Origin of the sequence: Shewanella morhuae, from assembly GCF_003028295.1 — a bacterium.
Classification (GTDB): Bacteria; Pseudomonadota; Gammaproteobacteria; order Enterobacterales; family Shewanellaceae; genus Shewanella; species Shewanella morhuae.
Genome location: NZ_PYSG01000002.1, coordinates 57672 through 519044, shown reverse-complemented (window position 1 = coordinate 519044; position 461373 = coordinate 57672). Strand labels below are relative to the sequence as shown.

Sequence of the window (461373 nt, the reverse complement as noted above, 5' to 3'; positions counted from 1 at the left end):
TGGGCTAATCATTACACCCAAATACAGACGCTGGATTTTACGGGGAACGTCGCTGACTGGCGAGCTCTGTTACCGCTTTTAGGGGCAGTATTAATTTGGATTGTGGCAAAACTAGGCTCTAAACGCTATAGAAGAATGGGAATAGCCTATGTTTTACATAGAGTTAAATTGCATTATGGTAAAATTCCGCTGCAATCTGCCGCAGGACAATTTTTTCAAGCACTCTTTGCCCTAGGCACTAATTTCTCGGTAGGTCGTGAAGGTCCAGCTATTCATCTGGGTGCTGTGAGTGCCAGTTTTCTCGCTGAAAAATTTAATCTTCCGGATAATAGCGTACGGATTATGTGCGTCAGTGGCATTGCTGCAGGCATAGCCGCGACTTTTAATGCACCACTCGCTGCGGTCATTTTTGTACTTGAAGTGATCGTACGTGAGTACAAAATCCATTACTTTTTCCCGATTATGCTCTCGGCTATTTGTGGTGCAGTATCAAGCCAACTGGTGTTCGGTAATGTACACGAACTGGACCGCATTCAAGTATTCCATATCCCCCTAGATCACTATCCCATACTGGCGATTGGCGGCGTAGTATTAGGCTTTGCTGCCGCCCTATTTAATTATTCATTATTAAAAGTCACTGCCACCGGACAAAACTGGCCATTAATTTATCGATTATTATTGGCGGGTAGCATCACTACCCTAATTGGTTTAGTGCTACCACAAGCCCTTGGAACTGGCGATTTCGCCATTGGTGAGGCGATTAGTCAACACCCGAGCTTATTGCTTTTAATTGCGCTGTTGTTTGCCAAAATGATTGCCACTATTGCGGCAATTGGTTTGGGTATTCCCGGTGGCTTGATTGGTCCTCTCTACGGTATAGGTGCTTTACTCGGGGCTATCCTTGCCTTAGTCAGCGCCCTATTGTTCCCATCTATTGCGCCCTACGTTGGGCTTTATACGGTTATCGGCATGACTGCCATGATGGGAGTATGTCTTGCTGCGCCACTGGCAGCCTTAGTCGCCTTGTTAGAAATGACCAATGACGCCAGTATCATTTTACCTTCAATGTTTGTCACTATTCCGGCTTTTTTAATTGCCTATCAAGGATTTAAAACAAAATCTATTTTCTTTGAACAGTTAGAGATCATGGGACTTAATTATAAAGTCGCGCCGGTTAATTTAGCGCTGCAGAAAAAAGGCGTCAGAACCTTGATGGATAGACGCTTTGTTATCGTTAATGACAACGATGAGTTATTGCTCGAAGTACTTAAGCGGGCTGAAGGTCGAAGCGTACTAGTGCGTAATACTGAGGCAATATTAGAAATGGTCAGTCTTGAGATGCCACCCGATAATCATAGCCCCGCGCTTACACGCCATCCTATAGAAGGCCTGAGTGATACAACAACACTCAATGAGGCTTATATCATCTTGTCACCCAAACGTAGTGGTGAGGTATTTATCTACCAAGACACGCCCGATAACATCGTTGGCGTGATCAGCTGGGCAGCACTCCAAAAAGAAATCAATTCAGGGCAAATATAATCTATAGCCGCTTATTCTTCCCACCAGCATAAACAATCAGTAACACCTATTACTGAGTAAACGCTAATTGAACATCACCAATAACATGGACCCTATACAGTTGATATTGAGTTGGCGCAAATACTATTTCCCTTACTAAGTTAAAGGTCTTACTATTTGTCAGTTGAATGTCCGCCCTATTGAAGAAAGACTGAATACTAGGATGATGTTTAAACGCATCCCCCATGAAGAAGAGGAAAATAATATCAAAGTCGTGATCACTAAGATTAAAAATCTAAATCACGAAACTAGGTAGCCACAGGGCTAAAACTAGAAATTGTCTGGCGTGAAACAGCAAAGCCCACGACCCCATTCACAATGGCGCAACTTATTTTACGAAAAATATAATAACAAGCTAAACATAGGTAACCCATCATGAAGTTTATTCCACCGCAGTTATTTTTAACCTATATCGCCGTGTGTGAAACCGGCAGTTTTACCCGCGCAGCAGAAAGAATACATAACTCTCAATCGGCCATTAGCCAACAAATTAACCGCCTTGAATCTATGCTCGGCAGCACGCTATTAATACGTACACCGCAAAAGGTGACATTAACGGAGCAAGGGGAATTTGTATTACGTTATGCCCATAAAATTATCGACTTGAACACCTCTATGGTCGATAACTTTCATGAGAAGTCAGAGCAAAGCATTATCAAGATAGGAGTGCCTGACGATCTGTCGGTCGATGTCACTAAAGCCATTGTGCAGTTTCAACATAACTACAATATCTTAATTGAATTTACCTCAGGCCTAAGCAACAGCCTGTATCAGGCCTATCAAGCTGGCCAGTATGACCTTATTTTGGTTAAGCAGCCCATACTCGGTAATGCTTACGCCTATCGCAGAGAGCCTCTCTTATGGCTCGACAGCGCGGCGCACCCCACCTTTAATAACAAGATGGTCCCATTAGTGCTGTTCCCCACTGGAGCTCTGTATCGGGAGCATATTCTTAACTCTATGGACCAATTAGGTTACTGCAGCAAAATTAACTATTGCAGCAGTAACTTGTCGGCCATTATTACCGCTTCATCTATCGGTTTTGGGATCACCTTGTTACCGGAAACCTGTAAAACGGCAGAGCATAGCATTATCAATGAGCTACAAACCTATGCTCCACCCAACGACTTTTATTTAGCCTTATATGTTAATAATACGCATGACATGATCGTGACTAAAATAGCCGATGAGATCATCAACACCTTTAACTTAAAGCACCATAAAACCTATTAAGCCTGATGATGACAAAGATAACCCTAGCTCAACCGATTTATGATCAACTCATGCACCACGGCTCAATAAGCACAACCGTGCATTCAGTATTTAACGCCGCCTGCAATCTCCAAAGCCCCTTTGGTTTGATCTCGCTACTCACCCAACCAAAAAAGATGAACCCAAGCGCAATTTTATTGCCGCAAGGGGTAAGCCTTAAGTCGCTCATTGTCGGTGCAAAGGTTGAGCTGTGCGTCATTAATAACAAAGACTCTAACTTGTCGCCGGCATCAGCGGCCAGCGCCCATATTGATAATCTGATACTGCATATTAACTTAGGCGCAGGCGCAACCATTGTGAGTGAGCAGATAGCACGTTTTAACCCTAGCTTGTCTGCGGCTTTGCCCATCGCGCTCAGCCAACAATCAAGCCTTCAGCTGCATATCGCTTCTTTTTTGCAGTGCAATCAAAAGTCGCTGGGGATTTATCCATTACTGTGTCAGCAACCGCGACTCAATATCGCGACTAATCTGGTGTATCAACCAGAGATGATGATTAAATATATTACGCCGCACCTACAAAAGTTTATCGCTGCTGTAGCCCAGCAAGACCGTGCAATTGAGCTTAAATCTATTATCGGCTTTGGTGCTGGGCTAACCCCCTCAATGGACGACCTACTGGTCGGCTTACTCTCCTGGCTAGACTTTAGCCAGCACCCTTATTTTTATCTGCTAGCACAAGCGGTACAAGCTAGTGCAGCGCAAACTACAGATGTTAGTCAAGCCATGTTATTGCACGCCACGCACCATCATTATAACCAAGAGATTACTGAGCTGTATGCCTTTTTAAATCAGCCCTTTAACCCCTTGGCGCTCGATGTAGCCCTTGATTCAGTGGTTACCTATGGTCACTCTTCTGGCCACGACACCCTATGCGGCATCTACTTGGGATTAATCTTCTTCGGGGATGCACCAATAAGCTGAAAACACACAACGGGCAGATGTAGAGTGATGCTCTATCGTGCTTATGTACTTGCTTAATCATGCCTATTCTGGTCAGTTCTAAACCGTAAGACCCTAATGGGTGGCAACCATCCGAATACAATGGGATGAACTGAAGTGCTAGATTGCAGGTCGTAGGCCAAAATAAAAAAGCCTCTATTTGAGGCTTTTAAAACATAAACCAGCACTAAAATAACAAAGCGTGCAAGTGACTGGCTAGGCTGTTGATAAAATCAATAATACTCGACAGTTTCGCCCAGTGTGATGCGCGTACCAGAGTGTCCAGCAATAACCGCAGATAATTCATCTAAAGCACCAATGGCAGCATCACCCAGCCCCTTAGAAACAAATTTACACACGGCATCAATTTTAGGGCCCATAGAACCCGCTGGGAAATGGTATTTATCTAACTCTTCAGGCGTAATATGTTTAATTGCCTGCTGGTTTTCTTTACCGTAATTAAGGTAAACCGCGCCGTCGGTTAGAATAATAAACAAATCCGCCTTAATTTGCTCGGCAAGTAACTCCGCCGTTAAGTCTTTATCAACCACACATTCAACGCCAACGAGATTACCATTATTAGCTTTAAATACCGGAATACCTCCACCACCACAGGCAATCACAGTATTACCATTTTCAAGTAGGTTACTGATTTGCTTAGATTCGACAATATCTTGTGGCATAGGTGAAGACACAACCCGGCGGTAATAGTCGCCATCTTTCTTAAAAATTGCCGAAGGATTAGCAATATTAATCTTATCTATCTCTTCTTCGCTATAAATGGGACCCACAAACTTAGTGGGGTCGTTAAATGCTACATCGTCAATATCTACGCAGGTTTGGGTCAAAATAGTGGTAATACTTAACTTATTGTCACTGTTAAATAATTCCTGCTGCAACATATAACCAATCATGCCGCAAGTTTCGGCACCCAATACATCCAATGGGTAGGCGGTGACCGCACTATTAATTTTTTGGTACTCGTAATTTTGCTCCATCAATAATCCCACTTGTGGACCATTACCATGAACAATTACCACATCATGCTCTCTAGCGATAGCCGCAATTGATGCCGCAGCCTTTTTAATATTATTACGAAGATTGGTCGCAGTGAGCGGTTGACCACGCTCTAATAACGCATTGCCACCAAGGGCTAATACTATTTTCATGGGAAACCTCAATATATATTTAATCCACAATCATGTGGCAGAAAAAAATAAACACACAGTTGCAATAAAGGTAATAAATAAAACGGATAAAACTAATAATAAAAGCCGACTCATTTCTTATCATTAATAACAGATTTAAATAGAGCCGACTTTTATGCGCACAAGAGTTAACCGTATTGATTAAAATTTATTAGCAAAGGCAATAATGGCTTTTTCAAAGCATTCCACTGGTGGATTCGTAATACCACAACCTATCATACCAACGCCGGGTTCTTTATGAGCAATAGCGGTATTAATAATAGGTAAAACACCTGTTTCAATGACTTTACGAATATCAATACCCGATGAAATACCTTTAAAATTTAATAACGGAATAGTGACATTCGGATTTTTGGCAGTTGTAATTTCATCCATCTGGATAGAGTAATCAATCGCCTCATTTACCGTGCCGCCAACCAGTGCAACGATTGCTGGCGCCGTCGCCATCGCAAATCCACCAATTCCATAGGTTTCGGTAATAGCACTGTCACCTATGTCTAAGCCCGAATCTTCAGGCTTAAAGCCAGCAAATAGTGGGCCGATAACCTTTTGAGCAGGACCTGTAAACCAAGTAAAGCCTTTCATACCGCTGACACGAATACCAAATTCAACGCCGTTACGTGCCATTGTGGTCACTACCGTACTGTGCTCGACCCCATGACCAGCATCGAGGGCACACTTACACATTGCCATCCAAGTTGGACCCGAAAAGTAATCGCTTGATGCAATAAAATCAAACACCTCACGTTTTTCTTTGATGGTGAATTCAGTTTCTAAAATCAAAGGTGTTAATGCCTGTGATAATAAAGCGGTACCCGCGTTATTACGGTTATGACATTCATCTCCCATATGCAGGGCTTGAGCTAGCATTAAGCGTAAATCGATAGGCTCAGCTTTATCCATAGCGGCTTTTAGCATTGGCCCTAATACGTCGCGCATCCAGATTAAGCGCTCAACCACGCTTTCATCGTTGGCGCCCATACGTAAAATTTTCGCCATCTGCTCACTAAGGTTGGTATACGCGACGTTACCATAGGTCATGTTTTTGACCACGTGCATATACATAGAAGCCGACGTGACCCCCGCCATAGAGCCGACGCAATCGTGCTCATGACATGGCGAAAAAGTGATTTCACCTGATGCTGCTAATTTAAATGCCTCATCAAGATTAGCTGCCAAGCCTTCAAAAATCAGCGCGCCAGTCACCGCGCCGCGCATTGGGCCATTCATATCATCCCAGCATATTGGTGGGCCAGCATGTAAAATGGTGGTCTTAGTCATACCAGGAACGACATCAATCGCTCTTTCATAACCCACCAACACTGGGTGTGATTTAATAATGCGATTAACCGCTTCTTCGTTGGCCGCCTCAATTTTTTGTGCTATTTCTGGCTGTGCCAGTTTATCAAGCGCTGCAATCACCTTGGTATTACCACCAGCAATGGGTTGCCAGTTCACATGGGTCACCGGCGCTTGCTGCTTGCTGATATCGTCTTTAAAGAACTCAAGGCCCACATTAATTACATTTAAGTTTGAAAATAGTGCTGTCATCTTGCTCATGATTATTCTCCCTTGCTCACAAAGCCGCTTGCCAATAGCCCGGTATTTTGACTGCTGCTGGAAATGGTCACCCCTGCCGAAGCCAATTTATCAACTTGCTCGCTCAACTTTGGCGTGTCCAGATCAGTACCCAGTACGTAACCTAGAATCTCTAAGTGCTGACCCCGCGCCGCCGCTTTTTGCTTCGCGTTGATAATGGCTGGCAAAGTCACGCCAACAGGATCTTCATGTGAACCATAACCGATAACAAAATCGAGAATGATCACCCCAACTTCAGGGTCATCAGCTTCTTTAAGCAGACGTTCAATACGCGATGAAGGGTCGATCATCGGATGTGGGCGCCCATTAGTAAAATCATCGTCACCAAAATCGATAAAGGTGTGCTGCTGGCTAACATTAATGTCCGCTAAACGCTGCTCTGGTTTTTTGGCGATATTGCTATACACCTGGCTATGCGTATCACGCACCAGCATCATGGTTTCTTCACATAAGGTGCCACCGCAGAACAAACCACGAATGTACTTTTGTTCAGGTGATAACTTGACTTTAATCTCTTCAATTAACGCTAAGTTCAAAGCGCGCTTATTAATACTACTTTCATCAACACCCGCTAAAACAACCGCTTGTAACGCGGCTTCTTTAGTGGTTTTAGCAAAGTGAGCCCCGGCTGCAATAACCGGTGCTTCTTCACCACCTAACAGACAGACTACCACCGGCTTGCTAAAGCTCTGAACCAGTGCGAGTACCTTGGCTTCAACGCTTTTCGCCGCAGGTTTAGAGACGATTAAGATCACCTCAGTGGCAGGGTCGGCCTCTAATGCACGCAATCCATCTAGCATCATGATACCACCGACTTCTGCGCTTAAGTCACGTCCGCCTGTACCTAATAGTTGCGATATACCACCGCCAAAGTCATGAATACGTGCAGCAACTTCTTGGCTGCCCGTGCCTGATGCGCCGACAATACCAATATTACCTGGACGGACTTTGTTGGCGAAACACAGACCAACATGATTAATAATGGCGGTGCCGCAATCAGGCCCCATCATTAGCAAGCCTTTTTCGTGAGCAAAGGTTTTAAGCTCCACCTCGTCGGCCACCGAAACGTTGTCGCTAAACATCAATACGTGTAAACCGTTAGTCAGCGCGGTTAGCGCTTCACGCTTAGCAAACTCACCAGGCACAGAGATCACCGCCAGATTGGCATCGGGTGCGTCGTTTAAGGCACTCTTTAAGGTGACATATTTTTTCTTACTTGCGCCTAAACCTGTTGCTGCTTTGTCATCGCCTTTTAAGAGCACTTCTACCTTGGCAAGTGCAGCATCACACACCTCCTCGCTAACGGCTTTTACCACAATAAACAGATCACCACTGTTGGCATTTTGCACTTCAGGTAATAATAAACCTATGTTAGCTAACACCCCTTTATTCATCTCGGTTGCCATTGCAACAAAGGCCTGTTCAACATCATTAATTTCATTAACTTTGGTCGTTAATGCCATTAATGAAACCGAATCGAAATAGGTATTCTTTTTTAAAGTTAATTTTACGACCATATTAGCCTCTACTATATTTCAACAAAAATATGTGTAATTACTCATGTAATAGTTAATAAAATAACCACTACACCTATGTGTAAATATGTATTCCATTTAAATAAGATAAAATAAAAACTAAGAGCATCAACCTTCAAGTAGGTACTGACTTAAACCCACCAATTAATTAAAGTATTTAACAAGGATACTCAGTTAAATTTTATTTATTTGACAGAGTATTTTTAATATCAACCAATTCATCAACGTCATCGCAGGCTTCAATGGCTTGATTAATGACGGCTATTGCTTGTTCAAGCAGCCCCATTATTTCTAATGACTTGGCTTTATGCTGATAATAAAGCCCATTGCGAGCATCATGCTTAATCGCATTTTCTATAGTGGCAATCGCCTCATCGTGTCGGCCTAATGAACGCAAGCTATTAGCCTGATGAAATGAGTAATCATAACGATGCGGCTGCTGCGCCAATAATAGGGCCATAGCATCGACTGCATCCTCATGCATGCCAAGCTCTCGTAAATAATTAGACTTGTGGTAGCGCACAAACGGTGACTCAGGCTGAACTGCAATGCCGTAATCAAATTCAACGAGTGCCTGCCGCGTTTGTTTGGCAAGCCGATAACTATTGGCGATATAAAGATAAAACTGCGCTTTATTGTCACTCAGTGCCAAACCTTCACGGTAAGCGGTTATTGCCTCATCAAAACGCGCTAACTCCGTTAGCACATAACCACAGTAATAGAAGTAATCTACTGGATTGGTAAAGCCATCCCTATTGGTGGTTAACACTGCCAACGCCGCTTGATAGTCAAACTGACGAATATGCTGTTTAACCAAGCGTAATGCAGCACTATAGCCTTGCTTAACTTGCTCACGTTGCGTCATCAAGGCGACAATACTTTGTTGACCCAAAGCGTTGGCATGATCGAGCGCACTTAATCCATCGCGATCTTGAAGGTCAATGTCAGCGCCAGCGTCGAGTAACCCCTCTATAACGTCGGCATATAAATACCCACCATCACCTAAGATCACCGCTTCTAATAATGCCGACCACCCTAATTTATTCGCGTGATTGACTGGGATGCCAGCATCTAAACTGACCAGTACAGTACGTAAAAAGCCTTTTTCGCTTGAGGGTAACAATGGCGTCCCCCCAAAACGGTTAACACTGGTGACGTCGGCGCCATTGGCTAAAGTCAGTGATAAAAGTGCGTGAAATCCGTTAGCACCAGCGCACAGGTAAGGCGTCAGTTGGTTCACATCACGAGCATTAACATCAGCACCATGCTCTATGAGCACCTTGGCTAGCGTCAGATTATTTTGCTGCACAGCAATCATCAATGCAGTACAGCCATTTTGATCTCGGCTATCGACTTCGACCTGCTCCGCTAAATAAGTCATAACATCGTCAACCCGATTATTGATGACCAACTTATGCAACGACATAGGGGCATTAGCATTCATATTCACTCCTCAAGCGGCTTCAGTGGCTTTAGTTGCTGGGATAATAGGCAGTGGTTGGCTAACAGGCTCGCTTACACTCTCTTTAAGGTTGTAAAAATGTTTCACCCCAAACAGAGTCGCCATCATCAAATAGGAGTAAACAAACATCATAGATTCCGGTTGAGCAAAGCCAACGCCATTGGCATGGATGAACCCCACCAGTGCTAAACCTGCAGCAACTAAGGCAGCAACCACGGCGCGAAGGGGGGTATTATTGATAGCAAAAACCACCATACAGCCCCACAGCAAACTCGCAAGCGGCGCACCATTACCTAAGCCCACCATGCCTTGGTAATAAATTCCTTTTGCCGCTAACGCTTCTATCCCTACCTCTTGGGCATTCGTACCGGCAGTTGCCAAAGTATTTTTGAATAAAGATAGTGCCCAGTAGCCAATCCATGGGAATAAACAAACGAAGATTGCAGGTACTTCCAATTTAGGCGTTTCACGTACGACTTGGTTAGCTGTCACAATACCGATGTAGACTAATATTGGTGCAATAGCAGCACCAGGGATAAGGCTCAGTAACAGTGCACCTAAACCAAATAGACACACGAAGAACATAATCACACCATTAAACAAGGTGTAACCTATACTCGCACCCATCTCTTTATAAGCAGCATGACCCACATACACAGTGACAGGAAAAGGGTTACCCATAAACGCACCGAGCATTGATGCACAGCCGTTAACCATCATGATTTTACGTGTCGGGTAAGAGTCACCCGCGGCATCGGCACTTTCAATATTTTCAAGGTCAAATACATAATTGGCCAAACCTAGTGGCACAGCGGATGCCAAATAAGGTAAGGCGTGTGGCACACCTTGGATAAAGCTGTCGATATGGAATTGTGGAGGGTTGAAACCCGCATCCGATAGTGAGGCAATAATCGCATCGGGTGACTGCAAACCAAATAACCAAGCCAGCGCGGTACCAACAATAATCAATAACAAGCCGGTGGGAATTTTAGGAAACAGCGGTTTTTTACCGAACCAGTTGATAAAGATAATACCCAGCACTACAAACGACACAACAGGCGTTGAGAATGCTTGCAACATCGGGTTGAGCGCCAACAGTGTAAGGCCTAAGCCCGCCAAACAAGACAACAGCACTGTGCGAGGTACGATACGACGGATGGTATCACCGAAGAATGAGCCGACTAATAGGATCATCGCCTCAACAAAACACCAAACTAATGCGATTTGAATTGCAAACGCCGCATCTTGCGTCGAGTGATAAACAGGCATAATCACGAGGAAGGTAACGGTAAAAATAGACGGGGCACTCGGACCAGATGGTAAGGCCGTCACATCATCGCGGCCGGTTTCCTTTTTCAATTTATAGGCAAACCAAGCATAAAAAATACTGGCACACATCACGGCTAAGCCAAACGCTGGGACGACCTGCCCCATAACAAATTCTTTTGGTAAACCTACGACAAAAAGTAACAAGCCCATCATCGTCAGTAAATTGGTTAAATTATTGGTAAACAGACCAAAGAAGGCCGCCCAATCACCTTTACGCCAAACATCACTTATGTCCATATAGCAGTCCTATTGTGATTTAATTATTTAATTGGAGTTAATAGCGAACACCCAAAGGTTAACAAAATTAAGGCGAGTCAATAAATTAGAAAACTAAATAGGCAAGATTAGACTTAATGATACAAACATAAAAACAAACAATAAAATAACCAAACAAAAACAAATTAAAAACAGTTAGCTAACACGTACTACGTTAAAGGTTCTTTAACGTGATCAACCTCACCCTTAGGCTGACTGCTAACGCTTGCAAGTAACAAAATGAAGTGTGATGAGAGTCACGTCATACTATTACTAAAGGTTTTTTTGCTAAATCTCTCGCAGCATTTACCGTTAGTGTGCTTAGATAAACCAGTAAGACTTTAACTGTAAAATTAAAATAAATAACTGATAATATTAAAAAATCACTTACCTTGTGAACTGAACGCGCTAAGACCGCAAAAGCCGAATATCACACTGAAGCATGGCTCTACAGCTGATGTCGCCATTGATTTAACAAGCCTTAAATTCTACGACGAAGATGATAAAAACATCTCAGCAAGATAAAAAAGTGCCAAACCTTGCCTGTACAATATCGCTATGTAGCACTTAGCCGATAGCATCTAGTCGATAACGGTATACATAAATGCGTATCAGCAGAAGCCTTCATTATTAAACATGCCAATAATGAAAATGAACTGATGACTCAGCTACTGAGGTAAATCGCTCAGGAAGGTATCTCTTTTTCAAGTGTTTAACCAACAAAATGACGGGGTAATGCAAATGCTTGCGAACACAAGAAATGGGCGTATAATCCTTCGGAATTTTTCGAAACAGAGTTTAGCAATGAACTGGCCAGCTAAGTACAACTTGATTCATTATCGCCGAGAAGCTGCATCGGTTTTATTTTCTGTTTTTCAATTTTAAAACAGCCTCCTTGTTTAAGGGGGCTTTTTTTTGTCTGTTTTTTACGTCAGACAAAAGCGTTTTAAAGCTTAATTTGTAAAATACATTCGCAATGTAACTTGCGCTGTAAGTGCAATCGCAAAAATTTAAAACCATTTGTATCCGTTATCTATATATTGGGAAGATAAGCCATGGCAAATTCGTTATTTCAAAAACACATCATATCCATTCCGGAATTAACCCGAAGTGAACTTGAACTTATCGTTGAAACTGCTGGAAAACTGAAAGCAGAGCCAAATCCAGAATTATTAAAAAATAAGGTTGTGGCGTGTTGTTTTTTTGAACCATCAACACGTACCCGTCTCTCTTTTGAAACCGCAATACAACGCCTTGGCGGCACTGTGATTGGTTTTGATAATGGTGGTAACACTTCGTTAGCTAACAAAGGCGAAACTTTGGCTGACTCTGTTCAGGTGATATCTTCTTATGTCGATGCTTTTGTTATACGCCACCCGCAAGAGGGTGCAGCACGTTTAGCTTCTGAATTCTCTCATGGCGTACCAGTACTTAACGGTGGCGACGGGGCAAATCAACATCCAACACAAACCCTATTAGACCTATTTTCAATCTTTGAAACTCAAGGGCGCCTAGATAATCTGAATATCGCATTCGTTGGCGATCTAAAGTATGGCCGTACTGTACATTCTCTGGCTCAAGCATTATCGAAGTTTAACAACATTAACTTCTTCTTCATCGCACCCGAAATTTTGGCTATGCCAGATTACATTTGCGAAGAATTAAACCAAGCCGGTATCAATTATAGTCTGCATGCCACTATGGAAGAAGTGATCCCTAAGCTAGACATACTGTATATGACTCGCGTTCAGAAAGAGCGTTTGGACGAATCAGAGTACGTGCATATTAAAGCCGCTTACGTCCTAACAGCCTCAATGCTAGCTGACGCGTCAGATAACCTAAAGGTATTACACCCATTACCGCGTATAGATGAAATTACCGTTGATGTCGATAAAACCAAACACGCTTACTACTTTCAGCAAGCTGAAAATGGAGTTTACGCGCGTGAGGCGCTACTGGCACTTGTACTAAACGAACAACTATAAGCAGGAGATAATCGCTATGCCTAAAGAAACCCAACTGGTTGAAGCAATAAAAAATGGTTCTGTTATCGACCATATTCCCGCAAACATGGGGATAAAGGTGCTTAAACTGTTCAAAATGCACAAAACGAATCAACGCGTAACGATAGGCCTCAACCTGCCCTCTTCAGCTTTAGGCGCGAAGGATTTGATTAAGATTGAAAACGTATTTATCAATACGGATCAGGCTAACCAATTGGCTTTATATGCACCTAATGCAACAGTAAACCAAATAGAAAATTATGAAGTGGTTAAAAAACTCACTTTGTCACTTCCAGAGAAAATCAATTCGATTTTTAAGTGCCCTAATAGCAACTGCATTACTCATAATGAGCCTGTAGACAGTAGTTTTACTATTATTGCCAAAAAAGAAGATGTATTCCTAAAGTGCAGATACTGTGAAAAAGTGTTCTCGCGGGAAATCGTCACTGAACGTGTTTAACCTTAACAGAGGTTAAACATTAGATAGACCGGATGAATTAACCACTTATATGGTTAATTCATCTCAAACTTATCACTCGCTATACTCATAAGTAGGATTTGTACATCAGCACCCCATTTTCACATTAGACGTTCATACCTAAAGCAAGCAATCTCCCAATACAGTACAAAGTACTTCATACAAAATACCGTTAAGCTATAAATACCAAGATGGCAATTGACATTGACCTCCTTTAAGCGTTGCCAATGCTTGGTTATGTGATCAATGGTCATTGCAAATGCTGAGTATGAGCTCACAATAACGGAACGATTTAACGAAAATTTAGATCAGCCTGATATACTCTACCCAGCACAAATTCAAGAAGAGCGAGCCCCAATAAAGGGGAAGCCGAATAAATATCATGGTATAAGAGCGCTTAAACCTAAATATTGATACAAAACATTGCAAACTCTGTGGTCTAACATCCGCGATAAAGGCTATAGAACACAGATAAATGAGTTAGATAGTCTGCTTAATTTAGCCACTTTTAGATTGGTAAATAACGGACTTTTAATTTGTATGGCGCAGCTTGCGCTCACATCTGGTGTTGGTTCACAACTTGAACAACACCCATGTTCAGTTAATTAGTACTTATAAAACGCCGATGTTAAATCTGGCGACTGACTTTAAGGATATAGAATGACCCGTTCAGAAACCCTATTTGAACAAGCTAAAAAAACCATCCCCGGTGGTGTTAACTCCCCGGTTCGTGCTTTTAATGGTGTAGGTGGTTCCCCCCTATTTATTGAAAAAGCCAATGGCGCTTATATTTATGATGCAGATGGTAAAGCTTATATTGATTACGTCGGTTCTTGGGGACCGATGATCCTCGGCCATAACCACCCAAAAATCCGTGCTGCGGTATTAGCTGCGGTTGAAAATGGTTTGTCTTTTGGCGCGCCAACAGAGCTTGAAGTGCAAATGGCCGAGAAAGTCATCTCTATGGTGCCGTCTATCGAGCAAGTGCGCATGGTGAGTTCAGGCACAGAAGCGACCATGAGTGCTATCCGTTTAGCACGCGGTTTTACCAACCGTGACAAAATTTTAAAATTTGAAGGCTGTTACCATGGCCACGCAGATTGCCTGTTAGTTAAAGCGGGTTCTGGCGCACTAACCTTAGGCCAACCTAGCTCACCAGGTATCCCTGAAGATTTCGCTAAGCACACCTTAACTGCGGTGTATAACGATTTAGATTCCGTTAGAACGCTGTTTGAACAATATCCTACGGATATTTCTTGCATCATCATCGAGCCTGTTGCTGGCAACATGAACTGCATTCCACCTATCCCTGGCTTCTTGCAAGGTCTACGGGATATTTGTGATGAGTTTGGTGCTTTACTGATTATCGATGAAGTGATGACCGGCTTTCGCGTATCAAAAAGTGGTGCACAGGGTTATTACGGCGTAACGCCTGATTTAACTACGCTAGGTAAAGTCATTGGTGGCGGTATGCCAGTGGGTGCATTTGGTGGCCGTAAAGATGTAATGCAATTTATCGCGCCGACAGGTCCAGTTTACCAAGCGGGCACGTTATCAGGTAACCCAATTGCAATGTCAGCGGGTCTAGCACAAATGGATGCCCTGTGTGAAGAAGGTCTGTACGAAGCCTTAAGCGCTAAAACTAAACGTATCGCCGAGGGGTTTAAAGCGGCGGCAGATAAGCACGGTATTCCGATGGCAATCAACTATGTTGGTGGCATGTTTGGTTTCTTCTTTACTGACCAAGCTGAAATTACCCGTTTCGATCAAGTGACGCAATGCAACATCGAGCAGTTCCGTATTTTCTACCACGGCATGTTAGATGAAGGCGTTTACTTAGCCCCTAGTGCCTATGAAGCTGGTTTCCTATCAATGGCCCACGGCGATGAAGAAATGCGCTTAACCTTAGAAGCAGCTGACCGCGTATTAGCGAGTATGAAAGCAAGCTAGATTTAGGTTTAGATTTAGATTTAGACATATTAGGGGACGCCAGCGCGTCCCCTTTTTTTATGCTAAATCGCTGCATCACTAACGTATCTAAATAACCTGAACCCTGGATAACGAGTGTCGGAAAATCTAAATTTAACAAACTAAATCAATGTTATAAATGATTAGTTTGAAAAGAAAAATCTATTTTCTGACTGAATGCGCTGTTTTTACGCATATCAAGGCGCTCTGTCGTACGCCATAGCGAGCTATGGTTAGGCAGAGCAACGCAGGGAGGCCCGAAAAGATGCCTATTCAGCGGCTCTGCTTATCCCTAGCTCAGGTTAAATACTAGTTTGTATATTTATACGCCGCACGAGTTTATTTAATCTGCACTGAGGATAAGCTCTACATTTCTACAGGTTATGCTTCTCTTTATCGACGTTAGCCTTGCGACTAATGGCTCGCTATTGAAGTACGCAAACCTGCTATTAATCAATAGCAAAAACGCCCTTTGTAGGGTTAATTTTTTGGATAAGAACATAAGATTAATTGAGGCCACAGCTACTATGCTGAACTCAGATTATTTAAAATTTGTTTAAGTAAAAGTGTTTAGCCTAACAACAAGCCTATAGCGATATCGCTATTCAACAATCTCTACCTGAACAAAAATTAATTGAAGGTTCTGCAAACAGATTGCTTAGACTTTAATCGTAGAACCCACTTTTAACACAGCGATTCAACTTCTCAATTAAGCTAAAAAAACTATATAAACCGCAACTTGCGAGACATAAAACCAGATTAGCGCCAAATCGCATGGGATCAATATCACAAAGTTAACACAAATTGGGTTATAGCTAACGGTTGCGTTATGTATTCTATTATGTTCTGATCCGCTCGCGCTAATACGGCTAGCTTAATTTAGCCTTGATAAGCCCAATCTTTAGGTTGACTCAAGTCGTCCTACGACATTAAAACAGCAGTTGGAATTGTAGTTATGTTAAATACCTTTCTCATCATACTTGCCGTGCTGGCATTGCTCAGTATTGTTTTCGAAGAAGTTACCCATCTTAATAAAGCAAAAACCACCTTATTCTTTGGCTGTATCTCTTGGGTAGCGCTGTTTATGGCTGCAGGAGATCCTACTAATGAGAAAATAGTTGCCCACCAACTCAATGAGAACCTACTCGAAATTGCCACGCTTTGGTTATTTCTAATGTCGACCATGACCTTCGTTGCGTACTTAAACGCGAAGGGCATGATCCAAATTATGGTTCAAAAGCTGTTCCCGCAAAAAGTGTCGGTACGCATGCTAATGATCCAAGTGGCCTTATTTGCACTGGTGCTGTCAGCATTTTGTGATAACGTCACTGCAACCTTAGTGTCTTTAGGCTTATTAACTACCTTTAAACTTGATAAGCAGATGCGCCGAAGAATGGCGGTATTGATCATCTTTGCGGTGAACTCAGGCGGTGTAGCACTCATTACTGGGGATGTTACCACACTGATGATCTTCCTCGGTGGTCATGTGCATATGTCTGAACTGCTGATGTTATTTATTCCATCGGCGGTAAGCGTGATTCTACTCGCTACCCTGTTCTCTCTTAAAGCCGAAGGTGTGGTCAGCACTACGCCAATCAAACACACCTACCAAACAGTTGACGTGCTGATTGCGATCGTGTTTTTCTGCACCATTATAATGACCATGTTATTAAACATATTGTTTGGTATTCCGCCCGTATTAACCTTCTTAACGGGTCTATCAATTATGTTTTTGATTGGCCATACAACCCACAGTAATAAAGAAGAACTCAAAATTCTTGAGTACATTCGCCAAGTAGAATATGACACCCTATTATTCTTCCTAGGTATTTTATTGCTCGTCGGTATGCTTAAAGAAATCGGTACCTTAGATATGTTGACTGAAGCTTATACGATGTTTAATCCAAACATTTCTAACTTCTTCACCGGTATCGGCTCAGCCTTAATTGATAACGTGCCACTCACCGCTGCACTATTAAAAGCCAATCCCGTATTGAATACGCCTGAATGGCTTGGTTTAACTTATAGTGTTGGCGTTGGCGGTTCACTACTTATCATTGGTTCTGCATCCGGTATTGTGGCTATGAGTAAAGTGAAAGAACTGACTTTTGTAAGTTATTTAAAATACGTTCCTGCACTTTTCCTTTGCTACAGCGTCGGTTACGCAATAACCCTGTTTCTAGCCTATAGACTGTTTGATTAAGCTAATTACGGTATATAACAAAAAAGGCGCCCAAGGCGCCTTTTTTGTCTTTATTATTTACCACTGCTAACACATTGTTAAAATTGATAAAAAAGTTTGTCGGTGTTATTTATCGTCACGATTTATCGCATCATTTAACTTAATTGTAGAGGTCTAAATCGCAGGAACTTTAAACTGAGTTCCTTGAATATCTAACACGATATCCCGTGGACGGATGGCGATAATCTTTAATTTCCCCGCGATCAAATCTCCTTCTTGTAACTCAGCACCATCGACATTTAACCACCGCTGACTTGAGTCAGTAGAATAAACATGAGCAACTATATTGAATTCAGGAACTTGCAACTGTAACCCCGCAGGTAACTGACCATATTTTGGAATATCATCCACGGCAGTTTTAGGAATAGGGTCTAATTTAGCCTCTGTAACAGGTGTTTTTGCAGCATGAGTATATTCCACCTTTTTTAATGCAGTTTGAAACGTCGCGACTAACTTATCCTCATCACGGCTTTTATTCGTTTCTAAGCCCACATCTTCTGCCGCCGCACTCACTTGTTGCCGTAGAGCCTCAAGGCTCGCTAAACCTGCACCATTGGCATTGGCGCCTAACATCATGGTTTGTGATGCACCAATAGATGACGTTTGAGTGTCCACTGCCATCGTTTCACGATTTGCAGCATCAACTTGAGCTGAAGTCGACATATAGTCTGCGTAACTGGCATCACTTACACCAACAGCAGGAGTAGTGGTATTGAGGGTATAATCTATCTGAGGTGTATTTGATACTACTGCCCCAGGTTGAAATGGTGATACGGCGGCTAGCTCAGGTAAAGTCTGCGCCCGAGGAAGTGCTACTTTCCCAGCAAAACGAACACTCTCAGCGTTTGATTCAGTTTGTAATTGAGTTTTAGACTCTGCCAAAGGTTCATTGTTAACCGCCGATGACATTGATGACAATGGACTTGCCACTACCACAGCACGACTTGGGGTAAGCTCAGCGGGTATAAGCTCTGTCGGAGTTAATTCAGCTTTAGTCAGCTGGGCCTGATCCCAAGCGTTTAGCCCCCAAGCTGCCCCAACTCCTGCGGCAACTGCAAGCACCAATAGAGAAATTCTGCCTGTGGGTGACATCGCTTTGCGTGACGGCGAATAGTTGGCCCTTGGCGTCATTACGGCATCGGGAAGCTGCGATTGTTGCTGTTGTTTATTGCGGATAACGGCATCAAGTAATATAGACATTAACGACTTGCCCCATTATCTGTTAAACGTGGGCCTTGCTGGCTTAAATACAAATTTAATCTCACTAATGTTTGGTTCCCAGCAATACCATCGGCTTTTAATCCATGCTGGCTTTGGAAAGCTTTAAGATCATTTTCTAATGGCACATCGAATTGATTGACTCTACGCGCATTACGGTTGCTAACATGGGCTAAAGCATTTTCCAACCATTGTAATTGTCCAGGGCTCGATTTTTGACTGATATCCATCATAGGTAAATTAGGGGCTTGCCATAGTATTTCGAAGGTGCCACTAAAATGTTGATTAAACCAAGCCTTATCAATCCAAAGCTGTTGCTCCCCTAATTGCATTAGTAACTGCTCGCCATCAATTGCGATCACAGCACCATAAAAATCTAGCTGATGATCATCAACTAAATAGACAACGGCAGGATAATTAAGTCGAGTCAATGACATCCAATTACCCTGTTGTTGATAGCATGCTAATTCTTGCTCAACCGCAGACTGACAAGCAGTTAAACCTTTATAAGGCACTTTTCCCCACACACTAAATAGCCCCGCAAAAGCGGTATCAATATTGCGACTCTGATTAATCGCATCATTGAGCAAACGTTGATTAGGACTGGCCACTAATGCCTGCTGCGGCTCAATGCTTGAGAGATTAATTGGGTGCGCCACTTCATGCGCCGCAGCGGTTGTGCTTAACTCTTGAGGATTTGCTCCACTAGGCTCTAACTTAGGCTGAGAAACTAAACTAGTCGCTGCATTTACGGGCTTATCAGTCAATAGCCAATAAGAAACACCAAAAGCCATAAGTAGCACAATCGTGGTCACTGTTGACCATAAATATTTATGCTGAGTGGGCTCGATTTCACCTAACACCTCTGCTGCGGCTTGCCTGACCATATGATGATCAATTGGCACTCGTGACTGAGCATAGCCAGCCATTAAAGCTCGTTCGCATAACAAGTTAATTAATCGAGGTATGCCACCACTGTACTTTTGTAAAACCTTAATGGCTTTTCCAGTAAATAGCGGTTCAAACCGCCCCGCAACTTGTAAGCGATGCAATACATAAAGCCCTATTTCATCTTCATTTAGCGGCAATAAATGGTAACGTGCGGTAATACGCTGTGCTAATTGACGTAACTCTTGGCGCTTTAGTAACAACTGCAATTCTGGCTGGCCAATCAAAATGACTTGTAATAATTTTTTGGTATCGGTTTCAAGATTAGTAAGTAAGCGCAGTTGTTCTAATACCTCAGGGCGTAAATGCTGCGCTTCATCAATAATCAGTACGGTATTTCGGCCCTTACTGTGATTGGCTAATAGAAACCGACTCAAGTGATCAATCAGTTGCTTGAGTGTAGGATTATCGCCGTAGCTGATTTTCAGCTCATCACAAAGTGTTGCCAGTAACTCAAGCTCAGTGAGTGACGGATTTAGGATAAATGCGGTATCGGTATTGTCGGGCAATTGCCCTAACAAACAGCGAGATACTGTTGTTTTTCCCGTGCCAACCTCACCAGTTAACAGCACAAAACCACCTGTTTCACCCAACCCGTAAGTTAAGTGGGCTAACGCTTCTCGATGCCTATCACTCAAAAACAAATAATGGGGATTGGGTGCAATTGAAAAAGGGTTGTCGCTGAGTCCATAAAAAGCCTTGTACATACCACCAATCATCCTAATTTAAAAATAACGCCCCACGTTAAAGCGTCCCAATGTTATTGTCAAAATATCCGCAACATCGATGTGACATACTCTGCATGTAAATAACTCAAGGCGACGTTGCCAATCATCAATGTGAGCATGTTAAGCTATGTTTATGACACATTAGCCGAAGCAAATCCGTGAAAATATATCTCGTCGGCGGTGCAGTGCGTGACAACCTGCTCAATCTGCCAATTAAAGATAAAGATTACCTCGTCGTTGGGGCAACGCCAGAGCAAATGCTCCAGCTGGGTTACCGTCAAGTCGGTAAAGACTTTCCTGTTTTTCTACATCCTAAGAATCAACAAGAATACGCACTGGCTCGCACCGAACGAAAAGTTGGACTAGGGTATGGTGGTTTTAGTTGCTATGCCAGCCCTGATGTGACTTTAGAACAAGACTTGCTACGCCGAGATCTGACTATCAATGCCATAGCACAAGATGAAGATGGCACGCTTTACGATCCTTTTAATGGTATGAGGGATATTGCAGAGCGCAATTTACGCCACGTTTCTGATGCTTTTATAGAAGACCCTTTACGGGTATTGCGTGTTGCTCGTTTTGCCGCGAGATTCCATGCTTTAGGCTTTAAAATTGCCACTGAAACGCTCGCGCTTATGCGTCAAATTAGCGAAAGTGATGAACTTAACGCGTTGACGCCAGAACGTGTTTGGCAAGAAGTGGACAAAAGTTTAGCTGGCCCACACCCTGAGATCTTTTTTGAAGTATTGAATCAATGCGGTGCTCTAAAAGTGCTGTTTCCTGAAGTTTTTGCTTTATTCGGTATTCCTCAACCTGAAAAATGGCATCCTGAAATTGATACAGGCGTGCATACATTGATGGTTATCGCTCAAGCAGCCCTTCTCACAGAGGACAAAAGCGTTAGATTTGCCGCATTAGTCCATGACTTAGGTAAAGCACTTAGCCCCAAAGAGCATTTACCAAAACATCACGGTCACGGACAAAAAGGTTTACCGCTGATTAAAGCACTCTGCAGTCGTTTACGAGTGCCTAACGAAATGCGCGATGTGGCTTTATTAGTCAGCGATCAACATCAGAATGTGCATCAGGCATTCGAACTCAGAGCGGAAACTATCGTCAAAATATTCGATAAAGCAGATTTTTGGCGTAAGCCTGAACGCTTAGAGCAACTCATCTTAGCTTGCACTGCCGATATGCGTGGTCGCACTGGCTTTGAAAGCAATGCATACCCACAAGGTGAGTATCTAACTCAGTGCTTTGACGTCGCCAATAACATTGATATTAGTGCCATCATTGCGGCAGGCTTTCAGGGAGCAGAGATAAAAAACGCATTAAATTTACGTCGAATTGAAGCGGTCAGTCAGCTTAAGCACAAATTGCAAACCCAACAGTCAACAAACAACCCGTAATTTGTAATTAATTTGTAAATGCCGTAGCGTTTTATAGTGAACAATTGCCCTGTTTACGATTAGAAATATTAATATAACTTATAAAAAAAGCTTTTAAAAAAATTTTATCTGCCTATAGTGGTTAAACACATTAATATTCGTAGCAAATTAAAATAGCTATGTCATAATTAGGCAGTTTCGCTTACAAAGTAACGGAACATTCAAATCCAACCTATTTTAAGGGATTTTTTACAATGAACAAAAAAGTACTGATGATTGCTGGTTTAGCAATGACTGCCCTACTAGGTGGTTGCGCAAACACTACTGCACTGGAAGAAAGCGTTGCAACTCTGGGCAACAAGGTTGATCAATTGTCAGCTGATGTTGGTTCTCTGAAATCAGAGCAAAGCAAACTGTCTGCAGACGTTAAAGATGCAAAAGCTGCATCTATGGACGCACAAGCAGAAGCTAAACGCGCAAACGACCGTTTAGACAACGTTGCTTCTCGTTACAAGAAGTAATGATAGGTAATTTAGCTTACTATTTAGTAGGTTAAGACAAAAGGCTTAAGAAAGATGAAAGCGATAAGCACATCAATCTAAGCCTTTTTTTATGCCTGCTATTTATATAAATCATCTACAGATACGATAAACAAAATACCACAACACTAAATTGACTTTGAAGATTAGAATGTCATTTAAAGTTGCCCTTATTAGTCAATCTAAAAGCAATCACTTATATACCACTTTATAAACAGCGCAGATTCCTATAAACAATCGCGATTCATTTCTAGAAAGTCCGTATCATTAATCATAATAATCGCTAGATATAGTAGACAATAATTCTTAAACCTCAGCCTCACCTCCCCTTAAAGCATGATTTTATAAAAAGTATAAAACACTATCATTTTAAGAATAGTTATTAATAACAAATCGAGGTTAGATGGGGAATGGTGGCTCCAAGAAGATTGCATTTGTCAGCGAGGAAATGGACCTAAGGTTAAAAACAACAACTATTTCAGCCAGCATAACATAGAAATAACAAACTGAATCATAGGCTTGAGTCATATAGCCTTTAAAACCACCTAAAAGCCATCGTTCTAAGCCTATGAATTGTATTAAAATCAGCCGTATCAACTGTAGATTTTAATCTATAGCGGTTCACTCATACGTTTATGTGCCAAGACTAATACATAGTCAATTTCCAGCGACTCAAAATGACTAGCTTGGATATCGTGTTTCATCTTGTCAGTGGCACGCCACGCATAGGGAGCCATATCCAGCAATGTTAATGCCTGCTCGCCAGTAACAGCTAGAGTGAAACTCAGTGGCTGAGTACTTTTTACCGATAATGCTGAGGGCAAATTCACTTGGAAAGGTTTTTCAACTAAGTCGGAATAAATATATTCTCTTAGTTGCCATAAATGTCGTGGCCCTGGCATGACCAGTAACATAGTCCCATCATCTTTCAATACCCTAACAGACTCTTTTCCTTTTAACGGCCGATCAATGACGGTAATAAAATCCACACAATTATCAGCAAAGGGTAATTTTTTAGAAGAGCTTAAACACAACATTCCAGGAGTCTGCGCCTTCGCCGCGGCAAAAATGGCGTTTTCTGCGTCCGCTACGCCCACGTACTGGACATTTAACGGATTTTCAACCTCTGCCAACTTAGATGCTAAAGCACGTAGGTAAAAGCCCTCAGCGCATTCATAATCCAATAAACAAGCATCAGGCCTGATAGAGCTAGTGATTATCTCAGCCAATGTATCAACCAAGGGCGAAAAGATACCTGATTCGAGCAGAAAACGCTTAGCTCTCACTTGCTCGCGCGAATCCCCCGTCGGTTTCTGGCGTTGTGGCTTAGTAAAAACCCAGTAGCCTTGTTCATCCCGATCAAAGTGATGTTTATCTGCACAATAGAAGCCTTGGGATGCTTTATGTTGTTTTAACGCAAGTCCACAGGTTGGACACTGAAATTCAAGACCCATATAAAGCTCCAAAAATAAGCTAAGCTTCAGAAAATAAAAAAGCTTAAAGAACAAAAAATCGGGTACTTGACCCGATTCTATTATTTATTATCTAACTATGATGTCCAAGCTAGGATAGCTAGAGAAAAATAAATCCACACAATACAGCACCTAACGCTAAACGGTAGATTACAAATGGGGTCATACCCATACGGCTAATAATCTTCAAGAAGTAGTGAATACAAGCATAAGCAGCCACAAATGAAACCAATGTCCCTAACGTTAATGCTTGATAATCAATTGGTAGTTCGCTTTTCACTAAATCTTTACCGACTAAAATAGCGGCACCTAAACTCACAGGTACAGACATTAAAAATGAAAATCGCGCGGCGGCATCGCGGCTTAAACCTAGCATAAGTGCCGCTGTCATGGTTGCACCAGAACGTGATGTGCCAGGGATTAAGGCTAATGCCTGCGCAAAACCAATCAACAAAGCTTTGCGCCAGCCAGTTTGATACACAGTTAAATCACGGCGTGACATCTTATCAGCCCACCACAACAACAAACCAAATATGACAGTAGTAACAGCGATAACTTCAGTATTTCGCAAATGGGTCGCAATATAATCCTTAGCCATAAAACCGAAAAACACCGCAGGTAAGGTTGCTAGAATAATCCACCAAGCCAGCTTACTGTCTTCGGATTGTTTGCCTTTAAATATACTGGCAATCCACGCATTAAACATTGTCCATAATTCATGCCTAAAATAAATCACTACGGCAAATAATGATCCGGTATTAACCGCAACATCAAAAGATAAACCTTGATCTTCCCAACCTAAGAGCTGTGCGGGTAAAATTAAGTGAGCAGAACTAGAAATAGGTAAAAACTCGGTTAGCCCTTGAATAAGCGCTAAAATAATAACCTGAAACGTATCCATGACAATCCTATCAATAAATTAAAACGTCAGCCCTTGAGGCCACTCAAACGCCACGGGCCAAAGCCGCTGCGAATTTTTATCGTACTCCTGCCACAAACTTGCATAACTTTTACCAGCCAAAGGATGCTTAAGCGCTGGTACTAACTCAGCTAATGGCCATAACACAAATGCATTATTGACTATCTCATCACGGGGCAGCACAACAGGAGTTTGACAAACAATATCGTCATAGAGCAACAAGTCTAAATCTAAAGTTCTAGGGCTAAATTTCTTAGCCCCAATAAGCCGGCCGTGATTCTGCTCGATTTGCTTAAACTGTGCAACTACTGCGGCAATATTAAGGTCTGTTTCAGCGCTCGCGACCATGTTTAAAAAGTTAGTGCCACTAAAACCAACGGCTTCACTTTCATACATAGAAGAAAGATTCAACGGTCCAAAACATGCTCGCAGTGACTGCAATCCTGCTTGCAGATGTTTTTTAGGCTCTATATTACTGCCTAAGCTGATATAAATACGTGCCATGCGAATGTCCGATTTATCTGTAGGTAAACATTATCTTTTTAAACCATGATGCTACTTAAGGGTTTAGTTAACGTGAACGCTCAATCTGAACACCCACAGAAGCTGCTGTTGCCACAGCCCCTGGTTTCATTACGATAACTTTAACCCAAGTCACCTTAAATTCTTGCAACAAACAATCGGCAACTCGCTCAGCAACAGTTTCAATTAATTCAATAGGTTGCTCTGTAATAAGTTGCGTTAGCCGCTTAGAAACCGTCTCATAGCAGAGGGCAAATTGATAATCATCGGTCGCTGCGGCAGGTTTGATGTCCCATGCCATATCAAGATCGAGTAATAGGCTTTGATGAATACTCTTTTCCCACTCATAAACGCCAATCACTGTATCAATACGCAATTGACGTATAAGTACCTTATCCATGCATTCTCCAACGACTGATTATCTTGAGGTCTGATAAGTTGAAAGCGATTCTCGCTATATAATCCGCAATCTTCTGACAGATCACTAATTTACTTTCTACTCAGGCCAATCCACAGTAGGATAACGTCCTAAAAGGATTTGCTCATTCAGAAAATATCTGCGTAAAAACGGTGTTGGTAATAACACAGACCGATAACGGAATTGATAACTGAGTTAGCTTTTTAAATTGCTGCGCGATAATACCTTAAGACGCGTAAGGAAACCAATGTGAGTCCATTAACACTGACACTTTTGATGATTTTAGCGGCCTATCTGGCAGGCTCGATCTCAAGTGCCGTGCTGGTTTGTAAAATGAGGGGGTTACCGGATCCAAGGTTGCAAGGTTCAGGCAACCCAGGGGCCACTAACGTCTTGCGAATTGGTGGAGCTGGTGCGGCAGCGGCTGTGCTGTTTTTCGATATGCTCAAAGGTGCTCTACCTTCTTATTTAGCCTATCTTATGGGCATAGATGCCATATCTTTGGGACTAATCGCCATCGCAGCCTGTCTTGGACACATTTACCCAGTATTTTTTGGTTTTAAAGGCGGTAAAGGTGTTGCTACTGCTTTTGGCGCTATGGCCCCCATTGGCGATGATTTGGCCATTTGCTTAATGGCATCTTGGGTTATCTTGTTACTTATTAGCCGCTACTCTTCCCTTGCTGCTATCCTTACCGCTTTACTTGCACCGCTCTACACTTGGTTATTAGACGACAGATTTACCATTCCCGTTGCCATGCTATCGACTCTTATCATTATAAGGCATAAAGATAATATTCAGCGGTTGCTCAAGGGTGAAGAATCTAAGGTATCACGCAAAAAACGCCCTAAAAAACTGTAGCGATTTAGTCCGATGCCTAAAAACAAAAAACTGCGTTTAATACGCAGTTTTTTGTTTTATATAAAATAACTAATCAACTGGAGGCAAAGTGTCTAACGGCCATCTAGGCTGACCTTTAACTGTCAAGTCTTCATGCTGCCCAGCCTTTAAACGCTGTAATCCCGCAAAGGCAATCATGGCGCCATTATCGGTACAAAACTCCCCGCGAGGATAAAAAACTTGCCCACCCAGCGAGCTCATCATTTCGGCTAAGGTTTCCCTTAAACGAGTATTTGCACTTACGCCACCGGCGATAACGAGTCGATTATAACCCGTTTGTTTTAACGCCCGACGACACTTAATCGCCAGCGTATCAACCACTGCTTCTTCAAAAGCTCTGGCAATATTAGCTCGTGTCTGCTCATCATCAGGCTCGGCGGCTATGGTATTGGCAGTAAAGGTTTTTAAACCCGAAAAACTAAAGTTAAGCCCAGGTTTATCCGTCATTGGTCGCGGGAATTTATAACCTGCTGGTAAGCCTTTAGCCGCAAGCTTAGCCAAACGGGGGCCACCTGGATAATCTAGCCCCATTAACTTAGCGGTTTTATCGAATGCTTCACCTGCCGCATCATCCACAGACTCGCCTAGCACTTCATAGCGGCCAATACCATCAACTTTAACCAACATAGAGTGGCCGCCGGAGACGAGTAAAGCCACAAAAGGAAACTCGGGCGCATCCTCCTCGAGCATAGGCGCCAGTAAGTGTCCTTCCATGTGGTGCACACCAATAGCAGGCTTATCCCACGCAAAAGCGAGCGAACGCCCGACACAGGCACCAACAAGCAAGGCCCCGATAAGCCCAGGCCCCTTGGTATAGGCAACCCCATCGAGTTCAGCTATTTCAGTATTCGCATCTTTTAGTGCCTGACGGATAAGTGGCACAATTTTACGTACATGGTCACGTGACGCCAGTTCCGGCACTACACCGCCATAGTCCGCATGCAACTTAACTTGGCTATATAACGTGTGGGATAACAAGCCTAACTCATCGTCATAAACAGCAATACCTGTCTCGTCACAAGATGTTTCAATACCTAGAACCCGCATGATGTCTCATTAATTATCTAATCAAGGGCGCTAATTCTACCTGTAAGTGCTATATTACTCCAGCTACAGAAACCATTATTGAACCCACTATAGTGGCGGCTCCTGGTTTTAGAGCTTTACAAGCCTAGGTGTCTCGGTATAAAATTCCGCACCATTTTAAATAGACTTGGTTCGATCAATTGAACCAGAACAACCTACACCTAAGGGGTGATGGCGTATGCCAATTATTAAAGTACGTGAAAACGAACCATTCGACGTAGCTCTGCGTCGTTTCAAGCGCTCTTGTGAAAAAGCTGGTATTTTAGCCGACGTGCGTGCTCGTGAATTCTACGAGAAGCCAACTACTGCACGTAAGCGCGCAAAAGCAGCTGCAGTTAAACGTTTAGCTAAGAAGCTTTCTCGCGAAAACGCACGTCGCGTACGTTTATATTAATCTCATATGAGCCTAATTGATCAGCTAAAAGACCATATGAAACAGGCCATGTTCGCCAAAGAGAAGGCGCGCTTGAGTACTATTCGTATGGCATTAGCCGCCATCAAACAGATTGAAGTGGATACTCGCGAATCTCTGACTGATGAACAGGTTATAGCGGTCTTAACCAAAATGGTGAAACAACGTCGCGATTCGATTGCTCAATTTGAAGCAGCGGGTCGCAACGATTTGGCCGACGTGGAAGCAGCAGAGATTCAAGTTATTGAAGCTTTCCTGCCTACTCCTCTTAGTGAGGCGGAAGTCACGGCGCTCATCGATGCAACTATTGAAGAAGTAGGTGCATCAACCATGGCGGATATGGGCAAAGTAATGGGAGCATTGAAGTCTAAAGTGCAAGGACGTGCAGACATGGGCGCTATTGGCGCTATGATCCGTGCTAAATTGCAATAATTAGCGTTTCACTGTATGAACAAGCCGTGCATATGCGCGGCTTGTTTGTTTAAATTCGCGCAAGGCGGGATTTTAAGCACTCAATGGCAATACCTCGTGATTTTATCAATGAGCTGATCGCTCGCACTGACATAGTCGAACTTATCGATCGTAAAGTGCCCTTGAAAAAGGCGGGTAAGAACTACTCAGCCTGTTGTCCTTTTCATAGCGAAAAATCACCTTCGTTTACTGTCAGCCGTGATAAACAGTTCTATCATTGCTTTGGCTGCGGTGCTCACGGTAACGCCATCGATTTTGTGATGGAGTATGACCGACTCGATTTTATTGACGCCATTGAAGACCTAGCGGGCCAACTTGGATTAGAGGTTCCTAGAGAACAAGGCACAGGCAAGCGACATGACGACGGCTTAAGCCGTGATTTATATCAACTCATGGAAGAAGCTTGTCTTTATTATCAAAACCAGCTTAGACAACACCAAGATAAACAAAAGGTTATCGATTACCTTACTTATCGTGACTTATCCGATGAGGTAATAGAGCATTTTGGTATCGGTTTTGCGCCAGACGGTTGGGATGGCTTACTAGGCCGCTATCGTCAAAATCAAGATGCGCAGGACAAACTGCTGACGGCAGGTATGTTAATTGCCAATGACAGTGGTAAGCGTTACGACCGTTTTCGTGATCGCCTAATGTTTCCAATCCGCGACAGACGCGGACGGGTTATTGGCTTTGGTGGAAGAGTTTTAGGTGATGGCACACCCAAATACTTGAATTCTCCAGAAACGCCCATATTTCATAAGGGCAATGAACTTTATGGTCTGTACGAACTAAAGCAACGCCATCGCGATCCTGACAAAGTGTTGATCGTCGAAGGCTATATGGATGTGGTCGCACTGGCGCAATTTGGCGTCGATTATGCCGTAGCCTCTTTAGGTACATCGACCACAGCTGAACAATTTCAGCTATTACTGCGTAGTGCTAAAGAAGTGGTTTGCTGTTACGACGGCGACCGAGCGGGTACAGAAGCGGCTTGGCGCGCCTTAGAAACGGCATTGCCATTATTAAAGCCGGGCGATCAAGTACGATTTATGTTTCTGCCTCAGGGTGAAGATCCTGATTCTATGGTGCGTAAAATTGGTAAAGACGCCTTTGAAGTTTTAATGGGCTCAGCCATTGCGCTACCTGAGTTTTTATTTGACACATTAGCCACCAAATACGGTACGGATAAAGGCAACTTAGCGAAACAAGCTTTTATCTTAATTGAAAAAATTCAAGATACTGTGCTGCAAAATTTATTGCTTGAGAATTTAGCTCACAAGCTTGGAATGAACAGCTCAGAAGATATGAAAAAGAAGCTAGGCTTTAGCGTTAAACAAGCTAAGCCAATAGCAAATAGAGGATTAAAAGGACGCGGTACACCATTGCGACTTGCCATCGCATTACTCGTACAACATCCTAAACTGGGATTGGGTTTACCCCCACAACCCGCACTAGCCCACTTGCAGATGCCAGGCATAGAATTGCTGCCACTGTTATTGGAGATGACTCGAGAGCAAGGGTTAAACAGCGCACAACTACTTGAAAAATTCAGGGAACACTCCCACAGCGGAGCTCTGCATAAATTAGCCCAATGGGACCATCAAGTGGCGGATGAAAACCTGCTCGAAAAGTTTAAACAAACCCTGGTTTGGTTGAACAATCAATATATTGAACAACGATATCAGGAATTGAGCCTTAAACAGACTCATACTAAAGAAGAGAAGATCCAGCTTTCGAAGCTGATCTCAGTCATGAAAGGGTTAAACTGAGGCAAAAATGTCCTCATTCACTATCCCAGTGACTAGCACAGACATGTGCACGCGGCTATAATTGACGATTTGTGCGGCATTGAGCTTATGCTCTATGTCCGTCGTTGTAACAGTTTCCCAACTTGGATGATATCTATGGATCATACTCCGCAGTCGCAACTTAAGCTGTTGCTTGCCAAAGGTAAAGAGCAAGGTTACTTAACCTATGCAGAAGTGAACGATCACTTACCTGCAGACATGGTCGATTCTGACCAGATCGAAGATATTATCCAGATGATCAATGACATGGGTATCCGAGTCTTCGAAGAAGCTCCCGATGCCGATGACATGATGATGTCAGAAGACAATACAGACGAAGATGCAGCAGAAGAAGCCGCCGCCGCACTGGCAACAGTCGAAAGCGAACTTGGCCGCACTACCGATCCTGTGCGCATGTACATGCGTGAAATGGGTACCGTTGAACTTCTAACCCGCGAAGGCGAGATTGTTATCGCCAAGCGTATAGAAGAAGGTATCAACACAGTTCAAAGCTCCGTTGCCGAATATCCACAAGCGATCGCGATGATCCTTGAGCAATTCGACCAATTTGAAGCCGATGAACTGCGCCTATCCGATATTATATCTGGGTTTGTCAATCCAGACGAAGATGACGTTGCACCAACAGCAACTCACATCGGCTCAGAGTTATCTGAAGATCAATTAGATGATGAAGATGACGAAGAAGATGGTGATGATGCCGAAGAAGAAGAGGAAGGCAACAAAGGGCCTGATCCTGAAGAAGCACGTGAAAAATTCGGTCACCTCAGAACCGCTTACGAAAGTGCATTAAAAATTATTGACGCAAAGGGTCGCGAACATCCTGAGTCAGTAAAAGCCTTATTCGAAATTGGTGAAATCTTCAAAGAGTTTCGTTTAGTACCTAAACAGTTTGATCGTTTAGTCAAAAGCATGCGCACTATGATGGACCGCGTACGTGTTCAAGAACGCTTAGTGTTAAAACTGTGTGTTGAACAAGCTAAAATGCCGAAGAAAAACTTCGTCAAATTCTTTACGGGTAACGAAACTAACCTAGATTGGTTCCACACTGAAAAAGCCTCAACTAAACCTTATGCCGAAGGCCTAAGAATGGTTGAAGACGACGTAAACCGTTGTCGCACTAAGCTTGCAGCAGTGGAAGAAGAAACAGGTTTAGTCATTTCAGCCATTAAAGACATTAACCGTCGTATGTCAATCGGTGAAGCCAAAGCGCGCCGTGCGAAAAAAGAAATGGTTGAAGCAAACTTACGTCTGGTAATCTCTATCGCGAAGAAATATACCAACCGTGGTCTGCAATTCTTGGACTTAATCCAAGAAGGTAATATTGGCTTGATGAAGGCGGTAGATAAATTCGAATACCGTCGTGGTTATAAGTTTTCAACTTACGCAACTTGGTGGATCCGTCAGGCAATTACTCGCTCTATCGCCGACCAAGCACGTACGATCCGTATTCCAGTGCACATGATCGAAACGATCAACAAGCTGAATCGAATCTCTCGCCAAATGCTACAGGAAATGGGCCGTGAGCCTTCGCCTGAAGAACTGGCTGAGCGCATGATGATGCCGGAAGATAAGATCCGTAAAGTATTGAAAATCGCTAAAGAACCTATCTCCATGGAAACCCCTATCGGTGACGATGAAGATTCGCATTTAGGTGATTTTATCGAGGATACTACCCTCGAATTACCACTGGATAGCGCAACCAGCGAAAGCTTGAAAAACGCCACCCATGAAGTATTAGCTGGCCTGACAGCCCGTGAAGCAAAAGTACTGCGTATGCGTTTTGGTATCGATATGAATACTGACCATACGTTAGAAGAAGTAGGTAAACAGTTTGACGTGACGCGCGAGCGTATTCGACAAATTGAAGCTAAAGCGCTGCGCAAGCTTCGCCACCCTTCACGCTCAGAAATCTTAAAATCGTTCTTAGATGAATAGTTGGATATAAAATCCACACTAAGCTAAAACGACAAAGCCCTGCTCTTGCAGGGCTTTTTTATGTCACTAATCCGTCTGCACTAAGGTTATTAACCTGTAATAGGATAAAAATAGCTAAGCGCACACCCGATAAATCAATAAAGTTGATTAACAGATAACCACTTGAATCAATTAGGTGAATTAGAAGCAAAAACACCAGTGACAAGCGCAAACAAGCTTAGTATAATTCCACTCGCTTTAGACAGTGACGACTGTCTTTAGTCGGCCCCTTAGCTCAGTTGGTTAGAGCACACGACTCATAATCGTTAGGTCCACGGTTCAAGTCCGTGAGGGGCCACCAATTCTGATAAGCCGTAGTAGGTTAACCCCTACTACGGCTTTTTCGTATTTAAAATAGACGCGTTGCTTATTGGTTCTATGAGTAATATTCTTTCTACGCGATATAAATTACGTAGAATAACAACGTGATAAATTTAATTTATCTAATAAAAAACTCTTAGATGAATCGCCTTCATTCTAAGAGTTTTTAAATACATAGAACACTGTCAAACTGACGTTTAGGTTTTTAACTTACCTAATTCTTCATGTTGTTGTCTAACTAAATCCGCCAATACCACACTGCTTCGCTGTGCTTCATCGGCAAGATGAGCAAGTTCAGATGCGGACTCTGAAATCCCAGTAATATTACGGTTAACCTCTTCGGTTACGGCACTTTGCTCTTCTGCTGCAGTTGCTATATGTGTAATTTGTCCTGATATTTCCTCAATTTGGCTTACCATTGAATTCAAAGAAGATAAAGCTTGTTCTGTCTGAGTCACGGCCATTTGCGCCCGTTCAGCCCCTTTATCGATAATACTTGAAGCACTATGTACTTCTTTTTGGAGGGCATCGATAAGCACACTAATATCATCGGTGGAGCTTTGAGTCTTGGACGCCAACGCCCTGACTTCATCGGCAACGACGGCGAAACCACGACCTTGCTCACCCGCCCTAGCGGCTTCAATTGCCGCATTCAAAGCGAGTAGATTTGTTTGCGCCGCAATCGAACTAATCACCTCAAGAATTCGACTAATATTGGTGCTACTTTCGGCCACTTTACTAACGGCTATTTTAGCTTGCAATGACTCTTTCGACATCGTGTCTACATAATCCATTGCTTTAGTTAAGCTTTCCTCACTTGCACGAATGTTACGCGACATCGCCTCTGTTTCTACCGCCGTTTGCTCTGATGCTTTAGCGACTTCAAGCGCTGTTGCGCTCATTTCATTTACCGCAGTAACAACACTTTCAATCTCACCATGTTGTCGTTGGACGCTATCACGAGTTAATTGGGCTATTTCTGCTGATGATTGGCTTTCTTGCTGAGTACGACTCGCTAAAACTTTTAATTCTGCAATGAGACTCTTTAGCTTATAGATAAAGGAGTTAAAGCCTTTTGCTAGAGCGATGAGCTCAGCATGTGAGTCGACTTCAATCGATTGGGTCAAGTCACCCTCTGCACTAGCAAGATGCTCTACTCTATTTTGAATCATCTTCAGTGGCGAAATAATGCTGCGAAGCACCAAACTAATGGTGATAACGGCAATAACTGATACGACTAACCCCACTATCAATAGTAGGCTGCCAAGTGATGTAGCCATTTCATCCATTTTATTATTGAGTTCAATTGAGCTTTTATAGGCTTGAGCATTAGGGACTTGAATAACCAGTGACCATTCAGTATTCGCGAGTGAAATTTTAATCGGATAAGCGACAATAATTTCATCGCCGTCCGTCATGTATTGACCATTCTTATGCAATGAACTAATTTTAGTCGCTAATTTAGGATCTATTGATTCTGATAGAGGACGGGCTTTTTTACTGTCATAGCTGGACGCAACAATAAAGCCATGATTACTCAGCAATGTGACCTTAGCTTGTCCGTCATAAAGGCTCTTTGCTAATCGATCAATTAACGATTGGAATACCGGTAAGTTTACATCAATACCTATTACACCGATGAACTGCTTATGCTTGACTATCGGTACTGTCAGGGAGGTCATTAGCTCAGTATGACCAGGGCTGATTTCGTCTAAATATGGCTCCATTAAACAAGGTTTTAGCGTTTCTTTAGCGCACAGATACCATTCAGCATCACGCACACCAAACTCATTCAGACTAGTAAGGTATTTTTCTTGTGAATCATCAACTTGCCGTTGCTTCACACTACCATCACTATTACGGGTGTAATACACTTCTAATGCACCAGAAGATGCCACACTATGGCTAATCTCTACATTTAAAAATTCGCTATCGAGACCATCATAACCATTCGGTTCAAATTGCGCGTACATAGAAGAAGTTTGCGAACTTTTCTTTAGCACGGCCGCAAGAGCAAGCTCTAACCTATCGCGCTTTAAGGGTAATTCTTCAGCGGTGCTTTCAACAATCCCCGCAAAAGAAAAAGGAATACGAGAAGCCTCATTAATAAACCCCGCAACCATTTCACCATACTCGCCTGCTCGTGCCTCTAGCTTATCGCGAGTCTCCAGTTGCAGGGTTTTTTGTACTTGTTCAGAAACCTGGATATTTTGTGCGGATAATGCCTGCCAAAGACTTATCGTTAAAATTGCGACAATCAATAAGAACAATGCGGAAGTAATCCACAACAATTTAGTACTGATGGATAAATGCTTCATCTGGTTAACTCCCAAGGGATGACAATTGCACAATAATCTTGAGCTATTTTATTTTAATATTCATTAAACTAACTTAAAAATGGCAACCCACTGTTAAGCTTATCCATATTATCAAAGGTCTACTTTGTTACTAATAAGTAAAATATTAGCATCAAAATAGAGGTTAAGGTCTAGATCTATCTCTTTATCTGACGAGATAAACATTTATCGGTCGCGATTACTGAAATTCAGCTTAAAATTTTAAAATCATTTGTAACAAAATCCATTCTACTGCTTTACACCATTGGTTTGCAGTGAATATCGCCTTATAATCTTCCCCCTTAAATCTAAAAAAATAATATTGGAAGCAAGCGATATGACTATTGGGACTGCTCCGGTAAGTAAAACACATTCATTTATGACTGTGTCACTTATCGAATTATGGGAACGCTTTGGTTATTACGGTATGCAAGCGCTGATTGTGTACTTTATGGTGCAGCGCCTCGGCTTTGATGACTCACGCGCAAACTTAGTATGGAGTGCCTGTGCGGCGCTTATTTATGTATCACCTGCGATTGGCGGCTGGGTTGGGGATAAGATCCTCGGCACTAAGCGAACGATGTTATTGGGTGCGGGTATCCTTTCTCTAGGATATGCATTAATGGCAGTACCCACTGAAAATACTTGGTTTATGTTTTCAGCACTCGGTGTGATTGTGGTCGGTAACGGCCTATTCAAACCCAATGCCGGTAACTTAGTTCGTAAAATTTATGAAGGTGACGATTCTAAAATCGACAGTGCGTTTACTATCTATTATATGGCGGTAAACGTCGGCTCAACCTTCTCTATGTTGCTTACGCCTTGGATTAAGGATTACGTCAACGCCCAGTATGGCAACGAATTTGGTTGGCATGCTGCCTTTGCCGTATGTTGTGTGGGTATACTGGTGGGCTTAGGCAACTATGCATTAATGTATAAAAGCCTCGCTAACTATGGTTCTGAGCCAGATACACGCCCAGTCAATAAGAAAAGCCTCACAATTGTTTTAGTTCTGGCCGCGCTTTCAGTTGTGGCCTCGGCCATTATTCTTGAATATGAAGCGGTTGCACGTATTTTCGTTTATGCCGCAGGTATTGCGGTATTGGCTATTTTCTTCCACTTAATCCGTACCAGTGAAAAAAGTGAACGCGCGGGCCTTATCGCGGCATTGATCCTAACAGTGCAAACCGTGTTCTTCTTTATTTTCTATCAGCAAATGTCAACGTCACTGGCGCTGTTTGCCCTGCGTAACGTGGACTGGGATTTCCAATTTTTTGGTACCCATTTATGGACTTGGTCACCAGCCCAATTTCAAGCACTTAACCCCCTGTGGATTATGGTGTTGAGCCCTGTATTGGCATGGAGCTATTCATGGGCGGGGCGCAATAACAAAGACTTCTCTATTGCAGCTAAGTTTGCGCTCGGTTTTGCGGTCGTCGCGATTGGCTTTTTTATCTATGGTTTTGCGGAGCAATTTGCTGTTAATGGTAAAACCTCATCATGGATCATGATTTGGGGCTATGCCTCTTACTCTTTAGGTGAATTACTGGTTAGTGGTCTTGGCCTTGCGATGATTGCCCGCTACGTGCCTGCACGTATGGGTGGTTTTATGATGGGCGCTTATTTTGTCGCATCAGGTATTTCTCAATATCTAGGCGGTGTAGTGGCCAACTTTGCCAGTGTACCGAAAGATTTAATCGATCCGCTGCAAACCTTGCCAGTATATACCAGTCTATTTAATAAACTGGGTATCGCGGCGGTGGTCTGTACCTTTATCGCGCTAGCAGTGTTGCCTTTGATGCGCCGCCTGACTGAGACTCACAATGCCCATAATAGTATTGGCGATAATGCGGCAGCATCACTTCGTGATGTAAAAGCGGAGCTGTAATCTTCAATCTAATCATCTTTATTGCTTAACACTAAACTGCCGATAAGCCATGCTATCGGCAGTTTTTATCACCTCATTCAAATCGATTACTGTCCTTGCGTAGCGCCTCATAACTCAATGGACTTTAGCAAAAGCTATACAAGCGCAATACGGTGGGCACAGCGCTCAGTTGTTGACAATAAAATCTTTATTCCCACCTTATAATGCTCAGACTAAGATGATTTTAACCCTCAATTATTTTTACAAAGCAATCACGTGCTCGGTCGACTAGAACACGTTAAATAAGAACTCAAATAAAGATTAAGCTACGAGGCATTAGCCGACTAAGCTTGAGAAGTGCTAATGTGACCCCATATCAATGACACTGAATACCTTTTATTCATCATGACTGTTCCCTACGTTTATTTTTATTTTCAGTTTAACAGTGCTTCTCACAACATAAGAGCCACTTGCTATCACTGATTAAAACGGCAGTCACTTGGAGACACCATGTCACAACAAACATCAATATTAGCCGATATTCCTTTCTCGTTATTGGAACTCGCACCCATGCGCCAAGGGTCGACCGTAGGTGAAACGCTGCACGACAGTTTGCAGTATGCCAAAGAGGCCGATCGCCTCGGCTTTAATCGCTTTTGGTTTGCCGAGCACCACAATATGCCCGGTATCGCCAGTTCAGCGACCTCAGTATTAATTGGTTATATTGCTGGTAACACCCTGCGCATTCGGGTTGGTGCGGGCGGCATTATGCTGCCTAACCATGCACCTTTAGTGGTCGCAGAACAGTTCGGTACCCTTGAAAGCCTGTATCCCGGTCGAATTGATTTGGGTTTGGGGCGCGCGCCCGGCAGCGATCAAATTACCAGCCGAGCATTGAACCGCGATAGCAGCCGCGCCGAACAATTCCCAGAGGAGGTCAGTGAATTACAAACCTTACTTGGCCCTTACAATGGCCGTCAGGCGGTGCGAGCAATTCCCGGAGAAGGCACAAATGTACCCATTTGGTTATTGGGTTCAAGCCTATTTAGTGCACAGTTAGCGGCGCAGCGCGGTTTGCCCTATGTGTTTGCCGGCCACTTTGCACCACGTTTTCTTTATGATGCGATTGAAATCTATCGCCGCGATTTTAAACCATCGCAAGTGCTGGATAAGCCGTATGTGATGTTAGGTTTGCCGCTCGTTGCCGCCGACACTGATGAAGAGGCGCTATTTCTGGGTACGACATCGAAGCAACGCGTACTGGCGCTTATCCGTGGTCACGACTTATGGTTAAAACCACCCGTTGAAACCATGGACGGCTTGTGGAGTGAGCAAGAAAAGACCTACGTCGATAATTTCTTAGGTTTATCTGTCTCTGGCGGCCCTGCGACTATAAAACATCGCTTGGAAATGATCGTCACAGAACTTGGCATAGATGAGTTTATCTTCACCAACGACTTATATGATCTTGATAAACGCAAAAGGGCACTGCAGATCCTAATGGAGATAAAGAAGTAGCCATTCAGTAAATTGACTCGTGCTAAAAGCCATTGGCAGCCAAAACAATTTCCATTGAAAATCCCGCCGAAGCGGGATTTTCATTATGTAAAACTGTCATCTAAAAAGGTTTATATCAAAACCGTATTAACTTTTCAGCACAGCATCAAAGCAGTTTTTTAGAATACCAAGGCCAGCATCAATTTGTGCTTCCGGCGCAGTTAATGGCACCAAAATACGCAGTACATTACCGTAAGTGCCACAAGATAATAAAATCAGTCCACGATCACGGGCATCACTTAACACTTGCGCGCAATAGTGCGGCGCTGGCTTGCCATCTTCCATCAGTTCGATGGCAATCATAGCGCCTAAACCACGTACATCGGCAATTTGCGTATGCTCAACTTGCATCACATTTAATGCTGACTTAATGCGCTCACCGATAGCATTAGCACGCTCTAATAGTTTTTCTTCTTCAAATACTTCAATGACAGCGAGCGCCGCGGCGCAGGCTAACGGACTGCCACCATATGTACCGCCAAGACCACCCGGGCCAACCGCATCCATCACTTGTGCGCGGCCTGTAATACCTGAAAGTGGGAAACCACCTGCAATTGATTTAGCAAAAGTGGTGATATCGGCACTTACGCCCATTTGCTCCATAGCAAAGAAAGTGCCGGTTCGGCCAGCGCCCGTTTGCACTTCATCGGCAATCAACATAATACCTTCACGATCGCACAGTGCGCGCAAACGCTGCATAAAGGCCGGTGATGCAGCGTAGAAACCGCCCTCACCCTGCACAGGTTCTAAAATAATCGCGGCAATATCACTAGGCTCGGCATCATTTTTAAAGATGCGTTCAATCGAAGCTATAGCATCGTCATCGGACACGCCGTGCAGCTCGCACGGGAACTCAGCGCGGAACACATTCGCCGACATCAACCCCATACCTTTACTGTAAGGCGCAACTTTGCCGGTAAGTGCTAAGGCCGCGATAGTGCGACCATGGTAGCCAGACGTAAACGCAATCACGCCAGCACGTTTAGTGTAAGCTCGCGCCACTTTAACTGCGTTTTCAACCGCTTCAGAGCCGCTAGTAAATAATGCCGTCTTCTTGGCGAAATCCCCAGGCACCAGTTGATTGAGCTTTTCACACACTTGGATATAGCTCTCATAACCGAGTACCATAAAGCAAGTGTGGGAGAAATTATCCAGCTGCGCCGCAACCGCCGCTTTTACTTTGGGGTGAAGATGACCGGTATTAAGCACTGCAATACCGCCGGCAAAATCGATAAACTCACGACCTTCAACATCCCACACAGTGGCATTTTCAGCGCGCGCGGTAAAAATGGGATGAATCTGCCCAACGCCGCCCGCAACAGCGGCTTGGCGACGTGCCATTAATGAATCATTGGTTATAGTCATTTAGTGTTCCTCACTCGCCAAATCAGCCGTATTAAACGGACATACAAATGTATTTCATTTCTAAATATTCTTCGATACCAAACTTAGAACCTTCACGGCCCAGCCCAGAGGATTTTATGCCGCCAAAGGGAGCCACTTCAGTCGAAATCAAACCTGTATTGACCCCAACCATGCCGTATTCCAAGGCTTCAGCCACTTTCCACACCAGCGAGATATCACGGCCATAAAAATAGGCCGCAAGGCCAAATTCGGTATCGTTGGCTTGCTGAATCACATCATCAACATCGCTGAATTTAAACAGCGGCGCGAGTGGGCCAAAGGTTTCTTCACGGGCAACTAGCATGCTTTTATCAACGTTTGTGAGCACCGTTGGCTCAAAGAAATTACCGCCAAGGTCGTGGACCTTACCACCAGCGAGTACCGAAGCCCCTTTCGCAATGGCATCAATGAGATGGCTTTGCACTTTTTCAACTGCAGCAGCATTAATAAGCGGCCCGGTAGTCACGCCCTCATTAATGCCCTCGCCAACCTTAAGTTTGCTCACTGCAGCACTGAGTTTTAAAGCAAATTCATCGTATACGCCGTCTTGCACATAAATACGGTTAGCACAGACGCAGGTTTGGCCGGCATTACGGTACTTAGCGATCATGGCGCCTTCAACGGCAGCATCGATATCGGCATCGTTAAACACGATAAATGGTGCATTACCGCCAAGCTCTAACGACAGTTTTTTTAAGGTAGGCGCACATTGCGCCATTAATTTAATACCGATATTGGTTGAGCCAGTGAAAGACAGCTTACGCACTATGGGGTTGCTGCACATTTCATTGCCAATTTGCACCGCATCACCGGTTAATACGCTAAATACACCGGCAGGAATACCGGCACGCTGTGCGAGTTCAGCCATCGCTAATGCGGTAAAAGGTGTTTGGTGCGCCGGTTTTACCACCATAGTACAACCCGCGGCTAAGGCAGGAGCCGCTTTGCGGGTGATCATCGCGGCAGGAAAGTTCCACGGCGTTATCGCAGCAGTTACACCAACAGGCTGCTTAATTACAATCAAGCGTTTATCACCTTGATGCCCAGGAATGGTATCGCCATAAATACGTTTCGCTTCTTCGGCAAACCACTCAATAAACGAGGCAGCATAGGTTACTTCACCTTTCGCTTCTGCTAGTGGCTTACCTTGCTCAGTCGTCATGAGCAATGCTAAGTCATCACTGTTTTCATTGAGTAATTCAAACCAACGCCTTAACTTAGCGCCGCGCTCTTTGGCTGTCAGTGCTCGCCATGCAGGTAAAGCCGCCTCCGCCGCCTTAATCGCCATTTCAGTTTCAACTTGTCCCATATTGGGAACATGCCCAATCACGGCATTGGTTGCGGGATTAACCACCTTTAGCGTGTCACCAGACACGGCATCACACCATTGGCCATTAATAAAAGACTGTTGACGTAGCAAACTCGGATCATTTAATTGCACAAGGATTTCCTCGCATTGTGAAGCAACCTAGCTGCTTCTTAAAAGTGGTAATGTTAGAGACCTAGTTTGTCTCTTAACGTGTAATACCAAGCCCCAATAGCGCTAAAAGGGACGCGTAATGCGTGACCACCGGGGAAAGGATAATGGGGGAGCGCGGCAAAGGCATCAAAACGCGTAGCTTGACCATTGAGCATTTCGGCCAGTAACTTGCCCGCTAAATGGGTGTAGGTGACGCCATGGCCACTACAACCCTGTGAATAATAAATATTTTTACCGATACGACCGACCTGCGGTAAGCGTGATAATGTCAGTAAGAAGTTACCTGTCCACGCATAATCGATTTTTACATCTTTTAATTGTGGGAAGGTTTTAAGCATATTCGGAATAATGATTGATTTGATATCCGCCGGATCACGAGCGCCATACACCACTCCACCACCGTAAATCATACGTTTATCGCCAGATAAGCGAAAATAATCGAGTAGATAGTTACAGTCTTCAACACAGTAATCCTGTGGCAATAGACTGGCGGCTAAATCATCACCTAAAGGTTCAGTGGTGATGACCTGTGTACCACAAGGCATTGATTTAGCTTGTAGTTCCGGCATTAACTTACCTAAATAGGCATTACCTGCCACGACCACAAACTTGGCTTTCACACTGCCCTGCGCCGTATGCACTACGGGGCTGTCGCCTTCATCAACACGTAATACTGCTGAGTCTTCAAAAATCTTACCACCAAGGGATTCTACCGCCCGCGCTTCACCTAACGCTAAGTTAAGCGGATGAATATGGCCACCGCTTTTATCGAGTAGCCCACCAACATAGCGTTCAGTATTGACCACACTACGGATACCTTTAGTATCGAGAAGCTCAAGCTGATTAACATGACCGTGGCTTTCCCACAGTTGCTTTTGATGACGCAGATGGCCCATTTGCTTTTCGTTCATAGCCGCAAATACGCCGCCATCTTTTAGATCGCATTGAATGTTGTACTTTGCAATACGATCGCGGATGATTTGACCGCCCTCAAAAGCCATTTGGCCAAAGAGTTTACCTTGTTCTTTGCCAACCGTTTTTTCAATAGTATCAATGTCTCGGCTAAAACTATTGACGATTTGCCCACCATTACGCCCCGAAGCGCCCCAGCCAATACGAGCAGCTTCTAACACCACCACACTAAAGCCTGATTCTAATAAATGCAGTGCGGCAGAAAGTCCGGTATAACCCGCGCCAATCACACACACATCGGCTTCAATCGATTCCTGTAGGCGCGGACGTTCAACCTTATCGTTGGCCGATGCCGCATAATATGATCCAGCGTGAGCGATGGCAGACATGTTGTTCCCTTGAATTCTAATGTTCATTATTTTAAACAGCCATCACATCCTACACGCTCACAAAACGAAACACTAGCCAAAAAAGCACAATAATTTACACTTTGTTTGATATTTCAAACGGGATATATTATCAAAACCAGTGATTAAATTAAGCTTGAAGCATTTGTAGGATAACGTTGTGAATAGCAGCTGATAAGCTAATAAAAATGGCTTTGTCGAGCACAAAGCCATTTTGTTATTAAAGTCACTCGTTAATCGGCATACGGTCGCGTTTCTCTGCCCGCCTTGCCATATACCAAGAAAGAAAGGCAATTAAAGACACACTCAAAATAATCAGCGTCGCTAGTGCGTTGATTTTAGGCGAAATACCCATGCGTACCGATGAGAACACCACCATAGGTAAGGTCGTTGCACCAGGGCCTGAGGCAAAACTTGCAATCACTAAATCATCTAAAGATAAACTGAAAGACAGTAACCAACCCGCCATTAATGCGGGCGATATCATAGGCACAGTAATTACAAAGAAGGTTTTAAGTGGCGTTGCACCTAAGTCCATAGCGGCTTCTTCAATTGATCTATCAAGCTCACGCAATCGTGATGAAACCACCACAGCGACATAAGCCGCGCAGAAAGTCGAATGCGCAATCCATACTGTCAACATACCGCGCTCTTTGGGCCAACCGAATAAATCGGCCATGTGCACAAACAGCAGTAGCAATGACAAACCGGTAATCACCTCTGGCATAACCAACGGCGCGGTAATCATGTTCGATAGAGTTAATTTAGCCCACGAGCGCTTAAAGCGCGTCATCACAAATGCCGCCATAGTACCAATAACAACCGCCATGGTTGAGCTATAAAAAGCAATTCGTAGACTGGTCCATACCGCATCTAAAATCTGTTGATCCTCAAATAATTCACCATACCATTTAGGTGAAAAACCGCCCCATACCGTCACTAATTTAGAGTCGTTAAAGGAGTAAATCACCAGTACCAACATTGGGGCATATAGGAACAGCAGTCCAAACCACAGCATAACGGAAGAAAAACTTAATTTTTTCATAGGTCTTTCTCCAAACTACGCGCCTGATAGCGATGAAATAGCGTTATCGGAATAATTAATAAACCGAGCATTACAATCGCCAGCGATGATGCTACTGGCCAATCACGGTTGTTGAAGAATTCTTGCCATAGGACTCGGCCAATCATTAGGGAATCTGGGCCGCCTAGCAGCTCGGGGATCACAAACTCTCCCACCGCTGGAATAAACACCAACATAGAACCCGCAATAACACCGCTTTTTGACAGTGGTAAGGTAATTTTCCAGAAGGTATTAATACGGCTTGAGCCTAAGTCTGACGCCGCTTCAATCAAACTCATATCAAGTTTCACTAAGGTGGCGTACAGGGGCAAAATCATAAAGGGTAAATACGCGTAGATAATGCCGATGTATACGGCCACATTGGTATTTAAAATCTGTAGTGGCTCAGAGATAACACCTAACCACATCAGCATGCTGTTGATAATCCCAGTATTACTTAGAATTCCCATCCAAGCATAAACACGAATTAAGAACGAGGTCCAAGAAGGCAGCATAACTAATAGCAGTAACACGGTTTGTAGCCGCGCTGGTGCACGGGCTATGGCGTAAGCCATGGGATAACCAATAATCAAACAACCAATCGTCGAGATAAATGCCATTTTAAGCGAGCTGAGATAGGCCATGTAATACAGCGAATCGTCAAGCAACATCAAATAATTACCAAAATGTAAAAAAATATTTAAGACATTATCGGCATACTGAAAAGTCGCTTCATAGGGCGGAATCGAAATCGCCGCCGTCGAAAAACTCAGCTTGAGTACAATCGCAAATGGCAAAGCAAAAAATAATAACAGCCAAAGATAAGGAATACCTATGGTCCAAATGCGGCCTTTTAACCATTTTAATCGAGTCGGTATCTTCATGATCTCAACACCACGCCGCTGGTGTCCTCCCAACTGATAAAGACTTCATCATCCCATGTCGCATTATCGGCACGGCGTTCGCGGTTTGTCATACTGCACTGTACAATTTGGCCATTTTCTAAACGAATGTAATAGACTGATATACCGCCTAAATATGCGATATCGTGTACAACACCCTTAGCCCAGTTATACGGGCCTTCTGGCTGTTCACGGTTAATAATGGTTTTTTCAGGGCGTACGGCTAACCAAACATTTTTATCTTCAACGTTAGTTGACACCCCATAGCCAACATAAAAATGCTGTGTTAACTCATTAGGTTTTATGACCAAATGGTCAGCTTCATCCACTTCAATAGCGCCAGCAAATAAGTTTACGGTACCAATAAACTCGGCAATCATGCGACTGTTTGGGCTTTCATAAATGTCCATCGGTGAACCTGTTTGGGCAATCCAACCATCGTTCATTATGGAAATTCGTCCCGCCATGGTCATGGCTTCTTCTTGATCGTGAGTCACCATCACACAAGTCACACCCACACGCTCAAGAATCTCAACTACTTCGAGTTGCATTTGGGTACGTAACTTTTTATCCAATGCGCCCATAGGCTCATCGAGTAATAATAATTTAGGCCGTTTTGCCAATGAACGCGCCAGCGCAACACGTTGACGTTGACCACCAGATAGCTGATGCGGCTTACGCTTACCGTATTGTTCCATGTGTACAAGTCTGAGCATATCTTGCACACGTTGCTCAATTTCTGCTTTAGGTAGCTTGTCTTGTTTTAAACCAAAGGCGATGTTTTGCGCCACTGTCATATGAGGAAACAGCGCGTAGGATTGAAACATCATATTGATGGGACGTTCATAAGGAGGTAAATCGGTAATATCTTCACCATCGAGAAAAATGCGGCCAGACGTGGGCTTTTCAAACCCAGCTAACATACGTAAAAGTGTTGATTTGCCCGATCCTGAGCCGCCAAGTAAGGCAAAAATCTCACCTTTATTAATCGTCAATGACACATCATCGACAGCCCGTACATCATCAAATAATTTACTAACTCGCTCAATCTTGAGCAGCACTTTATCTTGCGTCTTTGTTGTCGGTTTATTAGTGACGCCCGAGGTGATTGTCATAGTACTTCTCCACCCTATAATGAGGCGTTAACATCCTCAAATTCTGGGTTCAACACAATTAATGAATGAAAAATAGAGTAACAAAACGCTGTTAAATCCTATACGTGGATTAATCTGCATAGGGTTGGATAGAGTGAATTTGCAAAATAGGGGCAAGCTAAACTTGCCCCTTATCAACTATTGCCCTGACTTCACTTTGGTCCAAACACGGTTTAATACGCGCTGGATTTTCAAAGGACGGATTTCACCAATATAGAGTTTATCGAGTACATCTTGCGGTGGGTAAATAGCTGGATCGGTACGAATCGCTTCATCAACCAAAGGTTGTGCAGGATCGTTTGGATTAGCATAAGCGACAAAGTTAGAAATTGGCGCAATCACTTCTGGGCGCAATAGATAGTTAATCAGTGTATGGGCATTATCTACGTTAGTTGAATCAGCAGGGATAGCTAACATATCAAACCACAGGTTTGCACCTTCTTTGGGAATTGAGTAACCAATTTTATTGCCGTTGCCCGCCTCTTCAGCGCGCGCTTTGGCTTGGAACACATCACCAGAGAAACCATAGGCAACGCAGATATCGCCATTTGCTAAGTCAGAAATATAGCGTGATGAGTGAAAGTAAGTCACATAAGGACGAACTTTTTCAAGTAACTCACCTGCCTTTTCATAATCGCTAGGATTAGCGCTGTTAGGATCTAGACCTAAATAAATCAATGCTTGAGGCACCATATCATCGGCAGAGTCCAGCATAGCAAAACCACACTTCGAGATTTTTTCAGCATATTTAGGGTTAAAGATCAGCTCCATTGAGTCTAATGGTGCATCCTCGCCAATAGCCGCTTTTACTTTGTCGATGTTGTAACCAATTCCATTTGTACCCCATAAATAAGGTACCGAGTATTTATTACCGGGATCGGCTTTTTCAAGCAATTTCATCAACGCCGGATTTAGATTTTTGAAATTAGTTAATTTGCTACGGTCTAATTCTTTAAAGGCACCCGCTTTAATTTGCTTAGCAAGAAAGTGATTAGAAGGCACAACGATATCGTAGCCACTACGGCCTGAGAGCAACTTGGTTTCGACGACCTCGTTACTATCAAACACATCGTAAACTACTCTAATACCCGTTTCTTTCTTGAAATTATCTAAGGTATCTTCTGCAATATAATCAGACCAGTTATACATGTGTACGACTTGTTCAGCTTGGACTGCTGCGCTTGCCATTACACTCGCTGTCACCAAAGCGAGAGTGGTCACTTTATTAAATAGCTTCATGCTTTCTCCTTTCTCGGGTAGCAGAATTGCTTAAGCAATTCTGACATTGTGTCACCGGGCTGCCCGGATATTGTTGTTATTTTCGACCAATGCTACACCTTAAAACCGCATCGGCAGTCACTACGACATGATAATCATGCTGATTTCGCTCTTGTTACAACTTGTTAAGTATCAGGTTTTGTGCCAAATATTGAAATATAAAATGTTGCATTAATACTCAAAAAAATAGACTAAATATCGTTAGTATCGCCATAGGACAATATTTTAAAAAGCCTCAAGCCGCACTAAATTAATCATTAAACCTCTTGCCACATTAAATTATTAGCAAATAAAAACAAACACTTAAACCTAAAAATAATTAGAGCAATAAACACGATTAAGGCTATTAGCTTACTCTAACCATCTAAACACTCGGTTGAAGTACACGCTTTATGCAAACCATTATAAAATCATTATATTATTTAACAACAACATCGCACCAACAGGGTGCAACATTACTATAACAGTGCAAATATTCAAGCTTAAGTCCCCGCGTTAACTTGAAACGGTCTTAGGCTAACGCGGGCAAACATTGCAGAGTCTTAACGTAACAGCATCACACTGTGAGCAGTAGAAATTCACGTTCCCATGAACTGACAACACGGCGGAAGTTTTCAAGCTCAGCCTGTTTCACCGCCACAAAACCTGTGGTAAAGGCTTCACCTAAATACTGCTTGCAAGCATCACTTTCTTCCATCGCTGCCAAGGCTTCTTCTAGAGTCAAAGGTAGGCAATGGGTATTATTGCTGCGACTTTCATTAGCTTTACCTTGCACCGGTGTCGATGGTTTTAACTCTTCAACCATGCCGATATAGCCACACAATAAGCTGGCAGCAATCGCTAAATAACAATTAGCATCGGCACCGGGAATACGGTTTTCGATACGGCGATTTTGCGGCGAAGACTCAGGAATGCGCAAACCACAGGTACGGTTTTCATCACCCCACTCTAAGTTTACTGGTGCTGAAGTACCGGGCAAGAAACGGCGGAAAGAGTTCGCATTGGGCGCCATAAGTGGCAGTAATTCGGGAATAAACTTTTGCAGGCCAGCGATATATCCCAAGAATAATGAGCTCTTAGTGCCATCTTCATTGGTGAAAATATTTTTACCTGTCTCTTTATTAATTACGCTCTGGTGAATGTGCATCGCACTACCTGGCTCGTCCGTTACAGGTTTTGCCATAAAAGTGGCGCAAACATTATGCTTTAATGCAGCTTCACGCAGGGTACGCTTAAAGATAAACACTTGATCAGCAAGGGACAATGCATTGCCATGGCTGAAGTTGATCTCCATCTGCGCGGGGCCATCTTCATGGATTAAGGTATCGATATCCAAACCTTGAAGTTCACACCAATCGTACATGTCTTCAAACATAGGATCGTATTCGTTAGCCGCATCAATTGAGAATGACTGGCGGCCCGCTTCGGGTCGGCCTGAACGGCCAATTGGGGGTTTAAGCGGTAAATCGTGGTCGTCGCTACGGCGGGTTAAATAAAATTCCATTTCGGGAGCAATGACCGGTTCCCAGCCCTGCTCGTCATAGAGAGACAATACTTTTTTCAATACGTTACGGGGTGATAGTTCAATCGGATTACCCATTCTGTCGTAGCAATCATGGATCACCTGCGCGGTGGCTTCAATGGTCCAAGGCAACATAAAGACAGCGTTTTCATCTGGCACACACACAAAATCAATGTCGGCAGCATCGAGTAAACTGTAGTAAATCTCTTCATTTACAAAATCGCCAGTCACGGTTTGTAACAACACGCTTTCAGGTAAACGCATGCCCTTCTCATCGAGAAATTTATCGACTGGTGCAATTTTTCCGCGGGCGATGCCCGTCATGTCGCAGACAACACATTCGACTTCTGTGATTTTTCGTTCTTTTAAAAAAGCGATAAGCTTATTCATTATTATTTCACTCGAGTTGTAGCCCTACGTCGGCAGGCGTCACCGAACGCATTAAAGATAGAAAGATAAAATGAATTTTCATTGACCTTCCACTCTGGATGCCATTGCACACCGAGGGCAAATTCTTTAGTACCGATCACGGAGAAAGCCTCCACTAATCCGTCAGGAGCATAAGCTTCTGGCCGCAACCCATCACCCAGACGCTCCACGCCTTGAGTATGCAAAGAATTAACCTCTGCAGAGTTGCGGCCCCAGGCCTCATGAATAACCCCCCCAGGCTCAACAGTAATACTGTGAGAAACCCCATACTGCACATCTAAGGATGCGGTGTTATCTTCTCGATGTTCAATAAAGCCATCTACCTCATATAATTTCTGGTGCAAACTGCCACCAAAGGCCACATTCATTTCTTGAAAACCGCGGCAAATACCTAATACAGGTACCCCAGCAGCAATTGCTGCATGGATTAACGGCAACGCAGTTGCGTCACGCTTGGGATCATGATGTGTGCCAAGCTCACTCGGCTGACCAGCATAAAGATGGGGTTCTACATTAGAAGGGGAGCCAGTAAACAAAATACCATCAAGGCGTGCCAAAATGGCGCTTATCGGTAAATCACCGCCTAAGGATGGGATCACTAACGGCCAACCTTTTGCGCCATTCACTACGCCTAAAAGATATTTTTCACCAACGATATTAAAGGGGTGCAATCCCAGTTGTCGATTACATGCTACAACGCCAATAAGAGGCAAATCAGCTGACATATCTCACCTTTAGAATTCGTTTTACTAGCATAATGAACACTCTGCTTTCAAATGTTCATTTTTTCACACAGTACACCGAAATTTAACACGAGGCAAGAGGTTAAACATTTGTTAACCTCAGTTAAGAGTGAGATCTATAAATATGGATAAGTAACATATAGTTAAATATTTATCATATAAGTGACATGTTAATTTTTATGATTGCAGCAACTATTTAGCCAGTCTGAAATCGATTGATATCGAGTGAACACAGTCATATTAACGTCAAATTTGAACTAATATTATTTACACAACAAGAATAGGCAATACAGCAGAACTAGAGGCGTCAGAGTGAGAATGATTAAGTGCCATTATGCCACTCTCCTTTACTGAACAAGTGGCCTAATAGATTGAATGATAAGCTAAGTAAGTAACTTGGTTAAAAGTTTGCGGGCGTAGTCGCACTCACCAAACGGCAAGGTTCATCAAAGGGATTACGGAATCGATGCGGTAATTCACTGTTAAAGTAATAACTATCACCTGCTTCTAAAATATACACCTCATCACCGATAGTAAGTTCGAATTTACCTTCGATCACCATTGCAGCTTCTTCGCCTTCATGCTTTAGCATTTCTTCACCCGTGTCTGAGCCGGGTGGATAAATCTCATTCATTACCGACATAGCGCGGTTTGGATAATCGCGGCCAATCAGTTTAAATTCTAGAGGTCCCGTACCGATATCGAGCAACTCATCGGACCGATAAACAACTTTGCGTTCACTATCCGTTGAGGTTTCAATTGAAAAAAAATCCACTAAAGACATAGGGATGCCTGAAAGCACTTTTTTTAAAGAGCTAACTGATGGGCTAACACTGTTTTTTTCGATCATTGAAATGGTGCTGTTAGTCACACCAGCACGCTTGGCTAACTCTCGTTGAGATAAGCCTTTCATTTTTCGAATGGTTTTAAGGCTGGCGCCAATATCCAAATTTCATATCCCCCTAAACGCTCGGTTCAAACCCGATAGATGACGAATAACATGTTCAGGATAAACCCCATCCAGAACGTATTTTCGCCCTAAAAGTGCGTGTTTTACTGCTTTCATTGTATTCTACATAAAAAGCATGTTAAATAAAACGAACACTTTTTTACATCATGTTAAAAGTGTGATGAGTATACTGAGGCAAGTCCAATTTACAATAAAAACAAATTTTGGAGCCATAATGGCAAGTAAACCGCCCGTGCACAGTGAACAGTATCCACAATCTTATTATGTTGATACTGCAAAAGAAATTTACGCACACCCACAACTTGAAGGCAATATCAGTGCCGATGTATGCATAGTGGGCGGTGGCTTTAGCGGTATAAATACCGCTATAGAACTCGCACAACGAGGTCTGAGTGTCGTGCTATTAGAAGCCAAGCGCATTGGTTGGGGCGCATCGGGGCGCAATGGCGGCGAGCTCATTCGCGGTATCGGCCACGATCCCGCACAATTTCAAAATGAAATCGGCATTGAAGGCGTACAAGCCATCCAACAAATGGGCTTTGAAGCGGTTGAAATTGTGCGAAATCGCATACAAGAACACCAAATAGACTGCGATCTACATATGGGTTACTGCGACTTAGCAGTAAAACCTCGCCACATGGATGAACTTGAAGAAGAATTCACTGCACTTAAAGCCATGGGTTATCAGCAAGAAATCAAGCTGCTCACTAAATCGCAATTGGGTGAAGTGATTGGTTCAGATTTTTATCAAGGTGCCTTGGTCGATATGGGTAGCGGCCATTTACACCCGCTTAATCTTGCCCTTGGCGAAGCCCGTGTCGCCCGTAATCTCGGCGCGCAGTTATTTGAATACAGCAAAGCTGAAAAAATCATTCATGGCGCTAAACCTAAGGTTATTACCGCTAAAGGTCAGGTCACTTGCCAATACTTAGTGCTTGCTGGCAATGCGTATATCGGCCACAAACTTAACAGCTTTATCGGTGGCAAAGTGTTACCCGCTGGCAGTTATTTATTGGCGACCGAGCCCTTAACGGCAGATCAATGCGCCAGTATTATCCCGCAGAACATGGCCTTCGCCGATATGCGAATTGCCTTAGATTACTACCATCTATCCGCAGATCGTCGGCTGCTGTTTGGCGGCCTTTGCACTTATTCGGGTAAAGCTCCTAAGGATATTGAAGCGGCGCTTAGGCCGAATCTAGAGAAAGTGTTCCCACAATTAAAAGGGATACGCATCGATTATGAATGGGGCGGCATGATAGGTATTGGCGCAAACCGTATGCCGCAAATTGGTCGCCTGCCCGATGCTAATAATATTTTTTACGCCCAAGCCTATGCAGGACATGGCGTAAATGCTACCCACATGGCGGCAAAACTGCTTGCCGAAGCCATTTGTCAGCAGGCGGGACATTTCGATGTGTTCGCTAAAATCAAACACATGACCTTTCCCGGCGGCCCGACGTTCCGCTCGCCTATGCTCGCGGCAGGCATGCTGTATCACAGGTTTAAGGATTTGTTTTAATTACGAATAGATCATGCCCAGCGAACAGCTTATCCGCTGAGCATGATTTGTCATTTAAGTGCTAGTGATTTAAGCGCTAATCATTAACGCATTAATCTTTTAACCATGCGTGATTTAGCTGCAACAGGGGACAACCTCAGCTAAAACCTAAAGCTCAACTCACCTACGCAAATTACTTCACTCTGCTTAATCTCAGCCGCTTTTTACGCCTTGCCCACAGAATAAAAGGCATAGAGCCAAGATAATGCACCACTAAAGCCACCACAACGCCAAAGCCAATACCACTGGCGGTTAAAGGGATGCCTGGCTTAAAGTTACTGAGGGTTTTTTCAAGATAATCAAAGCGAGCAGGATTAAACATGTAGACGGTTTTCTCAAACAAATTACCTGTTTTGAAAATTCCCATACCTTGCTCAAGTTGAGTGTAAAGTTCGAGTGTCTGCAACTTTTGCTCAGCATCAGCGCGTACACTGGGCTCCTGATTGACTTGGTGATGGGCAATCATCTCTTGTGCATCCGCATATTGGTATTGTTTCGCGGTTGCTTCATAGCCTTCTACTTGCCATCGGGTCGATTCATAAAGACCTGATAAAAATTGCTGATAATGATCAGCCAATTGCGGTAACTGCAAGGCCATCACTAGAATCAGTCCAAATACCAACTTATCAATTAATCTGCCAATCAAGATTTTCTCCTTGATACTTTCACCTTAGAACTTTAGCCAAGCAATACAAGCACATCGAGTTACGACACCTTGGTTGCTACAAATAAGTTACATAACGCTCAAAGCGACACTGACTTAATCTATGTATCGCTTGATTAACACTCTATTGGCAGATCATTACGAGCGCCCCAATCTGCCCATGAACCGTCATAGAGGATAGGATTAGTATGCCCTGCCGCCACCGAGGCTAAAATCAAAATACACGCAGTGATCCCCGAACCACAGCTAAATACCCGTGCAGACTTATTTGCTGCAAGCCCTTGATAGATGGCCTGTAACTGGCTGGTAGATTTAATTTTATTACCATCAAGCACTTGAGCAAAGGGTAAGTTAACCGAGTGAGGAATATGCCCAGAGCGCACACCGGGGCGAGGTTCACTCACTTGGCCTAAAAAGCGTGGCGCGCCACGGGCATCGATAATCGCGGTTTTGGTATCATCAATTCGTGATAAAACGGCCTCGGCGTCCATCACCCGCTCGGTGTGGTATTGCAGTACATCAGCCAAAGTATCGATATCCGTAGGGCCATAATCGATACCTTCATCTTGGTAACGCGATGAGGTCATTCGGTCTTCTTCAATCCATTGGGGCAAGCCACCATCAAGTACATAAACTTGACTAAAACCCATCACTTTAAAAGTCCACCAAGCCCGCGGAGAAGAGTAAATGCCTTGGTTATCATAGATAACAATAATGCTATCGGCCTCAATCCCAAGTTGTGCAATCCCTTGAGTGAATTGGTCAAGCGTCGGCAAGGCATGAATTTGGCTTGAAGTGTTATCACAAAACACATTTTCTAAGTCGAACCGACGTGAGCGTGCTATACAAATCGGCTCATCGTAAACTAGAGGTTCTTTACCAATAACGGTTTGCATACTGGCATCGAGCAGCACTAAATGGGGATCGGTGAGGTGTGCTTCGAGCCACTGCGTACTAACAAGTGGGTATTCCATAGCAAATCCTTATACTGTTATATGGATCGAGTGGGAGTCTTTCATGCTATGCCGCAAAGCCCAAATATCGGCTTTACAAGTTGTCGGCTTTAGCTATTCAACAAAAGCATTAATCGCGTTTGGCGATGCTTAAAAGTACATCGCACCGTTTTATTAAGCTAGCCGCTATTTAATGACTTCTATTTTCACATCAATTAAACCTGAAGAAGTGTTACCTATGCTACTAAATGCCGATTTTGATAGATCAATAATACGGCCACGCACGAAAGGCCCTCTATCGTTAATTTTTACAATGACACTTTTGCCATTATCGACGTTAGTCACCTTAACACTCGAACCAAAGGGTAACTTTTTATGGGCTGCCGTTTTTAATGTGTGTTTATAACGTGCGCCGCTCGCCGTTTTTTTATTTTGATGTTTATCGCCATAAAAAGAAGCTTTGCCAGACTCAGTGAATCCCACCCAGTTACCATTTTCACCTGTCGGCATTGAAGAGCAACCCGCCAAAAAGCTTAACAGTGCCAGTACAGATAATTTGATAAAAGTAGAACGCATAATTTGGTTTTTAAGTGTGTTCACATGACACCTTCTCTAATAAGTGAATTTATTGCTAGAGAGCAATCTGCTCAGCAAAAATTAAGGGGAAAATAATGAGGAACCCTTGGATAACAAAAGCTCAGGGCTTGATCCTAAAAAAATCAGTGCAAGGCATCAGAAACCCCCACAAGGCTACAGCAGTTACACGCTAATATCACGTATTTACAGGTGAATACTCTCGGTTTGAAGTAAAAGGTTGCTGACATACTGACTTAAAAACAGACAGAATAGCGCTAGAAATAGAGGCCTAGTACGGCTAAATAACTTGTTGGGTAACTTAAATGCTGCCCCTACTGATGGATAAGCCATGGTGTTCACTCACCGACACGCAGCAAGTCCTCCCTTGGATGCAGGGCCGCCCCATCTGATGTGAAAAGATTCACAAATGCCGCGATGGCATGGACGCCAAAGAGCGGCCATGGGGCGGACGGTCGTCTCGCCAATCACCATGAACCTGTAGATTTAAAGGTCTTACGCAGCACGCTTTGGGACAAAACCTTGTTAGATAATTCACTCTTATTAGCCAGATTCGGATTAGCTATTCTATTAGTAATGCTTCGTTTGGCTACAAACCAATCAATGAACGATATAACCAGTCGGAATAGGAATAACAGGGACATGAATCAGTTCTCTAGAGATTTGATTCATCTTAAGGGAAAAAACCGCCCCAGAATAGCCGGAAATGGGGCTTTAGAGCGGGTTTTAGGGGCTTGGGTGAATCAGTCTGGTGTAGAGTGATTCACTGGCTCACTTTTGGACAAAAGCGTGATAGCTCCTTTGCTCTAACTCGTCAGTTTCGGATTCAAATTTCTATGGAGATAACGCCGCCTTAAGCTGTGAGTAAACGCGTGCCAAAATGAAGCAAAGCGGAATCGGCACGCGTTTGCGAATCAGACTTAAAGGCTTTGTTAACTTACTTCACACCACGCGTTAATACCCATTTTCCCCACCAAATATAGCATTGCGGCTACAGCTGGCGCTAAAAGAGTAGCTGTAAATCCAATAGCCGCTCCGAGAGCTGTAGATATAATACTAATGCATACGCCCTTTACTATAGGGGATTCAACACCTAATTTTTGGCGTACATCATCGTAAATAGGATCACCACATATAAACTTTCGAAACTCTTCCATAAACCTATCATGGAAGGGTTGAGGGTTAGATGCGCCACCAAAGCCGACCGTTGATTTAGGTCCTTGGGCTGATAACCAAAGTTTTGCAGCCTCTTCGACTCCATGCTCATCAACTAATTGTTTAAATGTATCTTGTTGGTACTTTTTTAATGGCGCTAGCCATTCGTCTAATGAAGAGTTATCAATAATCATCAAAGCATATCTCCAATGTAATGTGCTGAAATACACTGAGTTGTTTGATTTAGCTCATGTGGGTTTATTCCCCCTAAGGATATACCACCACCTTCTGGTACATAAGCTCCATTGAGCATTCCTACGATTTTTTTATTTCGAGGGCAGAATATCAAAGAACCTGATTGGCCAGGTCTTGACTGAGTATTAATAACGGCATATTTGCTCTTGATACCATTTGATTCAAGTAACACCTTAGATCCGATGTCAGCACTTTGGTAGGTTAAAACTCTTCGCCCTTGTGGGCAGTGTGGGTAACCATATATGTGTATAGGCTGACCAACGCCAACATCATCGAAATTACCAATTTGAGGTAACGCTCCATGAAACTCCAACCCATTTGTTTGTAACAACGCAATATCTCGAATTGGGTCGCTTTCAACAATTGTTGCTGATGACATTTGGCAGCTGTTATCACCAGTATCTTGATACTGAGAAAAACTGTTAATATGAGGTAATAAAATCACTAAGCCATTATCACTGTCTCCAACGACATGTCTGGGGGTCGCGATAACTCCTGAGTTTCTAACAAAAAAGCCAGTACCCAACATAGACACACCATTGGGACCTACTCTCCCAATTGTCACTACAATTTGCGTAAATATATCCATTTGATTCCTTGTAAGTTAACATTTTATTCGTGCGCATGCGCGTTTATCTCATTAGACCAGTAAAAACGCGCACAGTTAACTACCTGTATGCAAAGAAGTTATCAGCTTTACATCAAATACACCACCTAGAAAAACGCGCATGCGCGTTTCCCAAACCTATTAACTAATTTGAATGAAGTGTATCAAAATGATTTTAAAGGGTTTTGTTAATTTTAGACGGGAAAAACGCGCAAGCTAATCAGTTTAAAAACACTCAAAAGCATCTGCATTTAAATACGACTGTATATCCATGCATTGTTAGTCGCTTTACGATAGAGCCAAACATTAGGCACATAGGTGAGATTTTGTAGGGCAATTCATTCGTCAGTTTTGGATTCACTAAATGATTGCTAGCAAGCTTTGGGGCAAAAGCTTTTTAGCTGGACGAACAGCAAGATGGTTAGTGAGGATTGGCATTGTTGCACCAGTGACCTTCTAAAACATATATGTGTTAGTTGAGCCCTCAAGGGCGTTTTTTGTTAAACAAAGAGGTGGCGTGTCACTGGGAAACAATGGCAATTAATGCGTAATACATGTAACTCAACTGTCTTGCTTGGGGCAAAACCGTCCTAAAAATAAAAACCTCTTTCCATGTAATATGAAAAGAGGTTTTAGTATTGAGCGAAAGCGGCTCCTTCTTCTATATAGACAAAAAATATAGACAAAAAAGAGCAGTTATAAAAATAGTCCGCTTATAGCACGATCCAAGTCGCTTTCAGTTCAGTGTATTTGTCGAAGGAATGCAGAGATTTATCTCGGCCATTACCTGACTGTTTATAGCCACCGAACGGCGCTGTCATATCGCCGCCATCGTAATGGTTGATCCACACCATGCCAGAGCGCAGGGCTTTGGCGGTTTTATGGGCCTTACTGATATTTGAGGTCCACACACCTGCGGCTAAACCGTAAATAGTATCGTTGGCAATGGCTATCGCCTCTTCCATACCATTAAATTCAATCACAGATAACACAGGGCCAAAAATCTCTTCACTAGCAATTTTCATCTGATTATTTACATTAGAGAATACCGTTGGCTGCACATACACGCCGCCCGTGTCGGCCATAACTTGGCTGCCACCGTAGACTAGAGTTGCGCCTTCATCTTTACCCGCTTTGATGTAACTAAGCACAGTGTCTAACTGTTGTTTATCGACAACGGCGCCGCTCACTGTGGCAGGATCGAGTGGATGACCCGGATGCCATGATGCTAGTTCCTCTGCAATAAGCGCAATAAGCTCATCTTTTACCCCTGATTCCACCAGCAAACGCGAACCTGCGGTGCAGACTTCACCTTGGTTAAAGGCAATCGCTTCAGCGGCGGCAACGGCGGCGGCTTTCAGATCTGGCGCGTCATTAAAGACAATATTAGGGCTCTTGCCTCCCGCCTCTAACCACACGCGTTTCATGTTCGACTCGCCTGCGTAAATCATTAATTGCTTAGCAATTTTTGTCGAACCTGTGAACACCAGCGTATCCACGTCCATATGCAGGGCTAAGGCTTTACCCACGGTATGGCCAAATCCTGGCAGCACGTTTAATACGCCTTTAGGCATGCCTGCTTCTATGGCGAGTTGCGCCATACGAATAGCCGTTAAAGGTGATTTTTCAGAGGGTTTTAACACCACACTGTTACCCGTGGCTAGCGCAGGCCCTAATTTCCAGCAGGCCATCAGCATAGGGAAGTTCCACGGCACAATCGCTGCCACAACTCCCACCGGCTCACGGGTAATCATGCCGATTTCATTGTGGGCGGTTGGCGCGAGTTCATCGTAAATTTTATCTATCGCCTCGCCCGACCAGCGAATGGCACGGGCAGCACCCACCACATCCACCGCCTTAGAGAAACGAATCGGTTTACCCATGTCGAGGGTTTCTAACAGGGCAAGTTCATTGGCATTTTCTTCGAGTAACTCGGCAAAACGTATCATGACCTTTTTGCGCTGCACAGGAGATTGCTGCGACCAAGCACCCGACTCAAATACGCTGCGGCCATTGGCAACCGCAAGGTTGGCATCGTCAACATCGCAACTCGCCACTTTTACCAACAAGCGGCCATCAATAGGACTAATACAATCAAAGGTGCTACCCGAAACGGCATCTTGGTATTCGCCATTGATAAAAGCCTTGCCATTAATAGACAGACTGGCAGCAAGAGTTTCCCATTCGCTACGTTTCTTTGGTGTGTTCATGATGACCCCTTAATAGTTCGTATAAGTGTGGTTTATCGTTTATCGACAAAAAATAGCCATCTGTGACAGACGAATTGCAAATGCGAAACAGCATCGCAGGCATAATTTCTGGCTTCAGGTTACGCTGTTTGAGCAATAAAATTCAATATTTTTTACAAAAATAGCATTTTAGCTACAAATAACTGCACACGACTATTCCATGTTCATTATTTCTGACATAGCATAGCAAATAATAGCCACTCAAAAGCCAGACCTAAAAAGTACAGGAAAAGGTAAACACTATGGCCGATTTGCCACTCAATTCCTCAAATGATTTTTCCAGCAAGTCTTCACAAGAGATGCCCTCACTTGAAGCCCTATGGATGCCTTTTACTGCCAACCGCCAATTTAAAGCCAACCCGCGGTTACTCGCCAAAGCAGAAGGCATGTATTACAAGGATATTGATGGCAATAAGATATTAGATGCCACTGCCGGTTTATGGTGCTGTAACGCGGGCCATGGTCGCAAAGAAATCAGCGAAGCAGTCAGCAAACAAATACACGAGATGGACTACGCGCCCTCCTTCCAAATGGGTCATCCTATTGCCTTTGAACTCGCTGAGCGTTTAGTTGAACTAAGTCCAGAAGGATTAAATAAAGTCTTTTTTACTAACTCAGGTTCTGAGTCGGTCGATACAGCACTTAAGATGGCGCTGTGCTATCACAGAGCGAATGGTCAAGCTTCACGCACTCGCTTTATCGGCCGTGAAATGGGTTATCACGGTGTGGGTTTTGGCGGCATCTCTGTCGGTGGGTTAAGTAATAACCGCAAAGCCTTTAACGGCCAATTGTTGCAAGGCATTGATCACTTACCGCACACCTTAGATATCCAAAATGCAGCATTTACCCGTGGACTCTCACACCTTGGCGCGGAAAAAGCCGAGGTATTAGAACAGCTTGTAACCTTACATGGCGCCGAGAATATTGCCGCTGTGATCGTTGAGCCTATGTCGGGTTCTGCTGGGGTAATATTACCGCCTCAAGGTTACTTAAAACGTCTGCGTGAAATCACTAAAAAACACGGCATCCTGCTGATTTTTGATGAAGTCATTACCGCTTTTGGCCGTGTTGGCGCCGCCTTTGCGAGTCAACGTTGGGGCGTGATCCCAGATATGATCACCACAGCTAAAGCCATCAATAACGGCGCTATCCCAATGGGGGCGGTGTTTGTGCAAGATTTTATCCACGACACTTGTATGCAAGGCCCCGCTGAACTGATTGAGTTTTTCCACGGCTATACCTATTCCGGCCACCCTGTTGCGGCGGCCGCGGCGCTTGCCACCCTATCAATTTATGAGAATGAGCAATTATTTGAGCGCAGTCTTGAGCTTGAGCACTACTTCGAGGACGCAGTGCACAGTCTCAAAGGCTTGCCGAATGTGATTGATATTCGCAACACTGGCTTAGTCGCTGGGATTCAATTTGCACCTAACGCTCAAGGCGCGGGCAAACGTGGCTACGGCGTGTTTGAGCATTGCTTCCGCCACGGCACATTGGTGCGAGCCACGGGCGATATTATTGCTATATCGCCGCCACTGATTGTCGATAAACGCGAGATTGACCAAATGGTTAACAGCCTAAGCGATGCGATTAATGCTGTTGGATAATAAAGCCAACCTCTTATTTCACTTTTACATTTAACACTGCGCTACAACAGCGATTATCAAAGGTTTACTATGCACACGATCACTCATTTTGTTAACGGTCAGCACACGCCAGCCAGCTCAAGAGTCCAAGATATTTTTGACCCCGCCACTGGCGAACATAGTAGCCAAGTCTCGCTCGCCAGCGAAGCGGAAGTCGGTGAAGCTATCGCTATCGCTAAAACCGCCTTTGAGACGTGGTCGCAGGTGACACCACTGAACCGTGCCCGCGTGCTATTTAAATTTAAAGCCTTAGTAGAGCTGCACATGGATGAAATGGCACAGCTTATCACCCGCGAGCACGGCAAAGTGTTGGATGATGCAAAGGGCGAGATCATTCGCGGTCTCGAAGTCGTCGAGTTTGCCTGTGGTATTCCGCACTTACTTAAAGGCGAGCACACCCAACAAGTGGGTGGCGGCGTAGATTCTTGGTCAGTGAATCAAGCTTTAGGTGTTGTCGCAGGCATAGCGCCCTTTAACTTTCCGGTGATGGTTCCCATGTGGATGTTCCCAATCGCAATTGCCTGCGGTAACACCTTTATTATGAAACCCTCGGAAAAAGACCCGAGCGCGGTGATGCGTATTGCGCAGTTACTTAAAGAAGCGGGCCTTCCCGATGGCGTGTTTAACGTGATTAACGGCGATAAAGAAGCCGTTGATAGCTTACTCACCCATAAAGATGTGCAAGCGATAAGCTTTGTTGGCTCAACTCCAGTAGCCGAATACATCTACAGCACCGCCTCTAAATATGGCAAACGCGTGCAAGCCTTGGGCGGCGCAAAAAACCATATGCTACTCATGCCTGATGCAGATTTAGATCAAGCCGTGAGCGCCTTAATGGGCGCAGCTTACGGCAGTGCGGGCGAGCGTTGCATGGCGATTTCAGTCGTACTAGCAGTAAGTGATGTGGGCGATGCGTTAGTGGAAAAACTGCTACCGCAAATCCAAAGCTTAAAAGTCGGCAACGGCCTGACGCCAGAAATAGAAATGGGCCCACTTATCTCAAAACAACATCTTGCCAAAGTAACCCAATATGTTGAAGCAGGCGTGCAAGAAGGCGCAGCATTGCTGGTCGATGGCCGTAAGTTGAGTGTTGCCAGCCATCAACAGGGCTATTTCCTCGGTGCCTGTTTGTTCGATCACGTCACGCCAGAGATGAGCATTTATCGTGAAGAAATCTTTGGCCCAGTGCTCGCCATTATGCGCGTAAAAGATTACCCGACCGCACTTGAGCTGATTAACCAACATGAATTTGGTAATGGCACGGCCATTTTTACCCAAAGTGGTGAAGCGGCAAGGCATTTTTGCCACCACGTGCAAGTTGGTATGGTTGGAGTGAACGTACCAATTCCGGTGCCGATGGCATTCCACAGTTTTGGTGGTTGGAAACGTTCACTGTTTGGACCGCTGCATATGCATGGCCCCGATGGCGTGCGTTTTTACACTAAACGTAAAGCCATTACTGCGCGCTGGCCCGTAGGTAAACAGATTCAAACTGAGTTTGTTATGCCAACGATGAAATAGCCCAATGCCTGTTTAATAAGGAAATCACACATGACGGTGAGCATTAACGCCATTATTCGCTTTGCCACGGCACAAACGGCCGTCGAAAGTTACCAGCTACCAGCAGAAAAGTTGTTAGCGGGTAACCCAACTCAAGGGTTAGAGAATCATTATTCTAGCCCTTGCGATCAATTTCACAGTGGAGTTTGGCAAAGCGAATCAGGGGCTTGGAAAATAAACTATACTGAATACGAGTACTGCGAAATCCTCGAAGGGATAAGTGTTATTACTGATCTTCAGGGTCAATCACAGACTTTCACTGTGGGGGATAGGTTTATTATACCGGCAGGATTTGAAGGTATTTGGGAAGTCGTGGAGCCATGTCGTAAGATTTACGTTATTTTTGAGCAAAAGTGAGATCAACGAGGCTGATGTCAGTCTCAGTAGAACGGCTAAGTTATCTTAGCGATACTCGCCATGAGGTCGCAGCAATGGGTTTCCCTAAGCTGTTGTTTGGCAAATAAACGGATGTATTGACGCCATTAACTCACCTTGGCCGCCAGTAACACGTCCGAGTCCATAAAGAAAATGGGAGAAATACCGTGCATAACAATCTGAATAAAAAACGGCTGGCACAGCTGGTTGGGCTCGCGCTAACCACCACCCTATTCTCCGGCATTGCCGCCGCCGAAGTGACTGGGGAAATTGGTGTGACTAACGATTATCGTTTCCGCGGCATATCACAAACAGCAGGCGACCCAGCCCTGCAAGGGGGTATCGATTGGAGCTTCGACTCGGGTTTCTCTGTTGGTGCTTGGGCAAGTAACGTCGATTTTGATGAGCCAGGTTATAACGGCCCAGCTATCGAATACGATTTCTATGTTGCTTATGGCGGCGAAATCAATGAAGAGCTGACCTACGATATTACTCTTAACCGTTATAACTATTCCGGTGAGAGCGATATAGGCTACTTTGAAGTTACTGCGGGCATGGATTATAAAGGCTTTCGCGTTGCCTATTGGTTCACCAATGACTACAGCGGCACTGATTTAGACTATCACTACACCGAACTTAACTACTCTTATGGATTTGTTGAGAACTGGAGCCTCGATCTGCACTACGGTTATAATGCTGGCGAAGCGTTAGATGACGGTGAAGGTTTTGATAGTTACTCAGACTACTCTGTTGGTGTATCGACTGAACTAGCAGGCTTTGGACTTTCTTTAGCTTGGTTAGGCACTGATCTTAGCGGTGACCAAAAGGTCTCTGATGGTGTATACAAAACCTCGGATACAGTGCTTGCTAGTGTGAGTTACGCGTTTTAATTATCCAAATTTATGAAGCACAACTTTGTTAACCCACTCAATAAAAAAGCCCTCATCATCGAGGGCTTTCCTTTTTACAATTCAGTTTACCAGCGACGCATTTTATGCCCTTTTACCGCGTAGAATAGAATGAACAAATAACAGGGTAACAACACCATGTAACCGCCTTGCATGCCCATGTCTGTCGCGGAGCTCATTAAGCCCCAAGACACTGGACCAAAAGCGCCACCCGCAATGCCCATAATTAATAGTGCAGAACCGGTACTGGTTAATTTGCCCATGCCAGACAAGGCAAGCGGCCACACGGCGGGCCAAACTATTGCATTAGCTAAACCAAGAAAAGCAATCATCATCAAGGTGTCAGGTAGTGCCACGCCACCAAAAGGCACTAATACGATATTAGCAATGGCGTAGGAGTTATTGTCGCCCAATAAAATGCCACATGTCAGCACTAACCCTAAAATGGCCGAAATCATCAACGCCTTAGGTTGTGAAATAAAGCGCGGAATCAGTAAGATACCCAATGTGTAACCCAGCACCATACACAACATAGTATAAGAGGTCATCACGCCGTAATGTTCAACTCCGAGTGAGAGCGCAAAGGTGCCAATCGTGTCACCAGCAATCACTTCCACGGCCACATAAACAAATAGTGCCAACACACCGAAAGCTAAATTAGGGTGAGAAAGTGCCGCTTTAAGCTGACTTTTGTCAGTATGGTCAAGGCTTTCATCTTCATTAGACAACTCTGGTAATGGCGACTTTTTCACCATCAATGCCAAAATACCGATAAAAATGGCCATTCCTAAATACGGTAACACTAAGCCATCAGCCATTTCATCAATTTGAATTTGCGTAAGTTCAGTACCAATACGGTCTTTAAAGCTGTCTAAAATCAGTGCCGAGAATACTAAAGGTGCAATAACGCCCGCACCTTTGTTCAAAATACCCATCACGCTCACACGGGCTGCGGCAGATTCTTCAGGGCCTAAACGCACCACATAAGGGTTAACCGCTGTTTGTAATAAGGTTTGGCCTGTACCCATCACCAATTGAGCAAATAGAAATAGACCAAAAATTTGCGTTTCTGCTGCAGGGATAAATAACAATCCCGCCAACATCATCACGCCCATTCCCAATGCCATGCCATTTTTATAACCGACTTTGCGAATAAGCCAGGCAGAGGGTAAAGCGGTGAATGTCACTGCGATATAAAAAGAAAATAAAATCAACGAAGCTTGGAAAGGATTAAGCTGCAATATTTGTTTTAAATACGGCATTAAAGAACCGTTCAACCACGTGGCGAATCCGAGGATGAAAAATAGAGCCGCTACAATGGCCATGGGGAGAAAGCTGCTTTTTTGCTGGCTTTTATCGAGTGTCATTTCCATAAACCTGCTTCTTATTAGTAGTTAATTATTGAGGTGATCACGGGATTAAAATTAGTTCTAAGTTCCCGAATGTCCTTATCACGACTCGTTCACAATGATGAATGTTATCACTCAAAGACGTCATTGTTTCACCGATGTTAAAACAAATAACATAAAAAGACAACGCTGTCATTTGATAAAATTCCTAGAAAAGACAGAACTACTGCTAATTTGCTTTTAGCTCAACGCTAAGGCAGTTGCGGTGCAACGTTAAGAAGCAATATAAAAAAGCCGTAGGCACTCAGTGCCTACGGCTTATTTCCATCGATTAAGCGAATAACCTAAATTTTGACAAAAATATTGCGGCGATACATCCAATATAAAACTAGCCACTGCACTGCAAGTAAACTGATAACCGCAGCTAAGGGTTGGCTATTTGCAGGCAAAGCAACCACCACACCGCCAAACACACTTTGCGCGATATATTTCCAGTCCACTAAGCTAGACGCTAAGTAAATAATAATGGCGTTAGTACCAATAACCACAAAGAAAAATGCCCATCTTTGCCACTTAAGTACGTCCACTAAGGCATAAAATATTGCCAATAAAATCATGCTCCAGCCTGAAGTCACCAATACGAATGAACTGCTCCATAGGGTTTTGTTAACGGGAATAAGTATATCCAACAGCCAACCTACAGCTAAGCAGACACCGCCTGCTGCTGCGAGTAAACCGACTTTAGCCCACTCACCTTTAGGGTGGGATTTAACAATAAAGTGACCAACAAAAACGCCTGCTAAGGCATTGGCTATGGCGGGGAGTGTTGACAATATTCCTTCAGGATCAGGCGTATAGCCTTGATAGCTTATGCCGGGTAATAAAATTGAATCAACATAGGCATTGATTGATTCCGTTGGCGAGAGCACGCCGGCCTGCCCACCTGGAAAGGGCAACCAAAGTTGCACTGCGCCATAGCCAAGCAAAATGCCCAAGGCGACGATAATTTGGGTTCGTAAACTGGTGTGCCACACCAATAACGCCGCAAAAAACCAAGCAAAAGCGATTCGACCTAACACGCTGGCATAGCGGATTTTTTCGGGATCGGCAGGCACTCCAGTACCCCAACCATGATTATATAAAATACCCAGTAACAACAATAAAAATAGCCGCTTAATTGCATGGCGATATACAGGTAATCGCTCGTTCATGGGTAGTTTATCTAAACGCTTGGGGGATAACCCTAAGGCGACACCGGAGAGGAAAATAAATAGCGGAAAAATTAAATCGTAAAATCGAAAGCCGTGCCATTGGCTATGGTGCATCTGTTCATCGCCCCATTGCCAGCCTGCCCAACCGGTTAAAATCAGCAAGCCACCAAACAGCGCCTCACCACCTAAAATCCAAAACATATCGAAACCACGAAGCGCATCAAGAGACATCAGCCTAGGTTTGTTCACTTTCTTAGCCAAGGACTTGTTTGTTTGCATTATCTCCATACCATATCCTTTTTTATTGTTATTTATAGTTTTTCAAAGTTAGGCAAAAATTAGCACCCTCTACGATTAGTGTCAGACGATATGCCTGCTGCACCATTTAGTACGGCGCCTATATAGTGCTACATCATAAAAAACTTAGCCCCTGTCATCAAAATATGACAGGGGCTAATAGTTAAGTCTGATTTTTACTAGCTGCATAACTTAACAGCGAGCATAAACGGTCTGACCTGCAATATAGTTTGCCTGCACTTTATTTTGCGCATCAAGTAATACCAGATCTGCTCTGTGCCCCGATGCTAAACGGCCAGCCTTATGATCAATTCCGAGGAACTGTGCCGGATACAAGGCCGCCATTCTTAACGCTTCAGCTAACGGTAAACCTAATAAGTTCACTGTGTTATTTACTGCGCTTGCCATATCGAGCACACAACCTGCCAATTCACCTGTTATGGCATTTAACCTGTCACCAACTCTAAGCACTTGAATACCAAAGAGCTCAAAGCTCATTTCATCGTCCATGCCAACTGGCGGCATGGCATCGGTGACTAACATTATCTTGCCTCTAGGCTTGGCGCGCAGAGCAACCTTTGCCGCAGCAGGATGCACATGGTGACCATCGACAATTAACCCACACCAAGCGGTTTCGCTCTCTATCGCCGCGCCAACCATTCCTGGCTCGCGGGAACCGAGTGGTGACATGGCGTTATAAAGGTGCGTAAAACCAGTGGCGCCTGCCGCTAATGCCGCAACAACCGTGTTGTAATCGGCATTAGAATGCCCCAAACACACCTTAACGCCTGAGGCAACAAGCGTACGAATAACCTCTGGCGACACATTCTCAGGCGCAAGCGTAACGACTTTTATCCCCAGATCTTGACGACAAAATACTGCAAGTTCAGCATCGGTGATGTCGCGAATAAAGCCCTGTGGATGCACTCCTTTTTTAGGTACAGATAAATGCGGCCCTTCAAAATGTACGCCTAAGACGCCAGCACTACCTTTTTGCAATGCCTCAGCAATAGCATCGGCAGCTTTTACCATCACACTAACGTCATCGGTAATTAAGGTAGGTAAAAATCCGGTCGTACCAAAACGTGCATGTGCTTTAGCAATCGTTTCAATACAGGCCACACTGGGATCGGCATTGAATAGTGCGCCGCCGCCACCATTAACTTGTACATCGATAAAGCCCGGCACCAATGTTCCGGCTTGGCGAATTTCTTTTGCACCTTTAACGGTATCAAAAGCCAGAATATGCCCGTCTTCAATCGTCACTGGCGCATCTTCGTGGAAATGTTCGCCATCAAAAATACGTTCAGCGATCAGGGTGATTTTCATCGCAAACCTCTTTCAATAAATAACGCGAGTGACTTGGTTAAGCCTATTCCTGCTAGGCTTAACCCCGTAAAACTCAATCTCATCAACAAGCCACTTAGAGTGTTTGGGTCACTTTTTTAAGACCCGCTGGTTGATCAGGATCGATACCGCGGGCAATCGCAACTGCGGCCACGTCGATATAAAAACGTTGTAATAACGCTAACGGTGCCACACGTGGGTGAATGTCAGTCGAGGTTTGATTTAGATGTACTAAGTCGGCGCCGCGTTGGCTCACGTTTTCAATTTGTTCGATATGGCTCGCGTAGGATTCATCGCCAATACATACATCGACGATAGTAAGTTTTTTCTCAACTAAGGTCACGGGGCCGTGGAGGAACTCGGCGCTACTAAACGCTTCAGCATGGATTGAACACACTTCTTTTAACTTAAGCGCAATTTCCTTAGAGACCGCATAACCTAAACCACGGCCGAGTACGACTAAGTTTTTTACATCTGCAACAGATTCAGCCGTGAGCTGCGGCTCAGCATCCACCGCGGTTTGCAGCGCTTGCGGTAAAGAACGTACCGCTTTGGCAAGTGATTCATTCTGCGTCCACGCAGCAGCAAGATGCAAAATAGCTGACAACGTCGCAAGATAACTTTTAGTAGCTGCAACGGCTTTTTCTTCGCCGGCACGTAAAGGTACAACTACGTCGACGATATCTTTAATCGGTGCAGTTTCATCATTGACTAAGGCAACACAAAAAGCACCGGCATTTTTTGCCATACGCGCCTGTGCCAAAATATCAGGGCTACGGCCAGATTGTGAAATCACAATCACTAACGCCCCGTCTAATTTTAACGTTTTACCATATACGCTCGCCACCGATGGTGCTGCGGCAAAGGTTGGTACACCGGTTTCAATTTCAAATAAATATTTAGCGAAAACACCCGCATGATCCGATGAACCACGGCCAACCATCATCACAAAACGAGGATTGAAAGCGCGCAGCTTTTCACCTAACTGCTGCATAATATCAACGTTAGCTTCTAACTGAGCCGCAATTTTTTGCGGTGCAGTGCGAGCTTCTTGTTCCATAATCGTGTTCGTCATGTTTTTACCTTCACGTTCAAATAGAGGATTGGGTTTCAGTAACTATTTATACTGATAACGATTTATTAAATTCTTGCTGGGCAAAATACATAGCGCCAAATTCGGGCGGGGCTAAGGTCTCTGAAATTTTGGCAACCACATCGGCACTAAGCCAAGCTTGTAACGGTTCAGCAAGACCGCCTATCATCGAAAATCGCACCGGATTGAGACTAAATAGTTTCCGTGCCATCTCACTAATGTAATCCGCGCCTTCTTGCACTATGGCTATCGCGACGGCATCACCGTCATTGGCACAATCAAGCACGTTTCTGGCTAATGCAGCGTAACAACTTGATGATTTCCCGGCTAAATTTTCAACAATACCGAGTGCATCGGTGACGTTAAAGTAATTCAGTAGCATGTCGGTTAAGCTTGTCGATACGGCAAAGCCGTCGAGCGCCAGCAACACATGTTCAGCTGCCTTTAATCCAAGCCAAGCGCCACTGCCTTTATCGCCTAATGCAAAACCATAACCACCAATACTTAAACTGGTGTCATCAACATGGGAATAACCACAAGAACCAGTGCCAGTGATAATCACCGCGCCATCGGCACCACGATGGGCACCAATACAAGCCGTATGCAGATCGGTTGTGACATACATAGCCGCAAAAGGATGCTGCCAGTTGACAACATCTTGATATAACCGAGGTACATTGACGCCTGCAAGCCCTAGCCCTGCCACCAGCAAACGACTATCGCTTTCTTTCATACCGGCATCTAGCAATGCTAAACGAGTCGACTCCTCAATGGATTCAAATGTTTGAGCAAGACCATGCAGTGGATTCGCGCGGCCAGCTACACCAGTACCTAAAACGTTGCCGTCTACAGAATAGATAGTGGCTCGACATTTACTGCCGCCTCCATCTACACCGATAAACAGCGGTTGAACTTTTGTCTGGACTAACCCCATGACACCCCTCTCATCTATCAATGCTGCGCTATCGTTGCTGATTATATGCCGTTAATACCGCACTGAACTTTAGTTAACTCAATGTTACAACAGAAATGACAGCGTTGTCATTTTGTTTTTTCATAACGTTTAAAACTCAATGTTAAGACTGAAAAAACGACCGACATAAAAATAAACAAAGCTGTATTTTATCGTTAAAATACAGCTTGGTATAAATATCGTTTTAATTAACGATTAAACTTCGGCCTTTACGAATACCATCGGCGGCAAGGGCGCGGATCTCAATCGGTGCAATAACCGCTTGTCCCGCTTGATAAGTTTGCCATTGGCCATTTAGGCTACGGTATTCAAGCTTTAGTCCTGGATACGCGATATTGGCAAACAGTTTTCCGTCACGGATCTCAGCGCCGACCGTCGGTACGCGATAATCGATACCGGCTTTATCTAGCTTAATAAACTCTTTATGCCCTAAGGTATTTGCCAGTTGTTGCCAGTCCTTTGCTTGCTCATTACGCATGGCTAACGTAAAAGCGCCTGAACTTTGGTTATAGAGCGCGCCTTGATATTGATAGGGAACTTCCCACGCGGCTTGATGCCAAGCACGCTCGGCCAACATCAATAAGCGAGGAAATATCATATATTCAGCGGTATCGTCACTGCGAACCGATTCACTCCAGAGCTGCCCTTGCAAGCCGCTAAATGATTTACCTTTCTCAATTGGACCCGATATTTTTTTACCTGCCTCATCGAGTTTGATGCGGTCATCTGCTTCAAATGGTTGATTTTGAATATCGGTCCATTGCTCCGCATTGGCGGCCAAATTATCTGGCATAAAGCTAAACACTTTATGGCTGTTAGTCGCACGGCCTGCCCAATAATAACCGTGCTCTTTGGGATCCGCCTCGTATGGAAAATCAAAATACAAGACTTCAGGATTGGATAACACCACATCCCAACCATAGTTAACTTGCCTATTCGCGTGTTCATAACCTTTATAGGCAATCACATCCCAAATATTAGACTGCACTTTAGCCGGCATGTTTTCAGGGCGAACATGGCTCATGCCATCGCTCCATCCCGCAACTTCAATGCCTTTAGCGGCAAGCATGGTAGAAATACGTTCGATAAAGTACGCACCTAACTCATCGACCGATTTAACGCCCTTATCATTTTGTGCAATAAACGCTAAGCATTGTGGTGATTGCTTCCAAGCACCTGCAGTTTCATCGGCACCAATGTGGTAGCGAGTAAGTGGTTGTCCTGCGGCTTGGTGTAACTTAGCAATTTCATCAATCACTTTTTCAACAAAGTGATAAGTCGACTCCATACAAACGTTAAGTGTATTGTCGTTGTAATACTGCACTGACGAATAGACCGTGGTGTCCTTGGGATCGGATAACAAATATTGCTCAGCTGCGGTATTTTTCCCTTCTACTTGCAACTGGCGAGCACCGGCATCTAAAGACTTCACCGCATTACTACTTGGCTTATCCACTGACGCGACCACTTGCACTTGAGTATTTGTAGTTCCCTCAACTTCCTGTGCCTGCAATTTACGAAAGCGCAATTCCATCGATTTAATTGCCGCGCGGCTGTGGCCCGGCATGTCCATCGATGGGATCACTTGGATTTGACGCGCTAAAGCGTATTGTAAAATATCGATATAATCTTGTTTGCTATAAAACCCATTTACGCTAGCGTCAGCAAAAGGACCACTACCCAGTTGTGGTAGTAAACAGGTATTTTCTTCAAGATCATGACAACGTTTGCTGCCTATATCAGTCAGCTCTGGTAAACCGTCGATTTCAAGTCGCCAGCCTTCATCATCAGCCATGTGTAAATGCAGCTTATTGAGTTTGTAAGCTGCCATTTGGTCAAGTAAATCTAGGATCAGCTGTTTACTATGGAAGTTGCGCGCCACATCTATGTGCATACCACGAAACGGATAACGCGGACTATCTTCAATCGTCATGGCATTAATATTAAGGTTTTGTACGTCCAGCAAACTCGCTAATGACGATAACGCATAGGAGTACCCCGCCGCGTCGCTTGCTGCAATCACAATACCACTTTGCTGAATGTCCAAGCGATAACTGCCTTCAGCGCCATCTTGGCTTACTAATTTCACCGCTAACCCACGGGTTGATTCAGCCACACCAAGGCGGGCTAAACGCGCCAATGCTGCAGCGACTTGAGCCGGTTGCTCTTGATTATCTTTTTGATATTCAAGCTTAATACCGGATGTCAGTGATACTGATTTATCGCTTGAATGAAGTTGTACTTTTTGTGGTGTAGGAATAATCGTATTGACTGCTAAGGCCGCATTTTCGCTTACGCTTTGGTTAGTGATAAACAGCTGCTTAGCATCCGCAGGCACTAACTTATCGGTTTCAGTACGGCGATACTGTTTCACCATGTCGGTATAGCTTTCGACATAAGGACGTAATTCTAATCTAGTTTCAGTATCCTGACTCACCTGGGTACTCGCTATGAGCACGGGGGCTAAATGCTCGGCGGCCAAGTAATAATTGGGCATGGCATCGGTTTCGGCCAATTGCCATAACTCACTACGGAATCTGAGTGTTTTTTTCACGCCTTGATTAAAGCCCGTAAAGGCAGCCGTTGGTGCAATACGATAAAGATCGCCCTTTATGTGAGTGATGGTAAATTCATTACCTTCGATTGATTGCACCGGACGCATTTGGCTGAAGTAAATCGCCCAGTCGTGGCTGGTAAGATTGACTGCTGGAACAAAATCGATTTCAGCCACAAAGCAGCGGCCATCGGCGAGTGCTTTGTTACATTGCGCATCAGGAATATTCGTCACAACACGGTAAGTGACGGATAAGGTGTCACCCAATTGCTGTAATTGAGTTTGGGTTAATACCCCAGAAGCAGAAGCTACATCAGCCTCAGCTACAGGCGAGTTTTGCGCTTGTTTGAGTGCCTGATTTACTACCTGAGCATCTGGCGCATCTGAACACGCAGTCAAACCGAATGCGACAAGTATGGCGGTCGCGGCAAATGTTTTATTCATGATTATCCTTATCTAGCTCCAGAAATGGCTACAATCTGAAAGAAGTTACTAACGTCCGTAGTCTTTCCCCTTGATGAAACAGTCGCTCGCTCGAGTGCGCTAAGTGCTCGCTATCAAGTGAGGCAGAACCTGAGACACTAGCAAGATCATTTAACGTACGAGAAATGGCTTCAGTGACACAGGTTTGTTCCTGTGCCGCATGGGAAACTTCGATGTTCATATTACTAATATTAGAGACTAAACCCGTCACTTTACTGAGTACTAACTTAATATCTTCCGAGTGATTAACCCCCTCGGTAGAGAGCAATTGGCTTGCTTGCATCACAGCGACCGTTTCGGCCACTCGGCTCTGAACCTGCTGGATCATCTTCTGGATTTCACCGGTTGCATGTTGGGTTCGGCTCGCCAGTGTACGAACTTCGTCGGCAACCACAGCAAAACCACGCCCTTGCTCACCCGCTCTTGCTGCTTCAATAGCGGCATTTAGCGCCAATAGATTGGTCTGTTCGGCAATGCTATTGATGACGACAACGACTTCATCAATCTTTTTAGTTTCTTGCTGTAACTGTGAAACAGACAATGCAGAGCGGGCTAATTCAGATGCCAGTTTGCGGGTAATATCTAACCCTAAGTCAAACTGACGCTGACTATCATCGACCGCTTTATCAGCCTGACTCGCCGCATCTGCGGTACGTTTTGCATTAGTCGCGACTTCGTTGGCACTTGCACTCAACTGAGTGACAGCCGTGACTGCAGCCTCGGTTTCTTTTAATTGAGTCTGCACACGTTCATTGTTAGTTTGCGACAGTGAGCCCAGCGCTTTAGCATCACCCAGCAATTGCCCCGAGGTTTCATGCACTCTAGAAATAGTGCCATGGATTTGCTCGACAAAACTATTAAATGCCTTGGCAAGCTGGCCTATTTCATCCTGACTCTGAACCGGCAGCCGGCGGCCTAAATCGCCATCACCGCTGGCAATGTCTTGCATAGCACGGACAATATTCTCCAGTGGATTAATCACTAAACGTTTAAGAATAATGAAGATAACAAGTAAACTCCCCCCGAGAATTAACAATGCTTGTAAGAAATAACCTAAGAGTAAATCTGATAGCTGAGCACGAATTGGCAACATAGAAAACTGAATGGCCAATTGGCCTGTTGGATTACCTTGATCTGCAAATTGAATTTCACGTTTCCTCAGGTATTTATTAACCACAGTCTGAGCCTGTTGCCCCTCGGCTAACACTTTACCCCGATGGTCGCTGACGACAATATGATAAACCTGCGCAGATTTAAGCATCACGGATAATACGGCTTGGATTTGTTTATCATCATAGGTGAAAATGGGCTGCGCCATAGTTACCTGCAAACTTGCGACAGTATTTTGTTCAAACTCAGTTTCATTGGCAGCTAATTTATCACTCGCCAACCAGTACGATGCACCAAACAGCACGCCAACAATCATAAAAATTGCTACCGCTAAGCCAACCTGCACTTTTAAGGCTAATGTTTTCATTATTTTGTACCTTGCATACTAAAAAGATCTAACCACAATTCTTTGCGTTCTATAGGCGTTAACGGGCTTAAATCTGGCGTATCGAGACGGATAATGACGCGTTGCTCAAACTTAGCCTCACGGTACAGTTGCTCAATTTTCAGCTCGCGATTGAACATCTCATCGAAGGAACCATCGAGGATCATACTTTCAAGCCCAGCCAAAATAGCTGCAGCAAGTTCGGGACGCTTAGGAGAAACAAAGAAATAAGCTGGCGAGCGATATTGCAGCAGAATATGGCTATCGATTTTAAGTGCGGAGTCGGGGTGACTTGCGAGTTCTTCGCCAACTTCCTGCGCACCCAAAGCAAGATAATCAAAACGCCCGCCTTCTAACATGGGGTATAAATTGGTGTACTGATAACTCGTTACCAAGGGGATTTTATTGGCTTCTAGAATCGAAGCATCGGGCCAATAACGATTTTGTCCTGCCTTTAACTGCTTAAAATCTACCATAGTTTTTACATTGGCAAATCGTGCCTCATCTGATTTGCGGATAATAAGTAATCGATTACCGAGTAACCCTTTAAACAATGGAATACGCACGGGTAGCACTGTTTGTTCTAATTCTTTTGAAGTCATGCTCCAAAACACATCAACCGTCCCCGCCAAAGCCTCTTCGACTTTGCGTTTTTGATTCATTTGAGTCGACATTTGCTGCACTTGGTAAGTGCTATCGGAGCGGCGCAATGCTTCTTTAAGCAAATTTAACTGCCAAGTCTGCTGTATGGTTGTAACAATTATTTTTGATACTGATGACTGAATGCTAGAAGCAGTTAACTGAGTAGAATCTGAGTTAGAGGCAACATAACTTGGGGTTGTGACGGCTGCCAGCACACTAAATGATGAAAGCGTTGAGAGCCCAGTCAATGCCGTAATAAAAAGTGACCAGTAAACTGTTCGCTTAATAATGGAGAGTTTGGTGGACAGTTCGATGACAAGGCCAATGACTCTCGTGATTTCCGTTGTCATGATTCGCATAGCAACGGTTAAATAAATCGCCATAAATTGCAGTCTCTTTTTATTATCTGGTTTTTACCAGTGAGTTTTATTTATCTATGTCGTTAATGTTCAATGCTGAGGTAAGAAGTTGAGTAATGCAGTAAAAAAACATGCTAAAAAAATGGCTAGGCACTGTTTTCAGTACCCAGCCAACGCTAGTTTCTGGGGGAGATACTATCAAAAATATAAAAAATAAAGGTATTACCAAGCTGTAATACTTTTATCAAAACATGATAAGGAGACCTCATCCTTGTCACGCAGACCTTACAAACAACGCTATCACACAAGCGAATGACAACGCTGTCATTGGTAAGTTACACAAAAACAAACATGATTGCTACACATTTTTGACAATTAAAGCGATTTATTAGCTAATTAATATTAATCAATGATGTACGTATAAACTTTAGCACTTCTATCTTCCATTAATGCTTCCTCTGTCAGCAATTGAAAGCCCAGAATTCTCACTTTTACGCACTGCAGTAGCACACTCCGATTAGAATTAGATAAACGTTAATGTTTAATATGATGTTCAATAACACCAAAAGAGCCAGAGCACGTTAGGTGACCAAATTCACTATGCTATTTCAAATCTCATTCGATATAAGGTGTTACTGATAGCTAAAAGCTTGCCATCGGCCTATCCCACTCAATTGAATCTCCGCAATACTGCGAGCCATATCATCTTTACACTGACACAGCTGCCATCACAAACGCAGGGCAATGTCCAAGAGATATTAGGTATAGAACGAAATGTGCGGCAATTTAAGTTGGATGGTAAACGGGAAAGGGCTTATCCACGAGTCCTTAAAATAAGTAACAATAAGCACTCGGTTAGGCTAAAGAAAAATGCCGTTCACTGTTAAGTGAACGGCATTACTAGCAACGCTAGGCTTTTAATTTAACAAATTAAATTTAGAAACGTAATGCGATACCAACCTTGTAGCGAGCTTCACCGTCGAAGCTCCATACTGGGTAATTATCTTTAAACTCACTGATAACGCCCTCGGCATCTACGGGTGATACGCCTTTCTGCACACTATCTTCTTCAAGTAAATTAACTACTTCAAACGTAAGAGCTAAATAGTCAGTTATGTTGTAGTTAGCACTTAAATCTAAGGTGCCATAGGCTTGATGTTCACGGTTACCATAGAAACCTGGTAATTCACGCATCATATATTCTGAACGCCAGTTATAAGCTACACGAGCAGAGAAATCATCCATTTCATAGTAGCTGACTAAGTTAACGGTATGCTTAGATGAGTCAGAGAATACACCCACACGATCAGGGTAGTTTTCTGCTGGTGAAGTTGCATCAGCAAATGTGTAGTTAACTGAATAGCCTAAACCATTATCGAATGAATCTTGTAACTGCAGTTCGATACCATCAATTGAACCACCGTTAGCATTATAGTTTTCACTGACAGTCCAGCAATCGTAAACGCCTACGCCACATGAACTGCCACCTGCAATCACTAAGCTAGGATCTTCAATACCGATTTGTTGATTCAAACTTTCTCTTGTAGAGATAAATGAACTGACATCTTTAATAAAGTAAGTCGCAGCGAATAAACCCTCACCACTAAAATACCATTCTAAGCTCACATCAGCTTGTGAGGCTTTAAAAGGTTGTAAGTTAACACTGCCAGTTACTTTCTTTTCGTTACCAGGTGTACCATCATTTAAACCAGGTAATTTAGACGTTGCGAATAAATCAGCATAGTTTGGACGTGAAATAACTTGAGATGCCGACGTTCTTAAAATTAAATCACTGGCAAGGTCAAATGCAATATTCACACTCGGCAACACATCGTTATAACTTGCTTTGTCAGTGCTTAAACCGTCTGCATAAGTGCCTGTTGGGCTAAATGCATAGTAGTCAGACTCAACATCAGTAGAAATATATCTTAAACCGAAGTTACCACGCACTCCTTCACCGGCGAATGTCGCCATGGTATACAGTGCCAAGTTTTTCTCTTGGAGTGTGCCATACCCAGACTTATCAAGAGTGAAACCATCAACCGCGGCATAAGCATCGTTGATCATATTGTCAAAAATAGGTTTAGGCAGTGTAAAACCTGCGCCAGATGACATGGTGCCTGAATAGTAGGCTGACGCATCTTTAGCTACTATGCCAGATGATTGTGCCGCTTCAGTGGTTTGAGAGACATCATGATCGGCATAACTAATACCTGATTTAATTGAGGTAATAACGCCAAATTCTACCGGGATAGTAATATCGAATGTAGCAAATGATTCTTCATCTGTATTTGGTTGCTTTTTAAGCGCCCAACCTTGGGTATCTAACTGACCATTAAAATCACTAGCATCAAATGAGTTGTTGGCAATATTAATATCAATTACATCACCAGTAGCATCATAGATACCTGCAAAATCTTCAGGCTTACCAATAGATTGACCATAGTTAGCCGTCAGATCTGTTCCGCCTTCGGCTTTAGTTTTGCCGATACGACCTTCTAACTTATAGGTATCAGCTTGATAGGCAAAGTCCAGATCAATGGTGTCAGAAGACATGCTAGCTTTACGAGCCCATGTTTGAGCAAAAGCAAATCCATCTTTACCAGTGTGTTCAACTAACGTACACACACCTGCCGCATTGGTCTTCAGACAAGTATTTTCACCTTGCTGAGTTGGGAACAAGAAAATAGAGGTGTTAGCATTGTTTGCATCAAGCTGAAGGCTCATTACATTCAAACCAAACTCAAGATTATCAGTTGGTCGATATTGGAATGCCGCGTTGATCGCTGTACGCTCACGATCTTGCTGGAATGTGGTAGGGACTATCTCTCCCCAACTGAGCAAAGACTCAATACCGTTACGCTGGTATTCAGTTTTATCAAGTGAACCCGCAATTAGAAAACCGAATTTTTCGTCTTCAGTTTTCCAGCTATATAAACCAGAGGTCTGTGGATCTATTTCTTCAGAAACCGTGCCATAGTCGCCTTTAGCGCTTAAGAACATAGAGTTTGCATCTAAATCTAGCGGTTTACGGGTTTTAACGATAACCGTACCACCAATACCACCTTCAGCAATATCAGCTTGAGACGATTTATAAACTTGAATACCACCGACCATTTCTGGTGGGAGTAAGCTGTAGTTAAAACTACGGTCAATCGCTTGTTGATCAAACCATCCCGTAGAAGCTACTGAGTGACCGTTTAGTAACGTGCTAGTTAACTGACTAGAGGCGCCACGAATAGATACTTGCTGGCCTTGACCAAACTGACGATTTACCGCGACACCAGGAATTCGACCTAATGATTCACCAACGTCTCCATCAGGAAACTTACCAATATCTTCAGCCGTTACCGCATCAACGACAGCATCAGAAAAGCGCTTATCATTAACTGAAGCCTTCATTGAAGCTCGCATACCACGAACTTCAATTTTTTCTATATTTTCAGATGCAGCGACAGTGGCTGCGGCATCAGCAGTGACCGTTGTCGCAGCATCTGCAGCGACAGCGCTGATGGATACAGCACTGCCAAGTAAAATAGCAATATTTGTAGCTAATACACTTTTCTTAAAGGTTAATGGTCGCATCTTGTTTCCCTTCCATAACTTATTATCGTTTTAGTATTCATAACCATTCCCCAAGGAATGACAACGCTGTCATGTCTGGAGCAAACATTACACAATAATCAACACTCTTGCCACAACAAAATAACAGTAACCACAAAAAAATGTCGCCAACTTAAAATAATGATGACCATTAAAACTAAAAATGATTATAAAACATATCGTTATGTCTGACGGTGTAAATTTACAACTTATTGCATCGTTGTAACATTCACAAAAAACGCTAATTTGTAACAATTCAAGATTGCTAAGCACTATAAAAGCTCGCACTATAAGGGTATAAATAAAAAATACAGATAATAAATGTCAGCTTGTAAATGACGAGTGAAGGATTTCCGTTCATTAAGCAGCTAATACCTTCACGACCTTATAAAGAGTTTTACATCAATGAAAGTCACTATCAACGACGTAGCTAAACATGCAGGAGTGTCTATCAAGACGGTATCCCGTGTGACCAATAACGAACCTTCAGTAAAACAAGCCACCGTTGAGAAAGTGAATGAGGCAATAAAAGCACTCCATTACCAGCCAAATTTAGCAGCAAGAAATCTCGCAGGAAATAAATCCTATGCTATTGGTTTTATTTACGATAACCCGAATGCATATTATATTATTGACATGCAAAATGGGATTTTAGAGGCATGTAAGAGTAAAGGCTACGAACTGGTTATTCACCCTTGCAATGCAAAATCGGAGACGATTTGTGATGAGCTTACAGCGCTGGTCAAATACTCTAGGCTGGCAGGACTCGTACTAACGCCACCTCTTTCAGAAGATCCTAAAGTGCTTAAAGCACTGACAGAAATTGATGCTCATTATGTGCGGATCATCGCGGGGGAAAAAGATAATGACTCAAATGGACTCACTATTTTAGTCAACGACAAATTTGGTGCGATTGAAATAACTCAACACTTAATTGATTTAGGCCACAAACACATCGCATTTTTAAGCGGTGATTTACATCATAAATCAACCAAAGAGCGATTACTCGGTTTTAAACAAGCATTAACAAACAACGGCTTAAAATTGGATAAAAACTACATAATTGAAGGAAAGTATTCATTTGAGTCTGGTGTCGATGGTGCAAACCAATTAATTAAACAAAAAAATCGTCCCACTGCCATCGTAGCTTGTAATGATGAAATTGCCGCTGGTGCACTTTTTGCTGCCCGTTTGGCAGGTTTAGATATACCGACTGACTTATCCATTGTAGGTTTTGAAGATAGCCCATTCTCACGTCAAACTTGGCCAAAGTTAACTACTGTTCACCAGCCGAATGCTGAAATTGCTCAAGTTGCCACTGAGTTATTAATTGCCAAACGTCGCGAGCATAGTGCAACAAATTCTAAAACTTTTACCCCAGAACCTGTTATTCGTGATTCATCGACTATACCCAAACAAAAATAGAGAGCTATTGCTCTCTATTTTTGTTGCTCAAATTCACAACGATTAATGTAACTTAAGCTTTGGTCGCTGCCATTTTAATAATTTTTGTGCAATACGATAGACAATAGCAGAAAACCAACCATAAAGACTCGCTAAGTGCCTTTGATATAAAGAAATATACATCAACCTAGCAAGATGCCCCTCAACGAATAAATCGCCTGAACGCAAATTCCCCATCAAATTACCTACTGCCGAAAAACGACTTAAAGAAACGAGCGAGCCGTAATCTTTATAAATAAACGCTTTTTCGGGTTTATCTTGTAAACGGTTAACAATATTACCAAATAAAGTATCAGCCATCTGTGCAGCAGCCTGAGCTCTAGGGGTACCGGTTTGCCAGAGTCTTGGATTAATAGTGCGCAATCACCTAAAGCATAAATATCTTGTTGCCCCTTAACGCGCATACAAGTATCTACTTCGATTTGATTACGTGAGGTTATTGGGAGTTTAGTGAAATTCTGAAATGCTTTTGGCCCTTTCACACCAGCAGCCCATACTTTCAAACCAGCCTTAATGATATCACCATCTTGCGTAACAAAGCCGTCATGCGTCACCTCTTTAACCTGTACCCCAATATGCAAACGGATCCCGATTTTATCCAAGACAGCCTGAGCCCTAGCACTAACACGTTCAGGTAATTGAGGTAGTATTTTCGATGACGCTTCAATTAAATGCACCTCGAGATGATGTTTGGCTATATTTAGGTAACCATATTCCTTAACAGACTCAATTACATGGTGTAGTTCAGCCGCTAATTCGACACCTGTTGCGCCAGCGCCCACAATACCTATGCTAACTCTTTCCTGCGTTTCGTTTAATTGGAGTAATGCATCAAGTAATTTATGGTGAAATAAGTTAGCATTTTCAAGATTGTCTAAGAATATGCAGTGCTCATCAGCGCCTAAGGTATTGAAACTATTTGATACTCCACCTAATGCGAGCACTAAAATATCATAATCAATTTGGCGCGGAGCTAAAAGTAACTCACCATCATCATTATAGACCGCTGCTAACTGAATTGATTTGGTATCAGGGTCACACAGCTCTATCTCGCCGCGAATATAGCGATAGCCATTTTTAAGTCCGTGATCACGATAGAGTAACCCTTCAATTGATTGATCTATTACGCCAACAGCGACTTCATGTAACTTAGGTTTCCATATATGAATAGGACTTTTGTCAATTAAGCACACATCGACGACATCACTGCCACCCCATTTACGGCCCAACTTAGAAGCAAGTGCTAGGCCAGCTGCCCCGCCACCCACAATCACTATTCTTTTTGTAGCCAAAATTACAACCTCGTAGAGCATATTTACGTAGCTAAGTTATATCATGTAACAGATAAGAGATAACTACATTAGTCGCGTAATATTGAGGGATTGCCATTAAAGATAGTTCAGAAACTAAATGATTAAACTGGATTATCGTCCACAATAAAAATCAAAGAGGGCTAAAATCTTCAGTGCCACCATATGAACGAGTGTTTTTCGTACAGAGTGAAGCATGTATGCCCAATACTTGATATTCCAGCCATAAAATTGGTTATCAACTGAACTTAGTATGAGTATGATTTACCCATATTTAGGTTGAAAAACGCTCGCGCTAACACTCAGCAAAGATCCAATCGTATCAAAGCAGGCTATACCGCTTCTTCGTTCTCTTCACCGGTTCTAATTCGGATAACTCGCTCAACATCAGTCACAAAAATTTTACCGTCACCAATTTTCCCAGTACGTGCAATTTCAACAATGACATCAATTGCTTGCTCAAGTAGTTCATCTTGGATCACTAATTCAATTTTAACTTTAGGCAAAAAATCCACCATATACTCAGCACCACGGTAGAGTTCAGTATGACCTTTCTGACGACCAAAGCCTTTAACTTCGAGCACTGTCATGCCAGTTATGCCTATTTCTGCAAGTGATTCGCGCACGTCATCTAATTTAAATGGTTTAATAATAGCTTCAACTTTTTTCATCAGAATCTCTCATATCTTGCATTAATATAAATAAACAGAATAACGCTAGCTTACACGGGGTGAGGATAATGTTGAAGCTAATGTGATGCTTAGCGCATAAAACACAGTTTCTACAATATTGCTGTTAGTCCATAACAATCTAAAAAAAGTGCCTTACTTTTAGTATCTGATTTTATACTTACATTCTTGATCTATTATTAACTCGCTCGCAGGATGCCAGCGTATGAATAACAAGGAAGTGTATGAAAACTCACAAGCAAGGTTTTAGCCTCATTGAACTTATCATTACACTATCTGTATCAGCAATTTTACTGGCGATTGGAGTGCCGTCATTAACTGATTTCTATACAAACTATAGAGCTGATAGCAGTATACGTATTATCCAGCAAACACTGCAATTAGCGCGTAACCAAGCTATTTCTTATAATAAAAAAGTTACCGTTTGCGCTATTATTGACGAAAAGTGCGACTCTAACTGGCAGGTCGGATTAACCGTCTTCATTGATACTAACAATAATAGTCAACTCGATAGTAATGATAAAAAACTGTACACAACAAACGCATTCCACTCAAAAGACATTGTCCAATACAATCGAACTACAATTCGTTTCCAGCCAGATGGCTTAGCGTCAGGCACTAATGGAACACTAAAATATTGCCCATTATCTGTAACAAATCCTTACTCTAGAGCTATTATTGTCAATCAGGCAGGTAGGGTACGTTTTTCCACAGAAAACAACATAAAATGTAGTTAGTAAGAATAATGAGTAAAGCATCACTAAATTACATGATTAGGAGTTAGATTCGGTTCAATTATACTGAAACTGATATGATTCTCGCTTATACTTTACAGAATATAAGTAAGGATTAAAAATTATGCGCGATAAAAAAAAAGCCTTTACCTTAGTAGAGTTAATGGTCACGATTGCAATTGCTGCCATATTATTAACTATCGGGGTTCCGTCACTCATATCTATGTATGAAGGCTTTAGAGCAAATAGTAACATTGAAAAAATACATGACATTATGGCTTTTGCTCGAAACCAAGCGATAAACTATGGTGCTACCGTTAATGTCTGTCCATTTGCTAGCGTTTCTTCATGTGGAACAAACTGGAATAATGGTATTAGAGTTTATATTGGCGCCACTAACAATTTACGTTCTATAGATAGCTTTAATACTAATGATAGCGTTAAAGGACCTGCAAAAATTGCAGCTAACAATAAAAATGGCGAACACATAACGTTTTCACCCGATGGTCTTTCCTCCGGAGGGGCTTTTATTTACTGCCCAGATGGAAAAGCATCTGGTTCTCGTAGCATTAACATATCACCATCAGGGCTAATAAAGTTTGGAGCAAAAGATATGGGGTGCACCTAAATAATACTTATATTTCAAATGCTACCTCAATGTTTGCAGATCTAGTTTTTTTGCGGTAGTTGAAACAAACTCCTTATCCATGGTGATACATTCATCAACAGTTTTAACAAAATACTTTTTATTCATTCGATCTGTTAATTGTGTTGCTGGTAATGCTGCCATATGTCGGCGCACATTTTTATCTTTCCATTTAAAAAACACGATATACTCATTACCATATGAAGATTTAATATAGCACTTATAATCTTGAGCACTTTCAGCTGCACTACAATTAAACCCGATTAATGCTGCAAAAATACCATATATTAACTTATTCATTTCCAACACTCCTCTGACGGCCCTTTTACTCCATCACTAGTCAATGTAATAGTTGGACAAGCTGTGGCATCTCGAGATGCTTGGATACCTATTGCCGTTGCTGTCACTGTTGTCGTTGTTGTTCCAGTTGACGTTACACTGTAGTGTCCATGTTCAGTAATAAACGGACTTTTATCTAGTCCTAATTTAGTCATATCGGTTGTATAAGTACGATTATCTAAATAATACTGCTCCTGCAAATTAGCAACTCGCATCACTGCAGCTACGCCTTCAGAACGCGCACTTTTAATGACATACTGCGTATAAGAAGGATAGGCAATAGAAGCAAGAATACCGACTATAACAACCGTAATCATTACCTCTATCAACGTAAAACCTTTATTTTCTTTCATACTCTCATCTACATTAATTATCATCTATATGGTAATAAATTTTGTTGACCCCTAATCCTGAGCCTACATTTATTGTTCCGCTATATTCACCATCATCTCGCTTCTCACCTTTTCCAACACCAATAATATAAATATACGGGTCCTTTCCTGATTCAGGAGTGGGAATGACTATTTGCGGTGTATCCGGAACCCGTTCACCTAATTCGTAATACACACTGGTGAGTGTACGAGTGCCTTTATGCAAATCAAAAACGTACAGTCGACCTAAACCAGAAACTGTACATACTGTGTCTGATACTGACTGAGATGGAGGAACAAATGACGTAAAGTAAACTTTCCCGTCAACGATTAAACTGGCCGTTAGACTTTTTTCTCCCGCGGTTGGATAGTCATAATACCACCCTAGCTTCTTACCAAATGCGATGTTTTCAGTCTCCGTTTTCGGAGGTGCTGCAGTTACATTATACAAATTACCCAGCGTAATCGCTGCTGGTGCTACTGGATTACCACTACCGCCATAACTCTTAGTGATAACATTACGATCCTGAAGTACATAGTACATATCTTCAGTTGATTTAGATAAGGGTGTTGGCCTATTGCCGCTACCGATGGCAATGGCATCATAAGGAACATTCTGATAGTTTTTAGTCACTGTCTTTGCACCACTGGGATCAACAACGGACACTTCAGAAATATTATTAAATGTAGTTTGAGCAACCACTGGTTCGGCAAAAAAACGTCTATCAGCGGCTAAGTCTCCACCTAATGAAGCAAATTTGTAGGCGGTCCAAGTCTTATCATCCTCGCTAGGTAAATCCATACGCCAAACATTACCACCAGTATCTGTCGCATAAATTCGGTCAGTAACACCGTCATTGTTACTATCCAAAACCGCAACAGCATTAGGTATACTGTCAATAATTCCAGGTAACACGGTAGCGTTCGTGCCTGCTGAAGGGCCAAATGTGTGCAATAAAGTCCCTAACTTTGCATCAACGATATAAACATTTCTTCCTGAAGGAGTGCCTGACGGAGTTGAGTCGTAGCTAACATCGTATCCACCACCAAAAATAAGTACGGGTGTGCTATGCCCAGGAATTAAGGTAATAATTGGTTCAGCCCATGTTTGTCCTAATTCAGAAAACCCAGGTGTTTCAGGATTTATAGCCCACATTAAGCTAGGAGTATCTGGCGACGTTACATTTAATGCATAATACGAAGAGCCACCCCGTCTCATTCCAGCAAAAACCCAAACATCACTTGGCTTAGTACCATCAATACTGCTTTTTACATAAGCGACAGGAGATGCATCCATACCATATACGTAATGACCGCCAGGTAAGTTTTCACGTAATATTGGTACGTTCGGTAGTAGTTCATAGGGCATAAATGCCCATGTTTCATCAACACTCACTCCTGAGTCTTTAAACATATGCAAGAGCCCGTGGTTAGTTCCTAAGAGAACTCTAATATCAGGGGCTGCACTCGTTCCAAAATTAATTGCTAGTGGTTTAGAATGTAATGGATCTCCCATAATATCTTTACGTTTGTCTGTGGTGCTGTTATCCCCATCTTCATCGTCCACATCTACACCCAATAGCCATTTGAATGTAGCATCAAGTTCAGTTTCATCAATACTCATATAAGCAGCTAAATTTGCCTTACTGCCATTGGCGGCATTAGCAATGGTAAGCTCTTCGAGTCCATTACCGCTGGCGGTATTACTTAATACCTTTCGTTTAGTAAGCCCTTCCAGCATTTGTGTTACGCCACCGATTTCAACTTGATTACCATCGGTACCGCCACTGCAATTAGTCCAAAACGTACAGGCTTCTTTCTTAATATTACCATTGTCACCAATGGCGATACTTCCTTTAGCATCGACCAATGTTCCGCTAGAATTCACTTTTAACTTTTTAAGATTACCAGTCCACCGTGGTCCTTTACCGGGTAAAAACATCGCATAATATGCAGAATCAAAGGTTTGAGTGCGATCGAAGTTATTACTTGCAATACTGGGTGAGGTAAAACTTGAATCGATCTCTAAAATTGAGCTCAATGCATCCGACAATGCATTCGTTAACTGTAAGCTATCTTGCGCCGCAAAATATTTACCGCCCCCACGCTTTGCCGTCTCAATCAGTAAAGGTGCAGCATCGTCAGCACCAGAGCTAAAACCAATTGTAAAAGTTCTCACATTTTGTAGTGGATTATCACCATTATCATCATTTTTATTAACTAAATCATTCTGATACATATAACTAGCTAACGCCGGAAGATAATTACTTTCGTACTGACCACCAGCATTTTTAGCTGATACAGCAGTATAATTTCCTAGTTTATTAGCCTTAGAAGTAATACTCACTATTGAAGTGTTTGCAGCATTATCATAATTTGGCGCACCATCGGTTATATAAATAACATACGCCATATCAGTACAGATTTTAAGCGGAGACATATAGTTTGAACCAGACTCGACACTTTTATCCCAGCTAGGACTATTGCTATCTTGGTGGCCAAACATTATCGCCCCACCCGATAAGTATCGATATGCCTCAAATAATGTCTCACACAATGGTGTGTTTGTTTCGGGATTTAATAGATTTATTTTTGTTAATATATTATTTCTCGCAGCAATCCCTGGAGTCGTACCCGGACTCATGTCTCGAATACCCGACACGATTCGTCCACCATCTTTTCCTGAAGAATTATTATTAGTGTTAAATACTGCTAAGCCAAAATCAACTGAGGGTGTAGTTTTAATTACATCAGAAATCGATTTTTTTGCAATATCAATACGTTTCTTTGAAACGATTGGAATAATGCCATCCTTAAGTTTTTTGTACCATAAAAGATAGTTTTCAGAGTAAAGAGTTACCGAGCCTAATTTGCTTATATCCGTTTTTTTAGCAGTCTTTATAGCCGCCGCCCAACCATTATTTGATGGGCTAGAGACATGAGTATAAGGAGTACTTGAAGAACCATCCTTGGGAAAACCTGAGTTACCGTAGTCGCTCGAGTTTATTGGGTCTTCTGCAGTTATATCTTCCAAACAATCTATATGTCTTTTCGTAGTTAAACCTTGATTAGTTCTAAGACTGCCCCAATTTTTAGAGTAGTGTTCACCTACACGCCCTTTAAAAAAACCAATATCAGCTAAAGGCGTCCAACTCTGGTGACAACCATTATATTTGCTATAAAAACGCTGGTTTGAACTTAACAATGACTCAAGGTTAGCACTCGAGCTCGTTGAGAAATAAACAATATTTTTTATGCCAGAGCCGGAATAATCTTTTGATGGGTTATAGTCAGAATCATAGTCCACTGGGGGAATGAAATCAGGATCAGGGACATTCTCCTTCGTATCCATACTGCCAGAGTTATCAAATATAATCAGCACCTTAGGGCGTGCGCCGGCATCAGTAGCAGTTTCAAATACATAGAGTTCAGTGTCATCGCCATGTGATTGACTTGATATACCAATCAAAACAAACACACAGATAAAGGTTAATATTTTCAACATTTTTAGCTCCCAGTAAGCACTTCTTGCTCAATACCTGCAACAACTTCTAATTGGCCTAAGCTTTCTCGACCAAATGCTCTAACACTTTCGACTTCAAGCCGACGACAGCTAATTAAATTGGCACCATTTGCTTTACTACTACGTTGGCAACTAACATCTTTTACCGTCCCATCCCATGGCATTGGCACTAAAAGTTGTTTCCCACCAAGCAAACTATCTGGCTGAGAAACCATCATATTGGCAAATGCTGCACCTTTATATTTATTAATGACGCTATCTAGCGCACCGTTAGCAATTGCATTAGCCTCAATACGTTCAGCACCTGCACCTGCCATTCGCAGCGACTGTGTGGAATTTACGGCTAAAGCCACGCCAATTAAAGTCATTAGAATCAATACTATCAAGGCAAAGAATAGCACCACTCCTTTTTGATTTTTCATTGATTTATTTTTCATAATTGCCTCAAGCTAGCTACGGATTAGTAATGGATTTTCCAATACCACCGTTGTTGACATCACCTTGCGTCGAAAATGGTCATTAGGTGCATTAAAAGTTTTATCACCTAATTGATAGGTTGCTTCGCTAGTATTATAGGTACTATCGGCTTGAGTTGTTCGAACCAGCACATAAATCTTAATAGCAACTAACCGTTGGAACCCTTCGTTATCCCACATTAATGATGTGACACTTGATGCAGGTATAAAACTATCTGGCGTTCCGTCACCATTGTCATCAAAACCATACAAAAATCGAATATTTTCAATACCCTCTACCAGTTGCTCATCATTATTCATGCCTAAATTAGTTAGCGTTTTTCGATTAAGCATAGGCGTGTTATTGGCTTCATCGATATAATAAACATGATGTTGATACTCCCAGACTCGAGCATTTGGAAGGGCTACAGAAGGGGCTCCTGAATTAAAAAATATGGCTTGACTCGATGTTGCAGCAACGTAATACCCTGTTGAATTAGCAACTGCAGATGGACCAATTAATCTTTTTAACTGAAGTACATCGGTGTCAGATTTAACACCAGACAAGCATGCTAACGAAGCGCTACCGCCACTGGTATAACCCCATAACAACCTGAAATGTGCAGGTTGATTGTTGGGTAGGGAGGCATTATTCAATCCCGCGCCAATGCAATCCGCCCCAGAAATTGCAGCATTAACAGTCGTATTGCTACCAAGAATAAAATCTGTCCCCGTCATATCACCCATAAAACCGAGTTGAGTGATATCTCGTTCCATAATCGATAATGCAATTCGACCATTTTCTTGTAACTGATTAAATTGGCTTGTTGTTGTCACATTAGATGAAGACATATTGAACATGGTGAATACGCCAGCAGTTAAAAATAACCCAATGACCATAGCCACCATAAGCTCAACAAGTGACATACCAAATTGAAAGCGCTTTAGCTTAATAACTGATTGTGTCATTTACATAATCACTGTTTGGATTGAATAAACTCGTCGCCGAGTGCTTGCCGTACCACAATCGCCACCCGCATCTGATGTACTACTAATCCCCTTCCAGGCTAATGTCACAGTAACAACATTACCAACCACAGTTACGCATCCAGTAGGAGTGTCTAATCCACCGACAGCCTTTCCTGCAACTTTCTCGGTTTCTCCAAAGATGGCTTGTTTCCACTCGTATTTATCGGCTAGTACTACTTGACTAGGCGTGCATAAATTAGCCCCTTTACAACTCGGAGTTGGTGAAGATGCGACACTAGAATACGTATCGGCATACAAACTAATCTGGGTGCGATTTAATTTAATTCTGTTTATCATGTCATTTGCATAATAAGAGGCTTGAGTTTGTTGAAATGACTCGAAACTGCCACGTTTTGCTACGATATGTAGATTAAAAATTCCAATTAAGCCAATGACTAAAATCACCAATGCGACAAGCACTTCGATTAATGAGAAGCCTCGCTGAAATATTTTTTGAGTAAAGCATTTGGTGTTTTTCATATCGTTAACAAATGTCCGAGTGTTTATCTTTAAAAATCTTAGTCTTACGATAATAAATTAATAACAGTTAATGATATATGAGTAAAATGTAAGTAGCCAGTAACATTAGTATATAAGCATTGACATCATTATGCTTTGAACGAATTTAAGATAATAAAAAAGAGGCTTTCGCCTCTTTGTTATTAATGATTAATCTCCATCGTTTTAGCGCAACTCGGCGGGTACCGCAAACACAGTGTCTTCTTTGCGGCCTTCAACTTCAGTCACCACGCTAGGTGCTAACTTAGCAATAGCCTGAACAACTTGCTGGACCAAAACCTCAGGGGCTGAGGCGCCTGCTGTTACCGCTACACGAGTCACATTCTCAAACCAGCTTGATTCAACATCATCAGCGGTATCCACTAAATAAGATTGTGTCCCTGTCTTTAACGCTAACTCGCGTAAACGATTAGAGTTAGAGCTATTTTTTGAACCAACGACAATCAATAAATCAACATCCGCCGAGAGATTACGCACTGCATCTTGACGATTCTGCGTGGCATAGCAGATATCATCTTTACGCGGGCCTTCGATAGACGGAAAGCGTTTCAGTAACGCGGCAATAATATCGAGGGTGTCATCAACCGACAGGGTCGTTTGTGTGACAAAACATAGATTATTCGGGTCACGAACAACAAGTGTCTCTACGTCTGCTGGAGATTCAATAAGATAAACACCTCCATTGGGGTTATCGTACTGCCCCATAGTCCCTTCAACTTCAGGATGGCCTTCGTGGCCAATCAAGATACATTCAATACCTTTACGACTGGCGCGGGTGACTTGAAGGTGGACTTTAGTGACTAAAGGACACGTTGCGTCAAACACTCTTAAACCACGGGCTTTAGCTTCTTGTCTCACCGCTTGAGATACACCGTGTGCACTGAAAATAACAATGTTGTTGTCTGGCACCTGATCTAACTCTTCAACAAAAATCGCCCCTCGATCCTTCAGATTTTGTACGACATAACGGTTATGTACGACTTCATGACGAACATAAATAGGCGGTGAAAACAATTCCAACGCCCGCTCAACAATACTGATAGCACGATCGACACCCGCACAAAAACCACGCGGATTGGCAAGCATAATATTTAAACTTGGGCTAGTAGGATCGAGTTTCATCTTAAAGTACCTTTACAACGTCCAGTTCAAATGTGATTTTATGCCCAGCCAGAGGATGATTCAGATCAACAGTAATGGAATCACCCGCGACATCGCGCACAATACCAGGGATTTCACTGCCACCAGGACCAGCAAAGCTAACAATCACGCCCGCTTCTAAACTCATGTCTGCCGGAAAACGGCTTCTATCTAGATAATGAATAGCATCAGGATTCGATTCACCAAAGGCATCAATCGCTTCAAGCGTAAAACTGTGCTGGTCGCCTTCAGCAAGCGTTACCAATTGCGCTTCAAATGCAGGGCTCAGCGTACCATCACCCACATTTAATCGAGCAGGCTTACCTGAAGCTTTAGTGCTATCAGCGGTTGAACCATCAGAAAGCACAATATTCATATGGCATAATAAAGAACGTGTTACAGTCACTTTTCAACCCCTTTGTCGCTAGCTGTTTCAGACTTACCACTTAAAAATGCATCCCAAATAATCAATACGGCACCAATACAAATAGCAGCATCAGCGATATTGAACGCGGGGTAATGGCTTTTATTCCAGTAAAAATCGATAAAATCAATCACAAAGCCATGCATTAATCTGTCAATCAAATTACCTAATGCACCGCCAATCACTAAGGTGTAGGCCAGATTTAGTTTCCACAACGAAGCAGATTGCTTACGCAACCACACTGTCAGTAAAGTGCTAAATCCAACTGCGACAATCGTAAATAACCAACGCTGCCAACCGCCAGCCTCACTTAAAAAACTAAATGCTGCACCGTAGTTACGCACATAAGTGAAGTTAAAAAATGGCAATAATTTAACTGATTCATACAAATCAAAATTAGCTAAGACCCATTGTTTAGATAGCTGATCGGCTAAAAACACCAATACAGCCACCCAATACCAACGTAAGCCACTGTTCTTCCAAGTTAATGGCATAACTTTCCTTTACCTAAGCCGTTACGCAAACTGACGAACTTCGCCGTCGCCTTCAATGTTTGTTACGCAGCGAGTACAGAGTGTTGGGTGGGCTTCAATGGTGCCGACCTCTTCTCTGTGGTGCCAACAACGCTCACACTTCTCAGCAGTGCTTGAAGCAACCACTAATTTCAATGATGCCAGCTCAGTTTCAACCGCTTCCGATGTCGCATTCGCTAAAGGCAAGACTTTGGCTTCAGAGGTCAATAACACAAATCTTAGCTCATCGCCGATATGGGTTAATTGCTCAGTCAAAGCTGCATCGGCAAACAAAGTCACTTCCGCTTCTAATGAACCACCGATACGTTTATCACGGCGAGCTTGTTCAATCGCTTTATTGACTTCGTTACGCACGGTTAGCAGTTGCTGCCAATAATCGTCGCTTAAGTCCGTCGCTAAAGTGACTGATTTCAAACCTTGATACCATTCTTGAGTAAAGACATAGGCTTCACGCTCGCCAGGCAATAGTTGCCATACTTCATCGGCAGTAAAACTTAGAATTGGCGCAATCCAACGTACCATGGCCTCAGAAATTAAATACAACGCCGATTGACAGCTGCGACGTGCATGGCCTTCTTGCTTAGCCGTGTATTGACGATCTTTGATAATGTCTAGATAGAAACTGCCTAATTCAACTGAACAGAACTGCATCAGTTTTTGCGTTACGATATGGAAGTTATATTGCTCATAGGCTTCAATAATTTCCTGCTGCAGCGCAGCAGCACGGCGCACAACCCAGCGATCTAACGCCACCATCTCTTCAACGGCGACTAAGTCTTTAGTAGGATCGAAACCGTTTAAGTTGGCTAATAGGAAACGTGCAGTATTACGAATACGACGATAGGCATCGGCGCTGCGATTTAAGATTTCGTCAGAAACCGTCATCTCGCCGCTATAGTCTGTTGCCGCAACCCATAAACGCAGAATATCGGCGCCTAATTTGTTAGTTACCGTTTGTGGTGCAATCACGTTACCGATAGATTTTGACATCTTACGGCCTTTGCCATCGACGGTAAAACCGTGGGTAAGTACTTGCTTGTACGGTGCCTTGCCATTCATTGCAGTTGAAATCATCAAAGATGACATAAACCAGCCGCGATGTTGGTCGCTCCCTTCAAGATACAAGTCAACGCCATGTCCTTTAAATTCAGGACGCGCGGCTACCACTGACGAGAAAGTAGACCCTGAGTCAAACCACACATCTAAGGTATCAGTTACTTTACGGTATTGATCAGCTTCATCGCCGAGTAACTCGGCAGCATCGAGATCCCACCAAGCCTGAATGCCTTGCTGTTCAATGCGATTAGCCACACGTTCCATTAGTGACACGCTATCTGGGTGCAACTCTTCGGTTTCACGATTCACAAATAGCGTGATAGGCACACCCCAAGTACGTTGGCGTGAGATACACCAGTCAGGGCGGTTTTCAACCATTTTTTCAATTCGACTTTGGCCCCAATCAGGGATCCATTGGGTCTGTTCGATTTCTTTCAATGCTTGCGTACGCAGGCCATGGTTATCCATAGAGATGAACCATTGCGGCGTTGCACGGAAGATAATCGGAGTTTTGTGGCGCCAGCAATGTGGATAGCTATGACGATAAGCCACATGATTTAGCAAGGCGCCCTTTTCTCTCAGTAAAGCAACCACGTTATCGTTAGCTTTAAATACATGCTGACCTGCAAAAAACTCGGTATCAGGCTTGTATACACCGTTGTCACCAACAGGGTTTGCTACTTCTAAACCGTACTTTTGCCCAACCACAAAATCGTCTTGACCATGGCCTGGCGCGGTATGAACAATACCAGTACCCGCATCAGTAGTAACGTGGTCACCTAAAATAGCAGGCACATCAAAATCTAAGAATGGGTGTTTAAAGCGAATAAGATCAAACTCTTCGCCTTTGGCTGAGCCTAGTACAATATGCTGTTCAACGTTATAACGAGTCAGGCAAGATTCTGCTAACACTTCTGCTAAAATAAGCGCTTGTGTTACGCCGTCTTTTTCAAACTCGACTAAGCTGTAATCCAGATTAGCGCTTAAAGACAAGGCGCGGTTCGCAGGTAAAGTCCAGGGTGTGGTTGTCCAAATCACCATAGAAACAGGATGTGAGTAGTTGCTTACCCCAAACTTAGCCGCAACAGCTTTGCTATCTACGGCAACAAATGCCACATCAATAGCCGGTGATGTTTTGTCTTCGTATTCAACTTCGGCTTCAGCTAATGCAGAACCACAATCAGTACACCAATGCACTGGCTTTACGCCTTTATGCAAATGACCGCTTTCAATGACTTTAGATAAAGAACGAACGATATTGGCTTCAGTTGAAAAATCCATTGTTAGATATGGGTTTTGCCAATCACCCAACACGCCCAAACGGATAAAATCTTCGCGTTGACCGTTGACTTGCTCTGCCGCATATTTGCGGCATTCTTCACGGAATTCTGCTGCGGTAATTTTTTGACCCGGCTTACCGACTTTTTGCTCAACTTTTAGTTCAATAGGTAAGCCGTGACAATCCCAACCTGGTACATAAGGCGCGTCAAAACCAGACATAGTTTTTGACTTAACAATAATGTCCTTGAGGATCTTATTCACTGAGTGACCAATATGAATACTGCCATTGGCATACGGTGGGCCGTCATGCAAAATGAAAGGAGTACGACCAATTCGGCTATCGCGGATCTGCTGATACAAACCGTCTTTTGTCCAGCGCTCTAACATCTCTGGCTCACGATTTGCCAAATTACCACGCATCGGAAACTCTGTTTCCGGCAAATTCAAAGTAAATTTATAGTCGCTCATTGATCCTATACCGTTAATTAAACTGATAAATTTTAGCCTGCATCATTACCAAATAAAGCTCGGGCTTCATTTGCATCATTCAAAATCTGTTGTTTAAGCGCATCCAATGAGTCAAAAAGTTGTTCATCACGGAGTTTAGCTACTAACTCGACTTCAACATGTTTGCCATAAATGTCACCTTCAAAATCAAAAAGATGCACTTCCAGCTGACACACTTGACCGTTGACTGTAGGACGAAAGCCAATATTGGCTACGCCCTCATAAATATCGCTGTTATCCCAATAACATTTGACCGCAAACACACCGCGCACAGGCACAACATTACGCTTTAAAGCGATATTGGCAGTGGGGAAACCTATAGTGCGGCCAATTTTTTGCCCATGTGCCACACGACCACTCAAGGTAAAAGGATGACCGAGTAAGCGCCTAGCCTGCTCAAGATTACCCTTTGCCAATTGTTCACGCACAGCGGTAGAGCTTACTCTTAGCGAGCCCAGCATAAAGCTTTGAGTGCTGACCACGGTAAAGCCATATTGAATACCTGCCTGCACAAGCATGTCAAAATTACCTTTACGGCCTTGACCAAAGCAAAAATCATCGCCCACAACGAGGTATTTTACACCTAGCTTACGCACCAACAATTCTTCAATAAAATGCTCTGCTGGTTGACTCGCAAAGGCACGGTTAAAGTTAATACACACTAACCGCTCAACACCTAACTCATCAAGCAGCATGACTTTGTCACGCAATAGACTCAGGCGAGCGGGCGCATTATTGCCGCAAAATAACTCTTGTGGCTGTGGCTCAAAGGTCATTAAAGTAGAAGGTAATCCTAATTGTCTTGCTTTACGCACTAAGTTAGCGATGACTTGCGCATGACCACGGTGAACGCCGTCAAAATTACCTATCGTCAACACGCAACCGTGATGAGATGACAAAATGTTATGTGTACCGCGGATTAATTCCATAACTTTAGACAACTGCTAAGCGCAAATCGGCTGATTATATAACAGCTAGCGATGAGAATCAGCAATCAAACTCCCCGTTTAATGGACCAAGGACGAATTCCGAGCAAAAGCAACCCCAGTAAGTAACTCAAAGCCCCCACTGAAATCAAGCCAATCAAGGCTTTTGCCCGCTCAAGCAAATGCCAGTTCAACCAAATTTGTTGCGAAGGCAAAAAGTAATATAAGACTATCACCATCAAGGCAGTAGAAACCACGGCTTTAGCAAAAAACACCATTGTCGGCTTAGAAACGCGATAAACACCGGCTAAATGCAATCCACGGTAAAGTAAGGTGGCATTAAGCAATGCTGACATAGAAGTCGCAATAGCCAGCCCAACATAACCAAAAGGAATAGCAAACAATAAATTAAAGCCCATGTTAGTGACCATAGCGATAATGCCGTAACGCACAGGCGTTTTAGTATCTTGACGGGAGTAGTAACCAGGAGCCAGTACTTTTATCAGCATAAAACTGAGTAAACCACTTCCATAAGCCATCAAACTATAAGAAGCCATTTCTACATCATGTATCGAAAAAGCGCCGCGCATAAATAACACCATTAACATAGGTTTTGCGAGCACAATTAAGCCCATCATCGCAGGCAAACCTAATAACAAAATCGCCTTAACTCCCCAATCCATCGTTTTGCCAAAACCTTCACCCTCGGCATTGATATGATTTCGTGATAGTGCAGGTAAAATAACTGTGCCTATCGCAATACCAAATAACCCCAACGGGAACTCTAATAAGCGATCGGCGTAGTAGAGCCAACTAATTGATCCCGTCATCAAAAAACTGGCGATGAAGGTATCAAACAATAAGTTTATCTGTGAAACCGATACACCGAATAAAGCGGGGATCATCAAAGTTCTGATTTTTACTACACCAGGGTGATGCCATCCCCAAGACGGTTTAACGAGTGCTTTTTCACGCAGCAAGAAAGGAATCTGAAATAAAAATTGGATTAATCCACCACAAAAAACCCCCCAAGCCAGTGTAATTTCCGGTTGCGTCGACGTTGGCGCATAAACGATAGCCGCGGTAATTATCGCCACATTCAGAAATACAGGGGTAAACGCTGAAACAGCAAAACGTCCACGGGTATTTAAAATTGACCCAGCTAATGCGGTAAAAGTAATAAACCATAAATATGGAAAAGTAATTTTAAGTACAACAGTTGCCAGCTCAAATTTAGCGCCATCTGGCTCATTATTAAGCCAAGCAATAAACCAACCGCCACCAAACAAAGCTGATAATACCGGTGAGCCAATCACACCAATGAGAGTCACTATTGTAACGAGTAGGCCTAATGTTCCAGCGACCTTACTGAGTAAATCACGGGTTTCTTCAGCGGTGTGTTTTTCTTGATATTCGGTCAAAACAGGCACAAATGCCTGAGCAAAAGCCCCTTCAGCAAATAAACGGCGTAAAAAGTTAGGAATTTTATTGGCAAAGAAAAACACGTCCGCACTGGTTCCTGCACCCATTAAATTAGCAACAACGACATCTCTAACAAGGCCTAAAACTCGCGATATCAATGTCATAGCGCTGACTATCATACCCGATCTTAATAATTTTCTACTCAAACGTCCCCCAGACCCTTATCGAATTGATTAGGTGATACATCTCAAAAAATCGATTCAGGCTCTGTCACACTGCGGTAATAGCTGCTAGAATTGCGCCACATATTACACGAGTTGGGTTGAAGATAGCCAAGGCAGGTTGGATTAATTTATCTTTATGATGAATATTCAATCATAGTCATTGACAAAGTGACTAAATGCAGGCATATTCCTCGGCCTTTAAAAGTATCAAATCCAGTTTTTAGGAGTTGCACCTTGGCTAATAGCAAGTCTGCAAAGAAGCGCGCGCTTCAATCTGAAAAGCGTCGTCAGCATAACGCCAGCCGTCGCTCAATGTTACGTACATACGTTAAAAAAGTAATCGCTGCAATTAAAGCAGGCGATCACAAAGCAGCAACAGAAGCTTTTGCTGTTGCACAACCAATCGTTGACCGTATGGCGACTAAAGGTCTTATTCATAAGAATAAAGCTGGTCGTCAGAAGGCTCGTTTGAATGCTAAGATCAAAGCAATCGCTGCTTAATCTACTAATAGCAAATGAAAAAAACCGGCAATTGCCGGTTTTTTTATTTCTAAAATTTTACTTAGTGACAGTAAATATTATTTAGTAAGTGGATCATCTCCCGCACTTCATCACTTTTAAGCGAATAAAATACTGTTTGCGCTTCTTTACGTGTGGTGACCAAATTATCTTTACGTAACCAAGCAAGGTGTTGTGATAGCGCTGATTGACTTAAGCCTAATTTCTTATTCATTTCGCCAACGCACATTTCTCCTTCATTTAATAAATAACAAAGAATAAATAAACGGCGTTCATTTGCCAGAGCCTTTAAAAGTACTACAGCGTGATCGGCTCGCTCCTGCATTAATTCAATATTCATTACGCACTTTATCTCCTAAAACTAACCCCTGTCCTAATATAGCGTTGCCTAACGGATATAGTCGGGACATAAAGCACACTTTTTGCTAGATTGTTTTTAAAAATGGGACATGCTTAATAAAAACAAAGGAAATCTAATGAAGCCCTATCAAACGACACTACTTTCAAGCCTTTTAATCACCAGTTTAAGTGCCTGTCAGACCCAAGTAAAAACTTCTCCCACCACTGACGTCGTTAAATTACAACAAGCGGCACTGTCTTCTCAATTAGGCTACGATTTAGTCGAATCTCTTACTGTTGAAGTTGGTCCAAGACTAGCCGGAAGTCCAAAAGATATTATCGCGGTAAATTGGGCGATGAATAAGCTGACAAGTCTTGGATTTGATCGTGTTTATAAAGAACCGGTACAAGTTCCTATTTGGGAGCGAGGTGAAGCCAACGCCAGAATAATAGCCCCTGTTGAACAGCCACTGGTCATCACTGCGCTAGGTGGAAGCATTGCGACCCCTAGTAGTGGAATACAAGCTCAAATAGCACGTTTTGATAGCTTAGAAGCACTTCAGCAAGCTAGGCCTGAAATGGTCGAAGGTAAGATTGCCTTTATTGATCAGAAAACAGAACGCCATATAACCGGTGAAGGCTATGGTAAAAGTGTCGGCGGACGCTCAAAGGGCGCAGTTGTTGCTGCACAAAAAGGGGCTGTAGCTATCGTTATTCGCTCCATAGGCACAGATCATGACCGCATGGCTCATACTGGCGTCATGCGCTATCAAGATGGAGTTCCCCAGATCCCTGCTGCTGCCATGTCCAATCCTGATGCTGATTTAGTTAATGCACTGCTAAAGCGTGATCCTAATGCAATACTTGAATTATATATGTCACCAAAAAATTTAGGCTTTAATACTTCTTATAATGTGATTGCTGAAGTAACGGGTAGCAGTAAACCCAATGAAATCGTACTCATTAGTGCGCACTTAGATTCGTGGGATGAAGGTACGGGTGCTATTGATGATGGCGCAGGAGTTGCTATTGTAACGGCGGCAGCTAAACATATCCAAGATTTACCCATAAAACCAGCGCGTACAGTAAGAGTCGTGTTATATGCCGCTGAAGAGATCGGGCTTATGGGCGGCAAAGCCTATGCGAAGGCGCACAAAGCCGAATTGCCATTGCACTATATTGCTGCTGAATCTGATTTTGGTGCAGGCCGAATTTATCAAATCGATACCAAGGTTAACGAGAGCGCATTTGCAGCGGTACAAAAAGCACTGAGTCCAATGTCATTCAATGGTGTTGTATTGGGCAATAACCAAGCTTCTGGTGGGCCTGATGTGTCTATGCTGCCCGCTTTAGGTGTACCAGTTGCCTCACTGAGACAAGATGGTCACGATTACTTCGATTACCATCACACGCCAAATGATACTTTAGATAAAATAGATCCCGCAGCGTTAGCTCAAAACGTTGCAGCTTATGCACAATTTGCTTATATCATGGCAAATTCAACCACAACGCTAACCCCCTTGATTGTTTCATCTAAAAAGTAGCGCTAGCGAGCAGAGAACAGCATTTGCTGTTCTCTGCAAATACGCATCATTTTGATATTCTGCTATTGCTCAGCACGTAGAAATGTAGGTGTGGCTGGCGAACTTTGCTCTTCACTATAATAATAACCCGCAACATTAAATGCTTTTAGCCCAGCTAAACTATTAACTTGATTCTGAATAAGATATCTCGCCATCATGCCGCGAGCACGTTTAGCAAAAAAGCTGATCACTTTATACTGACCCTTTTTACAATCTTTAAAGACAGGCGTAATTAATTGCCCTTGAAGCTTTTTAACTTTTATTGCCTTGAAATATTCATTAGAAGCAAGGTTAACAATAATGTCGTCTTCGTGTTCTACGAGTGTTTTATTCACAGCTTCAGTTAATGTGTTACCCCAAAACTCATAGAGGTTTTTACCTTTAGGATTCGCCAACGCTGTGCCCATTTCTAAGCGGTAAGGTAAAATCAAATCGAGTGGCCGCAATAAGCCATAAAGGCCCGATAAAATACGTAACTGTGATTGCGTTTGAGTTATCTCAGTTTCAGATAAAGTATCGGCATCAAACCCCGTGTACACATCCCCTCTAAAAGCAAAAATAGCTTGCTTGGCATTGTCTAAATTCAAGTTTGGCTGCCATTGTCCAAAACGCGCCGCATTTAAACCCGCAATTTTATCACTTACCTTCATTAGAGTGGCAATATCGGCAGGCGTTAGTTGTTGGCAGACTTGGATCAACTCCTGACTAGACGTTAAAAAGTCAGATTGTGAGTGCTCTTTGGTTAAAGGTGGCTGTTCAAAATCTAGGGTTTTCGCAGGTGAAACTAATATCAACATTAAAAAACTCCTAACATAAAGCAAAAATAAGTTTCTATGATACTGAACGAAAATAAAAAAACCACGCTTAAACAGCGTGGTTTTTTCGATTATGGCTATCCGTTTTATATCTCGTTAATCATTAAACCAAACAATAATTACGGTTTTTTAGCAGATGCCATAGTGGTATCTTGCCAAATATCATCGTCAAGCTGATCTAATAGCTCTGGAAACTTGCTACGGTCAAACTCAGGTGTTTTACCGGCTTTAATTTGGTTGCGATAATCATTAATGACACGAATCGCCAAGCCTGATAACAGTAATAGAGCCACAATGTTAACGATAGCCATTAGCCCCATCGAAACATCAGCAAGATCCCATACTAAGCTTATCTTAGCAACCGCGCCAAACATGACCATACCGAGAACGCACAAGCGGAACAAAGGTAACGCTTTAGTGCAATTTCCTGTTAAAAACATCACGTTCGTCTCAGCATACGAGTAGTTGGCAATGATAGATGTAAAACAGAATAAAAAGATCGCCACCGCAATAAATGCCCCCCCCCAATCACCAACATGGGATGACATCGCATTAATCGTTAGACGAATACCATCATCGCTCGAGCCAATATCACCAGAAAGTAGGATGATCGCAGCCGTTGCCGTACAAATAACGATAGTATCAACAAATACGCCCATCATCTGCACAAAGCCTTGCGATGCAGGGTGATTCGGATTGGGTGATGCACTTGCCGCGACATTAGCCGCGCTCCCCATACCGGCCTCGTTCGAGAACAAACCACGAGCAATACCAGCTTGCATCGCCTGTGCCACAGTATAAGCCACACCACCAGCAGCGGCTTCTTGCCAACCAAAAGCACTCTTCACAATTAAACTAATAATTGCAGGCAATTGTTCTATATTGAAAATAACAATAATAAATGCAACAAGAATGTAGGCAAGCGCCATAATAGGCACGATAAACTCAGACACTCGGGCAACTTTACGCAAACCACCAACAATTACAAAACCACTAGCGATAACTAATCCAATACCGACATAAGTGGGATCTAGACCAAATACGCGCTCCATAGCACCAGTAATGGTATTAGCCTGTACGGCATTAAATACTAAACCAAATGCGATAATCAGGAAGAAAGCAAACAATACGCCCATCCAGCGTTGCCCTAATCCTTTCTCCATGTAGTAGGAGGGGCCGCCGCGAAACTGGCCATCGTTATCTCTGACTTTATAAACCTGAGCTAAGGTTGATTCAACCATAGCGGTCGCCATACCCAAAACGGCAATTAGCCACATCCAAAATACTGCGCCTGGACCTGCAGCACCAATAGCAACAGCGACACCTGCCATATTACCTGCTCCGACACGAGCGGCCATACTGGTACAGAAGACTTGAAATGAAGACAGACCGCTATCGCAACCTTGGCGACTCATGGTCATGACTTTGATGGAATGTTTAAAGTAGGTCAATTGGATAAAGCCAAGCCTTACCGTAAAGTAGAGACCCGCTCCTACCAACCCATACACTAATAACTTGCCCCAAAGTAACGCATTCAAAAAATTAACGATGGTTTCTAACATATTATTTTACTTCTTCCCGTAGCGAATGCCCCCCTAATTATCATTAAAGGCACAACATCAATGGTGAATGAATCCTTCCAAGATTAAATATAAGAATTTCGGTAGATTTAATTGTTTAAATTATCCATCCGTGACTTTACAACATCACAGCTACCGAATTCAACGCAGCAAAATAGCACAGTATTCGAAATCACCCATGTGATCAAGCTCACACTTGCAGTTTCAAATATCCTGAGTATCACTGAGTACAGCTCAAGATAAGCTACTGTTAAATCAACACTAACAAAACTATCTAGATACATCATTTTTTTTAACAGTAAAAACAACTTTCAAAACTTGGATGTTGGGCACACTTTTGTAATAAAATTACAAATATAGTAATCCCATAGAAACTTCAATTATCTCTTGTTTGTTTTAGTGAGGCTTAATATGACACAAGTACACGAAATCAATGCTCTGAAAAAATACGTTAGAGCAACTAACTTTCTTGCGACTTCGCAGATTTATCTCAAACAAAACGTCCTGCATAAACGTCCTCTTACCCATACTGATATTAAGCCGCGTTTATTGGGTCATTGGGGAACCTGCCCTGGGATAAACTTTGTTTACGCTAACATTAATAGACTGATCGTAAAGCATAATCGCTCATTCATTTATTTAGTTGGTCCTGGTCATGGTTTTCCTGCAGTACAAGCAAACTTATTTATGGAAGGCTCATTAAGCCACTTCTATCCAGAAACAATCCCTTATAATGAAACTGGTATCGAAGATATTTGTAAGAAGTTCTCCGCAGCTTATGGCTACCCTTCACATGCAAACCCTGAAGCCCCAGGACAAATCCTCGAAGGTGGTGAATTAGGTTATTCACTCTCTGTTGGCTGGGGCGCTGTATTAGATAATCCAGATTTGATCGCAACAGTCTTAATTGGTGACGGAGAGGCTGAAACTGGCCCATTAGCCGCATCTTGGTATGCAAACCGCTTAGTGTCTCCCGCAACAAGTGGTGCAGTTTTACCAATTGTACATATTAATGGTTATAAAATTTCTGGACCAACTCGCATGGGCCGCATGAGCCATGAAGAATTAGATCTGGAGTTCCGTGGTCTTGGCTATTTCCCCATCATAGTGGATAACGAATTAGAAGAAGATATCTATGTGCAGATGACCAATGCCATGGATACCGCCTATACCATGATCAATGATATCCAACGCCGCGCACGCAGCGGTGAAGATGTGGTTAAGCCTAAATGGCCCGTCATTTTAATGCGCACGGCCAAGGGTTGGACAGGCGTTAGCGAGTATTCGGGTAAAAAACTAGAAGGTAACTGCGAATCGCATCAGGTAATCGTTAATAAATGTGCCACTGATAAAGGTCATCTAGAAGCATTGGATAATTGGCTAGCCAGTTACAACTTCCAAGAACTTTATCAAATGAATGACAAAGGCGAACTCATTTTTGATGCAGACATTTGTTCACTCATTCCACCAAAGCAGCTTGCTTGTGGGCGTCAACATTTAACCTATGGTGGTGAAGTTGTTAGAGCTTTAAGCAATCCAGATCTTGAAAAACTCTGCTATGGCCCAGAGGTTCCACGTGGTCATCGTGGATACTCAATGTTGAAAATGGGCGAGTGGATGCGTGATGCATTTAAACTAAACCGCGATCAACGTAATTTACGTATTTTTAGCCCTGACGAAACTTATTCAAATCAACTCCAAGCTGTATTTGAAGAAACAGATCGTGCATGGCAATGGCCGATTGAGAGCTGGGATGAAGATATGTCTCGCGAAGGACGAGTAATTGAACTTCTTTCTGAAAACTTACTTTTTGGTATGTTGCACGGCTACACAGTAACAGGCCGTCACGGTATGCTGCCGACTTATGAAGCCTTCTCGCAAGTGATTTCATCGATGGCGGATCAATACTGTAAATACGTCTATGCCAGCCAAGGAGTGCATTTCCGTAAACCATTGCCTTCGTGCAACGTCGTATTATCTTCACTCCTAGAGCGTCAAGATCATAATGGATATTCACATCAGAACCCATCGTTCTTAGGCGCTATGCTAGAAAAGCATCCTAAAATCATCTCGGCTTACTTGCCTGCAGATGCTAACAGTACCTTAGTTTATACCGAACGCGCTTATGCTGACCGCGACAAACTCAACATTTTGGTTGCTGGTAAAAAAGAACTACCACAATGGTTGAGCTTAGATGAAGCGCGTAAACAAGCGAAAGATGGTGTAATGGTATGGGATTTTGCATCAGATGAAAATCCAGACATTGTATTAGCAGGCTGTGGTGATTATGTCACTCAGGAGTGTATGGCTGCTTTAGTCGCCATTAGAGAATTACTACCTAGAGTGAGAATTCGCTTCGTAAGTGTCACCGAATTAAGCAGTGATGGCTTAGGTAGCCGCAAGTTTAAAGAAAAACCTTGGTTAATGGACGAAATATTTACTCAAGATAAAGGCGTAGTATTTAACTATCACGGCTATCCAAATACCATCAAGAAATTAATTTTTGATTATAAAGGTAGTCGCCGCTTCAGAATCAAAGGTTATGAAGAAGAAGGCTCAACAACAACACCATTTGATATGGGTGTTCGCAATGGTACTTCACGCTATCATTTAGTGATTGATATGGCCTACAAGCTGTTCCAGCAGGGCGTTATTGATGAAACGATGCATGTTTCTATTACGACTGATATGTTGCAAAAGTTAGTTGACCACCGCAACTACATTAAAGCTAATGGGGTCGACCCTATAGAGATTGAAAACTGGATATGGACACGCTAAAACACATATTAGGCTGACAATTAAGCATATTTAAAGGCACTTCTCGGAGTGCCTTTCTTGCATTTAAAGATGACATACCGAATGACTCCCCTTAAAAAGGCAAATCTTAATGCTGGAAAAATTTAACAAACCAAGTGATAATTAAATCGCTGGCTACAATCTCTAAAGGATCCCCACACGAAGTGCTAGCAATGTTTTGTATTAATTGTACAAAACATATTGGTGGAGAATCATAATCAATGGACTTAAATAAAATGATGAAGAACACATTAAAGATAGTTTTACTTACATCAATGCTTCCATTTGCAGCCAGTGCATCTCAGGAGCTAACCCCTTGGTATGTCGGCGCAGGTTTAGGCGTTAATAACTATGAACACGTAGCAACCCAAAATGGTTCAGATGACCCATTCGCATGGGACATTTTTGCTGGTTACATGTTTAATGATTACTTCGGTGCCGAAATCGGTTTCCGTGATTTAGGTAATGCAGATTGGAACAATGCCGGTATCAGCAATGATGCAGACGTTAAAGGTTCAACTCTTGGTTTAGTGGGCTTATGGCCTCTAGCTAACCGTTGGAGCTTATCAGCTGAAGCTGGTGTCATGTATTACACGCTTGAAAACAGCCAAAACAATGGCCTCACCTCAAGCAAATATAGCACCGATGACTTTGCACCATACTTCGGCGCAGGCGTTGGTTATAACTTCACTGATAACTTGAAGTTACAAGCTAAATACCGTCGTTATGAAAACTTAAATGACGATTACAATATTGTTGAAGCTGATAGTAACTACTGGGGTCTTGAGCTGAGCTACCGCTTTGGTAACGCAGCAGCACCAGTCGCTGCAGCTGCAGCAGTAGTTGCTGCTACGCCAGTTGATTCAGACAACGATGGCGTTTACGACGACAAAGATCAGTGCCCAGCAACACCAGCAACTCACAAGGTTGACGCTGTTGGCTGTACTATCTATGAAAACGTGAAAAGCAAAGAAGATGTAGGTTCAATCCAGTTTGCTAACGATTCAGCTGTAGTGAAAAACGTTTACTACAAAGATATCGAAAGACTAGCAAATTACATGAACAAGAACCCAGAGTTCACAGTTGAAATTGCTGGCCATGCCTCAAACGTAGGTAAGCCAGACTACAACATGGAACTATCTGAGAAACGTGCTAACGCCGTTGCTAAAATTCTTGTTGATAAATATGGCATCAGCCAAAGCCGTGTAACTTCTAGAGGCTACGGTGTTACTCAGCCATTAGTTGCTGGTGATTCAAAAGAAGCTCATGCTGCTAACCGTCGTATCGAAGCAATCGTAACGACAACAACTAAGCAACCTGTTCTGAAGTAATATTACTTACTGAAATAAAAAAGTCGCTGCTTGCAGCGACTTTTTGTTTTTATGGGGTATACACTAAGGCAAGCGATAATTCTGTGTTAGTGCCAAGAAGATAACAAATCACTCGCATTAGGCCTAAATAGATTAAATCTTGTCATTTTTGTAATTTTTTTACATTCAAGGTTGGAAAAGTTGGCAAAATCGCTTCTAATAGTCATCAGTGAATTCCGAGTTTAAACTGCTACCTGAGAAGGATATTTTTCATGGCCAATACGTTAGAGCAACTCAAGTTATATACCACTATTGTCGCTGATACAGGCGATATCGAAGCCATCAAGCGCTACCAGCCTGAAGATGCGACGACTAACCCGTCACTCATATTGAAAGCCGCTCAAATCCCTGAATATGTATCTCTGATAGATAACGCAATTGATTGGGCAAAATCACAAAGCAGTGTTTTAGCACAACAACTTGATGATGCCAGCGATAAGCTAGCAGTTAACATTGGCGTTGAGATCCTAAAACTGGTTCCGGGTCGTATCTCTACTGAGGTTGATGCTCGTTTATCATTTGATAAAGAGAAATCAATCGCTAAAGCCCATAAGCTAGTTCGTCTCTATAAAGAAGCGGGTATTGATAAATCACGCATTCTGATCAAACTAGCTTCAACTTGGGAAGGCATATGTGCTGCTAAAGAGCTCGAGAAAGAAGGAATTAACTGCAACCTAACCCTACTATTTAGCTTTGCCCAAGCACGTGCTTGTGCCGAAGCGGGTGCCTACCTGATTTCACCTTTTGTTGGTCGCATTCTTGATTGGTACAAAAAAGATACTGGCAAAGATTATGATGCTGTGAATGACCCAGGGGTTATTTCAGTCACTGAGATTTATAATTACTACAAGCAGCACGGTTTTAGTACTGTCGTTATGGGCGCAAGTTTCCGTAATATCGGTGAAATTATTGAACTAGCGGGTTGTGATCGCCTCACCATTGGCCCTTCTTTGTTAGAAGAACTGGCTAATTCACAAGTGGACATCACGCCTAAACTCGTTGCTGCCACAACGACTGCAACAGCTGAAACCCCATTGACAGAAGCACAATTCCGCTGGGACTTTAATCAAGATCCAATGGCGGTTGATAAGCTTGCTGAAGGGATTCGTAATTTTGCGATTGACCAAGGCAAACTTGAAGTCATGCTCACCGCGAAGCTGGCAAACTAAGTATTCTGGAGATGGTTAAATGACACTCTTGACCCAAAGTTCAATATGGCAAGCTTTATCAGCACACAGCAAAAACATTCCGCATATGCGTGAATTATTTGCAACTGATGCGACACGTTTCAACAAAATGTCGCTATCTAGCTGTGGTTTATTACTCGATTATTCTAAAAACAGAGCCACTGCGGAAACGCTCGACCTGTTATTTGCATTGGCAAGCAATAGCCAGCTTGAAGCAAAAATTAAAGCGATGTTTGCTGGTGAGATTATTAACACCACCGAAAAGCGTGCGGTACTGCACACAGCGCTTCGTAGCACTGCAGAACAATCGATTATTGCCGAGGGTCAAGACATAGTGCCTGAAGTCCAACAAACTCTTGATAAAATGCAAGGGTTTGTGGACTCAGTAACATCAGGCAAATGGAAAGGTTATACCGGTAAAGCCATAACCGATATTGTTGGCATTGGTATTGGTGGTTCTTTCCTTGGGCCAAAGATTGTCTCTCAGGCGCTGCGCCCATATTGGAACCCAGAATTGAAATGTCACTTTGTGGCAAACGTCGATGGTACTTCTATTAGTGAGAAACTGAAGTTATTGGATCCTGAAACGACGTTGTTCATCATGTCGTCTAAGTCTTTTGGAACACAGGAAACATTAACCAATACCCTCACAGCTAGAGAATGGTTCTTAGCAAAAGGCGGTTTGCAGTCGGATGTGGCAAAACATTTTGTCGCAGTGACTTCAAACGTGGCAAAAGCGACAGATTTTGGTATTGATGTAGACAATATTTTCCCAATGTGGGATTGGGTTGGTGGGCGTTACTCACTCTGGTCAGCGATTGGTTTACCAATTGCACTCTTGATAGGCATGGATAACTTCAGAGCCCTACTCACTGGTGCACACCAAATGGATGAGCATTTCGCCAATGCGCCACTGACAGAAAATATGCCAGTGATCATGGGCTTACTATCTCTATGGTACGGTAACTTCTTTAATGCACAGTCCCATGTTGTGTTGACATACGATCATTACCTGCGCGGCCTACCCGCTTACTTCCAGCAACTCGACATGGAAAGTAACGGCAAGTCTGTCACCTTAAATGGCACTGATGTTGACTACAGCACAGGCCCAGTGATTTGGGGTGGCGAAGGTACTAATGGACAACATGCCTACCACCAGCTGTTGCATCAAGGTACAGCACTGATCCCTGCCGATTTTATTATGCCACTGCAAAGTCATAATCCTATCGGTGAACACCATGACCAATTAGCGTCAAACTGCTTTGGTCAGACACAAGCCTTAATGCAAGGTCGCACGCTTGATGAAGCCTTAGCTGAACTCGCTAATAGTGCATTATCTGAGTCAGAGAAACGGCTGATCGCTAAACATAAGGTGATGCCAGGTAATAAGCCGAGCAACACCTTACTTATGGATAAGCTCACGCCAAGCACTTTAGGCGCTTTAATTGCCCTATATGAACATAGAACCTTTGTTCAAGGTGCTATCTGGAATATAAACTCCTTCGATCAATGGGGTGTGGAACTCGGTAAAAATCTAGGTAACGATGTATTAGCACGTATTGGTGCTGAGCAAGATTCCGATGCTTTAGACGCCTCCAGTAACGCACTGATTAATCTTTATCGACAAGGTAAAATTTAATCAAAAAAAAGCCAGCTGTAGCTGGCTTTTTAAATCCTAACCACTTATTTATATTAAACTTTTCAATACACCCCCACACTAAACCCATATCCAACAGCCATACTAAATCATGTAAACGTCATTTTAAGTTAACACAAATGAAACATAACTCTTGCACCCTGTTTTGAAAATATGTTATTTAATTGCTGACAAAACATACAACAGGAGGTTGCCATGGATCGTTTAGATTATGGTTGTGCGCTAGATGAAGTCGTTGAAAGACCCGATCGTTCGCGAGGCTCCAATAAAAAACGTAAATGGCGTGAGATTGAAGCGCTAAAAGATAAGTATCTTTTGATCAAAGAACTCCAAGAAATCGATAATAATTTTAACTACGATATTGATACTATCCAGCTGTAACCACATGTTGATATGATTTCACTCAGTATCTTCAAGCATGAATAGAAAGCGCCTTGGGCGCTTTTTTATTTACGATATTAAATATGTATTTTTTGTATACAAATGGATAAATATTCAAATAATGGCTTAGGCTAAAGCCACGAACACTTATTTTGAGAAGCTGCTTTCTTAAACTCTGCTATCACTAGGCTCAAGTAAAACAGTTTTAGTCAGACGTAGTAAAATAAGCCCGTAAACTCTCAAACTCTTGCTGCTCTTGCTTCTGAAAAAAGGGAGCATCGATATGCGCCTTCTGGCACTCTAACTCAATAAGTTGCCAATCCTGCTCGGTTAAACCGCTTGAAAGTAAAGGAAATATTTCCCGTTCTTCCATTTCCATATGCTGCTTTTGTAATGCAACATATTCAGCAAAATCAATAATTAGTTTTTCACGAGCAACCACAATATCACTGAGAATAAGATTTAGCGTTGCCATTAACGCGGATGATGCTTGGCCAACTCGCTCATGATCTGCACTTAACTTATCAACGGAGCCATTGGCTTTATGCGTCAAATAGTAAGCATAAATAATATCTTCGGTAGGATGATGGTAGCGCTCCGCATATCCTTGCATGTATTCAACGATATCACGCACTAAAGTGAAGTTAATCGACTCACCTTCTGACAATTTCATCTGTTTGTTTTTTAAAACATTAAGCAAGACTGCTATATGTTTATGATCATTCATGAGTCTTTTAAGCATAATGCCTCCTAAATCGGGATCAGACAATTGATACTAAACAAGCTGTCAACGAATACCAATATAACAGGCTACGTCAGCTTCATTTTATGACATTGATCAAGTTAATCACCTGCCAAAAAGTAAACGCGCTATATATATCAGCGCGTATTAACCCATAAAAAGCCACAGAATGGTTGATCTCATCACTTTTTGATGACTCAAACAGCAAAGGTATAAACTTACTTTGCCAGCGGGTGCAATTGCTGTTGTAGTTTTTTAAACTCAAGTCTTAATGCTAGCTGTTGCTGGCTTAGCTGCGCTGGATTGACATCCTCAGCGATAAGCTGCGGATAATTCTTCACGAGCTGCTGCTCCATAACGATTGCTTGTGCAGTATCCTTAGCATCAATTAACGTCTGTAACCGCTGCAGAGACTCCGCTAGCGACGTTTTATGATTTTCTGATACCAATACTCTTGGTTCCATAGATCTTGCAACGATAGCAGGACTCATTACATTCTGTTGCGGTTCAATGACTGCTAATGCGGCTTTAGATTGTTGCTTTTGAGTCTGCTTTTTATGCTCAACAATCGCTTCTGCTGGCCCATTAGAAGATGGTATTGCCTGCGCATCAGCCATCCTTGCCATAGTTTGCGGCGCCGGAGCACTCATCGTTATAGGACTTGGAGCAAACGAATCTTCCATAAGCGACCGATTAAGCATAAGTAAACCCACAACAAGTACTAACGATGCAGCGCTCGATAATGCCCAAGGATGGCGGCGCCAGGTAGAAGTTGGAGTCTCAATAGGCGCTATTTTTCCTTGATGCATTTCAGCTAAGTGTACTTGGGCGAGTTGTAAAATATCTTGATCAAGTTGTTCCGCTGGAACCTCTAAAGCTTGTTGGCGATACCAAATCAGTATCTCTTGTTGTAATGCAGCTTCATCGGCATTTGAAGTCGTATTACTCATGACCCGCCTCCTGCCATTTTGCGCTAACGCAATCTTTTAGGCTTTTATACGCATAACGAATACGGCTTTTAGTTGCTTCTAACGTAACCCCTGCTATGTCGCTAATAATCGCTGCCGTAAAACCCATTTCAATGTTCAGAATAAATGCTTCCTTTTGAACTTGCGGTAACAATGCGATACAAGTCTTCAGCAATAAACTCTTTTGCGCTGTTTGCCACTGTACATCGGGCTTATCTTGTTCACCCGCCACAAAAGTATCGAGTTCGGCCTCATCTCCATCGCTGGCAATTAAATCAACGGGCTTAACCGCACGCACATGATCAATCAATAAGTTATGTGCAATACGATATAACCAAGTTGTAAACTTGGCACTAACTTCATAATTAGCTGCGGCGCGGATCACCCGCCCCCAGGTTTCTTGATACAAATCTTCCGCTAATTGTTGGTCACCTAATTGACGTACAAAATAGCGATAAAGCGCACCTTTATGTTTCAGGTATAACTGTTCGAACGCTTGTGAATCGCCCTTGGCATAGCACAACATCAGTTGCTCATCTGAGTGCTCATGGTTTGGTAATTGCGGTATGGCTAATGCCACGGAAAACTCCTCATCGTTTGCTGTGTTCTCTTTGACTATTGTAATCTCTCATGGCTTGTATTGCTCCTGTCACTCACAGACTCGCTATGGAGTTTATCTTCTGGAGGAAAAGGTTTACCTGAGCCATTGAATGCTTTTTTTATCGGTATGCGACCCGATTGCACCATAGCCGAGGCAGTTTGTATCAGCTGCAAAAACTCATGCCGATAACCATAGGGGTCATTCCCCAATGCCGAACGCGCCAATAGGCTTAACTGAGTATAATCAAATTGATGTAGATAGTGACTGCCATTCAGTAATTGCCCAAAACCTGCAACCGCAGCGGCAAATCTAAAATCATCACTCGCTTGATCTAAATGCTTAACACCTTGATCTAGCCTTATGGGATAACTCAGCAACTGGCTTTGTGTTTGATCTGGCAATTTATATCTCAGTTTAAGAAAAGCGATTTCTTCACGGCTATATTTCTCTTGCCCCGTTGGAGCATCAACGCCATATCTGAGTTTATCATTCGCCCCATTTCCAGCTTCCACATACCTTAGTTCATACAAAGCCGTCACTGTATGACCTGCACCAATTTCGCCCGCATCTACCTTGTCGTTATTAAAATCCTCTCGCGCTAACGCGCGATTCTCATAACCAATCAGACGATATTCAGACACTAAGGCCGGATTAAACTCAACTTGTACTTTAACGTCTTTGGCAATAGTCAATAAGGTGGAGCTCAACTCATCCACCAGCACTTTTCGCGCTTCATTTAACGTATCGATATAGGCATAGTTGCCATTACCTTTGTCTGCTAATCGCTCCATCAGTTGATCGTTATAATTACCCTGACCAAACCCTAAGGTGGTTAAGCTAATACCATTGGCTTTTTCCTTTTCAACCAAGGCAATTAAATCATCAAAACTTGTCACGCCGACATTAAAGTCACCATCGGTTGCAAGGATCACGCGATTAATACCATTGGGGATAAAATGCTTTTTTGCCAATTGATAGGCTTGCGTAATTCCTTCTCCGCCATTGGTTGACCCACCTGCACTCAGTTGTTCTAACGCATAGGTTAAGGTTTGAGTATCATTACCCGACGCGCCATCGAGCACCACACCCGCGGCGCCGGCATAAACTACAATCGAAACTTTATCCTGTACACTTAACTGCGCCGTCAGTAGCTTGAGTGCTGTTTGTAGTAAAGGTAACTTATCGGCTGACGCCATTGAGCCTGAAACATCGAGTAAAAAGACTAAGTTGCTGGCGCCTATCTGAGACTTCGGTAAGTCATAACCTTTCAGCCCAATTCGCAGCAACATCATGTCATCGTTATAGGGTGAAGGCGCAAGCTCAGTCGTGACACTAAAGGGCGCCGTATTTTTAGCTGGCAAGGGATAATTGTAAGTAAAATAATTGAGCATCTCTTCAACCCTGACAGTGCCCTGCTCGGGTAAGCGCCCTTCCCTTAGCATTCGCCTTAAAGTGGCATAACTGCCAGTATCGACATCAATAGAAAAGGTCGATACTGGGGTTTCTCCGGCCACCATCATGCCATTTTGTATCTGCCGCTCGAATTTATCTTGTTCTAGTGGGATTACAGCATAGTCTCGCGGCATGGGAGCGATTCCCATAGTCGCACTATTGCGAGATATTGACATCGGCGCTACGACTCTAGCCATCTCAACCTTAGCAGCATCACGCATTTTTGTTTGGTGCAACGAGTTTTCTTTATGGTTTTGTTCTACTTGTTGCCGTTCTGCCTGTTGTTGAACCTCAACGCCTTTACCGCCACAGGCCGCTAAACCCAGAGTGACCAGCAATAAAGCGGCGCTATTAATCGCCAATACGACGGCACTTTTCCTGATTGACACCGAATTTAAAACGGATCTTAAGCAATATATCGTTTTCATATTGAATACCTTTGATGTTGACCTAAGACTGTAAACGGCGCTAATGGTAAAAAGAGTTATCACTTTTCTATTTTTTCAAAAAAATATTACGGGAGTTAACATCAGCTCCAAGCACACTCTTTATTTTACACAAAGTATTTACCCTCATTTTTGCCAACAAGATCACACTGCACATAGTATCTGCGCACTAGAATAGAGCTTGTTACTTTGTCCCTCGCAATGGAAATTTCTCGTGCCACACTCTGCTCATTTGTTTTCTTTAAGGATCGCCCACGCACTCACTGAAGCTTGCGTGAAGGATAAGTATTCGTTTAAACGTTTTGGACAAGATATTCTTGCAGGCCTCACCGTAGGTATTATCGCCATTCCGTTAGCAATGGCATTGGCGATTGCCAGTGGTGTTGCGCCGCAATATGGCTTATATACCGCGATTGTCGGCGGTTTTATTATCGCCATGTCGGGTGGCTCACGTTACAGTGTGTCAGGCCCAACGGCGGCATTTGTAGTATTACTTTACCCCATTGCCCAACAATTTGGTTTAGCCGGATTATTAGTCGCGACAGTAATGTCAGGAATGATACTTGTCGGCATGGCGACGCTACGCTTAGGCCGGTTGATTCTGTATATTCCTGAATCCGTCACCTTAGGTTTTACCGCGGGCATTGGCGTTGTTATCGCCACCTTACAGCTCAAAGACTTTTTCGGACTCGAGATTGCCCATATGCCAGAACAATATTTGGCTAAGCTAATAACATTAGCTCAAGCGTTGCCCTCAGTCCATTTACCTAGCCTACTGGTCGCCTCGGCCACATTAGCCATTATGTTGCTATGGCCAAAACTCAAAACCCCCGTACCTGCGCATCTTCCGGCCATTATACTTGGCACTGTGCTCGCTTTAGTCCTTAATGCGATGGGGGCAGACATAGAAACCATAGGTACCCGTTTCCACTATCAACTCAGTGATGGCAGTACAGGCATGGGGATACCAGCCATACTACCCAGTTTCGAATGGCCTTGGTTACAAGCAGGTGTCAATGGCCAAGCCTTTGAATTTAATCTCGACACTTTTCAAGCCTTATTGCCCGCCGCATTTGCCATAGCCATGTTAGGTGCGATTGAATCATTACTTTGCGCCGTTGTACTCGATGGTATGACAGGTAAACGCCACAGTGCCAACAGTGAGTTATTAGGCCAAGGCATAGGTAATATCATCACACCATTTTTTGGCGGCATACCGGCAACGGCGGCAATTGCACGCAGCGCGGCAAACGTCAAAGCTGGTGCACAAAGTCCGATTGCTGCCATGATCCACGCCATAGTTGTACTGTTTGGCTTAGTCGCCTTAGCGGGAGTATTAGCCTATTTACCCATGTCGGCTATGGCTGCACTGTTACTCGTTGTAGCTTGGAATATGAGCGAAGCCCATAAAGCAATGCATTTAGTTAAAACGGCGCCCACCAGCGATATCATGGTCTTTTTCAGCTGTTTCTCATTAACTGTTATTTTCGACATGGTGATCGCCATCAGTGTAGGAATCATCCTAGCGGCCTTGCTGTTTATGAAGGAAATTGCTGAGATGACAAAGCTTTATGATGTCAGTAACAATAAGCGTTATGTCGAACAAGAGTTACCCGATAATTGGGCCGTGATCAAAATTAATGGACCATTATTTTTCGCTGCGGCCGACCGTATTTTTGCTGAAATTGCCAGCCTCACTGAAGATAAACACGTGATTGTGCTTTATCTCGATGGCGTCTCTATTTTAGATGCCGGTGGTTTAGCCGCACTGAGCAAGCTGATTGAAAGATGTAAAGTGAATAGAACCAAGCTCATTATTACCGATCTCCAATTCCAGCCAATCCGTACCTTGGCCAGAGCCAGAGTTCAGCCAATTGAAGGTGTATTGAAGTTTTACCCCACATTGCGTGAGGCCATAACTGAAGCACCAGTATGTACTCAGCATACAGAAATCACATAGCCTTAGTCGTGTTAAGCCAATATCATTAAGTTTTATCAGCAAATTTAACGCCTGCAGAACAACAGAAAGACCCAAGGTTTAATGGGTCTTTCTCTCAGTAAATCCCCTCATAAATCCAACAATATTAAAGACGATTTCCCCATGCAAAAACGGGCAGAAATCATTAGGAACATGGTATTATTCTGCCCCATGATGCTTGCTAGCGATTACGCCTAGATAGATATCAACTGTACCAAAGCCTGAAAAAGGCTAAAATATAATTAAAATTAGTGAGTTAAGGAGTTATCATGCAAGCCCTTGTTGCTGTTGTTATGGGTTCTAAAAGTGATTGGCCCACTATGGAAGCCGCCGCTGAAATAATGGATAAACTGCAAGTGCCTTATCATGTTGAAGTGGTTTCCGCCCATAGAACGCCAGATAAACTCATGGAGTTTGCAGCCTCTGCCGCCGATCGTGGTTTTAAAATCATCATTGGTGGCGCCGGTGGTGCAGCGCACTTACCCGGTATGATTGCCTCTAAAACTCGTTTACCCGTATTAGGTGTGCCGGTACAAAGTAAAGCCCTGTCAGGCATGGATAGCTTATTGTCTATTGTGCAAATGCCAAAAGGCATCGCCGTTGGTACCTTAGCGATTGGCACTGCTGGCGCATTTAACGCAGGATTATTGGCCTGCCAAATACTAGCTAATAATGATGCTGAATTGGCAAAACGCGTAGAAGCATTCAGAGAAGAACAAACCCGTGCGGTACTGGACAACCCAGACCCGAGGGAAGCCTAATGACTCAGACAAACACGAAATCTAAGGTTTGGGTATTAGGTAATGGTCAGTTGGGGGCAATGCTAACCCACGCGGGTGAGCCATTAGCGATTGAAGTTCACGCCGTTGATATTATGACGCCTACCGATGAAATTCTACCGCTAGCGCCCCATGACATCATTACCGCCGAGCGCGAGCAATGGCCAGAATCCGCCCTTAGCTTACAACTGAGTTCTCACCCCCATTTTGTTAATGGTCCGGTATTTAGCCGTTTAGCCGACCGTTTTAGCCAAAAAAGCCTGCTTGAACAACTCAATGTGCCTACGGCGCCTTGGGTGTTAGTCGACGATACCACCCAAGTTGCAACGCTGTACCAAAACTACGGCCCAAGAGTATTAATGAAACGCCGTACCGGTGGTTATGACGGTAAAGGTCAACATTGGCTCAAACAAGCCGAAGCGGGTGATATTCCACACGACTGGCGTAACCTCGCCATTGCAGAACAAGCCATTAACTTTGATGAAGAAATATCATTAGTCGGTGTACGTACCCGTGCAGGCGAATGTGTGTTTTATCCACTGACACTTAACTTGCATCAAGACGGCATTTTAATGGCATCCATTGCGCCACTAACACGCTTAAACCATTTGCAAACCCAAGCTGAAACCATGCTTAGCGCAATTATGCACGAGCTTGACTACGTTGGCGTAATGGCAATGGAATGTTTCCGTGTTGGCGACAAACTGCTGGTAAATGAGCTTGCACCGCGAGTACATAACTCCGGACATTGGACTCAAGCCGGTACTCATATGGATCAATTCCAATTACACCTTAGGGCACTTTGTGGGGTTACGATCCCGCAACCACAAGTAAACTTTCAATGTGTTATGGTCAATCTTATTGGTATTGAACATGATTCACGCTGGTTAAGTTTGCCCAATGCTGAGTTGTATTGGTACAACAAAGAAGTGCGCCCTGGTCGTAAAGTTGGACATTTAAACCTTTCGGTGCCCAATATGGCAGTGTTTAAAAGCAGCATTACCGCCTTACAAACATGGATGCCAGTGCAATATCAGGCTCCGTTAGCGTGGATATTGGCTGAACTCACATAATAATTACGTTAATGTCGTATTTTATCCACAAATCACTGATATGAAACGATTCAATGTTTCATATCAGTTTATATTTTAATTTCCGTTATATACTTAACTAACGGAGCATAAATAAGTTAATGATGTATCGCATTAAATGAAAGCTAGCACTAACCCCAATAAAGGAATATTAGAGTGAAATTAAGGGATAATTTCAAACGTAAAACGATAGATCGCTTAGATTATCGCTATCATCTGTTACTACTTATTGTGCCGATATGTCTATTCGTGCTGCTATTTATCTTTAATGCGCCAACTGAAAACTGGACCATTCTGCCCTTACTATTTGTTTGTATCATTTACATCTTTGCCTATAGCCTAACTTACTACTTGCATCAAGGACGTCTGACTCGACTTTGGCAACACTTAGAACAAGTCGTCACGATGAATGATGCGATTTACGAACTGGCACACCTCTCAAGCCATTATAAAAATGAACATGCTTTTCTTGATGCCTTACTCAACAAAGCCGTATATGTGATTAATGGTGCCGAAATGGGTAGCATCATTAAGGTCAATGAAAACAATAATAAACTGCATTTTGAAGCGGGTGTAGGACTCGACTTAACAAAACTCAGATTGCTGGACTTCACCTTAGAACAAACCTTTGAATATCGACTCACAAAAGGAAGATGTGATCAGGTAGTTGTTGTTAATAATATCGAAAATATTAATGCAGGCAGTACCTTATCCAAAGAAGATCAACAAGTTTTACTTACAGCATCTAAGCAGCCGATACGTTCAACTCTGTCTAGCCCTATCCGTATTGACGGCAGGCTTTATGGCATGCTAAACCTCGACAGTAGCAGCGTCGGTGCTTTTAGCGATTATGATCGTAATTTGGTATCAATTCTGACCCACGAAGCCAGTAATGCCATTGCGCTTTATCAAAAATCACAACAGATCACTAAGCTCGCTAACTTTGATTCGCTAACTGGACTTTATAACCGAAAAAACTTTGAAGATGAACTACAGCACTGGCAACAGAAACCTCACCTTGGCAGCTTTCTGCTCATTATCGATATGGATAATTTAAAAGCCATCAACGATGCCTATGGACACCAAATGGGGGATATCGCCATCATTCAGACAGCGAATGCCATACTGAAGTGCTGGCAGAATAATGCAATTATCTCCCGCTTTGGAGGCGATGAATTTGTGGTTTTATGCCATGGCCCACAAACTCAAATTGAACAAGATTTAGAGAACATGCGTAAAAATTTAAACCACGAATCAGAGCTTAACCTCAGTTTTAGTTATGGCATTGCGATTTTTGAAAACGATTGGTCTCAATCCTTCAAAATAGCTGATCATGCAATGTATGAACAAAAACGGGCAAAGAAAAAAGCCATAAAAGCGTTAGAGGCCTTCGCAATAAAAGCCCAACACACTAATTGAAGTTGAGGCCAATATTTAAATCCAGTGTTAGCAATAATACCAATCGTATTAACTATCTGTTCATTCAGCGGGAGTTCAACGCGCTTTAGACAAGGCGAAGGCTTGAAGGCATAGTGGTGCTCTGTCGAAAGCCTTAAACGCAGTATAAAGCGTGTTGCCATGCAGTTAAATCAGCCGCCCTTTGGGAGCCTCACCGGTATCCCACTCCCGTGTTGCATTAACTTAAAAGGGAATGACCATTTCTGCGTCAATGCGCCTCGGATTGAAATACCGGTGAGGCTCTGAACTGATTAGATAGTTAATGTGACTGGTATAAACTTCAAGATTAAAAATGTTAACACTGGCACAAACGCTCAAGCTTAACCAAAAAATAAACGCCATAGCCAAGATGAATCTAACTCTTTTTGACAGGTTTTATATTGAGCGGCATAGCGTTTAGATCTCGCATCCACTTTGCTCGCGACCTTCACTAACCAAGCTTTTGATTTATAACTGCCGCGGCGATAACCGCCCCAACCTTCGTGATAATTAAGATACTGAGCCCTTGCATCCCACTTAGAGATACCATTTATTTTATTGGTTTTACTGATAAACCAACCCATAAAATCTATTGCATCATCAAAATTACTGCGACTCGACCAACTGTTCCCCGTCTCACGCACATAATCGTCCCATGTCATAGTTTTTGCTTGCGCATAGCCGTAGGCATCACTGGCACGGCCAATCGGGATAAAACCTAAAAAGTACTGCATAGGAGGTGCGGCATTATGCTTGAATGAACTTTCTTGATACATCATCGCTAATGGGACATGAACCGGTACACCCCATTTGTCGCGGGCATCTTTAGCGGCTTCATACCAACCACGGTGTTCTTGAAATATCCCACACAAATTTTCAGGAGATTTAGGAGGAGATGTTGCGCAACCAGATAAAATACCCAGCGTCGAAAACAGCAAAATAGCGGAAAGCCTATTCATTAATATCATGTTCTTTATAGAGTTAGCTGGCAACATGATGTCATAGACTCAGCTTGAGGCAAGCATAAAAAACATTTTTTAGCGCTTAGATCACCTAAACACTATCGCGAAACTATTGTAGTAATAAGATAATCTGCAGTGATAACAAGTTGAATTAATAGTCCTAAACAGAATGGAGTGACATAAATACAACGGATATGATGTTGCTATTTCGTTTCAGGACTCAGTTCAAATTGACACTCGTGCTGCTCTTGTAGCCATACACCGGGCTCCCAATAAGCGGTATCTTTTCCCATATAACGCTTATCGGTGTGGAGTAGTGCTCCTAAGTGATAACGCTGATGGCTCTGGATGTTAAGCTTCAATACTTTAGGAACCCGTGCAGTAACCGTAACCGATAAGTTAGGATCGTCAATCAATTCTGCCACTGTAAACTCATATTCACCGGGCGCTAACTGATAGTTAGGTTTCGAAACCACAGCTTGGCCATTTAAATGCGTTACCACAACACGATACCAATGCGTACTTGCATCGGGTTGCAGATAACCTGACACAGTACCACAGCCCAAAGGGTCTTCGGGTGAAGAGGCGCAACCCGATAAGAGGGCGCCCCCTCCAATCATAATTGCAGTGACGCTCAAACGCACATAAGAGCGTAAACTCGCTGTCACGACGTCATACCAAAATACTCTTTAAGATAATCATCAAAGGCAACCTTACTTTGAGCAGCTTCTAACTCGGCTTGTTTTTTTAGTGAGCTAACAGCTTCAGCTTGGTATTGTGCAATGGTTTCACTAGATAATGGATAATCAACAAAGTATTGATAATATTGCTGCGCCAATGTCATCACCCACTGACCATGATCTTGTCCTTGGTGGATCACGTTTTGCAGCACTTGTCCCGATAAAGTTAAATCAGGATCTTCAATCGCCTTACGCCAATGGGCTAAAGTCGCTTGATAATCTGTTTTTTCACCATCGAGTAACACCGCTAGCGTTTGTAATGAATCGAACAGTTGCTCCAACCAGATTTTCAGTGGCAGAGTTCCCTCAGCAGTTGATAACTCGAGCCCAGGTTTACGGCCTTCAAGTACAACAGCTTTAAGATTCGCTCCGAGCCTCGCCTCTTCAGTTGCATCAGACTTAGGTGATTCTGTTAATAAACAATGCAGCAGGAATAAATCAAGAAAACGCACTTGCGTCATCTCGATTCCTATAGGGCTAAATGGATTGACATCCAAAGCCCTAACTTCTATATATTCAACCCCAGCACGCGCTAAGGCTTCAGATGGCTTCTCACCACTACGTGTCACGCGCTTAGCGCGAATAGGTGAGTAAAACTCATTTTCAATCTGCAATACGTTGGCATTAAGTTGACGGTATTCGCCATCAACTTTAACGCCGATATTAGCAAAGCTTGCCGATGGCATTTTGATCGCCGCATTTATGCCTGCCAAATACTCAGGCAAAGAGTTATAGCTAATATTGAGATCTTCTTGCTCTTTATTGGTGTAGCCTAAATCGCTCATACGTAATGACGTGGCATAAGGCAGATATAGCGTGCCCTTGCCAGTCTTTTCAAACTTAAGGTCGGTTTTCTGATTTTTGATAAAAGAGCTGCATAACGCTGGTGAAGCGCCAAAAAAATACGGTAACACCCAGACTAAACGACGGTAGTTACGGATCAAGCCAAAATAAGACTCTGAAATAAAATCATCGTAACTTAACCGCTTATCGCTAAGATCATACAAACGTTGCCATAATTCTTGCGATACCGAAAAATTAAAGTGTACCCCTGAGATGATCTGCATCAGAGCGCCATAACGGTAGGTCAAGCCTTTACGATATAACGTTTTCATCATGCCGGTATTTGATGAGCCATAACGAGCTACGGGGATCTGCTGCTCATCTTTCACATAACAAGGCATACTCACAGGCCATAAGCGTTGACCATTTAAATTACGCACGCTAAAGGCATGGGTTTCAGTTAACCCACTTAACAGTTGTTCAACATCGTGATGAACAGGAGTAATAAACTCGAGCAAAGCTTCACTGTAATCAGTGGTTATACGCGAATGCATTAACGCCGAGCCTAATACTTCTGGGTGCGTATCTAGGGCTAAATAGCCCGATTCATCAATGCGTAATGCCTCACGCTCTATGCCACGTAACATACCTAAGAGTGCTGTGCGCCCGTTGGCGTCGGAGAAATGTTGTACTAATTCATTGAATGACTTCAATTTGCGCTTCTCTAATTGGTGATTCGCTATCGCGACAAGGTAACCGTCAGACCTTTATTTTGAGGCTTATCTTACAAGATACGCCTCAAAATAAATCTAAACCTGTCCATGTGGCAAGCCAAATTCACGCTTTGCGTGATTTAAAATAAATGGTGGTAGCTAATGCTACCACCATTTTTCGATGTAAATATCAGTAGAATAGTTGGCAAGCCACCACCACTAACAACATACTCGCCTAAACCCTATATAAGGGCAAAATAGCCATTTACAATACTAGGGTCTCAATTGGATAACCCATTGTAGCTAAATCCGTTTCAACTTTCGCTTTATCTCCCACCACCAAAATCACCATGTCATTGATGTTAAGCTCGGAAGCCGCCAGAGCATTGAGTTCATCTTTTGTGATGGTATTAATGATCTTATCCTGCTGAGTAGTAAAATCCTGATCCAATTGATAGCGTTGGATCATCCGTATAAAACCCGCTTTTTGATACGGCGTTTCATAATCAAGTGCTTGCCCTTGAGAAATAGAATTACGCATAAAGGTAAGTTCAGTATCTGTCATACCTTGTTGCTGATAAGTACTGATTTCCTTAACAAATTCAGCCAGTGCTTTCGCTGTTACGTCACTACGCACACTGCTTGTTCCTACAAAGTATCCCACTTCAGCTCCGCCCGTAAAACGGGTACGGGCGCCATAGGTATAACCTTTGTTTTCACGTAAATTAAGGTTGATACGGCTGTTAAATGCGCCACCTAACGGGTAGTTCATCAGGTAAGATTTAAAATAATTTCCAGTGGCATCATAGGGCAATGCGCGCTTAGCAATATTGATTACCGATTGCGCAGCGCCTGGTTTATCAATTAAATAAATAGTGCCACCTTTTAATGCCGGAAAAGGGTTAAGTGGCGGAACAACGGCAGCGTTTCCCTGCCATTGACTGAGCCCGTCCAACTTAGGCAGTAATACCGCTTCGGACAAATTGGCTACTGTCACTATTTTAGCGTTGGCGCCTTGATATTGCAGAGCATAAAATGCTTTAACATCAGCTAACGTGAGCGCAGCAACCGAATTAAGGGTTCCTATATCGCTTATGCCCAATGTATTGTCTTTGCCGTATAGCAAGGAAGATAGCGCAGCGTCAGCAAGATAACTCGGTTCAGATTGCATGCTTTGGATCTGCTGTAATAGCTGCTGCTTTACTCGCGCAAAGTCTGCATCTGTAAATGCGGGCTGAAACAACTTTTCTTCCATAATCGCCAACGTCTCATCTAAATGAGCCGTCAGAGCCGATATTTTAATCACGCTTTGGTATTCAGATGCACTGAAATCGACCGTACTACCCAACATTTCTAAGGCTTGCGAGAGTGCTTCACTACTGCGTTTTTGGCTAGACTCATTAAGCATTTCTGCGGTCAATAATGCTAAGCCCGCCTTTTCTACGGGGACGAGTCGATGGCCACCATTGAGATACACAATCAACTCGACCGTTGGCGTCTCAGTGCTTTGAGTGCCCATCACTTCGATGCCATTTTTTAACTTTTCAGTCCAAATTTTAGGAACTTTGAGCATAGGTGCTACGCCAGATGTGGGCATCTTAGTGCGATCAAAACTTGAAACCAATTTAGGCGTTGGTAAATCTCCCTCAACCGCCGTTTGGGCAATCGGTAAAGTTGCCGGTGTAAAGTTATCGGCATGGGCAATGAGTGACGTCATTCCCTGCGGTACTACACTCATGACCACCATAGGTTTATCTTTGATGTACTGTTTGAACACGCGCATCACATCGTCTTTAGTGACCTTGGCATAACGGCTCAAATCCGCGGCAATCATATTAGGATTACCCGACAAAATTTGGTTTGACGCTAAGGTCGAGACTTTACCAGAAACACTTTGCAGGCTAAAAATGGTATCTGCCTCAAACTGTACTTTTACTTTTTGCAGATCAGCATCAGTGACACCGCGTTGCTCAAACTCATTAATAGAGGCAAGAATACGCTGCTCAAGATCTGCCAACTTACCTCCCTTTTCAGGATTGGCGAGTGCATAAATCGACATCTGACATGCAAGCTCTTGGCAAGGATGGCTGACATTGGCCTGCACCGCATAACCATCCTTAACTAAGTTTTTGTATAACAACGAGGTCTTGCCGCCACCTAAAATGTTCGCGAGTAGATCGAGTGCGGCTTCATCGGAGTGTCTAGCATATACGGTAGGAAAACCAATACGAATCAAGGGTAAATGTACTTGATCTTCCATGGAGATATAGCGCGTCTGGTCTAAGTTAACCAGCGCTTTTTGCTCTAAAGATACTTCAGGACCACGGGGGATTTCACCAAAATATTGATTAACCCAGGCTAAGGTCTGCATTTCGTCAAAATCACCACCGATAGTAAGCGTGGCATTATTAGGGCCATACCAACGCTGGAAAAAATGTTTTACATCATCAACGCTGGCACGCTCAAGATCATCTGGCCAACCGATAACCGGCCAAGAATATGGATGTCCAACCGGGTATAAAGCTTGACTAAAACGTTCACTCATTCGGCCATAGGGCTGGTTATCAATACGTTGCGCACGCTCGTTTTTGACCGTCTCGCGCTGCACCTCAAATTTTTCACTCGTCAATGCGGGTAATAAAAATCCCATACGGTCCGACTCTAACCACAACATTTTTTCTAGTTGATTGCTGGGTACTGTCTCAAAATAATTGGTTCTGTCGGTATTTGTCGAGCCGTTTAAAGTGCCACCGGCCTCGGTCACCACTTCAAAATGTTGCTCATCGGCAACGTGCTGTGAGCCTTGAAACATCATGTGTTCAAATAAATGTGCAAAACCTGAACGGCCCGCTAATTCTCGTGCAGATCCCACATGATAGGTCACGTCAACATGTACTAATGGATCAGAATCATCTTGATGCAAAATAACCGTTAAACCGTTAGCTAATTGATACTTTTTATAGGGGATACCTACTTGCGAATCAGTAAATTGCACAGTTTCGATAAGTGTGACGCCCGCAGGTAAATTGGCAGAAGTCATTTCAGATGCGCAACCCGCGAGCGCGGCAGAAATTGCCAGCGCTAATATCCATTTTTTCAAAACATTTCCCTCTTACATCAATAGGTAAAATACAGCCTGCTCGTTAGCATGCTGTATTAAGTCATCGCTGGCTAAAATAGAGTGCCTAACCCTAAGAAAGTCTGGTATTAATCTAAAATGCGACTTAATGATTAAATATTAGGATTAAGACTGGCAAAATAAGCACTAAGTTCCTATCTATACAGCAAATTATGCTTAAATAGCAAAAATTCTCTTAGCCAAAGACAGATAACTCACCATAGCGTTACCATGTAAGCCATTGCAATACGGCTGCAGCAATAATCAAGTAACGAATTGTTTTACCGATTAACATCATCAATATCGATGGAATTAGCGGTAACTTCAACCAACCCGCTAGTAAACAGAGCACATCACCGATAACAGGCGCCCATGAAAGTAACAGTGCCCATACGCCGTAACGCTCAATTAAGGCAAGACCCTTAGTGTGTTTACCCGAGCTTAACTCCGCGGGTGTTTTAGCAAGACGAGCTAAATGGCCTATATAGAAACTTGTCATCGCGCCTAAAGTGTTACCTATGCTCGCCGTGACGACCAGCGCACCCCATGCTTCGGGGGAATTGCTTAATAGCGCGATGAGTAATACTTCAGATCCTCCCGGTAACAAAGTGGCTGCTAAAAAAGCGCCAGAAAACATGATTCCCAACTCAGCCATAATCTTTACTCAATGATAAATAAGTCTTTTTAAATCACATTTGATTATTTTTAAAATACTTTAATCAAATTTTTAAATTAATATTTTTACAACAAACTCACTTATGACAATAAGTTATAAGAAAATCAGTTTGTTATCACCCTAGCTCAGTCGATACAATGGGCTAACTATGGCAGGCCATGACAATACACATGATAAAGAGCATGTTACCAACAGGCTCAACTCGTTGAATATGGATCCTATCATTACAGGTCTATTGACTCACACTTAATTTATTTTTCTGGAATATGCATGATCTTTCAAACCATTAGCCGCATTCCGTTTTGGCAAAAAGTCTTAGCAGGTTTTATCTTAGGTGCACTCGTTGGCATAATTTTAGGTGAAACAGCAATTGTACTAAAACCATTGGGCGATCTGTTCATTGGCGCCATTAAAATGTTGGTCGCACCTTTGGTATTCTGTGCGATTGTCGTCAGTATTACGTCACTCGGCTCGCAAACTAGCTTAAAACGCCTCAGTCTTAAAACCTTAGGTATGTTTATGCTAACCGGCACAATTGCCTCTCTGATTGGCTTAGCGGTAGGCTCAATGATTGACATGGGTGGCACGATGCAACTCACAGCGACAGAGGTACGTGAGCGCAATATACCTGGCTTTGCACAAGTGTTACTGGATATGATCCCAGTGAATCCTTTCGCATCATTGGCTGAAGGTAAGGTATTGCAAATTATCGTATTTGCCGCTTTAGTAGGTATCGCTATTAATAAGGTCGGCGAAAAAGCTGAACCATTAAAACGTACCATCGAAGCGGGCGCAGAAGTCATGTTCCAATTAACCCGTATGGTATTAAAGCTGACCCCTATCGGGGTGTTTGGCCTAATGGCATGGGTAGTAGGAGAATACGGTTTATCGACCTTATTGCCTTTAGGTAAGTTTATTGGTGCAATCTACATTGCAGCCTTTATCCATATCATCTTCGTTTACGGTGGCATGGTAAAATTTGTTGGTGGTTTAAGCCCAATTCAATTTTTCCGTAAGGCGATGCCTGCGCAGTTAGTCGCTTTTAGTACCTCTTCCAGTTTTGGTACTTTACCTGCGAGCACCCGCGCAGTAGAAACGATGGGCGTATCAAAACGTTATAGCGCTTTTGTTATGCCATTAGGCGCCACGATGAACATGGATGGTTGTGGGGGGATTTACCCCGCAATTGCCGCTATCTTCATCGCGCAAATTTATAATATTCCGCTCGATACGCTCGACTATGTCATGATTGCTGTTACGGCAACAGTAGCTTCTGTAGGTACCGCTGGTGTGCCAGGAAGTGCGATGGTGATGCTAACGGTAACTTTGGGCGTAATTGGTCTGCCACTTGAAGGTATTGCCTTTATCGCCGCAATTGACCGTATTATCGATATGATCCGCACGGCAACTAACGTAACGGGTGATATGATGACTGCAGTAGTGATTGGTAAGTCTGAGAATGAACTGGATGAAGCGCAATTTTATTCAAATGATACCCAAGACGTAACACCTGTAAATTCGTAATCATAGCGGTCGGCAGCTCACCAACATAACAACAGACCGCTTCGGCGGTCTTTTATTAACCCGTAATAAAAATCTACTAATAATCCCAATACTGAATAAAATCTCTTTGTCAGTAAGCTAAAATCAAAGTCTTATTCATCCATACCGCTACTGGTTAACCATCTCAGATTACAGCTGCTCTCTACTTGCTAAAATAAGTTACTCAAATAAGATCAAACTGTTAGACTCTAAATTATCCTAACTCATTATTTAGCAGCATAAAATGACCAGACTATTCCTTATTCCGCTGATCTTGTGTCTGTTTTGGGCATTATTTTTAAAAGCGAATAAACTCACACTAAAACAAGGCCAACAGGGTTTTATCTATATTATCGGCATCTGTGGCGGGCTAATTTTAATCCTCACGGCATTATTGTTACTAACTGCTTAGCCCTGTAACAATATTTACTCGCTCGTAGACGCCTTTCCGTTGATCCAATCTAACCTTATTTTCGAGAGATCAGCAGCAGACTCTAGCTTTATCAGTCATCCCGCTGTTACCCTAATGAACGCCAACAACACTGCAGCAATACCATTCCGCATCAGTTTTTGCCCATATTAGCCCAGTCTCGTATGCACAAACTTTTTCCCCTGTCCTTGCCTGAATAAACCTATTCCAAGCATTGCCATACCTGTTCTATCGGATTCAACTCTGGGGAATAGGCTGGAAATTTAAGGACCGATAACTTACTGAATTCTTTTGCTATATCATCCGTATGCTAGACCTCACAATCAATGATAACAAGTGCATATCTATCCGAATGAGTTGCCTCTGATATTAGCGTTGAGTGTTGCCTCATTGCATCTTTTAACGAAAAGCGTGACCAACGCTTCTGTTACCCCCGTCGCTGGGCACACTGCACCAAAGAGATAAGCATATTCACATTGCTGTTATCTGATTTAACTAAGGCTAGGATATTGGGCTTGTTCATACTTTGTAAGGTGAGAAAGTGACGACTTATTAGATCATATAATTAAAGTAATTGGTATTAGTGGTTATGACGATATTGTTGAGCAATGCTCCATCGCATGGAATAGCTTCATTGAGAAGAAAGAAAGGGTGAGCAAATTGTGCTCTAGACGATGAGCAATGTTGACCAGTTAATTAATATAAATGGTATTAGATAATCAGAACATCGATGCTAGGTGTACTTCGCTAGACGCTTACGATGACGTCGCAACAAAGACAGCGTCTTTAATGCACAAAAATATTGTTTATACCAAATCACAGACGCAAAAAAGCCAGCTTATTCAGCTGGCTTCGTTACATCTCATCGAGATAATTAGGCGCTTGGCGATGACCTACTCTTACATGGGGAGACCCCACACTACCATCGGCGCGTTTGCGTTTCACTGCTGAGTTCGGGATGGGATCAGGTGGTTCCACAAGGCTATTGTCACCAAGCAAATTCTTACTGGTTAATTGTCCGTCTGACGGTATTGTCTCCTCGCTACTGTGCTCATGTACTAACGTACACTCCGCGCCTCGCTCGTCACGGCTTTGTCAGCCTAACAATTTCCTGCGTAATTAACCTTTAAATTAAAATTTGAAAAGCTGATTTGCTTTGAGTCTTTAACTTTATCAAGTGTCACTATTCGTCTAAGGCCATATAAAACCCATCTGGGTTGTATGGTTAAGCCTCTCGAGTCATTAGTACATGTTAGCTCAACGCCTCACAACGCTTACACACCATGCCTATCAACGTCCTAGTCTCGAACGGCTCTTTAGAGGAATTAAATTCCTAGGGATGACTCATCTCAGGGCTCGCTTCCCGCTTAGATGCTTTCAGCGGTTATCGATTCCGAACGTAGCTACCGGGCAATGCCATTGGCATGACAACCCGAACACCAGCGGTTCGTCCACTCCGGTCCTCTCGTACTAGGAGCAGCTCCCTTCAATCATCCAACGCCCACGGCAGATAGGGACCGAACTGTCTCACGACGTTCTGAACCCAGCTCGCGTACCACTTTAAATGGCGAACAGCCATACCCTTGGGACCGACTTCAGCCCCAGGATGTGATGAGCCGACATCGAGGTGCCAAACACCGCCGTCGATATGAACTCTTGGGCGGTATCAGCCTGTTATCCCCGGAGTACCTTTTATCCGTTGAGCGATGGCCCTTCCATTCAGAACCACCGGATCACTATGACCTACTTTCGTACCTGCTCGACGTGTATGTCTCGCAGTTAAGCTGGCTTATGCCATTGCACTAACCGTACGATGTCCGACCGTACTTAGCCAACCTTCGTGCTCCTCCGTTACTCTTTGGGAGGAGACCGCCCCAGTCAAACTACCCACCAGGCACTGTCCCGAACCCCGATAAGGGGCCGCGGTTAGAACATCAAAACTACAAGGGTGGTATTTCAAGGACGACTCCATCATGACTAGCGTCACAACTTCATAGTCTCCCACCTATCCTACACATGTAGGTTCAATGTTCAGTGCCAAGCTATAGTAAAGGTTCACGGGGTCTTTCCGTCTAGCCGCGGGTATACGGCATCTTCACCGCAATTTCAACTTCACTGAGTCTCGGCTGGAGACAGCGTGGCCATCATTACGCCATTCGTGCAGGTCGGAACTTACCCGACAAGGAATTTCGCTACCTTAGGACCGTTATAGTTACGGCCGCCGTTTACCGGGGCTTCGATCATGAGCTTCTCTTGCGATAACCCAATCAATTAACCTTCCGGCACCGGGCAGGCGTCACACCGTATACTTCCTCTTGCGAGTTTGCACAGTGCTGTGTTTTTGATAAACAGTTGCAGCCACCTGGTATCTGCGACTCCCGTCAGCTTAGAGAGCAAGTCTCATCACCAACAGGAGCGTACCTTCTCCCGAAGTTACGGTACCATTTTGCCTAGTTCCTTCAGCCGAGTTCTCTCAAGCGCCTTGGTATTCTCTACCCGACCACCTGTGTCGGTTTGGGGTACGATTCCCACTAACCTGAAGCTTAGAAGATTTTCCTGGAAGCATGGCATCAACTACTTCAGTCCCTTAGGACCTCGTCATCAGCTCTCAGTCTGCACACTAAAGTGCGATTCCCCGGATTTGCCTAAGAAATCAACCTACCACCTTAAACGCGGACTACCAACGCCGCGCTAGCCTAGCCTTCTCCGTCTCTCCATCGCAGTTAGCGGAAGTACAGAAATATTAATCTGTTTCCCATCGATTACGCCTTTCGGCCTCACCTTAGGGGTCGACTCACCCTGCCCCGATTAACGTTGGACAGGAACCCTTGGTCTTCCGGCGAGGGGGTTTTTCACCCCCTTTATCGTTACTCATGTCAGCATTCGCACTTCTGATACCTCCAGCGTGGGTTACCCCTTCACCTTCAACGGCTTACAGAACGCTCCTCTACCGCGCAGTCCTAATGGACCGCACCCGTAGCTTCGGTGACTAGCTTAGCCCCGTTACATCTTCCGCGCAGGCCGACTCGACTAGTGAGCTATTACGCTTTCTTTAAATGATGGCTGCTTCTAAGCCAACATCCTAGCTGTCTAAGCCTTCCCACATCGTTTCCCACTTAGCTAGTACTTTGGGACCTTAGCTGACGGTCTGGGTTGTTTCCCTTTTGACGACGGACGTTAGCACCCGCCGTCTGTCTCCCGAGTAGTACTCACTGGTATTCGGAGTTTGCAAAGGGTTGGTAAGTCGGGATGACCCCTAGCCTTAACAGTGCTCTACCCCCAGTGGTATTCGCTCGAGGCGCTACCTAAATAGCTTTCGAGGAGAACCAGATATCTCCGAGTTTGATTGGCCTTTCACCCCCAGCCACAAGTCATCCGCTAATTTTTCAACATTAGTCGGTTCGGTCCTCCAGTTGATGTTACTCAACCTTCAACCTGCCCATGGCTAGATCACTCGGTTTCGGGTCTACACCTTGCAACTAAACGCGCAGTTAACACTCGGTTTCCCTACGGCTCCGCTATTCGCTTAACCTCGCTACAAAATGTAAGTCGCTGACCCATTATACAAAAGGTACGCAGTCACGGTCTCAAGAACCGCTCCCACTGCTTGTACGTATACGGTTTCAGGTTCTATTTCACTCCCCTCACAGGGGTTCTTTTCGCCTTTCCCTCACGGTACTGGTTCACTATCGGTCAGTCAGGAGTATTTAGCCTTGGAGGATGGTCCCCCCATATTCAAACAGGATGTCACGTGTCCCGCCTTACTCGTTTTCATCTATGGTTAGTTTTCATGTACGGGGCTATCACCCTGTGCCGCTGAGCTTTCCAACTCATTCCACTAACACCCCATAGACTTAAGGGCTAATCCCCGTTCGCTCGCCGCTACTAGGGGAATCTCGGTTGATTTCTTTTCCTAAGGGTACTTAGATGTTTCAGTTCCCCTCGTTCGCCTCTACACACTATGTATTCATGTGTAGATAACAGCTTATGCTGCTGGGTTCCCCCATTCGGACATCGTTAGCTCAAATGCTTGTTACTAGCTCGCCAACGCTTTTCGCAAGTTACTACGTCCTTCATCGCCTCTGACTGCCAAGGCATCCACCGTATACGCTTAGTCGCTTAACCATACAACCCAAATGAGTTTCACTCATCTGCGCCGCATTGCGACCAGCTTGGTTTTACTTGTCTCACTCCCGACCAGGAAGTGGACGCGCCTTAGACGTGAAATACTCTGCCACCACAGCAAAATACTTCACTTTGAATATTCAAGACACTTAATAAAGTGTTTGAGAACTCATGATGCAAGTGTTTCCACACTTACATCGGTTTGTAATTAACATAACGACAGACATCATCATGTTAATCACTATCAGCTTTCCAAATTGTTAAAGAACAACATCTACCTGCAAGAGGGATGTTTCGCTCTGCTTCTCCTAAGAGAAGTTAAACAAGCAATCTGTGTGAACACTCAACAAACATTAAGTTAGTCGTATAGGTAAGGAGGTGATCCAGCCCCAGGTTCCCCTAGGGCTACCTTGTTACGACTTCACCCCAGTCATGAACCACAAAGTGGTGAGCGCCCCCCCGAAGGTTAAGCTACCCACTTCTTTTGCAGCCCACTCCCATGGTGTGACGGGCGGTGTGTACAAGGCCCGGGAACGTATTCACCGTGACATTCTGATTCACGATTACTAGCGATTCCGACTTCATGGAGTCGAGTTGCAGACTCCAATCCGGACTACGACGAGCTTTGTGAGATTAGCTCCACCTCGCGGCTTTGCAACCCTCTGTACTCGCCATTGTAGCACGTGTGTAGCCCTACTCGTAAGGGCCATGATGACTTGACGTCGTCCCCACCTTCCTCCGGTTTATCACCGGCAGTCTCCCTAGAGTTCCCACCATTACGTGCTGGCAAATAAGGATAGGGGTTGCGCTCGTTGCGGGACTTAACCCAACATTTCACAACACGAGCTGACGACAGCCATGCAGCACCTGTCTCACAGTTCCCGAAGGCACAAGTCCATCTCTGGTCTCTTCTGTGGATGTCAAGAGTAGGTAAGGTTCTTCGCGTTGCATCGAATTAAACCACATGCTCCACCGCTTGTGCGGGCCCCCGTCAATTCATTTGAGTTTTAACCTTGCGGCCGTACTCCCCAGGCGGTCTACTTAATGCGTTAGCTTGAGAGCCCAGTGTTCAAGACACCAAACTCCGAGTAGACATCGTTTACGGCGTGGACTACCAGGGTATCTAATCCTGTTTGCTCCCCACGCTTTCGTGCCTGAGCGTCAGTCTTTGTCCAGGGGGCCGCCTTCGCCACCGGTATTCCTCCAGATCTCTACGCATTTCACCGCTACACCTGGAATTCTACCCCCCTCTACAAGACTCTAGTTCGCCAGTTCAAAATGCAATTCCCAGGTTGAGCCCGGGGCTTTCACATCTTGCTTAACAAACCGCCTGCGCACGCTTTACGCCCAGTAATTCCGATTAACGCTCGGACCCTCCGTATTACCGCGGCTGCTGGCACGGAGTTAGCCGGTCCTTCTTCTGTAGGTAACGTCACAGTAACGCGCTATTAACACGCTACCTTTCCTCCCTACTGAAAGTGCTTTACAACCCGAAGGCCTTCTTCACACACGCGGCATGGCTGGATCAGGGTTGCCCCCATTGTCCAATATTCCCCACTGCTGCCTCCCGTAGGAGTCTGGGCCGTGTCTCAGTCCCAGTGTGGCTGATCATCCTCTCAGAACAGCTAGGGATCGTCGCCTTGGTGAGCCATTACCTCACCAACTAGCTAATCCCACCTAGGTTCATCCAATCGCGAAAGGCCCGAAGGTCCCCTTCTTTCCCCCGTAGGGCGTATGCGGTATTAGCAGTCGTTTCCAACTGTTATCCCCCTCGACTGGGCAGATCCCTAGGTATTACTCACCCGTCCGCCGCTCGCCGCCTCAGGAGTAAACTCCCTTGCGCTGCCGCTCGACTTGCATGTGTTAGGCCTGCCGCCAGCGTTCAATCTGAGCCATGATCAAACTCTTCAATTAAAGTTTTTTGCTTCTCAACTTCTTATAAATAAGAAGCCAATCAGCGGCTCAATGAATTCTGATTTTTTGTTTCCACATCCCTATAAAGGAAGCAGAAACAAACTGTACATATTGCTATGAACACTCATTGTTACATTGATTTAAATTTTTGACTGCCAACCCGAAGGCTAAGCAGTTTCGATTAACTCAACACCTGTGAGTGTCCACACAGATTTCTTGTTTTATATTGTTAAAGAGCAACTCAATCTCATCAGAGAATGTGAGTACCACGCTGAGCATCAAATGCTTCCAGGTGGCTAGGGCTGCGTATTCTACGCATTTCCCATTGTGCGTCAAGGAGTTTTTTACAAACTTTCTTAACACTCATCAATCAGTAAACTTATCGATGAACTGTCACATCAGGCGGCTTAACGCTGTCTGCCGTGTCAGTGGATGCGCATTATAGGGAGATTGAGAAAGTGCGCAAGGGCTTTTTAAACAATTAAAATCAAACGCATGAATAACCATCAAACTGCAGAAATATGCTGCAACATTGGCTGATTATCCCTATTGAGCAGAGACATTTGACTAAGAAAATCACCAACTATCGTGGTTTTAATGGATTGAACTCCTATAAACAGAGGTGAATAGGTATTTTATCTATAATAAGTAAACGCTCTCAAATATAGAAAGGATAGTAGTGATGGCCTAAGATCAGAGGCGATAACCGCATAGCTGCCAAATTCACTATGCCATTGCATTCTTAGCATGATGAGATACTCAATCATTGCTCTATAAACAGATACTGTTATTTTTACTGTTTGATTGGATGAATTTTGCATACACTGATTTGTGTTAAGCCATGGGCGTGGCTCTAGCCTTCAAGAAAGCATATTTTATTGTATCGATAAGCTGCCATTAGGAATAATTTCAATGTTACCTGTGAACAAGTTCAGCACAATATTATGCCAATGGCTCTGGCTAGGCCTTTTTACTAGTCCTGTTTTGGCAGACGTGATTTATACTTGGGTTGATGATAATGGGGTGACGCATTACAGCCAGCAGGCCCCACAACAAGAAAGTATTAAAGCTGAGAAGCTATACAGTAAAGATTTGTCGCAGGCTAAAGTGGGTTTTATTGCACCGGTAAAGAAAGAAGAAGTGCCACAAACCAGTGAAGTAGAAAAGTCAGCAGCTTTGATTAGACAAAAAGATGCCAAACAGGCTCAATCGATTTGCGAGAGTGCAACACATAATTTAGAAGTACTGACGACGCATACTAATCTTATCCGACAAACTTCAGATTCGAGCAAGCCTGTCGCGATGACTGAAGAAGACCGCCAAACATCGATTGCTCAGCAACAAGAAAGAATCAAACTCTTCTGTAATAAGAAGTGATAAAAATAGCAGCCGATAATCTCAACAATAAAAAGTGCTTTAGTACATAAAAAAGGGCTGAGTTAGAAACTCAGCCCTTTTAGGTTTTAGTGCTTTGATGCAGGTCAGGTACCGATTAAATCAACTCTGTATTGATTGATTTCAAGCTCAGTTTTTAGAACGCTTATTTTAAAATAACCGGTGCACCTACCTCAAGCATTCACCTCACATTCAAACAATACACATTGTTATTGCTCAAATACTAACTCGCCACCCGCACAGCTGACTTTGATTGGTTTGCCTGGTAATAAATCGCCACGCAACAATCTTTGCGCCAGTGGGTTTTCGACTTCTTGCTGCAATGCCCGTTTCAAGGGTCTTGCACCATACACAGGATCGAAACCAATTTCTGCAATCAACGATAATGCGTCGTCGGTGATCTCCAATGTATAGTCCTTCTCTGCCAAACGTTGGCGTAAAGAAGCAATCTGTATCGAAGCAATACGTTTGATATTGGCAGCATCCAATGGATGGAATACCACAGACTCATCAATACGGTTTAAAAACTCGGGTCTGAAGCTGTGGGTGACCACATTCATTACCGCTGCTTTCATCTCTGCATAGGTTACTTGACCAAATCCTTCTTGGATAATGTCGGAGCCTAAGTTCGAGGTCATGATGATCACTGTATTTCTAAAGTCTACAGTACGACCTTGACCATCGGTTAAACGTCCATCGTCAAGCACTTGCAGTAAGATGTTAAACACATCAGGATGCGCTTTCTCAACTTCGTCGAGCAATATCACCGAATATGGTTTACGACGAACGGCTTCTGTTAAGTAACCGCCCTCTTCATAGCCCACGTATCCAGGAGGCGCACCCACTAAGCGCGACACTGAGTGTTTCTCCATAAACTCAGACATATCAATACGTACTAAAGCCGATTCGGTATCGAATAAGAACCGCGCCAATGATTTACACAGCTCAGTTTTACCCACACCCGTTGGGCCTAAAAACAGGAACGAACCAATCGGACGATTTGGATCCGCCAATCCTGCGCGACTACGACGGATCGCGTTAGAAACCGCATCAACGGCTTCATTTTGGCCAATAACCCGCTCATGCAACGCCACTTCCATTTGCAGTAATTTTTCGCGCTCGCCCTCAAGCATTTTCGATACGGGAATGCCCGTCGCTTTAGACAAGACTTCGGCGATTTCAAACTCTGTGACCTTATTACGTAATAAAGTCATATCTTGCATTTCAGCTTGGGACGCTAAATCAAGCTGCTTTTCAAGCTCAGGAATGCGACCGTACTGCAGCTCAGACATCCGCGTTAAATCACCCGCACGACGTGCGACTTCTAAGTCCATTCGAGCTTGCTCAAGATCAGCTTTAATGTGCTGAGTTCCCGCTAATGCGGCTTTTTCAGTATGCCAAATTTCGTTCAGATCAGAGGCTTTGGCTTCAACTTCACGTAATTCTTCTTGCAAGGTTTCAAGCCTACGACGACTCGCCTCATCACTTTCTTTGGCTAACGCTTGCTCTTCCAACTTAAGCTGAATAGCACGACGCTCTAATCTATCAAGCGACTCGGGCTTAGAGTCCATCTGCATACGGATACTCGATGCAGCTTCGTCAATTAAATCAATTGCCTTATCGGGTAACTTACGGTCCGACACATAACGGTGCGACATAGTCGCTGCCGCCACAATCGCCGGATCGGTAATTTCAACATGGTGATGCAGCTCATAACGCTCTTTCAGTCCACGCAAGATAGCGATAGTGTCTTCAACGCTTGGCTCATCCACCAGTACTTTTTGGAAACGACGTTCAAGCGCCGCATCCTTTTCAATGTATTGACGATACTCATCGAGCGTCGTTGCGCCGACACAGTGCAAATCACCGCGCGCTAATGCAGGTTTGAGCATGTTACCCGCATCCATTGCGCCCTCGCCTTTACCCGCACCGACCATAGTATGTAATTCGTCGATGAAGAGGATGACTTGGCCCTCTTCCTGAGCTAGTTCGTTCAGTACCGCTTTTAAACGTTCTTCAAACTCACCACGATATTTAGCGCCCGCAATCAATGACCCCATATCGAGCGATAACACTCGCTTATTTTTAATACCTTCGGGCACTTCGCCATTAACGATACGCTGGGCAAGCCCTTCAACAATCGCTGTTTTACCCACACCAGGCTCACCAATGAGCACAGGGTTGTTTTTGCTACGACGTTGTAATACTTGGATTGTGCGACGAATCTCTTCATCACGGCCGATCACAGGATCCAATTTACCCTGCTCTGCTCGCTCAGTAAGATCGATGGTAAATTTTTTCAACGCTTGGCGTTGATCTTCCGCATTAGGATCGTCTACTTTTTGTCCGCCACGCATCTGTTCAATCGTTTGTTCCAGTAATTCTTTAGTCGCACCGGATTTTTTCAGCGCTTGCGCAAGGGCGTCGGTACCTTCTAAGGCCGCCAGCACAAATAACTCACTAGAGATATATTTGTCTTTACGCTTTTGCGCCAACTTATCACACAGGTTTAATAACCGTATCAACCCTTGGGATAATTGCACATCGCCGCCAGTACCTTCGACTTGCGGTAAACGCTCAAGCTCTTGGCTCAAAAGCGATCGCAGCGCACTCACGCGAATGCCCGCTTGGGTTAATAACGGATGGATTGAACCTGAATCTTGGTTCAACAATGCCATCATCAAATGCAGTGGTTCAATAAACTGATGATCACGCCCAAGTGCAAGAGACTGGGCATCTGAGATGGCAAGCTGAAATTTATTGGTCATACGATCGAGTCGCATACAGCCTCCTAAAACTCACATAGTAGAGATATACCAATCCACAAGATATCTTGCCAATTAAGTAGCTTTAGATAAGTACTGCTAATGGAAAATTCTAAATAGGATTGGTGTTACATTTCGTTAGTTAAAAGATGGGGGCTATTTAGCCAATTTCAAGCGGACACGACATAAATAGAGATAAATTTTAGGGATATAAGCTTAAGACTTAAGCCAGATCAACGAAGCCATGCGCCCCGTTACCTTATCACGTCGATAAGAGAAATAATTCGTGTCGGTAACAGTGCAGATATCGGCACTATAAATATGGTTTATGCCAAGCAAACTCAAGCGCAATTTAGCTAAACTTACGATATTGGCAAAATATTTATCACCACTAGGGATAAAACAGGCTGCCGCTTGCGGATGCAAAGCACAGAATGCTTGCTTTACTTCGGCACCAACTTCAAATTTTTGTGGCCCAATAGCTGGACCTAAATACGCAATTAGCTCATTCATTGGTGAACTAAACTGCGCTGCTGTGGCTTCAATAACACCATCACACAAACCACGCCAACCGGCATGGGCCGCTGCCACTTCGGTTCCAGCTTGATTACACAATAACACGGGTAAGCAATCGGCGGTCATTATCGCGCAAACTTGGCTCGCGGTTTGGCTATAACTGGCATCGGCAATCAGCGCATTTGAACTAGCTAAACTCTGATTAACTAAACCCGTATTATCCAAACTCTGGTCAACTAAGTTCAGCGAGTCTAAATTAAGCACATGAGTGCCATGGACTTGCTCAAGCCAAACAGGATCGGCAGCTAATGCTAATTGCTTAGAAAGTAACTCACGATTAGCCACCACCCGCTCTATCGTATCGCCAACATGTAGCCCAAGATTAAGGCTATCAAAGGGATGCGTGCTCACACCGCCATGACGATTTGTCATAGCGATGCCAACATTGGTAGGAACAGGCCAATCGTGATGTAACATTTACAAATACTCGATCGGATGCTCAACCGTGTCTTGGCGCAGTGCTTTAGTCAAAATCACCATGTCTTCAGGAATTGGCGCTTGCCAGCTCATGATTTCACAACTCACTGGGTGTGCTAATTCAAGACGCACCGCATGCAATGCTTGGCGTTTAAAGTTTTTCAGAATATCGAAAAACTCTGGGCTAGCATATTTAGGCGGTTTTGGGCGGCCACCATAGGTAGGATCGCCAACCAACACGTGCCCAATGTATTCCATATGAACACGAATTTGGTGAGTACGTCCCGACTCCAAACGCAGTCTTAATCGCGTGTGGTTGCGGAATTTTTCTGCAACACGATAATGCGTCACCGCAGGTTTACCTGAGTGCAGCACAGCCATGTGAGTACGTTTGGTGAGATGGCGACCAATTGGCTCATCCACAGTACCGCCACCCGTCATAGTCCCCATCACAATCGCTTCGTATTCACGTGTGATTTCACGGGCCTGCAACGCTGCAACTAAATGCGTTTGTGCTTCAACAGTTTTAGCGACCACCATTAAACCTGTGGTGTCTTTATCAAGACGATGCACAATACCTGCTCGCGGTACATGCTCAATATCAGGACAATGGTGCAATAGCGCATTCATCAAAGTGCCATCGGCATTGCCAGCACCAGGGTGAACCACAAGGCCAGCTTGCTTATTAATCACCATGATATCGTCATCTTCATAGATGATATCAAGGTCAATAGCCTGCGCTGCCGCATGTACTTCTTCTTCGAGCGTGGCATCAATCACTATCTGCTGCAGCTCATAAACTTTTTCACGGGGCTTATTAACGACGACGCCGTCAACATGAACTGCATCAGATAGGATCCATTCCTTGATGCGCGTGCGCGAGTAATCTGGGAACAACTCTGCTAGGGCCTGATCTAATCTCAGTCCAGTTTGTGTTGCCGAAATCTCGCTTTTTAGATTAATCTCTTGTGTCATAGGAACCGTATCCCCATTTAGGGGTCAAAAAATGTGTGCTATCTGTTACAATCGGATGTTTTCTATTTTATAGTGAAATGGAAAAATTCTTAACTACAACTTAAAAAGAATTGAATTCAAGTATGTATAAATTTTCCAAAGGCGTTACCTTAGTCCTATTTTCACTAGCGTTATCAGCCTGTAGCAGCAGCCCTGATGATAACGATATTGCCGCCAAAACGTCACCTGATGTACTTTACACTCAGGCAAGAACCTCTATGGAACTTGGCAATTACTCTAAAGCTGTCCGTTCTTTGGAGGCGTTAGACTCGCGCTTCCCTTTCGGACCTCACAAAACCCAAGTCCAGTTAGACCTGATTTATGCTTACTACAAAATGGACGATGTTGCCTCGGGGATTGCGAACATAGACAGATTTATCCGTCTTAATCCTACTCACCCTGATGTTGACTACGTGTTCTATATGCGCGGTTTAGTGAACATGCAAGCAGACAACTACTTGTTCCACGATATGCTTAATATCGACCGAACCGATCGTGATCCTAAAAATGCTCAAGATGCTTTCAAAGATTTTGATCGTCTTATCAAAACCTATCCTAACAGCAAATATGCCGCAGATGCGCAAAAACGCATGTTAGCGTTAAAGAATCGCTTAGCAAGATATTCAATTCAAGTTGCCGAGTATTACCTCAAGATGAATGCTTGGAGCGCCGCAGCGATTCGAGCACAATCAGTCATGGAAACATACCCTGGCACCCCTTCAAATGAGCGGGCATTAGAAATAATGATAGAAGCTTATGGCGAATTAGGTCAGAGCAAGCTGAAGCAAAACGTGCTCATGGTAATGCAAGCTAACTATCCAAACAATGAAATCTTATCAAACTAATGTAGAAAGCCCCTGTGATAGGGGCTTTTTTTTGCTTCGGATTGCAAATCCGTCATTCTTTAGTTTTGCTAAGTACTCAGTCTATATTGAAGTTTGACGATTTTAACATCGACAGTAGCCACACAAATGATACTTTCGAGTGAATCTTACTCAACCAAGTCGTTTTTTAGGTTATTTCGTAAAAATCTATTGACTCAAAACCCGAAAAGACTTTAAATTGCGCCCGTCGCCCGAATAGCTCAGTCGGTAGAGCAGAGGATTGAAAATCCTCGTGTCCCTGGTTCGATTCCGGGTTCGGGCACCATCTTTAAATTGGTTGCTACAGCGGCTAATGTTAGAGAACTGCAAAAGGTACAGTGCAGGTGTGGTGGAATTGGTAGACACGCCAGCTTCAGGTGCTGGTGCTCGCAAGGGCGTGGAGGTTCAAGTCCTCTCACCTGTACCAAATTGCAGTTCAACGAAACAAACCATTACGATTTGTTATTCGATATTAAGATTATTCATTCGATGAAATTTCGATAGCCATGCAGATGTGGTGGAATTGGTAGACACGCCAGCTTCAGGTGCTGGTGCTCGCAAGGGCGTGGAGGTTCAAGTCCTCTCATCTGTACCAACATTTAAACCTCGCAATGCGAGGTTTTTTTGTATCTGTTTTTTATGTCTGTAATAAAATAAGCCTCTTATTGCTCCTCGCTTAAACGTACCAACCTATCTTTAGTTGGCTTTACGGTAAGCCATTTTACCTATTGAAATATAAGAATTAATACACTTCAATACACCTATAACACCTTCACATCAAACGCCGATAATACATTCATGCACCTTTGTGCATAGCACAGAAAACAGCAATAACTATTGATCCAAATCAAATAGATCTTTAAACTTATTAAACATTCATATTATTTGCGCGTTAAGGATTTTCTATGTTGGATAGCCGTACCATCCAAGTAATTAAAAGCACCATTCCCCTATTAGAATCAGCAGGCCCAGCACTTACCACTCACTTTTATGAACGTTTGTTCAAACATAATCCTGAGTTAAAAGATGTATTTAACTTAGCCCACCAGCATTCTGGTGGTCAGCCTGTCGCCCTTTTTAACGCTGTCGCAGCCTACGCTAAAAATATTGAAAACTTAGCCGTGCTTGGTTCTACTGTTGAGCGCATAGCCCAAAAGCATACAGGTTTTTTAATTAAGCCTGAGCAATATGCCATTGTCGGCGGCCATTTATTAGCCACTCTTGAAGAGTTAGGTGGCGATGCAGTGACCGCTGAAGTATTAGAAGCTTGGGGACAAGCCTATGGCTTTTTAGCCAATATTTTTATTCAGCGTGAGGCGCAAATCTATCAAGCACAAGCAGAACAAGAAGGTGGTTGGTCAGGTGAACGTCGCTTTATCATTAGCGAAAAAAACACCGAATCAGCAGTCATTACCTCTTTCATATTGACTCCTGAAGATGGCAAGCCAGTTAAAGATTTTATTCCTGGTCAATATTTAAGTTTGAAGTTAAAGCATCCTAACTTGGCAAATGAAGAAATTCGTCAGTATTCGCTATCCGATGCGCCTAATGGCAACAGTTATCGCATCAGTGTAAAACGTGAAATCGGTGGCCAAGTATCAAACCTGCTTCACGATGCACTACAAGCGGGTGACAAGGTTACGGTTATGCCTCCTGCTGGTGACTTCATGCTGAAGGTGACACCTGAAATGCCAGTCGTATTGATTTCTGCAGGTGTAGGCCAAACTCCAATGAAAAGCATGTTAAACCAGCTACTCAAGCAACAGCATCCAAGTAATATCACTTGGTTGCATGCCTGTGAACAAGGTCCCGTGCACGGTTTTAAAGATGCAATTCATGCCAAGCGACAGCAGCATACTAATCTAACTAGCCATGTCTGGTATCGTGAGCCGAACCCAGCGGATGTGTTAGGTAAAGACTATGATTTCAAAGGACAAATGGAATTAAGCAAAGTAGCCGAACAACTGGCCCCTAACGCACGTTATTATTTCTGTGGTCCAATTGGATTCATGTCTGCTATCAAACAGCAATTACTTACGCTGGGTGTAGCAATTGAAAACATGCACTATGAAGTATTTGGTCCACACGCCGATCTTTAAGCGCATGCCACGGGCTTGAGGGAATTAACTCTCAAGTCCGCTTTTGTGCTTGAAATGGCAAACGTTAAAGATGATGGAATAACAATGTATCTTTTATATTGCTCTATCAGTTTTCAGCTGATACAAGCCACTTCTAAACTCGTCAATGCACGGCCTTCACCCGGCGCTAACGTGTCATCTAATACAATATCGCCTATAGATAATCGATGTAAGCCAACGACAGGATTGCGAAATCGTCCAAACATCCGCTTGATTTGATGATACTTACCTTCACTTAAAGTCACTTCGGCCACATTGCGAGTAAGGATCACCAGCTTAGCGGGTTGAGTGGTAATATCTTCAAAACTAAAGTACATGCCAGCGGCAAATGCAGCAATGTATTCCTCTGTTAATGGGTTAGCTAAACTAACGCGATAGACTTTATTTACCTTCTGGGTCGGCGACATTAACGCATCAGACCAACGGCTATCATTGGTCAATAACAGTAAACCTGACGAATTTAAATCTAACCTACCGGCAATATGTAGCTCATCACGGGCTTCGCAATCAAGCAAATCAATGACCGTTTTATGTTGAGTATCTTTGGTGGCACTCACTACACCTGTTGGCTTATGCAGCATCCAATAAACCGGCGTGTTGGCTTGCAGTATTTGATCGCCAAGTTGAATATACGAAAACTCATCCACTTGTTTATCCATGTCTTTGACAACTAATCCATCGACACTGACGTTACCTGAAAGCAAGAGTTCACGTACCGCTTTACGGTGAGTTTGTAACTGGTTACAAAGGTAGCGATCGAGTCGGCCGCGCTTAGATTGCATAACACCACAAATGACGAAATATGAATGGAATGGCTATTCTATCAGGATGATCGTTGCGCTCATAGCGAGCCATTACCACTCTGTGTAACGAAGATTTTCGGGACTAAATTGGATCGCACTCGCTAAATTTTGTTAAGCTAGGCGCTTAATTCATCTTACTGTGAGTGGTTGCCGCATCAAAAACTTATCTGCAAATCCCGTTATACAATATTCGAACCCGCTATTTTTAGCCTTATTTTTAGTGATGCTTGCGAGCTCTTTTTTCGCTCAAGCTAATGATACCTCTAGCCCGCCCGCAGCACCTCAACCTTCCGCCATACATGATAAACCGCTTATCGAGCGTTATGTTCTCGATGAACTTAAGTTACTTAGACACGATCAACAGGATCTCGAACGACGCCTCACGATTGATATTACCGATCGCGAGCTGGCAGTAGCCAATGCGTCGATGAATTACGCTAATGTCACTGTGACTTACTTCTTCTACATCATTGCGGGGGTCGCTTCTTTAGTCGCTTTTATTGGCTGGCAATCCCTGCGGGAAATCAAAACACATACCGCCAAACTGGCTGCTAATCAGCTACAAAGTATTGCTGAGCAATATGAAAATAAATTTAAAGCATTAGAGCAAGAACTTCAGCGTAAGAGTCGCACGATCACAGACAATAATCGCGAGATTGAAATTATTAATGAGATCCATAATCTCTGGTTGCGTGCCCAAAGCGCACAAACCCCAGAACAAAAGATAGAAGTCTATGATGAAATACTCACGGTTCGACCGGGGGATTTAGAGGCGCTGACCTACAAGGCTGATGCGGCCATGGAAATGCGCGAGTTTAACTGGGCACAAAGCCTATGTAATCGCGTATTAGAGGTTGACCCCACTAACGCCCACGCGTTTTATCAAAGAGCCTGTGCTTTTGCCTGTTTAGGGGTTGAAGAAAGAGCAATTTCTGATTTGGAGCGCGCTATCGATAACAGCGCTTCGTTTAAGGAACTGGCTTTAGATGAGGCTGATTTTTCACAACTTAAAGGGCACCAACGTTTCGATACGCTATTGGCTTATCACGAACCTTAAACACAAGAATATTAATAGCGGTTCTATCGTGATCTGGTCCACTCCTTGACTCAGTTATCAACTCTGTGATGTTTTATACAATAGATAAAGCATCGCAGAGGAGCTGTTTAAGGTCACTTTAAAGTGATGACTTCAATCTTATATGCACAGCGGCGTGCGCCTTCAATAATATGTTCTTCACGGCTCACCACGGCAATATCATTGAATAACTGCTGAAAAAGTTGTAATTCTGAACGGCAAAAATTTAGACATTTGGTGGCTGCAGCGCAAATAGGACAATGATTTTCTAGTAGAAAATATACGCCATCCATTTGCTCCATCGTCGCCATATAGCCTTCGTTTGAACGCAGCTGCACAAGTATCGCCAAACGAGTAGGAATATCTGTCGCCCCTACCATCGCGGCACGATATTGGATTAACGCACTTTGCTCCCGATGGTCAATTAACTTGTCTAAGCCTTGATCGCCAAAAATCATTCTCACCGAATCAATCAGCTGTACCGTCAATTCTTCATGGCGATCAGCAAAGTGAACTCGGCTTTGCTCAGTCAAAGTCCAATACCGCGTTGGCCGACCACGCCCCTCAGCTCTATCTTCAATATCCACATCGCCAGTGTCTTCTAAGGCTTGAAGATGTTGACGCACACCCATAGTTGTTAACGCCAATTCTTCCGCTAAGGTTTTAGCCGTTAACGGGCCATGCAACTTGAGCAATTGAATAATTTTATCAGTGGTTTTCATCTGTTATCTCCAATTTAAGCCAGAGCATTATCGCTGAACCACCAGCGCTTTAATAGATTAAATAAACTTTTTTATTTACTTTATCCTTTACAATATTAAGTAAAGTGATTACCTTATAATTAGTTTATAAACAAATAGGTTTACTTAATGAAGTTACTCATTATCAGCAGCAGTCAAAGACTTGACTCACAGAGTGCAAAAGTTGGGCGCTATATTGCCGACAGCAGCTTTCTATCACCCCATACGATGGGATACGACGCCATACATCACTTAGAATTATGCCGTTTTGAACTGCCCTTTTGGGATGGTGAAGAACACAGTAAAGGTAAGCACTGGCCCGAAATAGAACAAAAAATCGATGAAGCTGATGCATTAGTGCTAATCACCCCTGAATGGGGCGGTATGGCATCACCGCTTCTGAAGAACTTTTTATTGATGTGCACTCGCGAAGAAACAGCCCATAAACCAGCACTATTAATCTCAGTATCCACTGGAATTGGCGGTACTTACCCGATCGTTGAAGTAAAGATGAATGCGCTCAAAAATAATAAATTAGTGCCGATTCCCGACCACTTAATTATTCGCAATGTTAGCAATGTGCTAAATCCAATACCCGAGGATGCTCGCGATATCGCACTCAGGGAAAGAGTGCAATACAGCTTACATATGCTGCATCAATATGCCCAAGCCCTGGCGCCTATTCGTGAACGACACGCAAATCAAGCGTACCCAAAACAGCAAGAATACTGTTACGGTATGTGAGCGGCTTGAGATTTTAACCACCAGTAACAGACTAAAATCATTACAAGGAACGCATTATGATTCACTTAGAACATATTAACTTAGTGGTAGACGACATTCCCGCAGCACTACGTTTTTATCAAGCAGCTTTTCCTCACTGGCGTGTTCGCGGTGGCGATAAAAGCTCTTGGTACGGCAAACCCCGCAATTGGATTCATTTTGGTGATGATTATCAATATATTGCTTTTAGTGATAACGGTGAGGGAGAAAATCGAGATTTAACCGGCCACCAAATAGGCCTCGCACACTTTGCCTTTGTGACCGACAATTTAGATGCTGTGATAGACAGATTAACCCAAGCAGGATTCCCCATTGCCAAAGAAGGTATGGAGGATCCCTATCGACGCAATATTTACTTCTTCGACGCACACGGCTTTGAAGTCGAGTTTGTCCAGTATCTGAGTGACATGCCTACCGAGCGAAACCGTTATTAAGCCGCATCGTTATGTCAGTATTGGTATTAAATACCGACATAACCTGAGTGAGTAGCATAAGCTACTCATTTCGCTCAGATTGCTGCTGCGCGACAATCTCTGAATCTTTTTGGGCATAAAAGTGGATCCTAAACTCGGTATCATCGGTCATCAGCTCCACTTTATGCCAATACTCAGGATGAGAAATAGCCGTTTCTCCGGCATTAATGACGATTTGTTTGTCTAACTCGCCCCTTCTGTCGGTAAAACCGTAAAAGGTCAGCTGGCCGGCTAACACTTGAATTTGCCCATACACGCCAGCCTTGGTGTTGTGCATATGCAGCAACATTTTAGGGACACTATCATGGGAGAAAATGGGCGTTGATTTATAATTAACAAAATCTTTAGGAATTAAGGCCATAATGCGACTACGCTCCTTGAATAAATGGTTGAGAATCTAATAAATCTGACGACACACTCACTATAACGGTTACCGCATTGCAGTCCAACCCACTTGCCTAATTGCAAAGATATTAAGTGGTAAAATCACCCTCTTTCTCAAGCGTCTAGTTACTTTGTCATTGGTAATCGCTACACTAGCGCCTTAAGCTTGACCTCAATTAGATGACATTATGCCAACGCCTTATTCCTATTCGACCACCTATATTTTAGATAAAGCTCATTTTGAAGAATGCTATAGTCAATCAGTCATACCCGATCCCACGCTTAAACCCTACTACAAAGCCATTGGATTATTTCTAATAGGTATTGCGCTTATTTTCAGTGGCATTAGTCTGTATTTAGCTTACTTTTTTGTTGGATTAGGTGTTATCGAAGCGCTCAATGTGAAGTATCACAAGGCTTGGTGGCTAATGCGGCAGATGATGAGTAAAGCCGCTAGTAATGAGGTGAGGCTTACAATTGATGAGTTAGGTATTCACACTCAATCGATGTCGGTGACTAGCCAAATTTTATGGACCGATATTTACCGGATTAAAGAAACCGAAAAGGGCTTTTTAATCACCCACAAAGCGGGCACGAGTTATGTTTCATTACGTAGTTTAGATGAGGCTGCTGCAGCCTATATTAAAACTAAAATCTAATGTTGCTAAAAAAATCCAAATAAAAGGCTGATCCATATCAGCCTTTTTTACAGCTACACATGCGCTAAGGGTTACAGCTTTAGTTCACCAATCGGTAAAATCGTGCGGCCATACTCATTATTAAGTACCTGCGCCATCGCAAAATAAATTGCACTCGCGCCGCAAATGATACCTTCAAAGCCCGCAATAGTGCCGATTAAGACATTGCCGGTAAAATCACGTGCTGCAAGCAAAAAAAACAAAATAGTCAATGAAGCAAAGACAAACTGCTTAGCTCTGGGATAACGCAAAGAACCCACAAACATAAATGCAGTAAATATGCCCCACAGCGTCAAATACCACCCCATAAAATACGTTGGACTGGCCGCAATACCCGCATTAGGCATCAGAATTAACCCCACCAGTGTTAACCAAAACAAACCGTATGAGGTAAATGCCGTCGTACCGAAAGTATCGCCGCGCATAAAACACATAATACCCACAATCACTTGACCAATGCCGCCGTAAAAAATCCCCATGGCTAAGATCATCGAATCAATAGGGAAGTAACCCGCGTTATGGATATTTAATAAAATCGTTGTCATACCAAAGCCCATTAAACCCAGTGGCGCCGGATTAGCCAATTTTGCAGACACTGCATTCCCCTATAAGATAAATAATTCAATAAAAAATCAATAGCATCAGCCATTAACCTTCTATTTGCACATCAGCAAGAGCGGCGCATTCTAGAGAATAACAATACCGTTAGCAAAGGAATCATTTAAAACAGGTGGTTACAACAAAAAATCATTTAAAAACATCATTTTAAATATTTTAAAATACAAAATAAAGTCATTCTAAAAACACATAGAAATTAATCCTTTTTAATTCAATATCCTAAAATAAAAATAGCCTGTAACCTGCTTCAGGTCGCATTTAATACCAATTTCTACAGCTAGCGCATTATTCAGCTACAAACACTCAAAAATCATCACCTGAAATGAAGGATAAAACTGCGAGAATTATGCTCTTTATCGCAAATTTACCCTTAAGGTGATGAAAGCGGCACTTTTGGAAGAAACCCACATTTTAGAACGCTAATGGTCTATATGGGTTGAACGCTTAAGTTTTAGCTAGAATTCAGGGAGCATAAGTTTTGCGACATGACTTTCAAGGTATAAAACTTGTACAGCTAACAGCGCATATTGATACTGACATCAAACTCTATAGACAACATTTATCTATGGATAAAACACATTGGTAAAATACCGACTTAACTCGCGAGCCGTAGAGTACAACTTTAATTACCCATAGCTTAAACCGCGTGAAATACCGGGAGGATGGCATAATTGAAACTCGTGAAGGTAACTAAATCACTCCACTGACCTGAAGCGAATCAAGGGAAAATAGCAAAAAAACACTTAACCTCAAAAGGTCAAAATTATTTATATCAAAAACAGAATAGCAGTGCTAAATTGCGATGGTTGACGCAGTTATATTAAGAGGATACTTCTTGAACTGTTGTTAACAATACATAACTAAAGGAAATAATATGAAGAAGTTATCAGCTGTTTTTACCTTATTAGCATTAGTTAGTGCCACTTCGTTTGCTGACGATTCAAGTTTACCGTCTGCACCCGCAGCCGATGTAGCTCAGCTGAAAGAAGTCTGTCAACAGATGGCCTCTGAAGATCAAGTCGAGAATGCGGAACTTACACAATATGTGCTGGACTGTGTAAATGATCAACTCACTGAGATAGGCTACAAATCGGTTACTGAGGTCAATTAATCTTCATTCAAATCTCATCGTATTATCGCAAAACATAAGCTCTATATTCATCCAATGCCATTCACATCAGCGAATGGCATTATTATTTATAATTTAAATAATCACTTAACGACAGCCGACCTTATTTGGGTTAAAAGCCAAATGTAATAATGGCTCGTTTAAATCTTAAAAAACCAATCATAACACCATGTGAAAATAGGTTTTTTTACATGGTAATTAATGCATTACAACTTCTAGGCTCTACATTTATTCTATTTACACGATAACTGTATCACTTTGCATCACCCCTTATGAAACCGCTGTTGAATTTTTCGTAAAGTGCTACTCTGTCCTCCTGTACAGGCAACTGCAGCTTTAATCGTTAAATCATGCACCGGATCCTATTTATCCTCATTGTTAGCTTAAGTATTTTGCCTTCAATTGGAATGGCGAAGCAGACTTGCGTGCCTGAAAGTCAATGCATTGAGATGAACAACTGGGACTTAGGTGTTGCGATTGGCTGGGGACAAAAATCTAATCCATTAAAAGACTTTAATGATATACCTCTATTTTTTATTCCGACCATCGCCTATTACGGTAACAACTGGTTCTTTGATAATGGCAATTTAGGTTACACCTTAGCCGAGCAAGAAAGCTTTACCATCAACTTAGTGACCAGTTATAGCTTAGATAGAGCCTATTTTTATCGCTGGGACCCATCGAATGTTTTTTTAGAGCGTAGTAGCCAGATGCCGACAAAGGCAACGACAAATTTAGCATTAACCACAGAACCAGAAGCAGAGTTTAATACGCTAGAAACGCGAAATTTTACTATGCTTGGCGGCGCAGAAGCCTTTATCTATACAAGGTTGGGGATTGTTCGCCTAGCCTACACCCACGATATGTTTAATGTTCACCAAGGTTCTGAAGCCCAAATAAAGTGGAGCAATGGCTGGGAGGTCGATCGTTTCATTTTTGAATTGGCATTGATATTTGATTGGAAGAGCCAAGCCGTGGTGGATTATTATTACGGCGTTCGGCCCAGTGAAAACGCTTACTGGAGCGAACACTACCAAGCAAAATCGGGGTGGAATAAAGGTGCAGAAATAACAACTCGTTATGTATTAACTGACAATTGGGATCTACTGTTGGCAGTTCGTTATACTCAAATAGCCGATGAAATTGCCGCCAGCCCCTTGTTAATACAAGACTATAGCCGCACCTATTTTGTCGGTGCTGCTTATAGGTTCTAATATTAGTGACGCTGTCTCAATTAAGCTGGCTGGCTTTGATCGGTTTAAGCCTCAGTTTAGTAAGCCCACATTTAGCACAAGCTAATAGCCGCGATGCTGTACTTAAACTGACACCTGAAATTTGTATCACCAGTTTAGATAATCAAGCCTGCGACATCGATATAGAACTACACTGGACATTAGCCAAAAATGAGCTTGTCTGTATTTTATCTGACAATATTGCCTATCCAAAATGGTGTAGTGATTCCGTTTTAACAAATACTTTACAGATGAAAATTCATACCTCAACGGACATTGAATTTATCATGGTGAGTAAAGACAGTAACCAAACGTTGGCGAGCGCCAAACTTAAAATCACTTCTGCAGCACAACCTCAGGTTCGCAGACGTTATCGCAACCCTTGGAGTTTATTTTAATGACCAGCCCACAATCGAACCACAGAGTATTATTGGTTGAAGACGATGTTCGCCTTGCAAACCTTATTGTCGATTACTTAAAGTCCCATGGTATGCATGTTGAAGTTGAACGCCGTGGCGATACGGTATTAACTCGATTAATCAATTACAAGCCCGATATCATACTGTTAGACATTATGCTGCCCGGTATGGATGGTCTCACCTTGTGTGAAAAACTGCCCGATTATTTCGCCGGCCCGATCCTACTGATGAGCGCGTTAGGTTCACCCGAAGATCAAATCAAAGGCTTAGAACTCGGTGCCGATGACTATGTAGTTAAGCCCGTTGATCCCGCCTTATTAGTGGCGCGAATTAACAACTTACTACGTCGTCAAAACCAGCCACCGCAGGCCGAATCACACTGCTTAACCTTTGGAAAACTGAGTATCGACCCGCATACCCATGCGATTCGCCTTAACGAAACGGAAGTCGATTTAACCAGTCACGAGTTCGAGTTATTATGGCTACTCGCCTCACAAGCAGGCCAAGTGCTTAGCCGTCAATATATCTATCAATTACTACTCAACATTGATTTTGATGGTAAAGATAGAAAAATTGATGTGCGTGTTTCTAGATTACGTAAAAAACTCAACGATAGTATTGAGACACCATTCAGAATTAAAACCGTTTGGGGGCAAGGTTATTTATTTGCTCCTGAAGCTTGGAATAACTAAGTAACCATCCAGTGAAGCGCCTCTTTATCAGTTTATATCTGCTACTCAGTCTCAGCGTGCTTGGGATTGGCTGGACACTCGACAGCCTGTGGCAGAAAAATGTCGATGATAATAACGCTCTCGATGCGCCACTAGTCGCATTCGCGCAATTATTAGCTGAGCTCCCTGCCGATACTCGTCAACGATATTTGGAGACGATCCCAGCTAATCCTGTAATGCCACTACAATTACTAAACGCCGATCAAGTTGCGCTGTTAGACAATCAAGCCTTGAGTAGCAATAAAGTGTTCACCACCACTAACAACAATAGCCTGCTGCAATTTATTAGAGTCGGCGATCAAGTATTAATGGCGGGGCCGCTGGATATCGATCCTAGAGCAAACCTTCGCAGCCTATTCACGCTGTTCTTTTATTTATCACTCGCCCTTGTGGCACTAATTTGGGTCGGTCCACTTTCACGGGATTTGAGCATACTACGTAAGGCAACCAAAGAATTTGGCGAGGCCAAATGGGACACCCGTATTACCCTGTCAAATCGCTCTCAAGTTAAACCTTTAGCTAATACATTTAACGAAATGGCACGGCACATCAGCGCCTTAATTGAAAATCAAAAACACCTATCGAATGCGGTATCCCATGAGATCCGCACCCCGCTGGCTAGGCTTAAATTCGCCCTTGCGTTAATTCCTATGTATTGTCAGCCCGATTCTGACGCACAAAAGCGACAAAATTTTATTGATGAAATGCAAATCGATATCAAAGAGATTGAAGATTTACTGCAAGAACTACTGACTTATGCCAGCTTAGAATCCCAGCGAGAAGGGATCCAATTAGATGAGTACGATTTAATTCAGCTAATCAATCAAACGATTAAACGTTTAGAAAACTTAAGTCCAATCCCACTCGTCATTAAGACGACTATTGATAAACTGCCACTACTAGGTGAACCTGCATTAATCGAACGTACACTGCAAAATTTACTGACCAATGCACAACGCTTTGCCCGCACTGAAATCATCATAGAAGTTAAACAGACACAGCACAGAGTGAATTTAAGTGTGAGTAACGATGGTGAACCTATACCGGCGGTTGATTTACCTAAAGTATTTGAGCCTTTTTATCGCAGCCAATCGGTGCAAAATGGTAATAAAGGGCACGGTTTAGGGCTTGCTATAATCAAACGTATTATGCAGCGACATCAAGGCGATGTCAGCGTTAGCAGTAATCCATACCAGACGTGCTTTAACCTTAATTGGCCGATAAAACGCCAGCTGTAATACAACCTTTTAACCGTATAGTGACACTCAAGCTATGGCCTCATACTAGGTTAGTCAAGCTCAAAACCACCAAAATCCAGCGAGGCTTCTGGCTCAGGGTCGAAATTCAGTTGCGGATTTAATTCGGCTCTTTCTCGCTCAAGTTGAGTTTGCCGTGCTTTCATTATTGCCAGCTGACGACGGCGTTTACGTTGGGTACATAAGCGGATCACATCGTACTTTTGCGCAGCTGAAAACGTTAACCAATTAAATCTTTCGTCACGGCTACGCAGGCAACCATTACAGTAACCACGCGCATCGGTATGGCACACTCCGATACAAGGACTAGGGATTTCAAAAAAGGCTAACTGTTCCATAACCTGCTGCAATTTCTCTCTCAAGCACCAACGCCTATTAAATAACGTCGCTGCCTGATGGTAAAAGGGATGTAAATACAACACTCTTATCTAAAGTACTTGCAGAAACGTCTATAATCAAGGCACATTGGACGGAGTTTGTACAACTTGGAGCACTATTATGGGATACCGTTACTTTGCTAGTCTGCTAGTCGCTGTTGCCTTATTAAGCGCTTGCAGCAGTAAACCGAAAAATGATTACGATCTTAATTACGATTTCAGCGCGCTACATAACTTTGCACAGCTCACACCACAGAAAACCGACGATCCATTAAGCGCCCAGCGTATTCAGGTTGAAATAAGTCATCAATTGAGCCAGAAGGGTTTTACCGAGAATGCTCCAGTGCCTGACTTTAATGTCTCTTACGCACTGCTAACCCAAGACAAACCTAAAGACTCAGGTCTTTCAATCGGCTTAGGCACGGGTACATTTGGTAGCTCAGGAGGTATAGGAATAGGCACCAGCGTTGGCGTGCCACTGGGCAGTGATAGCGCAAAAATTCAGACTATTCAAATTGATATTATCGATCCTAAAACTAAAGCGTTGATTTGGCGCGGCAGCGATAGTTTTAACTTTGATGCTGGCGGAGATCAAAAAGCCCAAGATACCGCTAAGGCGGTTAGCCGGATTTTAGCGCAGTTCCCACCGCAAAAATAACTACTAATAACTTAATAGAATGGGCGTATATCGCTCATTTTTATTGATAAGGTATTCGCATCGCCCGAAGCCACAATCGTAGATTTAGGAAAAAATCCCTGATGAAAGATAACGATCGCCGCGATCACAAATAATCGCCACCACCACTGACCCCGGATATTGTTTGGCAATCTTTAGCGCAGCAAACACGGCGCCGCCAGAGCTGACTCCCGCACAAATCCCCTCTTCTCGGGCTAAGGTTCTAGTCATGTCTTTTGCATCTTGCTCTTCAATATCCATCACGACATCCACGCGGGATGCATCAAAAATTTCGGGCAAGTACGCCTGCGGCCAGCGGCGGATCCCTGGAATCGCACTGCCATCGGCAGGCTGAAGACCAATAATAGTGATGTCGGCATTACAGCTTTTAAGGTATTTAGACACCCCCATAATGGTGCCTGTTGTGCCCATGCTAGAGACAAAATGAGTGATTTTACCTTGGCTCTGCTGCCAAACTTCAGGGCCAGTAGTCATAAAATGTGCGTTAGCATTATCTTGATTATTAAATTGATCCAGTACCTTACCTTTGCCTGCGGTTTGTAACTGCAACGCTAAATCCCGTGCGGTCTCCATGTTATCCACCAGCATAAGTTCTGCACCATAGGCTTGCATCGCATCTTTACGTTCCTGAGTCGAGTTTTGCGGCATAATCAGGATCATCTTGTACCCTTTAATGGCCGCCACCATCGCTAGTGCGATCCCAGTATTACCACTCGTCGCCTCGATGAGCGTATCACCTGGGCTTATCTCTTGGCGCAGCTCTGCCTGAATAATCATATTGAGTGCTGCGCGATCCTTGACTGAACCCGCCGGATTATTCCCTTCCAACTTTAACAATACAGTGGAATCACCACAGTTAAGCCGTTGCAGGCGCACGAGTGGAGTTTGTCCAATACAGGCTTCAATGGTTGGAAAGTCAGACACTGTGGTTATCCTTTACTTGATAGAAATAGCTAAGCGATAGCCTATTCTATGTGGGTTACCGTGAACAGACACGCTGAATATTGCTGATGGTATACAATAAATCGCTCATAGTTATTCAAAAAGGTTCTATACAACTGACTTCTTATAAACAATTACTTCTATTAGTCTATAGGTAACAACGCTGACAAAGTCGCCAGTCCAAGGAGTTAAAAATGCCAGTAAAATTAATAAAGGCCCTGCTAGGGACCCTCTTTCTGGGGACGTCACTCAATGTGGCTGCCGCAGATCAAACCCTGCTAAATTCTTCGTACGATATTGCACGGGAATTATTCAGTGCCTATAACCCTGTTTTTGCTAAACATTGGCAAGAAAAAACCGGTAAAACTGTCGAGATTAAACAATCTCACGCGGGTTCATCGGCGCAGGCACGCTCTATTTTGCAGGGTTTGCCAGCAGATGTGGTGACGTTTAACCAAGTGACAGACGTACAAGTACTATACGATCGCGGTAAATTGATCCCTGAGAACTGGCAAAAATTGTTACCAAATGACAGCTCACCTTACTATTCCACCATTGCATTTTTGGTGCGTAAAGGTAATCCAAAGCAAATCAGTGACTGGGGTGATTTAGCTAAAGATGACGTTAAACTGGTATTCCCTAACCCAAAAACCTCTGGCAATGCCCGCTATACTTATTTAGGTGCATTAGGTTATGCCCAGAAAACTTTGGGGAAAGATAATCTGGTTGAACAGGATCAATTCCTGAAAAAGTTTCTCGGCAATGTAGCCGTATTTGATACTGGCGGCCGTGGTGCAACCACCTCTTTTGTAGAGCGTAATATCGGCGATGTATTGATTACCTTTGAGTCAGAAGTGAACAATATCCGCCAACAGTATGGTGCTGACGATTACCAAGTTATTGTACCAAAAACATCGATTCTAGCTGAGTTCCCAGTTGCAGTTGTCGAGAAAAATGCTAAACGTAACGGTACGATTGAACTAGCAACTGAGTATTTACAGTATCTCTACAGCGAAGAAGCACAACGTTTATTGGCAGGTTTCAACTATCGAGTACATAACGAAAAAGTTCAGGCAGAGTTTGCTAAACAGTTCCCTACGGTTGACCTACTAACTGTTGAGCAAATCATTGGTGGTTGGGATAACGCCATGAAAACCCAATTTGCTAACGGTGCAAAACTTGATCAATTACTCAAGCGTTAATCTCAAACTGATGTTATAAAAGGTAAACATTGCAACCCGGGCTAAGTCCCGGGTTCAATAGTTTTGTGGTATTCAGTCGTCATTATTGCAAACAGTGAAGAGAGTTTTGATTGTCTTATCTCTGGTCGCAAATGACTGACGATAAACAAATTGTATTGGTTTTAATTCAATTAACCTGATCGGGTGATTATTCTGTGATTTTTAATAACGGGCGTTTACGCCATAAGCGGGTTCTTCCAGGTTTTAGCATCAGCTTAGGTGTGTCCCTACTATTCGTCAGCCTGATCCTATTATTGCCGATTTCAGGGCTTATCATGCAGACCAGTTCAATGAGCTGGTCTGAATATTGGGGCGTGATTTCCGATCCCAGAGTGGTGGCCAGTTATCGCGTTACTATTTTATCGGCACTAGCGGCATCGTTATTTAACTGCCTTTTCGGATTATTGCTCGCATGGGTACTGGTGCGTTATGAATTTCCGGGTAAACGCATAGTTGATGCATTAGTGGATTTACCCTTTGCATTACCCACCGCAGTTGCAGGTATCACCTTAGCCAGCCTTTATGCCGCAAATGGCCAAATTGGTAGTATGCTTGCCGAGTTTGGAATAAAAGTTGCGTACACCCCCTTAGGCATAGTGGTAGCGATGATTTTCACCAGCATTCCCTTTGTGGTACGAACAGTACAACCGGTACTGGAAGAGTTGTCCCACGATGAAGAAGAAGCGGGCATGACCCTTGGCGCCTCGGATCGGGCAGTATTTTGGCACATTATTTTACCATCTTTATGGCCAGCATTAATGATGGGAACCGCACTGTCTTTTACCCGTAGCTTGGGTGAGTTTGGCGCCGTTATTTTTATCGCCGGTAATATGCCCTATATCAGCGAAATCACTTCATTAATGATTTTTGTCCGCTTACAAGAGTTTGATTTTGCAGGTGCCAGCGCCATTGCTTCGGTAGTTTTACTGACCTCGTTACTGTTATTACTGCTAATAAACCTGTGGCAGGCGCGTTATCTGCGCCGTATTCATGGACGTTAAGGAGCGAATATGAACTCATTTAAACCCTTAAGAGTCGGTGAAGCGCCCCTTATAAAATGGAGCCTGATTACACTCGCAGTGCTCTTAGCCTTATTATTTTTGCTAGTACCCCTGCTAAGTATTTTTCAACAAGCTCTCGTTGGCGGCTGGCAACGTTATATTGGGCACCTAAGTCAGCCTGATACGCTACATGCGATTGGCTTAACCTTGATTGTGGCGGCGCTAACGGTGCCTATCAACTTAATATTCGGCATTATGCTGGCATGGAGTGTTACTCGGTTTGAATTCCCCGGCCGCAAGTTACTTATCACACTCATTGATATCCCGTTTGCGGTATCCCCTGTCGTCGCAGGTTTACTGTATTTACTACTCTATGGCAGTAACGGCTGGCTTGGCGAATGGCTATATGAGCACGATTTACAGGTCATGTTTGCATGGCCAGGAATACTGCTAGTGACCATTTTTGTTACTTGCCCCTTTGTCGCCAGAGAGCTCATTCCATTAATGCAACAACAGGGGGCGTCGGAAGAAGAAGCGGCCGTTATTCTCGGAGCATCATGGTGGCAACTATTTCGCCGCGTGACATTTCCCAATATCAAATGGGCACTGATTTACGGTGTGATCCTCACCAATGCTAGAGCAGTGGGGGAATTTGGCGCGGTTGCGGTTGTCTCAGGTAATATCCGCGGTGAAACCAACACCTTATCATTGCATGTACAATTATTGTACGAAGATTATCAGGCTGAGGCCGCCTTCGCGAGCGCGTCATTACTGGCCTTAATTGCCCTATTGACCCTAATGCTAAAAGCCGTAGTTGAATGGCGACAACAACGCAGTTTAACCGCCAATGACAATAAAGAGCAGAGTCCATTATGAGTATTCGACTGACTAATATTTCTAAGACGTTTGGCCAGTTCCAAGCGCTTTCTCCACTCACTCTTGATATTCAAGAAGGAGAAATGATTGGCTTACTGGGCCCCTCAGGTTCAGGTAAAACCACATTACTGCGAATTATTGCCGGTCTTGAAGGCGCTGATAGCGGCAGCATTCATTTTGGTGACAGAGAGGTTACCCAAGTCCATGTACGTGAAAGAAGAGTAGGGTTTGTATTTCAAAACTATGCGCTATTTCGCCATATGACGGTAGCAGATAACGTCGCCTTTGGGCTCGAAGTGATGCCTAAAAAACAAAGGCTTTGCGCGGCAGAAATTAGTAAACGAGTGACACAACTGCTAGAAACAGTGCAATTAGGCCATCTCGCTAAGCGCTACCCTGAGCAACTGTCGGGCGGACAAAAACAGCGGATTGCCTTGGCGCGCGCATTAGCGACGCAACCCGAAGTGCTGCTCCTAGATGAACCCTTTGGTGCCTTAGATGCCAAAGTGCGTAAAGAATTACGCCGCTGGTTACGTAGCCTGCATGAGGAATTAAAATTCACCAGTGTATTTGTGACCCACGATCAAGATGAAGCACTTGAGCTCTCTGATAGAGTGGTCGTAATGAGCAATGGTCATATAGAACAAATTAATACGCCTGCTGAGCTATACTCGCACCCCAATAGTCGCTTTGTGTTTGATTTTCTGGGTAACGTCAATGTGTTTGAAGCCAGTTGGCAACAAAATCGTTGGCAAAATGGCCAAGCATTTTTGGTGCCTCCAGCGCAGCAGACATTGCAGCAAGATGGCGCACTTTATGTCCGTAGTCACGAATTAACACTGTCAGACAAACCGAATAGTCAGGCCAACTTGCCGTTTGATATTGTTGCCATAACCCCAGTAGGCGCCGAAGTGAGAGTGGAATTAGCACCACACGGCTGGCATAGCAAAGAACTATGGGAGGCTAAATTCACTCAACATCATCTGCAGGAGCTCGGGCTACAAAAAGGTAGTTTGGTATACGCCACGCCAAGAACAGGTTACTTCTTTGGTGCAAAGGGCGACAGCTCACCGACCCGTCTCAGCTGGCCATTCTTAACACCGGGTAGCCTCGCCTTTGATATCTAGCAGTGTATTGATTGTCATCGATTGAGTTAAACCATTAAAGTAAAAAAGCGCTGATGTCGTCATATTTGACTCACATCAGCGCTAATCTCACTTCATTAAGCTAAATCACATCATTATTAAGCTAAATCACACCATTCGTTTATCTACTCGCTTTCAATCACTTTTGCTAATGCTAAAATAGCGTTCTGCGAGCAGCGATTAATGATACAGGTAATTCAACCAACCTTGCATCCTGAGCAACACCTTACGCATGACAGATACATGGTGAAAATGCTCAGTATAAATAGCCACTTGTCCTGATACCCCTGCGGGGAAACCTTTACGAATGACATCGTCATCAATCTCAATTAAGACGATAACTCGACCGGTTTGAAACATACGATCCGAGGACTGTAGCACTCCGCCCATTTGTACTTCACCCTCTGACATAGCAGGCAGTACTTTAGCGACACGACCAGTAAACACTTGCCCTGGTGCTGCATCAAGAATCACCTCAGCCTCATCACCTTCCTTTAGGCGTAGTAGGGAATTTTGCCAAAAAGCACCCGCAAAATAACGTTGCTCATTAGGGATAAAACTCATCACTGGGCGTAATGGGATAGGCACAGCCATAGCTCCTGGACGTAGCGCCATTTGCGTCACCACACCATCGGCTGGCGCACGAACCACGGTTTGTTCTAAGTCATAGATAGCACCGTCTAAATCGCCCTGTAAGCCCGCGACTTTAGTATTAACGCCGTCAATATTAGACTCATAGGCTAGCCTCACCCGTAATTCATCTGATTTAGCTACCATTAACTGGGCTTCAGAAGCGAGGTAAAGCTGACGTTTGTTATCCAATTCTAGCGCAGTAAATGGAGAGTTAACCCCTCCTTTACGATGACCATTTTCATAGCGCTCGTATGCAGATTTATTGCGTTCTTTATCGGCATTAACCCGCTCAACATTGGCTTTAGCCGATTCCCATGCAGCAGCGAGCTGTGGCACTTCTAGCTCGGCGGCGATTAAAGCGGCACGTTTACGCTTAACCACAGCTTCAAAGGGAATAGGATCAATACGAAAAAGTACATCTCCTTGTTTAACCTGAGTATTAGGCTGTACTTCAACACTAATCACTAACCCTTTTACCGCGGGTGTGATAGGAATAGAGACAAAATACTCCCGCGCAAAGCTCGAATAAGGATGGTTGTAGTTCATCACCAATATCAATGCACTAATGATCACTACTCCCCCCAAAACTGCGGTAGGTACCGTCCATTTTGTCAGTGGGATTTTAAAAACTTTAAAAATAACAATACAAATAGCGGCGTAGGTCAGTATGAGTAATAAATCCATGTTACACCTCGACTTTATTTGTAATAACAGGCTCTACAACATTTGTTTTCGCCTGTTCTAATTGATCTAGCCTTGCTTGTAGATTAGTTACTGTCTGGCGTAGAGTGCTCACATCTTCCTCTAGGCTCAACTCTCGCTTCGCTACAGTACTAAAACCCCAACCACGGTCTTCTCGGTACAAGGTCGCCCATATCCATAAAAATGGCCAAATAGCATGCAAAGTAAACAAACTCACCCATCCCGCGATATGCAAAGCATCTTGCTGTGGGTGATTACGTTTTTTTGCAATTTCGTATGGAATGTCATGGATCGCAATCACCCCATAAAAAATGACCACTACTACAAACAACAACACTCCTAACGCAAAGTAATCTAAAAACATTATCAAGCCCCCCTTTGTTTGCCATGTTCACGTCTAAAATAATTTTTATTGAATACCTTACTTTGTAAATTAACATTTAATAAACAAATTAAGCAAAAAACCAACAACTTTATAGGTTATAAAATTGACTGAGTTCACACTAAACCCAGTGATCCGCTGCACACTTGCTTATTTACATCATGATCCCAACTACTGTTCGCGCTAAACTCAGGGTTAAGTTGCGCGCCATGACGCAATCCCTACAACTGTTTAAAAGGTATCCACACATGATAGGCACTCCCTACACTGAGGGCGCACGACGCGCCATGTTGCTCGGCTGCGGTGAACTTGGCAAAGAGGTAGCCATTGAGCTACAACGCTTAGGCGTAGAAGTGATTGGCGTTGACCGTTATGCCAACGCTCCTGCTATGCAGGTCGCGCATCGCTCCCATGTGATCAATATGCTCGATGCTAACGCGCTGCGGGCAGTAATTGAGTTAGAAAAACCGCATTTAGTTATCCCTGAGATTGAAGCCATTGCCACCCAAACCTTAGTTGAAATGGAAGCGCAAGGCATAAATATCATCCCGACAGCGAGGGCAACGAAGCTAACGATGGACAGAGAAGGCATTCGTCGCCTCGCCGCCGAAACCTTAGGGTTACCCACCTCACCTTACTTTTTTTGTGATACTGAAACTGAATTTAATCAAGCTATAAGTAAAATTGGTCTGCCGTGTGTGGTTAAGCCGGTCATGAGCTCATCGGGCAAAGGCCAGAGCGTTATTCGCGATGTTGCCCAAAGCCATAAAGCGTGGCAATACGCCCAAGAAGGGGGCCGCGCTGGCGGTGGTCGCATTATCGTAGAAGGCTTTATAGCCTTCGATTATGAAATCACGCTGTTAACCATAAGCGCCGTCAATGGTATTCATTTTTGTGCGCCCATTGGTCACAGGCAAGAAGATGGTGATTACCGTGAGTCATGGCAGCCACAAGCCATGTCCGCTGAAGTGTTAGCAAAGTCGCAAGCGATTGCCAGTAAAGTCGTTGAGAACCTTGGCGGTTATGGATTATTTGGCGTAGAGCTGTTTATCAAAGGCAATGACGTGTACTTTTCAGAAGTCTCACCTCGGCCGCACGATACCGGCTTAGTCACACTCATTAGCCAAGATTTATCCGAGTTTGCCCTGCATGTAAGGGCGATTCTTGGCCTGCCCATACCCAATATCCACCAGCATGGGCCAAGTGCCTCAGCGGTGATTTTGGCTGAAGGCACCTCAAGTAATATTCGCTATCAAGGTATTGCCGCTGCATTAGAAGCGGTCAACACTCAACTCAGATTATTCGCCAAACCCGACATTGATGGCCGCCGCCGCTTAGGTGTCGCGCTTGCACGTGATATCGATATCGACAGCGCAATAAGTAAGGCACTCGATAGCGCTAGCAAGATAAAAGTCATTTTTTAACTATGTTAGCCGCTTAACATTAAGCTCAAGCACACACTAAAAAACGGGAGATAAGCATCTGCGCATTTCCCGTTTTTTAATACAGAACCAGAATAATCAACCACCTTCAATAAAAAGTGACCACGCAGAATGCACAGAGTAAACTAGCGGCCTTATTCTATGGGCGGTGTTTCCACGCCTTGCACCATAAGCGCTGTGCCTGACTTTTTTATTTTAAGCTTTTATTTAAGACTCTTTATGTCAAGCGTGTGACTTATAAAACACCACAGCAGCAACCAACAGTAGTAGAAAGTAGAACTCAATATGCCTCTTCAGCCCTCATGCTTTACCCCTTTCACCCAAGCCATTGATGCCTATGCGCTGCCGCAGCGTTTTACGTTTCCTTTCTATTACGAGCCGCATCCACTGTGCGTTATCGCCGCAAACGAATTACAGCAGCATCTTGAGACTCAAAATAATTGGCAGCATAATTTTGGTCTAACGGGTGAGTTAACTGGCGCCATTGGCAAAATGTTTGGCGTATTACTGGTGCAAAACCCACAGGGTGAAGTGGGTTATTTATCAGCATTTTCGGGCAAGTTAGCCGAGCAAAACCATTGGCCACACTTCGTCCCTCCGGTGTTTGATATGCTAGCAAAAGATAATTTTTTTCACGCTGAAAATCTGCAAATCAATCAGCTTAATGCCCAACTCTTCGCGCTAGAAAATCATCCCGATATTCCCCGTCTATCAACCAATCTTAATGCTGAGCAAGCGCAAGCAGCAACCAAACTTGCCGTCCACAGACAATTGATGATCGACAGCCGTCAATCACGCAAGGCGCAGCGCAATCAACTCGCAGTCCAATTGGCGATCAAGCCGACTGATGAGACCTTACGTGAAAATGCAGTAATCGAAGCCAAGCTTAACCAAGAAAGTATTAATGAAAAAAATCAGCTAAGAGATATTAAACACTATTGGGATGAGCGAATTAATGCCATCAGCCAAGAGTTAAGTCTACTTACCGATGATCGCGATGCATTAAGACTGCAACGTAAACAACTCTCTGCGGCGCTGCAGCAAAAGCTGTTTGAGCAGTATCGTTTTTTGAATATTCAGGGCGTAGAAAAGAGCCTTTACAGCATCTTTAAAGGCACAGTAGAACTAACGCCACCTGCGGGTTCGGGTGAATGTGCCGCACCAAAACTGTTACATTACGCCTTTAAACACAATCTCAAACCGCTGGCAATTGCCGAGTTTTGGTGGGGCGCACCGCCAAAATCAGAAATCCGCCAACATAAACAGTTTTATCCCGCCTGCCGACGTAAATGCCATCCCATTTTAGGGCATATGCTCGAAGGGCTCAGCGTTGATGACAATCCGCTACTTGCTAATCCTGCACTAGGCAAAACCTTAGCTATTGTCTATCAAGACGATGTCATGGCGATTGTGAATAAACCCGCCGAGTTTTTATCCGTGCCGGGCAAAGACATTACAGAATCAGTGTATTCACGCATGCAACAAACCTTTCCTAATGCCACGGGCCCACTTATCGTTCATCGACTCGATATGTCGACCTCGGGGTTAATGGTGATCGCACTAACAAAAGATGCCCATAAACAACTGCAAAAACAGTTTATCCAGCGCACGGTAACTAAACGTTATGTGGCTCTTTTAGCGGGGATCCCTGCTGTAATGGCCAGCAAACAGCCAAATGGCGAAATATCTTTACCCCTGCGGGGAGATTTAGACGACAGACCAAGGCAACTGGTGTGCCATGAGTTTGGTAAAGCGGCGCAAACCTATTGGCAAGCGAGTCAAATCGATGAATCGGCCAATCAAACTCGAGTGTATTTGTCGCCTAAAACGGGTCGAACCCACCAACTCAGAGTGCATTGTGCCCATTTAGAAGGGTTAAATACGCCGATTTTAGGTGATGATCTCTACGGGACTCGCGCTAATCGCCTGCATTTACATGCTGATTTATTGATACTCCAACATCCTGTAACTGGTGAATCAATGCGCTTTCAAGTTGATGCCGAGTTTTAAGCGCTTATGCCAAAGATAAGTATTTTTAAGATCGACATTTAAGGCTAAGCATCAGAGATTTGGTACTTTTTCGCGATGTATAAGCGGTATTTTTCAGGCATAGTCATATTTCATTAAACGCAGAGACGATAGCAGTAACATGGGCAATCTGATTAACAACATGAGGCGAAATCAGTGGCGATTATTCACTTTATTCATCGCCTCATTATGGCTGAGTGCCTGCCAACCCGCTGCGGATCAAAGTGAGCTTAAGTCAAACCCGAATGCTCCTCATGCAGCAAAAACGGCTTTATCATCTACCACTTTTGATCAGCCATTCTCGCAAGAAGTTTATATTTGGCAGCGCCAATGGCGCCCAGCGAACCAAACCGCCTTAGTGCAAAGCCAAAACGCCTTTCAGGGATTACGCATTCTGGCACTGCAAGCACACCCAAAGCCTAATGGCGCCGATATTTGGTTTGAGGTGGCGGTTAATCATGTTTGGTTGCAGGCCGACCCAAGGCCCAAAATCCTCGTGGTGCGTTTAGATGGTCAATTCACTCATTTAAATGATGAAGAAGTGATTCATAAAATCAACCAAGTTCTGGCAAACTGGCAAGCTAAAGGCACCCACATTGTTGGAGTGGAAATCGATCACGATAGCGCCAGCAGTAAACTGCCTGCTTATCGAGAGTTTCTTAAAAAGCTTAAAGCACATTTACCCACCCAGCTAAAACTCAGTATTACCGCACTCCCCGCTTGGCTCAATAGCGCTGAATTTCCTACGTTACTGGCCACTATCGATGAACTCGTACTGCAAATTCACAGCGTAAGCGACCCACGCCACGGCCTATTTGATGCTGTTAAAGGTTGGCAATGGGTAGAGCAACTGTCACGCATCAGCACAGTGCCTTATCTTATTGCACTGCCCGCCTATGGCTCTGCGGTTATCAGCACAGCTTCAGGCTATCAAGTTGAGAGTGAAACGCCGCTGCGCCATCAACGCCAATCCGCTAACGCCGTAGAAGAATTAATGGCTGATCCCAAGATATTACAAACCTTTATACAAAAACTACAAAACCCAAAGGACAGCAAACTTAAAGGCATTATCTGGTTTCGGCTACCGCTAGAAGGGGATAAAAGAGTGTGGCCGCTCAACACCTTAATTGCTGTTGCGCAGCACGGGGAACTCGCAGCCAAAATTGAGCTGGTGATATCAAGCGATAACAACGTCACCAACCAAGCGCAATTAACCGCTGAAAATACGGTAAAAAGCCACACTATGCCTCAGTCGAAATTATTCCAACTGAGCTTAATTAATCGCGGTAATATTGCGGGTGAACCTCCCACTATTTTGTCGCTAGCGGGACACGCTTGTAGCGCGTATGATGCGCAAAATGGCTATCGCGTAATACAGAAAGATGGGCTGTTAACGTGGCAATCGCAAGCTGAAACGACCGCCGCATTAACCTCAATTGAAGCTCCACGTACTAACATGATGTCAGTACTGCAACCAAACAGAGAGACTCAAAAATACATGCTCAACCCAAACGGCCAAAAAGTGATAGGCTGGGCACGTTGTGAGTCATTATATTTACAGGGGATTTATGCGCCATAAGCCAACATTATCAACCACAATAGCAACATCTCATCGGGCTTTTAAGCTTAAACAAACCACGCTCATCTGTTTAAGCTTATTCTCACCAATGCTGTTGGCATGCGGCCCCGATTTTCCGTTGCAATTGACTCAAGACAGACAGAGTAATCTCAGCTACTTGCCGCAAACATCCTTTAGCCAGCAGCTCACAACCCTCGCAAAACCTTTGCCTTGGCAGTATCAAGGTGCGCCAGCTGCGCAGGAATATCTCTGGGATGAAGCCCATAGTCGTTATCTGTCACAAACCCGCGCCTTTGAAAGTAGCGAATTAAGTGAAGCTCATTTAGCTTTAGTCAACACTCTACGCGATGCGACCGGCCCGATTGAGGCTGAGCAAATGGCGGCTAGGCTAGATCAAGAATTGCCCCAAGCTCTAATATGGTACACCTTAGGGGCCGTCGCATTTGAAGCCAAAGATTATGAAAGAGCCGCTAATTACTTTAATAAAGTCATGCAACTACCAGAAAGCGAACGCGCTTCTCGCAGCTTGTGGGCACTGTATTCGCTCTCACGAATTGAGCTTATTTTAAGTAAAACCTCTGCGGATCCTGAACATTTAAATCGTGCTAATGCTTATTTAACACAGCTACAAGCTGAGGTAATCAAAGGCGCCGCTGATCCCCTACGTTTAAGCTTGGCGAGCTTAGGTGAGCAAGCATATATTTTGTTGCATCAAGGTCAGCCCTTAACCCAAGCCACTAAAAAAGATGATACAGCTGACGCTAAACTGCCCATCACGCTTACCCCTGCGGCACTCGATAAAGCCATTGAGCTTTATGCAACCCAATCGGTACAGGGCGATAGTAGCGGTTATGATTCATTGTTGATGCTAAGCCGCACTTTGATGGGCAAAGACATTGCTGAACTTAAGCCTCTATTGCAACAAGCGAGTGTGCAGCAGTTATTAATTGCCTACTGGCAAAGTAGCACTAATGAATTTGCCTATGATGGCCAGCTGTCTGAGATGGGCCTAAAGGTCGCAGAAATACTCAAGGTATTTCCAATCGATGGCTTACAACTTAGTCATGGCGATAAATTAGCCGCTATTTATTATCAGCTAGGGGATTATGCTAGTGCAGAGCGCCTATTAGCCTTAGCTAAACCCAGCGGCTTAACCTGGTGGCTCACTGCAAAATTAATGCTACAAAAGGGTGACCAAGTTGAGGCAGCTAAGGCCTATGCCGAGGCAGCGCGCCACTTTCCCGAGCAGTCCAAAGTCTTAGCGACTGTTGATGCCAAAGAAACCCAGCAGCAAGCCATTGATGCTGATAAAGATATCGCCACCTACTGCCGTATTCGCGCTGAGCAAGGCGTGTTATCCCTAGAGCGCGGTGAATACTTAGATGCGTTAAATCACTTACTCGAAAGTGGTGATGAGTACTGGCAGGATATCGCCTATGTGGCGGAGCGCGTACTGACCACAGCTGAACTTAAACTTTTTGTCGATGAACATGTGCCGCTTATCGCCTTTGAATATCCAAAAGATAGCGATTGGTACGATAATATCGAGCCAATAAACAATCGCTTACGCTACTTACTCGGTCGCAGGCTATTACGCGAAGGGGCGATAAAGGAAGCACCTGCTTACTTCACTAACCCTAATCTTAATGCCAGCGCCCTCGACTATGGCAATCAGCTAACCTTAGCAAAAAATGAAAAAGGTATTGATAGTGCCAAGGCCTATTGGGCGGCGGCAGGGCTTGCTCGCCATCAAGGTATGGAGATCTTGGGGTTTGAATTAGCACCCGATTACGCTATCTACCAAGGTGTATTTGATTTAAGCGATTGGAATGAGCCGAGTAAACTGAGTGAAAAAGAACAATCACGGGTAAACGCCAGCCAAGCCATCCCAGATAAACGCTTCCATTATCGCTACACAGCAGCGGAGCTTGCCAATAAAGCGGCCGACTTTGTGCCGCACAACAGCCAAGCCTACGCAGCACTACTCTGCCAAGCGACCGGTTGGGTATTGTATCGAGATCAGGAGCTTGCCCTGCGTTACTATAAAAAATACGTCACTAATGGCGCCTTTGTCCCTTGGGCCGAAAACTTTGGTTTGCAGTGTGAAGCACCCGATTTTGATAGCGCAGCAAAACGCGCACGGGCCAATGACATGGCACAATGGAACGCTCTATACCACAAGCTGAAAAAGCCCATCGTCTTTGGCTTATTAGCCATCGCAGGATTAATGGGTGTGTGGTGGATACGTAGAAGAAAGACTCAATAATCAACATCTAATAACGTCTTCTCTCTTTAAATGTCACCATGAACATAAAGAGAGAGGACGCATATCACTTTACAAATTTACGCAGTTAATCACTTTCCCCTTTAGAAAACTATGCACATTCGCTACAGCAATATTGAGCAAACTTTGCCTAGCCTCTTTTGTCGCCCACGCGTTATGGGGACTGATGCTGATATTGGGCGCATGCAATAAGGGATTATCTGCACTGGGTGGCTCGGTTGATAACACATCGACACCGGCAAATAAGCGATTTTGAACAAGTGCGGCGGCAAGCGCGGCCTCATCAATTAATCCACCGCGCGCGGTATTAATCAGCAAGGCTTTGGGTTTCATTAACGCAAGAGTTTGTTGGTCGATAAACTGCTCGGTTTCGGGGGTGAGCGGGCAATGTAGCGAAATAATATCTGACTCGCTAAGTACAGTATCACGCTCTACCCACCTAGCGCCTCGGGGTAAATGCTTGATCTCTGAGCGAGTGTTAACCAGAACATTCATGCCAAATGCGAGGCCGAGCGCCCCAACCTGCTGGCCTATATCACCATAACCAATTAAGCCTAGCGTTTTACCTTTTAATGATTGCAGCGGCATTAAGGTAAAACAAAAATCCTTACTACTTACCCATTGACCATCGACCACGGCTTGATGATGAGCAGCCACCGCTTGGGTGTGATGCAAAATATGGGCAAACACCATTTGCGCAACAGCGTCTGGCGCATAGGCCGGCACATTGGTTACGACTATGCCACACGCTTTAGCAGCAGCTAAGTCGACAACATTAGTACCCGTCGCCAATACCCCGATATATTTTAGCGCAGGAAGCTGTGCCAATGTCTTAGCGTTAAGCGGGGTTTTATTGGTTAGAATGATCTCTGCTGCTTGAGCGCGAGTAATAATGTCCTCATTTGCCGTGCGGGCAAAACACGTAAACTCACCCAATTGTTCTAAGGATTGCCAACTGAGATCGCCAGGGTTTAAGCTTTCACCATCAAGTACCACTATCTTCATGCTGTAAAATCTCCTTTCGATTAATTCAGTTAAGCGATGGACTAAAAACTCATTTTTAGCCCAAGGTTAGCCTGCGCTTGCCACATCACATCTGAAGTAATGTGCCATAGGCACTCGTTTTCATCACAAAACAGTGTGTTGTCACTGTTGATAAACGTCGCATAGCCACGGACATCGGCAAAAAGGCCCACGTTTGAGGTCACTTTATATTCAATCCCGCCACCAATTCCCATAGAGAAGCGTGTTTCGTTCGACCAACCGTCAGGCTGCATGCGGGTGATCCCCGCACTGGCAGTAACGTAGGGCAGCATATCTCCCTGGGGAAAATATAAGGTGCCACCCAAATGGATATAATCTACATCTAATGAGGTCAAAAGATTTGGCGTAAACATGCCATTACTTTTCAGCTCAGAAGCTTGACGGCTATATAACAAATAAATGTTGCCGGGATCATTGGTGTTCACTCCCAACATCAAACCGTAATGGCTAGACTCTTCAATCTTTACGCTTTCATTACCATTGGTCTGGGCGGTATCAACCTTAATTTGACTCACATCAAATTGGCCGCCACCAAGACTGTAACCCCCGAAAGGTGCGATAAAAACGTCAGCCTGCGCAAACAATGCCACTGGTAATAACGTGACAAAAAGTAGGCCGTTATGTATATATTTCATAAAGAATTCCTTATCTTTTATATGTTCAATATAACCAAATCTACCGCATACCACGCTCAGACTTGACTCTATCATAGGCGGCTTGAATGTCCTGAGCCTTACGATTTGCCAGCTCCATCATTTCCGGTGGCAAACCTTTAGCCACTAACTTATCGGGATGATGTTCGTTCATCAACTTACGGTAAGCTCGTTTAACATCTTGATCACTGGCTTCGTCAGTAATACCCAGCAAACTATAAGCATCGGTGACCGAGGTCTTATTGCCATTAGATGTTTGATTAAAGCGAAACTCAGCCTGCCAGCGTTGAAGTAAAGCATCCAACTGCGAGCGACCATAACCTAACTCTTGTGCAATCGTCATCAAGATAGCGTGTTCAGCGGCATCCAGCTCACCATCGGACAACGCCGTTTGGATCTGGATTTCAATAAACATCTGCACGAGCTCTTTGCGTCCCATGGTAATCGCTCGGAAAGCGTGTAAGCTGCTACGTAAGTCAAAATCAGCTGATTTTCCCTCACGAAATGCCTGTTGCGCTTCTTTACGCGCTTCACCGGTTAAACGCATTTGGTCCATCAATAACGTCGCGATACGAATATCGGTTTCGGTTACCTGCCCTGACGCTTTAGCCACATGGCCCATCACGGCAAACGTAGTATTGAAGAAGATCGCCTGACGATTCTTAGCTTGACCAAGTATTTCACGAAATCCTACGCCTGAAGACGCACGTTTATCGTAGAGATGACCAAGCCATAAACCCAATAACGCACCAAAGATACGACCAAACATAAAGCCAATAACAAACCCAAAAAACTTACCCCAAAGCCGCATCTTATATCCTGATATTTATAATGTGTTAAATGTGTCAGCGCAATTGAGACAAAATACGCTACATACCTAGATTGACATGTTAGTTTGCAATGTTAACTCAAGCGCCTGTAAACGTGGAATAGTGCCCACATCGCACCAAAGTCCGTCAAACAAAGCACCGGTCACGCGGCCCTCTGCCATGCACGCTTTCAATAAAGGCGCCAAGGCAAAAGCACCCGCTGACGAGTCGTTAAAGAATGCGGGATGATATATGCCCATACCCGAAAACGTATACTTGGTATCGCCATGTTCATGCACTTGATTACCACTCAAGGCAAAGTCGCCCTGCGGATGCTGCTGCGGATTAGGTACTAGCCAGAGGTGGGCTAGCATATCCTTGGCAAGCGGCGTGATGGGTGGCAAAGCATCTATAAACACATCACCATTAATCACTAAAAAGGGTTCATTACTTCCGCCCTCACACAATAAAGGCAAAGCTTGTTTGATGCCGCCGCCCGTTTCCAGCGCATGCTCTTCAGCACTATATTGAATTCGTACACCCAAATGGCTACCATCGCCTAAGGCTTCTACTAGCTTATGCCCAAGCCAAGCATGGTTTATCACGATATCGACTATGCCTAACGCGGCGAGTTTTTCAATATGGTAAACAATCAAAGGCTTACCCAACACTGGCACCATAGGTTTAGGCAAAGTGTCGGTTAATGGTCGTAAGCGTTCACCGCGTCCTGCCGCTAAAATCATCGCTCTCATGGCTTAACCCCAGTTAAAGGCTCACTCGATACAAACGCAGGTAACACTCGGCGAGTTAACCATTGTGCGAATGACGTTAACTCAGGATACTTCATCGCGATATCAACAATATAGGTTAAAGTTAGTGGAATGTCGGCCATATAAGCTGGCTTACTATCGCGATAATTTAATCTCGCAAAAATCCCCACTGCCTTAATGTGACGTTGCAAGCCCATAAGGTCAAACCAAGTTTGGTATTGGTCAAAGCCAGTCTCTGGCGAAATAAATGCATGGGCTACGGCTTGCTGATAATGATACTGCATCAAATCGGTGACTAATGCCTGCGGCCAACGAATATAACAGTCACGCAGCAGCGATACCGCATCATAAGTCACAGGGCCAACGACAGCATCTTGGAAGTCAATAACGCACAACTCGCCTGCTTGCAGCATTAAATTGCGACTGTGAAAATCCCGGTGCATTCCCACACTAGGTTGAGATAACGCATTGACGACAAGGTAATCAAAGCTCTGATTTAGCAATTGTTGCTCATCATCGCTTAAGGACAAGCTAAGGTGGGTGCCCAACAACCACTCAGTAAAAATATGCAATTCACGACGGACGAAGGCTTCATTGTAGAGCGGTAATGCGTGAATTAGGCCGCTATTAACATCTTGGCTTTCTACCACTGAAGCTATTTGCGGCAGTAAATCAAGCGCCTGACGATAATAGTGCCCCACATTTTGGGCGCTAAGCACAGATAACAGCTGGGTATCGCCTAAATCACTCATCAACATAAAGCCTTGCTTTGCATCAGCATGAATCACTTTTGGAACTATCAATCCCACTGCCGCATAGGCATTCGATAAGGAAATAAAAGGCGCGATAGGCACAAGATCGGGTGGTGAATCGGCTGCGATAAAGCTGGCATCAGGGGTGGATATCCGAAAGTAACGTCTGAAGCTCGCGTCACCGGAAATCAACACTGGAGTCACTTCATCGGAAAAATAAGCCTTCAGCCACTGATTTAGGGAAAGAAATCTCGGATCGGATAAAGTCATTTCATGGCTCTTAAAGAAAAATTGCTTTATTATAGCTGGCATATAATTTGGAAACAGCTAAGAAATCGAGAGATTTATTTAACGATGTTGCATATGTACATTGCGACTTTCCCCATCGATACTTGTCCAGACTAAGAAATCATAATTACTGACCTAAAGATGCAGATCCGTTACTTTCTGGCCTTGAGCCTGTTACCGCAATTAGTCCTGGCAGACGACTCTCCAACCGCTTCAGCATCTCAATGCTTAATCGAACCGCCAGTACCCCGTATCGTATCTCAAACTCAGGGGATGACCGCTGCCGAGCTGAGTAAAATTCGTATCGTATCGGATAACTCCAATGCTGAAATGGGCAAACAAGCCATTTTCCGTGGAGATGTACTTTTTAGCCAAGGCGATAGACACATAGCCGCCGATGAAGCTATTTTAGACCAAGCGACCGAACAATTTGATGCCAATGGCAATTTAGTTTTCCAAGACAGTAATTTCACCGTCACCGCCAAATCCTTACAAGCGCAAATGCGATCTAACCGCGCCACGTTACAAGGGGCACAATATTGGCTACACGGCCAACAAGTGCATGGCGATGCTGAAAAACTGCAAATTACCATCAATAATAATTTGATTTTAACCAATACCAACTTTACGACTTGTCCACCAGACAATGTATCTTGGTTGCTCGAAGCTGAAAAAATCAAAATCAACAGTGAAGAAGAATGGGGCGAAATTTGGAATGCTAAATTAAGAATTCACGGCGTACCCGTATTTTATATTCCTTATATGACCATTCCCGTTTCAGATAAACGAAAGTCGGGTTTTCTCTACCCAAGCTTTAGTACCAGCACCACTAATGGCGTTGAGTTCTCGGTGCCTTATTACTGGAATATTGCGCCAGAATATGACTTAACCTTTACCCCTAGTTATATGTCTAACCGCGGCTTATTCACTAAGACTGAGTTCCGTTATTTAGCCGGTGAGCGCCAAAATGGGCGGTTAAATTTAGAGTATTTAAGTGATGACGACTTAATCAGTGGCAACCCCAACCGCTACCTGTATAACTGGCAGCATCAAGGGGCTATTGATAAACATTGGCGCGTATTAGCCAATTTTACTGATGTTTCAGATAACAATTATTTCAACGATTTAAATTCAGACGTTAACCGTGCAACCGATAACCAGTTATCACGGATTGGCGAAATCAGCTACTTTGAAAAAAACTGGGATCTGAGCACTCGCGTACAAGATATTAAAGTACTAGGTGAAGACGAAAAACCTTATCAGGTAATGCCGCAGGTCAACTTTAATTATCGTGCCGCCGATTTTTGGAAGAGCTTAGATTTTGGCTTTAATTCAGAGCTGACAAATTTTGCTCATCAAGACAACAACATCAATACCGCGACACGTTTACATATGTCGCCGAGCGTAACACTACCGATTCATGGGCCTTCAGGCTCGCTCACCAGCCAAGTTAAGCTGATGCAAACTAACTATTGGCAGCAGAATGAAGATCCCAATAGGGTTGTCGATGATACGGTAAGCCGTACATTGCCGCAGGTTCGTATTAATGGTCAGATTAACTTTGAGCGTTTTACCGAGTTATTCGATGAAAATTATCGCCAAACACTCGAACCACAATTTCAATATCTTTATGTAGGCTACGAAGATCAACGTGGTATCGGTATTTATGATACAGCTCAATTACAGGATGACTACTTTGGTCTGTTCCGTGATCGTCGTTTCTCGGGGCTCGATCGTATTTCTGATGCCAATCAAGCGACTTTGGGTATAACCACACGTTTGTTAGACGATCATAACCAAGAAGTAACTAAATTCAGCCTTGGCCAAATCTTTTACCTTCAAGACAGTAAAGTCGGTTACGAAGATAGTATTTTTGAATCAAATCAATCAACATCTGTACTCGCTGCAGAATTAGATACTCGTTTAACGCAGGATTGGTATATGGGCGCTGCGATTCAATACGACACAAATACTAGTGAAAATAAAAAAACTGAAGTCACCTTAGACTTCAGGCCTGAAGTGAACAAACTACTGCAATTGAGCTATCGCTACGTACCCGACTTATTAAACTCAAATACCAATGATACGGTTAATATTTCCCAAGCAGGCGTGCGCGGCGCTTGGCCAATTAGTGATAATCTTTATTTTGTGGGTAACTGGTATTACGACTTGAATGAAAGCCGCAGTATAGAAACCTATACCGGTATTCAATATGAATCATGCTGTTACGCATTGCGATTTAGTTACCATTACCGAATTAAAACCAATTACGATGATAATATTGGTACTGCAGCTATCGATAATCGTGAACAATTTGATAGCGGTTTTTACTTGAATTTAGTCATCAAAGGACTCGGTGGTTCAGGCCCATTAGGCGTATCTGATATGCTCAACGACGGTCTGTTTAACTATAGAAAACCGCTTTATCTAAGGAATTAGTAAAGAATTGTGATAGATTGCTGAACCTCAACAAGGACTGAGAGTCCAAACAGGTTAATGAGTGCTTGGTGATGTGCCTTTTATTAACGCTTACAAAAGTGAATATTAAGGTTTAACTCTGCATTCAAATGCATCGTCAAAAAATTACATTAAGGCAACTCGCTGTAATTTCGATATAAATGGTAAAATTAATTTAATTAAGCCGTCGAACCTGACCTTAGAACGTGCCAAGGATTTTGTGGATGAAACCCAGTAAACATCTAATTTTTGCTTTATTTGCACTCGCTATGAGCCAATCTACATTGGCCGCACCAGAGCCACTTGACCGAGTTGCGGTTCAAATTAACGACGGCATAGTGCTCGAAAGTGAAATCATCAACATGATTGACACAGTAAAAGCCAATGCTAAAGCTGCTAATCAATCGTTACCTTCTGACAGCGCCCTGCGTACTCAGGTTATTGAGCGCTTAATTCTGACACGTTTACAGCTACAAATGGCTGACCGTATTGGTCTGCACATTGGTGACTTACAGTTAGATCAGGCAATTGAAAACATCGCCCGTGAGCAAAAAGTTTCTGTCGCTCAGATGCAGCAAAAAATTGAAAGCGAAGGATTGAGCTTTAGCCAATACCGTGAACAGCTACGTGAAGAAATCACCTTAGGCGAAATTCAGCGTATTCAGGTACAGCGCCGTATTCAAGTGTCACCTCAGGAGATAACCAGTTTAGTTAAACTCATCCAAGAGCAAGGTATCAAAGATGTGGAATACCAAATTGGCCACATCTTAATTGATGTACCCGATAACCCAACCAGCGAGCAATTAGAAGCCTCCAGTAAACGCGCTAATATCGTATTGGAACGTTTGAAAAAGGGTGAAGATTTCCGCAGTACGGCAATTGCTTCCTCTTCAGGCCCAAAGGCTCTGGAAGGCGGTATTTGGGATTACATGAACATCAACGAAATGCCAACCCTATTCGCCGAAGTGATTAACGGCGCAAAAACAGGTGATATTTTCGGCCCTATTAAAAGTGGTGCCGGTTTCCATATCATTAAAATCATGGATGCACGTGGTCTACAAACTAAAGAAATTGAAGAAGTCAGAGCACGCCATATTCTGCTTAAACCATCGCCAATTCTGTCTGAAGACCGTGCTAAAGCCATGTTGGAGCAATTCGTTAAGCAAATTCGTTCAGGCGAAGCTAAATTTGAAGATCTTGCGCGCCAATATTCTGAAGATCCAGGCTCTGCCACTAAAGGCGGCGAATTAGGTTGGGCAGAACCCAGCATTTATGTGCCCGAGTTTGCTCAAACGCTCAATAGCTTAAAAACAGACCAAATCAGTGAGCCATTTCGTACCACACACGGCTGGCATATCACGCAGTTAGAAGAACGCAGAAAAACGGATGCTACCGATCAATTTAATAGCAATCGTGCGCATCAGTTAATCTTCCGTCGCAAATTTAACGAAGAGCTGCAAAACTGGCTAGACGAAATGCGTTCAGACGCATACATTGAAATCTTCCAGCCAGAGACCAACCGAGGTTAATTCTAATTGAGCACTAAACGCATTGCCATTACCCCAGGCGAACCCGCTGGTATCGGCCCCGATTTAGTCGTACAACTTGCTCAGCAGGCTTGGCCTGCTGAGTTAGTCGTTTGTGCAGATCCTGAATTATTAGCACACCGCGCTAAACAACTTGGCTTATCTGTGACGTTTCGTTCTTACCAGCCTAATCAAGCGCCCAGACCACAAGAAGCCGGCACCTTAACGATTGCACCGTTCAAGTTAGTCACTGACGTCGTTTGTGGCCAACTCGATGAGCAAAATAGCAGCTATGTAATTGAAACGTTGCGTTATGCTGGCGAGAAAAATATGAGCGGCGAGTTTGATGCCGTGGTGACGGGCCCGGTACATAAAGGGATTATTAATCAAGCGGGGATTTCCTTTAGCGGCCATACCGAGTTTTTTGCCCATCAAGCAAATTGCCCCGACGTGGTGATGATGCTAGCAACACCAGGATTACAAGTGGCGCTGGTGACAACTCATATTCCATTAGCCTATGTTGCTAAAGCCATCACTCGCAGACGTTTACGACATATTATCAAAATCTTACATGCTGACCTTATTAATAAATTTGGTATTGCTTCACCGAAGATTTATGTCAGCGGTCTTAATCCACATGCGGGAGAAGATGGCCATTTAGGGCGTGAAGAAATCGACGTGATTATTCCTACGCTCAACGAGTTGCGAGAAGAGTTTCAAATGAATATTGTCGGTCCATTACCGGCCGATACTCTGTTTCAACCTAAATATTTACAGGACGCCGATGTCGTCTTGGCCATGTACCATGACCAAGGGCTTCCCGTTCTCAAGTCACAAGGATTTGGCAAATCGGTAAACATCACCTTAGGTTTACCTTATATTCGTACCTCGGTTGACCACGGTACGGCGCTCGATCTCGCGGGTACAGGCAAGGCCGATATTGGCAGTTTTGTTTGTGCTCTGAATAAAGCCATTGAGTTATCCTCAAAGAACTAACGATTACATTATTAATGAGCAGCAAAGTACATTTAGGCCACACGGCCAGAAAGCGTTTTGGACAAAACTTCCTTACCGACAGCAATGTGATTGATCGCATTGTGGGTGCAATTTCCCCCGACAACCACCATGTCATGGTGGAAATCGGTCCAGGTCTTGGCGCCTTAACCGAACCCGTTGCAGATGCTATCGATAATCTAACTGTGGTTGAACTTGACCGCGATCTGGTTGAGCGCCTACATCAGCACCCAATACTTAAAGATAAACTGACCATTCATCAAGGCGATGCATTGCAGTTTGATTTTGGTCAATTGAGTGTACCAGGCAAAAAAATGAAGGTGTTCGGTAACTTACCTTACAACATTTCAACGCCGCTAATGTTCCATCTGTTTGAGTTTGCTGAACAGATTGAAACAATGCACTTTATGTTACAAAAAGAAGTGGTACTGCGTTTATCGGCGAGCCCTGGCTGTAAAGCTTATGGCCGTTTAACCGTAATGGCGCAATATTTCTGCCAGGTGGTTCCCGTACTCGAAGTGCCACCACACAGCTTTACTCCAGCACCAAAAGTAGATTCTGCAGTAGTTCGCTTATTACCATACGCAGTAAAGCCATTTCCTTGTAAAGACGTAAAAGTGCTACGCCACCTTTGTACTACGGCTTTCAACATGCGCCGTAAAACATTACGTAATAACTTAAAGCACATGCTATCCGATGCCGAGTTTGAACAATTAGGGATAGATTCCAGTCAACGCCCTGAGCAAATCAGTGTTCAGCAATATGTGGCAATGGCTAACATGGTATGTGATAAGCAAGCATAACACCGTCAGGGCACTTAGGTGCCCTTAGACCAGAGCTTAGGAAACCACAATGAGCGCTTTGGATACCTCCATTCGGGTCGAAGTCAAAACTGAGTATATCGAGCAACAATCCTCTCCCGAAGATGAAAAATATCTCTTCAGCTATACCATCACTATCATTAATTTAGGTAATAAAGCGGCCAAGCTCGAAACTCGCCACTGGATCATCACTGATGCCAACGGCAATATCAGTGAAGTCCAAGGTGCAGGAGTGGTCGGCGAAACCCCCACCATAGCGCCTAATACAGCCTATCAATACACCAGTGGCACAGTGCTCGATACACCGCTAGGCATTATGCACGGTACCTATGGTATGGTCAGTGAATCAGGTGAACGTTTTCAGGCAACGATCCGTCCCTTTCGTTTAGCAACGCCTGGGTTACTTCACTGATAATATTTAGGAAAGATTGCTATGGCGCATTATTTTGTTGGTGATATTCAAGGCTGTTTCGCTGAATTACAAAGAATACTCGCTAAGGTCGATTTTAATCCTTCCCGCGATGAGCTTTGGGCCGTAGGCGATCTTGTTGCGCGCGGACCAGATTCCTTAGCCACGCTGCGTTTTTTTCGCTCTTTAGGCGATGCAGCTAAAACAGTGTTAGGCAATCACGACCTACATTTATTAGCATTACACGGTAAGCTTAAACGGCCTAAACCTAGCGATCACCTTACTGAGATTCTAGAGTCTACCGACATTGCAGCATCCATTGACTGGCTAAGGCAGCAGCCGCTTATGCGTGAGCTACCTGAGCATAAAATCATCATGAGCCATGCCGGTATACCGCCACAATGGTCATTAGATGTATTAAGGCAAGAAGTCGCGTTAGTCAGCCAAGCATTACAACAAGATGACTACTTAGAAGCATTAATTAGTCAAATGTACTCCGATGGAACAGAACAGTGGGATCCGTCTGCGACTGGCATAACCAGATTACGTTATTGCATTAATGCATTAACACGCATGCGTTACCTCTATCTTGATGGGAGGTTTAATTTTGATTGTAAGCAGCCACCAGAAAAGTGTAACAATCCTCAATTACGCCCTTGGTTTGACTTCTCTTCACCTTTGCGTGAGAGCCATACCTTAGTATTTGGACATTGGGCGGCACTAATGGGTAAAGTCAGCGATACTAAATTAAAAGCTTTAGATACCGGATGTTGCTGGGGTGAACATTTAACGCTATGGCACCTCGAAAAAGACCAAATAATTACCCAAAAGAAGTTAAAAAAGAGTTAAACTAAAGTCACTTGATGTCGATAAACGACTGTACTTCCCCTGATATAATCCTACTGTCATTTGGAAAAATATAATAAAAATCGGAGTCTCCTATGAAGTTTAATGTAGCCACCAGAGTCATTGGTGGATTTGGTATTGTTATACTGTTACTTGTGCTGCTAGGGTTTACGTCTTATCTCACCAACAATGGCCTCAAAAAAAGTTCAACTATGATGCAAGAGTTAAGCCTGCCCGCGCTTAAATCAACCAATCATTTAAGTGAGACATTGAGTGAGCAACAAAAACAGATCCTCATTGCCTATCACGCCCCAAAAGCCACAGCGATCCCAAGTATCCGCACTGTGTTCGACGGTCATACCGCTCGGTTTAAAGATGAAATTACAAACCTGAGTCAATTATTAAAAAACCAACCCAATCTTGCTTCTTTAATCACTCAATTAAATAGCAGTTTTTCTACCTTTGAGCGCGATAGCCTAGCCATGTTTGCCGAACGTGAAGCGGCATTAAGTAAACAAGAACAGTTAATCAATCTGAAGAAAAAACTCGAAAATGCGGCTGATGATGCGTCATCAGAATTACTCGATATTGTTGATTTAGAAAACAGTGATAGACCTGACTTACAAAGCCTTGCAGCATCAGCAAGTGCCATAGACACCAGTCTAGGCAATATTATCACTACTATCGCAGACTTAGTCAGTAACGAAGAAGAGAGCAAGCACGAACTGATCTCTAAAGAACTTGACTACATTATTAGCGAAACGAAGAACAAGCTGGATTATGTCAATCGCCACGGTCAAGGCATTATTGCAGCAGATACTTTAAGCTCGGTCACAAAAGATATTGAAAAAGTCCTAACACTCGTTACTGGGCCGCAATCTATGCTGCAAGTGAAATCGAGCCAACTCAGTAATACTAAAGAAGCCAAAGTAAAACTCAGCGTTATTGAAAAAGATGTCACCGTTATCAATGCTAATATGGATGATGTCAGCGATAACATCGAACTTATTGCCGCCAATATGAGCAAAGACAACATAGATAAAATTGACTCAGCCAGCATGCAGACAAGCTTAGTGGTATTAATTGCTATTTTGGTCGCTGTAATAGTCAGTTTTGCCGTAGTCAATCCGCTAAAACGATCGCTCAGCCAAGTAAATAACGCCCTTAACGTACTAGCTTCAGGTAATCTCACTCATAAACTTGATGATTCTGGACACGATGAATTTGCTGAACTAGCGAAAAATTGTAATCGTCTTGTCGACAGCTTGCGGAGTTTGATTATTGGTATTTTAGATCGTTCGAACCAACTTGCCGCAGCGGCCGAACAAACCTCAGCTATTACAGCCCAGACCACTTCAGGGATTCAAGAGCAGAAAAGTCAAGTTGATCAAGTCGCCGCAGCCACAACAGAACTGAGCTCTAGTGCTCAGCAAGTCACACTAAGTGCAGATGAAGCCCTTGAACAAATCAAACAGGCTGACCAAGAAACGCAGCATATGCGTACTATTGCCGAAGAGAATAAACTGACCATTTTGGCATTAGCCGATGAAGTGGCCAAAGCTGCTCTAGTGATCAATAAAGTGCAATCAGATAGTGCATCCATTGGCTCAATCTTAGATGTGATCCGCAGTATTGCTGAGCAGACTAACCTACTCGCATTAAATGCCGCCATTGAAGCGGCCAGAGCGGGTGAACAAGGTCGTGGTTTTGCCGTTGTTGCAGATGAGGTTCGTAATCTAGCTTCTCGTACTCAAGCATCAACAAGAGAAATCCAGCAGATGATTGAAGTACTACAGTTGGGCGCAGAGCAAGCCGTCGCAGCAATGGACATGGGCCGCACACAGGCCAATGCCTGTGTCGAGAAAACAGAGCAAGCAAACACTGCGCTGGAAACCATCATCCAATCGGTCCACAGAGCCTATGACTCTGGTACTCATATTGCCCATGCCGCGCAGGAGCAAAACTTAGTAAGCCAACAAGTATCTGAAAAACTTGAGCATATTGCCGCTATTTCAGAAGAAACCGCTATGGGTGCAGATCAAACGGCTCAATCTAGTCATCAGGTAGCTAAATTAGCCGAAGAGCTACAAGCTTCTGTCGGGGAATTTAGACTCTGATCGCTATTATAACTTAACCTAGCGTTACTAAGCAGCCCTAGGTTAAGAGCTAAACCGGTGATGGTTTATCCTCAAAAGTCTGTATAACGTTTAGTTTGAATTAAAAATAAAAATGCCGAACTAAAGTTCGGCATTTTTATTTCGCTTAGGCTTACGCGCCAGCTAATCACGGCTCAAGTAAGCTTACTCTTCTTCACCACCAGCGGCGGCGCCCAAGCGCTCTTTAACTGCTGCTGTGATTGGGCTAGCACCATACCCATTAGCTTCAGCCCAAGCAAAAATTGTCACACCATCAGCTTCGGGTACACTCAATTCATTTACTGACAAACGTTTCGCAACAAACTCACCCACATCATCAGCTTTTACACTATAGGCTGTTCTTAACAGGCTCACGCCATCGCAACTAACATTACTGTAAATTTGACGTAATTTAACACGGCTTTCTTTTAGTTTTTTACGTAAGCGATTTTTATCGTTAGCTTTTACGTAATCACAAATACTATCAATCAATGGATCCCCAGCGGCAACGGCAGATGTAGGTACAGAAACATAACTAAATCCAATCATCGCAGCTAAGGCTACAGGTATAAGACGCATCCGATACTCCTCAATACTTTCTTATTTTTTATAATTAATATTGTATGGGCTGCATCTATTATCTAAATAATGCCAATCTTTTGGTTTTTAGCTATCGTTCTGCATCCAAAATCACAAGGTGAAACGATCCCTTTTCAGGGTTAACTCTATGTCCAATAGGATAAAACACTTCAAATAAAGCTACACCGCATACACACAGGGCATACAACAGAACGGGTAACTTAACATCTTTTGCTTAAGTTGATAAAGCGATATTCCAAACCTTCGGCACTTTTACCCTGCAAAGACTCCGTTTCATACCAAGAGCCATCATCCCATTTTGGGAAAAAAGTGTCGCCTTCGACGTCAAGATTAATGTGCGTTAAATATAAAGTATCCGCATCAGGTAATAATTCAGTATAAAGCTGGCCGCCACCAATGATGACAAGCTCTTCACAATCACCTGCCATACGTTTCGCTGCATTAAAGGACGTCACGCAAGTCACTCCAGCGATAACAAGATCTGTTTGGCGTGAAATAACGATGTTATGTCGCCCTGGAAGCGGTCTACCGATGGACTCAAAGGTTTTACGCCCCATGACAACAGGCTTACCTAAGGTCATAGCCTTAAAGTGGCGTAGATCCTCTGGCAGATGCCATGGCATTTTATTATTTTTCCCGATCACTCGATTGTTTGCCATCGCGGCTATCATAGCAATGCGCATGCGTACTCCTTATTTATATAAAAAATCATTAAATGACGAAATTGCCCTCTAAAATGCTATTTATACCGCTCAGGTCAATGCCAAAGAATCTAAAATCAAAGCACTTTATAAGCCATAAACCATGATTGGTGCACTGATTTTAGCTGGATGATGAATTGAACTAAAGCAATCAACGCTTTAAAGCCATAGATATTTAGAATAGTAAGAATAATGTGCTGATTAATCCCATGCTTGCTACTAGGGTAGCGCAAAGTGGTGCATAAACGAGAGTATAAATAGGCTAACGCGGAGAACTGGAAAAGATAGAAAAATTTAAGCGAGTTACATTTAAAACCTGACCTAGACGCCAGCTGATTTTTAACGAAATCAGCACTTGCGCCGTAGGTCAGTAACCGTTGTGTAGCATGCACAACTTTGCGAGTCATATCACCTTGAGTATCAAGGTATACAGAACTCGCAAAATTCAAGTAATTACCTTATCTTTGGTAAATAACTTCTACATCGTAGTCATCATCATCAAAGTCGTCGTCATCATCTTCATCAACATAATCTTCATTCAATGAATCAATATTAGCTTGATGATAATTATCCCACTTGAACTCAACTTCGCTATCAGGATCAACCTTGTTGTCTTCTGGTGGTAAGCTGGCAATGTAATCAAGCAGTTTTAATGCTAACTCGCTGGTACCATGACGATTATAGGCAGAAACCGTATAAACATCGCCTTCCCAGTTCATTTCTTTAACGATACGGTCCACTTTTGCTTGCAGCTCTTCTTCAAGCAGTAGATCGGTTTTGTTAAAGACTAACCAACGTGGCTTACCCGCTAATTTCGGTGAATACTTTTCGAGTTCACCCACGATTGCGCGTGCAGATTCAACTGGATCGGTTCCGTCAATCGGCTCGATATCGATAATGTGCAGTAAAATACGGCAACGCTCAAGATGCTTTAAGAAGCGAATACCTAAACCCGCACCATCGGCAGCACCTTCAATTAGACCTGGGATATCGGCAATCACAAAGCTTTGACCTGGGCGAGGATTAACTACACCTAAGTTTGGCACAAGAGTGGTAAACGGATAGTCTGCTACTTTCGGCGTTGCACGGGAAACGGCACGAATAAATGTCGACTTACCAGCGTTAGGCATACCAAGTAAACCCACGTCAGCCAACAGTAACAACTCTAATTTAAGACTACGAACTTCACCTGGTGTTCCTAATGTCTTTTGACGCGGAGCACGGTTAGTACTGCTCTTAAAACGGGTGTTACCTAAACCATGGAAACCACCCTTGGCAACCAATAGTTTTTGGCCATGGGTCGTAAGATCCCCCAGCACTTCTTCAGTATCATGGTCAACAGCGCGCGTACCGACAGGAACTCTTAAGATCAAATCTTTACCGCTATGGCCGGTACAATCACGGCCACGACCATTTTCGCCACGTTCAGCCATGTGAAAACGTTCAAAACGGAACTCGATCAACGTGTTGAAGTTTTCGTCAGCCTGCAAAAAAACACTGCCGCCATCGCCACCATCACCACCATCAGGACCACCATCAGGTACATATTTTTCGCGCCTAAAGCTAACACAACCGCTACCGCCGTCGCCTGCTTCGACCCTAATTACTGCCTCATCGACAAACTTCATACTTACTCCTGGCACCACTGAATGAAGCAATTATACCGTCTAACTTCATTGGTCGCCAAAAAACTCGAGATACTTTGCCCCCAATCTTACCTGCCAATGAAGCTCCTTGATAATTTATTACCAAAAAACAGCCACTTACATGTGTAAATAGAAGCGTAAAAAACAGAAAGCCCCACCAATGGCGGGGCTTTCACAGTATAGGCTAGCTTCGAAAATTAAGCTTCGATGCTAATAAACTTACGGTTATTAGCGCCTTTAACTTCGAATTTAACTTTACCGTCAGTCAGAGCAAACAAAGTATGGTCACGACCAATACCTACGTTTACACCAGCGTGGAATTTAGTGCCACGTTGACGAACGATAATGTTACCAGCTAGAACTGATTCGCCGCCAAAGCGTTTTACACCTAGACGTTTACTTTCTGAATCGCGGCCGTTACGAGTAGAACCGCCAGCTTTTTTATGTGCCATGAGTTAGACTCCTATTTATGCGTTGATAGCAGTAATTTTAACTTCAGTGAACCACTGACGGTGGCCCATCTTCTTGTCGTGATGCTTACGACGACGGAACTTGATGATAGTAACTTTATCACCACGACCGTGGCTTACAACTTCAGCAATGACTTTACCGCCAGCAACTAAAGGAGCACCAACATGAACTGTTTCGCCATCAGCGATCAAAAGAACTTGATCAAACTCGATAGTAGAACCAGTTTCAACTTCTAACTTTTCTAAACGAACAGTGTGACCTGGGGCTACACGGTGTTGTTTACCACCACTTTGAAAAACAGCGTACATAGCTATTTTACTCCAATTCCTAACACGCGGGCTCATACTTTGATGAGGCAGGGTGCTATAAAAACTTTATTGACAATGGGCGCGGAGTTTACGCGAAGAACCCAACTCTGGCAACCCCTAATTAGGAAAGAATAAAAAAAGACCGGATTAACTCTCACATTAGTTGAGCTAGTGCTGTCATATGTCAAAATTTTAGGTAAAATTCATTTCATTATAACACGCGAGCCTAAACAGGGGCCGATACGCATGACCCCACAACCAGAGTCTATTATGGATTTAAACGCTATTCGTCAACTGGCTGACACTGATATGCAAGCAGTCAATCAGCTGATATATAAACAGCTTGAATCAGATGTCGCCCTAATTAATCAATTAGGTTTTTACATTATTAATGGTGGTGGTAAACGTCTTCGTCCTCTGCTATCGGTATTAGCCGCCCGTGCGGTGAATTATGAAGGCGAAGCGCATCTTAAGCTTGCGGCGATTATTGAGTTTATCCATACAGCCTCATTGTTACACGATGATGTGGTTGATGAATCTACGCTACGCCGTGGGCGCGAAACCGCCAACGCACTGTTCGGCAATAGCGCCAGCGTACTGGTCGGTGACTTCCTCTATACGCGCTCGTTTCAAATGATGACAGAGCTCGACAGCATGGAAGTGCTTAGAGTGCTCGCCGATACTACTAACGTGCTGGCAGAAGGTGAAGTATTGCAATTAATGAATTGTAACGATCCTAATACCACTGAAGAAAGCTATATGCGGGTCATCTATTGTAAAACAGCCAAACTATTTGAAGCTGCAACTTTACTCGCTGCGGTCTTAGCAAATGCAACGCCTGAGCAAGAAACGGCGCTAGGTAACTATGGTAAGTATCTTGGTACGGCCTTTCAGCTCACGGACGATTTACTCGACTATACCGCTGACAGTGACGATTTAGGTAAAAACATAGGTGATGACCTTGCTGAAGGTAAACCGACTCTGCCGCTAATCTATGCGATTGCCCATGGTACAGAAGAAGAGAAACTGCTCATACGTCAAGCAATAGAGCAAGGTGATGGTACACAGGCTATAGATAAAATAGTCGCAGCATTACACCATTGCGGCGCCTTAAACTATACCCAGCAAAAAGCGATAGAAGAGTCAGAAAAAGCTATTGCCGCACTGTCTATTTTGCCCGATAGCGACTACAAGCAAGCTTTAATCACACTAGCTAAAATATCCGTCGACCGTAATCATTGATTATTTGCTAATTTGTATTTACCGCCCAATAAAAAGGTCTTACTAGGTAAGACCTTTTTATTGTCTGAGTTCTGGTCTAATCAGCCTTTAATCTTAACATTAAACCTGCCAGAGGATGGGCGCTTCGCCCCGTTCAATTAGTAGTTGATTCACTTTGGAAAAATGTCCGCAACCAAAAAAACCACGGTAAGCCGATAAAGGAGACGGGTGTGGACCTGTAAGTACATGATGTTGCGGTGCGGTGATCACTTGGCCTTTCTTTATCGCATGGCTGCCCCAAAGTATGAAAATAATCGGCTGTGTCTGGCGATTTAATAAGCCTAACGCAGCGGCCGTAAAGATTTCCCAGCCTGCTTTGGCATGGGAATGCGCCTTACCTTGCTCAACTGTCAGCACAGTATTAAGCATCAACACCCCCTGCTCTGCCCATGCAGACAAGTCGCCATGAGACGGTGTTGAAAAGCCAGTAATATCCGCTGTCAATTCTTTGTACATATTGGCTAAAGAAGGCGGCGGTTTAATACCACGCTTAACTGAAAAACATAAGCCATGGGCTTGATTAGGGCCGTGATAGGGGTCTTGTCCAATCAAAACAACTCTGACGTTTTCGAGAGGAGTAATATTAAGGGCATTAAAAACATCGGCCTTTGGTGGATAAATCACTTTCCCCGCCCTGCGTTCATTGTCTACAAAAGCACTGAGCTGCTGAAAATAAGGCAATGCCTTTTGCTCATTGATAAATGCTTGCCATGTCGCCAGAGTCACTATTCTACTTCCTCAATTCCATTATTGAGCTAGCTTAAAAGCCCTGCCATTCAATGGCAAGTTTGAAAAGGTATCTATGGTTAAGTGATACAGGGCGCTTCATCATATTTTATGTTTAGTCCCATTTAAAACATATTACTTTCAGTGCTATAGTGCGTCCATTCTCGCACTGTCTAATACGCTATGATGATCCAACATTCTGATAAATCGATTCAAACACAGCAAACAGGCTTTACCCTGATTGAGCTTGTAGTGGTGGTCATCGTACTGGGCATTCTAGCCGTCGTTGCCTTACCGAAATTTATCAATGTGCAACAGGATGCCCAAATCGCCACTGTTAAAGCAGCTGGCGGCGGCTTTAAGTCAGCCATTAATCTAGCACGTGCCGTTTGGGCGGTTAAGGTTGGCTCAGGCCCAAAAGAAGATTTACCCGTATTTGGTACGGCGCAATCTGAACAAATTGATTTTAATGCCTTTGGCTGGCCTGCACAGCACTATATCTATGGCAATGAAGCCTCACCATCCCTTGATAATGTTTAAGATTGTGTCTCAGTATGGGAAGTATTATTTCAAAACACTCAACCTAGTGTCTCTCGCTTAGATATAGATGCGACTGAAACCGACTACAAAACCCGCTATACCAACCCGGGCAAGTGCACTTATTTCTATCGAGTTAACAATAAGCTGTCAATTAGCTATGACTCACAGACAGGAACCGTCATTACTGACACAGATCCCAATAGTTAATGCCTAACGATTCCTTATTACGCGAATTAAGTTAGAATCGAGTTTTATTTCGCTATTTTCTAAAGTGAACGCCATGACAGACACGAGCAATACCACCATTTACGAACTTGCCGATCAGTTTATTGCCTTAGCCAACCAGCTAAGTCAGCAAGAAACCGATGTAGGTAAAGTAGGCACTGCACTCCGTTTTGCTGCCGCACGTTTTAACGCCTTTGAAGCCGCGATTAAATCAGCGGATCTCGGCGCAGAGAAAGAAAGCGCATTAGAATGGTTTAGCAGTGAATTTAAAGAAATGCTGAGTGATAACTTAGATGATCACATCGCAAATCCACCAATCACCCAAGAAGCAGCGGCAGAAGAAGCTGATAATTCGGTGCAAATGTTTAAAGGCTAAGCACGCCCTTCATGCATAGCGATAACATAAAAACGCCATCGATTGATGGCGTTTTTGTTTGTTGAAACAAAAAATCGGCGATAAATAACTAAAGCGTATACACCACGCGGATAGCCAACAGTATCAATACCACGCCGGATAATTTATCAATTAAGCCGGCTTTCTCTCTCAACTTAGGCAACACACTCGAGTGAGATAACAATAACGCAATCAGGGTGTACCAGAGACCATCGACCACTAAAGGCGTAAAGATGATTAATGCCTTTGCCGTTATGCTATCGGCCACCATAACGAACTGGCTAAAAAGCGCGAGAAAAAACAACATTATCTTAGGATTAAATAAAGAAATCGCGATACCGTCACGGGCGGCGGTTAAAGTATCCGTTGCTTCACCTGCGGCTAATTTAGCTTGCATGCCACCTTTTGAGCACAGCGCTTGAACTCCCATCCAAGCCAGATATAACGCTCCAATAATTGCAATACCGTTAAAGACTAAAGGCGCTTTTTTTAACACTACGGCTAAACCGAGCAAGGTCACCAACGCATAAATCCCAATGCCAATCGAATGTGCCCACGCGCAAACAATCCCTTTACCTCGCCCACCGTCTAATGTGTGGCGCACCACCATCGCTAAACTGGGGCCCGGCGACATCGCGCCCAAACAACAAATAGCCAATAACCCTAACCAGGTACTCAAACTCATTAAAACATCCTACGCCGAATAAAAAGGCCCCTATGATGTATATAAACTCTGGGGCCGTAAACTTGCTGACGATTCTAACATCACGCCATAAGGGCGTTAATGCGAATAAATCAGTTTTAACATACAACAACGACTATTTAGGATGATAAAAAGCACGAATATCCTGTACCAGTTGCCCTAACGATGTGGGTTCGACATACATCATGTGCCCCGCTTTATAGTAATGCATGCTAACGCGGCTCATATCTATGCCGTTATCGGCAAAGGTGTTTTCGGTGGCAAAAAATGGCGTAGCAAAGTCAAAGTAACCGTTACCGACAAAAATCCGCAGATCTTTGTTCTCGCGCTGCGCTTGACCAAGGTAAGGCGCGACGTTGACATAGTGCATCTGTTTACCACTGATATTCCAATTCCAGCTACGGTTCACATCAACGGAGAGTACGTTGAAAGGACGCGATAAAGTGACCCCCAAATCGTCATATAGGTATTGATGCATGGCAGCCGTATAAGCGCCATCAACCCCATAACCTGATGGATCATCGTCGGTTGAATCGCCGCCACTGTCGTAGTCTTTACCTGTATAGCGGCTATCTAAGCGTCCAATAGTTAAATCTTGATCTCTTAGCAACTCCTTCGTGTATCGACTGGCACTGACGCGCAAATTAACCCGATCTAAATAATGCTCTGTTAAACCAGTAAAACGCGCCAAGCTTTTACGTACCGTTTGATATACCTCGGGGGTTAAACGACTGCCTTGTAGTAATGCGAGAGCATAATCCTTAATCGCAAATTGGCGCGCCTCATCAATAAATGTTTCTAATCCCAAGGCTTTATCTGCATCACTGACTTTATTGTGATAAAAAGCCGTTGCCGCCATTGTCGGTAAAAAACCAATATAAGGTTGGTTATTACCTGGTTGATAACGCGCATGACTAAAATCAAGAATGGATGAAATCAGCATAATCCCGTTAATAGAAATATCAGTCCAACCACCTTGTAATTCATTGACTAGCGCGGCCGCACGGGTAGTACCGTAACTTTCACCGGCCAGATATTTAGGTGAGTTCCAACGCTTATGTTCAATCAACCAACGGCGCATAAATTCAGCAATTGACTGAGCATCTTCCTTTACGCCCCAAAAATCAGCTCCTTTTTTATCCCCCAAAGCACGGCTAAAGCCGGTGCCAACTGGATCGATAAATACTAAGTCGGATTCATCAAGCATAGAGTAATCATTTGATTCAATATGATAAGGCGCAGCACCATCGTCTTTAGCATCGGGTACCACTACACGTTTAGGACCAAACAAGCCCATATGCAACCAAAGCGACGCCGAACCTGGCCCACCATTAAACACAAAGGTCACCGGACGCTGACGACTATCTTTAACGTCATCACGCTGATAGGTAATTGAAAAAATACTCGCCAGCGGCTCACCCTTATCATCTTTTAAAATAGTTTCGCCGCTTATCGCTTGATAACTTATTTTCTGCCCTTGAATCGTCATTTTATGATCTGTTTTAACCACTTCAGGGACTGTACTTTCAGCTTTAACGTCAGCCTTGTTCACCGACTCTGCATGGCCAATCATCGAAAATAATAGCAACAGAGGCAGCACTAATAGTGGCCACAGTGATACAGCGGACTCTCGTCTACGCCAACTTAAACTTATCATCTTGTTCCCTTATAAGTCGTTATATTTATAATCTGCTTAAGCTTACAAATACTTAACAAAAGGCGCAAAACACAATTGCAACTAAATGCGTCAATACTGAGGGTTAAACTTGCCGACTAAAAAGCCATAAATTAACGCTAATTTAAGCCGTTAGCCGCTAAGATAAGTGCAACCTAAGCCTCTATCGGCAGATATCAAGCAGGAAGTTTTATGAGCACCATCACTCTTATCAGTATTTTCATTCTTTGTTTATTAATAGGCGCCATCTTGCTGCTACTTTGGCAAAGACAAAAAGGCAAAACCATACCGCTAGCTGTGATATTTGTGCTGGGATTTTTCGCTGTGGGACTAGGCTCGATTATTGGATTTGTACATAAGGGTGAGGATTACCAAGCCTACCAAAAACTACAGTGGCGCACCTTAGCACCAGAGCAAATTGCGCCTTTAGTTGCCAAAGGTTATACCGTCTTTGTTGATATCACCTCTGATTGGTGCATGATTTGCAAAACCAATCAAGCCGAAGTCACCCATAGAGAAAAAGTTGTCAATGCTTTGATGGCCGACAATATTATTCTTATGCAAGGCAACTGGAGTGAAGCCAACAAAACAATTGAAAGCTATATGCGAAATGAAGGCGTGCCAGGAACGCCCTACAATAAAATCTACGGTCCAAGCCACCCCAATGGCATTCTTTTGCCATCAAAACTCAGTATTAGCGACGTACTCAATGGCCTAACAGCTGCTCGTTAAGCTCATCAGTTATACATAAAAAGGCTGCCTGACAGCCTTTTTAGTAACAGCCGTTAAAATGTAACCAAACAATTTATTCGATCCAAAAATATTAGCTATCAGTCTGCCTATGGCCACAAAAAGCATATTAAAACCAAGTTTTGCAAACACATTTAAAGCCGCCCATTAATCCGCGATATATCGCGTGATTATAATTAAAGGTACACTCAAGCTATCTGCTAGCGAATCGAGCAAACCAGCCTATGTCTCAGCTTTCATCTACTGCAGCACTCATAAACAACCATTTTTTACCCGAGAACCAATTATTGCTTAATGCTGTTGGCGAAGGAATTTATGGCTTTGATTTAAGTGGTAATGCCGTTTTTATTAACCCTGCGGCAGAACGCATGACAGGGTGGAAGAATGAAGAGTTACTCGGGAAAAATATCCATGATTGTCATCATCATAGCCACGCAGACGGGAGCCACTACCCACAAGAAGATTGCCCTATTTATAACACTTTAAAAGATGGCATTACGCGTGAGATAACCCATGACGTATTTTGGCGTAAAGATGGTAGCAGTTTTCCGGTTCATTACAGCTCTACGCCCGTTTACCGCGCCAATGAACTGGTTGGCGTAGTCGCGATATTTCGTGACATTAGCATTCAAAAACAAACTGAGCTGTCATTACGCCAAGCATTAGCCCAAGTACAAGCCCTCTCAGAACGACTCGCTTCAGAGAACCATTACCTACAAACCGCACTCGCAGATAAAACTGGCGATGTGGATATATCAGGAAATAGCGGCGAGATCCGCCATATGATCCAGCAATTGCATCTAGTCGCCAATACCGATAGCACAGTGTTGATTTGTGGTGAAAATGGCACAGGTAAAGAGTTAGTCGCCCGTAATTTACATCAATTAAGCCATCGTAAAGACAAGCCAATGATCAGTGTTAACTGCGCAGCGTTCTCAGCCTCTTTATTAGAAAGTGAGCTCTTTGGCCATGAGAAAGGAGCATTTACCGGCGCAATAAGTCGCCGAAAAGGTCGCTTTGAACTCGCCCATCAAGGCACCTTGTTTCTCGATGAAGTGGCGGAACTGAGCTTAGAAGCGCAATCAAAATTATTGCGCGTTATTCAAGAGCAATCCTTCGAGCGCCTTGGCAGCAGTGAAACTATTCAAGTGGATATCCGTTTAGTCGCTGCCAGTCATCACGATTTACTCAAGCGAGTTGAGCTGGGATTATTTCGAATGGATTTGTATTACCGCCTAAATGTATTCCCTATTCAAGTGCCGCCACTGCGAGCAAGAATCGACGATATTCCAGAGCTGGTCAGCCATATTCTGCACAGTTTAAATCGAAAGCTTGGTAAAAAAATTCGCGGAGTGAGCCAGAAGGGACTGCAAAAGCTTATGGCATACACTTGGCCCGGTAATGTGCGTGAGCTGCAAAATATTCTTGAACGCGAAGCGATTTTATCCCAAAGCGATATTTTACACATTCACGCTATGCCTAATAGCCACCCACTCACTCAGGCTCACGGGCAAACTTTAGCTGAAGCAGAAGCCCTACATATAGAACAAACCCTTAAACGTTTACATTGGCGTATATCGGGTCCATTAGGTGCAGCCAATGTACTCGGCGTGCCAGCAAGTACGTTAAGATCACGAATGAAAAAACTGGGGATTAAGCGTCAATCTACTGAGATATAAGCGCAGCATACATACCAAAAGGCACGATATATCGCTAATGTGTGATATATCGTGACTAGCACTTGGGTTAGATCTAAAAATAACAATACATATCAAACAGTTAAACCAACTCAAACTTGGCCTAGCGCTTGCTATAGGGAGGCAGATCTTATTTAAGCCGTTAGGACCCTTTATGCCAAAGTGCGAAGTTACCCCAAATTCTCCAAATGTGAATAAGTGTGTGGGCGCTAAGCCGCCCGCTGTAGAACTGCACATCCCGATTAAAAATCTCTCTAGCCGCAACTTGCAGACAACAAATACGCCATCTGGCAACATACATTTTCGAGAGCAGAAAGGCTATTTTCAACGCCTGCGTACCATGATGAATAGCTTGCTGATCGTGCTATTTTTCGCTCTGCCATTTATCTCTATCGATGGCCGCCAAGCGATACTGTTAGATGTCAGCCAACAACAGTTTTTCTTTTTTGGTATCACACTGTGGCCACAGGATTTTACGCTACTGGCGTGGATTTTTATCGCCGCCGCTTTTAGCCTCTTTTTTATCACTGTATTTTGGGGCCGTGTTTGGTGTGGTTACCTCTGCCCGCAAACAGCATGGACTTTTATGTACGTGTGGATCGAAACGCGCATTGAAGGCAGCAGTAACAAACGTAAGCAACTCGACAAAGCGCCGTGGTCTGCCAGTAAAATAGCGAAAAGAACAACAAAACACCTTCTTTGGGGGCTCACAGCTCTGCTTACTGGCTGTGCCTTTATTAGTTATTTTATTCCTGCCCGTGAACTCTATGTGGATATATTTACAAGTAACGCCAGCTTTTGGGTGACTTGCTGGGTATGGTTTTTCGCCGTTTGTACCTATCTCAATGCGGGCTGGATGCGCGAGCAAATGTGCATACATTGCTGCCCTTATTCTCGCTTTCAAGCAGTCATGTTCGACGCGAACACCAAAACAGTGACCTACGATGCCCAGCGCGGTGAATCGCGTGGCCCTCGTAAACGTAAGCAACAAACAAGCCTAAATGAGCCTACTTTAGGTGACTGTGTTGACTGTAATTTATGTGTTGAAGTATGCCCAACAGGCATAGATATTCGCAACGGTTTACAATATGAATGCATCAACTGCGGCGCCTGTGTTGATGCTTGCAATGAAACAATGCTCAAATTCGATTATAAACAAAATCTTATCGGTTATATGAGTGAAAATGACATAAAAGGAGTGCGTTACACTTATTGGCGCTCACCGCGTTTCTTAGGTTATGGGATTGCGGTCATCATCATGTTAATTGTCATCGGCTTAGATTTACATGGCCGTAGCGAAATCCAGCTAAATGTTATTCGCGATCGACAAAGTCTGTACCGCGAAACGGCAGATAATAAGATTGAAAATACCTATCAGCTTAAGATCCGCAATAAAACCCAAGAGACTAAACAATATCAACTCGCCGTTGATAGTGAAATGCCCTTTAGCCTTATTGCCAATCCAATTATTACCCTAGCCGCTGGTGAACAACTCGACTACCCAGTCACTGTGTTAGCCGATAGAGATAACCTCGCCTCGGGGCGTAAAATAATTCAATTCTCAGTGACTGATATTAAACAACCCGATCAGCAAGTCAGTCAAAAAACAGGATTTTTTAGCCCTTAAAACTTAACCTTTAATGAACAGTATTAACCGTTAAATCAGCACTGAAGGAACCAACTTAAGTGCTGATTTATGCCATCCATTTAACATCACTACAGATAAACTCACCACGCCATCGATAGTCAAACCATGATATTGATTATCCACGCTATCTTTTGATACCACTGCAATAAAAAACTAACTAAAACCCAACTTATTGTCATACAAAAATGCACTCAAGCCAATATTAAAGCACAGCCAAAACACAATCAAAAAGTTCAAACTTAAGCTACAGTTAAGCCCTAGGCTTTAGAGTAAAAATACTTTTTTTACATAAAGATAGCGTTATTGGCATCACGATTGTTTCGCGATAAGCATTGACCTTAAGTACAGACAACCTCTAATCTAAACACCTGTTTAACCCCAAAATAATAACAACTAATAAACATCATCTTTAAGGTAGTTCAGCATGGCATACGATCAAGATTCCCAACTTAAACTAAACTACAGCTCACTTGTCGATTTGATCGAGAAAACCAGTCTGCGTTACGGCGATAAGCCCGCCTATGTTTGCCTTGGTAAAACCAGCAGTTTTAATGAGATAGAGCGCGATTCTCGCTACTTTGCCGCCTACTTACAAAATGAAACGGCACTCAAACCCGGCGATCGCATTGCGATTCAATTACCTAACATTACCCAGTTTGTCATTGCAGCCTACGGTGCAATCAGGGCGGGGTTGATTCTGGTTAACACCAATCCCCTATATACCGAACGCGAGTTAATTCATCAGTTTAATGATTCTGGCGCTAAGGCGTTGGTAGTGCTGTCTGACTTATTACCAACCTTAGCCAAAGTTATCGACAGCACCCAAATAGAACTGGTCATTTCCACCCATCCATTAGATTTAATTGCCCCGCAGGTACAGCCAAAAACAAGGCTTAAAAATATCGAGTTTTGCCAAATACTTAAACAAGGTGCTGAACTTAGTTTTACGCGTATAGCCCCTACATTGGCGACTCTCAGTGCATTGCAATACACCGGTGGCACCACTGGATTATCTAAGGGTGCCATGTTGACCCACGGTAATATGCTTGCCAATGCCGCGCAGGTAAAATCCCGCATTGGCAGCGTCATCACCGAAGGAGAAGATATCTTCGTTGCACCACTACCGATTTATCATATTTACGCGTTTATGGTGAACTTAGTCTTGTATTTCGAATGTGGTGGTTGCTCGGTACTTATCCCAAACCCTCGGGATATTAGTGGCTTAATTAAGACGTTAGCTAAATATCCTTTTACGGGTTTTGCGGGACTTAACACTTTGTTTGTCGCCCTATGCCATCAACCCGAATTTACCGCGCTGAATTTTAGCCATTTGAAAATCACTATATCAGGCGGCACTGCGCTCACTGCAGCTGCAGCAAATATTTGGCAAAAGACCACAGGTAACATGATTAGCGAAGGGTATGGATTATCTGAGACCTCACCAGTTGTTTCACTTAATGCGCCTGGTTATCAAAAGCTTGGCACTATTGGTAAACCTGTAATTGGCACTGAGGTTAAACTGTTAGATGAAAATAACCTTGAAGTCCCCCTCGGCATCGCCGGAGAATTAACCGTGCGCGGTCCACAGGTGATGCAAGGTTATTGGAATAATCCACAAGAAACGACGAATGCTATGACAGCAGATGGCTTCTTCAAAACCGGTGACATCGCTATTGCCACCGAAGAAGGGTTTCATCAGATTATTGATCGCAAAAAAGACATGATCATTGTCTCTGGTTTTAACGTTTACCCTAACGAAGTAGAAAACGTATTAGCCAGCCACCCCAATGTGATCGAATGCGCGGTCGTCGGGATAAAAGACGAGCATTCGGGGGAAGCGGTCAAAGCCTTTATCGTACTCAAAGATAATGGTGTTGACCAAGAGCAACAGAAAAGTGACATCCTACTCTATTGCCGCAAACAATTAACCGCCTATAAGCTACCTAAAGTGATTGAATTTAAGAGTCAATTACCTAAAAGCACCGTCGGTAAAATTTTGCGCCGCGAGCTTAAAGACCACGTATGAGCCTTAGCTATTCCCAGTGAATGAAACATGTCACTGGGTTTTACCCTTAGGCAAAACTGGCATTAGCCTCTTCGGTTAACAATTGCAAACTGGCAAACTCACGATATAAATCATTCGATTGCATAAGTTCTTGGTGACGACCACAGGCAATTATTTCCCCTTTATCAAATACAAAAATTCTGTCTGCATTAATAACCGTTGATAGGCGGTGGGCGATAATCAAGGTGGTTTTACCCGCCATTAAAATATCTAACGCTTGCTTCACTTTTTGTTCACTCACCGCATCTAAAGCGCTGGTTGCCTCGTCGAGCAATAATATCGGTCTATCCGCTAAAATCGCCCGTGCAATTGCGATACGTTGTTTTTGTCCGCCAGAAAGCCGTACACCACGTTCACCTAAATAGGTTTGATAACCGTCACTAAATTCACTAATGAACTCGTGGGCACGTGCCGCAATACAAGCATCAATCACTTCTTGCTCACTTGCATCGACTCGTCCATAACGCACATTTTCAAGCACACTGGTGGCAAAAATTACCGAATCCTGCGGCACTAAGGCAAATTGGGCGCGTAAATCTTGGGGCGTTAGATCGGCAATATCAATTCCATCTAATCGAATACGCCCGTTAGACGGCACATAAAAACGCTGTAACAGCTGGAATAATGTACTTTTACCCGCACCACTAGGGCCAACTAACGCAACCCGCTCGCCCGCAGCAATGATCATATTGAGCTGTTTTAAGACCGAGGTATCGTGTTCTGGGTAGGAAAAACTGAGGCATTCTATCGCGAGCTCACCACGAATATTTATCGGTAATGTCACAGGATTTGCGGCGACAGGGATATCGACTTGCGTTTCAGCCAGCTCAATTAACCGTTCGGCGGCGCCCGAGGCTCGCTGAATATCGCCGATAACCTCACTGATGGTGGCTACTGCGCCTGCGACCATAACTGCATAAAACATAAACGCAGACAATTCGCCGCCTGTCATCTTGCCAACCATCACATCTTGCGCCCCCACCCAAGTCACCAGCACGATGGCTGCAATACTTAAAAACATGACTGATGAAATCAACAAAGCGCGATATCGGATCCGCCCACTGGCTGCCGTCATGACATCTTCGACGCGGGAGTTAAATAAGCTGCGGTCTTTATCCTCATGGCCATAGGCTTGTACTGTATGGATCTCGTGCAGCGTTTCATCCACATAAGCACCAAGATCAGCAACTCTATCTTGGCTTTCACGCGCCAGTACGCGCACTTTACGACCGAAAAATAATACAGGCCCTAATACTAAAGGCACTGCTAATAACACCAACAATGTCATCTTTACACTGGTAATCCCCATCATGACCAAACCACCAAGCACAGTGACACTAGAGCGCAAGGCCATAGAAAGGCTTGACCCCACTACGGTTTGTAGCAAGGTTGAGTCAGCGGTAAAACGAGAGATCACTTCACCCGTTCGCACCTTGGCATAAAATGCAGGCGATAGTTTAAGTAATTGGTTATAAACAGTAAGGCGGATATCAGCACTGACGCGCTCACCTAGCCAAGTCATCAAATAAAAACGGCAAAACACAGCAGCACCACTCAGCGCGGTGATCCCCAGCACGAGTAATATGATCTCATTAAGCCTTTGCGCGTTATCACGCACAAAGCCTTCATCGACCATCAGCCGCACACCTTGACCAAGGGACAACCAAGCAAGTGAACCTATTATGAGAAAAATAATCGAGGCGACGACTTTCATTTTGTAAGGCTTGAGAAACCCCGCAATCCAAGGTAGCACTGACCTTTGTCTGTTAAAGATGTCAGCTTTACTCTTTGCCGTTACATTTGACGTAATGCTAGCAGTGACGTTATCTGTATTATTATTTGTAACATTAGCCGCTTGATGAGCGCATTCCTGCGAGCTGTTCAATGGATCGGCAACAGATTGAATCGGTTCAGGCGGCTGAGATGTTGGCTCGTTCACTCTTGATATCCTTAAGGTAGAATTGCAGGTCAAGCATTACATCGGCATGAATAAAAGTGCCTGCTGCGCGATATTATATAAGGCGTATAAAAGAGATGCTGGCAGTGAATGCTAAATTCAAGCGCTTACAGAATATTATAACTAAATAATAAAAGCCAAACCCGCATCAAGTGCGGGTTTGGTTAGATATACTCATTAAAGTAGTGACATTGAACGTTAAGCCGATTGTGTGTTTTCAGTCAGCTGGGCAGAACCATGGTGCCCATCGCGCTTCCAACCCACATCTAATAACTCTACACCACTAAGAACAAAAGCTTGGCCAAAGCCTTTTACATATAATCCCTGATGGGGCGCGAGTTTGTATAAGTTAAAATCGGTTAATGCGGCAAGATTCTCAGACATTTCACCAAACCGCGCTGACAACACGCCAACCCCTTTGCTAAAGGCTGGACTACCACGGGGAACCACTTCGGCAATCGCATCAAAGGTTAAACGTTTGCGGGCAAAAACTGATTTAGCCACAGTTTCATCTTCAACTAACATGACCGAGACTTTAGCCGAGTGCTTAAGGTTATGCCCATGACGAGCTAAATCACTGACCAAGATGTAAAAACCATCATCGGCCAGCGCAAAAGGTGCGTAGCTCGCATTTGGCTGTCCATCAATACCAAGCGTGGCCAGCTGCAAGCTTTTATGTTGTTGTTTAAAAGCTTCTATTTCAGGTAACAGCTTGTCTCTTAAACGCTTTTCTTGTTCGGTTATTTCAGGCTTCATGAGTTATGTTCCTTAAATATAATAATTTAATTCAGCGGCTTGATTGTGATTATGTAAAAGCCGTTGCCAGCGCTTTAAATTGGCGAACTTGCTCAGGAAATAACGCCCTTTGTTTATCCCGGCCTAAATACACCTTAAATACCACTTCGCCAGCACTGCCAAAAAAGTTAATCGAGTGGCTTTCACTGCCTCGAAATGGTCGACTAATTAATGCGATGGCACGCATAGCATCGACCTTAAGGTGCCCGTGTAAACCGTCGCCCTTGCTGTAAAGGTTGTAATAACCGTGGGCATATTTACCCTGCGGAAAGTCACCTTTAAATTCAAACACACTGCCTGAAAGCATCACAATCGTAGTTAATTTGCCCCACTTGGGTAAGGCTTGTAATAATTCATCTAACTGAGCTAGAGGTACAAATACCACTTGTTCCGGCGGCAATGCAGCAACCACATCAAGCTCGGCAATACCGAGTTCACTGGCGAGTTGCGCCGGCATTACATCGGCTTGTTGCTCAAATCGTTGACGTAATTGCGCCTGTTGCTCAATTTGCTGAGCGGTTAAGTCTGACGCAACATCAAGCTCGGTATCGAGTGTCATCCTCATTAATGTTCTCCAAATAGAGTGGCTACTAAGTGGTCGCAGATAAAAGACTTGCGCACCGATATAAATGTATTGGCCGCGTTGATGGGTTTTAACGCCATCAACACGAAGATCAAGCCTCTTCAATGCGCGACTTAGAACATATAGCGCGCCGATAACTTCATGTTACGGCCCGGTTGTTGTAATGTTTGCCACGCTTGTAAGTACTGTTCATCACCGATATTTTCAATGGCGAAATCGACTCTAACGCCAGCCATAGCGCCCATAGTGGGCTCCCATGCGACATACACATCCCATAGAGTATAATCATCGTATTTTGCTACATTAAAACCATCAGGCGTATTCGATTGACTCGCTACATAAGTGACCCGCGTGCCGAGTTTCATGTCGCCATCCATAATGCCTTGGGATAAATCGACATTGAATTTATTGGCGGGCATCCCCTCAATATCATCACCGCTTTTGCGATCTTCACCGTGTGTTTGACCATAATTCATCGCCAAATGAGTTTGACCAATACGATAACGTCCGCTAATTTCAAAACCAGTTAAGCGCGCATCTTCAACATTACTCCACGAGGTCGTTTGCTCGAACCCAGGAATGCCGCGCCAAGGGTTAGATACCTGCTGCACGATAAAATCATCCACATCGTTACGGAAGATATTAAAGGTCAACGCCAGCTCATCATCGCCCGCTAACTCACTGAAACGTAAGTCTGCTTTGATTTCTTTATTACGCGCAGTTTCAGACTTTAAATCAGGATTAGTCGCAAACGTATTACACAAACCTTGGGGTAAAAATCCAGGAATAGGCGGAATGCAATAGTGGGTACCACTAGAAAACATCTCTTCTACCGTAGGCGCGCGAAAGGCTTGATCGTAACGGGCACTTAAGGTTAACCAAGATTGAGTTTGCCAAATTAAACCCAGCGAAGGTGATAACTCATTGTCATCGGATGAGAGATTAAGGTTATTACTGTCATTTTTATAGCGATCATAACGCAGACCGGCATCGAGATTTAATGTCTCAGTCAGCTCAATATCTGCGCGCGTAAAAGCACCCAACACTGTGGTTTCACCATCAATATCCCCCGGACGTTGGCCCACTTGCCCAGAATCATCACGCTGCGTTTCTATGGTATCGCGATAGCCGTCAACACCATAAGTCAGTAAAGTGCTGCCCAAGCGCGAACTGTTATTGAGGTTAATGCCCACAGTGCGATACTCAGTGCTGTCTTGCTGGCCTTTAGTAATGCGGTCTTCATCATAGTCAGTACTGTTCCAATACACTTGCATCTTAGTATCCAGATACGGATTATTAGCAGGGTTAAAACTGTAATTTACGGTGATATTTTGATCGTCTGTCTTGCGGCGTACCAAAGGCACTGAGCTACTCACGGCAGCAGCAGGATTACTTGGCACTAATTCGTTGGTTTTATTCACTCTTGCTGATAATTCCAACCGTGACGCTTCATCGGCCTGCCAACCCAATTTGGCCAAACCACTACTGCCGTTAGATGCACTGTTATTTAGGGTTTCGTCATTGCCAGTTTTTATATTATTTGAGTCGGTGTAAGAGCCGTTCAATAACCAATCGATGCTGTCTTGTTGACCATAAATAGCACCACTGGTTTTAGTGCGCGAGCCATTGGTTTCATAACCTTGTTTGAAATACCCACCAAAAGTCTCATTGGCTGCTAAAAAATCCTGTGCCGATTTAGTGTTCTGCGCGACAACGCCACCCAAAGCTCCGCTGCCCCACAAGCTACTAGCTGGACCACGTAATACTTCTATAGATTTCAATAACTCTGGATCCATAAAATAAGATCCTCGGTGGCCAGAGCTAGTGTTTTGCCTTGCACCGTCTATCGTTTGTAATACTCGATCGCCACTTAAACCACGGATCTCAACCCCTTGTGATGATGCTCTTGGGCCATTAGTCAGCGTGATGTTCGCTTCGTTTTTAAGGGCATCGGCAACGGACGATGCTTGAGCAACGGCGAGTTGTTCTTCACCCACCACAGCAACACTGCGACTGGTTTCGGACGCTTTTTCGCTGACTCTTGTTGCGCTCACTAATACTTCATCAAATTCGGTTGTGATTAGCTTTTTTTGCACATCCTGTTGAATAATAGGCGCTTTGTTTTCTTCAGCCGCAACAGTAAAACTGAGCGCCGTTAAACCAAGGGCCGTACCATTGAGTGCTATCGCCATGGCGATCACTAACGGCTTTTTCTTCATCTCTTCATCCTCAAGTGATAATCAGCGGTTACTGCGTAATTTAATGCTGAGTTTACAGATTGTTATCAAACAAACTCATGGCCAATTAAGTGGCGTAAATTAGCAGCTTAGCTGTTTTTTTAAGCGCTCAGTCGAGCTATTGCAGGCACTCTACCTGAGATAATAAAATAGATCAAATGCTAATCATTATCATTTGCGATCTTGTTTATATTGCGGTATCTTAATTAGCGAAATGTTTTTATGGATAAGAGATTGCTGTGACACCAAAACGATATCTGGCTTTTGGCGCCTTGACGATTGCGATACAAACCGTAGTTATTGCCTCACAGCCTTCGGCCGCTATGTTACAAAACTCGCTGCTATCTAGCGCGGCAAAGCCATCCGTCGACACGAATCAAAATCGTGTCACGCTGAGCTTTATCACGCCGAGTAAAAGTGTCAGCGCCGCAGCAAACACCACGAGCACCAAGCCTATACAGCAATCCACATCCAGTGCGAAAAATATTAACAACGCGGCTAAACCACGATTAAGGTCAAAACCAATAGATAAGTCGATAGTTGCTGCGGCGGATAACGCTAAAGTGGCGAAACAAATTGAGCAGAACCTAGCAACACCTTCAGCTTCAATATTAAATAAAGCTTTGGCGGTACAAGATGTTGCTGCCGATTTAGTGGATAAAAACATCAATATAGAGCCAACAGAATCAACCACCAGTACGGCCAAACCTGATACCTCGAGCGCTAAAACCAACATAGTGGAATTAACAAAGCCACTTTTTGCTACGCAACCACCTAAGCCTGAATATCCACGGATAGCGCGTAGAAAAGGGCTAGAAGGAACGGCAACAGTAGAAGTAATGTTTAATGAATTAGGGGAACAACTGGCACTAACACTGGTTAAAAGTTCTGGATTTAGTTTGTTAGATCAAGCGGCACTACAAGCGGTTGAGACTTGGCAGTTTGAGGCCCCTGCGCCAAAGTTAGCGAATCATTATAAGGTCACAGTGCCTATACGTTTTGCACTCAATTAATAACCTCAACTACTGAGCATCTCATTGAACGATTGTACTAAATTGAATAATTGCCCTACAAACACAAAATGTAAGCAATCTCAATCCCCAACATATACGCGTTCATTGCTTAATGTTGACCCAATAATTTATGTATTGGTTGATGCCTAGATACTGAAACACCTAGATATTGAAATTAACACAGCTTGGAGAGGCTTAATGCCCATAACTGATTTTTCGACTTTACATTTTTCGGCTTTACATAGTCAGCTCGGCGTACTGACATGGCCGCTATTGTTATGTGCTTTTCTGGCTTTTATGATCTGCCTTGAGCGTGGTGCTTTATTTTTGCATCAAACGCTATTGTCACTATGGCCCAAAAAACAAGCTTGGGTAAAAACGCTACGCCAATCATCGTCAATAGCCACCACTGACAACATCAACACACTGTTAATACAGACGAGCACACAGCAAGATTTACTCTCACGCGGTGCAACTTTACTGCTCAAACAAGCCCACCAGCCTAAAATCTTACGGGAAGAATTAGTCAGTCTGTGGCTGAATAAACAGCAACGAGACTTACAGGCTGGGCTCAAAGTATTACAAGTCATTGGCATCATTAGCCCGTTACTTGGCTTACTCGGCACCGTTTTAGGTTTGATTGAAATGTTTAATCAGCTCGGTCAATCGCAAGGTCCGGTCACTCCTGCACAATTAAGTGCGGGGCTCGGCCTCGCAATGAATACCACTGCTGCGGGGCTTATTATCGCGGTTCCCGCCATTACGGCAGCGCATCTTTTTGGGATCTGGGCTCAAAATCAATGTCAACGCACCAGCCATGTACTCAATCAAATTAACCTTTGGTTAGCCGGTATCAAAGACGACTCTCACGATGCACCTGATTATCAAGCATTTGAGCACGTCAGCCAGTCGAGTGTAGAGCCTAAACAGCCACTTAATAACCACTTTGAGACACTGAGATGATAAGCACAGATAAATCTTCGCTGTCGCATAATGGCATATCTTCACCAGAACAACTGCCAAGCGTTGATTTGACCGCATTAATCGACATTATTTTTATTGTATTAGTCTTTTTACTGCTCACCGCAAATAGCCAATTACTTAGCTTACCCGTCGCAGTGCCGCAAAGCCCAAGTTCAGCCATTACAGCGGTAAAAAACCAACCTTCTATCGCCATTAATATTATGGCAACGGCCCCCTATTGGGCTATCGATGGCGAGCAATTTATGGATTTAGCCCGTTTTACCACTGTATTGATACAACGTTTACAAGTAATGCCCGAGGCAACAGTGGTTATCGCCGCAGATAAAGCCGCGCCCGTTGAGCCACTAATGCAACTGCTTGCGCTATTACAAACACAATCCATCAGTCAGACACAAATATTGATGGAACACTAAATATTTACACGACGTTAAGTTAACAGAACGTATTTAACCATCTGTCTATAAACCCAAAGTCTGAGCCTAATGCTGTGGCGACCCAGATTTCATAGGAGTTAAACCATGTTGTTTCAAGCCACTCAAATACCGATAAAAATAGGCTCTCGCATGTTAAGTTTTTTACCTCGCCGTATAAGTAAACCGCTGAATAAATGCCTATTTTTTAGCGCTGCTATCACTATGTTAGTTGCGCCTAATGCCTCAAGCGCTGAGCAAGAAATACGTCTAGTGAGTGCGGGGGCGGGAGTCACTGAGTTGGTACTAGCCCTTGATGCCGGCAATAAACTGGTTGCCATCGACTCCACTAGTTACGTCCCTGAAAATTTGAGCCATATCGCTAAACTTGGCTACCACAGAATGCTCTCCGCCGAAGGCATTATTGCCCTGTCGCCAACCGTCGTAGTGGGTTCTGATGTGATGGGGCCAGAAACCACGCTTAATGTGCTAAAACAAGCCAATATTCAAGTAGTGCAATTACCGACGACCACCGATGAACCGCAGCTAATGAACAATGTGGATACTTTAGGTCAGTTACTCAATCGCCAAGATAACGCAGCCAAGCTTAAACAAGACCTACATCAACAGTTGCAACACCTAGCAGATAAAAAACAGCAAGTACGGGATGGCGGCACTCAACCCAAAATCCTCTTTATGTTATTGCAAGAAGGTCGCGGCGCACGGGTTGGCGGTAAAGGCACTGCCGCAGATACCATTATTGAGCTATCAGGCGCACAGAATGTCGCCGATTTTGAAGGCTATAAAAGCATGTCCCAGGAAGGGATATTATCCTTACAACCCGATCTTATTTTGCTGTCAACACGTAGCGAACAAGCCTCCGAGCAAACTCACAGTCAAATAGCCCAAGAGTTAATAAAAGAAATGCCATTACTCGCCCATACACCAGCAGGTAAAAATAAACATATTCAAACTCTTGCTCCACAAGCCTTATTAGGCGGTTTAGGATTAAGCGCAATTAGCGCCGCAGATACGCTTGCGAGCACATTATTAACTCTGCATCAGTAAGTTGTTGCGCCAACACTAGCGGAAAATAGATCAGCACATAAATATAGGAATTTAACCATGTTACTTAGCCGCTGGCTGTGGCCCAGTTTACTCACATTGTTAGCCTTGAGTTGTTTACTCTCGGTGAGTACAGGGCCCGTCAGTATTAGCTTGATTGACTCCTTAAGCGCGGTGATGAACTGGGCTACCCAACAAAACATGGGTAATATTGCGCCACACGAGCAACTGGTGATCAACACAGTGCGTTTACCTCGCACATTATTAGCCTTGGCGGTCGGCGCCATACTGGCCCAGTGCGGTGCAGTGATGCAGGGATTATTTCGTAATCCCTTAGCCGATCCTGGCATTATTGGCGTGTCGTCTGGTGCAGCACTTGGGGCCGCGATTTGTATTGTGCTATTACCCAATGCTAATGCGTTATTCATCCCCCTTGCAGCGTTTGCATCAGGACTTATCACCACATTGGTGGTTTATCGCCTTGCCAGCAGCCCAACAGGAACATCAGTCGTATTACTGCTACTCTCGGGCGTTGCCATAGCTGCACTCGCGGGAGCGGGTATTGGCGTGCTGACTTACCTCGCCAACGACATGGCACTACGTGACTTAACTCTATGGCAAATGGGCTCTATTGCGGGCGCGCAGTGGATTTATGTCAGCTTAAGCCTGGCAACGTTAATCTTCATCAGTTGGCGCTTTCGCCAAGATGCGGCAGCGCTTAATGCCTTACTGCTCGGCGAGGCTGAAGCACGCCATCTAGGGATTGATGTAGATAAACTCAAACTCCGGCTGATTTTACTCTGTGCTTTAGGCGTGGGGGTCAGCGTTGCCGCAACAGGAATTATCGGTTTTATTGGTTTAGTGGTGCCGCATTTAGTCCGCATGATGTTAGGGCCAGATCATAAACAACTATTACCCATCAGTGCATTATTGGGCGCAGCGTTATTAGCCTTGGCCGACATCGGCGCCCGCGCATTATTACCGCCCGCCGAATTACCCGTTGGGCTAGTTACTGCACTCATTGGCGCGCCATTTTTCATCTTTTTATTGCTGCAACAACGCAGCAAATTAACCTAAGCGAATATCTATGGCCGTCACATCTGATTTAAATATAACCGCTCACCCAGCAAAGGCGCACATTGAACACACCCAGCTAAGCATTTGCCAACTTAATGTGGCCATTGGAAAAAAAACGGTGCTCAGTGATATCAATGTGCAATTTAAGTCGGGCGCGGTCACCGCCCTTCTTGGCCCCAACGGTGCGGGTAAATCCACTCTACTTAAAGCGTTATGCCAAGAAATCAGCACACTAAGGCAAAGCATACGCTTAGGTCATCGCCAACTGGCTGACTGGCCGAGGGCTGAACTCGCAAAGTCTTTAGCGGTACTGCCACAACACGCCAGCTTGACGTTTCCCTTCACGGTAAGTGAAGTCGTCGCCATGGGTTTGTATCCCTTAACCATCAGTAAAAAAGCAGGCGAGATTTTAGTGGCTAACCAAATAGCTGAAATGGGGTTAACCTCGCTGGAAAATCGTAGCTATCCAACGCTATCGGGGGGTGAAAAACAGCGCGTACAACTCGCTCGCGTACTAACTCAACTGAGCCAATCACCGTTTGCGCCCATACTGTTATTAGATGAGCCAACATCAGCCCTAGATCTTGCACAGCAACATAAAGTGCTCGAATTGGCCCGAAATTTAGCCCACCAACAGGGGTATACCGTCATCGTCGTACTGCATGATCTGAATCAAGCCGCTCGTTATAGCGACCAATTAATTGTGTTAAAACAAGGACGAATTGTAAGTGAAGGTGTTCCTGCTCAGGCATTATCAGTTGATACCATCCGCCAAGTCTGGGACTACGAGCCGATATATGTACCCGCTCCGCAGGGCGGCCATCCATTGATTTTTTAACACAATGAAACTACTAGCCTAACGTTTTTGGGTCTGAATATAGGTATAATCAATAACATACACTTTTAGTACAGCCGCTTTAACTGAGGCAGACCCAAATGAAACCCACCATCTCGACAGAAACACAGCAAAACGCACTCGCAGCGGCAAAAGCCATCCAAAAACCGGGGCAAAACAAAGAGCAAACTAAGCTCATTGCCCAAGGGATTGAAAAAGGTATCGCGGAATACAAAAAGCTCCAAAAAGCTAAATCTCGTGAACGGGATAAAGCCCGCAAACAACAATTAAAAGCTAAATTTCAAGCAACAAATAATATCGATGATACTGACGAACTTGACGATAATAGTGAACCCCAAGGTCAGTTCACTACCACGACTTGGATAGTCATAGTAATGCTGCTGTTAAGTTGGGTGGGGTTCGGTGCCTATATTATCACCGCTTGATTGGAACACTGGGCAAGCATTGGGATAATGACTAAGCGGTTATGCACTTAAGGATTAACAGCTAAATAATTAGCTAAGCCCGACTGCTGACTCGATATCAGCAACACTGGCGAGTTCACGCACTCGCCGCGTTATTATCAGCCACACCAATCTGCTGCTCTATTTCAGTGATATGCGTATCAACCCAAGCACTACTGATAGGCCCCCAGGTGACGATACGATAATAACCTGAGTTGTTACGACTCCCATCCTGCACAAACTCAACTCTAATACCAATATCTTCAAAGGCGGCAATAGCATCTTGTAAGGTGCGACGTGGCATACCGGTTAACCTATTGAGTGATAATATATTATGCCGCTCATCATCCATTAAATGTGCTAAATACAGCTTTCGAAGAAACGCCTTATGCTGCTTTGAAACGGCTTGCGGTGTAGGTATGGCAAGTGACATAAAATAACCTGGCGAATGACAAATTGAATTGGCATTAAAATTACTTGATATTCAGTTAATAAGGCAAGAGCCAGCACTAAATAACCTTCATTCAAGAAATCACGACATTGTAAGGACTTGAAATTTGCTGCCTAACATGATTATGTTTAATTTAAAGACATTGAATATTTCAGTCCAACGGCATACTACACTGACTATCGAGACTCATTACTTTGGCCTCTAGCCATTGCAAATTGAAAGCAGGAGGTATTGATAATTTATGTTCAATATTGCACATAAATCCGCTAGAGCAGCCATTTGGCATAATCGCTACCGGTATCACTATTGTCAGTATAAGTGGGCAGGATTACTGACATTGTGCTGCGTTCAACCGTGCCAAGCACTAGAGCTTAAAATTGGAGCGAGCCAATCTATACCGCCCTATGTCATTCAAGAAACCAATAGTGGATTAGAACTGGAATTACTCTTCAATACACTGGCGGTTAAAGGGCATACTGCCTCAATTCATTACCTACCATTAGCACGTACTTTTCACGAATTAAAAGAAGCTAAACTTGATGGTGTTATTAATATTCAAGAAGGTATGGTTAAAAATGTCTTTTATTCCGATGTGGCAATAACGTACCAAAACTGCGCAATCAGCCTCATGTCAAACCAATATAATATCAATAGTATCGCTGATTTAAATCACAAACATGTCGTCACTTTCCAGCGCGCATCAAGCTTACTTGGGGATGAATTTGCCCAAATGGCCAAGAGCAACAAAGGTTATCAAGAGCAAGCACAGCAAATACAACAGGTGTATATGTTAATGAAGCACAGGGCCGATGTGATTGTGATGAATAAATATATTTTTGAATACTACTTAAAGCAGGCTTTTATTGAAGGCAAGCTGACTCCACAAGATTTAACACAACAGACTGTTTGCCATCCCATATTTTCCCCCACTGAATACCGTTTTGCGTTTCTGAATGCACAAATTCGTGATGATTTTAATATTGGACTCAAGCAAATTACTGACAATGGGACTTTGTGGGCACTAAAAGAAAAATATCGACGCCTCATCTCTTTTGATAATCATACTGAGACGTCACCGGATTTAATTGTCCCCAAGATGATCAAGCACGATCCCCTTTAGGTTTACTGTTGGTGTCGAACTATTTCACCACTAACACCGGACATTTGGCATATTTCACAATATCCTGCGTGACATGAGGCTTTAAAAAATCAGCTAAGCCACTACTGCCATGACTAGCGATTACGAGCATACCTACATCAACAGCTTCTGCTAAAATTTCATCAATTGCATCGCCATGACGCACCACGAGTTTGATATTAAGCCCTTCGGTAAGTCCCTGCTGCATTTCTTGCTGCAAACTTTGCATCTTTGCATCAACAAATGCCTTGAGTTCACTTTCTAATGTGGATGGAATATCAACGGCAATACCATAACAATGAGCGCCACGGGCAGGACTTGTCACATGTAATAAACGGATATCGACATGGTAAAGATTTGCCATTTCAACAGCATATTTTAGCGCGAGCGCCGCCGTTGATGAAAAATCCGTAGGACATAACACTTCTTGAGTACGCATAAGCTTATCCATTATTTGAGTTTTAATGAGCTGATTATCAGGCTTAACGATTTATTATCAATCTAAAAATACCATTAACTTATAGCCATTAGCTATGCTTCTTGCATTATCAGACTAATTAATTATTCTTTATCAATCAAAAAGAAAGGACGCATTGAGCGTCCTTTCACCTTGTGAGTCATGCCGCTAACTTACTTCACCACAAGTACAGGGCAAGCGGCACCGTTAGCCACCGCTTCGGCGACATTGGTATGCAAAAAGTGCGAAATACCCGTGCGACCATGGCTCGCAATCACCACCATGCCAGTATCTTTACTGTTGGCCTCATCTAAAATCTCATTAACGGGATCACCGCGACGGATCAAGGTCGTGACAGGTAAATCAGTATGTAGCTTTTCTAACAGTGCCTGCATTTTGGTTGCAGCATCTTGCTCCATGCTCTTGATAAGCTCCTCAGGAGTGATAGACAAAATCATAAAGTTCTCATCACCGATCGGCTGCTCTACCACATGTAGAATTTTTAAGCCTACATGGTATAGATTTGCCATTTCAATGGCATAGCTCAGTGCATGGGCCGCAGTTTCCGAAAAATCTGTGGGCCAAAGTATTTGACCTGTACGCATAATCTGTACTCCTTTAAGTGCTAATCGATGACTGAGCAGTGTTAGCTGAACTGTCCTGACAGAACCCAATTAATGCTATTCATTTTTTAGCCAAGCAATAGCGTCGCCATTATCGACAAAGAATCTAACTTCAGCAGGCGTAAACCAATTCGCCAATTTAGCTAATACTTCCTGCAGCGTTGTTTTACCGACGATAGCAATCTTTTCAAAATGTCGAATATGTTTAACCCCAAGTTTAATATCATCCCAAGCGGCTTTTAACTCCATACCTTCTAGTTCAGTAACATCCACTAAGGCAAAAATATCGGGATCTTTGACTCCTTCCAGTGCAGATTCCAACACAGGTACCATCATCTCGTAGTCTTGATGCGTCAAAGTACCAATAGCTTTAACTGCAACAAAAAAGTCATCGTCACCATGACGTTCAATACCAATCGAAATTCCATGTTTTAACAGTGCCATACATCCTCCTTATGTAAAATTGATCATCAATCGGTTAGTAAATATCTGACTTCAGTTTAAAAGTTAACCCTAGCACATGCCGTGACCATGCTCAAAAATGCACCAAACGACTTGTATCATCAGGCTAAGCACGCTAGAGTAAACCGACTAATCAGTCGGTTTTTTATTGGTGAATAAACCAACTGTTCCAATACCCGTTGTTAACATCTAACACTTACAATCACGGCGATAAATATGACCACAGAACAAGCAAAAATATCCCTTTTAAGTGAATTATTTCAACGACAACGCAGCAGTTATTTGGCAGCGCCTAATCCAGATCACGGTATGCGCCGCGAGCGATTAAACCAACTTAAAGCCGCAGTACTACGCTTTAAAACCCCTTTAGTTGAAGCATTAAGCCAAGATTATGGTCACCGTTCGATTGATGACAGCTTGATTTCAGACATTATGCCGGTCATCAACAACATCAATTACAGCCTAAAAAATCTGAAAAAGTGGCTCAAGCCTAGCCCTCGCCATGCGGGTATTTTACTCGCGCCCGCTAAAGTCACAGTGCATTATCAGCCCCTAGGGGTTATTGGCATTATCGTGCCGTGGAACTTCCCCGTGATGCTGTCCATTGGCCCGTTAGTGACCGCCATTGCCGCGGGTAATCATGCCATGCTCAAATTGTCTGAGTTTACCCCTGCTACCAATCAAGTGATAAAACAGCTATTAGCAGAAGTCTTCGATGAATCCCATGTTGCTGTTATCGAAGGTGAAGCAGATGTGGCGGCGGAGTTTTCTGCCCTACCCTTCGATCATTTACTCTTTACCGGCTCCACCACAGTGGGTCGTCATGTGATGCGCGCCGCAGCCAATAACCTAACCCCAGTGACACTCGAACTGGGCGGTAAATCGCCAGTAATTATCGCCCCCGATATGCCGCTTGAGATAGCAGTAGAACGAATGATTTATGGTAAGTGTTTGAATGCCGGACAAATCTGTGTGGCACCCGATTATGTTCTATGCCCTAAAGCCCAAGTGGATGAATTTATTGCCGCCTACCAAGCTAAATTTAATGCCATGTACGGCGCGATAAACCACAACAAAGACTATGGCAGCATCATTAATACCCGTCAGTTTGACCGCCTTATGACAGTGCTCGAGGATGCGAAAGCTAAGGGTGCCCATATTATTTCGGCGACGGACGAAGCCATAGATAGCCAGCATCGCAAACTCGCAACTCAGCTAATCACGAATACCTGTGAAGATATGCTATTAATGCAAGAGGAAATTTTTGGCCCATTATTGCCGATAATTGGCTATAACTCCCTAGATGAAGCGATTCAATATATCAATCACAGAGCAAGGCCTTTAGCGCTTTATATCATGAGTTTTGATGAGCCCAGCCAGCAAAAAATCCTCCTGCAAACCCATTCTGGTGGCGTCTGTATTAATGAGACCGTATTCCATGTGGCCGCCGACGACGCTCCCTTTGGCGGTATTGGTCCCTCGGGTATGGGGCATTACCATGGTAAAGAAGGCTTTTTAACCTTCAGCCATGCTAAAACTGTACTCAGCCGAGGTCGATTCAATACAGGTAAGTTTGTACACCCGCCCTACGGCACATTTATCCAACGTATGTTGATGAAGCTGTTCTTGCGCTAGTAACGGGGATAAATAGTGAACACACCGTTAATGCAACAACCCATAAAAACTAAGACAGACAAGCGCCAAGCCATTCTCGATACTGCTTTGGCGCTGTTTGTCAGCCAAGGATTTCATGGCACTTCAACCGCCTCAATAGCAAAGCAAGCTGGTGTAGCCACGGGCACCTTATTCCATCACTTCCCTTCTAAAGAAGCCCTGATGGAATGTTTGTTTCTGACTATAAAACAAGAGTTTGCTAATGCTTTACTGTTAAATGCACAACAAGGCAGCAATCTTAAACACAATGCCAAACAACTCTGGCAAAGTGCGATAGATTGGTCGCTTAAAAACCCAATTAAGCAATTGTTTTTCCAGCAATACTCAATGTCGCCTATGATTGCAAAAAATGTGCGAGATCAAGCCATGAACAATATTTTAGGCTTTATTAGCGAACTGATTAAGCAGGGGCAAATGATAGGATTAATCGCTCACTACCCTGTGGAGCTGATGCTAGAAAACTGCCATGGCCAGTATCTAGCTGCCACACGCTTTTTTATTGATAACCCACATTTAGGCCGTGATAACCAATATCGCAATGCCAGTTTTGAACTGTTTTGGAAGGCCATGCAAGCCGATTAACAAAAAGGTGCTTTACAGCTTAGAGCGAGATAACAAAAAAACCGAGCCAGATTAAATGGCTCGGTTTTTTGGTTAATTCTTGAAGATTAAATCCCTTAACTTTGGCTAAAGCGAAACCTAGCGCTGACTGAGCTAAAACTTAGATTGCTTTAGCTCTAGCTTAACTCTGACTTAGCTCCTGCGCTTTTTCAGCAGGTTGCGCTATTTGAGTTGGGTTCCAATAGCCTTGCTTAATTCCCTTATCAATCAGTTCAGCAACCGCCAGCTCAATGGCCTGCAGCACGCAAAATTGCACAGGCTCGTTAGTAGTAAAACCGACTTCAGCCTCTGCGAGTCGATTTAAACTGGTGTAACGGAATAAACCCGCGCGCATTTCTTGGGATAAAACCCGTTTGCTGGTTGAAACCGACATCATCACTTTGCCGGTATGCACATCCACAGCGCGTAAATAAATGGTCACCAGATCTTCACGATACATTTCTGATGCGCCAATACCATAGTATTCGACACCGCTACCGCCAGTGCTGGTGTTAGTCTCATAACTAATTACGCCTCCTTCGAGTAATAATCTGGCGGTGGATAATACGGGAACTTCATCACCCTTAGTGCCACTTTGTTTGTTGCTAATTTTGCGCTCGGTCAGCAGGTTTTGTAGCCCTTCACGTTCAACGGGAGTAAACCATTTCGAGTCAAGCAAGGTCTGCATCAACATCGACGTCGCGCCCTGAGTCACAGCGGTCGAAAACGAACTTACGTTAGCCTGTGGTTTATATTGCCCCGTCTGATCGCGAAAAGAATATACCGCCACGGGTATAGGAAACTTAGGCCCAGGCTGAGCTTGCAGCCCACGCATCACTTCACTAATGGGATTCACTTCTGCAGTGGTGATATTGAGATCTGGTTTTGAGATTAAACTACACGCCGAAACACTCATTAACATTAGGCTGATTAATACTAAACGGGCCATTAATTGATACCTCCAAATGTTGGCATTTCAATGACCGTGACTTCACCCGTCTCAATATTAGTAATCGTTAACATTACCCCATTGCCGGTCGCTGCCACTTCAATACGAAAATCACCAGTATCGTAAACACCATCGGTGATTTCCCCGTCGGCCACACCTCGGGTAATCGAGTTGATAATATTACGCTCTAAGGATTCCTTAAAACGAGTGACAAAGTCCTTCTCGCTCGACATTGATTTATTATCATTTTGCGCTTGGGCTTTATTTAATAAAAAGGCCCCATTTTGCGGATTGCCACCAAAACTGGGGTTAATGGGGGTATATATCAATTCAGTGGCTTGAGCACTACCTGCTACGCATAGCGTAACAAGGGCAAATAACGTCCTGTAGGTCATTCTTATTATCCTAAAAATCATCCGATGTTTTTGAAAAATCGCCTGTTACTGCATTGGCTCTCACTTGCGCTAAATAATCAATCGTGAGTAGAATTGCCTGCTCTGCGCTCTCTTTTATCGGATTTGCACGACGACCAAAATGGGTGGTGTAAATCCGTGTACCGTTTACCTCTAAAGTTAAAACAGTCCCAGCCTGAGGGAATACCGTCTCATACAGGGTGACGTTAAAGCCTTGCGTAAAAGGCAGCTCGCGCCAATAGCTTGAATAATAAAAGCCAAAGTCTTTACCAAATCGAGTTAAGGTTCTATCTATCACTAAACCACTAATTTCAATATCGTTATCGGCAAGTGCGATAGGGGAATTCAGTAGCAGGAATGGGCATAAAACGCAGATCAGCAGATGCTGTTTTAACGGTTTCACTGGTTCATCCTTTACCTTTATAAGCGTGCTTTAAAAATCATTGCCGCCTCAGTTAACGTAACCAGAGTGATGACACTAATTTTTTGATAGAGCAGGTTAACAGGGTTGAAGATCTCCCGTCATTACGTGCAAGGGCAAATTAGCTCTAAGAGCTAAGGTGAAAAAGCAAAAATAGCCCATTTGGGTAATACGGGATCCAGCATGATATACGCTCGTATCACGATTAAATCGCTAAAACGGTGGCTAAGATAACTTATTGCTCCAAAATACTGAGTTTCCCTTTACAGTAAAATCCTTGCCACATAAGATCCTGCCACCCTCGTAGCCAAAACAATCAAAAGATAAAACCCTATGACGACAATAACGATCACTCGCCCAGACGATTGGCATATCCATTTAAGAGATGGCGCCCAGCTTAAAGATACCGTGCGTGATATTAGCCGCTATATGGGCCGCGCTATCGTTATGCCAAACTTAGTGCCGCCCGCTATCGATACGCAAACAGCACTAACTTATTACGACCGCATTAAAGCCAAGGTACCCACAGGCTCACAGTTCGAACCTTTAATGGTGTTGTATTTAACTGATAAAACCAGCCCCGATGAAATCCGCAAAGCCAAGGCATCGGGTAAAATTGTCGCTGCAAAACTTTATCCTGCGGGCGCAACAACCAACTCAGATTCTGGCGTGACCACGCTTGAAAACATTTACCCCGCCCTTAAAGCCATGCAAGAAGTCGGTATGCTTTTTTTAGTGCACGGCGAAGTCACGGACTCATCGATTGATATTTTCGATCGCGAGCGCGTTTTTATCGAAAATATCCTCAGCAAAATTGTTGCCGATTTCCCAAACCTTAAAATCGTGCTTGAACATATCACCACTAAAGATGCGGTCGATTTTGTCACTCAAGCCTCTGATAATGTGGCCGCAACTATCACAGCCCACCATTTGCTGTATAACCGTAACCACATGTTAGCTGGCGGTATTCGTCCGCATTTTTATTGCCTACCGATTTTAAAACGCAACACTCACCAGCAGGCGCTATTGGCCGCTGCGGCAAGTGGTAGCAAGAAGTTTTTCCTCGGTACCGATTCAGCGCCACACGCCCAAGATAAAAAAGAAGCCGCCTGTGGCTGCGCGGGTTCGTATACCGCCCACGCCGCCATTGAGTTGTATGCCGAAGCATTTGAATCGGTGAATGCGCTCGATAAACTCGAAGCGTTCGCCAGCTTCAATGGCCCAGATTTTTATAATCTACCACGCAACACAGACACTATTACGTTGGTTAAAAAATCATGGGATGTACCTGCAAGCTATCCGCTGGGCGACACCAACGTCGTACCAATCCGCGCAGGTGAAGCCATTGATTGGCAGGTTGAATAAGCGCTTGAGTTAGGCTTGAGTTAGGTAAGTTTTCCTGTCGCTATTGAGCAAAAAATATCAGGCCAATACCATCAAAAAGAAAGCTGCATCTGCGGCTTTCTTTTTAGCCGCGCACATTCAATCAAGGAGAAATTAACGGTAATACTCTTATTAGTTTAAAGAGCTATTCATGACTGAATACATAGGGTCAATCACTTGCATTTCAGTGACACGCCATACACGCCTCCCTGAGGACTCAACGGCGTTATCCATTGCTGCCAACGGTCACAGACATACAAGCGATTCATTTCATAAATATTTTAGTATGTCCGTCGCTAAACGACTTATGTCTGCGGTAAAAACTTACTCCCAACCTCATCCATTGATAAAAATTGCCTAACGGCTCAAATGGCATATCCATGTACAAGCACTGTACTCAATCTAATTAACCGTAGTTAGAAGGCAAATTCTTCGAGGATGTTCTACTCTAATATAACCAATTTACAACCATTTACATTAGCTCAACGTGAATGAGAGTTTTTTAATCGACTCTTAGCGAACGCAATACTAATAATGAGTAGCTACTTTCATTGATACGAACATTTTTAGGGTTGACTTTAGCACTAGCCTAATTAATAAACCCCGATGAAAACATATTGTAAACAGAGTATTAAATCCAACGTTTCCATAGGAATAACGTATATGTTTCACAAGAAAAATACTTATAAATGGCGATCAATCGGTTTAACTAATGGTAACATTAACCAAAGGGTTATTTAGCCTTATCTTGTTGAGAAACAGCCAATATACAAAGGAGTGTGGCATGAGAAATAACCAACCGATTACCCGTCAAGAAAGAACTTTCCCCGAATCGATAAAACTCATTTCTGTGACTGATTTGCAAGGCACGATCCTCGAATGTAACGATGCGTTTGTCGATGTGAGTGGTTTTAACAAAGCGGAATTAATCGGACAACACCATAATATTGTCAGGCACCCTGAAATGCCTTCAATTGCATTTGCTCAAATGTGGTCTTATCTCAAAGCGGGCAAACCTTGGATGGGTGTGATTAAAAATCGTTGTAAAAATGGCGATTTTTATTGGGTAGATGCCTATGTTACGCCAGTCACTACCGCTGGCAAAGTGGTCGGTTATGAGTCAGTAAGGTCATGTCCTAGGCGAGATGACGTAGCAAGGGCCGATACTTTATATCAACAAATTAATGCGGGTAAATCTTTTGCCACATCACGGCGCATTTCTGTTGCGAACTTATGTCTTATTTTGGCCTTAATTTCAGCCGGTGCACTTTATGTCGCAGGATACCCAACTCTGTTTACTATTTTACTGGTGAGCGCCGCAATCTTATATGCTATTTCAATGACATACAAATATACATCTACAGTTGAGTCGCTAAACTCCATGTTAAAAATGAGCTTTTCTAACGAACTTGCCGCCAGAGCTTACACAGATTCAAGCGGTACACTCGGTTTATTAAAGGTCAGTATTTTGAGCCAGAATGCCCATCTAGGAACAGTCATTACTCGGATTGAAAATGCGGCATTAAATGTTGCTAAAGAGTCAGAAAATGGCTTTCAGTTAACGCTTAACACTTGCGCCGCAATTGAGCAGCAACAGGCAGAAACTTGCCAAGTGGCTACAGCAATGAATCAAATGACCACCACAATTGCCGAGGTTTCAATACACGTATCAGAAACCGCAAACCATGCAGATACCGCGAATAATTTAGCGATTCAAGGTAGAAATATGGCCGAGGTTACCCAGCAGTCGATTCAAAAACTTAAAAGTACCGTTAGCGATATCAGTATTTCAGTGACCGAGCTTTCAGATCAAACGGTTCGTATTGCACAAGTGGCACAAATCATTGAGCAAATTGCCGAACAAACTAATTTACTGGCATTAAATGCGGCCATTGAAGCCGCCAGAGCCGGAGAGCAAGGCCGAGGATTTGCCGTCGTTGCAGATGAAGTGCGTAATCTGGCGCAACGAACACAAGAATCAACCCACAGTATTCATGGGATCATTAATGAGTTAACGGCAAAAGCCAAGCATGCTGTTGATGCCGCCCATTTTGGCACTGAAGCGGCTAATGAAGGACTTGAAAAGGTCGTTGAAAGCGCTGCTATGCTTAACGGTATTTCAGACGCCATTGGTCACATCGCCCATATGTCGACGCAAATGGCGGCGGCAGTAGAAGAGCAAACCCATGTTGCTGAAGATATTAACCGCCAAGTGGTAAGTATCTCTGATTTAGCAAGCACTAGCTCTGAAAGTGCTGTAGATACCTCAACATCCATTACCAAGCTTAAAAATACCGCCGATGATCTGCACGAATTGGTGGTTCGTTTCAAGCGTTAGAAAAGCACTGCATCATTGAGATGTCACCGTTCAAATATGCTAAAAAGCCTGAAAAAATATGCCGAAGGCGCTGAAAATAGCCACAAACCATGAGAGGGATCTTAAGGTGCCTTTGTTGGCAAGATACAAGATGTGATACACAAAACGGGCTGCTACATGGCTGATTGCAAGCCATTCTGCAGTCGGTGTCACTTTGCCTGTGGCGATGACCACTAATACCGCTAGGCCAAAAACTAAGAGTGATTCAAAGGCATTTTGATGCCCTGCTAAAGCGCGGGCACCAAAACCGGTCAGCTGCGCCTGCTGGGCACGAGGATGGTTATTGTCATAACCACCCGTTTTCGCCATTGCCCATGCAACTGGGCCTTTGGCTAAATACGGCAATAACATCGCAATAAATAAACAAATGAGTAAGGTATTCATGGGCGGCACTTCCTATTATTTTAGTATTTGAGTGTATTCAGTAGGTTGAGCCTGTGAGTGTATGTCCACAGCAAGATTATTTCATCCAATACCTGATGTGATTCACAAAATGCAGCCGTATCATTAAATCACTCACTGTCCTATACCTTTGCCATAGGCAAGATATCAACCCAAATACTCACAGCATTAGCGCACCCTTAACCTATCTTTGGCGGCTTTGTTGTCGCGCCAACCCTACTTAACTCGGGTTGTTTAACAAAACACTCCACCCAAAACGAAAGTATGAAAAGCCTAAAAACAAGGCTGATATCTACATCCCTGTGATCCGACTCACATCGCTATCTAATTAGAGTGAGTAGAAAGGTAGGTGATTAATCCCTTACCTTATCTATCTTCAATGACAAAGGTAATGACAAGGGCGATGGTAAATAAAGACATTTATCCCTAATGCCAAGGCTTGGCATTGCACTCTATTCGTTGAACGCTTGGAGGAACATATGGCTTATACAACGATCAATCCCTTTACGGGAGAACTCATCAAAGAATTTCCCAATGCAACAGATACCGAAGTCACGCAGGCGATAGACTCTGCCCATCTGGCATTTTTGGCTTGGCGAACTACTCCCTTTGCAGACAAGGCAGTAATACTGTCTAAGGCTGCAACCATTCTCAGAGATAACAAGCGGCAATATGCTAAGTTGTTGACGTTAGAAATGGGCAAAGTAATTGCAGAAGCCGAAGCTGAGGTCGAGCTTTCGGCGCAAATTCTCGAATATTACGCCGAACATACCGAGCGACTGCTAGCTCCGCAAAAACTGCCAGTAGCCGATCCTGCAGAAGGTGAAGCGATACTGGTTCACGACCCCCTTGGCGTGTTGCTGGCTATCGAACCTTGGAACTTCCCTTACTATCAAATTGCCCGAATTTTGGCGCCGCAGATATCCGTCGGAAACACTTTACTGCTCAAACACGCATCCAATGTGCCGCAATGCGCAGCGGCCTTTGAAGGCCTGATGCGTGATGCAGGGCTGCCACAAGGTGTATTCCAAAACCTGTATGCAACACGCGATCAAATTGAATATATTATTAATTCCCCCAAAGTACACGGAGTAGCACTCACAGGTTCTGAGGGTGCAGGCGCAATTATTGCCGCACAAGCTGGTAAAGCGCTGAAAAAATCCACCTTAGAACTAGGCGGGGCAGATGCTTTTATCGTGCTTGAAGATGCCGAGCTGCCAAAAACCATTAATTGGGCAGTGTTTGGCCGTCACTGGAACGCTGGTCAGGTTTGCGTGTCGTCCAAGCGGATGATCTTAGTTGAAGCCATTTATGATGAGTTTATGCAAGGTTATATCAAAGGTGTCGAAGCGCTAAAAGCGGGCGATCCTATGGATCCCACTACCACATTGGCCCCGTTATCTTCTCAGGCTGCTGCCGACGAAGTGAAGCAAAAAGTGCGTGATGCGGTAAAACATGGCGCAACTGCCACCGAAGTAGGCCCTAAAGTGCCAGAAAAAGGTGCCTTTGTGCAGCCGACGATATTAACTAATGTCACGCCAGATAACCCCGCCTACTATTGGGAGTTTTTCGGCCCTATATCGATGATCCTCAAAGCGAAAGATGAACAAGAAGCGATTAATATCGCCAACGACTCACCCTTTGGTCTGGGTGGCTCAGTGTTTACGGCTGACAATAAACGCGGTTTAGCGGTCGCTAAGCAGGTTTCAACCGGCATGATGTTTGTTAATCATCCAACTATGGTTAAGGCCGATTTACCCTTTGGTGGTGTGCGCCGCTCAGGTTATGGCCGCGAGCTAATTAGTTTAGGCTTAAAAGAGTTTGTAAACCACAAACTGATTAATGTGGTTGATATTAACGCACCGTTCTAATCTATTCATTAAGATATGCGACTAAAAGCTAGGCAGGATTATCTGTCTGGCTTTTATTTTTAACGTGCTTTATCTAATGCACTACAGAAAGCTTGCACGCCAAGTAACGCTCTGGGCGTAGCACGGTGCAATAAATCGGCATTTATTTGATAGATATGTTGTTTTTTAACCGCTGGGATCTCGGGCCATTGACTCCAATCAACACCTTTAACATTACCTTCTTCTTGGCTTTGTAAAATCACCTCGGGCAGAGTCAACAACACGTTTTCTAAACTCACCTGCGGATAATCGCTGGCGGCCGTGTAAAACACATTTTCACCATGGCACACATCCATAATTTGCTGGATCCAACTGTTTTTAGAAATCGTCATCAAGGGCGATGACCAGAGTTGATAAAACACTTTAGGTGCTGATTTTCCGGCATTCTCTGCCCGTAAACGGCTCAGCTCAGCACGATAAATAGCCGCGGCGTTACGCGCTTCTTCAACGTGTCCGGTTAATTGCCCTAACTCTTCAAGCTCCTTAGCAATTGCGTCTAAGGTCTTGGGGTCGCTACCATAAATATTAAAGCCAAGCGATTTAAGCTGATTGATATCTTCGGCTTTATTACCCGAATCCCACACTACAATTAAATCAGGGTTGAGCTCGAGCACCCGCTCCATTTGAATACCATAATAGCCACCAATCCGCGGGATTTTTTTAGCTGCCTCAGGGTAATCTGCATAATCGGTCGCCGCCACAATCGCATCACCCGCGCCTATGGCATAGAGCATTTCTACCGCGTGGGGCGAAAGCGCAATAATACGCTGAGCAGGTTTGGCTAATACCTGCTGAGAAAGCAAAATACTCAGACCCAATATGCAGCCAACGTAATAGCGTTTCATCGTCATCCCTTTAATGTTAATCCTACAATCATAGGCACCATAGATATCATTCCATGGCTATTTGCTGAAGGTAGCCTTTAATCAAATAGCCATATACTTATTAGCCATTGTCGCTGAAACCAAACCATGACATAGCAGTATACCTAGAAACAATTACTTAGCTAAATAATGTAACCATACACTGACATAAAATATACCCATAGCCTGACAAATAGGAACGCGCATAAATACTAGGCATTAGGATGGGAGTTAGAATGTTGTCAAAAGGAAGAAGTCAGTTTTATGTGGTTTATTAATTAACCAAACAATTTATGCATACGAGTATCACTGTCAGAAATGCACCTTTGGTAAACATAATCGCTACGCATCATATAATATTCTGGTTTATCAGCTCGCAAATTTGCTAATGGCTCCCTTCAGACCAACCCTCACGGGTAACCCCTTGCTATGCACTAGTAGTTAACGTTTAATAACGGCATGTTATTGAATGGTGACTTCCTACTGAGGACTGTCATCTCATTAATTCATACCCATATTGAGCAATCACAAACGCTAGCAAACTGGGTCGATTCGCTACGCTCGTCCGTGTTAACAGCGTTAGCATTTTAGGAGAAAAGCATGTTTGGATTTTTATTATTACTGCATATTATTTCTGCGACAATTTGGACCGGAGGGCATATTGTTTTATCTATCGTTATTTTGCCTAAGGTGCTAAGAGACAAGTCACCAGAGCAGTTATTAGATTTCGAATCAGTTTATGAAAAAATTGGCATGCCTGCCTTGATAATCCAAGTTATTACAGGGTTGTTATTGGCATATAGATTGGTACCTAACATTAGTGAATGGTTTAATATGAGCAATCCTATTTCTCATGTTATTTCAGCTAAGTTGCTACTTCTATTTTTAACTGTTTGCTTTGCCATAGATGCTAGGTTTCGCGTAATCCCTGCTTTGTCACCAAGTAACCTTAAAGTCATGGCTTGGCATATTATACCTGTGACAATTTTTTCAATACTATTTGTTTTCGTTGGTGTTTCATTTAGAACTGGCTGGTTATATTAGAATGCTAACAAATAAGGATATGCCGCGCGTAGCCGCACGAAAACAGTTTGCATTGGATTAGAACGGACGCACTTTTAACCCAGTGAGATAGAAAAGTATAAAGTTGTGGCCAATATTACTCAGCCACAACAGTTCAGCGACAAAACCATAAATCAATAATCAAAACCTTGCTGCGCTTTTATGCCCGCTTCGAAGGCGTGTTTCAGCGGCTGCACTTCGCTCACCGTATCGGCCAGTTCGATAATGGCTCGGTGACAAGCACGGCCGGTGATAATCACATGTTGCATTGGCGGGCGATTACGCAGCGCAGTGAGCACGCGCTCCACATCCAAATAGTGATAACTCACCATGTACGTCAATTCATCGAGCATCACGCAATCTATGCTCTCATCTTGTAATAATTGCTCGGCAACTTCCCATGCGAGCAAGGCGGCTGCGGTGTCTTTCTCTTTATCTTGGGTTTCCCATGTAAAACCTGTGCCCATTACATGAAACGCAACCCCCGCTCCTTCAAGTAAATTGCGCTCCCCGCATTCCCAAGTGCCTTTAATAAATTGCACTACCGCCGCTTTTTTACCGTGACCGACAGCGCGGGCAACGGTACCAAAACCTGAGGTAGACTTACCTTTGCCATTACCGGTTAACACCAGCAGAATGCCCTTTTCTTCTTGGGCTGCGGCAATTTTGGCATCAACACCTTGTTTGAGTTTCTGTTGACGCTCTTTGTGGCGGTCGGCCTTGATTTGCGTTTGCTCGTTATCGGTTTGTGCTGTCATGGTCTTTCCTTCGCTCTGCTGCTAAAAACTTATGATTCTAAAATAGCCTGTAATTTTGGCATGTCTAAATGTTTTGCTAACACATCGGCTAAACGGTCGAGTTGTTGCTCACGTATTTGATTGATATCTATCGCCTTAGCATCACTTAATCCCGCCCAGTGCAAAATAAGTTGGCAGGCATCTGGACTATCAAACAAGCCGTGTAAATAGCTACCTAAAATTTGCGCGTCAGCACTTTGCAACCCATCGGCAAAACTCACCGCTGGCACTTTTACACTGGTAAAATCTGGGGTTAACTGTAAAAGCGCATTATTGTGTGCATGTTGAGGCGTGAGATAGCTTGCTTCACCACAGTGGATTTCATATCCCTTCACATCAACAGTTTGTCCAAGCAGGTTAAGCTGTCCACTGACCCGCCGTAATTGTTTGTCGGCTTTAAGTTCAGTGCTTAGCGGCAAGTATCCAAGCCCAATGCTATCGCCAGCACTGCCTTCAATACCTAGGGGATCAGCAATGTGCTGGCCTAGCATTTGATAACCGCCACAAATGCCCAGCACTTTTCCGCCATAACGCAGGTGTGTGGCGATATCATTATCCCAGCCTTGCTGGCGTAAAAAGGCCAAATCGGCGCGCACATTCTTACTACCAGGCAAAATCAATAAATCGGCAGCGGGTAAATGAGTGACGTGATTAGCGGCTTGGGTTTGCAGCGACACATAGTCAAAATCGATATCAGGATGTAACCGCAGCGGATCAAAATCGGTATGATTACTGATCCTTGGATACACTAGCACCCGCACTGTTAAGCGACGATGGGTGTCCTTAATCGGCGCACTTTGCAGCGCATCCTCGGCATCTAAATGCAGATCATGTAGATAAGGCAACACGCCTAAAACAGGCTTGTTTGTATAGGCTTCAAGCCAATCCAGCCCCGATTGCAACAAGCTAATATCGCCACGGAAACGGTTAATCACAAAGCCCTTTACCCGCGCTTGTTCAGATACAGATAACAGCGCCAGCGTCCCAACCAAATGGGCAAATACACCGCCTTTATCGATATCGGCAATAATAATCACCGGACAATCCACCGCTTCGGCAAACCCCATATTGGCAATATCGCCCTCACGTAAATTGATCTCAGCCGGACTACCCGCACCTTCAACCACAATAGTCTGATATTGGCCGGATAATCGCTCGAAGGATCCCAGCACGGCGCCAAGTGCCATTGCTTTGTAGTCCTTAGACTTAGGCCCAAAAAAGGCCGAGGCTTCGAGCGTTGTCAACGCTTTACCCTGAACAATAATTTGCGCGCCCGTGTCTGAGCTAGGTTTAAGCAAAATGGGGTTAAAATCCGTATGTGGCTCAAGGTAACAAGCCGCAGCCTGCAATGCTTGTGCGCGGCCAATCTCGCCGCCATCAACGGTGACGGCACTATTGAGTGCCATATTTTGCGGTTTAAAGGGTGCGACCTTAATACCCTGACGGGCAAATAAACGACATAACCCAGCCACTAAAGTACTTTTGCCAGCGTCTGAAGTTGTGCCCTGTATCATCAATACCTTAGCGCGATGATTCATGCCTGCTACAGGCGCAGTACTGCTCAAAGGCACAGTGCTCAACACCGTTGTTTGGGTATTATCGAGTGCATTCGCACAGGCTGTACTGTTGGTGTTTGAAGAGGGCATAGGTTAAAAATTTATTCTCAATTTGCAGGAGTTAACATAAAAACTCAGCTTGAACATCATTTAAGCCACTAAAGTCTCAGACAACCTAAGACAATCTAAAGCGGTTTTAATGCTAGGGGTAAGCCCGCAACGACTAAGGTCACATTATCCGCTAAGGCAGCAACGGCTTGGTTTAACCAGCCAGCTTCGTCAACAAATTGTCGGCTCAACTCACCTAAGGGCACTATGCCAGAGCCGACTTCGTTACTGATCAAAATCACTACACCTTCAAGCCCAGTCAGCGCATCCACAAAAGCGGTCTTTTCTATCTGCCAATTCGCTAAAGCTTTATCTGTTGACGTTGCAATGGCAAAGTCTGAGGCATTCCACTCGGTAGGCGCGGGTTCATTATCAACTTGCGGATTGGATGCGAGTAATTGATTGGTTAACCACAGGGTTAAACAGTCGACTAAAATCACTCGCCCAGGTTTGGCTAAGCGCGCTAATGTGGCCGTCAATGCCAGTGGCTCCTCAAACAATTGCCACTCAACGCCATCGTCAGAACGGTTCACTTGATGCTTGGCAATGCGTGTTGCCATTTCATCATCTAGCGCCTGCGCCGTTGCCACATAACAGGCATCAAAACCCAGCGCTGTATATTGACGCACTAAGGCTTCACCGTAACGACTTTTTCCGCTACGGGCGCCGCCTAGCACGAGGTGGATCACAGTATGCTACCAACAACGAGCAATACAAAATAACACACTATTTCAGCCACTTGCTGCGCAGCACCTAGGGTGTCACCTGTGTAACCGCCAATTTGACGTCTGAATATCACGATGATCAAACGGCGTAACCCTATCATCACCAACAATAATGACAATGCCGCTAATCCCTTGAGGAATAACAGTACTAGCACGCCACTGGCGAGCAGGATAAACAGATCATTAATGCCTTGATGTTGCGATAACGGCTTTGACTTACTGGTCTCATCATCGCGAACATATTTTTCGCTAAAGATGATACTCGCCGACACCACACGGCTCACGGTATGCGCCACGATAAGCGCCGAGCCCGCCACCACAGGATCGTACAGGGCTAACTCGACCAACAACTGCCATTTCAGCAGCAGAGCCAACATTAGCGCCAAGGCGCCATAGCTGCCAAGGCGCGAGTCCTTCATGATCCGTAGCTTATCTTCGACCGTCCAACCACCACCAAAACCATCAAAGGTATCGGCGAGGCCATCTTCATGGAATCCCCCCGTAAGCAATACGCCAACGAGCATAGCCAACAGCACAGAAACGCCAGCGGGGAGCCAGTTCTGCGTCAACCAAAACACAATGGCACTGAGCAGGCCGACTAAAAGACCGACCAGACCGAAATAACGGCTGGCTTTATTCAACTTATCGCCATCGACCTCAACCCAGCTCGGCATAGGAATACGGGTAAAATAGCCCATGGCAACAAAAAACAAATCTATCTCTTTGTGCCAGCTTTCGCGTTCTGACATAAAGCATCCTTAGTGAATTCACACTTGCTATACGATTTAAGATTAAAACAGTTGGCTAACAGTTATTATTTTAAATAAGTAAAATAAGAGACTTAGCAGAGTACATCATACAACAGCCTCAATCCCTGCATCACTAAAACTCGCCATTTGGTTGTAAAAATTTACTGCAGCTTGAATAAGCGGCAATGCCAAGGCGGCACCCGTACCTTCGCCTAATCTTAACCCGAGGGCCAACAAGGGTTTAGCCTGTAAAAAATCTAACATGCGCAGGTGCCCTTGTTCGTCAGATTGATGGGCAAAAATTAAATAATCGCGCACATTCGGCGCAATTTTTACCGCCACTAGCGCCGCAGCAGTCGCGATAAAACCATCTATCACCACCAGCATTTTGCGCTCAGCCGCGGCTAATATCGCCCCTGTCATCTGCACAATTTCAAACCCGCCTAAGCAGGCTAACACGGCTTTGGGTCCCGTTAAGGCGCGTTGATGCAACAGCAAAGCTTGCTCTATTAACGCCAGTTTACGCGCTAAGGTTTCAGCATCAATTCCCGTACCGCGACCCACACAATCAGCCACATCAAGTTGCATCATTGCCGCCATAATCGCTGCTGCTGCCGAGGTATTACCTATGCCCATTTCGCCAAAGGCAATCAAATTACAACCTGCTTGATGGTGGCGTTCAATTAAATCTCGCGCCATGGCAAAGCCTTTATCAACAGTATTTAGCGCCATGGCGGGCGCCAAATGAATCGCCTCAGTCCCGGCGCCAAGACGTTGATTAATAATGCCATCAACATCTTCAACTGGCGTTAAAATACCGCAATCAATCACTTCGAGCTTAAAGCCCACCTGCCGACAAAATACATTAATCGCCGCGCCGCCATGGGCAAAATTTTGCACCATTTGGCGCGTGACTTCGCTCGGCGCAATCGACACTCCCTGCGCGGCAATACCATGATCTCCCGCAAACACTAGCAGAGTTGGATGAGCGATTTTTAGTGTATCTTGTGGCAACATTGCGCCTTGCACACGGGCAATTTGTAACGCTAAGGATTCAAGCAGACCTAAAGCGCCCAGCGGTTTAGTTTTAAGATCAATCTTCTGCTGAATCATTGGATCCTGCGCGTTACTGACTGAGCTTATTTGAAAAGATACAGCTGATTGAGGCATCCCTACTCCGCTTATACTTATTTAACTTTATTGAACTTTATTTAACTTAATGGAATTGAACGGGGTTGAATTACATGATTAAAAATCATCTCGCACAGGCTTACCCCACCACCCTGCGCCTACGCAAAATCAGTAAAAAGAATAAGCTACCAATGGCTGCAGTAATAATCCCTACTGGCAACTCTTGATTACCCAACAAACAGCGCGCTAATACATCAATCCACACCATAAATAATCCCCCCACCAACGCCGTTAATAAAATCGGCTGACGACCAGGAAATAGCATGCGCACAGTATGGGGGATCATCAAACCCACAAAACCAATACCGCCACAGGTGGCAACCAATACGGCGGTAATTAACGAGCACAGTAACAACATGCTGAGTCGTAACTTAGGTACATTTACCCCTAAGGTATGGGCAGTTTCATCCCCCGCTTGCAGCGCCATAATCTGCCGCTTCATGCCTAAGATAATCAATAAGCTCACCCCAACAACCAGAGTCGGCAAAATAAGTAACGACCAACTGGCCTTGGCAAAACTGCCTAAACTCCAAAACAATACCGAAGCCGTGGCCTGCGGGCTGGCAAAATACAACAATAAACTGGTCAGTGCGCCAAACATAAAAGAGGTTGCTACGCCCGAAAGCAGCATGCGCTCAACTTGACTATTAAGCCCAAGCCCCGATAACGCTAACACAATCAACACCGACAAACTGGCGCCAATAAAAGCCCCTAAAGGTAAGCTAAACCACAACAATCCCGATAACGCGCCCGAACCGCTAAAAATCCCCGAGTGCGCCGCCATGGCAACGTTGTCAAAAAAACCTGAACTGGTAAACAGCGTCAACATCACTACAGCGCCAAAGGAAGCCCCAGAGCTAATGCCAAACAAATAAGGGTCTGCCAATGGGTTACGGGTTACGGTTTGTAATACACTGCCCGCCAGTGATAAACCCGCCCCCGCCACAAATGCTAGCAAAATACGCGGCAGTCTTAGCTCCATCACAATGCGCTCAGTCATACCGCTTGCCTGAGTAATGTTGGCAACCTTATTAGTAAACACGTGAATAACATCCATAAAGCTGATGTTTGCCGCGCCAAAACTGGTCGCGGCTATCGGTGTCATTAATGTCAATATGGCTAACGCCAGCAGCATAAACTGTTGTCTTGTTAAAAGTGTCACCATAGACCCCAAGTTTGAGATGAAATACAGCTTTGCTTACTCCCCTTAATCATTCGCCTTCGCCTCGTTCATCCGCGTTATGAGTGGCATCATAGTAACCATAAAAATAGCTAATTAACGGTTTTTTATGTTGCGGATGGACGGACACCTGAGCGCAAACACCGAACACATCGCCGATACGCGCTTCAGTTAATACCTCTGTCGGTGTGCCCATAGCACTAACTTCACCGTTGTGAATGAGCAATAAACTGTCACACAGGGCGCTGGCCAAATTGAGATCGTGGATGGAGGCTATCACGCTAATACCTAAACTGCGTACCAGCTCAAGAATTTGAATTTGATAGCGCACATCAAGATGATTAGTCGGTTCATCAAGAATCAGTAATTGTGGCTGCTGCACTATGGCGCGGGCAATCAAAGCGCGTTGTTTTTCGCCGCCCGATAAACGCTCATATTGCTGGTGCATTTTATGGCTGAGGCCGACTTTTTCGAGCGCCTTGGCAATGCGTTCGCCATCTTTGCTAGAGTTAGTGTCAAACATGCCCTTGTGCGGCGTTAACCCCATACTGACTAATTGCTCTGTGGTCATGTCGAAATAATGCGGCGTATCTTGCTGGACAACGGCAACACTACAGGCAAAAGCCTTGGACGATAAATATTCAATATCTTGATCAAATAAGGTGATTTTGCCCTGAGTCGGGCGCACAAAACGATACAAACAGCGCAGCAAACTAGACTTACCCGCACCGTTAGGCCCAATCAGCCCAAGCATCTGCCCCGTCGGCAACGCAAAGTTAATATCGGTAAGAATAGTTTTGCCATCAATGCTCCAGCTTAAATGACTCACATCAAGTGCAACTTGTGGGTTGGCTGGAATGGTATCCTTGCTGTTTAACCCATGGCTTGTTTGGATTGCAGAGAGTTTCACCAATGTGGCGCTCCTAGCGAGTCCACACCTGCATTTAAAAAAGGGATATACATAGTTGCTGTACACATAATCGTTATACACATAATCATCTGCTCCCTCGAGTCACCCGCTCAAGAATTTAAGCTGCACGCAGCGATAACAGAAATAGGCAGGTCTCCTGACTCGTCACTTTTTATATTTAAAGCGCTATAAAGTGACTCACAGTTGCGGGCACAGTTCGGGCTGACTGGCGAGCAGTTCCCCGATTCCCTATTATGTTGAAATTAATCTTTAGTTGGCAAAGAGGCTTAGCCATATCAGCCTAAATCTTCCCACACGACTAAAAACTTCCAACACCTATTTCTGTGACGTTAGCCGCAACGCTATAGCAAGGCCGTATGCAATCAGTAACGTCTGAAGAAGGCATTATCCTATATTTACTCTAATAGGCAATCGACAATCACGCCGCTAAGACGATAAAAATCTTCAACTTAGCAGGCGGTTCAAATGGCGAACTATATGACTAAAATATGTGACTAACTATGACTACTCGCCGCTGTTACTAATGAGCTTACTAACTGTGTGCTAGCCGCATGATTGGCAGCGGTTAAGAGTAATCTGACTGAGCCGTTATTCGCAGCGACCGTTCGGCCAATCTAAACGCCAATAACGGCTGCCTTGCTCATCTTGCAGCACATTAATTTTTACCACTGCGGCGACGGGTAAATTAAGTTGACTGAAAAATCCTACTGCTCGCTCAACCCCCAGTGCTCGCGCCATTAAATGGCGTATAACGCCGCCGTGAGATACTAACCATATTTTAGCAGTAGGCGTGAGCGTACCGTCTTGAGCCTCATCTTGATTGAAGACAATAGAATCCAAGGCAATAGATAATTGTTCAAACTCAGCGGCAAGTATTTGCTCAATAGCATGGTTCACTCGCGACTCAAAACTGGCCATAGTCTCACCGTTGGGCGGTGGTGTTTGCCACGGGTTTTGCCAATAGGCGGCTAAATATTCGCCCTCTTGCTGATAAAGCTCATCAAGCCTGCGCCCGTCCCAGTCACCGAAATCTATTTCCTGTAAATCTGATAAAAACTGCGCCTGTAATGGTTTTTTATGCTCAGTCAGTATCGTGTTTGCTGATGTCAAGTTTGAAGATAGCGGCACCGTTGAATGCAGCTCGGCGGCCAGAGCTTGGGCAAAGTCAGCACAGCGGCGTGAGGTTGAACTATAAATAGCGCTACAGACGCTGGCCTGCGCCGCAACCGCCGCCGACATTTGTTGCCACCCCGTCTCACTCAACGGCACATCTACGCGCCCGCGTAAGATGGTGCCGCCTTCACACTCGCCGTGGCGTAGCAATAATAGTTGTATTTGTTTCATCGTATTCCTTGGCTAATGTTCAAGAGCGAATGTTCAAAAACACATCATTCAGGCAGTGATACTTAATTTTATGGCCATTATGTTGTTAAAAAATGGCTTAATGCCAATGAAAACAGCCCTGTTACTTTGCCATTAAAACATTCACTCAATAAATCACCGCTAAAAGTGCTCAAAAACCTCCGATGAGCAGGGTAAATCGTCAGGTGATTTTGGCCTTGCACTGACGATCACAAGTCGCGTACTATGGACGTCCATACGTTTAAACGTCCACGGTGAATATCTAATAATATCGACTGAGCAGAATAAAATGCACCGAGCATAATAAAGGTCGATAGTTAGGCAGTGCTGTGAACCGAATCCTGTATTTAATCCTAGGCTTAATCATGGGCTTAGCTTAGCTGTATTTAAGGTAGCTATTTATGACGATACCCTCTACAAAAGCCAGTCAAATTTTGGCAGACATTCGCAAACAGCTTGCGGAACGCATTTTGATCTTAGACGGTGCTATGGGCACTATGATCCAAGACCACAAGCTAGAAGAAGAGGACTATCGCGGCGAACGCTTTAAAGATTGGCACACGGATGTTAAGGGTAACAACGACTTATTAGTCTTGTCGCAGCCACACATCATCAAACAAATTCACACCGACTATTTAAACGCCGGTGCCGATATTATTGAAACCAACACCTTTAACGCCACCCCTATCGCTATGGCCGACTACGACATGCAGTCGCTGTCTGCCGAAATTAACTTTGCAGGCGCCCGCCTCGCCCGCGAAGCCTGTGATGAAGTAGCCGCAGCCACAGGTATTCCGCGCTACGTTGCAGGCGTATTAGGCCCCACTAACCGTACCTGCTCGATTAGCCCAGATGTAAACGACCCAGGCTATCGTAATGTGAGCTTCGACGAGTTAGTAAGCGCTTACCGAGAATCCACTAAGGCACTGATTGACGGCGGCGCAGATATCATTATGGTCGAGACCATATTCGATACCCTAAACGCCAAGGCCGCACTGTTTGCTATCGAATCAGTATTTGACGACTTATTTGGTCAGCATTCTGAAAACAGATTACCCATCATGATTTCGGGCACGATTACCGATGCCTCGGGCCGCACACTGACCGGCCAAACCACCGAAGCTTTTTATAATTCCCTGCGCCATATCAAGCCGTTATCCATCGGTCTTAACTGCGCTTTGGGGCCAAAAGAGCTGCGCCCCTATGTCGAAGAATTATCGCGCATTAGTGAGTGTTATGTGTCGGCGCACCCTAACGCGGGTCTACCGAATGAATTTGGTGGTTACGATGAAACCCCTGAGGATATGGCGAGCGTTATCGAAGATTGGGCGCGTGAAGGCATGCTCAATATTATTGGTGGTTGTTGTGGTAGCACGCCAGAACATATCCGCGTTATTCGTGAAGCCGTTGATAAACACAACCCACGCGCGTTACCTATCATTCCCGTCGCCTGCCGTTTAGCCGGTTTGGAACCACTGACTATCGACGCGCAGTCTTTGTTTGTTAACGTGGGCGAACGTACTAACGTCACAGGTTCAGCCAAGTTCTTAAAGCTAATTAAAGAAGGCAAATTTGAGCAAGCGTTAGATGTTGCCCGCGAGCAAGTTATCAACGGCGCACAAATCATCGATATCAACATGGACGAAGGCATGATCGATGGTGCTGAGTTTATGCATAAGTTTTTAAACTTAATCGCCTCAGAGCCCGATATCAGTCGCGTGCCGATTATGATCGACTCCTCTAAATGGGAAGTGATTGAAGCGGGCCTCAAATGCATTCAAGGCAAAGGCATAGTTAACTCGATTTCGTTAAAAGAAGGCGAAGCCAAGTTTATTGAACAAGCCACCTTAGTTAAACGCTACGGCGCGGCGGCCATTATCATGGCGTTTGACGAGCAAGGTCAGGCCGATACTAAAGCGCGTAAAATTGAAATCTGTACCCGTGCCTATCGGGTATTGGTCGATAAAGTCGGCTTTCCGCCAGAAGATATTATCTTCGACCCGAATATTTTTGCCATTGCCACCGGTATTGATGAACACGACAACTATGCCGTCGACTTTATTGAAGCCATTAAAGAAATTAAAGCCACCTTGCCACACGCGATGATCTCGGGCGGCGTATCGAACGTGTCGTTTTCGTTTCGCGGTAACAACCCAGTCCGCGAGGCGATTCATGCGGTATTTTTATACCATGCCATTCAAGCAGGCATGGATATGGGCATTGTTAACGCTGGTCAGTTAGCCATTTATGACGATATTGATCCTGCGCTTAAAGTGTTAGTCGAAAACGTGGTGCTTAACCTACCTTGCCCCATTGCCGATTCAAGCAACACAGAACAGTTACTTGAAATTGCTGAAAAATACCGTGGCGATAACGCGCAGGTCGGTAAAAAAGAAGATTTAGAATGGCGCAGCTGGCCAGTGAGCCAACGTTTGGCACACGCGTTAGTGAAAGGCATTACCGAATTTATTGATGAGGACACCGAAGCGGCGCGCCAAGAAGCGAAACGTCCGTTAGATGTGATTGAAGGTGCCTTGATGGACGGCATGAACGTGGTCGGCGATCTATTTGGTGCTGGTAAAATGTTCCTGCCACAGGTGGTTAAATCAGCGCGGGTAATGAAAAAAGCCGTCGCTTATTTGAATCCGTATATTGAGCTTGAAAAGGTCGCTGGCCAATCTAACGGCAAAATCTTGATGGTGACAGTAAAAGGTGACGTGCACGATATCGGTAAAAATATCGTTGGCGTAGTGCTAGCCTGTAACGGTTTTGAAGTATTTGATTTAGGCGTAATGGTATCGGTTGAACGCATTCTTGCTGCGGTTAAAGAACACAATATTGATATTATTGGCATGTCTGGGTTAATCACCCCAAGCCTTGATGAAATGGTGCATAACGTAAAAACCTTCCAGCGCGAAGGCTTGACCATTCCAGCCATTATCGGCGGCGCTACCTGCTCTAAAATCCATACTGCGGTAAAAATTGCTCCCCATTATCCCCACGGCGCTATTTACATCGCCGATGCATCACGGGCTGTGCCTATGGTTAGCAAGCTGATTAATAACGAAACTCGCCAAACCACTATAGACGCCGCCTATGTGGAATATGACGAAATGCGTATTAAGCGTTTGTCGCAAACCAAACTCAAACAAATTACCACCATTGAGGCGGCGCGTGAAAACCGCTGCCAACACGATTGGGAAAACTACACACCGTTTACACCCCATGTACTTGGCCGCCAAGTGTTTGACGATTATCCGTTAGCAGATTTAGTCGAGCGCATCGACTGGACCCCGTTTTTCCGCTCGTGGGAATTACACGGACATTATCCTGAAATCCTCACCGACAAAGTGGTCGGCGTCGAAGCGCAAAAGCTGTTCGCCGATGGCCAAGCGATGCTCAAACAAATCATCGACGAAAAATGGCTCACGGCGAAAGCGGTTATCGGTTTATTCCCCGCCAACACCGTGAATCATGATGATATCGAGCTGTATACCGATGAGTCGCGCACCACTTTAGAAATGACCACTCATCACCTACGGATGCAGTTAGAACGAGTCGGTAACGACAACTTCTGTTTAGCCGATTTTGTTGCCCCCAAAGACTCAGGCGTCGCCGATTACATGGGCGGCTTTGCGGTCACTACAGGCCACGGCATTGACGAACATGTGGCGCGTTTTGAAGCCAATCACGACGACTACAACGCAATTTTGCTTAAATGTTTAGCCGACCGTTTAGCCGAAGCCTTCGCCGAGCGGATGCACGAGCGAGTACGTAAAGAGTTTTGGGGATATGCAGCCGATGAGCAGTTAAGTAACGATGCGTTAATTCGTGAAAAATACAAAGGCATACGCCCAGCACCGGGTTATCCCGCCTGCCCTGATCACACCGAAAAAGGCTTGCTGTGGGATTTACTCAAACCCGATGAAACGATTAATTTGAACATCACCGAAAGCTATGCCATGTTCCCGACCGCCGCCGTATCGGGCTGGTATTTTGCCCACCCGAAATCACGTTACTTTGGCGTAACCAACATCGGCCGCGATCAAGTGGAAGATTATGCCAAGCGCAAGGGGATGAGCATTGAGGAAACAGAAAGGTGGTTATCACCAATATTGGATTATGATCCTGAGTAGAGAGTGATCCCGACTGATTTTTAGAAATAGTCAGGATCTTTATTACGCTAACGCGGTATGAGATCTAAGATCGGTCTTGCGACCGAAAGGTCGTGGGGCTTCACCCCACACCCGACCAAGGAGGACTGCTCGTCCTATCCTCCTTGGATTCTCCAAGACGCCCCTAGCGAAGTTACATGCATTAGTGACTGGCTTCGTGCTTATTCGAAAATAGCTAACGCTTCCGATGGGGCGTCCCTTCCCCCCGAAAGCTACGCAGACGTCCTGTCTGCGTCACGCTATTGTCTTCAACGCCCTTCAGCAACTTCGCAGGGGATAGGTGAAATTTTGTGGCATTAGAGTTAACTTTTCGCATTGAAAGAGTTATGCCAGTCTTATCTCAACTTTTCATAAATATAATATTTTAACTGTAAATACCCCAATCACGAGGTAAAAACCAGTTTGTTTGCCACGTAACAAATTCACTTGGACAAAAATCCTCATTTAGAAACTCTAAATTCACTACTTGAGCAGGTAGAAGCGATAATACATGATTTTTTTGATCGCTCTCATAGTCCCAAAGGTGATAACGATCATCTTTATTAAGCGCGCGCCGACTAGGGCCAAAATCCATCGGCGCGCACAATCTAGTTAATTGCCTACCATCCTCTTTAGAAAAGAATGTAAGCTTAATTTTTGTCTTTGCATGGATAGAATCAATAAACTTAGCTTTCTGCATGGTGTAATCCTTATAAACCATTGATTAATTAGTAACAAAAAAATTACATACACTATACCGTACCATTTTTAAATTTCATACAACATATAACTAAACTGAACTTTACTAGCGTATAAAATTAAAACTTAATGCTTAATGCTTAATGCTTAATGCTTAATGCTTAATGCTTAATGCTTAATGCTTAATGCTTAATGCTTAATGCTTAAACCAGAAATTAATTTAACTTACAAACAGACTGATACAAACTAATTAAGTGATATACAGAAAGATCCATCAATGGTTCATACATGAATGAATTAATGTGTATATTCTCAGGTGTCATAAGAATAACTTGACCAAGAACATTCTTGATCATTTTTTCCTCATCGGAGGGGGGGGAGCAAAACTCAGAAATGTAACGATCGTATAACTTCCCTGTTTGCATACCATTAATATTGGATTTATCAGAAATCTTTGACCATAAAAAATCTTCTGCCTTCAGTCTAATCGCAATAGATAAAGAAACTTTATTTTCTAGTCTGACCTCATTAACAACTGGAGTTTCACATAAGTCATTAGCAGTGTCATATATATAATCAACAACTAAACAACTTTTATCAACCATAGGGCTAAATGATAAATTATTAATAGTTGATGATATAACAACCTCTAAATCTGACAATCGTAAGTTACGTGTATTCCTCTTCACATCATCCATATTTATTTTAATGTGCAGTAGCGATGTAAGCAATAAGTAACCATTAGATGAAGTCCCTTCTCTATATTCGATTAGATTCCTAACAAAAGGAATCATCGCCACTATAACTGCAGGATTATTAGAAAAATTTCGCCTCCAAAAATCAAAAGGATTTGATACGTAGTTATCCCCACCATTTAATAATGAAATAGATTTATCTAATTCTTTTTGAGCTATGTATGATGCAGAACGCTTAGAGCTATCTGTTAATACCCTGCTTTGAAATGTTCTATAAAAGTCAAAGTTATGCGTCAAAACCAGCATTCTAAAAAGTTTTTCTTCTGCCATTTCTTTCAAGTATTCAATAATTGCATACTTGTTTTTGTAATCAAATGAGTCAGCAATATCATCTACAATAATGATAGTTCTTTGACCATTAGCTTGCCTCGCTTTAAATTCAAATATTACATAGAGTAAATACATAGCCCTACGCTCACCGACCGAAAGAACGTCTAATGATGTTAATTGTCCTCTATCGAATTTAATGTCCCCTTCACTTTCACTAGCAAACTTAAATACTATATTAGGAGCTGCTGTTCCTAATATAGTATTTATATGGCTTTCAACATCTAAAGTGAATGGCACATGAAATCTTTCTTTAAACACATCAACTGTTTGATACCATAATGTTTCTTCTAATTTAGCTTCATTCTCAATAGCTTCCAACTCCTGTTTATTTGCATCAAACAATGAAAGCAAATTATCAAAGATCTCTTTTTTCTCCAAATAATAAGTACACCATATTACCTTCTTGAAATTATTGATATCAGATAGCTCAGCAGCTATCTCAGGATATTTTTCAAGAATTGATTGAAATACTTTCACTGATGCAACACCTGTCAACAGTTTTTGATTTATTACTTTTAACCTTGGATCTGATAGCAATTCCCTCTTTTCAGCTTCAAAAATACTATCAAATAATTCATGGCTATCAACAATGATATCACGACCATTTAAAATTACTTTATGCTCTGCTTCGAAGAAGCTCTCTTTTTTTAACAACAATGAAATAGCAGTTGCTTTTGATGGACTAAATACGTCTTTTTTAAACAAGCTGGAAGTGGAAATTAATTCATTATAACGATTAATATACTCCTCAATACATGTAATTACTTCTTGTTCACTAAGCAACGCTAAAACTTTGTCATCAAATATATGTTGATATTGTAACTCATTATATGATGCATTAGCCAAATCACTCAGCTGTAACCATCTTACAGCTTCAAAGATATCTCTACAGCCAACATCAGAGCAAAAAACTGACTCAATATCATTTTTTTTAATCTTTGATAAATTATTTAATTCAATAATTAAAGATTTCTTTGATTCAAGAATTGACTTATACAGCAGATCATAACGCTTTTTCTTTTCAGTATTAACTAATAATGAAGAAAGATTCTTAGCATCAAAAGATGGATTGAAGGGTTCAATTACAAGGATTTCCTCTGGTTTAATTCTTTCTCCATCAATATCTATATCACACGACACTTTTCTATTGAACAACTTTTCCTTTGGTTCTTCCCCGTTAGATAGTTGGGAGAAAGTATTTGATAATGAGGTTTTCATTATACCATTTGGAGCATAAATGATATTTGCCCTTACCTGTGAAAAATCAAACTCGTGAGATAAACCACTGATACCATAGCAATTAATCAAATTAACTTTCAATTTATTCACTTACTACTCCTTTTTTGAATTACTCATTGATACCGTTCTTTGTGAATAAGCTAAACAAAGTAATTTTTAGCCAGAAAAATAGTTTTTAATACTCATAATCTTACTTTAGCTGTACTGATTATCCTGAATTGTATGTTCTACCAAATTCCGTTTTGCACCAGTTTTGTAATTGATGAAGCTGACAATGTGTTCGTCTGACTTAAAGCCTTTACTGTCTTCTGGAACCAGAGAACACTTGTTCCCTACTTATTGAAATCATGACAACCTGTCTTTCACAAATTTAAAGGCTTACACCCTACGAACTTGTCAACGGGCGCTGAAGAAAATCACGTGATCGAGGCATGGATGCCGAGATAGCGTCAGTCGAATCAGGGACGAGCGTCTGACGCGATAGCATAAGGGCGCTAAATGCCATCGGGGCTTTCAACTCCGTTGGGGGCGTCTTGGAGCATCCAAGGAGGATAGGACGAGCAGTCCTCCTTGGTCGGGTGTGGGTTGAAGACCCACGACCTTGATTCACCTCGGCCGCGAGGCCGCATTAACTCAACGAACTCAACGCGAAACTGTTAACCCATAACACTCAGTACAGTGCTAGAAACACAGAGCAACAAGAAAATAAGTGCCAAAGCATATTCACTAATTTGCAGGAGGATTGGGGTATCTAAGAAAGAGAAAAGACACATCATCCTGATGCAAGTGACTTATATTACTGATTACCGACAGGTGTTATCGATAGGTAAAAAATGCTCATCCTTGTTGAAAACCTAAGATAGCGTTCTGATTAATTCATGTCTAGTATTTTAATAATATAAATTAGCTAGTTAACCAATTAATTCATCGAAACATAGTGGCTGTCACACTAAGGTCTAATGCCGAATATTTAGCCTACTGGCTTAAATGTTATATTAAGTGAGTGATCAAGCCATGAATGTTACCTAGCTTACAAAGTACCTAAATTTAGCTCAGTGCAGCTGTTCTATTCACGCCATCAAATAACGCTTTCAAATACTTACTTATACCGACTAAAACAACATGAACCGCGCCGTTGTGCTGCTGTACCAATGCCATATAAGGCTATTTCAACATTGAAATCGCGCAGTATTGGTATAAACGGCTGTCGGTTAGGGCTAGGCTAGCTTAAAATAACGTTTTCAATTTTAGAGGGGCCTGCGTGATACAACATAGAGCTAGCCAGATGGTGATATTTCACACTCTGGTGACCAGTGGTAGTTTTACCCAAGCGGCGGCTAAGTTAAAAACCTCGACCTCCTATGTCAGTAAACAAATTGGTGCATTAGAAGCTGAGCTGAATTTACTGCTAGTACAGCGTACCACTCGTACCTTAGTGTTAACCGACGCGGGCCAGCAGTTTGCCCATTACTGTGAGCAAGTGTTTGAGGCAACACAAAATGCCGATGCTATGATGCTCGATGCCCGTGATGATATTAGCGGTACTATTCGTCTAGGTTGCTCGCAATCCTTTGGCACGTTACACATTATTCCTGCGTTAGAAGTGTTGCAGCAAAAATACCCTGAGTTACGCTTTGAGCTGAGCCTGTTCGACCATAAGGCTGACATGCTAGAGGAAGGTCTGGATTTGTGGATCACCAATCATGAGCAGCTACACGAAAGTTATATCGCCCAGCACCTCGCTGAAACCAACTTTGTGGTGGTTGCCTCCCCCGATTATTTACTCAAGCACGGCGTGCCGCACTATCCACAGGAGTTGGCTCAACATAATTGTGTTATCTATCAAAGTAAAAGCCGTAATTATGATCGCTGGAGCTTTGCTAAAAATGACCTTGAGCAAAGCGTGCAGGTGGCGGGGAATTACCGCGTTGATTTAGCGGAAGCGGTGCGTAATGCGGTGATTGCTGGGCGCGGCATAGGTTATGTGGCTACTTATTTACTCAGTGATGAGTTTCAAAGCGGTAAACTGATTCAACTCTTGCCCGATTGGAAACCACTACAGCAAATGCCCGTTTATGTGGTTTATCCAAGGCGACGCCATCTACCGACTAAGTACAAACTGATCATTGACTGCTTAAAGTCACATATTGGTCACCCACCCTATTGGGATAAAAGGCTCAAGCCTTGGCTAGGCAAGGCAGTTACCTAAGCTGTATTTCAAGCAGTCATTGGCCACTGTATTGACACCAAGTCGTCTGTGGCGTGATATCGATTATTGCCGCAGACACAAATATTATTTCCTGTCGGCAACAATAAGCCGGTTAGTTTTTATTATCCTTCATAAACAGTAACTTAAACTGCTGCATTTTCAAGCTCCTTTATCGTAACAGCCCAGTAACGCCCCCGACTTGCCCTTACTATTACTCAGCCTACAATGCGCGACTTCTTCCTTCACTAAAAAGAACAAACCCATTATGACCGGGATATTAGGCATGATTAGCATACTGTTTTTTGCATGGTTACTATCAGTGAACCGCAAAAACATTCCTTACCGTACAGTGATTTTAGCCCTAGGTTTACAAATTCTGTTTGCCCTGTTGGTGCTCTACGTGCCTGCGGGTAAGTCCGTATTGCAATCGGTTACCGCTGGTGTATCGAGCGTAATAGCCTACGGCAACGAAGGGATTGGCTTCTTGTTTGGCGATCTTGCCACGGGTAAAGTCGGCTTTGTATTTGCTATCAATGTGTTAGGTATTATCATTTTCTTCTCGGCATTGATTTCAGCCCTATACCATATTGGCTTAATGCCTAAGGTGATCAACATTATTGGTGGTGGACTGCAGCGTTTTCTGGGTACCGGTCGCGCCGAGTCTTTGTCTGCTACGGCGAACATCTTCGTTGGCATGATTGAAGCGCCGCTAGTGATAAAACCTTATTTAAAGCACATGAGCGACTCGCAGTTTTTCGCGGTAATGAGCTGCGGCCTAGCCTCTGTGGCGGGTGGTACCTTAGTGGGATATGCCGCTTTAGGTGTCGACCTTAACTATTTGATTGCCGCCGCCTTTATGTCAGCTCCTGCGGGTCTGTTGATGGCAAAAATCTTAATGCCGCCGAGCGAGCATGATAAAAATAATATTGATGAAATCACTTCAGTTGAACTGCCACGCGCGACCAATGTGGTTGAAGCCTTAGCCGATGGCGCAATGTCGGGTATGCGGATTGCCGTAGGGATTGGTGCTACTCTGCTGGCTTTTGTCAGCGTTATTGCCCTACTTAATGGTATTTTAGGTGCTGTGGGTGAGTGGTTTGGTTATAGCTTAAGCTTCGAATTTTTACTCGGTTATTTGTTTGCGCCAATGGCGTGGCTGCTAGGCATTCCTTGGCATGAAGCGATTACTGCTGGATCTCTCATCGGCCAAAAAATCGTCGTTAATGAGTTTGTGGCCTTTATCCAATTGATGAAAGTAGAAGACCAACTCAGCATCCATTCACAGGCCGTTGTCACCTTTGCCCTGTGTGGTTTTGCAAATATTTCGACTATGGCAATTTTGATTGGTGGGCTAGGTAGCATGGTGCCAGAGCGCCGCGAGTTTATCGCCCGTAATGGTTTTCGCGCCATTGCCGCTGGCGTATTGGCTAACCTAATGAGTGCTGCTATTGCCAGTATTATTCTCTCGTTATAGGTTGAGCCACTGTGTTTAAACACGAGTATATAACTGCCAGTGTTTAGCAGCCGGTATTTAACTACCAGTATTGAGCGGCCGGCAGCTAACTTGCAGTATCTCTGACTTACACAATTTAATCTCAGCTATCAAATCATAAACGAGTGCCTTTACTCAAAATAAACCCCACATCAACGTAAACTTGATGTGGGGTTTATTTTTACCTATTCCCAAAGAGGTAGCCTAAACGATAATATCTGCTCCTTATCTAGTCATAACGCAAAACCAGCATAAACACACTCAAGTAATTGATATTAAATACCTTACACAAAAAATTAAATGTAAAGATAACAAAATGCGAATGGGGCAATTTGTCAGTTAACTACATTTATTTACTACAACTTATGAACTATTTTGTCTGTTAGCTCGTAAGACTTGTTCTTAAATTAACTTATACTTTGTTATGTGTTACATCGACACCTTTCCCTCTGTCTGGATATCTATATGATTTTATTTAGTAAACGCTTAAAAGAAGAGAATGAACTCTTAAAAGAAGAGCTATTGTCAATGCAGCAGGTTAGGGAAAGCCTAGATAGTGAAATGATCGCAATCACCCTTGATGAAAATGGCAAGATATCTGCCATTAATAGCAATTTTATCAATGGGATGCAGTATAAAAACACATCACCTGTGGGCAAGCATTTAACTGATTTAGTGCCTGAACGCGCTAAAAACACCATACACTTTAAACGTATGGCTGATGCATTAAGGCAATGTGAGCACTGGGCGGGTGCGCTTCAAATCATTAAAGGCAACGGTGAAGAAGCATGGCTGGGAGCGATTTTACAGCCGGTAAAATGTAGCAATGGTAGGGTAAAACACTTTTCGATTTATGCTAATGATCTCAGCCATACGATTGAAGAAGCCCAAGAGCACGAAAATTTAACCCAAGCATTACTGCGCTCTACCGCGGTGATAGAATTTAATCTAGATGGTACTGTACTAACCGCTAACGATAACTTTCTGCGTGCTATGGGGTACAGTAAAAATCAAATCATTGGCAAACACCATAAGATATTTTGTGAGCCAGAAGAATATAACTCAATAGAATATCAGCACTTTTGGGAACAATTGCGTAAAGGTCATTTTGTGGCCAATCGCTTTAAACGTGTCGACAGTCATGGGCGCGTTGTTTGGTTAGAAGCCTCCTACAACCCGATTTTTGATGGCTACAAACAACTCTATAAAGTTGTGAAATTTGCCACCGACATTACCGACCAAGTGAACCGTGAGCAGGCTATTGCGGAGGCTGCTGATATCGCCTATGACACCTCTCAACACACAGATTCTATGGCGCAAAAAGGCAGTAAAGTGCTACAAGAAATGGTTGAGGTCATGAATAAATTAGCGCTTCAAATGGGCGCCGCCGCCCAAGGTATTGAAGATTTAGATAAGCAATCGCAGATGATTGGCACTTTGGTACAAAGTATTAGTGGCATTGCGGATCAAACCAATTTACTGGCATTAAATGCCGCCATTGAAGCCGCTCGCGCGGGTGAGCAAGGTCGCGGCTTTGCGGTTGTTGCCGATGAAGTCCGGCAGCTGGCCTCGCGCACGAGTAAGGCTACCGAAGAAATCGTTGATGTGGTTTCTAAAAACAAGAAACTCACTGAAAGCGCTGTCAATATGATTGAAGCTGGCAAAAAACAAGCTCAGCTTGGATTAGAGCTCTCTACTGAGTCAGGCAATGTGATGACAGACATCCAAGATGGGGCACAGAAAGTGGTGAATGCTGTGGGTCAATTTACCAACCAGCTCACTGTTTAGCGTTAAGTGAACACCGTTTAACTGTGTTTAGCCAATTGGATGATTAAGTTTTAAAGCTCACTATTTTAAGTTAACAAATTAATTTTAAACAATTATTTTTCAATTCCTTAGTTTTAAATCAAACTAGCCAAGGATGGCTATGCTGCTTATTTTGATTCATCGGCAAATAACGTTTACTCAATATAGCAAAGGCTAACCATCTGATTATATTCTATATAACACAGCTAATTAATAATATCAGGCTAATTAACACCCGCATGACGGCCTTTCTGCTGGCGGAGTAAAAATAACGCTATTATCGCCCTAAGTTTGCATTTTCATCCTGAGATGCTAACGTGAATAATGATGTTTTTTACTCAATACCTGTCAAAGCGACATCATTTCAATCAATAAAGATCATACCTGACGAGATAAGCCAACAAATAACTAAAATACACAGAAGCACAACTAAGGTTGATATATGGAACCCTCTACTACATCGCGCCGAAATTTTATCAAACAATGTGTTATTGGCGGGGTTGCCGTATATTCGGCCCCTTTATTATGGGAAATGAGTCGCGCCAATGCGGCGATGGTATCGCCAGAACTCGCCGCTCAATGGCAAACACAGGTCAATGGCCAATTCAAACCCAAATTTCGTAACGACGGCATAGCCAAAGTCACCGGACAAAAAGTGTATGGCCGTGACTACCGCGCCATGGATATGCAAGGTTGGCCTAAACAGCAAGGTTATGCGTTTATTCTACGCACCACTGACGCAGCCCATATTTACCAAGGCTTTTCCCTCGACCATCTGCCCGCTTCAGCTAAACCCTATAAGGTGATTACGGCGGCGGATCTTGTCCGAGATAACATTACCTTGCCAGAGTTTTACGGTGACAACATGCTGTTGTCTGAGGGAAAAACCGCAGACTATCTCGGCCAAGCCGTTGCCATATTATTGTTTGATAATTTCCCAGCGTTTAAACAAGCAAAATCTTTATTACAATTTGACGCCAATTTATTGCAGTTTGGTGAAAAAACCGCATTTGTATCTGAGTCAAAAGACCCTTATGCCACTTGGCGGTTGATACGCGTTGAAGGCGAAAATGGTGCAAGAGAAGATATTTATAGCCCATTGCACGACGGGTTATTTTTCCCCAGTGTGAAAGACCGTAAACCAGAGTGGTTGAGTAATCCTAATGCCCAAGGCTCAGTGTCAGAACGTGGGATTTTTTATGCTGGTGAGATAGATAAGCAAATCACTGACGCCAAGGCCAATCAACAATGGCAAGTGCTAGAACGAGAATATCGCACTCAAATCATCGAGCCAATGATGATGGAACCCGAGGCCTTTAATGGCTGGTTTGACGCAGCTAGCCAAACATTTCATACAGTGGTTACCTCGCAATCGCCACAGGATTTTCAAGAAATGGCCGTACATATGCTGTCATCTGGGCCACTGGCGGGCAAGGTCAAACACTTAGTTGTGCACTCGCCTTATATCGGCGGCGGTTTTGGTGCTAAAGATCACTCGATATTTCCTTATTATGGCGTGCTCACTGCTATGTATGCCAAGGGGCCTATTCGGCTCGCCAATGACAGATTTGAGCAATTTCAATCTGGCCTTAAACGTCATCCGTTTATCATGAAAAGTCGTTTAGCGGTTGATAAATCGACTTTAAAAATTCAAGCATTAACGTCACAGATGACAATAGATGGCGGTGGACGTGTCAACTTTACCCCTTCGGTCGCCTCCGTTGGGGCAACGGCGATGCAAAGCATTTACTACACTCCGCGTAACGATATTACTGCCACCGCTTATGCGTCACGTAACCCTGATGCGGGGTCGGTGCGTGGTTACGGCACGCTGCAATCGATGACTGCGATGGAATGCATGATCCACGAAATTGCCGACGAATTAAAAGTTGATCCCTTTAAACTGCGCGCCGCTAACGTGATGGAGTCAGGCCAGCGTAATACTCAAGGCGCAATTCCAAATGGCACTTTGCGCTATCGCGAAATGCTCGACATGGCAGAGCAAGATAGCGTATGGCAAAACCGCGTAGCCAGTAAAAAAGACTATGAAACCAAACACCCAGGAATGCGTTACGGGGTTGGGTTTGCTATTGCCACTAAAGATTATGGTACAGGCGCTGCGGCGCCGAGCGCGGTAATTCGTTTATCCAAAGAAGGTAAAATAGCCCTAGATATTGGTTTTATTGAAATGGGCACTGGCACGCAAACCTCCCAAGCAGTATTGGTCAGCGATGCTCTAGGTAACTTTGCCGATGAGGTTAGGCTCGCCGAGGTCGATATTTGGAAAGCAATGCAATTAGTACAAACGGATAACCCTTATATTATTTCACAGCAACGCCAAGATGAAATGGCGGCTAACCCTCGCTGGACGCCTGTTAAAGCGATGGCATCGTCAGCATCAATGTCGGCCTATTATCAAAGTCATGTAACCCGTATCGCCGCTGAACTTATCTATCGTCACGGTTTATGGCCTGCGGCGGTATCAATTTGGAACGAATTGTATTTCAACACTCCAATGGGTTCGACTAATTTGCATAATTCCCGCGATGGTCGCTGGGTTGACGGTAAATTAACCGCATTGGGCTTTCCCCCCTTGTCGATAGATATCATTGCCAAACGTGCCCACGACATGGGATTAGTCGTTGGCGTGATGGGCCATGCCTTTAATCGCTGGGCGTGGGCCGAAGCCGATTTTGACATTCTTGGCACTAAAGAGCGTTTAGCGCTGGATGCACTCGCGCTGCAATACGGTGAAGCGAGTCCGACTTTTGCAACCACTTTCAATCCCAAAGACCGCCAAGCCAGCATGACATCTAACGGCTATCACTTAATCGATCGTCAAGCGATTAGCTATCCAAAGGCCGAGCTAAACAACGCGATGGTGACTTACTACGCCCCCTGTGCCACCTTGGTAGAAGTGGCGATTAATGAAGGAAATGGTGAGGTCACATTACTGAGTGCTCATACTTGGTTAGAGGCGGGTAAAGTGATCGTTAAAGAGCTGGTCGAAGGACAAATTCAAGGCGGACTCGCCATGGGAATTGGGCATGCACTGCATGAAGGTTTACCCCCCTTTGAAAATGGTGCGGGTAATGGCACATGGAATCTGAATCGCTATCAAGTATCGTTAGCAAGGCATGTGGGGGTGTGGAAACAACGCCATACTATTTTGCCGCAACTATCTGACACAGATCCCACCCGTGGTATTGCTGAAGTGGTGATGATCCCAGTGGTCGCAGCTTTGATTGAGGCCGTGTATCAAGCAACTCAAGTGCGTTTTTACGAATTACCAATGACCGCGAAAAAAATTAAGGAGGCCATGGCATGAGCCAGTCTATTAAACTGACCATTAACAACCAAGCCGTAGGCCCGATTGATGTCGCTGATGGCGTGATGATGATTGAGTTCTTACACGAGTACGTCAACCTCACTGGTACTAAATTTGGTTGCGGTGCAGGCGTATGCCACGCCTGCACTGTGTTAGTCGATGACGAGCAAGGCATTAGCGAAGTAGTTCGTACTTGTATCAATGGTGTCGAGCGTTTTAATGGTAAACGCATTCGCACCATTGAAGGGCATGCCAAACAAAACTCCCTTGGCGAAATTACCGCGCTAAGCCCTGTGCAAGAGGCCTTTTTAGAACATTTCTCCTTTCAATGCGGCTGGTGCACCCCTGGGTTTGTTAACGAATCGACCGCGCTACTTGAGCGGCTAAAGCGCAAACCTATTGCTAAAGATCAAGTTGAAAAAGTCATTGAAGATGCATTAAGTGAACATGTATGCCGTTGTACTGGCTACGTAAAATACTATGCTGCCGTTAAAGATCTGATCCTCAACACTAAGGGGTTAACCCTGTGATGATATCAAGCCACCAGCGCCATTTCCCGCGCCTTAAAAGGATACAAAATCTGCTGAGCCATAACCTACTACTCACTTTAGGTCTAGGTTTGCTCGCCTGTTCCAGCAGCGCTGCCGATGATAGCAATAGCAGTAAAAGTAGCGATATTGCCCGTGGTGCTTATCTAATGAAGATAGGCGACTGCGTGGCTTGCCATACCGCTGTAGGCGGCCGCGAACTAGCCGGTGGCCTGCCATTTGAAACCCCTTTTGGGGCGGTGTACTCAACCAATATCACCTCCGATAAAGAAACCGGCATTGGTAAATACAACTACGAAGACTTTTTTGATGCCATGCACCATGGCGTTGGTATTAACGGCAATCTCTATCCTGCGATGCCCTACACCTCCTACAGTCTGTTAACCGATGAAGATACCAAAGCAATTTATGCCTATTTGATGAGTACCAAACCCATCAAACAGGCAAACCGAGACAATGATGTATCTTTTCCATTTAACTTACGTTTTGGCCTTAAGGCATGGAACTTAGTCGCCCACGATGCCAAGATATTTACTCCGAGCAAAGACAAGAGTGAGCATTGGAATCGCGGTAATTACTTAGTTAATGCTCTCGGCCATTGTGGTGAGTGCCATACGCCGCGCGACTCGTTATTTGCCATGGAGCAAGATAAGCACTTTCAAGGTGCAATTATCGAAGGGCTTGAAGCATCAAACATTACTCCTAGTGAACTTAACCGACAAAACTGGACACATGGGGATCTAAAGTCGCTATTTACTAAAGGTTACTCCCGTAAAGGCACGGTTTTTGGTGGCATGTATCCTGTGGTATACCATAGCTTTAGTTATTTAACCGATGACGATATGCAGGCAGTCAGTAGTTATCTACTCGATACTGATGAGATTATTGAACCACAAGCTCTCACTTTTAATGGCCACAAGCCAGAGTTACCAGGCTACACGCTCTATAAAGGTTATTGCGCTGGTTGTCATGGCCAAAATGGCGAAGGTAAACCTAATGTTGCCCCCGCAATGGCTGGCAATGCCACATTAGATAAAGCCAGTGTGCACAATGTCGTTGCTGTGATGCTTAAGGGAATTAATAGCCAGCATTACAATAGCACCACCAGCTTTTATGCTATGCCAGGTTATGCTGATGAGTTACACGACGAGCAAATTAGAGACTTAGCAAATTATCTGCGACTCACTTGGAGTACGCAGCCGGGTAATCTTGATGTGAAAACCATACATAATTTAAAAGAAGTCATACTAAAATAATGCTAATCACCTGAATATTCTAATATTAAAATCCTCAAAAAAAGCCAACCTCAAGGTTGGCTTTTTTATAAATGGAGATTTTACTAAAGATGGCATTTACGATTTCATGGTATCGACCATTTCAACAAACCGCGCGACGCCTTGAGTTATTTCACCTAAGCCCCTTGATACTTCACTAATACTTTCTTGACCATGCAGTGCGATACCCGAGACTGAACCCAGCATTTCGCCCATCTGATTAATGAGTGAATGATTAGTTTCGACCACTCGGGCGATTTCAGCGGTGGCTTCAGCGGTATTATTGGCCAGTTTACGCACTTCATCGGCCACGACTGAAAAGCCTCTTCCGGCATCACCTGCGCGCGCGGCTTCAATAGCCGCATTTAATGCCAGTAGATTAGTTTGGTCAGCAATAGAGCGAATGGTAACGACAATCTCAGTAATACTTTTTGACTGTGCTTTAAGCTGTTCACCCGTTTGAGAAGCAGATTTAACCCGAGCGGCAATGTCGCAAGAAGTTTGTACCGCATCATTTAGAACTTGTACTGCATTACTGGTAACTTGACTGGTTTGTTCTGAGGTCACAGCCGCTTGCTCCACGGCATTAAGCGCAGCAGTAACTCTTGCTGTGATATCAGAGGCAAATTTAATCACTTTATAAACAACCCCATTTTCATCAAAAATAGGGTTGTATGTTGCCTCTAACCAGATAACTTCCCCGTGTCCGTTGATCCGCTTAAAGCGCCCAGAAAAATGCTGACCTTGGGATAATAAGTTCCAAAAATTAGGGTTAGCGCGATAATAACTCTCTTCACAAAATAATTTATGATGCTTACCGATAATATCGTCTTGTCGGTATCCCATGGTATCGAGAAAGTTTTGATTGGCTGAGAGTACAATTCCCGATGGGGTAAATTCAATTGTCGCCAATGATTTATTAAGCGCTTCTAGCACAGCATTTTGATTCTTGAGTGCGTTTTGTATTGTAGTAATGTCGTTAGCCACTTTAAGCACTTTAGTGACCTTGCCAGTGCTATCAACAATCGGAAAATAACTCGCCTCAAGGTAAATAGGTTGCTTATTTTTTTTAAAACGTAAGAAAGTCCCGCGCTGGGATTTACCCGCTGCAAGATCTTGCCAAAACTGTTGATACTCTAACGATGAGGTGTAGTGATTATCGCAAAAAATTCGATGATGCTTACCTACAATATCAGATAACTGATAACCCATAGCGGCAAGAAAAAGCTCATTCGCATCTAAAATGGTGCCATCAGCACTAAAGCTAATATAGGCCGTATTCACTTTGACGGCATTCAACTCATCTTCGATAGACATCAAATATCGAAGGTGTTCAGCATCTAATTGTTTAATATTGTCATTTTTCTTTTTGCTCGTAAAAAACATATTATCTATCCCTATAAAATATAACACTCCTTACCTATGTCTCGCGGCAAACGGTTATAGCAAAGCAAGAAAAATTCGATATTCAATTGCAGCTCTTGGTATACAAGATATTGAAATTCATCTAGTTCATCATAAGCTTATTTATAAGATAGTGTGCAAAAAGCAACATGTCCACAACATAATGATTTTGGGTTAATAGTTTGAAAATTAACCCGCGATAAGACTAAGTTATATGTAAGTACGCCATCAATTTTATTAACTCGCAACCCGACTAAAAATGATGGGTTATCGCCGAGGTACGGTTGTACACTCACGCAACCCATCATTCTTTAAGTGCATTCTTTAAGTGTAGTTAACTCAATAAATAAGACGGCATATTACTCGCCACGCAGTTTTGTTTCGAAAAAAGCTAAACTACGCGACCAAGCAAGTTCTGCAGTGGCTTTATCATATCGGCCAGTGGAATCGTTATGGAACCCGTGCTGTACATTCGGGTACAGGTACGCAATATAATCGGCTTTATTGGCTTTTAACTGAGTTTCGTATTCTGCCCAAGTGTCATTAACGCGTTGGTCAAGCTCAGCAAACTGCAACATTAATGGGCCCTTTACCTGACTGCGTAAAGGTATAGCCGCTGGGGTTCCATAAAATGGTACGCCCGCATTAAGATCATCAGCAATGGTGGCGGCTAACATATTGACGATATAACCGCCAAAACAAAAGCCGACTGCTCCCAATTTACCATTGCTCTGCGGATGAGCTTTTAAAAACTGCGCCGCGGCAATAAAGTCTTGTTCTATTTTGGCTTTATCTAAACTACTTTGCATGGCGCGGCCCGCATCATCATTACCGGGATAGCCACCCAGTGAATACAGTGCGTCGGGAGCAAAGGCGATATAACCTTGCGCCGCTAAACGGCGGGCAACATCTTCTATATAAGGATTTAAACCTCTGTTTTCATGTATAACTAATACCACTGCGGCTTTTTTACTGGGATCTAAACTTCTCGCTTCACCATCGGTGCTTGCAGCAATGAGTAATTCATCGGGGATCACTAAATAGCCGCGCCCTTCACCATAGCCATTGGGTGAGGGAAACTTCACATAACTTGCTTGAATAGCGGGGTCATTAAAGGACACTTGCTCGGCGAAGGCATAATTTGGCAATAATGCCCCCGTAAGCGTGGTCATGGTAAATCCTAACGCGACGAGCCCTGCAAGGCGCCCCATAAACTCACGGCGATCAATAATGCCGTGGGCATATTCGTCATACCAGTCAAAAGCTTCTTGCGGAATCGCAGATGTATTACGTTCAATCCGCGGGTTTATTGTCACTTGAGTTTGCTTATCTTGTGGTGCCATGTTGTACCTCCATTGAACAAGCTAACTACTGGTAGTCTGTTTTCCCTAGCTTGAGAGTTATAAAGTTGTGAAGATGCACTAGAGAGTAAAGGAAGAATTGCACCAATGGCAATGTTAGCGGTTGCCATTTTGTAAATAACACTCGATCTATATCAATGAGGGTATTGGCGTAATAATCAGCAGATAGCAAAAAACTCAAAATGCAGGTGATGATTCGAATTAAGCCTGTTCGACGATTACTTAACTCTAGAGCAATATATTGAAGGGAGATAGGTGGGCCATTAACTTCAAAATGATCAAATGTTTCGAACGAGACGACCTTTAAGGTCGTCTGCCGAGAATTAATTAACACACTTATTAACGCACTTATTTACACATTACTTGCATAGAAATTTATGATTTAAATGTAATTAACGCTTTGTTTAAATTAATTAAAACCATTACAACCTTAGGTTTTGCTCAACTTAGCTAGTTGCTGCTGGCTACGTTGTTTTTTATACAGCTTTGCTTCGGCAGGAATAGGAGTCACTTTACCCGTTTCTAACCAGTTACGTAGACGGTTAGCATCGGCAATATGTGTATATTTACCGTAGGCATCAAGCACGACAAAGGCGACTTGGCGTTTTGCCATTTCGGTGCGCATCACTAAACAATGCCCCGCTTCGTTAGTGAAGCCAGTTTTAGTCAGATGGATATTCCAGTTATCTTTATAAACCAATCGGTTAGTATTACGAAAATCTAAATTGTATCTTGGCTTAGCAAAGGTAACTGTCTTTTTTTCGGTCGAGCTTAATTGGCCTAGCATAGGATAACCCTCACTGGCTTTAAGCAGCACGATAAGATCGCTAGCGCTGGAGACGTTTTTATAGGACAAACCCGTAGGTTCAACATAGCGGGTATTTTTCATGCCAAGCGCTTTAGCCTTGGCATTCATTGCCTTAATAAAAGCTTTATGGCCACCGGGATAATGGTGGGCAAGACTTGCAGCAGCACGGTTTTCAGATGACATTAACGTCAGCAGTAACATATCTTTACGGCTAATCTCACTGCCAATACGCACCCGAGAATAAACGCCGCGCATTTCTTTTGTATCACTAATATTAATTGCTAACTTTTGATCCATTGCGAGTTTTGCATCAAGGGTCACCATCGCTGTCATCAGCTTAGTCACTGAAGCAATGGGCACTACAGCATTAGGATTACTCGAATATAAAACCTCATTGGTTTTAAGGTCAACCACCATGGCACTACTCGATGCCACCTCTTGCTGTTTCATTATTACTTTTTTAACGCTACTTTTGCTGGCATAGCTAGCATAGTTAACTGGGACAGGAGCCGAATCGGCAGAATGCGCTGTCGTGGCAACAGTCATACTGCTGCATACAAGGATAAAACTACTGAGTAGTAAACGGATCTTCATTTAAGTTTCACTGAATAAAAAAGGAATCGATTGTGCTATGGCACAAGGTTTGGCTAAGTATAGGAGTTCTTCAGCGAAAGAAATAGAATGTAAATAGATTTTTATCTGCAAGATCAGCACTTTCTTGCCGATTTGACGATGTTAAATCAGCTTAACCTGTCATTAACTTTCAATAATCGAGCGGCTAGATACAAACTTTTGACCTACTACAGTCAGTACCTCTTTAAAAAAGAGTTTTTACAGTAGAATCATTGGCAATGAAAATAATATACAAGTTTTTATACTTCCCACGAAAACTACACAGTAAGATCAGTTAAAAATGCGTTTGGGATATTCTAAAGCGCCCACTAATACAATGTATTTCAACTTAGTACAGCATGTCATATTTTAGCGGATTAATCTCACGCAAAAAAAAAGGCGCATAACTGAGAAGGTGTTAGCGCCCGAAGAGGCAAATTTGCCAAAATTGAGATGTGTAAATTCAAGCCATAAAACTCACGCGATAAAATTCAAAATTTAGATAAAGATCAAGGCAAAAATAGGAGCGCCTAGCACCATAGCAATACCAATAAAAATCATCGTTAAGCTGGCGATAACCCCTTCTTGCTGGCCAATCTCATTAGCTTTCGCAGCGCCTGCACCATGGGCTGATGCGCCTAGGGCAACACCTTTACCTAATGAAGTACGAATCCGCATGAATTTGAATAAAGGCTCACACACCAACATACCAATCACGCCAGTGATTAACACCATCATGGCTGTTAATTCAGGTACACCGCCAAAAGCACTGGTAGCCTCCAGCGCGAAGGGAGTCGAAACCGAGCGCACTAGCAAACTCTTAGACAATTCCACCGGTAAGGGAACAAACTTAACGAGCAGCCAAGAAGAAATCATTCCTAAAAATAAGCCCGCGAGCACTCCTAAAGCAATCGTCAGTGGATATTGGCGGATAAGCTTACGCTCACGGTAGATAGGCAAAGCAAAGGCAATCGTTGCTGGTGCTAACATAGCCATCAACCAATGGGTATATTCGAAATAAGTAGGTAATGGTATTTCAAGATTAAATACCAACAAGGTAATCACTATCGGTGCTAATACTATCGGCGCCAACCACCAGACTCTATGGTATTTGTACAAACGTTTAGCGCCAAAATAACAAAATACGGTAAGCAGTAAGCTAAATAAAGCTAACCCCGTTTGTGACATGACAAAATCAACCACATTTGAATTAGCCATAGCTAAGCTGCCTTAGCGTGGCGACGGGCCTGCTTTTTGATGTTCAGTTGGCGTTCAAAACGAAACACTCTATCGACGACAAAACCAGTGCCAAACATCACACACACACTACCCATCACTAAGGTGAACAAGATATTGGTGCCGTATTGCTCAAATAAGGCCTCGTACTTAATCACTGAAATCACTGGAGGGATAAAAAATAACAGTAATTCACCAATCAACCAAGCGGCGCCTAGTTGTACTGCATTTTCAGGAATTAGTTTAAAACCCAATAGAAACAAAAGGACAGCTAGGCCAATCACACTTCCAGGGATCGGAGAATGCGCCCAAGTCGCGAACCAGTGGCAAGCAAAGGACAGTAAACAAAAGAGGCCGATTTGGGTTAATAACAAAGCCCAATGTCGACATTGACGTATTGCGGCTTGTGGGAATGACATGATTTTCTCGGTTAGAACAAATTTTCTATGGGGCTATTCTAGGCTTGCTTATTTGATAAAAAAAATGAATATTAAGAATGTAATACATAAATTTTAGGAATACATTAAAAGGTGAATCCAGGTGGATCTCAAAGTCATTCGTTATTTTATCGAAATCGTTGATGCCGGAGGCTTTGGTAAGGCCAGCGAAAGAGTTCATCTCACGCAACCTGCGCTATCAAAAGCCGTGCGCCAATTAGAGCTGGAGCTCGATCTTATCTTACTCGAACGCGGTAAACGCGGCACCCATGTCAAGCTCACCCCCGCCGGTGAAGTCGTCTATCGCCATGGCAAGGACTTACTCGCAGGCAGGCAACGCATGCTTGCTGAACTCACGGCGCAGCGCAGCTTAACGGCTGGCGAGCTCAAACTCGGGTTAGCTCCATTAGGCAGTGCGGAAATTTTTGCACCTATTATTGCCAAATATCGTCAGCAGTATCCGCAAATTGACATGCACTTGCTCGTCCGTGGTGGCGTAGAACAAACCGCAGCGATCCAAAAGGGCGAAATTGAACTTGCGACGGGCATTATTGATGTTGATGATGGTTATGAGGGTATTCGTGTATTTAATGATCCGATGGTCGTCGTGCTACCTAAAGAAAATCCTTTATCAACTAGGGATATACTACTATTTAGCGACCTTAGTAATGAACCACAAGTGATGTTCGAAACTGAGTATACTCTTTACCAATTAGTGCTCAAAGCCTGCCAACATGCCGGATTTATCCCTAAAAATATTACTCGTGTTAGCCAAGCTGATTTTGGCATAGCCTTAGTTGCAGCGGGGACTGGCGTGATGGTATTACCGCGATCAATTGCGCGGCGTTACAGCGTGTCTGGTGTGGTGAATATACCGCTGGCGAGTGATGAGCTACGCTGGGAATTATCACTATTTTGGCGTAAAGATCAGGTTTTGTCCTTCGCCGCACAAGCCATGATTAATTTAGTCAAAAAGCACTTAACGCAACAATAATGCGGTTTTCTACCAAGGGATAACAAGGCTTAGACGCACTAGAGTATCGCTATCCCAAGGTAAAATAGGTAAATAGTCAGCCGAATTAACATCCACTTTAGCGTAGTGATCTAAATTGTATTGGGTATGTTCAGCACTAAGCACTAATTCGCTGCTGGGATACCATAAATCAGTTTGATAACTCATCTCGAATCGATATTGACGCTCTAGCCATTGATCATCATCTTGCCAAGTTTGTGCAGCAACTTGCATATGTAGCTCAGCGGTCGCATCTATACCTAACTGCCCCATCAAGGTATATGCAAACTCACTATTACCAAAATCGCTACGATCGTAACCTCGCGTTTTAGGCACATCATCATCGATTTCAAGATAATAATAACCCGCCCCCGCTTTCAATTGCGCTTGTAATTGCTGCCCATCAAAGTTGGCCGTTAGTTCAGGAAACAACTTAACTTGCTTCTCGACTGAACTGACCGTGTTACGTTTTCCTTGTAAATCAAGCTGCCAACCCAATGAAAAATCAGAATTTACACGGTAAATCTCGCCACTGGCGGCATAGTCAGACTTAAACCACACAGGGATATGATCAGGATCGAGCTTATCTATATCGATATCGAAATAAATATCAATCGCCGCCGTCAACAGAATATCGGTTTGGGTGCGATATTCGATTAATAAACTCGTATTTACCCCTGGAGTGTGCGAATCCTCAACAATAAAATCGTGGATACCTAAGCTGTAATACCACTGAGTTTGTTCCTCAGCCTTTAGCGCCCCCGATGCACACAGGGCAGCACAAACTAATGCCAAATTGAGATAGTTCACTTTAAGCTCCTAGCACATATTCGGTGGCCTGTAGCGTCAATAGACCCGTGGTTAATACTGTATAAAATTAGCATAACATCGATAAAAATGGCGCGATGAATAACGTGCCTCAACGAGTTAATTCTGGGTTTATGCGACCCATAAGTTAGTTTTAGCTTTGATGCATAAGTGAATATTTACACCACAACAAGTCGCTTAAAAATAACTAACATAAACACCTGCGAAGGAGGCTAATAACTTATAATAACGTCAGACACCTGTATACAAACAAATATTTAACCAATAAAGCACAACTCAGACATAAGGTGTCAATTCATCGTCCCCATGCTATAAGCAAACATCCAAAAGTGAATTATTAATCAAATTAACAGCATAAATATTGACACACATTCAGTGTCTGCCTATAGTCGCCACACTGATAATGAAAACGACAAGAGAGTCTTAAATGAAAAAATCCATGTTATTAGGCGGCCTGACATTAACAGCCACCTTGTTGTTAGCAGGATGTGGGAAAAGCGACGACGTGTTAGTTGTTGGCACCAACGCGGCATTTCCACCTTTTGAATATGTTGGCGGCCAAAGTGGTGATGAAATCAAAGGCTTCGATATCGAGTTAGCAAAACAAATCGCCAAAGATGCCGGTAAAATATTGAAAGTCGAAAACATGAAGTTTGATTCGCTGATCGTCGCACTCAACTCAGGTAAAATTGATTTTATTGCTTCAGGCATGACTATTACCGCTGAACGCCAAGCAAGCGTTAACTTTTCTGAACCCTACTACGAAGCAACGCAAGTCGTGCTAGTAAAAAAAGATAACGATAGTATTCAAACAATTGAAGATATTAAAGGTAAGCATTTTGCGGTGCAATTAGGCTCTACCGCCGACATTATGGCAAAAAAATACACCGAAAATGTGACCGCTTTTAATACCGGTTTTGAGGCCATTATGGAGCTTAAAAATTCAAAGGTAGATTTAGTGTTATTCGACAGCGAACCTGCCGCTAACTATCTGGCAAAAAATCCTGAATTAAAGCTGATAAAACTGGATTTTCCGGCTGAGTTTTATGGTTTCGCCGTGTCAAAAGAGCAGCCTGAACTGTTGACCAGCATCAATAAAACACTGGCTAACATGAAAGCCGACGGCCAATATCAGACACTTGTTTCTGCCCATATAAAGTGATTTCAGCATGATAGACGCAATTAATAATTCGCTATTTAGCCCAATTGGCGAAGATGGCATGATAGGTATACTGCTGATATTAAATGGTTTGAAGGTGACATTAATCGTCACTTTCTTCGCCATGTTATTAGGTGCAGTGTTAGGCATTGGCACAACATTTATGAAGATGTCGTCTAAGTGGTATATCCGCTTTCCCGCCAATCTTTATGTCGGCGTGATCCGCGGCACCCCAGTTGTAGTTCAGTTAGTGATTCTTTACTTCATCGTACTTTCAGCCTTGGATGTCGATAAAATCACCGCAGCCATTATCGCCTTTGGCCTTAATAGCGGCGCTTATATTTCTGAGATTATCCGCGCGGGGATTCAAGCTGTCGACAAAGGTCAAACCGAAGCGGCACGTTCACTGGGTTTATCGCAAACGATGACCATGAAATCGATTATTTTGCCCCAAGCGATTAAAAATATTCTGCCTGCACTAGGTAATGAATTTATCGTACTCCTCAAGGAAACCGCCGTTATTGGCTTTATCGGTGGCGTTGATTTAATGCGTGCGGGTGAAATCATCCGTAGCCGCACCTTTGAAGACAGTGTGCCGTTATTTACCTGCGCCCTTATTTATCTATTCCTGACGTACAGCTTCACCTTCGTGCTATCGAAATTTGAAAAGAGGTTGAAACAAAGTGATTAAAATAACCAACCTGCATAAAAACTTCGGCGATAACCACGTGCTCAAGGGCATTAGTGAGCATATTCGTCAGGGCGAAGTCGTCAGCGTGATCGGCCCTAGTGGCAGTGGTAAAAGTACTTTTTTACGTTGTATCAATCTGTTGGAGCAACCTAGCCAAGGTGATATCGAGATTGAAGGTCAGCTCATCACAGCACCAAACGCCTGTGTGGATAAATTGCGGCAAAAAGTGGGCATGGTGTTTCAAAACTTTAATCTGTTTCCACATAAAACAGTAATGCAAAACATTATCTTAGCGCCCATTAGCCTAAAGCTGATGACGCCAGCACAAGCTGAGGTAAAAGCCCTCGACCTGCTGGCACAGGTTGGTTTAAGCGATAAAGCCAATGCCTACCCCGCCAGTTTATCGGGTGGACAAAAACAAAGGGTGGCCATTGCCCGGGCATTAGCCATGGAGCCAGACTTGATGTTGTTTGATGAGCCAACATCAGCACTCGATCCTGAGATGGTCGGCGATGTACTCGACGTGATGAAAGACTTAGCACTAAAGGGCATGACCATGGTGATTGTGACCCACGAAATGGGCTTTGCACGGGATGTATCCGATCGAGTGATTTTTATGGATGGCGGTTATGTGGTCGAATCTAGCCCACCCGATGCGCTATTTAGCCACCCAAAAGAAGCCCGTACCCAAGCGTTTTTAAGCAAAGTACTGCGTGCTGGTTAGATTGAATGATGTGAAATAATCATACTCACTGCCGTTACTTTTATCAGAGCGTGCAGTGAGTAAAGGATTCAAATGAATAGTCCGTTCGCTCTTACTTCAACGGTAAATGTACCAAACTCATATGCAGAATATCCATAATGCTTTTTGCGTTTAAACCTTGACCCCCAGCCCGTTTAACGTTTTTGCCCCTAACATCTGCCGTGATCACATTGTATTTTATGTAAACCCGCTTAGAATGCTGCCATTGCATTTGTACATTTTGATGAATTGGAGCCGTTACATGAGTGATTTAAGTTTTCTTGCTAAAAAACGTTACACCACAAAAGCCTTTGATCCAACGAAGACAATCCCTACTGATAAAATACAAGAAATCAAAACTTTATTACAATTTAGCCCATCATCCACTAACTCACAGCCGTGGCATTTTGTGTTAGCGAGCACTGCCGAAGGTAAAGCGTTAATTGCCCAAGCAACAGAACACTTCGCCTTTAATACTCAAAAAATCCTTAATGCGTCCCATGTGGTCGTGCTTTGCACTCGTACCCAACTAGACGATGCACACTTACAGCAAGTATTAGAGCAAGAAGCTAAAGATGGCCGTTTTGCGACCGAAGAAGCTAAGCAAGCGCAGCACAAAGGTCGCTCTTTTTTCGTAAATATGCACAATTATGAACTGAAAGATGCCCAACATTGGATGGAAAAACAAGTCTACTTAGCCCTTGGCACTCTAATGCTCGGCGCCAGCGTATTAGATATCGATGCTTGCCCAATTGAAGGCTTTGATGCAACTCAATTAAATCAAGTGTTAGGTTTAAGAGAACAAGGTTTATGCGCGTCTGTCGTGGTTGCTCTTGGCTACCGTGCAGAAGAAGATTTCAATGCTAAGTTGCCTAAATCGCGTCTAGCACTGGATAAGATTTTCACTGAAATCTAATACTGATAAACAGCTTATTTGACGTTTTTCAACCAAAGGCTGATAAGACCCTTGTTTTATAACGATATCAGTAAGGGTCTTTTATATTTAAAACCGCTCAATAGCCGCACTCAAACTGTCAGCCTGTAATTTATGTATTAAGTGAGCATTGACAATAACATTACTCACAGTAGAAGCAGCCTGCTGTGCTATTGCTGTAAAATTCACCTTTGCCTACACTTTGGCTCTATGGCATGATTTAAGACACAGTTTGAAAAAGTTGAATAAGCCGTTGCATAAATCATTAATGTTCTGCGGTTTAATGCTTTTTAGCGGCCTAATACACGTTATCGGCGCCATATTTACACTCACTATTTAGGATGGGACAGTCAGTATGTTATTTGCCAAACCCTCTCTCACTGAAGAACCTCAATCGATTCGAGTTGCGAACACTAAAGGCGATAACCCATTAATTTGGTCGGTACTGACTGTTTTACAAGCTTCAAACCAAAGCTGGAAGATTCACCATTTAGCAGCAGAGTTACAAAGCCAAGGCCTGTTGCATCAGCTCGATGAAAACCCCGGCAATGATCTCTTTAAACGTAATTTTTTACTGATGAACGCCCTGTTTGAACTGCAAGAAATATTACTACCCAAACAATGGCTACAAGTTAAAGCCATGGAAATTCAAATATTTCGTTTAGTGCCATCCAATGTTAATACCTTGATAATGCAGGATAGTTCTCTGCGTGACTATTACCTTGATTGGAATAATTACGACACCAGTGAAAACGTGGTGCGGGAGCTACTCGAAGCCTTTTGGAGTAATTATAAAAGCTATATTGGCTTAAATATCAACTTGATGAATAAGGGCAATGCCTTAAGAGTATTCGAGTTAGACGAAAGTGCAACCGCGCGCGATATCCGCAAACAGTGGCGGCGATTAGCTCTAAAATGGCATCCTGATCGACCCGATGGTGATGCAGCGCGCTTTCGTGAGGTCTGTGAGGCTTGGCAGTCATTAAAAGATGCGGCGTAAACATTGCTACTCAATACTGCACTATGCCCTATGTGGTGCCGTTTTAATGGTGCCATGTAAACGGCGTTTGATGCTCACGTGAAATATTGCACAAACATCCAATCCTATGGCGCTTCGACTCGCGCTTTATCTCGGCTAGGGCAGGAACTCTGCAACGTGGTGATGTGATCCCGCTTACACTCCTATAAATCTACAGTAAAACTTCTATTGAGATCACAGATTTAGCACAGCCAGAACACGCTAATTCAGCCATAATTAAGCCTTTCCATTTAACCTAAACCTACCCATCAATGCTGGTATTTTAGCTAGACTCACGCTTATGTTGCCGTTCATTTTACTCTTATGCTAATCATACCAACGCTGACAAAGCACAATGATTGATACCACGTATTTAACACCATCAAATTTGAGGACATTATGATTAAACAATTAGCCTTGGCTGTCACCTTAGTGATCACTCCATTGAGCAGCTTGGCTGCCAATTTTGTTGAAGGTACGCATTACACTCAAATCTCTACCAAAGCGCCAAGCAGCGAGCCAAAACTTACTGAATTTTATTCATTTTACTGTCATAACTGCTTCAATATGGAAACCAATTATCTGCCCGATATTAAAGCTAATCTCAACCAAAAAGTAAGCTTTGATAGCAAGCATGTCGATTTTATGAATAGCGACATTGGCACTGAAGTTATGCGCTCGCTGGCCGTGATCCAAAGCGTGGATAATAAAGATGCCCTAACCCATGCCATGTTCAGCGCTATTCAAGGTGTAGAAGGCCAAAATGGTCACGATCACAGCGCTGCTGGCCATGAACATGAGCAGCAAATCAATAATCGTGATGATATTAAAAAAATCTTCGCCCCACTAGGTGTCGATGCAGCCCAGTACGATAAAATCGCCGACAGTAAAAGCACCAATGAAAAGCTCGCATTGTGGCGCACTCAGCAAAACGAATTCAAGATTGAGAGTGTACCGGCCTTTATTGTGAACGATAAATATGCGGTTAACTTAAGCAGCATCAAAACCTTAGATGAGTTAATTGGGTTAATTAACTACCTTGCTATTGAGAAAGATATCGCTCCTGCTAAAACCTCATCAGGCGGCAGTTTAGGTGGGTTATTTTTAGCCTTCGCCGCTGTAATAGGCATCACTCGTCAGCGACGTTTTAACTAATTTGGCGTTAGCCAATATCAAAAAATGGCCTCAATATTGAGGCCATTTTTTTAAGTTTAAAAAGACTGAAGCAAGTTATTGCCGAATAAAATCGATGATATGACTGATAGCCAAGAGTAAATGCACCACTAAAAAACCAATAAATGCCTGTGCAAATAGCTGATGATAACCGCGCCACTCTATCGCAGTAGCCGTGCCTTGAAATAGCAACCAGATTAAACCGCTAAGGCCTGTTGCCACCAGCAGCAACATGCCAATGCCTTCAATCGCGCTAAATAGCCCTTTGCCACCTGCGATAGGAAATTTGCCTTTTACAAGCCCGACAATGTCCTGTTTTAACTGCATGCCATCGCCAACTAACCAACCAAAATATTGGCGCCACTTACTTTGCAAACAGTTATTGATTAAAAAAAGGATACCAAGACCTGTGCAGGCTAAACCTAAATACACGTGTAAATAATCCCAAAGGCCAGCATTATCGGGTACCCGCCGCAACATCATAATCCAAGGGCTAGTGCACACAAGTAGGCTGCTTAATATCACTATTCCTACATGCAGATATGTCATCAGCATACGGCACCGAGACCTGAGCATAGCTAGCATATTTATAACTCCTCCCTGATAAAGAACATACTCAACTCTTTAATACAGTTTTGTTGAATGCTGCTCCGTGCAAGAGATAATCCCATAGTGGTAAACAGCGTTGTTATTTCAACTATCACATTTAAGCACGATGAATTTGTTCAGCAAATTCATCGACTTTATGCCAGTCAGTGTATTCAATATTGGTCACAGGATCCGTCGGGCCTTTGGTTAACCACATGATAAATCGAATAACGTTTCGATCTAACATGTTGTAACCTTGATAATTTAAATTACCACCAAAAACCTGTAATAATTGTGGTCGCCATGTGGTCTTACTCAAAAAAGCCTGTATATAAGGATTTGTTTCAGCAGTATTTTTAGTGGGTTTACGTGCGACCAAACTGACAGAGAAAAATCCACTGACTTTACTCGCCAATACCGTTTGATGCTTTTCAATAAACTCATACAAACGAGGGTTATGTTTACCGTGGCGGATACTGGCGCCAACAATGACTTTGTCAAACTCATTAAGGGCTGGGGCAGCCTTGATATCAGCAGTCACCACTGAGTTACCCAAACCGATTAGCTGCTGCGCTAATTTAGTGGCAATTTTTTGAGTCTGGCCGTGAACACTAGAATAAATAATGAGAATTTTTTTCAATTTAGCCTCGATTTAGTCTAAGCAAAATAACCATTAGCAACATATAAAATGCTGACTCGATAGCAACGCTAATACCCATGAGTGCATTGTGAGTCATTAACGTTCCAGTAGCATTTAGCTAAGTACACAAAAGGAAATAACACTTAAGATACTTCATATTAGGCGATTTACTCTGCCATTTACATGAAATAGATCACGGGCTTAACGCCAAAGATACCGAGTATATGCGGTTGTTTTAGCCAGCTCACAAAAAAGGGCAAACCCTGAGGTTTGCCCTTTTTGAAATAGACTAAAAAGGATGAGTCGACAACATCGCCCCGTTAGATTAGCCCTGCTAGATATTACAACGACATTAAGAATGCGATGACTTGCTCGCGTTCATTTTTAGATAATGCCACAAATGCGTTTTGACTCTTTTCAGCCTCACCGCCATGCCACAATATGGCCTCTTCTAAGGTTGCAGCTCGTCCATCATGCAAGAAACCCGCCTGTGGATTGACTGTCTGGGTTAGCCCTATGCCCCATAATGGCCGTGTACGCCATTCATTGCCAGAGGCTAAAAAATCTGGGCGACCATCGGCAAGCCCGTCTCCCATATCGTGTAGTAATAAATCGGTGAAAGGATAAATCTTTTGGCCTTTTAAACTTTCACTCATGGCTCGCCCACCAATTTCACCACTGGTTTTAGTGGTAAAAGAAGGGACATGGCACCCAGTACAATTGAGCTTTGTGAATAATCGGGCGCCTTCCCTCACCTGCGGTTGTGTCACATTACGCCTTGCAGGAACCGCTAAGGTTTCGGCATAAAACACCACGGCATCACTAAACTGTGCTCCTACCTCGGGGGCGCCATATTCATCTTCTCCCGTATCAACAAAACCGGTTCGAGTGAGATAAGCATCATGCAATGCGCTACCTTTAATGCTTTCATCGGGAAATAAGGGATTAGTAATCCCAATATCACCACGTAGTGCACCTAAGGATTGCACTCGCACACTTGGAGTATTCGCTTTCCAGCCGAAACGACCTAACGACACAGGATACACATCTCCTGCTTGGGCTTTTACTGCGTCAAAAACATAATTAGCCCTTGCAGAAATACCATCGTTATTAGCATCATTTTCATCAAGGTGCTGCAAAATATCGGTTTCGGCGATGGCTTCAAGCAAGCCTAAACCAAACACGGGCATGCCATTACGCCACCCCATTAACACATCATCTTGTAATAGGTTTGAGGTCAAATTAGCACTTTGTTTAGTTTCACCGGGGGCATCGTAGGGGTTTTCCACGGCAAATAATGGTTTTTTCAATAAGACTTGGCTGCCATCTGGGTAGGCCACGGTCTTTGTTTCATAGGAGAGGTAAACATCCGCTTGCCCAATAAACTGATTCTGTTGCCAATCAGGACGCGCTTGCAGCACACCACGGTGAAATAATTGTCCACCAAAATCTGGCACAGGGATCGGCGCGCAATAGTCATTGCTCACATCGCCTTTGATGCAAACTTCATTGGCCGCCTGACTTATCCGTAAAAAGATGCCCGCTTCCGAACCCAATTTAACCCGCGTTTGACCAGCACTGACTTGCGGGGTTGAGTTACGTCCATCACGTTGATGGCAAGCATTACAATTTGTGTTATTAAATACTGGGCCTAAACCGTCTAATTCAGGGTGTTCGGCATTAGGCGCGGTAGTAAAAGAGGTTTCAAAAAACTTATCGCCCTCCATGTGCAGCGCAAGCTCTGTTGCTGTTAAATTTATCGAAGGAGTTGAAAATCCATGACCCGAATTGCCAGCATCATAGGTTGTCGTTGCGCCGCCACTGGCGGTCATATCGGTATATTCAGGATAGGTAATCGGTTCAGGCGTGGGTGTCACCGTATCTTCTGCATCATCACTGCCACCACAACCGGTAAGCTGTATACCGCCAAGGAGTAATGCGCCGATTAAAACGTGTCTGTTGTTCATCTTCAATCTCACACAAATAAGCATGACCCGGCAGCAATGACACAACGGCACCCTTGCTGCAGGGTATAAACACCAAGCGAGCTACGCCACGTGGCGTTATCAAATGCTAAAACCAATTGTTTTAGCAAGACTCGGCATTACAAATTAAGATTTCCAACGAGACAGCAAAGGTATGACATCAGATTCCAATGTCGTTTTCAGCTTCGTTAGAGCATCCACCGCCACTTGGATACGGGCACGACCCGCATCATCTTTTATAGCTTGGCGGAAAGGTTGTTGGTTGCTGCCAGAAATCGCGCGAATTTTGATAATGGCATCATCAATTTCACTGCTTACGCGAGTGGCTAAGTTCGCATCGGCAGCAGCCACAAAATTCACTATGCCCTGTCTGTCGCTATTACCGGTAAACTCACCTTGATAAACGTTACGCACACCAATGATATTATTGGCAAAATCATCTAATGAGTTCCAAGAATACTGCGACTCCACCTTTGAGGTGTCGGCTGTCGCCAGCGAGCTGCCAAAAGGATCGGCAATCTTACCGTTACCGACTTCATCAACAATGGCTATCATGCCGTTAATCAATTCTTCAACTACCGCCAGTTGCGATGAATAAATAGTATTACCTGTCACGCCTGGATTTTTTAATAATTCAGCATAGGGTTTAGCCGCAGTATCCTGTGGATTGTGGTTTATCTGCCAAGCATCATCGAGTTGCTTAGTGTAGTCACGAAACACTTCTGCCAATGCAATCAGATACTCGCGCTCTTTGACCGTGAGTTGATTGATGGGCTTAGTGTTGCCATTAACGCCATCACCAAATAATAGATATTCAATGGTATGGAAACCTTGCACATCGTCATTCCAGCCTTTAATCGTCTGCGCATCAAAACCGGAATGAGTGTTTAACTGCGTTTGAAGATCGGTGGTATTGAGCGGCCAGCTATCCAAGTGCGGATCGATACTCAGCGAATCCACAGGACCAAAAATATGTGATTCGCCTTGCTCCCAAGGTAAACGAGCCGCCCTCCATGCTGCTTGAGCGGCGTCTAAATCGGCTTGTGTTGTTGAGTTCGTTAGTTTTTGAGTCGCCAATAAAAGCGCCTGCGCTTGCAATGCTAGGTCAGCATAACCCGCAACAATAACGTCGTCAGTGAGGTTAGTGATCATCTCTGTGGCAGTAAAACTAAACTTATTATCTGGTGTAGTTGGCGTGCTTGGCGTTGAATCATCCGACCCAGAACCACCACAGGCGGCTAAGGTGCTCATAAGCGCAAGAGCAATGGCTGTTTTACGTAATGTCATGATATTAAGTTCCTATTGGTTCCAGCAAAATTGAGAGATTAGAGCGAAAATTGATAACCCACGCCAAGGGCGAAAAAGTGAGTATCGGGTATGCTAGCAACGGCAACTTGATGCAAGCCGGCTTCCGCTTTAATCACTATTTGTGGTATTGGAAAATAGTTCACGCCAACGCTAGTCCAAGTATTTTCAAAGCGTTTGGTGGCGGTGCCAGTTTCGACTTCCATTAAAGGATTGGAGTAATCTATATTGGCAAATACCGTTAACGGAACTGAGGTGAAATGATTTAAATCGATACCCGCTTCGACGAAAAAGGCCTGTGATTTCGAGCCTAGCTGCGCGAAGTTACCGGGTTTCAAACCTGGAGTGGTTTTATTAGCTTGGGTGATGGCATCGCTGTCGCTTAACGTGCCATAAAGGTACTGACCGCGTAAAATCCAAGGGCCTTCAATATATGCTCCAGCAGCAGAGACAATACTAACGGTGCCATCTACATCAATTTTATTGCTTTTATGACGATTGTCGCTGGTATTGCCATAATAATAAGCCACGCCGACTGCCGAACCTTTTTTGAAATCACCGTAATCTAGACGTCCTGCAAAGGCTAAATCATCACCATTCACATGTTCAAAACGTTTTTGATGCCCAGATGCAGTCCAATCATAGGTTCTAAAATATTCTGAATTAAGGCCACTAATAACTTGTGCTTGGTAATGAAAATCGGCTATTTCGCCATAAACACCGATACCATTTTCATTCCAAACAGCGGGGATCATGGCGGCTTCGCTTTTATGTCGCATCACAGTAAGATACTGATTTGGCTTATGCAACATACTGGTCAAACCGATTGGTACATGAATATTACCGAATTTCACTCCGAATGCTTTGGAAGGGCGATAACGCAGTTCAGCCTTTTCAACGACCACCTCACCACCGGCTTCGACCTCAGTTTCAAACTCACCAAACTCATCGAAACCGTCGTACTCAAGTGATGTCCCCGTACCGCCATGTTCGTATTCAATTTCGACTTCCATACTCCAAACATCAGTAAATTGGTAGCCAAACTCAGTAACGACACGCTCTAAATCAAACCGATTACGCCGCTCTGGCGTAGTATCTTGCACATTATCAAAATACTCATCGCTGGTATAAATCGCGCTGCCATAGGATTGAAACGAAAATTTGCTGAGTTTATCGGCAGCTGTATCAACACGATCGACTACAGTGCTCGTTTTAGCTTGGTATTCAGCCTGCTGTACTTGCTGTTGCTGCTGTTGTGCGGCTAATTCAGATAATTGTTGTTTTAACTGTTGTAATTCTACTTCTTGTTTTGCGATGGCTTGTTCTAAAACGGCAGGATCCGTTGCTGCTTGCGCAGTTCCATGGACACTGCCAATGAGCGCCGTGACCATAATGGCCAAAGAACTCAACTTTAATTCTGTTCTCATCTCTTTCTCCGCGCTGTTTAACAGCTTGCCCCTAAATGCGCAAATAAAATAGATCAAACGAGAATCGTTTGCATTATAATTTACAATTGAATTTACAAATAACTTACATTAGCAACCTATTGTATATTCGCTCCCGCGTTCAATATTTAGCTCAAATAAGCTGCAATTACGATTCACTTTACAACCTATTTAGCATTCAAGTTATCTAGCCTCTTAGCAGAAAAAGCATTAGCATTTGGATACTTATCGCCAGAGCCTTTATCCATGAAACCTATTAAAGCCCAAGATCCTAAATCGCTCTTACTATGGATGACCTTCGTCATGTCGCTGGTGTTTGCTGTATGGCAGGCACTGCTCAATAATTTTGTGATCGAAAAAGCTCAATTTACCGGCGCTGAAATTGGCATATTACAAAGCCTACGAGAGATCCCAGGATTCTTAGCATTCACCGCCATTTTTGTACTGCTACTAATCAGAGAACAAGCCTTCGCCCTACTCTCACTCGCCTTGCTATGTATCGGTGTCGCGGTAACAGGTTTCTTTCCACAGGTTATCGGTTTGTATCTCACCACAGTGTTGATGTCAGTTGGATTCCACTATTTTGAAACCATCAATCAATCGTTAACCTTGCAATGGGTTGATAAAAAAGATGCCGCGGGTTTTATGGGCAAAGCGCTGGCGTGGCGCTCGGCGGCGGCCTTAGTCGGTTATGCCAGTATCTGGCTAGTGATGACATGGCTGAAGCTAGACTATCAGCATATGTATTTGATTATTGGTGTATTAGGCTTGGTCATGGTACTAACAATGACATGGTATTACCCACAGTTTGACACCACCGAAATACAGCACAAAAAAATTATTTTGCGTAAACGCTATTGGCTTTACTATTTACTGACCTTTTTTTCAGGGGCAAGACGGCAAATCTTCATGGTGTTTGCGGGTTTTATGATGGTCGAAAAGTTTGGTTACAGTGTGAGTGAAATTACCGCATTGTTCTTGATCAATTATTTAGTCAACCTGCTATTCGCCCCCACGATTGGTCGTTTTATTGGGCGTATTGGTGAACGCAATGCCCTCACAGTTGAATATATAGGGCTGTTCATCGTGTTCATTAGCTACGCTCTAGTTGAGCAACCTCATATGGCCGCTGCACTTTACGTCATCGATCATTTGCTATTCGCCATGGCTATTGCGATGAAAACCTATTTCCAAAAAATTGCTGATAGCAAAGATATTGCGGCGACAATGTCGGTTAGTTTTACCATTAATCACATTGCAGCTGTCATTATTCCCGTACTATTAGGGCTATTATGGCTGACCGACCCCGCGTTAGTTTTTTATATTGGTGCTGGCTTTGCGGTATGTTCGTTAATTTTGGCGCTCAATGTACCGCGCCATCCAGAACCTGGTAATGAAACGCTATGGTCTTGGTCCAATAGCAAGGCAAAATCAGTGGCTAAAACCATAGAATAGACAGCAATAACAATACGTAAAGTAAAGTACATCACTCACTCTCAGGGACTTATAACACGATGAAGGATTCAGATATTTTAATTTTGTCAGAGGACGGCGAGTCAACATCCGATGCTTCTGCCCGTAAAAAAGTACTATTACTCGGTCGGCAATTAGGGCTAGCAACCGAGAGAGAATATCGCCCTGCAAATGCCTCGGTCGCTGAGCGCGCTAAGCACCGCGCTGATAAGTTATCAAGCCAATATCAAACCAATGTGGAGACGATATTTTCGTTAGCTATCAGTTATACGCCATCGGATGTCACCGGCGTCGAGCTTGATCCCGATTGGAGTCATCAATTTTTTATGATGGCAGAGCAAATCCATAATCGTAAGATGCAAGATTTGTGGGCGCGAATATTATCGAGTGAGATTGTCAACCCTGGTAATTTTAGCTTACGCACCTTAGCTATACTCAAACAACTCACACACCGCGAAGCGCAAATTCTTGAAAAAGCCCTCGGTATGGCTGCAAAAGTGAATAACGAGCAGCGGTTAAAGCTGATTAGCGGCTATCGCTTATCAGGCGGGATTGGCCAGTATTTCCGTAAAATCACTTCGGTTAACTTGGGTTTATCACAGTTTGGCCTGCCCTACTCCAGCATTTTGACCTTAGTTGATGCAGGGATTATCCATAGCAGCGAATTTGAAACTGGTTTACTCAACAATAAAACCCCGATCCAATTTGCCGTGCAAAGTATACAGATGAAACTGACTCCAAAAAGCGGCAATCTACTCTTTAGTTATTATCGACTCACGCCCATTGGTGATGAACTGGCTCAGCTAGTGCTCCCAAAACCCGATCAAGAATATCTCAAGGCATTACAATTGCTATTCGCTAAAGACTTCAAAATAGAATAAGGGCTAACTAACAGCATCGCTTAATTACAGAAATAATAAAGGAGCTCAAAAGCTCCTGTTAAATCACTCAGCGTTAAATATTAGCCTAACGCACTTATCTTATCGGCATTGATCACATTGATTGCGGTTAAATAGTCAATTAACGCGCGTACTTGAGTCGCTAAATCGCCTTTACTGGTATCAATCGTTAATTCGGCGGCCAATGGCGCTTCGTATGGCGATGAAACGCCAGTAAAATTAGCAATTTCGCCACTGCGCGCTTTCACGTACAACCCCTTAGGATCGCGCTGCTCGCACACGCTTAAAGGCGTCGACACATGGACTTCAATAAACTGCCCCGCAGGAAAGCTAGCACGAATACTATCGCGCTCTTCACGGGTCGGGGAAATAAAGGCCGATAAAATCACCAGCCCAGCATCCACCATCAATTTAGCCACTTCACCCACTCGGCGCAGATTTTCGTCACGATCTTTAACGGTAAAACCTAAATCGTTACACAGACCATGGCGCACATTATCGCCATCGAGCAAATAAGTATGGAATCCCGCCTCAAATAACGCCCGCTCTAACGCGCCTGCCAATGTTGATTTACCCGCACCTGAGAGCCCAGTAAACCACAGTAAAACAGGGTTCTGACCTTTTTGTTTAGATCTAGCAGCTTGATCTACAGGATGTTGATGCCACACGATATTTGTCATAAAAACTCCTCAATCCCTATACAAAAAATAACTCACACAGGGCAATAAACTCAAGCTAATCATTAAAAAGGAAAGATGATTGGCACCATAAATATCACGATCACGGAATACAACACAGATAACGGCAACCCTAAACGAACAAAGTCACTGAAGCGGTAATTACCCGCATTAAATACCATCAAATTGGTCTGATAACCGTAGGGGGAAATAAAGCTCGCGCTGGCACCAAACACCACCGCCATAATAAAGGGTCTTGCATCGACACCGTAATTAAGCGCAATCGCGTAAGCAATCGGGAAAGACAGCGCCGCAGCGGCATTATTGGTGACCAGTTCCGTCAGCAACAAAGTCATCAAGTACACACCGACAAAAGCGCCAAATACACCATAACCATTGATAACCGAAAGCAATCCTTGCGCTAAGCTATCGGCAAGGCCTGTGCTCATCATCAAATTGGCGAGCCCTAAGGCGCTCCCCACAATAACCACCAATTCTAATGGGAAACGGCGTTTAAGCTCAGCCAAAGTGACAGCGCCAATGGCAAAATAACCGAGCAACAACAACACTAAACCCTTAGCTAACGGCAACACACCAGTAACACTGAGTACAATCACAGCCGCAAAACCGAGTAATACCCAACGGCCACGGTGATTGTCTAAGCGTACATTTAAATCTAGCCCACTCACTGCGGCAAATTCTGAGCTCAATTTTGGATTGGCGCTAAAACTATCCCCTGGCGTCAATAACAATACATCGCCAGGTTGCAAAATAATGTCACCAAGTCCGCCCTTTAGCGGATGATGACCACGACGAATCGCCATCACAGCAGCATCAAACTGCTCACGAAAACGCGATGCTTTTAACGAGTTACCGACTAAACTGGATGACGGCGCAAGCACTGCTTCAACTAAATTTTGCCCCTTTGCTTGATGTTTACCAAACCAATCTAAACCATCGAATTGATGTAATAACTCTACCGATTCCACCGCACCGCTAAAACGCAGCACATCGTCCGCTTGTAGCACTAGCTGGGGCGGCACGGGGCAAATACAAATGCCACTGCGTTCTAACTCGACTAGATATAACTGCTTTAGCGCCCTGAGTTTATTGTCAACCACACTGCGGCCAACTAAGAGCGAACCTTTCGCCACATGGGCTTCGAGTAAATAAGGTAGCGCTTCTTCGTCTGACTCTTCGCGTCTATCGGGCAGAATATTTGCCAATAGGACCAGCAGTAACATACCCGCGACGACGATCACAACAGCCACTGGCGTGAACTCAAAAAAACCTAAAGCGGGTAAACCGGCGTTTTCTACAAAGGAGTTAACAATTAAGTTAGTTGATGTACCAATCAGCGTGAGTGTGCCGCCTAAAATCGCCGCGTAATTAAGTGGCAACAGCAATTTAGCTGGCGCGTGCACTTGATTACGGCGCACCACACCGATAAGCGATGCCACTACGGCAGTGTTATTGGTAAATGACGATAACAAAGCAGTCGACAACCCGAGTTTGGCCATAGTTATAGGTAAAGAACTATTACCGATAACCTGACTCAATTTACCCAGTAGGGAGGTTTTTTCTAACGCTGTCGCGGCCAACACCAATAAAACTAAGGTGACCAAGCCAATATTAGTAAAGCTGGTTAATGCAGTATCAAGTGCAACCATGTCAAACAAGTAACACAGTAAAAATGCAAATAAAAACAATACCGCAGGATTGATACGGCCGCTAATTAAGCCAGCCACAAGCCCTAACAAAATAATCGCTAACAGCCACAGGTCACTCACAAATTAAGCTCCAAGCTTAGAGATATCGAGTGCTTGCCAATGGGGGTAGTGTTTACGCACTAAGGCATTAAATTCTACTTCAAAGGCACTAAATTGTGATGTGGTTTGTTTATTAATATGTTGACCCGAAACAACCATCACTGCGGCGACGGTCGCATTACTTAAACGGTCAATTAAGATCATTCCGCCCGTATCTCGCACCAAAGAATAAGCATCAAATACTATGTCTTCGGTCAGTTCTAAGGTCACGCGGGCAATGGCATTTAACCCAAGCGTGTCAGTGCTACTGCGCGCTAGAGTGTTAACATCAACCACATAATCAATTGCTGTTACAGAGGCTTGTGTTTTTTTACCCGCCACTTTGATGTCATATAACTGACCCAGTTGTAATGGCTTTTCATCCATCCACACTATGTCAGCGCTGATCACATTAGCGACGGCTGGCGCTGAATCGGGTTTTGCCAGTAAATCGCCACGGGAAATATCGATTTCATCTTCCAGCGTTATCGTCACCGCTTGGCCTGCAACCGCTTCTTGTATGTCGCCATCGAAGGTGACAATACGCTCAACCTTGCTGCGTTTGCCCGATGGCAAAGCCACTAACTCATCGCCGACCTTGATAATACCAGAGGCTAAAGTGCCAGCAAAACCACGGAAATCTAAGTTAGGGCGCGACACATACTGTACTGGGAAACGTACGGGTAAGGAGCTGAGTTCACGTTGTGTATCAATAGTTTCTAACAGTTCGAGCAAAGTGCCACCTTGATACCAAGGGCTTTGATTACTGCGCTCAACTACGTTGTCACCATTCAGCGCCGATAACGGCACAAAATGGATATCAAGACAGCCAAAGTCTTTAACGAAATTGGTAAAATCAGCACGAATACGGTTGAATACTTGCTGGTCAAACTCAAGCAGGTCCATTTTATTTACGGCAACGACAAAGTGACGAATACCCAATAATGAGGCGATAAACGCATGGCGTTTAGTCTGCGTCTGCACGCCGTAGCGAGCGTCAACTAAAATCACCGCTAAATCACAGGTCGATGCGCCCGTAGCCATATTGCGGGTGTACTGCTCATGCCCCGGAGTATCAGCGATAATAAATTTGCGCTTATCACTTGAAAAATAACGGTAAGCCACATCAATAGTGATACCTTGCTCGCGCTCAGCTTGCAAACCATCCACCAGCAAGGCTAAGTCAATGGCTTCTCCTGTGGTGCCCATCTTAGCGCTGTCGCTCTTTAGGCTCGCCAATTGATCTTCATAGATTTGTGCGCTGTCGTGTAATAGACGACCGATTAAGGTGCTTTTGCCATCATCAACACTACCGCAGGTTAAAAAGCGCAATAAACCTTTATGCTGCTGTAGGGCCAAATATTCTTTTACACCATGGAGGGTAATTTCCGCCGCCATGCGATTGGTTTTATTGACTGCTTTGTCCATCTTATTCTCACTCTTGATCTGCTTAGCTGAAGGTCGCACTACAAAAGCCACATTCGCGAAATAGGCTTAACCTTGCCGACATTAAAAGTAGCCTTGACGCTTCTTTTGCTCCATGGAGGCACTTTGATCTGAATCGATCAAGCGGCCTTGGCGTTCACTCGAACGGGTTAACAGCATTTCTTCGATAATTTTTTCTAAGCTGTCAGCCTCAGAATGCATGGCGGCGGTGAGTGGATAGCAACCTAAGGTTCTAAAACGCACCACTTCTTCTTTAATCTGCTCGCCTTCGGCTAACGTCATCCGCTCATCATCCACTAAAATTAGCTGGCCATTGCGCTCAACAACAGGACGTTTAGCAGCAAAGTATAATGACACTAACTCAATGTTTTCTTGATAGATATATTGCCAAATATCTAACTCTGTCCAGTTAGATAACGGAAACACTCGAATACTTTCGCCTTTATTCACCGCGCCGTTATAGGTGCGCCATAATTCTGGGCGTTGGTTTTTAGGATCCCATCGGTGGTGACGGTCGCGGAACGAATACACCCGCTCTTTAGCTCGTGATTTTTCTTCATCACGGCGAGCACCACCAAAAGCGGCATCGAAACCGTATTGGTTAAGTGCTTGCTTTAGACCTTGGGTTTTCATGATATCAGTATGTTTAGCACTGCCATGGTCAAAGGGATTAATCCCCTGCGCTACGCCTTCAGGATTAGTATGTGTCAGCAGCTCAAAACCAAATTTCTTGGCCTGCGCATCACGGAACGTGATCATCTGCTTAAATTTCCAACCTGTGTCGACATGTAATAGCGGGAACGGGATCTTGCCCGGATAAAAGGCTTTACGCGCTAAGTGCAGCATAACGGAAGAATCTTTCCCGATAGAATACATCATCACAGGATTATCGAATTCGGCTGCAACTTCACGAATGATCTGGATACTCTCGGCTTCCAGTTGTTGTAAGTGGCTTAATTCACGCCCGGCCATACTATTCTCCGTTTACCTTAAATTAGCTGTAATTAGCACAGCATGGGTTAGCTTAATTAGTTTACCGATGCCTTGGTCGACATGCTGACTGATTGAAATACCTGAATATTGGAGTGCCTATTTGCAATAGATTCTGGCTTAAACCAATGCAAGCTGTCACTCAGCGCGACCACTTCACCAATAATCATCAGTGCTGGCATATGTAATTGAGGATCGGCTGCAAGCTGTTCAAGCTCGCCTAAACGGCCAATAAAGCGCCGCTGTTCTTTGGTCGTCGCCTTCGACACTATCGCCACTGGCGTGTCAGGGCTTCGACCCGCATTGAGCAAACCTTGACGAATAATACCCGCATTAAGAATGCCCATATACACGACTAACGTATTGTTAGGGTTAGCATAACCTTGCCAATCCATCGGACGGCTTTCTAATTGGCAATGGCCAGTAATAAAAGTAACGCCTTGGGCATGGTCTCTGTGCGTTAAAGGGATCCCAGCATAGGCCGATGTGCCGCTGGCTGCAGTAATACCAGGGATAACTTCAAACTCAACCCCTGCTTCGACTAAGGTTTGTAGCTCTTCGCCGCCGCGGCCAAAAATAAAAGGATCGCCGCCTTTAAGCCGCACTACATTTTTACGGGTGTAAGCTTTGGTAACCAGTAACTGGTTAATGTCGTCCTGCGCGGCGCTGTGTTTATTAGCACGTTTACCTACGGCAATCTTTTCAGCATCTTTAGGGATAAGCTCGAGGATATCTTCACTAACTAAGGCATCGTATAGCACGACATCAGCAGTCTTAAGGATGCGCCATGCTTTTAACGTTAATAACTCAACGTCACCAGGACCTGCGCCCACCAGCCACACTTTGCCTTTGGCCGCTTGGCCCGGTAAAGATAACACTTCCATCAGAATCCCCAACATCACTTTAGTCTGCTGAAATATAGCGCGTCTTATATTCCATAATAAATAGATAATTGTTAGTTTTTATATCATTTAGATATAAAAACACCTAGGGGAGCTACCTAAAAACGGTTAAATGCTCTATTCAAGCCTTATCACTATCTAGAATACAAAATAAAATACTTATATAACAATCACTTAGCAACAGCACCATATTTTAATAACACCATACTTTGTTAACTAGATTGATAATTTTTGCACTATGTTATTCCCAAAAACTCTACTCAAATGACGAATGCCCGATGAAAAATGTCAAAATGCAATCCATTATCAATTAACCGCCTCAGCAATATTGACTAAAAAGTAAACGCAAAACCTCGACGTGCAGCATAAGATGTGATTTTTCAATAGCGATAGATTCACTTTCTAGTGGTAAGCTGGTCGCCATTATTTTTGTTGAGCTAGACAAACAAAAACGAATAAATACATCAGGGAGGACAGATGAAACGACTTTATTCAGCTATCGCAGTGATTGGACTATTATCGAGTGCTAATATAAATGCCGAAGAATCGCTAGTTAAAGAAAGAGTAGAAGTTGAACTCGCCACAGCAGATCTACCTTTTGTAATTACACCGCATAAAGTGAATTATTTTTTACCTGTTACCTATAATCCCGACCCTAATATGGATCCCTTTACTGAAGACGCTGTACTCAACCCATATTCATTAGATGAATTTGAGGCGAAGTTTCAAATCAGTTTTAAATTCCCTATTTGGTACAATATTTTCGGTGATAATGGTCATCTATTTTTTGCTTACACTAACCAATCTTATTGGCAGGTATATAACAAAGATACGTCATCTCCTTTTAGAGAAACCAATCACGAACCTGAAGTTTTTCTGATGTTTAATAACGATTGGAAAATCGGTAGTGTTACTAACTCTTTTTGGGGTGTAGGAGCAGTACATCAATCTAACGGTAAAGCGGGGCCACTTTCCCGTAGCTGGAATCGACTTTACGCCACGATGATTTTTGATGCAGGCCCACTCGCCTTCTCAACCAAAGTATGGTGGCGCATTCCAGAAGATGAAAAAACAGATCCAAATCAGGCAAGTGGCGACGATAACCCCAATATTGAAGACTACATAGGTAGAGCTGAGTTTATCGGCGTTTATGGTATTGATGCGCATAGGTTCACATTAACCCTTAAAACTAACTTAGAAGATATCGACCGCGGCTCTGCAGAGCTAACATGGAGCTATCCGATTGTCGGTAACTTACGTTTTTATACGCAATACTTTAATGGTTATGGTGAGAGTCTTATCGACTATGACTACCACAATCAGCGTATCGGCATAGGGATTTCACTCAACGACATTTTATAGAAACATAAAGTAACAGAGTGCAAAAATCAGTCATAATCTGCTACCCATTACTCAAATGAGGCTGAGTTGATATCAACACTGCTGTGAATGTCGAGGGCTATTAGGCCAACAGTTACATACCTTTTATGCCCTAAAGCAAAGTCGAGTGGCCATGGATGAATATGAGTTTTAGCTACCGCAGTATCGTCACATTGCTTTTAGCGATCATTTTAGCCTGCTTACTTCAGCTGGTATTTTTCGCGGTGCCAAAAAATAGCCCTCTTCCAGCGCTCAATGCTCAAGAAATACGCCAAGATCTCTACACTCTATTAAATCAAATAGAACAATACTCAAGTTTTTATGCCTTAACGATGGATAGCACCAACGCGCAACTCAGCCATGTAGCGAGCCAGATTGCTGACCAACATCAGCATATGACACCCAACACCCGATTTGCCGCTGAAATAACTAAACTACTGAATATACTAAAAGATCCCGCAGCATTGGTGCAAAACTTTGAGGACAAAAATGGCGAACTGCCTCTGATATTAAGGCCACTGAACGATCAATGGTTAGCTCTGGATAAAGACAATAGCCCAATCAATAGCAGTTTTCCTTTTATCTCCCATATTGATGGCATCCCTATCCATAAATGGGTGATAGCGAGCCAAGTTTACTTACCCGAATCAGCCAAACAGAGCCAAGAAATGCAGCTGTCTTGGCTTAAAAAACTTAATTTATTACGTGAAGATTTAGGTTTGAGCATAAAACCCTATGTGCTTATTACCCTGATGAATGACGACATGCAAACTCAGCAGGTCACACTTGCCTTAGCACCAAAACAGTCGCAACTTATCGATGCTATCGCCAAAGAAGATGGCAACCGTGAGCCCAACTTGCTTGATCTCATTAATCAATTATCGACATTTAAACGCTCTGAGTTTAAAGAGATGTCTCATCAGTTAACAACGGTCAACACGACTACGGTTAAACTTACAATAAGCGATCTAAATGCTTTTGAATTAGATAGAAAACTGCAGCAAGAACTGTTCAAGGGGATGACGCACCCATTACTGATCATTGATTTACGTGATGCAAAAGGTTTTAGTCCCAAACTACTCACCATGTTGTCGCGATACCAAGATACAGACTCAAATAATACTTTAGCGCAAGACGTGATGGGATTTGCACATTACCGCCGCTCCCCAAAATTCAGAAATGATTACCTAAAACCGCTCCACTTTATGCCGCTTGATACGCTAGAGGACAGTGTCCCTAGGCTTAACTCCCTCACCCACAATTTGCCAACGGTCAACGAAGATCAATTTAGCCCTTGGTATGTTCGCACTAAACCTATGGTAACGCCTGAAGGCCGCAATCGCTTAGCGCTACTCGTAGGATCCCATTGTCGCCAAGAATGTGAATGGATAGCCTATCGCACTAACTCTTGGTCCAGAGTTAATTTGATTGGCGAAAAAACTTCTGGTGACTTTGCTCGTCATTATCATTTCAAATTGCCAAATAGTGGGCTCAACATAAGGTTAAGTAGCTCATTAACCTACGATGCTCAAGGTAAGCTGTTGTCTGGTGTGGGCACGCTACCCGATATTTTGTTGCCGCAAAATGACGATATCCAATGGCAAGGACTGGTGAGTTTAGTGCGTTCAGCCAAGCCCAAGCAGCAGTCAACTCCACAATCAATAAAATTAGCTCAATCTAAGCTCAATTAGCAAAAAAAAAAGAGCCAGCAATTAGCTGGCTCGGTTTAACATTTATTCGCTAGTTCAGTAGCCACGCGCCAATAAATGGCATCTAGAATTACTTTTTATCTGTCGCTTTAGAATTAGCGACAGAGCCTATGACCAAACCTTGCTGATTAACATCAAAGCTCATTTTCACTCGCATATTATAATCTTTAAGCATTTTCATTTCTTCAGGAACTGGCTCACCCGTCATTTCTAAAAACGTGAGCATGGGAGTAAACATCTTGCCATAGTCAGCAGATAAGCTATACATGCCATTGGTTGACAGTTTCTCAGTTGCAAGTTTATTTGCTAGTTGCAAACCTTTATCACCGCTATATACCACTAAATGCTGACCTTTAATCGCCAACATAGGTTTAATACCCAATGCCGGTGGCAGCATTAATATAGGAGATAAATCGGTAGCATCGCCATTATCGGCTAATTGCACATCTGCCAACATTGGCGCGAAGGGTTTTACCATATTGAATAACATAGCTGGATTGTCAGCACTCAGGCTAACTAAGGCATCTACACTTTCTAACTGGTAATCATCATCGTGTGCAGCCAGTTTAAAGTCGAGTAGTGATACGCTCATACCCTTAACGCCATTAGCCATACCGGTAAACATGCCGAGCATGGCTGGGCTTTGTTGACTCAGTTCCGATTGCCATTGCGCCAACGGCGCACAAGTTAATTGTGGTTTTTGCAGATCATCCCAAATGGCAGTTAAGGCAGGTGCGACTTCATTGGCATCTAAACCTATGCCCATCGAAAATATAGTGCTATTAATATCGGCCATATGTGCAGGAATAAACCCACGCATTTTTTGTAACGCCGTCAAAATAGGCTGATTCTTAGTTTCAATCACAAATGAAGCAGCCATGTGACTTTCTTTTTCGGTCACAGAAAACTCAGTTACCCCTGCAACAGTGCGCGGCCAATTAGCGGCAATAGCCGTTAGTTCAGCACGGCATTCAGGTGTTCTAATTTCAGCTAATGGATCTTCACCGAAGTTCTCATTGGCTAAAAGCTGAGTCAATTGCTGCGATAGTAGATTACTATCGGCAGATGTTAATGCCTTTACTATTTCCACATGATTGATAAAGCTAACGCTGTTATTTTTAAAACCATGGGTCTTAATAATATCTTCTATTATCCCCGAAGCTGCTAATGACTGCGGTGCCTTCTTAATACCAAATGCCATTTCTAATAAATCAGGCTTGGTTAAAGAGGTGCTAAATGTCATCGTTAAAATGCCATCTTTCTGGGCAAATAATAACTCAACTTTTTCAGCCACACTGTCATCCGATAACATATAAACGCGGTAATCAACGTCACCGATTTTACGCATTTCGTGGCTCACACCACTGTCTTTTTCGGCTTTGTCTAATACAGCCCAAAAAGCATCACCTTGATTAATATTAATTTTGAATACTGGTAAAGCGCCTAATGTATAAATATAAGGTTTAACTTCATCAGGAAAGCCAAAGGTTTTCAACAATAAAGCAGGATCTTTAATTCCATCCATATATTGCTGATAGATGCTGACAAAAAACTTGCCCATAGGGCTATCTAACTCATCTAGTTCAGCTAAAGCATTACTTGGGTATTGTTGATAATTTCCAGAAATAGACTGTAAATAGGCTTTTAACGGGAAGGGGGTTAACTGACCCGAAAATAGCGGCGTATCAGCAGGCACATAATCGAGCAAAGGGTTGGCAGAAACACTTGAACCAGCACCATTTTGCGTATACCAATAACCGCCCGCACCAGCCGCGATAATTGCCGCAGCAATCACAATCTTTTTCATTTAACAAACTCCATTTAAGATCAATTCAATATCGTATAAAAATCATGCCTAACATATTGTTTTGGCACTTCAATATTTACCGTTCTTACCTATCCCTAATATGAACAGTGTAAAAGCAGAATTTTATTAGTTTTACTGTAACAAGCCACACAGTAACACCACAGTCGAAAAGACTGAGGCAGTATTTTAAGGATTAATATAATAATTTACTATAATTTAACATTAAATAAATTTAGATACGCATGAGGTAAAGACTTAGTTAACTAACATTTATTGTTGATAACGTTAGCGGCAGACGTATTCAGTCTGCTCTCAATTCTGCCACTATTCGTTGAGGGATGATGACGAATAAGCACAAGCTAGCTTTCAAGGCCGCCATAATTATTCGGCTTCATGAACTTTTTTTAGCGTAATGCTGCCTAACTGATTCATTTGTTTGCGTATCCAAGCAGAACGCTGCTGCACGTAGGACGATGGCGGTGAAATTTTATAACGCCAAGGATTTGGTAAAATGGCGGCAAGTAATGAAGCTTCGTATTGAGTTAGTTTGGCCGCTGATTTGCCAAAATAATGCTTTGATGCCGCTTCAGCGCCGTATATTCCGGGGCCAAATTCGACAATATTTAAATACACTTCAAGAATACGTGATTTATCCCAAGTCAATTCCATCAATAACGTAAACCAGGCTTCTAATCCTTTACGTAAAAAACTGCGGCTCGACCACATAAAGAGATTTTTCGCTGCCTGCTGACTTAAAGTACTCGCCCCACGAACTTTGCCACCCTGCTGATTGTATTTCAGAGCCGAACTAATCGCTGCTAAATCAAATCCACTATGCTCGGCAAAATGCTGATCTTCTGCGGCAATAACCGCTAACTGTAATTGAGAAGATATTTGCTCGATATCACGCCATTGGTGCCTGACTTCACCCATAGGTGCTGGCGGAGATAAGGCACGTTCAATGCGCCAAGTCCACATAGGGGGATCAACAAATCGCAGCAATGCCACTAATAGTATTGAGCCTAACAATGCCCAAAGTAATCCTTTAAATAACCATAACAATAAATGCTGAAAGCTACGCTTTGGCCTTTTGGGAGTCATATTACTTTTTTTATTAATATTGGGACGCCGGACATGATCTCGCATCGCATACATAGGAGCCGTCATTTATATCATCTCATCCAAGTACTCTACCTTGGTTTTCATTTAGACATCTATCTAATGCAGAACAGTCTCTGCAGTCACTCACTCTAACAGTATTCTCTAGCAGTAAACTTAGATCTACCGCTCACGCTACGAGAGTGTCAGATATACCTAAGGTATCTTATAACAAAATCAAAGATAAACAGAGAATAAACCCTAATAGGAAAAATGATGAACGCGAGATGAACGCGAAGAGTGCAGCTTAAACTTGATGCAACCTCGGCAGCTTTAACGACAGCTGACCGAGGTAATAATGACAGATTAACGAGGGCTAGCAAGTCAATCAAACGGCTTTTTACTCGCGTGTGCGAGTCAGGTTTTTGCACGATTTACTGCCTTAAGTTTCGTTATAACGTTATATAGCCAACGTAGCCCATCAATAACGATGACAACAACTCAACCTTATAAAAGACACCAACTGATGCCCGTTACACAATAAAAAAGCTCAAAACCATCTACGGGAACTTCAAAATATAGCTCAGAATTAATCAACGTGTCACTTTTCAATGAAAATGTACAAAACTCACACAAAAATTGCAGTGATAAATATCAAAATCAATCTAACTCAGTTGTATGACATTTAGATTACAACAATACCAAAACACTTATACCAAACTCAAAAATGTCGCTTTAATTTAAACCACCCGAATTTCTAGCGATGCAACTATAGCGAAACAACCAGTGTTAACGATTTAAATCAAAGACTTAATCAGATCGATACTTAAATATCGTAATGTAAGCCACACTCGCGTTTTAGCCCATTAAAGCGAGTTTCTTCTTCACTCATACCTAACTCTAATGGCTTACTGGAATGGGTGTCGCCAACAGAAACATAACCTTGATCCCAAAGTGGATGATATGGCAAATTAAATTGCGTCAAATATAGATGCACATCTTTATTGGTCCACTCAATAATCGGCAGTAATTTAAACCGCGAACCATGAATCGCCAATATAGGTAAGGTTTCACGGCTGCTGGCTTGGCTGCGGCGCAGCCCAGCAAACCAAGTGCCAACTTCCAGCTCAGTTAAGGCACGCTGCATAGGCTCCACTTTATTTAAACGGTTGTACTGCTCTAACCCATTTAAACCTTGTTCCCACAACTGACCAAAACGTGCCTCTTGCCATGCCGATGTCATTGCTGCTTGATACACTTTTAAATTTAACGATAACCGCTGCGTCAGTTCATCAATAAACTGATAGGTTTCAGGGAACAAATATCCGGTATCGGTCAAAATAACCGGAATATTTGCCCGTGCTTGGCTCACCATATGCAGCATTACCGCTGCTTGGATCCCAAAACTTGACGACAGTGCGGGGTTACCGGGCAAATAAGTTAACCCCCATAACACTCGCTCTTGCGCGCGCAGCCCTGCTAAAAACTGATTAATGCGCTCAAGCTCTATCGTTTGTTCGGCTTTAGGTGCGATCAATAGCGACTGTAGCTCTACAGAGCTGATGATTGTCGGCACTTTAGTTTCATTATTGTTCAGATAAAGCTCAGCCATGAAAATCCTTAGCGGCGTCAATAACCGCCTTTACTACGCCGATGCGAACAGTAAAGTTGCCAAAAGTTTCGCTAGCATTACGCTCTGTCGCGTAGCGGCCAAACAAGGTATCTAACTCTGCCAGAATTTCAGCTTCTTGGATATTTTCCCGGTGCATTTTATTCAAACGTGTGCCTTCAAAACTTGCACCTAAATACAAGTTATAACGACCAGGCGCTTTACCTACTAAACCAATTTCGGCAGCAAATGGGCGTGCACAGCCATTAGGGCAACCCGTCATCCGCACCACTATTGCCTGTTCACTGATACCATGTTTTGCCTGTAATGCATCGATATGGTCGATAAACTCGGGGAAATAACGCTCTGCTTCCGCCATAGCTAACGGGCACGTTGGCAGCGCCACACAAGCTATCGAATGACCACGAGTTTGAGTAATCACTTGCCCCAACAGACCATGTTTACGGGCTAAGCCTTCAATGGTGGCTTTATCTTCTGCCGCCACACCTGCGATGATCATGTTTTGATTCGAGGTCATGCGGAAATCGCCTTGGTGAATTTTAGCGATTTCGCGCAATCCAGTTTGCAGCGTTTTACCGGGATAATCCTTTACCCGACCACTTTCAATGTACAAGGTTAAATGCCATTTACCATCAACGCCTTCAACCCAACCATAACGATCACCGCGATCGCCGATTACCACGTCACGCTTAGGCTCAAATTTTACCCCAGCACGCGCCTCGACTTCGGCTTTAAACTTCTCATAACCATGGTCAACAATGGTGTATTTAAGGCGTGAACGTTTGCGGTTTGAGCGATTACCCCAATCACGCTGTACTGTCATCACCGCTTCGGCAAACTTCATTACATCTGCGGCTTTAATAAAGCCCAAATCGTCACCCAAACGTGGGAAAGTTTCCACTTCGCCGTGGGTTGAGCCCATGCCACCGCCAGCCGTTAAATTAAAGCCAACCAGCTCACCTTTTTCAGCAATGGCGATAAACCCTAAATCGTTGGTGTAAACGTCAACATCATTATCTGGCGGTACAGCCACGGCCATTTTAAACTTACGCGGCAGATAAGTTTTGCCATACACAGGTTCAACGGTTTCATCTTCGGTCGAGAGTAATTTTTCTTTATCTAACCAAATTTCAGCATAGGCGCGGGTGTGGGGTAACAAGTGATCAGACAATTGCTTTGCCACCGCATAAGCCTGTTGATGCAATCTAGATTCAACCGGATTAGGGTTACACATCACGTTACGGTTTACATCACCACAAGCGGCGATTGAATCCAGCGCTTCACGATCTAATCCTTGGATTAACGGTTTAAGATTGCGCTTTGGAATACCGTGGTATTGAAAGGTTTGACGAGTGGTCAAACGTATACTGTTTGAACTGGTTAACGTAGAAGCGATTTCATCCACTCCCAACCATTGCTGTGGTGTACACACGCCACCAGGCACCCGAGCACGCAACATGAAGCTGTATAAAGGCTCAAGTTTTTGCTCTTTACGTTCATTACGTAAATCGCGATCGTCCTGCTGATAAAAACCATGAAATTTGATCAACTGCTGATCACTATCGCTGAAGCTACCCGTGACGGAAGAATCTAAGCCTTCTGTAATCGTACCGCGCAGATAATTACTGTCAGTTTTTAAGTATTCGTTTAACGCTAACTTTTGCTCACTCATGGCAACTGCCTCTTAAATTCGGTTCACTAGCTGCACATCGTGATGGTGTTTGCAGCGTTGGCTATTCTTATGCGTTTTTTATGTGCGTTCTAGGCTGCAATTAATACACGTCTTTTTGGTAGCGTTTGTCGCTGCGTAGTGTGTCAAAGTAGGCTTCTGCGGCCCCGATATCTAATCCACCCACTTCAATTGCGACTTCAATTAAGGCTTGATGAACATCTTTTGCCATCCGCTCAGCATCGCCGCAAATGTACAGATGTGCACCATTTTCAAGCCATTGCCACAGCGTTTTTGCCTGCTCTTTAATACGGTGTTGTACATATATTTTATGGGCTTGGTCACGTGAAAACGCCACGTCAATACGACTTAAATCGCCATTTTTAAGATGCTGTTGCCACTCAGTTTGATACAAAAAATCTTGCTCAAAATGGGGATTACCGAAGAATAACCAGCTATCAGCTTGAACACCTTGGGCAACACGTTCTTGCATAAATGCACGAAATGGCGCGACACCCGTACCAGGGCCCACCATGATCACGGGCGTTGCTGGATTTTCGGGTAAACGGAAATGCTTATTCGGCTCAACATAAACCTTAACTTGTGTGCCTTCAGCGGCAGAAGCTAAGAAATGTGATGCGCCGCCAAAACGCGCCGCGCCATGGCGCTCATCTTCCACTAAGGCCACGGTTAAATGCACTTCGGTTTCGACTTCACTTTGACTCGAAGCGATAGAGTAAAGGCGTGGCGTTAATGGACGCAGTAACTCAAGTAGCTTTGTTGCGCTTAACGTATTTGCGCCATTGACTAATGGGTATTGGGCGACTAAATCAGCAAATTGATGTTTGAGAATAAAATGGCGTACTTGCTCTTTATCCTCACTCAAGGCTAACAGCTCAACATTGCCACTGAGATCAGCCCAGGCTTTGACTAATCCAGGATATAACTGAGTCAGCTCTTTGTTATTGAGCAAAGCTTGCTTGAGGGTCAAGGATTGCGATCCAAGCGTAACTATCTCGTCAGCCGCGAGTGACAACGCCGCTAAAACCTCATCCACTAATACTTCGTTATTGCTAAACCATACCCCTAAAGCATCACCCACTTGGTAGGTTAAGCCCGATTCACCAAGATCTATTTCAACATGGCGTACATCGCGATCTGAACCATTACCCGTAATTTTTTGACTAACGAGTACTTCAGCAAGATATGGATTTTGTTTTGTAAACTCATTTACTTGCGTTGTCTTAACAGCACCAATTGATACCACATTGGCCGAAGATGCCTGAATTAACGGTTTTACACTGTTCAAAACCTCGGCATGCCATTGGCTTGCCGCGGTTTCATAATCTACGTCACATTCAATCAAGGGCAATAATGACTTAGCACCTAGAGCCGCGAGGCGAGCATCAAAGTCTTTACCAGTTTGGCAGAAAAACTCATAGCTAGAATCCCCGAGCGCAAGCACTGAGTAATGCAGGTTGTCTAACTTAGGCGCACGTTTGGAAGCTAAAAACTTATGTAATTCGATTGCATCATCTGGAGCCTCACCTTCACCGTGGGTACTTACCACCAGCAAAAGCACAGTTTCTTGTTTCAGTTGGCGTACATTATATTCGCCCATCGAAGCAAGATTAACCGCATAACCCTGAGCTTGCGCCTTATCGGCAAGGGCTTTAGCAACACCATGGCCATTACCCGTTTGACTACCATAAAGAATAGTTAGCGTCTGAGCCGCTTGAGTATCAACAGCGGGAGTCAATTGCCCGGCGTTAGCCGTCGCGGCAAGATAGCCACTAACCCAAGCCAGTTGTACCGCATTTAACTCTGCAGTGAGCTGTTTTAGCTTTTCGATTTGTCCTTGAGACAAAGGCGAAGCCAGCGATGAAAGTTCCTTTAACAACATGAGATAGCCCTGTGACAATGTGATATCCACTAGCTTATCTTGCTTTAACAAAACCAAAAAAGAATAAAATAAGATTTTTAATTCCTTTTTGGAATATACAAAGTGCAAAAATTAAGCTACAAAAGTGTGCACTGGTTAAAAGTTTTTGATCCGACCAGTGCTGAAACGACATGCTTATGCAATATGCACTTGTGCCAAATTAAAGTCTTGCCACAATGGTAACGAGCCTGTCGTACTGTCACCTCTGTTGTTCAAAGAAAAGTGTGTTTCTAAAACGCACGTTTCATACTTGATATTGAGTGTGATAACTTGCCGCAATAAAATAAATGAGTGGACACTAATAACGACCTTTGTAGCTCAAGCGTAATAAACAGTACTCAGGCGGAACGATTATATAAATCATCAGGGAGTAATCATGCAGATTGGAATACCGAGAGAAAGTCTCGCCGGTGAAACTCGGGTCGCCGCGACGCCAGCCACCGTTGAGCAGCTAAAAAAACTCGGCTTTGAAGTGATGGTTGAATCGAATGCCGGTCAACTGTCTAGCTTTGACGATGCAGCCTTTACCGCTGCAGGAGCAAATATTACGACGGATGTCTGGCAAGCCGACCTCATTTTTAAGGTCAATGCGCCAAACGATGCTGAAATCGAGCAAATCAAAGACGGGGCAACTGTCGTCAGCTTTATTTGGCCAGCACAAAACCCTGAGCTAGTTGAAAAATTGTCTAAACGCAATATCAACGTGATGGCGATGGATATGGTGCCACGCATCTCCCGCGCCCAATCACTCGATGCTCTCTCCTCTATGGCTAACATTGGCGGTTATCGCGCCGTGGTTGAAGCTGCGCATCAATTTGGTCGCTTCTTTACCGGACAAATTACCGCTGCAGGTAAGGTCCCCCCCGCTAAAGTATTAGTGATTGGTGCTGGGGTTGCAGGTCTTGCCGCTATTGGCACCGCGGGCTCACTTGGCGCCATAGTACGCGCCTTTGATACCCGTTTAGAAGTCGCTGAACAAATCGAATCTATGGGCGGCCAGTTCCTTAAGCTGGACTTTGGTAACGAAGACGGTGGCTCATCCGATGGTTATGCTAAAACCATGTCGGATGAATTTATCGCCGCTGAAATGGCGCTGTTTGCTGAACAAGCCAAAGAAGTCGATATCATCATCACTACCGCGCTAATTCCGGGTCGTCCTGCGCCTAAGCTCATAACTAAAGCTATGGTTGATACCATGAAGAGCGGCTCTGTGATCGTTGATTTAGCCGCCGCGACTGGCGGTAACTGTGAATACACTCAATCGGGCGAGTTATTTGTCACTCCTAATGGCGTAAAAGTGATTGGTTATACCGATCTACCGGGCCGTTTACCCGCGCAATCGTCACAGCTTTACGGTACTAACTTAGTCAATTTGATGAAGTTAATGTGTAAAGAGAAAGACGGTAATGCCCACATCAATTTTGATGATGTAGTCATGCGTAATATGACAGTGATTAAAGCCGGTGAAGTGACTTTCCCGCCACCACCGATTTCGGTTTCAGCAGCCCCAGTAAAACCGGCTGTGAAAATCGAGCCTAAAAACACCACGCCCAAAGCGCCATCAAAACTGAAATACGTGCTCGCCGCTTTAGGTGTTGCAGGATTTGCTGCTGTGGCATCCGTTGCACCGGCAGAGTTCTTGTCACACTTCACAGTATTTGTACTGTCTTGCGTGGTTGGCTATTACGTCGTTTGGAACGTTTCACATTCACTGCACACACCTTTGATGTCGGTAACGAACGCGATCTCAGGCATTATCGTGGTCGGCGCTCTGCTACAAATTGGTCAGGGTTCAACGTTGGTTACTGTACTGGCATTTATCGCCGTGCTGATCGCCAGTATTAACATCTTTGGCGGTTTTACCGTCACTCAGCGCATGCTGAAGATGTTCCGTAAAGATTAAAGGGGGTTTAACGTGTCTCAAGGACTGGTAACAGCAGCTTACATTATTGCCGCCATTCTCTTCATCTTCAGTCTCGCGGGACTGTCGAAGCAAGAGACGGCAAAACATGGCAATTTATTCGGGATCCTCGGTATGGCAATCGCCCTACTGGCGACTATTTTTAACCCTGATACTAACGGTATTGCATGGATCTTAATCGCCATGGTGATTGGTGGTGCGATTGGTATCCGCTTGGCATTGAAAGTCGAAATGACTCAAATGCCTGAATTGGTTGCTATATTACACAGTTTTGTGGGTATGGCCGCGGTATTGGTCGGCTTTAATAGCTTTATCGATTTACACCCACAAGAAGTATCACAAGTGGTGGTGGCAGTAGGTGGCGATATTAATACCACTCTTGCGGCAGTACATGATGCTCTAAGTGAAGTCGCTAAAGCTGCCAGCAAAGCACATCTGACTGGCGCGATGCTTAATATCCACTTAGTCGAAGTCTTCCTCGGCATCTTCATCGGTGCGGTCACTTTTACCGGTTCGATTGTCGCCTTTGGTAAGTTACGCGGCACATTTTCATCTAAACCTATGATGTTGCCACATCGCCACAAACTCAATTTAGTGGCGGTTTTAGTGTCTTTAGCCCTGATGGTGTATTTCGTTCAGACTGGCGGCACTATGCCTGCACTACTGTTGATGACCCTCATTGCCTTTGCCTTTGGCTGGCATTTAGTCGCATCGATTGGCGGCGCTGATATGCCAGTGGTGGTGTCTATGTTGAACTCCTACTCAGGTTGGGCAGCAGCAGCAGCGGGCTTTATGTTGTCAAACGACCTCTTGATTGTGGTCGGCGCATTAGTAGGTTCATCGGGTGCAATTCTGTCTTACATCATGTGTAAAGCAATGAATCGCTCGTTTATTTCAGTTATCGCAGGCGGCTTTGGTACCGATGGAGCTGTCTCTACAGGCGATGAAGAAATGGGCGAATACCGTGAAACCAACGCTGAAGAAGTGGCAGATATGCTGAAAAATGCTACGTCAGTCATCATCACTCCTGGTTATGGAATGGCGGTAGCACAGGCGCAATATCCTGTCGCTGAAATCACCAAAAGACTGCGCGATCTTGGCGTGAAAGTCCGTTTCGGCATCCACCCAGTTGCGGGCCGTTTACCCGGCCACATGAACGTACTGTTAGCAGAAGCGAAAGTCCCCTACGATATCGTGCTTGAAATGGACGAAATCAACGAAGACTTTAACGACACTGACGTAGTACTAGTAATTGGTGCCAACGACACGGTTAACCCCGCGGCAATGGAAGACCCTGGTAGCCCTATTGCCGGTATGCCAGTGTTAGAAGTGTGGAAAGCACAAAATGTCATCGGTTTTAAACGGTCAATGAATACCGGTTATGCTGGCGTGCAAAATCCACTGTTCTTTAAAGAGAATACCCAAATGTTATTTGGGGATGCGAAGGCTAGTGTCGAAGCGATTTTAAAAGCGCTGTGATTTTAACAGCGTCTAGTATCGGTGCGTAATTGACTCATCGTTAAATAGCATTAAGGGAGCCATAGGCTCCCTTAATTTTAATAATTTTTTACGCTAATTATGCCGCTTTTTCTAAATCGAAATTAGACAACAACATGACGGCGCTGCGACCTAATAAATGATTAATCGTACTATCCCCGACTAAACCTAGTTCAGCAATAGCTTGTTGACGCGCGTTACTTACCGCTCTAAAGAGGGTGATTTCATTATTAGCACCGCCACAAAGGCTAAAAAACAGCCTCAATACAGCGCGATAGTGCTCTTCTTGCATGGCCTGCATCCAAGATGTTTCTAATGTTTCTTGGTTAGAAAAGTCTAATACTTCAACAAATAGATTGCCAATTCGGCCATCTAAACGCACTAAGAAGTCAGTTTTTCGTGGAAAATGATGACTAATACCAGTGCGGCTAATACCGGTTGCTTCTGACAACGTGGTATAGGACATGGTCTCAAAACCGATAGTCAAAATCTGCTTTAATGCTTCATCCATAATTTGATTAATGGTCAGCTCAGTTTGTACTCGCGAGCGTTTAGCCATAGTAAGATCTCCCCTCTTATTTTAAGGGCAAATCTTACCAAAGCCACCTAGGGATTACTGCTACGAGCTTCGCCAAAACTAGCGTATTTAACCTTCGTTCAGCTAAGGTTCAGACTTAAACAGGTAATAACACCATAAAAATTAACACGTTTACAACATAGAGTTTTGTACCAACCAGTCCTGTGCTTCAACATCGCCCATTAACAAAGTTAAGGTCGGTTTTAGATATTGCCCTAAAGCGGCTTTGCGCCAGAAAAGATAGCGAGGCAGCGGTTGTAGTACACTTGCCCCGAAAGTGCGTTGCAGTAAACTCGAATACTCACCCAATAGTCTTGGATCAAGCTGTTCAGCATCTGGATAAAAATCTATCAAAAAACCTGCATAATCAGTAAATTTAGCTACTTGTCCCGCATTATAACGATGAAACACTTGTATCATCATAGGGGCACTCCAATGTGACAAGTATTTCTGACTTGTTAGCGCATCAAGGTTACGTCGGTGATATTGCTGCCATGCTAAGGAAAAATCACCTTGTTGACGCGCAACACGCCAAATTAAGTAGATATCGGCAAGCCATTCATGCTGATACGCACTCAATTGAGTCGGTAAAACAGTGCCTTGCAGAGCTAAGTTTTCTAGGTGACCGAGCTCATGCCACAGGGTTAATTGTGCTTGTTGATGCAAAGGGAATTGGTAGGTCACGCTATCGATACTGGCTAACTGAACCGCTGGTGTTTGCTGCTCATTGACTAAAATTAGCCCGGCTATTTTACTATCGTCAACCGGTATCACCATTGCGCTTCTTTGCCCTAAAGCCTGCGTAAATTGCTGCTGCGTCAAGGGAAGCTGCACCAGCACTTGCTGAGGCAATAATGCCAAGCAAGTGCCAAGTTGAGGTAACGGGCAAATTAACGCCTGCTTATCGGCAATAGGTGTCCAAGACAAACTCGCTGCAAAGACTAGAGCAATCAGACTCACTGATTCGCCATGATATTTTGAATAATTGCTGTCGTTGAAATACCATCTTCAAAACCCAGCACTTGCACTTGACCACCGGCGGCAATCACTTCAGCGCCACCCGCAATATCTTCAAGCTTATAATCGCCCCCTTTAACCAGCAGGTTTGGCAATAATCGAGCAATAATGCGCTGCGGCGTATCTTCACTAAAAGGTACAACCCAATCGACCGAAGCTAAACCGGCTAACACCGCCATACGGCGATCTATTTGATTAACTGGACGACCTTCTCCTTTGAGACGCTTAACCGAAGCATCGTCGTTTACCGCCACAATTAAGCGATCGCCCAAGGCTTTAGCTTGCTTGAGATAACTCACATGTCCCGCATGCAAAATATCAAAACAACCGTTAGTCATGACCACACGCTCACCACGTAATTTAGCTTGCTCAAGGGCGTAAGCTAATTGATCTTCACTCACCACGCCAAAACCTGATTTGCCTTGATGTACAGCTAACGCACTAATTAGTTCAATGCGGCTCACGGTAGAAGTGCCCAGTTTACCCACAACCACACCCGCCGCCGTATTGGCGATAGCGCAGGCTTGCGGTAAATCAGCACCTGCAGCCAATGAAGTCGCCAGCGCTGAAATCACAGTATCGCCCGCGCCAGTCACGTCATAGACTTCACGGGCAACGGTGGGAATATGTAATTCAGGCGCATTGGCGGTGACTAAAGTCATACCCTTTTCTGAGCGGGTAACTAAAATGGCATCAAAGTTATGGAGTTTGAGTAAACCACGGGCTTTTTCGAGCAAATCGGCCTCTGAGGTCACAGTCCCCACAACGTCTTCAAACTCGCTCATATTTGGGGTAATTAAGGATGCACCATGATAACGGCCAAAGTCACTGCCCTTAGGGTCAACTAATACCATCACTCCTTTAGCGCGTGCTAAGGCAATAAAGTCCCGCGGCTCATTGATAGCACCCTTAGCATAATCAGATAACACCACCACATCGACTGAATCGAGTAAGGCTTCAGATTGCTTAAGCAAACGCACACTATCGGCCTTGTCGAAGGCTTCTTCAAAATCCAGACGGATTAACTGCTGATTGCGTGATAATACCCGCAGCTTTGTAATGGTGGGCTTATCGGCAATAGTTAACCACTGAGGCTCAACCCCTAAGGTTTGCACGCCGAGCGTTAAGGCTGTGGCGGTATCGTCTTGACCAACTAGCCCTGCAAGCTGTACTTGCCCTCCTAAGGTTGCAATATTGAGCGCCACGTTTGCTGCACCACCGGGTCGGTCTTCGACCTGATTAATTTTCACCACAGGCACAGGGGCTTCAGGGGAAATACGTGCCGTAGGACCAACCCAATAGCGGTCTAACATCACATCGCCGACGACTAACACTCTGGCTTTTTCAAATGCTGGCAGTGAAACCTTCATAGTGGCCTTATCTTCATATGCAGAAATTAAACCGTGATTGTACCTAATTTCAGTAGGATTTGAGTTAGAATGAGCAGTAATTTTCAAAAGTAGTGAGTATTTTGTGGTCGAGAAAGCCGAGTTTTCATCTTCGTTATATCATCCTAAACATTGGCCTATGTGGTTTGGCGTATTTTTGATGCGTTTAACTCAACTACTTCCGCTATCTTGGCAGATGAAATTGGGTAAAGGTTTAGGCCGTTTAGTGATGAAGTTTGCGGGTAGCCGCACGCACACTGCGCGCCGTAACTTGACCCTTTGCTTCCCAGAGATGACTCCCGCGCAGAGAGAAGAGTTGCTGATACGTAATTTTGAAGAAACCGGCAAAGCTATTTTCGATACCATCAATGCTTGGTGGTGGTCCGACGAAAAAGTACAACAGCATATGAGCATTACCGGTCAAGAACACGTGCAAGACACACTCAATGCTGGTCACGGTGTGATTCTTTTTGCTGTTCATTGTTTGCCATTGGAAATGGGCGCACGTATCTTTGGTCAATTTCAACCTGGCGTAGGCGTTTATCGCCCGCATAATAATCCCGTGATGGAATACCTACAAGTTAAAGGCCGTTTACGCTCGAATAAAGGCTTAGTCTCTAAACGCGATTTACGCCAAATGGTGCGCTGTCTACGTAATCCCGATGTAATATGGTACACAGCCGATCAGGACTTTGGCCGCTCGAGCGCCGTATTCATCCCGTTTTATGCGATGCCAGATGCAGCAACGATTACAGGCGCCACCACCTTAGCCAAACTTGGTAAAGCCAAAGTATTACCTTTTTTCGTTGAACGTACCGCAGGTGATGAGGGTTATCGTATTGAAGTCATGCCGCCGTTAGATAATTTCCCCGGTGAAAATGAGCTAGATGATGCGATTCGCGGTAATCAGATTATCGAAACCATCATAGATAAAAATCGTGCCCAATATATGTGGTTACATCGTCGTTTTAAGACTCGCCCCGATCCCACTGATAAATCTGTGTATCAGTAGCGCTATCAGTTTTAATATAAGTCCGTTTTAACATAAAAATGCCAGCAAATACGCTGGCATTTTTGTAGAAGCATAACCGTAAAATGAATCCAAAGTATTTAGGATGCATTCTCCGTGGGTAAACGAATACCTACGTTTGTCACTTTACCTTCATTAATACCCGCCACGACCCAATGCAATGACTGCCATTGAAATTTATCTCCCAGCACAGGGTTTGCGCTCAGTTGCGATGTGACTAAGTCTGCGATAGTCATATCATCAGTGACATTATCTAAGCTAAGGCCATAAATAGGCGCTAAATCGGCGAGTTTTACATCGGTTTCAATAAAGAAATCACCAAAGAAGCGCTGGACGTCTTTTGTCTCTGGCGCTTGACTAAAGAGCTGGCTTAAAGCTTCTAAACTACGTTCTTGCCCTAATACACAGAGTATGTCACCGGCCTCTAAACAAGTACTACCAGAGGGATGCAGTAAGGTGTTGTTTCTAAATACTGCGGCAATCCGCGTTCCATCAGGCATGGCCAAGCGTTTTAAAGGCTCACCAATACACCACTTACTATCACTCAAACGATACACAAACACTTCCCATTCGCTGCTCGGGTATATCTCAACCCCTGAACGCGAAACAGGTAAAGGCTTTGGGGGCAGTTCCACCTTTGCTAAGCGCGCGGCAAGAGTCAAAGAGGCACCTTGGACGAGTAATGACACTAACACTACGAAGAAGGCCAAATTAAAATATAACTGAGCACCAGGTAAACCTGCCATCATCGGGAATACCGCTAGGATGATAGGTACAGCGCCGCGTAATCCGACCCAAGAGATAAACCAGCGATCACGACTGCTAAAACTTTTAAAAGGCAACAAACTCACCCAAACAGCGATGGGACGAGCAAATAAAATCATCCCGAATGCCAAGGCAAAACCAGGGATAATAATATCGACTAAATCGGAGGGAGTAAGTAATAACCCTAACACAAGGAACATACCGATTTGGCTGATCCATGTCATGCCATCAAGCACGTTCAAAATTGCATGCCGCCCACGGGTGGGTTTATTACCGAGCAACAATCCCACTAAGTAAATGGATAAAATACCGCTGCCACCGAGTTTGTTAGACGCGGCGTAAATGATGAGTCCACCACTCAACACCAAAATGGCATACAAGCCATCGGCTAATTTGCTCAAATTAACCAGCTTCCACAACAGCCAGCCACCACCAAGACCAAAGCATATGCCTAAGCCAAATTGTTTAACAAAGCTCATAAACATAAAACTGAAGGAAAGCTCAGTATCCACATTGGCAAGGATTGCAATCAAAGTGACGGTTAAAAACACCGCCATGGGATCGTTACTGCCGGACTCGATTTCTAAGGTTGCGCCAACGCGTTCGTTAAGGCTTCGGCCTTTGAGCAAAGAAAATACTGCTGCAGCATCGGTTGAGCCTACAATCGCGCCAACCAGCAAACCTTGCAACCAGTGCAAATCAAACAACCATGCGGCCATCATGCCAGTAATACTGGTGGTAATTGCCACCCCAAAAGTTGCCAACGATAATGCCGGCCACAACGCGACCCTAAAACTGGCAACTCGGGTACGCATCCCCCCGTCGAGTAAGATAACGGCTAAGGCTAAGTTACTGACTAAATAGGCCGTCGAATAGTCATCAAATAGGATCCCACCAGGACCATCCTCACCCGCCAAAATACCTACGGCGAGGAAAATCAATAAAATAGGAATTCCCAAGCGGGAAGACATAGGACTCACTAAAACACTTACAGCAGTAAGTAAGGCGCCGATCAGAAAAAAATTGTTGACGGAATCTGCATCCACAAACGCCTCCTTAATACAGGTTATAGAGTTAAACGATAAAGGTTCACCGAGGTTAAAAATAATACTAATTACAATTTTATGATTTTATATTAGCATAATTATTATGAATTAATGGAGCGTTAAATATTAAAATTCAATCATCTACGCTTATAATACCAAAATATAACTTTAAGATAACATTGAAACAAATGCTAAAGTTAAACCTAAAAAGCACCAGAATACAGCCACATAATTTATCAAATTTAAAATAAATAAATATCAATATGTTAAAAAACAACAATTCGACATAAACTAAAATTATTAACCCGTAATCAAGCTACAAACCTGTATAAACTCACACTTTTGTTAGCAATTTTGTCTCGAACAAAACTTGAACCTGTAAAACGATGCATATTTGCACATCAGCCTTAATACTCTCCTAGTTCCCCTCCCAAGTCCTCTGGCAATCTCAGATTGTTGACACTCAAAAATCATCATCAACTGGATAGAAAATGTGAGTGCAATACTGTGGTTAAAAAATGTAAAAAACCACATTAAGTAATAAATACGCTTTATAGAACACATTTCAGTTGAAATAATGCTCAAAATAAGGAAGGATGCGAGCTTCGCGCGCCAGTGCATTTTGCTCGTCAATTTGCCATTCTCGTTTTATGAGAGAAAGCTGCGTTAAACACGCTTTTTTATTAACAGGAATCGTAGTCTCCGCTTATGAGTATGCTTCGCACCACAGCTTTATTATTGACTTTGGTTGTCCCGAGTCTGTCCGCTTTAGCAACGGAATACCCTTTACCAGCCGCCCAAAGCAGGTTAATTGGCGAGAACCAGTATTATACGGTTCCAGAGGGTAAACATACCCTCGAAGATATTGCTGCCAAATACCAGCTTGGTCTTAGTAATTTACTCGAAGCTAACCCAGGCGTAGATCCCTTTCTACCAAAGCCAGGTAGCAAACTGCTCATCCCATTACAATTAATTCTGCCTAATGCGCCCCATGAAGGCATCATCATTAACGTGGCTGAAATGCGTCTTTACTATTACCCAAAGGGCAAAAAGACTGTTGAAGTGCTGCCAATAGGTATTGGTCAGATTGGTAAGGATACCCCTGAAAACTGGGTAACTAGCGTGCAACGTAAGCGTGCTAACCCAACATGGACACCTACGCCACGAATTCGTAAAGAATATGCTGCTAAGGGTGAAATTCTGCCTGCTGTATGGCCAGCGGGTCCAGATAACCCTATGGGTCTGTATGCGCTGTATATCGGCAACTTATATGCAATTCATGGTACCAACGCCAGTTTCGGTATCGGTTTACGTGTCAGCCAAGGTTGTGTACGTTTACGCCATGAAGATATCGAGCATTTATTCAAGACCGTACCAGTGGGCACCCGCGTACAGTTTGTAAACCAACCGATTAAAGCAACCGAAGAGCCTGACGGTAAGCGTTACTTAGCAGTGCACCAACCACTGTCTCGCACTGCGGCTGAATTTGAATCCAATGATCCTGTCGCGATTTCATTACCAAGAGATATCGCCAAGTTTATCGCTAAAGCTGACACCGATTCTTCTGTGATCAAGAAGCTGCTCGATGAGCGTACCGGTGTACCACTACGAATTAACCAATAAGTTACTGGTTAATATCACCTAAAAAAATACCCGCTAATCGCGGGTATTTTTTTATCATTTTTCAGGCGTTCATAAGCCTAATAAAATAACAACATCAATCACATAATGGTGCACATAAAGCCAAAAAATGGGTCATGACAGCACTGTTTGCTAATACTCGTTGATCGAAGTTTTGCAGCGCAGGCGTTTCGGTACACGCGCCAACACGAGCACCACTTCGCACTAAACAAGCTTCAAATGAGGTATCAAAGTGATTAAAAATCAAACCATCTTTCACTGGGCAGGCATCAATCTCGCCATCAGCAGCAATCGAGAAATAACCGCCTAATGTATCGCGTAAATCAAGACTAAAACGACCTGGAACTTGACTCGGTTCAAAAGAATAGACATAGGCTTCACGACTTAACACATCTTCATGACACGTTAAAATACCATCACGACTCGCAGCAAGGAGCAATTGTGCCTGCTCTAACAACAGTTTCCCTTCTACCGATGTATGTTCGTTAGCCTTAGGTTTACCATTCTCGAATACAAAACCACGATTAGGATTCTCGCCGTACTTATTAAATCGATGACCACGACTGAATCCGGTTGGATTAACAAGGGGTAAAAGACTCAAATTTACCCGTTCAAACAGGTCTACTGAAGCTTCACTTAAAAAATGCAATAAGCCCCAAGGGCCAGCGGATTCTTCACCGTGAAAACCTGTACTGATCAATAAAGAAGGTAAGCCTGACTTAGCCGCAGGTGACTGATATAAGCTGAGATTGTATTTACCCACTTCACCTAATATCTTCTCAACCATGCCCAAACGGGTCATTTCTTGCTCAAGCAAAAGATAAAAATTATCAATATCAGTGCTTTCACAATTAAAAATATCGCTTTTCCACTGAAAAGATTCAAACGGGGATCTGCTTACCATGTCTTGTACTTATGCCAGAAAAAGAACCTTGCCATCATAGCAGCTCTTTTTAAAAACTGAATGCTATTCAACTGATTTTAATAAAATATGGGTAGCTTATGACTAGGTAACGAACTGTATCAAAGTGACAACAGCACTAATAACCTCTGTGTAGCTATAGTTGAACGATAGTTGAGCCATAGTTGAACCATAGTTTAGTGGCATCGAGCTTGGCCATTTATTCAACGAAGACCCATCAATAAACCGATAAAGCACTGACTACCACAGCGACATATCCATTAAGCGCCTAATAATAAACGTTAATGCTATAATATTTATTCGGGGATAAACCAATGACATTACGTAAAACCATCTCATTAATTACACTTGGCTTACTGTAGTTAACGCCTTAAAAATCACTAACGAGATCTGAACATGGCTAATTCAAGCGCTAACAGTCCGCAATTAACCGCTCAAACGGTCACGCCACTTGAGGCTTATCAAGCCAAAATGAGCTTAGATCTGATTGAAGATCCTGCGCAGCAGCAGACCATACTCGCTCTTGATGATTTATTTAACCAGTTGATACAACAGCAAAATGCAGTACGTAGCATCTATTCAGTTCACAAGCCTATTAAGGGGCTATACCTTTGGGGTGATGTAGGGCGAGGTAAAACTTTTTTAATGGATTTGTTTTTTGATTGCTTACCAGATGGAATAAAAATAAGACTACATTTTCATCGTTTTATGGCACGCATACATCAAGCATTACGCGAACATTCAGGCCAGCGAGATCCGTTGGCATTGATCGCCAAAGATCTGGCAAAAGAATGTAAGGTACTGTGTTTCGATGAGTTCTATGTTTCAGACATTGGCGATGCCATGATACTCGCCGGATTATTTGAATGCTTATTCAACCAAAGTGTTGTATTGGTCGCGACTTCAAACGTCCCTATTGAGCGCTTATATGAAAACGGCTTAGCCAGACACAGATTTTTACCCTGTATTGAGTTGCTGCAAACGCATACTCAAATGCTGCATCTCGATGGCAAGCAAGATCACAGAATATACAGCTTAGAAACTGAGCTTAGCCCAGATACTATCGCATCTATCTCCCATAATATTGGTCTTACAGGAACACTCAATTTCGACAAGATATTCAATCAGCTCAGTCGCAATACTCCACATATATGTAATACGACAATTACTATCTGTCACCGTGAAATTCCAGTCATTCGCGCAACCAATATCCCCACTGATAACACAGAGATAGACTCAATCGCCTGGTTTGATTTTTATGCACTGTGTGATGGCCCACGATCCCAGCTCGATTACATCGAAATAGCCAGCCGATTTAACATTTTAATGATAAGCGGTGTCCCTAGACTTGGCGGCGAACTTAAAAGCTGGATCCGCGCTCGCGGTACTGAAGATGGTACGGGTGCAAACCAAGCCACAACCACGGGTGAGCGTAAACTCTCCTACGCCGCCAACGACGATGCCGCGCGACGTTTTATCAGTTTGATTGATGAGTTATACGATCAAGATGTGCGCTTATATTTGAGCTGCGATGTAGCACTCATTGAGCTTTACCAAGGCGGCGCACTCAGTTTTGAATTTCGTCGCACTTATAGTCGCTTAATTGAAATGAGCCGGAATAAATAATTTAACAGGGAGTGTTGTCTAAGTGGCGGCATTCTAGAAATAAAATGGTAAATAATTTACCTCAACGAGCTAGGTTCCATCACCCAACCTTAGCTGGATTTACCCCATCGGTCTCAAGCACACGCTTAAAATAATGTGCATCTCTGAATCGTATTACTAGCTTGCTAATATCGACAACAACTCATTCAGACTCAATACACTCGACTAAATACGCGGCCATAAACCCTGCCGTGACATAAAATAAACGGCGACCTTTACGACCCCTATAAAATGAAAAGAAAGAAACTATCGAATATCTTACCATTGCAAAACAATAACGCCAAGTCACTGGCCGTACACAGTGAATAACCCAATAATTAACCGAATTAATCACTTAACTTGGTTAACTCATGCTGGCGACAATCACCTGTGTGGCATCAAAACAGGCAAAACAGGGCTCGCCGATGACCAAATCTTGCGTTTGAGTGAGTGGCATCACTGAATAGATGATGTCTTTACCATCAATATCTATGGCTAATTCGGCTTTATTGCCAAGTTCAGTCACACTCAGCAAGTGCCCACTTAGGCAATTTTGTCCATCAACATGACAGGTATTTTTACTCGCAATCACAGCGGGCGCTTTAAATAATAACAACACCGACTTATCCATAATCAGCTGCAAGCGTTCACGGCTCGCATGAGTGACTGAAATCTGGATAGCTTGTCCACCCGCTAAGATCACGCTAATGTTGTCATTTAATCCCAATGAATCAATACGATTAATACGCCCAGTGAGCTGATTACGGGCGCTGGTGTTGAGGGAAAAATGCGCCATTACATCTAATAGACTATGCATATCGACCGATTCATCGAGTAAAGCCGCTAAGGCCATGGCTTGTACTTGTGCAGTGATCGAATACACCTTGAGTAAACGTTTGCCAAATTCGGTGAGCTTAGCGCCACCGCCACCTTTACCGCCCTTCTCGCTGTTTACTACCGGCTCTGGCATTACGGTGTTCATTTCATTAATCGCGTCCCACGCAGCTTTGTAGCTTATTCCCGCAAGTTTTGCGCCTTGGCTAATCGAACCCGTATTAGCAACCTGTTCAAGCAAGTTTATCCGCCGCGGATTGGCGAAGGTTTTATCATCAAGGGAAAGCGTAAGTAATGCTTGTAAATCCATAGTTTATCCAGCACCTGAGTCTGATTTGAGCGTTATTGTCCCCTATCGACTATACGATACCAATAAGATAACCGAGTTATTTCTACCTCTTTATAGAGTTTATCCGCTCAAAACCGTACATAGATCACTAATTATGCGTTTAGGACTTGAATCATCGCTATATAGATTGGTATACAACGATAACTTTTTATCAAGGAGCAACACAATGAAATCAACTCAGCTGAAACAGTTTTTGCGTTTTACCACTGCCACTATATTCGGTATGGCGCTAACCTGTAGTCCAAGTTTTGCAGCAGATAACGAACAAGTCACTGTCTTTGCAGCAGCATCACTCACGAATGCGCTTAATGAAATTGGCCAGCAATATGAAAAAGAGCACAAGACTAAGGTGATCTTCTCCTTTGCTTCTTCGTCAACGCTAGCAAAACAAGTGACTAATGGTGCGCCTGCCGATTTGTTTATTTCAGCTAACCAAAAGTGGATGGATTATCTAATCGAAGCCAAAGCCGTTGATGTGAGTAGCCGAAAAACCTTATTGAAAAATACTTTAGTGTTGATTGCTGAAAAAGATAGCTCAATCACCGAAGTCACGCTCAATAGTGATTGGGATATTAAAGCCGCATTACAGGGCAATCGTATGGCCGTTGGCGATCCTGACCACGTACCTGCTGGCCAATATGCTAAACAAGCATTAGAAAGCCTCAATCTGTGGAAAACAGCCGAACCGTTACTCGCCCGCGCCAATAACGTCCGTGCAGCACTAGCTTTAGTTGAACAGGGTGAAGCGCCATTTGGTATAGTGTATGCAACCGATGCTAAAGTGACCCAAAAAGTTAAAATTGTCGCGACTTTTCCCGCCACCAGCTACAGCCCTATCGAATATCCTATTGCTTTAGTCAAACAAGAATCAACGGCGAGTGCTAAAGCTTTCAATGAGTATTTACAGGGCCCAAGCGCAAAAAACGTGTTTGAAAAATATGGCTTTGGGGTTAACTAAGTGCTAAGTGACTTTTTCTTAGATAGCTCTGTGTTAAGCGGCTTTGTGTTAAATAGATTTCTTTTAAGCGACTATGAAATTGCCGCACTGCTGCTTAGTTTAAAGGTTTCGTCCATAGCCGTTATTGCCAGTTTACCTCTGGGCATTTTATGCGCTTGGTTACTGGCTAGGGTGGAGTTTCCCGGTAAAGCCATCTTCGACAGTATTCTCCACCTACCACTGGTGTTGCCACCCGTGGTAGTGGGTTATCTGTTGCTCATCAGCATGGGACGTAAAGGGTTTATTGGCCAATGGTTATTTGACTGGTTTGGTATCAGCTTTAGCTTTAGTTGGCGCGGCGCAGCATTAGCCGCAGCGATAGTATCCTTCCCGTTGATGGTAAGAGCGATACGCCAATCTTTTGAAACGGTTGATATTCGACTTGAACAAGCCGCCCGCACTTTAGGCAGTAGTCGATGGCGAGTATTTCTGACCATTACATTGCCGCTCACGTCTCCCGGGATTATTTCGGGTATGATTATCGCCTTTGCCCGTAGCTTAGGAGAGTTTGGTTCTACCATTACTTTCGTGTCTAATATTCCCGGCGAAACCCGCACTATTCCACTGGCAATGTACTCTTTTATTGAAACCCCTGGCGCTGAGTATGAAGCAATGCGTTTGTGCATTATTTCAATAGTTATCGCCTTAGCCTCTTTACTTGCCTCGCAATGGCTAACTAAAAAAGCCCTACAGAGGACCGCAAGTGTATGTTAAGCATTAATATTGAAAAACAGCTTGGCCAATTACAACTAAAAGTAGACACGCAATTACCCTTACAGGGAATTACCGCCGTTTTTGGACGTTCAGGTGCGGGTAAAACCTCGTTGGTGAACCTGCTCGGTGGCCTTTCGACGCCAGATAAGGGTGAAATTCGCCTCGGCGACAAATTGCTATATCAACAAGGGAAAGTCAATCTTCCACCAGAGAAGCGCAAGATAGGTTATGTATTTCAAGAAGCTAGGCTTTTTCCGCACTACAGCGTGAAGGGCAATCTCAACTATGGCGTACGCCAAGCCAATCCAGTGTTATTTGATAAGATTGTACAGCTGCTTGGAATCGAAAAACTCTTAAGCCGCTACCCCATTACACTATCGGGCGGTGAAAAACAGCGCGTCGCAATTGGCCGTGCACTGCTAACAGCACCCGATATGCTGTTAATGGATGAACCCTTAGCCTCACTGGATTTACCCCGCAAACGCGAGTTACTGCCTTACTTGCAAACGTTATCGCAGGAGTTAGCACTGCCAATTGTGTACGTTAGCCACAGCCTTGATGAGATTTTGCAACTGGCCGATTATATGCTGGTACTACACCAAGGAAACGTGATTGCTCAAGGCACGCTCAGCGACGTGTGGAACAGCGAACAAATGCGGCCTTGGGTGCCATTGCAGGAGTTAAGCTCACTGCTCAGCGCTAAGGTAGCCGATAGGCATCCCGATTATCCCATGACACGTTTAGTGATGGATGATGGTAATCATCTGTGGGTTAGCGGCCATCTTGCTGCAACAGAGAAAAAACTCAAAGTACGTATTCAGGCAAACCATGTTTCTGTTTGTACAGAAATCCCAAGAGGGTCAAGTATCCGTAACTTATTAAAAGGTGAGGTTAAAGAGTTATATCCCAGCGATAACGGTGAACAAGTTCAATTAAAAATAGCGCTAGGCCGCGATGAACTCTGGGCCAACATTACCCCTTGGGCTTGCCATGAACTGCAACTCACTCAAGGTAAAGCAATTTATGCTCAAATCAAAGGCGTAACCATGACACAAATGGATATCGCCGAATCCCACTAAATCCACTTTCCTCCAAATTTTAGACACTAAAAACCGACGTGAAATCGGCTTTTTTTTATCAGAAGGAGTAAACGCCAGCGGCCAAATTCGAACTGTGTAGTGGTTTATTGCAGATAATAAATTGACTCTGATATTTGATTGAAATCCGCGCTAGCACTGACGTTTACTTATACCAATCGTATTAAATATCTGTTCATTCAGCGGGAGTTCAACGCGCTTTAGACAAGGCGAAGGATTGAAGGCATAGTGGTGCTCTGTCGAGAGCCTTAAACGCAGTATAAAGCGCGTTGAAACCCGCCCTTTGGGAGCCTCACAGGCATCCCACTCCCGTGTTGCATTGACTTAAAAGGGAATAACCATTTCTGCGTCAATGCGCCTCGGATTGAAATACCTGTGAGGCTCTGAACTGATTAGATAGTTAATGTGACTGGTATTACAAGGCAACAGATAGGAAGGGATTGAATTTCAGCTATAAAAAAGCCCTGTTCAATTAAGAAACAGGGCTTTCAAATAATGGTACCTGAGGTCGGACTCGAACCGACACGTCTCGCGACAGGGGATTTTGAATCCCCCATGTATACCAATTTCATCACTCAGGCAAAGACTTAACAGCTGTATTAGCTTTGTAAAGTAATCTAATCACGCTAAATAACTTTGCAAAACTTAATCTAAAACAGTTGATATAAAACGATGTAACTTAAATATTTTTATCTATTTATTTCACAATACTTTCATACCAAACATACACTTATATCGAGCCAAAACCTGTGCTTTTCTAAGTGGTGTGGATTATACCTTTGCCGATGACAATGGCAAGTCTTTTGCCGCGTCTTTAATATAAATTATATTTAACCGCTCAAAAATAAGGCGCTTGAGGGTTGTTCAGCCTAAATAGAGTAATCGATAAGACTAACTCTGGTTGTCCATCTTCAGATATAGCCATCTTTACGGATAAAATGCTCAGTGCAGAACCCCATCCTCACACCAAAGCACCAAAGCACCAAAGCACCAAAGCACCAAAGCACCAAAGCACCAAAGCACCAAAGCACCAAAGCATCAAAGCATCAAAGCATCAAACAATAGCATCGCGCATAAAAAGAGCGATTTCATTGCATGATTTGAATCAACCATTGAGCTCAAGATTTTAAACTTAGGAGTTCAGCAGCAGAATTTGTACCAAGACTCCCGCAAAACATAAAGAAGTTTGAACTCAGTAAGATTAAGCGCATGCAGAGTATGACTACGATCACAGAGTTAATTAACAGTTATGCTTTCGGTCTCTGCTGTCGATTTTTTATTGATCGAAATCAATATTCAGCCCATTTAATACCGCTAATTTAGAGAGGACTTCACCAGAAATAGGATTTCAGTCATGGCATTTTGGTTAGATCTGATGTTTGGTAACCCGATAGGCTTACTTTCAATGATCGTTATCTTTTGTACTATAGGGATAATGTCTTATATCACTTGGATGTTCATTGTGAAGTCGGCACCAAAACCGTAGTTTTGCTCCAGTTGTTCTTCATGCTCTTGTATAAATGCACAATTTTGGGGGGGGTAATTACCCCCACTTTTTATTGTTTGTTCTGCGTAAGCCCCATAATTCAGATAATAACCCAAATGTCATCATCGCATCTTACACGCCTATGCTGCGTGTTTTCTATTTTGGACTAAACCATTTAAAAATTGTGGACGCGCCTTAATTAATGACTGCATCTCTTCTTGGCTTGGCTCTCCAGCGGGTAAGCGCAACACATCACGGTTGAGATACATACGCGCTTTCATGGCAATCTTATAATCTGCGGTGGGCCCTTGAATCGCATAATGACGCTCATTACCTAATGCTTCTAAAATACAGGCATTCACTAAACTTCTCACCGCCGTTTCATTTTGCGGTAGAGTCAAAATAGTGGCACCTTGTAGAAAAAACTCTCGAAGTAACGCTCGCTCAGCAGGATCAAGCAAATTAACTTTCGACTCAATGGTCTCAATAACTCGTTTGTCGCTTAAATGGCGAATTGATTCATCCAAACCTAAATTTATCAACTGGCTTAAAAAGTAAGCAATAGAAACAATTAAACCTAAGCCTACAAACTGAGCATGCTCGGCGATAAATTGATCCAGCGCTATCGTAGCCAATATGTTAGGGGGCGAAAGCAATAAAACGGCACAACTCACCATAAGCCACAGCATGAGTTTAAACATGATTTTTTTCGGGCTAAAAACCTTAACTGCATCCAGCTTAAGTTTAAACATAGCGTTATCCCTGTGACAAAAAATTGAACTTATCGATTTTAAAGCAAATTTTATGCCATAAACCCGGTTTTATTAAACTGATTATATTAGCTAATAAAGAACACTTTTATGCCTTTCTCGAGCAGTATTAGCATTTATTGGAAGCGGTGATAGATATTAGATATTGAGGATATTGATATTTTACGGCTCAACCAATATTGATTAATTGATATGTAGATTAGTCGTTTCAGTGCACTAATACATTGAACTGGGTTGATGTTTATCTTCCAACATCAACCCCCTACATGATTAAACTACGCGAGCGCAGAACTCACAAAAAATTGTATTTAACATAACGAGCAATAACGACTGAGCCTAAAGTGTTTAAATGGCGTCCTGTGATTGTTGCGCCAATCGCGCTAACACTCGACTTGCGGCCACAAAGCCAAATGTACCCGTCACCATAGTTACAGCCCCAAAACCTGAAGCGCAATCCATTCTCATGCTGCCATCTGCCTGCGCTTTCGTACCACATACCGAACCATCGGCTTGCGGATAAACTAACTGTTCAGAAGAAAATACCGCATCGATAGCAAATCGACGCTGCACATTTTTAGAGAAGTTATATTCACGGCGTAAAATATTACGTACTTTAGCCAAAAGAGGATCTTGATAAGTTTTAGCGAGATCGGTTAACTGGATTTGAGTGGGATCTGTCTGCCCACCTGCACCGCCGACTGTCACTATCTTAATTTTTTGACGCTTACACCAAGCAATTAACGCCGCTTTTTGCTTTACGGCATCAATACAGTCAACCACATAGTCAATGTTGCCGCCTGCTTTTGCGCCGAGTAAATACTCACCTAAATTATCTAATGTAATAAAATCTTCAATCTCATTCACTTGGCATTCTGGGTTTATTTCGCGGATGCGTTGCGCCATCACGGCCACTTTAGAATGCCCTATGGTGGAAGTCAGTGCATGAATCTGTCGGTTGGTATTTGTTACACAAATATCATCTAAATCAACTAAGCTAATCTGGCCAATACCACTACGTGCTAAGGCTTCTGCTGCCCAAGTACCTACGCCACCGATACCAATGACTACCACATGGGATGTGGCAAATTTAGCCAGAGCCTTTTGTCCATACAAACGGCCAATTCCGCCAAATCGATTTTGATAGGCCTCAGTCATAGATACTTACCTTATATTACGCAATACCAGCAAAACACTTGCTTCAGCATTGAATCGATACCAACGGATACGGCTCAATAGCAACACCCAAAATTTGGCGTGGATTCTAAACTATCTCAACATAAACTGAAATCACATCGTCGGGTGTCTTAAGCTAATATATAAATCAACTGTAGTCGGACTAGCTTGTGAGGGATTTCAGCCGCAGCAGTGATCCATTTAACTTATTCATCACCAGAGTATTTATGAATAATCATAGCCGTCTTGTGATTTGTCATGCGCAAACACCAGCATAAATAGGTAAATGTGTAAAATCGATGGCATCACAGGCTGCATTTTTGCATTTAAAGACTAAGACTATGGTCTATGGTCGCGAGATACGTTTTTGGAGTTCTGCCTATAAAACACGATAAAGTAAGCCTCTGGTAGTAACACGAGCTCCTCAAGTTAAACATTGATTTAAAAGTGTATTACATGAAGCCATATACATTATCTATTGATGAAAATAATGCATCCCCCCTCTTTAGTCGTTTAAATCTTCTACTATTCACAAATCCACCATAGATATCACTGATTTGCTAGAGTATTAGTATATGCTACAGTTATTTCCGCCGATGTACTGCTTAATACAATCTGTCACACCTACCACTTAAGCAGTAAAAAAACATAACGGTTTTACTCTTTTTAGATAAATTTGCAGTCACTAATTGTGAAAGCACCTAGAGACAGCCTGTTTATGGGTAACAATAGCCAGAAACATGATCTGTACCACAGCTAAAGAATCGTAAAACTGTAAAACTCGGCAACAACTTTTGTTACCAATATCAGTAGCAAATGTGTAAAACCACACAAAAACCATGAAAAATGGATAAGAACTTAGGTTCGAGGGAGCACAAAACATGAAAAAGACACTCATTTCTGCATCAGTTGCATCTGTACTGGCATTGGCTTCATTCGGTGCGCTAGCCGAAGGCCCAAGCTTCTATGGTCGTTTAGAGCTTGCTTTAACCAATACAGAAACTGGTGCTACTCTACAAGGCGGCACTAATGGTGTTGATACCAGTAACTACGCCGATGAAAACAACTCAGGCACTTATTTAGAAAATAACTTTTCTTTATTAGGCGTTAAAGGCTCAGAAAAGATTGCTGATGGTTTTGAAGCTATTTATCAAATGGAATTCCAAGTTGAAAATACTTCTGGCACAGGTGATGTATTCAAAGCCCGTAACACCTTTATAGGTTTAAAAACTAACGCTGGTACAGTGCTAGTGGGTCGTAACGACACTGTATTTAAACAAGCTGAAGGCGGAGTGGATATTTTCGGTAATACCAACGCCGATATCGATCGTTTATTAACGGCTCAGACTCGTACTGCTGATGGTGTTTGGTATTACTCACCAAAAATTGCTGGATTAATCACATTAAATGCCAACTATCAATTTGACGGTAACGATACAACAGCGAAAACCTCTGAAAGTTTATATGCACTAAGCGCAACTCTTGGTGACAGCAAGTTTAAAGAACAAATCTATTATGCAGCTGTCGCATACAACAAAGGTATTGCAGGTGTTGATGCATACCGCTTAGTTGGCCAAGTAAAATTAGGTCAATTCAAGGTTGGTGGTTTATTCCAGAACGCAGAAGATGTTGTAAATAATGATATCGATGGTAATACTTACTACGTCAACGTATCTTATGATTTGAACGGTGTAAACCTGAAAGCTGAATACGGTGCTGATGATGCTGGCTTCGGAAGCTACTACAAAAACGTGAATAAAGGTGGATTAACTGGTACTGATATCGACGTACAAAACTTCAACGTGGGTGCTGACTACCGTTTAGCTAAATCAACTATGGTATATGGTCAATACGCTATGTACCGCGGTGATCATGTTGTTGCCGGTAACAAAGTCGATCTACAAGATGACAACGTATTCTCTGTAGGCGTACGTTACGATTTCTAATCTCTAATTAAAGAGATAATTAAAAACCTACTGTAGTCATACAGTAGGTTTTTTTATATCTCGAATCTGACTAGCGATTGACATTCGATAATGAAAAACAAAAAAGCCACCGAAGTAAGACTCAGGTGACTTTCGCTAATCTATTACGAGTTGCTATATTGCAGGCTAGTGCATCGCACTCTTGAGCACTTTTAATCCATCAAAGCATTAAATGCTCGTTAATGGCTCACCGCCGTCACCGAGTTCAATGCTATCAACACGTTGTAAGCCTCGCGGTAACTTGGCCCCACGGCGACCACGCTCGCCACGATAGTGCTCTAAATCGCTCGGCTTAAGTGTGAGCTTGCGCTTACCCGCCCACAGAGTGACGGGCGTATCGCTTGGCACGAGCTGCAAGTGCGTCATTAACTCGTCGCGACTCTTCGCTCTTTCTGTCGGGATGCCGATAATCTTATTGCCTTTACCTTTAGATAACTGTGGCAGGGCATCAAGGGAGAACAGCAACATCCGACCTTCGTTGGTAATGGCTAAAAGTGACATTTCTTTAGTACGATCAATCAACTTAGGTGTTAATGATTTAGCGTTTGTAGATAAACTGAGCAAAGCCTTACCCGCTTTATTGCGCGATACCATATCGTTGTATGAACAAATAAAACCATAACCAGCATCAGTTGCTAACAAGTAGCATTGGTCCTCTTCCCCCATCAACACATGCTGCATGGTTTCACCAGGCGCCATATTAAAACGAGTGGTAATTGGCTCGCCTTGGCTACGTGCAGAGGGCAACGTATGACTGTCGGTTGCAAATGCCCGTCCAGACGAATCAATAAATACCGCCGCTTGATTGCTACGCCCCATGGCGCTGCACAAATATTGGTCACCAGACTTATAGGACAGAGATAACGGATCAATATCATGGCCTTTAGCACAACGTACCCAGCCTTTTTCAGATAAAACGACTGTTACGGCCTCTGTCGGAGTTAGCTCTTGCTCAGTTAAGGCGCGTGACTCATTACGCAGTACTATGGGTGAGCGACGATCGTCACCATAGGTTTGTGCATCTTGGATTAATTCTTTTTTGATCAACGTTTTTAAACGACGCTCAGAGCTCAATAACTGCTCGAGCTTTTCACGCTCGGCTTCAAGTTCATTTTGCTCGGCGGTGATTTTAAATTCTTCTAGCTTGGCTAAGTGACGTAATTTTAACTCAAGAATCGATTCAGCTTGCTTATCACTCAGTAAAAAACGTGCCATTAACTCGACTTTAGGTTCATCATGAAAACGAATAATCTCAATCACTTCATCAATATTGAGAAACGCGATCATTAATGCTTCGAGAATATGTAGCCGCGAAACCACCTTATCTAAGCGATATTCTAAACGGCGCTTAACCGTATCGACTCGAAATTCTAACCATTCAGTTAATAAGGTTTTTAGCCCTTTAACCCGTGGTCGACCATCGAGACCCAGTACGTTTAAGTTAACTCTAAAACTCTTTTCTAAATCCGTCGTCGCAAATAGATGCGCCATAAGCTGATCACAATCGACACGATTTGAACGAGGCACAACCACCAGACGCACCGGACTCTCATGGTCAGACTCATCGCGTAAATCCGCCACCATAGGCAACTTTTTTGCCAACATTTGATTGGCGATTTGCTCTAAAATTTTGCCACTACTGGCCTGATGAGGTAATGCAGTAATAATAATTTCACCGCCATCAACGGTGTAAACTGCGCGCGCACGCAAGGACCCGCGCCCAGATTCATAAATTTTTGCAATATCGGCCGAGGGGGTAATGATCTCCGCTTCAGTTGGGTAATCAGGGCCCGGTACAAAGGCCATTAATTGCTCGAGCTCTAACTTTGGATCATCGAGCAAGGCAACACAGGCCGAGACCACTTCTCTGACGTTATGCGGCGGAATATCTGTCGCCATACCCACGGCAATACCCGTGATCCCATTGAGTAATATATGCGGTAAGCGAGCTGGCAACACTTTAGGTTCTTTTAACGTACCGTCAAAGTTTTCGCCCCATTCAACCGTGCCTTGACCCAGCTCACTGAGTAACACTTCAGAAAACTTAGATAGGCGCGCCTCGGTATAACGCATGGCCGCAAATGACTTTGGATCGTCAGGAGCACCCCAGTTACCTTGACCATCAACCAATGGATAACGATAAGAAAATGGCTGCGCCATCAATACCATCGCCTCATAACATGCGCTATCGCCGTGGGGATGATACTTACCTAATACGTCACCAACTGTACGGGCCGATTTTTTATGTTTTGACTGAGCCGATAAACCTAACTCACTCATCGCATAGATAATTCGGCGCTGTACAGGTTTAAGCCCATCGCCAATATGTGGCAAAGCACGGTCCATAATGACATACATGGAATAATTCAGATAAGCCTCTTCGGTGAAGCGCCGTAATGGCATTTGCTCCACTCCATCGAGACTTAACTTGATTGCGTCACTCATCTTTTTCTAGTTCCTGTGGTGCTTCAGTACTATTGCTATTCGTTTCATTTTTGAAGAACAAACGATAAACGTTACCTTTTAAATCATCTGAAATGTACATCACGCCATCATCAGCGGATAACAAGCCAAAGGGACGAGCGACGGGAAACTCACCATCGAGGAAACTGACAACCGTTTCACGGCTCACCACTTTTTGGTCTTCAATCTTTAGCATAACCACTTGGTAGCCCACTTTACTCGAGCGATTCCAAGAGCCATTTTCGGCGACAAACAACTGGTTATGATACATAGGCGGAAATTGACTGCCGCGATAAAAAGCCAATCCTGTAGGCGCCACATGTGCGGGTAACTCATATACAGGGGTAGTAATTTTTAAGTTTTTAGGCCTTTGATAGGCAGGCTCAACAACCGTGCTAGCGTGTAAATAAGGAAAACCGTAATGACTTCCCATTACATCCACACGATTGATTTCGTCGGGGGGTAAAATATCGCCCATCCAATCACGACCTCGGTCGGCAAACCATAATTTACCATCGATGGGCGACCAATCGAATCCACTGGCATCGCGCACACCAGCAACAATTTGCTCACTGGCGCCAGTATCAATATTAATCGCTATAATGCTGCTGTAAGGCACTGGAGCCTCACATACGTTACAAGGCGCTCCTATCGATACATATAAGCGGCCATCAGGACCAAAGTTAATCGCCCGAGAACTCTTTTTTTCTGAGTAAGGTAAATCGCTGTATACTTCTTTTGGCCGACTTGGCCGACGCAACCTTTGTTCAATATCAACAAAGCGTACAATTTGGTTTTCAGTAGCAACAAATAAGTCACCATTGTGGAATGCGATCGCATCTGGTGAGGTCATTCCTTTAGCTATCACGTAGCGTTTATCAACATTACCGTCTTGATTGGTATCCACTAAAGCATGGATAGTGCCACTCTTGTGGGAGCCAACAAATAGCGTACCATTAGTACCCATTGCCATCTGCCTAGCATCACCCACATCTGAGGCATAAAGTGATAAACCAAAACCTTTAGAGACGGTAATCATTATCGACTGAGAAGCCGCCAACGCGCTATTGCTCGTCAATAACATGCTGCTTATTAATAGGGTTAAATAAGCAGGTAATATCTTCAAGTAATTATAAGTATTAGTTTTTTTATACAACATTGTCATTTTATGCCTATGTTTTATTGTTATCGGCAATAGTGCACAACATTAAAGTAAAGCCATGTCACCCTTATCTTCAAGCCAGTTTTTCCGATCTGGTGAACGCTTCTTCGCCAGTAGCATATCCATCAAAGCATCGGTCTCTTCGTTATCATCTATGGTTAACTGTACTAAACGACGGGTGTTTGGATCCATCGTTGTCTCACGTAATTGTAACGGATTCATCTCGCCCAAGCCTTTAAAGCGGGTAACTTGTACCTTACCTTTTTTATTCTCTGCAGCAATACGATCTATAATTGCAGCTCTTTCTGCTTCATCCAGAGCATAATAAACCTCTTTACCGATATCGATACGAAACAGTGGTGGCATGGCAATATACACGTGGCCCTGCTCGACCAATATGCGGTAATGCTTCAAAAATAGCGCACATAATAAGGTTGCGATATGCAGTCCATCGGAGTCGGCATCGGCAAGAATACAAATCTTGCCATAACGTAATTCAGAGATATCACTGCTATCTGGATCGCACCCAATTGCAACCGAAATATCGTGCACTTCCTGTGAAGCTAATACCTGCGAGGCATCGACTTCCCAAGTATTGAGGATTTTGCCTCGCAGCGGCATGATTGCTTGAAACTCACGATCGCGAGCCTGTTTAGCACTACCACCCGCAGAGTCCCCTTCAACGAGAAATAACTCTCCTCGCATCGGATCTTGGCCGCTGCAATCGGTCAATTTACCCGGTAGCGCAGGGCCTGAGGTTACTTTTTTACGGGCGACTTTTTTGGCAGCCTTTAACCGACGCTGAGCATTATTAATGCACATATCGGCTAAGGATTCAGCTAATTCGGTATTCGAGTTAAGCCACAGTGAAAAAGCATCGCGCACAACGCCAGAAACAAAAGCGGCACATTGACGACTAGAGAGCTTTTCTTTCGTTTGGCCTGCAAATTGTGGTTCTTGTATCTTCACCGATAAAATAAATGCAGCCCGATCCCAGATGTCTTCCGGTGAGAGCTTGATGCCACGGGGAATTAAGTTTCTGAACTCACAAAATTCCCGCATAGATTCCAATAAACCTTGGCGAAAACCGTTTACATGGGTACCACCAAGCGGCGTGGGGATTAAGTTAACATAACTCTCACCGATTGACTCGCCGCCCTCTGGTAACCAAGTAATTGCCCAATCAGCGGCTTCCAATTGTGCTTTAAAGCTGCCAACAAAGGGCTCTTCAGGCAACATCAAATTATCGCCGATAGCAGCTTTTAAATAATCAGTCAGGCCACTTTCATAAAACCATTCATGGACTTCATTGGTTTGCTTATTGGTAAACTTAATCCGCAAGCCTGGGCACAATACCGCTTTAGCGCGCAGTAGATAAATCAGTTTCGAATTAGAAAAATTCGCCGAATCAAAATAACTCGGATCGGGCCAAAAATGCACTCGAGTACCCGAATTACGGCGACCACAGGTGCCAGAGGGATGTAAGTCCTCAACCTTAAAACCATTTTCAAAAGCAATATCATACACTTGACCATCACGACGTACTGTCACTTCAACACGGCGCGATAATGCGTTCACGACTGAAATACCCACGCCGTGCAAACCACCCGAGAATTGATAGTTTTTATTGGAAAACTTACCACCAGCATGTAGTTTGGTGAGGATCAACTCAACCCCAGGAATACCTTCTTCAGGGTGAATATCCACCGGCATACCACGGCCGTCATCGGTGACTTCAAGGGAGTTATCGCTATGTAAAATGACTTCAATTTTGGTTGCGTGGCCTGCTAATGCTTCATCAACACTGTTATCGATAACCTCTTGGCCTAAATGGTTGGGTCTGGAGGTGTCGGTATACATACCTGGACGGCGTTTAACAGGATCGAGTCCGTTGAGAACTTCAATGGCGTCAGAGGTATATTGATTGGTCATAGGGCACGCTATAGGTTATATATCCGGCCATGTTGCGGCTGTGGATGTCGGTTTGTCAAGGTAACTGTAAAAATTGGCTTACAGTTTGCAGGTGCGATGCATAACCCATAAAACTATGATCGCCCCCTGCTTCAATTCGTAATTGACAGTGATGATATTTATTAAGTGCTTCACGATAATCGAGCACCTCATCACCTGCCTGCAATAATACCAAAAATCGGTCCGGATTGTGGATAATAGTCGTATTAAATTCAGCAACTTCCGCCTTATGCTCCGGTAACACGACATAATGTTGTTTTGTATAAGGATTAAATTGTGGCCCCATAAATTCATCAAACAATTCAAAGGGTTTTACCGCGGGATTCACCAAAACAGCTCGCCCCCCATAGGTTTCAGCTAAATAACTAGCAAAATACCCCCCTAAGGATGAGCCTATATACGCTAATGGTTCATTAGCTTCAATTGCCGCCTCAACATAAGTCGTTAACAGTGCCATTGCAGCCTGAGGTGTATTGAGCAATTGTGGCTGATGAAAGGTCACACTAGGGTGATGCAGCGCCATATATTTAGCGGTCATCACGGCTTTGTCTGAAAATGGCGAGCTATTAAATCCATGAATATAAAGCAGCATATATACCCAAATATCCTCAGGCTGCGGCTATTCTACTTAATAACCGCTAGAGTTGTTGTCGGGGGAAAAATGGTTACCAGGTACGCGATACACTTTAGTATTGATGCTACCATCGGCCTTTAACTCCAGCAAACGATAACCTGGCTGGATGCTATCTAAAGCAAAATACGGTGATAATGGCTTAAATTGAATACAAGTGGAAGGTGTCGCCATCAACTGTAAATTGCCATGAGGCCCTTTGTGATGGGTATCGATACATTGATGCACATGCCCCCAGAGTAATCCTTTAACCTGCGGATATTGGGCTACTCGCACTAAAAATTCGGCACCATTATCCATACAGTGCTGATCAAGCCAAGTGCAATTAACGACTATGGGGTTGTGGTGCATCACCAGCAAAGTGTGCAGATGAGGATGCGCTGCAATAGCTTTGTCAATTAATTCAAACTGACTATCGGCCATATTGCCGCCAGGTTTGCCGCGCACAGTCGAATCCAACATGAGTATTTGCCAATTGCCTGCGAGAATACGTTGCTGGCCAAAGATCTGCTCACCTTGCATGTGTAAATACATGATCCGCGGATCGTCATGATTTCCCGGTAGATAATGACAAGGTAAATCAACAGGTGTAACAGCTTTTACAAATTGTTGGTAGGATTCAGCGGAATAGTCTTGGCTCAAGTCGCCAGTGGCGAGCATCAAATGAGCCGGATAATCCACAGCTCTAATGGTATTTAATACGGCGGCCAAGCTCTTATAGGTATTGACCCCCAAGAGCTGAGCTTCAGGATCGGCAAAAAGGTGCGGATCAGTGATCTGCACTATACGTACACTTTCTCCTTCAGTTATGGAGTAAGAGACAGCCTCTTTCAGCACATTGAATACCCAATTCTAAGGTCGGCACACAACACTATGTTGGTAACCAATCTTTAATAACTCTTCCAGGAATGCATTCACCTGGTACTTTTCATCACTTTGATACATACGGACATTAGGGTAATCATACACTGGGCGTAATTGGTAAATCTGTTGGCCAGTTAACACTTCTGCTAATTTAGCATCATGATAAATTCTCACTAACACCTTGGGAGTATTGATAAAGTCTTTAATAGCAAGCGGGCGAGATATCTCAACTAATTGAGTATATTTGGTATTTTCTAAAATACGCACTACTAATGTACCAAACTCACCTTCGAGTTGCCATGACTCACCGATAGCAATCTCTAACGGTAACCATTTCAACATATAACTATAATTACGCCCGCACAGCGCCAAAAAATTACTGACGTTAGGTTTATAGCGTTGTTTTAACTGTAGATTCGAAGCGGTCAAATTATTCCCAACTTAACGCAGTTGCTGATAGTTTAATTGCAACCATTGCAATCCAATAACGGTCGATGCATTGTCTATCTCGCCGTTAAGCATACTATTATAGGCTTGCTCACGGCTCATAACATGCAATCGGATATCTTCATGTTCTTCAGCTAATCCGTGCAATCCTCGGGCCTCACTTGAATCGATATCAGCCCAATAGAAATAGAAACGCTCTGTGCTACCACCTGGGCTCGCCAAATAGCTATTAATAAAATGCATATTGTCAGCGACAAGGCCTGTTTCTTCAAATAACTCGCGGAGGGCAACGTCGACAGGCGTTTCTTCGAGCGCAATCATACCCGCGACGAGCTCCATAAGCCAAGGAGATTTAGTCGTTGCTAATGCAGGAAAGCGTACTTGCTCAATAAGCACTATTTTATCTTGCTTAATATCATAGGGCAGTACCACAACAGCATGGCCGCGCTCAAAGACTTCACGAGTGACAGGCAGACTCCAACCACCGGCAAATAATTTATGTTTAAAGGTGTACTCATCGAGTGAAAAAAAGCCTTGGTATAAGGTTTTTTTCCCTATGATCTCAATATCCTTTTGCGAAAAAACAGCGGGTTTCATAGTCTATCCTCAGAAATTAAATTTGCGCCTATAATCAAGGCAATTTGACACATTTTTAAAATAAAATCTGTTACACTTCGAATTTGACTTGAAAGTGTTAGAATTCTTAAACTCTAGGTCATTAAGTTTTAGCTGTATCGGGAAGCGTCGGGAAGCGCAAACCGCCTTGATAAAGGCATTACTTAGTCTAAACAAAGTTAAAATGTTCTCCCTTGGGGGGATTTTGTCTAATAAGGACAGCAAATGAAATTTAAGATCCATACTTTATGCGCAGCATTAACGCTTGCGGCTTCCGCTTCAGTGGTACAAGCTGACGATTTACTGCAAATTTATCAGCAAGCGCTGACAAGCGATCCGCTTGTATTGCAAGCTCAGGCTCAACGTAATGGTTTGTTTGAACAAATCGAACAAAATCGTGCGCCTTTGTTGCCAACCATTAGTGCTAACGTCGGTTATGACAAAGCATGGAATGATCCAAAAAATGATACAAGTGGTCTAGTCGGTAGCCTTACACTAAATCAAGTCATCTATGATCATAGTGCTTGGGTAGGTTTAAGCCTTGCAGAGAAAGCCGCATCTCAAGCTGATTCAGCTTACGCATCAGCACTACAAAACTTGATTACGCGTATTACTAAAGCCTATTTCGACGTATTAACCGCTAAAGATAATTATGAGTTCCAAGGTGCAGAAAAGCGCGCTATCGAACGCCAACTTGAGCAAACTAAACAGCGTTTCGCGGTAGGTTTAACTGCTATTACCGATGTCCATGAAGCTCAAGCACAATATGACTTAGCCTCAGCAACTGAAATTTTAGCCGAAAATACATTAGCTAATAGCTATGAAGCCTTACGTGAAATCACAGGTATCGATCACAAGACTATTAATGTATTAGATACTAACCGTTTCTCGGCCGTTACACCTGCCCCAACATCATCGAGTGAATGGTTAAAGATTGCTGAAACCAATAGCATAGATCTGATGACTCAACGTATTGGTAAAGATATTGCCCAAGAAACCATTAAGCTTTATCAAGCGGGCCACATGCCATCTTTAAGCTTAAATGCGGGCTACAACAAAGGACTTGAACAGAAAACAGGCAATATCAACGATCCTGATTTCGATAATGTTAATGTTGGTGTTAATTTAAGCATTCCGATTTTTGAAGGTTTTAAAGTCAGCTCACAAGTTAAGCAAGCGCAATTTCAATATGTTGAAGCGAGTGAAAAACTTGAGCAAGTCTACCGCGGTGTAGTGAAGGATGTTCGTAATAACTACAATAACGTCGGTGCATCAATAAGCTCAATCAAGGCTTATGAGCAGTCAGTATTATCATCAGAAAGTGCGTTAAAAGCCACTCAAGCAGGTTTTGAAGTGGGCACTCGTACTATCGTTGACGTATTAAATCGTACCCGTGACTTGTACGATTCAAAACGTAAATTGTCAGATGCTCGCTACAGTTACATCAATTCGATTGTGGCGCTAAAGCAAGCTGCCGGCACCTTGAATGAAGATGATGTCATTGCTATCAATAATGGTTTAAAAGCAGAGTAATATCGCTCTCGATATTAAAACTTGCTTTGAGACTTATTTTAGAGACATAAAAAAACCGCCGATTGGCGGTTTTTATGTCTCAATCCTAACGTAAAGGATTAGAAGTCGATTTCTACACCCGCAAAGTATCCTTTAAATGTAGTATCTGCACTCACACCCGAGAAATTGCTCACGTCAAATAGAAACTCACGATAACCCACACGAACGCGTGTATCAACAGTCACTCCGTCAAATTCCCAGCCAAGACCAACAGCATAGTCATAGACACTCGATTCGCTCGCGCCAACCATCAAATCTGCAAAACCAAACAAACCTATGCCAGGAATCCCCACTTCACCACTGGCGTAACCCATGATGATACCATCATCGATATCTTTCTCTTTTGGAGGAACCGCATCTTGCACCCTAAATGAACCATGCATTAATTTATAAGCAGCACCTAGGTCCAATGACACTATATCATTGTCCAATATTTCGTAATACAACACGAAATCCGTGTTACTCAGATCGGTAAAAGCCGTCACACTCGAATTAGCGGAGTCACCTTTTTGATCTAGGCTATTTTCACGAATTTTAATATTAGGGATAAATGGAATGGGATGCTCAAGCGCAACCCAATAGCTCCCCTGTGCAGATGAACTATAATTAAAGTCTTGTTGCGGTTGGCCTTTATCAGCAAAGGTACCATTAGTATCAGCATACCAATAATCACCACCCACTTTAAAGCCGAGTACGGTCGCCGCTTGGGCAGACGTAGCAATACAACATCCGAGTATCGCACTAACGAGAAGAGTTTTTTTCATAATTAACCTTGAGATAGCAAATTCGTTAAATCAATCACCGCGGCATTCGCACGGGATACATAGTTAGCCATAACCAATGAATGATTAGCGACTAGGCCAAAACCGTTGCCATTAAGGACAATGGGGCTCCAAACTGTTTGCTGAGTTGCCTCTAGTTCACGAATGATCTGTCTTAGACTTACTTCAGCATTTTTTTTCTTCAGTACGTCTGCAAAATCGACTTCTACAGCACGCATAAAGTTGAGTAACGCCCATGAAGCACCTCGGCTTTCATAGAAGACATCATCAATCTTCCACCAACTGGTTTTAATTTGATGGCTTGCTAAGTTAGGCGTAGATTGACGGGCAGCGTTATCGCCAGCTAAGTCGGTATTTAAACGCTCTTGTCCCACACTGGCAGATAAACGCTGCGACATACTACCAAGGCGCTTTTGTACTTCTTTCAACCATTCATTAAGGTTATCGGCACGGGCATAAAACTGCGCATCTTGGTTATTGGGGTCCATCATGCGGACACGATATAGCTTCAATAATTTTATCGCATTACGGTATTCGCTTTCAGCGCTCGGGACTAGCCAGCTGGTATGATCGATATTGAGTTTAGATTGGGCTTCACCTAAATCTTTATCTGCGGCAGATTGTGACTGCGAACGACTAAACTCTTTACGCATAATCAAGGCTAAATCACGGGCTTGCTCTAATGCGCCATATTCAAAAGCGGGCATATTATCCATAAAGACAGAGGGTGGCATCACATCGTTTGATAACCAACCACCTTGTTTATCAAGCAGGTTTTCGATGGTGAGAATAAGTGAGGTTGTTGTTGCGTATCCGACCACATTCTTATCGCTAGCTATCAACTGCTGAGGGTTGATAGGATCGGGTTCGATACTCCACCATACACTCACGCCATAGCCAATAAGCACTAAAAATAAACCGACACCGGCAACTTTTTTCCATGTAATTTGCATCAAGCTACTCCTTAATGATGGTGATGATGCTCTTGCTCTGCGGCGATATCAGCTTGTTTAGTTACAGGCAATGTAATCACCATTTTTTCGCCATCGTCGAACTCTAATTGTAGTTCAACTTGTTGCCCCAATACTAAAGGCGCTTTTAAACCAAGCAACATGACATGATCTTTAGACGGCATTAACGTTAATGCACCATGGGATGGAATATCAAAGCCTTCAACATGGCGCATTTTTACCATGCCTTGGTCTTCAATTATCGTGTGTAATTGGACATCTTTAGCCACATTGGAACTCGCAGCAATTAGACGAACCGCTTTATCTGTGTGGTTTTCAAGCGTAAAGTAGGCTGCAGTATTTGGCACGGTATCTGGCATGGCACGTACGTGACCTTCCGTCAGCACTACACTCGCCAACGCTGAGAATGATGCAAAAGATAAAACTAGGCAATTAAACAGCTGTTTGAATATTGGTTTCAATGTCTTAAACTCCATGTTTACCCAATGTCGTCGTAAAGGAAACAACCCATGAGTCATATACAGGTCCAGGATGATCAGGGCGTACGCATTATCAGCTTTAATCGCCCTGATAAACGCAATGCATTTGATCTTAATATGTATAAACAACTGACAGAATACCTGATCGAAGGTGAAGCAGACAACGACATTCGTGCCTTTATGTTATATGGCAAAAATAATTGCTTTACTTCAGGCAATGATATTGCAGACTTTTTGAAAAATAGTGACTTAGGACCAAACCACCCAGCGGTACGTTTTCTATTTTGTCTACTGGAGCTCAAAAAACCACTTGTTGCTGCTGTTTCTGGCGCTGCTGTTGGTATAGGTACAACCGTGCTATTGCATTGCGATTTAGTGTACGCAGATAGCACTGCCAAGTTCCAACTACCATTTGTTAACTTGGCTCTGGTGCCAGAAGCCGGGGCAAGTTTACTGCTACCAGAACTTGTTGGTTATCAAAAAGCAGCAGAGCTGCTGTTGCTCGGTGAAAGTTTTAACGCCCAGACGGCTCACAGACTTAATATGATCAACGAAATAGTGGCTGATGAAGAGTTATTCAGTTATGCGCTATCGCAGGCAAAAAAACTGGCGAATCAACCACCACAGGCACTGCAAATTACTCGTCAACTCATGCGTCCACATAAAAACCGCGTACAACACCAAATGCATCAAGAATTAGAGCAATTTAGCGCTAGGCTAAAAAGTGATGAAGCTAAAAGCAGATTTCAGGCTTTTTTGAAAAAGTAGTCTGTAAGCAATATACATTTCACATGAGGGTCAAAGTGCCCTCTTGTTAATAAAATTTGGCCTTAAAATCAAGATAAGTCACTCCGCTCATCAAATATAAGTCCGTTGAATAAGCTTAAACTGACCTTTTCCATTGATCCGCTAACAAAGCTAAAACAAAGTAAATCAATAAACTCATTCCTGGCATAAATACCGTTACACCAGCCCACACCACGCGGGTCAAAAAGCAAGACCAACCAAACTTTGATGCCAAATCAGCGGCAACGCCACACACTAATCGTTTGGGGTTTTGCAGACGTATTTTAATTTGCTTCATCTAACACCTCGGCTCAGTGAATCATTAATTTACAAGCACTCATCCTGTGCCACTGAAATCCATAAATAACATCATCTGCAAACAACATAAGATTGATTATAAATAACAGCAGCAAAGTCATTACAGGTAAACCACATCTGCGCTTCCCTTAATTAGCACTATATTCATCAGCACTCACCGACTCACTTGTATGTTCAGCATTTAAGCCAAGTTGACTATTAAAATCATAAATAGTTTCTGCAAGCTGAGTATGTAGCGATAGCACTAATTCACGCTTAGCGCTGACGAGTAACTCTTGTGTTTGCTTGGTTAATGTTTGTTCAATAGCTCCAGCAACATCCGACATTGGTGTAGCTTCTGCTTGTACTGCAACGCTTCCGAATAACGCACCGAGTAACACACTCACTTGCACTGTTTTTTTAATGGTTAATGTAAACATGATGGCATCCCTTTCGATTAATTTACTTGACGAAAGGAGTATTACAAACTGCATGCCAACTTATAGATTAACACTAAGCATATGATTTTTATTAAATTAAAATTAAAAATGTAAGTGATGAGAGATAAAGGAATGGATTAATAAAATGTAAGTGGTGAAAAATACTATTCAACTTAGTAAATCTCACCATTTTTTAACATAAGAAAAACTACACTGCCATTTCAGCTTGAATATTCTGAAATGCTTGTTTTACCACTTCAATGCCTGCACCATTTTTATGGGCATTTTCACTCAAATAACGACGCCATGCGCGGGCACCTGGTAAACCTTGGAATAACCCAATCATATGCCGAGTAATGTGATTGAGCCGGCCACCCGACTGCAAATGTGCTTCGATATAAGGCAACATAGCCTCAATGACATCTTCACGGCTTATTACCGCCTGTTGGCTGCCACACAATATTTGATCCACCTGCGCCAGAATATAGGGATTCTGGTAGGCCTCACGCCCCATCATCACCCCATCAAGTTGCGCCAAATGGGTTTGCGCTTGCTCAAGTGTGGTAACACCGCCATTAATACCAATATTAAGCGTAGGATAATCACGCTTAAGTTGATATACGCGCGCATAATCAAGCGGCGGGATCTCACGATTCTCCTTCGGACTCAAGCCCTGAAGCCAAGCCTTACGTGCGTGAATAGTAAAATCCGTACAACCTTTTGCGCTAACAACATCAATAAACTGAGTGAGAAACTCGTAACTATCTTGCTCATCAATTCCAATACGCGTTTTAACTGTAATGGGAATATTAACGACCTGCTTCATGGCATCGACGCATTCCGCCACCAGCTCAGGTTCGGCCATCAAGCAAGCGCCAAAACGGCCATTCTGCACACGATCGGAAGGGCAACCGACATTGAGATTCACTTCATCATAACCACGCTCAGCTGCTAGTTTAGCGCAGCGCGCTAAATCAACAGGATTAGAGCCACCTAGCTGCAACGCCAAAGGATGTTCTTCTTGGTTATACGCTAAATAATCACCGCGACCATGCAATATCGCCCCAGTGGTCACCATTTCTGTATATAACAATGCATTAGCCGACATCAAACGCGCAAAATAACGATAATGGCGATCTGTCCAATCGAGCATGGGTGCTATAGAAAATGTTCTATCTATTGATTTTATTGAGTTTTTTTTCATTTCGTTTTACTTAGAAATAATTTCAAACATCTATTAGTTAGATATTCTAAGTTATTTCCACATATTTTTAAGAATTTTCGTATTTATTAGGGTACCTAAAGGTGCCCTAATCACATAAAGCTAGAAGAAGTGGCTGCTCGCATAAATAAACTATACGGGTCAGTAACAGAGGTATTGAAAATTAAACTCTCGCATTACGTAAGCATTGGCAAAACTAAAATCATCTAACCCTACAGTAAATGAGATCGTTAAATTTTCTGGAAAATCAATATCATGAACGTCAAAACCTTCATTTTGAATCCCCTTAATCCCCTCTATCTCAGAAAACTCACCAATCATTTTCACTAAAGCGTCTGAAATTTCTGCATCTTTCTCTTGGCCATTTTCTGTAAGGATAAGAGTAATAGCAAAACAATATTCATCAGCTTCTTCGTCCTCGGGAGTGACAAAAACTCTTACCGAATGGATATTATCCTGATTTGCAGCCAGAAAACCCGTGAACCAAAAATGGCTTTGTTGGAAGTAAGCATCTAATTTACGGTTAAAATTATCAGGGAAAGGCTCTCTCCGATAAGCCAAAAGACGCCAATCTAAAATAATTTTAATACAGTTTACGTCTAATGAAGTACTTACCTTTAAATCACCGTCACCTAATGCTTTAACTAAGATTTCCTTTGGTACTTTAGTAAGCAATGATTCTTCTGACTCATAAATAGTGCCATCAATCTTAACATAAAGCTTACTGTAATCCTTACCAAGCAGGAGGTGCTGAACTTTGCCCTCATCCTTAACAATTTTCTTTTTAAGCTGAGCTAATTCAATGTACTTCCCGCTTGATATTGAACAGTCTTGAGTCAGGATTACATACAGGTGATCTTTAGATACTCCTTTAGATTCAAAATGGCCATATCGCCCTTTCTTGATCACTTTTTCGAGTACAGTAAACTCCTGACTCTTATTAGTTAGTTGTTCTGAAAAACCTAATACAGTTCCTTGCCTTACACCTGCTTCAATTAGTTCGTCCAACTAACATTCCTCAACTATATTATGCCATTCGGCCAATGCCACTAAGCCTAATATTAGTCTTAGAGGCATCCATATCTGATTTAATTATTCTCATACCTCGCACCTTCTCAGATACTTCAGCAACTAAGGGCATAACCACACTTAAGTTATCAGAGTTAATAACCAAATGCTGAATTAGAGTTTTACGTTCAACTAAAACATTCCTAACTCCATTTTTTATACTATTTCCATATAGCGTTTCAACGGAAGAGACGAAACTGTATAAACTATGATATGCAGTCATATCTTTTACATTCGCCCCCTTTCTATGTAGATCAAGAGTAGCTCTTGAAACGCCTAGTAATCTAGCGATCTCATTGATCTTCAGCCCTAAAACATCTTGGCCTTTCAAAACACAGTCATTAACACTTATAGTATCTTGCTGGATAAGCTCTAGTTGCCCAGCATTTTTAACTTGATCATCTTCAATGTGATCAAGCAGATAATAAATATTGCTATCATTAGAGTTAACTAATTGAGCATATTTATTATTATCATTAACAGTCAACCTTATAGGCAAAAATCTTGACTGAGTATCTACGTATTGGACAAGCTCAGCTCTAGCAACATAGCTAGGAGCATCGATAACACTGGTTAAATAATCCATAAAAGTCTCCCTATTTAGCTTCTACTTCCCATATTCCATCACAAATTTTAGGCGCTAACATATGGTCAAACGTTTTACGACTTTCAATATAAAGTAACTCAAGCATCTCACGAATCTTAGCGGTATCAACTGAATCCATATCAATTAATGAGCCGCACGCGGTATGGACAATTGCATACTCATTTTGCAATTTAGATGTAAAAAGTCTTTCTACATCTAAAGGCATCGACAGCTTAGAATCTAGCTCAACTAGAGAATCAGGCAAATACTTTCTTCTTTGAGCATCTAAAACCTTAAGCTGTTCTAAGTTTATAGATACTCTACTCGTTCCAGAAGCTAGCACTCGAGTAAAGCTAGTTGCACCTACTTTTAAAGCATCGTTCTCATCACTATAAAATTGGTCCATGGGCATAGTGACACTAGAGGCAAACATATCTTTTAGCTGGCAATTTTGCGGTACAAAAAGGTCAACATAATGTAACTCAATCTCTCTAAGTTTATTGCCTATCGCTATACCACGAGTAAAACAGATATCAATCAATGACTTAAACTCATCCAGAAAGCGAGTGTGGTTGTCATACTCCGACAATCTTAATTCAATCGTATTTTCATCGATAACAGCACATCTCCGTCTGTTCTCTGAAAAATATCCTACCCTCTCAGCATTTGTAGGAATTGCTGTAAATTGATTATCTGATTGCTTTAATTGAACACCCATCAATTTACTCACAGTGTAAGAATCAAAGCTATGTGATTCAAGCGCTGTAAGTAGGCTCTTATATTTCTCGTCGCTATAGCTACCAATTGATTCAGCAAATATTAATTTTGCAGCCGTATAGACAACAGGTGGATTTTGAAACTTGGTAGCCATAAGAAGAAACCTTAGTAAGACAAAAAACTAGACGTTTTATTTGACGTGATTATGAGCAAAAAGTTCATATCTTGCAATGTAAAAGATGATTTCGAATCATTAAATTACATGCCTATGCACTTAACTCAGTGAGAATGTACTGGCGCATGAATTATGGCTAAATTCAACGACCTGTTAGGTATCTCTCGCTCCATCTGTCTGCGATTGAACCGATAACAGAACTCGTTAAGGTATTCTTGAAGAAACTTACCTGTGACACCGTGAAATGTCCCCAGCAAAAATGCTTTCAAATTACCAATAGCAATATGAACCCAAGGCAGCCATTCATCAACAAGCTCACTGAGCGCGACCATTTATTCATGCTTTTGATTCTTATCGATAATATTCAATGCGGGTAAACCGTCTGTATGCACTTCCTGCTGCATCGTTAAATGCTTAGCAACAAACTGTTCAACGTTATCATGGCAAACACGATTGACGGCCTGCATAGCGATAAAACCCGCCTTTTTTCCTTTGCTTTCAACGGCAACTAAAACGGGTGTTTTGCCTGCAGCACCACGCCCACGTTTGCCCTTCCTTTTGCCACCCACCAAGGCATCATCAATTTCAATGACGCCTGATAGCCTATATAGGCTGTCCCTATGGCCCATCGCCGTTCTCAGCTTACTTAATATCAAGCGTGCGGTTCGCCAATTAACTTCTATGAGCTTGCTCAACCTCAATGCTGAAATACTGCCTTTATCCGAGCCTAAAAAGTAGATAGCCCAAAACCATTTGGTTAAAGGGATGCGACTACCGTGGAATAAGGTGTCTGCCGTTACCGATGTTTGTTTATGACATTGACTACATTCATATAACTGCCGAGTGGTAAGCTCATAGGCATGCTCACAACCGCATCTAGGGCACATAAAACCATTAGGCCATCTCATTTTCTTAATGTGATTTAAGCAATCAATTTCAGTATTGAATTGACCTTGCCACTCGAAAAAGCTCGCTTCAGGCATTTTCATAGCAAATATCACTGCTAAGTTTGATTTAGACTATAAGAATAGGCCAAAACTGATTCAGGTGCAGAGGCATGTTAAATTAAGACTAAGTGACCACTAGGACTAGTTTATTAAGTTACTTACAACTTAAAATGAGCATTCCTTTCAAAGGGCCCTCATTTAAGGCCTTGCAGTAATATATGTACTCAAGAACATCCAACTTGCGCTCACACTGCTCAACTTTTCCAACATAAGAATGTGGTACTCCCAACTCTGCCGCGAGTTCCCGCATGGTTAGGCCACGGTCGATTCGAGCCGCCTTAAGCCGCTCTATTGGTTTTCTATATTCTGGTGCATATAATGTTTTGCTCATTGTCCCGATTTTAGAGACAAGGCACAATGTACCCAATTCAGGTGCGGAGGTGTATTACTATAGAGTTAACACTCACTCATCGCTTACTTCTAGTTCAATTTTCAAATCGGGCATTAGCTCCCTTAGATGAAATCGCAGAATCATACTTGGGGCTTGGACTCAGAACAGCAAAAAACAGAGCAAAAGCTGGAATGCTACCTTTCCCAGTATTCAAGATGAGAAATAGTGCTAAGAGTCCATTTTTAGTACATCTCAATGATCTGGCGAATTATATTGATAAGCAGTGTAAAGATGCTAGATCGGATCAAGTTGAGAGATTTTTACGATGATTAGAAAAATAAAGAAGTTTCAGGTATCCAAAAAAAAGCTAGAAATACGAGGTATCCTATAGGTATCCATAACTATTTTTTAACTTTACATTTCAAGCGATTAAATTTAAATCCGTTCTATCCAGCATGGGCGCTATGGAAAATGTGCGATCGAGGGTTTTAGGCGCTAAACCTTGGTGTTGCTGGGCTTTATTTAAATTCATTATAATCCGACTAAATAATATTCTTACTGGCTGTTTTTACACGTTTAGGATGTTCTACCTTATTCAGGGGAACTAAGAGGGAATCACAATAGCTTGGACGCTGCAGATTATAGAATCTCATCGATGGCGTTATTTCGCGTTCAAAAACGTGAAAAGGCTGGCAGGATAATTCACCATCAATGTCTTGTCGTCACTTGTCGTCTATGTGAAGTAAAACGCCAAGGCATTATACACAGGGCAAAGCACGATTACCAAACACCAGGTTGGTGAGGCAATGTGATTATAACACATCATTAACGTAGATTTGTTTGGAACAAAAAATCAAAATAAATCCTCTAAAACTCTCACTACCGAGTGATAACTAAAAAGCTAATTGCTTTAAATTTCAATGACTCATGCTGACTTACTTATCACAGAAAAGACTAGATTAATGCGACTAACTCTATGTTCAAGTGTAATATTGGTAGAATTAATTGATAAGGGAAAACAGTTAAAGCAAAGCATCTTACGTACAGAGTCTAATGTTGTCCTACACGCCTGATGAATCGCTTTTCTGTTGATTACTTATGAGTAACTTAACTAATTGAGTGTGCGAGTCAGCAATGGACTTTTGAGACTCTGAAATGTCTTTTAAACGACCAATCAACTTTACAGCAAATATAATCACACCAATAAATACGGCGAGTGGAAACAAAGCAGAAAAAAGAGTTAATCCTACGAACATGTGTTACCTCCATAAATATAAAAATCGTACCTTTTGATGAGTACGCATCCGTGTCAATACAGTTAGCCTTGTAAGTAGGTCAACTTTAACTATTTGTACTTTATAAAAATATCAGTTTGTCAGCGAATATCTCATCAGGGAAAATGCCGATTCAAAACTCATAGTAATAACCGCCCAAAACTAGCGGCTATTATGCCAAATTTATCTAATGTGTGAACGTCCATTTACAGCTCACTCCAGCGCCTCAATAAATTGTGATACACACCCGTCAGGTTAAACAACTCTTGTTCTGCAACCTGCTGAGCCGTGAGTGTTTGAATCGATTGATCAAGTTGAAATAGCAAGCGGCGCTGGCCTTCATCACGAACCATACTTTGCAACCACATAAAGGCAGCGGTACGCTCACCCGACAGGACTGGCGTGACCTGATGCAGGCTGGTAGATGGATAAAGCACTAATGAACCCGCAGATAATTTTATGCTTTGTTGGCCGTAAGTATCTTGGATAACCAATTCGCCGCCCTGATAGCTTTCTGGTTCACTGAGAAATAAAGTCGCAGACAAATCAGTACGGATCATCCCATCAGGGGTCGAGCGGATAGCATTATCTATATGATATCCAAAGGTTTCACCGCCTTGATATCGATTAAATAACGGTGGGTAAAATTGCAATGGCAATGCTGCGGAGATAAATAATGGATGCGCAAGTAGCCTTTCCATAATTTGCTGACCTATCTCTACCGCAACCGGATCGTCCTTATCTAACTGTTGATTACGCTTACGAGTGCTCGCCATCGCCCCCGAGGTTTGATTACCGTCTATCCAACGGCGGGCGTCTAATTGTTCGCGTAGTTGACTGACTTCTTGTTTAGAAAAAACATCAGGGATTTCAATAAGCATCTCATTATTCCATTACACTAAAATACACGGGTTGACGTGATTGATAAGGATTATAAACATAAAAGGCAGCCCGAAGGCTGCCATAACATTAGCGCAATTCCAACATTAAAAATGCATATCGGCACTTAGCATAACTAAACGTCCTGGCGCCATATTCGCAAAATGTGCTGAATAAGCTTTATCGTAATAACGCTCATCCGTTAAGTTTTGTACATTCAAACGTAGGGTCAAAAACTCGTTCATTTTGTAAGATGATACTGCATCAAAACGCCAGTAAGATGGGATTGATAGCGTATTGGCCGTATTACCATAAACTTCGCCCATGTAATACGCACCACCACCTAAATTAAATGCCTCTGTAATGTCATAGGTCGTAAACAAACTAACGCTGTTTTTCGCGGTATTCGGGAAACGATTACCATCATATTGCATATTAAAACCGTTGCTCTCTAAGGTTGCATCTAAGTAAGTGTAACCACCAAAACCATGCCATTCATCGGTAAAATCACCTGAGAAACCAAATTCAAAACCTTTGACGTTTTGTTTACCCACGTTTTCCTGCGGTGCACCACGTCCAGCTTCGGTCGCAACACGAGCATTATTTTTCTCAATTTGGAAAATTGAGCTGGTGAGTGACAAGCGGCCACTGAATAAATCCCATTTTACGCCGAGCTCATAGCTTTCGGTATCTTCAGGTTTTAAATCTTGGTTCGCTGTAGCTAAACCGTCTGCACCATCGCCATTAGAAGTACCCGGTGGGTTAGAAGATGTACCCCAAGCCGCATAAATACTGCCATTAATGGTCGGTTTATATAGCACTGATAATTGATAATTTAGGAAGTCATCCTCATTGGATAGCGCTGTGGTGCCGTTATCTGATTCTGTTCTGAAATCATCCCAACGAATACCACCGTTTACCATCCATGCATCGCTTAATTCAATCGTATTAAAAGCATACAGTGAACTGGTGTCGGTTTCTGTTTCAGTCACGACACCTTTAGTGATAGAGCCGACCCAAGGATCATGCGGGTTAGGGTTAGTTAACGAGGTACAGTTATAACTCGCAATCATTTCAGCCGTGCAGCCGCCATTACGGCCATTACCAGTATCAACGACATAAGGCTGGTTACTAGTACGCTCATTACTGAACTCGGCGCCAACAGCAAAACGATTTGGCATACCCGCTAACTTCGCCTCACCAGCTAATTGCAACTGAGTCGCCAGACTTTTCGTCTCGGAATTACGTGATTTAGTATTACGCCACACATTACCATTAACAACGTTGCCCGCCGTGTCATCGGGGTTAGTAACAATATAATCGTTAGTGTTGCGGCTATAAACTGAGGTAGAAGTAAACTGAAAATCATTGTTGAAATCATGACTTATCAACACTGAAGCCGTGTCGTCCGTGTTGTCTCGAAAATCGCGCGACAACAAGCCATAAAAATTATCGGGATTAACATCAACTGGCTGACCCGTACTTTGATCGTAAGGGATGCCATAGTCAGGTACATCGTGATTTTCAAAGTGATAATATTCTAACGTCACCTTAGTCGGTGTCGTCAAACCAAAAGTAACTGAAGGCGCAACCCCCCAACGATTACCAGAGACCTCATTACGTCCTGGCGTGTCAGCATCATGGGCCATCACATTGAGGCGCACCGCAGCTTCATCGGCAATGACGCGGTTAATATCTAAGCTAGCGCGAGTTAACGAATCTGTACCCACGGCTAAGTCTAAGTTTATTGCATCTTCAGCATTGGCTTTTTTAGTAACAATATTGATACTGCCACCTACCGCGCCGCGGCCGCTATACACAGAACTAGGGCCTTTTAGCACCTCAATTTGTTCTATGTTGAACGTTTCACGGCTTTGCGAACCCACATCACGCATGCCATTAATAAAGGTCGATGACTGCGCATCGTAACCACGAATAAAAGGCCTATCACCATAAGGGTTACCACCCTCGCCAGTGCCAAGGCTAATACCAGGTGTTGCACGCAATGCATCAGTAAAAGTTTGCGCACCCATGTCTTTGATAAGATCTTGGTTTATAACTGTGATAGTTTTAGCACTATTCAGTAAATCTTCAGTGAATTTCCCTGATTGCACTTTACGAGTGTTATAGCCCAGATACTCGCCGTTAACTTCAATATGTTCGACTTTTTTATCTGTTTTAGGTGTTGGTTGGTCTGCTGCCATAGCTGAAGCAGCAGAAACTGCCATCCCTAAAGTTAACGATCCCAGCATATGAGCGCCGAGTCGAACTCGACCATTACGACGTTGAGCCATTTTCATCAAGAAACATTCCTATCGCGAAGAGTTAGTTATTGCTGTGAGCAATGTCACGCATTTATCGGTCGCTAATATAAGGAAATATTGCAAGGTGATCAATAACTATTATCATTTGTATTACCAATTAATTAAAGCTGTAACACTCGCACTTTTATTGTACTGACAAGCTTATAGATTTTATTCCAGATCAATATCCAATTAAATTAATCAGTTAAGTATTTGTGTGAAATAAAAAATGCTTGCTATACATAATGACACGCTTCATTTATCTAACAACACTTGCCAAGATAATCAAAAAATTGGTGGTGATAATATCAATTGACGGCTAACAGCGTATAAAAGCAAAAAACTTTGCAGCATAGGTACACATGCGCCATTATTAATGGGGCTTTGAAGATTAAACGATGAAAATGGCTCTATTACACAGTTTTATTGATGTTTGACTACGCAAACCTCGGATAAATGATTAAATACCTATAAACTAGCCTCACATTTATAGTGGTCTCATCTAAGCTATAGACTGTAATCAAGATTGCTGCTGGTAAGCAACTTTTCTAATAGCCTTGTACATGTCATCACGCCATGATTTAGGCTCACAAGAGGACAAACTTAGGCATGAACGTCAATTTTATAAACCCTTTTCTTCAATCTCTGCTTAATGTTCTTTCGACCATGGCGAGCATGGATTTGACACCGGGCAAGCCCCAGATCAAATCAGATAATTTAGCAAAAGGAGATGTGTCAGGCTTAATCGGCCTCGTAGGCCCTCAAACTAAAGGGTCACTGTCGATTACATTTGAACAAAAGCTGGTCCTGCAAATTATGCAGAATATGCTCGGTGAAAACCCAGGGAAGATTAACGACGAAGTGACTGATTTAGTCGGTGAAATAACCAATATGGTCACGGGCGGCGCAAAAAACTTATTGGGGCAAAAAGGCTATGAGTTTGAAATGGCCACCCCTATGGTGGTATCTGGAAAAGGCCATACCATTTCCCACAAAGCCAGCGGCACTAAAATTATTATGCCATTCACAAGCCCACATGGAGCCGCTTATATTGAAATTTGCTTTGAAAAATAACGGAATTTTGATTAGCCGTAATAATGCATTTCAATACAGCTAAAACAAAAATGGTGTTCAACACACCGTTTTTGTAATTTAACGTTTATTCATCATCGCAAAATTATGGATTACGCTAAGCACACAGACACCCTTGGCGTGAGCTTAGTAACAAGTTCATAAGCGATAGTGCCTATGTGCTCGGCGACTTCTTCCACAGGAAGTGCCTTACCCCATAGTAGAGCGCTATCGCCCACCTTATCTTGTGCATCCAGGCCTAAGTCGACCGTTAACATATCCATAGATACACGACCTACAATTGGTACTCGTCGACCATTAATCCAAACAGGCGTGCCTTCTGGAGCATTACGTGGATAACCATCGCCATAACCAATCGCGACTATACCTAAACGGGTATCTTGTTTTGCGGTCCAGAAACAACCGTAACCAGCGGGTTGATTCGCTTTATGCTCACGCACCGCAATTAACTGCGACACTAACTCCATCGCGGGTACGAGCCCATGATTAGCCCCGCAATCACCAGTGACAGGTGACACGCCGTAAAGCGCAATACCGGGACGAATCCAATCGCCTTGGCTTTGAGGCCAATAGAGTGCGCCCGCTGAATTAGCTAAGGTTCTAAACCCTGGCAAACCTGCCGTTAATGTATTAAAAGCCGCCATCTGTACAGCGGTATAGTTATTACCTGGCTCATCGGCACAAGCAAAATGCGTCATCAAATGAATCGGTTTTGCGACATTGCGGCACGCCATTAAGCGATCATAAACTTTTGTAAACTGCTCGGGTATAAAGCCTAAACGGTGCATGCCTGAATCTATTTTTAACCAAACAGTGACCGGTTTTGCCAGCTCAGTTTGTTCTAACATTGCAAGCTGGGACTCATGATGCACTACGGTGTCGATATCATGCTCGATCAGCAAAGGGAGATCGGTTGCACGAAAAAAACCTTCAAGCAATAATAAACGAGCCTTAACACCGCCCGCTCGTAACTCTAATGCTTCATCTAATCGTGCTAGACCAAAGCCATCGGCACCGACTAAACAATGAGCAACATTTAATAATCCATGACCATAACCGTTCGCTTTAACAACAGCCATAACACGACTTGCAGGTGCCTGTTGACGCAACGCAGCAAGATTGGTTTGCAGTGCACTACTGCTAATTTCTGCACGGGGAAAAGGGTTCAAAATTTACCTTGTTTACTCAGGAAATAAAAAGTCACGAACAATAAAAACAATACATCAGCACTGTCAGCCTTCTGCAAGCGTAAATCTAATGCTGATTCTCATTTTCTAAAAAACTTAATCTTCTTCAAACTGTGGACCCGCATAATTGTCGAAGCGTGAAAACTGTCCTTGGAAAGTTAATCGCACCCGACCAATAGGGCCGTTACGCTGCTTACCAATAATGATTTCAGCGGTGCCTTTGTCTTGAGAATCGTTGTTATACACTTCATCGCGATAAATAAACATGATGAGATCGGCATCCTGCTCGATAGCGCCCGATTCACGCAAATCCGAGTTTACTGGCCGTTTATCAGCACGTTGCTCGAGTGAGCGGTTGAGCTGCGATAGTGCAATAATAGGAATTTCTAACTCTTTAGCTAACGCTTTTAAGGAGCGCGAAATTTCCGAGATTTCTAGAGTACGATTATCTTTCAAGGCGGGTACCTGCATTAGCTGCAGGTAATCTATCATGATCATCGATAAACCACCGTATTCACGAGCGATACGACGCGCACGGCTACGGACTTCAGTTGGCGTTAACCCTGAGCCATCATCGATATACATTTTACCTTGCTCAAGCATAATGCCCATGGTCGATGAAACTCGCGCCCAATCCTCGTCATCAAGTTGACCAGTACGTATTTTAGTTTGGTCAACGCGGCCCAAAGAAGCCAACATACGCATCATAATCTGTTCTGATGGCATCTCGAGGCTGAAAATAAGCACTGGTTTATCTTCATTCATTGCCGCTTGTTCGCATAGGTTCATCGCGAAGGTAGTTTTACCCATAGAAGGACGCGCGGCAACAATCACTAAATCACCCGCTTGGAAACCTGCGGTCATTTTATCGAGATCATTAAAGCCGCTCGAGACACCCGTCACGCCGTTATGGGGATTATTGTAAAGTTGCTCAATCTTATCGACGGTCTTTTCGAGGATCGTTTTAATGTCCTCAGGACCTTCGTTAACATTGGTACGCATTTCAGCAATTTTAAAAACTTTACTTTCGGCTAGGTCGAGTAACTCACTCGAATCACGACCTTCAGGATTGTAGCCTGCATCGGCAATTTCATGTGCTACGCGGATCATGTCACGTACAACAGCGCGCTCACGCACAATTTCAGCGTAGGATAAAATATTACCTGCACTCGGCGTATTTTTAGCAATCTCACCTAAATAGGCAAAGCCTCCGGCATCCTCTAATTGATTTTCAACTTCTAATTGCTCAGAAACTGTGATCAAATCGATTGGTTGCCCTTGTTCAACCAAGCGGTGCATGGCAGCAAAAATCATCTTGTGTGAGCGGGAGTAAAAGTCCTCTTTGACTACGGCCTCAGCCACCCGATCCCACGCTTCGGCATCTAACATCAAGCCGCCTAATACCGATTGTTCAGCCTCAATTGAATGCGGTGGCAGCTTGAGTCCATCTAGCTGCAAATCTCTTGGCTTACTTTTAGGCTTAAAAGCACCTTGTTGTGACATTAACGCTCCCGATTTCCAACAACTTAACAAAATATGATATAAAACCCGCGTCAAGCAAACAGGATGTTTACACTTACCTGTTATTTCATTCCAACGGACACTCTAAAAAATCAATAAGGAAAGAACATGCGTATTGCATTGGTTGCGGCCCTAGCACTGACATCCGGCATAGCAGCCGCCGACGAAGGACAATGGCAACCTTATCAAATGCCTTCAATTGCAGACAAACTCAGTGAACGTGGAATCGATATTCCAGCAGAACAATTGGCCGATCTGACACGTTACCCTATGAATGCCGTTGTAGGACTGGGCTATTGTACCGCCAGTTTTGTCTCGCCCCAAGGGCTAGTTGTGACAAACCATCATTGTGCCTACAAGGCGATACAATATAACACCAAGACAGAACATAATTATCTAGAACAAGGCTTTTTAGCCACATCAATGGACAAGGAACCTTCGGCCGGTCCTAACGAGCGTTTATATATTACTGAAGCAGTTACAGATGTCACTGCCAGCATCATGAAAGATCTCAGCCAAGATCCGTTAACGCGTTACGAAGACATTCAAAATCACAGCAAAGCGCTGATTAAGAGTTGTGAAGCGGATGATAACTATCGCTGTAATGTTCGCAGTTTTCATAACGGCTTAGAATACTATTTAATTAAACAGTTAATGATCCGCGATGTGCGTTTAGTTTATGCACCACCCAAAAGTATCGGCGGGTTTGGTGGCGATATAGATAACTATGAATATCCGCGCCATTCTGGTGATTTCGCCTTCTTACGCGCCTATGTAGGCAAAGACGGCCAACCCGCGGCCTATAGTGATGACAATATCCCCTATAAGCCAAAGAGTTACCTTAAAGTGAATGCTGATGGCGTAAAAGCCGGTGACGGAGTGTTCATAGCAGGTTATCCGGGCTCAACCAGTCGCTATAACCTGACCAGTGAACTTAAGTTTGCCAGTCATTGGTTATATCCAACTCAAGCTAAACGCTATCAACTACAGATTGATACAATCACAGCGATGGGACAACAAGATGCCGATATCGCCATAAAGTACGCGGGCAACATGGCTTCTATGGCTAATAGGATGAAGAAACTCAATGGTCTGCTGGCGGGCTTTAAAGCTACGGATATTGTGGGGATTAAACAAAGTCGTGAGGATAACTTTCTCGCGTGGCTGAAACAAAATCCTGACCTAAATCAAAATCTCATCGCTGAGTTAGACGTGTTACTCGCCCAGCAACAGCAAGCATTTCAAAGTAACTATTACTTTACCAATGCACAATCGAGCACCCTGTTAAGCGCAGCGAATAATCTTTACCGTCTTGCAAAAGAAAAACAAAAGCCCGATGCCGAGCGTGAGCAAGGCTACCAAGAGCGTGATATAGCGATGTTAAGCTCACGTCTTAAACGTATCGATTCGAGTTTTGATGTCAAAGTCGATAAAACGCTCTGGCTACAGGATTTGATGGCTTATCTTGGCCAATCGAATCGCGTGGCAGCACTCGACCAAATGTTGGATATCAATAATAAAGATAGAGATCTCGCGGTAAAACTTGATGGTTTGTACTCACTCACTACCCTTACAGACCAAGCGCAAAGGCTGGCATGGATGGATGCCGATGCTAACGCTTTTGAAACCAGTACCGATCCCTTTATCCGTTTAGCAGTCGCGCTTTATGATACCAATATGGCTCAGGAAAAGTCAGAAAAAATCTTAGATGGCAAACTGTCTAGCGCTCGCCCTGATTATATGGCAGCCGTGATTAAATACTATAAAGCGAATAACTGGCCAGTCTATCCTGACGCTAACGGTACGCTGCGCATCAGTTATGGTATGGTCGATGGCTATCAGTCCCGCGATGCGCTCTATAAGCAGCCATTCACTCGTCTAGATGGCATAGTCGCGAAAAACACAGGTGTCGAACCCTACAATGCACCGCAAAAACTACTTGAGGCGATTGCCGAACAACGTTTGGGCGATCATGAAGTTAAATCGGTTTACCAAGATCCTCGCGGCTGGATTTGCAGACTCTTTTCTTGCTTAGATAAACCAGAAGAATTTAATTCAGTCCCAGTTAACTTTTTATCCAGCGTCGATACCACCGGCGGTAATTCCGGCTCCCCCATCTTCAACGGCAAAGGTGAGTTAGTCGGTCTTAACTTCGACTCAACCTACGAAGCGATTACCAAAGATTGGTTCTTCAACCCGACGATTACCCGCGCTGTACACGTCGATATCCGCTATATCCTGTGGATGATGGATGAAGTCGATCATGCGGATAACTTAATTCAAGAGCTGGATTTAGTGAGAAATTAATACTCAGAGCTAAACCCAGACGCAACTAATCTAAACCAAAGCCGCTTATAGCCAATGCTGTTAGCGGCTTTATTACTGGGAAGCAATCATTATTCTGCCTTGGCAACACCTAATCCCAATGGCATTAAATATCTGTTCATTCAGCGGGAGTTCAACGCGCTTTAGACAAGGCGAAGGCATAATGGTGCTCTGTCAAAAAGCCTTAAACGCAGTATAAAGTGCGTTGCCATGCAGTTAAATCAACCGCCCCTTGGGAGTCTCACAGGCATCCCACTTCCGTGTTGCATTGACTTAAAAGGGAATAACCATTTCTGCGTCAATGCGCCTCGGGTTGAAATACCTGTGAGGCTCTGACCTGATGAGATAGTTAATGTGACAGGTATAAATGAAATTAAACAAATCAACACATATCACTTACTGCATTACTTCATTCATATCAAAGCCAATAGAAACTAATACAAAGTAGGCCCACAGCACTCAGAGGTTAAATTTCAGGCATAAAAAAACACCGCCTAAGCGGTGCTTCTTAATGTATAAAGCGAGTTGTAATTAAGCTTCTGCAACCACAGAAACTTTAACAAAAGCTTTAACTTCAGTGTGTAACTGAACTTCAACTTCGAAGTCGCCAGTAGTACGCAAAGCGCCTAATGGTAAACGAACTTCTGATTTAGCTAGTTGAACACCAGCAGCAGTCACTGCATCAGCGATGTCACGGTTGCCAACTGAACCAAACAGTTTGCCTTCATCACCCGCTTTAGAAGCGATAACAACAGCTTCTAATGCAGCAATTTTCTCAGCACGTTGGTTAGCAGCAGCTAAGTCAGCAGCTAATTTAGCTTCTAATTCAGCGCGACGAGCTTCAAATACTTCAGTATTTGCAGCATTTGCAACTACCGCTTTACCGTAAGGTAAAAGGAAGTTACGAGCATAACCGGCTTTAACTGAAACTTGGTCGCCTAAGCTACCTAAGTTTGCAACTTTATCTAGTAAAATAACATTCATTATCAAATCCTCTATATTCGATTAGGAATACTGCAAATTACTGATGTAAATCAGTATATGGCAGTAGAGAAAGATAACGAGCACGCTTGATAGCGCGAGCTAGTTGGCGCTGATATTTAGCACTAGTACCAGTGATACGGCTTGGAACAATTTTGCCGCTTTCAGTGATGTAGTTCTTTAAAGTAACGATATCTTTGTAATCAATCTCTGCAACACCTTCAGCGGTGAAACGGCAGAACTTGCGACGACGGAAATAACGTGCCATGTTGACAGTCTCCTAAGTTTTCAATTCGACATTTTCGGCATGGATGACTAAGCGATTTTGACCATTACGCCCCTGTTGAAGCGTCATAAAGCCTTTCACTTGCACTTCCACACCTGCTTTCAGATCATCTGCCACGCTTTCAAAGCGTGGGCCACTCAATATCACTTGAATTTGTACGTAGACGTTGCGGAGCATATCTGCTTCATAACGCTGCGATTTGTGTTCCAACATCATTACACTGTGTGCAATACCTGCTGGGCTTTTAAAGCGTCTTGAACGAGTTATCGTTCCAGATAACACCAAGTTATTGGTGGTCACAGATTACCTTACTCAGCGTGTTCTTCAGCGTGAGCTTCATCATATGAGCGTTCGCCAGCTGGGCCACGACGTGAATCGCGCTCATCTCTAGCTTTAGCCATCGGAGATGCTTCAGTAACGGCAACTTTAGTACGCATTACCATGTTACGCAGAACTGCGTCGTTGAAACGGAAAGCTGTTTCTAGCTCTTCGATCGTCTCTGCTTTGGCTTCAACGTTCATTAGAACGTAGTGAGCTTTATGCAGATCAAGGATTGGGTAAGCCAGTTGACGACGACCCCAATCTTCTAAACGGTGAATTGTGCCGTTAGCTTCGGTGATAACACCTGTGTAACGCTCAATCATACCTGGTACTTGTTCACTTTGATCTGGGTGAACCATAAATACGATTTCGTAATGACGCATTTATTGCTCCTTACGGTTATGTAGCCTCGGTATTGGCTCAGTCAGACCAAATGGAGGCAAGGAACGAAAAATAGTGACTGATTTGAGCGCGAGATAGTACAGAAAGCAAGCCAGAAATTCAAGCAATAACTTTGCCTCGCTAATCAATACAGGTATGATGGCGCCTCACCTATATTTGAGCATCTGAAATCTGCTAATCAAGAATTAAACATAATGCTAAAAGTTATCATACTAATCAGTTTATTTTTCCTTTCATTACCTGCGCTTGCGCTTGTTCCTCCAGACTATCAAGAGCCGCCCAGTGATTTTACAGCCGAAATCGAAGCGGGTTTACAACTCAATACTGGCAATAATGAATCCAGTAGTTTTAATGGCCGTACTCAGCTGATTTACGATACTGAACGAACCAAGCAAGAGGCCATATTAAAAGCCTATTTTGCCTCTGAGAAAACCCAAACCACATCCGAAAAATACGAACTACAATTGCAATCGAATTATAAACTCACTAAGGGTTATATTTTCGGTCGCGGTGATTTTACTTGGGATCAATTTGGTAGTTACACACAAATATCAACACTTTCTAGTGGTTACGGTTTTAATGCCATCAGTAGTTATAAAACCAAACTAAGCCTCGAAGTCGGCCCCGGTTACCGATATAACATGCCCGCTGAATCAATTGATGTTCCTGATCCTGATGCTGAAAAAGATGTCATTTTACGTACAGCGGCTAAGTTCTCTCAAAAACTACAGGAATATAGCAGCCTAAATGCGGATCTGACTGCTGAAGTTGGCGAGAACAATAATACCCTCACCTTAGACATGAGCTACAAAAATCTCGTATTCCAAGATTGGGCATTTAAAATCGGAATGAACATCAAATATACTGAAATCGTTCCTGATGGCAGCCAACAAACAGACACTATTACCACTTTTAACCTGCTTTATACCTTTAGATAAGTTCACTCTTACTAACATATCTTTTATAACGCAGTTTATGAATTTCCAATTTTTAAAATAGACTGTAGTACGCCTACGTTACCTCACCGCATTTTAATAAAATTTCACCTAAAAATGGGAAGTGAGTCAAAGCTTACCAACAACTTGTAACACAACTTAAACACTAACCCCTGATATACTCACTCCACGTTGTTATTTTTATAGTGTTTTCGGAGTTGTAAATGACTAATCCGCTGCGCACTTTTGCCTCTTTATATAGCACGACTTTATTAATGGTATTGGCCGGTGGCTTACTCACAACCTATCTTGGCCTTAGACTTTCTGTGATGCATGTGCCACAAATATGGATTGGCGGCATGATGTCAGCCTACTATATTGGTCTTGTTGCGGGCTCTAAGATAGGTCATAAGCTTATTGCTCAAGTGGGCCACATTCGTGCCTTTGTCGCCAGTGCAGGGATAGTCGCAGCCTCAGCTTTAGGCCACGCTTTAGTAGATGAACTAACTATTTGGCTGCTGCTACGGCTGATTGTCGGCATGGGTATGATGTGCCAATACATGGTGTTGGAAAGTTGGCTTAATGAGCAAGCCGAGAATAGCCAACGGGGTACCGTATTTGCCAGTTATATGATTGTTTCTTACTTTGGCTTAATCTTGGGCCAAGGCGCCATTAGTATCTTCCCAGAATTAGGTTTAGAACCGCTATTGCTTATCGCTATTTGCTTTTCACTCTGTATCGTACCAATTTCACTCACCCGCCGCCTTCACCCCGCACCTTTGGTGCCGGCACCGCTTAAAATTGCCCATTATTGGAAAAAAGCACCGCAAGCACTCACTACCATAGCAATTGGCAGCATGATAGTCGGTTCTTTTTATGGTCTCGCGCCCGCCTATGCAAGTAACTTGGGCTTACCACCAGAAAAAGTTGCCACCTATATGACAGCAACAATTTTAGCAGGCTTACTGGCGCAATGGCCGATGGGAAAGCTATCTGACATTATGTCTCGCAGTCGCCTTATTCGTATCAACTGTGTACTACTCGGTATCTTAGCCTTGGCGATCTGCCTGATCCCCTATCACCCTGTTATATCGCTAGTAATGACTTTTCTCTTTGGTATTTTAGGCTTTACTTTTTATCCACTTGCTACTGCACTCGCTAACTCACGCGTCGAACAAAATGAACGGGTAGGTTTATCAGCCACCATTCTATTAACCTTTGGCTTAGGTGCCAGTATCGGCCCACTCATCGCCTCAACGTTAATGCAATGGCTGGGCAACAGCATGTTATATGGCTTCATGTCGGCCTGTACCTTAATACTGTTAATTCGTTTACATTATTTACACTCAAAGCAAATAATTGAAACCAACGTGACCCAAGATTATATTATGGCGACCGGTGATTTAGTCTCCTCACCACTGGCAGCCGCACTCGATCCACGAGTTGATGTTGAGTCGATTCAAGAACATATGACACCATCGTTTAATGCTGATGAGGACGAATATGATTTAGGGGCTGATGGCGTCGATGATGACGCAATTGAGAGTAATGAAGAGCAACTCATCTTTTGTTTCGATACTTGGCAGACTGATGAAGACGTTACTCAAGCTGATGGCACTGAAAATAATCAAGTTAACGTAGCAAAAGCCTTTAGTTAAATAATACTCATAAAAAAACGGCTTAACTGTATTTACAGCTAAGCCGTTTCTGATTACCGCAAGCATGGTATCACTGCGTAGTTTAAATGTTAGCTACGACGCTGACGCACAGCTTCAAATAGACAAACACCCGTAGCTACCGATACGTTCAAGCTAGACACACTGCCCGCCATCGGAATTGAAATCAGCGAATCGCATGACTCACGACTTAAACGGCGCAGCCCTTTATCTTCGGCGCCCATAGCAATCGCTAGCGGTCCTTTAAGATCGGCTTGATACAGTTCGCAATCGGCTTCACCAGCAGTCCCCACAATCCACACACCTTTATCTTGTAGGTGGCGCATAGTGCGCGCTAAGTTAGTGACTTGAAATAACGGTACAGTTTCTGCTGCGCCGCAGGCCACTTTACTCACAGTGGCAGTTAAGCCAACAGAGTTATCCTTAGGTACAATAATACCTTGTACACCGGCTGCATCAGCATTACGTAAGCAAGCACCGAGGTTATGGGGATCCGTCACGCCATCCAAAATCAACAGGAAAGGTTGCTCAGTATTAGCAAGCAGCACATCCAAATCTTGCTCATTTAACACTTTAGCGGCTTTGACGCGCGCCACAATACCTTGATGTTGGCTGCTTTCAGCTTTGTCATCTAAAACCTTACGTGACGCCAACTGAATTGTTGTCCCGAATGATTTGGCCTCATTAGCCAATGCCGTTAAACGCTCATCATCGCGACCTTGTAACAGCCATAATTCAATAATGCGCTCAGGACTGTGCTTTAACAGGGCTTCAACGGCATGGATCCCAAAAATAATATCTTGTTTTTTCATTTATTTCTTTCTCGTGCTCCGCTTAGCGGCTTTGGGCTTGGTAGCCGGATCTTTTTCTACTGTTTTCTGAGCTTTGGGCGCTGCTTTAGCCTTAGTACTCGTTTTAGCTTTAGACTTAGCACTCGTTGTAGTACTAGCCTTAGGTTTGGCTTTGCCTGCTTCAGTCTTAGCTGTAGATGTCGCGATTTTGTTCGTTTTGCCTTGCTTAGCACCTTCGCGATTAACGCGTTCACGGGCTGTCATTGGCTTATCACGGCTAGCTGACGCTTTACGCTTGCTACCTTTACCATCATCACCCAACATGACTAAGTCAATCTGTCTGTCATCGAGATTAACTGCGGCGACTTTCACCGTCACAGGATCGCCAACTTGATAAACTTGCTTAGTATGCTCGCCAATAAGACGTTGGCGCATAGAGTCAAACTGATAGTAATCGCTGCCTAGGCTTGAAATATGCACTAAACCATCGATAAACAATTCATTTAAACGCACGAACAAACCAAAACTGGTGACTGATGCAATCACTGCTTCAAAAGTATCGCCAACATGATCTTGCATAAACTCGCACTTCAGCCAATCACTGACATCACGAGTCGCTTCATCAGCACGACGTTCAGTGGTTGAACACTCTTCACCTAGTTTTTCGAGCTCATCAAGTTGATAATGGTAGCCACCATCCTGCGTCCACTTCTCAGTAGTTTCACCCTGCTCTTTTACCAGTAAATAACGGATCACTCTATGTAAGACTAAGTCCGGATAGCGGCGAATAGGCGATGTAAAATGCGCGTATTCTTCTAGTGCTAAACCAAAATGACCTTCGTTATCAGGGGTGTAAATGGCTTGGCGCATAGAACGCAGCAACATCACTTGGATAAGCTCAGCATCAGGGCGTTCGGCAATTTGTAACATTAAATTTTGATAATCTGATGGTGTCGGTTCTAAACCGCCCCCCATAGTTAAACCACGCTCAGCAAGGAACTCTTTAAAGTTTGCCAGCTTTTGCTCAGAGGGCGCTTCATGCACGCGGTACAGCACTTCACCTTTATGTTTTTTGACAAACTTAGCCGCCGAAACGTTGGCTAAAATCATGCATTCTTCAATAATTTTATGGGCTTGATTACGACCGCGCGGTACGATTTTTTCAATCTTACGTTGCTCGTTAAAAATGAACTGCGTTTCCATAGTTTCAAACGCAATCGCACCACGTTCAGCCCTTTGTTCATCAAGTGCTAAATACAAAGATTGTAAACATTGCAGATGCGGGAATAGGACTTCATGCTCAGGCGCAATTGGGCCACCTTCTAACATATCCGCGACTTGGGTGTAAGTGAAGCGAGCGTGTGAATACATCACTGCCGGATAAAACTTATAGCCCGATAACTTACCTTTAGCAGACACTGTCATCTCAGCGACCATACATAAACGATCGACGTGAGGATTTAGCGAACATAGGCCGTTAGAGATTTTCTCCGGCAGCATAGGGATCACTTGCGATGGGAAATACACCGAGTTACCGCGAGCACGTGCTTCTGTATCTAAAACAGAGTCGGTACGTACATAGTAACTTACGTCAGCAATCGCAACCCATAAACGCCAGCCACCACCAACCTTTTTCTCTGCATACACGGCATCGTCAAAATCGCGGGCATCTTCACCATCAATAGTCACTAAAGGTAGATGGCGTAAATCGACTCGCCCCACCCTATCTGCATCAGTTACTTCATCGGGAATGCGGCGCAGTTTTTTCTCGATTGCCGGGGACCAAGTATGCGGTAAGTCATAGTTGCGCAGGGCGATTTCAATTTCCATCCCCGGCGCCATTTGCTTACCGAGTACTTCTGTCACTTTGCCTGCAGCTTTAACGAAACGACCTGGGCGACGGGTTAACTCCACCACCACAACATCGCCCTGACGAGCGCCGTTACGATCTTCATTCGCGACTAAAATTTCTTGAGTAATACGCTTATCGTCAGCAATCACAAATGCCATGCCGCTATCAACATGATAACGACCGACAATTGCAGCGCTTCGCGGCTGGATCAATCTAACTAAACGCGCTTCACGACGGCCACGGCGATCTGTGCCTGCCTTTTGTGCCAGCACTTTATCACCGTGAAAGTACATCAACATATCGCGGTTTGAAATAAATAAGTCATCACCACCTTCGTCGGGTTTGAAAAAGCCAAAGCCTTCTCTGTGCCCGATAACAGTGCCGGAGATCAGATCCATCTTCTCAGGCAAGCCATAGCTCTGCCCGCGAGTAAATACCAACTCGCCATCGCGTTCCATCGCACGTAGGCGACGACGCAGGGCTTCAAGAGGTTCTTCCTCATGAATGTTTAATGCCGCAGCAATGCTGTCACGAGTGATGGGTGATTTCTGAGAACGTAAGTAATCGATAATATACTCACGGCTTGGGATAGGGTTTTCGTACTTATCCTGTTCACGCTCAAAATGAGGGTCTTTGATCATTCAATATCCAAATAATGTGTCTCTATATTGAGAGACAACTTAACGGCTTAACAACTATTCTTGCTGGGCCCGCGCCACTGCACTAGGGGGCATTTTAGCTGCTAACGCCTTCAGTAAAGACAAGGCTTTTTTCTGTGTCGCCTCGTCCGTAAATACATCGTTATATAACCAGTGATAGGCCATTTCATAATCCCTAGAACTACCATCACCTTCACTGAATAAACGCACTAACGTCATGCGAGCAGTTAAATCACCACTTGCAGCTGCAGGCAGTAAATAATGTACTGCCCTATCTTTATTGCGGATGACAAATTTCCCGCTCTGATAATACTCAGCAAGCTTTAACATCGCTTCTGAGCTACCTTGTTCGGCCGAGTCACGCAACAAAGCAATACCCTTTGCAGGATTGGCTTTTACACAGGTCCCATGGTTGAGCATTTCGCCCCATAGAAACTGATATAAAGGCTGTTTTAAGACTTGGGCTCGCGCCTCAATGTCTTGGACTAGCTGGCAATCATCCTGTTTCACTTTTGCTAAGTATTGATTGCTACGGATCAAATCAAGCAATTGATCTTGGCTATAAATATCCACCGCTTCAGTTTGTGCAAAACATACTGAAGAGATTAAAGGTAATAGCGCGACCAGTGCTGTACGTAGCATAACAACTCTCAATGACAATAGGATGAATACATACATCGGCAGTATAACCTATTTCTTGAGCTTGAGCTGGATTTCTAACCGTTGAATTAAACAGAGAAAAGCGTATATCTTCGTAGTAAAGGCTAAGAATCACTGCTTTAATTGAGCGAACTCACTAAAATCATGATTTAGTTACGATGGGAATTCATCGAGATAATGTCGATTAGTATTTCTAATAAGGCTACAAGACGCTTGATGACTGTAGATGGCTATAATTAATTGATCTTGCAATAAAATCTGACTCGTATCAGCCTAATATAAACTAATAAACGGGCATAATCTATTCATAACCTTCAGCAACAAAGCTGCATTTTAGAAATAGTGCAGCGATATGTTATCGCTAACAACCATTCCATCTTCAAGACATCCAATATATCTTATTTAGTCAATCAGGGGTCACTAACACTGTTAATGTGAGCTAAGCGTTAGATTAAATGGAGCGCCGACTCGCAAAACGCCAAAGGTATCTTCTATTAGTAGGTTAGCCTAATGCCAATTCTGCCAATCACTTTATTGTCGTAGACTTTTACGTGAAAATAATAAACATGACGATGCCTACTGTCACTAAAATGCCTCCAAACCGCTGAATAACATGCTGATTTTGCTGAGAGAGCTCATTTAAATAACGTCGCCATTTATTAGGGAATAACAGTGGCCCAGCTCCTTCTAAAATCAATACAAGTGCTACTGCCAGCATAAAAACCTGGAAAGTCATATTCACCCCAAACTCAATCGTAGAATACAAAAACAAGAGTATCCCAGTACATTTAATCGCAAGAGCATAATGGTAATATTATAAAATTTAGCCAATAAAAAACCCAGCAAAGCTGGGTTTTTTGATATTCCAAAAACGAATTAACGCTTAGAGAATTGTGGCTTACGACGTGCTTTACGTAGACCCACTTTCTTACGCTCAACTTTACGAGCGTCACGGGTAACGAAACCAGCAGAACGTAGTGATGGACGCAGAGCTTCATCTAATTGCATCAGAGCACGGGTAATACCGTGACGGATTGCGCCTGCTTGGCCAGTAGTACCACCGCCTTTAACAGTTACATAGATGTCCAGCTTGTCAGTCATTTCAACTAACTCTAATGGTTGACGAACAACCATACGAGCAGTTTCACGACCAAAATACTGATCCAAAGGACGTTGATTTACAACGATGTTGCCACTTCCTGCTTTAACGAAAACGCGAGCAGTAGATGTTTTTCGACGGCCAGTGCCGTAATACTGAGTTGCAGCCATTTGCTTAAATCCCGTTTAGATATCAAGAACTTGAGGTTGTTGTGCAGTGTGGTTATGTTCTGCGCCAGCGTAAACTTTTAGTTTACGGAACATGGCACGGCCCAAAGGACCTTTTGGTAACATACCCTTAACTGCTTTCTCGATGATCATTTCTGGCTTTTGCGCTTGCAGCTTTTCAAAGCTGATTTGCTTAATGCCACCAGGGAAGCCTGAATGCGAGTAGTACGTTTTGCCTTTCGCTTTGTTACCAGTTACAGTCACTTTTTGAGCATTAACAACGATGATATAATCACCGGTATCAACGTGTGGCGTGTATTCTGGCTTATGCTTACCGCGTAAACGGATAGCGATTTCAGTTGCGATACGACCTAAAGTTTTGCCGTCTGCATCAACGACGAACCAGTCACGAGTTACGGTTTCTGGTGTAGCAGTAAAAGTCTTCATTATTACAAAAACCCAAAGTTAATTTTCTGTCTCACATGTTATCTGCGCTTGCAAATAACACAAAATTGCCTTTTAGCACCCCTTCGAGCACTGACTTCGGCTTACAACTTCCGCCCAATTGGCGGAGTAACGTGGGCAGGCTGCGGAGTATAGACAAAGCTGAGTTAAAAATCACCTGATATTTTGAGAAAAACAATAAAACATCAAGCTATATAGCTAGTCATCCTGGGGATTAACCCGCTGCGGGTGATTTACAGCGGGCATTAAAGTTAAACAGTGAGTTTGAGCGGCTAAGGTAGGTGCTCTGTTTTTAAATAATCGTGGGATTGCATTTCAATCAAACGTGAGCAACAACGCTTAAACTCAAAGCTCAATAAACCATCGTTGTAGATATCTTCAAGTGGTACTTGGGCCGATATAATCAGTTTCACGTTACGCTCGTAAAACTCATCTACCATCGCTAAAAAACGTCTGGCGATATCATCGCCCGTTAAAAATGCGCCCATTTGCTCTACACCGCTGACGAGTACAGTATGGTACTGCTGCGCCAATTCCATATAATCGCGCTGGCTACGAGGGCCATCACACAATGCTCTAAAATCAACCAGTAACACCCCTTGTGCTTGCTGACGAATATTAATGCAGCGTCCATCGATTTGAATATCCGTTGTCAACACTTCTAATTCTGGTGCTAACTGGCTGAAATAACGTAATAGATTAGCATCCGCATCAGCATCTAATGGGTAATGATAAATCTCAGCTTGCTCAAGCGTTCGCAATCGATAATCAATACCAGAATCTACGTTTAACACTTCACAATGCTGATTAATTAATGCTATCGCAGGTAAAAAACGCACCCGCTGCAATCCATTTTTATAGAGATCGTCAGGAATAATATTAGAGGTTGCAACAAGCACAACGCCTTCTTTAAATAACGCTTGAAACAGCGTTCCTAATAACATGGCATCGGTAATGTCTGAGACAAAAAACTCATCAAAACAGATAACTTTATATTCAGCTGCCATTTTTTTTGCGATGACTAATAAAGGATCGCGCACGCCTTTTAATTCATCCAAATCATGATGTAACTGATGCATAAAACGATGAAAATGCGCGCGCAATTTTTGACCACTAGGCAAAGCATCAAAAAACGTATCCATTAAATACGTTTTACCACGGCCAACACCGCCCCAAAGATAGAGTCCTTTCGGTGCTGCTGGTGCTGATTTAAGACCCAAAGCGGTAAAAAATTTTCCAAGACCTGGATTAGGCGTAGCCGAGGTGGTTAAATCTTCAAAAACACGTTGTAAAGCTTTAACTGCAATTTCTTGAGCCGGATCATGGGAAAAACCATCACGGGTGAGATCTTTTTGATAATGTTGCCAAGGGCTTAACTGAGGCACTTTTTGATTCTCTATATGTCCGTTATTAAAACTAGCACAATATTAACACGGCAAATGTCACGCAGGATATATCAATACAGAACGTAATGCTGGATGAAAACAGACAATACAGTATAAAAAGCGGGTAAATTGTGCTCAAAGGGCTATGCTGTAAATCATTTCAGTTTATTGTGAGCGAAATAAACCTTAGCTTGAATAACAAGGCTAACGTCCCCATTTTTTGGTATTGAAACGCTCATAAAGATCGCGTAAATCGCTAATAAAAATTAACATATTTTAATATTGAAGAACTTTTTCAATAAGGTGCGTGTCAGAGTTGTTACCTAGGCAAAGAGCCGGTACCGATACAGAGTTGATCTGACGCTCGCACAATTGCTGATGCATTACATCCGGATCGATTAACCATTATTTGGAGTTATGAATAGATGAAAACAAAATTATCAGTACTTTCAGCCGCTATGTTAGCCGCAACCCTGACGATGATGCCCGTTGTTTCACAGGCAGCGATTCCTCAGACGGTTGATGGGCAATCTATGCCAAGTCTTGCGCCTATGCTTGAGCGCACAACTCCAGCGGTAGTGTCTGTTGCCGTCACTGGTACTCATGTTTCGAAACAAAGAGTACCTGATGTTTTTCGTTATTTCTTCGGACCTAATGCACCGCAAGAACAAGTACAAGAACGTCCTTTCAGGGGCTTAGGTTCTGGCGTCATCATTGATGCGGAAAAAGGCTATATTGTTACAAATAACCATGTGATTGATGGCGCAGATGATATTCAAGTCGGCCTTAACGACGGACGAGAAGTAAAAGCTAAATTAATTGGTACTGATTCAGAGTCTGATATTGCATTGCTGCAAATTGAGGCAAAAAATCTAGTTGCAATAAAATCGTCTAACTCTGATGAACTTCGTGTTGGTGACTTTGCTGTTGCTATCGGTAATCCCTTCGGTTTAGGTCAAACCGTTACATCCGGTATTGTCAGCGCGTTAGGCCGTAGCGGCTTAGGCATTGAAATGCTAGAGAACTTTATTCAAACCGATGCAGCAATTAACAGTGGTAACTCAGGTGGCGCACTCGTTAACTTAAACGGCGAGTTAATTGGCATTAACACGGCAATTGTGGCGCCAGGCGGTGGTAACGTAGGTATTGGTTTTGCTATTCCAGCCAATATGGTGAAAAGTTTAGTTGCACAAATTGCTGAGCATGGTGAAGTTCGCCGTGGTGTATTAGGTATTTCGGGACGCGATCTTGATAGCCAACTCGCACAAGGTTTTGGTTTAGATACTCAGCATGGTGGTTTCGTTAATGAAGTCACAGCAGGAAGTGCTGCAGAAAAAGCGGGAATTAAAGCGGGTGATATTATTGTTAGTGTCGATGGCCGTGGCATTAAGTCCTTCCAAGAATTACGAGCCAAAGTCGCCACTATGGGTGCGGGAGCCAAAGTTGAATTAGGCATTATTCGCGACGGTGATAAGAAAACGGTTAAAGTCACATTGGGCGAAGCTAGCCAAAGCACTGAGTCAGCAGCAGGCGCTGTGCATCCTATGCTGCAAGGGGCAACCTTAGAAAACTCATCTAAAGGTATTGAAATTACTGAGGTTGCTCAAGGCTCTCCTGCAGCGATGAGTGGCTTACAAAAAGGCGATGTCATTGTGGGGATTAACCGCACCACGATTAAGGATCTTAAAACCCTTAAAGCCCAGCTAAAAGATCAAGAAGGCGCTGTTGCACTGAAAATAATGCGCGATAAGAGCATGCTGTATTTAGTATTACGTTAATCACTACATTAACCACATTTTCAACCTAAGATAAGCATAGGGAGCCTTGGCTCCCTATGCTTACATAGATTAAACATGTTAATCTAACTCACCTTTTTTAAGATTCCATCCTGCCATGACGATAAAAGACACTTTGTTATATCTCGGTAAAGCCACTCTTTTCGGTCTTATCATGGCGGCTATATTTTTATTAGTGACACGTTATTTCGATAATCAATCACTAGGTAATAATCTGCTACAAACTCGGGCTAATAACACTGTTGAGCTGTCATTTGCTAAGGCTGTACGCCGTGCTGCCCCTGCGGTGGTAAATATTTATAGCCTCAGCATAGATCAAACTCGCCCACTAAATTCAGGATCACTGCAAGGCCTTGGCTCTGGTGTGATAATGAGTAAAGAAGGTTATATTCTCACTAATTACCATGTCATTAAAAAAGCTGATGAGATTGTCGTTGCCCTGCAAGATGGCCGTAAATTTACTTCAGAAGTCGTAGGTTTTGATCCTGAAACTGATTTATCGGTACTCAAAATTGAAGGTGACAACTTACCCATTGTACCTGTTAACCTTGAAAGCCCACCTCAAGTCGGTGATGTTGTACTCGCTATTGGTAATCCCTATAACTTAGGCCAAACCATTACCCAAGGCATTATCAGTGCTACGGGCCGAAACGGTTTAAGTTCAGGTTATTTAGATTTCCTGCAAACCGATGCTGCAATTAATGCGGGTAACTCAGGCGGCGCACTCATTGACACTAATGGTAGCCTTATCGGAATTAATACCGCGGCATTCCAAGTGGGTGAAGAAGGCGGCGGTCACGGAATAAACTTCGCCATTCCCATTAAGTTAGCCCACAGCATTATGAATAAGCTGATTAAAAATGGTCGCGTAATCCGCGGTGCGTTAGGTATCTCTGGCGAGCCGATTAACCCTGTGGTGGCGCAAATACTGAACCTGCCCGATCTCAAAGGCGTGCTCATCACAGGTATCGATCCTAATGGTCCAGCAGCGCGCGCACAGCTCATGCCAAGGGATGTTATTATCAAATACGATGATGAGGATGTACCCGGCGTAGAAATGCTGATGGATCGTATTGCAGAAACCACACCGGGGGAAAAAGTGATGATGACGGTAATACGCCAAGGTAAACAACAGGAGTTACCCGTCATTATCGATGAAAAGGTTGTGGTCGATAACTAGAGTAGCACTTTGCATTAGGTGCGATGAACAAAATACTGACAACAAAAAACCAGCTTTTAGCTGGTTTTTTAATATATCGAGATTTTAATATTGAAGGGCTAAATAAGCCCCTATCACTGAATGCGAACAACCTCAGCGCCTAAACCTTGAAACTTATTCTCAATATGCTCGTAGCCACGATCTAAATGATAGATACGATCCACTATCGTTTGTCCATCGGCCACCAAGCCCGCAATCACTAGACTTGCTGATGCACGTAAATCCGTCGCCATCACCTGAGCGCCACTTAAGGACTCAATCCCATGGATGATGCAAGTGTTACCTTCAAGCTCCATAGTTGCGCCCATACGGATGAGTTCAGGCACATGCATAAAGCGGTTCTCAAAAATAGTCTCAGTAATTGTAGCAGTGCCTTGTGCTAAGGCATTGAGTACACAAAACTGTGCTTGCATATCGGTAGGAAAACCAGGGTAAGGCGCGGTTTTGATATTTACGGCTTTAGGACGTTTACCCTGCATATCGAGCTCAATCCAATCTTCACCCGTAGTAATCGTCGCGCCCGCATCTTCAAGCTTAGCGATAACTGACTCAAGTGAAGCTGGGTCGGCTTTTAAACAACGAATACGGCCACGAGTGACCGCCGCAGCAACCAGGAATGACCCCGTTTCGATTCGATCTGGCATAACGCGATAATGACAGCCCTGTAAACGCTCAACCCCTTGAATACGCAGTGTCGCACTGCCTACACCGGTAATTTTGGCGCCCATTGCAATTAAGCAGTTGGCTAGATCGATCACTTCAGGCTCACGAGCCGCGTTTTCAATTACGGTTTCGCCATCGGCTAATGCCGCAGCCATCAGTAAGTTTTCAGTTGCACCAACGCTGACCATGTCCATAAAAATATGAGCGCCTTTAAGACGTCCATCAACACGGGCTTTGATATAACCTTCTTTCACTTCAATCTTAGCGCCCATCATTTCAAGGCCATGTAAGTGAAGGTTCACTGGTCTTGCACCAATAGCACAGCCGCCTGGCAATGAAACGTCAGCGGTTCCATATCGAGCCAATAATGGCCCTAAGATCAAGATAGAGGCACGCATCGTTTTGACGAGATCGTAAGGAGCACAAAACTCATTCAAATTAGTCGTTGAAATCCGAATTTGTCCGTCGCCAAGTTCAGTCACTTCGGCGCCGAGGCAGCGTAATAATTTACAGCTAGTACTGACATCACGCAGATTGGGCACATTAGAAACCACAAAGTCGGTTTCAGCTAATACGCCTGCCATTAAAATAGGCAAAGCCGCATTTTTGGCACCTGAAATGATCACGTCACCGGCAAGCGGAGGGCTCGCCTTAATTGTTAGTTTATCCACTTTTCCTCACTAGCTAGGCATGTTGAAAACTTTTTCGCGTTTCCATTGAGTCGGCGTGAAAGCTTTAATCGTTAATGCATGTAATTCACCGTTGGCAATGTGTGCCGTCAACGGTGCATAAATGGCTTGTTGCTGTTTAACTCGACTCATTCCATCAAAGCACTCACCTACGGCGATCACTTTATAATGGCTACCATCCGAGCTAGCGTGGACTTCTTCGAGCCCTAACGCATCACGTAAAATTTGTTCTATTAAGCTGCATTCCATGACGTCTTTCACCTTATTTTTAATGCGCTTCTTCGGTAAAGAAGGCATGTAAATCATATAAATCAATTAACTTTTTCAGCTGGGGAGACGCTAAAATCAATTCAAGCGGTCGGCTATGTTCACGTACTAGCGCCAATAAAAAGGCTATACCAGCGCTGTCACTGTATTGAAGCTCAGACAAAGACAACGTCTGTATGGAATCATCCAGTAATTGCTGTCGCTGTGGCCACAGTGTAATAACGTCGGCTTGGGTTAGACGCCCTTTGAGGTGACAAACTGTGCCTTGTTGCACAAATTCAATCACGACTGCGACTTCCCTGATTTAGCCTTGATAACGACTTTTTCTTTCGTGCGTTCGTCAAGCATCTTAATCACAGAATCGATACCCTGCTGACGAATAAGGTTAGAAATTTCAGACTGTTTAGAAGACAGTAAACTTACACCTTCTGCTACCAAATCAAAGGCTTTCCATGTGTCATCTTTCAAGCGACGCGCTTTAAAGAGTACTTTAATGGGCGGGCGACCCGCTTCAATGATCTGTATATTTACATCGACTATTTTCTCTTGGCTGAAATCAACCCCTGGCGAAAACTCCACTTTTTGATTGGTGTACTCAGTAAAAGCTTGCGCATAGGTAGAGACTAAATAACCTTCAAAAGCATCAACAAAACGGTTGCGTTGATCTTCGGTTGAATCCTTAAGATATTGACCTAATACCTTGTAAGAAGCGTATTTATAATCGACATAGGGCATTAATTCTTCACGAACAATGACCTTTAAATGATCAGAGTCGGCATCGATAAGCGCTTTATCTTTATGAAAACGATCAAAGGTTTTATTGGCAACGGCTTTTACCATGGCATAGGGATCTTTGGTGTCCACAACCACATCAGCGGCGATAGCACTTGTTGTCCCTAAAACCATCACTAGCGGCAATAAAAAGCGAGATAAGATGTTAAACATAGCGGTAACCCCTATTTATCCTTCGAACCCATACTATATAAGAACTGACCAATCAGCTCTTCCAATACCAATGCTGAACGAGTGTCGTCAATTTTATCGCCATCTTTTAGCATACTGACATCATCATCAACAAAACCAGGTGTTAACCCCAAGAATTGCTCACCCAATAAACCTGAAGTCAAAATAGCTAAGCTACTGGTTTCTGGAAATTTGTCATAACGCTTATCCATCACAACTGTGACTACAGCGACTAATTTAACCGGATCTAAATCAATACTACTTACCCGGCCGACCACTACACCACCAACCTTGACAGGTGAGCGTACCTTCAAGCCACCAATATTGGTAAAATTGGCTTTTATGGTATAGGTGCTGTCGCTGCTTTTAACTTCAATATTGGCAACATTAAAGACTAAGACCAAAAAAGCGGCCAGTCCGGTTAAAAGAAAAACACCCACTAATAATTCAATTTTTCGTGTCAACATGCTTAGCTACCACTCTGTTAATGCATCTAATCCTGTGTCGAAATCCGCAGTGTTCCGTTAGCGGCCAAACATCAGGGCTGTCAGTAAAAAATCCAATGCCAATACTGCAAGGCTCGACTGAACGACCGTCTGCGTCGTTGCTCGGCTAATGCCTTCCGGATTAGGGATCACTTGATAACCGCGATATAACGCAATCCAAGTAACTACTACGGCAAACACGCCACTCTTGATCAAGCAGTTAACTATGTCCTGACGCCATTCAACCGACGCCTGTAAAATAGACCAAAACGCACCACTGTCGATACCTTTCCATTCCACGCCAACAATGTGACCACCGTAAATACCGACTGCAGTAAACATCAACACCAGCAATGGCATACTGATAACCCCAGCCCAAAAGCGCGGGGCAATAATCTGCCTTAATGGGTCGATAGCCATCATCTCTAAACTTGAGAGCTGCTCGGTACTTTTCATTAACCCAATTTCAGCGGTTAATGCTGAGCCTGCCCGTCCTGCAAATAATAAGGCTGTGACTACCGGTCCTAACTCACGCAGTAAACTTAATGCCACCATAGGGCCTAAGCTTTCTTCGGTGCCAAAGCCGACTAAAATATTGTAGCCTTGTAGCGCAAGTACCATGCCGATGAACAGCCCTGAGACTAAAATAATCACCATAGATTGCACGCCGACCACATAAATCTGCCGTACTAATAATGGAAAACCTTTACGCACACGTGGCCAACGAAAAATAGCGCCCCACAGCATCAGCCCAGCACGGCCAAAACCAAGTACAAACTCAATGGCGCTGTGGCCCAAGTCAGCAATACTGTCGATTAACTTCACTTGCCAACTCCCTTTGCTAACAATTCTTGTTGATAATCACTGGCAGGATAATGAAACGGCACTGGGCCATCCGGCGCGCCTTGAATAAACTGTTTCAACTGCGGATTATCGGCGTGCTTTAATTCCTCTGGCGTGCCGTGAGCGATGACTTTTTTGTCTGCCACCACATACACATAATCGGCAATGCCAAGCACTTCATCTACGTCATGGGATACCACAACGGAGGTAAGATTGAGCGCATCGGATAACTCACGAATAAGCTTCACCAATACACCCATTGATATTGGGTCTTGGCCTGCAAATGGCTCATCGTACAGCACCATTTCAGGTTCTAGTGCGATGGCTCTGGCCAATGCGGCGCGGCGCTGCATACCGCCAGATAATTCGCTTGGCATCATCTGCGCGGCGCCACGCAAACCCACGGCTTCGAGTTTCATCAGCACGATAGTACGAATGATATCCTCTGGTAGCCCTGAATGTTCACGTAGCGCAAATGCGACGTTATCGAATACATTAATGTCAGTAAACAGCGCGCCGCTTTGAAACAGCATGCTCATACGCTTACGTAACTGAAATAACTCATTGCGACTCACGCCGTGGATATCGTGGCCGTCGAATAACACTTGCCCATGGTCTGGCGTTAATTGACCACCGATTAATTTCAGCAGTGTCGTTTTGCCTATACCACTGGGGCCCATAATCGCCGTCACCTTGCCCCGTGGAATGGACAGGCTAATATCTTTAAATATTGCGCGCTGACCGCGGCTAAACCCCAAGTTACGGATCTCAACCAACGATGTTTGTTCTTGAGTCATGCTTGATCCCAACATTTGCAAAGAGGCAATCCCAATCTTGCAAGACCGTCCCAACAAAGAGCCGCAAATTGTACGTAATTGCGCTTTAACCTACAACCGAATCGACACTATCGGCCTGCGATACTTTCAATTTGACTCATTTACAGCGAAAATGCGCCATAAGTTTTCACTCTGCACCAGTTAAATGTTACTTAATGTTTTAAATCTAGTTGCAGAATAGGTTTTATTGGTTATTTCGTTTGCACTTAGCTCGATCCTTATCCACTTTAAAATATGGATAAGCTGAGACTTAAGTACAAATTTAGAAATATTCTGCGGGATAATACCCACCACGAGACAGAATAAATCCATTGAAATAAACCACAAAGACGATGATATTGCTCAAGATGGTCTATCGCGATACTGCTTGTTCTACATGAATAACTACTATCGCTGAACTTGACGAACTAACTCAATCGTCCTAGCCTGCCGCGATTGTTTTACGGTTTTAGATAAAGCATCGCCATAAAACAGTCGCGAAATTGGCTGAAAATAAAAGATACTTGGCAGAACGCCGATTAAATATCATCTTTATCGCGTACCAAATTGTGCTACTCCAATCCCATAACTGGGGCGACAAAGACAATGCAAAAAGAGAGATAGACATGGTAGACAAATCACAACTGCGCCAATGGGGCTGCAAAGTTATCGACATTGAAAAGTCAGCCCTAGACAATCTTTATCAGTATGTAGATTCAGTTGAATTTGCAGAGGCTTGCGAGTTAATTCTCAACTGTACCGGTAAAGTCATTGTGATGGGAATGGGCAAATCTGGCCATATCGGTAATAAGATTTCAGCCACCCTTGCCAGCACAGGTACGCCGGCATTTTTTGTGCACCCGGGTGAAGCCAGCCATGGCGACCTTGGCGTGTTAGCGGATAATGATATTATTTTAGCCCTTTCAAATTCAGGTGAATCGAGCGAAATCCTCACCTTAATGCCCGTTATCCAACGTATGGGCGTGCCTGTGATTGCCATAACGAGTAAGCCAGAGTCCAATATGGCGCGCTTATCAAAAGTCCATTTATGTATTGGGGTACCTGAAGAGGCTTGCCCACTTGGACTTGCTCCCACGTCAAGCACCACGGCAACCTTGGTCATGGGTGATGCCATCGCGATAGCACTGTTACAGGCCAAAGGTTTTACCCGTGATGACTTTGCAATGTCTCACCCTGGCGGCGCACTTGGCCGTAAATTACTGTTAAAGGTCAACGATGTAATGCACAGCGGTGATGACCTACCGCTGGTCAACCATGATATCTGTATCACCGAAGCCCTGTACGAAATTTCCAAAAAAGGTTTAGGTATGACAGCGATTATCGATGATGAACGTAAGCTTGTCGGTATCTTTACCGATGGCGATTTACGCCGAGTCATTGATGCTGAAGTGAATCTACGAACAACACCCATTGCCGATGTAATGACCCGTAACTGCGTTACCATTATGGATAACATATTGGCGGCTAAAGCACTGCAAATAATGGATTCTAAAAATATTAACGGTTTGATTGTAATAGATAAAGACCGCCATCCCATTGGTGCACTTAACATGCTAGACATGGTTAAAGCAGGAGTCATTTAATGCCACAGCAAGGATTTTACGGCCCCATCAGTGATGATGTGTGGCAACGCGCGCAAAAGATTAAACTGTTGATTTGTGACGTCGATGGCGTGTTTTCTGATGGGCGTATTTACTTGAGTAATAACGGTGAAGAGCTAAAAGCATTTCACACCCGCGACGGTTATGGTGTGCGCTCGCTGCTCACTAGCGGTTTTCATCTTGCGGTCATCACAGGGCGCCAATCCAAAATCGTTGAGAACCGTATGGCAGCGCTCGGCGTGACACATATTTACCAAGGTATAGACAATAAATTTGCACCCTATGAGGAATTACTCACGCTTTATGGCGTTACCCCTGATGAGGTGGCTTATATCGGTGACGATATGGTCGACCTACCAGTAATGAACGTGGTTGGTTTAGCGGTTAGCGTTGCCGATGGTCATCCTTATGTCCGTCAGCATGCTCACTTTGTTACCACCCTTAATGGTGGCCACGGGGCATTGCGTGAACTCACAGACCTATTACTGCTGAGTCAAAATAAGTTCACCTCGGCCCATGGAATGAGTATATGAGCCGTGTGACGCTTGCGATTATTGCATTTTTCGGTACTGCGCTGGCGCTGTATTGGCAAGTGCAAAACAAGCACAATAATGATGCAGATAATAAAGTAAAAGATCAAAATACCCCAGATTACATCGTGGAAGACCTGCGCAGTGTCGAGTTTAATGAACAAGGACTTGTCAACAGTCGTGTTACTGCGAAACATATGGAACATTATGATTCCACTAATCAAACCTTGTTCACTCAACCTGTTTATCTTGTGTACCCCGACCAAGGTAAAGCACAATGGCAACTCAAGGCTGATGAAGGCAAACTTGATAAAGAAACTGGCAAGGTGGTATTACAGAATAATGTCATTATTGATGCTATTAGCTCAGAAGAACCGATTCAAACCTTGTCCACCAGTTATCTGGAACTCGATCTCAATACAATGATAATGACCTCTGACCGCACCATTTATGTCACAGGAAAAGATTTTAATATTCAAGGCCAAGGCCTTTTTGCCGACCTTAATGCACAAGAAGTGCGATTGACCAGTCAGGTAGTAGGAACATATGAAGCAAAATAACGTATTACTTGCCAGCCTCATTCTTATAATGAGCATGAGTGCCTTCGCGAAAGTGGATGATTTAAAACAGGAAGTAAAGATTAAAGCCGTAAGCCAAACGGCAGATATTAAGAATAACCAAGTTATCTTTTTTGGTCCGGTTGAAGTCACTCAAGGCTCTATCAAAATTATTGCGGATCAACTACGTGCATTTTCTGCTGAAGGTGAAAGCAGTAAAACCTTAGTCGCCACGGGTAATCCTGCCACTTATACTCAAGTCCTAGACGATGGTCGCCCAGCATCTGCAAGTGCGAAAGAGATTAGTTATAACATGGCAAGCCGTACCCTCACCCTCAAAGGATTAGCTTCATTAGATCAAGCGGGTAGCCAAGTCCGAGGGAATTTAATCCGCTACGACATCATTCAGCAAAAATTAATTGCCGAAAGTACTGGTAGTGGTGATGATCGCGTGATTACGATTATTCAGCCTGAAAGTTATCAAGATGATATAAAGCCCGGCACCTCAACCGATAAACCTGTCAAAAAGCAGGGTTCTAAATGACCCAGATCACTCTAAGAGCACAAAATTTAGCGAAAAGTTATAAGAACCGCCAAGTCGTTAAAGATGTCAGTTTGACGGTAAAAACCGGTCAAGTCGTTGGTCTACTCGGCCCAAACGGGGCGGGGAAAACCACCACATTTTACATGGTTGTCGGATTGGTAAAGAGCGATAAAGGCCACATTTTTATCGATGACGATGATTTAACCGCCGATCCGATGCACCTGCGTGCCCGCAAAGGCATTGGTTACTTACCACAAGAAGCCAGTATCTTTCGTAAGCTGAGCGTACATGACAACATTATGGCCGTGCTGCAAACTCGCAAAGAGCTAACAAAAGAACAAAGAGATCAAGAATTAGAACATCTGCTGGAAGAGTTTCATATCACCCACATACGTGACAGCCAAGGTATGTCGTTGTCAGGTGGTGAGCGTCGTCGTGTTGAAATTGCGCGTGCGCTAGCGGCTAATCCTAAGTTTATTTTACTTGATGAGCCTTTCGCTGGGGTTGATCCGATTTCAGTTATCGACATCAAAAAAATCATTGAGCAACTTAAAAGCCGTGGCCTTGGTGTGCTAATTACCGACCACAATGTGCGCGAGACATTAGATGTGTGTGAACATGCCTACATTGTTAGTCACGGAAACCTGATTGCAGAAGGAACACCAGCAGAGATCTTAGACAATCAGCAGGTTAGGGCTGTGTACTTAGGTGAACAATTCAGGCTATAGTTAACCAAAGGGAGTCGATGGCCGTAAATTATACTGGCATACGGCTCGACTAAAGAGGGGAATAAGCGACCCCATCTAATAATAATAACTTAGGGATCTGCGGTAACATGAAAGCGTCACTCCAGCTCAAACTGGGTCAACAGTTAACCATGACGCCACAGTTACAGCAGGCAATTCGTCTGTTGCAACTATCGTCATTAGAACTGCAGCAAGAGATCCAGCAAGCCTTAGATTCTAATCCCCTTCTCGAGCTGGAAGAGGATCAATTCGACGCAACTAAAGACCCTGTAAACCAAGCCTTATCGGATACCGATTTCAGTGAATCTGTTGCTCTGCCACCAGAAAAAGATAACTCCACTGTCGATACCGCAGAATCTTTGACTCAAGAATCCATGCCGGACGATCTCCCCATGGATACGACTTGGGATGAAGTGTTTACCGCCTCACCTAATTCAGGCCCAGGTGGGAGTCGCGAAGACGATATGCCCTTTCAAGGAGAGACCAGCGAAGGTTTATATGAGCATTTAGAATGGCAAAAAAATCTCACCCCCTTTTCGGAAACTGATTTAGCCATTGCTACCGCGATTATCGAAGCGATAAATGACCAAGGTTACCTGACCCAAAGCACTGAAGAAATTCTAGAGGCCATAGGTAATCCAGAGGTTGAACTTGATGAAGTCGAAGCCGTACTTAAGCGTATTCAACATTTTGACCCGATAGGTGTCGCCGCCAGAGATTTAAGCGAGTGCCTATTAATCCAATTATCCCACTTTGCACCCGATACGCCCCATCTAAGTAACGCCCGCATGCTGATTAAAGATCATTTAGATCTCATTGCTGCACGTGACTTTAGACTGTTGATGCGTAAAACTAAGCTCAAAGAAGATGAGTTAAGAGATGGTATAGCACTCATCCAAACCCTTAATCCTCGCCCGGGTTTATTAATTACTCCCAACGAGGACGAATACGTTATACCCGATGTATCAGTGTCGAAGAAAAATGGCCGTTGGGTGGTTGAACTCAATCCTGACAACATGCCAAAAATAAATGTAAATCAACACTATGCAGCTATGGCGCGCAGTTCTGCAAACCAAGCCGACAGCCAATTTATTCGTGGGCACCTGCAAGAGGCAAAGTGGTTTATTAAGAGTTTAGAAAGTCGTAATGATACTTTGCTCAAAGTCGCTAACTGTATCGTCCAATACCAGCAAGGCTTCTTTGAGTATGGTGAAGAAGCAATGAAGCCTATGGTGCTTAATGATATTGCCGAAGCAGTAGAAATGCATGAGTCAACCATTTCGCGGGTAACAACCCAAAAGTACATGCATACTCCAAAAGGGCTTTTTGAACTAAAATACTTCTTCTCTAGCCATGTCAGTACAGATGATGGTGGTGAGTGTTCATCAACGGCAATTAGAGCCTTTATTAAAAAACTGGTTGCAGCAGAAAATCAGAAAAAACCATTAAGTGACAGTAAGATGGCACAACTTCTGGCGGAGCAGGGAATAAATGTAGCACGCAGAACTATTGCGAAATACCGAGAAGCTATGCTTATTCCTCCTTCTAATCAACGTAAGAGCTTATAACCTACAGTGAATATCGGAGGACGTTTCTATGCACATACACCTAGTTGGGCACCACATTGAAATTACCGAATCGTTACGCGCATATGTAGAAGAAAAGTTTTCAAAACTTGAACGCCATTTCGAACAGATCAATAATGTGCACGTTGTGCTCAATGTTGAGAAAATACAACAAATTGCTGAAGCGAGGATAAACCTCATCGGTGGTGAAGTATTTGCCACTGCCGAGCATACTGATATGTATGCAGCTATAGACGCCCTGATAGATAAGCTTGATCGTCAGGTTATTAAACACAAAGAGAAGTTAACAAAACACTAATAATGGAACTTTGTAGCATACTGCGGCCGGAGTGCACTACCTGCGCCACTCCGGGCAGTAAGAAAAAAGTACTGGAACTCATCAGCGACCTAGTTGCTGCCCAGTACCCGACCCTCTCATCTCAAGAGATATTCGAAAGCCTAGTGGCGCGCGAAAAAGTGGGGAGCACAGGTATAGGTAACGGTATCGCCATTCCACATGGTCGATTAGCCGATATAGATCAACCCATTGCCGTACTAATTAAGTGCGAAGAGCCAATAGCATTCGATGCTATTGATAAGCAACCGGTTGATATTTTATTTGCATTACTGGTGCCTGCTGACCAATGTCAGCAGCATTTAAGCACCTTGTCTTGCATGGCCGAAAAACTGAGTGACAAGCAAATATTGAAACAATTGCGTAAGACACATGATGAAACAGAACTCTATCAGGTAATCACAGGATGAAACTGGTTATAGTGTCAGGTCGCTCAGGCTCAGGTAAATCCGTTGCCCTTAGGGTACTCGAAGATCTCGGCTATTATTGCGTCGATAACCTTCCGCTACCACTGATTGGGGCTTTACTTGACCAACTGAAAGGTAATAACGAGCTCGTCGCTATCAGTGTCGATGTGCGTAACATGCCTGAGCAAGATAAAGTATTAACTCAACAGCTCGAAAGTCTGCCTGCTGGCATTGAGTTGACGAGTTTCTTCCTTAATTCTAGCGATAAAATTTTGCTTAAGCGTTACAGCGAAACCCGTCGCCTCCATCCTTTATCTAAGAGTCAAGTTTCATTGCAAGAAGCAATAAAACAGGAAGGCAAGCTGCTCGAGCCTATGTCAAAATTGGTCGATCACTACATAGATACCTCAAATTTGAATATTTATGATTTGAGTGACCAAGTGAGACAAATCCTGCTAGGCAGTGTTGATAAAGAATTAGTGATTAACTTTGAATCTTTTGGATTTAAGCACGGCATGCCAGCAGAGGCGGACTTTATGTTCGATGTACGCTTCTTACCCAACCCTCATTGGGAGTTAGCGCTGCGCCCACTCACAGGCTTAGATGAACCCGTGGCTGAATTCTTAAATCGTCAACCACTGGTGAATAAGCTCATCTGGCAAATCGAAAATCTACTCGAAACGTGGCTACCACACCTTGAGCGTAACAACCGCAGTTACTTAACCGTCGCCATTGGTTGTACTGGCGGTCAGCACCGCTCCGTTTTCGTTGCTGAGCAATTAGCTAAACGCTTTAGGAATAGCAAGCATCAGGTTTATGCGCGCCATCGAGAACTTGATAATGCCAAAGCTTGAACGTCAGATAACCATCTGCAATAAACTCGGATTACATGCCCGTGCCGCCACTAAATTGGTGGTACTGGCATCTGATTTTGATGCAGTGATTACTTTGATACAAGGTAATAAACAGGCATCGGCCGCCAGCGTACTTGGTTTATTGATGCTGGAGACTGGTATGGGTAAAACCATTAACATTATCGCTGAAGGCCCCGATGCAGAGCCCGCTCTAGACGCAATTTGTGCCTTAATCGACGCTAAGTTTGACGAAGCCTGTTAGTCTTACTTTATCTTAATTACCCTCTAGTGAATCTTATAGACTGAATTTTAGACACGGCATCATATTTGTCGCTCGACGGCATGAGCCAAGGGCTATTACACTAGCGATTATTACCGCTGTGCCATAACTTAAGCCAACTCTTATTGCGCCTTAATCCACGCAGAAATAGCTATTCTCTGCACGGACAAGTCTTCGTTAAGCCAAGCTCAAGCTGTTACACACTCAATCCAAGTTGCCGCACAATGGAGGACAAATGCCCGTAGAAAATCCAGAAAACGATCATCCCGGACATAGTCTTGACCAGCTAAACCAAGCACTTAGCAGCGGTATGTTTGTGCACGTGCGTAATATGCTTCAGAAAATGGCCGCCTCTGATATTGCGCTGATTTTGGAATCATCACCGCCCGATGCCAGACAAGTGTTATGGCAATTGATCGACCAAGAACACATAGGTGACATACTCGATGAATTGAGCGAGGAGCTAAAGGATCCATTAATCCGTGGCATGAGCCCTGAGCGAGTAGCCAAAGCAACCGCAAGTATGGATACCGACGATCTCGCCTATGTTTTACGTAGTCTACCCGACGCCGTTTATAAACAAGTGTTGCAGTCGATGACGGAACAAAACCGTCAACGGGTAGAGCAGGCCTTATCTTATCCCGATGAGACCGCAGGCAGCTTAATGAATACAGATACAGTGACGCTAAGACCCGATGTGAATATTGATGTAGTACTACGTTATCTTCGTCAGCGGGGCAACCTACCCGACACTACAGACACACTTTATGTCGTCGATAAAAAAGATAAAGTACTTGGTGGCGTTAGGCTTGCCGATTTACTCACCTGCGCGCCAAATACAACGATCCGCAATATTATGGATCCTGATATTGAGAGCATTCCGGTTAGTATGTCCGACAGTGAGGTGGCAAAAAAATTCGAACGTAATGACTGGGTGTCCGCCCCTGTCGTCGATAATGATGGCAAGCTGCTTGGACGTATCACTATTGATGATGTGGTCGATGTTATCCGTGAGGATGCAGAACACTCGATGATGGGTATGGCAGGTATGGATGATGATGAGGATACTTTTGGCCCAGTGCTTAAAAGCACCTTACGTCGCTCACTCTGGCTCTCTATTAATTTATTCGCCGCCTTGCTCGCCTCGTCTGTCAGCAATATGTTTGAAGGCACTATTGAGCAATTTGCCACTATAGCGGTATTAATGACAATAGTCCCGAGCATGGGGGGCGTTGCAGGAAACCAAACTTTAGCGCTAGTGATCCGTGGTATTGCATTAGGTCATATAGGCCAGAGCAACGCACGCTGGCTTATCGGTAAAGAATTATCGATTGGATTTCTTAATGGATTAATGTGGTCAATCTTAGTTTTTATCGCGGTATTTGTGTGGAAAGATGATATCCCACTCGCTGGGCTCATTGGTGGCGCTATGCTAATTAATATGACGATTGCGGGGCTTGCTGGCGCAAGTATTCCATTGATATTAAAACGACTTAAAATCGATCCTGCACTTGCTGGCGGTATGGTATTAGCCACAGTAACCGATATTGTAGGCTTATTTGCCTTCCTTGGTTTAGCAACAATCTACTTGATGCACTAACGCGCTAACATTTAAGCGAACACAATAAAACCATTTGCTTAGCGGCTGGAAACCATAACGAATAAAGCTACTTGTCATTTAGCTGATAACGGTAATGTGATTGTGGTGTTAATCACTTAAATAACATGTTGTAACAGGCTAAAACGTCTTACTGCAATATGCGCATCGCCAAGCAATTTGCATCGCCGTTGCCCCAATGGAGGTGACCGAATCTAAGTTAATGTGTACAAAAAAGTCGCCCTCAGGCGACTTTTTCTATCATTAATCTCGTGGCTAAACCAGACAATTAACCCGTTGGAGTTAATACGATCTCTACGCGGCGGTTTTGCGCACGGCCGTTCGCATTTGCATTCGATGCAATCGGGCTGGATTCGCCCATACCTTGAGATTTAACACGTGCAGAGGCAACGCCTTTACTCATCAGATAGTTACCGACTTCACTCGCACGCACTTGTGATAAGCGTAAATTATAAGAGTCTGAACCACTGCTGTCGGTATAACCTAATATGTTCAGTTGCGTTTTACTGTATTCTTTTGCCACTAACGCTACCGAGTTGAGCACTCGTTTGGCTCCATCACTTAATTCAGTTTGATCAACACCGAACGTCACTTCATTAGGCATGTTCAAAATAATGTTATCGCCACTGCGAGTCACACTCACACCCGTTGAGGCCAATTGTTGGCGCAATTTAGTTTCTTGCACGTCCATGTAATAACCAATACCGCCGCCTACAGCAGCGCCAGATGCGGCGCCAATTAATGCGCCTTTGCCGCGGTCGCTCTTACTCGAAGAGGCAACGCCAATAGCGGCGCCTGCAACGGCACCAATTAATGATCCCGTGGTTGCTTTGGCTGTTTGTTCTTCATTTGAATAGGGATTAATTGTGGTACAACCCGATGCAACTAATGTGGTAGTCATTACCACTATGGCTAACAAGGACGGCTTAAATTGCGTTGCCTGAAAACACTTCATCATTAAAAAACCTCTATATATGATTGATAACTGTGAATCCTGCTCAAAAAAAGCTAGAAATATCACTTCCATTCAATAACTCAATAATCGAATGGATTGCCATAAGGCTGGCAGTATATAAGCAATTGTGACTAAGGCCATCTTTTATCGACATTCAATTCTGTTAATCATCTACTTAGTCAGCAAAAGTACAGACTTCTTGCTTCATCAAACTTTTATCTTTCTAAATCATATTAATACAGTGGCACCAAAAGAGTGCATCTTGCACCCTTGTGGTTATCTGCAAAGATTAACAGCATCATCACAAACAATTTAAACAATTGATTTTAAATGATTAATGTGAAATATATATATTGGCATGGATCTTACATACTATTAAGTGAGTATGAGATTGGCTTTATTAGTTTTTTAGAAAATAAAGCACTTTTTAACCGGACTCATTCACATGAAATCGGCCGATAAGAGCAGCGTATGCTATCGAATAGAGAGTCAACCAGGAGCAGACATGAACACAGTCAACAAGATTATTGCGCTATGTCATTACAAATGGATTGATTTATGCCATATAGGCCTGAGCCAATGGGATGTAGAGTAGAAATAAATACATCGACAAAGAATACATGCCTCAATGATGAGTCGCATTCAATAAGTTAAACCCTCACATAACACTAATGCCGCGGCTTAAGTGAGTACCAGATAGATTAGGTCGGACGAAACAAAATATCGCCATGCTGATAACGCTAACGATTTTAAAGAAGTACTCATAAAAATAATAATGGTGCCCTTTTAGTCCGACCTTGTCGTCCAAACAGATACACCTAATGAAGGTTAGAAAATATAGCAAGGGATAAGCGCTGCGCTTCTACAGGTTAGATAGCAGCAATATAAAGGTTTCGGCAAGACTGGAGAGAGCGTTATCTCCCCCAAAATCAAATATGTACATTGTGCTCCCCCAAGTCATGAACATATTTCTCTCTCAAGTCTTGTCATTTTATCACATTGACTATGGGCCACTGGCCAATAAAAACTAAGCTAATAGTGGGCTAAAGTAGTCATAAAATAAAACCATAAACCCAAATCTAAACTTAATTTTTGGTATAAAAAAGACGCTACTCTGAGCGTCATTTTTATACCAACTTTTTATTAACAGCGAGTGGTTAATAATCTTCTTCGTTAGCCTCTTGAATGCGCTGTTTACGTTCTTGCGCTTCTTCAAAAGCCGCTTGGATTTCTTCGAGTACCGCACTCACATCAGCTTCAACTAACACTTCAGTAAATTCGCCCGTTAATGGGGTATCTGGTTTTAATTCACCCGCTTCAAACAAAGCCCAAATCTCTTTAGCATATTGGGTTTTTAATAATTCAGGCGCATACAAGCCGTAATACTGGGTCATGTTATTCACATCGCGTGCTAGCATCCATTTGGCATGATTATTAGCAGCCGCATCGACCGCCTGAGGTAAATCAATAATTACTGGCCCTTCGCTATCCACTAACACGTTAAACTCAGATAAGTCACCGTGTACCAAACCCTCGCACAGCATATACTTAACGTATTCCATTACTAATGCATGATCGCGTAGCGCTTTTTCTGCCGGCATGCTGACATCGTTCAATCTAGGTGCGACATGGCCATCGGCATCAGTTACTAACTCCATTAGCAACACGCCATCAAAACAGCCATAAGGTGTAGGCACACGAACGCCTGCATTAGCTAAACGATATAACGCATCGACCTCGGCACTTTGCCAAGCTTCTTCCTGCTGATCACGGCCAAATTTAGAGCCTTTTTCCATCGCGCGCGCGCGACGACTATTACGCACTTTTCGGCCTTCTTGATATAACACCGCTTGCTTAAAACTACGTTTGTCAGCTTCTTTATAAACTTTGGCACAGCGAATATCATCACCACTGCGTACAACGTACACTGTGGCTTCTTTACCGCTCATTAACTGGCTAATGACCTCATCGACCAGTCCTTCATCAACCAGGGGTTGGATTCGTTTCGGAGTTTTCATAGCGCCCTTATACCTTACTTAGGCATGATATGGAATACTGCGGGCAAATCTTCATACAAAAGCGGTCTCCAGCTGAAGTTTGATGAATATTGTTCAGGATTAATATACGAATTTTAAGTAAAAAAATTAAAGCACTTACGTCTCAAATACAATACCAGATTTGCTCAAGACTTTGTTAAAGAAAGCAGTTTAAAATCAAACTTAAACGAAAAAGAACTTTTTTGTTTATCGCTATAAAAATAAGATTCAAAATAACGACTACGACCTTAGCTACTCAGATTTAAATTTAAGATAACCTCAGTCTACCGCCAAAACGAAACAAAATTTAACAAATAAAATCAAACGCTTGAAAGAACTCGCCTACAGTGATAAAGATTGAGAAACATTTAGGCTAAAACTGCACCAATCACTGTAGATAACGCTAGATCTCGTGAGTTGCAGCCTTTATCCTAACGGCCACACTATCCAAAGAGCTTTCTAAATGCGTCATAGTAGTATTCTCCTCGCTTTTTCAGTCTTATGTATGACGCAATGCAGTAGCTTATCCATTGAAGAGTGCGCTAATAATGATTGGTTTTCACTTGGGCTCGCCGATGGTAATCGAGGGGCAAATGCAGGACAACTTAATCAATACCAAAAAGATTGTCGCGAATTTAATCTTAGTGTCGATACGGCGCAGTGGAAGCAGGGATATTTACAAGGATTGACCAATTATTGCCAACCTGAAAATGGCTACCGTATTGGATTAGCAGGACAAAGCTATTATGGCGTTTGTAGCAGTAACGAATTTGTTGAACGTTACAATCAAGGGCATCAGCAATATCAAATTAACAAACGTATGGCGGATATTGTCGAACGTTTAAATGCCATTGATAGAGAAATCAGCAGTATTGATGGCAAGCTCAATAATCTCACTGATAAAGCGAGCTTATTAAAACAAAAAAACAACCTACTCAATGAAAAACAACAACTGCTAGATGAAAGATATCGCCTACGTAGACCCGATATACGCTTTGAATTTAAATATTAAGCGCCAAAAACACTGATGCCCATAGGGATCAGTGTTGGCTAACGCTGCCATTAGGCGCTATTTAAGCCGTTCTATTATGAGGTTGGGGTTTAATGAATGGCATACTTCTGACCGCACTGGGCAATTTCGACACCTGAGGCCGTAGAAAAAAAGCATAATAGAGCAAGCTAGACGACGTCCACGCAATCGCTAAACTCCACAGATCATGAGTTAAAAAATGCGCGCCCCGCAGCTCTTGAGCAATGCCAAAAGCCAGCCCTAAGATCATGCCAAACGCTAATCCGAATTTAGCTAAACTTGGACGATATTCCTTAAATACATAAAATAAAGCGACCCAAGCAAAGCCACCACTGGTATGGCCGCCAGGGAAGCATTGACCAAACTCGGCACCCTCGGGTAAACGCGCAAATAAGGATGAATGCAGCATACTGCCACCAAACTCGACCACATCCCACGGACAGGTCATATGGGTCACGCTTTTACCCATTCGCACTAATAGCACGCTGGCTAGCACACTACAGAAAAGAAAAATCAGCCCCTTACGGTACGGTTTTACTGTGTCATTACGAAAACTCATCGCAATCGCGATAACAACACTCAGCGCCAGTAAAATAACAAAATAATGCCCCGCAACATGTAGCACCCCCTCAGTAAGCCAATGCCCCCTCAAAGGCCAAGAGTTCACACCGCCTTGCCAATGAAATAGCTCACTGGCTAATCTCATGTCCGTGTGCGTCCATTCAAGTACCCCAATAATGGCGGCAAAAAAGCACAGTGGTAGCAATAAATGCCCTTTAGCAAAACTAAAAAATGTCACACTGACATTATGTGGTGTCGTGGTATGCACTCATCTATCCCATCGCCAGAATCTCAGCTCAGAATAAAGATGAATTCTTATCAAAAACTTAAGCCATTAAAAAGCCAAGGGGATAAATAAAGCTGAAGATATGGCTCAAATATAATCGGGTTGTACCAACACTAAGCCGTCAGTACAAGGTTGGTCACAATCGCAACTGCAACGGAAATAAAAATCACGCCAATCACTACGTCAATGGTCGGCGTAAGACGCTGTAATTTCAGTTGCACCTGCGCCTTTGACAACATAACGGCCAGCAGCCCGAACCAAGCCAATGACAATACAAATAGCAACACAGCGGATACCAGTTTAGTGCTCGCGGTAACATCGGGCGTGATGAGTGCTGAAAATAGCGTTAAAAAGAACACCAGTGCCTTGGGATTTAATAAATTAGTATACAACCCCGTTAAAAAACCTTGTCGTTGAGACATAGGTATCACACGTGTTTTTGATACGTTATACACGCTCGTTTCTTGCACATTGTTATTAGCTTCATCAACACTGGCAAAGGGTTTACGCCACATCGCCATGCCAGAACGCAGAGCAGAAAAACCCATCCAAGCTAAGTAAGAAGCGCCGGCGATTTGCACCACTAAGTATAAAATATGCGAGCTTTTAATCACTAAGCTCACGCCCGTTAGACTTAAAATCGTATGAGCCAAAATTGCTACTGAAATTCCCGCTGCTGCGGCCAATGCGGTATTTCTACGTTGCTGGGTGGCTATTTTGACCATAATGGCGAAATCAGGCCCAGGGCTAATCAAGGCGACGGTATGAATGACACCCAAAGTCAGTAATAAAGATAAATCCATGGGTAATACGACTCCGTACTAATGTGGTTAATAAGCGATTGAAAGATCAGTATTGCCCTTTAATCGAGGGCTGAATTGTAATAAATTGCACCAGTTGAAAATACCGATGGCGTTAAAGCATACGACGCTGAAACTGCACTGGCGAAAGTAAAAAGGCGTGTTTAAAAGCCTTGTTAAGATGACTTTGATCGAAAAAGCCCAACTGCTGCGCCACATCGGCCACTAGCGCACCAGCGCTAAGGGACTTTTTAGCCAACTCCAATCTTACTCGTTTTAAATATGCGTGGGGTGTCATGCCGGTGGCTTGTTTAAACTGACGTAAAAACTGAAACTTACTTAAATTGACTTCACAGGCAAGCGTCGCAAGTTGAGTATTCTGCCAAGGTTCATCGTAAATACGCTGTTTAATTACATTCAGCTGCAATGACGATAAACCTTGTGGTGAAGTCGACTTTATCGCTTGAGCGGGATACCGTTGAAGTAATAAATTCAAAAAATAGAGTAGATGGGACTCGCTAGCCAGTTCAGAGAATTGGCCTTGAATAAGTTGCTCATGTAATTGGGTAAAATAGCGAGATAAGCGAGCATCCTCAACCATAGGCGCGGAGAAAAAATGCTCATTAATGCCCAGCTCTTGGCTGATTTCATTCATATATGCCACCGGAATAGACATCACTTTAACGCTATATCCATCTGCATAGCAGCTTTGACCATCATGGGTTTCATCAGGATTAAGCGTCGAGAGACTCTGCTGTCCAAGCTGATAACTACTGCCCTTATTCACAAACTGCTGCGCATCTTGGATGACCACACCTAAGTGGTAATCCAGATGCACATGTTTATCAAAACTAAAATGAGTGAATTTTGCCTGACTCAGTTCTATGCCTGATAAGCTAGGGTGGCGCCAATAATTAATGTTTTCAATGGGTGTTGCTGTACTCATCGCTCGCGGCTATTACCTATAACATCAGTTGCAAAACTGGGAAAACTCAAATCCACTAGGTTTCATTCTAGCCTTCATCATCAGCGCGGGAATAGTAAATTATTGCAGCCACATGGTTTGATGGGATGTGCGCATGAATGGGTATTCACATTAGCGCCGAATAAAAGCAAAAACGCCCAACTCTGTGGGCGCTTATACATGCAGACTAGCTTACGTTATAAGTTCTACTCAGCGCTAAGCTCGTCAGTATCACTTACACTTATGCCGATTAATGCGAATGGCTGCCGTGTCCGCCCTGGGCTTCAATCGATTGGCCTTCACTGTTGTAAAAACCGCTACCGCCATGTTCAATAAAACCTTGGTTGATCATCTTAGCGATAAAAGGATCCGACTCACTATCGCCAACATCGGCAAAATCAATATCTTGATAATCTTGGGTTAATACCACAAAAGCATCGCTATTAAATGGCTCTACGCCCACCAGCTTGTAGGCTAGATTAGGTTGAGATTGACCTAAGATAAACTCAGCGGGCAGGCCGATGGCATCAATCCAAACAAGCTCACTCTCTAAGCCGTTAACCTTACCTTCAAAGCCTTGAGTCGCAAAACACGCCTCTTGCTTAGATTGTGTCTTGGTCATGTGAGTCGGCAATGCTGGCGATACTACATGGTACAACTGGTCGCGATCGTGCTGAATGTTCAGTGCGCGCAAATCACCTTTTCGGTAAGTCACAGAACGTTTTTCAGCGGGGAAATAACGCACGTACTCGCCATTGCTCGACCATTCTTCAAATGTTGATCCATCACGCTGAATAATAAAGTCTTGTCCATTACGGATGAGGGTCATTTGCCATTGCTGGCCCTTGCCATTGGTCACTTGATATTGAGCCTTTAAATGCTCGGCTTGTAGCGTTGGACACTGAGCCTCTTGCACTGCCATAGCAACATTTGGCAGAACTAAGCAGGATAACATTAGAGCCAATAGACGGTTTTTCATTAGACTTCTCACTTGCTGAACAGGGTAAACACTTAAGCTTTTGTAAACGCTTTAGTATGTTAAATCGTTAGGCTAAAGGCCGATGGATGACGTATGCCATCCATCGGCACTGCTTTTACTTAACTATTCTTAGTGCACTATTTCTTGCTTCACTATTTCTTGCTTCACTATTTCTTACTGCACTATTTCTTACTGCACTATTTCTTAGTGCACTATGCAGAGACTAAGCGGTCTTACTTAACGGCAGCCGCTTCATCAGCTTTAGCCACTAAATTTGCCGCGCGGTTCATCACGTGGAAAATGTGGTTCTGCTCAACCGTACCTTGGATAAGATCCGAACTTGGGCCGCGGGCGAAAATCGCTACATCTTCCCCAGCATGGGTCTCATCGCTTAATGGCACTAGGGCTTCTTGGTGGAATCCTGCACTTTGGGTATCAACAAAGTTCAAGTCCTTACGGCCTGCGTCCACTGGGAAGTTGTAACGCTCATCACCACCTGTCGCTAATGACGCATAGCCCATGCCGTTAGCGTAACCGACTGTGGTATATGGCAAACCGTTAGCATCGGTAGAGTTAGTCACTTCAGCAACGCCGTTGGCGTCGTTCGACTTCACTAAACCTAGGATAGGGTTACCGCGAGTTGGATAACCTGCGATGGTGAACACATGGCTGTGATCCGCTGTAACCATTAACAAGGTATCGTTTGCCGAGGTTTTTTCCATCGCCACACGCACAGCTTCAGACAATGCCACTGTGTCATACAGCGCACGCGCCGCATTACCTGCATGGTGAGCGTGGTCGATACGGCCAGCTTCAACAATCAGCACGAAGCCTTTTGAGTTTTTCTTCAGAATATCAATCGACTTAGCCGTCATTTCCGCCAGTGATGGCTCGCCAGTCACGCCCGCTTCTTTACGATCGTAGTCGTATTCCATGTGCGATGAGTTGAATAGGCCAAGCAAATGATCTGTGCTTGCCGCATCCACACTGAGGAAACCGTCCCTGTCTTGCACGTAAGCGGCGTTAGTGTATTTGTTCATCCACTCAGCAGTGAGGTCACGGCCGTCGTTACGCTTACCCGCTTTACCTTCTGGATCAACGGTCGTCTTAGGAATAAAAGCGCGGCGACCGCCACCCATCATCACGTTAAGACCGCTGCCGTAGTTAAAGTCGAGCATTTGCGCGGCGATATCTTTACAGCCGTTAGTCACAGCTTCTGCAGGTAGGTTGGAATCGGCTTCCCAATCACGTTCTGGCACATGGGCGTAAGTCGCCGCAGGAGTTGCGTGGGTTAAACGCGCAGTCGTTACCACGCCCGTTGCCATTCCCGCCATTGCGGCAAGCTCAAGTGATGTCACAAGATTTTGATCTTTAGTCGAAGCACAGTTAGCGCGTACTACGCCTTCAGCTTGTGAAATCACGCCCACGTCAGTTTTTACACCTGTCATCATCGCCGACATAGTGCCTGCAGAATCTGGCGTTTGGCCGTCGACGTTATAGGTTTTAGAAAGACCCACATAAGGCAGAGTTTCGAAAGATAACGAGTTTTCTTCACCTGTTTTGCCTTTTAGCTGGCCTTCTAAAATACGTGCGGCAGTAATGGTTGATACGCCCATACCGTCACCCACAAACAGGATCACGTTTTTAGCGGCGCCAACATCATTGTTAACAGTTAAGCCTTCTGCTTTGGTCACGCGAGCTTGTGCATCGATATACCACTGATTAACAGCAGTCCAATCTTTACCGTTGCTACCGTTCGCCCCATTTGATCCATTGCTACCCGGTGTTCCCGCGGTACCGTTATCACCATCGCTACCGCATGCGGCTAAACCCAGCATGGCTGAAATCGCGACTACTAGTAATTTCTTATTCATTTTTTGCTCCAAAAGTGAGGACTCAGTAACTAATGAGTGATTAGTACTTAGTGCCGCCAAGCTGCTGCGCTTGGTTGATAATGTGGAAGATCACGTTCTGCTCAATCACGCCCTGAACCAGATTTGCACCTGGACCTCTGGCATGTAAGCTGATGTCTTCACCGGCGTGAGTCTCACTTTCCATTGGGATAAGCGCTTGTTGCATAAAATCTTTATCTTGCGTATCGACTGAGGTTAAGTCGTCACGCACACCCACCACAGCACCTGGGCCGTTGGTATAAGCCAGCGTGGTGTAAGGTTTGTTGTCATTCGCTGTGGCTAATGTGCCATCGACGTTATGCACTAAACCTAAGATAGGGTTACCGCGTTTTGGGTAGCCTGCGATAGTGAACACATGGCTGTGATCCGCTGTTACCATGATCAAGGTATCATCGCTGCTCGTTGCATCCATTGCCGCTTTCACTGCGTTAGATAATTCAACCGCATCGGTCAACGCGCGGCTCGCATTGCCCGCATGGTGACCGTGGTCGATACGGCCAGATTCAACGATCAGCAAGTAGCCTTTGTCGTTCTTCTTCAAAATATCGAGGGATTTCGCGGTCATTTCAGTTAGTGATGGCTCACCACCGACGTCATCAGCGCGGTCTGCTTCGTATTCCATGTGTGATGGATTGAATAGGCCGAGTAAATGATCTGTGTTGGCAGCATCAATGGCGTCGAAGCCTTTTTTATCCCACACATAAGCAGATTTGCTGAAATTATCGACCCAAGCTTTGGTTAAGTCTTTGCCATCTTTACGTTTACCGGCTTTGTTCTCGCCATCTTTTACTGTTGTGGGTAGAAAGTAGCTACGGCCGCCACCTAATGCCACAGTTAACGAATTGGCTTCATCACGCATCACCAATTGGCTTGCGATGTCGGTACAACCGTTCGCAACCGCTTCGGCAGGTAAGTTGAAATCGCCTTCCCAATCGCGCTCAGGGGTTTTGGCATAGGTTGCCGCTGGCGTGGCGTGCGTTAAACGCGCCGTAGTGACTATGCCTGTTGATAATCCTTTGGCATTAGCAAGGTCGACCAGAGAAACAAGTTCATTGCCTTTAGAAGACAAGCAGTTACCACGTAAGCTGGTATCTGAAATAGAGATAATACCCGCCTTGGTTTTAACGCCTGTTGCCATAGCAGTCATAGTGCCTGCAGAATCTGGCGTTTGTTGGTTAGTGTTATAGGTTTTCACTAACGCCGTGTGGGGGAACTGTTCGAAACTTAAGAAGTTTTCTTCGCCGCCTTGATTGTCAGCTTTATCCTGCCCTTGCAGAATACGGGCTGCCGTTAGCGTCGAAATACTCATACCGTCACCGACAAATAAAATCACATTTTTAGCGGTTTTTTTAGTGTCGACTTGGGCTTTAGCCACCACGTTTGCCGCACTGTCTTTAAACCACTGGCTGTCTGTTTGTGTTGCTGGCAGGACTGCAGCATGCGCTACAACCGTCATTAAGCTGCAGGAGATAGCTGCAGCGATCCGTTTAATATTCATCACGTTCATCACCGATTTATTATTGAGTGTATGAGGGTATTCCCTGTAGAGGCGACCTGATTTTCAGGCATTTATGTGACGAATAAGCGTGATTTGGATGACGGTTTTATTTCAGTTAAGTGTCAGATTTATTTCAACTAACAATATGCCAGACGTTAAGTTTGACCACCAGCATGGTGGTCAAACTGAGCAAAGGATGGGGGAATCTTAGAAATGGTAACTGACGCTCACTCTCACCATACGTGGCTCAACGGGATGATAGTGTAAGTCTTCAACACCTTCTGCAGCTTCACCGGGTAAGCGTGAAGAGTAAAAATAATCAATGTCGTGATCTTTACTATCAAACACGTTCAGCAGTTCAAGTTTAGTATCAAGGTGTTTAAAGCCATAACCCACAGCAAAGTTAACTAAAGTGGTGGCATCGGCTTTGTGCTCATTAAAACTATCGAGTACTCGTTCACCCAAATGTCGCACACGAATACTAGAATATATCCCTTCATTATCGGGTCGGTAGGTTATCCCTGCACTGCCCACAAAGGGAACCGCACCATCAATATACTTACCTTCTTCAAACTGATTCTCGGTGAAGCGAGCTTCAGTCCACGCCAGTTCCATATCAATACTTAGTTGATCGTTAAGCCAATAATAAGCAGTTAACTCAGCACCATAGCGCTCTGACGCTCGACTAGATTCTGTATTCCCTGCATCGCCAACAAACATCAACTCTGAATCTAATTGCAGATACCACAGTGCCGCTGAAAAGTTGATAAAGTCACGATCGTAATACTTAACCCCAAATTCGCCCCCATTAGAACGTACTAATAAGTCAACTTTGTCGGTATCCTCGCCAGTCACAGGATCTACATTGATGGTCGCGCCACGGGCATCATTAGAATGTAACCCTTGGCCAGCATTCACATACAACTCAAGATGATCGCTCCATAAATAAGACGCTCCCGCTTTGAGGCTCCACATTCCATCGGAGGCATTACCGCTATTGAGGCTATTGTCACTATTAACCTGTACATCAAAATAGTCGTAACGTAGCCCAAGATTAAGACGCCATTGCTCAGCTGGTAGCCATTCTAGCTTGGTAAATAAGCCACTAGAAAGCTCTTCAACCTCATCATTTCTTACCGTATTAAGTCGCTGCCTTGCTTGGGTATTATATAAACCCACAGCACCGATATCATCATAACGCACATCTCCACCTAGGCTATAAGTCACCGCGGAGCCGCCTAATGTTGTGTGCCAATCGCGCTTGAAATCGCCGCCCCAAATAGTACGCTCATCCACTTGTTCAAATTCATCCCCAAGAATTGGGTCATTTAAGAAATAGGTAAAATTAGAAAATAAATCCATGGTTGAGCGAATGGCATATAGGCTACCTTGCCAGTCACCCGCATCGTAATTAGCTGACAAACTATATCGACTCGCGTCGCCACCCACATCTTTATCTAAAGAGCCATACAAATCGATTAACCCAGACTCAACTGCACGGGCAGGTATTTGATCCGCTGAATTCCAGCTATTATCATAAGCCATCAAAGTGAAGCTCAAATCCCCATCACCTAAACGGGTTAAATAACGTGCGACTACGTTTACCTTACTGACGTCTTCATCAATATCAGCCCATGGACCATCATAAGCTTGCAGTTCAGCGCCCATAATAAAACGGCCAATATCCGTATTAAGTTCCTGAGTCGCCACCAATCGTTGATAGCCATATTCGCCAAAGGTGACGCCGACTTGATTAGCAGGCAACTCATCGGCCAGCATTAATTGAGCCGCACCCGCCGCTGAAAAATCGGCCACTTCGGGATAATAAGAGCCTTTGGCATAGCGGATCTCACCCAAAAGTTCTGGGATTACAAAGTTAAGATCGGTGTAACCTTGGCCATGTCCATGGGTACGCATATTGACCGGCATACCGTCAACTTTGGTATTAAAATCGGTACCATGATCCAAGTTAAAGCCGCGTAAGAAATACTGATTCGCCTTACCCGAACCACTGTGTTGAGTCACTATCATCCCGGGAACAAATTCTAAAATTTCTCCAGTACGCAATAAAGGACGACTGGCGATTTCTGCCGCACCAACAATCCCCTCCGATGCGGATGTACTATGGCCTAAGGTATTAATTTGTCTGCCATGAACCTCAAGTCGTTCAATATTATCCGTAGCTGTTTCGGCAATAACGACACTTGATAAACCACAAAGTGGGAATAACCAGAAAACCAGTTTCATCCTTTTATCCTCATACTGATGATCAATGGTGCCGATTTAACCTGCTAATGGCAGCTAAAAAACAGATCTTGCTCAAACTCTGACGAACAAAAAATCAACAACAGACAGGAGAGTTCGCTTTCTTTGTGCGATATCGCACATTTTTATTCATTGAAGGACAAAATGTCCGTCGATATATCACGTTTCTTTCGCGTATTTAATGAATAGAGATGAAATACATTACCAATTTGACTACTGAATTTGACGACTAATTAAGCGCTGCATAACATAAAACCAATGTTGCTAAAAAGCTTAAATCCCACCAATCGCAATATCATTGATTTCTAAACTGTTAAAATAAAAGATAAAAATTGCAAAAATTATTTTGGCTAAGTAACTTAAGCGCAGACTTAAACTAAGGACATTAATCATGCTCATGGAAAGAGGCGTATTAGTACGCTGGAACGATGAAAAGGGATTTGGCTTTATTCAGCCAGAAAAAAACAATGCACAGGACGTGTTTATTCACATTTCAGTATTAAAAAAGATGGCGAGAAAACCAATCGTGGGTGACAGCATTTTGTATCAAACAGAAGTGCAAAGTGACGGCAAAATAAAAGCCATTATCGCCTCAATTGAAGGCGTGGCCATTATTGCGTCAAGCCCAACGCCACGCTCCCATTCTGGTAGTGAAAATATTAATAGTCGCTACCAAACCCCTCATCGCTCACGTAAATCATCCTTAAACAGCATAATACCGCTGTTGGTGATCATTGCGATTGGAGTATTCGGCTATCAAAAATATCAAGCATTCAATGAAGTCCCCATACTGACCAATGATGATATTAAACAAATGCCACTTAATGAAACAAGAACACAAACACCTGCAACACCAAGATTCCAATGTGAGGCGGGTAAAACCCATTGCAGCCATATGAGCTCCTGCGATGAGGCCACTTTTTATATCCAACATTGCCCCAATACTAAAATGGATGGCAACGGTGACGGCATTCCCTGTGAACGCCATTGGTGTGGCTAAGACATACGCCGCATTGATAGTCTGGAATAGTGATAAACATATGAAAATTTGAGCCTCACATGCACACTGATATCATCACGCACATTGATTCACCTGAGATGCTTGAGTCCTTGTTAACCGAGCATACGGCGGTGCTGTTGTTATTTGGCGCGCCACACTGCGGCGTGTGCCAAACGCTCAAACCAAGAATTGCTGAGATGTTAGCGCAAGCGTTCCCGCTGATGCAGATGGCCTATATCGATTGCCAAACTCAAGCAGAGATAGCAGCGAGCCACAATGTATTTACCCTGCCTGTGGTGGAAAGTGTGTTTTATGGCAAAACCTTTGGACGGTTTTCTAAGGTATTTTCGCTAGCGGATATAAAAGAGGCGCTTGCACGCCCCTATGGTTTAATCGTGACGGAATAAGTTTAATCGAGATGGAATAATCCAGAGTCAGCACTGGGATTACTTGTGAGTCAGCGGTCTAAAGCCTGCGTAATGCACTGACTTATCGACCTTTACCTGCGCTGCTGGTGCTTCTATAAGGCGTGATGGACTCGCTTTACTACCGCAACCACAACCGCCTCCTGTAGAGTGACAACATCCACCTTTAGCGGCATGTTTTAGTGAAACGCGACCTTGGGATGCATCCGTCAACCTAAGATTAAGATCCACCGTTTGTGCAAGTAAAATCGCCACAGTTTGACTGGCACTGCCTTTACTCACGCTAATCCCCGTATCGAGCAACTTTCCTAACATGCGCTCACCGATATTCTGGGCAATCACAATGTCGGTACCCTGTTGAATAATCAGCTCAAGCATGGTTTTTTTCGCACTACAGTCACCCTCAAGCGCTGGGTTATCAACCAGTTTAATCAGCTGAGACTGTTCGTTATAAAAACCAATTTGCATGGCTTTAGTAAAGTGACTGGCGAGCCGTTCGCGGCTCATTGGCATGGCAATAATCATAATAAATCCTTATCTGCTTGGGTTGGCAACCTCAAGACCTGACCTTGAGTAATCGCCGTCGCCACTTTTTTACGGGCATTGGCGAGCAGGTAACCAAAGGTTTGCCGAGAGATCCCCATCATGGCTGCAGCTTCGAGCTGGCTTAATCTTTTAACATCCCCCAATTCGAGAGCCTCAAACTCATCGGCCTCTAGCTGAATATGGGTTAATTCAACTGCTGGGATCCCATTAGGCTTAAAGAGGCTACAGGGCACACAACTCGATAATTGACGGCATTTTTTGGGTCTTGGCATAGTTTTAATATCTTAAAATAGTTTTAAAATAGTCTTTATCTATTGAAATCGTGCTTTAGATTTTTGTGCACGTCTTGTGCACAAATAGCAAAACTCTGGAGCACTTAGTCAACGCAGTAAATGGATATAGACGATTCGTAAGCTTAATAGCTAAGTTCAATAGCTAAGTTCAATTGATGAACCATAAGAACCGCCAAGTTTCTGGCCTAGGCCAGAAACTATTATTCACGCCAGTGGCATAACAAACTGCAACACAGCTCACAGTTAGTTACATCAAGCATGGCTAATTAACCACCTCAAGCTAAGTGCAAACCCAAGCAGCTCCTGCAAAAAACAAACACTAAGTCATTGTTATAGACGTTCTTTCAGTAAAGCTCCATTGTAACAACCAGCAAAAAATCCTATAAAAAAGCGCCACTAGGGCGCTTTGGGGATTTTAAACACTAAACCAATTACAAAATCAGGCTATTATTGCTGCGGTCGGCATCGGGTAATTTATGTTCGGGATCCAGTGTTGCCGTTTTAACGGATTTAGTGACAGGTAAGACAATCGTTGGCGAAACACGGTGCATCCAAGTTTCAACCGGAATACGAAAATCCTCACTCGTCCCATCGACATATTGCAAACGCAGCGTGACAGGCATAACCAACTTTTGTTTACTGGTCAGACTGATAGCGGTGCCTTTGCCATGTTTATCATCAACAGCCTTAACACCAGTAACCGCCATATCCAACTGCCAATTGTTGAGATACCAGCCGCGCCACCACCATGCGAGATCTTCACCTGCGGCGCTTTCCATAAAGCGGAAAAAGTCCGATGGCGTAGGATGCTTAAACGCCCAAGTGGCAATGTATTCTTTAAACGCGGGATCGAATCTATCAGGCCCTAGTATTTGCTCACGCAGCAAGACCAACCCTAAGGCACCTTTAAAGTAACTCACTGAATGGCGATAGGTTTCTGCAACGGCTTCCGAGGGTGCCATCAGAGTAGGCGCTTCTACATCAGCCAACACTGGCAAGATTTCATCTACAGGATTGCCGCCCTTAGGCGCATATTCGCTGTCGCGTTTAGGTGCAAACTCGCCATGATTGAAAGCATCCGAGGCATACACATCGATAAAGGTATTAAACCCTTCATCCATAAAGGCGTGGCGACGTTCGTCTGAGCCCACAATCATAGGGAACCAGTTATGGCCAAGTTCATGGGCGGTGATCCAAAACAGCAGATCGTCCTTATCGTCCATGCCATCAAACACTATGCCGGGATATTCCATGCCAGCGCCCTGACCGCCTAGGTTGACCGCAGCAGGCCAAGGATAGGGATACCATTGAGAGAAATGCTCGATATTAGCTTTCACATACTCAGTGGCGCGATCCCATTTATTCGAGCCCACACCTTCGGCGGGATAAGCCGACATCGCCAGCGACGTTTTACCATTGGGTAGATTAATTCGCGCCGCATCAATCACAAACGCGGGGGATGCCGCAAAGGCCACATCGCGGGTATGTTCCATACGGAAATGCCAATCTAAGGTTTTGTCCGCGCTTGGGCGACTGTCGGTTTTAGCAAGATCTGCTAAGGTGCGGATATACAACGTTTTATCACTTTGCTTGGCCGCAGCGAATCTCTGCTGCTCGGTTTTAGTTAGCACATCTTTGGGATTCACTAATTCGCCAGAACCCACCACCCAATAGTTACCCGGCACTGTGACCGTGTAATCTATGGTGCCATATTCCAAGTAAAACTCAGAACCTATGTAGGGATTGTTGTTCCAACCATGGAGATCGTCATACACCGCCATGCGTGGAAACCACTGGGCGATTTCAAAAATTTTGCCATTGCTCGACGGTGTGACTGAAGTCCGGCCGCCCCAAACGCCGGGAACTTGATAGCTGTAATCAATCTGCAACTGTAGCTTGCCGCCATTCGCCGCCAGAGGCTCAGCTAAATCCACCCGCATACGGGTATCATCGATTAAGAATTTAGCATCATAGCGTTTACCGCCGATCAACACTGTGACCTTATCGAATTGATATCCATCGGTAAATTGATCACGGCGCCATTCGGACGCCACAGTGCTGCGCGAATCCTTACGGTACATGTTTTGATCTAACTGCACCCACAGCGTTGGCAAGGCATCGGGACTGTTATTGGTGTAGGTGATGACTTCTTTACTGCTTAACTTATCGTTTTGTGTATCAATAGTGGCGTGCAAACTGTAATCGACACGATTCTGCCAAAACATTGCCCCGGGCTTGCCCGCGCCATTACGCAACGCCGTTGCAGGATAAGGTAGCGATAGCGGCGCAAATAAGGTTTGTGGATCAAAGTGTGAAGATACGGATGTAGTGGGCGCCGCAACAGCAAGCGCCGAGCAGCCAGCCCACAGGATGGCAGTTGCCCTGAGCCAATAAGGCATAATGGAGATTCCTTTATTATTTTTAGATGGATACACACAACAGCAGTAGCGCTTTAGACTGACGCTAAACATGGCCTATACGATACCAACTCAAGCCAAATCAGGCAGCCCTTAAAATGCATTTAAGCACCGAGGAATTGTTACAAAGGGTGTGCTGATGCGGGTTAGCGCTAGTGAAATAGCAAGCTCAGCAAACTGGTAAACAGCCATGACTTGGCAGCGGTTGTTTATTAAGTCTTGCTCAATCCTTAGATTCGCCATAACTCACCTGCACCGAATAGCCATCGCCCTGTTTAATAAAATCCACGAAATTATGAATAGCGGGCAATGCATCTTCCCTATGGTGCGACACGTACAACAGCTGACTCAGATGATGCTCAGCTATCATCTCCAGCGCCCGCATCACTAAGCTGCGATTGATAAAATCTAAGCCTTGATACGGCTCATCTAAAATCAGCAATAATGGCTGTTTAATCAAGGCGCGGCCTATAAGCAATAATCGCTGTTGACCATAATCGAGCTTCTTAAAACTCGTGCTCGCAAGCCCGCTCATATGCAAAATGGTTAGCCATTCCTTCGCCAAATCTAACTGAGGTTTAGTGGGTTTATGGTACAAACCAATCGAGTCAAAAAAGCCTGAAAGCAGCACATCTAATGCCGAACAGCTAACGCGATATTGCAAATGCAGCGCCGACGACACTATGCCAATCCGTTGTTTAATTTGCCAAATGCTCTCGCCACTTCCACGAGGACGGCCAAAAAGCGTAATGTCGTTGCTATAGCATTGGGGGTGGTCACCTAAAATCAGCCCCAGCAAAGTGCTTTTACCACAACCATTTGGCCCGCGAACTTGCCAATGCTGCCCCGCTTCGATGCGCCAATTCACACCGCTAAAAATCAGCCCACTGACATATTCCACTTTACCATTTTTAATCTCCACCAGAGGGGAAAACGCCTCAGCGTTATGCCGTTGCCGCTCCATCAAGGCCAATAGTTCATCGCTGCGCTGCGCCGATAACGCATTAAGCTGCGCCATCACCGGATGCTTGTGCCATTGCTCAATCGACATCGACGGGCTGAGTTTGTGCACACTCTGCCCCGATTTGAGCATCTCGCCATTAAACAGCGCCACATGGCTTATGCAGGGTGGCAATTCTTCTTGGCGTGAGGTGATGATCAGCAACTGAGTATGCTCAGCTACCTCACTCAGTAGCTCAGATAAACTCGTTTGATGCTCAATATCAAGCCCTGCGTAAGGGTCATCTAAGATCAGTAATTGCGGTAACATTGCCAGTGCGCGCGCCAGCATAACTCGGCGCGTCTCGCCAGTTGATAACAGCTGAAAACCACGCAAACGCAAATGTTCAAGCCCCACTTTTTGTAATAACACTGGGAGTTGGCTAGCATCTTGGCAGCATTCAAGCACTAAGGATTCGACACTTGAGCCGTAATCTAATTCGTCTTTTTCTAACTCGCGCTCCAGCAATGCTTGCTGCTGCCCCAGTGACACCCAACCGATACGTTGCGGCAGGCCAGTAATCGTCCCTTCATCGGGCTGAATGTCACCGGTTAATATCCGCCCAAGCAAAGAACCACTGTAACTATCGGTCGCAAAAATCGCCCAGTGCTCTGCAGGATGTAATTGCCATTCATCAACGACTAGCACCTCATTGTCACGCCCATATCGCAACTGTTTAACCACAATACTTTTGTCTTGGTTCGTGACAACATCAAGCATAACCACAGTTCCTTCTATTTTTAAGGGATGATAAAAGCGGCATGGCGCAGCTCCGCTGCTATCTAATGCAACAAATATCCACGGCCAAAATATCTAGAGCGACAATATCCAATGCAACGGCTCACGATGCACGACAGTCGCTCAGGTTTTTATTGGCAGACTTTTGAGGAATACGACACCAGAGTAAAGCTTATTGGGAATAAAATCTAATGCGCTGAATGGCATAGATAAGGGGCTGTATAATGTAATGGTCAAGCTGGTATGAGGCAACCACTCTGACAGAACTGTGATAAAATCGGCACCTGTTTAACTTTCATATCAACAAGGTATTGTAATGAACCCCATTATTGCCATCTTAAAAGAACATAACGTCAGCGACGCTAAAATTCACGAGCTATTTCAAACATTAACCGAAAATCCATTAATGGCGATGGGCACGCTCGGTCAATTAGGTATCCCTGCCGAAAAATTACAACAACTGCTGGGGTTAGTGATGCAGAAACCTGCCTTGATTAAAGAAGCCGTACTCGAACTCGGTTTGGATTTCTCAAAAGTAGAAGCCGCAAAAGCCAAACTGCAACAATAAGCGCCGACTTTTGAAGTCTGTCGCCATCATGCGCTAGGGGAATACGCGTAACTCAACTCCCCTAGCGAATGTTAAAACGATGAAATATCAAAAGCATTGATGCTAAACAGTCATCAGTTGAGAGCTAACTATTTTGCGCCTGCCACTCCTCAATCGCCTCTTTTGCCGCTCTAAAAGCCTCAATCCCCGCGGGCATACCGCAGTAAACGGTGCAATGCAGTAAGACTTCTTGAATTTCTTCAACCGAGCAGCCATTGTTTAGCGCGCCCCGCACATGCCCCTTCAACTCAGTCGGTGCCTTTAATGCCGCCAGCGTCGCAATGGTAATCAAACTGCGCGTTTGCCTTGAAATGACATCACGCACCCAAACCTCACCCCAACAATTGGCCGTGACTAAATCTTGCAGCGGTTGCGTAAAATCCGTCGCACTACTGAGCGCCTTATCTACATAGCTATCGCCCATCACAGCACGACGCACCTCAAGCCCTTTCTCGTATTGCTCATCGTTCATCGATGCATCCTTCTTCTTATGTGATTAAGCTATGTAATTAGACTTATTGAACCGCCGCCAAAGCTTGGAATACTCAAAGATACCTATATTTTTCTTGTAAATAACTCAGAAAGAAATGTTTCTGTCCTCGCTTTCGATCTTATCAAAGGTCGGCTGACTATTTTGCTGCTCGTTTGCGGCTTAACGGCCAAAGTAAATCAACCTGATGATTTAAGCACTGTCATTCCTGTGACACGCCACCCCTTTTATTTCACAAGAAGTATCCATGAGGGCTCGACGACGGCATCTGCTGCATACGGAAGGCAAATGCCGCGATCACATGGTCAATGATGTTCCAGACATCATAGTGACATTTCCCATATCCCTATGGGTCAGATATGAAAGAGCGGCCATGCCGTCAACGGTCACTTACATGCCAATGCTTAATTCAACCAACTATCCAGTTATCTGTATGCCTTTTTATAAGCATACACTCTGCAAATTTAACAATGGATGGCTCGTTAAATTACTTGTAGTTTGCTCAGCCCCACTTTTACCGCGGCCGAGTGCCGCATCGGCTATTGCGAATTTTGGTCAAATGTCCACACATACTCTTCCTGTTTGGGATGGACAACCTGCCAAAATGACTGATAGATGGTTTTCCCATTCAGTGGAACCCATACTTCTCTATCAGTTTGAAAATACAAGGTATAAGCAATGCGGTGTGCCTTAGCGTTACTTCCAATAAGACCGCAACCCCAATTATTCTCGTTGATATCAAAGCCAGTGTAGCGTTTGTTCCAACTCTGAATATCTGTAGTTAAGGCTGGAAGTTCTTTCTCTAAAAGGACAGATTGAGATCTATAGGCGGAGTCTATCGCTTGGTCAAATACCTGTGTCAGTTCTTCCGACTGTAACTCAGAAAAACTACCCGCTGCCTTACAGCTCATCGCGCTGCCAAATAAACAGCAAATAAGGCATATCACAAAAACTCTTTTCATATGAACTACCTGCTTCGCTAAATTTCTGATAAAGAATGTACCAAAGTTATCAGGTTAGATGTTAATTACCAGATAAACTGCCTAGTTACTCAATAATGAGACTCCACGACTCACGTAACTGGTTACCTAGATTCATTCATCATAAAAGATATGCCTGCCCGCTATCTTTTACTTTGATTCAATGTATGAAAAAACCACCGCCCAAATCGTGTCTATCATATAATTCATAGATAGACTTACAGAATTCCGTCCTAGTTTTAATGAAGTTTATAATAGCAGCATAAGGATGAGGGCTTTCTGCGCGACAGTAGCGAAATCCATTATAATAAAATCCATTTTCAACATTTTCTTTTTTATTTAAAACCACCAAATAGTTAGCGTATTCCAAGCCATAGGTCATGACGAATTCACAATCATTCTTATCAAAACCACCATGTGCCTGAGACTTTATTATTTTGGACTCATTTCCTTCATAACAATCCTCAATCACTTTATTAAGATCGATCTCGCCAGCGCCTAAATCTAACTCTATTAAACAACCATAATACTTATAAAAGTAATCATCCGTTTCTATATCTATGAAATATCTAGGAATCCACTGTTCTACATTCTCTGATTGCATAGCAGACTTAATCATTAAATTAATAGTATATAAAGTATTACTTGGATTGAATATGTATGAATTTATAGAGTTTAAAATTTTTTCATCTAACCTGTTACATGCATCCTGCACTGCACTAGCCACGCCTTTTCGCCATACATAATGATGCGTTAAACAACTCTCCATTTCCATTGAAGAATTTTTAAAGTGTTCCAAAGATCTAAATTTTTTTTGATAAATGCAATAATCATGGCCTGTTAAACCCTTCAATTCATTTATTATACTTTCATCAGTTAAAATATCATTATTTAAAACTCTACCATACCTTTTTATATATAAAACTTCCCAGCCACACTCTAGGATGTCGTGAGAAAATTTAGCGGGATATCCTAGCTCAACATAATCTTTCTTAGCAAAAGGAAGTTGATCTAACACTATTCTATTTAGTTCCTCTGTTTTATCTAGACCTTTAAGACTACTAATATAATCCTCATCAAATTCCTCTAAAATGTTTTCATTAGATTTAATTATTTTTAAATACCTAACATCACTTAACAATTGATTAGATGTGTAAACTAAGAAGTTCAAACTTACCATCTCATTAGATAAATTAAAACACTCCCTAAAACCTACTATACTTTTATCTTGATCAACACTGACAGCATCATACTTTAGAACGACTAATACATAATCCTCAATCCCTTTAGCCAAATAGCTATCAGAAATTGATTTCAAACCTGCATTCATACTATTTTTATCAAAATAAAAATAGCAAGTATGGTTATGACTAAAAACGCGTTCATTTTGTATTTCAATAGGTTTTATTTTATCTACTGAAATAGGATTATGTGATTCATCAATGTGTAATTTGAATCCAACCACCTCAGAGTTAAATTTGCTCACATATGATGAAAATGGAATAATCAATTCATTCCATTCAGTAGATACGATTAAAGAAACAATCTCATCATCCTTTAAGCTTTTATTCTCTTTTAAACCCTCAATATACTTTAAAACTTCATGTATAGCTTGCCTCGATGAACTATTTGATCTTTTCAACTCGATAATTACATATCTTCCGTAATTATCTTTTGCTAATATATCAATAAAACCTCGTGTCCCCTCACTATTAGGAACAAAATATTCCTTTCCTACTAATTCTAATCCCATATCAAAGATTGAAAGGTTAGATATCAACTTATCTCTAATTTTTGACTCACTCATTTTTCAGCATCCTTTCTTATATCGTTCCTAATTATGCGTACAAACGGGTAGAGTAAATTTAGTCTTATAATACCCATATAAGCAACAAAAAGCCCCGAAACAGTTAAGTATCGGGGCTTTCTTTATTCTTTTACAAGAAATTCTGCACTAAGCTTCTAGGCTTTAGAACGACAAAGTATCTTACGTAGGATAAATCGAGTTAGAACATGGCGCTTTACCACGACGTTTAGCTTTCTGCTCCTAATACAATCTAGAGTGGTGAAGCAACACTTCCTTAGCCCCTCAGATACAAAAAATCCCTGACACTATTAAGTATCAGGGATTTTTTTAGGTGTCGCTCTTAGCGGACTAAGAACTTAGGCCTAGGGCTGACGTTTTTGCGCAGAATAAAACGTTCAGTACAAGGCGCTGTGAGCGTAGCATACGTTGTTTGTATGTGAGCGAGCAGCAACGCCGTAATCAACATTTTAGACCAGCAAAAATGTCGGGTAAGGAACAAGCATTACTGCTTGTCCCTCCCCTAAGAACCGTACGTGCGAGTTTCCCCGCATACGGCTCAAGCCTTTATAAGTCAGTACCTAAGTACAGACCAGCGACTGCTTAAGAACCTGTGTAACCGTTTCTCTGAGCATTACTTACACAATCAGAACGATTTTTATAGCCTTGGCTTGAAGCTCCTACGATATTTCCATTAGCAGTAGAAGTCCGACGCCAGCGCCACTCATCCGAATTGTCTTTATAAAACTCCCATTTATCTTCGCGCATACTTTTTCCTAAAAGTTAATTTCTAATACCCTGAAATCCGACTTCGGTTTCTGGGTGTCCCTACCCATAAAGTACTGCTTAACATTTACGAATATACACTTAATATATGGGGTGATAACCAAAATGCAACCATTAAAAACAAGTACACAACTTAAGTATATCCATGCAATTGCCTGTGACAATTAGGGTGCAACAACACTAAGTTATCCATTTCATCACTGCCACCTTTCACCCTTTCCACAATATGATGAATATTCCATCCTGTTTCTTTGGTGATCTTGTGACGGCAAATAGGACAACATTTCTGTTGTCTGAGCCAAAGTATCAGCAACCTACGTTGACCTTGCATTGAGTCACGCCAAGCTCGCTCTAGGCGCTGCTCAAAGTATTCCTCAAATGCCAAGTCATAGGGATTTGCTTCTCCCTTGATCTTAGTGTGTCGCTTTATCGCAGTATCATTGGTGTATACCAGCCGTTTAGTAAAACCATCGACTGTCATACCTGAAAACACCCAATTTCGTGGACCTGCTGTTTTAAAGTATTTAGCTTTAATCCAGCGTTTCTGACGATTTTGATGTCGTCTGCGGCACCACTGCCAGAGTAGTTTCCAAACCCGATAATCCACGTAGTTAAAAGTCTCCTTCGCCACAATGTGGCTATGGTAGTTAGCCCATCCTCGAAGAACAGAATTAAGCAGACTTATCAGCGTTGCCGCCTTTACCGTCTTGTTACTTTTAACAATATCGCGCACCTTCTGAAGCATGTTACGCAAGTTCTTACGGCTCGGCTTTATCAGCAATTTGCCATTGTACTTACGTACGTTTTGCCCCAGAAAATCAAACCCTTCATCAATATGTGTTAACACCGTTTTTTCTGGCGATAGCGTTAACCGGCGTTCGGCCATAAAGGCTTCTACCACAGGTTTGACTTCCTTGACTAACAGCTCTCTCGAGATGCCAGTGATAATGAAGTCATCCGCATAACGCACATAATTGACCTTGGTCTTGTAACTGGCTTTGGTGTTCTTCTTCCCAAAATGGGATTCAAGCACCGCTTCCAAACCATCAAGCGCCATATTGGCCAATACAGGAGAAATAATTCCTCCTTGAGGCGTTCCCGCATCCGTTGGGTTTAACCTACCAGACTCCATAAAGCCTGCTTTCAACCATCGACTGAGCACTTGTTTGTCCAAAGGTATATTGGCAAGTAACCAATCATGGCTGATGTTATCGAAGCACCCTTTGATATCGCCTTCCAGCACCCACTCCGAGGAGCTTTTACGACTCAGATTGACAAAACATTGCTCAATCGCATCGTGGGTTGAACGCATAGGACGAAATCCGTAGCTATTTCGATCGGCGGTTGTTTCCGACACAGGCTCCAAAGCTAGCAGATATAGCGCCTGCATAGCCCTGTCGAGCATGGTTGGAATACCTAAAGGCCGACGTTTACCGTTAGCTTTAGGAATATAAATCCGCCTTAACGGTTTTGGCTTGTAGCCTTGCCGTTTCAATCGAAATACCGCCTGCCACTTAGTTTCAGGTGTACTCCATAACTCCCCATCGACACCGGGCGTCCTTTTGCCTCGGTTCTCAGTTACTCGTTTGACTGCCATTACTTTGCCAGCAAACGAGCGCACCAACATACGTTGCAAAGCCTTAACCTTGCGCCATTGTTGTTGCTTAGTCGCCTTCGCTATCCGTACTTGTAGCTCTCGCACCTGACGTTCAGCGGCATACCAATCAATGGTGTGCCAACTGCTCGCTAGATGGGAGAACGCAGGTACAACTAATGCTGCACTCATCTTGCTTTTCTCCTGTTATCAATTGATCTAACAGAAAAAAGACAATCCTCCCCTAATGGGAAGAATTGTTTCATTCCCATTAGGATCAGTTTATAAGACAGCTTTACACGTCTTTCACGCGATTAAAGACCAGTTAGAAGTGGGCACCGTTTCCAGTTAAGGCATTTCGCCTCTATCCAAATCATTACGATTTGGCATTCGCTTTTTCTAACCTCCTATACCCGCTTATTCAACAGCTCGCCTTACGGTCTGCCTGCCCATTCACAGTATAATGAAGTGGCAAATAATCGGGCTTACCGAGTTCCATTGAAGTTACATGAGCAACTTAGGTTCTGCCTATCCACCGACGGCCTTGTGACGACGTATTCCCAGATGTAAAAGGAATAACCAGCCGCATACCTTTTGGTTAGAGCGTATCAACAATCTTTCGCTCTTTGCGGTTGACGGTGTTTAACAGCAGTTCACGTACGTTAACCTTATTGCCCAGCCTAGCCCTCAACCTGTTTATTGTTAACAAGTTATACCCACTCTCACGAGTAAAGCACTGCTTGCGCAGAGGTACATTGTCAGGAAGCTTCGCACCATGTCGTTACCAACATCGCACTATCCCTAGGCTACTAACAGTCGCATGTTAGGTCTCACTTACTTGTTTAATGGAACAAGTCGAGACAATAACTTCAACAGCTGACACCGGAAGATCACTCCAGTAATCATTTGACACATGGAACAGGTAATCGAATCAAACAATCATAAGTACACAGGCAGGTTAATTAGACCCGCTAGAGTATTCATTGAATTGCTTTCTTAATTGGGAAGACACACTACGAGGATGGCGGAACGCCTTGCGGGCAGATGTTAATCGCCCTTCTTTTTCCCGACTGCATAACTAGTCGACTAAAGTTTGTAGTTGTCTATTACGTGTTGTCGGCAGACTTGCGTCGCCGTTTTTCTTTAACCAATTGTATATAAACACAATTGCGCGACATCTTCAAGGAAGATTCCGGCAATCGGTTTATGCATACCGATTACCGGTGTCGACTACTAGTCTTGCAGGTGTGGAAGCAAGCACTTGTTAGTGCTTGCTTACGGTGTAGCCTGCTAGGTTAGTGACCTACACGACTCTCGTCGCACTACATCATGCCGCCCATTCCGCCCATGCCACCCATTCCGCCCATATCTGGCGCAGAGTTTTGTGGAATTTCAGCAACCATTGCTTCAGTTGTGATCATCAGACCTGCGATTGATGCAGCGAATTGCAACGCACAACGGGTCACTTTAGTTGGGTCAAGAATACCCATTTCTAACATGTCACCGTAGGTGTCGTTACCCGCGTTGTAACCGAAGTTACCGCTACCGTTTTTCACTGTATTCGCAACAACTGACGCTTCTTCACCTGCGTTAGTCGCAATTTGGCGCAGTGGCGCTTCCATTGCACGCAGTGCGATAACCACACCGTGTTTTTGGTCTTCGTTCAATACTTCAACTTCAGCAATTTTAGAAGCTACGCGAACCAGAGCAACACCGCCGCCAGGTACTACGCCTTCTTCTACTGCTGCACGCGTTGCATGCAGTGCATCTTCAACGCGGGCTTTTTTCTCTTTCATTTCAACTTCAGTTGCTGCGCCAACTTTGATTACTGCTACGCCACCAGCTAATTTAGCCATGCGTTCTTGCAGCTTTTCTTTGTCGTAGTCTGAAGTTGATTCTTCAATTTGTTGTTTGATTTGGCTTACACGAGCAGCAATTTGCGTTTGCTCGCCGTTACCATCGATGATGGTGGTGTTATCTTTAGTGATCACAACACGCTTAGCCGTACCTAAATCTTCTAGGGTCGCTTTTTCAAGCTCTAGGCCGATTTCTTCAGCAATAACAGTACCGCCAGTCAGGATTGCCACGTCTTGCAGCATTGCCTTACGACGATCGCCAAAGCCTGGAGCCTTAACAGCGGCTACTTTTACGATACCGCGCATGTTGTTAACCACTAGCGTAGCTAATGCTTCACCTTCAACGTCTTCAGCAATAATAAGCAATGGCTTACCCGTTTTTGCTAGACCTTCAAGAATCGGTAACAATTCGCGAATGTTAGAGATTTTTTTGTCTACTAACAGTACATATGGGCTGTCTAACTCAATGCTGCCAGTTTCTGGCTTGTTGATGAAGTAAGGAGACAGGTAGCCACGATCAAACTGCATACCTTCTACAACTTCTAATTCGTTTTCAAGCGCTTGGCCTTCTTCAACAGTGATCACACCTTCTTTACCGACTTTTTCCATCGCAGTTGCGATGATTTCGCCGATAGATTCATCCGCGTTAGCAGAAATAGTGGCAACTTGCGCAATCGCTTTTGAATCAACACATTCTTGAGATAGATTTTTCAGCTCGGCCACAGCAGCAATAACCGCTTTGTCGATACCGCGCTTAAGATCCATTGGGTTCATACCGGCTGCAACGGCTTTTAAGCCTTCAACAACAATGGCTTGAGCCAGTACGGTTGCAGTAGTAGTACCATCACCGGCAGCGTCATTGGCTTTAGAAGCAACTTCTTTGACCATTTGCGCGCCCATGTTTTCGAATTTATCTTCTAATTCGATTTCTTTGGCAACAGATACGCCGTCTTTAGTGATCAGTGGTGAGCCAAAGCTCTTATCTAATACCACATGACGACCTTTAGGGCCTAACGTCACTTTAACTGCGTTTGCTAGAATATTTACGCCAGCCAACATTCTTAAGCGTGCGTCGTTACCAAATACAACTTCTTTAGCTGCCATCTTGATTATCCTTTAAATTTTTAATGATTAATTGGAATGTCGAATTGATGCTGAGGATTAACCCACTACTGCCATCAGGTCAGCTTCTGACAGGATCAAGACTTCTTGACCGTCAATTTTTTCTTTCTTCACGCCATAACCTTCGTTGAAGATCACTACGTCGCCCACTTTGACATCCAGTGGTTTAACTGTGCCATTTTCTAAAATACGGCCATTGCCCACAGCGAGGATTTCACCGCGTGTTGATTTTTCAGCAGCGCTACCAGTCAGTACTATGCCGCCGGCTGAGGTTGATTCAACTTCTAAACGCTTAACGATTACGCGGTCATGTAATGGACGAATATTCATCTATGAACTCTCCTAATGATTTGATGCCCTACAAACGAGCCGATTTGTGATTAAAAAAACAGGCACGTTAGCCTGCTCCTTTCATGTGTGAGATATGGGGCTGATGCTCTCCAGATCCAAGGGCATTTACAAAAAAAACTTCAATTTTTTGATGTCAGTTTTTTCAAGTGAGCACAATCCTGCTAGAATCTCGCCTCCGCTTGCTAATAAGGCACTATTTTCTCCATGAAAGACAGACACGGGCTGCTCACCGCGCCAATTGGTCGTGTACTGCTCAACATGAGCCTCCCCAACTTAATTGGTATTATGACCATTTTAGGTTTCAGCCTTGCTGATACTTTTTTTATCAGCCAACTAGGCACCGAAGCCTTAGCAGCCATCAGCTTTACTTTTCCGGTGACCTTAGTGATATCTAGTATTGCTATTGGGATTGGCGCAGGGGTATCAACTAATTTAGGTCGGCTTATCGGTTCGGGAAATGCCCATAAGGCAAAAGTGTTCTTACATGATGCCTTGCTGCTGACCTTTAGCTTAATTGCCAGTTTAGCTGCTCTTGGTAGCATCTTTATTACGCCGTTATTTCGCCTGCTCGGCGCCAACGATGACAGCTTGCCGCTGATCCACGACTATATGATTTTTTGGTATGTCAGTGCGCCGCTGCTGGTATTACTCATGGTAGGTAACCAAGGATTACGTGCCACTGGCGATACCCGCTCCCCCGCGATGATTATGACGCTGGCGGCGATTATCAATCTGATCCTCGATCCTTTACTCATCTTTGGGATTGGGCCATTTCCACGTTTAGAAATTCAAGGCGCGGCGATTGCTACATTTATAGCTTGGTTGGTGGCGTTATCTTTGTCGGGATATCTATTGATTGTTAAGCGTAAAATGCTCGAATGGACCACTTTTGATATCGATAGAATGCGTGCTAACTGGAGCACCTTAGCCCATATAGCGCAACCTGCAGCCTTGATGAACCTAATCAATCCATTAGCCAATGCCATTATTATGGCGATGTTGGCACATATCGATCACAGCGCGGTGGCGGCATTTGGTGCGGGTACTCGCTTAGAGTCGGTATTATTAATCGTGGTGATGGCACTGTCGTCGAGCTTAATGCCCTTTATCGCGCAAAACTTAGGTGCGGGGCAACCACACAGGGCGAAAGCAGCGCTATTGTTGTCGATAAAATTTATCTTTATTTTTCAGACCTTACTTTATATTCCACTGATTTTTTTAGCCGAACCTATTGCGCATTTATTCAGTACCGATCCGCTGGTCATCGAGTGGCTCAGTTTTTACATTTTAGTGCTGCCCTGCGCTTATGGGCCATTAGGGATGGTGATTATTGTCGCAACCTCGCTCAATGCCTACCATAGACCGATGAGTTCATTAGTAATTAATCTATGCCGTTTAGTGCTGCTGATGCTGCCATTGGCGGCATTGGGATCGTATATTGGCGATGTAAAAGGTTTATTGCTGGCTTTACCCATCACGAATATTTTAATGGGAGCGGCCTGTTATTGGTTAGCACTGCGGATTTCTGAGCCGACAAAGATCAGCGCCGCCCACACGCTTAATGAGGCATAACACTAACTTAGGTCATAACAGGGGGCAATAATACGTTAGCTCGATGCTAGGGAAAAAGCTGAACATCCTCTGAAAACGCTTTTCTAGAAGCGTTACACGTTCGACGCTTGTCTACCTCAGTACTCATATTGGTTGGTACACCATTAGGGGCTAACTCTTGCATAATATAATCAATAAAACGCCTGCTGGCCAAGCTAACATAACGCCTTGATGGATAAGCTAAAAAGCACTCACCTAGGTGGGCTTCTATCTCAGGTAATAATGTGATCAGCTCACCGTTTTCAAGGTGCTCAGCAACCACTTCAGCCGGTGCATAAACGATACCGCGCCCTTGCAGTGCAAACTCAACGGCTACTTCAACACTATTGGAGCAGAAGTTACCTTTCACTCTCACTTCTTGCTCTGAGCCTATCCATAATTCATTGAAAACTTTGCCATTAGATAAGCGAAATAAAGACACATTATGGGATTCAATTTCTTTCGGTGTTTTAGGTATACCGTGTACTGCTAAATATTGCGGGCTGGCATAAAAACGCAGTTCAGTCGTGAATATAGTGCGTACCACTAAATCTAGTGTATCTAAAGCAGGTTCAACCACAAAGGCGACGTCGAGATTGTGTTTGACCATGTCAACCGATTCTGAACTGTGGATCACTTCTAACGTAAGTTTAGGATGCATATCCATAAAGCTAAAAACGGCTTGCATTAAGGTTTTCATGCTATGAATAGGGAACATTTGAATACGTAAATGCCCACTGAGTTCAGCATCGTCGTTAGTCATTTCAAAAATGGTTTCATCGAGTTGAGCTAGAATATTCTGCGAGCGCTGGTAAAAATGACTGCCTGCTGACGTGAGCGTCATCGAGCGGCTCTGGCGGTGGAACAATTTAATATTCAGCTCATCTTCCAACGCCTGCAAACGCCGACTCACGGTCGATTTAGGCAAGTTAAGTAAATCAGCCGCTTCAATTAAACTACCGGTTTCAGCAATTCGATGAAATAGCGCTAAATCCTCTGTCTTCATTTTTACCTTAAACTCAATCTCATTATGTGAGACTGATGTTCCCAAAGCATTCCGTTTATTGCAACTAATTTTACTGCTATCTTCACGCCCTGTTATTCGAGTCGGCCATGCGGACTGGGTTATTTAACCATTACCCTACAGACCGACTCCGTGCTTTATCCCAAATGCTTCCCGGCGCGGCCGACCAGTCTCGATAACAGGAGCTGGTTGGTCATTTATTGTTAAGGTCTGTGTCTATCGGTTTATTCGTGATTTGATGGCTAGTCGGTTTGATATCACTAGCATCGACGTTATGTTCGGTCTTATCTTCAAAATCGCCCTCAAACACATTACCGTCTTTTTTAGCACTATCATCAAATGGTGCTCCGCTAAATGGGTCCTGCGGCTTAGGGCCAAAGGGACTTTGCCCCGCTTGAAAGCCACCCTGTAAACCTGCAACAACTCGTAATTGCATACGCTTAAATAACAGTGCCGCAATTGGCTTACGGGTGAGCGGCGTCAATAATAACAATCCTATGATATCAGTCACAAAACCGGGGATCACAAGTAAAATTCCTGCCATCGCTAACATCATACCTTCAACGATTTCTTGCCCCGGTGCTTCACCACGGGCGAGTTTTTGCTGTACTTGCATTAACGTACTTAATCCTTGGCTACGGACCAAAGAAACTCCAAGCACTGCAGTAAACAGCACTAAACCTATGGTAGTCCAAGTGCCTAACACCTCACCCACACGAATAAGTACCGACAGTTCAATGACCGGGATCAGCACAAACAGTAAAAAAATAATAAAAAACATACCGACCTCAGCTTTATCTGACTATTTCTGTAAACTAAATGGGGACTATCCGGTCTTAATTCAAGCTAACGTAATCAATGCAGTCTCTACAGGAGACAAACAACTGCTATTTAGCTCACTCTTTTGTGAACGCGCTAATGTATGAGACCATTAAAACACGTAAAGTAGCTTAACGGAGTTAGCTTAAGTGAATTTTAAGCGCCTTAAGAAATGAAAACTAACAGTATGCAGCATCAGTATTTAGTCGTTAGCACTACCTGTCCCGATGAAGTACAAGCTAATAGCTTAGCACGGGCGTTAATTGAATCACGTATTGCCGCTTGTGTGCATATCTCAGCTCCGATACGTTCCATATATACTTGGGAAGATAAAATCTGTGAAACACAAGAATTTAGCTTACAGATTAAATGTTTGCAGAGTCGATATACCGAGTTAGAACAACTTGTGCTTAGGCTTCACCCTTATCAAGTACCCGAAATTATTGCCGTGCCTGTGACCCACGGGTTACCAGCCTACTTAGATTGGATAATAGACAACACGCAGCCATGAAAAAACTACTCAGCCTTATTTTTACGTCTTTATTGTTCCTCACGCCCTTAGCCCACAGTGAAGGAGTTTTCGGTAATAAATTCGACTTCATGAAGAGTGAACCAGAATTGATGCCTGTCGATCGAGCTTTTGCCTTCGATTTCAAACAAGAAGGTAATCAGGTTAAACTCAATTGGGTGATTGCCGACGGTTACTATATGTACCACGACAAGCTTAAATTTAGCGTCAATGGCGCTGAGTTAGGCGCAATTGCGCTACCAAAGGGTAAGCCCCATAACGATGAGTATTTCGGCGAACAAGAAGTTTACTACACCTACGTGGATATTCCCGTAGGTCTAAAACAAGCCGATGAGAATGCCACGCTCACAGTCACCTTTATGGGCTGCGCCGAAGGTAAATTGTGTTACCCCCCAACAAAACGTGAAGTCGTTTTAAAAGCAGTCGCGGCCAATGACGGTTTAATTGCGGGAGCCAAAGCAACAGAATCAGCTGCAATCGCAGAGCCAAGCGCTAATAATAAAACTAATACGCAGCCGATTACTCAGCAAGATACGTTAAGCCAAATGCTATCAAACGACAGCTTGATTTGGACTTTAGTGATTTTCTTTGGTTTAGGGGTCGGCCTAGCATTAACCCCTTGCGTGTTCCCCATGTACCCGATTTTGTCAGGCATTATTGTTGGCCAAGGGCAAAAACTCTCCACCGCAAAAGCCTTCACGCTATCGATGGCTTACGTACAAGGCATGGCAATTACATACTCTATCTTGGGTTTAGTGGTGGCATCGGCAGGGCTTAAATATCAAGCGGCATTGCAACACCCAGCGGTGTTAGTGGTACTCGCCATTTTGTTTTTTGTACTCAGCTTATCAATGTTTGGCCTCTATGATTTAAAACTGCCATCAAGCTGGCAGCAGAAGATGAACTCAGTATCAAACAACCAAAAAGGCGGCAACTTAGTTGGCGTATTCTTTATGGGAGTTATTTCCGGTCTTGTTGCCTCACCTTGTACAACCGCACCACTGTCTGGCGCACTGGTTTATGTCGCCCAAACTGGCGACCTACTCCAAGGTTTCTTAGCTTTATATGTATTGAGTATGGGCATGGGCTTACCACTACTTATTATCGGGACTTCAGGCGGTAAATTATTACCTAGAGCAGGCGCTTGGATGGACATCATCAAAACTGTCTTCGGCTTCTTGCTGATTGCTGTGTCTATCGTAATGCTTGGTCGTATTTGGACTGGCGTAATATCCGATGTGCTCTGGTCACTGTGGGGCGTGAGCTTCACCGGCTACTTGATGCATCAAAACAAACTCAGCCCCTTTAATTGGAAACAAACGGTACGTTCAGTGCTATTAACTCTGATGCTACTGGCGAGTTTCTCCTACGGATTCCAAGCTGTAATGGCTCACTTTGGTTTTAATCATAATCCCGTAGGCACAACGGCAACCACCGAAGAAGCCCATGGCTTTAAACGCATTAAGTCGATTGAAGATCTTGAGCATGAAATCGCAGCCGCTAGCGCCCAAGGTAAGCCTGTGATGCTGGATCTATACGCCGATTGGTGTGTGGCCTGTAAAGAGTTTGAAGCCATTACCTTCAAAGATGCCGCTGTATTAGCCCGTATGAATAAAATCGTACTGCTACAAGCGGATGTGACAAAGAGCGACAAGGTGGATGTAGCTTTGCTCGAAAAATACCATGTACTTGGCCTGCCAACTTTATTGATGTTTAACGAACAGGGTGAGCAAAGGGAAGATTTACGTGTCACTGGCTTTATGGGCCCTAAAGATTTTGCTGCCCATTTAGATCATCTGGTTAAATAGCCACGACTGATTAACGCCATCGCTGCGGCATAAAATGTGTGGGCAAGGTCGCTCATACTCATTTAACCGACAGGCTATTTGCCGCAACACCAATAAAAAGCGGACTTTTTTCATTAAAAGTCCGTTTTTTTGTTCAAGTGTCATAGATTTCTTATACAATCACTGAGTATTTTGGACTTTTTGGATTAGAGCTTTATGGAACCTGGCATCCTCATCATCACACTTATTTGCGGCATGCTGGTCAGCCGAATAGGACTCCCACCACTTATCGGCTACTTAGTGGCAGGTTTTGTACTATTTGTACTCGGGATAGATAAAGAAAGCCTGCCATTATTGCAAGAGCTCGCCAATCTTGGTGTCACACTCCTCTTATTTGCCATCGGCTTAAAGCTGGATATCCGCAGCCTATTTAAAGCCGAAGTATGGGCGGGATCGAGCATACATTTAATGCTCTCAATGTTGATTTTCGTACCGATTCTTAAACTATTAGGTCTGGTGGGGTTAAGCCAACTGACCAGTCTAACCTTAGGACAACTGACGTTAATTGCTTTCGCGTTAAGCTTTTCCAGCACAGTGTTTGCGGTCAAAGTCTTAGAGGATAAGGGTGATGTGCAGTCACTCTACGGCCGCGTTGCCATTGGTATCTTGATTATGCAGGATATCTTCGCCGTCTTGTTTTTAACAATTTCTAAGGGCGATGTCCCTTCAGTATGGGCCTTTGCACTATTGTTACTTCCGTTTGCTAGACCGCTTATCTACAAAATCTTCGACCGTGTTGGCCACGGCGAACTTTTAGTATTATTTGGTCTAGTCATGGCGCTTGTGGTAGGTGCTTGGTTATTTGAATCCGTTGGCTTAAAACCCGATCTTGGCGCACTGATCATTGGTATTTTGCTTGCAGGCCATAGAAAGTCCTCCGAGCTAGCCAAATCACTGTTCTACTTTAAAGAGCTATTTCTTGTGGCCTTCTTTTTAACCATAGGGCTTAACGGATTACCAACGGTATTGGATGTCGTCCTCGCAGCGCTATTAGTGTTGTTGATACCGCTTAAGATTTTAATGTTTGTCTATCTTCTTACCCGCTTTAAGCTGCGCTCACGTACCTCTATGTTGGGCTCGTTTAACCTAGGTAACTTCAGTGAATTCGGTTTAATTGTTGCCGCGGTTGCGACCCATAAAGGTTGGCTCCCACCTGAGTGGCTAGTGATTATTGCCGTAGCATTAAGTTTTAGCTTTTTACTCGCAGCGCCGCTTAACGCCACTGTCGGTGATATCTATCAACGGTTCCAGCAACGCTTAATTAGACTTGAAAAACGCCCATTGCATCCAGAAGACAGACCTATCGCAATTGGCAATCCGCGTTTCTTAATCTTAGGTATGGGCCGTATTGGTAGCGGCGCCTACGATGAACTCAGAGCGCAATTTGACGGTGAGATTCTCGGTATTGAACACAAGCAAGATTTAGTTGATTTACATCGTTCCAAAGGCCGTAATGTTGTGCGCGGTGATGCTGCGGATACCGACTTTTGGGAAAAACTGGATAAAGCGCCAAATCTTGAATTAGTGCTGCTCGCGATGCCTCACCATACGGGAAATATGTTTGCGGTCGAGCAACTAAAAAAACTCGATTATCAAGGTAAAATCAGTGCAATCGTACAGTACAGTGATGACGCCACGGCACTCAGAGAATTAGGTGTGCACAGTGTTTATAACTTATACGAAGCCGCGGGTGCTGGTTTTGTTGACCATGTCATTACTGAGCTACTAAAGAACTCTGAAAAAAATGCGCCACAACGACCGCTGGCTGAAGATATTGTGCAAGTCACTGATCCTAAAATTAATACTGTGACCCATAGTTAAGCTCAAATAAATATTTTATTGCATTAAAACGACTCAATAATTTGCCGTACAGACTTGCAGTTAACACCTCTGCAATCTTGTACGGCAGCCAACTAATAAATTACAAATCTTTACAAATCAATACACTGTAAAAAAATCAGCGCTCTATTGATGACACATTCGCTACCTGTATCGGTTTTTACATTATTACCTATCGTTTTTTCATCACTAAATCGCAGTTACATAGCCGACTCAGTCGTGATATAAATCGAAGATAAGAACGAAATTAGCTCAGATTTTTGGAATTTTTCACAGCATGTCAAACCCTGCGCAGCGCGCCACTAAGTTATTTGTCCAAACCTTTGGTACTAAACCCGATGATTTATACCAAGCCCCTGGACGCGTCAATCTGATCGGTGAATACACAGATTATAATGACGGTTTTGTACTCCCAGCCGCTATTAATTTTCATACAGTTATTGCCGTTAAACGCCGTGATGACACTAAATTTCGTGCCGTTGCCGATGCATTTCCGGGGCAAATTAAAGAATGGAATTTCGGCCATGAAAGTAATATGGACCCACAGGACGGTTGGGTTAATTATCTTAAGGGTTTAACGGCGGCCATGGCGCAAACGGGCTTATTAGCTAAAGGGTTAGATTTAGCGATTGTGGGCGATGTACCTCTGGCGGCAGGTTTATCCTCATCGGGGGCGCTGGTGGTTGCTTTTGGCACGGCTATCAGTGATACCAGCCAACTGCATTTATCTCCAATGGCAGTGGCACAACTTGCACAGCGCGGCGAGCACAGATACATAGACTCTGCCTGCGGTATAATGGATCAAATGTGCAGCGCCATGGGCGAGCAAGATCATGCACTGCTAATCGATTGTTTAGATCTTGATAGTGAAGCAATACCCATTCCTGAAAACTTAAGTCTTATCATCATTGACGCACATATTGAGAAGCAACGTTTAGCCGCTACCAATCAACAGCGCCGTGACGAATGTGCACAGGCGGCCGAATACTTTGGTTTAGATGCGCTACGTCACCTCGATTTGCGCCGATTAGAAAGTGCAAAGGCTGATATAGATGAAGTGTTATATCGCCGTGCCAGACACGTCATCACTGAGAACCTTCGCACTCAAAGCGCTGCGCGCGCATTAGAGCAAAATAATATCAAAAAATTAAGTCACTTAATGGCACAGTCCCATGCTTCACTGCGTGATGACTTTGAAATTACCCTACCTGAATTTGATACCTTAGTTGAGATTGTCAGCCAAGTGATTGGCGATCGTGGTGGCATACGCATGACCGATGGCTGCGTGGTAGCCTTAGTTGATCATGAACTGACCGATGCCGTTGTTGCAGCAGTTGAGGGGGAGTTTTTAGATAAAACCGGTATCGATGCCACTGTCTATTTATGTTCCGCCAGTGCGGGCGCGGGGCGAATAGATAATTAAGTTATTGTATAAAAATAACAACTTAATAATGGCTAACGTGCAAGTTATGAAAAGATGAATAAGCCATAACGGCCAGACATTAACACATCATAGTGAGCGAATAGAGATCGTCAGTGCGGGTTTAAATAGTAAGAAATATTGTGGCGAGTATATAAAACCTGAGTACATAAAATGGTAAGGAATAAAATAGTGCTTATTTTATTCCTTACATTCACTGAGTTTTTAGGTCGCAGACTCAGTGTTAATCATCAAAACTGTCGCTCCAATCATCATCAAAATCAACACCAACGGCATCGGCTTCAACTTCTGGTTCAACTTCAGGCTTTGCCTTACGTGCAGGCGCAGTTTCCTTAACATTGTTGAGGTCAATACGGGCTTGATGCTTACTCATGAATTCGGCTCGCGCCGCCTTCCATGCACCACTAAACTTAGTCTCAGCCGCTTTTAACGCTGCATCATCCAAGTCATAGAGATTCCCTTTAACGATATCTTCTACATACTCAATAATCGCATCACGATCAGTGTTATATAAGTAGATGCGGCCGGGAGAGGCTTCAGGCAACTGATTATCATGGACGACAATCACGTTGCCTTTCGATGTTCTCAGCTCACCATACCAAATCTGTTTCTTTGCTGTGTTATACATATATGCCAATACCCTTAAATCAACACATACACTATGAGTTTTTTAGGTTGAATAAGCTAAACATCAATTGCTTTAAACCACTAATAGCGCCGGAAAATATCTGACGTTTTCAAGTAGGTATTTTTACAGAAAATTGCCGAGAATCAATGCCTCAAACCATGAAATTTTCACTTATTTTGCATTAATTTCAATCAAAGTGCTGAAAAGAAGTTGCCCTTAACGACTTTAGCCGAAAAAAACGGCACGGCAAGTTTTATTCTTATCGTAAAATCATCAAAGCGCGCACTAATCGACCAGTGATTATCGACTGGTCTGTTTATTTTATCGTCACACTAAGGTTAAAACGATCTTTCCACGGTGCTCACCTGACTCCATCAAAGCATGTGCTTTAGCCGCATCACTTAATGGAAAAGTGGCAAAAATATGCGGCACTATTTTATGGGCATTTAATAATGGCCATACTTTTTCAAATAACTCAGCGGCGATGGTAGCTTTGGCCTCTACACTTTGTGGTCTGAGCGTTGAACCCGTCCACATAATACGCTTTGCCATTAACCGAAAAATTTCTACCTCAGCCTTAGGGCCGCGCTGCATTGCCACCGACACCATGCGTCCGTCCATCGCTAAGGCTTGTAAATCGAGATTAATAAAATCGCCACCGGCAATATCAAATACAACGTTAACGCCTTTATCTTGGGTCAGCGTCATCACAGGTTCAACAAAGTTCTGAGTACGATAGTTAATCACCTCATCAGCGCCTAGACTCAAGCAATAGTCACGTTTTTCATCATGTCCAGTGGTGGCAATAACCTTCGCGCCTAATGCACTGGCTAGCTGAATTGCCGTACTGCCAATACCGCCAGAGCCGCCGTGGATCAGCACAGTTTCACCGGCTTTTAGCCCCGCACGTATAAATAGGTTGCCCCATACGGTGAAAAAGGTTTCGGGCAGTGCAGCGGCCTGCACATAGCTAAAGCCAGTTGGAATAGGCAAACAATGGGCTGCATAGGTGAGCACGTATTCACCATAACCACCGCCCGGCACTAAGGCACAAACCTTGTCGCCAATTTGCCATTGGCTCACGCCGTCACCAAGGGCACAAATATCCCCAGCAACCTCAAGCCCAATGATAGGCGATGCCCCTGGTGGCGGTGGATAAGCACCGACTCTTTGTTTGATATCAGGCCCATTCACCCCTGCCGCATGCACACGGATCAAGACTTGGCCCGCACCAGGTACAGGCAAAGGTGAGCGTGATAGCTGCATCACCTCAGGGCTACCGGGTTGCTCAACATGAATATGAGTGTAATCACTGGGTAAAGCTGACATAAAAGCTCCTTTGAGGATGGCACCTTTGCTTAATAACAGATTGTGATGGATTAACCGTATGAGTCTAATTATCGATATGATAGATGTGCATCTTGATACGCTTAAGCTAGCGTAATTTCAAACCAAATAGCCATCATTATTACCCATTTTTGATAAATTTCAGCCCACTGGCGTAACAATCAGCACAGCAAACCGAATAGATATCATCAAGAGTGTAATGCCGTTTACCCGACCACATCACTTTCAGCCCTTTCTGCGTGGCTAAATCAGAGTTAAAACTGAGTTAAACTCTTTAGATTTAGCCACACACGGTTTAGGCTAAGCGTAATTTAGCGAGTACATCTTTTTCTTTAAGTTCAGCCATTGCGACATAGGCCACTGGCACCACAAATAGTGAGAAAAAAGTGCCTGTCAGTAATCCACCAACTAACACTAAACCAATATTGGCTAAACCTAAGGAGCCAGGTCCTGAAGCCAGTGCTAAAGGTATCGCACTTAAAATCATCGTCAGCGAGGTCATTAAAATTGGTCTTAAACGAGATTTAGCACTGCTGAGCGCCGCTTCAATCGCATTCAAACCTTGAGCCTGTTGTTTATTTGCAAACTCCACCAGCAAAATGCCGTGTTTTGTTACCAGTCCCACTAAGGTGAGTAGACCAATTTGTGAGTAGATATTCATGCTCTGGCCGAACAAGGTTAAGGTCAGCAATGCGCCAACAATACACAAGGGTACCGTCAGTAAGATGATTAAGGGATCGACAAAGCTTTCAAACTGCGCGGCCAAAATCAGATAGATAAACACCAGTGCTAACAAAAATAACGACTGAGTGCCCGCTTGTGAATCCATTAAGTCCTTCACCACCCCATTGTATTTAAAACCTTGGGCATCATTGAGTAACAATGGCAATTGCTCGTCTAAGTAGGTTTTAATTTCATCGGTAGAATACCCGGGCATAATATCTGCCGTCAGCTCGGCGCTATCAAGGCCCATAAAGGTTTTAATGTTCGATTCTGCTGTTGTTTGCTTAATCGACACAAATTGCGATAAAGGTAAGGCTTGTCCTGATTCGGAGGTGACATAAAGCTTATTCAACACACTGAAATCACTAAGTTTGTCTAGGTTGACTTGTACCTGTATTGGATAGGTAAAGCCATCTGTGGCATGTAAATCCGCCGCCTTTACCGAGCCAAGGAAGGTCGAAAGCGCATTTGTCACGTCGCCATAACTCACGCCCGAAAGAATAATCGCGTTGCGATCGATAGATAAATCGTAGCGCAGCTGATCACGCAGCACAGAGTTATCCACGTTAGTCACTCCAGAATAGTCCTCGAGTAGTTTTTGCACTTTGGCGGCTGTGGCGTTGAGTTCATCTTTGTTACGATCTAAGGTTGTCAGCTCTAAACGTAGATTATTGGCAATGTTGAGGTTATTGGCTGAGCGAATGCTAAAGGACATATTATAGGCAGAAACACTTGCCTTCGATTTAGTCATCAAGTCATTAATAACATCATCGATATTTTCACTGCGTTCACCCCAAGGTTTAAGCAGCACATGGTTCACGGGTTCGCCCTCGATATAGGACAAGTTCGCGCCAACGGCAGGATGATCATCCATCACGCCATTAAGCTCAGCATTGTGATTAAGGTGATACTGACGCCCCACGCCTGTAGGGCCATTCGATGCCACATCGATAAAGCCAGAATCTTCCGCAGGCAACAGTATTTTAGGTAATTGCCAGTAAGCGATACCGGCAAGACCGACAAGCACCACAGCGGCACCGAACATTAAGCGTTTACGGGCAAACCACTTTTCCAGCTCTTTAATATATAAATGATTTAATTGCTGTAGCGCATTTTCGACTCGGTTAAACCATTGCGGCTGCTGCGCTGTGGTATTGATAAGATACGCACTCATCATCGGTGATAATGTTAGCGCTACCATGCCAGAGATAATTACTGCAGCGGCTAGGGTGAAGGAAAATTGTCTAAATAAATCAGCGGTTAACCCTGACATCAATCCAATCGGTAAATACACCGCCACTAAAGTTAGCGTCATGGCAATGATGGGGAAGATAATCTCCTGACACCCTTTAATCGCCGCGTTAAAGGGTGTTTCACCATTTTCAATATGCCGATAACAGTTTTCAACCACCACAATGGCATCGTCCACCACTAAGCCAATGGCCAAGATAATCGCCAGAATGGTCAACACATTGATGCTAAAACCTAGGGCCGACATCACTGCAAACACCCCAATCACACACACAGGAATGGTAATAATCGGGATTGATGCCGCTCGTAGGCTGCCCAAAAATAACACTACGACCAAAGAGACTAAAATCACCGCCTCAATCAGTGCAAAAAATCCTTCATCAATAGAAGCCTCAATAAAGTCAGCCTGATTATAGGCCAAGGTCATTTCTAACCCTTGGGGTAAATGCTGTTGCATGCGCGCAATTTCAGCCTTAATGTTCACCGCGACTGTCACTGGGTTTGCATTGCTCAAAGGTAAAATCTGCAGTGACATCGCACTGTGCCCACCGATAGACAACATACTCGGCGACAGACTTTCTTCACCCATTACCACATCGGCAACATCGGCCACGCGGATAATCTTGCCCTCGCTGACTTTGATCACTAAATCTTTCACATCATCCAGTGTTTCAACTTGATTCAACGGATTAATTGAGAAATCCCGCGACTTACCCTTAATTGCCCCCGAGGTAAAACTGGCATTATAAGCACCTAAAGTACCCACCACATCGGCGGCCTTAATGTTTAACGCCTTCATTTGCTCAGGATTAAGCCAAACTCTCACCGCCTTTTGTGAACCACCATACGGCCCCCATACGGCACCAACACCTTGAACTTGCTTAAGTTGCGGTACTAACTGTTGGCTAATGTAGTCATACATAGCCTGCTTTTCCATGCCGCCTGCGTTGACAAAAGTGATGATATTACTCGCAGCATCTGTTGCCGAGGTATCGTCGGTAACGGTGGGCTTATCTATCATGCTCTGGGGGAAATCGTTGATCCCTTCAACGCTGCTACGTAACTTATTCATTAAGTTGGTGTATTCGATATCACTGGTATCGTCATTGAATTTAATCGTTAACGAGCAGCGCCCTTCGCTACAGTCGGTCGACATAGTATCGACCTTATCAATACCCGAAGCCGCCGCAATGAGCTTATCGGCCACATTGCTCGACATAAAATCGGCACTCGCTCCTGCAATCGAGGCATTAACAGAAGCTGAGTGGGTAGTATGCTCAGGAAAATATTGAATATCGAGTTTTTGAAAGGCGATTAATCCCAGCAATATCGCCATGATACTCAGAACTGAGGCAAAGATAGGGTGACGGATACAGACTTCGGGTAAACGCATTATTCAGCCTCCTCGGTCACCGAGTTCGCCGCGGCAGTTGATTTGCTGTGTGAGTCAGCTTTTGATGCTGGTATTGGCTCATCTTTGGGTTTAGATGCTGACTCAGCCTTTGAAGCAGGCTGGCTATCTTTAAAGTTCTTATCTTGCACGACTTTGATCTGGCTATCGGACTTAATATTTTGCATGCCCGTTTTCACGACCAAATCGCCTACAGCTAAACCTTCGATGACCACTGCATAACCGTCGTTAGTATTTTGCGCGAGTTTAACCACTTGCTTGACTGCGCTATCGCCGCGCACTAACCAAACAAAGCGCTCGGCATTATTCGCAATAATCGAATTTTGCGGTACTAATAAACGTTTGATACCACGGCTATAGTACTGTTTGATATTGGCGAACATACCGGGGGCAAGTTTAAATTCGGGGTTTTCGAGGGTGGCGTGAATATCCACTCGGCCCGAATTAATGTCAACGGCGGGCGCCACATAATTCACCACTCCCGTAAAAGTTTTATCGCCGTAGGCTTCCACGGTGACATCAACCTCTTGGCCTTTTTTCGCCTTACCAAAATCATGCTGGCTAATGGCATAACGGACTTCGACGGGATGTAGGCTATACAAGGTGACTAATGCAGTCGCTGCGCCAATTTGGCTGCCAATCGACTGACTAAAGCTGGTTAACTGGCCATCGAAGGGAGCTTTGATCAGGTAATCGTTCATTACCGCTTGCTTTTGCCTAAAATCGGCATCGGCCAAATTAACATTTTCCCTCAGCTCATCCACATCTTGCTTGGCAAGTGCAAACGGCTCTTTAATCAACAAATCTTCAATACGTTCGAGCTTAGTTTTAGCCAAGGCTAACGTGCTTTTGGCCTTATCTAAATCAGCCTTAGCTTTAACGTTATCTAGCTCGGCAATGATTTGCCCTTTTTTAACCTTATCGCCATGGTTAAAGTGAATCGCGCTAATTTTTTCGCTGGCACTAAAATTCAGTACGGCTGAATCAATGGCATTGATTTTACCAACTTCTTTCACTGTATCGTCAAAGGCGGTCTCTTTTACCGCCTCTACGGTAACCGGGATAATATCAACCTTGTCAGCTGCCACCGCCGTTAAGGAGTTTAAGGCTAGCAGACTGGTTATAAAAAAGGTTACAGGAGCGAATAAGGTGGGTTTTAAATCCTGATGGGAATGGTGTGTTAATGAAATATCGCAAGCAGTACGCACTTGTGTAGTCGCTAGTTGTGTAAGCATAGTTAATGAAACCTATCGTTTTTGACTATTCAACGGACATCCTATCCGACAGCAGCTCACCGGATTGAACCCAAGATTTACCCAAATCACCTAAAGTGGCTATTTCAGCATTTTGAGATTATTTGGGTATACAGCCTATAGGCATAATCCGCGTGAGCGCCAGTAAAAATGCCATCACACATTCAAATAAAACAATAAGTTAACCATATAGGCAACAGTCAAAACTTAAATCACACACAGGAAAAATAAACGCAACAAAATACCAACAAATGTAAGGCGACAGCATTGTACAATTAATCAACAGTTTTCAAGTTGATGTTTAATTACAATAAAACTGGGACGTTGGTGAGCATCTTCCAGCATACACTGGCTTTTAATCGCACCGAGCTTGGCATACTTATCAAGGCATATCTGCGTATCCACATAGGCCAAGAGATCCTCAATCAAGCAGCCTAGCGCACGTACTTCAATGGCCTGTATCGCTAAACGCGCTGCTGCCGATAGATTACCTAAGTTCGACGCCGCACCAAAATCACCAAATAACAACTGCATCTGCCGATTAACCATAATGTTATGGGCATACACATCGCCGTGACTCACCTGTTTGGCGTGCATGTGCGCCATTGCATCTGCTAGTTGATGGGCGACTTTGACGACCTCATCCACGCTAAATTGAGTGCCGACTTTAAAGGTATCGCGGGTACAGGTCTGCAAACTAGGGGGCAAACCTAAGTTGCTAAATCCAGGAGGAATGAGCTCCATGACTATACCTAACTGGTCTTTTTGACTGATATGCGCCACAACCTTAATCAAACTTGGGTGATCGCCCGTTGTAAGGCAGCAATCAAGCTCATCGGCAGGGTAGCCATCGCTAGTCACTTCGCCCTTAAAAAGCTTGACCGCAATTTGTGCCGTACCGGTTGCGGTTATCATGGCCTGATTGATCCAATCACCGCGATAAATCACTCCCGACGCACCTTCGCCAAGCTGTTCTGCTAACTTAATATCAGCCAGCGTCACGTTAGCCACGGTCGTCACATCACTATGGGGGTCTACCAATGTATGGCTAAACGGATTACCCGCAAAGGCGAGCCAAGTGAGCTTAGGCAGATTGAGTAACCAAGTGGGCAATGCTTGCAGTTGATTAGCAGATAAGCGCACTAATTCTAAGTTACGGCAATGCTCCATCGACTCCGGCAGAGTCGTTAATCGATTGCCCGCTAAGGCTAGCTTTTGTAAGCGATACAAATCCCCCATAGCCGCAGGCAGCGTCTCAATCTGGTTATCCGTTAAAATTAACCAACGAGTTTGTAAGGGTAATGCTGTTGCTGCAACTGTGGTGATTTGATTCGCCTTAAAGCCAATCATCTCTAAATTTGCACAGCGTCCCAATGCCTCAGGCAACTGCTCAAAGCGATTATTAGAAGCGAAAATGATCTTTAAGCGCGATAAACGGTGTAAATCATCGGGTAATGTACTCAGTTGGTTATTCGACAAATCGAGAATTTCAAGCGTATCGGCTAAGTCAAAAATCTCCCGAGGAAACTCGGTTAAGTTCTCAGTCAATTGTAAACGAGTAATCCCCTGTAACTGTCCTGCCCTTAATTGCGCTAACGTCTGCACTGTATTACCCCAGTCAATGAAAAAACGCGGCTATGGTAGCGTATCCACAGGTAAATCTAAACGAAATATCAGTACCCAAACGGGTCTTGGGTTGGCGTCAAAACCGTGTAGATCTATCCAGAAACGTGAAAACAGATTAGCATGTGCCTCAATATGGAATGCTAGGCTACTCAATTACAGGACTATTATGCGGACACCATTTCGCCAAACGCACTCTTTCACTGTGCTCATGCTGACCATGCTGATGGCCCTACTAACAGGTTGCGCTGCAACATCGGCAAGCCCATCAGCAACAGAATTCAATACCTCAACAGACAATGTTCAGCCAGAACTGAGCAACGCAACACCACACACGGCCAAAACACCACCACCGCCAGTCGTTGAGCAATACAGCGATGTGTGGGCAAAAATTCAACATGCGAATACGATTGACGTCCACGATGATGCCGAAGTACGCAAGCAGCGTAATTTTTTCGATGACAAACAAAGATTTATGAATCAAGTGGGTGAACGCGCCGAACCTTTTTTATATTATATTGTGAGTCAACTCGAAGCGCGCAACATGCCATTAGAATTGGCGTTATTACCGATTGTCGAGAGTGGTTACAATCCGCTGGCTCAAGCCAATGGTCCAGCTGGACTGTGGCAAATGATCCCCGCCACTGGGCGTAATTTTGGCTTAACCATTAATTCTGCCTACGACGGCCGTAAAGATGCACTCGCATCTACTGATGCCGTACTCGACTATTTACAGCACTTATACGACACCCTAGATAAAGACTGGATTAACGCAGTTGCCGCCTACAACACCGGCGAACTGGTAATTAAAGCCGCCATAGACAAAAACAAAGCCAAGGGCAAACCTACAGATTTTTGGTCACTGGGCATTCCAGCTAAACGCGTACAAACAGTGCCTAAGTGGCTGGCATTTATTCAAATTATTCGTGCGCCAAATCATTACGGCCTAAAAATACCCACGATTGATAATCGCCCCTTTTTAGATCGTGTTCCCGCTCCCAATGGTGTGGATATTGGTCAGATAGCCGATGCTGCAGGACTGAGCAAGGCAGAGTTTAAAATCTATAACCCAGGCTTTCGTCAGGGAGTGATCCCAAGTAAAGGGAAATACCAAATCGCTCTACCTCTGGAAAACATAGGCCAGTATCAAGAGAATCACGATAAACTCTACGCTCAAAAACGCTATGACAGCCAAAGCTACACGGTCAAATCTGGCGATAGCCTAGGCTCTATTGCGGCTAAATTTGATATGTCAGTAAAAACATTAAAACAAGCGAATAACCTGACCTCCGACCGCCTCAAAATTGGTCAAGAGCTCACGCTATTAACGCCGATGGTCGCAAATGACAATGAGCCTGAACCTGCTAAAGCGAGCAGCAGTAAAGCCAACGCGAAGGCTGATACAAAAGTCAGCAGCAAATCATCAGCCAAGGTTAAAGCCGCCACCTCAAAATCAGCTGAAAAACCTGCGGCAAAAGCGACAACCTACAAGGTAAAATCCGGCGATTCGTTGGATAAAATTGCTCGTAAAAATAAGGTTAAACTGGCAGATTTAATGAAGTGGAACCAGCTTAATGCCAAGAGCATCATTAAGCCTGGCCAAGAGTTGAAAATAATAGACTAAACTTAAGTGGCAGTTATCAAAAAATAACACTGCCAGCTAGAGATACTAAAATGCCGTTCACCTTAGGTGAACGGCATTTTTTATTTCAAATATATGGGTTTCTTATTTCTACCATTAAAACAAGATCGAACTTGTTTATGAATTAATGCTAAGCGCACTATTAACGTAATCGGCAAAGAAGGGCACAAGCAATACAACATATCCCCCGTAGTTTACTACCACAGGGGATAAAGCACTCTATTATCAATCTACTATTCTATAAACCCAATATTTACTGATAAGGGGCTGGAAGAACTCGAATCGTTAAACTGTTTTCGTTTTGCAGATATTGCTGCGCCAGTTTACTGAGCTCTACCGGTGTCATCTTCTGCGCCAACGCTTGTCTTTGTTTGAAAGCTGCAAAGCGTCCGGGATAACTCTGGGCATTTGATGCCAAATCTAACCAGAAACCATTGCTCTGCGGCGCGGCTTGCATCCATTCAAGCACTGGTTGGCGAGCTCGGTTAAGTAAGTCCTCGCTAATCCCCTGCGGCTGCTTCACTTGGTTAACTGCAGCGGTGAAATACTCGGAAACCGTTGGCAACATGGCTTGAGTCGTCGCGCTAAATAGACCGAGATAACCGTAACCGCTGGCATTGAGATCATTGTAAGAAAAGGCCGATGGCGAATAACTCGCGCCCGCTTTTTCTCTCACGTTCTCCGTTAATAGGATGCTGAGCACTTGCTCCAACAATCCCAGTCCAGCGTGTTGGCTTAGGTGAGTCATATCCGTTGTTGGCCACACCATGGCAAGCACTGCTGAATCTGGATGACCATAGTGTGTTAACGTCATCTTAGCAGGCACTTTCGGGAACATAGGCACTAACGATTGACCATGTTCAGTGGGGCTGCGTTTGATTGCCCCGAGGGTTTCTGCCACAGCGGCGATGGCGCTGGCTTCGTCGAAATCACCCACTATGGCGATTTCAATTGCCCCTTGCTCTACGGCTGAATGGAAACTCGGCGCCAGCTCTGCAAACTGACGTTTTAAAATTTCTTCCGGTTCACCATAACCATAACGTTTATCACCACTGTGGGAGATACGGTCAAACTGATTAGAAAACTCAGTTTGCGGGTTGCTATGGAGACTTTGCTGCTCGGCAATCACTTGCTCGCGGAACAATTGCTCAGCCTGCTTATTCATGCCGGGTTCAATCAAAAAGGCCGTCATTAAACCGAGCTGCGTGCGCAGTTCTGCAGCATTGGTACTGATCTCACCGCCAAAACTCTGCTCACGCAGGCCTAGGTTAATGGAAATATCTTGCCCAGCAAAAATCTCCTGCAGGCTTTCATAATCATGGGCCTTGAGTCCACCCTGCACAAACGCACTGTTAAACAGATAAGATAAGCCATCTAACTCAGGGAATGGCACTTCACCAAAGCCTATGTTGAGGCTGACCAAAGTAGTGCCTTTATTAAAGTCAGTAGGCTTAAGATTAAGGCGTACGCCATTGGTAAACTGTAGCTGGCGAATGCCCGTTTCGGCATCGCGACTATCGGTGATTAACTTGCCTTGTTCGCCAAATTGAGTGTATGCAAACTCGTCAATAACCTTAGATGCTGGCGCACTCACGGCTTGTTTGCGGCTTTTCTCATAGCTAGCGATAAGCTGTTTTTCAACATTTTCGATGGGCTTATTGCTCGTCAGATACAGATACGGCGTAGCATTCCATGTCTGATTAAACACTTGCTTTAGCTTTTGCGGCGTCACTGTCGGCAGTATTTTCTCAAAAAATGCCAGCAGCCACTCAGGCTCTACAGGCACGCGATTTTCCGCGACCGAATACACTAACCCCTCGGCAATATTCACACTGTGGATAGTAGTGCTACCCGCTGCGCTGAGCTGATACTCTTTGTGCATACGTTTGATTTGTTGGTCAATTTCCTGCTGACTAAAACCAAACTCTTGTGCTTGGCGCAGGGTTTGCTCCAATATTGCTATGCCCTCTTGCCAGTTATTCTCCTGCGTACCTAAGCCCATTTGAGTGCCATAGGCGATATCAAATTGATCCCCAACCTGCAGGCTAACGCCAGATAAACCTTGGCTGTGCAGTCGCTGCGACTCCATTCTGCGATACAAGATGCCGTGGGCGAGTTCGAGCAGTATTTCCTGCTCTCGCACGGCAGGGCTGTCGGCAGGGTATGCCATAGGTTTGAGCATACCGAGTGAAACCGAGGTCGATAGGCTAGGATCGAAAAATGCCGCCGCATCGACGCGTTGACGCTCTGCGACAGTGCCTAGCGCTTGCGGCTTAACCTTCGCCGCCAAAGGCGCGGCCTGCCAACTGACAAACTGTTGTTTTATCTTTTGTTCAACTGCGGCTACCTCGATATCACCCACCACAATTAAGGTGGTGCGTGAGGGCGTGTAAAAACCTTGGTATAAAGACAGCAGCGTCTCGCGAGTAGCATTCTTGATGCTGTTCGCCTCACCCACAGGTAAGCGCTTTGACAACAGTGTATCTGGCATTAAAAACTGTAATTGATTGCGGTAATTCTCCAGATCCGCACCGCTACGCTCACGCAGTTCAGCCAATACCACCGCTTTTTCACGCTCGATAAGCGCCGGGTCGAGTAATAAATTACTGCCAATTTCGCGCATTAAAAACAAAGCGGTATCGACTTTATCTTGGCTATTACTTGGCAAGTTGAATTGATAAACCGTCTGCTGAAACTCAGTCACAGCATTGGTATCGGCGCCAAAACTCAGACCAAGACGCTGCAATGTCGGGATCATCTCCCCCGCAGCCAAACCCGTCGAGCCATTAAAGGCCATGTGTTCAAGAAAATGCACTAACCCCTGCTCGGTATCCGACTCCACCACTGAGCCTACGTCCACCCGCATACGTACTATGACAGCCTGCTCTGGCGTCTTATTGCTCACTAATAAATAGCGCATGCCATTGGCAAGTTCACCGGTATGGATTCGCCCGCTCATTGGCAAGTCAGCCGTCCCCATCCACAGCGGCTCTTCGCTCGCCTGTAGCGGCAACGCCACACTTAATAATGCCAGCAGTAACCACTGACGCATCAAACTAATCACCTTGAAATTATTCATTAAAATTCGCACTTCCCCCCCAAAATCAAATAAGAAACCTAGGAAATACATACCCAAGTTTCAAATAAAATAAAGCGGCAATATAAACTTAAAATAGCTTTATGTCACAAAACCAATACCTTATGCTGTACTGAAAGTGAATAATCGCTGAATAGTAATACCCAATAATAAGCTAACTTTTTTGTAGGTGAAGACCCTATAAACCAACAAATGCGCACCACCGATTAGCCAAAAACAGAACCATAATCAAATCAGAAATAATTAAATTAAAATCAATAGCTTACACATAGTGTGGTGATGTAAGTTTATAACACCTTCTTTAAGAGTAAGATCACTATAATACGAGTGCATAGAATAACGACCCCGCTTTTAGGCTCATAATATCTATCCATAACTTTACTGTGTAAATTAACGTTTATTCTCCAAAACATTAAGCATAGCCACTGCAAACTACATGTTCTTAAATTGCTAAACTCTAAAAAGCCAAATCTAGCTGATATTTTTAGGTACCATTTTCTATTATATTTTTCTTGTATAACTTTGATAAACCTTGTCTCCTTCTATCTCACAAGGCCTAAAATCGACATATCGATGTAGAGTAAGATCTTTTATGTATAAAGTTAGATTGTGATTGCAGATTTAAACGTCAGCTTAGTATGTGTAAATCAATAGCAACTTTGCAGGACAACATCCCTTTCAAGTACGGACGATAAAAAAGCCAGTCGGTTGTTGCCGCTGGCTTATCTAGAAACATCAATCTCATTGAGTATTAGTACTCAGCTGAAATACTAAAACTGCTGAAACCAACGTTGGATCTGCTGTGGATCTTTGCTTTGCGTTAAAGACAACATCAGTAAAATTCGAGATTTTTGCGGATTAAGATTACCCGATGCCACAAAACCATATTTAGCATCATCTATCTCAGCATCCAGCGTGGTAGCTCCTGTGGGTACTCGGCTAGAACGCACTACTAACACACCTTTTTGACTCGCCGTTGCTAACGTATCAAATATTGATTGGTACATATTTCCGTTACCCACACCCGCACTGACAATACCGTCAAAACCTGCTTCAACCATGGCTTTGGCAGGTAAATCACTGGCGTTAGCATAGTTATAAACGATGCCAACCTGTGGTAATTTATCAAGTTTACTAACATCAAAAGGCGTTTGAGTTGTATGTTGGCGCTCAGTTTTGCCCATGTATTCAATCTTGCTGTTATGGATAACGCCAAGCGGACCAAAGTTAGGCGCAGCAAAGGTGTGTACTCCTGTGGTATTGGTCTTAGTGACGTCGCGAGCGTTAAGCACCATATCGTTCATCACCACTAATACACCTCGACCTTTCGATTCGAGGTTAGCAGCAGTCGCAACGGCATTATACAAATTCATCGGACCATCGGCACTCATCGCCGTTGATGGACGCATTGCGCCAACCAGTACCACGGGCTTGTCACTCTTTACGGTTAGATTTAAAAAATAAGCGGTTTCTTCTAAAGTATCGGTGCCGTGGGTAATGACTATGCCATCAACATCTTTGTCAGCCAGTAAAATATTGATCCGCTTAGCAAGCGCAAGCCACACCTTATCATTCATGTCCTGCGAACCGATTTTAACCAGTTGCTCACCTTGAATATCCGCGAGTTGCTTTATTTCAGGTACAGCCACAATCAAACTATTAACACCCACTTCTCCTGCCTGATAATTAGAGCCTGTCGCCGATTGGCCTACCCCCGCAATAGTACCTCCCGTGGCAATAATACGTACCTGTGGCAGTGCCTGCGCCGCAGAGGAGAGAAATAACCCTAAGCTGATGGAGAGTAAAATCTTACGCATCGAAACATTCATGCTTATATCCTTTTATTAATAGTAAACCCAGCCATAGTGTGCACCATTATTTAAGTCTCACAGTGATAACTCTCACTAAAGTTAAATAATAATACAACAAAAAAATCAACATCAATATTAAATAGAACGTCATGTTATTATTAAAAAAAACAATAAATTTTAAAAAAACCTAAACAGATACCAGGCTACCAACCTTAAATTCAATATGATTAATTTAGAGTGTAATTCGCTTTAATATATACACCTTTTAAATTTGTTAACCAAATAACAATTATTTATCTAATTAGCATCAAAAAGTAATAGCTCACACTAGATCATCGAATTGAGATGCCTCTCTAACAAACAAAACAAATAACCTATTTCAATGAGTTAAGTGATCATCATCCTAATTATTATTTGTTTAACGAGTTAAGATTTGTATCGATAGTCAAGGAGACGATTCTCCTTCATGTTTTCGGTTTTATTTTTAATGTGTTAAGCGTACTGATATACACAGCTAAAAATTAATACTCGAAGATATATCTTACTATTAACTGGATTGGATAGGATCGAAATGAAAGATACTAATAGCGTACGGATCGAAGAAGATCTATTGGGCACTAAAGAAGTTTCCAATGAATTTTATTACGGCATACACACATTGCGTGCCATCGAAAACTTTAAGCTGAGTAATCAAAAAATTTCCGATGTACCTGAATTAGTTCGTGGCATGATGCTAACTAAAAAAGCGGCAGCCATGGCTAATAGCGAATTAGGCGCAATAAGTCCTGAAATTGCTGACAAAATTATTGAAGCGTGCGATCTAATACTGACAACAGGCCGATTTGTTGATCAATTTCCGGTCGATGTCTATCAAGGTGGAGCTGGCACTTCAGTCAATATGAATACCAATGAGGTATTAGCCAACGTTGCACTGGAGATCATGGGCCTAGAAAAAGGCCGTTACGATATCATCAACCCCAATGATCACGTCAACAAGTGTCAATCGACCAACGACGCCTATCCAACAGGTTTCCGTATTGCGGTCATCAACAGCACCGACATCCTACTGGATGCATTAACTGACCTTATCGCAGCCTTCGAAACTAAAGCCACAGAGTTTAAAACTATCTTAAAGATGGGCCGTACCCAGCTACAAGATGCTGTACCTATGACATTAGGCCAAGAGTTTCATGCCTTTGCAGTTACGTTGCGAGAAGAAATTAAATCTATCACGCGTTGCCAAGAATTATTGTTAGAAGTGAATTTAGGTGCCACTGCCATTGGTACGGGTCTTAATACACCAGAGGGTTACTCCTTACTTGCCATTAAACGTCTGGCAGAAATTACTGGCCGTGCTTATGTACCAGCAGAAGATTTAATCGAGGCCACGTCAGATTGCGGTGCCTACGTTATGTTACACAGTGCGATTAAGCGTATGGCGATTAAAATGTCCAAAATTTGTAATGACCTACGCCTACTGTCATCAGGTCCACGCACGGGCCTTAAAGAAATTAATCTTCCTGAACTGCAAGCGGGTTCATCCATCATGCCTGCCAAGGTTAACCCTGTGATCCCAGAGGTAGTGAATCAGGTTGCCTTCAAGATTGTCGGTAACGATATCACCATTACTATGGCCGCTGAAGCGGGTCAGTTACAGCTAAACGTGATGGAGCCTGTGATTGGCCAAGCGATGTTTGAGTCACTCAGTTTAATGGGTAATGCCTGTATCTCCCTGCGTGAAAAATGCGTTGAAGGTATTACAGCTAACCCAGAAATCTGTATGAATCACGTACTCAACTCTATCGGTATCGTGACTTACCTTAACCCGTACATCGGCCACCATGAAGGTGACATCATCGGCAAGATTTGTGCTCAAACGGGTAAAAACGTCCGTGAAGTGGTACTCGAACGCGGATTATTAACAGTTGAAGAACTGGATGACATCCTCTCTGTTGAAAATCTGATGCATCCTAAATATCAGCCAAAGAAAAATATCAGCAAAACCAAAGTGTAACTAGGTGTGGCTGGGGAACACTCCCCAGCCCAACTCAATAATTCAACAATAAGCCTATGCACAATTGACACTGAACTAGGCTATGGAAATTAAAAACAAAAAAGAGTTAACACTATGATTATATTAGAGATAGCAATTGTTCTCGGAGCGATTTATCTAGGTGCTAGGATGGGTAGCATGGGTGTCGGCTTTGCGGGTGGTGTCGGGGTACTGATACTGACCGCAGGGCTAGGGCTCAAACCGGGCAATATCCCCATTGATGTGATCCTCATTATTATGTCAGTAATCACCGCCATTGCAGCCATGCAAGTGTCGGGGGGGATGGATTACTTAGTGTCACTGGCAGAAAAATTATTACGTAAACATCCAAAACAAATCACCTTTTTGGCCCCCGTTGTGACTTACTTTATGACACTCTTTGCGGGTACTGGCCACACCGCATTCTCCACCTTACCTGTTATTGCCGAAGTCGCAAAAGAGCAAGGTATTCGTCCTTCTCGTCCTTTATCTATCGCCGTAGTCGCCTCACAGGTCGCCATTACTGCCTCACCTATTTCAGCAGCAGTAGTGTTTTTCTCTGGCATCTTAGATCCCTTTGGTGTCGATTACTTAGTGCTGTTAGCCGTATGTATTCCATCCACTTTTCTTGCTTGTATGGTTGGTGCTGTCATCGCTAACTTAATGGGCAAAGAGCTTGCGGACGATCCAATCTATCAAGATCGTTTAGCTAAAGGCTTAGTTAAAACACGCGGTAAAACCCAGATTGATATTAAACCCGGTGCTAAACGTTCAGTAATGATTTTCCTTATGGCGATTGCGGCTGTGATGGTTTATGCCACTGCAATTTCAGACAAAGTAGGATTAATTGTTAACCCTGTTCTGCCACGCGATGCCGCCATTATGGTGTTGATGCTGACAGCTGCTGCGGCTATCACTATTTTTTGTAAACTCGACGCAAGTGAAATATCCAATGCAGGCACCTTTAAATCCGGCATGTCTGCCTGTGTTTGTGTATTAGGTGTGGCTTGGCTGGGTGATACTTTTGTTTCTAATCATATTAATGAAATCAAAGACCTTGCAGGTAACTTACTGCAAAGTCAGCCTTGGTTATTATCGGTAACCTTGTTCTTTGCTTCTATGTTGCTCTATTCACAGGGCGCGACCACCAAAGCATTGATGCCTGCGGCGCTAGCGATTGGCGTGAGTCCTTTAACTGCAGTGGCCTCTTTTGCCGCGGTAAGTGCTTTGTTCGTACTGCCGACTTATCCCACCTTACTCGCCGCTGTTGAGATGGATGATACCGGCTCAACTCGAATTGGTAAGGCGGTGTTTAACCATCCTTTCCTCATTCCAGGCGTCGTGACAATTGCTACCAGTGTGGCATTAGCGTTCCTATTTGGCGGCATGATGTTATAGCGCCATATTGCCAAAAGTTATCGAGGGTGATGCTAACAAATGGCTTAGCCCTCTTCTTTTAATCTGTATTTCAAGGAGTAGTTTTGAAGTAGTGCAGGGGTATCCACACTATGACAAATCTAGTAAGGAGTGAATTAATGTCAGCGAAAACGCGTGTTCCTACCGCCATTAATGGTGGGCCGTATGGGCAAGCTTGGTCGGCTAAAGCAGACTGCTTACAAAGTATAACTGGGCTTATATTGGGTGTTTTCCTCTTATTTCATATGCATTTTGAGGCGAGCATTTTATTAGGGAAAGAAACCTTCTTTCACATGGTGCAATTCTTAGAAGGCAGCATGTTTAGTTCGACTGATCATGGTTTCCCGATTGTAACCAAGATCATTTCAGTGATTATGCTCGTGATTGTTGCGGTACATGCTGCCACCGCATTACGCCGCTTTCCCACACAACTGGGCCAATGGCGTGCAATGCGTGGCTTCATGTCGAGTATCAAACATAAAGATACCCAATTATGGTTCTGGCAGATGATTACCGGTTTTTTACTCTTTTTCTTAGTGTCAGCCCACCTTGCAACCATGATTTTAAACCCAGAGATTGGCCCTCACCTTTCGGCTGAACGGGTTTACCACGATAACGCTTGGCTCTTATACGTGGTGTTTCTACCAATCGTTTTATTCCACGGCATCGTTGGCTTATATCGAGTGATCTTAAAATGGGGTGTGAGCAGTAACCGCCCACTTATCCGCACCATCGCCCATGTATTGATCGTCTATTTATTATGTTTAGGCACATTAAGCCTAGTGACCTATATCAATATTGGTATGGAATTAGTATTGCCGGTGCAACCGTTTATTCCCAATTAATAACAACAAACAAGCTAGCGCTATCGGCGCATCTAGCCTGTAGAGCAACACAAACAATATACGGATCCTCCTCGAGACATAGTTGCAGCGCATTTATGCCGAGGAGCGCAATGATAAATCTATGAATGTTATCTAGATAATTAGATAAGGAGCTCATTTGAAACTTATTTATACAGACTCATTAGTGATTGGCGCCGGACTCGCGGGCCTGAGAGTCGCCATTGCCACCAAAGAACGCGGACTCGATACCTTAGTGCTATCGTTAATTCCCGCAAAACGTTCACATTCCGCCGCAGCACAAGGCGGTATGCAAGCCAGCCTTGGTAACACAGTCAAAGGCATGGGCGACAACGAAGATGTGCATTTCCAAGACACAGTAAAAGGCTCCGACTGGGGCTGCGACCAAGATGTAGCGCGCATGTTTACCCACTGCGCGCCTAAAGCAATTCGCGAACTCACCAACTGGGGCGTGCCTTGGTCGCGGATTTCTGCCGGCCCGCGTGAAGTCATCATGAACGCGCAAAAAGTCACTCTCAATGAAGCTGAAGAAGCTCACGGCCTAATTAATGCCCGTGACTTTGGCGGCACCAAGAAATGGCGTACCTGTTATACCGCCGATGGCACAGGTCACTCTTTACTGTATGCGGTAGATAACCAAGCCATATCAATGGGTATTCCAGTACACGAGCGTATTGAAGCGCTGTCGCTAATCCATGACGGTAAGCGTTGCCATGGCGTAATCGCACGCTGCTTAATCACCGGCGAGCTACGTGCTTATGTGGCTAAATCCACCACAATCGCCACCGGTGGTTACGGCAAAATCTATGAAATATCCACCAACGCCACTATCTGCGAAGGCATAGGCCAAGCATTAGCGCTCGACACAGGCGTTGCCACTTTAGGCAATATGGAAGCGGTGCAGTTTCACCCTACCGCCATCGTGCCAGCGGGGATTTTAACCACTGAAGGGTGTCGTGGTGATGGCGGTATTTTGCGGGATAAAGACGGCCACCGCTTTATGCCAGATTACGAACCAGAGAAAAAAGAACTCGCCTCCCGTGACGTGGTCTCGCGCCGTATGACAGAACACATGCGAAAAGGTAAAGGCGTTGACAGCCCTTACGGCCCGCATCTATGGCTAGATATCACCCTGTTAGGCCGCGAACATATCGAAACCAACTTGCGCGAAGTAAAAGAGATTTGTGAGTATTTTCTGGGTATCGACCCCTGTAAAGATTGGATCCCAGTAAGACCGACCCAGCATTATTCTATGGGCGGCGTACGCACTAATGCCACTGGCGAAAGTCCACAGCTCAAAGGATTGTTCAGTGTCGGCGAAGCTGCCTGTTGGGACATGCACGGCTTTAATCGCCTAGGTGGTAACTCGGTCGCTGAAACAGTAGTTGGCGGCATGATTATTGGTAAATATGTCGCTGATTTTTGTGAGCAAAACAGCCTAGAAATCGATACTGCACTCACCGAGCGATGCATCGCTAAGTTACAAAGTGAAATCGATAACCTCGTTGATGGCAATGGTACCGAAAACCCCTTTGAACTGAAAAAAGAAATGCAACGGATCATGATGAACTACGTTGGTATTTTCCGAAATGGCACAGAGTTAGACAAAGCCATTAAAGAATTAAAAGACCTACTTCTTCGCTCAAAAAATCTGGGGCTTAAATGTAAAAAACGCCACTCAAACCCTGAGTTAGTTGAAGCACTGCGCGTCACTCGTATGTTAAGAGTCGCCTTAACTGTTGCCTGCGGCGCTGCTGCTCGGACAGAAAGTCGCGGCGCCCATTCACGGGAAGATTACCCACAACGCAACGATAAAGATTGGCTAAACCGCACACTAGCAACTTGGCCAGACGCCGAGTCACTAGAGCCTGTGCTGCGTTACGAAGCACTCGATGTAATGAAAATGGAATTACCACCGGGATACCGAGGCTATGGTAACGATAACACCATCCCTCACCCAGACACAGAAAAGCGCGTGCAACAGATCAATGAAGTAATCGCAAGCTTAGGCGACAACCCTGATAGACACACGCTTCAGCACGCATTGATGCCATTTGAGTTGCCAAGCCATCTGCAACCTCGTAACGAGCGTCTCACTGATACTTTAAAAACCATGCCATCTCAACCGGTAGGAAACAAACCATTATGAGCCGTCAAATCAGCTTTAATATCTTCCGTTACGATCCACAAGATGGCCAAGACAAGCCGAAGATGGAGCGTTATCAGTTGACAGAAACACCCGGTATGACAGTGTTTATTGCACTCAATCAACTGCGTGAACAACAAGATCCCTCATTGCAATTCGACTTTGTTTGCCGCGCGGGTATTTGTGGCAGTTGCGCCATGGTGATCAATGGTTTCCCAACCCTTGCCTGTCGCACGCTAACGGCAAATTATCCCGATGGTGAAATCACTTTAATGCCATTACCTGGCTTTGAACTGATTGGTGATTTATCCGTTAATACGGGTAAGTTTATGCGCGAATTAGCCGAACGATTAAAACTATGGCTGCATCCTAAAGCCGATGATCACGACATGCATCGCCTCGAAAACCCAATGGCCCCCGAAGAAGCTGCACGTATTTATGAGCTAGAACGCTGTGTTGAATGCGGGGTTTGTGTATCTGCCTGCGCTACCAAACAAATGCGTGAAACCTTTGTCGGTGCGGTTGGCATGATGAAAATTGCTCGCTTCGAAATGGATAGCAGAGACGCTCGTACTGCGGATGATTTTTACCATGTTATCGGTAATCAAGACGGCGTATTTGGCTGTATGACATTGCTTGGCTGCCAAGATAATTGCCCCAAAGATTTGCCGCACATGCAGCAAATTGCTTACCTACGCCGGAAAATGGCCGCAACCATACTCTAATGCGAACGCCTTAATCGATCCTGCCACTTGGTGGGATGGGGGAAGCATTTTCCAAAATTAGGCTGGCAAAAATTATTTACCAGTAAAGACATGCGGGATCTTTCATTTCAGCAAGATCCCGAACCCAGCACAATCAAACGTGCGCATCCTTACTACTATGCAGTACTGCCTTATGGATAACAAAACCATTAGCAAAGCGTTAGTAGTTGTTATGTAAGGAAATATCAATGAAGTTATCAAAAGTAACAGCAGCAATGATGATGCTGAGCTTTACCGCCCCTCTATTCGCCGCTCAAGCTAATGATACTGCGACAAATGATGAGTTACGGGCTGAGTTACAACAAATACAACAAAGACTTGCGACGCTAGAAACCCAAGAAAGCACCGCCTCAACCCCTGTATCATCAGATACTCAGTTTAATTTTTATGGTTCTTTACGCCCTACATTTGGGGTGAGCAACTTAAATTCAGACGAAGATTGGGATGTGGGTGACGCCAACTCGCGGATTGGTTTTGCTGCAGAGCACGATCTTGGTAATGGTTTAACTGCTTTTGCCAAAGGTGAATTTAAAGTCGAAATCCAAAACGATGGCGACTTTGGCGACGCACGCAAAGCTTATGTTGGTATTGAAGGATTCTTTGGTCGGTTCGCTATCGGTAAGCAAGCCGTCACCCAAGAAATTATTTCTGATCCGGTCGATATATTTAACCGCTCAGGAACACCTCTTGCCTATGACAGCGCGAGCCCATTCAGACTAAACAACCTAGTAACCTATCGTAAAGAATTCGGCGATATCTTATTCTCGGCCGATGGACAATTTGATGGCGATAAAGGTGGTAACAGTGGTAGCGACTTTGTCAACGCCGGTGTTCGTTACAAAACTGACTTTATCTACGTCGCTGTCGCATATTACAACAAAGAACATAATCTATGTGAAAATGATTCATGCGCATCTAACCCAACCTACGTAGATGAAAATACCATAGGTGTGACCCTAGCAAAGAGCTTCAATTCTTTATACCTCGCCGCTGCCTATCAAGATATAGACAAAGGTGACGTCGATGGCTCCACTCTTGACGTCGTAGCAAGCTACGACATCAACGAAAGCTATAAAGTTAAGCTAGGTGTGTCTAAATATGATGATGGTGGCAACGATGCGACCTCTAACACCTATAATGCCTACAACAGCACGCTTGAATGGCATAAAACACCCACATTCAGTACCTTTATCGAATATCAAAAAACCGATTACGAATACCGTGACACCAATGACCAAATCATGATCGGCATGCGTTATAACTTTGATTATACGTTTTAAGCTTGTACCTAAATCAAATGGTTGAATCTATAAGCTAGACGAATGCTTTAACGCTCTCAGTCTGCTTACACAATAGAAAGACCCACAGCATTAACGCTAGAAACAATAAAGCCACGACTTGCGTGGCTTTATTCATTTCAGACTATCTCGTCTTTACGACTTTTTTATGCGTAAGCTAGAACGGGATATCATCATCCCAGCCATCATCCAAATCTGGAGTGAAGTTTTGCTGAGGTTGCGGTGCTGGGCGCTGTGCTGGTGCTGCCGGTGCTTGATAAGCTGGCGCTGGAGCGGCTTGTGGCTTAGGCGCATACCCACCCTGCTGTGGTGGTTGGGACTGCGGTTGACCATAACCTTGCTGCTGGGTAGGTGCTGGCGCAGCATATTGTTGCTGAGCTGGCGCTTGGTAAGCAGGCGCAGCTTGAGGCGCTGGCGCATATTGATTTTGCGCAGGTGCCGCTTGTTGTGGTGCAGACTGATAACCTGCATTTTGTGGCATGCCGCCACCCATTGGCGCGCCTTGAGCTTGACCACCTTGACCACGGCTACCTAACATTTGCATGCTACCGCTTTGATCAATAACCACTTCAGTGCTGTAACGGTCTTGACCGCTTTGATCTTTCCACTTACGGGTTTGCAGTTTACCTTCAAGGTAAACCTGTGAACCTTTACGTAGGTATTCACCTGTAATTTCAGCTAATTTGCCGAACAGAACCACACGGTGCCATTCTGTACGTTCTTGCTGCTGACCCTGTTGGTCTTTCCACGATTCGCTGGTCGCAACTGTGATGTTAGCGACGGCATTACCGTTTGGCATATAACGCACTTCTGGATCTTGTCCCAAATTGCCAACCAAAATTACTTTGTTAACACCACGACTGGCCATTGAAATCTCCTGCGATTCTTTAAATAATCTATTAATTCAGTATGTTGTTTATATGTGTCGCCATAGAGGAAAATCAGCTTCCCCAAATACCACACGGCAGACCCAGATATTATTGAGCAGAGCCTAACACAGCTCGTGCTTCTCTTAAATCGAAATGCTCATCAACCTTTAAGTACGCGACTTTTTCATCCAGTACGACGATCGCTTCAACCACACCCATCAACTGCGATAACTGCGCCGCCATATCCCGCGCCTGCGCCTTGTCTTTGACTTCAGCTTCTAAGGTATAGCTCTTTAACAGCACAGGATTTTCCATGCCTAATGTCAGGAATAACCAGATAGACATTAAGATCACGGCCACGATAAATACCCCAACCGCGCCCACTAATTGGAAAGCGCCGCCGCCCAGCATACCACCACAAAAAGCCCCTAAAAACTGGCTGGTGGAATAGACACCCATGGCCGAGCCTTTTTCGCCAACAGGGCAGAATTTAGCAATTAAACTGGGCAATGAAGCTTCTAAGTAGTTAAAGCCGGTAAAAAATAGCACAACGGCAAAGCTCAATACCCAAAGGTTGCTAGCGAATGCGGCCATTGCCAGTAATGCCACTATCATGATCACGAGGGCGATTTGGAACATGGCCTTAGTATTTTTACGCTTAACACCGATGATGATTAACGGCACCATCAGGAAAAACGCCCCCACAAAAGCAGGAAAATACAGCATCCAGTGTTTTTCTTTCACTAAACCGGCATCGACAAGATCCAGCGGCAAAGCCACAAATACCGCAGTTAACACTAAATGCAGGATAAAAATCCCCGCATCTAATCTAAACAACTGCGGATCGGTTAACATGCGCTTGAGTCTAGCTGGCGTAGCTAGCGTGTCGCCCTTAGGCGCATGGCTTATCGGATTCGGCACTAAAAGCTGCACAATCAACATACCCAACACAGCAAGAATAGCCGTAAGGTAAAACAGACCAGATAAACCCACATGTTGCGCCACAATTGGCCCAACCAGTAAGGACAGCGCAAAAGAGGCGCCAATACACATACCAATAATCGCCATGACTTTAGTACGCTGTTCATCGCGAGTTAAATCTGCCGCCAGCGCTAATACGGCGGCGGCAATCGCGCCCATGCCCTGCACTGCGCGGCCAAACACCACACCATAAATCGAATCGGCATTGGCGGCTATCAAGCTACCAATGGCAAACAACACAAGGCCGATAAGGATTATCGGCTTGCGACCATATTTGTCAGATAAAATCCCCATGGGGATTTGCAACACAGCTTGAGTCAGACCATAGGCACCGATGGCAATACCCACCCACAGCGGCGAGAAGCCTTCGAGGTGCTGACCATAAAGTGCAAAGACAGGCATGATCATAAACAAGCCCATCATGCGTAAACCAAATACACTGGCTAAAGAAAACGCGACTTTTTTTTCCGTACCCGAAAGTCCGTTGTTACCCATGATTTTGCCCTGGATTGAAGTCTTTTAAGGGGCGCATGTTACCACACCCAAAAGGATTTGCTCAAAAGGAAATAGTGGCTTAACCCACTACTGATATCGTTCGCTTTCTGCCGATAATCACAGACCTATATTATCCGTAATCGTGCTCACACTCAGGTTAATACCTTTGTTTTTCAGCCCAATTCAATACTCAGGCACAGATAAGCGAGTCTAACATAGTGCTCACATTTGTCCTGTGAGTCAGTGCGCAACAACGGCATTAATCTTAATTAATCCACTCAGAACCTAACCTCTGCTTAACTAAGCCGATTAAAAACCACGACTAGCCTAGGATTGGTGCAGATCACAGAATCAACTAAACTCAGCCGCCGATCTGTGCGATACTTGTGCTCATTTTTTTTAAGCATATGGCATTAGAGCGATAGATGGATAAGATTGAAATACGCGGCGCACGCACCCACAATCTCAAGAATATCAACCTGACTATCCCTAGGGATAAACTGATTGTCATCACGGGCTTATCGGGATCCGGTAAGTCCTCCCTTGCTTTTGATACTTTATATGCCGAGGGCCAAAGACGTTACGTCGAGTCTCTGTCTGCCTATGCTCGCCAATTTTTAAGTTTGATGGAAAAGCCCGATGTTGATCATATCGAAGGCTTAAGCCCTGCGATATCCATCGAACAAAAGTCTACTTCCCATAACCCACGCTCGACCGTAGGCACCATAACCGAAATTTACGATTACCTGCGTTTGATGTTCGCCCGAGTAGGCGAGCCGCGTTGCCCGACGCACAATCAACCGTTGGCGGCGCAAACCGTCAGCCAGATGGTCGATAAAGTGCTCGAAATGCCCCAAGATAGCCGCTTAATGCTGCTCGCGCCTGTGGTCAACGCCCGTAAAGGTGAGCACGTTAAATTGCTTGAAGGCCTATCGGCGCAGGGTTATATCCGTGCACGTATCGACGGCGAGGTGTGTGATTTAACCGACCCGCCAACCTTAGATTTACACGTAAAACACACCATTGAAGTGGTCGTTGACCGTTTTAAAGTGCGTGACGATATCAAGCAACGTTTGGCCGAATCCTTTGAAACCGCGCTCGAACTCTCTGGCGGTATCGCGACCGTGGCCACCATGGATGACGACACAGGTTCGGGTAAAGCAAAAGGCGAAGAACTGATATTCTCGGCTAACTTTGCTTGTCCGCACTGCGGTTATTCTATGGCGGAATTAGAGCCAAGAATTTTCTCCTTTAACAACCCAGCCGGTGCATGCCAAACCTGTGATGGTTTAGGCGTACAACAGTTTTTCGACCCAGAGCGCGTGATCAGCAATACCGAGCTTTCATTGGCTGGCGGCGCAATTCGTGGTTGGGATAGACGCAACTTCTATTATTTCCAAATGCTTAGTTCACTCGCTGACCACTATAAGTTCGATGTCGAAGTGCCCTACGAGCAGCTGAGCGAAAAAGTCCGTAAAATCGTGCTGTACGGTTCAGGCAAAGACAGCATTGCCTTTAAGTACATCAACGATCGCGGCGATGTGGTGGTACGTAATCACCCCTTCGAAGGCATTTTAAATAATATGGACAGGCGTTATCGTGAAACTGAAAGTAACTCGGTACGTGACGAATTAGCCAAGTTTATCAACACCCAAGCCTGTCAAAGCTGTGGTGGCTCGCGCCTGCGTGAAGAAGCCCGTAACGTGTTTTTAGGCGACATTAACCTGCCGCAACTCACCACTTGGTCGATTGGCGAAGCCTTAAACTACTTCGAGAACGTCGAGTTTAGCGGCCAAAAGGCGCAAATCGCTGAAAAGATTTTAAAGGAAATCCGCGATCGCTTAGGTTTCCTCGTTAACGTCGGCCTCAATTATTTGAGCCTATCACGCTCGGCAGAAACCCTCTCGGGTGGTGAAGCCCAACGTATTCGACTCGCCAGCCAAATCGGCGCCGGACTTGTTGGTGTGATGTACGTGCTCGATGAACCCTCAATCGGCCTGCATCAACGGGATAATGAACGCCTGCTACAAACCCTGATCCATCTGCGGGATTTAGGCAACACTGTGATTGTGGTTGAGCACGATGAAGATGCGATTCGTATGGCGGATCACGTGATTGATATCGGCCCCGGCGCTGGCGTACATGGTGGTGAAGTAATTTGCGACGGCCCGATTGAAAAAATCATCGCCTGTGAAGAGTCGGTAACTGGACAATATATTTCCGGTAAACGCTGTATTCATATCGATACACCGCGTATTGCATTCGACAAAACTAAAGTGATTGAGTTATTTGGCGCACGTGGCAACAACCTGCGTAATGTTGATTTAACCATTCCGATTGGTTTGTTCACTTGCGTGACGGGCGTGTCTGGCTCGGGTAAATCGACCTTAATTAACGATACCTTCTTCAAAATTGCCCATAGAATGCTTAACGGCGCGACTGTGGATGAACCGTCACCCTATGATCGTATCGAAGGCATGGAGCTGTGCGATAAAGTGGTCGATATTGACCAAAGCCCAATTGGCCGCACACCGCGCTCTAACCCCGCCACTTATACGGGTATTTTCACTCCTATCCGTGAAATATTTACTGGCACTCAAGAGTCGCGCACCCGAGGTTATCAAGTCGGCCGCTTCTCCTTTAACGTTAAAGGTGGCCGCTGCGAAGCGTGCCAAGGCGATGGTTTAATCAAGGTCGAAATGCACTTCCTGCCCGACGTGTATGTGCCCTGTGATTCTTGTAAAGGTAAGCGCTATAACCGCGAAACCTTAGAAGTACGCTATAAAGGCAAGAATATTCACGAAGTACTGCAAATGACAGTGGAAGATGCACGTCAGTTCTTTGATGCCGTACCTGCCATTGCCCGTAAGCTGCAAACCTTGATGGATGTGGGGTTATCCTACGTGCGCCTTGGTCAAAGTGCGACCACGCTGTCGGGCGGTGAAGCTCAAAGGGTGAAACTTGCCAAAGAGTTATCTAAGCGTGACACAGGCCAAACCTTGTATATCTTGGATGAACCAACCACTGGCTTACACTTTGCTGATATCCAACTGCTGCTTGACGTATTGCATCGTCTTAAATCCCACGGCAACACCATTGTGGTGATTGAGCATAATCTGGACGTGATCAAAACGGCGGATTGGATTATCGACTTAGGCCCAGAAGGTGGTGGTGGTGGCGGTATGATTTTAGCCACAGGCACACCAGAAGAAGTCGCCGAGCATCCAACCTCCCACACGGCACGCTTTTTAAAGCCGCTGCTAAAACGGGATATTGAAATGGCAAAGGCCAATAAAGCTAAGGCTTAAAAGCCAGCTGTTTGTATAAAAATAAAAAAGCGCAGTTGCCTCGGCTCTGCGCTTTTTTGTTAGCCCACGTTTTGCTGATTTTTTGCTGATGATTGTTAGAGATTAACTTAAATTACTCAATTACACGCTTCCCCAGTTACATTCAAATACGCTTAGGCTTTCGCTACATTTAACACAGGTTGAATTAACCTCAGCTTTAGGCAAAGATGAAGCCATCTTCAGATGAAGGTTTCATCCATAAGGACAAGCATCATCCATGCGCGATAGCATTCAATGGCCTGTCACTCGCCGTATTTTTCTAAGCCTGTATCAAGCCAGCTATATAAGCATAGCGCCTTTACTCAACGACCATCGCATTCGCCAACGGCTGGCTAATCTCAAGAATGCACGTATTTTAGGCCATCAGTTGCAAGACCTTAGTATGTTCATACTTGTCTGCTTGGTTAGCGCAAATCTCAGTGGTTGTGCTAATTCACTGGAAACCTGTGCGCCAAGCGAGCTCAAACTGACGTGGGGCAACCCTAGCGAGCTGCAAGCGACAGTCACCAAACTCAGTTCAGCAGAATTCGAGGGCAGAAAAACCCAAACCCAAGGCGCGGCTAAAAGTCGTGACTATATAAAGCAGAGATTTCAAGCATTAGGTTTACAGCCTTGGGGAACCGACTTTGTAGTGCCGTTTGAGTATCACACACCTTTCACCCTAAACAGCGGCGCCAATGTGATCGCTATCGCCATGGCACAAACGCCGACCAACAGATGGCGTATTGTTGTTGCTCATTATGATCATTTAGGCATGAGCGGTAGTCAGGTTTACCACGGCGCCGATGATAACGCTTCGGGTGTGGCAGCAATGCTAGCCATTGCCGCTCGCTGGCAACAGCAACAGCAACAGAGCTTGCCAACCCATACTTTGCCTAACGTCAATTTGATGTTTGTCGCGACGGATGCCGAAGAACCCGGACTCTATGGCAGCACCGCCTTGGTCGAGCAACTCAAAATCCGTTTGCCACAGGCAACATTTGAATTAATGCTCAATCTCGACATGGTAAGCCACCCAAGTAGACCCTATGCTATTTATCTCGAAGGTAGTCGCAACTTCAATCAGTTCAACCAATTCAAACCGCTCTTGAGTGAACAAAACCGATTATGCATTAAATTGAGCCACCCCAAGCCCATTGGCCGCAGCATACAAAATACTAATTGGTTGCAAGTGTCGGATCATTATCCGTTCAATAAAGCGAATATCCCTTGGTTATATTTAGGCGTGCCAATCCATCGGCAATACCACACGCCTGAGGATACCGTTGCGACAATCGACATCACTTTTCTAGCCGCGGTGACTGAATCAGCATTTGAACTAATTCAATTAAATGCCGAATATTTAAAGAATTAATGGGAAGTGGCGCGTTTCTTGCTCAGTTTCAACGAAAAAAATGCAGTAAACGGCGTAAAAAGTGTGACTCAGGTTGGTAAAGTGGCTTCTATGCTGCTATAATCCGTCCTTCGCGGGAAATCGACACGGGGTTGATTTTCTGTCTGTGCAACTTTAAGCGCCATTTCGCGCGCGCATCCACAAGGCTACAACCCAATGTCATCCGATGAAAGAACTTTCCGTGAACTCGGCCTATCCGAGAATTTGTTGCGTGCTCTTGACGAGCTAGGTTATGAAAAACCAACGCCAATCCAATCAGCCAGTATTGATCCACTTATGGCTGGCAAAGATATTTTAGGTCAAGCGCAAACAGGTACAGGTAAAACTGGCGCCTTCGCTTTACCCCTGCTAAATAAAGTCACCAGCCAAACTACACCGCAAATTCTAGTATTAGCGCCAACGCGCGAATTAGCGGTTCAGGTTGCAGAAGCTTTCAGTAGCTATGCCAAATTCATGAAGAATTTTCACGTGCTGCCAATTTACGGCGGTCAAAGCATGCAACAACAGTTGAATGCCCTAAAACGTGGCCCACAGGTTATTGTTGGTACGCCTGGTCGTGTTATGGACCATATGCGTCGTGGCACATTGAAACTCGATTCGTTACAAGCACTTGTACTTGACGAAGCCGATGAAATGTTAAAAATGGGCTTCATCGATGATATCGAATGGATCCTTGAGCACACGCCAAGCGAGCGCCAGTTAGCGTTATTCTCTGCCACTATGCCAGAGCAAATTAAGCGTGTTGCTAACCAATACTTACGCAATCCAATACATGTGCGCATTGAATCAAGCCAAACAACGGTTGAGTCAATCGAACAGCGTTTTGTACAAGTATCACAACACAATAAACTTGAAGCATTAGTACGCGTATTAGAAGTTGAAAACACTGAAGGTGTCATCATATTCGTCCGCACTCGTAACTCATGTGTTGAGTTAGCTGAAAAGTTAGAAGCTCGTGGTTATGCTTCATCACCTCTACATGGTGACATGAATCAGCAAGCCCGTGAGCGCGCAGTTGATCAACTGAAACGTGGCAAATTAGACATTCTAATCGCAACTGACGTTGCCGCCCGTGGTCTTGACGTTGAGCGTATCGGTCACGTAGTTAACTACGACATTCCGTATGATGCTGAAGCATATGTACACCGTATTGGCCGTACAGGCCGTGCTGGCCGTACTGGTATGGCGATCCTGTTTGTGACTAGCCGTGAAATGCGCATGCTGCGCACTATCGAGCGTTCAACTAACAGCCGTATTTCACCGATGAAAATTCCAAGCCCAGAGACTGTTGCAGAACGTCGTCTGTCTCGCTTAGGTGAGCAACTGGCTGAAACAATCAACGGCGATTTAGATTTCATGAAAGAAGCTGTTGCTCAATTGTGCCAACAGTTAGAAGTCGATACTGATCTGCTAGCCGCTGCATTATTACAGCAAGTTCAGCAGGAGCGTCCTCTGCAATTGCCAGCCATTCAAGAACGTGCTCGTGATGAACGCAGTGAGCGCACTGAACGTAGTAGCAGTGATCGTGGCGACCGCGGAAGTGACCGTGGTGGTGAGCGCAGAAGTCGCGAACCGCGTCCAATGCCAGCGAGCCTAGGCAGTGCTGAAGCGTTGAAAGACAACCCAGATTTGAAAATGTGCCGTTACGTGATCGACGTAGGTCGTGAGAATGGTGTAGGTGTGGGCAACATCGTTGGCGCTATCGCGAACGAAGCTAACATCGACAGCCGTTACATTGGCGCAATCCAACTTTACGATGCAGTGACCACTGTTGACCTGCCAGACGGCATGCCAAAAGACGTGTTACAACACCTACGTAAAGTCCGTGTTTGTGGCAAGCCATTGAACATCCGCGAAGCTGGCGATCAAGTATTTGTTGATTCTGGCCGTAGTGCTCGTTCAGACCGTCCTTCTGGTGACCGTAAACCACGTGGCGATCGTCCAACGGGTGACCGCCCAGCTGGCGACCGTAAGCCTCGCGCTGCTGCGACGGGTGACAAGCCATTTGCTGACCGTAAACCACGTGCAGACAAACCTGCCGGTGAACGTAAGCCACGTAAACCACGTGAAGACTAATCTAACGATTATCTAGCTAAGCTAGAGACTAAAAAAGGAGCCTAGGCTCCTTTTTTATTGGCTTAACATCGCACTAGCTCAAAGTACGCTCGCCAGTTGATATTTCAAGCTGATATAGTGAGTGCAAGAATGACTAGTTTAAGGATATAAAATGGATTTTTTAGCATTGATAACTTACCCATTTACCTCGGTACTGCCCGAACTCGCTAAGTCATGCCACAGAGATAAAACGTTATTAATCATGGTACTTGTCGGTTGCACTCTATTTGCGGGCTTTATTGGAATATTAGTCGCAATGGCAAATTAACTTGCAGTTAAGCCAACATGTCTATTAGTGTCGACTTAGTCTTTAGCAACGCATCTAGTGTATTTCGATGAAAAAAGCCCTTACCGCCGGACTATTATCCGCCTTCGTCGCCCCTGGCAGCGGCCATTTTTATCTGCAACATAAACGCAGTGCCCTAGTGTTTTTTGTATTGGCAATACTGAGCCTCGGTCTATTACTGCAACAAGTTATGCAAGTCGCACAAGTTATCTCGCTTGATATTCAAACCGGTGTTTTACCGCTGGATATGGGAGTAATTGCGGCCGAAGTGACTAAGCAAACCACCGCAACCATTCGTGATGGTGCAGATAAGCTGATGTACGGGTTTATCCTCTGCTGGCTAATTGCCATATTAGATAGCGTGCGCTTGGGGCTGAAGCAAGATAAGCAAGATGCAGCCGCCGCTAACAACGCGACTAACTAAATCTGTAAAACGCTATTCGACTCAAACTCCGTAGATAAGACAACAGAAAGACTTTCATTACTGTTAATCGCTAAACAGGACTTATTGAGAGGCCTCGCGGCTTTCAACTTGGCTTGATTGGGTATCTAAATAGCCACTGACACGAGTGAGTAACAGCGCACTAAATACCACCAGCGCACCAATCCAAGGAGTGTGCATTAAGCCTAAGTTGGTCACGATTATCCCTCCGCCCCACGCGCCTAAAGCGATACCAACATTAAAAGCAGCAATATTTAAACCTGAAGCTACATCAACCGCATCGGGAGCATAAGTCTCAGCAAGTTTTACCACATACACTTGTAAACCTGGAACATTACCAAAGGCAAACGCGCCCCAAACTAAGATGGTCAACACAGCCATAATCGGGTTACCTGCGGTAAAGTTAAACACCAATAGCACAGCGGTGAGGCCTGCAAAGATATAGCTCAGGGCTTTTACTGGACCCATTTTATCTGCCATCTTTCCACCCCAGATATTGCCAAAGGCAACGGAGACACCATAAACCAACATGATGGCGCCAATCGCACTGGCATTAAAACCTGTAACTTGCTGTAAAATCGGCGCAAGGTAAGTGAACGCCACAAAGGTGCCACCGTAACCCACGGCAGTAATCGCAAACACTAATAACAATCTCGGCTCACCCAATACTTTGACCTGCGTAAGTATTCGGGCTGCGCTAGCTTGCTTTAGGTTATTTGGCACTAAAAATGCGCTGCCGACTAAGGCGATAAAGCCCAGTAAGGCCACCGCTAAAAAGGTCGACTGCCAGCCAAACGTCTGGCCTATATACGTCCCCAACGGCACGCCAGTCACTAAGGCAACGGTTAAGCCAGTAAACATAATGGCAATCGCGCTCGCAGCTTTTTCTTTGGGAACTAAGCCGGTGGCGATGGTCGATCCAATTGAAAAGAATACCCCATGGGCCAGCCCTGTCAGGATCCGCGCAGCAATTAGGGTTTCATAACTCGGCGCCTGCCATGCCAACAAGTTACCCAGTACAAACAGTGACATCACTGATAGCAAGACTGTTTTACGATTCCAATTACCCGTTAATGCCGTCAGCACAGGTGCACCAATCGCCACACCGAGGGCATACAAACTCACCAATAAACCCGCTGAGGGCAGTGAGACATTCAAATCCTGCGCCATAGTTGGGAGTAAACCCACTATGACAAATTCTGTGGTTCCAATGGCAAAGGCACTGAGCGTCAATGCGAGTAAAGCTAAGGGCATAATAGTGTTTATCCAGTTAAGTTAAAGCGTCTGTGAGCGAATATTGATGAGCTAACACTCGACTCACGTTCAGATGGGGCTATCATGACCACAAAGGTTATTGCTAAAAAGAGTGATTTTTACAAATGATTTTTGCTATAAGCGTAGTTAATCACCTTTAAACTTGGAGACAACTAAGTGCTAACACGATCCGATGATTTGCAGATTTTATTGACGATTGTAGATACTGGTGGCTTTTCGGCGGCTGCCGAGGCGCTGGATATTCAAGTCGCACGGGTATCGCGGGCGATCACTCGCCTTGAAAGCCAACTGCAAGTGACACTACTCAACCGCACCACACGCCGAGTCGAACTCACCAACGAGGGACGGCAATTTGTTGATGCGGTACGTATAGGATTACAAACGCTGCAGCAGGCCGAAGAAGATCTCGTCGCCCGTGGTGAGCGCCCTAAAGGTCGTTTAAGAGTCGATGCAGCGAGCCCTTTCGTACTGCATCAAATCGTGCCCTTAGTGCAAGAATTTAAGCAAGCCTATCCCGATATCGAGCTTGAAATCACCTCCAATGAAGGTTTTGTCGATCTGATTGAGAAACGTACCGATGTGGCGATCCGTATCGGCAAGCTGACTGACTCGACTCTGCACGCCAGACCGCTGGGTAAAAGTAAGCTGTATATTGTGGCCTCTAGTGCATACTTAGCGCAGCGCGGCCTACCAAAGAATATTAGCGATCTGCCCCACCACTGCCTTATCGGCTTTACCGGTTCTAAAGTGCTCAATCAATGGCCCTTAAAAGGTATCGATCAAATTACACCTAACGTGCGCGCCAGCAACGGCGAAACCGTGCGCCAATTAACCTTATCGGGCAATGGTATCGCTTGTCTGTCGGGCTTTATGGTTAACAACGATATTGCCACGGGACGATTAGTCCCATTGCTTGAAAGTGAGCACGTGACCAATGTCGGACGGGAGCAAGTAAATGCCGTCTATTATAAAACCTCAACCGTGGCGCGGCGGATCTCGGCTTTTATCGATTTTATCCAGCCCAGATTGAGTCTGTAAAGACACGCGGCTAAATTGGCTATGAGTAAAGAGTCGCACAGCATTATTGTGATATTGGCAAATATGATTTGTGTTTTATCGACTTTATTGGCAAAGCTTGATAGGCGAAAGTAGCGCCATCACCATTCATTCAGTATTGGAAATATTATGACTCATGCACAGATAGACTCGACCGTATCTCATCCATTAGCTATGCCCATGCTCGGCACCGGCACTTTTAGACTCAAAGACCAAGCAGCAGTTGATGCTGTACTAATGGCTCTCGAAGAGGGCTCACGCCATATCGATACCGCACAAATCTACGGTAATGAAGCCGCCGTTGGCGAGGCAATTAAGGCTTCTAGCGTTCCCCGTGATGAACTCTTTATCACCACTAAAGTTTGGACAGAAAATCTAGCCGCAAACCGTTTCGAAGCCAGCGTTATCGACAGCTTAACCGCGCTACAAACCCAGTATGTTGATTTGCTATTAATCCATTGGCCACTTAAGGATGAACACGTGCCGATGGCAGATTACCTCTTATCATTAAAAACCATGCTAAATAAGGGTTTCACTCGCCGTATTGGAGTATCGAATTTCACTAACGCCCAGTTATCCCAAGCGATAGAGATATTAGGTGAAGGAGTAATTTTCACCAATCAAGTAGAAGTGCATCCGTATTTGGTTAACACAAAAGTGACAAAGTTTTGTAAGCAGCACAATATCTTAGTGACGGGCTACATGCCTTTTGCCTACGGCGCTGTATTACAAGATGAGTTAATTACTCAGATTGCTAAAAAACATGGCGTCACCACAGCTCAAACCATACTCGCTTGGTTAAGACAGCAAGGATTCGCCACGATTCCTTCATCGACCAAACGTGAGAATATTCGCAGCAACCTAGCAACAGCCAAACTCATGTTATCTGCAGCGGAAATCGAGGCAATCACTGGATTAGATCGCAATCATAGGGTGGCCAATCCAGACTTCGCCCCGCACTGGGACTAAGTTCAAAACAGACTAACAAAATCTAGTCACCCACTGCCCACGCTTCAATAAAACGATGGTAACAAGCTACTAGCATGTCGGCATCAAGGGCATAATCGGGGATAGTTTCGGGGCAATAAAGGGCGCAGCGGCTACCTGCATTTTGGGCAGTTTGCAGATCAAATAGATAATCGCCCACATATAAAATATCTGCAGGCTCTAATTGCCACTGCTGGCAAATAAGCTCAATGCCTTCAGGGTGCGGCTTAGGCTGCGCATCATCGCGGGTTAACACCAATGCGATATCGATGCCGAGCTTATTGATAGTGATTTGCGCTGCTTCTGGCATATTGCGGGTCAAAATAGCCAAGGGCAGCGATTTAGCCTGTAAGTATTCGATAAGCTCCTTAGCGCCATCTATCCAACTGGCGTTAAGTGAGCTTTGTCTTTCATACTCATGGACTATCTCAAATGCTTTATTACGCACCTCGCCTTCACTGAGGCTATTAACATGGGCCAAAATATCCGTACCAGAATCAATGCCTAGCTCGCGGCGCAGCCCGGAAAAATCAGGATTCGAATGCGCTAAAGTGCCGTCAAGATCGAAGATGACGCCACGGATATCTTTAAGTTTTACATCACTGAGTCGTGTAATCACAGACCTTTCCCATAGGTAAAATATTTATCTAAACGTTAGATTACTTGCATACGCTTTAGCTGACGATTGCGATAAAGCGGTAATAACTGAACCACCATCACCGACATTATGATTACACCAATCCCCAACAGCGATAATCCATCTAATTCATCGGCATGAAAGACTTCAGGCCACCAGCCCACCGCGACCACGATAGCTGTCGCACTAAAACTAAATACTGGCGTTAAGGCTAACATTGCGCTCACCTGCGCCGTCGGCCAATATTTCATTGATTGTCCAAAACAGCCATAAGCTATTAAGGTATTGGCGGCGCAAAATAACACTATCTGCCACTCAAAGCTGTCCATCTCGGCAAACTGACTAAGATCGCTAAAGGGAGCCATTACGAAAATACCTAAGGCATAGAGCACTAAAAGCACATTGGCAGGTGATAATCGATTTAGTAATGACTTTTGCAATAAGGCATAACTGGTCCAAGACAACGCCGAGAATTGAATAATCATCACTCCAATCCAAACTTGATGATTGTTCGTGGCTGAAAAGTTTAAATTAGGATGGAAAAACATCAGCATACCTAAAGCTAAGGTCGCAAAACAGCTGAGTTGCACTGCGTTAAGCCGTTCCTTGAAAAATAGCACACCACCAAAAGCTAAGAAGAAAGGCGATGTTTGGAAATTTAGCTGGGCAGCACCAGGCGCGAGATAATCGAGGGAGTAAACAAAAGAAACATAATTAAACATCAAGAACATGCCCGCCAGCACCAATCTTAACCAAACTTTGGCATCGAGCGCGGCAAATTGCTTAAGGCTGCCCGCGCTCCATTGGATCAATATACTGACTAACAACGCAACCAGAAAGCGGAACCACGTTAGTGTTACCGGATCGATAAAAGCACCTGATAGTTTTAAGGCTATCGGCAATATGCCCCAAAACAACACGGCAACGGAGATAAAAATAAGCCCGAGTTGAGCATGATTATTTGCCTGTGGGGCATTAAGGTTGAGATTCACGGATGAGTCCAATAGAGACCACGAAATGGGCTGCCATTCTGGCACTGAGTTAAGCCAATATCTAGCCTCTTATTATGGAAAGATAAGTGCTAGGTTGGATACTTTAACTGACATTGCTGTTACATGAGTAATATGTGCGATATGAGTTTAAATCGCTTAACGTTTTTGGGGTGTTAGCCCTCATCCTTAATTCTACAGCGATTGATTTTAAATCTATGCGGACATTGCCATTTCCAGTGATAGCATTAACCGAGTATATTTGGCCGACTAAAATGGCTTATCGGCCACCTTCTTTTATGCCACATCTTTATAGGCAAACTGTTTAAATAGGAAAGTTAATGCTATCTACCGTCACTCTCGAGCAAGTACAAAGGTGTATTAAGCCCGCCGCAAAAGAACTCGCCAAGCGGCGTGCTGCAGGCACAAACGGAGATTTACTTAACTCAGAACTAAGGCCAACAAACTTCGAGCAGGCCTTCGCCATTCAACAAGCCGTGGCAGAAATATTTAGCACTACCGACAACAATCCTATCGTAGCGTGGAAATGCTTACTGCCCACTGCCGAAAAAACTGTCGTTGCGCCTATTTATCAACATGATGTATATCAACAATCGGCCACTTGCCCACTGTATGCATCGAATCAACAACTGGCTCGCGTCGAACCCGAACTGGCTTTTGAGATAGCTCGCGATTTGCCGCCAAGAGCGACGCCTTATACCGAAACTGAAATCGATGCGGCTTTAGGTAACACTCGCTTAGCGCTTGAATTGATAAAAAGCCGCTACCACACGCCCAGTGAAGCGACCTATTTTGATGCCCTAGCCGATGGCTTAGTTAATCAAGGCTTGTGGTTAGGCCCAGTGCTTAACGTGCTAGAGGGTTTAAATACCAGTGGTTTTGAGCTCAAGGTTAATATTCAAGATGGCGACACACTGCAAAAAACCGCCATTCATCCCAATGGCTCCGCTAAAGCAGGGCTCTACTGGCTGGTTAATTTTTTATCAACCCAAGGTATTGGCTTAACTCAAGGCCAATATGTGATTACCGGCTCCTACGCGGGCGTACTTGACTTGCCATTGGCGCAAATCTGCCATTTTGAATACGGCGCACTTGGGCAGTTTTCAGTCGAATTTATCACTAAATAACCTCTTAAAAGACCAATAGGCGAGCCTACGCTTCACTCGGATCGCCTATCGGTCAAATTAATTTTTTCTCGCCCCTATTCTCGCCCCTCAAAGCACAACAAAAACAAAACAAATTTGTCTCAAAACGCGCACCTATGTATCATCTAGATTCATCAATAATAAGGATATACATTATGTCGCATGGAAAAATGCTGCCAATCGCCTACTTTCTTGCCCTCACTTTAGGCACCTCTTTTATCTTACACGCCTCTGAGAATAGCTTTGCTAAAGCCTATAGCGACTATCAAGCCGCTGTGGAAAAAGGCGATACTGCGAACATTGAAGCGAGTGCTAAAACGGCTTACCAACTCGGTGAGGCTCAGTATGCCAAAGATAGTATCGACTTAGCCAACCTCGCTATAAACTGGGCCAGTGCGATAGAAAATCAAGTCGCGCCAAACCCATTTATAGAAACCCATTTTCAGCAAACCGCCAAGGCTAATGAATTATATAAACTCGCGCTTGCTAACTATAAAATCCATTATGGTAAGCAAGCATTTGAGCTTATCGACCCCTTACTCGGCGCAGCGCAAACAGCCGCCAAAGCCAAAGTAGCGAAAGACTATTTCCTTGATGCTATGGCGGTTGCAGAAAAATCTGATAATAAAAAAGTTCTAGCCGATGTGAAAATGGCCGCGTTCAGTCGCTTATCCAAAACCGAACTCTACACTCGAGACGTAAGAAACTATGTCTTCGATGCTTATGATATTTATAAAGAAATTTTACCCGAAAATGCATTAGAGAGGGTTAAGGCCACCTATATTGTTGGCGCAGTTGAGTTTGCAGACAAACATGACAATAAAGCCGAACCTTTATTACTCGAAGTGGTTAAACAGTTTGATGCACTTAATTTCAGTCATCCCTATGCCTTAAGTGCCCACGCTTATTTAGTCGAACTTTACGAACGTCAGAATAAACGCGAGCAATCCACAGCCCATTGTATTGCTATCGGTAAAATGCGCCCATGGGCCGACGCACAGGAACAACAACCTATTTTCCGTACCGTACCAGACTATCCAATGTCCTATGCCCAACGCAAAAAAAGTGGCTGGGTAGAGTTGAATCTCACTATCGATGAGATGGGATTTGTTAAAAATCCCGAGATCACTAACTCTGAAGGGGGCGCGTTATTCGAAAAAGAAACATTGAAAATGATCGATAAGTGGCGCTACGCACCTAAGTTTGAAGATGGTAAACCAGTCACCGCACAAACTATGGTTCGAATCGAATACAAGATTGATAAGTAACTATCCATAAGTAGCCCGTTACGTTAGTTCATAGCCTAGCCCATCGACCACTCTCGATGGGCTTTGTTCATCTTGCGTTCTAAATAAACGCGAATTTCCCCCTTGTTTTAGTAGGCTTAAACAGACTTGGCAAATACATGCATCGGTAGACGCTAGTTGTAAACTTAATACCTGAGGCTCATCTAAAGCTTGCTCTTGCAAGGCGGCCAAAGGTGGGAACACCTGCAGCGCGCACCAACAATCCTCAATGCCCTTACCCAAAATCACCGCACATTGATTCGCACCTTGGCACAGCGGGCAAATTTGTGCAGCTTCTAACTTAGGTTGTTCCAATGACTGAGACACGGTAATCCTTATTGCAAGATAAGTTGTTATAGCGCGGAGAGCATAATGGTTTTTCAATAAGTGCGAGATAGATTATTCAATGAAGCAAGGTGCTCATGTCAATTCAGCGTGCAAATTAACGCCTCAGTATTTCTTATCCTTCAATTGGTTATATTCATCAAGTTATCTAACTTAAATGATATTTGGGTGTATTCATTTGGCTCTGTGAGCGGCATTCCTGCGCTATAGCAAGTGTGTTCGTAGATGCATACTTGGTGGTTACTGAGTCATCTATCAATATAATGCTTTACACAGTGCCAGCTTTAGCTATCAAACTAATTTATCTAAATGAGACAATGCATCATAGAAACCCTTGATAGGCTCCATTCTTATTTCAGAGTCAATGACATCAACCGATACACCCAATTCATTACATAGTTGTTTTACTGAGTTCTTGAACCATGGGTCTGAATATGGCGAAACCACGATTTTATCGATTAGTGTTTCTAGTTTTACACCTAATAATGCTCCCACCTCACTGTTGACGCTGCTCATAGTCAAATCAATATTCTCATTCCAAGCCACTACTCTAAATTCGTTTTCAAAAGTGTACGGTTTTGATTTGGCAATGAAAGGGGATATAGGATCAATAGAGAATTCATGATCTATATGGCTAATGTAGTTAACTTCACGAAAGTCTATGTTTTTAAATAAGTTACTGGTAGCTATAGAAGCCTTTAATTTTTCCACTGTTGTAAAGATGCAAACTGAATTTTTGTCACTGCCGTATATTTTCCACATGGCAGAGCATTCATGTGGTGATTGATGCCAGCAACTAACGTATAGCCATTGTTTACATATTGGAAATAGTTGCTCAGCTTCGTCACATTGATATACACCGAATAGAGTTTCGAATTTTCTCTCACGGAGTTCATTTTGAGCTTTATGGGCAGCAGTCGATCTTTCTTCTCTTTCATCTTGGGATTCGTTATAACTTGGCCATGCTAAATTAAATGCAAAATCAAACGTTTTCGGAGCATTAGATACTTTGAAAAAATCAGATACTGTTAATCCGCCTTCCAAAGCGTCATCGAATGCCGCCATCTTAGCTAAGTAGATAGATTTGGTTTGCAGTAAACTCACAAATTTAGGCAAATCCATATACCTTTGAAGAATCATCAAAGTTACTCCTGTTCTAATAATGACTAAATTACGTCCACAGCTGCGCGTACGAAAGGCGATGCGGCCTTTGTTTGTTGTACGGTTATAACACATAGCGATGAGGGCATAAACGGTGTCTTTTTTAGACTCAATGGACGTCACTGGATCATTCATATCAATAGAGAAATACAGAAACGTGTATCAACCATCTGTTTTATATAACTAAAAACTTAAAACAGCCACTTAGGTAACTCGGAGAGGGTTAAACTCCCCCGATATGTTTTGCGTACTCAAGATAGTTTAATGACCCATTAATTACTAAATTCTCTGTATTTTAAACCAACAGGTTACGCAAATGCTCAAAAGGCGAGTCATGGTGATTTGCGAGACGACCGTCCGCCCCATGGCCGCTTTTTGGCATCCATGCCATCACGGTATTTGTGAATCCTTTCACATCAGACGGGCGGTCGAGCATCCAAGGATGGACTGGCTGCGTGTCGGTGAGAAAATGCCATGACAAGCCGATACTAGTGGGCTAAATCACTCAGTACTAATACCCTGAAATCACAGAGCACTTAGTACAATTGACCAATAAAAAAGCCAGCAAGGCTATAGGCTTACTGGCTTTTCTGTCTAACTGATTCACTCGCTTTATAACATCACACGAGCACTGAATGAGAGCGGCTCAACTATGACTTTTTCGGAAAAACAGGATAAGACTCAGTGCCTAACACTTTGCCATCAACAGTGAGACCATAGTAATCGCTGTCATTATGGTATTTGTCTTGAGCCTGTTTGACATCACCTTTGCTACGCGGATCCTGTGGGCGCTCGTGGGAGTTGATATAAGCTGCAACATCCCAAGCCTGCTGGTTAGTCAACTGCATGCTCTTACCAAAGGGCATATTCTCATAAATGAAAAATGCAGCGGTGTTAACTCTGTGCATACCTGCACCCCAGTTGTAACTTTTAGGGCCCCACAAAGGTGGCAATGCATATACGCCTGCTATCGCTTGACCTTGCCCCTCAATACCATGGCAAGTTTGGCAATGAGCTACATAAACCTCTTTACCTCGTTCAGGTGAATAAGCGAGTTCAGGTTTTGGAATTTCAGGATAACCACGACCCGGCAAGTTAGCACGCTGATCGACAGTCATCGCCTTGGCAAGTATCTCTGGTAACGGGAAGTCTTCACGCTTAGCACCTTTCACTAACTCAGCATCGCTCAGCTCAGGGACTGGACCACTGATTTTGGCTTCATCCATCAAGCCGCCCATACCCAACCAATAAGCGTAGGCTGAAATAGCGACTAACTCAGGGCTACCCGAAGCAGGAGCTTTACCATTCATCGAATAGTTAAAACAGCCTTGGATACGCTCTTCAAAGCTACTGACTTTATCGTCTTTTTTACGATAAGCCGGATAAGCGAAATAAGCGCCCCATAACGGTGAGGCATTAGCTTTGCGGCCCGCGTCCATGTGGCAGTTAGCGCAGTTAAGCTCGTTACCTACATACTTGTCTCGCAGCTGCTGAGTATTAACAAACAACTGGTAACCTAAACGTACCTTATCGCCAAAAGCCCCATCAGGGATTGCACTTAAGGGTCTAAGCGTTAAATAGGCTTGATCTGGCATTTTAGGGAAAGAAGGCAGCGGGGCTTGTTTATCAGGACGCTCTGGTACCTGTTCCGTTGAAGAGGCTTGCGCTTGAACGGTTAACAATCCCATCGCAGCCAGTAGTAACATTGCTGAATATTTCATGGCCGGTTCCTTATTTCAAATTGGCAAAGTAAGTTGCTAAGGCGTCAACCTCAGCAGCGGTGAGCTTGTTGGCAACATTCGCCATCATGCCATCAACATCACCTTTACGCGTGCCATCTTGCCATGCCAGTAACTGTGTTTTGATATAACTGGCTTGTTGGCCCGCTAAGCGAGGAAATAAGCCGCCACCTAATGCAGAAGGACCATGACATGTCACGCAGGCTGGTAAACCACGTGACCAATCACCTTGATAAGCTAAGCGGGCGGTATCGTCAGCAAAAGTAACCTGTTTACCGCGGATAACTGGCGTAACCGGGGTCTTAACTTGCTGGGCTGAAAAATAGCTGGCGACTTGCTCAATCCCGTCACCTTGAAGCGTCATTGCCATTGGCATCATAGTGGCATTTTGGCGGATACCCTGTTGAAAATGATGTAGCTGCGTTGAAATGTATTCTGATGAGAGTCCAGCTAATCGAGGGCCAAGCGGTTCAATACCCTCACCTTGTGCGCCATGACAGCTGACACAAAGTTGTGCTGATGGAGGCATAACGCCTGTGGGTTGCACAGGAGCATCCGAGGCGGCGGCATAGCCACTGACAAGCGTCAGGCTAATGACCAATGTGGTAATCTTCATTTGCGTTCCTTTAAAAGGGGGTGAAGCTCTAAAGCATAGGTGGTTATTATTGTTTATGCTTATTTTTAGCTAAGCATAAAGTACAATTACGTCTTATTTATTATGTAGTAAAAACCGTATTGATTTATTTTTGCCGTCATCAACTGCAAAATGGTCTCACTAGTTTAATACACACTAATAACCAAAACGAGTTGATTCAAAACGATTCAATATTTTATGGATTAAGTAACACATAAATAATGTGGCGACGATGGCAATAAGAATACTGCTCACCCGATAAAGGGCGCTAAAGATAAGATCATTGCCTGGGGTGAGATATTGCCCAAATAGAATACCTAAGGTTGTCAGCGCGCCAAACCCAACTCCTGAGCCATTGGCTTCTCTAACGTGTGCTTGGCTAAATAGCATTAATCCTATCCACAACAAGGGCACAATCAATAGCAATAATCCCGACCAATCATAAAGAAACAACTGTACTAACACTCCAAATGACACGCCAAGTAACGTACCAATGGCACGTTTACGGGCATAATCCAAGGCGCCATCCCAATGCATAGGAAACAACAATAACAAAGTTGTCGCTTGGGCTGACATAGAGTCTCGTAAATTGAATATTTGGAATATTAAAAAAGAGGCCGTTGCAATACTGGCCCCCAGTAATGCCTCGTGCCGCATACGATGTGGCGCCTTAGGTCCAGGCTTATAAGCCGCTCTGGGCTCTACATCTGGCCAAAGTGCTGTCATTAAATAAGCTATCGCCACTGAGAGTACCGTGGCCCAGAAATTACTAAATACTAAGTCATTTAAATCGGTATTTGGGTAACTGGCAAAATGCAGCATGATGCTCAAACTCAGCACGCCATTGGCACCAAATAGAAATAAACTACCGCGTGACATGGCAGCAAAACGATATAAAAACAGTAAAAAAACGATCGGTGTCATTAATCCTGGATGACTACCAAAAAAACCACCGAGTAATCCAACTTCAATACCCGCCATTACCGATGAAGCTAATAGTTGGCGCATGGCATGACCGCTCATCACCGGTACTAATCCAAGCAATAGCATAGGTGTGACGGTAAAAAAAACGCCATTACTCCAGCCGAAAATTTTGCACAGGGTAAAACCAATAGTACCGCCCGTCGCAATGCGTAAGCACTGGCGTAAATCGTTAGCAGTCAGTGGACTATGGCGTAATAACAACATACAGCTCGCCTTGTATTAATTTTGTGTTCATCGTAAATCTATATCCACAGTGCTGCTTACCTAGATTGGTACTCATCTACATTGCAACTCATTTAAAGTGATCTTGCTTGGGGTAAACCCCCTGTATTTGGGGGGAAGCAGCATCCATTAATTAGGTCAGTTTTTTTAGAAATAACCTAATTACGCGGCCGACATGGAGCATAAATTTAGTAGATATAATGCAGCACACTAATGACTTTTATTTGTAACTTAGCTAACAGACTAAATAGACCATTTTCAGGTAATAGTTGTACCGTCGCGCGCGCTCCAGCGGGGAGGTTATTTAATGCATTACCCTCTAACACTAAATGCAATCTTAAACGCTGTGCATCGCGTACCCAGCGATCTGATTCTTGTGGTGCAGCTAAACGGCCATTCGCATCAAACTGCCCTGCACTCACCCCAGCATCAACACTGCTCACTTGTGCACGATAAAGTCGACCAGGTTCACCATCAAAAGCAATCAAAGCAATAGAAGATGCAGTAATACCGCGTAAACTTTTTTCACGAAAATCAGCAATAATATCAACTTTATCTGATACCAATGCGAGAAGTGGCTGTCCAACAGAAGCAAAGCTACCCACTTCAAGTTGTAGATTCGTTACCACACCATCCTGATCAGCATGGATTTGCGTATAGGATAAGTTAAGTTCAGCTTGTTCTAAGTGATTTTGTGCTTGGCGCACTTTAAGATTGCCGTCACCATAAACGCCACGGCTCACTTTTAACTTTTCTAAACGGGCTTGCGCCGCGAGTAAATTCGCTTCCGCGGTAGCAGCATCACTACTGGCCTGATCGCGTTGCTGTAAAGAAATACCGTGGGTGACATATAAGGTATCAAGACGTTTAGCTTCACTGCGTTTTTGCTGCGCCGTCGTCATACTGGCATTCACATCCGCTTTAGCGGCTAAGAGTGAAGCATCTAACTCTGCGTTATCTTGCCAAACTTGCTCTAATGCTAACTTAGCTTGGGATGCTGCCAATAAATAAGGCGCAGGATCGACCTCGAATAATAAATCCCCTTTCACGACGGTCTGATTATTAGTTACCGCTATTGTTTGAATTTTACCATTAATTTGTGGCGTGACTTTTGTCACTACACGGGTCGCCATAGCCTGAGGTGTTAAGGGCATCACAGTGTCTGCAAACATAAAATAGCCAAATATCAGCACGAAACCGAGCATTGCTATTTTAACTAAGCGGGCAAATTGTTGATCCGGTGTCATCTTTTTCTCACTCAATTATTACCGGCGCGGTGGCCATTTTCGCTAACGCATTGTGGCTAATTAGTCCAATAATGCGTTCAAATTCATTAAGCTCAACGGCACTAATGCCCGTTAGCAATTCACTACGTACTTGAATAATCCGTTTTTCTACTTGCGTTAATACATCACGCCCCGCTGGCGTCAGGCTCACAATCCTTGCGCGTTTATCCTTTTTACAGCTATGGCGGCAGACTAACCCTTGCTCCTCTAATTGACCTAATGTGCGCATTAAAGACGCTAATTCAATTTCGAGTGCATCGGCGAGCACTTTTTGGCTCACATTGTCACCTAAACGCAATAGCTTCCAGAGCGCTGTCCAGCGTGGATGAGTTAACTCTAGCGGTGCGAGTTCAATATCAGCCACCGTGCGCCATAGTCGATGTAAACGCCCTAGATTTTCTGCCAGCGATAACTCTTTAAGCCGCTCTAGTTCAGTATCCATGTCATCATCCATTTACTTAGCAGGCTAAGCATTATACTTGCTTAGCCTGCTAAGTAAATATTTAGAATTAAAAAAACTTGTGTGCTACAGATCACAAAATGACCCCGAATAAAAAATATCAGTTAAAATGACTTATGCCATCGTAAATCTGCAATTGATGCATCCTTATAATTGCAGGCAAGTAAATAAGATTGATATATCCAACTGGGAAATTTACCGTGATAAACCTAAAAATTAGTTCGAGGATCGTAATTGGTATCTGCTTATTATTGTTAGCAATGATGGGATTTATCTTGCCGTTCGTACTGTCAGAATTCAGCAATCAGGTTGAAAAGTCCGAACAACGAGAACTACAAAAGTTATATGAAACCGCCGTTGCTGAAATTACTTCTTCAGGCAAGCTTGCGCAGGCAATGGCAACAATTATTTCATTAACACCTGAAATTCAAAGCGACTTTGCTGAACAAAACCGTGATGCACTTGCTGCGCGCACTTTGCCAATATTTAAACAATTGAAGCAAGAATTTGACGTACAACAATTTCAATTTCACACCTCACCCGCCACTTCTTTTTTACGATTACACCGCCCAGAGAAATTTGGCGATGATCTCAGCGCTATCCGTAAAACAATTGTTGAAACCAATACGCAAAAACACTCATTAAGCGGTCTGGAGTACGGTGTTGAAGGCTTAGGTATTCGTGGTTTAGTGCCGATGAATTATCAGGGGAACCATACTGGCTCAGTCGAATTAGGTATGTCATTTGGGCAACCTTTCTTTGATAACTTTAAACAGGCCTATCAAGCAGATATTGCTTTGTTATTACCAGAAGGTAATGGATTCAAACCCTTTGGCGCTACATTTACACCAGATACTCAAGCAGTTAGTGAGCTTAAAGCGGTCATGCAAGGCAACAAAGTCAGCCGAAAAATTACCTTAAATAACACTTCTTACGCGCTATATCGTCACGCCATAAAAGATTACTCAGGGCAAATATTTGGAGTACTTGATATTGCAATGGACAGAAGCCACACCGAGCGAGCCATTGCTAATATTCGTTTAAAGCTATTACTAATTGGTTTAGCCGCACTCTTTGTCGGTACAGGTATCGCTTGGTTTATCGCTAAAAGTATTACTCGCCCTATCGCAGAAACAACCGCTGCCATGAATGATATTGCTGAAGGAGAAGGCGATTTAACACGTCGAATGGTTATTACAAGCCAAGATGAAATTGCCGAATTAGCACAGGCGTTTAACCGCTTTGTCGAAAAAATTCACTCTACCGTTTCACAGGTTTCTGACTCGACAAATTTACTGGCAACCTCGGCCGAAGAAATGTCGGGGATTACGCGAGAAACCCAGCAAATGGCGCATCGTCAGTATCTCGAAACTGAACAAGTTGCCACCGCCATGAACGAAATGGCTGCTACCGTTCAAGAAGTCGCTCAAAACGCGACCGATGCTGCTGACGCCGCTAATCATGCCGATGAGTCTACTGAACAAGGTAAATTGGTGGTACAAAAAGTCGTCGCAACGATTAACATCCTCGCCGAAGAGATTGCAAATGCGGCCAACGCAATCGATGATTTAGAGCGGAACACCACTGAAATTGATTCAGTATTGATCGTTATTCGTAATATCGCCGACCAAACCAACTTACTTGCACTTAATGCCGCAATTGAGGCCGCTAGAGCCGGAGAGCAGGGACGAGGTTTTGCGGTAGTGGCCGATGAGGTTCGCACTCTTGCCAGTCGCACCCAAACCTCAACCTCTGAAATTCAGCAGATGATTGAAGTCTTGCAACAAAAAGCCAAGTCGACCGTTGCCGCTATGAAGACCAGCACCACTACGACGCAAAATTGTGTCGAACAGGTGCATCAAGCAGGTGAAGCTCTCGAAGCAATTACTCATGCGGTATCAACGATTAGCCAAATGAATATTCAAATTGCCAGCGCAGCAAATGAGCAATGTGCTGTCTCGGCAGAAATTAATCAAAACGTAAATAACATCAATGATATTGCCAATAGCTCAACCCAAGCCGCACAACAAACAGCGCAGGCAGGTGATGAACTGGCACAACTGTCAGCACGCTTACAAACCCTAATAGCACAATTTAGGATCTAGCAATTATTAACCTAAAAACAAAAACGCCGCATTATTATTGTGCGGCGTTTTTTAATCTGACCTTCCCAACCTCTATAGCAAACTACACTCGCACACCTAAGGTATGGCAAATCGCATAGGTCAATTCAGCGCGATTTAACGTATAAAAATGGAAGTCTTTCACGCCTTCACGTGACAATACCTTAACCATATCAATCGCCACGTTTGCACCGACTAATTGACGCGTACCCGCATCGTTTTCTAGCCCTTCAAACTGTTTATGTAGCCAACCTGGTAGTGACACATTGGTCATACCCGCAAAACGTTTCAGCTGAGTAAAGTTGGTCACTGGTAAAATGCCCGGCACGATTTCAACATCAATCCCCGCTGCAACGCAACGGTCACGAAAACGCAGGTAAGATTCCACATCGAAGAAAAACTGAGTAATGGCGCGGCTAGCACCCGCATCAATCTTACGTTTAAGGTTAATTAAATCTGCCTGTGCATTATTTGCATCGGGATGTACTTCAGGATATGCGGCGACAGAAATATCAAAGTCGGCCACTGAGCGCAGCAAACGTACTAAATCAGCTGCAAAACGGGTGGGTTTTGCGCTACCAGCAGGTAAGTCTCCCCGTAGCGCCACTATGTCACGCACGCCCGATTTCCAGTAATGCTTAGCCAGTTCTAATAGCTCTTCATCGCTGGCATCGACTAAAGTCAGATGCGGCGCAGCAACGAGGTTGGTTTCCTGCTGAATACGTTCAATCACGCTGTGGGTACGATCGCGCACACCAGAGTTAGCGCCATAAGTGACTGACACAAACTTAGGCTTGAGTGGCTCTAAACGGCGGATTGAGTTCCATAAAATTTGTTCCATTTCGGGGGTCGATGGCGGAAAAAACTCAAAAGAAACATTAATATCGCCATTAAGCTCTGACAAGCTTTGGTTTAGCGACTGTGAATGTTGTGCGTGATGAAAAGCCATGTGTATTTCCTCAACCGCCCTTGGCGCTACTCTTTGCTAATATGAATTAGTTTAAATAGACGTTTAGACGTCTACATGTCCATATACTAGAGAAACTAAGATGTAAGTCAAGTCAAAAAATGCCCACTTCGCGTATTTTATTAGCTGCGATGCAGTAATTTATTTTAGCCAATAAAAAAGGACTCGAATGAGTCCTTCAATAAGTAAGCTGCTTCGATCACACTCGGCTATTCCTGTAGCAGATCGCGACAGATCTGTGTCAGATCAGACTGCACTGCCGCCGCGGTCACTTCGCGTCCTGCACCCGGTCCACGGATGATCAGCGGGTTACCTTGGTAGAAGGCACTGCGGATCACAAACACGTTATCACCTGGGGTTAAGTTAGCGTAGGGATGATGGACATCAATCCACTGCAAGCCGACTTCGGCTTTTAACTCCGGGCCGCTATTATCTAAAGATGCCACATATCTGAGCACCTTATTTTGCTCCGCCGCTGCGCCATATTGCTGCAGTAAATCGTTATCTAACTCGCCAATACGAGCCATAAATTGATCTAAGGGAATATCGGCCAAATCGGCTGGTACGAGTGAGCGCAGTTCAATATCCTCGAGCTCGATTTCAAGGCCAATCTCACGGGCTAAGATAAGCAGTTTACGCTGCATATCGCGACCTGAAAGATCGTCGCGCGGATCGGGCTCAGTAATACCTAAGCCTCTGGCTTCAACCACTAATTCAGAAAATGGCTTACTGGTGTCGTATTTCTCAAATAACCAACACAAGGTGCCAGAAAAAATCCCGCCCACGGCCTCAACGCTATCACCGCTGTTACGCAAATCATTCAGCGCATGTTGAATCGGCAAACCTGCGCCGCAGCTGGCGTTATAGCGCCAAAATAAACGACGGTTACCTAACTGCTGCTTTAACTCACGGTAAAAAGGCAGTGGGCCTGATCCTGCGAGTTTATTAGCACTGACCACATGAATACCGCGCTCGAATAGCTCAGGGTATTGCAAGGTTAAACTGGCGCTGGCACTGATATCTAAGGCCACCAGCTCATCACATTTAACCTGTTCTAACTGCTCGAACAAATGCTCGTACTGCCAAGGCGTTGCCTCAGTATTAAACTCACTCTGCCACGCCGCAAGATTAATCCCTGCGGGCTTTATTAGGGCTTTACTCGAACTGACTAAGCCGACTAGCTCAACGCTAGCTTCAAGTTCATGGTCAAGTGATACTGAAACCGACTTAAATAAATCAACCCATGCTTCACCGATATTGCCTACACCCAGCAATAAAACGCCAATGCGCTTACGCGGGCCTGCACAGCGGCGATGCACCTTTTGCGTTAACAGATTGACCTGCGACTGTGGTACCAAAGTCACCAGACTTAAGTCACCGCTAAACAAAGGTTTAGCGTCACGGCTCAGTAAGCGAGCAAAACTGCGACGATAATGCTCAGCATCAGCACTGACTAATGCCACTAGGCCGAGATCTGTGTTGATCTGCTGATCGCTGATCCCTAATGCTTGCTCTTGAGCGTCGAGTAATATTTGAACTTGTTTTTGATTTTCAGCGGTATAGGCCAGCTCAACTCTTTGATGGGCAGACGTCCAATGGGCTAATGGTGTTAAACCCGCTGCGATCAACGAATCTAATAGGCTTGTTAATTCGCCCGTGAGCTTAAAGCCGAACAGCACGACTGCATTGAGGTTCGTCACCACAGGCGCGCTCGCTGACGAACTGTGGGGAGCAATCAAGGTAAAGTCAGTGTGCGATGCATAACTTGAGCGCACCGCTAAACTCACTTCGGTATTAAACAGCGGCTGCAAAGTGCGGCAATGCAATACCGGTGAGCCTAAACGCGCTAGACGGTCGGCTTCAGCAAGAGACATGCTTTTCAGTAATTTGGCATCGTTGATTTTATTCGGGTCAGCATTGAACACCCCTTCTACATCAGTCCAAATGGTTACCCGCTCAATATCGGCAAGGCTGGCAATTAAGCTAGCACTAAAATCTGAGCCGTTACGGCCA

General features: G+C 43.8%; 381 protein-coding genes, 5 tRNA genes, 3 rRNA genes, 6 pseudogenes and 1 riboswitch (2 of these 396 running past the window's edge). Of the genes and pseudogenes, 166 read left to right on the top strand and 229 right to left on the bottom strand.

Annotated elements, in window-relative coordinates; genetic code table 11:
• The 3 genes from C9I43_RS02810 to C9I43_RS02800 form a co-directional block, all read left to right on the top strand.
• Positions 1 to 1542, top strand: the 3' portion of a protein-coding gene (locus tag C9I43_RS02810; protein WP_107881974.1) for a chloride channel protein. 183 nt of this gene lie to the left of the window's left edge; 1542 of the gene's 1725 nt are visible here — the last part of the coding sequence; the start codon falls outside the window, past its left edge; its stop codon occupies positions 1540 to 1542.
• Positions 1543 to 1956: 414 nt separating this feature from the next.
• Positions 1957 to 2814, top strand: coding sequence for a LysR family transcriptional regulator (locus tag C9I43_RS02805; RefSeq protein WP_107881972.1), 858 nt, complete (start codon positions 1957 to 1959; stop codon positions 2812 to 2814).
• Positions 2815 to 2819: 5 nt separating this feature from the next.
• The gene (locus C9I43_RS02800) at positions 2820 to 3776 is read left to right on the top strand and encodes an oxamate carbamoyltransferase subunit AllH family protein (RefSeq protein ID WP_107881970.1); all 957 of its coding nucleotides are present in this window, start codon (positions 2820 to 2822) and stop codon (positions 3774 to 3776) included.
• 251 nt (positions 3777 to 4027) lie between these two features.
• On the opposite strand, the gene C9I43_RS02795 is transcribed toward C9I43_RS02800, so the two are convergent.
• The 5 genes from C9I43_RS02795 to C9I43_RS02775 form a co-directional block, all read right to left on the bottom strand.
• On the bottom strand, positions 4028 to 4963 hold the full coding sequence (locus tag C9I43_RS02795) for a carbamate kinase (protein WP_076496976.1): 936 nt from the start codon (positions 4961 to 4963) through the stop codon (positions 4028 to 4030).
• A gap of 180 nt (positions 4964 to 5143) precedes the next feature.
• Complete coding sequence (locus C9I43_RS02790; RefSeq protein ID WP_107881968.1) at positions 5144 to 6562, bottom strand: YlbE family protein; 1419 nt, start codon at positions 6560 to 6562, stop codon at positions 5144 to 5146.
• A 2-nt stretch (positions 6563 to 6564) separates the two neighbouring features.
• Positions 6565 to 8118 carry an acyl-CoA synthetase FdrA gene (fdrA, locus tag C9I43_RS02785; RefSeq protein ID WP_107881966.1) on the bottom strand — a complete coding sequence of 518 codons (1554 nt, stop codon included), beginning with the start codon at positions 8116 to 8118 and terminating at the stop codon, positions 6565 to 6567.
• 199 nt (positions 8119 to 8317) lie between these two features.
• A complete protein-coding gene (locus C9I43_RS02780) occupies positions 8318 to 9580 on the bottom strand; it encodes an ankyrin repeat domain-containing protein (RefSeq protein ID WP_107881964.1) in 1263 nt (420 codons plus the stop codon).
• Between the two features lie 9 nt (positions 9581 to 9589).
• On the bottom strand, positions 9590 to 11164 hold the full coding sequence (locus C9I43_RS02775; protein WP_076496980.1) for a SulP family inorganic anion transporter: 1575 nt from the start codon (positions 11162 to 11164) through the stop codon (positions 9590 to 9592).
• A gap of 1073 nt (positions 11165 to 12237) precedes the next feature.
• Between C9I43_RS02775 and pyrB the strand changes: the two genes are divergently transcribed.
• From pyrB to nhaD, 4 genes are all read left to right on the top strand, one after another.
• Positions 12238 to 13167: an aspartate carbamoyltransferase gene (pyrB, locus tag C9I43_RS02770; RefSeq protein ID WP_076496981.1), complete on the top strand. Its 930-nt coding sequence runs from the start codon at positions 12238 to 12240 to the stop codon at positions 13165 to 13167.
• A 16-nt stretch (positions 13168 to 13183) separates the two neighbouring features.
• Positions 13184 to 13645, top strand: coding sequence for an aspartate carbamoyltransferase regulatory subunit (gene pyrI / locus C9I43_RS02765; protein WP_076496982.1), 462 nt, complete (start codon positions 13184 to 13186; stop codon positions 13643 to 13645).
• Positions 13646 to 14323: 678 nt separating this feature from the next.
• Positions 14324 to 15613, top strand: a complete 1290-nt coding sequence (gene hemL, locus C9I43_RS02760) for a glutamate-1-semialdehyde 2,1-aminomutase (RefSeq protein WP_107881962.1) — start codon at positions 14324 to 14326, stop codon at positions 15611 to 15613.
• Between the two features lie 973 nt (positions 15614 to 16586).
• A complete protein-coding gene (nhaD, locus tag C9I43_RS02755; RefSeq protein WP_107881960.1) occupies positions 16587 to 17834 on the top strand; it encodes a sodium:proton antiporter NhaD in 1248 nt (415 codons plus the stop codon).
• Between the two features lie 153 nt (positions 17835 to 17987).
• Here nhaD and C9I43_RS02750 read toward each other — a convergent pair whose 3' ends face one another.
• Together C9I43_RS02750 and C9I43_RS02745 are read right to left on the bottom strand one after the other, a co-directional pair.
• On the bottom strand, positions 17988 to 19073 hold the full coding sequence (locus C9I43_RS02750) for a general secretion pathway protein GspB (protein WP_107881958.1): 1086 nt from the start codon (positions 19071 to 19073) through the stop codon (positions 17988 to 17990).
• Entirely contained in the window at positions 19073 to 20746 is a 1674-nt protein-coding gene (locus C9I43_RS02745; RefSeq protein ID WP_107881956.1) for an ExeA family protein, read from the bottom strand. Before C9I43_RS02745 ends, C9I43_RS02750 begins: the two co-directional genes overlap by 1 nt.
• 179 nt (positions 20747 to 20925) lie before the next feature.
• On the opposite strand from C9I43_RS02745, the gene C9I43_RS02740 reads away from it, so the two are divergent.
• Positions 20926 to 22176, top strand: a complete 1251-nt coding sequence (locus tag C9I43_RS02740; protein WP_107881954.1) for a multifunctional CCA addition/repair protein — start codon at positions 20926 to 20928, stop codon at positions 22174 to 22176.
• A gap of 233 nt (positions 22177 to 22409) precedes the next feature.
• Positions 22410 to 22676, top strand: coding sequence for an Lpp/OprI family alanine-zipper lipoprotein (locus C9I43_RS02735; protein ID WP_006080732.1), 267 nt, complete (start codon positions 22410 to 22412; stop codon positions 22674 to 22676).
• Between the two features lie 629 nt (positions 22677 to 23305).
• Here the strand turns inward: C9I43_RS02735 and C9I43_RS02730 are convergent.
• The 4 genes from C9I43_RS02730 to folB form a co-directional block, all read right to left on the bottom strand.
• A complete protein-coding gene (locus C9I43_RS02730; RefSeq protein WP_107881952.1) occupies positions 23306 to 24148 on the bottom strand; it encodes a class I SAM-dependent methyltransferase in 843 nt (280 codons plus the stop codon).
• A 118-nt stretch (positions 24149 to 24266) separates the two neighbouring features.
• Entirely contained in the window at positions 24267 to 25067 is an 801-nt protein-coding gene (locus C9I43_RS02725; RefSeq protein WP_076496989.1) for an undecaprenyl-diphosphate phosphatase, read from the bottom strand.
• 18 nt (positions 25068 to 25085) lie between these two features.
• Positions 25086 to 25589 carry a 2-amino-4-hydroxy-6-hydroxymethyldihydropteridine diphosphokinase gene (gene folK / locus C9I43_RS02720; protein ID WP_107881950.1) on the bottom strand — a complete coding sequence of 168 codons (504 nt, stop codon included), beginning with the start codon at positions 25587 to 25589 and terminating at the stop codon, positions 25086 to 25088.
• A 67-nt stretch (positions 25590 to 25656) separates the two neighbouring features.
• A complete protein-coding gene (folB, locus tag C9I43_RS02715; protein WP_076496991.1) occupies positions 25657 to 26007 on the bottom strand; it encodes a dihydroneopterin aldolase in 351 nt (116 codons plus the stop codon).
• Between the two features lie 267 nt (positions 26008 to 26274).
• On the opposite strand from folB, the gene plsY reads away from it, so the two are divergent.
• On the top strand, positions 26275 to 26886 hold the full coding sequence (gene plsY, locus C9I43_RS02710) for a glycerol-3-phosphate 1-O-acyltransferase PlsY (RefSeq protein ID WP_076496992.1): 612 nt from the start codon (positions 26275 to 26277) through the stop codon (positions 26884 to 26886).
• A gap of 69 nt (positions 26887 to 26955) precedes the next feature.
• On the opposite strand, the gene tsaD is transcribed toward plsY, so the two are convergent.
• Entirely contained in the window at positions 26956 to 27972 is a 1017-nt protein-coding gene (gene tsaD / locus C9I43_RS02705; RefSeq protein WP_107881948.1) for a tRNA (adenosine(37)-N6)-threonylcarbamoyltransferase complex transferase subunit TsaD, read from the bottom strand.
• Positions 27973 to 28189: 217 nt separating this feature from the next.
• Here tsaD and rpsU point away from each other — a divergent pair, with 217 nt between their 5' ends.
• The 5 genes from rpsU (at position 28190) to C9I43_RS02680 (ending at position 32977) form a co-directional block, all read left to right on the top strand.
• Positions 28190 to 28405: a 30S ribosomal protein S21 gene (gene rpsU / locus C9I43_RS02700; protein ID WP_006080725.1), complete on the top strand. Its 216-nt coding sequence runs from the start codon at positions 28190 to 28192 to the stop codon at positions 28403 to 28405.
• A gap of 6 nt (positions 28406 to 28411) precedes the next feature.
• Positions 28412 to 28855, top strand: a complete 444-nt coding sequence (locus tag C9I43_RS02695) for a GatB/YqeY domain-containing protein (RefSeq protein WP_107881946.1) — start codon at positions 28412 to 28414, stop codon at positions 28853 to 28855.
• An 83-nt stretch (positions 28856 to 28938) separates the two neighbouring features.
• Positions 28939 to 30663: a DNA primase gene (gene dnaG, locus C9I43_RS02690; protein ID WP_107881944.1), complete on the top strand. Its 1725-nt coding sequence runs from the start codon at positions 28939 to 28941 to the stop codon at positions 30661 to 30663.
• Positions 30664 to 30798: 135 nt separating this feature from the next.
• Positions 30799 to 32637, top strand: coding sequence for an RNA polymerase sigma factor RpoD (rpoD, locus tag C9I43_RS02685; RefSeq protein ID WP_107881942.1), 1839 nt, complete (start codon positions 30799 to 30801; stop codon positions 32635 to 32637).
• Positions 32638 to 32900: 263 nt separating this feature from the next.
• Positions 32901 to 32977, top strand: a tRNA-Ile gene (locus tag C9I43_RS02680).
• A gap of 217 nt (positions 32978 to 33194) precedes the next feature.
• Here C9I43_RS02680 and C9I43_RS02675 read toward each other — a convergent pair.
• Positions 33195 to 35315 (bottom strand): methyl-accepting chemotaxis protein, encoded by a 2121-nt coding sequence (locus C9I43_RS02675; protein WP_076496996.1) that lies wholly within the window; start codon positions 35313 to 35315, stop codon positions 33195 to 33197.
• A gap of 355 nt (positions 35316 to 35670) precedes the next feature.
• Between C9I43_RS02675 and C9I43_RS02670 the strand changes: the two genes are divergently transcribed.
• Both C9I43_RS02670 and C9I43_RS02665 read left to right on the top strand, forming a co-directional pair.
• Positions 35671 to 37221, top strand: a complete 1551-nt coding sequence (locus tag C9I43_RS02670; protein ID WP_076496997.1) for a peptide MFS transporter — start codon at positions 35671 to 35673, stop codon at positions 37219 to 37221.
• Between the two features lie 489 nt (positions 37222 to 37710).
• Entirely contained in the window at positions 37711 to 38718 is a 1008-nt protein-coding gene (locus C9I43_RS02665) for an LLM class flavin-dependent oxidoreductase (RefSeq protein WP_107881940.1), read from the top strand.
• 126 nt (positions 38719 to 38844) lie between these two features.
• Here C9I43_RS02665 and gabT read toward each other — a convergent pair whose 3' ends face one another.
• From gabT to C9I43_RS02615, 10 genes are all read right to left on the bottom strand, one after another.
• Positions 38845 to 40122, bottom strand: coding sequence for a 4-aminobutyrate--2-oxoglutarate transaminase (gene gabT, locus C9I43_RS02660; protein WP_107881938.1), 1278 nt, complete (start codon positions 40120 to 40122; stop codon positions 38845 to 38847).
• A gap of 31 nt (positions 40123 to 40153) precedes the next feature.
• On the bottom strand, positions 40154 to 41602 hold the full coding sequence (gabD, locus tag C9I43_RS02655; RefSeq protein WP_107881936.1) for an NADP-dependent succinate-semialdehyde dehydrogenase: 1449 nt from the start codon (positions 41600 to 41602) through the stop codon (positions 40154 to 40156).
• Positions 41603 to 41655: 53 nt separating this feature from the next.
• A complete protein-coding gene (locus C9I43_RS02650; RefSeq protein WP_107881934.1) occupies positions 41656 to 42942 on the bottom strand; it encodes an NAD(P)/FAD-dependent oxidoreductase in 1287 nt (428 codons plus the stop codon).
• Positions 42943 to 43186: 244 nt separating this feature from the next.
• The gene (locus tag C9I43_RS02645; protein ID WP_076497002.1) at positions 43187 to 44005 is read right to left on the bottom strand and encodes an ABC transporter permease subunit; all 819 of its coding nucleotides are present in this window, start codon (positions 44003 to 44005) and stop codon (positions 43187 to 43189) included.
• Positions 44002 to 44907: an ABC transporter permease subunit gene (locus C9I43_RS02640; RefSeq protein WP_107881932.1), complete on the bottom strand. Its 906-nt coding sequence runs from the start codon at positions 44905 to 44907 to the stop codon at positions 44002 to 44004. The genes C9I43_RS02645 and C9I43_RS02640 overlap by 4 nt, the downstream gene beginning before the upstream one ends.
• Positions 44904 to 46040: a polyamine ABC transporter ATP-binding protein gene (potA, locus tag C9I43_RS02635; RefSeq protein ID WP_107881930.1), complete on the bottom strand. Its 1137-nt coding sequence runs from the start codon at positions 46038 to 46040 to the stop codon at positions 44904 to 44906. Before potA ends, C9I43_RS02640 begins: the two co-directional genes overlap by 4 nt.
• 177 nt (positions 46041 to 46217) lie before the next feature.
• Positions 46218 to 47318 carry a polyamine ABC transporter substrate-binding protein gene (locus tag C9I43_RS02630; RefSeq protein ID WP_107881928.1) on the bottom strand — a complete coding sequence of 367 codons (1101 nt, stop codon included), beginning with the start codon at positions 47316 to 47318 and terminating at the stop codon, positions 46218 to 46220.
• A 595-nt stretch (positions 47319 to 47913) separates the two neighbouring features.
• Positions 47914 to 49269, bottom strand: coding sequence for a glutamine synthetase family protein (locus C9I43_RS02625; protein WP_107881926.1), 1356 nt, complete (start codon positions 49267 to 49269; stop codon positions 47914 to 47916).
• A gap of 2 nt (positions 49270 to 49271) precedes the next feature.
• Entirely contained in the window at positions 49272 to 50033 is a 762-nt protein-coding gene (locus tag C9I43_RS02620) for a gamma-glutamyl-gamma-aminobutyrate hydrolase family protein (protein ID WP_076497007.1), read from the bottom strand.
• A 418-nt stretch (positions 50034 to 50451) separates the two neighbouring features.
• Entirely contained in the window at positions 50452 to 51000 is a 549-nt protein-coding gene (locus C9I43_RS02615) for a cupin domain-containing protein (protein WP_076497008.1), read from the bottom strand.
• A 235-nt stretch (positions 51001 to 51235) separates the two neighbouring features.
• On the opposite strand from C9I43_RS02615, the gene C9I43_RS02610 reads away from it, so the two are divergent.
• Positions 51236 to 52543 carry an NAD(P)/FAD-dependent oxidoreductase gene (locus tag C9I43_RS02610; RefSeq protein WP_107881924.1) on the top strand — a complete coding sequence of 436 codons (1308 nt, stop codon included), beginning with the start codon at positions 51236 to 51238 and terminating at the stop codon, positions 52541 to 52543.
• A gap of 172 nt (positions 52544 to 52715) precedes the next feature.
• On the opposite strand, the gene C9I43_RS02605 is transcribed toward C9I43_RS02610, so the two are convergent.
• The 6 genes from C9I43_RS02605 to C9I43_RS02580 all read right to left on the bottom strand — a co-directional run bounded on the left by C9I43_RS02605 (position 52716) and on the right by C9I43_RS02580 (position 59020).
• Positions 52716 to 53228, bottom strand: coding sequence for a DUF2937 family protein (locus C9I43_RS02605; RefSeq protein WP_107881922.1), 513 nt, complete (start codon positions 53226 to 53228; stop codon positions 52716 to 52718).
• Between the two features lie 134 nt (positions 53229 to 53362).
• Complete coding sequence (locus C9I43_RS02600) at positions 53363 to 54220, bottom strand: sulfurtransferase (protein ID WP_107881920.1); 858 nt, start codon at positions 54218 to 54220, stop codon at positions 53363 to 53365.
• 165 nt (positions 54221 to 54385) lie between these two features.
• On the bottom strand, positions 54386 to 54799 hold the full coding sequence (locus tag C9I43_RS02595; RefSeq protein WP_107881917.1) for a septal ring lytic transglycosylase RlpA family protein: 414 nt from the start codon (positions 54797 to 54799) through the stop codon (positions 54386 to 54388).
• A gap of 926 nt (positions 54800 to 55725) precedes the next feature.
• Entirely contained in the window at positions 55726 to 56145 is a 420-nt protein-coding gene (locus tag C9I43_RS02590; protein ID WP_146157129.1) for a hypothetical protein, read from the bottom strand.
• Complete coding sequence (locus tag C9I43_RS02585) at positions 56142 to 56792, bottom strand: S1 family peptidase (RefSeq protein WP_107881913.1); 651 nt, start codon at positions 56790 to 56792, stop codon at positions 56142 to 56144. The genes C9I43_RS02590 and C9I43_RS02585 overlap by 4 nt, the downstream gene beginning before the upstream one ends.
• 731 nt (positions 56793 to 57523) lie before the next feature.
• Positions 57524 to 59020 carry an aldehyde dehydrogenase gene (locus tag C9I43_RS02580; protein ID WP_107881910.1) on the bottom strand — a complete coding sequence of 499 codons (1497 nt, stop codon included), beginning with the start codon at positions 59018 to 59020 and terminating at the stop codon, positions 57524 to 57526.
• A 281-nt stretch (positions 59021 to 59301) separates the two neighbouring features.
• On the opposite strand from C9I43_RS02580, the gene aptA reads away from it, so the two are divergent.
• The 4 genes from aptA (at position 59302) to C9I43_RS02560 (ending at position 63530) form a co-directional block, all read left to right on the top strand.
• Positions 59302 to 60666, top strand: coding sequence for an omega-aminotransferase AptA (gene aptA, locus C9I43_RS02575; RefSeq protein WP_107881908.1), 1365 nt, complete (start codon positions 59302 to 59304; stop codon positions 60664 to 60666).
• A 69-nt stretch (positions 60667 to 60735) separates the two neighbouring features.
• Entirely contained in the window at positions 60736 to 62226 is a 1491-nt protein-coding gene (locus C9I43_RS02570; RefSeq protein ID WP_107881906.1) for a CoA-acylating methylmalonate-semialdehyde dehydrogenase, read from the top strand.
• A 30-nt stretch (positions 62227 to 62256) separates the two neighbouring features.
• Positions 62257 to 62622: a cupin domain-containing protein gene (locus C9I43_RS02565; RefSeq protein ID WP_076497018.1), complete on the top strand. Its 366-nt coding sequence runs from the start codon at positions 62257 to 62259 to the stop codon at positions 62620 to 62622.
• A gap of 185 nt (positions 62623 to 62807) precedes the next feature.
• Positions 62808 to 63530, top strand: a complete 723-nt coding sequence (locus C9I43_RS02560; RefSeq protein WP_076497019.1) for a TorF family putative porin — start codon at positions 62808 to 62810, stop codon at positions 63528 to 63530.
• An 86-nt stretch (positions 63531 to 63616) separates the two neighbouring features.
• Here C9I43_RS02560 and nagP read toward each other — a convergent pair whose 3' ends face one another.
• The 8 genes from nagP to C9I43_RS02520 form a co-directional block, all read right to left on the bottom strand.
• Complete coding sequence (gene nagP / locus C9I43_RS02555) at positions 63617 to 64915, bottom strand: N-acetylglucosamine MFS transporter NagP (RefSeq protein WP_076497078.1); 1299 nt, start codon at positions 64913 to 64915, stop codon at positions 63617 to 63619.
• A 326-nt stretch (positions 64916 to 65241) separates the two neighbouring features.
• Entirely contained in the window at positions 65242 to 66396 is a 1155-nt protein-coding gene (nagX, locus tag C9I43_RS02550) for a transmembrane glucosamine N-acetyltransferase NagX (protein ID WP_107881904.1), read from the bottom strand.
• Between the two features lie 201 nt (positions 66397 to 66597).
• Positions 66598 to 67734: an N-acetylglucosamine-6-phosphate deacetylase gene (gene nagA, locus C9I43_RS02545; RefSeq protein WP_107881902.1), complete on the bottom strand. Its 1137-nt coding sequence runs from the start codon at positions 67732 to 67734 to the stop codon at positions 66598 to 66600.
• A gap of 94 nt (positions 67735 to 67828) precedes the next feature.
• Positions 67829 to 68827 (bottom strand): glucosamine-6-phosphate deaminase NagB-II, encoded by a 999-nt coding sequence (gene nagB-II, locus C9I43_RS02540; RefSeq protein ID WP_076497022.1) that lies wholly within the window; start codon positions 68825 to 68827, stop codon positions 67829 to 67831.
• Between the two features lie 46 nt (positions 68828 to 68873).
• Positions 68874 to 69779, bottom strand: a complete 906-nt coding sequence (nagK, locus tag C9I43_RS02535; RefSeq protein ID WP_076497023.1) for an N-acetylglucosamine kinase — start codon at positions 69777 to 69779, stop codon at positions 68874 to 68876.
• A gap of 223 nt (positions 69780 to 70002) precedes the next feature.
• A complete protein-coding gene (locus C9I43_RS02530; RefSeq protein ID WP_107881900.1) occupies positions 70003 to 72816 on the bottom strand; it encodes a beta-N-acetylhexosaminidase in 2814 nt (937 codons plus the stop codon).
• Between the two features lie 28 nt (positions 72817 to 72844).
• The gene (locus tag C9I43_RS02525; protein WP_107881898.1) at positions 72845 to 74332 is read right to left on the bottom strand and encodes a methyl-accepting chemotaxis protein; all 1488 of its coding nucleotides are present in this window, start codon (positions 74330 to 74332) and stop codon (positions 72845 to 72847) included.
• Positions 74332 to 75375 (bottom strand): substrate-binding periplasmic protein, encoded by a 1044-nt coding sequence (locus C9I43_RS02520; protein ID WP_107881896.1) that lies wholly within the window; start codon positions 75373 to 75375, stop codon positions 74332 to 74334. Before C9I43_RS02520 ends, C9I43_RS02525 begins: the two co-directional genes overlap by 1 nt.
• 587 nt (positions 75376 to 75962) lie before the next feature.
• Between C9I43_RS02520 and C9I43_RS02515 the strand changes: the two are divergent.
• Positions 75963 to 76238: pseudogene (locus C9I43_RS02515) on the top strand (IS4 family transposase); the annotation flags it as partial.
• Positions 76239 to 76287: 49 nt separating this feature from the next.
• Here the strand turns inward: C9I43_RS02515 and C9I43_RS02510 are convergent.
• The gene (locus C9I43_RS02510) at positions 76288 to 78936 is read right to left on the bottom strand and encodes a TonB-dependent receptor (RefSeq protein WP_107881894.1); all 2649 of its coding nucleotides are present in this window, start codon (positions 78934 to 78936) and stop codon (positions 76288 to 76290) included.
• A gap of 423 nt (positions 78937 to 79359) precedes the next feature.
• Here C9I43_RS02510 and C9I43_RS02505 point away from each other — a divergent pair, with 423 nt between their 5' ends.
• Entirely contained in the window at positions 79360 to 80379 is a 1020-nt protein-coding gene (locus tag C9I43_RS02505) for a LacI family DNA-binding transcriptional regulator (RefSeq protein WP_076497027.1), read from the top strand.
• Positions 80380 to 80421: 42 nt separating this feature from the next.
• On the opposite strand, the pseudogene C9I43_RS02500 reads toward C9I43_RS02505, so the two are convergent.
• Together C9I43_RS02500 and C9I43_RS02495 are read right to left on the bottom strand one after the other, a co-directional pair.
• A pseudogene (locus C9I43_RS02500) lies at positions 80422 to 81710 on the bottom strand (NAD(P)/FAD-dependent oxidoreductase).
• Positions 81711 to 82060: 350 nt separating this feature from the next.
• Positions 82061 to 82399: a P-II family nitrogen regulator gene (locus C9I43_RS02495; RefSeq protein WP_076497028.1), complete on the bottom strand. Its 339-nt coding sequence runs from the start codon at positions 82397 to 82399 to the stop codon at positions 82061 to 82063.
• A gap of 242 nt (positions 82400 to 82641) precedes the next feature.
• On the opposite strand from C9I43_RS02495, the gene C9I43_RS02490 reads away from it, so the two are divergent.
• A complete protein-coding gene (locus C9I43_RS02490) occupies positions 82642 to 83154 on the top strand; it encodes a GspH/FimT family pseudopilin (RefSeq protein ID WP_107881893.1) in 513 nt (170 codons plus the stop codon).
• A gap of 121 nt (positions 83155 to 83275) precedes the next feature.
• A complete protein-coding gene (locus C9I43_RS02485; protein ID WP_076497030.1) occupies positions 83276 to 83779 on the top strand; it encodes a GspH/FimT family pseudopilin in 504 nt (167 codons plus the stop codon).
• A 21-nt stretch (positions 83780 to 83800) separates the two neighbouring features.
• Here the strand turns inward: C9I43_RS02485 and C9I43_RS02480 are convergent, their stop codons facing one another.
• The 12 genes from C9I43_RS02480 to murJ all read right to left on the bottom strand — a co-directional run bounded on the left by C9I43_RS02480 (position 83801) and on the right by murJ (position 97528).
• On the bottom strand, positions 83801 to 84097 hold the full coding sequence (locus C9I43_RS02480; RefSeq protein ID WP_107881890.1) for a TapY2 family type IVa secretion system protein: 297 nt from the start codon (positions 84095 to 84097) through the stop codon (positions 83801 to 83803).
• Positions 84094 to 84489 (bottom strand): type IV pilin protein, encoded by a 396-nt coding sequence (locus tag C9I43_RS02475; RefSeq protein WP_107884008.1) that lies wholly within the window; start codon positions 84487 to 84489, stop codon positions 84094 to 84096. Before C9I43_RS02475 ends, C9I43_RS02480 begins: the two co-directional genes overlap by 4 nt.
• Positions 84490 to 84502: 13 nt before the next feature.
• The gene (locus C9I43_RS02470; RefSeq protein WP_107881888.1) at positions 84503 to 88012 is read right to left on the bottom strand and encodes a pilus assembly protein; all 3510 of its coding nucleotides are present in this window, start codon (positions 88010 to 88012) and stop codon (positions 84503 to 84505) included.
• A 2-nt stretch (positions 88013 to 88014) separates the two neighbouring features.
• Positions 88015 to 88452, bottom strand: a complete 438-nt coding sequence (locus tag C9I43_RS02465; RefSeq protein WP_076497081.1) for a pilus assembly PilX family protein — start codon at positions 88450 to 88452, stop codon at positions 88015 to 88017.
• 27 nt (positions 88453 to 88479) lie between these two features.
• Positions 88480 to 89454 carry a PilW family protein gene (locus tag C9I43_RS02460; RefSeq protein ID WP_107881886.1) on the bottom strand — a complete coding sequence of 325 codons (975 nt, stop codon included), beginning with the start codon at positions 89452 to 89454 and terminating at the stop codon, positions 88480 to 88482.
• Complete coding sequence (gene pilV / locus C9I43_RS02455; protein WP_107881884.1) at positions 89455 to 89994, bottom strand: type IV pilus modification protein PilV; 540 nt, start codon at positions 89992 to 89994, stop codon at positions 89455 to 89457.
• A 204-nt stretch (positions 89995 to 90198) separates the two neighbouring features.
• Entirely contained in the window at positions 90199 to 91155 is a 957-nt protein-coding gene (gene ispH, locus C9I43_RS02450) for a 4-hydroxy-3-methylbut-2-enyl diphosphate reductase (RefSeq protein WP_076497035.1), read from the bottom strand.
• Position 91156: 1 nt separating this feature from the next.
• A complete protein-coding gene (gene fkpB / locus C9I43_RS02445) occupies positions 91157 to 91579 on the bottom strand; it encodes an FKBP-type peptidyl-prolyl cis-trans isomerase (protein WP_107881882.1) in 423 nt (140 codons plus the stop codon).
• Positions 91576 to 92091, bottom strand: coding sequence for a signal peptidase II (gene lspA, locus C9I43_RS02440; protein WP_076497037.1), 516 nt, complete (start codon positions 92089 to 92091; stop codon positions 91576 to 91578). Before lspA ends, fkpB begins: the two co-directional genes overlap by 4 nt.
• Positions 92092 to 92112: 21 nt before the next feature.
• Positions 92113 to 94935: an isoleucine--tRNA ligase gene (gene ileS, locus C9I43_RS02435; protein ID WP_107881880.1), complete on the bottom strand. Its 2823-nt coding sequence runs from the start codon at positions 94933 to 94935 to the stop codon at positions 92113 to 92115.
• Positions 94936 to 94967: 32 nt separating this feature from the next.
• Positions 94968 to 95903 (bottom strand): bifunctional riboflavin kinase/FAD synthetase, encoded by a 936-nt coding sequence (ribF, locus tag C9I43_RS02430; protein WP_107881878.1) that lies wholly within the window; start codon positions 95901 to 95903, stop codon positions 94968 to 94970.
• A 65-nt stretch (positions 95904 to 95968) separates the two neighbouring features.
• Positions 95969 to 97528: a murein biosynthesis integral membrane protein MurJ gene (murJ, locus tag C9I43_RS02425; RefSeq protein ID WP_076497040.1), complete on the bottom strand. Its 1560-nt coding sequence runs from the start codon at positions 97526 to 97528 to the stop codon at positions 95969 to 95971.
• 252 nt (positions 97529 to 97780) lie between these two features.
• Here murJ and rpsT point away from each other — a divergent pair, with 252 nt between their 5' ends.
• On the top strand, positions 97781 to 98047 hold the full coding sequence (rpsT, locus tag C9I43_RS02420; protein ID WP_076497041.1) for a 30S ribosomal protein S20: 267 nt from the start codon (positions 97781 to 97783) through the stop codon (positions 98045 to 98047).
• Between the two features lie 61 nt (positions 98048 to 98108).
• Here the strand turns inward: rpsT and C9I43_RS02415 are convergent, their stop codons facing one another.
• Positions 98109 to 98405, bottom strand: a complete 297-nt coding sequence (locus C9I43_RS02415) for an ArsR/SmtB family transcription factor (protein ID WP_006084975.1) — start codon at positions 98403 to 98405, stop codon at positions 98109 to 98111.
• Positions 98406 to 98541: 136 nt separating this feature from the next.
• On the opposite strand from C9I43_RS02415, the gene C9I43_RS02410 reads away from it, so the two are divergent.
• Entirely contained in the window at positions 98542 to 99948 is a 1407-nt protein-coding gene (locus tag C9I43_RS02410; protein ID WP_107881876.1) for a M28 family metallopeptidase, read from the top strand.
• Between the two features lie 62 nt (positions 99949 to 100010).
• Here the strand turns inward: C9I43_RS02410 and yaaA are convergent, their stop codons facing one another.
• Positions 100011 to 100784: a peroxide stress protein YaaA gene (yaaA, locus tag C9I43_RS02405; protein ID WP_076497043.1), complete on the bottom strand. Its 774-nt coding sequence runs from the start codon at positions 100782 to 100784 to the stop codon at positions 100011 to 100013.
• A 137-nt stretch (positions 100785 to 100921) separates the two neighbouring features.
• Positions 100922 to 102364 (bottom strand): alanine/glycine:cation symporter family protein, encoded by a 1443-nt coding sequence (locus C9I43_RS02400; RefSeq protein WP_107881874.1) that lies wholly within the window; start codon positions 102362 to 102364, stop codon positions 100922 to 100924.
• 429 nt (positions 102365 to 102793) lie between these two features.
• Between C9I43_RS02400 and C9I43_RS02395 the strand changes: the two genes are divergently transcribed.
• The 5 genes from C9I43_RS02395 (at position 102794) to C9I43_RS02375 (ending at position 109773) form a co-directional block, all read left to right on the top strand.
• Positions 102794 to 105160, top strand: a complete 2367-nt coding sequence (locus C9I43_RS02395) for a phosphoketolase family protein (RefSeq protein WP_076497045.1) — start codon at positions 102794 to 102796, stop codon at positions 105158 to 105160.
• Between the two features lie 239 nt (positions 105161 to 105399).
• Positions 105400 to 106509, top strand: a complete 1110-nt coding sequence (locus tag C9I43_RS02390; protein WP_181317843.1) for an OmpA family protein — start codon at positions 105400 to 105402, stop codon at positions 106507 to 106509.
• Between the two features lie 251 nt (positions 106510 to 106760).
• Positions 106761 to 107717 carry a transaldolase gene (tal, locus tag C9I43_RS02385; protein WP_076497047.1) on the top strand — a complete coding sequence of 319 codons (957 nt, stop codon included), beginning with the start codon at positions 106761 to 106763 and terminating at the stop codon, positions 107715 to 107717.
• A 19-nt stretch (positions 107718 to 107736) separates the two neighbouring features.
• Positions 107737 to 109374, top strand: a complete 1638-nt coding sequence (pgi, locus tag C9I43_RS02380) for a glucose-6-phosphate isomerase (protein ID WP_107881872.1) — start codon at positions 107737 to 107739, stop codon at positions 109372 to 109374.
• A gap of 213 nt (positions 109375 to 109587) precedes the next feature.
• The gene (locus C9I43_RS02375; protein WP_076497049.1) at positions 109588 to 109773 is read left to right on the top strand and encodes a DUF3545 family protein; all 186 of its coding nucleotides are present in this window, start codon (positions 109588 to 109590) and stop codon (positions 109771 to 109773) included.
• A 205-nt stretch (positions 109774 to 109978) separates the two neighbouring features.
• On the opposite strand, the gene C9I43_RS02370 is transcribed toward C9I43_RS02375, so the two are convergent.
• From C9I43_RS02370 to C9I43_RS02355, 4 genes are all read right to left on the bottom strand, one after another.
• The gene (locus C9I43_RS02370) at positions 109979 to 110515 is read right to left on the bottom strand and encodes a hemerythrin domain-containing protein (RefSeq protein WP_107881870.1); all 537 of its coding nucleotides are present in this window, start codon (positions 110513 to 110515) and stop codon (positions 109979 to 109981) included.
• A 218-nt stretch (positions 110516 to 110733) separates the two neighbouring features.
• Complete coding sequence (locus tag C9I43_RS02365; protein WP_107881868.1) at positions 110734 to 111465, bottom strand: hypothetical protein; 732 nt, start codon at positions 111463 to 111465, stop codon at positions 110734 to 110736.
• Entirely contained in the window at positions 111458 to 112063 is a 606-nt protein-coding gene (locus tag C9I43_RS02360) for a sigma-70 family RNA polymerase sigma factor (protein WP_107881866.1), read from the bottom strand. The genes C9I43_RS02365 and C9I43_RS02360 overlap by 8 nt, the downstream gene beginning before the upstream one ends.
• Positions 112064 to 112098: 35 nt before the next feature.
• Complete coding sequence (locus tag C9I43_RS02355; RefSeq protein WP_107881864.1) at positions 112099 to 113964, bottom strand: vWA domain-containing protein; 1866 nt, start codon at positions 113962 to 113964, stop codon at positions 112099 to 112101.
• Positions 113965 to 114196: 232 nt separating this feature from the next.
• Between C9I43_RS02355 and dauA the strand changes: the two genes are divergently transcribed.
• The 4 genes from dauA (at position 114197) to C9I43_RS02335 (ending at position 119249) form a co-directional block, all read left to right on the top strand.
• The gene (dauA, locus tag C9I43_RS02350) at positions 114197 to 115942 is read left to right on the top strand and encodes a C4-dicarboxylic acid transporter DauA (RefSeq protein WP_107881862.1); all 1746 of its coding nucleotides are present in this window, start codon (positions 114197 to 114199) and stop codon (positions 115940 to 115942) included.
• Between the two features lie 287 nt (positions 115943 to 116229).
• The gene (gene purE / locus C9I43_RS02345; RefSeq protein WP_076497055.1) at positions 116230 to 116721 is read left to right on the top strand and encodes a 5-(carboxyamino)imidazole ribonucleotide mutase; all 492 of its coding nucleotides are present in this window, start codon (positions 116230 to 116232) and stop codon (positions 116719 to 116721) included.
• A complete protein-coding gene (gene purK / locus C9I43_RS02340) occupies positions 116721 to 117812 on the top strand; it encodes a 5-(carboxyamino)imidazole ribonucleotide synthase (RefSeq protein ID WP_107881860.1) in 1092 nt (363 codons plus the stop codon). Before purE ends, purK begins: the two co-directional genes overlap by 1 nt.
• A gap of 174 nt (positions 117813 to 117986) precedes the next feature.
• On the top strand, positions 117987 to 119249 hold the full coding sequence (locus C9I43_RS02335; RefSeq protein WP_076497057.1) for a GGDEF domain-containing protein: 1263 nt from the start codon (positions 117987 to 117989) through the stop codon (positions 119247 to 119249).
• Positions 119250 to 119608: 359 nt separating this feature from the next.
• On the opposite strand, the gene C9I43_RS02325 is transcribed toward C9I43_RS02335, so the two are convergent.
• The 5 genes from C9I43_RS02325 to C9I43_RS02305 all read right to left on the bottom strand — a co-directional run bounded on the left by C9I43_RS02325 (position 119609) and on the right by C9I43_RS02305 (position 126238).
• Entirely contained in the window at positions 119609 to 120226 is a 618-nt protein-coding gene (locus C9I43_RS02325) for a transglycosylase SLT domain-containing protein (protein WP_107881858.1), read from the bottom strand.
• A gap of 206 nt (positions 120227 to 120432) precedes the next feature.
• Positions 120433 to 120849 carry a hypothetical protein gene (locus C9I43_RS02320; RefSeq protein WP_107884003.1) on the bottom strand — a complete coding sequence of 139 codons (417 nt, stop codon included), beginning with the start codon at positions 120847 to 120849 and terminating at the stop codon, positions 120433 to 120435.
• Positions 120850 to 120893: 44 nt separating this feature from the next.
• A complete protein-coding gene (gene gshA, locus C9I43_RS02315; RefSeq protein WP_181317841.1) occupies positions 120894 to 122465 on the bottom strand; it encodes a glutamate--cysteine ligase in 1572 nt (523 codons plus the stop codon).
• Positions 122466 to 122730: 265 nt separating this feature from the next.
• Positions 122731 to 125565, bottom strand: coding sequence for a M16 family metallopeptidase (locus C9I43_RS02310; protein ID WP_107881856.1), 2835 nt, complete (start codon positions 125563 to 125565; stop codon positions 122731 to 122733).
• A gap of 244 nt (positions 125566 to 125809) precedes the next feature.
• Entirely contained in the window at positions 125810 to 126238 is a 429-nt protein-coding gene (locus C9I43_RS02305; protein WP_107881854.1) for a YqaA family protein, read from the bottom strand.
• A gap of 291 nt (positions 126239 to 126529) precedes the next feature.
• On the opposite strand from C9I43_RS02305, the gene C9I43_RS02300 reads away from it, so the two are divergent.
• Positions 126530 to 127783, top strand: coding sequence for a dicarboxylate/amino acid:cation symporter (locus tag C9I43_RS02300; protein WP_076497063.1), 1254 nt, complete (start codon positions 126530 to 126532; stop codon positions 127781 to 127783).
• Between the two features lie 262 nt (positions 127784 to 128045).
• Positions 128046 to 128213: a hypothetical protein gene (locus tag C9I43_RS18865; RefSeq protein WP_181317840.1), complete on the top strand. Its 168-nt coding sequence runs from the start codon at positions 128046 to 128048 to the stop codon at positions 128211 to 128213.
• A gap of 226 nt (positions 128214 to 128439) precedes the next feature.
• On the opposite strand, the pseudogene C9I43_RS19195 reads toward C9I43_RS18865, so the two are convergent.
• The 4 genes and pseudogenes from C9I43_RS19195 to C9I43_RS02280 form a co-directional block, all read right to left on the bottom strand.
• A pseudogene (locus C9I43_RS19195) lies at positions 128440 to 128713 on the bottom strand (transposase); the annotation flags it as partial.
• A gap of 398 nt (positions 128714 to 129111) precedes the next feature.
• Positions 129112 to 129227, bottom strand: a 5S ribosomal RNA gene (gene rrf, locus C9I43_RS02290).
• A 225-nt stretch (positions 129228 to 129452) separates the two neighbouring features.
• A 23S ribosomal RNA gene (locus tag C9I43_RS02285) occupies positions 129453 to 132356 on the bottom strand.
• Between the two features lie 371 nt (positions 132357 to 132727).
• A 16S ribosomal RNA gene (locus tag C9I43_RS02280) occupies positions 132728 to 134270 on the bottom strand.
• Together the 16S, 23S and 5S rRNA genes form the textbook arrangement of a ribosomal RNA operon.
• Before the next feature lie 912 nt (positions 134271 to 135182).
• Between C9I43_RS02280 and C9I43_RS02275 the strand changes: the two genes are divergently transcribed.
• Complete coding sequence (locus C9I43_RS02275) at positions 135183 to 135647, top strand: DUF4124 domain-containing protein (RefSeq protein WP_107881852.1); 465 nt, start codon at positions 135183 to 135185, stop codon at positions 135645 to 135647.
• Positions 135648 to 135874: 227 nt separating this feature from the next.
• Here C9I43_RS02275 and clpB read toward each other — a convergent pair whose 3' ends face one another.
• From clpB to rluD, 3 genes are all read right to left on the bottom strand, one after another.
• Positions 135875 to 138448, bottom strand: coding sequence for an ATP-dependent chaperone ClpB (gene clpB, locus C9I43_RS02270; RefSeq protein ID WP_076500855.1), 2574 nt, complete (start codon positions 138446 to 138448; stop codon positions 135875 to 135877).
• Between the two features lie 198 nt (positions 138449 to 138646).
• Entirely contained in the window at positions 138647 to 139423 is a 777-nt protein-coding gene (pgeF, locus tag C9I43_RS02265) for a peptidoglycan editing factor PgeF (RefSeq protein ID WP_107881850.1), read from the bottom strand.
• Positions 139424 to 140398 (bottom strand): 23S rRNA pseudouridine(1911/1915/1917) synthase RluD, encoded by a 975-nt coding sequence (gene rluD / locus C9I43_RS02260; protein ID WP_076500859.1) that lies wholly within the window; start codon positions 140396 to 140398, stop codon positions 139424 to 139426.
• A 122-nt stretch (positions 140399 to 140520) separates the two neighbouring features.
• Between rluD and C9I43_RS02255 the strand changes: the two genes are divergently transcribed.
• From C9I43_RS02255 to hmpA, 5 genes are all read left to right on the top strand, one after another.
• The gene (locus tag C9I43_RS02255; RefSeq protein WP_076500861.1) at positions 140521 to 141282 is read left to right on the top strand and encodes an outer membrane protein assembly factor BamD; all 762 of its coding nucleotides are present in this window, start codon (positions 140521 to 140523) and stop codon (positions 141280 to 141282) included.
• 228 nt (positions 141283 to 141510) lie between these two features.
• Positions 141511 to 141586: transfer RNA gene (locus tag C9I43_RS02250), tRNA-Phe, on the top strand.
• Between the two features lie 54 nt (positions 141587 to 141640).
• A tRNA-Leu gene (locus C9I43_RS02245) sits at positions 141641 to 141727 on the top strand.
• Positions 141728 to 141808: 81 nt separating this feature from the next.
• Positions 141809 to 141895, top strand: a tRNA-Leu gene (locus C9I43_RS02240).
• A gap of 310 nt (positions 141896 to 142205) precedes the next feature.
• Positions 142206 to 143399, top strand: coding sequence for an NO-inducible flavohemoprotein (gene hmpA / locus C9I43_RS02235; protein ID WP_076500863.1), 1194 nt, complete (start codon positions 142206 to 142208; stop codon positions 143397 to 143399).
• 113 nt (positions 143400 to 143512) lie between these two features.
• Here the strand turns inward: hmpA and C9I43_RS02230 are convergent, their stop codons facing one another.
• The gene (locus C9I43_RS02230; protein WP_107881848.1) at positions 143513 to 144220 is read right to left on the bottom strand and encodes a pseudouridine synthase; all 708 of its coding nucleotides are present in this window, start codon (positions 144218 to 144220) and stop codon (positions 143513 to 143515) included.
• Positions 144221 to 144380: 160 nt separating this feature from the next.
• Between C9I43_RS02230 and C9I43_RS02225 the strand changes: the two genes are divergently transcribed.
• The gene (locus tag C9I43_RS02225) at positions 144381 to 145298 is read left to right on the top strand and encodes a TPR end-of-group domain-containing protein (RefSeq protein ID WP_076500867.1); all 918 of its coding nucleotides are present in this window, start codon (positions 144381 to 144383) and stop codon (positions 145296 to 145298) included.
• Positions 145299 to 145411: 113 nt separating this feature from the next.
• On the opposite strand, the gene C9I43_RS02220 is transcribed toward C9I43_RS02225, so the two are convergent.
• A complete protein-coding gene (locus C9I43_RS02220) occupies positions 145412 to 146038 on the bottom strand; it encodes a helix-turn-helix transcriptional regulator (protein WP_107881846.1) in 627 nt (208 codons plus the stop codon).
• 147 nt (positions 146039 to 146185) lie between these two features.
• Here C9I43_RS02220 and C9I43_RS02215 point away from each other — a divergent pair, with 147 nt between their 5' ends.
• Positions 146186 to 146800: an NADPH-dependent FMN reductase gene (locus C9I43_RS02215; RefSeq protein WP_076500871.1), complete on the top strand. Its 615-nt coding sequence runs from the start codon at positions 146186 to 146188 to the stop codon at positions 146798 to 146800.
• A 56-nt stretch (positions 146801 to 146856) separates the two neighbouring features.
• Positions 146857 to 147273, top strand: coding sequence for a VOC family protein (locus C9I43_RS02210; protein WP_076500873.1), 417 nt, complete (start codon positions 146857 to 146859; stop codon positions 147271 to 147273).
• A 61-nt stretch (positions 147274 to 147334) separates the two neighbouring features.
• Here the strand turns inward: C9I43_RS02210 and C9I43_RS02205 are convergent, their stop codons facing one another.
• On the bottom strand, positions 147335 to 147673 hold the full coding sequence (locus C9I43_RS02205; protein WP_076500876.1) for a TehB family protein: 339 nt from the start codon (positions 147671 to 147673) through the stop codon (positions 147335 to 147337).
• A 211-nt stretch (positions 147674 to 147884) separates the two neighbouring features.
• On the opposite strand from C9I43_RS02205, the gene C9I43_RS02200 reads away from it, so the two are divergent.
• On the top strand, positions 147885 to 148355 hold the full coding sequence (locus tag C9I43_RS02200; RefSeq protein WP_107881844.1) for a YcxB family protein: 471 nt from the start codon (positions 147885 to 147887) through the stop codon (positions 148353 to 148355).
• A 71-nt stretch (positions 148356 to 148426) separates the two neighbouring features.
• On the opposite strand, the gene C9I43_RS02195 is transcribed toward C9I43_RS02200, so the two are convergent.
• Positions 148427 to 148990: an acetate uptake transporter gene (locus C9I43_RS02195; protein ID WP_076500881.1), complete on the bottom strand. Its 564-nt coding sequence runs from the start codon at positions 148988 to 148990 to the stop codon at positions 148427 to 148429.
• An 896-nt stretch (positions 148991 to 149886) separates the two neighbouring features.
• On the opposite strand from C9I43_RS02195, the gene C9I43_RS02190 reads away from it, so the two are divergent.
• From C9I43_RS02190 to C9I43_RS02170, 5 genes are all read left to right on the top strand, one after another.
• Complete coding sequence (locus tag C9I43_RS02190; protein ID WP_076500883.1) at positions 149887 to 150123, top strand: hypothetical protein; 237 nt, start codon at positions 149887 to 149889, stop codon at positions 150121 to 150123.
• A 368-nt stretch (positions 150124 to 150491) separates the two neighbouring features.
• On the top strand, positions 150492 to 151355 hold the full coding sequence (locus C9I43_RS02185; protein ID WP_107881842.1) for a MipA/OmpV family protein: 864 nt from the start codon (positions 150492 to 150494) through the stop codon (positions 151353 to 151355).
• 5 nt (positions 151356 to 151360) lie between these two features.
• Positions 151361 to 151771: a DUF3019 domain-containing protein gene (locus tag C9I43_RS02180; protein WP_107881840.1), complete on the top strand. Its 411-nt coding sequence runs from the start codon at positions 151361 to 151363 to the stop codon at positions 151769 to 151771.
• Positions 151771 to 152484 carry a response regulator gene (locus C9I43_RS02175; protein ID WP_076500889.1) on the top strand — a complete coding sequence of 238 codons (714 nt, stop codon included), beginning with the start codon at positions 151771 to 151773 and terminating at the stop codon, positions 152482 to 152484. Before C9I43_RS02180 ends, C9I43_RS02175 begins: the two co-directional genes overlap by 1 nt.
• An 11-nt stretch (positions 152485 to 152495) precedes the next feature.
• Positions 152496 to 153761, top strand: coding sequence for an ATP-binding protein (locus C9I43_RS02170; RefSeq protein WP_107881838.1), 1266 nt, complete (start codon positions 152496 to 152498; stop codon positions 153759 to 153761).
• A gap of 50 nt (positions 153762 to 153811) precedes the next feature.
• Here the strand turns inward: C9I43_RS02170 and C9I43_RS02165 are convergent, their stop codons facing one another.
• Positions 153812 to 154117, bottom strand: coding sequence for a DUF1289 domain-containing protein (locus C9I43_RS02165; protein ID WP_076500894.1), 306 nt, complete (start codon positions 154115 to 154117; stop codon positions 153812 to 153814).
• 160 nt (positions 154118 to 154277) lie between these two features.
• Here C9I43_RS02165 and C9I43_RS02160 point away from each other — a divergent pair, with 160 nt between their 5' ends.
• Positions 154278 to 154814, top strand: coding sequence for a DUF4136 domain-containing protein (locus C9I43_RS02160; protein WP_076500896.1), 537 nt, complete (start codon positions 154278 to 154280; stop codon positions 154812 to 154814).
• 84 nt (positions 154815 to 154898) lie between these two features.
• Here the strand turns inward: C9I43_RS02160 and cysM are convergent, their stop codons facing one another.
• The gene (cysM, locus tag C9I43_RS02155) at positions 154899 to 155777 is read right to left on the bottom strand and encodes a cysteine synthase CysM (protein WP_107881836.1); all 879 of its coding nucleotides are present in this window, start codon (positions 155775 to 155777) and stop codon (positions 154899 to 154901) included.
• Between the two features lie 212 nt (positions 155778 to 155989).
• Between cysM and cysP the strand changes: the two genes are divergently transcribed.
• The 4 genes from cysP (at position 155990) to C9I43_RS02135 (ending at position 160040) form a co-directional block, all read left to right on the top strand.
• Positions 155990 to 156997 (top strand): thiosulfate ABC transporter substrate-binding protein CysP, encoded by a 1008-nt coding sequence (gene cysP, locus C9I43_RS02150; RefSeq protein ID WP_107881834.1) that lies wholly within the window; start codon positions 155990 to 155992, stop codon positions 156995 to 156997.
• Between the two features lie 194 nt (positions 156998 to 157191).
• Positions 157192 to 158037, top strand: a complete 846-nt coding sequence (cysT, locus tag C9I43_RS02145; RefSeq protein ID WP_107881832.1) for a sulfate/thiosulfate ABC transporter permease CysT — start codon at positions 157192 to 157194, stop codon at positions 158035 to 158037.
• Positions 158038 to 158046: 9 nt separating this feature from the next.
• Complete coding sequence (gene cysW, locus C9I43_RS02140) at positions 158047 to 158913, top strand: sulfate ABC transporter permease subunit CysW (protein WP_107881830.1); 867 nt, start codon at positions 158047 to 158049, stop codon at positions 158911 to 158913.
• Positions 158910 to 160040: a sulfate/molybdate ABC transporter ATP-binding protein gene (locus C9I43_RS02135; RefSeq protein ID WP_107881828.1), complete on the top strand. Its 1131-nt coding sequence runs from the start codon at positions 158910 to 158912 to the stop codon at positions 160038 to 160040. The genes cysW and C9I43_RS02135 overlap by 4 nt, the downstream gene beginning before the upstream one ends.
• Positions 160041 to 160238: 198 nt before the next feature.
• On the opposite strand, the gene C9I43_RS02130 is transcribed toward C9I43_RS02135, so the two are convergent.
• Positions 160239 to 161375, bottom strand: coding sequence for an HlyD family secretion protein (locus tag C9I43_RS02130; RefSeq protein ID WP_107881826.1), 1137 nt, complete (start codon positions 161373 to 161375; stop codon positions 160239 to 160241).
• Position 161376: 1 nt separating this feature from the next.
• A complete protein-coding gene (locus C9I43_RS02125; protein WP_107881824.1) occupies positions 161377 to 161757 on the bottom strand; it encodes a DUF3302 domain-containing protein in 381 nt (126 codons plus the stop codon).
• A 266-nt stretch (positions 161758 to 162023) separates the two neighbouring features.
• Here C9I43_RS02125 and purT point away from each other — a divergent pair, with 266 nt between their 5' ends.
• From purT to C9I43_RS02105, 4 genes are all read left to right on the top strand, one after another.
• Positions 162024 to 163199 (top strand): formate-dependent phosphoribosylglycinamide formyltransferase, encoded by a 1176-nt coding sequence (purT, locus tag C9I43_RS02120; RefSeq protein ID WP_107881822.1) that lies wholly within the window; start codon positions 162024 to 162026, stop codon positions 163197 to 163199.
• 303 nt (positions 163200 to 163502) lie between these two features.
• A complete protein-coding gene (locus C9I43_RS02115) occupies positions 163503 to 165227 on the top strand; it encodes an RluA family pseudouridine synthase (RefSeq protein WP_107881820.1) in 1725 nt (574 codons plus the stop codon).
• Between the two features lie 139 nt (positions 165228 to 165366).
• Entirely contained in the window at positions 165367 to 166824 is a 1458-nt protein-coding gene (locus C9I43_RS02110) for a DUF3142 domain-containing protein (RefSeq protein ID WP_107881818.1), read from the top strand.
• The gene (locus C9I43_RS02105) at positions 166814 to 169090 is read left to right on the top strand and encodes a hypothetical protein (protein ID WP_107881816.1); all 2277 of its coding nucleotides are present in this window, start codon (positions 166814 to 166816) and stop codon (positions 169088 to 169090) included. The genes C9I43_RS02110 and C9I43_RS02105 overlap by 11 nt, the downstream gene beginning before the upstream one ends.
• 69 nt (positions 169091 to 169159) lie before the next feature.
• Here the strand turns inward: C9I43_RS02105 and C9I43_RS02100 are convergent, their stop codons facing one another.
• The 5 genes from C9I43_RS02100 to C9I43_RS02080 form a co-directional block, all read right to left on the bottom strand.
• Positions 169160 to 170113 carry a D-2-hydroxyacid dehydrogenase gene (locus C9I43_RS02100; RefSeq protein WP_107881814.1) on the bottom strand — a complete coding sequence of 318 codons (954 nt, stop codon included), beginning with the start codon at positions 170111 to 170113 and terminating at the stop codon, positions 169160 to 169162.
• Between the two features lie 41 nt (positions 170114 to 170154).
• The gene (locus C9I43_RS02095; RefSeq protein WP_107881812.1) at positions 170155 to 170787 is read right to left on the bottom strand and encodes an outer membrane beta-barrel protein; all 633 of its coding nucleotides are present in this window, start codon (positions 170785 to 170787) and stop codon (positions 170155 to 170157) included.
• Between the two features lie 40 nt (positions 170788 to 170827).
• Entirely contained in the window at positions 170828 to 171616 is a 789-nt protein-coding gene (gene djlA / locus C9I43_RS02090) for a co-chaperone DjlA (RefSeq protein WP_076500953.1), read from the bottom strand.
• Between the two features lie 66 nt (positions 171617 to 171682).
• Positions 171683 to 172366, bottom strand: a complete 684-nt coding sequence (gene murU / locus C9I43_RS02085; protein ID WP_107881810.1) for an N-acetylmuramate alpha-1-phosphate uridylyltransferase MurU — start codon at positions 172364 to 172366, stop codon at positions 171683 to 171685.
• On the bottom strand, positions 172363 to 173448 hold the full coding sequence (locus tag C9I43_RS02080; RefSeq protein ID WP_181317839.1) for an aminoglycoside phosphotransferase family protein: 1086 nt from the start codon (positions 173446 to 173448) through the stop codon (positions 172363 to 172365). Before C9I43_RS02080 ends, murU begins: the two co-directional genes overlap by 4 nt.
• Positions 173449 to 173565: 117 nt before the next feature.
• Here C9I43_RS02080 and lptD point away from each other — a divergent pair, with 117 nt between their 5' ends.
• From lptD to C9I43_RS02040, 7 genes are all read left to right on the top strand, one after another.
• Positions 173566 to 175863, top strand: coding sequence for an LPS assembly protein LptD (lptD, locus tag C9I43_RS02075; protein WP_107881806.1), 2298 nt, complete (start codon positions 173566 to 173568; stop codon positions 175861 to 175863).
• Between the two features lie 242 nt (positions 175864 to 176105).
• The gene (surA, locus tag C9I43_RS02065) at positions 176106 to 177410 is read left to right on the top strand and encodes a peptidylprolyl isomerase SurA (protein WP_076500965.1); all 1305 of its coding nucleotides are present in this window, start codon (positions 176106 to 176108) and stop codon (positions 177408 to 177410) included.
• Positions 177411 to 177416: 6 nt separating this feature from the next.
• A complete protein-coding gene (pdxA, locus tag C9I43_RS02060) occupies positions 177417 to 178403 on the top strand; it encodes a 4-hydroxythreonine-4-phosphate dehydrogenase PdxA (protein WP_107881804.1) in 987 nt (328 codons plus the stop codon).
• Positions 178404 to 178417: 14 nt separating this feature from the next.
• Positions 178418 to 179224 carry a 16S rRNA (adenine(1518)-N(6)/adenine(1519)-N(6))-dimethyltransferase RsmA gene (gene rsmA / locus C9I43_RS02055; RefSeq protein ID WP_076500968.1) on the top strand — a complete coding sequence of 269 codons (807 nt, stop codon included), beginning with the start codon at positions 178418 to 178420 and terminating at the stop codon, positions 179222 to 179224.
• Positions 179225 to 179273: 49 nt separating this feature from the next.
• The gene (apaG, locus tag C9I43_RS02050) at positions 179274 to 179654 is read left to right on the top strand and encodes a Co2+/Mg2+ efflux facilitator ApaG/CorD (protein WP_076500970.1); all 381 of its coding nucleotides are present in this window, start codon (positions 179274 to 179276) and stop codon (positions 179652 to 179654) included.
• A gap of 21 nt (positions 179655 to 179675) precedes the next feature.
• Positions 179676 to 180500 carry a symmetrical bis(5'-nucleosyl)-tetraphosphatase gene (locus C9I43_RS02045; RefSeq protein ID WP_076500971.1) on the top strand — a complete coding sequence of 275 codons (825 nt, stop codon included), beginning with the start codon at positions 179676 to 179678 and terminating at the stop codon, positions 180498 to 180500.
• Between the two features lie 92 nt (positions 180501 to 180592).
• Complete coding sequence (locus C9I43_RS02040; RefSeq protein WP_076500972.1) at positions 180593 to 182614, top strand: methyl-accepting chemotaxis protein; 2022 nt, start codon at positions 180593 to 180595, stop codon at positions 182612 to 182614.
• 183 nt (positions 182615 to 182797) lie between these two features.
• Here C9I43_RS02040 and C9I43_RS02035 read toward each other — a convergent pair whose 3' ends face one another.
• The 5 genes from C9I43_RS02035 to rplU form a co-directional block, all read right to left on the bottom strand.
• Positions 182798 to 183211 (bottom strand): DUF3718 domain-containing protein, encoded by a 414-nt coding sequence (locus tag C9I43_RS02035; RefSeq protein ID WP_076500973.1) that lies wholly within the window; start codon positions 183209 to 183211, stop codon positions 182798 to 182800.
• Between the two features lie 221 nt (positions 183212 to 183432).
• Positions 183433 to 183915, bottom strand: coding sequence for a type 3 dihydrofolate reductase (gene folA, locus C9I43_RS02030; RefSeq protein WP_107881802.1), 483 nt, complete (start codon positions 183913 to 183915; stop codon positions 183433 to 183435).
• A gap of 476 nt (positions 183916 to 184391) precedes the next feature.
• A complete protein-coding gene (gene cgtA, locus C9I43_RS02020; protein WP_107881798.1) occupies positions 184392 to 185561 on the bottom strand; it encodes an Obg family GTPase CgtA in 1170 nt (389 codons plus the stop codon).
• Positions 185562 to 185776: 215 nt separating this feature from the next.
• Positions 185777 to 186031 carry a 50S ribosomal protein L27 gene (gene rpmA, locus C9I43_RS02015; RefSeq protein WP_006080527.1) on the bottom strand — a complete coding sequence of 85 codons (255 nt, stop codon included), beginning with the start codon at positions 186029 to 186031 and terminating at the stop codon, positions 185777 to 185779.
• A 15-nt stretch (positions 186032 to 186046) separates the two neighbouring features.
• Entirely contained in the window at positions 186047 to 186358 is a 312-nt protein-coding gene (gene rplU / locus C9I43_RS02010; RefSeq protein WP_076500982.1) for a 50S ribosomal protein L21, read from the bottom strand.
• 270 nt (positions 186359 to 186628) lie between these two features.
• Here rplU and ispB point away from each other — a divergent pair, with 270 nt between their 5' ends.
• A complete protein-coding gene (gene ispB, locus C9I43_RS02005; protein ID WP_146157139.1) occupies positions 186629 to 187600 on the top strand; it encodes an octaprenyl diphosphate synthase in 972 nt (323 codons plus the stop codon).
• A 99-nt stretch (positions 187601 to 187699) separates the two neighbouring features.
• Here the strand turns inward: ispB and ung are convergent, their stop codons facing one another.
• Positions 187700 to 188365 carry a uracil-DNA glycosylase gene (gene ung, locus C9I43_RS02000; RefSeq protein ID WP_107881794.1) on the bottom strand — a complete coding sequence of 222 codons (666 nt, stop codon included), beginning with the start codon at positions 188363 to 188365 and terminating at the stop codon, positions 187700 to 187702.
• Positions 188366 to 188548: 183 nt separating this feature from the next.
• Here ung and C9I43_RS19155 point away from each other — a divergent pair.
• Together C9I43_RS19155 and C9I43_RS01990 are read left to right on the top strand one after the other, a co-directional pair.
• Positions 188549 to 189112: pseudogene (locus tag C9I43_RS19155) on the top strand (prepilin-type N-terminal cleavage/methylation domain-containing protein).
• A gap of 73 nt (positions 189113 to 189185) precedes the next feature.
• Positions 189186 to 189506, top strand: a complete 321-nt coding sequence (locus C9I43_RS01990; protein WP_076500988.1) for a DUF3144 domain-containing protein — start codon at positions 189186 to 189188, stop codon at positions 189504 to 189506.
• An 88-nt stretch (positions 189507 to 189594) separates the two neighbouring features.
• On the opposite strand, the gene C9I43_RS01985 is transcribed toward C9I43_RS01990, so the two are convergent.
• Together C9I43_RS01985 and C9I43_RS01980 are read right to left on the bottom strand one after the other, a co-directional pair.
• Entirely contained in the window at positions 189595 to 190209 is a 615-nt protein-coding gene (locus C9I43_RS01985) for a LysE family translocator (RefSeq protein ID WP_107881792.1), read from the bottom strand.
• A 133-nt stretch (positions 190210 to 190342) separates the two neighbouring features.
• Positions 190343 to 191884, bottom strand: coding sequence for a S10 family peptidase (locus tag C9I43_RS01980; RefSeq protein ID WP_107881791.1), 1542 nt, complete (start codon positions 191882 to 191884; stop codon positions 190343 to 190345).
• Positions 191885 to 192094: 210 nt separating this feature from the next.
• Here C9I43_RS01980 and C9I43_RS01975 point away from each other — a divergent pair, with 210 nt between their 5' ends.
• The 4 genes from C9I43_RS01975 to C9I43_RS01960 all read left to right on the top strand — a co-directional run bounded on the left by C9I43_RS01975 (position 192095) and on the right by C9I43_RS01960 (position 198023).
• Positions 192095 to 192634 (top strand): thioredoxin family protein, encoded by a 540-nt coding sequence (locus C9I43_RS01975; protein ID WP_076500996.1) that lies wholly within the window; start codon positions 192095 to 192097, stop codon positions 192632 to 192634.
• A gap of 242 nt (positions 192635 to 192876) precedes the next feature.
• Positions 192877 to 194331 (top strand): sigma-54 interaction domain-containing protein, encoded by a 1455-nt coding sequence (locus tag C9I43_RS01970; protein ID WP_107881789.1) that lies wholly within the window; start codon positions 192877 to 192879, stop codon positions 194329 to 194331.
• A gap of 172 nt (positions 194332 to 194503) precedes the next feature.
• On the top strand, positions 194504 to 195976 hold the full coding sequence (gene ccoG / locus C9I43_RS01965) for a cytochrome c oxidase accessory protein CcoG (protein ID WP_107881787.1): 1473 nt from the start codon (positions 194504 to 194506) through the stop codon (positions 195974 to 195976).
• 445 nt (positions 195977 to 196421) lie between these two features.
• A complete protein-coding gene (locus tag C9I43_RS01960) occupies positions 196422 to 198023 on the top strand; it encodes an AMP-binding protein (protein WP_107881785.1) in 1602 nt (533 codons plus the stop codon).
• Positions 198024 to 198069: 46 nt separating this feature from the next.
• Here C9I43_RS01960 and C9I43_RS01955 read toward each other — a convergent pair whose 3' ends face one another.
• From C9I43_RS01955 to C9I43_RS01940, 4 genes are all read right to left on the bottom strand, one after another.
• Positions 198070 to 199872, bottom strand: a complete 1803-nt coding sequence (locus tag C9I43_RS01955; RefSeq protein WP_181317903.1) for an ABC transporter transmembrane domain-containing protein — start codon at positions 199870 to 199872, stop codon at positions 198070 to 198072.
• A 345-nt stretch (positions 199873 to 200217) separates the two neighbouring features.
• Positions 200218 to 200775 (bottom strand): heme utilization protein HutZ, encoded by a 558-nt coding sequence (gene hutZ, locus C9I43_RS01950; RefSeq protein ID WP_076501003.1) that lies wholly within the window; start codon positions 200773 to 200775, stop codon positions 200218 to 200220.
• A 49-nt stretch (positions 200776 to 200824) separates the two neighbouring features.
• Entirely contained in the window at positions 200825 to 201379 is a 555-nt protein-coding gene (gene hutX / locus C9I43_RS01945) for a heme utilization cystosolic carrier protein HutX (RefSeq protein WP_107881783.1), read from the bottom strand.
• Positions 201380 to 201510: 131 nt separating this feature from the next.
• On the bottom strand, positions 201511 to 203616 hold the full coding sequence (locus C9I43_RS01940; protein ID WP_107881781.1) for a TonB-dependent hemoglobin/transferrin/lactoferrin family receptor: 2106 nt from the start codon (positions 203614 to 203616) through the stop codon (positions 201511 to 201513).
• 257 nt (positions 203617 to 203873) lie between these two features.
• On the opposite strand from C9I43_RS01940, the gene C9I43_RS01935 reads away from it, so the two are divergent.
• The 7 genes from C9I43_RS01935 to C9I43_RS01905 all read left to right on the top strand — a co-directional run bounded on the left by C9I43_RS01935 (position 203874) and on the right by C9I43_RS01905 (position 209464).
• Positions 203874 to 204647, top strand: a complete 774-nt coding sequence (locus C9I43_RS01935) for an energy transducer TonB (RefSeq protein ID WP_107881779.1) — start codon at positions 203874 to 203876, stop codon at positions 204645 to 204647.
• Positions 204648 to 204845: 198 nt separating this feature from the next.
• On the top strand, positions 204846 to 205610 hold the full coding sequence (locus C9I43_RS01930; RefSeq protein WP_107881777.1) for a MotA/TolQ/ExbB proton channel family protein: 765 nt from the start codon (positions 204846 to 204848) through the stop codon (positions 205608 to 205610).
• Positions 205607 to 206044, top strand: coding sequence for an ExbD/TolR family protein (locus tag C9I43_RS01925; RefSeq protein WP_107881775.1), 438 nt, complete (start codon positions 205607 to 205609; stop codon positions 206042 to 206044). The genes C9I43_RS01930 and C9I43_RS01925 overlap by 4 nt, the downstream gene beginning before the upstream one ends.
• 105 nt (positions 206045 to 206149) lie before the next feature.
• Positions 206150 to 207109, top strand: coding sequence for a heme/hemin ABC transporter substrate-binding protein (locus tag C9I43_RS01920; protein ID WP_107881773.1), 960 nt, complete (start codon positions 206150 to 206152; stop codon positions 207107 to 207109).
• Between the two features lie 57 nt (positions 207110 to 207166).
• A complete protein-coding gene (locus C9I43_RS01915) occupies positions 207167 to 208183 on the top strand; it encodes a FecCD family ABC transporter permease (RefSeq protein WP_107881771.1) in 1017 nt (338 codons plus the stop codon).
• Between the two features lie 10 nt (positions 208184 to 208193).
• Positions 208194 to 209021: a heme ABC transporter ATP-binding protein gene (locus tag C9I43_RS01910; RefSeq protein WP_107881769.1), complete on the top strand. Its 828-nt coding sequence runs from the start codon at positions 208194 to 208196 to the stop codon at positions 209019 to 209021.
• A 98-nt stretch (positions 209022 to 209119) separates the two neighbouring features.
• Entirely contained in the window at positions 209120 to 209464 is a 345-nt protein-coding gene (locus tag C9I43_RS01905) for a DUF2956 domain-containing protein (protein WP_107881767.1), read from the top strand.
• 115 nt (positions 209465 to 209579) lie between these two features.
• Here the strand turns inward: C9I43_RS01905 and C9I43_RS01900 are convergent, their stop codons facing one another.
• A complete protein-coding gene (locus tag C9I43_RS01900) occupies positions 209580 to 209915 on the bottom strand; it encodes a winged helix-turn-helix domain-containing protein (RefSeq protein WP_076501023.1) in 336 nt (111 codons plus the stop codon).
• A gap of 259 nt (positions 209916 to 210174) precedes the next feature.
• Here C9I43_RS01900 and C9I43_RS01895 point away from each other — a divergent pair, with 259 nt between their 5' ends.
• Positions 210175 to 211053 carry a substrate-binding periplasmic protein gene (locus tag C9I43_RS01895; protein ID WP_107881765.1) on the top strand — a complete coding sequence of 293 codons (879 nt, stop codon included), beginning with the start codon at positions 210175 to 210177 and terminating at the stop codon, positions 211051 to 211053.
• A gap of 19 nt (positions 211054 to 211072) precedes the next feature.
• Here C9I43_RS01895 and C9I43_RS01890 read toward each other — a convergent pair whose 3' ends face one another.
• The 3 genes from C9I43_RS01890 to C9I43_RS01880 form a co-directional block, all read right to left on the bottom strand.
• A complete protein-coding gene (locus tag C9I43_RS01890; protein ID WP_076501025.1) occupies positions 211073 to 211510 on the bottom strand; it encodes a universal stress protein in 438 nt (145 codons plus the stop codon).
• A 191-nt stretch (positions 211511 to 211701) separates the two neighbouring features.
• On the bottom strand, positions 211702 to 212133 hold the full coding sequence (locus tag C9I43_RS01885) for a universal stress protein (protein ID WP_107881763.1): 432 nt from the start codon (positions 212131 to 212133) through the stop codon (positions 211702 to 211704).
• A 75-nt stretch (positions 212134 to 212208) separates the two neighbouring features.
• Positions 212209 to 212595, bottom strand: coding sequence for a SpoIIAA family protein (locus tag C9I43_RS01880; RefSeq protein WP_076501030.1), 387 nt, complete (start codon positions 212593 to 212595; stop codon positions 212209 to 212211).
• A gap of 234 nt (positions 212596 to 212829) precedes the next feature.
• On the opposite strand from C9I43_RS01880, the gene C9I43_RS01875 reads away from it, so the two are divergent.
• Together C9I43_RS01875 and C9I43_RS01870 are read left to right on the top strand one after the other, a co-directional pair.
• Positions 212830 to 214248, top strand: coding sequence for a coniferyl aldehyde dehydrogenase (locus C9I43_RS01875; protein ID WP_373455336.1), 1419 nt, complete (start codon positions 212830 to 212832; stop codon positions 214246 to 214248).
• A 15-nt stretch (positions 214249 to 214263) separates the two neighbouring features.
• Positions 214264 to 214869: a TetR/AcrR family transcriptional regulator gene (locus C9I43_RS01870; protein WP_181317838.1), complete on the top strand. Its 606-nt coding sequence runs from the start codon at positions 214264 to 214266 to the stop codon at positions 214867 to 214869.
• Positions 214870 to 215029: 160 nt separating this feature from the next.
• Here the strand turns inward: C9I43_RS01870 and C9I43_RS01865 are convergent, their stop codons facing one another.
• From C9I43_RS01865 to C9I43_RS01855, 3 genes are read right to left on the bottom strand one after another with little or no spacing between them, the layout of a single operon-like run.
• Positions 215030 to 215836, bottom strand: coding sequence for a CsgG/HfaB family protein (locus tag C9I43_RS01865; protein WP_107881758.1), 807 nt, complete (start codon positions 215834 to 215836; stop codon positions 215030 to 215032).
• Positions 215836 to 216231 carry a curli assembly protein CsgF gene (locus tag C9I43_RS01860; protein WP_076501036.1) on the bottom strand — a complete coding sequence of 132 codons (396 nt, stop codon included), beginning with the start codon at positions 216229 to 216231 and terminating at the stop codon, positions 215836 to 215838. Before C9I43_RS01860 ends, C9I43_RS01865 begins: the two co-directional genes overlap by 1 nt.
• Before the next feature lie 10 nt (positions 216232 to 216241).
• Positions 216242 to 216652: a curli production assembly/transport protein CsgE gene (locus tag C9I43_RS01855; protein WP_076501038.1), complete on the bottom strand. Its 411-nt coding sequence runs from the start codon at positions 216650 to 216652 to the stop codon at positions 216242 to 216244.
• A 351-nt stretch (positions 216653 to 217003) separates the two neighbouring features.
• Here C9I43_RS01855 and pyrC point away from each other — a divergent pair, with 351 nt between their 5' ends.
• Positions 217004 to 218035 (top strand): dihydroorotase, encoded by a 1032-nt coding sequence (gene pyrC, locus C9I43_RS01850; RefSeq protein ID WP_107881756.1) that lies wholly within the window; start codon positions 217004 to 217006, stop codon positions 218033 to 218035.
• A gap of 802 nt (positions 218036 to 218837) precedes the next feature.
• A complete protein-coding gene (locus C9I43_RS01845; protein WP_107881754.1) occupies positions 218838 to 220391 on the top strand; it encodes a methyl-accepting chemotaxis protein in 1554 nt (517 codons plus the stop codon).
• 39 nt (positions 220392 to 220430) lie between these two features.
• Here C9I43_RS01845 and C9I43_RS01840 read toward each other — a convergent pair whose 3' ends face one another.
• The gene (locus tag C9I43_RS01840) at positions 220431 to 220814 is read right to left on the bottom strand and encodes an MAPEG family protein (RefSeq protein ID WP_076501044.1); all 384 of its coding nucleotides are present in this window, start codon (positions 220812 to 220814) and stop codon (positions 220431 to 220433) included.
• Between the two features lie 497 nt (positions 220815 to 221311).
• Here C9I43_RS01840 and C9I43_RS01835 point away from each other — a divergent pair, with 497 nt between their 5' ends.
• Complete coding sequence (locus C9I43_RS01835) at positions 221312 to 222703, top strand: NAD-dependent succinate-semialdehyde dehydrogenase (protein WP_107881752.1); 1392 nt, start codon at positions 221312 to 221314, stop codon at positions 222701 to 222703.
• Between the two features lie 59 nt (positions 222704 to 222762).
• On the opposite strand, the gene C9I43_RS01830 is transcribed toward C9I43_RS01835, so the two are convergent.
• Complete coding sequence (locus C9I43_RS01830; protein WP_258191668.1) at positions 222763 to 223587, bottom strand: cobalamin-binding protein; 825 nt, start codon at positions 223585 to 223587, stop codon at positions 222763 to 222765.
• A 618-nt stretch (positions 223588 to 224205) separates the two neighbouring features.
• Between C9I43_RS01830 and C9I43_RS01825 the strand changes: the two genes are divergently transcribed.
• Entirely contained in the window at positions 224206 to 224649 is a 444-nt protein-coding gene (locus C9I43_RS01825; RefSeq protein WP_076501052.1) for a CopD family protein, read from the top strand.
• 152 nt (positions 224650 to 224801) lie between these two features.
• Here the strand turns inward: C9I43_RS01825 and cobO are convergent, their stop codons facing one another.
• From cobO to C9I43_RS01785, 8 genes are all read right to left on the bottom strand, one after another.
• Positions 224802 to 225425 carry a cob(I)yrinic acid a,c-diamide adenosyltransferase gene (gene cobO, locus C9I43_RS01820; RefSeq protein ID WP_076501064.1) on the bottom strand — a complete coding sequence of 208 codons (624 nt, stop codon included), beginning with the start codon at positions 225423 to 225425 and terminating at the stop codon, positions 224802 to 224804.
• A 29-nt stretch (positions 225426 to 225454) separates the two neighbouring features.
• Complete coding sequence (locus tag C9I43_RS01815; protein WP_373455344.1) at positions 225455 to 227002, bottom strand: cobyric acid synthase; 1548 nt, start codon at positions 227000 to 227002, stop codon at positions 225455 to 225457.
• Positions 227003 to 227205: 203 nt separating this feature from the next.
• Complete coding sequence (cobU, locus tag C9I43_RS01810) at positions 227206 to 227817, bottom strand: bifunctional adenosylcobinamide kinase/adenosylcobinamide-phosphate guanylyltransferase (RefSeq protein ID WP_107881748.1); 612 nt, start codon at positions 227815 to 227817, stop codon at positions 227206 to 227208.
• On the bottom strand, positions 227814 to 228602 hold the full coding sequence (locus C9I43_RS01805; protein WP_107881746.1) for an adenosylcobinamide-GDP ribazoletransferase: 789 nt from the start codon (positions 228600 to 228602) through the stop codon (positions 227814 to 227816). The genes cobU and C9I43_RS01805 overlap by 4 nt, the downstream gene beginning before the upstream one ends.
• 105 nt (positions 228603 to 228707) lie before the next feature.
• Complete coding sequence (gene cobT / locus C9I43_RS01800) at positions 228708 to 229772, bottom strand: nicotinate-nucleotide--dimethylbenzimidazole phosphoribosyltransferase (RefSeq protein ID WP_107881744.1); 1065 nt, start codon at positions 229770 to 229772, stop codon at positions 228708 to 228710.
• A gap of 100 nt (positions 229773 to 229872) precedes the next feature.
• Positions 229873 to 230958, bottom strand: coding sequence for a FecCD family ABC transporter permease (locus C9I43_RS01795; RefSeq protein WP_107881742.1), 1086 nt, complete (start codon positions 230956 to 230958; stop codon positions 229873 to 229875).
• 46 nt (positions 230959 to 231004) lie between these two features.
• Positions 231005 to 231883, bottom strand: a complete 879-nt coding sequence (locus C9I43_RS01790) for an ABC transporter ATP-binding protein (protein ID WP_107883994.1) — start codon at positions 231881 to 231883, stop codon at positions 231005 to 231007.
• Between the two features lie 130 nt (positions 231884 to 232013).
• Positions 232014 to 232170: riboswitch (cobalamin riboswitch) on the bottom strand.
• Positions 232171 to 232492: 322 nt separating this feature from the next.
• Complete coding sequence (locus C9I43_RS01785; protein ID WP_107881739.1) at positions 232493 to 233248, bottom strand: histidine phosphatase family protein; 756 nt, start codon at positions 233246 to 233248, stop codon at positions 232493 to 232495.
• Positions 233249 to 233667: 419 nt separating this feature from the next.
• Between C9I43_RS01785 and metH the strand changes: the two genes are divergently transcribed.
• Positions 233668 to 237402: a methionine synthase gene (metH, locus tag C9I43_RS01780; RefSeq protein ID WP_107881737.1), complete on the top strand. Its 3735-nt coding sequence runs from the start codon at positions 233668 to 233670 to the stop codon at positions 237400 to 237402.
• A gap of 403 nt (positions 237403 to 237805) precedes the next feature.
• On the opposite strand, the gene C9I43_RS01775 is transcribed toward metH, so the two are convergent.
• Both C9I43_RS01775 and C9I43_RS01770 read right to left on the bottom strand, forming a co-directional pair.
• Positions 237806 to 238120 (bottom strand): hypothetical protein, encoded by a 315-nt coding sequence (locus tag C9I43_RS01775; RefSeq protein WP_107881734.1) that lies wholly within the window; start codon positions 238118 to 238120, stop codon positions 237806 to 237808.
• 214 nt (positions 238121 to 238334) lie between these two features.
• The gene (locus C9I43_RS01770; RefSeq protein ID WP_107881732.1) at positions 238335 to 240533 is read right to left on the bottom strand and encodes an AAA family ATPase; all 2199 of its coding nucleotides are present in this window, start codon (positions 240531 to 240533) and stop codon (positions 238335 to 238337) included.
• A gap of 1171 nt (positions 240534 to 241704) precedes the next feature.
• Here C9I43_RS01770 and C9I43_RS01760 point away from each other — a divergent pair.
• From C9I43_RS01760 to C9I43_RS01735, 7 genes and pseudogenes are all read left to right on the top strand, one after another.
• A complete protein-coding gene (locus C9I43_RS01760) occupies positions 241705 to 242652 on the top strand; it encodes a LysR family transcriptional regulator (RefSeq protein WP_107881730.1) in 948 nt (315 codons plus the stop codon).
• Between the two features lie 265 nt (positions 242653 to 242917).
• Positions 242918 to 244126 (top strand): NupC/NupG family nucleoside CNT transporter, encoded by a 1209-nt coding sequence (locus C9I43_RS01755; RefSeq protein WP_107881728.1) that lies wholly within the window; start codon positions 242918 to 242920, stop codon positions 244124 to 244126.
• 483 nt (positions 244127 to 244609) lie between these two features.
• Positions 244610 to 245392 (top strand): annotated as a pseudogene (locus tag C9I43_RS19190) (PAS domain-containing protein); the annotation flags it as partial.
• Positions 245393 to 245455: 63 nt separating this feature from the next.
• Complete coding sequence (locus tag C9I43_RS19185; protein ID WP_373455343.1) at positions 245456 to 245932, top strand: methyl-accepting chemotaxis protein; 477 nt, start codon at positions 245456 to 245458, stop codon at positions 245930 to 245932.
• Positions 245933 to 246392: 460 nt separating this feature from the next.
• The gene (locus C9I43_RS01745) at positions 246393 to 249278 is read left to right on the top strand and encodes a xanthine dehydrogenase family protein molybdopterin-binding subunit (protein WP_107881723.1); all 2886 of its coding nucleotides are present in this window, start codon (positions 246393 to 246395) and stop codon (positions 249276 to 249278) included.
• On the top strand, positions 249275 to 249808 hold the full coding sequence (locus tag C9I43_RS01740) for a (2Fe-2S)-binding protein (protein ID WP_076501104.1): 534 nt from the start codon (positions 249275 to 249277) through the stop codon (positions 249806 to 249808). Before C9I43_RS01745 ends, C9I43_RS01740 begins: the two co-directional genes overlap by 4 nt.
• Positions 249808 to 251082 carry a cytochrome c gene (locus tag C9I43_RS01735; RefSeq protein WP_107881721.1) on the top strand — a complete coding sequence of 425 codons (1275 nt, stop codon included), beginning with the start codon at positions 249808 to 249810 and terminating at the stop codon, positions 251080 to 251082. The genes C9I43_RS01740 and C9I43_RS01735 overlap by 1 nt, the downstream gene beginning before the upstream one ends.
• A 96-nt stretch (positions 251083 to 251178) precedes the next feature.
• On the opposite strand, the gene C9I43_RS19150 is transcribed toward C9I43_RS01735, so the two are convergent.
• The 5 genes from C9I43_RS19150 to C9I43_RS01710 all read right to left on the bottom strand — a co-directional run bounded on the left by C9I43_RS19150 (position 251179) and on the right by C9I43_RS01710 (position 256940).
• Positions 251179 to 252486 carry a methyl-accepting chemotaxis protein gene (locus C9I43_RS19150; RefSeq protein WP_107881719.1) on the bottom strand — a complete coding sequence of 436 codons (1308 nt, stop codon included), beginning with the start codon at positions 252484 to 252486 and terminating at the stop codon, positions 251179 to 251181.
• Positions 252487 to 252863: 377 nt separating this feature from the next.
• Positions 252864 to 253847: a dienelactone hydrolase family protein gene (locus C9I43_RS01725; RefSeq protein WP_107881717.1), complete on the bottom strand. Its 984-nt coding sequence runs from the start codon at positions 253845 to 253847 to the stop codon at positions 252864 to 252866.
• A 448-nt stretch (positions 253848 to 254295) separates the two neighbouring features.
• Positions 254296 to 255267, bottom strand: a complete 972-nt coding sequence (pbpG, locus tag C9I43_RS01720; RefSeq protein ID WP_107881715.1) for a D-alanyl-D-alanine endopeptidase — start codon at positions 255265 to 255267, stop codon at positions 254296 to 254298.
• 516 nt (positions 255268 to 255783) lie between these two features.
• A complete protein-coding gene (locus tag C9I43_RS01715; RefSeq protein WP_076501114.1) occupies positions 255784 to 256503 on the bottom strand; it encodes an LrgB family protein in 720 nt (239 codons plus the stop codon).
• A gap of 2 nt (positions 256504 to 256505) precedes the next feature.
• Positions 256506 to 256940, bottom strand: coding sequence for a CidA/LrgA family protein (locus tag C9I43_RS01710; protein ID WP_107881714.1), 435 nt, complete (start codon positions 256938 to 256940; stop codon positions 256506 to 256508).
• A 121-nt stretch (positions 256941 to 257061) separates the two neighbouring features.
• Here C9I43_RS01710 and C9I43_RS01705 point away from each other — a divergent pair, with 121 nt between their 5' ends.
• Positions 257062 to 257952 (top strand): LysR family transcriptional regulator, encoded by an 891-nt coding sequence (locus C9I43_RS01705; RefSeq protein WP_107881712.1) that lies wholly within the window; start codon positions 257062 to 257064, stop codon positions 257950 to 257952.
• 9 nt (positions 257953 to 257961) lie between these two features.
• Here the strand turns inward: C9I43_RS01705 and C9I43_RS01700 are convergent, their stop codons facing one another.
• Positions 257962 to 258780, bottom strand: a complete 819-nt coding sequence (locus tag C9I43_RS01700; RefSeq protein ID WP_107881710.1) for a hypothetical protein — start codon at positions 258778 to 258780, stop codon at positions 257962 to 257964.
• A gap of 445 nt (positions 258781 to 259225) precedes the next feature.
• Here C9I43_RS01700 and C9I43_RS01695 point away from each other — a divergent pair, with 445 nt between their 5' ends.
• The 6 genes from C9I43_RS01695 to C9I43_RS01670 all read left to right on the top strand — a co-directional run bounded on the left by C9I43_RS01695 (position 259226) and on the right by C9I43_RS01670 (position 264497).
• Positions 259226 to 259960 (top strand): basic amino acid ABC transporter substrate-binding protein, encoded by a 735-nt coding sequence (locus tag C9I43_RS01695; RefSeq protein ID WP_107881709.1) that lies wholly within the window; start codon positions 259226 to 259228, stop codon positions 259958 to 259960.
• Positions 259961 to 259967: 7 nt separating this feature from the next.
• Positions 259968 to 260648, top strand: a complete 681-nt coding sequence (locus C9I43_RS01690; protein WP_107881707.1) for an amino acid ABC transporter permease — start codon at positions 259968 to 259970, stop codon at positions 260646 to 260648.
• A complete protein-coding gene (locus C9I43_RS01685) occupies positions 260641 to 261372 on the top strand; it encodes an amino acid ABC transporter ATP-binding protein (RefSeq protein WP_076501127.1) in 732 nt (243 codons plus the stop codon). Before C9I43_RS01690 ends, C9I43_RS01685 begins: the two co-directional genes overlap by 8 nt.
• Positions 261373 to 261652: 280 nt before the next feature.
• Complete coding sequence (gene nfsB / locus C9I43_RS01680; RefSeq protein ID WP_076501130.1) at positions 261653 to 262306, top strand: oxygen-insensitive NAD(P)H nitroreductase; 654 nt, start codon at positions 261653 to 261655, stop codon at positions 262304 to 262306.
• Between the two features lie 373 nt (positions 262307 to 262679).
• Positions 262680 to 263324 (top strand): DNA-J related domain-containing protein, encoded by a 645-nt coding sequence (locus C9I43_RS01675; RefSeq protein WP_107881705.1) that lies wholly within the window; start codon positions 262680 to 262682, stop codon positions 263322 to 263324.
• Between the two features lie 417 nt (positions 263325 to 263741).
• Positions 263742 to 264497, top strand: coding sequence for a DsbA family protein (locus C9I43_RS01670; RefSeq protein WP_107881703.1), 756 nt, complete (start codon positions 263742 to 263744; stop codon positions 264495 to 264497).
• A gap of 75 nt (positions 264498 to 264572) precedes the next feature.
• Here the strand turns inward: C9I43_RS01670 and C9I43_RS01665 are convergent, their stop codons facing one another.
• From C9I43_RS01665 to C9I43_RS01645, 5 genes are all read right to left on the bottom strand, one after another.
• Positions 264573 to 265070: a cytochrome b/b6 domain-containing protein gene (locus C9I43_RS01665; protein ID WP_373455335.1), complete on the bottom strand. Its 498-nt coding sequence runs from the start codon at positions 265068 to 265070 to the stop codon at positions 264573 to 264575.
• A gap of 151 nt (positions 265071 to 265221) precedes the next feature.
• Complete coding sequence (hemG, locus tag C9I43_RS01660) at positions 265222 to 265743, bottom strand: menaquinone-dependent protoporphyrinogen IX dehydrogenase (RefSeq protein ID WP_107881699.1); 522 nt, start codon at positions 265741 to 265743, stop codon at positions 265222 to 265224.
• A gap of 341 nt (positions 265744 to 266084) precedes the next feature.
• Positions 266085 to 267710, bottom strand: a complete 1626-nt coding sequence (locus C9I43_RS01655; protein ID WP_107881697.1) for a di-heme oxidoredictase family protein — start codon at positions 267708 to 267710, stop codon at positions 266085 to 266087.
• Between the two features lie 144 nt (positions 267711 to 267854).
• Entirely contained in the window at positions 267855 to 269015 is a 1161-nt protein-coding gene (locus tag C9I43_RS01650; protein WP_107881695.1) for an imelysin family protein, read from the bottom strand.
• Between the two features lie 38 nt (positions 269016 to 269053).
• The gene (locus tag C9I43_RS01645; RefSeq protein ID WP_107881693.1) at positions 269054 to 270460 is read right to left on the bottom strand and encodes a porin family protein; all 1407 of its coding nucleotides are present in this window, start codon (positions 270458 to 270460) and stop codon (positions 269054 to 269056) included.
• A gap of 264 nt (positions 270461 to 270724) precedes the next feature.
• Here C9I43_RS01645 and C9I43_RS01640 point away from each other — a divergent pair, with 264 nt between their 5' ends.
• The gene (locus tag C9I43_RS01640) at positions 270725 to 271933 is read left to right on the top strand and encodes an MFS transporter (protein WP_076501151.1); all 1209 of its coding nucleotides are present in this window, start codon (positions 270725 to 270727) and stop codon (positions 271931 to 271933) included.
• A gap of 59 nt (positions 271934 to 271992) precedes the next feature.
• Entirely contained in the window at positions 271993 to 272832 is an 840-nt protein-coding gene (locus C9I43_RS01635; RefSeq protein WP_107881691.1) for a TIGR03899 family protein, read from the top strand.
• 80 nt (positions 272833 to 272912) lie between these two features.
• Here C9I43_RS01635 and cysC read toward each other — a convergent pair whose 3' ends face one another.
• The 5 genes from cysC to cobA form a co-directional block, all read right to left on the bottom strand.
• The gene (gene cysC / locus C9I43_RS01630; RefSeq protein ID WP_107881689.1) at positions 272913 to 273530 is read right to left on the bottom strand and encodes an adenylyl-sulfate kinase; all 618 of its coding nucleotides are present in this window, start codon (positions 273528 to 273530) and stop codon (positions 272913 to 272915) included.
• A 62-nt stretch (positions 273531 to 273592) separates the two neighbouring features.
• Positions 273593 to 275317, bottom strand: a complete 1725-nt coding sequence (locus tag C9I43_RS01625; protein WP_107881686.1) for an SLC13 family permease — start codon at positions 275315 to 275317, stop codon at positions 273593 to 273595.
• Between the two features lie 3 nt (positions 275318 to 275320).
• Positions 275321 to 276763 carry a sulfate adenylyltransferase subunit CysN gene (cysN, locus tag C9I43_RS01620; RefSeq protein ID WP_107881684.1) on the bottom strand — a complete coding sequence of 481 codons (1443 nt, stop codon included), beginning with the start codon at positions 276761 to 276763 and terminating at the stop codon, positions 275321 to 275323.
• Between the two features lie 81 nt (positions 276764 to 276844).
• Positions 276845 to 277753: a sulfate adenylyltransferase subunit CysD gene (gene cysD, locus C9I43_RS01615; RefSeq protein ID WP_107881682.1), complete on the bottom strand. Its 909-nt coding sequence runs from the start codon at positions 277751 to 277753 to the stop codon at positions 276845 to 276847.
• A gap of 56 nt (positions 277754 to 277809) precedes the next feature.
• Positions 277810 to 278655: a uroporphyrinogen-III C-methyltransferase gene (cobA, locus tag C9I43_RS01610; protein ID WP_107881680.1), complete on the bottom strand. Its 846-nt coding sequence runs from the start codon at positions 278653 to 278655 to the stop codon at positions 277810 to 277812.
• Positions 278656 to 279150: 495 nt separating this feature from the next.
• Here cobA and C9I43_RS01605 point away from each other — a divergent pair, with 495 nt between their 5' ends.
• Together C9I43_RS01605 and C9I43_RS01600 are read left to right on the top strand one after the other, a co-directional pair.
• Positions 279151 to 280035, top strand: a complete 885-nt coding sequence (locus C9I43_RS01605; RefSeq protein WP_107881678.1) for a phospholipase A — start codon at positions 279151 to 279153, stop codon at positions 280033 to 280035.
• A 161-nt stretch (positions 280036 to 280196) separates the two neighbouring features.
• On the top strand, positions 280197 to 281744 hold the full coding sequence (locus C9I43_RS01600; RefSeq protein ID WP_107881676.1) for a S41 family peptidase: 1548 nt from the start codon (positions 280197 to 280199) through the stop codon (positions 281742 to 281744).
• 88 nt (positions 281745 to 281832) lie between these two features.
• On the opposite strand, the gene C9I43_RS01595 is transcribed toward C9I43_RS01600, so the two are convergent.
• The 5 genes from C9I43_RS01595 to C9I43_RS01570 all read right to left on the bottom strand — a co-directional run bounded on the left by C9I43_RS01595 (position 281833) and on the right by C9I43_RS01570 (position 289869).
• Positions 281833 to 283569 carry a hypothetical protein gene (locus tag C9I43_RS01595; RefSeq protein WP_107881674.1) on the bottom strand — a complete coding sequence of 579 codons (1737 nt, stop codon included), beginning with the start codon at positions 283567 to 283569 and terminating at the stop codon, positions 281833 to 281835.
• A 381-nt stretch (positions 283570 to 283950) separates the two neighbouring features.
• On the bottom strand, positions 283951 to 284736 hold the full coding sequence (gene mtgA / locus C9I43_RS01590) for a monofunctional biosynthetic peptidoglycan transglycosylase (protein ID WP_107881672.1): 786 nt from the start codon (positions 284734 to 284736) through the stop codon (positions 283951 to 283953).
• Between the two features lie 757 nt (positions 284737 to 285493).
• Positions 285494 to 286279, bottom strand: a complete 786-nt coding sequence (locus C9I43_RS01580) for a phosphoadenylyl-sulfate reductase (protein WP_107881670.1) — start codon at positions 286277 to 286279, stop codon at positions 285494 to 285496.
• Positions 286272 to 287969, bottom strand: a complete 1698-nt coding sequence (gene cysI, locus C9I43_RS01575) for an assimilatory sulfite reductase (NADPH) hemoprotein subunit (RefSeq protein WP_107881668.1) — start codon at positions 287967 to 287969, stop codon at positions 286272 to 286274. The genes C9I43_RS01580 and cysI overlap by 8 nt, the downstream gene beginning before the upstream one ends.
• A gap of 100 nt (positions 287970 to 288069) precedes the next feature.
• Positions 288070 to 289869: an assimilatory sulfite reductase (NADPH) flavoprotein subunit gene (locus C9I43_RS01570; protein ID WP_107883992.1), complete on the bottom strand. Its 1800-nt coding sequence runs from the start codon at positions 289867 to 289869 to the stop codon at positions 288070 to 288072.
• Positions 289870 to 290284: 415 nt separating this feature from the next.
• Between C9I43_RS01570 and C9I43_RS01565 the strand changes: the two genes are divergently transcribed.
• Positions 290285 to 291811: a Re/Si-specific NAD(P)(+) transhydrogenase subunit alpha gene (locus tag C9I43_RS01565; RefSeq protein WP_107881666.1), complete on the top strand. Its 1527-nt coding sequence runs from the start codon at positions 290285 to 290287 to the stop codon at positions 291809 to 291811.
• 12 nt (positions 291812 to 291823) lie between these two features.
• Complete coding sequence (gene pntB / locus C9I43_RS01560) at positions 291824 to 293308, top strand: Re/Si-specific NAD(P)(+) transhydrogenase subunit beta (RefSeq protein ID WP_076501192.1); 1485 nt, start codon at positions 291824 to 291826, stop codon at positions 293306 to 293308.
• A 97-nt stretch (positions 293309 to 293405) separates the two neighbouring features.
• On the opposite strand, the gene C9I43_RS01555 is transcribed toward pntB, so the two are convergent.
• From C9I43_RS01555 to hldE, 3 genes are all read right to left on the bottom strand, one after another.
• Positions 293406 to 293885 carry a TetR family transcriptional regulator gene (locus C9I43_RS01555; RefSeq protein ID WP_076501195.1) on the bottom strand — a complete coding sequence of 160 codons (480 nt, stop codon included), beginning with the start codon at positions 293883 to 293885 and terminating at the stop codon, positions 293406 to 293408.
• Between the two features lie 150 nt (positions 293886 to 294035).
• Positions 294036 to 294863, bottom strand: coding sequence for a hypothetical protein (locus C9I43_RS01550; protein ID WP_107881664.1), 828 nt, complete (start codon positions 294861 to 294863; stop codon positions 294036 to 294038).
• Complete coding sequence (gene hldE / locus C9I43_RS01545) at positions 294860 to 296290, bottom strand: bifunctional D-glycero-beta-D-manno-heptose-7-phosphate kinase/D-glycero-beta-D-manno-heptose 1-phosphate adenylyltransferase HldE (protein WP_076501201.1); 1431 nt, start codon at positions 296288 to 296290, stop codon at positions 294860 to 294862. The genes C9I43_RS01550 and hldE overlap by 4 nt, the downstream gene beginning before the upstream one ends.
• A 103-nt stretch (positions 296291 to 296393) precedes the next feature.
• On the opposite strand from hldE, the gene C9I43_RS01540 reads away from it, so the two are divergent.
• Complete coding sequence (locus tag C9I43_RS01540) at positions 296394 to 297320, top strand: LpxL/LpxP family Kdo(2)-lipid IV(A) lauroyl/palmitoleoyl acyltransferase (protein ID WP_107881662.1); 927 nt, start codon at positions 296394 to 296396, stop codon at positions 297318 to 297320.
• A gap of 98 nt (positions 297321 to 297418) precedes the next feature.
• Here the strand turns inward: C9I43_RS01540 and C9I43_RS01535 are convergent, their stop codons facing one another.
• Positions 297419 to 299149: a potassium/proton antiporter gene (locus C9I43_RS01535; RefSeq protein ID WP_107881660.1), complete on the bottom strand. Its 1731-nt coding sequence runs from the start codon at positions 299147 to 299149 to the stop codon at positions 297419 to 297421.
• 708 nt (positions 299150 to 299857) lie between these two features.
• On the opposite strand from C9I43_RS01535, the gene C9I43_RS01530 reads away from it, so the two are divergent.
• On the top strand, positions 299858 to 300772 hold the full coding sequence (locus C9I43_RS01530) for a L,D-transpeptidase family protein (RefSeq protein ID WP_076501209.1): 915 nt from the start codon (positions 299858 to 299860) through the stop codon (positions 300770 to 300772).
• Between the two features lie 94 nt (positions 300773 to 300866).
• On the opposite strand, the gene C9I43_RS01525 is transcribed toward C9I43_RS01530, so the two are convergent.
• Positions 300867 to 301694, bottom strand: a complete 828-nt coding sequence (locus C9I43_RS01525; RefSeq protein WP_107881658.1) for an N-acetyl-ornithine deacetylase — start codon at positions 301692 to 301694, stop codon at positions 300867 to 300869.
• Between the two features lie 414 nt (positions 301695 to 302108).
• Between C9I43_RS01525 and zapE (C9I43_RS01520) the strand changes: the two genes are divergently transcribed.
• On the top strand, positions 302109 to 303338 hold the full coding sequence (gene zapE / locus C9I43_RS01520) for a cell division protein ZapE (protein WP_107881656.1): 1230 nt from the start codon (positions 302109 to 302111) through the stop codon (positions 303336 to 303338).
• 382 nt (positions 303339 to 303720) lie between these two features.
• Here the strand turns inward: zapE (C9I43_RS01520) and C9I43_RS01515 are convergent, their stop codons facing one another.
• A complete protein-coding gene (locus tag C9I43_RS01515) occupies positions 303721 to 304500 on the bottom strand; it encodes a TOBE domain-containing protein (RefSeq protein WP_107881654.1) in 780 nt (259 codons plus the stop codon).
• A gap of 205 nt (positions 304501 to 304705) precedes the next feature.
• On the opposite strand from C9I43_RS01515, the gene modA reads away from it, so the two are divergent.
• Genes modA through modC form a run of 3 tightly spaced genes read left to right on the top strand, consistent with a single transcriptional unit; the run spans position 304706 to position 307329 of the window.
• The gene (gene modA / locus C9I43_RS01510; protein WP_076501227.1) at positions 304706 to 305497 is read left to right on the top strand and encodes a molybdate ABC transporter substrate-binding protein; all 792 of its coding nucleotides are present in this window, start codon (positions 304706 to 304708) and stop codon (positions 305495 to 305497) included.
• A gap of 45 nt (positions 305498 to 305542) precedes the next feature.
• Entirely contained in the window at positions 305543 to 306250 is a 708-nt protein-coding gene (gene modB / locus C9I43_RS01505) for a molybdate ABC transporter permease subunit (protein WP_373455334.1), read from the top strand.
• Entirely contained in the window at positions 306244 to 307329 is a 1086-nt protein-coding gene (gene modC / locus C9I43_RS01500) for a molybdenum ABC transporter ATP-binding protein ModC (RefSeq protein ID WP_107881651.1), read from the top strand. Before modB ends, modC begins: the two co-directional genes overlap by 7 nt.
• Positions 307330 to 307843: 514 nt before the next feature.
• Here the strand turns inward: modC and C9I43_RS01495 are convergent.
• Positions 307844 to 307928 (bottom strand) — tRNA-Leu (locus C9I43_RS01495).
• Positions 307929 to 308701: 773 nt separating this feature from the next.
• On the opposite strand from C9I43_RS01495, the gene C9I43_RS01485 reads away from it, so the two are divergent.
• On the top strand, positions 308702 to 308833 hold the full coding sequence (locus tag C9I43_RS01485; protein WP_076501234.1) for a DUF3149 domain-containing protein: 132 nt from the start codon (positions 308702 to 308704) through the stop codon (positions 308831 to 308833).
• Between the two features lie 140 nt (positions 308834 to 308973).
• Here C9I43_RS01485 and C9I43_RS01480 read toward each other — a convergent pair whose 3' ends face one another.
• Both C9I43_RS01480 and tcdA read right to left on the bottom strand, forming a co-directional pair.
• Positions 308974 to 309585 (bottom strand): superinfection exclusion B family protein, encoded by a 612-nt coding sequence (locus C9I43_RS01480; protein ID WP_107881647.1) that lies wholly within the window; start codon positions 309583 to 309585, stop codon positions 308974 to 308976.
• A 363-nt stretch (positions 309586 to 309948) separates the two neighbouring features.
• Positions 309949 to 310758, bottom strand: a complete 810-nt coding sequence (tcdA, locus tag C9I43_RS01475) for a tRNA cyclic N6-threonylcarbamoyladenosine(37) synthase TcdA (RefSeq protein WP_076501240.1) — start codon at positions 310756 to 310758, stop codon at positions 309949 to 309951.
• Positions 310759 to 311657: 899 nt separating this feature from the next.
• Between tcdA and C9I43_RS01470 the strand changes: the two genes are divergently transcribed.
• Positions 311658 to 312722, top strand: a complete 1065-nt coding sequence (locus C9I43_RS01470; RefSeq protein WP_076501242.1) for a porin — start codon at positions 311658 to 311660, stop codon at positions 312720 to 312722.
• Positions 312723 to 312929: 207 nt separating this feature from the next.
• On the opposite strand, the gene parC is transcribed toward C9I43_RS01470, so the two are convergent.
• From parC to nudF, 7 genes are read right to left on the bottom strand one after another with little or no spacing between them, the layout of a single operon-like run.
• Positions 312930 to 315206 carry a DNA topoisomerase IV subunit A gene (gene parC / locus C9I43_RS01465; protein ID WP_107881645.1) on the bottom strand — a complete coding sequence of 759 codons (2277 nt, stop codon included), beginning with the start codon at positions 315204 to 315206 and terminating at the stop codon, positions 312930 to 312932.
• On the bottom strand, positions 315199 to 316383 hold the full coding sequence (locus C9I43_RS01460) for a PQQ-dependent sugar dehydrogenase (RefSeq protein ID WP_107883988.1): 1185 nt from the start codon (positions 316381 to 316383) through the stop codon (positions 315199 to 315201). Before C9I43_RS01460 ends, parC begins: the two co-directional genes overlap by 8 nt.
• Positions 316384 to 316431: 48 nt before the next feature.
• Positions 316432 to 318318, bottom strand: a complete 1887-nt coding sequence (gene parE / locus C9I43_RS01455) for a DNA topoisomerase IV subunit B (RefSeq protein ID WP_076501247.1) — start codon at positions 318316 to 318318, stop codon at positions 316432 to 316434.
• Positions 318319 to 318373: 55 nt separating this feature from the next.
• Positions 318374 to 318949: a YqiA/YcfP family alpha/beta fold hydrolase gene (locus C9I43_RS01450; protein ID WP_107881643.1), complete on the bottom strand. Its 576-nt coding sequence runs from the start codon at positions 318947 to 318949 to the stop codon at positions 318374 to 318376.
• Between the two features lie 36 nt (positions 318950 to 318985).
• Positions 318986 to 319825, bottom strand: coding sequence for a 3',5'-cyclic-AMP phosphodiesterase (cpdA, locus tag C9I43_RS01445; RefSeq protein WP_107881641.1), 840 nt, complete (start codon positions 319823 to 319825; stop codon positions 318986 to 318988).
• A gap of 15 nt (positions 319826 to 319840) precedes the next feature.
• Positions 319841 to 320281 (bottom strand): DUF1249 domain-containing protein, encoded by a 441-nt coding sequence (locus tag C9I43_RS01440; protein WP_107881639.1) that lies wholly within the window; start codon positions 320279 to 320281, stop codon positions 319841 to 319843.
• Positions 320282 to 320293: 12 nt separating this feature from the next.
• The gene (gene nudF / locus C9I43_RS01435) at positions 320294 to 320896 is read right to left on the bottom strand and encodes an ADP-ribose diphosphatase (RefSeq protein ID WP_107881637.1); all 603 of its coding nucleotides are present in this window, start codon (positions 320894 to 320896) and stop codon (positions 320294 to 320296) included.
• 243 nt (positions 320897 to 321139) lie between these two features.
• On the opposite strand from nudF, the gene tolC reads away from it, so the two are divergent.
• A complete protein-coding gene (tolC, locus tag C9I43_RS01430) occupies positions 321140 to 322447 on the top strand; it encodes an outer membrane channel protein TolC (protein ID WP_076501259.1) in 1308 nt (435 codons plus the stop codon).
• 98 nt (positions 322448 to 322545) lie between these two features.
• On the opposite strand, the gene C9I43_RS01425 is transcribed toward tolC, so the two are convergent.
• Genes C9I43_RS01425 through C9I43_RS01415 form a run of 3 tightly spaced genes read right to left on the bottom strand, consistent with a single transcriptional unit; the run spans position 322546 to position 324715 of the window.
• A complete protein-coding gene (locus C9I43_RS01425) occupies positions 322546 to 323250 on the bottom strand; it encodes a TIGR04219 family outer membrane beta-barrel protein (RefSeq protein WP_076501263.1) in 705 nt (234 codons plus the stop codon).
• Between the two features lie 2 nt (positions 323251 to 323252).
• Positions 323253 to 324221 (bottom strand): DUF2333 family protein, encoded by a 969-nt coding sequence (locus tag C9I43_RS01420; protein WP_076501266.1) that lies wholly within the window; start codon positions 324219 to 324221, stop codon positions 323253 to 323255.
• An 11-nt stretch (positions 324222 to 324232) separates the two neighbouring features.
• Entirely contained in the window at positions 324233 to 324715 is a 483-nt protein-coding gene (locus C9I43_RS01415; RefSeq protein WP_076501269.1) for a copper chaperone PCu(A)C, read from the bottom strand.
• Positions 324716 to 324748: 33 nt separating this feature from the next.
• Here C9I43_RS01415 and C9I43_RS01410 point away from each other — a divergent pair, with 33 nt between their 5' ends.
• Positions 324749 to 325486, top strand: a complete 738-nt coding sequence (locus C9I43_RS01410; RefSeq protein WP_076501272.1) for an enoyl-CoA hydratase — start codon at positions 324749 to 324751, stop codon at positions 325484 to 325486.
• A gap of 115 nt (positions 325487 to 325601) precedes the next feature.
• On the opposite strand, the gene C9I43_RS01405 is transcribed toward C9I43_RS01410, so the two are convergent.
• From C9I43_RS01405 to C9I43_RS01370, 8 genes and pseudogenes are all read right to left on the bottom strand, one after another.
• On the bottom strand, positions 325602 to 325802 hold the full coding sequence (locus C9I43_RS01405) for a PspC domain-containing protein (RefSeq protein WP_076501275.1): 201 nt from the start codon (positions 325800 to 325802) through the stop codon (positions 325602 to 325604).
• Positions 325803 to 325950: 148 nt separating this feature from the next.
• Positions 325951 to 326241, bottom strand: coding sequence for a hypothetical protein (locus C9I43_RS01400; protein WP_107881635.1), 291 nt, complete (start codon positions 326239 to 326241; stop codon positions 325951 to 325953).
• Between the two features lie 208 nt (positions 326242 to 326449).
• Entirely contained in the window at positions 326450 to 327445 is a 996-nt protein-coding gene (dusA, locus tag C9I43_RS01395) for a tRNA dihydrouridine(20/20a) synthase DusA (RefSeq protein ID WP_107881633.1), read from the bottom strand.
• 159 nt (positions 327446 to 327604) lie between these two features.
• Positions 327605 to 328471 carry a hypothetical protein gene (locus C9I43_RS01390; protein WP_107881631.1) on the bottom strand — a complete coding sequence of 289 codons (867 nt, stop codon included), beginning with the start codon at positions 328469 to 328471 and terminating at the stop codon, positions 327605 to 327607.
• A 19-nt stretch (positions 328472 to 328490) separates the two neighbouring features.
• Positions 328491 to 329117: a hypothetical protein gene (locus C9I43_RS01385; protein WP_107881629.1), complete on the bottom strand. Its 627-nt coding sequence runs from the start codon at positions 329115 to 329117 to the stop codon at positions 328491 to 328493.
• Positions 329118 to 329127: 10 nt separating this feature from the next.
• Entirely contained in the window at positions 329128 to 329988 is an 861-nt protein-coding gene (locus C9I43_RS01380; protein WP_107881627.1) for a hypothetical protein, read from the bottom strand.
• 125 nt (positions 329989 to 330113) lie between these two features.
• Positions 330114 to 330998, bottom strand: a pseudogene (locus tag C9I43_RS01375) (IS1595 family transposase).
• Between the two features lie 112 nt (positions 330999 to 331110).
• A complete protein-coding gene (locus C9I43_RS01370; protein WP_107881625.1) occupies positions 331111 to 331347 on the bottom strand; it encodes a helix-turn-helix domain-containing protein in 237 nt (78 codons plus the stop codon).
• Positions 331348 to 331373: 26 nt separating this feature from the next.
• Here C9I43_RS01370 and C9I43_RS01365 point away from each other — a divergent pair, with 26 nt between their 5' ends.
• Positions 331374 to 331676: a pyocin activator PrtN family protein gene (locus C9I43_RS01365; RefSeq protein WP_107881623.1), complete on the top strand. Its 303-nt coding sequence runs from the start codon at positions 331374 to 331376 to the stop codon at positions 331674 to 331676.
• A 732-nt stretch (positions 331677 to 332408) separates the two neighbouring features.
• Here the strand turns inward: C9I43_RS01365 and C9I43_RS01360 are convergent.
• The 3 genes from C9I43_RS01360 to C9I43_RS01350 form a co-directional block, all read right to left on the bottom strand.
• Complete coding sequence (locus C9I43_RS01360; protein WP_076501283.1) at positions 332409 to 332603, bottom strand: hypothetical protein; 195 nt, start codon at positions 332601 to 332603, stop codon at positions 332409 to 332411.
• Positions 332604 to 332827: 224 nt separating this feature from the next.
• Positions 332828 to 333502 carry a Fe2+-dependent dioxygenase gene (locus C9I43_RS01355; RefSeq protein WP_107881621.1) on the bottom strand — a complete coding sequence of 225 codons (675 nt, stop codon included), beginning with the start codon at positions 333500 to 333502 and terminating at the stop codon, positions 332828 to 332830.
• A gap of 105 nt (positions 333503 to 333607) precedes the next feature.
• Positions 333608 to 335800: a TonB-dependent receptor gene (locus C9I43_RS01350; RefSeq protein WP_107881619.1), complete on the bottom strand. Its 2193-nt coding sequence runs from the start codon at positions 335798 to 335800 to the stop codon at positions 333608 to 333610.
• 612 nt (positions 335801 to 336412) lie between these two features.
• Between C9I43_RS01350 and C9I43_RS01345 the strand changes: the two genes are divergently transcribed.
• Positions 336413 to 336877 carry a chemotaxis protein CheX gene (locus tag C9I43_RS01345; protein ID WP_076501290.1) on the top strand — a complete coding sequence of 155 codons (465 nt, stop codon included), beginning with the start codon at positions 336413 to 336415 and terminating at the stop codon, positions 336875 to 336877.
• Between the two features lie 110 nt (positions 336878 to 336987).
• Here C9I43_RS01345 and alr read toward each other — a convergent pair whose 3' ends face one another.
• Both alr and dnaB read right to left on the bottom strand, forming a co-directional pair.
• Positions 336988 to 338064, bottom strand: a complete 1077-nt coding sequence (gene alr / locus C9I43_RS01340; protein ID WP_107881617.1) for an alanine racemase — start codon at positions 338062 to 338064, stop codon at positions 336988 to 336990.
• A gap of 114 nt (positions 338065 to 338178) precedes the next feature.
• Complete coding sequence (dnaB, locus tag C9I43_RS01335; RefSeq protein ID WP_076501295.1) at positions 338179 to 339585, bottom strand: replicative DNA helicase; 1407 nt, start codon at positions 339583 to 339585, stop codon at positions 338179 to 338181.
• 126 nt (positions 339586 to 339711) lie between these two features.
• On the opposite strand from dnaB, the gene C9I43_RS01330 reads away from it, so the two are divergent.
• Positions 339712 to 341910 (top strand): S46 family peptidase, encoded by a 2199-nt coding sequence (locus tag C9I43_RS01330; RefSeq protein ID WP_107881615.1) that lies wholly within the window; start codon positions 339712 to 339714, stop codon positions 341908 to 341910.
• A 549-nt stretch (positions 341911 to 342459) separates the two neighbouring features.
• On the opposite strand, the gene rplI is transcribed toward C9I43_RS01330, so the two are convergent.
• From rplI to rpsF, 4 genes are read right to left on the bottom strand one after another with little or no spacing between them, the layout of a single operon-like run.
• On the bottom strand, positions 342460 to 342912 hold the full coding sequence (gene rplI / locus C9I43_RS01325; protein WP_076502001.1) for a 50S ribosomal protein L9: 453 nt from the start codon (positions 342910 to 342912) through the stop codon (positions 342460 to 342462).
• Between the two features lie 37 nt (positions 342913 to 342949).
• The gene (gene rpsR / locus C9I43_RS01320; RefSeq protein WP_006083042.1) at positions 342950 to 343177 is read right to left on the bottom strand and encodes a 30S ribosomal protein S18; all 228 of its coding nucleotides are present in this window, start codon (positions 343175 to 343177) and stop codon (positions 342950 to 342952) included.
• A 12-nt stretch (positions 343178 to 343189) separates the two neighbouring features.
• Positions 343190 to 343495: a primosomal replication protein N gene (gene priB / locus C9I43_RS01315; RefSeq protein WP_076502004.1), complete on the bottom strand. Its 306-nt coding sequence runs from the start codon at positions 343493 to 343495 to the stop codon at positions 343190 to 343192.
• A gap of 8 nt (positions 343496 to 343503) precedes the next feature.
• Positions 343504 to 343899 carry a 30S ribosomal protein S6 gene (rpsF, locus tag C9I43_RS01310; protein WP_076502007.1) on the bottom strand — a complete coding sequence of 132 codons (396 nt, stop codon included), beginning with the start codon at positions 343897 to 343899 and terminating at the stop codon, positions 343504 to 343506.
• 213 nt (positions 343900 to 344112) lie between these two features.
• Between rpsF and C9I43_RS01305 the strand changes: the two genes are divergently transcribed.
• Complete coding sequence (locus C9I43_RS01305) at positions 344113 to 344856, top strand: DUF481 domain-containing protein (RefSeq protein WP_107881613.1); 744 nt, start codon at positions 344113 to 344115, stop codon at positions 344854 to 344856.
• A 221-nt stretch (positions 344857 to 345077) separates the two neighbouring features.
• Positions 345078 to 346511, top strand: coding sequence for an MFS transporter (locus C9I43_RS01300; RefSeq protein ID WP_107881611.1), 1434 nt, complete (start codon positions 345078 to 345080; stop codon positions 346509 to 346511).
• Positions 346512 to 346600: 89 nt separating this feature from the next.
• Here C9I43_RS01300 and rlmB read toward each other — a convergent pair whose 3' ends face one another.
• From rlmB to zapE (C9I43_RS01265), 7 genes are all read right to left on the bottom strand, one after another.
• On the bottom strand, positions 346601 to 347341 hold the full coding sequence (gene rlmB, locus C9I43_RS01295) for a 23S rRNA (guanosine(2251)-2'-O)-methyltransferase RlmB (RefSeq protein ID WP_107881609.1): 741 nt from the start codon (positions 347339 to 347341) through the stop codon (positions 346601 to 346603).
• The gene (rnr, locus tag C9I43_RS01290; RefSeq protein WP_107881607.1) at positions 347342 to 349813 is read right to left on the bottom strand and encodes a ribonuclease R; all 2472 of its coding nucleotides are present in this window, start codon (positions 349811 to 349813) and stop codon (positions 347342 to 347344) included.
• Positions 349814 to 349867: 54 nt separating this feature from the next.
• Positions 349868 to 350509, bottom strand: coding sequence for a flagellar protein MotX (gene motX / locus C9I43_RS01285; RefSeq protein ID WP_083948263.1), 642 nt, complete (start codon positions 350507 to 350509; stop codon positions 349868 to 349870).
• Between the two features lie 529 nt (positions 350510 to 351038).
• Entirely contained in the window at positions 351039 to 351227 is a 189-nt protein-coding gene (locus tag C9I43_RS01280) for a DUF2065 domain-containing protein (RefSeq protein ID WP_107881605.1), read from the bottom strand.
• A gap of 140 nt (positions 351228 to 351367) precedes the next feature.
• The gene (gene rpsI, locus C9I43_RS01275; protein WP_076502026.1) at positions 351368 to 351760 is read right to left on the bottom strand and encodes a 30S ribosomal protein S9; all 393 of its coding nucleotides are present in this window, start codon (positions 351758 to 351760) and stop codon (positions 351368 to 351370) included.
• 15 nt (positions 351761 to 351775) lie between these two features.
• Complete coding sequence (gene rplM, locus C9I43_RS01270) at positions 351776 to 352204, bottom strand: 50S ribosomal protein L13 (RefSeq protein WP_076502029.1); 429 nt, start codon at positions 352202 to 352204, stop codon at positions 351776 to 351778.
• Positions 352205 to 352494: 290 nt separating this feature from the next.
• On the bottom strand, positions 352495 to 353607 hold the full coding sequence (gene zapE / locus C9I43_RS01265; RefSeq protein WP_107881603.1) for a cell division protein ZapE: 1113 nt from the start codon (positions 353605 to 353607) through the stop codon (positions 352495 to 352497).
• Between the two features lie 425 nt (positions 353608 to 354032).
• Here zapE (C9I43_RS01265) and degQ point away from each other — a divergent pair, with 425 nt between their 5' ends.
• Together degQ and degS are read left to right on the top strand one after the other, a co-directional pair.
• A complete protein-coding gene (degQ, locus tag C9I43_RS01260) occupies positions 354033 to 355385 on the top strand; it encodes a Do family serine endopeptidase DegQ (protein WP_076502034.1) in 1353 nt (450 codons plus the stop codon).
• Between the two features lie 115 nt (positions 355386 to 355500).
• On the top strand, positions 355501 to 356583 hold the full coding sequence (degS, locus tag C9I43_RS01255; protein WP_107881601.1) for an outer membrane-stress sensor serine endopeptidase DegS: 1083 nt from the start codon (positions 355501 to 355503) through the stop codon (positions 356581 to 356583).
• A gap of 113 nt (positions 356584 to 356696) precedes the next feature.
• Here degS and murA read toward each other — a convergent pair whose 3' ends face one another.
• The 7 genes from murA to mlaF are packed head-to-tail and all read right to left on the bottom strand — an operon-like array spanning position 356697 to position 361329.
• Positions 356697 to 357956, bottom strand: a complete 1260-nt coding sequence (murA, locus tag C9I43_RS01250; protein WP_076502040.1) for a UDP-N-acetylglucosamine 1-carboxyvinyltransferase — start codon at positions 357954 to 357956, stop codon at positions 356697 to 356699.
• A gap of 9 nt (positions 357957 to 357965) precedes the next feature.
• The gene (locus tag C9I43_RS01245) at positions 357966 to 358223 is read right to left on the bottom strand and encodes a BolA family protein (protein ID WP_107881599.1); all 258 of its coding nucleotides are present in this window, start codon (positions 358221 to 358223) and stop codon (positions 357966 to 357968) included.
• Between the two features lie 19 nt (positions 358224 to 358242).
• Positions 358243 to 358527 (bottom strand): STAS domain-containing protein, encoded by a 285-nt coding sequence (locus tag C9I43_RS01240; protein WP_076502045.1) that lies wholly within the window; start codon positions 358525 to 358527, stop codon positions 358243 to 358245.
• A complete protein-coding gene (locus C9I43_RS01235) occupies positions 358524 to 359186 on the bottom strand; it encodes an MlaC/ttg2D family ABC transporter substrate-binding protein (protein WP_107881597.1) in 663 nt (220 codons plus the stop codon). The genes C9I43_RS01240 and C9I43_RS01235 overlap by 4 nt, the downstream gene beginning before the upstream one ends.
• An 11-nt stretch (positions 359187 to 359197) precedes the next feature.
• The gene (gene mlaD / locus C9I43_RS01230; RefSeq protein ID WP_107881595.1) at positions 359198 to 359671 is read right to left on the bottom strand and encodes an outer membrane lipid asymmetry maintenance protein MlaD; all 474 of its coding nucleotides are present in this window, start codon (positions 359669 to 359671) and stop codon (positions 359198 to 359200) included.
• Between the two features lie 57 nt (positions 359672 to 359728).
• Positions 359729 to 360514 (bottom strand): lipid asymmetry maintenance ABC transporter permease subunit MlaE, encoded by a 786-nt coding sequence (gene mlaE / locus C9I43_RS01225; protein WP_076502052.1) that lies wholly within the window; start codon positions 360512 to 360514, stop codon positions 359729 to 359731.
• On the bottom strand, positions 360511 to 361329 hold the full coding sequence (gene mlaF / locus C9I43_RS01220) for a phospholipid ABC transporter ATP-binding protein MlaF (protein WP_107881593.1): 819 nt from the start codon (positions 361327 to 361329) through the stop codon (positions 360511 to 360513). The genes mlaE and mlaF overlap by 4 nt, the downstream gene beginning before the upstream one ends.
• 644 nt (positions 361330 to 361973) lie before the next feature.
• Here mlaF and C9I43_RS01215 point away from each other — a divergent pair.
• The 11 genes from C9I43_RS01215 (at position 361974) to mgtE (ending at position 370407) form a co-directional block, all read left to right on the top strand.
• Positions 361974 to 362951 carry a KpsF/GutQ family sugar-phosphate isomerase gene (locus tag C9I43_RS01215; RefSeq protein WP_076502059.1) on the top strand — a complete coding sequence of 326 codons (978 nt, stop codon included), beginning with the start codon at positions 361974 to 361976 and terminating at the stop codon, positions 362949 to 362951.
• Positions 362951 to 363502: a 3-deoxy-manno-octulosonate-8-phosphatase KdsC gene (gene kdsC, locus C9I43_RS01210; RefSeq protein WP_107881591.1), complete on the top strand. Its 552-nt coding sequence runs from the start codon at positions 362951 to 362953 to the stop codon at positions 363500 to 363502. The genes C9I43_RS01215 and kdsC overlap by 1 nt, the downstream gene beginning before the upstream one ends.
• Entirely contained in the window at positions 363499 to 364059 is a 561-nt protein-coding gene (gene lptC / locus C9I43_RS01205) for an LPS export ABC transporter periplasmic protein LptC (RefSeq protein WP_107881589.1), read from the top strand. The genes kdsC and lptC overlap by 4 nt, the downstream gene beginning before the upstream one ends.
• A complete protein-coding gene (gene lptA / locus C9I43_RS01200) occupies positions 364046 to 364600 on the top strand; it encodes a lipopolysaccharide transport periplasmic protein LptA (protein ID WP_076502068.1) in 555 nt (184 codons plus the stop codon). Before lptC ends, lptA begins: the two co-directional genes overlap by 14 nt.
• A complete protein-coding gene (gene lptB, locus C9I43_RS01195) occupies positions 364597 to 365328 on the top strand; it encodes an LPS export ABC transporter ATP-binding protein (protein ID WP_076502071.1) in 732 nt (243 codons plus the stop codon). Before lptA ends, lptB begins: the two co-directional genes overlap by 4 nt.
• Before the next feature lie 107 nt (positions 365329 to 365435).
• Positions 365436 to 366914 (top strand): RNA polymerase factor sigma-54, encoded by a 1479-nt coding sequence (locus tag C9I43_RS01190; RefSeq protein WP_107881586.1) that lies wholly within the window; start codon positions 365436 to 365438, stop codon positions 366912 to 366914.
• A gap of 28 nt (positions 366915 to 366942) precedes the next feature.
• Positions 366943 to 367230: a ribosome hibernation promoting factor gene (gene hpf / locus C9I43_RS01185; RefSeq protein ID WP_076502074.1), complete on the top strand. Its 288-nt coding sequence runs from the start codon at positions 366943 to 366945 to the stop codon at positions 367228 to 367230.
• 2 nt (positions 367231 to 367232) lie between these two features.
• Positions 367233 to 367676: a PTS IIA-like nitrogen regulatory protein PtsN gene (gene ptsN / locus C9I43_RS01180; protein WP_076502077.1), complete on the top strand. Its 444-nt coding sequence runs from the start codon at positions 367233 to 367235 to the stop codon at positions 367674 to 367676.
• Positions 367673 to 368527 carry an RNase adapter RapZ gene (gene rapZ, locus C9I43_RS01175; protein WP_076502079.1) on the top strand — a complete coding sequence of 285 codons (855 nt, stop codon included), beginning with the start codon at positions 367673 to 367675 and terminating at the stop codon, positions 368525 to 368527. The genes ptsN and rapZ overlap by 4 nt, the downstream gene beginning before the upstream one ends.
• Entirely contained in the window at positions 368514 to 368789 is a 276-nt protein-coding gene (locus C9I43_RS01170; protein ID WP_076502082.1) for an HPr family phosphocarrier protein, read from the top strand. Before rapZ ends, C9I43_RS01170 begins: the two co-directional genes overlap by 14 nt.
• Positions 368790 to 369042: 253 nt before the next feature.
• Positions 369043 to 370407, top strand: a complete 1365-nt coding sequence (gene mgtE, locus C9I43_RS01165; RefSeq protein WP_076502085.1) for a magnesium transporter — start codon at positions 369043 to 369045, stop codon at positions 370405 to 370407.
• A 286-nt stretch (positions 370408 to 370693) separates the two neighbouring features.
• Here the strand turns inward: mgtE and C9I43_RS01160 are convergent, their stop codons facing one another.
• Together C9I43_RS01160 and C9I43_RS01155 are read right to left on the bottom strand one after the other, a co-directional pair.
• Positions 370694 to 371380, bottom strand: a complete 687-nt coding sequence (locus tag C9I43_RS01160; protein WP_076502124.1) for a YiaD family glycine zipper/OmpA-like lipoprotein — start codon at positions 371378 to 371380, stop codon at positions 370694 to 370696.
• Between the two features lie 1157 nt (positions 371381 to 372537).
• A complete protein-coding gene (locus tag C9I43_RS01155) occupies positions 372538 to 373398 on the bottom strand; it encodes a PA4780 family RIO1-like protein kinase (protein WP_076502088.1) in 861 nt (286 codons plus the stop codon).
• Positions 373399 to 373879: 481 nt separating this feature from the next.
• Here C9I43_RS01155 and C9I43_RS01150 point away from each other — a divergent pair, with 481 nt between their 5' ends.
• Positions 373880 to 374428, top strand: coding sequence for a DUF2799 domain-containing protein (locus C9I43_RS01150; RefSeq protein ID WP_107881584.1), 549 nt, complete (start codon positions 373880 to 373882; stop codon positions 374426 to 374428).
• A gap of 61 nt (positions 374429 to 374489) precedes the next feature.
• On the opposite strand, the gene C9I43_RS01145 is transcribed toward C9I43_RS01150, so the two are convergent.
• From C9I43_RS01145 to C9I43_RS01115, 7 genes are all read right to left on the bottom strand, one after another.
• Positions 374490 to 375245: a phosphatase PAP2 family protein gene (locus tag C9I43_RS01145; protein WP_107883986.1), complete on the bottom strand. Its 756-nt coding sequence runs from the start codon at positions 375243 to 375245 to the stop codon at positions 374490 to 374492.
• 161 nt (positions 375246 to 375406) lie between these two features.
• Entirely contained in the window at positions 375407 to 376096 is a 690-nt protein-coding gene (locus C9I43_RS01140) for a LysE family translocator (RefSeq protein ID WP_107881582.1), read from the bottom strand.
• 112 nt (positions 376097 to 376208) lie between these two features.
• Positions 376209 to 377039, bottom strand: a complete 831-nt coding sequence (locus C9I43_RS01135; protein WP_107881580.1) for an AraC family transcriptional regulator — start codon at positions 377037 to 377039, stop codon at positions 376209 to 376211.
• A gap of 268 nt (positions 377040 to 377307) precedes the next feature.
• Positions 377308 to 378036, bottom strand: coding sequence for a hypothetical protein (locus tag C9I43_RS01130; RefSeq protein WP_107881578.1), 729 nt, complete (start codon positions 378034 to 378036; stop codon positions 377308 to 377310).
• Positions 378037 to 378269: 233 nt separating this feature from the next.
• Positions 378270 to 379910 (bottom strand): alkaline phosphatase family protein, encoded by a 1641-nt coding sequence (locus C9I43_RS01125; RefSeq protein WP_076502100.1) that lies wholly within the window; start codon positions 379908 to 379910, stop codon positions 378270 to 378272.
• Positions 379911 to 379950: 40 nt separating this feature from the next.
• Positions 379951 to 381447: an alkaline phosphatase family protein gene (locus C9I43_RS01120; RefSeq protein WP_076502128.1), complete on the bottom strand. Its 1497-nt coding sequence runs from the start codon at positions 381445 to 381447 to the stop codon at positions 379951 to 379953.
• A 207-nt stretch (positions 381448 to 381654) separates the two neighbouring features.
• Positions 381655 to 383694: a TonB-dependent receptor gene (locus tag C9I43_RS01115; protein WP_107881575.1), complete on the bottom strand. Its 2040-nt coding sequence runs from the start codon at positions 383692 to 383694 to the stop codon at positions 381655 to 381657.
• Between the two features lie 409 nt (positions 383695 to 384103).
• On the opposite strand from C9I43_RS01115, the gene C9I43_RS01110 reads away from it, so the two are divergent.
• Both C9I43_RS01110 and C9I43_RS01105 read left to right on the top strand, forming a co-directional pair.
• The gene (locus C9I43_RS01110; protein WP_107881573.1) at positions 384104 to 384712 is read left to right on the top strand and encodes an excalibur calcium-binding domain-containing protein; all 609 of its coding nucleotides are present in this window, start codon (positions 384104 to 384106) and stop codon (positions 384710 to 384712) included.
• 59 nt (positions 384713 to 384771) lie between these two features.
• Positions 384772 to 385119 (top strand): thioredoxin family protein, encoded by a 348-nt coding sequence (locus C9I43_RS01105; RefSeq protein WP_107881571.1) that lies wholly within the window; start codon positions 384772 to 384774, stop codon positions 385117 to 385119.
• 39 nt (positions 385120 to 385158) lie between these two features.
• On the opposite strand, the gene C9I43_RS01100 is transcribed toward C9I43_RS01105, so the two are convergent.
• From C9I43_RS01100 to C9I43_RS01085, 4 genes are all read right to left on the bottom strand, one after another.
• Positions 385159 to 385662 (bottom strand): NifB/NifX family molybdenum-iron cluster-binding protein, encoded by a 504-nt coding sequence (locus C9I43_RS01100; protein ID WP_107881569.1) that lies wholly within the window; start codon positions 385660 to 385662, stop codon positions 385159 to 385161.
• Entirely contained in the window at positions 385659 to 385955 is a 297-nt protein-coding gene (locus tag C9I43_RS01095; RefSeq protein WP_107881567.1) for a DUF134 domain-containing protein, read from the bottom strand. The genes C9I43_RS01100 and C9I43_RS01095 overlap by 4 nt, the downstream gene beginning before the upstream one ends.
• Before the next feature lie 452 nt (positions 385956 to 386407).
• A complete protein-coding gene (locus C9I43_RS01090; RefSeq protein WP_107881565.1) occupies positions 386408 to 388375 on the bottom strand; it encodes a M1 family metallopeptidase in 1968 nt (655 codons plus the stop codon).
• A gap of 241 nt (positions 388376 to 388616) precedes the next feature.
• Positions 388617 to 390113, bottom strand: coding sequence for an ATP-binding cassette domain-containing protein (locus C9I43_RS01085; RefSeq protein WP_107881563.1), 1497 nt, complete (start codon positions 390111 to 390113; stop codon positions 388617 to 388619).
• Between the two features lie 334 nt (positions 390114 to 390447).
• Between C9I43_RS01085 and C9I43_RS01080 the strand changes: the two genes are divergently transcribed.
• On the top strand, positions 390448 to 390699 hold the full coding sequence (locus C9I43_RS01080) for a DUF2999 family protein (protein WP_076502114.1): 252 nt from the start codon (positions 390448 to 390450) through the stop codon (positions 390697 to 390699).
• Positions 390700 to 390823: 124 nt separating this feature from the next.
• Here the strand turns inward: C9I43_RS01080 and C9I43_RS01075 are convergent, their stop codons facing one another.
• From C9I43_RS01075 to C9I43_RS01045, 7 genes are all read right to left on the bottom strand, one after another.
• Positions 390824 to 391210 (bottom strand): carboxymuconolactone decarboxylase family protein, encoded by a 387-nt coding sequence (locus tag C9I43_RS01075; RefSeq protein WP_076502116.1) that lies wholly within the window; start codon positions 391208 to 391210, stop codon positions 390824 to 390826.
• A 557-nt stretch (positions 391211 to 391767) separates the two neighbouring features.
• Complete coding sequence (locus tag C9I43_RS01070; protein WP_258191666.1) at positions 391768 to 392175, bottom strand: hypothetical protein; 408 nt, start codon at positions 392173 to 392175, stop codon at positions 391768 to 391770.
• Positions 392176 to 392368: 193 nt separating this feature from the next.
• Entirely contained in the window at positions 392369 to 394015 is a 1647-nt protein-coding gene (locus C9I43_RS01065; RefSeq protein ID WP_107881559.1) for an endonuclease NucS domain-containing protein, read from the bottom strand.
• Positions 394016 to 394615: 600 nt separating this feature from the next.
• Complete coding sequence (locus tag C9I43_RS01060; RefSeq protein WP_107881557.1) at positions 394616 to 394780, bottom strand: DUF1508 domain-containing protein; 165 nt, start codon at positions 394778 to 394780, stop codon at positions 394616 to 394618.
• Positions 394781 to 394931: 151 nt separating this feature from the next.
• Complete coding sequence (ltrA, locus tag C9I43_RS01055) at positions 394932 to 396584, bottom strand: group II intron reverse transcriptase/maturase (RefSeq protein ID WP_107881555.1); 1653 nt, start codon at positions 396582 to 396584, stop codon at positions 394932 to 394934.
• 1130 nt (positions 396585 to 397714) lie between these two features.
• Entirely contained in the window at positions 397715 to 399352 is a 1638-nt protein-coding gene (gene groL / locus C9I43_RS01050; protein ID WP_076499060.1) for a chaperonin GroEL, read from the bottom strand.
• Positions 399353 to 399409: 57 nt separating this feature from the next.
• Positions 399410 to 399700: a co-chaperone GroES gene (locus C9I43_RS01045; RefSeq protein ID WP_006086113.1), complete on the bottom strand. Its 291-nt coding sequence runs from the start codon at positions 399698 to 399700 to the stop codon at positions 399410 to 399412.
• Between the two features lie 225 nt (positions 399701 to 399925).
• Here C9I43_RS01045 and C9I43_RS01040 point away from each other — a divergent pair, with 225 nt between their 5' ends.
• Entirely contained in the window at positions 399926 to 401293 is a 1368-nt protein-coding gene (locus C9I43_RS01040) for an MATE family efflux transporter (protein ID WP_076499061.1), read from the top strand.
• A gap of 46 nt (positions 401294 to 401339) precedes the next feature.
• On the opposite strand, the gene C9I43_RS01035 is transcribed toward C9I43_RS01040, so the two are convergent.
• Entirely contained in the window at positions 401340 to 402317 is a 978-nt protein-coding gene (locus tag C9I43_RS01035) for a LysR family transcriptional regulator (RefSeq protein WP_107881553.1), read from the bottom strand.
• Between the two features lie 211 nt (positions 402318 to 402528).
• Entirely contained in the window at positions 402529 to 403116 is a 588-nt protein-coding gene (locus tag C9I43_RS01030; RefSeq protein WP_107881551.1) for an FxsA family protein, read from the bottom strand.
• A gap of 225 nt (positions 403117 to 403341) precedes the next feature.
• On the opposite strand from C9I43_RS01030, the gene cutA reads away from it, so the two are divergent.
• The 4 genes from cutA (at position 403342) to galK (ending at position 408792) form a co-directional block, all read left to right on the top strand.
• Positions 403342 to 403665, top strand: a complete 324-nt coding sequence (gene cutA, locus C9I43_RS01025; RefSeq protein ID WP_107883984.1) for a divalent-cation tolerance protein CutA — start codon at positions 403342 to 403344, stop codon at positions 403663 to 403665.
• On the top strand, positions 403662 to 405491 hold the full coding sequence (locus C9I43_RS01020; RefSeq protein ID WP_107881549.1) for a protein-disulfide reductase DsbD: 1830 nt from the start codon (positions 403662 to 403664) through the stop codon (positions 405489 to 405491). Before cutA ends, C9I43_RS01020 begins: the two co-directional genes overlap by 4 nt.
• Before the next feature lie 195 nt (positions 405492 to 405686).
• Complete coding sequence (locus tag C9I43_RS01015; RefSeq protein ID WP_076499070.1) at positions 405687 to 407351, top strand: cation:proton antiporter domain-containing protein; 1665 nt, start codon at positions 405687 to 405689, stop codon at positions 407349 to 407351.
• 295 nt (positions 407352 to 407646) lie between these two features.
• The gene (gene galK / locus C9I43_RS01010) at positions 407647 to 408792 is read left to right on the top strand and encodes a galactokinase (protein ID WP_107881547.1); all 1146 of its coding nucleotides are present in this window, start codon (positions 407647 to 407649) and stop codon (positions 408790 to 408792) included.
• A 241-nt stretch (positions 408793 to 409033) separates the two neighbouring features.
• Here galK and C9I43_RS01005 read toward each other — a convergent pair whose 3' ends face one another.
• The 5 genes from C9I43_RS01005 to C9I43_RS00985 all read right to left on the bottom strand — a co-directional run bounded on the left by C9I43_RS01005 (position 409034) and on the right by C9I43_RS00985 (position 417028).
• Positions 409034 to 409438, bottom strand: coding sequence for a hypothetical protein (locus C9I43_RS01005; protein ID WP_107881545.1), 405 nt, complete (start codon positions 409436 to 409438; stop codon positions 409034 to 409036).
• Between the two features lie 327 nt (positions 409439 to 409765).
• A complete protein-coding gene (locus C9I43_RS01000) occupies positions 409766 to 410767 on the bottom strand; it encodes an NAD(P)H-quinone oxidoreductase (protein ID WP_107881543.1) in 1002 nt (333 codons plus the stop codon).
• Positions 410768 to 411080: 313 nt separating this feature from the next.
• Positions 411081 to 414152, bottom strand: a complete 3072-nt coding sequence (locus tag C9I43_RS00995) for an efflux RND transporter permease subunit (protein ID WP_076499079.1) — start codon at positions 414150 to 414152, stop codon at positions 411081 to 411083.
• A complete protein-coding gene (locus C9I43_RS00990) occupies positions 414152 to 415405 on the bottom strand; it encodes an efflux RND transporter periplasmic adaptor subunit (RefSeq protein ID WP_107881541.1) in 1254 nt (417 codons plus the stop codon). The genes C9I43_RS00995 and C9I43_RS00990 overlap by 1 nt, the downstream gene beginning before the upstream one ends.
• A 297-nt stretch (positions 415406 to 415702) precedes the next feature.
• Positions 415703 to 417028 carry a leucine-rich repeat-containing protein kinase family protein gene (locus tag C9I43_RS00985; protein WP_107881539.1) on the bottom strand — a complete coding sequence of 442 codons (1326 nt, stop codon included), beginning with the start codon at positions 417026 to 417028 and terminating at the stop codon, positions 415703 to 415705.
• Positions 417029 to 417215: 187 nt separating this feature from the next.
• Here C9I43_RS00985 and C9I43_RS00980 point away from each other — a divergent pair, with 187 nt between their 5' ends.
• The gene (locus tag C9I43_RS00980; RefSeq protein ID WP_107881537.1) at positions 417216 to 418670 is read left to right on the top strand and encodes a LysM peptidoglycan-binding domain-containing protein; all 1455 of its coding nucleotides are present in this window, start codon (positions 417216 to 417218) and stop codon (positions 418668 to 418670) included.
• Between the two features lie 271 nt (positions 418671 to 418941).
• Here C9I43_RS00980 and C9I43_RS00975 read toward each other — a convergent pair whose 3' ends face one another.
• Positions 418942 to 421740, bottom strand: a complete 2799-nt coding sequence (locus C9I43_RS00975) for a M16 family metallopeptidase (RefSeq protein WP_107881535.1) — start codon at positions 421738 to 421740, stop codon at positions 418942 to 418944.
• An 815-nt stretch (positions 421741 to 422555) separates the two neighbouring features.
• Complete coding sequence (gene ansB, locus C9I43_RS00970) at positions 422556 to 423614, bottom strand: L-asparaginase 2 (protein ID WP_107881532.1); 1059 nt, start codon at positions 423612 to 423614, stop codon at positions 422556 to 422558.
• Positions 423615 to 424167: 553 nt separating this feature from the next.
• On the opposite strand from ansB, the gene aspA reads away from it, so the two are divergent.
• From aspA to C9I43_RS00940, 6 genes are all read left to right on the top strand, one after another.
• Positions 424168 to 425610, top strand: a complete 1443-nt coding sequence (gene aspA, locus C9I43_RS00965; protein ID WP_076499090.1) for an aspartate ammonia-lyase — start codon at positions 424168 to 424170, stop codon at positions 425608 to 425610.
• 114 nt (positions 425611 to 425724) lie between these two features.
• A complete protein-coding gene (locus tag C9I43_RS00960; RefSeq protein ID WP_076499093.1) occupies positions 425725 to 427026 on the top strand; it encodes an anaerobic C4-dicarboxylate transporter in 1302 nt (433 codons plus the stop codon).
• Positions 427027 to 427163: 137 nt separating this feature from the next.
• The gene (locus C9I43_RS00955; protein WP_107881530.1) at positions 427164 to 427889 is read left to right on the top strand and encodes a fumarate reductase cytochrome b subunit; all 726 of its coding nucleotides are present in this window, start codon (positions 427164 to 427166) and stop codon (positions 427887 to 427889) included.
• Positions 427890 to 428046: 157 nt separating this feature from the next.
• Complete coding sequence (locus C9I43_RS00950) at positions 428047 to 430056, top strand: fumarate reductase flavoprotein subunit (RefSeq protein WP_107881528.1); 2010 nt, start codon at positions 428047 to 428049, stop codon at positions 430054 to 430056.
• Positions 430053 to 430778, top strand: a complete 726-nt coding sequence (locus C9I43_RS00945) for a fumarate reductase iron-sulfur subunit (protein ID WP_076499102.1) — start codon at positions 430053 to 430055, stop codon at positions 430776 to 430778. Before C9I43_RS00950 ends, C9I43_RS00945 begins: the two co-directional genes overlap by 4 nt.
• 227 nt (positions 430779 to 431005) lie before the next feature.
• Entirely contained in the window at positions 431006 to 432097 is a 1092-nt protein-coding gene (locus C9I43_RS00940) for a porin (RefSeq protein ID WP_107881526.1), read from the top strand.
• Positions 432098 to 432272: 175 nt separating this feature from the next.
• On the opposite strand, the gene ssb is transcribed toward C9I43_RS00940, so the two are convergent.
• Together ssb and C9I43_RS00930 are read right to left on the bottom strand one after the other, a co-directional pair.
• Positions 432273 to 432983, bottom strand: coding sequence for a single-stranded DNA-binding protein (ssb, locus tag C9I43_RS00935; protein ID WP_076499120.1), 711 nt, complete (start codon positions 432981 to 432983; stop codon positions 432273 to 432275).
• A 109-nt stretch (positions 432984 to 433092) separates the two neighbouring features.
• Positions 433093 to 434460: an MFS transporter gene (locus C9I43_RS00930; RefSeq protein WP_076499121.1), complete on the bottom strand. Its 1368-nt coding sequence runs from the start codon at positions 434458 to 434460 to the stop codon at positions 433093 to 433095.
• A 425-nt stretch (positions 434461 to 434885) separates the two neighbouring features.
• Between C9I43_RS00930 and uvrA the strand changes: the two genes are divergently transcribed.
• The 5 genes from uvrA to C9I43_RS00910 all read left to right on the top strand — a co-directional run bounded on the left by uvrA (position 434886) and on the right by C9I43_RS00910 (position 442025).
• The gene (uvrA, locus tag C9I43_RS00925) at positions 434886 to 437768 is read left to right on the top strand and encodes an excinuclease ABC subunit UvrA (RefSeq protein WP_107881524.1); all 2883 of its coding nucleotides are present in this window, start codon (positions 434886 to 434888) and stop codon (positions 437766 to 437768) included.
• A gap of 256 nt (positions 437769 to 438024) precedes the next feature.
• On the top strand, positions 438025 to 439161 hold the full coding sequence (locus tag C9I43_RS00920) for a M28 family peptidase (protein ID WP_107881522.1): 1137 nt from the start codon (positions 438025 to 438027) through the stop codon (positions 439159 to 439161).
• Between the two features lie 195 nt (positions 439162 to 439356).
• Positions 439357 to 441276, top strand: a complete 1920-nt coding sequence (locus tag C9I43_RS00915; protein WP_076499126.1) for a DEAD/DEAH box helicase — start codon at positions 439357 to 439359, stop codon at positions 441274 to 441276.
• Positions 441277 to 441427: 151 nt separating this feature from the next.
• Positions 441428 to 441583: a hypothetical protein gene (locus tag C9I43_RS18860; RefSeq protein ID WP_181317836.1), complete on the top strand. Its 156-nt coding sequence runs from the start codon at positions 441428 to 441430 to the stop codon at positions 441581 to 441583.
• A gap of 67 nt (positions 441584 to 441650) precedes the next feature.
• Positions 441651 to 442025, top strand: a complete 375-nt coding sequence (locus C9I43_RS00910; RefSeq protein ID WP_107881520.1) for a DUF6677 family protein — start codon at positions 441651 to 441653, stop codon at positions 442023 to 442025.
• Between the two features lie 81 nt (positions 442026 to 442106).
• On the opposite strand, the gene C9I43_RS00905 is transcribed toward C9I43_RS00910, so the two are convergent.
• Positions 442107 to 443297: an MFS transporter gene (locus tag C9I43_RS00905; protein ID WP_107881518.1), complete on the bottom strand. Its 1191-nt coding sequence runs from the start codon at positions 443295 to 443297 to the stop codon at positions 442107 to 442109.
• A 177-nt stretch (positions 443298 to 443474) separates the two neighbouring features.
• Between C9I43_RS00905 and C9I43_RS00900 the strand changes: the two genes are divergently transcribed.
• Together C9I43_RS00900 and dkgB are read left to right on the top strand one after the other, a co-directional pair.
• Positions 443475 to 444356, top strand: a complete 882-nt coding sequence (locus tag C9I43_RS00900) for a LysR family transcriptional regulator (RefSeq protein ID WP_107881517.1) — start codon at positions 443475 to 443477, stop codon at positions 444354 to 444356.
• Between the two features lie 147 nt (positions 444357 to 444503).
• A complete protein-coding gene (dkgB, locus tag C9I43_RS00895) occupies positions 444504 to 445343 on the top strand; it encodes a 2,5-didehydrogluconate reductase DkgB (protein WP_107881515.1) in 840 nt (279 codons plus the stop codon).
• 22 nt (positions 445344 to 445365) lie between these two features.
• Here the strand turns inward: dkgB and C9I43_RS00890 are convergent, their stop codons facing one another.
• Both C9I43_RS00890 and C9I43_RS00885 read right to left on the bottom strand, forming a co-directional pair.
• A complete protein-coding gene (locus C9I43_RS00890) occupies positions 445366 to 445980 on the bottom strand; it encodes an HAD family hydrolase (protein WP_107881513.1) in 615 nt (204 codons plus the stop codon).
• A 35-nt stretch (positions 445981 to 446015) separates the two neighbouring features.
• Entirely contained in the window at positions 446016 to 446990 is a 975-nt protein-coding gene (locus tag C9I43_RS00885) for a DMT family transporter (RefSeq protein WP_107881511.1), read from the bottom strand.
• Between the two features lie 338 nt (positions 446991 to 447328).
• On the opposite strand from C9I43_RS00885, the gene C9I43_RS00880 reads away from it, so the two are divergent.
• Together C9I43_RS00880 and C9I43_RS00875 are read left to right on the top strand one after the other, a co-directional pair.
• Positions 447329 to 448135, top strand: coding sequence for a hydratase (locus tag C9I43_RS00880; protein WP_107881509.1), 807 nt, complete (start codon positions 447329 to 447331; stop codon positions 448133 to 448135).
• Positions 448136 to 448308: 173 nt separating this feature from the next.
• Positions 448309 to 449421 carry an energy transducer TonB gene (locus C9I43_RS00875; RefSeq protein ID WP_107881507.1) on the top strand — a complete coding sequence of 371 codons (1113 nt, stop codon included), beginning with the start codon at positions 448309 to 448311 and terminating at the stop codon, positions 449419 to 449421.
• 18 nt (positions 449422 to 449439) lie between these two features.
• Here the strand turns inward: C9I43_RS00875 and C9I43_RS00870 are convergent, their stop codons facing one another.
• The 7 genes from C9I43_RS00870 to slyA all read right to left on the bottom strand — a co-directional run bounded on the left by C9I43_RS00870 (position 449440) and on the right by slyA (position 456252).
• Positions 449440 to 449766: a cysteine-rich CWC family protein gene (locus C9I43_RS00870; protein WP_107881505.1), complete on the bottom strand. Its 327-nt coding sequence runs from the start codon at positions 449764 to 449766 to the stop codon at positions 449440 to 449442.
• 309 nt (positions 449767 to 450075) lie between these two features.
• Positions 450076 to 451068, bottom strand: coding sequence for a DUF2971 domain-containing protein (locus C9I43_RS00865; RefSeq protein ID WP_146157128.1), 993 nt, complete (start codon positions 451066 to 451068; stop codon positions 450076 to 450078).
• Between the two features lie 527 nt (positions 451069 to 451595).
• Entirely contained in the window at positions 451596 to 452666 is a 1071-nt protein-coding gene (locus C9I43_RS00860) for a c-type cytochrome (RefSeq protein ID WP_107881501.1), read from the bottom strand.
• A gap of 10 nt (positions 452667 to 452676) precedes the next feature.
• The gene (locus tag C9I43_RS00855) at positions 452677 to 453300 is read right to left on the bottom strand and encodes a c-type cytochrome (protein ID WP_076499149.1); all 624 of its coding nucleotides are present in this window, start codon (positions 453298 to 453300) and stop codon (positions 452677 to 452679) included.
• Positions 453301 to 453474: 174 nt separating this feature from the next.
• On the bottom strand, positions 453475 to 454503 hold the full coding sequence (locus C9I43_RS00850) for a DUF2955 domain-containing protein (RefSeq protein WP_076499458.1): 1029 nt from the start codon (positions 454501 to 454503) through the stop codon (positions 453475 to 453477).
• 209 nt (positions 454504 to 454712) lie between these two features.
• On the bottom strand, positions 454713 to 455771 hold the full coding sequence (locus tag C9I43_RS00845; protein ID WP_076499151.1) for an HlyD family secretion protein: 1059 nt from the start codon (positions 455769 to 455771) through the stop codon (positions 454713 to 454715).
• A 7-nt stretch (positions 455772 to 455778) separates the two neighbouring features.
• Positions 455779 to 456252 carry a transcriptional regulator SlyA gene (slyA, locus tag C9I43_RS00840; RefSeq protein ID WP_076499154.1) on the bottom strand — a complete coding sequence of 158 codons (474 nt, stop codon included), beginning with the start codon at positions 456250 to 456252 and terminating at the stop codon, positions 455779 to 455781.
• Positions 456253 to 456473: 221 nt separating this feature from the next.
• Here slyA and C9I43_RS00830 point away from each other — a divergent pair, with 221 nt between their 5' ends.
• On the top strand, positions 456474 to 458375 hold the full coding sequence (locus C9I43_RS00830; RefSeq protein WP_181317901.1) for a methyl-accepting chemotaxis protein: 1902 nt from the start codon (positions 456474 to 456476) through the stop codon (positions 458373 to 458375).
• An 82-nt stretch (positions 458376 to 458457) separates the two neighbouring features.
• Here the strand turns inward: C9I43_RS00830 and metF are convergent, their stop codons facing one another.
• Positions 458458 to 459342, bottom strand: coding sequence for a methylenetetrahydrofolate reductase (gene metF, locus C9I43_RS00825; RefSeq protein WP_076499157.1), 885 nt, complete (start codon positions 459340 to 459342; stop codon positions 458458 to 458460).
• Positions 459343 to 459569: 227 nt separating this feature from the next.
• Positions 459570 to 461373 carry the 3' portion of a bifunctional aspartate kinase/homoserine dehydrogenase II gene (locus C9I43_RS00820; protein ID WP_107881495.1) on the bottom strand. Its footprint extends 590 nt past the window's final position, so the window shows 1804 of its 2394 coding nt (coding positions 591-2394); its start codon lies beyond the right edge, outside the window; it ends in the stop codon at positions 459570 to 459572.

Bases quoted from the DNA above. Each gene is read 5' to 3' on its own strand.
- C9I43_RS01775 (WP_107881734.1), bottom strand. From the start codon at position 238,120: ATGCAGAAAGCTAAGTTTATTGATTCTATCCATGCAAAGACAAAAATT.
- C9I43_RS01860 (WP_076501036.1), bottom strand. From the start codon at position 216,231: ATGACCTACAGGACGTTATTTGCCCTTGTTACGCTATGCGTAGCAGGT.
- C9I43_RS01570 (WP_107883992.1), bottom strand. From the start codon at position 289,869: ATGTTGTTAAAGGAACTTTCATCGCTGGCTTCGCCTTTGTCTCAAGGA.
- ccoG (WP_107881787.1), top strand. From the start codon at position 194,504: ATGCCAAAGTGCGAAGTTACCCCAAATTCTCCAAATGTGAATAAGTGT.
- folK (WP_107881950.1), bottom strand. From the start codon at position 25,589: ATGGCACGTATTTATATCAGCTTAGGCAGTAATATAGAGCCTAAAAAA.
- C9I43_RS02300 (WP_076497063.1), top strand. From the start codon at position 126,530: ATGATCTTTCAAACCATTAGCCGCATTCCGTTTTGGCAAAAAGTCTTA.
- C9I43_RS01595 (WP_107881674.1), bottom strand. From the start codon at position 283,569: ATGAAAAAGATTGTGATTGCTGCGGCAATTATCGCGGCTGGTGCGGGC.
- C9I43_RS02190 (WP_076500883.1), top strand. From the start codon at position 149,887: ATGAAGAAGTTATCAGCTGTTTTTACCTTATTAGCATTAGTTAGTGCC.
- C9I43_RS01110 (WP_107881573.1), top strand. From the start codon at position 384,104: ATGCTCATGGAAAGAGGCGTATTAGTACGCTGGAACGATGAAAAGGGA.
- C9I43_RS02475 (WP_107884008.1), bottom strand. From the start codon at position 84,489: ATGAAAGAAAATAAAGGTTTTACGTTGATAGAGGTAATGATTACGGTT.
- cobA (WP_107881680.1), bottom strand. From the start codon at position 278,655: ATGGAAGTGTTATCTTTACCGGGCCAAGCGGCCAAAGGCAAAGTGTGG.
- C9I43_RS00960 (WP_076499093.1), top strand. From the start codon at position 425,725: ATGATTATATTAGAGATAGCAATTGTTCTCGGAGCGATTTATCTAGGT.
- C9I43_RS02175 (WP_076500889.1), top strand. From the start codon at position 151,771: ATGACCAGCCCACAATCGAACCACAGAGTATTATTGGTTGAAGACGAT.
- C9I43_RS01485 (WP_076501234.1), top strand. From the start codon at position 308,702: ATGGCATTTTGGTTAGATCTGATGTTTGGTAACCCGATAGGCTTACTT.
- nagB-II (WP_076497022.1), bottom strand. From the start codon at position 68,827: ATGACGAACACGATTATGGAACAAGAAGCTCGCACTGCACCGCAAAAA.
- C9I43_RS02165 (WP_076500894.1), bottom strand. From the start codon at position 154,117: ATGGAACAGTTAGCCTTTTTTGAAATCCCTAGTCCTTGTATCGGAGTG.
- C9I43_RS01190 (WP_107881586.1), top strand. From the start codon at position 365,436: ATGAAAGCGTCACTCCAGCTCAAACTGGGTCAACAGTTAACCATGACG.
- C9I43_RS02115 (WP_107881820.1), top strand. From the start codon at position 163,503: ATGCCTCTTCAGCCCTCATGCTTTACCCCTTTCACCCAAGCCATTGAT.
- motX (WP_083948263.1), bottom strand. From the start codon at position 350,509: ATGTATGTATTCATCCTATTGTCATTGAGAGTTGTTATGCTACGTACA.
- slyA (WP_076499154.1), bottom strand. From the start codon at position 456,252: ATGGATACTGAACTAGAGCGGCTTAAAGAGTTATCGCTGGCAGAAAAT.
- C9I43_RS02415 (WP_006084975.1), bottom strand. From the start codon at position 98,405: ATGAATATTGAATTAATGCAGGAGCGAGCCGATCACGCTGTAGTACTT.
- C9I43_RS02110 (WP_107881818.1), top strand. From the start codon at position 165,367: ATGGGCAATCTGATTAACAACATGAGGCGAAATCAGTGGCGATTATTC.
- C9I43_RS01985 (WP_107881792.1), bottom strand. From the start codon at position 190,209: ATGAGTTTGAGTACCTGGTTAGGGTTATTGGCTATTTGTTGTTTGGGC.
- cobO (WP_076501064.1), bottom strand. From the start codon at position 225,425: ATGACAGCACAAACCGATAACGAGCAAACGCAAATCAAGGCCGACCGC.
- rlmB (WP_107881609.1), bottom strand. From the start codon at position 347,341: ATGAAAAAACAAGATATTATTTTTGGGATCCATGCCGTTGAAGCCCTG.
- C9I43_RS01650 (WP_107881695.1), bottom strand. From the start codon at position 269,015: ATGACATTACGTAAAACAGCCATTGCTCTTGCGCTTATGAGCACCTTA.
- C9I43_RS01420 (WP_076501266.1), bottom strand. From the start codon at position 324,221: ATGCAAATTACATGGAAAAAAGTTGCCGGTGTCGGTTTATTTTTAGTG.
- C9I43_RS02800 (WP_107881970.1), top strand. From the start codon at position 2,820: ATGATGACAAAGATAACCCTAGCTCAACCGATTTATGATCAACTCATG.
- C9I43_RS02395 (WP_076497045.1), top strand. From the start codon at position 102,794: ATGACACAAGTACACGAAATCAATGCTCTGAAAAAATACGTTAGAGCA.
- C9I43_RS01380 (WP_107881627.1), bottom strand. From the start codon at position 329,988: ATGGCTACCAAGTTTCAAAATCCACCTGTTGTCTATACGGCTGCAAAA.
- C9I43_RS02045 (WP_076500971.1), top strand. From the start codon at position 179,676: ATGGCGCATTATTTTGTTGGTGATATTCAAGGCTGTTTCGCTGAATTA.
- C9I43_RS01365 (WP_107881623.1), top strand. From the start codon at position 331,374: ATGTACCCAATTCAGGTGCGGAGGTGTATTACTATAGAGTTAACACTC.
- C9I43_RS02795 (WP_076496976.1), bottom strand. From the start codon at position 4,963: ATGAAAATAGTATTAGCCCTTGGTGGCAATGCGTTATTAGAGCGTGGT.
- C9I43_RS01480 (WP_107881647.1), bottom strand. From the start codon at position 309,585: ATGTTTAAACTTAAGCTGGATGCAGTTAAGGTTTTTAGCCCGAAAAAA.
- C9I43_RS01910 (WP_107881769.1), top strand. From the start codon at position 208,194: ATGGCCGTCACATCTGATTTAAATATAACCGCTCACCCAGCAAAGGCG.
- C9I43_RS01035 (WP_107881553.1), bottom strand. From the start codon at position 402,317: ATGAAGACAGAGGATTTAGCGCTATTTCATCGAATTGCTGAAACCGGT.
- C9I43_RS01140 (WP_107881582.1), bottom strand. From the start codon at position 376,096: ATGGATTTATCTTTATTACTGACTTTGGGTGTCATTCATACCGTCGCC.
- C9I43_RS01675 (WP_107881705.1), top strand. From the start codon at position 262,680: ATGTTATTTGCCAAACCCTCTCTCACTGAAGAACCTCAATCGATTCGA.
- C9I43_RS02750 (WP_107881958.1), bottom strand. From the start codon at position 19,073: ATGTCTATATTACTTGATGCCGTTATCCGCAATAAACAACAGCAACAA.
- kdsC (WP_107881591.1), top strand. From the start codon at position 362,951: ATGCCACAGCAAGGATTTTACGGCCCCATCAGTGATGATGTGTGGCAA.
- C9I43_RS01645 (WP_107881693.1), bottom strand. From the start codon at position 270,460: ATGAGAACAGAATTAAAGTTGAGTTCTTTGGCCATTATGGTCACGGCG.
- C9I43_RS01830 (WP_258191668.1), bottom strand. From the start codon at position 223,587: ATGAAACGCTATTACGTTGGCTGCATATTGGGTCTGAGTATTTTGCTT.
- C9I43_RS01580 (WP_107881670.1), bottom strand. From the start codon at position 286,279: ATGGCTGAGCTTTATCTGAACAATAATGAAACTAAAGTGCCGACAATC.
- C9I43_RS01940 (WP_107881781.1), bottom strand. From the start codon at position 203,616: ATGAAGAAAAAGCCGTTAGTGATCGCCATGGCGATAGCACTCAATGGT.
- C9I43_RS00845 (WP_076499151.1), bottom strand. From the start codon at position 455,771: ATGACACCGGATCAACAATTTGCCCGCTTAGTTAAAATAGCAATGCTC.
- C9I43_RS02130 (WP_107881826.1), bottom strand. From the start codon at position 161,375: ATGGATTTATTACTCATACTGACCTACGCCGCTATTTGTATTGTTATT.
- ribF (WP_107881878.1), bottom strand. From the start codon at position 95,903: ATGGAATTAATCCGCGGTACACATAACATTTTGTCATCTCATCACGGT.
- cutA (WP_107883984.1), top strand. From the start codon at position 403,342: ATGCAGCATCAGTATTTAGTCGTTAGCACTACCTGTCCCGATGAAGTA.
- ileS (WP_107881880.1), bottom strand. From the start codon at position 94,935: ATGAGCGACTATAAATTTACTTTGAATTTGCCGGAAACAGAGTTTCCG.
- C9I43_RS02490 (WP_107881893.1), top strand. From the start codon at position 82,642: ATGAAAACTCACAAGCAAGGTTTTAGCCTCATTGAACTTATCATTACA.
- C9I43_RS02670 (WP_076496997.1), top strand. From the start codon at position 35,671: ATGACTATTGGGACTGCTCCGGTAAGTAAAACACATTCATTTATGACT.
- galK (WP_107881547.1), top strand. From the start codon at position 407,647: ATGTCAAACCCTGCGCAGCGCGCCACTAAGTTATTTGTCCAAACCTTT.
- pyrI (WP_076496982.1), top strand. From the start codon at position 13,184: ATGCCTAAAGAAACCCAACTGGTTGAAGCAATAAAAAATGGTTCTGTT.
- C9I43_RS01805 (WP_107881746.1), bottom strand. From the start codon at position 228,602: ATGTCAGAACGCGAAAGCTGGCACAAAGAGATAGATTTGTTTTTTGTT.
- C9I43_RS01170 (WP_076502082.1), top strand. From the start codon at position 368,514: ATGCCAAAGCTTGAACGTCAGATAACCATCTGCAATAAACTCGGATTA.
- C9I43_RS02080 (WP_181317839.1), bottom strand. From the start codon at position 173,448: ATGCCAGCTATAATAAAGCAATTTTTCTTTAAGAGCCATGAAATGACT.
- C9I43_RS00855 (WP_076499149.1), bottom strand. From the start codon at position 453,300: ATGAAGATTACCACATTGGTCATTAGCCTGACGCTTGTCAGTGGCTAT.
- C9I43_RS00920 (WP_107881522.1), top strand. From the start codon at position 438,025: ATGCGCGATAGCATTCAATGGCCTGTCACTCGCCGTATTTTTCTAAGC.
- C9I43_RS02780 (WP_107881964.1), bottom strand. From the start codon at position 9,580: ATGAATGCTAATGCCCCTATGTCGTTGCATAAGTTGGTCATCAATAAT.
- C9I43_RS02370 (WP_107881870.1), bottom strand. From the start codon at position 110,515: ATGCTTAAAAGACTCATGAATGATCATAAACATATAGCAGTCTTGCTT.
- rpsR (WP_006083042.1), bottom strand. From the start codon at position 343,177: ATGGCACGTTATTTCCGTCGTCGCAAGTTCTGCCGTTTCACCGCTGAA.
- rpmA (WP_006080527.1), bottom strand. From the start codon at position 186,031: ATGGCACATAAAAAAGCTGGCGGTTCTACTCGTAACGGCCGCGATTCA.
- metH (WP_107881737.1), top strand. From the start codon at position 233,668: ATGACGATACCCTCTACAAAAGCCAGTCAAATTTTGGCAGACATTCGC.
- C9I43_RS02465 (WP_076497081.1), bottom strand. From the start codon at position 88,452: ATGAAAAATCAAAAAGGAGTGGTGCTATTCTTTGCCTTGATAGTATTG.
- C9I43_RS02665 (WP_107881940.1), top strand. From the start codon at position 37,711: ATGTCACAACAAACATCAATATTAGCCGATATTCCTTTCTCGTTATTG.
- pyrC (WP_107881756.1), top strand. From the start codon at position 217,004: ATGACGACAATAACGATCACTCGCCCAGACGATTGGCATATCCATTTA.
- C9I43_RS00875 (WP_107881507.1), top strand. From the start codon at position 448,309: ATGTCGCATGGAAAAATGCTGCCAATCGCCTACTTTCTTGCCCTCACT.
- C9I43_RS01600 (WP_107881676.1), top strand. From the start codon at position 280,197: ATGAGTTTTAGCTACCGCAGTATCGTCACATTGCTTTTAGCGATCATT.
- C9I43_RS18865 (WP_181317840.1), top strand. From the start codon at position 128,046: ATGACCAGACTATTCCTTATTCCGCTGATCTTGTGTCTGTTTTGGGCA.
- C9I43_RS01930 (WP_107881777.1), top strand. From the start codon at position 204,846: ATGCCCATAACTGATTTTTCGACTTTACATTTTTCGGCTTTACATAGT.
- C9I43_RS01905 (WP_107881767.1), top strand. From the start codon at position 209,120: ATGAAACCCACCATCTCGACAGAAACACAGCAAAACGCACTCGCAGCG.
- C9I43_RS00995 (WP_076499079.1), bottom strand. From the start codon at position 414,152: ATGCGTTTACCCGAAGTCTGTATCCGTCACCCTATCTTTGCCTCAGTT.
- folA (WP_107881802.1), bottom strand. From the start codon at position 183,915: ATGCGCATTGCTATGATAGCCGCGATGGCAAACAATCGAGTGATCGGG.
- C9I43_RS01895 (WP_107881765.1), top strand. From the start codon at position 210,175: ATGTTCAATATTGCACATAAATCCGCTAGAGCAGCCATTTGGCATAAT.
- C9I43_RS01075 (WP_076502116.1), bottom strand. From the start codon at position 391,210: ATGAACGATGAGCAATACGAGAAAGGGCTTGAGGTGCGTCGTGCTGTG.
- ansB (WP_107881532.1), bottom strand. From the start codon at position 423,614: ATGAATGTTTCGATGCGTAAGATTTTACTCTCCATCAGCTTAGGGTTA.
- degQ (WP_076502034.1), top strand. From the start codon at position 354,033: ATGAAAACAAAATTATCAGTACTTTCAGCCGCTATGTTAGCCGCAACC.
- C9I43_RS01970 (WP_107881789.1), top strand. From the start codon at position 192,877: ATGTCTCAGCTTTCATCTACTGCAGCACTCATAAACAACCATTTTTTA.
- metF (WP_076499157.1), bottom strand. From the start codon at position 459,342: ATGGCTTTTCATCACGCACAACATTCACAGTCGCTAAACCAAAGCTTG.
- C9I43_RS01405 (WP_076501275.1), bottom strand. From the start codon at position 325,802: ATGAAGCAAATTAAAATACGTCTGCAAAACCCCAAACGATTAGTGTGT.
- ispH (WP_076497035.1), bottom strand. From the start codon at position 91,155: ATGAAACTCGATCCTACTAGCCCAAGTTTAAATATTATGCTTGCCAAT.
- C9I43_RS01000 (WP_107881543.1), bottom strand. From the start codon at position 410,767: ATGTCAGCTTTACCCAGTGATTACACTCATATTCATGTTGAGCAACCC.
- rpsU (WP_006080725.1), top strand. From the start codon at position 28,190: ATGCCAATTATTAAAGTACGTGAAAACGAACCATTCGACGTAGCTCTG.
- C9I43_RS01045 (WP_006086113.1), bottom strand. From the start codon at position 399,700: ATGAATATTCGTCCATTACATGACCGCGTAATCGTTAAGCGTTTAGAA.
- C9I43_RS00930 (WP_076499121.1), bottom strand. From the start codon at position 434,460: ATGGGTAACAACGGACTTTCGGGTACGGAAAAAAAAGTCGCGTTTTCT.
- C9I43_RS01525 (WP_107881658.1), bottom strand. From the start codon at position 301,694: ATGGTAAGCAGATCCCCGTTTGAATCTTTTCAGTGGAAAAGCGATATT.
- clpB (WP_076500855.1), bottom strand. From the start codon at position 138,448: ATGCGACTCGATCGTATGACCAATAAATTTCAGCTTGCCATCTCAGAT.
- C9I43_RS01090 (WP_107881565.1), bottom strand. From the start codon at position 388,375: ATGCCTTATTGGCTCAGGGCAACTGCCATCCTGTGGGCTGGCTGCTCG.
- cysI (WP_107881668.1), bottom strand. From the start codon at position 287,969: ATGAGTGAGCAAAAGTTAGCGTTAAACGAATACTTAAAAACTGACAGT.
- C9I43_RS01715 (WP_076501114.1), bottom strand. From the start codon at position 256,503: ATGGCTAATTCAAATGTGGTTGATTTTGTCATGTCACAAACGGGGTTA.
- C9I43_RS01605 (WP_107881678.1), top strand. From the start codon at position 279,151: ATGAAACGACTTTATTCAGCTATCGCAGTGATTGGACTATTATCGAGT.
- C9I43_RS18860 (WP_181317836.1), top strand. From the start codon at position 441,428: ATGGATTTTTTAGCATTGATAACTTACCCATTTACCTCGGTACTGCCC.
- C9I43_RS01640 (WP_076501151.1), top strand. From the start codon at position 270,725: ATGAAACCTATTAAAGCCCAAGATCCTAAATCGCTCTTACTATGGATG.
- C9I43_RS02210 (WP_076500873.1), top strand. From the start codon at position 146,857: ATGATTCACTTAGAACATATTAACTTAGTGGTAGACGACATTCCCGCA.
- lptB (WP_076502071.1), top strand. From the start codon at position 364,597: ATGACCCAGATCACTCTAAGAGCACAAAATTTAGCGAAAAGTTATAAG.
- rplU (WP_076500982.1), bottom strand. From the start codon at position 186,358: ATGTACGCTGTTTTTCAAAGTGGTGGTAAACAACACCGTGTAGCCCCA.
- ispB (WP_146157139.1), top strand. From the start codon at position 186,629: ATGGATTTAAACGCTATTCGTCAACTGGCTGACACTGATATGCAAGCA.
- C9I43_RS02675 (WP_076496996.1), bottom strand. From the start codon at position 35,315: ATGAAGCATTTATCCATCAGTACTAAATTGTTGTGGATTACTTCCGCA.
- rplI (WP_076502001.1), bottom strand. From the start codon at position 342,912: ATGAATGTTATTTTACTAGATAAAGTTGCAAACTTAGGTAGCTTAGGC.
- C9I43_RS01330 (WP_107881615.1), top strand. From the start codon at position 339,712: ATGCGTATTGCATTGGTTGCGGCCCTAGCACTGACATCCGGCATAGCA.
- C9I43_RS02725 (WP_076496989.1), bottom strand. From the start codon at position 25,067: ATGGATACGTTTCAGGTTATTATTTTAGCGCTTATTCAAGGGCTAACC.
- rnr (WP_107881607.1), bottom strand. From the start codon at position 349,813: ATGATCAAAGACCCTCATTTTGAGCGTGAACAGGATAAGTACGAAAAC.
- C9I43_RS02775 (WP_076496980.1), bottom strand. From the start codon at position 11,164: ATGGACATAAGTGATGTTTGGCGTAAAGGTGATTGGGCGGCCTTCTTT.
- C9I43_RS00915 (WP_076499126.1), top strand. From the start codon at position 439,357: ATGTCATCCGATGAAAGAACTTTCCGTGAACTCGGCCTATCCGAGAAT.
- C9I43_RS01655 (WP_107881697.1), bottom strand. From the start codon at position 267,710: ATGAACAACAGACACGTTTTAATCGGCGCATTACTCCTTGGCGGTATA.
- tolC (WP_076501259.1), top strand. From the start codon at position 321,140: ATGAAATTTAAGATCCATACTTTATGCGCAGCATTAACGCTTGCGGCT.
- C9I43_RS02325 (WP_107881858.1), bottom strand. From the start codon at position 120,226: ATGAATAGGCTTTCCGCTATTTTGCTGTTTTCGACGCTGGGTATTTTA.
- C9I43_RS01030 (WP_107881551.1), bottom strand. From the start codon at position 403,116: ATGTTTTTTATTATTTTTTTACTGTTTGTGCTGATCCCGGTCATTGAA.
- C9I43_RS01555 (WP_076501195.1), bottom strand. From the start codon at position 293,885: ATGGCTAAACGCTCGCGAGTACAAACTGAGCTGACCATTAATCAAATT.
- C9I43_RS02805 (WP_107881972.1), top strand. From the start codon at position 1,957: ATGAAGTTTATTCCACCGCAGTTATTTTTAACCTATATCGCCGTGTGT.
- C9I43_RS19150 (WP_107881719.1), bottom strand. From the start codon at position 252,486: ATGTTTTTTACGAGCAAAAAGAAAAATGACAATATTAAACAATTAGAT.
- C9I43_RS02160 (WP_076500896.1), top strand. From the start codon at position 154,278: ATGGGATACCGTTACTTTGCTAGTCTGCTAGTCGCTGTTGCCTTATTA.
- C9I43_RS01825 (WP_076501052.1), top strand. From the start codon at position 224,206: ATGTTTGGATTTTTATTATTACTGCATATTATTTCTGCGACAATTTGG.
- rpsI (WP_076502026.1), bottom strand. From the start codon at position 351,760: ATGGCTGCAACTCAGTATTACGGCACTGGCCGTCGAAAAACATCTACT.
- C9I43_RS02485 (WP_076497030.1), top strand. From the start codon at position 83,276: ATGCGCGATAAAAAAAAAGCCTTTACCTTAGTAGAGTTAATGGTCACG.
- mgtE (WP_076502085.1), top strand. From the start codon at position 369,043: ATGCCCGTAGAAAATCCAGAAAACGATCATCCCGGACATAGTCTTGAC.
- cysC (WP_107881689.1), bottom strand. From the start codon at position 273,530: ATGACAAATATCGTGTGGCATCAACATCCTGTAGATCAAGCTGCTAGA.
- C9I43_RS02460 (WP_107881886.1), bottom strand. From the start codon at position 89,454: ATGACACAATCAGTTATTAAGCTAAAGCGCTTTCAATTTGGTATGTCA.
- C9I43_RS02505 (WP_076497027.1), top strand. From the start codon at position 79,360: ATGAAAGTCACTATCAACGACGTAGCTAAACATGCAGGAGTGTCTATC.
- C9I43_RS00990 (WP_107881541.1), bottom strand. From the start codon at position 415,405: ATGCTTACACAACTAGCGACTACACAAGTGCGTACTGCTTGCGATATT.
- gabT (WP_107881938.1), bottom strand. From the start codon at position 40,122: ATGACTATAACCAATGATTCATTAATGGCACGTCGCCAAGCCGCTGTT.
- cgtA (WP_107881798.1), bottom strand. From the start codon at position 185,561: ATGAAGTTTGTCGATGAGGCAGTAATTAGGGTCGAAGCAGGCGACGGC.
- C9I43_RS01690 (WP_107881707.1), top strand. From the start codon at position 259,968: ATGATAGACGCAATTAATAATTCGCTATTTAGCCCAATTGGCGAAGAT.
- C9I43_RS01160 (WP_076502124.1), bottom strand. From the start codon at position 371,380: ATGAAGTGTTTTCAGGCAACGCAATTTAAGCCGTCCTTGTTAGCCATA.
- hutZ (WP_076501003.1), bottom strand. From the start codon at position 200,775: ATGAAGCCTGAAATAACCGAACAAGAAAAGCGTTTAAGAGACAAGCTG.
- ssb (WP_076499120.1), bottom strand. From the start codon at position 432,983: ATGGCCAGTCGTGGTGTTAACAAAGTAATTTTGGTTGGCAATTTGGGA.
- djlA (WP_076500953.1), bottom strand. From the start codon at position 171,616: ATGCGGCTTTGGGGTAAGTTTTTTGGGTTTGTTATTGGCTTTATGTTT.
- C9I43_RS01425 (WP_076501263.1), bottom strand. From the start codon at position 323,250: ATGAAAAAAACTCTTCTCGTTAGTGCGATACTCGGATGTTGTATTGCT.
- potA (WP_107881930.1), bottom strand. From the start codon at position 46,040: ATGACAATCACCTCGGGCGTCACTAATAAACCGACAACAAAGACGCAA.
- C9I43_RS01670 (WP_107881703.1), top strand. From the start codon at position 263,742: ATGATTAAACAATTAGCCTTGGCTGTCACCTTAGTGATCACTCCATTG.
- nfsB (WP_076501130.1), top strand. From the start codon at position 261,653: ATGAGTGATTTAAGTTTTCTTGCTAAAAAACGTTACACCACAAAAGCC.
- pgeF (WP_107881850.1), bottom strand. From the start codon at position 139,423: ATGTTACATCACGATTGGCCTGTTCCTACCAATGTTGGCATCGCTATG.
- nagK (WP_076497023.1), bottom strand. From the start codon at position 69,779: ATGGGGTTAGTCCAGACAAAAGTTCAACCGCTGTTTATCGGTGTAGAT.
- purK (WP_107881860.1), top strand. From the start codon at position 116,721: ATGACTCAGACAAACACGAAATCTAAGGTTTGGGTATTAGGTAATGGT.
- C9I43_RS02530 (WP_107881900.1), bottom strand. From the start codon at position 72,816: ATGAATAAAACATTTGCCGCGACCGCCATACTTGTCGCATTCGGTTTG.
- C9I43_RS02790 (WP_107881968.1), bottom strand. From the start codon at position 6,562: ATGAGCAAGATGACAGCACTATTTTCAAACTTAAATGTAATTAATGTG.
- C9I43_RS00910 (WP_107881520.1), top strand. From the start codon at position 441,651: ATGAAAAAAGCCCTTACCGCCGGACTATTATCCGCCTTCGTCGCCCCT.
- C9I43_RS02040 (WP_076500972.1), top strand. From the start codon at position 180,593: ATGAAGTTTAATGTAGCCACCAGAGTCATTGGTGGATTTGGTATTGTT.
- C9I43_RS01350 (WP_107881619.1), bottom strand. From the start codon at position 335,800: ATGAAAATGGCTCAACGTCGTAATGGTCGAGTTCGACTCGGCGCTCAT.
- C9I43_RS01115 (WP_107881575.1), bottom strand. From the start codon at position 383,694: ATGAAACTGGTTTTCTGGTTATTCCCACTTTGTGGTTTATCAAGTGTC.
- C9I43_RS19185 (WP_373455343.1), top strand. From the start codon at position 245,456: ATGGCGCAAAAAGGCAGTAAAGTGCTACAAGAAATGGTTGAGGTCATG.
- C9I43_RS01835 (WP_107881752.1), top strand. From the start codon at position 221,312: ATGGCTTATACAACGATCAATCCCTTTACGGGAGAACTCATCAAAGAA.
- C9I43_RS02105 (WP_107881816.1), top strand. From the start codon at position 166,814: ATGCGCCATAAGCCAACATTATCAACCACAATAGCAACATCTCATCGG.
- C9I43_RS02525 (WP_107881898.1), bottom strand. From the start codon at position 74,332: ATGAAAACATTAGCCTTAAAAGTGCAGGTTGGCTTAGCGGTAGCAATT.
- C9I43_RS00905 (WP_107881518.1), bottom strand. From the start codon at position 443,297: ATGCCCTTAGCTTTACTCGCATTGACGCTCAGTGCCTTTGCCATTGGA.
- C9I43_RS02305 (WP_107881854.1), bottom strand. From the start codon at position 126,238: ATGGCTGAGTTGGGAATCATGTTTTCTGGCGCTTTTTTAGCAGCCACT.
- dkgB (WP_107881515.1), top strand. From the start codon at position 444,504: ATGACTCATGCACAGATAGACTCGACCGTATCTCATCCATTAGCTATG.
- C9I43_RS01235 (WP_107881597.1), bottom strand. From the start codon at position 359,186: ATGTTTAACATCTTATCTCGCTTTTTATTGCCGCTAGTGATGGTTTTA.
- C9I43_RS02220 (WP_107881846.1), bottom strand. From the start codon at position 146,038: ATGAAAACCACTGATAAAATTATTCAATTGCTCAAGTTGCATGGCCCG.
- C9I43_RS01960 (WP_107881785.1), top strand. From the start codon at position 196,422: ATGGCATACGATCAAGATTCCCAACTTAAACTAAACTACAGCTCACTT.
- hmpA (WP_076500863.1), top strand. From the start codon at position 142,206: ATGTTGGATAGCCGTACCATCCAAGTAATTAAAAGCACCATTCCCCTA.
- C9I43_RS01785 (WP_107881739.1), bottom strand. From the start codon at position 233,248: ATGAAACAAATACAACTATTATTGCTACGCCACGGCGAGTGTGAAGGC.
- dusA (WP_107881633.1), bottom strand. From the start codon at position 327,445: ATGAAAAAAAACTCAATAAAATCAATAGATAGAACATTTTCTATAGCA.
- hldE (WP_076501201.1), bottom strand. From the start codon at position 296,290: ATGAAGGTTTCACTGCCAGCATTTGAAAAAGCCAGAGTGTTAGTCGTC.
- C9I43_RS01085 (WP_107881563.1), bottom strand. From the start codon at position 390,113: ATGCTTGATGTTGTCACGAACCAAGACAAAAGTATTGTGGTTAAACAG.
- C9I43_RS02610 (WP_107881924.1), top strand. From the start codon at position 51,236: ATGGCAAGTAAACCGCCCGTGCACAGTGAACAGTATCCACAATCTTAT.
- C9I43_RS02255 (WP_076500861.1), top strand. From the start codon at position 140,521: ATGTATAAATTTTCCAAAGGCGTTACCTTAGTCCTATTTTCACTAGCG.
- C9I43_RS01005 (WP_107881545.1), bottom strand. From the start codon at position 409,438: ATGTATAACACAGCAAAGAAACAGATTTGGTATGGTGAGCTGAGAACA.
- C9I43_RS02185 (WP_107881842.1), top strand. From the start codon at position 150,492: ATGCACCGGATCCTATTTATCCTCATTGTTAGCTTAAGTATTTTGCCT.
- C9I43_RS01740 (WP_076501104.1), top strand. From the start codon at position 249,275: ATGAGCCAGTCTATTAAACTGACCATTAACAACCAAGCCGTAGGCCCG.
- C9I43_RS01815 (WP_373455344.1), bottom strand. From the start codon at position 227,002: ATGAATCATCGCGCTAAGGTATTGATGATACAGGGCACAACTTCAGAC.
- C9I43_RS01460 (WP_107883988.1), bottom strand. From the start codon at position 316,383: ATGTTGTATAAAAAAACTAATACTTATAATTACTTGAAGATATTACCT.
- C9I43_RS00980 (WP_107881537.1), top strand. From the start codon at position 417,216: ATGCGGACACCATTTCGCCAAACGCACTCTTTCACTGTGCTCATGCTG.
- rluD (WP_076500859.1), bottom strand. From the start codon at position 140,398: ATGACACAAGAGATTAATCTAAAAAGCGAGATTTCGGCAACACAAACT.
- hutX (WP_107881783.1), bottom strand. From the start codon at position 201,379: ATGAGGATGACACTCGATACCGAGCTTGATGTTGCGTCAGACTTAACC.
- C9I43_RS02215 (WP_076500871.1), top strand. From the start codon at position 146,186: ATGAAGTTACTCATTATCAGCAGCAGTCAAAGACTTGACTCACAGAGT.
- C9I43_RS02620 (WP_076497007.1), bottom strand. From the start codon at position 50,033: ATGTCAGCTGATTTGCCTCTTATTGGCGTTGTAGCATGTAATCGACAA.
- C9I43_RS01415 (WP_076501269.1), bottom strand. From the start codon at position 324,715: ATGGAGTTTAAGACATTGAAACCAATATTCAAACAGCTGTTTAATTGC.
- apaG (WP_076500970.1), top strand. From the start codon at position 179,274: ATGAGCGCTTTGGATACCTCCATTCGGGTCGAAGTCAAAACTGAGTAT.
- C9I43_RS01020 (WP_107881549.1), top strand. From the start codon at position 403,662: ATGAAAAAACTACTCAGCCTTATTTTTACGTCTTTATTGTTCCTCACG.
- rapZ (WP_076502079.1), top strand. From the start codon at position 367,673: ATGAAACTGGTTATAGTGTCAGGTCGCTCAGGCTCAGGTAAATCCGTT.
- nagA (WP_107881902.1), bottom strand. From the start codon at position 67,734: ATGAAAATCACCCTGATCGCTGAACGTATTTTTGATGGCGAACATTTC.
- C9I43_RS01735 (WP_107881721.1), top strand. From the start codon at position 249,808: ATGATATCAAGCCACCAGCGCCATTTCCCGCGCCTTAAAAGGATACAA.
- C9I43_RS01565 (WP_107881666.1), top strand. From the start codon at position 290,285: ATGCAGATTGGAATACCGAGAGAAAGTCTCGCCGGTGAAACTCGGGTC.
- cysN (WP_107881684.1), bottom strand. From the start codon at position 276,763: ATGGACAAAGCAGTCAATAAAACCAATCGCATGGCGGCGGAAATTACC.
- C9I43_RS01975 (WP_076500996.1), top strand. From the start codon at position 192,095: ATGAGCACCATCACTCTTATCAGTATTTTCATTCTTTGTTTATTAATA.
- C9I43_RS01755 (WP_107881728.1), top strand. From the start codon at position 242,918: ATGACCGGGATATTAGGCATGATTAGCATACTGTTTTTTGCATGGTTA.
- C9I43_RS01880 (WP_076501030.1), bottom strand. From the start codon at position 212,595: ATGGCACTGTTAAAACATGGAATTTCGATTGGTATTGAACGTCATGGT.
- zapE (WP_107881656.1), top strand. From the start codon at position 302,109: ATGGCTAATTCAAGCGCTAACAGTCCGCAATTAACCGCTCAAACGGTC.
- C9I43_RS02390 (WP_181317843.1), top strand. From the start codon at position 105,400: ATGGACTTAAATAAAATGATGAAGAACACATTAAAGATAGTTTTACTT.
- groL (WP_076499060.1), bottom strand. From the start codon at position 399,352: ATGGCAGCTAAAGAAGTTGTATTTGGTAACGACGCACGCTTAAGAATG.
- C9I43_RS02410 (WP_107881876.1), top strand. From the start codon at position 98,542: ATGAAGCCCTATCAAACGACACTACTTTCAAGCCTTTTAATCACCAGT.
- parE (WP_076501247.1), bottom strand. From the start codon at position 318,318: ATGACCAATCAATATACCTCTGACGCCATTGAAGTTCTCAACGGACTC.
- C9I43_RS00955 (WP_107881530.1), top strand. From the start codon at position 427,164: ATGTCAGCGAAAACGCGTGTTCCTACCGCCATTAATGGTGGGCCGTAT.
- C9I43_RS01920 (WP_107881773.1), top strand. From the start codon at position 206,150: ATGTTGTTTCAAGCCACTCAAATACCGATAAAAATAGGCTCTCGCATG.
- C9I43_RS01120 (WP_076502128.1), bottom strand. From the start codon at position 381,447: ATGAATATTAAACGGATCGCTGCAGCTATCTCCTGCAGCTTAATGACG.
- dnaB (WP_076501295.1), bottom strand. From the start codon at position 339,585: ATGTCACAACAAGGTGCTTTTAAGCCTAAAAGTAAGCCAAGAGATTTG.
- C9I43_RS02095 (WP_107881812.1), bottom strand. From the start codon at position 170,787: ATGAAATATATACATAACGGCCTACTTTTTGTCACGTTATTACCAGTG.
- C9I43_RS00940 (WP_107881526.1), top strand. From the start codon at position 431,006: ATGAAGTTATCAAAAGTAACAGCAGCAATGATGATGCTGAGCTTTACC.
- C9I43_RS02580 (WP_107881910.1), bottom strand. From the start codon at position 59,020: ATGAACACACCAAAGAAACGTAGCGAATGGGAAACTCTTGCTGCCAGT.
- C9I43_RS01890 (WP_076501025.1), bottom strand. From the start codon at position 211,510: ATGCGTACTCAAGAAGTGTTATGTCCTACGGATTTTTCATCAACGGCG.
- dnaG (WP_107881944.1), top strand. From the start codon at position 28,939: ATGGCAATACCTCGTGATTTTATCAATGAGCTGATCGCTCGCACTGAC.
- C9I43_RS02625 (WP_107881926.1), bottom strand. From the start codon at position 49,269: ATGAATAAGCTTATCGCTTTTTTAAAAGAACGAAAAATCACAGAAGTC.
- C9I43_RS02230 (WP_107881848.1), bottom strand. From the start codon at position 144,220: ATGCAATCTAAGCGCGGCCGACTCGATCGCTACCTTTGTAACCAGTTA.
- C9I43_RS01400 (WP_107881635.1), bottom strand. From the start codon at position 326,241: ATGTTTACATTAACCATTAAAAAAACAGTGCAAGTGAGTGTGTTACTC.
- C9I43_RS00975 (WP_107881535.1), bottom strand. From the start codon at position 421,740: ATGCGTCAGTGGTTACTGCTGGCATTATTAAGTGTGGCGTTGCCGCTA.
- tcdA (WP_076501240.1), bottom strand. From the start codon at position 310,758: ATGACTGAGGCCTATCAAAATCGATTTGGCGGAATTGGCCGTTTGTAT.
- C9I43_RS01100 (WP_107881569.1), bottom strand. From the start codon at position 385,662: ATGATTATTGCCATGCCAATGAGCCGCGAACGGCTCGCCAGTCACTTT.
- uvrA (WP_107881524.1), top strand. From the start codon at position 434,886: ATGGATAAGATTGAAATACGCGGCGCACGCACCCACAATCTCAAGAAT.
- C9I43_RS01840 (WP_076501044.1), bottom strand. From the start codon at position 220,814: ATGAATACCTTACTCATTTGTTTATTTATTGCGATGTTATTGCCGTAT.
- mtgA (WP_107881672.1), bottom strand. From the start codon at position 284,736: ATGACGGCTCCTATGTATGCGATGCGAGATCATGTCCGGCGTCCCAAT.
- nudF (WP_107881637.1), bottom strand. From the start codon at position 320,896: ATGAAACCCGCTGTTTTTTCGCAAAAGGATATTGAGATCATAGGGAAA.
- C9I43_RS01710 (WP_107881714.1), bottom strand. From the start codon at position 256,940: ATGTCATTCCCACAAGCCGCAATACGTCAATGTCGACATTGGGCTTTG.
- C9I43_RS02730 (WP_107881952.1), bottom strand. From the start codon at position 24,148: ATGGGTCTTGAATTTCAGTGTCCAACCTGTGGACTTGCGTTAAAACAA.
- C9I43_RS02585 (WP_107881913.1), bottom strand. From the start codon at position 56,792: ATGGATATATTTACGCAAATTGTAGTGACAATTGGGAGAGTAGGTCCC.
- pyrB (WP_076496981.1), top strand. From the start codon at position 12,238: ATGGCAAATTCGTTATTTCAAAAACACATCATATCCATTCCGGAATTA.
- C9I43_RS02365 (WP_107881868.1), bottom strand. From the start codon at position 111,465: ATGAGTAATACGACTTCAAATGCCGATGAAGCTGCATTACAACAAGAG.
- ptsN (WP_076502077.1), top strand. From the start codon at position 367,233: ATGGAACTTTGTAGCATACTGCGGCCGGAGTGCACTACCTGCGCCACT.
- fdrA (WP_107881966.1), bottom strand. From the start codon at position 8,118: ATGGTCGTAAAATTAACTTTAAAAAAGAATACCTATTTCGATTCGGTT.
- rsmA (WP_076500968.1), top strand. From the start codon at position 178,418: ATGAGCAGCAAAGTACATTTAGGCCACACGGCCAGAAAGCGTTTTGGA.
- pgi (WP_107881872.1), top strand. From the start codon at position 107,737: ATGACACTCTTGACCCAAAGTTCAATATGGCAAGCTTTATCAGCACAC.
- parC (WP_107881645.1), bottom strand. From the start codon at position 315,206: ATGAGTGACGCAATCAAGTTAAGTCTCGATGGAGTGGAGCAAATGCCA.
- C9I43_RS01280 (WP_107881605.1), bottom strand. From the start codon at position 351,227: ATGACTTTCCAGGTTTTTATGCTGGCAGTAGCACTTGTATTGATTTTA.
- C9I43_RS01150 (WP_107881584.1), top strand. From the start codon at position 373,880: ATGCGTCATAGTAGTATTCTCCTCGCTTTTTCAGTCTTATGTATGACG.
- C9I43_RS02035 (WP_076500973.1), bottom strand. From the start codon at position 183,211: ATGCGTCTTATACCTGTAGCCTTAGCTGCGATGATTGGATTTAGTTAT.
- C9I43_RS01080 (WP_076502114.1), top strand. From the start codon at position 390,448: ATGAACCCCATTATTGCCATCTTAAAAGAACATAACGTCAGCGACGCT.
- C9I43_RS00945 (WP_076499102.1), top strand. From the start codon at position 430,053: ATGAGCCGTCAAATCAGCTTTAATATCTTCCGTTACGATCCACAAGAT.
- cobT (WP_107881744.1), bottom strand. From the start codon at position 229,772: ATGCCTCAATCAGCTGTATCTTTTCAAATAAGCTCAGTCAGTAACGCG.
- C9I43_RS01450 (WP_107881643.1), bottom strand. From the start codon at position 318,949: ATGCTGCTTTATATTCATGGATTTAATAGCTCGCCATTTTCAGACAAA.
- C9I43_RS02320 (WP_107884003.1), bottom strand. From the start codon at position 120,849: ATGATTGGAGGGGGCGCCCTCTTATCGGGTTGCGCCTCTTCACCCGAA.
- C9I43_RS02400 (WP_107881874.1), bottom strand. From the start codon at position 102,364: ATGTTAGAAACCATCGTTAATTTTTTGAATGCGTTACTTTGGGGCAAG.
- C9I43_RS02735 (WP_006080732.1), top strand. From the start codon at position 22,410: ATGAACAAAAAAGTACTGATGATTGCTGGTTTAGCAATGACTGCCCTA.
- C9I43_RS02600 (WP_107881920.1), bottom strand. From the start codon at position 54,220: ATGGAATACCCACTTGTTAGTACGCAGTGGCTCGAAGCACACCTCACC.
- nagX (WP_107881904.1), bottom strand. From the start codon at position 66,396: ATGGAGATAATGCAAACAAACAAGTCCTTGGCTAAGAAAGTGAACAAA.
- C9I43_RS01135 (WP_107881580.1), bottom strand. From the start codon at position 377,039: ATGAGTACAGCAACACCCATTGAAAACATTAATTATTGGCGCCACCCT.
- C9I43_RS01300 (WP_107881611.1), top strand. From the start codon at position 345,078: ATGACTAATCCGCTGCGCACTTTTGCCTCTTTATATAGCACGACTTTA.
- C9I43_RS01105 (WP_107881571.1), top strand. From the start codon at position 384,772: ATGCACACTGATATCATCACGCACATTGATTCACCTGAGATGCTTGAG.
- cysW (WP_107881830.1), top strand. From the start codon at position 158,047: ATGAACTCATTTAAACCCTTAAGAGTCGGTGAAGCGCCCCTTATAAAA.
- C9I43_RS02200 (WP_107881844.1), top strand. From the start codon at position 147,885: ATGCCAACGCCTTATTCCTATTCGACCACCTATATTTTAGATAAAGCT.
- C9I43_RS01095 (WP_107881567.1), bottom strand. From the start codon at position 385,955: ATGCCAAGACCCAAAAAATGCCGTCAATTATCGAGTTGTGTGCCCTGT.
- C9I43_RS02745 (WP_107881956.1), bottom strand. From the start codon at position 20,746: ATGTACAAGGCTTTTTATGGACTCAGCGACAACCCTTTTTCAATTGCA.
- C9I43_RS02565 (WP_076497018.1), top strand. From the start codon at position 62,257: ATGACGGTGAGCATTAACGCCATTATTCGCTTTGCCACGGCACAAACG.
- C9I43_RS02205 (WP_076500876.1), bottom strand. From the start codon at position 147,673: ATGGCCTTAATTCCTAAAGATTTTGTTAATTATAAATCAACGCCCATT.
- C9I43_RS02510 (WP_107881894.1), bottom strand. From the start codon at position 78,936: ATGCGACCATTAACCTTTAAGAAAAGTGTATTAGCTACAAATATTGCT.
- C9I43_RS01245 (WP_107881599.1), bottom strand. From the start codon at position 358,223: ATGGAATGCAGCTTAATAGAACAAATTTTACGTGATGCGTTAGGGCTC.
- C9I43_RS01345 (WP_076501290.1), top strand. From the start codon at position 336,413: ATGAACGTCAATTTTATAAACCCTTTTCTTCAATCTCTGCTTAATGTT.
- modC (WP_107881651.1), top strand. From the start codon at position 306,244: ATGTTAAGCATTAATATTGAAAAACAGCTTGGCCAATTACAACTAAAA.
- C9I43_RS01900 (WP_076501023.1), bottom strand. From the start codon at position 209,915: ATGTCACTTGCCATACCTACACCGCAAGCCGTTTCAAAGCAGCATAAG.
- C9I43_RS02650 (WP_107881934.1), bottom strand. From the start codon at position 42,942: ATGTCTGCCATCGCTCACGCTGGATCATATTATGCGGCATCGGCCAAC.
- C9I43_RS01410 (WP_076501272.1), top strand. From the start codon at position 324,749: ATGAGTCATATACAGGTCCAGGATGATCAGGGCGTACGCATTATCAGC.
- C9I43_RS02495 (WP_076497028.1), bottom strand. From the start codon at position 82,399: ATGAAAAAAGTTGAAGCTATTATTAAACCATTTAAATTAGATGACGTG.
- C9I43_RS01065 (WP_107881559.1), bottom strand. From the start codon at position 394,015: ATGAGTGAGTCAAAAATTAGAGATAAGTTGATATCTAACCTTTCAATC.
- tal (WP_076497047.1), top strand. From the start codon at position 106,761: ATGGCCAATACGTTAGAGCAACTCAAGTTATATACCACTATTGTCGCT.
- rplM (WP_076502029.1), bottom strand. From the start codon at position 352,204: ATGAAGACTTTTACTGCTACACCAGAAACCGTAACTCGTGACTGGTTC.
- C9I43_RS01515 (WP_107881654.1), bottom strand. From the start codon at position 304,500: ATGGATTTACAAGCATTACTTACGCTTTCCCTTGATGATAAAACCTTC.
- lptC (WP_107881589.1), top strand. From the start codon at position 363,499: ATGAGCCGTGTGACGCTTGCGATTATTGCATTTTTCGGTACTGCGCTG.
- purT (WP_107881822.1), top strand. From the start codon at position 162,024: ATGATAGGCACTCCCTACACTGAGGGCGCACGACGCGCCATGTTGCTC.
- modA (WP_076501227.1), top strand. From the start codon at position 304,706: ATGAAATCAACTCAGCTGAAACAGTTTTTGCGTTTTACCACTGCCACT.
- folB (WP_076496991.1), bottom strand. From the start codon at position 26,007: ATGGATAAGGTACTTATACGTCAATTGCGTATTGATACAGTGATTGGC.
- tsaD (WP_107881948.1), bottom strand. From the start codon at position 27,972: ATGCGGGTTCTAGGTATTGAAACATCTTGTGACGAGACAGGTATTGCT.
- C9I43_RS01990 (WP_076500988.1), top strand. From the start codon at position 189,186: ATGACAGACACGAGCAATACCACCATTTACGAACTTGCCGATCAGTTT.
- nagP (WP_076497078.1), bottom strand. From the start codon at position 64,915: ATGACACTCGATAAAAGCCAGCAAAAAAGCAGCTTTCTCCCCATGGCC.
- C9I43_RS01215 (WP_076502059.1), top strand. From the start codon at position 361,974: ATGGTAGACAAATCACAACTGCGCCAATGGGGCTGCAAAGTTATCGAC.
- C9I43_RS02125 (WP_107881824.1), bottom strand. From the start codon at position 161,757: ATGTTTTTAGATTACTTTGCGTTAGGAGTGTTGTTGTTTGTAGTAGTG.
- C9I43_RS01725 (WP_107881717.1), bottom strand. From the start codon at position 253,847: ATGGCACCACAAGATAAGCAAACTCAAGTGACAATAAACCCGCGGATT.
- C9I43_RS01305 (WP_107881613.1), top strand. From the start codon at position 344,113: ATGCTAAAAGTTATCATACTAATCAGTTTATTTTTCCTTTCATTACCT.
- C9I43_RS02470 (WP_107881888.1), bottom strand. From the start codon at position 88,012: ATGTTGAAAATATTAACCTTTATCTGTGTGTTTGTTTTGATTGGTATA.
- murU (WP_107881810.1), bottom strand. From the start codon at position 172,366: ATGAGAGCGATGATTTTAGCGGCAGGACGCGGTGAACGCTTACGACCA.
- C9I43_RS01015 (WP_076499070.1), top strand. From the start codon at position 405,687: ATGGAACCTGGCATCCTCATCATCACACTTATTTGCGGCATGCTGGTC.
- rpoD (WP_107881942.1), top strand. From the start codon at position 30,799: ATGGATCATACTCCGCAGTCGCAACTTAAGCTGTTGCTTGCCAAAGGT.
- cysP (WP_107881834.1), top strand. From the start codon at position 155,990: ATGCCAGTAAAATTAATAAAGGCCCTGCTAGGGACCCTCTTTCTGGGG.
- C9I43_RS02630 (WP_107881928.1), bottom strand. From the start codon at position 47,318: ATGAAGCTATTTAATAAAGTGACCACTCTCGCTTTGGTGACAGCGAGT.
- cysD (WP_107881682.1), bottom strand. From the start codon at position 277,753: ATGGCCGGGCGTGAATTAAGCCACTTACAACAACTGGAAGCCGAGAGT.
- pbpG (WP_107881715.1), bottom strand. From the start codon at position 255,267: ATGAAGATCCGTTTACTACTCAGTAGTTTTATCCTTGTATGCAGCAGT.
- C9I43_RS01130 (WP_107881578.1), bottom strand. From the start codon at position 378,036: ATGAAAAACCGTCTATTGGCTCTAATGTTATCCTGCTTAGTTCTGCCA.
- rpsF (WP_076502007.1), bottom strand. From the start codon at position 343,899: ATGCGTCATTACGAAATCGTATTTATGGTTCACCCAGATCAAAGTGAA.
- C9I43_RS01885 (WP_107881763.1), bottom strand. From the start codon at position 212,133: ATGCGTACAGGTCAAATACTTTGGCCCACAGATTTTTCGGAAACTGCG.
- C9I43_RS02570 (WP_107881906.1), top strand. From the start codon at position 60,736: ATGCACACGATCACTCATTTTGTTAACGGTCAGCACACGCCAGCCAGC.
- C9I43_RS01370 (WP_107881625.1), bottom strand. From the start codon at position 331,347: ATGAGCAAAACATTATATGCACCAGAATATAGAAAACCAATAGAGCGG.
- C9I43_RS02135 (WP_107881828.1), top strand. From the start codon at position 158,910: ATGAGTATTCGACTGACTAATATTTCTAAGACGTTTGGCCAGTTCCAA.
- C9I43_RS01470 (WP_076501242.1), top strand. From the start codon at position 311,658: ATGAAAAAGACACTCATTTCTGCATCAGTTGCATCTGTACTGGCATTG.
- purE (WP_076497055.1), top strand. From the start codon at position 116,230: ATGCAAGCCCTTGTTGCTGTTGTTATGGGTTCTAAAAGTGATTGGCCC.
- C9I43_RS02645 (WP_076497002.1), bottom strand. From the start codon at position 44,005: ATGAAAAAATTAAGTTTTTCTTCCGTTATGCTGTGGTTTGGACTGCTG.
- C9I43_RS01845 (WP_107881754.1), top strand. From the start codon at position 218,838: ATGAGAAATAACCAACCGATTACCCGTCAAGAAAGAACTTTCCCCGAA.
- C9I43_RS02480 (WP_107881890.1), bottom strand. From the start codon at position 84,097: ATGAATAAGTTAATATATGGTATTTTTGCAGCATTAATCGGGTTTAAT.
- lspA (WP_076497037.1), bottom strand. From the start codon at position 92,091: ATGCCATTAACTTGGAAGAACAGTGGCTTACGTTGGTATTGGGTGGCT.
- lptD (WP_107881806.1), top strand. From the start codon at position 173,566: ATGCAGATCCGTTACTTTCTGGCCTTGAGCCTGTTACCGCAATTAGTC.
- ltrA (WP_107881555.1), bottom strand. From the start codon at position 396,584: ATGAGTGCAGCATTAGTTGTACCTGCGTTCTCCCATCTAGCGAGCAGT.
- C9I43_RS01635 (WP_107881691.1), top strand. From the start codon at position 271,993: ATGAAGGATTCAGATATTTTAATTTTGTCAGAGGACGGCGAGTCAACA.
- C9I43_RS02275 (WP_107881852.1), top strand. From the start codon at position 135,183: ATGTTACCTGTGAACAAGTTCAGCACAATATTATGCCAATGGCTCTGG.
- C9I43_RS01040 (WP_076499061.1), top strand. From the start codon at position 399,926: ATGAAAGACAGACACGGGCTGCTCACCGCGCCAATTGGTCGTGTACTG.
- hpf (WP_076502074.1), top strand. From the start codon at position 366,943: ATGCACATACACCTAGTTGGGCACCACATTGAAATTACCGAATCGTTA.
- C9I43_RS01695 (WP_107881709.1), top strand. From the start codon at position 259,226: ATGAAAAAATCCATGTTATTAGGCGGCCTGACATTAACAGCCACCTTG.
- hemL (WP_107881962.1), top strand. From the start codon at position 14,324: ATGACCCGTTCAGAAACCCTATTTGAACAAGCTAAAAAAACCATCCCC.
- nhaD (WP_107881960.1), top strand. From the start codon at position 16,587: ATGTTAAATACCTTTCTCATCATACTTGCCGTGCTGGCATTGCTCAGT.
- C9I43_RS02640 (WP_107881932.1), bottom strand. From the start codon at position 44,907: ATGAAGATACCGACTCGATTAAAATGGTTAAAAGGCCGCATTTGGACC.
- C9I43_RS01875 (WP_373455336.1), top strand. From the start codon at position 212,830: ATGACCACAGAACAAGCAAAAATATCCCTTTTAAGTGAATTATTTCAA.
- C9I43_RS01915 (WP_107881771.1), top strand. From the start codon at position 207,167: ATGTTACTTAGCCGCTGGCTGTGGCCCAGTTTACTCACATTGTTAGCC.
- C9I43_RS01980 (WP_107881791.1), bottom strand. From the start codon at position 191,884: ATGATAAGTTTAAGTTGGCGTAGACGAGAGTCCGCTGTATCACTGTGG.
- lptA (WP_076502068.1), top strand. From the start codon at position 364,046: ATGAAGCAAAATAACGTATTACTTGCCAGCCTCATTCTTATAATGAGC.
- C9I43_RS00880 (WP_107881509.1), top strand. From the start codon at position 447,329: ATGCTATCTACCGTCACTCTCGAGCAAGTACAAAGGTGTATTAAGCCC.
- C9I43_RS00860 (WP_107881501.1), bottom strand. From the start codon at position 452,666: ATGAAATATTCAGCAATGTTACTACTGGCTGCGATGGGATTGTTAACC.
- C9I43_RS02355 (WP_107881864.1), bottom strand. From the start codon at position 113,964: ATGAAAACGATATATTGCTTAAGATCCGTTTTAAATTCGGTGTCAATC.
- C9I43_RS01665 (WP_373455335.1), bottom strand. From the start codon at position 265,070: ATGCTGATGACATATCTGCATGTAGGAATAGTGATATTAAGCAGCCTA.
- C9I43_RS01355 (WP_107881621.1), bottom strand. From the start codon at position 333,502: ATGCTTATTGAAATCCCTGATGTTTTTTCTAAACAAGAAGTCAGTCAA.
- mlaD (WP_107881595.1), bottom strand. From the start codon at position 359,671: ATGTTGACACGAAAAATTGAATTATTAGTGGGTGTTTTTCTTTTAACC.
- C9I43_RS01745 (WP_107881723.1), top strand. From the start codon at position 246,393: ATGGAACCCTCTACTACATCGCGCCGAAATTTTATCAAACAATGTGTT.
- C9I43_RS01360 (WP_076501283.1), bottom strand. From the start codon at position 332,603: ATGTTCGTAGGATTAACTCTTTTTTCTGCTTTGTTTCCACTCGCCGTA.
- C9I43_RS01530 (WP_076501209.1), top strand. From the start codon at position 299,858: ATGAGTATGCTTCGCACCACAGCTTTATTATTGACTTTGGTTGTCCCG.
- C9I43_RS02100 (WP_107881814.1), bottom strand. From the start codon at position 170,113: ATGAAGATAGTGGTACTTGATGGTGAAAGCTTAAACCCTGGCGATCTC.
- degS (WP_107881601.1), top strand. From the start codon at position 355,501: ATGACGATAAAAGACACTTTGTTATATCTCGGTAAAGCCACTCTTTTC.
- C9I43_RS01060 (WP_107881557.1), bottom strand. From the start codon at position 394,780: ATGCGCGAAGATAAATGGGAGTTTTATAAAGACAATTCGGATGAGTGG.
- C9I43_RS02695 (WP_107881946.1), top strand. From the start codon at position 28,412: ATGAGCCTAATTGATCAGCTAAAAGACCATATGAAACAGGCCATGTTC.
- surA (WP_076500965.1), top strand. From the start codon at position 176,106: ATGAAACCCAGTAAACATCTAATTTTTGCTTTATTTGCACTCGCTATG.
- C9I43_RS01865 (WP_107881758.1), bottom strand. From the start codon at position 215,836: ATGGCCCGTTTAGTATTAATCAGCCTAATGTTAATGAGTGTTTCGGCG.
- C9I43_RS01155 (WP_076502088.1), bottom strand. From the start codon at position 373,398: ATGAAAACTCCGAAACGAATCCAACCCCTGGTTGATGAAGGACTGGTC.
- yaaA (WP_076497043.1), bottom strand. From the start codon at position 100,784: ATGTTGATATTAGTTTCACCTGCGAAAACCCTAGATTTTGAACAGCCA.
- mlaF (WP_107881593.1), bottom strand. From the start codon at position 361,329: ATGACTCAAGAACAAACATCGTTGGTTGAGATCCGTAACTTGGGGTTT.
- C9I43_RS02520 (WP_107881896.1), bottom strand. From the start codon at position 75,375: ATGGCGATTTATTTAACCGTTGCTATGCGAATCATGACAACGGAAATC.
- aspA (WP_076499090.1), top strand. From the start codon at position 424,168: ATGAAAGATACTAATAGCGTACGGATCGAAGAAGATCTATTGGGCACT.
- pilV (WP_107881884.1), bottom strand. From the start codon at position 89,994: ATGAAAAACACCAAATGCTTTACTCAAAAAATATTTCAGCGAGGCTTC.
- C9I43_RS02375 (WP_076497049.1), top strand. From the start codon at position 109,588: ATGGATCGTTTAGATTATGGTTGTGCGCTAGATGAAGTCGTTGAAAGA.
- C9I43_RS01385 (WP_107881629.1), bottom strand. From the start codon at position 329,117: ATGGATTATTTAACCAGTGTTATCGATGCTCCTAGCTATGTTGCTAGA.
- C9I43_RS01125 (WP_076502100.1), bottom strand. From the start codon at position 379,910: ATGAATAAGAAATTACTAGTAGTCGCGATTTCAGCCATGCTGGGTTTA.
- C9I43_RS01925 (WP_107881775.1), top strand. From the start codon at position 205,607: ATGATAAGCACAGATAAATCTTCGCTGTCGCATAATGGCATATCTTCA.
- aptA (WP_107881908.1), top strand. From the start codon at position 59,302: ATGGCCGATTTGCCACTCAATTCCTCAAATGATTTTTCCAGCAAGTCT.
- C9I43_RS01795 (WP_107881742.1), bottom strand. From the start codon at position 230,958: ATGGTGACACTTTTAACAAGACAACAGTTTATGCTGCTGGCGTTAGCC.